Annotated in this window: 426 protein-coding genes, 1 tRNA gene, 3 pseudogenes and 1 riboswitch (2 of these 431 running past the window's edge); of the genes and pseudogenes, 341 read left to right on the forward strand and 89 right to left on the reverse strand. The window is 51.6% G+C overall.

Annotated features, from left to right (window positions below):
- The 9 genes from EH198_RS00595 to EH198_RS00635 form a co-directional block, all read left to right on the forward strand.
- Window positions 1-342 carry the final stretch of a biotin--[acetyl-CoA-carboxylase] ligase gene (locus EH198_RS00595; RefSeq protein WP_124693621.1) on the forward strand. 456 nt of this gene lie to the left of the window's left edge, so 342 of the gene's 798 nt are visible here — the last part of the coding sequence; its start codon lies beyond the left edge, outside the window; its stop codon occupies window positions 340-342.
- Window positions 343-631: 289 nt separating this feature from the next.
- The gene (gene panB, locus EH198_RS00600; protein WP_124693622.1) at window positions 632-1,501 is read left to right on the forward strand and encodes a 3-methyl-2-oxobutanoate hydroxymethyltransferase; all 870 of its coding nucleotides are present in this window, start codon (window positions 632-634) and stop codon (window positions 1,499-1,501) included.
- A complete protein-coding gene (gene panC / locus EH198_RS00605) occupies window positions 1,501-2,391 on the forward strand; it encodes a pantoate--beta-alanine ligase (protein WP_124693623.1) in 891 nt (296 codons plus the stop codon). Before panB ends, panC begins: the two co-directional genes overlap by 1 nt.
- The gene (panD, locus tag EH198_RS00610; protein ID WP_124693624.1) at window positions 2,384-2,767 is read left to right on the forward strand and encodes an aspartate 1-decarboxylase; all 384 of its coding nucleotides are present in this window, start codon (window positions 2,384-2,386) and stop codon (window positions 2,765-2,767) included. Before panC ends, panD begins: the two co-directional genes overlap by 8 nt.
- Before the next feature lie 118 nt (window positions 2,768-2,885).
- The gene (locus tag EH198_RS00615; RefSeq protein WP_124693625.1) at window positions 2,886-3,527 is read left to right on the forward strand and encodes a tetratricopeptide repeat protein; all 642 of its coding nucleotides are present in this window, start codon (window positions 2,886-2,888) and stop codon (window positions 3,525-3,527) included.
- 114 nt (window positions 3,528-3,641) lie between these two features.
- Window positions 3,642-6,500, forward strand: a complete 2,859-nt coding sequence (gene dinG, locus EH198_RS00620) for an ATP-dependent DNA helicase DinG (protein ID WP_124693626.1) — start codon at window positions 3,642-3,644, stop codon at window positions 6,498-6,500.
- 454 nt (window positions 6,501-6,954) lie between these two features.
- On the forward strand, window positions 6,955-7,605 hold the full coding sequence (locus tag EH198_RS00625; RefSeq protein WP_124693627.1) for a redox-sensing transcriptional repressor Rex: 651 nt from the start codon (window positions 6,955-6,957) through the stop codon (window positions 7,603-7,605).
- Entirely contained in the window at window positions 7,592-8,893 is a 1,302-nt protein-coding gene (locus tag EH198_RS00630; RefSeq protein ID WP_124693628.1) for an amidohydrolase, read from the forward strand. Before EH198_RS00625 ends, EH198_RS00630 begins: the two co-directional genes overlap by 14 nt.
- A 44-nt stretch (window positions 8,894-8,937) precedes the next feature.
- Window positions 8,938-9,456: a cell wall elongation regulator TseB-like domain-containing protein gene (locus EH198_RS00635; protein WP_124693629.1), complete on the forward strand. Its 519-nt coding sequence runs from the start codon at window positions 8,938-8,940 to the stop codon at window positions 9,454-9,456.
- A gap of 62 nt (window positions 9,457-9,518) precedes the next feature.
- On the opposite strand, the gene EH198_RS00640 is transcribed toward EH198_RS00635, so the two are convergent.
- Window positions 9,519-10,298 carry an alpha/beta fold hydrolase gene (locus tag EH198_RS00640; protein WP_221621466.1) on the reverse strand — a complete coding sequence of 260 codons (780 nt, stop codon included), beginning with the start codon at window positions 10,296-10,298 and terminating at the stop codon, window positions 9,519-9,521.
- Between the two features lie 243 nt (window positions 10,299-10,541).
- Between EH198_RS00640 and EH198_RS00645 the strand changes: the two genes are divergently transcribed.
- The 6 genes from EH198_RS00645 to EH198_RS00670 all read left to right on the forward strand — a co-directional run bounded on the left by EH198_RS00645 (window position 10,542) and on the right by EH198_RS00670 (window position 17,038).
- Entirely contained in the window at window positions 10,542-11,075 is a 534-nt protein-coding gene (locus EH198_RS00645; protein ID WP_124693630.1) for a hypothetical protein, read from the forward strand.
- Window positions 11,068-12,570 carry an AAA family ATPase gene (locus EH198_RS00650; protein WP_124693631.1) on the forward strand — a complete coding sequence of 501 codons (1,503 nt, stop codon included), beginning with the start codon at window positions 11,068-11,070 and terminating at the stop codon, window positions 12,568-12,570. The genes EH198_RS00645 and EH198_RS00650 overlap by 8 nt, the downstream gene beginning before the upstream one ends.
- A 135-nt stretch (window positions 12,571-12,705) precedes the next feature.
- The gene (locus EH198_RS00655; protein ID WP_124693632.1) at window positions 12,706-13,578 is read left to right on the forward strand and encodes a 3-hydroxyacyl-CoA dehydrogenase family protein; all 873 of its coding nucleotides are present in this window, start codon (window positions 12,706-12,708) and stop codon (window positions 13,576-13,578) included.
- On the forward strand, window positions 13,575-14,780 hold the full coding sequence (locus EH198_RS00660) for an acetate/propionate family kinase (RefSeq protein WP_124693633.1): 1,206 nt from the start codon (window positions 13,575-13,577) through the stop codon (window positions 14,778-14,780). The genes EH198_RS00655 and EH198_RS00660 overlap by 4 nt, the downstream gene beginning before the upstream one ends.
- A gap of 206 nt (window positions 14,781-14,986) precedes the next feature.
- Complete coding sequence (asnS, locus tag EH198_RS00665; RefSeq protein ID WP_124693634.1) at window positions 14,987-16,282, forward strand: asparagine--tRNA ligase; 1,296 nt, start codon at window positions 14,987-14,989, stop codon at window positions 16,280-16,282.
- 18 nt (window positions 16,283-16,300) lie between these two features.
- Window positions 16,301-17,038 (forward strand): DnaD domain protein, encoded by a 738-nt coding sequence (locus EH198_RS00670; RefSeq protein ID WP_124693635.1) that lies wholly within the window; start codon window positions 16,301-16,303, stop codon window positions 17,036-17,038.
- Window positions 17,039-17,200: 162 nt separating this feature from the next.
- Here the strand turns inward: EH198_RS00670 and proC are convergent, their stop codons facing one another.
- From proC to proB, 3 genes are read right to left on the reverse strand one after another with little or no spacing between them, the layout of a single operon-like run.
- Window positions 17,201-18,088: a pyrroline-5-carboxylate reductase gene (proC, locus tag EH198_RS00675; protein WP_124693636.1), complete on the reverse strand. Its 888-nt coding sequence runs from the start codon at window positions 18,086-18,088 to the stop codon at window positions 17,201-17,203.
- Window positions 18,089-18,118: 30 nt separating this feature from the next.
- The gene (locus EH198_RS00680; RefSeq protein ID WP_124693637.1) at window positions 18,119-19,366 is read right to left on the reverse strand and encodes a glutamate-5-semialdehyde dehydrogenase; all 1,248 of its coding nucleotides are present in this window, start codon (window positions 19,364-19,366) and stop codon (window positions 18,119-18,121) included.
- Window positions 19,367-19,404: 38 nt separating this feature from the next.
- A complete protein-coding gene (proB, locus tag EH198_RS00685) occupies window positions 19,405-20,511 on the reverse strand; it encodes a glutamate 5-kinase (RefSeq protein ID WP_124693638.1) in 1,107 nt (368 codons plus the stop codon).
- A 423-nt stretch (window positions 20,512-20,934) separates the two neighbouring features.
- On the opposite strand from proB, the gene EH198_RS00690 reads away from it, so the two are divergent.
- The gene (locus EH198_RS00690; protein ID WP_124693639.1) at window positions 20,935-21,132 is read left to right on the forward strand and encodes a hypothetical protein; all 198 of its coding nucleotides are present in this window, start codon (window positions 20,935-20,937) and stop codon (window positions 21,130-21,132) included.
- Between the two features lie 101 nt (window positions 21,133-21,233).
- Here EH198_RS00690 and EH198_RS00695 read toward each other — a convergent pair whose 3' ends face one another.
- Window positions 21,234-22,145, reverse strand: a complete 912-nt coding sequence (locus tag EH198_RS00695; RefSeq protein WP_124693640.1) for a LysR family transcriptional regulator — start codon at window positions 22,143-22,145, stop codon at window positions 21,234-21,236.
- A gap of 249 nt (window positions 22,146-22,394) precedes the next feature.
- On the opposite strand from EH198_RS00695, the gene EH198_RS00700 reads away from it, so the two are divergent.
- The 26 genes from EH198_RS00700 (at window position 22,395) to EH198_RS00825 (ending at window position 55,730) form a co-directional block, all read left to right on the forward strand.
- Window positions 22,395-23,060 (forward strand): hypothetical protein, encoded by a 666-nt coding sequence (locus tag EH198_RS00700; RefSeq protein WP_124693641.1) that lies wholly within the window; start codon window positions 22,395-22,397, stop codon window positions 23,058-23,060.
- Entirely contained in the window at window positions 23,053-23,580 is a 528-nt protein-coding gene (locus EH198_RS00705; protein WP_124693642.1) for an accessory gene regulator ArgB-like protein, read from the forward strand. Before EH198_RS00700 ends, EH198_RS00705 begins: the two co-directional genes overlap by 8 nt.
- Before the next feature lies 1 nt (window position 23,581).
- Window positions 23,582-23,725, forward strand: coding sequence for a cyclic lactone autoinducer peptide (locus EH198_RS00710; RefSeq protein ID WP_124693643.1), 144 nt, complete (start codon window positions 23,582-23,584; stop codon window positions 23,723-23,725).
- Between the two features lie 15 nt (window positions 23,726-23,740).
- On the forward strand, window positions 23,741-24,127 hold the full coding sequence (locus tag EH198_RS00715; RefSeq protein WP_185702696.1) for a LytTR family transcriptional regulator DNA-binding domain-containing protein: 387 nt from the start codon (window positions 23,741-23,743) through the stop codon (window positions 24,125-24,127).
- A gap of 246 nt (window positions 24,128-24,373) precedes the next feature.
- The gene (leuC, locus tag EH198_RS00720) at window positions 24,374-25,798 is read left to right on the forward strand and encodes a 3-isopropylmalate dehydratase large subunit (RefSeq protein WP_124693645.1); all 1,425 of its coding nucleotides are present in this window, start codon (window positions 24,374-24,376) and stop codon (window positions 25,796-25,798) included.
- 31 nt (window positions 25,799-25,829) lie between these two features.
- Entirely contained in the window at window positions 25,830-26,432 is a 603-nt protein-coding gene (leuD, locus tag EH198_RS00725; RefSeq protein ID WP_124693646.1) for a 3-isopropylmalate dehydratase small subunit, read from the forward strand.
- A gap of 312 nt (window positions 26,433-26,744) precedes the next feature.
- The gene (locus tag EH198_RS00730; protein WP_124693647.1) at window positions 26,745-28,301 is read left to right on the forward strand and encodes an N-acetylmuramoyl-L-alanine amidase; all 1,557 of its coding nucleotides are present in this window, start codon (window positions 26,745-26,747) and stop codon (window positions 28,299-28,301) included.
- Window positions 28,302-28,463: 162 nt separating this feature from the next.
- Window positions 28,464-29,942 (forward strand): N-acetylmuramoyl-L-alanine amidase family protein, encoded by a 1,479-nt coding sequence (locus EH198_RS00735; protein WP_124693648.1) that lies wholly within the window; start codon window positions 28,464-28,466, stop codon window positions 29,940-29,942.
- 138 nt (window positions 29,943-30,080) lie between these two features.
- A complete protein-coding gene (locus tag EH198_RS00740; RefSeq protein ID WP_342772014.1) occupies window positions 30,081-30,743 on the forward strand; it encodes a GerMN domain-containing protein in 663 nt (220 codons plus the stop codon).
- Between the two features lie 86 nt (window positions 30,744-30,829).
- Entirely contained in the window at window positions 30,830-33,583 is a 2,754-nt protein-coding gene (locus tag EH198_RS00745) for an S-layer homology domain-containing protein (protein WP_124693649.1), read from the forward strand.
- 201 nt (window positions 33,584-33,784) lie between these two features.
- Window positions 33,785-34,450 (forward strand): endonuclease III, encoded by a 666-nt coding sequence (nth, locus tag EH198_RS00750; protein ID WP_124693650.1) that lies wholly within the window; start codon window positions 33,785-33,787, stop codon window positions 34,448-34,450.
- A 47-nt stretch (window positions 34,451-34,497) separates the two neighbouring features.
- A complete protein-coding gene (locus EH198_RS00755; RefSeq protein WP_025335516.1) occupies window positions 34,498-34,764 on the forward strand; it encodes a hypothetical protein in 267 nt (88 codons plus the stop codon).
- Between the two features lie 261 nt (window positions 34,765-35,025).
- Window positions 35,026-38,697, forward strand: coding sequence for a dynamin family protein (locus EH198_RS00760; protein ID WP_124693651.1), 3,672 nt, complete (start codon window positions 35,026-35,028; stop codon window positions 38,695-38,697).
- A gap of 148 nt (window positions 38,698-38,845) precedes the next feature.
- Window positions 38,846-40,042, forward strand: a complete 1,197-nt coding sequence (gene purT / locus EH198_RS00765) for a formate-dependent phosphoribosylglycinamide formyltransferase (protein ID WP_124693652.1) — start codon at window positions 38,846-38,848, stop codon at window positions 40,040-40,042.
- Window positions 40,032-40,493, forward strand: coding sequence for a GNAT family N-acetyltransferase (locus EH198_RS00770; protein ID WP_124693653.1), 462 nt, complete (start codon window positions 40,032-40,034; stop codon window positions 40,491-40,493). Before purT ends, EH198_RS00770 begins: the two co-directional genes overlap by 11 nt.
- 281 nt (window positions 40,494-40,774) lie before the next feature.
- Window positions 40,775-42,418, forward strand: coding sequence for a response regulator transcription factor (locus EH198_RS00775; protein ID WP_124693654.1), 1,644 nt, complete (start codon window positions 40,775-40,777; stop codon window positions 42,416-42,418).
- Between the two features lie 3 nt (window positions 42,419-42,421).
- Entirely contained in the window at window positions 42,422-44,248 is a 1,827-nt protein-coding gene (locus tag EH198_RS00780; RefSeq protein WP_124693655.1) for a sensor histidine kinase, read from the forward strand.
- Complete coding sequence (locus tag EH198_RS00785; RefSeq protein WP_124693656.1) at window positions 44,245-45,267, forward strand: substrate-binding domain-containing protein; 1,023 nt, start codon at window positions 44,245-44,247, stop codon at window positions 45,265-45,267. The genes EH198_RS00780 and EH198_RS00785 overlap by 4 nt, the downstream gene beginning before the upstream one ends.
- Before the next feature lie 230 nt (window positions 45,268-45,497).
- Window positions 45,498-46,838: a nitrogenase cofactor biosynthesis protein NifB gene (gene nifB, locus EH198_RS00790; RefSeq protein WP_124693657.1), complete on the forward strand. Its 1,341-nt coding sequence runs from the start codon at window positions 45,498-45,500 to the stop codon at window positions 46,836-46,838.
- Between the two features lie 91 nt (window positions 46,839-46,929).
- Window positions 46,930-48,036 carry an iron-containing alcohol dehydrogenase family protein gene (locus EH198_RS00795; RefSeq protein WP_124693658.1) on the forward strand — a complete coding sequence of 369 codons (1,107 nt, stop codon included), beginning with the start codon at window positions 46,930-46,932 and terminating at the stop codon, window positions 48,034-48,036.
- A gap of 204 nt (window positions 48,037-48,240) precedes the next feature.
- Window positions 48,241-48,615: a NifB/NifX family molybdenum-iron cluster-binding protein gene (locus EH198_RS00800; RefSeq protein WP_124693659.1), complete on the forward strand. Its 375-nt coding sequence runs from the start codon at window positions 48,241-48,243 to the stop codon at window positions 48,613-48,615.
- A gap of 312 nt (window positions 48,616-48,927) precedes the next feature.
- Entirely contained in the window at window positions 48,928-50,004 is a 1,077-nt protein-coding gene (locus EH198_RS00805) for a galactose ABC transporter substrate-binding protein (RefSeq protein WP_124693660.1), read from the forward strand.
- 137 nt (window positions 50,005-50,141) lie between these two features.
- Entirely contained in the window at window positions 50,142-51,653 is a 1,512-nt protein-coding gene (locus EH198_RS00810; protein WP_124693661.1) for a sugar ABC transporter ATP-binding protein, read from the forward strand.
- A 31-nt stretch (window positions 51,654-51,684) separates the two neighbouring features.
- On the forward strand, window positions 51,685-52,692 hold the full coding sequence (gene mglC, locus EH198_RS00815; protein ID WP_124693662.1) for a galactose/methyl galactoside ABC transporter permease MglC: 1,008 nt from the start codon (window positions 51,685-51,687) through the stop codon (window positions 52,690-52,692).
- A gap of 165 nt (window positions 52,693-52,857) precedes the next feature.
- Complete coding sequence (locus EH198_RS00820; RefSeq protein WP_124693663.1) at window positions 52,858-54,810, forward strand: WG repeat-containing protein; 1,953 nt, start codon at window positions 52,858-52,860, stop codon at window positions 54,808-54,810.
- A gap of 203 nt (window positions 54,811-55,013) precedes the next feature.
- On the forward strand, window positions 55,014-55,730 hold the full coding sequence (locus EH198_RS00825) for a CAP domain-containing protein (RefSeq protein WP_185702697.1): 717 nt from the start codon (window positions 55,014-55,016) through the stop codon (window positions 55,728-55,730).
- Window positions 55,731-55,780: 50 nt separating this feature from the next.
- Here EH198_RS00825 and EH198_RS00830 read toward each other — a convergent pair whose 3' ends face one another.
- From EH198_RS00830 to EH198_RS00845, 4 genes are read right to left on the reverse strand one after another with little or no spacing between them, the layout of a single operon-like run.
- Complete coding sequence (locus EH198_RS00830; RefSeq protein ID WP_124693664.1) at window positions 55,781-55,963, reverse strand: hypothetical protein; 183 nt, start codon at window positions 55,961-55,963, stop codon at window positions 55,781-55,783.
- Window positions 55,960-57,195, reverse strand: a complete 1,236-nt coding sequence (locus tag EH198_RS00835; RefSeq protein ID WP_185702698.1) for a Ger(x)C family spore germination protein — start codon at window positions 57,193-57,195, stop codon at window positions 55,960-55,962. The genes EH198_RS00830 and EH198_RS00835 overlap by 4 nt, the downstream gene beginning before the upstream one ends.
- Window positions 57,196-57,215: 20 nt before the next feature.
- Window positions 57,216-58,715, reverse strand: a complete 1,500-nt coding sequence (locus EH198_RS00840; RefSeq protein ID WP_124693666.1) for a spore germination protein — start codon at window positions 58,713-58,715, stop codon at window positions 57,216-57,218.
- 31 nt (window positions 58,716-58,746) lie between these two features.
- Window positions 58,747-58,959: a hypothetical protein gene (locus tag EH198_RS00845; RefSeq protein ID WP_124693667.1), complete on the reverse strand. Its 213-nt coding sequence runs from the start codon at window positions 58,957-58,959 to the stop codon at window positions 58,747-58,749.
- Between the two features lie 140 nt (window positions 58,960-59,099).
- Between EH198_RS00845 and EH198_RS00850 the strand changes: the two genes are divergently transcribed.
- From EH198_RS00850 to EH198_RS00880, 7 genes are all read left to right on the forward strand, one after another.
- Window positions 59,100-60,281: a GerAB/ArcD/ProY family transporter gene (locus EH198_RS00850; protein WP_124693668.1), complete on the forward strand. Its 1,182-nt coding sequence runs from the start codon at window positions 59,100-59,102 to the stop codon at window positions 60,279-60,281.
- A 157-nt stretch (window positions 60,282-60,438) separates the two neighbouring features.
- On the forward strand, window positions 60,439-61,329 hold the full coding sequence (locus EH198_RS00855; protein ID WP_246014053.1) for a GDSL-type esterase/lipase family protein: 891 nt from the start codon (window positions 60,439-60,441) through the stop codon (window positions 61,327-61,329).
- A gap of 18 nt (window positions 61,330-61,347) precedes the next feature.
- Complete coding sequence (locus tag EH198_RS00860; RefSeq protein ID WP_124693670.1) at window positions 61,348-62,331, forward strand: ABC transporter ATP-binding protein; 984 nt, start codon at window positions 61,348-61,350, stop codon at window positions 62,329-62,331.
- Window positions 62,324-63,313 (forward strand): ABC transporter permease, encoded by a 990-nt coding sequence (locus EH198_RS00865; RefSeq protein ID WP_124693671.1) that lies wholly within the window; start codon window positions 62,324-62,326, stop codon window positions 63,311-63,313. The genes EH198_RS00860 and EH198_RS00865 overlap by 8 nt, the downstream gene beginning before the upstream one ends.
- Before the next feature lie 65 nt (window positions 63,314-63,378).
- Complete coding sequence (parE, locus tag EH198_RS00870; RefSeq protein WP_124693672.1) at window positions 63,379-65,361, forward strand: DNA topoisomerase IV subunit B; 1,983 nt, start codon at window positions 63,379-63,381, stop codon at window positions 65,359-65,361.
- A gap of 262 nt (window positions 65,362-65,623) precedes the next feature.
- Window positions 65,624-68,065: a DNA gyrase subunit A gene (gene gyrA, locus EH198_RS00875; RefSeq protein WP_124693673.1), complete on the forward strand. Its 2,442-nt coding sequence runs from the start codon at window positions 65,624-65,626 to the stop codon at window positions 68,063-68,065.
- A 361-nt stretch (window positions 68,066-68,426) separates the two neighbouring features.
- Entirely contained in the window at window positions 68,427-68,867 is a 441-nt protein-coding gene (locus EH198_RS00880; protein WP_124693674.1) for a MarR family winged helix-turn-helix transcriptional regulator, read from the forward strand.
- A gap of 175 nt (window positions 68,868-69,042) precedes the next feature.
- Here the strand turns inward: EH198_RS00880 and EH198_RS00885 are convergent, their stop codons facing one another.
- The 3 genes from EH198_RS00885 to EH198_RS00895 all read right to left on the reverse strand — a co-directional run bounded on the left by EH198_RS00885 (window position 69,043) and on the right by EH198_RS00895 (window position 71,336).
- On the reverse strand, window positions 69,043-69,786 hold the full coding sequence (locus EH198_RS00885; RefSeq protein ID WP_124693675.1) for an RluA family pseudouridine synthase: 744 nt from the start codon (window positions 69,784-69,786) through the stop codon (window positions 69,043-69,045).
- A 6-nt stretch (window positions 69,787-69,792) separates the two neighbouring features.
- On the reverse strand, window positions 69,793-70,656 hold the full coding sequence (locus EH198_RS00890; RefSeq protein ID WP_124693676.1) for a class I SAM-dependent methyltransferase: 864 nt from the start codon (window positions 70,654-70,656) through the stop codon (window positions 69,793-69,795).
- 125 nt (window positions 70,657-70,781) lie between these two features.
- Window positions 70,782-71,336: a GNAT family N-acetyltransferase gene (locus tag EH198_RS00895; RefSeq protein WP_124693677.1), complete on the reverse strand. Its 555-nt coding sequence runs from the start codon at window positions 71,334-71,336 to the stop codon at window positions 70,782-70,784.
- A gap of 267 nt (window positions 71,337-71,603) precedes the next feature.
- Here EH198_RS00895 and EH198_RS00900 point away from each other — a divergent pair, with 267 nt between their 5' ends.
- Complete coding sequence (locus EH198_RS00900) at window positions 71,604-71,747, forward strand: NADPH-dependent FMN reductase family protein (RefSeq protein ID WP_185702699.1); 144 nt, start codon at window positions 71,604-71,606, stop codon at window positions 71,745-71,747.
- Between the two features lie 2 nt (window positions 71,748-71,749).
- The gene (locus tag EH198_RS00905; RefSeq protein ID WP_124693678.1) at window positions 71,750-72,511 is read left to right on the forward strand and encodes a hypothetical protein; all 762 of its coding nucleotides are present in this window, start codon (window positions 71,750-71,752) and stop codon (window positions 72,509-72,511) included.
- A gap of 136 nt (window positions 72,512-72,647) precedes the next feature.
- Here EH198_RS00905 and EH198_RS00910 read toward each other — a convergent pair whose 3' ends face one another.
- Together EH198_RS00910 and EH198_RS00915 are read right to left on the reverse strand one after the other, a co-directional pair.
- Window positions 72,648-73,505 carry a GNAT family N-acetyltransferase gene (locus tag EH198_RS00910; protein ID WP_185702700.1) on the reverse strand — a complete coding sequence of 286 codons (858 nt, stop codon included), beginning with the start codon at window positions 73,503-73,505 and terminating at the stop codon, window positions 72,648-72,650.
- 71 nt (window positions 73,506-73,576) lie between these two features.
- A complete protein-coding gene (locus EH198_RS00915) occupies window positions 73,577-73,870 on the reverse strand; it encodes a GNAT family N-acetyltransferase (protein ID WP_124693680.1) in 294 nt (97 codons plus the stop codon).
- A 256-nt stretch (window positions 73,871-74,126) separates the two neighbouring features.
- On the opposite strand from EH198_RS00915, the gene EH198_RS00920 reads away from it, so the two are divergent.
- Window positions 74,127-74,744, forward strand: coding sequence for a 50S ribosomal protein L25 (locus EH198_RS00920; protein ID WP_124693681.1), 618 nt, complete (start codon window positions 74,127-74,129; stop codon window positions 74,742-74,744).
- Between the two features lie 105 nt (window positions 74,745-74,849).
- On the opposite strand, the gene EH198_RS00925 is transcribed toward EH198_RS00920, so the two are convergent.
- Window positions 74,850-75,611, reverse strand: a complete 762-nt coding sequence (locus EH198_RS00925; protein WP_124693682.1) for a DeoR/GlpR family DNA-binding transcription regulator — start codon at window positions 75,609-75,611, stop codon at window positions 74,850-74,852.
- A gap of 198 nt (window positions 75,612-75,809) precedes the next feature.
- Here EH198_RS00925 and EH198_RS00930 point away from each other — a divergent pair, with 198 nt between their 5' ends.
- The 4 genes from EH198_RS00930 to EH198_RS00945 all read left to right on the forward strand — a co-directional run bounded on the left by EH198_RS00930 (window position 75,810) and on the right by EH198_RS00945 (window position 79,409).
- Window positions 75,810-76,442 (forward strand): YhbD family protein, encoded by a 633-nt coding sequence (locus tag EH198_RS00930; RefSeq protein WP_124693683.1) that lies wholly within the window; start codon window positions 75,810-75,812, stop codon window positions 76,440-76,442.
- A complete protein-coding gene (locus tag EH198_RS00935; protein ID WP_124693684.1) occupies window positions 76,443-77,144 on the forward strand; it encodes a hypothetical protein in 702 nt (233 codons plus the stop codon).
- Entirely contained in the window at window positions 77,137-77,808 is a 672-nt protein-coding gene (locus tag EH198_RS00940; RefSeq protein ID WP_124693685.1) for a hypothetical protein, read from the forward strand. Before EH198_RS00935 ends, EH198_RS00940 begins: the two co-directional genes overlap by 8 nt.
- 62 nt (window positions 77,809-77,870) lie before the next feature.
- On the forward strand, window positions 77,871-79,409 hold the full coding sequence (locus EH198_RS00945) for an MDR family MFS transporter (protein WP_124693686.1): 1,539 nt from the start codon (window positions 77,871-77,873) through the stop codon (window positions 79,407-79,409).
- 11 nt (window positions 79,410-79,420) lie between these two features.
- On the opposite strand, the gene EH198_RS00950 is transcribed toward EH198_RS00945, so the two are convergent.
- The 7 genes from EH198_RS00950 to EH198_RS00980 form a co-directional block, all read right to left on the reverse strand.
- Window positions 79,421-79,894 (reverse strand): YbaK/EbsC family protein, encoded by a 474-nt coding sequence (locus EH198_RS00950; RefSeq protein WP_124693687.1) that lies wholly within the window; start codon window positions 79,892-79,894, stop codon window positions 79,421-79,423.
- Between the two features lie 224 nt (window positions 79,895-80,118).
- Entirely contained in the window at window positions 80,119-80,895 is a 777-nt protein-coding gene (locus EH198_RS00955) for an ABC transporter permease (RefSeq protein ID WP_124693688.1), read from the reverse strand.
- A gap of 40 nt (window positions 80,896-80,935) precedes the next feature.
- On the reverse strand, window positions 80,936-81,727 hold the full coding sequence (locus EH198_RS00960; protein WP_124693689.1) for an ABC transporter permease: 792 nt from the start codon (window positions 81,725-81,727) through the stop codon (window positions 80,936-80,938).
- Between the two features lie 16 nt (window positions 81,728-81,743).
- A complete protein-coding gene (gene nifH / locus EH198_RS00965) occupies window positions 81,744-82,616 on the reverse strand; it encodes a nitrogenase iron protein (protein WP_124693690.1) in 873 nt (290 codons plus the stop codon).
- A gap of 73 nt (window positions 82,617-82,689) precedes the next feature.
- Entirely contained in the window at window positions 82,690-83,778 is a 1,089-nt protein-coding gene (locus EH198_RS00970; RefSeq protein ID WP_124693691.1) for an ABC transporter substrate-binding protein, read from the reverse strand.
- 284 nt (window positions 83,779-84,062) lie between these two features.
- Window positions 84,063-84,821 carry an ABC transporter permease gene (locus tag EH198_RS00975; protein ID WP_124693692.1) on the reverse strand — a complete coding sequence of 253 codons (759 nt, stop codon included), beginning with the start codon at window positions 84,819-84,821 and terminating at the stop codon, window positions 84,063-84,065.
- A 39-nt stretch (window positions 84,822-84,860) separates the two neighbouring features.
- The gene (locus EH198_RS00980; protein WP_124693693.1) at window positions 84,861-85,940 is read right to left on the reverse strand and encodes an ABC transporter permease; all 1,080 of its coding nucleotides are present in this window, start codon (window positions 85,938-85,940) and stop codon (window positions 84,861-84,863) included.
- A gap of 543 nt (window positions 85,941-86,483) precedes the next feature.
- Between EH198_RS00980 and nifB (EH198_RS00985) the strand changes: the two genes are divergently transcribed.
- Window positions 86,484-87,839, forward strand: coding sequence for a nitrogenase cofactor biosynthesis protein NifB (nifB, locus tag EH198_RS00985; RefSeq protein WP_246014054.1), 1,356 nt, complete (start codon window positions 86,484-86,486; stop codon window positions 87,837-87,839).
- A 298-nt stretch (window positions 87,840-88,137) separates the two neighbouring features.
- Here the strand turns inward: nifB (EH198_RS00985) and EH198_RS24950 are convergent.
- Window positions 88,138-88,268 (reverse strand): annotated as a pseudogene (locus EH198_RS24950) (YbaK/EbsC family protein); the annotation flags it as partial.
- Window positions 88,269-88,349: 81 nt separating this feature from the next.
- Window positions 88,350-88,784: a MarR family winged helix-turn-helix transcriptional regulator gene (locus EH198_RS00995; RefSeq protein WP_124693694.1), complete on the reverse strand. Its 435-nt coding sequence runs from the start codon at window positions 88,782-88,784 to the stop codon at window positions 88,350-88,352.
- A 205-nt stretch (window positions 88,785-88,989) separates the two neighbouring features.
- On the opposite strand from EH198_RS00995, the gene EH198_RS01000 reads away from it, so the two are divergent.
- Window positions 88,990-90,477 (forward strand): MFS transporter, encoded by a 1,488-nt coding sequence (locus tag EH198_RS01000; RefSeq protein ID WP_124693695.1) that lies wholly within the window; start codon window positions 88,990-88,992, stop codon window positions 90,475-90,477.
- 234 nt (window positions 90,478-90,711) lie between these two features.
- On the opposite strand, the gene EH198_RS01005 is transcribed toward EH198_RS01000, so the two are convergent.
- Complete coding sequence (locus EH198_RS01005) at window positions 90,712-92,070, reverse strand: PFL family protein (RefSeq protein ID WP_124693696.1); 1,359 nt, start codon at window positions 92,068-92,070, stop codon at window positions 90,712-90,714.
- A gap of 58 nt (window positions 92,071-92,128) precedes the next feature.
- A complete protein-coding gene (locus EH198_RS01010) occupies window positions 92,129-92,398 on the reverse strand; it encodes an ACT domain-containing protein (RefSeq protein WP_124693697.1) in 270 nt (89 codons plus the stop codon).
- 279 nt (window positions 92,399-92,677) lie between these two features.
- Here EH198_RS01010 and EH198_RS01015 point away from each other — a divergent pair, with 279 nt between their 5' ends.
- Window positions 92,678-93,004, forward strand: a complete 327-nt coding sequence (locus tag EH198_RS01015; RefSeq protein ID WP_124693698.1) for a YnfA family protein — start codon at window positions 92,678-92,680, stop codon at window positions 93,002-93,004.
- On the opposite strand, the gene EH198_RS01020 is transcribed toward EH198_RS01015, so the two are convergent.
- Both EH198_RS01020 and EH198_RS01025 read right to left on the reverse strand, forming a co-directional pair.
- Window positions 92,979-93,611 carry a LysE family translocator gene (locus tag EH198_RS01020; RefSeq protein WP_124693699.1) on the reverse strand — a complete coding sequence of 211 codons (633 nt, stop codon included), beginning with the start codon at window positions 93,609-93,611 and terminating at the stop codon, window positions 92,979-92,981. The two genes, EH198_RS01015 and EH198_RS01020, sit on opposite strands and share 26 nt — an antisense overlap.
- A 13-nt stretch (window positions 93,612-93,624) precedes the next feature.
- Window positions 93,625-94,065: an Lrp/AsnC family transcriptional regulator gene (locus tag EH198_RS01025; protein ID WP_124693700.1), complete on the reverse strand. Its 441-nt coding sequence runs from the start codon at window positions 94,063-94,065 to the stop codon at window positions 93,625-93,627.
- 387 nt (window positions 94,066-94,452) lie between these two features.
- Between EH198_RS01025 and EH198_RS01030 the strand changes: the two genes are divergently transcribed.
- From EH198_RS01030 to EH198_RS01075, 10 genes are all read left to right on the forward strand, one after another.
- On the forward strand, window positions 94,453-95,574 hold the full coding sequence (locus EH198_RS01030) for a small-conductance mechanosensitive channel (protein WP_246014055.1): 1,122 nt from the start codon (window positions 94,453-94,455) through the stop codon (window positions 95,572-95,574).
- A 14-nt stretch (window positions 95,575-95,588) separates the two neighbouring features.
- The gene (locus EH198_RS01035; RefSeq protein ID WP_124693702.1) at window positions 95,589-101,006 is read left to right on the forward strand and encodes a diguanylate cyclase; all 5,418 of its coding nucleotides are present in this window, start codon (window positions 95,589-95,591) and stop codon (window positions 101,004-101,006) included.
- Window positions 101,007-101,172: 166 nt separating this feature from the next.
- Window positions 101,173-101,796, forward strand: coding sequence for a TetR/AcrR family transcriptional regulator (locus tag EH198_RS01040; protein ID WP_124693703.1), 624 nt, complete (start codon window positions 101,173-101,175; stop codon window positions 101,794-101,796).
- A 32-nt stretch (window positions 101,797-101,828) separates the two neighbouring features.
- Window positions 101,829-103,325 carry a DHA2 family efflux MFS transporter permease subunit gene (locus EH198_RS01045; protein WP_124693704.1) on the forward strand — a complete coding sequence of 499 codons (1,497 nt, stop codon included), beginning with the start codon at window positions 101,829-101,831 and terminating at the stop codon, window positions 103,323-103,325.
- Between the two features lie 186 nt (window positions 103,326-103,511).
- On the forward strand, window positions 103,512-104,984 hold the full coding sequence (locus tag EH198_RS01050; protein WP_124693705.1) for an amino acid permease: 1,473 nt from the start codon (window positions 103,512-103,514) through the stop codon (window positions 104,982-104,984).
- A 206-nt stretch (window positions 104,985-105,190) separates the two neighbouring features.
- Window positions 105,191-105,832, forward strand: a complete 642-nt coding sequence (locus EH198_RS01055; protein WP_124693706.1) for a hypothetical protein — start codon at window positions 105,191-105,193, stop codon at window positions 105,830-105,832.
- 94 nt (window positions 105,833-105,926) lie between these two features.
- A complete protein-coding gene (locus EH198_RS01060; protein WP_342772015.1) occupies window positions 105,927-106,889 on the forward strand; it encodes a sugar-binding transcriptional regulator in 963 nt (320 codons plus the stop codon).
- 11 nt (window positions 106,890-106,900) lie between these two features.
- Complete coding sequence (gene rpiA / locus EH198_RS01065; RefSeq protein WP_124693708.1) at window positions 106,901-107,584, forward strand: ribose 5-phosphate isomerase A; 684 nt, start codon at window positions 106,901-106,903, stop codon at window positions 107,582-107,584.
- Window positions 107,585-107,861: 277 nt separating this feature from the next.
- Entirely contained in the window at window positions 107,862-109,292 is a 1,431-nt protein-coding gene (locus EH198_RS01070) for a PTS fructose transporter subunit IIC (protein ID WP_124693709.1), read from the forward strand.
- Entirely contained in the window at window positions 109,289-110,257 is a 969-nt protein-coding gene (locus tag EH198_RS01075) for a Gfo/Idh/MocA family protein (protein WP_124693710.1), read from the forward strand. Before EH198_RS01070 ends, EH198_RS01075 begins: the two co-directional genes overlap by 4 nt.
- An 82-nt stretch (window positions 110,258-110,339) precedes the next feature.
- Here the strand turns inward: EH198_RS01075 and EH198_RS01080 are convergent, their stop codons facing one another.
- Window positions 110,340-110,561 (reverse strand): cysteine-rich CWC family protein, encoded by a 222-nt coding sequence (locus EH198_RS01080; protein WP_124693711.1) that lies wholly within the window; start codon window positions 110,559-110,561, stop codon window positions 110,340-110,342.
- Window positions 110,562-110,695: 134 nt separating this feature from the next.
- Here EH198_RS01080 and EH198_RS01085 point away from each other — a divergent pair, with 134 nt between their 5' ends.
- The 3 genes from EH198_RS01085 to EH198_RS01095 all read left to right on the forward strand — a co-directional run bounded on the left by EH198_RS01085 (window position 110,696) and on the right by EH198_RS01095 (window position 114,539).
- The gene (locus tag EH198_RS01085) at window positions 110,696-111,784 is read left to right on the forward strand and encodes a GIY-YIG nuclease family protein (protein WP_185702701.1); all 1,089 of its coding nucleotides are present in this window, start codon (window positions 110,696-110,698) and stop codon (window positions 111,782-111,784) included.
- Between the two features lie 364 nt (window positions 111,785-112,148).
- Window positions 112,149-113,651: a PTS transporter subunit EIIC gene (locus EH198_RS01090; RefSeq protein ID WP_124693713.1), complete on the forward strand. Its 1,503-nt coding sequence runs from the start codon at window positions 112,149-112,151 to the stop codon at window positions 113,649-113,651.
- A gap of 39 nt (window positions 113,652-113,690) precedes the next feature.
- On the forward strand, window positions 113,691-114,539 hold the full coding sequence (locus tag EH198_RS01095) for a PRD domain-containing protein (RefSeq protein ID WP_124693714.1): 849 nt from the start codon (window positions 113,691-113,693) through the stop codon (window positions 114,537-114,539).
- Between the two features lie 534 nt (window positions 114,540-115,073).
- Here the strand turns inward: EH198_RS01095 and EH198_RS01100 are convergent.
- Genes EH198_RS01100 through EH198_RS24435 form a run of 3 tightly spaced genes read right to left on the reverse strand, consistent with a single transcriptional unit; the run spans window position 115,074 to window position 116,156 of the window.
- Complete coding sequence (locus EH198_RS01100) at window positions 115,074-115,412, reverse strand: hypothetical protein (RefSeq protein ID WP_124693715.1); 339 nt, start codon at window positions 115,410-115,412, stop codon at window positions 115,074-115,076.
- A 22-nt stretch (window positions 115,413-115,434) separates the two neighbouring features.
- The gene (locus tag EH198_RS01105; RefSeq protein WP_124693716.1) at window positions 115,435-115,929 is read right to left on the reverse strand and encodes a hypothetical protein; all 495 of its coding nucleotides are present in this window, start codon (window positions 115,927-115,929) and stop codon (window positions 115,435-115,437) included.
- A gap of 59 nt (window positions 115,930-115,988) precedes the next feature.
- Complete coding sequence (locus tag EH198_RS24435) at window positions 115,989-116,156, reverse strand: hypothetical protein (protein WP_185702702.1); 168 nt, start codon at window positions 116,154-116,156, stop codon at window positions 115,989-115,991.
- 658 nt (window positions 116,157-116,814) lie between these two features.
- Here EH198_RS24435 and EH198_RS01110 point away from each other — a divergent pair.
- The 3 genes from EH198_RS01110 to EH198_RS01120 all read left to right on the forward strand — a co-directional run bounded on the left by EH198_RS01110 (window position 116,815) and on the right by EH198_RS01120 (window position 121,854).
- Window positions 116,815-118,281 carry a glycoside hydrolase family 68 protein gene (locus EH198_RS01110; protein ID WP_124693717.1) on the forward strand — a complete coding sequence of 489 codons (1,467 nt, stop codon included), beginning with the start codon at window positions 116,815-116,817 and terminating at the stop codon, window positions 118,279-118,281.
- A 445-nt stretch (window positions 118,282-118,726) separates the two neighbouring features.
- Complete coding sequence (locus tag EH198_RS01115; protein ID WP_124693718.1) at window positions 118,727-120,184, forward strand: glycoside hydrolase family 68 protein; 1,458 nt, start codon at window positions 118,727-118,729, stop codon at window positions 120,182-120,184.
- 155 nt (window positions 120,185-120,339) lie between these two features.
- Window positions 120,340-121,854 carry a glycoside hydrolase family 32 protein gene (locus EH198_RS01120; RefSeq protein WP_379310249.1) on the forward strand — a complete coding sequence of 505 codons (1,515 nt, stop codon included), beginning with the start codon at window positions 120,340-120,342 and terminating at the stop codon, window positions 121,852-121,854.
- Between the two features lie 71 nt (window positions 121,855-121,925).
- Here EH198_RS01120 and EH198_RS24440 read toward each other — a convergent pair whose 3' ends face one another.
- Window positions 121,926-122,099 carry a hypothetical protein gene (locus EH198_RS24440; protein ID WP_185702703.1) on the reverse strand — a complete coding sequence of 58 codons (174 nt, stop codon included), beginning with the start codon at window positions 122,097-122,099 and terminating at the stop codon, window positions 121,926-121,928.
- Between the two features lie 415 nt (window positions 122,100-122,514).
- Between EH198_RS24440 and EH198_RS01125 the strand changes: the two genes are divergently transcribed.
- From EH198_RS01125 to EH198_RS01145, 5 genes are all read left to right on the forward strand, one after another.
- Entirely contained in the window at window positions 122,515-124,023 is a 1,509-nt protein-coding gene (locus tag EH198_RS01125; RefSeq protein ID WP_124693720.1) for a nitrogenase component 1, read from the forward strand.
- Window positions 123,992-125,320 (forward strand): nitrogenase component 1, encoded by a 1,329-nt coding sequence (locus tag EH198_RS01130; RefSeq protein ID WP_221621468.1) that lies wholly within the window; start codon window positions 123,992-123,994, stop codon window positions 125,318-125,320. The genes EH198_RS01125 and EH198_RS01130 overlap by 32 nt, the downstream gene beginning before the upstream one ends.
- Window positions 125,321-125,444: 124 nt before the next feature.
- Window positions 125,445-126,089, forward strand: a complete 645-nt coding sequence (locus EH198_RS01135; RefSeq protein WP_124693721.1) for a flavodoxin family protein — start codon at window positions 125,445-125,447, stop codon at window positions 126,087-126,089.
- 81 nt (window positions 126,090-126,170) lie between these two features.
- A complete protein-coding gene (locus tag EH198_RS01140; RefSeq protein WP_124693722.1) occupies window positions 126,171-126,656 on the forward strand; it encodes a DUF1572 family protein in 486 nt (161 codons plus the stop codon).
- Between the two features lie 294 nt (window positions 126,657-126,950).
- Window positions 126,951-127,223 (forward strand): hypothetical protein, encoded by a 273-nt coding sequence (locus tag EH198_RS01145; RefSeq protein ID WP_124693723.1) that lies wholly within the window; start codon window positions 126,951-126,953, stop codon window positions 127,221-127,223.
- A gap of 83 nt (window positions 127,224-127,306) precedes the next feature.
- Here the strand turns inward: EH198_RS01145 and EH198_RS01150 are convergent, their stop codons facing one another.
- The 4 genes from EH198_RS01150 to EH198_RS01165 form a co-directional block, all read right to left on the reverse strand.
- Window positions 127,307-128,233: a DMT family transporter gene (locus tag EH198_RS01150; protein ID WP_124693724.1), complete on the reverse strand. Its 927-nt coding sequence runs from the start codon at window positions 128,231-128,233 to the stop codon at window positions 127,307-127,309.
- The gene (locus EH198_RS01155; RefSeq protein WP_124693725.1) at window positions 128,230-129,081 is read right to left on the reverse strand and encodes an AraC family ligand binding domain-containing protein; all 852 of its coding nucleotides are present in this window, start codon (window positions 129,079-129,081) and stop codon (window positions 128,230-128,232) included. Before EH198_RS01155 ends, EH198_RS01150 begins: the two co-directional genes overlap by 4 nt.
- Before the next feature lie 101 nt (window positions 129,082-129,182).
- Entirely contained in the window at window positions 129,183-129,779 is a 597-nt protein-coding gene (locus EH198_RS01160) for a TetR/AcrR family transcriptional regulator (RefSeq protein WP_124693726.1), read from the reverse strand.
- A gap of 123 nt (window positions 129,780-129,902) precedes the next feature.
- Window positions 129,903-131,078: a YhgE/Pip domain-containing protein gene (locus EH198_RS01165; RefSeq protein ID WP_124693727.1), complete on the reverse strand. Its 1,176-nt coding sequence runs from the start codon at window positions 131,076-131,078 to the stop codon at window positions 129,903-129,905.
- 228 nt (window positions 131,079-131,306) lie between these two features.
- Here EH198_RS01165 and EH198_RS01170 point away from each other — a divergent pair, with 228 nt between their 5' ends.
- The 3 genes from EH198_RS01170 to EH198_RS01180 all read left to right on the forward strand — a co-directional run bounded on the left by EH198_RS01170 (window position 131,307) and on the right by EH198_RS01180 (window position 133,616).
- Window positions 131,307-131,993: an HAD family hydrolase gene (locus EH198_RS01170; RefSeq protein WP_185702704.1), complete on the forward strand. Its 687-nt coding sequence runs from the start codon at window positions 131,307-131,309 to the stop codon at window positions 131,991-131,993.
- Between the two features lie 154 nt (window positions 131,994-132,147).
- Window positions 132,148-132,588 (forward strand): MarR family winged helix-turn-helix transcriptional regulator, encoded by a 441-nt coding sequence (locus tag EH198_RS01175; protein ID WP_124693729.1) that lies wholly within the window; start codon window positions 132,148-132,150, stop codon window positions 132,586-132,588.
- A gap of 146 nt (window positions 132,589-132,734) precedes the next feature.
- Entirely contained in the window at window positions 132,735-133,616 is an 882-nt protein-coding gene (locus tag EH198_RS01180) for a (Fe-S)-binding protein (RefSeq protein ID WP_246014057.1), read from the forward strand.
- 289 nt (window positions 133,617-133,905) lie between these two features.
- On the opposite strand, the gene EH198_RS24445 is transcribed toward EH198_RS01180, so the two are convergent.
- Genes EH198_RS24445 through EH198_RS01200 form a run of 3 tightly spaced genes read right to left on the reverse strand, consistent with a single transcriptional unit; the run spans window position 133,906 to window position 135,453 of the window.
- Window positions 133,906-134,433, reverse strand: a complete 528-nt coding sequence (locus EH198_RS24445) for a GNAT family N-acetyltransferase (protein ID WP_124693730.1) — start codon at window positions 134,431-134,433, stop codon at window positions 133,906-133,908.
- 27 nt (window positions 134,434-134,460) lie between these two features.
- Entirely contained in the window at window positions 134,461-135,024 is a 564-nt protein-coding gene (locus EH198_RS01195) for an NADPH-dependent FMN reductase (protein ID WP_124693731.1), read from the reverse strand.
- 36 nt (window positions 135,025-135,060) lie between these two features.
- Window positions 135,061-135,453, reverse strand: a complete 393-nt coding sequence (locus EH198_RS01200; protein ID WP_124693732.1) for a winged helix-turn-helix transcriptional regulator — start codon at window positions 135,451-135,453, stop codon at window positions 135,061-135,063.
- A 115-nt stretch (window positions 135,454-135,568) separates the two neighbouring features.
- Here EH198_RS01200 and EH198_RS01205 point away from each other — a divergent pair, with 115 nt between their 5' ends.
- From EH198_RS01205 to EH198_RS01215, 3 genes are all read left to right on the forward strand, one after another.
- A complete protein-coding gene (locus EH198_RS01205) occupies window positions 135,569-136,582 on the forward strand; it encodes a zinc-dependent alcohol dehydrogenase family protein (RefSeq protein ID WP_124693733.1) in 1,014 nt (337 codons plus the stop codon).
- A 354-nt stretch (window positions 136,583-136,936) separates the two neighbouring features.
- Window positions 136,937-137,842, forward strand: a complete 906-nt coding sequence (locus tag EH198_RS01210) for a nucleoside hydrolase (RefSeq protein WP_124693734.1) — start codon at window positions 136,937-136,939, stop codon at window positions 137,840-137,842.
- A 116-nt stretch (window positions 137,843-137,958) separates the two neighbouring features.
- Entirely contained in the window at window positions 137,959-138,534 is a 576-nt protein-coding gene (locus tag EH198_RS01215) for a polymer-forming cytoskeletal protein (RefSeq protein WP_124693735.1), read from the forward strand.
- A 101-nt stretch (window positions 138,535-138,635) separates the two neighbouring features.
- Here EH198_RS01215 and EH198_RS01220 read toward each other — a convergent pair whose 3' ends face one another.
- Window positions 138,636-139,283, reverse strand: coding sequence for an HD domain-containing protein (locus EH198_RS01220; RefSeq protein WP_124693736.1), 648 nt, complete (start codon window positions 139,281-139,283; stop codon window positions 138,636-138,638).
- A gap of 220 nt (window positions 139,284-139,503) precedes the next feature.
- Here EH198_RS01220 and EH198_RS01225 point away from each other — a divergent pair, with 220 nt between their 5' ends.
- Both EH198_RS01225 and EH198_RS01230 read left to right on the forward strand, forming a co-directional pair.
- On the forward strand, window positions 139,504-140,541 hold the full coding sequence (locus EH198_RS01225; protein ID WP_124693737.1) for an ATP-binding cassette domain-containing protein: 1,038 nt from the start codon (window positions 139,504-139,506) through the stop codon (window positions 140,539-140,541).
- Window positions 140,525-141,337, forward strand: coding sequence for an ABC transporter permease (locus EH198_RS01230; RefSeq protein WP_124693738.1), 813 nt, complete (start codon window positions 140,525-140,527; stop codon window positions 141,335-141,337). The genes EH198_RS01225 and EH198_RS01230 overlap by 17 nt, the downstream gene beginning before the upstream one ends.
- 34 nt (window positions 141,338-141,371) lie before the next feature.
- Here the strand turns inward: EH198_RS01230 and EH198_RS01235 are convergent, their stop codons facing one another.
- Window positions 141,372-142,040 (reverse strand): lipase family protein, encoded by a 669-nt coding sequence (locus EH198_RS01235; RefSeq protein ID WP_342772016.1) that lies wholly within the window; start codon window positions 142,038-142,040, stop codon window positions 141,372-141,374.
- Between the two features lie 456 nt (window positions 142,041-142,496).
- The gene (locus EH198_RS01240; protein WP_036597073.1) at window positions 142,497-143,369 is read right to left on the reverse strand and encodes an AraC family transcriptional regulator; all 873 of its coding nucleotides are present in this window, start codon (window positions 143,367-143,369) and stop codon (window positions 142,497-142,499) included.
- A 189-nt stretch (window positions 143,370-143,558) separates the two neighbouring features.
- Here EH198_RS01240 and EH198_RS01245 point away from each other — a divergent pair, with 189 nt between their 5' ends.
- The 6 genes from EH198_RS01245 (at window position 143,559) to EH198_RS01270 (ending at window position 151,870) form a co-directional block, all read left to right on the forward strand.
- Complete coding sequence (locus EH198_RS01245) at window positions 143,559-144,422, forward strand: carbohydrate ABC transporter permease (protein ID WP_124694490.1); 864 nt, start codon at window positions 143,559-143,561, stop codon at window positions 144,420-144,422.
- Window positions 144,419-145,246 carry a carbohydrate ABC transporter permease gene (locus EH198_RS01250; protein ID WP_036597075.1) on the forward strand — a complete coding sequence of 276 codons (828 nt, stop codon included), beginning with the start codon at window positions 144,419-144,421 and terminating at the stop codon, window positions 145,244-145,246. The genes EH198_RS01245 and EH198_RS01250 overlap by 4 nt, the downstream gene beginning before the upstream one ends.
- Before the next feature lie 27 nt (window positions 145,247-145,273).
- On the forward strand, window positions 145,274-146,566 hold the full coding sequence (locus EH198_RS01255; RefSeq protein ID WP_124693739.1) for an ABC transporter substrate-binding protein: 1,293 nt from the start codon (window positions 145,274-145,276) through the stop codon (window positions 146,564-146,566).
- A 153-nt stretch (window positions 146,567-146,719) separates the two neighbouring features.
- Window positions 146,720-148,924 carry a glycoside hydrolase family 3 C-terminal domain-containing protein gene (locus tag EH198_RS01260; RefSeq protein WP_246014058.1) on the forward strand — a complete coding sequence of 735 codons (2,205 nt, stop codon included), beginning with the start codon at window positions 146,720-146,722 and terminating at the stop codon, window positions 148,922-148,924.
- Window positions 148,925-149,271: 347 nt separating this feature from the next.
- On the forward strand, window positions 149,272-151,380 hold the full coding sequence (locus EH198_RS01265) for a thioredoxin domain-containing protein (protein WP_124693741.1): 2,109 nt from the start codon (window positions 149,272-149,274) through the stop codon (window positions 151,378-151,380).
- Window positions 151,381-151,546: 166 nt separating this feature from the next.
- Window positions 151,547-151,870 carry a hypothetical protein gene (locus EH198_RS01270; RefSeq protein ID WP_148091477.1) on the forward strand — a complete coding sequence of 108 codons (324 nt, stop codon included), beginning with the start codon at window positions 151,547-151,549 and terminating at the stop codon, window positions 151,868-151,870.
- Between the two features lie 162 nt (window positions 151,871-152,032).
- Here EH198_RS01270 and EH198_RS01275 read toward each other — a convergent pair whose 3' ends face one another.
- Together EH198_RS01275 and EH198_RS01280 are read right to left on the reverse strand one after the other, a co-directional pair.
- Window positions 152,033-152,320 (reverse strand): YxcD family protein, encoded by a 288-nt coding sequence (locus EH198_RS01275; protein ID WP_124693743.1) that lies wholly within the window; start codon window positions 152,318-152,320, stop codon window positions 152,033-152,035.
- The gene (locus tag EH198_RS01280; protein ID WP_124693744.1) at window positions 152,320-152,754 is read right to left on the reverse strand and encodes a hypothetical protein; all 435 of its coding nucleotides are present in this window, start codon (window positions 152,752-152,754) and stop codon (window positions 152,320-152,322) included. Before EH198_RS01280 ends, EH198_RS01275 begins: the two co-directional genes overlap by 1 nt.
- A 361-nt stretch (window positions 152,755-153,115) precedes the next feature.
- Here EH198_RS01280 and EH198_RS01285 point away from each other — a divergent pair, with 361 nt between their 5' ends.
- Window positions 153,116-153,736 (forward strand): NUDIX hydrolase, encoded by a 621-nt coding sequence (locus tag EH198_RS01285; protein WP_124693745.1) that lies wholly within the window; start codon window positions 153,116-153,118, stop codon window positions 153,734-153,736.
- Between the two features lie 59 nt (window positions 153,737-153,795).
- Here EH198_RS01285 and EH198_RS01290 read toward each other — a convergent pair whose 3' ends face one another.
- Window positions 153,796-154,362, reverse strand: coding sequence for a beta-class carbonic anhydrase (locus tag EH198_RS01290; RefSeq protein WP_124693746.1), 567 nt, complete (start codon window positions 154,360-154,362; stop codon window positions 153,796-153,798).
- Window positions 154,363-154,385: 23 nt separating this feature from the next.
- On the reverse strand, window positions 154,386-154,760 hold the full coding sequence (locus EH198_RS01295) for an iron-sulfur cluster biosynthesis family protein (RefSeq protein ID WP_124693747.1): 375 nt from the start codon (window positions 154,758-154,760) through the stop codon (window positions 154,386-154,388).
- Window positions 154,761-154,908: 148 nt separating this feature from the next.
- Between EH198_RS01295 and EH198_RS01300 the strand changes: the two genes are divergently transcribed.
- The 11 genes from EH198_RS01300 (at window position 154,909) to EH198_RS01350 (ending at window position 164,655) form a co-directional block, all read left to right on the forward strand.
- The gene (locus EH198_RS01300) at window positions 154,909-156,435 is read left to right on the forward strand and encodes a carboxypeptidase M32 (RefSeq protein ID WP_124693748.1); all 1,527 of its coding nucleotides are present in this window, start codon (window positions 154,909-154,911) and stop codon (window positions 156,433-156,435) included.
- 75 nt (window positions 156,436-156,510) lie between these two features.
- On the forward strand, window positions 156,511-157,158 hold the full coding sequence (trhA, locus tag EH198_RS01305) for a PAQR family membrane homeostasis protein TrhA (protein WP_124693749.1): 648 nt from the start codon (window positions 156,511-156,513) through the stop codon (window positions 157,156-157,158).
- A gap of 147 nt (window positions 157,159-157,305) precedes the next feature.
- The gene (locus EH198_RS01310; protein WP_124693750.1) at window positions 157,306-157,662 is read left to right on the forward strand and encodes a putative DNA-binding protein; all 357 of its coding nucleotides are present in this window, start codon (window positions 157,306-157,308) and stop codon (window positions 157,660-157,662) included.
- 21 nt (window positions 157,663-157,683) lie between these two features.
- Window positions 157,684-159,078, forward strand: coding sequence for a signal recognition particle protein (gene ffh / locus EH198_RS01315; RefSeq protein ID WP_124693751.1), 1,395 nt, complete (start codon window positions 157,684-157,686; stop codon window positions 159,076-159,078).
- A 406-nt stretch (window positions 159,079-159,484) separates the two neighbouring features.
- Window positions 159,485-159,757 (forward strand): 30S ribosomal protein S16, encoded by a 273-nt coding sequence (gene rpsP, locus EH198_RS01320; protein ID WP_038696793.1) that lies wholly within the window; start codon window positions 159,485-159,487, stop codon window positions 159,755-159,757.
- Window positions 159,758-159,779: 22 nt separating this feature from the next.
- Window positions 159,780-160,010: a KH domain-containing protein gene (locus tag EH198_RS01325; protein ID WP_025335405.1), complete on the forward strand. Its 231-nt coding sequence runs from the start codon at window positions 159,780-159,782 to the stop codon at window positions 160,008-160,010.
- Between the two features lie 182 nt (window positions 160,011-160,192).
- Complete coding sequence (rimM, locus tag EH198_RS01330; protein WP_124693752.1) at window positions 160,193-160,720, forward strand: ribosome maturation factor RimM; 528 nt, start codon at window positions 160,193-160,195, stop codon at window positions 160,718-160,720.
- Window positions 160,720-161,610, forward strand: a complete 891-nt coding sequence (gene trmD, locus EH198_RS01335) for a tRNA (guanosine(37)-N1)-methyltransferase TrmD (protein WP_124694491.1) — start codon at window positions 160,720-160,722, stop codon at window positions 161,608-161,610. Before rimM ends, trmD begins: the two co-directional genes overlap by 1 nt.
- Window positions 161,611-162,360: 750 nt before the next feature.
- A complete protein-coding gene (locus EH198_RS01340; protein WP_124693753.1) occupies window positions 162,361-163,362 on the forward strand; it encodes an acyltransferase family protein in 1,002 nt (333 codons plus the stop codon).
- A 167-nt stretch (window positions 163,363-163,529) separates the two neighbouring features.
- Window positions 163,530-163,603 (forward strand) — tRNA-Pro (locus EH198_RS01345).
- A gap of 425 nt (window positions 163,604-164,028) precedes the next feature.
- A complete protein-coding gene (locus EH198_RS01350) occupies window positions 164,029-164,655 on the forward strand; it encodes a spore coat protein (RefSeq protein ID WP_124693754.1) in 627 nt (208 codons plus the stop codon).
- 238 nt (window positions 164,656-164,893) lie between these two features.
- On the opposite strand, the gene EH198_RS01355 is transcribed toward EH198_RS01350, so the two are convergent.
- A complete protein-coding gene (locus EH198_RS01355; protein ID WP_124693755.1) occupies window positions 164,894-165,826 on the reverse strand; it encodes a hypothetical protein in 933 nt (310 codons plus the stop codon).
- 337 nt (window positions 165,827-166,163) lie between these two features.
- Here EH198_RS01355 and EH198_RS24320 point away from each other — a divergent pair, with 337 nt between their 5' ends.
- The 10 genes from EH198_RS24320 to EH198_RS01400 all read left to right on the forward strand — a co-directional run bounded on the left by EH198_RS24320 (window position 166,164) and on the right by EH198_RS01400 (window position 174,113).
- Window positions 166,164-166,385: a hypothetical protein gene (locus tag EH198_RS24320; protein WP_148091478.1), complete on the forward strand. Its 222-nt coding sequence runs from the start codon at window positions 166,164-166,166 to the stop codon at window positions 166,383-166,385.
- Window positions 166,386-166,530: 145 nt separating this feature from the next.
- Entirely contained in the window at window positions 166,531-166,875 is a 345-nt protein-coding gene (rplS, locus tag EH198_RS01360; protein WP_124693756.1) for a 50S ribosomal protein L19, read from the forward strand.
- Window positions 166,876-167,101: 226 nt separating this feature from the next.
- Window positions 167,102-167,722 carry a signal peptidase I gene (gene lepB / locus EH198_RS01365; RefSeq protein WP_124693757.1) on the forward strand — a complete coding sequence of 207 codons (621 nt, stop codon included), beginning with the start codon at window positions 167,102-167,104 and terminating at the stop codon, window positions 167,720-167,722.
- Between the two features lie 30 nt (window positions 167,723-167,752).
- Window positions 167,753-168,616 (forward strand): ribosome biogenesis GTPase YlqF, encoded by an 864-nt coding sequence (ylqF, locus tag EH198_RS01370; RefSeq protein ID WP_124693758.1) that lies wholly within the window; start codon window positions 167,753-167,755, stop codon window positions 168,614-168,616.
- 306 nt (window positions 168,617-168,922) lie between these two features.
- On the forward strand, window positions 168,923-169,546 hold the full coding sequence (locus EH198_RS01375) for a ribonuclease HII (protein WP_124693759.1): 624 nt from the start codon (window positions 168,923-168,925) through the stop codon (window positions 169,544-169,546).
- Between the two features lie 177 nt (window positions 169,547-169,723).
- A complete protein-coding gene (locus EH198_RS01380; RefSeq protein WP_124693760.1) occupies window positions 169,724-172,066 on the forward strand; it encodes a hypothetical protein in 2,343 nt (780 codons plus the stop codon).
- Window positions 172,067-172,095: 29 nt separating this feature from the next.
- Window positions 172,096-172,365 (forward strand): EscU/YscU/HrcU family type III secretion system export apparatus switch protein, encoded by a 270-nt coding sequence (locus EH198_RS01385; protein WP_246014060.1) that lies wholly within the window; start codon window positions 172,096-172,098, stop codon window positions 172,363-172,365.
- Entirely contained in the window at window positions 172,362-172,787 is a 426-nt protein-coding gene (locus EH198_RS01390) for a YraN family protein (protein WP_124693762.1), read from the forward strand. Before EH198_RS01385 ends, EH198_RS01390 begins: the two co-directional genes overlap by 4 nt.
- Before the next feature lie 185 nt (window positions 172,788-172,972).
- Window positions 172,973-173,377, forward strand: coding sequence for a hypothetical protein (locus tag EH198_RS01395; protein ID WP_246014061.1), 405 nt, complete (start codon window positions 172,973-172,975; stop codon window positions 173,375-173,377).
- A 190-nt stretch (window positions 173,378-173,567) separates the two neighbouring features.
- Window positions 173,568-174,113 carry a metallophosphoesterase gene (locus EH198_RS01400; protein WP_124693763.1) on the forward strand — a complete coding sequence of 182 codons (546 nt, stop codon included), beginning with the start codon at window positions 173,568-173,570 and terminating at the stop codon, window positions 174,111-174,113.
- Between the two features lie 680 nt (window positions 174,114-174,793).
- Here the strand turns inward: EH198_RS01400 and EH198_RS01405 are convergent.
- Window positions 174,794-176,527, reverse strand: a complete 1,734-nt coding sequence (locus tag EH198_RS01405; RefSeq protein ID WP_124693764.1) for a YifB family Mg chelatase-like AAA ATPase — start codon at window positions 176,525-176,527, stop codon at window positions 174,794-174,796.
- A 123-nt stretch (window positions 176,528-176,650) separates the two neighbouring features.
- On the reverse strand, window positions 176,651-177,106 hold the full coding sequence (locus tag EH198_RS01410; RefSeq protein ID WP_124693765.1) for an organic hydroperoxide resistance protein: 456 nt from the start codon (window positions 177,104-177,106) through the stop codon (window positions 176,651-176,653).
- 146 nt (window positions 177,107-177,252) lie between these two features.
- Here EH198_RS01410 and EH198_RS01415 point away from each other — a divergent pair, with 146 nt between their 5' ends.
- From EH198_RS01415 to EH198_RS01920, 103 genes are all read left to right on the forward strand, one after another.
- Window positions 177,253-177,714: a MarR family winged helix-turn-helix transcriptional regulator gene (locus tag EH198_RS01415; RefSeq protein WP_124693766.1), complete on the forward strand. Its 462-nt coding sequence runs from the start codon at window positions 177,253-177,255 to the stop codon at window positions 177,712-177,714.
- A gap of 251 nt (window positions 177,715-177,965) precedes the next feature.
- Entirely contained in the window at window positions 177,966-179,126 is a 1,161-nt protein-coding gene (sucC, locus tag EH198_RS01420) for an ADP-forming succinate--CoA ligase subunit beta (protein WP_124693767.1), read from the forward strand.
- A gap of 57 nt (window positions 179,127-179,183) precedes the next feature.
- Window positions 179,184-180,113, forward strand: coding sequence for a succinate--CoA ligase subunit alpha (gene sucD / locus EH198_RS01425; RefSeq protein WP_124693768.1), 930 nt, complete (start codon window positions 179,184-179,186; stop codon window positions 180,111-180,113).
- Between the two features lie 265 nt (window positions 180,114-180,378).
- Entirely contained in the window at window positions 180,379-181,497 is a 1,119-nt protein-coding gene (gene dprA / locus EH198_RS01430) for a DNA-processing protein DprA (protein ID WP_124693769.1), read from the forward strand.
- Between the two features lie 95 nt (window positions 181,498-181,592).
- On the forward strand, window positions 181,593-183,692 hold the full coding sequence (topA, locus tag EH198_RS01435; protein WP_124693770.1) for a type I DNA topoisomerase: 2,100 nt from the start codon (window positions 181,593-181,595) through the stop codon (window positions 183,690-183,692).
- Window positions 183,693-183,799: 107 nt separating this feature from the next.
- A complete protein-coding gene (gene trmFO, locus EH198_RS01440; RefSeq protein ID WP_246014062.1) occupies window positions 183,800-185,170 on the forward strand; it encodes an FADH(2)-oxidizing methylenetetrahydrofolate--tRNA-(uracil(54)-C(5))-methyltransferase TrmFO in 1,371 nt (456 codons plus the stop codon).
- 45 nt (window positions 185,171-185,215) lie between these two features.
- Window positions 185,216-185,764 (forward strand): ATP-dependent protease subunit HslV, encoded by a 549-nt coding sequence (hslV, locus tag EH198_RS01445; protein WP_124693772.1) that lies wholly within the window; start codon window positions 185,216-185,218, stop codon window positions 185,762-185,764.
- Between the two features lie 28 nt (window positions 185,765-185,792).
- Window positions 185,793-187,196, forward strand: coding sequence for an ATP-dependent protease ATPase subunit HslU (gene hslU / locus EH198_RS01450; RefSeq protein ID WP_124693773.1), 1,404 nt, complete (start codon window positions 185,793-185,795; stop codon window positions 187,194-187,196).
- Between the two features lie 380 nt (window positions 187,197-187,576).
- Window positions 187,577-187,984 (forward strand): flagellar basal body rod protein FlgB, encoded by a 408-nt coding sequence (gene flgB, locus EH198_RS01455; RefSeq protein WP_124693774.1) that lies wholly within the window; start codon window positions 187,577-187,579, stop codon window positions 187,982-187,984.
- Between the two features lie 6 nt (window positions 187,985-187,990).
- Window positions 187,991-188,437, forward strand: coding sequence for a flagellar basal body rod protein FlgC (flgC, locus tag EH198_RS01460; protein WP_124693775.1), 447 nt, complete (start codon window positions 187,991-187,993; stop codon window positions 188,435-188,437).
- 69 nt (window positions 188,438-188,506) lie between these two features.
- Window positions 188,507-188,818, forward strand: coding sequence for a flagellar hook-basal body complex protein FliE (gene fliE / locus EH198_RS01465; protein ID WP_379309926.1), 312 nt, complete (start codon window positions 188,507-188,509; stop codon window positions 188,816-188,818).
- 33 nt (window positions 188,819-188,851) lie between these two features.
- A complete protein-coding gene (fliF, locus tag EH198_RS01470; RefSeq protein ID WP_124693776.1) occupies window positions 188,852-190,438 on the forward strand; it encodes a flagellar basal-body MS-ring/collar protein FliF in 1,587 nt (528 codons plus the stop codon).
- Between the two features lie 4 nt (window positions 190,439-190,442).
- Complete coding sequence (gene fliG / locus EH198_RS01475; protein ID WP_124693777.1) at window positions 190,443-191,459, forward strand: flagellar motor switch protein FliG; 1,017 nt, start codon at window positions 190,443-190,445, stop codon at window positions 191,457-191,459.
- Window positions 191,452-192,300, forward strand: coding sequence for a FliH/SctL family protein (locus tag EH198_RS01480; protein ID WP_124693778.1), 849 nt, complete (start codon window positions 191,452-191,454; stop codon window positions 192,298-192,300). The genes fliG and EH198_RS01480 overlap by 8 nt, the downstream gene beginning before the upstream one ends.
- Window positions 192,281-193,606, forward strand: a complete 1,326-nt coding sequence (gene fliI / locus EH198_RS01485) for a flagellar protein export ATPase FliI (protein WP_124693779.1) — start codon at window positions 192,281-192,283, stop codon at window positions 193,604-193,606. Before EH198_RS01480 ends, fliI begins: the two co-directional genes overlap by 20 nt.
- A 9-nt stretch (window positions 193,607-193,615) precedes the next feature.
- Window positions 193,616-194,059 carry a flagellar export protein FliJ gene (gene fliJ / locus EH198_RS01490; protein WP_124693780.1) on the forward strand — a complete coding sequence of 148 codons (444 nt, stop codon included), beginning with the start codon at window positions 193,616-193,618 and terminating at the stop codon, window positions 194,057-194,059.
- Window positions 194,060-194,079: 20 nt separating this feature from the next.
- Window positions 194,080-195,012 (forward strand): MotE family protein, encoded by a 933-nt coding sequence (locus EH198_RS01495; RefSeq protein WP_124693781.1) that lies wholly within the window; start codon window positions 194,080-194,082, stop codon window positions 195,010-195,012.
- Window positions 195,013-195,043: 31 nt separating this feature from the next.
- Entirely contained in the window at window positions 195,044-196,516 is a 1,473-nt protein-coding gene (locus EH198_RS01500) for a flagellar hook-length control protein FliK (RefSeq protein WP_124693782.1), read from the forward strand.
- Between the two features lie 27 nt (window positions 196,517-196,543).
- Window positions 196,544-197,026 (forward strand): flagellar hook assembly protein FlgD, encoded by a 483-nt coding sequence (flgD, locus tag EH198_RS01505; RefSeq protein ID WP_124693783.1) that lies wholly within the window; start codon window positions 196,544-196,546, stop codon window positions 197,024-197,026.
- Window positions 197,023-197,412 carry a TIGR02530 family flagellar biosynthesis protein gene (locus EH198_RS01510; RefSeq protein WP_124693784.1) on the forward strand — a complete coding sequence of 130 codons (390 nt, stop codon included), beginning with the start codon at window positions 197,023-197,025 and terminating at the stop codon, window positions 197,410-197,412. The genes flgD and EH198_RS01510 overlap by 4 nt, the downstream gene beginning before the upstream one ends.
- A gap of 115 nt (window positions 197,413-197,527) precedes the next feature.
- Window positions 197,528-198,346 (forward strand): flagellar basal body rod protein FlgG, encoded by an 819-nt coding sequence (gene flgG / locus EH198_RS01515; RefSeq protein WP_124693785.1) that lies wholly within the window; start codon window positions 197,528-197,530, stop codon window positions 198,344-198,346.
- 246 nt (window positions 198,347-198,592) lie between these two features.
- A complete protein-coding gene (locus EH198_RS01520) occupies window positions 198,593-198,817 on the forward strand; it encodes a flagellar FlbD family protein (RefSeq protein ID WP_025335365.1) in 225 nt (74 codons plus the stop codon).
- On the forward strand, window positions 198,814-199,284 hold the full coding sequence (locus tag EH198_RS01525; RefSeq protein WP_124693786.1) for a flagellar basal body-associated FliL family protein: 471 nt from the start codon (window positions 198,814-198,816) through the stop codon (window positions 199,282-199,284). Before EH198_RS01520 ends, EH198_RS01525 begins: the two co-directional genes overlap by 4 nt.
- A 38-nt stretch (window positions 199,285-199,322) precedes the next feature.
- Window positions 199,323-200,321 (forward strand): flagellar motor switch protein FliM, encoded by a 999-nt coding sequence (gene fliM, locus EH198_RS01530; RefSeq protein ID WP_124693787.1) that lies wholly within the window; start codon window positions 199,323-199,325, stop codon window positions 200,319-200,321.
- Window positions 200,311-201,645, forward strand: coding sequence for a flagellar motor switch phosphatase FliY (gene fliY, locus EH198_RS01535; RefSeq protein ID WP_124693788.1), 1,335 nt, complete (start codon window positions 200,311-200,313; stop codon window positions 201,643-201,645). The genes fliM and fliY overlap by 11 nt, the downstream gene beginning before the upstream one ends.
- A 28-nt stretch (window positions 201,646-201,673) precedes the next feature.
- Window positions 201,674-202,039: a response regulator gene (locus EH198_RS01540; RefSeq protein ID WP_019910416.1), complete on the forward strand. Its 366-nt coding sequence runs from the start codon at window positions 201,674-201,676 to the stop codon at window positions 202,037-202,039.
- 9 nt (window positions 202,040-202,048) lie between these two features.
- The gene (locus EH198_RS01545; RefSeq protein WP_124693789.1) at window positions 202,049-202,555 is read left to right on the forward strand and encodes a flagellar biosynthetic protein FliO; all 507 of its coding nucleotides are present in this window, start codon (window positions 202,049-202,051) and stop codon (window positions 202,553-202,555) included.
- A complete protein-coding gene (fliP, locus tag EH198_RS01550; protein ID WP_124693790.1) occupies window positions 202,552-203,316 on the forward strand; it encodes a flagellar type III secretion system pore protein FliP in 765 nt (254 codons plus the stop codon). Before EH198_RS01545 ends, fliP begins: the two co-directional genes overlap by 4 nt.
- Window positions 203,317-203,338: 22 nt before the next feature.
- A complete protein-coding gene (fliQ, locus tag EH198_RS01555; protein ID WP_124693791.1) occupies window positions 203,339-203,608 on the forward strand; it encodes a flagellar biosynthesis protein FliQ in 270 nt (89 codons plus the stop codon).
- 5 nt (window positions 203,609-203,613) lie between these two features.
- Window positions 203,614-204,402, forward strand: a complete 789-nt coding sequence (gene fliR, locus EH198_RS01560) for a flagellar biosynthetic protein FliR (RefSeq protein ID WP_124693792.1) — start codon at window positions 203,614-203,616, stop codon at window positions 204,400-204,402.
- 22 nt (window positions 204,403-204,424) lie between these two features.
- On the forward strand, window positions 204,425-205,513 hold the full coding sequence (flhB, locus tag EH198_RS01565) for a flagellar biosynthesis protein FlhB (RefSeq protein ID WP_124693793.1): 1,089 nt from the start codon (window positions 204,425-204,427) through the stop codon (window positions 205,511-205,513).
- Between the two features lie 18 nt (window positions 205,514-205,531).
- Window positions 205,532-207,565: a flagellar biosynthesis protein FlhA gene (gene flhA / locus EH198_RS01570; RefSeq protein WP_124693794.1), complete on the forward strand. Its 2,034-nt coding sequence runs from the start codon at window positions 205,532-205,534 to the stop codon at window positions 207,563-207,565.
- On the forward strand, window positions 207,562-208,929 hold the full coding sequence (gene flhF, locus EH198_RS01575; RefSeq protein WP_124693795.1) for a flagellar biosynthesis GTPase FlhF: 1,368 nt from the start codon (window positions 207,562-207,564) through the stop codon (window positions 208,927-208,929). Before flhA ends, flhF begins: the two co-directional genes overlap by 4 nt.
- The gene (locus EH198_RS01580; protein WP_124693796.1) at window positions 208,926-209,807 is read left to right on the forward strand and encodes a MinD/ParA family protein; all 882 of its coding nucleotides are present in this window, start codon (window positions 208,926-208,928) and stop codon (window positions 209,805-209,807) included. Before flhF ends, EH198_RS01580 begins: the two co-directional genes overlap by 4 nt.
- Before the next feature lie 38 nt (window positions 209,808-209,845).
- Entirely contained in the window at window positions 209,846-211,249 is a 1,404-nt protein-coding gene (locus EH198_RS01585) for a protein-glutamate methylesterase/protein-glutamine glutaminase (protein WP_124693797.1), read from the forward strand.
- A 33-nt stretch (window positions 211,250-211,282) separates the two neighbouring features.
- On the forward strand, window positions 211,283-213,349 hold the full coding sequence (locus EH198_RS01590) for a chemotaxis protein CheA (protein ID WP_124693798.1): 2,067 nt from the start codon (window positions 211,283-211,285) through the stop codon (window positions 213,347-213,349).
- Between the two features lie 27 nt (window positions 213,350-213,376).
- A complete protein-coding gene (locus EH198_RS01595) occupies window positions 213,377-213,838 on the forward strand; it encodes a chemotaxis protein CheW (protein WP_124693799.1) in 462 nt (153 codons plus the stop codon).
- A gap of 37 nt (window positions 213,839-213,875) precedes the next feature.
- Window positions 213,876-214,469, forward strand: coding sequence for a chemotaxis protein CheC (locus tag EH198_RS01600; RefSeq protein ID WP_379310252.1), 594 nt, complete (start codon window positions 213,876-213,878; stop codon window positions 214,467-214,469).
- Window positions 214,462-214,959 carry a chemotaxis protein CheD gene (locus EH198_RS01605; protein ID WP_124694494.1) on the forward strand — a complete coding sequence of 166 codons (498 nt, stop codon included), beginning with the start codon at window positions 214,462-214,464 and terminating at the stop codon, window positions 214,957-214,959. Before EH198_RS01600 ends, EH198_RS01605 begins: the two co-directional genes overlap by 8 nt.
- Window position 214,960: 1 nt before the next feature.
- Window positions 214,961-215,377, forward strand: coding sequence for a hypothetical protein (locus EH198_RS01610; RefSeq protein ID WP_124693801.1), 417 nt, complete (start codon window positions 214,961-214,963; stop codon window positions 215,375-215,377).
- An 85-nt stretch (window positions 215,378-215,462) separates the two neighbouring features.
- Window positions 215,463-216,251 carry a FliA/WhiG family RNA polymerase sigma factor gene (locus EH198_RS01615; protein ID WP_124693802.1) on the forward strand — a complete coding sequence of 263 codons (789 nt, stop codon included), beginning with the start codon at window positions 215,463-215,465 and terminating at the stop codon, window positions 216,249-216,251.
- Between the two features lie 27 nt (window positions 216,252-216,278).
- Window positions 216,279-217,685 carry a flagellar assembly protein A gene (locus EH198_RS01620; RefSeq protein WP_124693803.1) on the forward strand — a complete coding sequence of 469 codons (1,407 nt, stop codon included), beginning with the start codon at window positions 216,279-216,281 and terminating at the stop codon, window positions 217,683-217,685.
- Between the two features lie 55 nt (window positions 217,686-217,740).
- Entirely contained in the window at window positions 217,741-218,046 is a 306-nt protein-coding gene (locus EH198_RS01625; RefSeq protein WP_124693804.1) for a hypothetical protein, read from the forward strand.
- Window positions 218,047-218,076: 30 nt separating this feature from the next.
- Entirely contained in the window at window positions 218,077-218,649 is a 573-nt protein-coding gene (locus EH198_RS01630; protein ID WP_124693805.1) for a hypothetical protein, read from the forward strand.
- Window positions 218,646-219,281, forward strand: a complete 636-nt coding sequence (locus EH198_RS01635) for an MltG/YceG/YrrL family protein (protein WP_124693806.1) — start codon at window positions 218,646-218,648, stop codon at window positions 219,279-219,281. The genes EH198_RS01630 and EH198_RS01635 overlap by 4 nt, the downstream gene beginning before the upstream one ends.
- Before the next feature lie 260 nt (window positions 219,282-219,541).
- Window positions 219,542-220,243, forward strand: coding sequence for a 30S ribosomal protein S2 (gene rpsB, locus EH198_RS01640; protein ID WP_124693807.1), 702 nt, complete (start codon window positions 219,542-219,544; stop codon window positions 220,241-220,243).
- 209 nt (window positions 220,244-220,452) lie between these two features.
- Entirely contained in the window at window positions 220,453-221,103 is a 651-nt protein-coding gene (gene tsf / locus EH198_RS01645; RefSeq protein ID WP_124693808.1) for a translation elongation factor Ts, read from the forward strand.
- A gap of 235 nt (window positions 221,104-221,338) precedes the next feature.
- Window positions 221,339-222,067, forward strand: a complete 729-nt coding sequence (gene pyrH, locus EH198_RS01650; protein WP_124693809.1) for a UMP kinase — start codon at window positions 221,339-221,341, stop codon at window positions 222,065-222,067.
- On the forward strand, window positions 222,067-222,621 hold the full coding sequence (frr, locus tag EH198_RS01655) for a ribosome recycling factor (protein ID WP_124693810.1): 555 nt from the start codon (window positions 222,067-222,069) through the stop codon (window positions 222,619-222,621). Before pyrH ends, frr begins: the two co-directional genes overlap by 1 nt.
- Window positions 222,622-222,699: 78 nt before the next feature.
- Window positions 222,700-223,467 carry an undecaprenyl pyrophosphate synthase gene (locus EH198_RS01660; RefSeq protein WP_124693811.1) on the forward strand — a complete coding sequence of 256 codons (768 nt, stop codon included), beginning with the start codon at window positions 222,700-222,702 and terminating at the stop codon, window positions 223,465-223,467.
- A gap of 20 nt (window positions 223,468-223,487) precedes the next feature.
- On the forward strand, window positions 223,488-224,291 hold the full coding sequence (locus tag EH198_RS01665; RefSeq protein ID WP_124693812.1) for a phosphatidate cytidylyltransferase: 804 nt from the start codon (window positions 223,488-223,490) through the stop codon (window positions 224,289-224,291).
- Between the two features lie 22 nt (window positions 224,292-224,313).
- Complete coding sequence (locus EH198_RS01670; protein WP_124693813.1) at window positions 224,314-225,453, forward strand: 1-deoxy-D-xylulose-5-phosphate reductoisomerase; 1,140 nt, start codon at window positions 224,314-224,316, stop codon at window positions 225,451-225,453.
- A 139-nt stretch (window positions 225,454-225,592) separates the two neighbouring features.
- A complete protein-coding gene (rseP, locus tag EH198_RS01675) occupies window positions 225,593-226,867 on the forward strand; it encodes an RIP metalloprotease RseP (protein ID WP_124693814.1) in 1,275 nt (424 codons plus the stop codon).
- A gap of 66 nt (window positions 226,868-226,933) precedes the next feature.
- Complete coding sequence (gene proS / locus EH198_RS01680; RefSeq protein ID WP_124693815.1) at window positions 226,934-228,382, forward strand: proline--tRNA ligase; 1,449 nt, start codon at window positions 226,934-226,936, stop codon at window positions 228,380-228,382.
- 285 nt (window positions 228,383-228,667) lie between these two features.
- Complete coding sequence (locus EH198_RS01685; RefSeq protein WP_124693816.1) at window positions 228,668-232,993, forward strand: PolC-type DNA polymerase III; 4,326 nt, start codon at window positions 228,668-228,670, stop codon at window positions 232,991-232,993.
- Window positions 232,994-233,046: 53 nt separating this feature from the next.
- Window positions 233,047-234,873 (forward strand): histidine kinase, encoded by a 1,827-nt coding sequence (locus EH198_RS01690; RefSeq protein WP_124693817.1) that lies wholly within the window; start codon window positions 233,047-233,049, stop codon window positions 234,871-234,873.
- Window positions 234,874-235,041: 168 nt separating this feature from the next.
- Complete coding sequence (locus tag EH198_RS01695) at window positions 235,042-236,334, forward strand: ABC transporter substrate-binding protein (protein WP_124693818.1); 1,293 nt, start codon at window positions 235,042-235,044, stop codon at window positions 236,332-236,334.
- Window positions 236,335-236,434: 100 nt separating this feature from the next.
- Window positions 236,435-237,340 carry a carbohydrate ABC transporter permease gene (locus tag EH198_RS01700; protein ID WP_246014063.1) on the forward strand — a complete coding sequence of 302 codons (906 nt, stop codon included), beginning with the start codon at window positions 236,435-236,437 and terminating at the stop codon, window positions 237,338-237,340.
- A gap of 18 nt (window positions 237,341-237,358) precedes the next feature.
- Entirely contained in the window at window positions 237,359-238,189 is an 831-nt protein-coding gene (locus EH198_RS01705) for a carbohydrate ABC transporter permease (protein WP_124693820.1), read from the forward strand.
- A 42-nt stretch (window positions 238,190-238,231) separates the two neighbouring features.
- Window positions 238,232-238,639, forward strand: a complete 408-nt coding sequence (locus EH198_RS01710) for a response regulator (RefSeq protein ID WP_124693821.1) — start codon at window positions 238,232-238,234, stop codon at window positions 238,637-238,639.
- Between the two features lie 18 nt (window positions 238,640-238,657).
- Entirely contained in the window at window positions 238,658-239,854 is a 1,197-nt protein-coding gene (locus tag EH198_RS01715; RefSeq protein WP_124693822.1) for a helix-turn-helix transcriptional regulator, read from the forward strand.
- 161 nt (window positions 239,855-240,015) lie between these two features.
- Entirely contained in the window at window positions 240,016-240,477 is a 462-nt protein-coding gene (gene rimP, locus EH198_RS01720) for a ribosome maturation factor RimP (protein WP_124693823.1), read from the forward strand.
- Between the two features lie 27 nt (window positions 240,478-240,504).
- On the forward strand, window positions 240,505-241,602 hold the full coding sequence (nusA, locus tag EH198_RS01725) for a transcription termination factor NusA (RefSeq protein ID WP_124693824.1): 1,098 nt from the start codon (window positions 240,505-240,507) through the stop codon (window positions 241,600-241,602).
- A gap of 23 nt (window positions 241,603-241,625) precedes the next feature.
- A complete protein-coding gene (rnpM, locus tag EH198_RS01730; RefSeq protein WP_124693825.1) occupies window positions 241,626-241,934 on the forward strand; it encodes an RNase P modulator RnpM in 309 nt (102 codons plus the stop codon).
- Complete coding sequence (locus EH198_RS01735) at window positions 241,927-242,250, forward strand: YlxQ family RNA-binding protein (RefSeq protein ID WP_124693826.1); 324 nt, start codon at window positions 241,927-241,929, stop codon at window positions 242,248-242,250. Before rnpM ends, EH198_RS01735 begins: the two co-directional genes overlap by 8 nt.
- Complete coding sequence (infB, locus tag EH198_RS01740) at window positions 242,243-244,837, forward strand: translation initiation factor IF-2 (RefSeq protein ID WP_185702707.1); 2,595 nt, start codon at window positions 242,243-242,245, stop codon at window positions 244,835-244,837. The genes EH198_RS01735 and infB overlap by 8 nt, the downstream gene beginning before the upstream one ends.
- 19 nt (window positions 244,838-244,856) lie before the next feature.
- A complete protein-coding gene (gene rbfA / locus EH198_RS01745) occupies window positions 244,857-245,216 on the forward strand; it encodes a 30S ribosome-binding factor RbfA (protein WP_124693828.1) in 360 nt (119 codons plus the stop codon).
- A gap of 16 nt (window positions 245,217-245,232) precedes the next feature.
- Window positions 245,233-246,210 (forward strand): DHH family phosphoesterase, encoded by a 978-nt coding sequence (locus tag EH198_RS01750; protein WP_124693829.1) that lies wholly within the window; start codon window positions 245,233-245,235, stop codon window positions 246,208-246,210.
- Window positions 246,207-247,121, forward strand: coding sequence for a tRNA pseudouridine(55) synthase TruB (gene truB, locus EH198_RS01755; RefSeq protein WP_124693830.1), 915 nt, complete (start codon window positions 246,207-246,209; stop codon window positions 247,119-247,121). The genes EH198_RS01750 and truB overlap by 4 nt, the downstream gene beginning before the upstream one ends.
- 124 nt (window positions 247,122-247,245) lie before the next feature.
- Complete coding sequence (locus EH198_RS01760) at window positions 247,246-248,190, forward strand: bifunctional riboflavin kinase/FAD synthetase (RefSeq protein ID WP_124693831.1); 945 nt, start codon at window positions 247,246-247,248, stop codon at window positions 248,188-248,190.
- Window positions 248,191-248,391: 201 nt separating this feature from the next.
- The gene (gene rpsO / locus EH198_RS01765) at window positions 248,392-248,661 is read left to right on the forward strand and encodes a 30S ribosomal protein S15 (protein ID WP_025690244.1); all 270 of its coding nucleotides are present in this window, start codon (window positions 248,392-248,394) and stop codon (window positions 248,659-248,661) included.
- Between the two features lie 383 nt (window positions 248,662-249,044).
- Window positions 249,045-251,141, forward strand: coding sequence for a polyribonucleotide nucleotidyltransferase (pnp, locus tag EH198_RS01770; RefSeq protein ID WP_124693832.1), 2,097 nt, complete (start codon window positions 249,045-249,047; stop codon window positions 251,139-251,141).
- Between the two features lie 320 nt (window positions 251,142-251,461).
- Window positions 251,462-252,445 carry a polysaccharide deacetylase family protein gene (locus tag EH198_RS01775; RefSeq protein WP_124693833.1) on the forward strand — a complete coding sequence of 328 codons (984 nt, stop codon included), beginning with the start codon at window positions 251,462-251,464 and terminating at the stop codon, window positions 252,443-252,445.
- A gap of 82 nt (window positions 252,446-252,527) precedes the next feature.
- Window positions 252,528-253,811, forward strand: coding sequence for a M16 family metallopeptidase (locus tag EH198_RS01780; protein ID WP_124693834.1), 1,284 nt, complete (start codon window positions 252,528-252,530; stop codon window positions 253,809-253,811).
- Entirely contained in the window at window positions 253,771-254,217 is a 447-nt protein-coding gene (dut, locus tag EH198_RS01785) for a dUTP diphosphatase (protein WP_185702708.1), read from the forward strand. Before EH198_RS01780 ends, dut begins: the two co-directional genes overlap by 41 nt.
- A 148-nt stretch (window positions 254,218-254,365) precedes the next feature.
- On the forward strand, window positions 254,366-255,265 hold the full coding sequence (gene dpsA / locus EH198_RS01790) for a dipicolinate synthase subunit DpsA (RefSeq protein WP_124693836.1): 900 nt from the start codon (window positions 254,366-254,368) through the stop codon (window positions 255,263-255,265).
- The gene (locus EH198_RS01795) at window positions 255,262-255,858 is read left to right on the forward strand and encodes a dipicolinate synthase subunit B (RefSeq protein ID WP_124693837.1); all 597 of its coding nucleotides are present in this window, start codon (window positions 255,262-255,264) and stop codon (window positions 255,856-255,858) included. Before dpsA ends, EH198_RS01795 begins: the two co-directional genes overlap by 4 nt.
- Window positions 255,859-256,058: 200 nt before the next feature.
- Entirely contained in the window at window positions 256,059-257,279 is a 1,221-nt protein-coding gene (gene dapG / locus EH198_RS01800; RefSeq protein WP_124693838.1) for an aspartate kinase, read from the forward strand.
- Between the two features lie 15 nt (window positions 257,280-257,294).
- Window positions 257,295-258,170 carry a 4-hydroxy-tetrahydrodipicolinate synthase gene (gene dapA, locus EH198_RS01805; protein ID WP_124693839.1) on the forward strand — a complete coding sequence of 292 codons (876 nt, stop codon included), beginning with the start codon at window positions 257,295-257,297 and terminating at the stop codon, window positions 258,168-258,170.
- 523 nt (window positions 258,171-258,693) lie between these two features.
- Entirely contained in the window at window positions 258,694-260,373 is a 1,680-nt protein-coding gene (locus tag EH198_RS01810) for a ribonuclease J (protein WP_124693840.1), read from the forward strand.
- A 221-nt stretch (window positions 260,374-260,594) separates the two neighbouring features.
- Entirely contained in the window at window positions 260,595-261,368 is a 774-nt protein-coding gene (locus tag EH198_RS01815; protein ID WP_124693841.1) for a ClpP family protease, read from the forward strand.
- A complete protein-coding gene (locus EH198_RS01820; RefSeq protein ID WP_124693842.1) occupies window positions 261,365-261,589 on the forward strand; it encodes a YlzJ-like family protein in 225 nt (74 codons plus the stop codon). Before EH198_RS01815 ends, EH198_RS01820 begins: the two co-directional genes overlap by 4 nt.
- A 95-nt stretch (window positions 261,590-261,684) precedes the next feature.
- The gene (locus EH198_RS01825; RefSeq protein WP_124693843.1) at window positions 261,685-264,327 is read left to right on the forward strand and encodes an FtsK/SpoIIIE family DNA translocase; all 2,643 of its coding nucleotides are present in this window, start codon (window positions 261,685-261,687) and stop codon (window positions 264,325-264,327) included.
- Window positions 264,328-264,499: 172 nt separating this feature from the next.
- Window positions 264,500-265,342: a spore cortex-lytic enzyme gene (sleB, locus tag EH198_RS01830; protein WP_124693844.1), complete on the forward strand. Its 843-nt coding sequence runs from the start codon at window positions 264,500-264,502 to the stop codon at window positions 265,340-265,342.
- 171 nt (window positions 265,343-265,513) lie between these two features.
- Window positions 265,514-266,797 (forward strand): EF-P 5-aminopentanol modification-associated protein YfmF, encoded by a 1,284-nt coding sequence (gene yfmF, locus EH198_RS01835; protein ID WP_124693845.1) that lies wholly within the window; start codon window positions 265,514-265,516, stop codon window positions 266,795-266,797.
- Window positions 266,797-268,077 (forward strand): EF-P 5-aminopentanol modification-associated protein YfmH, encoded by a 1,281-nt coding sequence (gene yfmH, locus EH198_RS01840; protein ID WP_124693846.1) that lies wholly within the window; start codon window positions 266,797-266,799, stop codon window positions 268,075-268,077. The genes yfmF and yfmH overlap by 1 nt, the downstream gene beginning before the upstream one ends.
- Window positions 268,078-268,085: 8 nt before the next feature.
- The gene (gene ymfI, locus EH198_RS01845) at window positions 268,086-268,844 is read left to right on the forward strand and encodes an elongation factor P 5-aminopentanone reductase (protein WP_379310254.1); all 759 of its coding nucleotides are present in this window, start codon (window positions 268,086-268,088) and stop codon (window positions 268,842-268,844) included.
- 90 nt (window positions 268,845-268,934) lie between these two features.
- The gene (locus tag EH198_RS01850; RefSeq protein ID WP_025335302.1) at window positions 268,935-269,198 is read left to right on the forward strand and encodes a DUF3243 domain-containing protein; all 264 of its coding nucleotides are present in this window, start codon (window positions 268,935-268,937) and stop codon (window positions 269,196-269,198) included.
- A gap of 182 nt (window positions 269,199-269,380) precedes the next feature.
- Entirely contained in the window at window positions 269,381-270,148 is a 768-nt protein-coding gene (locus EH198_RS01855; protein WP_124693848.1) for a DUF3388 domain-containing protein, read from the forward strand.
- Between the two features lie 25 nt (window positions 270,149-270,173).
- Window positions 270,174-271,175, forward strand: coding sequence for a RodZ domain-containing protein (locus EH198_RS01860; protein WP_124693849.1), 1,002 nt, complete (start codon window positions 270,174-270,176; stop codon window positions 271,173-271,175).
- 85 nt (window positions 271,176-271,260) lie between these two features.
- Entirely contained in the window at window positions 271,261-271,422 is a 162-nt protein-coding gene (locus tag EH198_RS24455) for a hypothetical protein (protein WP_179035996.1), read from the forward strand.
- Between the two features lie 154 nt (window positions 271,423-271,576).
- On the forward strand, window positions 271,577-272,068 hold the full coding sequence (locus EH198_RS01865; protein ID WP_124693850.1) for a YajQ family cyclic di-GMP-binding protein: 492 nt from the start codon (window positions 271,577-271,579) through the stop codon (window positions 272,066-272,068).
- A 131-nt stretch (window positions 272,069-272,199) separates the two neighbouring features.
- Window positions 272,200-273,528 carry a 30S ribosomal protein S12 methylthiotransferase RimO gene (rimO, locus tag EH198_RS01870; protein WP_124693851.1) on the forward strand — a complete coding sequence of 443 codons (1,329 nt, stop codon included), beginning with the start codon at window positions 272,200-272,202 and terminating at the stop codon, window positions 273,526-273,528.
- Window positions 273,525-274,112, forward strand: a complete 588-nt coding sequence (gene pgsA / locus EH198_RS01875; protein WP_124693852.1) for a CDP-diacylglycerol--glycerol-3-phosphate 3-phosphatidyltransferase — start codon at window positions 273,525-273,527, stop codon at window positions 274,110-274,112. The genes rimO and pgsA overlap by 4 nt, the downstream gene beginning before the upstream one ends.
- A gap of 130 nt (window positions 274,113-274,242) precedes the next feature.
- Window positions 274,243-275,529 carry a competence/damage-inducible protein A gene (locus EH198_RS01880; protein ID WP_124693853.1) on the forward strand — a complete coding sequence of 429 codons (1,287 nt, stop codon included), beginning with the start codon at window positions 274,243-274,245 and terminating at the stop codon, window positions 275,527-275,529.
- 335 nt (window positions 275,530-275,864) lie between these two features.
- Window positions 275,865-276,926 (forward strand): recombinase RecA, encoded by a 1,062-nt coding sequence (gene recA, locus EH198_RS01885; protein ID WP_124693854.1) that lies wholly within the window; start codon window positions 275,865-275,867, stop codon window positions 276,924-276,926.
- A gap of 130 nt (window positions 276,927-277,056) precedes the next feature.
- Window positions 277,057-277,791, forward strand: a complete 735-nt coding sequence (locus tag EH198_RS01890; RefSeq protein ID WP_124693855.1) for a regulatory protein RecX — start codon at window positions 277,057-277,059, stop codon at window positions 277,789-277,791.
- 311 nt (window positions 277,792-278,102) lie between these two features.
- Window positions 278,103-279,644, forward strand: a complete 1,542-nt coding sequence (gene rny / locus EH198_RS01895; RefSeq protein WP_124693856.1) for a ribonuclease Y — start codon at window positions 278,103-278,105, stop codon at window positions 279,642-279,644.
- A 164-nt stretch (window positions 279,645-279,808) separates the two neighbouring features.
- Entirely contained in the window at window positions 279,809-280,603 is a 795-nt protein-coding gene (locus EH198_RS01900) for a TIGR00282 family metallophosphoesterase (RefSeq protein ID WP_124693857.1), read from the forward strand.
- Window positions 280,604-280,805: 202 nt separating this feature from the next.
- Entirely contained in the window at window positions 280,806-281,066 is a 261-nt protein-coding gene (locus EH198_RS01905) for a stage V sporulation protein S (protein ID WP_025335291.1), read from the forward strand.
- An 80-nt stretch (window positions 281,067-281,146) separates the two neighbouring features.
- Window positions 281,147-282,145 carry a dipeptidase gene (locus tag EH198_RS01910; RefSeq protein ID WP_185702710.1) on the forward strand — a complete coding sequence of 333 codons (999 nt, stop codon included), beginning with the start codon at window positions 281,147-281,149 and terminating at the stop codon, window positions 282,143-282,145.
- A 158-nt stretch (window positions 282,146-282,303) separates the two neighbouring features.
- Window positions 282,304-282,876, forward strand: a complete 573-nt coding sequence (gene pduL / locus EH198_RS01915) for a phosphate propanoyltransferase (protein WP_124693858.1) — start codon at window positions 282,304-282,306, stop codon at window positions 282,874-282,876.
- A gap of 367 nt (window positions 282,877-283,243) precedes the next feature.
- Window positions 283,244-284,563 carry an MFS transporter gene (locus EH198_RS01920; RefSeq protein WP_124693859.1) on the forward strand — a complete coding sequence of 440 codons (1,320 nt, stop codon included), beginning with the start codon at window positions 283,244-283,246 and terminating at the stop codon, window positions 284,561-284,563.
- Between the two features lie 149 nt (window positions 284,564-284,712).
- Here the strand turns inward: EH198_RS01920 and EH198_RS01925 are convergent, their stop codons facing one another.
- Complete coding sequence (locus tag EH198_RS01925) at window positions 284,713-285,696, reverse strand: zinc dependent phospholipase C family protein (protein WP_124693860.1); 984 nt, start codon at window positions 285,694-285,696, stop codon at window positions 284,713-284,715.
- 202 nt (window positions 285,697-285,898) lie between these two features.
- On the opposite strand from EH198_RS01925, the gene ybaK reads away from it, so the two are divergent.
- On the forward strand, window positions 285,899-286,372 hold the full coding sequence (ybaK, locus tag EH198_RS01930) for a Cys-tRNA(Pro) deacylase (protein WP_124693861.1): 474 nt from the start codon (window positions 285,899-285,901) through the stop codon (window positions 286,370-286,372).
- A 13-nt stretch (window positions 286,373-286,385) separates the two neighbouring features.
- Here the strand turns inward: ybaK and EH198_RS01935 are convergent, their stop codons facing one another.
- Entirely contained in the window at window positions 286,386-288,302 is a 1,917-nt protein-coding gene (locus EH198_RS01935) for an oxidoreductase (protein WP_124693862.1), read from the reverse strand.
- Window positions 288,303-288,604: 302 nt separating this feature from the next.
- On the opposite strand from EH198_RS01935, the gene miaB reads away from it, so the two are divergent.
- From miaB to EH198_RS01990, 11 genes are all read left to right on the forward strand, one after another.
- The gene (gene miaB, locus EH198_RS01940; RefSeq protein ID WP_124693863.1) at window positions 288,605-290,188 is read left to right on the forward strand and encodes a tRNA (N6-isopentenyl adenosine(37)-C2)-methylthiotransferase MiaB; all 1,584 of its coding nucleotides are present in this window, start codon (window positions 288,605-288,607) and stop codon (window positions 290,186-290,188) included.
- Window positions 290,189-290,216: 28 nt separating this feature from the next.
- The gene (locus EH198_RS01945) at window positions 290,217-290,669 is read left to right on the forward strand and encodes a YlbF/YmcA family competence regulator (protein WP_124693864.1); all 453 of its coding nucleotides are present in this window, start codon (window positions 290,217-290,219) and stop codon (window positions 290,667-290,669) included.
- Window positions 290,670-290,911: 242 nt separating this feature from the next.
- Window positions 290,912-291,685 (forward strand): NUDIX domain-containing protein, encoded by a 774-nt coding sequence (locus tag EH198_RS01950; protein ID WP_124693865.1) that lies wholly within the window; start codon window positions 290,912-290,914, stop codon window positions 291,683-291,685.
- Window positions 291,686-291,746: 61 nt separating this feature from the next.
- On the forward strand, window positions 291,747-292,298 hold the full coding sequence (locus tag EH198_RS01955; protein WP_124693866.1) for a cysteine hydrolase family protein: 552 nt from the start codon (window positions 291,747-291,749) through the stop codon (window positions 292,296-292,298).
- A gap of 75 nt (window positions 292,299-292,373) precedes the next feature.
- Window positions 292,374-293,843, forward strand: coding sequence for a nicotinate phosphoribosyltransferase (locus EH198_RS01960; RefSeq protein WP_124693867.1), 1,470 nt, complete (start codon window positions 292,374-292,376; stop codon window positions 293,841-293,843).
- A gap of 510 nt (window positions 293,844-294,353) precedes the next feature.
- The gene (locus tag EH198_RS01965; RefSeq protein ID WP_124693868.1) at window positions 294,354-295,364 is read left to right on the forward strand and encodes a 2-oxoacid:acceptor oxidoreductase family protein; all 1,011 of its coding nucleotides are present in this window, start codon (window positions 294,354-294,356) and stop codon (window positions 295,362-295,364) included.
- Between the two features lie 25 nt (window positions 295,365-295,389).
- On the forward strand, window positions 295,390-297,693 hold the full coding sequence (locus EH198_RS01970) for a thiamine pyrophosphate-dependent enzyme (protein WP_124693869.1): 2,304 nt from the start codon (window positions 295,390-295,392) through the stop codon (window positions 297,691-297,693).
- Window positions 297,694-298,154: 461 nt separating this feature from the next.
- The gene (locus EH198_RS01975; RefSeq protein WP_124693870.1) at window positions 298,155-298,505 is read left to right on the forward strand and encodes a NifB/NifX family molybdenum-iron cluster-binding protein; all 351 of its coding nucleotides are present in this window, start codon (window positions 298,155-298,157) and stop codon (window positions 298,503-298,505) included.
- A gap of 39 nt (window positions 298,506-298,544) precedes the next feature.
- Window positions 298,545-299,864, forward strand: a complete 1,320-nt coding sequence (locus EH198_RS01980; protein WP_124693871.1) for an O-acetylhomoserine aminocarboxypropyltransferase/cysteine synthase family protein — start codon at window positions 298,545-298,547, stop codon at window positions 299,862-299,864.
- A gap of 52 nt (window positions 299,865-299,916) precedes the next feature.
- Window positions 299,917-301,398, forward strand: a complete 1,482-nt coding sequence (locus tag EH198_RS01985; protein WP_124693872.1) for a nitrogenase component 1 — start codon at window positions 299,917-299,919, stop codon at window positions 301,396-301,398.
- On the forward strand, window positions 301,382-302,707 hold the full coding sequence (locus tag EH198_RS01990; protein WP_124693873.1) for a nitrogenase component 1: 1,326 nt from the start codon (window positions 301,382-301,384) through the stop codon (window positions 302,705-302,707). The genes EH198_RS01985 and EH198_RS01990 overlap by 17 nt, the downstream gene beginning before the upstream one ends.
- 83 nt (window positions 302,708-302,790) lie before the next feature.
- On the opposite strand, the gene EH198_RS01995 is transcribed toward EH198_RS01990, so the two are convergent.
- From EH198_RS01995 to EH198_RS02015, 5 genes are all read right to left on the reverse strand, one after another.
- Window positions 302,791-303,609 carry an ABC transporter permease gene (locus tag EH198_RS01995; RefSeq protein ID WP_124693874.1) on the reverse strand — a complete coding sequence of 273 codons (819 nt, stop codon included), beginning with the start codon at window positions 303,607-303,609 and terminating at the stop codon, window positions 302,791-302,793.
- A complete protein-coding gene (locus tag EH198_RS02000; protein WP_124694496.1) occupies window positions 303,606-304,634 on the reverse strand; it encodes an ABC transporter ATP-binding protein in 1,029 nt (342 codons plus the stop codon). The genes EH198_RS01995 and EH198_RS02000 overlap by 4 nt, the downstream gene beginning before the upstream one ends.
- A gap of 39 nt (window positions 304,635-304,673) precedes the next feature.
- Window positions 304,674-305,471, reverse strand: coding sequence for an ABC transporter permease (locus tag EH198_RS02005; protein ID WP_124693875.1), 798 nt, complete (start codon window positions 305,469-305,471; stop codon window positions 304,674-304,676).
- A 35-nt stretch (window positions 305,472-305,506) separates the two neighbouring features.
- Window positions 305,507-306,541: an ArsR/SmtB family transcription factor gene (locus EH198_RS02010; protein ID WP_124693876.1), complete on the reverse strand. Its 1,035-nt coding sequence runs from the start codon at window positions 306,539-306,541 to the stop codon at window positions 305,507-305,509.
- Window positions 306,542-306,716: 175 nt separating this feature from the next.
- A complete protein-coding gene (locus EH198_RS02015) occupies window positions 306,717-307,232 on the reverse strand; it encodes a MogA/MoaB family molybdenum cofactor biosynthesis protein (RefSeq protein WP_124693877.1) in 516 nt (171 codons plus the stop codon).
- Window positions 307,233-307,453: 221 nt separating this feature from the next.
- On the opposite strand from EH198_RS02015, the gene EH198_RS02020 reads away from it, so the two are divergent.
- The 3 genes from EH198_RS02020 (at window position 307,454) to EH198_RS02030 (ending at window position 309,702) form a co-directional block, all read left to right on the forward strand.
- Complete coding sequence (locus tag EH198_RS02020) at window positions 307,454-308,503, forward strand: CobW family GTP-binding protein (protein ID WP_124693878.1); 1,050 nt, start codon at window positions 307,454-307,456, stop codon at window positions 308,501-308,503.
- A 134-nt stretch (window positions 308,504-308,637) separates the two neighbouring features.
- On the forward strand, window positions 308,638-308,985 hold the full coding sequence (locus EH198_RS02025) for a four-helix bundle copper-binding protein (protein ID WP_124693879.1): 348 nt from the start codon (window positions 308,638-308,640) through the stop codon (window positions 308,983-308,985).
- Window positions 308,986-309,183: 198 nt separating this feature from the next.
- Entirely contained in the window at window positions 309,184-309,702 is a 519-nt protein-coding gene (locus tag EH198_RS02030) for a hypothetical protein (protein WP_124693880.1), read from the forward strand.
- Between the two features lie 76 nt (window positions 309,703-309,778).
- On the opposite strand, the gene EH198_RS02035 is transcribed toward EH198_RS02030, so the two are convergent.
- The 3 genes from EH198_RS02035 to EH198_RS02045 all read right to left on the reverse strand — a co-directional run bounded on the left by EH198_RS02035 (window position 309,779) and on the right by EH198_RS02045 (window position 315,087).
- On the reverse strand, window positions 309,779-311,023 hold the full coding sequence (locus EH198_RS02035) for a DNA glycosylase AlkZ-like family protein (protein ID WP_124693881.1): 1,245 nt from the start codon (window positions 311,021-311,023) through the stop codon (window positions 309,779-309,781).
- Window positions 311,024-311,186: 163 nt separating this feature from the next.
- Window positions 311,187-313,283 (reverse strand): ABC transporter ATP-binding protein, encoded by a 2,097-nt coding sequence (locus EH198_RS02040; protein WP_124693882.1) that lies wholly within the window; start codon window positions 313,281-313,283, stop codon window positions 311,187-311,189.
- Between the two features lie 61 nt (window positions 313,284-313,344).
- Window positions 313,345-315,087 (reverse strand): ABC transporter ATP-binding protein, encoded by a 1,743-nt coding sequence (locus EH198_RS02045; RefSeq protein ID WP_124693883.1) that lies wholly within the window; start codon window positions 315,085-315,087, stop codon window positions 313,345-313,347.
- Window positions 315,088-315,587: 500 nt separating this feature from the next.
- Here EH198_RS02045 and EH198_RS02050 point away from each other — a divergent pair, with 500 nt between their 5' ends.
- Window positions 315,588-315,926 carry a HesB/YadR/YfhF family protein gene (locus tag EH198_RS02050; RefSeq protein ID WP_124693884.1) on the forward strand — a complete coding sequence of 113 codons (339 nt, stop codon included), beginning with the start codon at window positions 315,588-315,590 and terminating at the stop codon, window positions 315,924-315,926.
- A gap of 142 nt (window positions 315,927-316,068) precedes the next feature.
- On the opposite strand, the gene EH198_RS02055 is transcribed toward EH198_RS02050, so the two are convergent.
- From EH198_RS02055 to EH198_RS02065, 3 genes are all read right to left on the reverse strand, one after another.
- Window positions 316,069-316,584: an ADP-heptose synthase gene (locus EH198_RS02055; protein WP_124693885.1), complete on the reverse strand. Its 516-nt coding sequence runs from the start codon at window positions 316,582-316,584 to the stop codon at window positions 316,069-316,071.
- A 99-nt stretch (window positions 316,585-316,683) separates the two neighbouring features.
- Window positions 316,684-317,127 carry a DUF441 domain-containing protein gene (locus EH198_RS02060; RefSeq protein WP_124693886.1) on the reverse strand — a complete coding sequence of 148 codons (444 nt, stop codon included), beginning with the start codon at window positions 317,125-317,127 and terminating at the stop codon, window positions 316,684-316,686.
- Between the two features lie 2 nt (window positions 317,128-317,129).
- Window positions 317,130-318,134 (reverse strand): YpdA family putative bacillithiol disulfide reductase, encoded by a 1,005-nt coding sequence (locus EH198_RS02065; RefSeq protein WP_124693887.1) that lies wholly within the window; start codon window positions 318,132-318,134, stop codon window positions 317,130-317,132.
- Between the two features lie 192 nt (window positions 318,135-318,326).
- Here EH198_RS02065 and EH198_RS02070 point away from each other — a divergent pair, with 192 nt between their 5' ends.
- Entirely contained in the window at window positions 318,327-318,923 is a 597-nt protein-coding gene (locus EH198_RS02070; RefSeq protein ID WP_124693888.1) for a DUF2087 domain-containing protein, read from the forward strand.
- A gap of 119 nt (window positions 318,924-319,042) precedes the next feature.
- A complete protein-coding gene (locus EH198_RS02075; protein ID WP_124693889.1) occupies window positions 319,043-319,498 on the forward strand; it encodes a DUF3939 domain-containing protein in 456 nt (151 codons plus the stop codon).
- A 104-nt stretch (window positions 319,499-319,602) separates the two neighbouring features.
- On the opposite strand, the gene EH198_RS02080 is transcribed toward EH198_RS02075, so the two are convergent.
- Entirely contained in the window at window positions 319,603-320,433 is an 831-nt protein-coding gene (locus EH198_RS02080) for a helix-turn-helix transcriptional regulator (protein WP_124693890.1), read from the reverse strand.
- Window positions 320,434-320,550: 117 nt separating this feature from the next.
- On the opposite strand from EH198_RS02080, the gene EH198_RS02085 reads away from it, so the two are divergent.
- The 4 genes from EH198_RS02085 to EH198_RS25270 all read left to right on the forward strand — a co-directional run bounded on the left by EH198_RS02085 (window position 320,551) and on the right by EH198_RS25270 (window position 324,663).
- A complete protein-coding gene (locus EH198_RS02085; RefSeq protein ID WP_124693891.1) occupies window positions 320,551-321,771 on the forward strand; it encodes an MFS transporter in 1,221 nt (406 codons plus the stop codon).
- 126 nt (window positions 321,772-321,897) lie between these two features.
- A complete protein-coding gene (locus EH198_RS02090) occupies window positions 321,898-322,569 on the forward strand; it encodes an HAD family hydrolase (RefSeq protein ID WP_124693892.1) in 672 nt (223 codons plus the stop codon).
- Between the two features lie 513 nt (window positions 322,570-323,082).
- Window positions 323,083-324,174 carry a ribosome small subunit-dependent GTPase A gene (rsgA, locus tag EH198_RS02095; RefSeq protein WP_124693893.1) on the forward strand — a complete coding sequence of 364 codons (1,092 nt, stop codon included), beginning with the start codon at window positions 323,083-323,085 and terminating at the stop codon, window positions 324,172-324,174.
- A gap of 357 nt (window positions 324,175-324,531) precedes the next feature.
- Window positions 324,532-324,663 (forward strand): hypothetical protein, encoded by a 132-nt coding sequence (locus EH198_RS25270; RefSeq protein WP_281277982.1) that lies wholly within the window; start codon window positions 324,532-324,534, stop codon window positions 324,661-324,663.
- Window positions 324,664-324,789: 126 nt separating this feature from the next.
- On the opposite strand, the gene EH198_RS02100 is transcribed toward EH198_RS25270, so the two are convergent.
- Window positions 324,790-325,029, reverse strand: a complete 240-nt coding sequence (locus tag EH198_RS02100) for a hypothetical protein (RefSeq protein WP_124693894.1) — start codon at window positions 325,027-325,029, stop codon at window positions 324,790-324,792.
- 161 nt (window positions 325,030-325,190) lie between these two features.
- Between EH198_RS02100 and EH198_RS02105 the strand changes: the two genes are divergently transcribed.
- The 24 genes from EH198_RS02105 to EH198_RS02220 all read left to right on the forward strand — a co-directional run bounded on the left by EH198_RS02105 (window position 325,191) and on the right by EH198_RS02220 (window position 352,997).
- Window positions 325,191-325,859 (forward strand): hypothetical protein, encoded by a 669-nt coding sequence (locus EH198_RS02105; protein ID WP_124693895.1) that lies wholly within the window; start codon window positions 325,191-325,193, stop codon window positions 325,857-325,859.
- A gap of 172 nt (window positions 325,860-326,031) precedes the next feature.
- Window positions 326,032-327,036: an ABC transporter substrate-binding protein gene (locus tag EH198_RS02110; protein ID WP_124693896.1), complete on the forward strand. Its 1,005-nt coding sequence runs from the start codon at window positions 326,032-326,034 to the stop codon at window positions 327,034-327,036.
- 45 nt (window positions 327,037-327,081) lie between these two features.
- Window positions 327,082-327,882, forward strand: a complete 801-nt coding sequence (locus tag EH198_RS02115; RefSeq protein ID WP_124693897.1) for an ABC transporter ATP-binding protein — start codon at window positions 327,082-327,084, stop codon at window positions 327,880-327,882.
- 15 nt (window positions 327,883-327,897) lie between these two features.
- Window positions 327,898-328,746 carry an ABC transporter permease gene (locus tag EH198_RS02120; RefSeq protein ID WP_124693898.1) on the forward strand — a complete coding sequence of 283 codons (849 nt, stop codon included), beginning with the start codon at window positions 327,898-327,900 and terminating at the stop codon, window positions 328,744-328,746.
- A 167-nt stretch (window positions 328,747-328,913) separates the two neighbouring features.
- Window positions 328,914-329,906 (forward strand): aromatic acid exporter family protein, encoded by a 993-nt coding sequence (locus EH198_RS02125; protein ID WP_124693899.1) that lies wholly within the window; start codon window positions 328,914-328,916, stop codon window positions 329,904-329,906.
- Between the two features lie 230 nt (window positions 329,907-330,136).
- Window positions 330,137-330,694: an outer spore coat protein CotE gene (locus tag EH198_RS02130; protein WP_124693900.1), complete on the forward strand. Its 558-nt coding sequence runs from the start codon at window positions 330,137-330,139 to the stop codon at window positions 330,692-330,694.
- Window positions 330,695-330,923: 229 nt separating this feature from the next.
- Window positions 330,924-332,300 (forward strand): putative amidoligase domain-containing protein, encoded by a 1,377-nt coding sequence (locus EH198_RS02135; RefSeq protein ID WP_124693901.1) that lies wholly within the window; start codon window positions 330,924-330,926, stop codon window positions 332,298-332,300.
- A 450-nt stretch (window positions 332,301-332,750) separates the two neighbouring features.
- Window positions 332,751-333,866 carry an IS200/IS605 family element RNA-guided endonuclease TnpB gene (gene tnpB / locus EH198_RS02140; RefSeq protein WP_124693902.1) on the forward strand — a complete coding sequence of 372 codons (1,116 nt, stop codon included), beginning with the start codon at window positions 332,751-332,753 and terminating at the stop codon, window positions 333,864-333,866.
- A gap of 258 nt (window positions 333,867-334,124) precedes the next feature.
- Window positions 334,125-336,968: a DNA mismatch repair protein MutS gene (mutS, locus tag EH198_RS02145; RefSeq protein ID WP_124693903.1), complete on the forward strand. Its 2,844-nt coding sequence runs from the start codon at window positions 334,125-334,127 to the stop codon at window positions 336,966-336,968.
- A 29-nt stretch (window positions 336,969-336,997) separates the two neighbouring features.
- Entirely contained in the window at window positions 336,998-339,088 is a 2,091-nt protein-coding gene (gene mutL, locus EH198_RS02150) for a DNA mismatch repair endonuclease MutL (protein WP_124693904.1), read from the forward strand.
- Window positions 339,089-339,154: 66 nt separating this feature from the next.
- Window positions 339,155-339,940, forward strand: coding sequence for a class I SAM-dependent methyltransferase (locus tag EH198_RS02155; protein WP_124693905.1), 786 nt, complete (start codon window positions 339,155-339,157; stop codon window positions 339,938-339,940).
- Entirely contained in the window at window positions 339,924-340,904 is a 981-nt protein-coding gene (gene miaA, locus EH198_RS02160; protein ID WP_124693906.1) for a tRNA (adenosine(37)-N6)-dimethylallyltransferase MiaA, read from the forward strand. The genes EH198_RS02155 and miaA overlap by 17 nt, the downstream gene beginning before the upstream one ends.
- A 19-nt stretch (window positions 340,905-340,923) precedes the next feature.
- Window positions 340,924-341,163: an RNA chaperone Hfq gene (gene hfq / locus EH198_RS02165; protein ID WP_025335243.1), complete on the forward strand. Its 240-nt coding sequence runs from the start codon at window positions 340,924-340,926 to the stop codon at window positions 341,161-341,163.
- Window positions 341,164-341,372: 209 nt separating this feature from the next.
- Window positions 341,373-343,994 carry a transglycosylase domain-containing protein gene (locus EH198_RS02170; RefSeq protein ID WP_124693907.1) on the forward strand — a complete coding sequence of 874 codons (2,622 nt, stop codon included), beginning with the start codon at window positions 341,373-341,375 and terminating at the stop codon, window positions 343,992-343,994.
- Window positions 343,995-344,137: 143 nt separating this feature from the next.
- Window positions 344,138-344,695: a ribonuclease FAU-1 family protein gene (locus EH198_RS02175; protein ID WP_124693908.1), complete on the forward strand. Its 558-nt coding sequence runs from the start codon at window positions 344,138-344,140 to the stop codon at window positions 344,693-344,695.
- On the forward strand, window positions 344,696-345,343 hold the full coding sequence (locus tag EH198_RS02180) for a YdcF family protein (protein ID WP_124693909.1): 648 nt from the start codon (window positions 344,696-344,698) through the stop codon (window positions 345,341-345,343).
- A 95-nt stretch (window positions 345,344-345,438) separates the two neighbouring features.
- Window positions 345,439-346,404, forward strand: coding sequence for an AAA family ATPase (locus tag EH198_RS02185; protein ID WP_124693910.1), 966 nt, complete (start codon window positions 345,439-345,441; stop codon window positions 346,402-346,404).
- Between the two features lie 43 nt (window positions 346,405-346,447).
- A complete protein-coding gene (hflX, locus tag EH198_RS02190; RefSeq protein WP_124693911.1) occupies window positions 346,448-347,746 on the forward strand; it encodes a GTPase HflX in 1,299 nt (432 codons plus the stop codon).
- Between the two features lie 152 nt (window positions 347,747-347,898).
- Window positions 347,899-349,152, forward strand: coding sequence for a methionine gamma-lyase family protein (locus tag EH198_RS02195; RefSeq protein WP_124693912.1), 1,254 nt, complete (start codon window positions 347,899-347,901; stop codon window positions 349,150-349,152).
- A 104-nt stretch (window positions 349,153-349,256) separates the two neighbouring features.
- Entirely contained in the window at window positions 349,257-349,667 is a 411-nt protein-coding gene (locus tag EH198_RS02200; RefSeq protein ID WP_019910684.1) for a MerR family transcriptional regulator, read from the forward strand.
- 32 nt (window positions 349,668-349,699) lie between these two features.
- Window positions 349,700-351,028 carry a type I glutamate--ammonia ligase gene (gene glnA / locus EH198_RS02205; protein ID WP_124693913.1) on the forward strand — a complete coding sequence of 443 codons (1,329 nt, stop codon included), beginning with the start codon at window positions 349,700-349,702 and terminating at the stop codon, window positions 351,026-351,028.
- 290 nt (window positions 351,029-351,318) lie between these two features.
- A complete protein-coding gene (locus tag EH198_RS02210) occupies window positions 351,319-352,239 on the forward strand; it encodes a glycoside hydrolase family 25 protein (RefSeq protein WP_124693914.1) in 921 nt (306 codons plus the stop codon).
- Window positions 352,239-352,517, forward strand: coding sequence for a holin (locus EH198_RS02215; RefSeq protein ID WP_124693915.1), 279 nt, complete (start codon window positions 352,239-352,241; stop codon window positions 352,515-352,517). Before EH198_RS02210 ends, EH198_RS02215 begins: the two co-directional genes overlap by 1 nt.
- Before the next feature lie 189 nt (window positions 352,518-352,706).
- Window positions 352,707-352,997 (forward strand): YolD-like family protein, encoded by a 291-nt coding sequence (locus tag EH198_RS02220; RefSeq protein WP_124693916.1) that lies wholly within the window; start codon window positions 352,707-352,709, stop codon window positions 352,995-352,997.
- A gap of 96 nt (window positions 352,998-353,093) precedes the next feature.
- On the opposite strand, the gene EH198_RS02225 is transcribed toward EH198_RS02220, so the two are convergent.
- Both EH198_RS02225 and lexA read right to left on the reverse strand, forming a co-directional pair.
- On the reverse strand, window positions 353,094-353,432 hold the full coding sequence (locus tag EH198_RS02225; protein ID WP_124693917.1) for a L,D-transpeptidase: 339 nt from the start codon (window positions 353,430-353,432) through the stop codon (window positions 353,094-353,096).
- 160 nt (window positions 353,433-353,592) lie between these two features.
- On the reverse strand, window positions 353,593-354,219 hold the full coding sequence (lexA, locus tag EH198_RS02230; RefSeq protein ID WP_124693918.1) for a transcriptional repressor LexA: 627 nt from the start codon (window positions 354,217-354,219) through the stop codon (window positions 353,593-353,595).
- 324 nt (window positions 354,220-354,543) lie between these two features.
- Here lexA and EH198_RS02235 point away from each other — a divergent pair, with 324 nt between their 5' ends.
- The 18 genes from EH198_RS02235 to EH198_RS02320 all read left to right on the forward strand — a co-directional run bounded on the left by EH198_RS02235 (window position 354,544) and on the right by EH198_RS02320 (window position 372,617).
- A complete protein-coding gene (locus EH198_RS02235) occupies window positions 354,544-354,816 on the forward strand; it encodes a LysM peptidoglycan-binding domain-containing protein (RefSeq protein ID WP_185702711.1) in 273 nt (90 codons plus the stop codon).
- Window positions 354,817-354,990: 174 nt separating this feature from the next.
- Window positions 354,991-355,200 carry a DUF896 domain-containing protein gene (locus tag EH198_RS02240; protein ID WP_124693920.1) on the forward strand — a complete coding sequence of 70 codons (210 nt, stop codon included), beginning with the start codon at window positions 354,991-354,993 and terminating at the stop codon, window positions 355,198-355,200.
- A gap of 47 nt (window positions 355,201-355,247) precedes the next feature.
- Complete coding sequence (locus EH198_RS02245) at window positions 355,248-355,772, forward strand: hypothetical protein (RefSeq protein ID WP_124693921.1); 525 nt, start codon at window positions 355,248-355,250, stop codon at window positions 355,770-355,772.
- A gap of 41 nt (window positions 355,773-355,813) precedes the next feature.
- Window positions 355,814-356,599 (forward strand): HAD family hydrolase, encoded by a 786-nt coding sequence (locus tag EH198_RS02250; protein WP_124693922.1) that lies wholly within the window; start codon window positions 355,814-355,816, stop codon window positions 356,597-356,599.
- A gap of 261 nt (window positions 356,600-356,860) precedes the next feature.
- The gene (locus EH198_RS02255) at window positions 356,861-357,280 is read left to right on the forward strand and encodes a FixH family protein (protein ID WP_124693923.1); all 420 of its coding nucleotides are present in this window, start codon (window positions 356,861-356,863) and stop codon (window positions 357,278-357,280) included.
- Window positions 357,281-357,396: 116 nt separating this feature from the next.
- Entirely contained in the window at window positions 357,397-360,834 is a 3,438-nt protein-coding gene (metH, locus tag EH198_RS02260; RefSeq protein WP_124693924.1) for a methionine synthase, read from the forward strand.
- Window positions 360,835-360,963: 129 nt separating this feature from the next.
- On the forward strand, window positions 360,964-361,899 hold the full coding sequence (rnz, locus tag EH198_RS02265) for a ribonuclease Z (protein ID WP_124693925.1): 936 nt from the start codon (window positions 360,964-360,966) through the stop codon (window positions 361,897-361,899).
- Window positions 361,900-362,164: 265 nt separating this feature from the next.
- Complete coding sequence (locus EH198_RS02270) at window positions 362,165-362,971, forward strand: HAD-IIA family hydrolase (RefSeq protein WP_124693926.1); 807 nt, start codon at window positions 362,165-362,167, stop codon at window positions 362,969-362,971.
- A 55-nt stretch (window positions 362,972-363,026) separates the two neighbouring features.
- Window positions 363,027-363,842: an Fpg/Nei family DNA glycosylase gene (locus EH198_RS02275; protein ID WP_124693927.1), complete on the forward strand. Its 816-nt coding sequence runs from the start codon at window positions 363,027-363,029 to the stop codon at window positions 363,840-363,842.
- Window positions 363,832-364,683 (forward strand): deoxyribonuclease IV, encoded by an 852-nt coding sequence (locus EH198_RS02280; RefSeq protein WP_124693928.1) that lies wholly within the window; start codon window positions 363,832-363,834, stop codon window positions 364,681-364,683. Before EH198_RS02275 ends, EH198_RS02280 begins: the two co-directional genes overlap by 11 nt.
- 13 nt (window positions 364,684-364,696) lie before the next feature.
- Window positions 364,697-365,041, forward strand: coding sequence for a cyclic-phosphate processing receiver domain-containing protein (locus EH198_RS02285; protein WP_124693929.1), 345 nt, complete (start codon window positions 364,697-364,699; stop codon window positions 365,039-365,041).
- Window positions 365,038-365,361, forward strand: a complete 324-nt coding sequence (locus EH198_RS02290) for a thioredoxin family protein (protein ID WP_124693930.1) — start codon at window positions 365,038-365,040, stop codon at window positions 365,359-365,361. Before EH198_RS02285 ends, EH198_RS02290 begins: the two co-directional genes overlap by 4 nt.
- Window positions 365,361-366,143 carry an ABC transporter ATP-binding protein gene (locus tag EH198_RS02295; RefSeq protein WP_124693931.1) on the forward strand — a complete coding sequence of 261 codons (783 nt, stop codon included), beginning with the start codon at window positions 365,361-365,363 and terminating at the stop codon, window positions 366,141-366,143. Before EH198_RS02290 ends, EH198_RS02295 begins: the two co-directional genes overlap by 1 nt.
- The gene (locus EH198_RS02300) at window positions 366,140-367,207 is read left to right on the forward strand and encodes an SAM-dependent methyltransferase (protein WP_124693932.1); all 1,068 of its coding nucleotides are present in this window, start codon (window positions 366,140-366,142) and stop codon (window positions 367,205-367,207) included. The genes EH198_RS02295 and EH198_RS02300 overlap by 4 nt, the downstream gene beginning before the upstream one ends.
- A 129-nt stretch (window positions 367,208-367,336) precedes the next feature.
- The gene (locus EH198_RS02305; RefSeq protein WP_185702712.1) at window positions 367,337-368,836 is read left to right on the forward strand and encodes a serine/threonine-protein kinase; all 1,500 of its coding nucleotides are present in this window, start codon (window positions 367,337-367,339) and stop codon (window positions 368,834-368,836) included.
- 111 nt (window positions 368,837-368,947) lie between these two features.
- On the forward strand, window positions 368,948-370,501 hold the full coding sequence (locus tag EH198_RS02310) for an ABC-F family ATP-binding cassette domain-containing protein (RefSeq protein ID WP_124693934.1): 1,554 nt from the start codon (window positions 368,948-368,950) through the stop codon (window positions 370,499-370,501).
- Between the two features lie 164 nt (window positions 370,502-370,665).
- Complete coding sequence (locus EH198_RS02315; RefSeq protein WP_124693935.1) at window positions 370,666-371,736, forward strand: ThiF family adenylyltransferase; 1,071 nt, start codon at window positions 370,666-370,668, stop codon at window positions 371,734-371,736.
- A 137-nt stretch (window positions 371,737-371,873) separates the two neighbouring features.
- Window positions 371,874-372,617: a winged helix-turn-helix domain-containing protein gene (locus EH198_RS02320; RefSeq protein ID WP_185702713.1), complete on the forward strand. Its 744-nt coding sequence runs from the start codon at window positions 371,874-371,876 to the stop codon at window positions 372,615-372,617.
- Between the two features lie 33 nt (window positions 372,618-372,650).
- On the opposite strand, the gene EH198_RS02325 is transcribed toward EH198_RS02320, so the two are convergent.
- The gene (locus EH198_RS02325) at window positions 372,651-373,154 is read right to left on the reverse strand and encodes a C40 family peptidase (protein WP_124693937.1); all 504 of its coding nucleotides are present in this window, start codon (window positions 373,152-373,154) and stop codon (window positions 372,651-372,653) included.
- A gap of 293 nt (window positions 373,155-373,447) precedes the next feature.
- Entirely contained in the window at window positions 373,448-374,089 is a 642-nt protein-coding gene (locus tag EH198_RS02330; protein WP_124693938.1) for a thiamine diphosphokinase, read from the reverse strand.
- 174 nt (window positions 374,090-374,263) lie between these two features.
- Here EH198_RS02330 and EH198_RS02335 point away from each other — a divergent pair, with 174 nt between their 5' ends.
- Window positions 374,264-374,734 (forward strand): low molecular weight protein-tyrosine-phosphatase, encoded by a 471-nt coding sequence (locus EH198_RS02335; protein ID WP_124693939.1) that lies wholly within the window; start codon window positions 374,264-374,266, stop codon window positions 374,732-374,734.
- A gap of 109 nt (window positions 374,735-374,843) precedes the next feature.
- Here the strand turns inward: EH198_RS02335 and EH198_RS02340 are convergent, their stop codons facing one another.
- Window positions 374,844-375,575 carry an alpha/beta hydrolase gene (locus EH198_RS02340; protein ID WP_124693940.1) on the reverse strand — a complete coding sequence of 244 codons (732 nt, stop codon included), beginning with the start codon at window positions 375,573-375,575 and terminating at the stop codon, window positions 374,844-374,846.
- Window positions 375,576-375,842: 267 nt separating this feature from the next.
- Here EH198_RS02340 and pdhA point away from each other — a divergent pair, with 267 nt between their 5' ends.
- The 9 genes and pseudogenes from pdhA (at window position 375,843) to EH198_RS02385 (ending at window position 388,741) form a co-directional block, all read left to right on the forward strand.
- A complete protein-coding gene (gene pdhA, locus EH198_RS02345; protein ID WP_124693941.1) occupies window positions 375,843-376,910 on the forward strand; it encodes a pyruvate dehydrogenase (acetyl-transferring) E1 component subunit alpha in 1,068 nt (355 codons plus the stop codon).
- Window positions 376,911-376,925: 15 nt separating this feature from the next.
- Window positions 376,926-377,903, forward strand: coding sequence for an alpha-ketoacid dehydrogenase subunit beta (locus EH198_RS02350; RefSeq protein WP_124693942.1), 978 nt, complete (start codon window positions 376,926-376,928; stop codon window positions 377,901-377,903).
- Between the two features lie 66 nt (window positions 377,904-377,969).
- Window positions 377,970-379,304: a dihydrolipoamide acetyltransferase family protein gene (locus tag EH198_RS02355; RefSeq protein ID WP_124693943.1), complete on the forward strand. Its 1,335-nt coding sequence runs from the start codon at window positions 377,970-377,972 to the stop codon at window positions 379,302-379,304.
- A gap of 3 nt (window positions 379,305-379,307) precedes the next feature.
- Entirely contained in the window at window positions 379,308-380,723 is a 1,416-nt protein-coding gene (gene lpdA / locus EH198_RS02360; protein ID WP_124693944.1) for a dihydrolipoyl dehydrogenase, read from the forward strand.
- A gap of 237 nt (window positions 380,724-380,960) precedes the next feature.
- Entirely contained in the window at window positions 380,961-381,755 is a 795-nt protein-coding gene (gene thyA, locus EH198_RS02365) for a thymidylate synthase (RefSeq protein WP_124693945.1), read from the forward strand.
- Window positions 381,756-381,807: 52 nt separating this feature from the next.
- Window positions 381,808-382,305 (forward strand): dihydrofolate reductase, encoded by a 498-nt coding sequence (locus EH198_RS02370; RefSeq protein ID WP_124693946.1) that lies wholly within the window; start codon window positions 381,808-381,810, stop codon window positions 382,303-382,305.
- A gap of 253 nt (window positions 382,306-382,558) precedes the next feature.
- Window positions 382,559-384,046 carry a glutamate synthase subunit beta gene (locus EH198_RS02375; protein ID WP_124693947.1) on the forward strand — a complete coding sequence of 496 codons (1,488 nt, stop codon included), beginning with the start codon at window positions 382,559-382,561 and terminating at the stop codon, window positions 384,044-384,046.
- Window positions 384,047-384,515: 469 nt separating this feature from the next.
- A pseudogene (locus EH198_RS02380) lies at window positions 384,516-386,289 on the forward strand (proline--tRNA ligase).
- A 61-nt stretch (window positions 386,290-386,350) separates the two neighbouring features.
- Entirely contained in the window at window positions 386,351-388,741 is a 2,391-nt protein-coding gene (locus tag EH198_RS02385; protein WP_124693948.1) for a type IA DNA topoisomerase, read from the forward strand.
- A 433-nt stretch (window positions 388,742-389,174) separates the two neighbouring features.
- Here the strand turns inward: EH198_RS02385 and EH198_RS02390 are convergent, their stop codons facing one another.
- The 3 genes from EH198_RS02390 to EH198_RS02400 all read right to left on the reverse strand — a co-directional run bounded on the left by EH198_RS02390 (window position 389,175) and on the right by EH198_RS02400 (window position 391,774).
- Window positions 389,175-389,909 (reverse strand): DsbA family protein, encoded by a 735-nt coding sequence (locus EH198_RS02390; protein WP_124693949.1) that lies wholly within the window; start codon window positions 389,907-389,909, stop codon window positions 389,175-389,177.
- Window positions 389,910-390,008: 99 nt separating this feature from the next.
- A complete protein-coding gene (locus tag EH198_RS02395; protein WP_124693950.1) occupies window positions 390,009-390,767 on the reverse strand; it encodes an HAD family hydrolase in 759 nt (252 codons plus the stop codon).
- An 89-nt stretch (window positions 390,768-390,856) separates the two neighbouring features.
- A complete protein-coding gene (locus tag EH198_RS02400) occupies window positions 390,857-391,774 on the reverse strand; it encodes an ArsR/SmtB family transcription factor (RefSeq protein ID WP_124693951.1) in 918 nt (305 codons plus the stop codon).
- 361 nt (window positions 391,775-392,135) lie between these two features.
- Between EH198_RS02400 and EH198_RS02405 the strand changes: the two genes are divergently transcribed.
- From EH198_RS02405 to EH198_RS02425, 5 genes are read left to right on the forward strand one after another with little or no spacing between them, the layout of a single operon-like run.
- The gene (locus EH198_RS02405; RefSeq protein ID WP_124693952.1) at window positions 392,136-392,864 is read left to right on the forward strand and encodes a phosphonate ABC transporter ATP-binding protein; all 729 of its coding nucleotides are present in this window, start codon (window positions 392,136-392,138) and stop codon (window positions 392,862-392,864) included.
- 38 nt (window positions 392,865-392,902) lie between these two features.
- Window positions 392,903-394,228 (forward strand): hypothetical protein, encoded by a 1,326-nt coding sequence (locus EH198_RS02410; protein WP_185702715.1) that lies wholly within the window; start codon window positions 392,903-392,905, stop codon window positions 394,226-394,228.
- Window positions 394,221-394,919 (forward strand): response regulator transcription factor, encoded by a 699-nt coding sequence (locus EH198_RS02415; protein WP_124693953.1) that lies wholly within the window; start codon window positions 394,221-394,223, stop codon window positions 394,917-394,919. Before EH198_RS02410 ends, EH198_RS02415 begins: the two co-directional genes overlap by 8 nt.
- Window positions 394,916-396,379 (forward strand): sensor histidine kinase, encoded by a 1,464-nt coding sequence (locus EH198_RS02420; RefSeq protein ID WP_124693954.1) that lies wholly within the window; start codon window positions 394,916-394,918, stop codon window positions 396,377-396,379. The genes EH198_RS02415 and EH198_RS02420 overlap by 4 nt, the downstream gene beginning before the upstream one ends.
- A complete protein-coding gene (locus tag EH198_RS02425) occupies window positions 396,376-397,458 on the forward strand; it encodes a GNAT family N-acetyltransferase (RefSeq protein ID WP_124693955.1) in 1,083 nt (360 codons plus the stop codon). The genes EH198_RS02420 and EH198_RS02425 overlap by 4 nt, the downstream gene beginning before the upstream one ends.
- Before the next feature lie 58 nt (window positions 397,459-397,516).
- Here the strand turns inward: EH198_RS02425 and EH198_RS02430 are convergent, their stop codons facing one another.
- Complete coding sequence (locus tag EH198_RS02430; RefSeq protein WP_124693956.1) at window positions 397,517-398,746, reverse strand: glucose-1-phosphate adenylyltransferase; 1,230 nt, start codon at window positions 398,744-398,746, stop codon at window positions 397,517-397,519.
- Window positions 398,747-399,071: 325 nt separating this feature from the next.
- On the opposite strand from EH198_RS02430, the gene glgB reads away from it, so the two are divergent.
- A complete protein-coding gene (gene glgB / locus EH198_RS02435; protein ID WP_124694497.1) occupies window positions 399,072-401,159 on the forward strand; it encodes a 1,4-alpha-glucan branching protein GlgB in 2,088 nt (695 codons plus the stop codon).
- 43 nt (window positions 401,160-401,202) lie between these two features.
- Window positions 401,203-402,633, forward strand: a complete 1,431-nt coding sequence (gene glgA, locus EH198_RS02440) for a glycogen synthase GlgA (RefSeq protein WP_124693957.1) — start codon at window positions 401,203-401,205, stop codon at window positions 402,631-402,633.
- 106 nt (window positions 402,634-402,739) lie between these two features.
- On the opposite strand, the gene EH198_RS02445 is transcribed toward glgA, so the two are convergent.
- Complete coding sequence (locus EH198_RS02445; RefSeq protein ID WP_124693958.1) at window positions 402,740-404,554, reverse strand: alpha-glycosidase; 1,815 nt, start codon at window positions 404,552-404,554, stop codon at window positions 402,740-402,742.
- Between the two features lie 323 nt (window positions 404,555-404,877).
- Here EH198_RS02445 and EH198_RS02450 point away from each other — a divergent pair, with 323 nt between their 5' ends.
- The 4 genes from EH198_RS02450 (at window position 404,878) to EH198_RS02465 (ending at window position 408,884) form a co-directional block, all read left to right on the forward strand.
- The gene (locus tag EH198_RS02450) at window positions 404,878-405,693 is read left to right on the forward strand and encodes a transporter substrate-binding domain-containing protein (RefSeq protein ID WP_124693959.1); all 816 of its coding nucleotides are present in this window, start codon (window positions 404,878-404,880) and stop codon (window positions 405,691-405,693) included.
- Window positions 405,694-405,794: 101 nt separating this feature from the next.
- Entirely contained in the window at window positions 405,795-406,454 is a 660-nt protein-coding gene (locus EH198_RS02455) for an amino acid ABC transporter permease (protein ID WP_124693960.1), read from the forward strand.
- Window positions 406,441-407,163: an amino acid ABC transporter ATP-binding protein gene (locus tag EH198_RS02460; protein WP_124693961.1), complete on the forward strand. Its 723-nt coding sequence runs from the start codon at window positions 406,441-406,443 to the stop codon at window positions 407,161-407,163. The genes EH198_RS02455 and EH198_RS02460 overlap by 14 nt, the downstream gene beginning before the upstream one ends.
- Before the next feature lie 182 nt (window positions 407,164-407,345).
- Window positions 407,346-408,884 carry a Ppx/GppA phosphatase family protein gene (locus tag EH198_RS02465; RefSeq protein WP_124693962.1) on the forward strand — a complete coding sequence of 513 codons (1,539 nt, stop codon included), beginning with the start codon at window positions 407,346-407,348 and terminating at the stop codon, window positions 408,882-408,884.
- Here EH198_RS02465 and ppk1 read toward each other — a convergent pair.
- On the reverse strand, window positions 408,823-410,934 hold the full coding sequence (ppk1, locus tag EH198_RS02470; RefSeq protein ID WP_124693963.1) for a polyphosphate kinase 1: 2,112 nt from the start codon (window positions 410,932-410,934) through the stop codon (window positions 408,823-408,825). The genes EH198_RS02465 and ppk1 overlap by 62 nt on opposite strands.
- A gap of 424 nt (window positions 410,935-411,358) precedes the next feature.
- Between ppk1 and EH198_RS02475 the strand changes: the two genes are divergently transcribed.
- Window positions 411,359-412,021 carry a 3D domain-containing protein gene (locus EH198_RS02475; RefSeq protein WP_124693964.1) on the forward strand — a complete coding sequence of 221 codons (663 nt, stop codon included), beginning with the start codon at window positions 411,359-411,361 and terminating at the stop codon, window positions 412,019-412,021.
- Window positions 412,022-412,102: 81 nt separating this feature from the next.
- Here the strand turns inward: EH198_RS02475 and EH198_RS02480 are convergent, their stop codons facing one another.
- Entirely contained in the window at window positions 412,103-413,035 is a 933-nt protein-coding gene (locus tag EH198_RS02480) for a polysaccharide deacetylase family protein (RefSeq protein WP_246014064.1), read from the reverse strand.
- Window positions 413,036-413,272: 237 nt separating this feature from the next.
- Between EH198_RS02480 and EH198_RS02485 the strand changes: the two genes are divergently transcribed.
- The 7 genes from EH198_RS02485 to mobB all read left to right on the forward strand — a co-directional run bounded on the left by EH198_RS02485 (window position 413,273) and on the right by mobB (window position 418,960).
- Entirely contained in the window at window positions 413,273-413,977 is a 705-nt protein-coding gene (locus EH198_RS02485; protein ID WP_124693965.1) for a dihydroorotate dehydrogenase electron transfer subunit, read from the forward strand.
- Window positions 413,970-414,938, forward strand: coding sequence for a dihydroorotate dehydrogenase (locus tag EH198_RS02490; protein ID WP_124693966.1), 969 nt, complete (start codon window positions 413,970-413,972; stop codon window positions 414,936-414,938). The genes EH198_RS02485 and EH198_RS02490 overlap by 8 nt, the downstream gene beginning before the upstream one ends.
- A gap of 33 nt (window positions 414,939-414,971) precedes the next feature.
- A complete protein-coding gene (lpdD, locus tag EH198_RS02495) occupies window positions 414,972-415,310 on the forward strand; it encodes a prenylated flavin chaperone LpdD (RefSeq protein WP_124693967.1) in 339 nt (112 codons plus the stop codon).
- 69 nt (window positions 415,311-415,379) lie between these two features.
- Window positions 415,380-416,048 carry a PspA/IM30 family protein gene (locus EH198_RS02500; protein WP_124693968.1) on the forward strand — a complete coding sequence of 223 codons (669 nt, stop codon included), beginning with the start codon at window positions 415,380-415,382 and terminating at the stop codon, window positions 416,046-416,048.
- Between the two features lie 111 nt (window positions 416,049-416,159).
- On the forward strand, window positions 416,160-416,666 hold the full coding sequence (locus EH198_RS02505; RefSeq protein WP_124693969.1) for a DUF4178 domain-containing protein: 507 nt from the start codon (window positions 416,160-416,162) through the stop codon (window positions 416,664-416,666).
- A 354-nt stretch (window positions 416,667-417,020) separates the two neighbouring features.
- Entirely contained in the window at window positions 417,021-418,283 is a 1,263-nt protein-coding gene (locus tag EH198_RS02510) for a molybdopterin molybdotransferase MoeA (RefSeq protein ID WP_124693970.1), read from the forward strand.
- 68 nt (window positions 418,284-418,351) lie between these two features.
- Window positions 418,352-418,960, forward strand: coding sequence for a molybdopterin-guanine dinucleotide biosynthesis protein B (mobB, locus tag EH198_RS02515; RefSeq protein WP_124693971.1), 609 nt, complete (start codon window positions 418,352-418,354; stop codon window positions 418,958-418,960).
- A gap of 216 nt (window positions 418,961-419,176) precedes the next feature.
- Here mobB and xerS read toward each other — a convergent pair whose 3' ends face one another.
- Window positions 419,177-420,259, reverse strand: a complete 1,083-nt coding sequence (xerS, locus tag EH198_RS02520) for a tyrosine recombinase XerS (RefSeq protein ID WP_124693972.1) — start codon at window positions 420,257-420,259, stop codon at window positions 419,177-419,179.
- A gap of 151 nt (window positions 420,260-420,410) precedes the next feature.
- On the opposite strand from xerS, the gene EH198_RS02525 reads away from it, so the two are divergent.
- The 7 genes from EH198_RS02525 (at window position 420,411) to EH198_RS02555 (ending at window position 425,526) form a co-directional block, all read left to right on the forward strand.
- Window positions 420,411-420,920 (forward strand): GNAT family N-acetyltransferase, encoded by a 510-nt coding sequence (locus tag EH198_RS02525; RefSeq protein ID WP_124693973.1) that lies wholly within the window; start codon window positions 420,411-420,413, stop codon window positions 420,918-420,920.
- A 21-nt stretch (window positions 420,921-420,941) separates the two neighbouring features.
- Window positions 420,942-421,715, forward strand: coding sequence for an SDR family NAD(P)-dependent oxidoreductase (locus tag EH198_RS02530; RefSeq protein WP_124693974.1), 774 nt, complete (start codon window positions 420,942-420,944; stop codon window positions 421,713-421,715).
- Between the two features lie 173 nt (window positions 421,716-421,888).
- Window positions 421,889-422,515 (forward strand): TetR/AcrR family transcriptional regulator, encoded by a 627-nt coding sequence (locus EH198_RS02535; RefSeq protein ID WP_124693975.1) that lies wholly within the window; start codon window positions 421,889-421,891, stop codon window positions 422,513-422,515.
- 26 nt (window positions 422,516-422,541) lie between these two features.
- The gene (locus EH198_RS02540) at window positions 422,542-423,405 is read left to right on the forward strand and encodes a hypothetical protein (protein ID WP_124693976.1); all 864 of its coding nucleotides are present in this window, start codon (window positions 422,542-422,544) and stop codon (window positions 423,403-423,405) included.
- Between the two features lie 34 nt (window positions 423,406-423,439).
- Complete coding sequence (locus EH198_RS02545) at window positions 423,440-423,916, forward strand: flavodoxin domain-containing protein (RefSeq protein WP_185702716.1); 477 nt, start codon at window positions 423,440-423,442, stop codon at window positions 423,914-423,916.
- A 76-nt stretch (window positions 423,917-423,992) separates the two neighbouring features.
- On the forward strand, window positions 423,993-424,394 hold the full coding sequence (locus EH198_RS02550; protein ID WP_124693978.1) for an Rrf2 family transcriptional regulator: 402 nt from the start codon (window positions 423,993-423,995) through the stop codon (window positions 424,392-424,394).
- A gap of 7 nt (window positions 424,395-424,401) precedes the next feature.
- The gene (locus EH198_RS02555) at window positions 424,402-425,526 is read left to right on the forward strand and encodes an AbrB family transcriptional regulator (protein WP_124693979.1); all 1,125 of its coding nucleotides are present in this window, start codon (window positions 424,402-424,404) and stop codon (window positions 425,524-425,526) included.
- 220 nt (window positions 425,527-425,746) lie between these two features.
- On the opposite strand, the gene EH198_RS02560 is transcribed toward EH198_RS02555, so the two are convergent.
- Window positions 425,747-426,958, reverse strand: coding sequence for an MFS transporter (locus EH198_RS02560; RefSeq protein ID WP_124693980.1), 1,212 nt, complete (start codon window positions 426,956-426,958; stop codon window positions 425,747-425,749).
- Window positions 426,959-427,104: 146 nt separating this feature from the next.
- On the opposite strand from EH198_RS02560, the gene EH198_RS02565 reads away from it, so the two are divergent.
- Window positions 427,105-427,500 carry a winged helix-turn-helix transcriptional regulator gene (locus EH198_RS02565; protein ID WP_124693981.1) on the forward strand — a complete coding sequence of 132 codons (396 nt, stop codon included), beginning with the start codon at window positions 427,105-427,107 and terminating at the stop codon, window positions 427,498-427,500.
- 469 nt (window positions 427,501-427,969) lie between these two features.
- Here EH198_RS02565 and EH198_RS02570 read toward each other — a convergent pair whose 3' ends face one another.
- Window positions 427,970-429,463, reverse strand: a complete 1,494-nt coding sequence (locus EH198_RS02570) for an MDR family MFS transporter (RefSeq protein WP_465264421.1) — start codon at window positions 429,461-429,463, stop codon at window positions 427,970-427,972.
- Between EH198_RS02570 and EH198_RS02575 the strand changes: the two genes are divergently transcribed.
- The 4 genes from EH198_RS02575 to EH198_RS25445 all read left to right on the forward strand — a co-directional run bounded on the left by EH198_RS02575 (window position 429,348) and on the right by EH198_RS25445 (window position 434,656).
- The gene (locus EH198_RS02575; protein WP_124693983.1) at window positions 429,348-431,141 is read left to right on the forward strand and encodes an ABC transporter substrate-binding protein; all 1,794 of its coding nucleotides are present in this window, start codon (window positions 429,348-429,350) and stop codon (window positions 431,139-431,141) included. The two genes, EH198_RS02570 and EH198_RS02575, sit on opposite strands and share 116 nt — an antisense overlap.
- A 254-nt stretch (window positions 431,142-431,395) precedes the next feature.
- Window positions 431,396-432,940 (forward strand): P-loop ATPase, Sll1717 family, encoded by a 1,545-nt coding sequence (locus EH198_RS02580; protein ID WP_124693984.1) that lies wholly within the window; start codon window positions 431,396-431,398, stop codon window positions 432,938-432,940.
- A 270-nt stretch (window positions 432,941-433,210) separates the two neighbouring features.
- The gene (locus EH198_RS02585; RefSeq protein ID WP_124693985.1) at window positions 433,211-434,179 is read left to right on the forward strand and encodes a hypothetical protein; all 969 of its coding nucleotides are present in this window, start codon (window positions 433,211-433,213) and stop codon (window positions 434,177-434,179) included.
- 210 nt (window positions 434,180-434,389) lie between these two features.
- On the forward strand, window positions 434,390-434,656 hold the full coding sequence (locus tag EH198_RS25445) for an HAD-IA family hydrolase (protein WP_379310019.1): 267 nt from the start codon (window positions 434,390-434,392) through the stop codon (window positions 434,654-434,656).
- 124 nt (window positions 434,657-434,780) lie between these two features.
- Here the strand turns inward: EH198_RS25445 and EH198_RS02595 are convergent, their stop codons facing one another.
- Window positions 434,781-435,338, reverse strand: coding sequence for a cysteine hydrolase family protein (locus EH198_RS02595; protein ID WP_124693987.1), 558 nt, complete (start codon window positions 435,336-435,338; stop codon window positions 434,781-434,783).
- A 361-nt stretch (window positions 435,339-435,699) separates the two neighbouring features.
- On the opposite strand from EH198_RS02595, the gene EH198_RS02600 reads away from it, so the two are divergent.
- The 11 genes from EH198_RS02600 to EH198_RS02650 all read left to right on the forward strand — a co-directional run bounded on the left by EH198_RS02600 (window position 435,700) and on the right by EH198_RS02650 (window position 450,118).
- Window positions 435,700-437,157 carry a S8 family serine peptidase gene (locus tag EH198_RS02600; protein WP_124693988.1) on the forward strand — a complete coding sequence of 486 codons (1,458 nt, stop codon included), beginning with the start codon at window positions 435,700-435,702 and terminating at the stop codon, window positions 437,155-437,157.
- A gap of 442 nt (window positions 437,158-437,599) precedes the next feature.
- Window positions 437,600-438,049: a MarR family winged helix-turn-helix transcriptional regulator gene (locus EH198_RS02605; protein ID WP_025335151.1), complete on the forward strand. Its 450-nt coding sequence runs from the start codon at window positions 437,600-437,602 to the stop codon at window positions 438,047-438,049.
- A gap of 332 nt (window positions 438,050-438,381) precedes the next feature.
- A complete protein-coding gene (locus tag EH198_RS02610; RefSeq protein ID WP_025335150.1) occupies window positions 438,382-439,641 on the forward strand; it encodes an alpha/beta hydrolase in 1,260 nt (419 codons plus the stop codon).
- A 212-nt stretch (window positions 439,642-439,853) separates the two neighbouring features.
- Window positions 439,854-441,200: an MFS transporter gene (locus tag EH198_RS02615; RefSeq protein WP_124693989.1), complete on the forward strand. Its 1,347-nt coding sequence runs from the start codon at window positions 439,854-439,856 to the stop codon at window positions 441,198-441,200.
- A gap of 38 nt (window positions 441,201-441,238) precedes the next feature.
- On the forward strand, window positions 441,239-443,023 hold the full coding sequence (locus tag EH198_RS02620; RefSeq protein ID WP_124693990.1) for a hydantoinase B/oxoprolinase family protein: 1,785 nt from the start codon (window positions 441,239-441,241) through the stop codon (window positions 443,021-443,023).
- 15 nt (window positions 443,024-443,038) lie between these two features.
- On the forward strand, window positions 443,039-445,159 hold the full coding sequence (locus EH198_RS02625) for a hydantoinase/oxoprolinase family protein (protein WP_124693991.1): 2,121 nt from the start codon (window positions 443,039-443,041) through the stop codon (window positions 445,157-445,159).
- Between the two features lie 223 nt (window positions 445,160-445,382).
- Window positions 445,383-446,801 (forward strand): MFS transporter, encoded by a 1,419-nt coding sequence (locus tag EH198_RS02630; RefSeq protein ID WP_124693992.1) that lies wholly within the window; start codon window positions 445,383-445,385, stop codon window positions 446,799-446,801.
- On the forward strand, window positions 446,798-447,904 hold the full coding sequence (locus EH198_RS02635) for a Glu/Leu/Phe/Val family dehydrogenase (protein ID WP_025335145.1): 1,107 nt from the start codon (window positions 446,798-446,800) through the stop codon (window positions 447,902-447,904). Before EH198_RS02630 ends, EH198_RS02635 begins: the two co-directional genes overlap by 4 nt.
- Window positions 447,905-447,965: 61 nt before the next feature.
- Complete coding sequence (locus EH198_RS02640; protein ID WP_124693993.1) at window positions 447,966-448,913, forward strand: beta-keto acid cleavage family enzyme; 948 nt, start codon at window positions 447,966-447,968, stop codon at window positions 448,911-448,913.
- Between the two features lie 51 nt (window positions 448,914-448,964).
- Complete coding sequence (locus EH198_RS02645; RefSeq protein ID WP_025335143.1) at window positions 448,965-449,495, forward strand: gamma carbonic anhydrase family protein; 531 nt, start codon at window positions 448,965-448,967, stop codon at window positions 449,493-449,495.
- 224 nt (window positions 449,496-449,719) lie between these two features.
- Window positions 449,720-450,118, forward strand: a complete 399-nt coding sequence (locus EH198_RS02650; protein ID WP_124694499.1) for a nuclear transport factor 2 family protein — start codon at window positions 449,720-449,722, stop codon at window positions 450,116-450,118.
- A 177-nt stretch (window positions 450,119-450,295) separates the two neighbouring features.
- Here the strand turns inward: EH198_RS02650 and EH198_RS02655 are convergent.
- The 3 genes and pseudogenes from EH198_RS02655 to EH198_RS02665 all read right to left on the reverse strand — a co-directional run.
- Window positions 450,296-450,982 (reverse strand): annotated as a pseudogene (locus EH198_RS02655) (phosphomethylpyrimidine synthase ThiC); the annotation flags it as partial.
- Window positions 450,983-451,098: 116 nt separating this feature from the next.
- Window positions 451,099-451,626, reverse strand: coding sequence for an IS630 family transposase (locus EH198_RS02660; protein ID WP_124693994.1), 528 nt, complete (start codon window positions 451,624-451,626; stop codon window positions 451,099-451,101).
- Window positions 451,553-451,903, reverse strand: coding sequence for a helix-turn-helix domain-containing protein (locus EH198_RS02665; RefSeq protein ID WP_342772017.1), 351 nt, complete (start codon window positions 451,901-451,903; stop codon window positions 451,553-451,555). Before EH198_RS02665 ends, EH198_RS02660 begins: the two co-directional genes overlap by 74 nt.
- Before the next feature lie 20 nt (window positions 451,904-451,923).
- Here EH198_RS02665 and EH198_RS25405 point away from each other — a divergent pair, with 20 nt between their 5' ends.
- The 3 genes from EH198_RS25405 to paiA all read left to right on the forward strand — a co-directional run bounded on the left by EH198_RS25405 (window position 451,924) and on the right by paiA (window position 453,736).
- Window positions 451,924-452,337, forward strand: a complete 414-nt coding sequence (locus EH198_RS25405; RefSeq protein ID WP_342772018.1) for a cation diffusion facilitator family transporter — start codon at window positions 451,924-451,926, stop codon at window positions 452,335-452,337.
- 401 nt (window positions 452,338-452,738) lie between these two features.
- Complete coding sequence (locus tag EH198_RS02675) at window positions 452,739-453,191, forward strand: MarR family winged helix-turn-helix transcriptional regulator (protein WP_124693995.1); 453 nt, start codon at window positions 452,739-452,741, stop codon at window positions 453,189-453,191.
- 26 nt (window positions 453,192-453,217) lie between these two features.
- Complete coding sequence (gene paiA, locus EH198_RS02680; protein WP_124693996.1) at window positions 453,218-453,736, forward strand: spermidine/spermine N(1)-acetyltransferase; 519 nt, start codon at window positions 453,218-453,220, stop codon at window positions 453,734-453,736.
- A gap of 394 nt (window positions 453,737-454,130) precedes the next feature.
- On the opposite strand, the gene thiC is transcribed toward paiA, so the two are convergent.
- Together thiC and EH198_RS02690 are read right to left on the reverse strand one after the other, a co-directional pair.
- Entirely contained in the window at window positions 454,131-455,873 is a 1,743-nt protein-coding gene (gene thiC, locus EH198_RS02685) for a phosphomethylpyrimidine synthase ThiC (RefSeq protein ID WP_124693997.1), read from the reverse strand.
- Between the two features lie 85 nt (window positions 455,874-455,958).
- Window positions 455,959-456,072: riboswitch (TPP riboswitch) on the reverse strand.
- Window positions 456,073-456,113: 41 nt separating this feature from the next.
- Window positions 456,114-457,052, reverse strand: a complete 939-nt coding sequence (locus tag EH198_RS02690) for a Gfo/Idh/MocA family protein (protein WP_124693998.1) — start codon at window positions 457,050-457,052, stop codon at window positions 456,114-456,116.
- Window positions 457,053-457,168: 116 nt separating this feature from the next.
- Here EH198_RS02690 and EH198_RS02695 point away from each other — a divergent pair, with 116 nt between their 5' ends.
- Window positions 457,169-458,128: a helix-turn-helix transcriptional regulator gene (locus tag EH198_RS02695; RefSeq protein ID WP_124693999.1), complete on the forward strand. Its 960-nt coding sequence runs from the start codon at window positions 457,169-457,171 to the stop codon at window positions 458,126-458,128.
- A 63-nt stretch (window positions 458,129-458,191) separates the two neighbouring features.
- Here the strand turns inward: EH198_RS02695 and EH198_RS02700 are convergent, their stop codons facing one another.
- Window positions 458,192-458,905 carry an SDR family oxidoreductase gene (locus EH198_RS02700; protein WP_124694000.1) on the reverse strand — a complete coding sequence of 238 codons (714 nt, stop codon included), beginning with the start codon at window positions 458,903-458,905 and terminating at the stop codon, window positions 458,192-458,194.
- Between the two features lie 11 nt (window positions 458,906-458,916).
- A complete protein-coding gene (locus EH198_RS02705) occupies window positions 458,917-459,486 on the reverse strand; it encodes an NAD(P)H-dependent oxidoreductase (RefSeq protein ID WP_124694001.1) in 570 nt (189 codons plus the stop codon).
- 158 nt (window positions 459,487-459,644) lie between these two features.
- Between EH198_RS02705 and EH198_RS02710 the strand changes: the two genes are divergently transcribed.
- Window positions 459,645-459,983, forward strand: a complete 339-nt coding sequence (locus EH198_RS02710; RefSeq protein ID WP_124694002.1) for a winged helix-turn-helix transcriptional regulator — start codon at window positions 459,645-459,647, stop codon at window positions 459,981-459,983.
- A gap of 126 nt (window positions 459,984-460,109) precedes the next feature.
- Here the strand turns inward: EH198_RS02710 and EH198_RS24460 are convergent, their stop codons facing one another.
- Complete coding sequence (locus EH198_RS24460; protein WP_185702718.1) at window positions 460,110-460,277, reverse strand: hypothetical protein; 168 nt, start codon at window positions 460,275-460,277, stop codon at window positions 460,110-460,112.
- Window positions 460,278-460,511: 234 nt separating this feature from the next.
- Here EH198_RS24460 and EH198_RS02715 point away from each other — a divergent pair, with 234 nt between their 5' ends.
- Window positions 460,512-461,373: the 5' portion of a ketoacyl-ACP synthase III gene (locus EH198_RS02715; protein ID WP_124694003.1), read on the forward strand. The gene runs 146 nt beyond the window's last position; 862 of the gene's 1,008 nt are visible here — the first part of the coding sequence; the start codon lies at window positions 460,512-460,514; its stop codon lies beyond the right edge, outside the window.

Consider the following 461,373-nt stretch of genomic DNA (forward strand, 5'->3'; position numbering starts at 1 on the left):
AGCGCCAATCTGTCGGAAGAAGACTATCCGATTGAGCTCAGGGAAATTGCAACATCGCTGCTGATCGAAGGCGGAATGCCGGTCGATCGCGGGGAGCTGGCCAAAGAAGTACTCCGGGAGCTGAAATACCATTACGGGCTGTATATGGATCAAGGGTTGGAGCCCATCGCCCACTTATGGGAGGAACAGTCGGTTACTCTGGGCAGAAGGATCGGTTTGAAGACGCCGCAGGGCTGGCTTGAAGGGACTGCTATTGGTCTTGGCGAAGACGGCGGACTGCTGCTTCGGGAGGAGAACGGAACGGTTACGAGCGTGTGCACCGGCGAAATCGTTCTGATTTAGACAAAGAATTCCATTCGTTGTCATATTTTTATCGTGTAATTGTACGATGAATTTGTTATACTGTTCGCAAGAGGCGGTATCGGTTATACGAACTGCACTCTGGGTATGGCACTTCTTGTAACTGTAATGAACGGTTACGTTGGATTCTGCTCTGAGCCGCAAGGACCGAGACAGAAGGGACGATCGCGAGTGACTCTTTTTTGCCCTTCGGACCTTTTTAGCAGACACGCTAAAAGGTTTTTTTGTTTGCGCTAAAACGGCGCGGTGACTCGCAAAAGGGGAAAAGGGAATGGCTGAAAAACAACCACTGAATATTGTAAAAATGAAAAAAATGAAGGCGGAAGGCGTGCCGCTGAGCATGCTGACCGCGTATGACTATCCTTCGGCCCGCTTGGCTGAAGAGGCCGGCGTCGATATGATTCTTGTAGGCGACTCGCTTGGCAACGTTGTTCTCGGATATGATTCGACGCTGCCTGTAACAATCGACGATATGGTATATCATACACGGGCCGCTGCCAGGGGTGCTGAGCATACCTTCATTGTGGCGGATATGCCTTTTATGACGTATCACGGCGGTATTGACGAAAGCCTGCGGAATGTGCGCCGTCTGATGCAGGAAGGACATGCCCATGCGGTAAAAATGGAAGGCGGGCTCGAAATTTGCGGAACCGTGTCCTCTATCGTCTCCGCGGGCGTGCCGGTGCTGGGCCACATCGGGCTTACGCCGCAATCGGTAAATACGATCGGCGGATACCGGGTGCAGGGCAAGGACGCCAGAGATGCGCAGCGTCTGATGGACGAGGCGAAGGCGCTGGAGAAGGCGGGCGCGTTCGGCGTCGTACTGGAGCTGGTGACCGAGGAAGTGGCTGAAGCCATCACGAAGGAGCTCTCGATACCGACCATCGGGATCGGAGCGGGACGCTATTGCGACGGGCAGGTGCTCGTGTTCCATGATGTGCTGAGATATGCTTCGCCTTACAGGGAGAAGCGGTTTGTGAAGACGTATGCTGACGTGGGCGGTATTATCCGCGACGCGCTAGGCCAGTATGTAAATGAAGTAAAACAGCGTGCCTTTCCGGAAGAACGCCATGTGTTCGGTGCGGATGAGGGTGTTCTGGAATCATTGTACGGCGCAGCCGGAAAAGGAGCGAGATCATAATGAGAGTCGTTAGAACGATAGAGCAGCTTCGGGAGGCCGTCGGATTCATGCGCGATGCGGGACTAGGGCCCGTTGGCCTGGTGCCTACGATGGGCTATCTGCATGATGGTCACGCAAGTCTGCTGCGCCGTGCGGGCGAAATGTGCGGTACGGTAGTCATGAGCATATTCGTCAATCCGATTCAATTCGGACCGAATGAGGATTATGAAGCCTATCCGCGCGACGAACGGCGGGACCTGGAGCTTGCGGAGCGCGAGGGCGTCGATATCGTGTTTATTCCTGCGGTAGAGGTGATGTATCCCCGGGAAATCCGCAGCAAAATCGTGGTCTCTTCTCTTACGACGAGACTGTGCGGAGCTTCTCGTCCGGGTCATTTCGACGGTGTAACAACGGTTGTAGCCAAGCTGTTCAACCTGGTTCAGCCGGATTATGCCTTTTTCGGTCTCAAAGACGCCCAGCAGGTGGCGGTGCTTCGGCAGATGGTCGACGACTTGAACATGAATGTGAAGATCGTTCCCTGTCCTATCGTACGCGAAGGAGACGGGCTCGCGCTCAGCTCCCGCAACGTCTATTTATCGGCCGAAGAACGCCGTCAAGCGCTGGTGCTGTCCCGTTCGCTTCGGGAGGCCCGCACGGCGGTAGAGGAAGGACGCGCCGCTACGACCGGTGAAGTCCGGGAACTGCTGACAGGCGTTATTTCCGGCTCACCGCTTGCCGATATTGATTATGCGGAAATCTTGACATTTCCGGAGCTCGAACCGCTTGAGGGGAATTTCCCGCTCATTGAAGCCGAAGGAGAAATTATCATGGCGCTGGCCGTCCGGTTCGGCCGTACCCGTCTGATCGACAATATCATCTTTACGCCGAAGGAGGTCGCAGCTCTTGTTTAGACATATGATGAAATCGAAAATTCACCGGGCGACGGTAACCGAAGCCAATTTAAACTATGTAGGCAGCATTACGATTGATGAGGCTCTGATGGAAGCCGCCGACCTGCTTGAGAATGAAAAGGTGCAGATTGTGGACAACAACAACGGTTCGCGTCTGGAAACATATGTCATACCAGGTCCGCGCGGCAGCGGCGTCATTTGTCTGAACGGCGCGGCGGCAAGACTCGTGCAGCCCGGCGATACGGTAATTATTATTTCCTATGCGATTCTTTCCCAGGAAGAGCTTGAACGGCACAAGCCTACGGTCGTGTTTGTCGATGGGAACAACCGTCCGGTTAAGCTTGACAACAAAGAGCTTCACGCGACGATTGCCTGATTCGGACATCACGGGCCAACCATGCAATCACTGCCACGCATGAAAGAGCGTCCTCAGGCGAACAATGAAGTCAGGCAAGCTGCACTGATCTCATTTTCCTCAAGGAGGGATGGCTCCCGTGTTTCAACAGATGTTTGCCGAAATGAACGTTATGCTTTCCGATATCGCCAGACAATTGCCAGAAGCCCAGGGAATACGACGTCGTGAGCTGTTAAGCAAATACCGCATGCTCCGCAAGCTCAGCGATGAAGCGCTGGACGAGTGGTTGGTTTTTGCGGAGGCGCTCAGTCTGTTCCGCCAGAATGCGGAGCTTGCCGAAGAGCCGGAACCGGAGCCGCTTGGCGGTGAAGCCTCCGGGGTTGAGATGGAGAATTTTGCGCGCGGTCAGGGGTATTACAAGCTGCTGATGTATCCGAAATGCATCGAACAGTTCGACATCGTCATCTCTCTTTATCCCGACAACCTGCCCGCCCGGCTGTACCTTGCAATGTCCCATCTCCATTTGGGCAAAGCCGATGCGGCATGGGAACATTTGGAGCACATGCTGCCCCTTGTTCAGAGCCGGAAGCTTAAGGCGCATCTATACAACGCCATGGGCTGTATTGCGGGGTCGGGCCGCCGGTTTGAGGAAGCAAAGGAGCTGTTCGGTCTGGCGCTGAAATATGATCCCGCGTTTCCCGAGCCAGACGCCAATCTGGAGGTTTGCCGGCGCGGAAGAGGCGAGCTTAAAATCGGAAGCCAACTGGTCTCACTGCTGTAATTCAGGTGGTAATTTTGGAGCGATGCAACTGCTGCTAACGGCGGTGTGCATCGCCTTTTTTCGCAACATCTGTTATGCTGATAGGGAGTCTCAAATGAAAGGGTTTAAAACATCATGAAATTTGCCGTGCTTGATTTTGAAACAACGGGAACCCAGTCCGTAGGTGAAATTATTCAGGTCGGACTTGCCATTATAGAAGAAGACCGGACCATTTCGCGTGTATACGGTTCCTACGTCAAGCCCGGAGGACCGATACCCCCTTTTATTACCGGTTTAACCGGCATTACCGACAGCGATGTGCAGGACGCGCCTGAACTTGAAGAGATGATGATGGAACTGGTGCCCCTGCTGAATGATGTCGTGCTTGTCGGGCATAATGTCTCTTTCGATTTTCATTTTCTGCAGAACGCCTTGGACCGGTGCGGGTATTTGCCGTTTCAGGGCCGTATTCTCGATACGATCGATTTTCTGAAAATCTGTTTTCCGTCGCTCACCTCTTACCAGCTTGGAGGCGTCAGCTCCCATTTCGGAATTATCCATGAGCGTCCGCATCAGGCGGACAGCGATGCGCTAGCGACAGCGCACGTGCTGCTGAAATGTCTGGACGAGCTGTACAGCCAGCCACTGCTTACGGTGCAGCGTCTGACCGAGTTGTTTGCAGGCGAAGACAGCGATTTAAGCTGGTTCTTTGAGAGCCTGCTCGGCGAACGCGAAATGGAATCGTTTCAGCCTGAAGGCGAGCTTCATTTCTACCGTCAGCTTGCGCTGGCCGTCGATGATTGGACGGATCTGCCTCCTCCCCGGGGGGAGGGCGATAATCCAGCGGAGCAGCTGTCTTTTGAAGACTACATGGAAGAGGTCGTCAGGCGGCTGCGAAGCATCCTGCCCCAATACGAAAGCCGGCAGGCTCAGGAGATCATGTTCGGCGAAGTGATCCAAGCGCTGGAAGAAGAGAAGCATTTACTGATCGAGGCGGGCACGGGAACCGGCAAATCGCTCGGTTATTTGCTGCCTGCCATTTACCAGAGCGTCCGTAGCGGTCAAAAAGTGATGGTCAGCACTCATACGATTAATCTTCAGGACCAGCTTCGCGAACGAGATATTCCTTTATTGACCGAGACCGTGCCCTTTCCGTTCAAAGCGGCGGTGTTTAAAGGAAGAGGACACTATTTGTGTCTGCGTAAATTTGAACATAAAATAAATAAAAGAGATTTCGTCTCCCCGAGAGAGGACACGCTGACTGCCGCGCAAATGATCGTGTGGCTCACTCAGACTGAATCGGGCGACGACGAAGAGCTGAATATGAGCAGCCGGGGCGGCGACTTTTGGGAAACGGTGGCGAGCGATACCGACTCCTGCCTGGGGCGGGCTTGTCCGTGGTTCCGTAAATGCTACTATCATCGCGCCAAGCATGAGGCAGGGAACGCCGACGTGGTAATTACCAACCATTCCAAATTGTTTGCCGATGTAAAAGCGGGCCATCAGCTCCTTCCTTCCTATGACTACCTTGTGATTGACGAGGCGCATCAGTTGGAGGAAGTGGCAGGAAAGCATCTGGGCATGCATATGAAGCATTTTACCGTTTCCCATACGCTGAATCGTCTGTACAAAGACAGCCGGAATGGTCAGCTCCCGGCGCTGCGTCAGATTCTTCAAAGCTCGGGCAGCGAGCAGGCTTCCGAGTGGAGCGGCGTTATCGACAGGCTGTACCCCGATCTACTTACCGTAAAAGAGTCGTGGGATCTGCTGAGCGAGAAGCTGTTCGCCCTGATGCCGGAACGCGCCGACTCGTCGGCGGGAGAAGCGGGGCAGCTTGTGCACCGCCTTCTTCCCACCAAGAAGCCAAAAGGTTGGGAAGAGCTTGCTTCGCTTGAGAATACACTGAATCTGTCGTTAAGCGATATTATCCGCAAGGGCGACAAAATGCTGTCCGAGATGCGTGATCAGGAAGGCCAATCTTCGGCTGACAGCCTTGTAACCGATGTCGGCGGACTATTCAAAGATTTGGCCGATATCCGCGAGCAGGTGCGTTTTTTTATGGGCATGAACGATGAAAATGTTGTATATTGGCTGGAGGCAAATGGAAATTACCGCAGCAAGTCGCTGCAGCTCTATGCCGTGCCCGTCGATGTCAGCGCCCAGTTGAAGGAACTCTTTTTCGATAAGAAAAAAAGCATCGTTCTGACGTCTGCAACCTTGTCCGTCGATAAATCGTTCCAGTTTATGATCGACAATCTGGGTCTGAATGAGGCTCATGAGGAAGGGCGGCTGTCTACTGTACAGCTTCCTTCTCCGTTCCGATACCGGGATCAGGCGCTTCTGGTCATTCCGCGGGATTTCCCCAGCGTGAAGGGCACGGTGGGCGACGCCCGGTTCGTCGATATGCTGGTTCATTCCCTGGCCGAGGCTGCGGTAACGACGAGGGGACGCATGCTGGTGCTGTTCACATCGTACAAGATGCTGCGCCAGGTCTACGACCCGCTCAAGGAGGCGCTGGCCTCCGAGGAGATCGCCGTGCTGGGCCAGGGCGTCGAAGGAGGCAGCCGGAGCAAGCTGCTCCGCCGCTTCCAGGAAAATTCCGCTTCCGTTCTGCTGGGAACGAGCAGCTTCTGGGAAGGGGTGGATATTCCCGGCGACGCGCTAACTTGCCTGGCAATCGTCAGATTGCCTTTTCAACCGCCGAACCACCCGCTTGCTGAAGCCAAAGCCGAGCTGCTGCAGGCGCAGAAAAAGAATCCGTTCATGAAGCTGTCCGTGCCTCAGGCCGTCATCCGTTTCAAACAGGGATTCGGCCGCCTTGTGCGGACCGCGCAGGATCGCGGAATTGTTATCGTATATGATACCAGAGTAATCGAATCTTATTACGGAAAATACTTCCTGTACTCCTTGCCGGGACCCAAAATGGAGCATATGACAACAGAGCAGATGGTTCCGCGAATCGCCGAGTGGCTGCAGCATGACGGCGCATCTTAGATTCGTATCGGCCATTGTACACATAGGCCGATCACCAGTTTTAGCAGGTTGTTTTTTAAACGGATTGGCCATTGTACAACATAGGCCGATCACCGGTTTTAGCCTTACCGCTTTTAGAAACAGATCGGCCATTGTACAACATAGGCCGATCGCCCGGTTTTAGCCTTACCGCTTTTAGAAACAGATCGGCCATTGTACAACATAGGCCGATCTGCCGGGTTTTAGCCTTGCCGGTTTTAAATCTTTTGGCGGGTTCTGTAAGTAAATCCCGCCATTCGTAAAGCGTGTCCCGAACGGGACGATAAGCGATCCTTCACCCGTCTGATCAAGGTTCCGCCCAACTTCCGCCAACGCCAATTGCCATTAGCGGGTGTCCAGAGGGCGGCAGCCCTTGGGGCCCTCCCTTGGAAGGGAGGGTTTGGGAGGGATCGATAATCTTTTAGGAGGAGAACACATGAAATCGGACAAAATATCGGAGGCCGTTGTCCGCAGATTGCCTGTGTATCTGCGGTTTTTGAACGATCTGAACAGACGCGAAATCGCTACTGTTTCTTCTCAAGAGCTTGGACAGCGACTCGATTTAAATCCTGCGCAAATACGAAAGGATTTAGCCTATTTCGGAGACTTCGGCAGAAAAGGAATCGGCTATGACGTTCCGTACCTGATCGAGAAAATCCGCCATATCCTAAAGCTGGATCAGCCGATCAACGTTGCTTTGGTCGGAGCCGGTAACCTGGGCCATGCGCTATCCAATTACAATGCATATTTGAAAGATACGATGAAAATAACGGCCGTCTTCGATTCATATCAGCCGAAGGTCGGAACCAAAATCAATACACTGACCGTCCAGCCCATGGACGAGCTTGCAAATACCGTCCGTGAGCAGGGCATCCGCATCGGCATCATTACCGTGCCTGATCAGGAAGCACAAAATGTCGCGGATATTCTCATTGAATCCGGCATTGAAGCGATTCTGAACTTTGCGCCGGTAATCCTGAAGACGCCATCCGAGGTTCGCGTGCATGCTGCCGATTTTACGACCGACCTGCAAAGCTTGGCGTATTATCTCCACGAAGGAAAGGAAGAGGAAGTTGATGGGCAATAAATGGATGATCCGCGGCGGCAAGTTCGCCGTGCCCGGCGCTGATAAGCCTGTTATCGACGGGTATATGGTTATCGATAACGATCTGATCACATACATAGGGGAAGAACCGCCTGCGCTCGAAGAAGACGTTCCTTCCTTTGACGGAAGCCGTCTTCTGTTCTTGCCCGGACTGGTCAATACGCATGGGCACGCGGCGATGTCTCTGCTGCGCGGCTACGGAGACGATCTTGCTCTTCAGGTATGGCTCCAGGAGAAAATGTGGCCGATGGAGGGGAAATTCACTGGCGACGACGTTTACTGGGGAACCGCCCTGTCGGTACTGGAAATGCTTAAGGGAGGAACAACGACGTTTCTCGATATGTACGATCACATGGGCCGGGTCGCGGAAGTGGCGGAAGCTTCCGGAATACGCTCCGTCCTGATGCGGGGCGTAATCGGACTGTGTCCGCCGGAAGTGCAGGACCAGAAGCTTGCTGAAGCGATTGCTTTTGCACAAGAATGGCACGGTAAAGCGAACGGCAGAATCACGGCCATGATATCGCCGCATTCTCCTTATACCTGCCCTCCGGATTATTTCGAGAAATTCGTTCAGGCCGCCCATGACCTGGACTTGCCTATTCATACGCATATGTCCGAAACGCGGCGGGAAGTGGAGCAGAACGAAGCGGATTACGGACTGCGGCCCGTAGCCCATCTCGAGAAGCTTGGCATGTTCACCCGCCCGTCGCTTGTGGCGCACGGCGTCCATCTGAATGACGAGGAAATTGAAATTCTTGCCCGTAAGTCTGTCGGTGTTTCCCATAATCCGGGCAGCAACCTGAAGCTGGCCAGCGGGGTGGCTCGCGTACCCGAGCTGCTGAAGGCGGGCGTTACGGTATCGCTCGGAACGGACGGTCCGGCTAGCAATAACAACCTGGACATGTTTGAAGAAATGCGACTGGCCGCGCTGATCCATAAAGGAGTGTCCGGCGATCCGACGGCGGTTCCGGCCGGCGAAGCGCTGCGTATGGGAACGGAGTATGGCGCGAAGTCTGTGTTCCTTAATCAAGTGGGACGGCTCGCGCCGGGTATGAAGGCCGATTTTATCGCCATCGACATTGACCAGCCGCATCTGCTGCCGCATACGGATCTTATATCACATGCCGTATACTCGGCCAGCGCCAAGGACGTCGAGCATGTATGGGTGGACGGCAAGCAAGTTGTCAAAAACGGGAAGTCCCTGACCCTTGACGAAGAGGAGATCCGCCGAAAAGCCCAGGAAGCTTTCGAGGGCCTGCTGAAGCGGTAAGAAGATTGGAGCCAAAGGTTTCTTTTTAGAAGGAGAGCTGCACGTTGAGAAAAAGGAGAAAATGGATTTTTTACGGGGCGTTCCTGGCCCTGCTCCTTCTGTTCGGTTTATATCAATTTTTTGCCTACGTGCTGAAGGATCAATGGAGCGAGCGCAGCGCAGCCGAAGCCACGGCAATAAGCAGGGCGGGGCTTACGGAAATCAACCAAGCTCAGAAATCGGTCTGGGACGAAAACGCCATTTACTGGGTCCTTACCGGCAAAAACAAGACCGGAACTGAAATGATGGTGTGGGTGCGCTTTACTACTGAAGGAAAGCCGGTAGAGGGTGAGAATGCTGTGCATGCCGAAGAGCTGTCTCAAGGCATATCAGAGGAAAAAATGCGGCAGATTATCGCCTCCTCGCTTCCCGGCATCAAGATTGAGCGATTGCTTCCAGGCGCATACAACGGCGAGTACGCCTGGCAGCTTTTTTATAAAGACGGAGACCGATATTATTATCGGTTCTACCGCTTCTCGGACGGTGAGCAGATCGGCGACGGCTATAGCCTGCCCAACCGTTAACGAGGCGTAAACGAAGAACCACCAAACCCTTTAGGGATGGCTGGTTCTTTTTTTCTGTAGATTTATTTTTCAGACAGCTCGGCAAAAAGTAAACGATAAAAATGATCTTTGGCCATTCGTTCTTTCCAAGGCGTATGTCCGCAATGCTCCAGCAAGTGATAACGGAAGTCTTGAAGAACTGCAGAAAGAGGCTGTATCACGCCGGAGTAGGGATGAGGATCATGTAACCCGTGAATCGCGATTACAGGACAGACGATTTTAGAACCCAGCTTCAATAGTTCGCCGGACAACCTAAGTTCACTGGCCTCTTTCCATATGTACTGAAAAATATTCAAATCAACTTTTACCTCGTTATCATCACAAGGTAAGGGATTGAAGACATCCGATTTTACCAAAATATTTCCATATTGGCGAAGGATTTCATTCATATCGGGTCCCGATTTTTCCAGATCGGCCTCAAGTTCGCGAACTCTTTGTCTATCCTGCTCGTTTAACCTGGCTAACCGGATGGCCCACAGATCTTTGGCGTATTCCTGCTCGAACGGGCCGCTGCCAACAAGAATTAATTTCCTGACGAGATCCGGGTAGGAGGCCGTAAAAATATAGCTCAACCAAGCTCCCCAGGAGTAACCGACCAAACAGACGGGTCCGCTGCCGCAGTCCTCAATATCCCTCTTGAGCTCCAAGATTAATTCGTTTATGGTCAGCCGGGTCTGAAAGGACTCGACAACTCCGATTCTCTGCGATAAATAATCCGCAACTCCAGCCATTTCTCCGGCAGCGCCAGGCCCGCCATGAATTAAAAAGGTTTGATAGGGAGGCTTGCCGTACGTTTTTGCCACTTCAGTAAATCTCCTTTCATACGGTTCTTCGGGAAATGATACTTTTACAAATAAAACCGAAGGGAAAAAATAGAAGGTAAAATTTTAAACATTATTCACAATTAATTCGTTCTAGTATATACACCTATGATATACTACTAGATGTATCAAGGCATGGCAAAAAGCATGCCAGACTCGGAATGGCGCTGGGCACGCTGCTTGGAAAGTTATAAAGTTTGTCATCATTTGAGAGGAGGACGTTGCTTGAAACTTCGTCTAATGCCTGTATTGTTGACCGCGCTGCTGTCGGCCGCGCTGCTGTTCGGCGGTTGGTTTCTGTATCGTCAATTTGTAGTTCAGGAGCCGCTAGAAAAGATTATAAGCAGCTATAAGGGAGTCAACACTTCCCATATTTCTATTAACCGCAATGCAGTCACTCTGAAACTTGATTTGCAGCCAGGCACGAAATTACGTGAACTGGTTCAATATATAAATACCGAAGGCAAGTCCGCGATTGGCGGACGGACCGTGAATTTGGATGTGGAACAGCACTCTAACCAAAACCTTGACGAATATTGGGAAAAAGCGATGTTTTCCGTAGCGGAGGCGATGGAAAGCCGTAAATATACGCTTATTCCGGAGACGCTGAAAGAGCTGTCCACCCAGTACACGAACGTTACCGCCACGACGGAAATCGACGACAAAAATGTATATGTAAGTCTGACGGACGGCAAAGAGAGCAAATTTATCATTTTACCGCGCGAGCCGGAAACGATGGGGGTATGGAACAATGCCTAAATGGAGTAAAGAAGTATTGATCGGATTTGTCCCTGTGCTGCTGATTTTTTTAGCTTTTCTCGGTGTTAATGTCGTTCCGATTATCGTTGCGGTTGCCATGGTCGGCGCTCTGCTGGCTATTACCCATTTGCGCGGCGGCATCGCTGTTAATGCGGGCGCGGAGAAGAAGCGTAAGAAGAACGGTCCGGCAAAGCTGACGTTTGAAGAAATCGGTGGACAGGACAGTGCGAAGCAGGAGCTGCGCGAGGCGCTCGATTTTCTGATCCGGCATGAAGAAATCAGCAAGTTCGGCATCCGTCCGCTTAAGGGGATTCTCCTTACAGGACCTCCCGGAACGGGCAAGACGCTGATGGCGAAGGCTGCGGCCCACTACACGAACTCGGTATTCGTTGCGGCTTCCGGCAGTGAATTCGTGGAAATGTATGTCGGTGTTGGCGCCGGACGCATCCGCGATCTGTTCAAGGATGCCCGGGGCCGCGCCGCTAAGGAGAACAAGGAGAGCGCGATTATTTTCATCGACGAAATCGATGTAATCGGAGGCAAACGCGAAGGAGGGCAGCAGCGGGAGTACGACCAGACGCTGAACCAGCTACTGACCGAAATGGACGGCATCTATAACTCGGATACACCGCGCATACTGCTGATCGCAGCCACCAACCGGAAGGAAATGCTGGACCCCGCACTGCTGCGGCCGGGACGTTTCGACCGTCACATTCAGGTGGACATGCCCGATAAAAAGGGCCGCAAGTCGATACTCGAACTGCATGCGAAGAACAAGCCGCTTCATTCCGAAGTCGATTTGGACAAAATCGCGGAGGAAGCTTACGGCTTCTCTGGAGCCCAACTCGAAAGCGTCATGAACGAAGCAGCCATCTATATGATGCGCGATAATCTGATCCAAGTGGAGCATCGTCATTTGGCGATGGCAATCGACAAGGTGATGATGGGCGAGAAGACGGACCGCGAGACGAATCAGGAAGAGAAGAAGCGGGTGGCGATCCACGAGCTGGGACATGCCATTACGGCTGAGCTTCTGCGACCCGGCAGCGTCAGTCAGGTAACGCTCACTCCGCGCGGACAAGCGCTCGGCTATGTTAGACATAACCCGCAGCAGGAGCAGTACTTATACACGAAGGATTACCTGGAAGAGCAGATCATGATCGCTCTGGGCGGAGCGGCTGCCGAGGAAATGTATTACGGCGGACGCAGCACCGGCTCCCGCGGCGATTTCGATCAGGCGCTGGGCATCGTGGAAATGATGATGAAATCGGGCCTGACCTCGCTTGGCATCGCCAAGCTGGAGATGGTGACGACGGAAGAACTGATGAAAGAAAATAGTAAAATATTGGATGAGTTGATGGAGCGTACCCGCTCACTTTTGGAAAATAAACGCAATGTTTTCGATTATTCCTTGGATATCCTAATGAAGGAAGAAGTGCTTTCCGGGGAACAATTTCGTTGTCAATTTCGTGACAGTGTCCTTTTACCGGCATAATTCTTGATGCCGGTTATTTTTTTTTACTTTTCAGACATGCTAAGATATTATTATATGTCGGAGTATGCTGTTTTTTTCGACAGATAAAAAGGTGCTACAAAAATGTAGAGATACCTGAGAGGATGGAGGCTTTTTATGAATTTTAAGAAAATCGGTGTCATCGGCGGAGGCACGATGGGACAAGGGATTGCCGAGATGTTGGCAGCCAAGGGTCTGGACGTGCTGCTGGTGGAGAAGACGCCGGAGAAATTGGACTACTCCTACAGCATGATTGAGACAAGCCTTGATAAGCAACTGGAGAAATGGGCAATTACCCAAGCTGAGAAGAAGCTTATCCTTGGCCGCATCCAAAAAGTGACGCATTTCGCGGAACTTAGCGCCTGCGACATGGTAATCGAAACGATCATTGAGGATCTGGAAGAGAAAAAGAAAGTATTCAATCAGCTGGACCAAGTGTGTCCGAACAATATCATTCTTGCCAGCAACACTTCCACACTCAGCTTGACCGAACTTGCAAGCTCTACAATGTATCCTGAACGCGTGATCGGCATGCACTTTATTTATCCCGTCGCCAAGGTTGACGTCGTGGAAATCGTCCGCGGCCTCAAGACATCCGACACGACTTTTGAACATACGAAAGCTTTTGTTGACGATGTTGTCGAGAAGAAAGGCGTAATGATTTACGAATCCCCGGGATTTGTAACTTCACGCCTCATTTGCCTGTTCATTAATGAAGCTATGCATGTTCTTCAAGAAGGCGTAGCATCTCCTGAAGACATCGACGATGCAATGCGTATCGGCTACCAATTCCAATACGGACCGCTTGAAATGGCTGACCGTTTCGGCCTGGATTCGGTGCTTGCCGCTCTGGAGCGCATGTTCCGCGAGTACGGCGAACTGAAATACCGTCCGTCGACCATTCTCAAAAAGATGGTGCGTGCGGGACAACTGGGCATGAAATCGGGCGAAGGCTTCTTCAAGTATGACAAGGATGGTGACCGTGTATGAAAGTTCTAGTAATTAATGCAGGCTCTTCTTCGCTGAAATATCAGCTCTATGACATGACTGATGAATCCGTGTTGGCCAAAGGTTTGGTCGAGCGCATAGGTATGGATTCCTCGATCCTGACCCACAAGCCGACAGGCAAACAGGAAGTTACCGAAGTAAGCGAAATTCTGGAACATACAACGGCCATTCGTAAAGTGCTGGCCAATCTGACCGACAAGGAGCATGGCGTGATCGATTCTATCAAAGAGATCAATGCTGTCGGTCACCGCGTCGTTCACGGCGGCGAGACATTTAAGGCATCGGCACTGGTAGACGGAGCGGCCAAATCGGAAATCCGCCGGTTGTTCGACCTTGCACCGCTACATAACCCGGCGGCTGTTATGGGTATTACCGCTTCGGAAGTCAATATGCCGGGTATTCCCCAGGTTGTCGTATTCGATACCGCGTTCCATCAAACGATGCCTGAGAAAGCTTATATGTACGCCATTCCGAGAGTGCTGTACAACAAGTACAAAGTTCGCCGCTACGGCGCGCACGGCACATCCCATGATTTTGTAAGCAAGGCTGCGGCCGAGTACCTCGGACGTCCTCTGGAAGACCTCAAAATCATCACCTGCCATATCGGCAACGGCGCCAGCGTTACCGCCGTTCAAGGCGGAGTTTCGATGGACACCTCGATGGGCATGACTCCCCTGGAAGGCCTGATGATGGGTACGCGCAGCGGCGACATCGACCCGGCGATCGTTCCTTATGTCATGAACAAGGAAGAGCTTACTTCCGGCGAAGCCAGCTCCATGCTCAACAAGCACAGCGGATTGCTAGCCATTTCCGGAACAAGCAGCGACATGCGCGACATCATTGACGGCTATGAGAAGGGCGAGCCGAATTCCACATTGGCTTTTGAAATGTACGAATATCGTTTGCGCAAATATATCGGTTCCTATGTGGCAGCGATGGACGGCGTTGACGTCATCGTCTTCACGGCCGGCGTAGGCGAGAATGCGTCATTGCTTCGCGAGAAGGTTCTGAGCAACCTGACCTTCCTTGGAATCGAACTTGACAAAGAAGCGAACAAGGTCCGCTCCGGCGATCCTCGTCGCATTTCTGCCAGCGGCTCCAAGGTGGAAGTGCTTGTCGTTCCGACCAACGAAGAACTCGTGATTGCCCGCGATACACTTCGCATCGTGCAAGAACAAGCGTAAAGAGATACAATAAGATCATAAGAGATGGTTGGAACGTCCTTTCGAGGACGTTCCCCGTTTCTCGTAGAAATATAAGATAAGGATAAGCGCGATGCTTATTCTTTCTTATATTTTTAAAGAAAAAGGAATCCACAGCCAAAGGCCCGGGTAGCGGCCTTTGGCTGTCGGACCTTTAACCGCACTTCTAAAGAGGAGAGATTGAGGGCATGGCTAACAAAACTGTTATCCTGGGCGTGAAAGATCATGTCGGAGAAAGCGTCGTCATTGGCTGCTGGGTAAACAACAAACGCTCCAGCGGTAAGATTCAGTTCCTGCAGCTGCGGGACGGAACCGGTTATATTCAGGGAGTCGTCGTAAAATCGGAAGTGCCGGAGGACGTCTGGAACGACGCCAAAAGTCTGACTCAGGAAAGCTCCCTGTACGTCACGGGAATCATCCGCGAAGAACCCCGCAGCCAATCGGGATTTGAAATGACAGTGACCGGAATTGAAATTCTGCACCTGACCGAGAATTATCCGATTACGCCGAAGGAGCACGGGGTCGACTTCTTAATGGATCACCGTCATCTGTGGCTCCGCTCCTCGAAGCAGCGGGCGATTCTTGTGATCCGGGCGGAAATAATCCGGGCCGTTCAGGAGTATTTCGATATCAACGGCTTTACGCTCGTTGACCCTCCCATTCTGACCCCGACTTCAGCGGAAGGTACGACTAATTTGTTCCACACCAAGTACTTTGAAGAGGACGCCTATTTGACCCAGAGCGGACAGCTCTACATGGAAGCCGCAGCGATGGCGCTGGGGCGTGTATACTCGTTCGGACCGACTTTCCGGGCGGAGAAATCCAAAACCCGCCGGCATTTGATCGAGTTCTGGATGATCGAGCCGGAGATGGCTTTCACAGAGCATGAAGAAAGTCTGCGTGTGCAGGAGGAGTTCATCAGCCATGTCGTGCAATCCGTTCTGAAGAACTGCAAGGCAGAGCTGGAGGCGGTCGGCCGCGATATTTCCAAGCTGGAAAATATCAAGGCGCCTTTCCCGCGCATTACTTACGACGATGCGATCACATTCCTGAACGGCAAAGGCTTCGACATCCCTTGGGGCGAGGACTTCGGCGCGCCGCATGAAACGGCGATTGCCGAAGAATACGACAAGCCGGTGTTCATTACCCATTATCCGGCCGGAATCAAGGCTTTCTATATGAAGCCCGATCCAAATCGTCCGGATGTCGTGCTGTGCGCGGATATGATTGCTCCGGAAGGCTACGGGGAAATTATCGGCGGATCGCAGCGGATCGATGATCCTGTGCTCCTTGAAGAGCGCTTCAAAGAGCATGAGCTTTCGCTTGATACGTACAAATGGTATATGGATCTTCGTACGTACGGCTCTGTTCCGCATTCCGGTTTCGGTCTTGGTCTGGAACGGACTGTAGCCTGGATTTGCGGTCTGGATCATGTTCGCGAGACGATTCCGTTTCCACGCATGTTGTACCGTCTCTACCCTTAAGAATGAGAGGAGGCGCTTATGGACGGCAAAGAAAGAACCAGCTGGAGCGAAGGCGTAACCTTCGGGCTGCAGAGCGGGATGGCCGTTATTCCTTATGCGCTTCTCACCGCTTACCGCAAGCTTAATTTAACCGGCAGCGAGACACTGCTGCTTATTCATCTGCTCTCTTTTCGCCAGATTGAAGGAAAGGACTTTCCTTCGCTGGAGGAGCTTCAGGCTGTAACCGGCCGCAGCGCGTCTGTCATTGCAGGTGAACTGCAGAAGCTGATTAAAGAAGGGTTCTTGAAAATTGAAGCGGGCAGCGACGAGCGTCAGGGGCTCCATTACGAGCGCTATGACTTTTCCGGGCTGTATGATAAACTAGGACGCTATCTTTCGTCGCAGCGAAATTCAACGGCATTAGGGGCGGACAGCAATTCGTTCCAGCGAGGTGCCCGGTCATCGTCATCGGAGAAGGGCGAATGGATTCAATCCGGAGTTGTTTCCGGTGAAGCGGAAAGCCCCAGCCTCTTCGTCGTATTCGAGAAGGAATTCGGCCGCCCGCTTTCTCCGATGGAATGCGAGACAATCTCCGGCTGGCTGGACCAGGACCGCTACCCCGAGGAGCTCATTCTGCTCGCTCTGAAGGAGTCGGTGTTCGCCGGCAAAGTATATTTTCGTTATATCGACCGGATTCTGCTGGAGTGGAGCCGCAACCGTGTGAAGAACGCTCAGGACGTTAAGGCGTATTCCCAGCGGTTCCGCGGGGGAAGTTAGAAGGCGTAAGGATATCATTGGCGTTCCAGTTAAAAATGAAAATTATTAATGAAAAACCGCAGTTCCAAGATTCGGTCTTGGAACTGCGGTTTTGTGGTTAGAATGGCTAATTTATCTTTAAGGAGTGTATACTATAATTCCTTATGGATTCTCATTTTGAGTTTACCGTTCTTTTTCAGTCTCTGCGGATAATTCCGCTTCCAGCGCTGCTCCCATCTCACGCGAACGCTCCGCGCAGCGGCTGACCGCCGCAATGACCGTTTCGAAGAAATCGCCCTTGTCGAGCACTTCCAGCGCAGCTTGGGTGGAGCCGCCCGGAGAGGTGACCTTTTTGCGAAGGGCGGCCGGTTCTTCCCCGGTTTGCTGGACCATGCGGGCCGCACCGAGCACTGTCTGGACAGTCAATTCGGCGCTCTGTTCCTTGGACAGTCCGCCACGGATGCCGCTGGCTATCATCGCTTCCATCATGTAATAGATATAGGCGGGTCCGCTGCCGGATATGCCGGTCAGTATCTCCATACGCTCTTCCTCAATAATGGAAGTAAGGCCAACGGCTTCGAAGATATTGAGCGATAGCCGCCGCTGCTCATCGGATACCTCTTTAGAGAAGGAGATGCCCGTAGCGCCGAGGCCGATCGAGCTTGAGGTGTTCGGCATGGTGCGGACAACAGGCTGTTTTTTGCCGAGAAGACCCTGAATCGTTCTGATGGAGAGGCCGGCGACGACGGAAATAATCAGCTGTCCGTCCTGTAGGAGCGGTCCGAGAATGCGCAGAGCTGCTGCCGCGTCCTTGGGCTTCATTGCCAGGACGATGACCGGGGATGTGCGCAAATATTCTTCTTTTTGCTCCGGGTCGTTGCTTCCGGCAACGCCGTACCGTGAACGCAATTCAGCCAGCCGTTCACTGCTGCTGCGGTTAAGCATAATGATGTTGTCGGCGTAGATAACGGAGCGGGCGATCAGACCACGCACGATTGCTTCCGCCATGGAGCCGGCGCCGTGAAAGACGACATTATGGTTAATCAAAGGCTTAGCTGTTTGTTGACACATTGTCTAGCATCCTCCTTGCCGGATAAGGGCCTAGCTCCGGATTTGTCCGTTGCCGTAAATTTTATATTTGGTTGAAGTCAGCGCCGGAAGACCCATTGGTCCGCGTGCATGCAGCTTTTGGGTGCTGATGCCGATCTCCGCGCCGAATCCGAATTCGAATCCGTCGGTAAAGCGGGTGGACGCGTTATGGTAAACCGCCGCGGCGTCGACTTCATCTTGGAACCGCTCGGCGTTCTCTTCATCCTCCGTTATAATGCACTCGGAATGCTTCGTTCCATACCGGGCGATATGCTCCAGCGCTTCGTCGATTCCGTCAACCACTTTAATGTTGAGAATATAATCGTTATACTCTGTCGCATAATTTTCATCGGTGGCCGTGAGCGCCCACGGAATGAGCGTCCGCGTCCGCGCGCATCCGCGAAGCTCCACGTTGGCGCTGCAGAAAGCATCTCCGAGCTTGGTCAAGTGCTCGGCCGCGAAGCTGCGGTGAACGAGCAGTGTCTCCATCGAGTTGCAGACGGAAGGCCGCTGTGCTTTGGCGTTCAGGCTGATCGATTCAGCCATTGCCGGAACCGCGCTGGCATCCAGATAAGTATGGCAGATGCCTGCGCCCGTCTCAATGACGGGAACGGTGGCATTCTTTACAACATTCTGAATGAGCGAGCTTCCGCCGCGCGGTATAATCACATCAAGCAGACCGTTCAGCTTTAGCATTTCATCAACAGACGAGCGGTCCGGGTCTTCGATAAGCTGAAGCGCCTCAGGCGGGAGGCTCGTCTCGGCCAAAGCGGTGTGCAGCACCTCGACGATTTTACGGTTGGAGGAGAGAGCGGCCGATCCGCCGCGAAGCACGACAGCGTTGCCTGTCTTCAGGCACAAGCCGGCGGCGTCGACAGTAACATTGGGGCGCGCTTCGAAAATAATTCCGATGACGCCGAGCGGCACGCGGATTTTCTCAATAATGAGCCCGTTCGGACGCTCCATTGTTTCAAGAATGTCTCCGACAGGGTCGGGCAGGGCGGCGATTTGCCGGAGCCCCTCGGCGATAGCGTCGATCCGTACGGTTTCCAGCGCCAGCCGGTCGAGCATTGATTCCGGCGTGCCGCCTTGTCTGCCCCGCTCAAGATCCTCGGCGTTGGCCGTGATAATCGCGTTGGCTTCCCGCTGCAGCGCATCCGCCATCACCAGCAGCGCTTCGTTCTTTTGCCCTGTAGTCAGCCTGCCGAGCGCACCTGCCGCGCTTTTGGCCAAAGCCGCTTTGCTTGCAACTTCACTCATCATCGTTCCTCCTTATCAAGTTCCATTGTAGCTTTCGTTTATTTCAGCGTAATCCATTCATCCCTGTGAATGACTTCAAGCCGGTGTACTTCTTCTCCAAGTCGGCGCATGACTTCTCCGCTGGGCAGTCCGCGAATGCTGCGAAGCTGGGCATCGTCGTAATTTACAATGCCCCTCCCGAGCAGATTGGCGTCGGGACCCAACACTTCGACGACATCTCCCGCATGGAAGCTGCCCTGCACATCTCTGACGCCGACGGGAAGCAGACTGTGGCCGCCGTGTACCAGCGCCTCTTCGGCTCCGGCATCGACAATAAGCGAGCCGAGAGGGGTGGACATGAAGCCAAGCCACTGCTTCTTGACGGGCAGGGAAGACAATGTTGTGGCAAAGTATGTGCCCTTGCCTTCTCCCTGCATCGCCAATCGCAAATCGCCGGACTCGGTGACTCGTCCCACAAAGACGGGCACGCCTCCGCGTGTGGCGATCTTGGCGGCATCGATCTTGGATCGCATGCCGCCGGTGCCGACGGCCGATCCGGCTCCTCCGGCAATCGCATAGATTTCCGGCGTAATGTCCTCAACCAGCCGGTAGCGGACGGCATCCGGATTGGACCGCGGATTGCTGCTGTACAGGCCGTCGATATCGGTTAGCACAAGCAGCCGCGATGCCTTGAGCAGATTGGCAACCAGCGCAGACAGCATATCGTTGTCGCCGAATTTCAGTTCGTCGACGGACACGGTGTCATTTTCGTTGAATACCGGAACGACGCCCTGCCTCAGCAGCTCTTCCACGGTCATTACGGCGTTGTTCATTGCGTGGCGGCTGCGGAAATCCGTGCGGGTCAGCAGAATCTGGGCAGCGGTCAGACCGTGCGCGGAGAACGCTTCCTGGTAGGCCTGCATCAAGAGCGCCTGGCCCACGGCTGCTGCGGCCTGCTTCTCATGCAGCAGCTTGGGCCGCGCTTCATATCCGATGCTGCGGAAGCCCGCGGCAACCGCCCCGGAGGTTACCAGCAGCACTTCACTGCCGCTCCGCCTCAAATCCGCGATTTCAGAGGCGAAAAAAGCGACCGCTTCGCGGTTCAGGCCGCCCTCGGCCGCGGTTAGCGAGCTGCTGCCGATTTTGACGACTAATCGAGTAGACATTGCCTTTCACTTCCTATTTATCCATATTGAACAACAAAAAAAGCCCCATCCTTAGACTGAGCAAAGGACGAAAGCTTGGGTTCACTTCCGCGGTACCACCTTCATTGATGAGGGATCATCCGACTTAAGCCTCGTAACGAGAGGAGATCGTCCTGCGGGGCAGGCCGTTCGGGGGTAGGATTCGGAACGTTATCCGCGGTAAATTCTTTCAGCCTGTCGGAATTTACTCTCTGGCGCGGTAGACTTGTTCGTACTGGTCCCGTCTGCACGTTTATCTATTTGACATTTAGAATACCATGTAGAACCAAGTTTGCCAAGAGAGTTCCACCCATTGCCTTTTGAAAACACCGGGTTAAGAGAAAATGTTTATCATTCGGGCAATCGGGCAAAATAACTCTAATCCGTGACCAGGAGGTGGATCCATTGAATAAAGATAATCTCCAGAAGCTTGAAGAAAGAAAACATGAAATGGAGGAGCAGCGGCAGGCTATGCGCGATTTTATTGAGGAAGAGACCGGCAGTCCCCACTCAAGAGGACCGGTTGACGAAGATACCTCGCATGTGCCTGATACTCAGAACCATTTCATTTCTGAGCGTAATTTCCGGAAATATCAGAACTAAAGTCAACCGTTCAAAGCCGCTCATCGCTTCCGCAGTGATGGACGGCTTTTTTTCGCAGATTTGCCCGGCTTGTTTGAAAGCTTAGGGGTGCTTTTCCTGCACTATTCCTGCGCGAGTTCGGCTACCGTCGTTTGGAATGTGTCGATAAAAGCTTCGGCTGCCTTGGACAAATAGCGTCCCTTACGGTAAGCTACCACCAATGTTCGGCTGGGCACCGGCTCGGCCAAAGGCAAATAGACGGGCACGAACTCGCTGCGGGGAGCCCGGGAAATAAAACGGGGAACCAAGGTAACGCCCATGCCTGCGGCAACGAGCGACTGCACGGTCTCCATGTTATTGCTCTCGAAGACGACGGACGGTTCGAATCCGGCCTGCCGGCACAGGTCCACTGTCATTTTTCGAAAGCCCTGGCCTTCTTTAAGGACAATGAACGATTCCTGTTTCAGTTCCTCAAGTGAAGTTCTCACCCCGGTGGACATGCGCACTGCCAAAGGATGCTCCGGCGGAACCGCGAGATCGATACGCTCCTCTCCGAGAATTTCGTAGGCCAGAGCAGGAATTTCCAGAGGCAGCGACAGGAGGCTGAGATCCGTCTGGCCGCTTGCGGTCAGTTTTTCCAGATTCATGGATGAATCTTCCAGCAGGGTAATATCGATTTCCGGGTATTTCCGCTTGAATACCGGCAGTACGTGGGGCAGCAGGTGGGCTCCCGTAATCGGCATGCTGCCGACAACGACACGGCCCGTGCGAAGCTCCGAAATATCGGTCATTTCCTGGCGCAGCAGTTCCACGGCATCGATAATAATTTGCGCCTGTTCCACAAATTTCGTTCCCGCATGGGTAAGCTCAACTGCGCTTGTGTTCCGCTGGAACAGCATAACCCCGAGCTCCCTCTCCAGCTTGGACAGCTGCTGGCTTAGCGATGGCTGGGCGATGTGCAGCTTTTCGGCGGCCCGGGAAAAATTCCGTTCATTTGCGATTTGCAGTACGTAAAGCAGTTGTCTGAGTTCCATTCTTGCGGTCTCCTTCTACATTCATCGTCTTATAAGAATAACCTATAGAAGAAGCTTAAGCTATATCATTAATTAGTAGTTCGTAGATTTGATTGAAAACGAACATTTGTTCGTGTATGATAGAATCATAGTTTGAGGAAATTTTTCCTTGCCCAAACATAAAAACCGGTGCAGTCTAAAATTGTCTGATATAGTAAAATAGCAGTATACGTCAATATGCAAGGAGATATATAATTAGGATAGTCCAGAGTGAAAAAATGTCAGGCGGTGTTGGTATTGTCTTGGTCACTTGAGCCTTTAGCTTTCGTGTTTTTTTCAACTTTAGAATTTGTGGCAATTTATTTTATAATGATGTATTTATTTAGGTTGCATCCGTCGGAGTTCTTTTTTCAGGCCCTTTTTTTGATCCTTTTGATGGATTTACAAAGCTTCTATTTAAGAGAGGATTTGCAAACTCCCGCATTTGTGCCGCTGATCAATATATTGCTGTTTACTTTGCTGCTGGCGACAGTCATGAAGATCCCGCTGGTGTGGTCGGGGATTATCTCGGTAACAGGATACTTTTTGTATGTACTGCTGCAGGTTCTGATTGTCCAGTTATCTTTTGGAGTTCTGGCAGTCTCCGAGCTGCAGCTTCATCCGGAAAAAGGCTACTTTCTGCAGACGTTAAGCAGTTTCCTGGGAATTGCCGGCTCTAGGGTTTTCTACATATTCGGGGGCGGCTTTACATTTGAATTTGAAAAGCTGCGTCTGAAGCGTGAAACTCTCGCTTTATATCTAGTTATCGGTTGCGCCTTAGCGCTTACTATTTTTTTACTGGAAAGAAGAAACAATGTCTTTGATGCTTTATTCGTTTCAGTCGCCGTTATATTCTTTTTATATTACGCGGTAAGAAAGGAAAAAAAGCGTGATTGAGTTTATTTCTCTAAAACTCGCCCAAGGGATTAAACGGTCAATTCCTGAACATCCGATCTCTGTTAATGTGATGAGATTTTCACTTAGCATCATTATTAATGCCTTTATGATCATTTTATTAACTTTAGCTGTTTCGTTGTTTACTGGTAATACGAGAGGGGCCGTTATCGCTTTAATTGCCTTTCCGTTATTAAGACAGGTTTCAGGCGGTTTTCATCTGAAGACGGGTATGATGTGTGTGCTGGTCTCAAGCGCGATGCTAACAGCCATATCCTTTTTCAATGTAGAACGAAGTTATGTATTGTTTCTGAATATGGCGAGTTTATTGCTTGTCGCTATCTTTGCTCCCTCCAGAATTGAAAAGCAGTCCCGCATCCCCAAGTCCTTTTATCCACAGTTAAAGATCATTTCGTGTTTGATTGTACTCGTCAATTTTATTGTAGCCTCCCCCGTGATCGCGGCAACCTTTTTTATTCAAGGAATTTCGCTTGTAAGCAGCTTGAAAGGAGGTGAACAATAGGATGAGAAAAATAGTCAAAGGAATGAAGCATAGAGCTATGCTGCAAGTGGCTGCCCTTTTGAGCTTTGTTGCTGTTACCACTGTCGATACTGCAAGTGCCTGGTATGTTTATTCTGGAGATGTTCCGGAAGAGCTTCTTAAATAAATGGAGATGAGGACTATGACGTTATTATCGGTAACAAAAGATGTTGGCGGGAAGAGCGGAATAACCAATATTGAAATCGATAGCATCTTAATGCTCAGTTATTCCAAGAGTATCGATAGAGTGTTGGTGCATACCGCGGACACCATATTTTATACGATCGGCACGCTAACATTCTGGAACGAAGTACTGAATAATAGCGGGCATAATTTTTCCTTGGTTGACCGAAGCAACTCTTTGAATTTGGACAAGGTGGTCGTACTGGATCAAACATTCAAAGTCGCGTATTTTGAAAGCAATATTACGTCAAAATCCAAAAGATGCATTATCGCCGGATACCGGTTCAATGAGGTCAAGAAATCGCTCAATTTAATAAATCCTGGAATCAGCATTCAGGAGAGTTAAAAAGGAGCCGGGGAGGCTCCTTTTTTGCTGCTGTTCTATATCTAAAACAATCACAAAACCATTTTCTGACCGAGACATTATTCACTCTACAAAATAGCAGAGCTATCCCGACTTATAAGCAGGGCCTATAGGCACTATAGATATTATATCTTGGCGTAATAAACAGTCTCATGTTATATTTATATCATTCCAAGGGAGAATCGCTTTTCCCTTACTTAATGAACGAATCTATGACGAGGTGAAATCATGGGCAAGAAGACAATGTTCGAGAAAATCTGGGACAATCACGTTATCCATCAAGAAGAAGGCAAACCTAGCATTCTATATATCGATTTGCATCTGGTGCACGAGGTAACTTCGCCGCAAGCTTTTGAAGGACTTCGATTGAGTGGACGCAAGGTTCGCCGCCCGGAGCTGACTTTTGCAACGATGGACCACAACGTTCCTACCAAGGACCGCTACAATATTACGGACCCGATCTCCAAACAGCAGATCGACACGCTCTCGAAGAACTGCTCCGATTTCGGAGTCAAACTGTTCGGTCTTGACGATCTCGACAATGGGGTCGTACACGTTATGGGGCCGGAACTGGGACTGACGCATCCCGGCAAAACGATTGTTTGCGGTGACAGTCACACTTCTACTCACGGCGCTTTCGGAGCCCTTGCTTTCGGTATCGGCACAAGCGAAGTAGAGCATGTTATGGCGACTCAATGTTTGCAGCAGGCCAAAGCGAAGACGATGGAAGTCCGCTTTATCGGCAAACGCAATCCCGGCGTAACGGCAAAAGACATGATCCTCGGACTGATTGCCAAATACGGCACGGATTTCGCCACAGGCTATGTTATTGAATACACGGGTGAATCCATTAGCGAGCTGTCGATGGAAGAGCGGATGACCGTCTGCAATATGTCCATCGAGGGCGGAGCCAGAGCGGGGATGATCGCTCCCGACGAGAAGACATTCGAATATCTGCGCGGCCGTCAATACGTTCCGCAAGGCGCAGCATTTGACGCGGCCGTTGCGGCTTGGAAGCAGCTTCTGACCGACGAAGGCGCTGAATTCGACACCGTTGTCGAGTTTGATGTGGACTCGCTCATCCCGCAGGTAACCTGGGGCACAAGCCCGAGCATGGGTACCGACATTACGTCTACGGTTCCGAATCCGGCTGACTTTGCTACCGAGAACGAACGTAAAGCGGCTGAAAAGGCGCTGGAATACATGGATCTGCAGCCTGGAACCCCGATTTCCGAAATCGCCATCGACTATGTCTTCATCGGCTCCTGCACCAACGGCCGGATCGAAGATTTGCGCGCGGCAGCCGAGGTTGCCAAGGGCCATAAGGTGTCTGAGAATGTGACGGCGATTGTCGTGCCGGGTTCGGGAAGAGTGAAGGTTTTGGCCGAGAAAGAAGGTCTGGACAAGATTTTCAAGGAAGCCGGTTTTGAGTGGCGTGAAGCAGGATGCAGCATGTGTCTGGCGATGAACCCCGACATTTTGCAGCCGGGAGAGCGCTGCGCATCTACTTCCAACCGGAACTTCGAAGGCCGCCAAGGCCGCGGAGGACGTACACATCTCGTATCGCCGGAAATGGCAGCTGCTGCTGCGATCAAAGGTCGGTTCACGGATGTACGTGATTGGAACTTCAAGACGGAAGCCGTCAGCTCTTAAGAATTCGAGAACAATCGGGAGGGTAACATAGATGGAAGCTTTTAAGAAATTAACCGGAATTGTCGGACCCGTGGACCGGGTCAATGTGGATACGGACGCCATTATTCCGAAGCAGTTCCTCAAACGGATCGAACGGACGGGATTTGGACAGTTTCTGTTCTTTGAATGGCGTTTCGACGAAGCGGGCAAGGATAATCCCGCATTTGCGCTGAATCAGGACCGCTATAAGGGTGCGTCCATCCTGATCTCGAGAGCCAACTTTGGCTGCGGTTCCTCCAGAGAACATGCTCCATGGGCGATCCTGGACTACGGCTTTAAGGTGATTTTGGCACCGTCGTTTGCCGATATTTTTTATAACAACTGCTTCAAGAACAGCATTCTGCCGATCAAGCTTTCGGAAGAGCAGATAGAAGATCTGTTCCAGCGTACGGCTGCCCATGACGGCTATGAACTGACCGTCGATCTTGAGAACAAAACGATCAATGACGCCTACGGATTGAACATCGCTTTTGATCTTGACGAGCATCGCCGTCAATTCCTTCTGCAAGGTCTGGACGACATCGGCCTGACGCTTCAGCACGAGGACGAAATTGCAGCTTATGAGCAGAAGAATGCTGCCAAGCTTTTTGCCTAAGAAGGGCTTGAGCATTAATCAGGTACAAATCTCATAAAGTTTTACACAAAACTTCCATTTCCGACACCGGGAATGGAAGTTTTTTTGCTATAATAACAGAATGAATAAACAACAGGACTAAACTTCCGGATACTTCAAGAGGAGCACCGCAAAAAGAAGGACGCGGCGGCATCTACGAGATACTTCAATAGAAGTTTTACATAGATTTCGAAAAATCGGTATAATTGCTGCTTTGCGTGTAACTTTTGGCTAATGCCTGCGTCAGGAGATTATCGCAGTTGTTCTACAATTAGGGAGTAAGGGGAGAAGAGAATGAGGAAGGCTTGTCTGAAAATGTTCGCGCTGCTGCTGCCCCTGTTGTTATTTGCCGCTTGGTCGGGACAGGAAGCGGCCGCGGCGGGCAGCGGGAAAATTGTACTGGACAACCGGGAGCTGGCGCTCCCCAAAGGCATTGTGCTGGAAAATGTCAACGGAAGCGTGATGATCCCGATTCGCGTAGTCACGGAAAATCTGGGATACGAAGTGCTTTGGGAGCAAAAGACGCGCAAAGTGACCATTCGTCAGGATTTTAAGGAGATTGAGCTGTTTGTCGGGAACAAACAGGCCGATGCGGACGGCGTTGCGCTCAGCCTGAATGCTGCACCGAAACAAAGCGGCGGGACGGTGCTGGTTCCAATCCGTTTTGTCGGAGAACAGTTCGGGCTTGGAGTCGGCTGGGACAATGAAGATAAAATTGTTTACTTGTCGGGAAATTCGTCAAGTCCTACCCCGGTTCCTTCGGCGCCGTCTCCAACGCCGTCTCCGTCGGTAAGCCCGGCTGTAGTCAGTTCGCCGTCTCCTACACCTGCACCGACTCCGACCACTGGCATAGTGACGGGTACTGCCTCTTCGGCACCCCAATCTTCCACGGTTCCGGCCGGGACTGGAACGGCTGCAACCGTACAAGTAAAAGGGGCGGCATTCAGCGCGAATCAGCTAATCATTGCCGTCAACGGCAGTGTGAAGCCGAATATTACGGCCATGGATAACCCGACCGGAATTGTAGTCGAGCTGCCGGGCGCTGCGCTGGCGGCTGATTTTGCCGTAGGGGGAGGAGCGGCATCCGGTGCGCCGGCTTCCCAAGGTACGCTTGATGTTACGGGATATCCGCTGGTGGCCGGCATCGGATATTCGTTGTCCGGCAGCAATCCGTCCACCGTCCGGTTTGAAATTCAAACGACGGAAACTTTACCGTACCGGATGATCGTTGATGACAGCGCCGGACTTATCACCGTGGATTTGAACGCGAGTAATGCTGGAGGTATCGCCAGCGGCGAAGGTAAACCAGTTGTTGTGCTGGACGCCGGACACGGCGGTACACAACCCGGGGCGATCAGCTCAGCGGGACGAGTAGAGAAAGATTTCAATTTGGCGGTGATTTTGAAAGCCGGGGCTCTGCTGCAAAGCGATGGACGAGTGACTGTCGTCTTTACAAGGACGGACGATGTGACGCTGGGACTGCAGGATCGCGTAAATGTAGCGGAAGCGGCGGGAGCGAACCTGTTCGTATCGCTGCATGCGAATGCGATGCCGACGACCGCGTCCAACTGGAACAAGGTTAACGGCAGCGAAACTTACTATTCCCGCAGTGAAAGTCTGCCGCTGGCCCGAGTCATGCACAAGCATCTGGTAGAGGGAACAGGCTTCAAGGATAACGGAGTCAGAACCAAGAGTCTGCATGTGACAAGGGAAACCTCAATGCCCGCGGTGCTGCTGGAGGCCGGTTATTTGACCAATCCGGCAGAAGAAGCGGCGCTGTATACGGAGGATCTTCAGAATTCGCTTGCCAGGGAAATTGCGGCGGGCATCGTTGAATATTTGGGTCTATAGGCCGTTCGCCGGCGGGGGGATGGTCGTCTGAAGTGCCGAAGGGAATGGAAAACTTTCGCAACTTTTTAAGTCGACCGGCGTCTAATAAATGTCAAAGGTCGTCGAAGGACACCACCAAGAACGCCGTTCCGGGGCGGAATACTAGATTCTTAGAGGTGAAGGATGAAGAAGTTAAGTTTTATGCTGCTGGTGCTATTATTCGTATTCATTATGCCGGAAAATGGACATGCCGCTTCTGGAAACAACAAGATTTTCCTCGACGGCAAGGAACTGACCGCAGGACAAAGCGTCCCGGTCGAGAACGTGAACGGAACCATCATGGTGCCTCTTCGGATGATTGTCGAAAACTTGGGCTACAAAGTGGAATGGAACCAGAGCGCCAAGACGGTCACAATTAAGCAGGAAGGAAAGGTAATAAAGCTGTCGGTAGGCCAAAAAACAGCGTCGGTTGACGGCAATACCGTCATTCTTACCGAGGCGCCCGTTCTGAAGACAGACACATCGCTGGTGCCGATCCGCTTTATTTCGGAGCAATTCGGCTTGCTTGTGGAATGGGATAACAAGGAGAAGACAGTAACGATTACATCTCCGGCGGCTTCCTCCGATAGCGGCTCATCCACAGGAAGCAATTCATCCGGAGAAGGGACAAGCACAGTGACGTCTCCACCGGATTCCGCCGATAATCTAACGATGGTTAATGGCGTAAGTTTCAGTGGGAATCAGCTAATTATTGCGATGGACGGCTCCTCTGAACCGAAGATTTCCGTACTGAACAATCCGGACCGGATTGTGGTCGATATTCCGAATGCCACCTTCTCCGACGCCTTCGGCTCGGGTCAGAGCCTGGACCCCAACCTCCAGGGAAAGCTTGATGCAACGGAATACCCTGATGTTAAGGAAATCCGCTATTCGCTGTTTAGCAGCAATCCGTATACGGTACGGTTTGTCATTCAGCTTAATTATTCCAAAGATTTCGGTTACAGCACATCGGTGGATTCTACGTCAAAGCTGGCCATTGTGGATTTGAACGCCATTGGTGGGCTGGCAGCAGCCGGCAGCACCGGCACCACGAACGACACCACGGTTCCTCCAGGCAGCAACGGCAAAAAATTGATCGTGCTGGACGCCGGACACGGCGCCAAGGATTCGGGCGCGATCGGAGTAACCGGAAAGTATGAGAAGAACTTTAATCTGGCGGTAGTCCTGAAAGCACAGGCATTGCTGAAAAAAGAGGCCAACATCGACGTTGTGCTGACCCGCAGCGACGATACCTTTCTCGAACTTAAGGACCGGGTGGCCATTGCCAATAACCTGAACGCTGATTTGTTCGTGTCGGTTCATGCCAACAGCAGCTCCACTTCGGTTGCCAGCGGCACGGAAACGTACTTTAAGCGGGATGAGAGCAAAGCGTTCGCCAAAGTCATGCACAAATATTTGGTACAGGCGACAGGTCTGAGCGACCGGGGCGTGCAGTACGGCAATTTTCATGTGATCCGTGAAACGAAAATGCCGGCGGTTCTGCTTGAGGTCGGCTATCTCAGCAACAAGAAAGACGAAGCTCTCCTGTTTACGAACGATTTGCAAGACAGGGTGGCCGCTTCGATCGTGAGCGGAATCAAAGAGTATCTGGGAATCAGTTAACAAACCTGCGGCAGACTGGCGCCGCAAAGACAGGCTTCTGCCCGTAAGGGATAGAGAATGCTTTGCGAGAAGGTCTGCTCTTCTTATATATTTACCCACGATATGCAAAAGTGAAGAATTTTTCAGGGAGGCGTTGAAATGTTGAATAAAAAAATGGGGCTTATCGGCATCGCGTCGGCCCTTCTGATTATGCTGGCAGGATGCGGCGGCAAGCCGTCTGCAGCGCCGGCTAATGAGGGAGGCATCTCTTCTCCGGCAGTAGTGAGCGGAGCGGAGGAGGACACTGAGGGTTCAGCGCAGCCGGCGGCCAGCGCTGCTCCTGATCCTACGGCTCAGCCGACAGCAGGAACTGCGGATTCTACAGCCGAGCCGTCACCGGGCGATGCGACGTCAGAGGAGAAACAGAGCAAGAGCATCGATGTCTATTACACAGATCCTCAAATGATGGATTTGAAGCCGGCAAAGGCCACCATAGCTTACAAGAATGATACCGAAAAATATACCGAAGCCTTCAAAGCGCTGCAAAACAGCGATAACGCGGATCTGATTTCCTTATGGGGGAAAATGGAGCTGAAGTCCCTGAAGTTCGAGAACGGACAAATCGTGATGGACATTCATAAACCGGCGGAAGCCCAGCTTGGGGCCGGCGGCGAATCATTTGCGCTCAGCGCGCTGACCAAGACGCTGTTCCAGTTCCCTGAGGTTCAGAGCATTGAACTGCTGGTGGATGGAGAGCAGGTCGAAAGCCTGATGGGGCACGCGGATCTGCTGCATCCAATGACCAGAGACAACAGCCAGTAAACTGGCGCAGGAATAGTACGGCGTTATGTCGAATTTTGCTAATGAAAGCGACCTTTATCTAGACGCAGAGAGGGGAACATTCCAAATTGTCGGGAAATAATAAACGCAATAATAACAGCAGGGAATACACGAAGAAGACGATATCCGTCTTGCTCGCCGGGGCAATGGTTTTCGGCGGGGCTGGAGCGGTATTCGCAGACGGCGCTTCAGCCGCGGGCGCTTCGGCGACCGCGTCAATGACGGTTTCCAAGACGGGGGCTTTCTCCGATGTAAGCAGCGGCTTTTGGGCCGAGAAGCATATCTACAAACTGGCCGCTCAGGGACTCATAGTGGGCAACAACGGAAAGTTCCGTCCGGGCGACCCCGTTACCCAGCAGGAAGCTGTGCTGATGGCTTTGCGTTTTATGAAGCTCGAAAACAAGGCGGCGGCCAACAGTGTGGCCACGGCGCTGCCGACCGGCTTTGATGTGTCCAATTATTACAAACCCTATGTCGTGCTGGCCTTCCAGCAGAATGTCCTGGACAAGGCGACGGAAATGTCGGCGGACAATCTGAAGTCGTCCTGGGGGACACGCAAGGCTACGCGCGAGTGGATTGCCGAATTGTTAATTCGCGCTCTCGGCAAGACGTCAGATGCGCTGTCAGTGACAAATGAACCCTCAGGTTTCGCGGATGACGCCAAAATTTCCTCGGACAAACGCGGATATATCAACGCGGCTATTGATCTCGGATTGACGAACGGACTGAAAGGGAATATTTTCAATCCGCAAGGAGAGGTTACGCGGGCGCAGCTCGCCACCTTTTTCAGCCGGGCGGAAGCCCAATCGGCGGCCGTGTACGACAACACGGCAAGCGGCATCGTGACCGAATTGAAGGATGGTAAAATGACGGTATACAGCGGTGCGGCTTCCGCAGTATATTCATTGAGCTCCGGCACAGCATATTTCACCAGCGCCGCCGATACGGCGATCTCGCTGAACGATATCCAGCCTTATACCAAGGTGACGGTCATCGGAAAGAACGGAGCGGCTTCCTATGTAGAGCTGTCCGATGCGAAACCACAGGTGGAGACGACTCAAGGCACGTTCGCGAGACTGTCTCCGAGCGCCAATAAGTTTTGGCTGAAAAGCGCTGAAGGTTATCCGGAATATGCTTTCGACAACGCTACTTCCTTTGTCGATGCGGGAGGCAGCGCCATTGCGGCTTCCTCGATTTCGGAGGACAGCATCGTGGCGATCACACGCGAGACATTTACCGGACAGAACAAAGTTCTTAAAGTTCAGGTCACCTCCGGAATCGTCAATAAAACGTCATCCGGAACGCTCAAAAGCATCGACCTTACCGCCAAGACGATAACCTTCACGAACGCTTCCGGAACGGAGGATACGTTCAAATGGTCAGACAGCGCCCTGTTCAGCTACCAGAAGGCCATTCTGCAGCCCTCTGAACTGAAAGGGGGCACCGCGGTGAATTACACGATCAAGAACAGTTTAATCGCTTCCGTCGAGGTAACGCAGTCGGTTGAACGGACGGTGCAGGGAATGCTGACCGAGCTGACCGACTCCTCCGTCGTTTATAAGAAAGCGGACGGCACACGCGGCGTCCAACTGCTGGCGGCGAGCACTGCCGTTGTCATTCAGGGCTATGCCAAACCGGCCGCGGCGGACCTCATTGCCGATGCCACTTACGGCGACACTGTGGAACTGACGTTAAACGGCAGCGATCAGGTTACCAAGATCACCGTTGTTAACCGCCGGCTGGAGCAACTGTTTGGAACGACGGTCGTCAGCTATAACTTCAAGACGAATCTGCTGACGGTCACGGACAGCGGCAATCAAGCGCACGTCTATCAGCTTGACGCGAATACGAAGTTTATTAACGCGAACGGCAATTTGCCGACGCTGAGCAGCATCGCTTCTATGCTGACAGAGAACCGGAAGGTCAATGTCAGCGCCCTCGGACAGCGTATGCTCTCTCTGGAAATTGTAAGCAAATACGAAGGTACGCTGACCTCGGTCAACACCGCGACCAAAATGTTTGTGCTGAAAACGGCAGACGGCCGCTCCTTGAGTCTGCCTTATCCGCCGATGGTCGAGATGTTCGGACGGACCGGTCTTTCCATTACCGACGTATCCGTTGGCACTGTCGTGACTGCCTTCCTGCCGACAAGCCAGGATGTTCTGACTTCGCTCAAGGTGAAGACATCCCAGCAGCTTCAACTGGCGTATGTCGACGCGGCGAACAACAAATTGGGCGTCAAGACATCCGGAGGGAATATTGATATTTATACGCTAGCGCTTCCGCTGACCGACGAGGCGGGGCAGACGATCAAGCTTAGCGATCTTAAAGCCGGAGATTATGTGAATGTCTCCGCGCTTGGAAACTCTCCTCTGTCGATTCAGTCCGTCAAGCTGACGACAGGCCAGGTTACGGCGATAGATGCCGCAGCCGGATCGCTGAGCGTCAAAGATTATTCGGGCGCTGTCCAAACGTTCGGAGCTGGAGGCAGCGTCAAAATTGTCCGTGACAGCGCGGCTTCAGGCGCGCTCGGTTCTCTCTCGTTATCCGAAAGAGCGGAGGTTCGGAAGGATGCGGACGGAACGACAATCGTGCGCGTTCTGCCCGTACAAAGCCGCAGCTTTTCGAGCTACGATGCCGCAGCAGGCCGTATTGTCGTTAAGCGGGATACGGTAGATGACGAAAATTACCGGTTTACCATATCGCCAAACGTATACATTCACCAAGGCGACACGACTTTGTCCGTGCAATCTATCAAAGAAAATGATAAAATTACACTATATTTCAATAACAATATCGTAGTTGAAATTGTGAAGCAGTAAGGAATGGCGGCTTTCTGCAAGAGATACCGTCTTGACGCATGGCTTCCTGCGTCAGGGCGTTTTTTTTGAGAATGAGGCGATACGATCTTGTAATGTATGTGACCACCCTGCTATAATACTTACTTTATTGGACTTTCCTTGGATAGCCGGTGCAGCCATTTTTAGCTTGCTGACCGATATACCGACATGTGAGGTAGAAACATGAAGATTTCTGACGTCCGTCACATTTTGGATACGATTGGCGAAATGTTTCCGGATGCAGACTGCGAGCTGAATCACAGTAATGCATTCGAACTGACGATCGCGGTGCTGCTGTCAGCCCAATGCACGGATGCAACGGTGAACAAGGTCACTGCGGACTTATTTCAGAAGTATAGAACTCCGCTGGATTACGTATCCGTTCCGCTGGAAGAGCTGGAGCAGGACATACGCCGAATCGGGTTGTACCGCAATAAGGCGAAGCATATTCAGAATTTGTGCGCTATCCTGATCGAACAGTACGGAGGAGAGGTGCCGGAGGCTCACGATCAGCTGGTGACGCTCCCGGGAGTCGGCCGCAAGACGGCCAATGTGGTCGTTTCCAACGCCTTCGGCGTACCGGCGATTGCCGTGGACACGCATGTGGAGCGGGTATCCAAGCGTTTGGGGCTCGCGGGCTGGAAGGATTCCGTGCTTGAGGTCGAGAAAAAGCTGATGAAGGCAGTCCCGAAGGATGAATGGACGCTGACCCATCACCGGCTGATTTTTTTCGGAAGATATCACTGCAAAGCGCAGAATCCGAAATGTCAGGTTTGCCCTCTTCTGGATGTGTGCCGGGAAGGCAAGAAACGTATGAAAACGTCGCGAGTCAGGCAAGATAATAAATAGCGAAGCGTGGCGGCTAAAGTCAGAGAGAAGAAGAGGATGGGATAGGAATGAAATGCATTTCCGTATACACTGACAATTTTGAGCTGTTCTCGGATATTTTCGACCGTGTAGTAGACAGTTCGATGGAAGAGAACGAAGAACAGGAAGTGGAGGGCATTACGATCAGCCATTCCGGCGACGTACCCGAGCATTACCTGGAGCGCATGGCGCAAAAGCCTGAGGTTGTGGTTATGAAAGACAAATCCCGCGGGCTGACGATCCTTCAGCATGGCAAAGTATTTGAAATTCTGCTGCCGGTGCTCGAAAGCGCCTAAGCTAAGAAGAGACGGAGTCCCATTATTGGGGGCTCCGTTTTTTATGTCCGCATATCTCCGCACATCTGCTCCTAACAGTTCCTCAATTGTTGTAAAACAGAACCGCATTCGGATAAAAGACATCGCCTTTTAGCTCGCCCTCCTTCTTGACGCCGGAAGTGTTCTCTATCCAAGTTCAAAATATTTGATTTGTGCCAATCCGGTGATAAAATGGAATTATTCTAGTTTTGGACTATATCATGGCTGCAGAGGTGGAAATACGTGAGTGCAGAGCGGGAGAGCGTACAAAGCTATGGAAATACAGATGCAGCCGGATATCTGCAAAAGCTCTCCGAATGGACGGAGCGGCACGGAGACATAGAGAGCGCGCATATATTCGCGGATTTGCTGGAAAAAGAGCAGAAGAGGGAATTGACTATCGCCTTCTGCGGTCATTTTTCGGCAGGAAAATCAAGTATGATCAACGCTTTATGCGGTAGAGATATCCTTCCTTCGGGACCGGTTCCGACAAGTGCCAATATTGTCTCCATCCGTTGCGGTCGTCCGCGGGCGCTGATCTATCGGGAGACGTCACGCAGCCGTATAAGTGAACCTAAGGAAGTTTCGTCGGAGCAGCTTCGGGATTACTGCCGTCTTGGCGGTGAATACACCGCAATCGAAGTCTGGGACAAGGTGCCGGTTCTTGAACCGCATGGCGTGCTGATGGATACGCCGGGAGTGGACTCCACGGACGAGGGGCATCAGAGCGCGACCCGGTCGGCGCTGCATTTGGCGGACATCGTATTCTATATCATGGATTACAATCATGTGCAGTCCGAGGATAACCTAACTTTCGCCAAAAATTTGAGCGATTGGGGCAAGCCGCTGTACCTGGTTATTAATCAGATCGACAAGCACCGGGAATCGGAATTATCCATTGAGGGCTACCGGAAGCAGGCAGAAAATGCTTTTCGGAATTGGGGCGTGAAATTTGCCGGTCTGTTGTTTACTTCGCTGAAGGAAAAAGAACACCCGTTAAGCAATTGGGAAAGCCTCCCCCGCCTGATTACCGAACTGTTGGAACGGCGGGAAACGCTTCTGGAATACAGTCTGTCCTGCTCGATTGAGCATACGGCCGAGGCTTACCTATCCTCGTTCCGTGAAGGTCAGCGGGAGGAAAGGGAAGCGCTGCTGGAAGAACTTGGCGGCGAAGATCCCGTCAGACTGGAACATGAGCTGGCTGTTATGGAAGCAGAAGAGAAGGAGTTGGAAACGCTGCCTGAACGGGCGCGACATCAGCTTCGCGGCAGCCTGGACGCTCTTCTCGGCAACGCCAACCTGATGCCCGCCGATATCAGGGATGCGGTAAGCCGCTACGCTGACAGCCTGAGGCCCGGCTTCCGGACGGGGCTGCTGACGACGGCGGCCAAGCGGGATAGAGAGCGGGCGAGCCGGCTCATGCTGCTCGGCGATGCTCTGGAGCTTCAGGTATCGGCGCAGCTTGAAGGCCATGTGCTGTCGCTTGTGCGCACATGGGGCGAAGAGCTGGAGCTGTGGACCGAGGCGGATGAGCTGGCGCTGAAAAGCGGCTTTCCGCAGACGGGAGCGCAGTGGCTGGCGGAAGCGGTGAAGCCGGGAGCGCCCGCCACGGGCGAGGCGCTGCTCCAGCTCTGCCGCGGCCTGGCGGCGGACATCCGGAGCGGCTACCGCCGCGCCGCCCTCGGCGCGGCCGACGGCCTGCTGGCGAAGCTGCCGCCGCTCCTTGAAGCGCGCCGCGCGGAGCTTGCGCGCCGCAGGGACGCCCGCGCCCGGCAGGCGCGTGCCGCCGCCGCGCTGGCGGCGCTCTCCCGCGCGTACGAAGCCCGCGCGGCCGAACTCGCGGCGCTGCTGCCGCCGCGCCGTACGCTCACCCCCGGCCTGCTGCCGGAGGTGAGCGCTCTCCCGCGGGCGGCCCGTGCCGGGGCCGCCCCGCAGGAGCTTCCGCCGCGCCGCGCGGCGGAAGGCAGAGCGGCCGCGCAGGGCGCCGCGGCCGGACCCGCGCCGGCGGAGGGACGCCGCCGGCTGGGCGAAGCCGCACAGCTGCTGGGCAGCGCGGCTTCGCTGCTGCGGGGCGAGCCGGCGATGCGCCTCGCGTCGCGCAGCCTGGCGGCGCGGGCGGCGGACCTCGCCGGCGGCCGGTTCACGCTGGCGCTGCTGGGAGCATTCAGCGCCGGCAAATCCTCCTTCGCCAATGCTTTGCTCGGCGAAGAGGTGCTGCCCGTGTCTCCCCATCCCGCCACGGCCGCGGTGAACCGGATCTTGGCGCCGGAGGGACCGTACCGGCATGGAACGGCGGCGGTGACCATGAAGAACCGGGAGGAAATATGGGACGATATCCGCCATTCCTTTGGAGTGCTTCAGCTGGAAGAGCCGGAACCCGGAGCATGGACCGATGCGGTTACTGAGCTGCCGGCACAAGGCCTGCATCCTTCGGCTCTGCCGCACGCCGGATTCTTGATGGCGGCCGAAAGGGGCTGGAAGGAGGCGGAGCCGCTCCTGGGAACGACGCGGACGGTAGGACTTGACGAATACCGCAGTCTGGTCGCCGAAGAAAGCCGGGCCTGCTTCGTGCGGGGCATCGACCTTTACTATGCCTGCCCGCTGACGGCAAGCGGCATCGTGCTGGTCGATACGCCGGGGGCGGATTCGCTGCACGCCCGGCATACCGGCGTCACCTTCGGCTATATGAAGGAAGCCGACGCGATATGTTTTGTCACTTATTACAATCATGCTTTCTCCAAGGCCGACCGCCAGCTGCTCTCGCAGCTTGGCCGGATCAGGGAGAGCTTCCCGCTGGACAAAATGTTTTTTATCGTCAACGCGTCCGATCTTGCGGCGGATGAGGAGGAACTGGCGGAAGTCAAGGAGCATGTCGCCTTGAACCTCCGGTCTGCGGGGTTGGGCAACCCGCGCATTTATGCGCTCTCCAGCATGCAAGCGCTGGAAGGTAAGGAGGGCGGCTCGTCGTATGAAGCGTCGCGGTTCGGCGCCTTTGAGACCGCCCTTTGGCGGTTCGCCGGTGAAGAGCTGCCTGCGCTTTCGCTAAATGCGGCCTTGGACAGTCTGTCATCGGTCTGCAGCCGCGCGGAGGAATGGCGGGACATAGCGCTAAAAGCGGAGACGGAACGGGAGGACGAGAGCCGCCGTATGGAAGAGCGCCGCCGCAGGGCGGACGAACGGCTTATGCGGCTGACAGCCGAGGAGCGTCCCCTGCGTGACCTGCGCCGCGAAGGCGGGGAGCTGCTGTTCCATGTACGGCAGCGGATCGGATTCGCGTTTGGCCGGATGTTTCAGGAATCTTTCCACCCGTCGCTGCTGCGGGAAGGCGCCGGTGGGCTGAAGGAGATTTTCGCCGCCTGCGGCCGGGAGCTGTGGCGGACCGCGGGCCGGGAACTGGAGGCGGAGCTGTGGGCGACGACTCTCCGCCTTACGGCAGCCGGCCGCAGGCTGGTCCGTGAGGCTTCGGCAGCCGCCGCCTTGGAGCTCGGTCTGCCGGCGGACTCTCCGTTCTCCGCATCGGAAGAGGAAGAGGCCTGGCCGGCTCCGAAAGGTCTGGAAGGCGATCTGCCTCCGGCCGACTGGGGAAAACTGTGGGGATTGTTCAAATCACCGAAGCATTTCTTTGAAGGCGGCGGCCGGGACGCTTTAAGGAACGCGGCGGAGGCGCTGCTGAAGGAAGCCATCGCCGAGGGCGCAGCCAAGCGGGAGACGCTGCTGCTCGATCACTACGAATCGCTTGCGGTGCAGGCGCTGGCAAGGGCGGCCGTGGCGCTGAGGGAAACGCTGGAAGAGCAGGATCTGGCCATGTCCGCGATGCTGAAAGGAGGTGATTCGGCGGAACGCTGGACCCTTCTCGTTCACGGGCTGCGGGAGCTGGAAACCGCTTTTGGCGACAGGATGAATATGGAAGTGTGAAGTTTGAAGGAAATTGTCGAAGAACACTTGCAATCTGCCGCGTCTTGGAAGAAAATAAAGAAGCCTGAAAATTTGCAGAGAAACTGCTGCTTTTTGCATGGGAATTGCAGGAAGGAGCGGATTTTGCCGAAAGAGGTTGAATACCGACATGTGGGGATCTCCCTATTCTGCTTACAGCCGCAAGCTGCTGCTGCTGGGCAGCGGAGAATTGGGCAAGGAAGTGATCATTGAAGCCCAGCGATTGGGCGTGGAGACGGTAGCCGTAGACCGTTACGACGGCGCTCCCGCGATGGGGGTTGCCCACCGTTCCTTTGTGCTTGATATGCTGGATGGAGAGGCGCTTAAGGAGCTTATCCGTTCCGAGAAGCCCGATGTTATCGTGCCGGAGATTGAAGCCATTGCCACGGACGCTCTTTTGGAGTTGGAAGAAGAAGGATTTTGCGTTGTTCCGACCGCGCGTGCGACCAGGCTGACCATGGACCGGGAGGGCATCCGCCGTCTCGCTGCGGAGAAGCTCGGGTTTCCTACGGCGGAGTACCGGTTCGCAGACAGTCTTGAAGAGCTGCGGCAGGCGGTGGGGGAACTGGGAACGCCGTGCGTGATCAAGCCGATTATGAGCTCTTCCGGGAAAGGACAGAGTGTCTGCCGGAAACCCGAGGATGCCGAGAACTGCTGGAACACGGCCCTTGAGGGAGCCAGAGCGAAAGGAACGCGGGTCATTGTGGAGTCTTTCGTCGTCTTCGAGAGCGAGATTACGCTGCTGACCGTCCGCTCCTCCTCCGGTACGGTGTTCTGCCCGCCGATTGGACATATCCAGAAGGATGGGGACTATGTGGAGTCGTGGCAGCCGCATGAAATGACGGAAGAACAGCTGGCCCAGGCGCAGGAAATTGCGCGTAACGTGACGGACGAGCTGGGCGGCTACGGCATCTTTGGCGTTGAGCTGTTCCTGACGCGTGAGGGCGTTCTTTTCAGTGAAGTAAGCCCGAGACCGCATGACACCGGAATGGTGACGATGGTTACTCAGGATTTGTCGGAGTTTGCTCTGCATGTCAGAGCGATTCTCGGTTTCCCGCTTGGACCGGTGGAATTGTTGTCACCGGGAGCGTCGGCGACGCTCAAAGCTGGGAAAGATGCTGCCGGACAGGCTTATGCCATTACCGGACTGAATGAAGCGCTGCGGCTTCCCCGTACGCAGGTCCGTGTATTCGGCAAACCGGAAGTCCGCCCGGGACGGCGGATGGCGGTCGCGCTGAGTGCGGCCGATAATGTGGAAAAAGCGCGGGCGACTGCCAATGAAGCGGCGTCCCTGCTAAAAGTGGAGGTATACGAAGATGAACAGTAGTACTCAGGCACCGGTACTGCAGATTCGCAACATCGGTATGAACGATCTGGAGACAATTACGGCACTGCTGAGAGGATTCGGCTATCCGACAACCCTTAACGTAATGAAAGAGAGACTGGAAGCTGTGCAGAACGATCCGGCTTGCTGCACGCTTGTCGCAGAAGTGGACGGCCGGACCGTCGGAATGATTGAACTCCGGCAGGTTCTCTCTTACTGCAAGAACCAGGACTCCGTCGCCGAGATTACCGCAGTTATCGTAGAGGACCAACTCAGAGGAAGCGGTTTGGGAAGACGGCTGATGGCAGCTGGGGAAGAATGGGCGCGCAGCCTGAACTGCAAGCAAATTTACCTGTGCAGCGGAAACCGGGTCGAACGCGCTCCGGCGCACGCTTTCTACCGCCATCTCGGATTCGACCAGAACGGTTATCGCTTTAGCAAATCGCTGTTATAAATCATTTTGTAATAACGTATACGTTACTTGGCATCCATCCCCATCCCGCCTTTACGCAGGGGTGGTTTTTTTTTTGAGAGAGACCGTAAGAGCTAAAAGTAAGAAATAGGGAACGCCGGACAAGATACAATATTTTTATTTAAACACCCGGCGGAAGATTGAAACACGGCTGTGCGGATTTAGTGCAATTCCTCGTTTCTTCTTGTTTGAATTGTGAACCCGTCAGCCTTACAATAATAATGAAAGCGCATACTGTGAGGGTAACGAGGAGGATCAGGGTTTTGTACAAATTGATTTTGGCTGAAGATGAAGAGGATGTCAGAGAGGGGATCATCGGACAGATCGACTGGGAACGCTACGGCTTTGAAGTAGTCGACCACGCGGAGAACGGCAAAGAAGCGGCGGAACTGATCGACCGGCTGCTGCCCGACGTCGTCGTCACGGATATTCAAATGCCGTTTATGAACGGACTGCAGCTGGCGGAATATATCCGCAGCCGTCACCCGGGCACGAAAATAATTATTTTGACGGGCTACGATGAATTCGAGTATGCGCAGCGCGCCATCAAGCTGCAAATTGACGAATATATTTTGAAACCGTTCTCTTCCCAGGAGTTGATCGATGTGCTGCTGAAGGTCAAGGGAGCGATTGAAGCGGAAATCGCCGAAAAGGAGAACATTCATGTGCTCAGCGAGCATTACCGCAAAAGCCTGCCCGTACTGCGGGAGCAGTTTCTTTCCTCGCTCGTGTCCCGCAGACTCCGGCCGGATGAGATTGCGGCGAAGAGCAGGGAGTACGGCATCTCTCTCTCCGGAGACTGGTTTCAGCCATCCGTGATCAGCTTGGACTATATTCGCGGACCGGCAGCGGCGGGAACGGAGCATCCAGTCTCCCTGCGCGATACCGGTGACCGCAATCTGCAGCTGTTCGCCGTACTCAACATTGCCGAAGAAATCTGCATGAAGCACGGCTTCGGCAGAGTGTTCATCCACCGCGACGATCTTGTCATGCTGTCATCCCTCGCGGGAAAGGATGAAAGCGAGATGACCGGCAGAACCCTTGAGGTGCTGGAGGAAATCCGCCAGAACGTGCAGCGCTTTTTGAAGCTGACCGTCACCATCGGCGCGGGAACGGTATGCCGGACGCCGGCGATGCTGTTCCACTCGTTCGCGGATGCGCTTCAGGCGCTGGATTATCGGCTCATTCTCGGCAACAACCGGGTGATCTGGATTGAAGACGTCGAGTCGCGTACAAGCCGCCTGCCGGTCTATGACGAATTGAACGAGCAGTCGCTTATCCGCACCGTAAAGCTGGGGACCGTACAGGAGCTGACGGACATCATCAATGAATTGTTCGGAACGCTTGACGGAAGTCAGGTGACCGCGAACGAATACCGCATTTTTCTGCTGGAGATCATCACCTCCATTTTGCGGATGGCCAAAGAGTCCGGAAGCGAGACGAACGAGCTGTTCGGCTCGGGCATTACCTCCCTTACGGATATGAACAAATTCAATAACATGGAGGATGCGAAGCAGTGGATTATCGGTGTCTGCACCCGGCTGATGAACCATATCGCCCTGGAGCGGCAGTCCAGCTACAAGCAATTGGTCGAGCAGGCGAAAGATTTTATCAAGAGCCATTATCACGAATCCGATATTTCGATCGGCAAGGTGTGCGAGCATTTGCATATCAGCACCGGGTATTTCAGCAGTATTTTCAAAAAAGAAACCAAAATGACGTTCGTGAGCTATCTGCTACAAATCCGGCTGGAGGCGGCCAAGGAGCTGCTGCGTACGACGGAGCTTAAGGCTTTTGAAATCGCGGACAAAATCGGCTTTGCCGATCCGAACTATTTCAGCTTCTGCTTCCGGAAGAAATACGGCCAATCGCCCAAAGAGTACAAGAATGGCGCCAGAGGAGGGTAATCCATGCTCAAAGAGCGGGCCAATTTCTTTCCGCTTCGTCCGCAGCGGCGCGGCACACGCAGGGGCAAATTCACCTCCCGGCTGCTCAGCATTCAAGTGATTCTGACAGTAACCCTGACTTCGATCGCCGTTCTGGTGACGGTTATCGTCAGCTTTGCGCTGTACAACAGGTTCGCGAAGACGGCGGAGGAGAATGCGAGCCTGAATATGCAGCAGATTATCGAGCAGGTCAATTACAATCTCGGGCTGTATGTGAACGGCATGCGCAATATATACAAGAAAGCGGAGCAGCAGATCGGGCAGAATGCGGCCATCGATTCCCCGATGCTACAAGAGAGCCTGTCCACACTGCTCGAATCTCGGGAGGATCTGGTGTCCTTCGCCGTGTTCACGCCTGAAGGCCGCCTGGTGCTGGACGTTCCGTCCGCGCCGATGAGGCGCAACACCCGGATGGGGGAACAAAGCTGGTTTATTGCCCCCAAGAAGGCGGGAGACATTTCTTTTTCCCAGCCGCATGTCCAAAATTTATTCAAGAAGCGTTACACCTGGGTCGTGTCCATGAGCAAAATGATTGCTTACACGGACCATGGGACAAGAAAGAAAGGAATTTTGCTGATCGACTTCAATTTTCGCACCATCGACGAGCTGAGCAAGCAGGTCAAGCTGGGAAAAAGAGGCTACGCCTATATTTTGGATTCGCTTGGCAATATCGTGTATCATCCGCAGCAGCAGCTTATTTACGCCGGGCTAAAATATGAAAATGTGGAGCCTGTGCTGGAGTACGCCTACCGCAGCTATCTTGATGAATCCACGGGAGAGAAGCGGTTCATCACCGTGCGCACGTTGAATCAGACCGGCTGGAAAATCGTCGGCGTCGCCTATTACGACGAGATTGTGACGACCAAACGGGATCTCAATCAATTTATGATGCTGTTCCTTCCCCTGTCCATCCTGTGCGTCATTGTTGTATCCGTGCTGCTGTCCGCCAGAATTGCCCGCCCGATCTCCAAGCTGGAGCGTACCGTTCAGCAGGTCGTGGAGGGGGATTTGAATACCTCGATTAATGTTCGCGGGGCCTATGAGGTGGAACAGCTGTCCAAACGGTTCAATCTGATGCTCCAGCGCATCCGCAAATTGATGGACCAGATTATTTACGAGCAGGAAACGAAGCGCAAGGGCGAGCTGGAAGTTCTGCAATCCCAGATCAATCCGCATTTTTTGTACAATACGCTTAATTCCGTCATCCGGCTGGCCGAGCGCGGCAAGAATGAGGAGGTTGTGACGATGATCCAGTCGCTCTCCAAGTTTTTTCGCATCAGTCTCAGCAAGGGCAAGAATATTATTACACTCCGGGAGGAGCTCGATCATATCCGCCATTATCTTGTTATCCAAAGCTTCCGGTTCAAAAATAAATTCCGCTACGAGATCAAGGCACAGCCGGAAGTGCTGAACTGTCTCACGGTCAAGCTGATTCTCCAGCCGATTGTCGAGAATGCGCTGTATCACGGCATCGAAATGATGCCCGACGAAGGATTGATCGAAATCGCGGCGGAGCTGCGGAACGGTCTGGTTGTGATTACAGTCAGGGACAATGGCCTTGGAATGTCCGGGGAAACATTGAAAGGCATTTTAAAGGGCGGGGTAAAAAGCGGGAGCGGGTCCGGCGTCGGCGTGCGCAATGTGCATGAGCGAATTCGCTTGTACTATGGGCGGGAGTACGGCTTATCCTTCGAGAGCGAGCTTGAAGAGGGTACCACGGTTACGGTTGCTTTTCCGGCTCAATATGGAGACGACGGCGAAACGGCGACGGAGGGAGCGAAATCTCTATGAAAAGGATACGGGTATGGCTGACTCTGTTACTCTGGATACTTATGGCGGCATTGCTGTCCTCCTGCCTGGAATCGTCCTCGCCGCATATCGCCATCGACAAGACCCGCAACATTCACATGATCGTGAAAATGAACAGGGGCGATTACTGGAATACGGTAAAAATGGGTGCGGAGGCCGCCGCCAAGGAATTCAACGTGAAGCTGACCTTCAAGGCTCCAGGTACGGAGAGCGATGTGAAGGAGCAGATCGCCATGGTCGAAGATTCCATCAAGGGGCAGGCGGACGTTATTATCCTCGCGGCAAGCAGTTATATGGGCCTGGCCCAGGTTGTTGACAAGGCGGCCTACTACCGGATTCCGGTCATTTCGGTCGACGCCGAGGTCGGCTCGGCCAGAGTGACGACCTACATCGGCTCGAGCGGCTATGAAGCGGGGCAGAAATCCGCCAAACGGCTCGTTCAATTGCTGAACGGCTCCGGTGAAATCGGTGTTTTGAATTTTACGAACACTCCGGATAAGCAAGAGAGCGGATCGGAGAGCGATATCGATTACGGCGCGCGGGACGCGGACGAGCGTGAGAAGGGATTTCTGAATTACGTCGCCCGTTATCCGTCCGTGCATGTGGTGGATATTTCCTATACGCCCTCCGTTACTTCGGAAGCCGAGGAGCTTACACGGCTGATGCTGATCAAGCATCCGAATCTGCGCGGCATCGCGGCATTGAACGAGACGGCGTCGCAGGGAGCAGCGGCCGTGCTTCGGGAGCGCGGTCTCCGCAGTATCAAGATGGTCGCTTTCGACAGCTCCCCTACCATGATGGAGCAGATCCAGGAAGGTATTGTGCAGGCGACCGTTATCCAGAACCCGTTCAGCAACGGTTATTTAGCGGTCAAGAATGCCGTTGAAATCCTCCAGGGCATCAAAGTGCCGGAGCGGGTCGATACAGGGACGAAGCTGATTGATCTCGATAATATGCTGTGGCCGGAAAATCAGAAGCTGCTGTTTCCGTTCGTGCGGTAATCTTTTCCCGAAACATATTTGGAAAATTTTGTTGACAAACAGGAATAACAAGTATTATCATCAATATATAAATAATTCCGATAAATTTACTTGTAATTACGGTTGAGCTCACTGGTAAACTGGAGGCTAAGCCCTGTCACATCGTTGACGGAGCTTGGCCTTTTTCAGTTGCCATAGGAAAAAGTGCACGCTTTTTTCACGGACTGACGACTACTAAGAGATGAAAGGCGGTGAGTTTTTTGCAGCAAAGCACCAGGCACCCTTGTTACGATGAATTGGCGCATGAATATTTTGCCAGAATGCATGTCGCCGTTGCTCCCAAATGCAATATCAGCTGCAAATACTGCAATATTAAGTACGACTGTGTCAGCGAGAGCAGACCCGGCGTCGTCAGCCGCGTGCTTACACCGGAGGAGGCTTACCGTAAGGTTCAGCGGACTGTCGCGGTTCTTCCCAGATTGACGGTAGTGGGCATCGCCGGACCGGGCGATCCGCTGGCCAATCCGCAGGAGACGTTTGATACATTCGCCTTGCTGGCGGAAGGATTGCCCGATCTGCAGCTGTGCCTAAGCACCAATGGACTGATGCTGGCGGATTACGCGGACGAGATCGAGCGTTACCGGATCAACCATGTTACGGTTACGATGAACACAATCGATCCCGCGATCGGAAGCCAGGTTTATCAGGCCATCTTTTACAAAGGGAAAGCTTACCGGGAGCAGGAAGCCGCCGCCATCCTGATTGAAAGACAGCTTGCCGGAATCCGCGAGATTGCCGCCAGAGGCATTCGGGTCAAGGTGAATTCCGTGTTAATTCCAGGGGTGAACGACGGCCATCTTGCCGAAGTGTCGCGCGCGGTCCAGGATTTGGGGGCATTCTCGCATAACATTATGCCGCTTATCATTTCTCCGGGGAGCCGCTATGAGCGGGAAGGCAGACAGGCGCCCGATCCGGAGTTAACCGTCAAGGTGCAGGAGGAATCGGCTGCGATTATACCGGTTATGAGGCATTGCCGGCAGTGCCGGGCCGACGCGGTCGGATTGCTGGGTGAGGACAGGGGACAGGACCTGTATGATACCGGAAATAGCGAGACTCTGCCGGTCTACTCTTTGGGTGAGAGGGAGCAGCTGCTCAAGGAGCTGGATGACGAATTGGAAAGCAGGCACCGGAGACGCTTTGCAAATAACGGAGATGCGGAGACGGGCATACGAATCGCTGTGGCCACTCGCGGAGGCGGTAAGGTAAACATGCATTTCGGCCATGCCAAAGAATTTCTGATCTATGAAGTTCATGGCCGGGAGAGCAAGCTGCTGGGCATCCGCAAAATCCAGGCGTACTGTAACGGCACGGTCGACTGCGGCGAAGGGGCGGACAAAGGCGCTATTCTTGAAGACACTATACATCTTCTTCGCGATTGCCGCATTCTGCTGTGCTCGGGAATCGGCGAGTATCCGCAGGAGAAACTCCGGCAGGCCGATATTATGGCGATCACGCGCAAAGGCGAAATCCAGGAGCTGCTGGCCGAATGCGGTCGTTATTACCGTTATTTCAGAGACAGCCAAATTAGTTGACGGATCAACAGGAAGCCAAGCCGATATTCATCCAAGGGAAAACCCGGACGGCTGGCTTTTTTGTTGGCAAAATCAGAGGAGGAGCGGTTTTATGATAACGTTGAAAGCCCCGAAGACCTATATTCGCGAGAAGAACATTCTCGATTCGGCAGGTCCGCTGATCGCCGAAATTGGCCAAAACGCTCTCATTATCGGCGGAAATACGGCGCTTGCGCTGACAGGCAAGCACTTGCTCCCAAGCCTTGACGACGCGGGCGTACATTATCACGTGCATACGTTTGAGGGTGAATGTACCGCCGCAGCAATCGCCCGCTACGCCCGTCTCGTACGTGAGACCGGTGTCGATTGCGTTATTGGCATCGGCGGCGGACGGGTGCTGGATTTGGCGAAGGCGGCCGCGGAGGACGGCGGGGTTCCGGTCATCAGCGTTCCGACGATAGCCGCTACCTGCGCAGCCTGGTCCGCACTGACGATTATTTACGATGAAGAAGGAAGATATGTGGCTCCACGTCCGCTTAAAGCGTCCCCGCTGCTTGTTCTAGCGGATACGGTTGTTCTAGCTTCCGCCCCCGCCCGTTATCTGAAGGCAGGCATCGCCGATACGATCGTCAAATGGCATGAAGCGGCGCCTAATGCCGCCGGCCGGCCCGATCTGTCGCTGAGCATAGGCTTAAGCGTATCGTGGCTAGCGCTCGATCTCCTTCATGAGCAGGCGGTGGAGGCCTCTCGGGAGGCGGGCAGCGGCGCCATTACGCAAGCGTTCACCGAAACAGTGGATGCCGTCATCGCGCTCGCCGGTCTTGCGGGCAGCGTTACGCAAGGAAAGGCCCGGGCGGCGTTGGCCCATTCGATTCATAACAGCCTGACATTTCTGCCCGCTGCCCACGGCAGCCTTCATGGAGAAAAGGTCATCTTCGGCTTAATCGTCCAGTTTGTACTGGCGGGCAAGTCTTTGCCGGAAATTAAAGAGCTGATTTCTTTTTTGTGCGAGCTTTCGCTTCCTGTCACTCTGGAGCAACTGGGCATTAGGGGCGACATTTCCGTCCTGGCGGCAAAGGTGGCCGAGGGTGTGGTCATTGAACCCGACGCTCAGAAGCAGTTGGCGTTTGAAGTGAGCGTCCCGCTTCTGAAGGAAGCGATTCTCACAGCAGACCGCTACGGTCGCGAGAGCTTGGCCGCCAATGCGCTGGTAAGCTAACAATCATCCGTTAATTCCGTTATATTGCTGCATTTTTTCTTACTATCTCTTCCGACTATCCTCCCGGTGCATCTATTTTCATTGATAGATTTGCAGCTTTCATGCTAGAATTTCGCTACGCAGTGCCGCGTCAAGGCGGCTGTATGCCGTGCGGAGTTTCAGGTGGAAAGCTTTCAAGCGGCGATTTAGGAGGGAGAATACAGAATGTCTTACAAACTGGCGGTAGGAAGCAGCGACGGGGAAGTTGTCGATCAGCATTTTGGAAGAAGCGAGCGGTTTTATATCTATGAAGTCGACGATGAAGGGAAATGGACGCTGCTGGAAGTCCGCGACAACGTAACCACACGCGCGGAGGGAGAGCATCACACGGATGAACTCAGCCGGACGGTCGATATGCTGAAGGACTGCAGCAAGGTGCTTGTGCTTCAGATCGGACCTGGAGCGCAGCAGAGGCTGAAACAGATCGGAATCACGGTGTATTCCAGCAGGGGGACGGTCGAGGACGCGATGGGCAAGCTGATTGCGTTCGAGAACAAACGGAAGAACCGGGCGTTTCTGGACCGCGAGCAGGCAGAATAACTTGGCAGGAGGCCTCAGCCGGGCACGACAGGGCAGCGGGCATTGGGGAGAGAAAGGTTTGGGCTGACGCAAAAGTCTGCCCAAACCTTTTTTTTTGCGTAAAAGTCCCCTCCACCCGTACAACATCTGCTGAAATAGCTGTTTTTTGTCTGCGTGAGGAGGACATGCATAGAAATTCGGATATGAGAATTTTGCTAAAACTGAGGAGGATTTTATATTCGCAACCGCTTACATTTACTGCATAATAAGAAATGTGCCCGGGAGCGACGGGACAAAGAGCAAAAAGACAATAAACCAGGAGGTCAAATTTCTATGAAAAAAATTACTTCCGTGTTACTCGCAAGCGCATTACTCGGTGCTGCTCTGGCTGGCTGCGGCGGCAATAACAATTCGGGAAACTCCGGCAGCGCGGCGGCAACGAATTCCGGCTCTTCGGCAAACAGCGGCGGCTCAGGCAAAACGCCTAAAGTCGGCGTAGCGATTTATAAATTCGACGATACCTTCATGACGGGCGTCCGCAACGCGATCCAGGATTCGGCCAAAGGCATCGCCGAGGTCGACATCGTGGACAGCCAGAACTCTCAGCCAACACAGAACGATAAGGTGGATTTGTTCATTACGAAGAAATACAACGGCATGCTGATCAACCCGGTCGACCGGACGGCGGCGGGCGTCATTATCGATAAAGCGAAAGCGGCCAATACTCCGGTCGTGTTCCTGAACCGCGAGCCGCTTCCGGAAGATATGAAGAAGTGGGATAAGGTCTACTATGTTGGCGCCAAAGCCGAGGAATCCGGCACGCTGGAAGGCCAGCTTGTCGTCGACTACTGGAAGGCTCACCCTGAAGCCGACAAGAACAAAGACGGCGTACTGCAGTATGTGATGCTCAAAGGCGAACCGGGACATCAGGACGCCGAACTGCGCACGAAGTATTCGATTCAAGCGATTGAAGACGCCGGCATCAAGGTTGAGAAGTTGGCGGAAGATACCGCAATGTGGGACCGTGTAAAAGGCCAGGAGAAAATGGCCGCATTCCTCGGCTCGCATAGCGACAAGATTGAAGCCGTACTGGCCAACAACGACGACATGGCGCTCGGCGCAATCGAAGCTCTGAAAGCCGCCGGCTACTTCTCGGGCGATAAATTCATGCCGGTCGTAGGCGTTGACGCTACCGCTCCTGCCGTGCAGGCGCTCGAAGAAGGAACGATGCTCGGAACCGTGCTTAACGATGCGAAGAGCCAAGGCAAGGCCGCGATCACCTTGGCCGCTCTGCTGGCTGGCGGCGAAACTCCGACCAAGGACAATGTAGGCTTCGACATTTCCGACAACCAGTATGTATGGATCTCTTACAAAAAGATTACGAAAGACAACGCATCCGAAGTTAAATAAGGCTTTTGCTGATCGGGCATCAATGATTACATTTCGGGGAGCGGGCCTCCGCTCTCCGGTATTCCTTTCGGGTAGGAAACAGGATGGAACCACTGTGCCTCTCATGGAAAAGAAAAAAACGTAGGGGGCGTAAGACCATGGCTCAAAGCGAATTTTTGCTGGAGATGAACAATATCACCAAGGAATTTCCGGGCGTCAAGGCTCTGGACGGGGTTACCTTGAAGGTCAGACCAGGCAGCGTTCATGCCTTGATGGGCGAGAACGGGGCCGGTAAATCCACACTTATGAAATGCCTGTTCGGCATTTACTCGCCGGATGGCGGCGAGATTTATCTGAACGGCGAGAAAACGGTCATCCAGAATTCGAACGATGCGCTGAACAACGGTATTTCGATGATTCACCAGGAGCTTCACCCGGTGCCGCACCGCAGCGTTATGGAAAATATTTGGCTGGGGCGTTTCCCGACCAAGGGGATCGGGCCGCTCCAATTCATTGACCACAAAAAAATGTATGCGGATACAGAGAAGCTGTTCAAGGATCTGGACATCGATCTGCACCCGGAAACCTTGGTAGGCAAGCTGTCCGTATCGAAAATCCAATCCATCGAAATCGCGAAAGCCGTCTCTTTTAACTCCCGCGTTATTGTCATGGACGAACCGACGTCTTCCCTGACGAGCGTGGAAGTGCAGCATTTGTTCCGGATTATCCGGGACCTTAGACAAAGAGGCGTTGCCATTATCTATATATCCCATAAAATGGAAGAGATTCTGGAAATCTCCGACGACGTTACGATCATGCGCGACGGCAAAAAAATCGGCACCTGGCCGGCGGCGGAAATGACCACCGATCTGATTATATCCCGAATGGTCGGGCGCGATCTGACCAACCGTTTTCCCGAACGCTTCAATGTGCCGGGCGAGATATTTTTGAAGGCAGAAGGACTTACTTCCACTGACCCGAGATCATTCAAGGATGTCTCCTTCGAATTGAGACGCGGGGAAATCCTTGGCGTCGGCGGTCTGGTGGGAGCGCAGCGGACCGAGGTAATCGAAGCGCTGTTCGGCCTGCGGGCGCTGAAGTCTGGAACCATCTCCATCGGAGGCAGGCCGGTCAAGATCCAATCTCCGCAGGATGCGAAAAAATACGGTCTCGCCCTGCTGACGGAGGAACGGCGCGTTACCGGCATTTTTCCGGTGCTGTCCGTGCATGAGAACGGCGCCATCGCCAATTTGGACCGCTATCAGAAGCCGTACCTGCTCCTTGACGGAAAGAAGAAAAAAGCGGAAGTGGACAAGATGATCGAAAAGCTCCGCACGAAGACGCCGACCACTAGAACGCAGATAATGAATCTCTCGGGGGGCAATCAGCAAAAAGTGCTGCTGGCCAGATGGCTGCTCACCGAGCCGGAAATTCTTCTGCTGGACGAACCGACACGCGGGATCGACGTCGGGGCCAAATTCGAAATTTATACCATCATCGCCGATTTGGCGAAGCAGGGAAAGAGCATCATTATGATTTCCTCCGAAATGCCCGAGCTGCTTGGAATGTCGGACCGCGTCATGGTGATGTCGGAGGGCAGGCTGACCGGCATACTTGACGGCGCCGCCGCAACGGAAACCGAAGTGATGCGCCTGGCCGCCCAGCATTGATTCAGGACCATCTTTAGAGGAGGAAAATCTAATGAACGCCAAAAAAGCACAAAGCTTTATTACCCAAAATGCCATTTATCTCGTACTCGTTGTCCTGATTCTTGGTATCGCCATTTACGAGCCGAGCTTCATGTCGGTCAATACGCTCCGCGACATTCTGATTCAATCGTCCACACGGGTTATTATCGCCCTGGGCGTTGCCTTTATTCTGATCACGGCCGGCACGGACTTGTCCGCGGGCCGGGTCGTGGGCCTGACGGCGGTTATCTCCGCCTCGATGCTGCAAATCCCGGATTATTCGCGCCGTTTCTTCCCGGATTTGCCGCAAATGTGGCTGATCATTCCGATTGTCATCGCCATTCTGGCCGGTCTGTTGTGCGGTCTGATCAACGGCTTGATCGTTTCCAAGCTCAATGTTCCGCCATTTATCGCGACGCTAGGCACGATGGTTATGGTATACGGCATCAACTCGTTGTACTTTGATATGAAACCGAACCAATCCCAGCCGATCGGCGGCTTGCGCCCCGACTTCACCAATATCGGATCCGGCTTCATCGGCAAGGGGCAGTATTCCATCCCGTATATAGTCATTATCGCCATTGTCGTAGCGCTCATTGTCTGGGTCGTCTTCAACAAGACGAAGCTCGGCAAAAACATGTACGCCATCGGCGGCAATATGCAGGCAGCCAAAGTGTCCGGCATCAACGTTTCCAAGAACCTGATTTATCTCTACGCCATCGCCGGCGCCCTGTACGGTCTTGCTGGTGTGCTGGAAGCTGCCAGAACGGGCGGCGCGACGAACAACTACGGCAACATGTACGAACTTGACGCCATCGCGGCTTGCGTCGTCGGCGGCGTATCCACCACAGGGGGCATCGGCACGGTGCCGGGCGTACTGGTCGGCGTCGTCATTTTCACCCTGATCAACTATGGCCTTACTTTTATCGGCGTCAGCCCTTACTGGCAGCTCATTATCAAGGGCCTCATCATTGTGGCCGCGGTTGCCTTCGACATGCGGAAATACTCCGCGAAGAAATAAGCGGGCGGTTCATAAAAATAGCACAATCTCATGAAGCCAAGCCGCTTCCGGGACCGACGGAATTTATTTCGCCGCCCGGGGGCGGCTTTTCGGTATGAACCCTCACAAAATGGGCGGTTATCCCATATTCTATGGGCAAACGCCTTATGACAGGGGGAACGGTGCATGTTGAAAATTGATTTGAGCGGCACGTTAACGGCCGGGAAGAATGCAGGGATAACGGCGGAAGTCCGGAAATGGGACGGCGAAGGGTGGAACGGCCGCATTCCTCAACCGGAGGCGCGGTTTGCGGAGAACGCATATGCGGTTATTCCGTCTGAACCCGGCTGGTACCGGATCGATGTCCGGGCTGAAGAAACGGAGATGACCGGCGGCATCGATTATGAAGACGAAGCGGGCCTGCGCGCCGCCTCGCTCCATCCGGCGCCTTTCAGTTTAAAGGAAGGAATGCTGTGGGGATATATCGGCGACAATGGCCGGACGGTGATTGAGCCCCGCTACGACTACGCCGAGGAATTTCAGGACAACGGTCTTGCGGTCATCCAGAGAAAGGATCTAAGCGGCTTAATCAACTCAGCGGGCAAAGAAGTGGTAAAGCCCGTTTACACGTTTATCGGCTCATTTGAAGAAGGACGCGCCGTCGCGAGCGACAGCAGGGGTTATTTTCTGATTGACGAGAAGGGCAAGCCGGTAACGGGACGCAGATACGACTATCTGAACTCCCTGCATGAAGGACGCGCGCTGTTCACGAAGCAGATAGAAGGCCAAGGTCTCAAATACGGGTATTTGGACCGTAACGGAAGGGAAGCGATTCCCGCCAAATACGAGGACGCGAATGACTTCAAGGGAGGCAAAGCGCTGGTCAAGCTCCATGCGGGCGAGTTTGCGCTCATCGGAAAGAATGGGGAGGTTCTGCATACGTACTCCTATCCTTTTGTCGGCAACCCCGGGGACGGCTTGTTGGCTTACCAGACGGAGGAGAACGGCCGTTACGGGTATATCGATGAGGAAGGAAATACGGTGATCAGTCCCCAGTTTACTTCGGCGCTGCCTTTTTCCGAGGGAAGGGCGGTCGTTAATATGGCGGAGAACTACGAGAACGCCTACGGCTTGATTGACAAGAGCGGGAAGTTCGTCATCCAGCCTCACTACGAATATATTCAGCAGCTCGGGGAGAACCGGGTCGCGCTTGGCACTCCCATTAACCCGGCGGAGACGTACAAGGGCATTGTGTACACTATCGCAGACGGTATAACCGGCCAGGTACTGAACACTCATCCGCTGCGCGGAGTGAATAACTACAGCGAGGGACTCGCTTCCGTCTACGACGAGAGCGAGACGTATTTTATCGACCGAAGCGGCGGCCGGGCCGCGCAGCCGCCGGTTGTCCCGGGAGCGGGTACCCTTTCCTTCAGCGGAAGACTGATCCGGGCGGATGTGGATCAGCGTACCGCGTATTATGACCGTAAAGGCAGACAGGTGTGGAGACAAAATACACTCATTCCCCTTCGCCCTCCCTACGCCGTGGAGGAACGCAAGTTCAAGCCGGATTTCAATTATCTGGTCTATTACCCGTACGTCATGGGGATTTCCGATTCGCGCGTATCCGCCCAGGTCAATGACAGACTGAAAAAGCTTTCGCTTGCCGATGCCGCCAGTGCCGGGGGCAGTGACAGAGACTACAGTTATACGGGCGATTTTTCCGTGTCCTTCTTCCGGAAGAATCTGCTGCAGCTTGAGCTTAGCGGCTACCGCTACCCGTTCGGGGCAGCGCACGGAATGCCGACCCGTATTTTTACGCCCATCGATCTTCGGACCGGAACGTTCTACGAATTAAAGGATTTGTTCAAACCATCGATTCCGTACACGGATAAGCTGAGCGAAATTGTCGCCCGGCAAATCAAGAATGACCCTCAATATTCCTATGTGTTCCCCGGCGAGTATAAAGGCATAGCTCCCGACCAGCCGTTCTATGTCGACGGAGAAGCGCTCTACCTGTACTTCGCTCCTTATGAGATCGCCCCATATGCGGCAGGTTTCCCGACCTTCCGGATTCCCTATGCGGAAATCATGGGCCTTATCAACACCGAGGGCGCATTTTGGCGGTCGTACCACTAAGCTCTGCCGCTCCAGCCGACTAATTAAACCGCTCTTCACTCCAATAAAAGTATACAAAGGAACTCCCGGATGGCAGAAATTAACGCCCCATTTGGGAATGTAGTATGTTACAATGACCAAGGAACATATTACAACTTTGTAATATTTGCCGCTGTTTTCTTACATGGCGGACAACTATACAACTAGAATAAGGAGATGGCGGAATGAAGAGCAGAACGATAAAAGCATTATTAAGCGGAAGCGTAGCGGCAGTGTTGGCGCTTGGCATATCCTTGCCCTCTCAGGCTGAAGCTGCCTCCGAGCAGGTGACGGTCAAGAACGGAATGAGCTATGAGCAGCTGATACAATATTTGCAGCAATATTATGGTGAATCGATCACCGTTGATGTGACTGGCGATCATATTTCCAAACCGGCTGAATCCAAGCCGGAAGCAGTGCCGGCGGCTGAGCCGACCCCGACGAAACCGGCCCCAACGAAACCGGCTGAATCGCCGGCGGCCAAACCCGCAGCTCCGGTGGCAAAAGCTCCTGAGGCTGCCCAATCTGACAGTTCCTCCTATATCAAAGAGGTAATCGCTCTGGTGAATCAGGAACGCAGTAAAGCGGGACTCGCGCCGGTGGCTGCGCTTGACAGCCTGAACAAGGTTGCAGCGGCCAAAGCAACGGACATGCGGAGCAATAATTACTTCTCGCATACGTCCCCTACGTACGGTTCTCCGTTTGATATGATGTCCTCATTCGGCGTAACTTACAGCTATGCCGGCGAGAATATTGCGATGGGACAGCGTACACCGGAAGAGGTAATGACTGCCTGGATGAACAGCCCGGGGCACAAAGCCAACATTTTGAGCAAAAATTTCAATTATATCGGCGTGGGCTTTGACAATAACTATTGGACACAGGAATTTATCGGAAAATAATTGTTTTGTATTTTATCGCCCTCCTGCTTGGCTGCAGGAAGGGCGTTTTTTTAGCTTCCCGTCCAAGTCGGAAGATGAAAGTTGTAAGCTGCCATTATGCTGAAAAAGAGTCCGACCAGCATGAACACGCAGTAAACCTTCAGCGCTTTGCGGCTTTTTTGATTCTTGAACAGGCTCAGCAAATCTATGAAAGACAAGACTGCATAAACGGCCAGCAACATCAGCAGCTTCATTTATTTTCTTCCTCCTTCTGTTTTAAGGAACTGCCGGTCAGCCCTGTATTTCTCACCGTCATCTTTGAGTGAATGGTGACCGGTATTTCCGTAAATAACTGATCCCAACGTTCGTTCAGCCCATTTTGCCATTGCCTCGGATATTTTCGGTGGACGGCCGCTCCAAAGCCGATGATGTCCGAGCGATAATCCTTCTGAACCTTTTTTAGTGTTAGGCGCAGCCTGTTCTCGACATCCTCCGCCAGTAAGTTTTCAATAAGACGAATGGATTCGGGATTTGTTAAATCCAAACTCGAGCTGCTCTCATAGAGATCTCCTTTCAGATATGCCTTAACCTCCATTCCTACTTCTCCTTCCTTGAGAAAAGGCGTAAGTTCGGTTTTGCTCGAAATCATTTCCAAGCTGACTTTTCCACCGCCTTTTTCTTTGGGGATCTCCAGAGTATAGGCCGACCCTTTTTTGGTTTTGTTATGAAACCATAGAACTCCTCTGGCCTCTTTTCGGTCTATCCAGCCTACCAGTTTGTCGTCCTTGAATACGGCCAGACCTTTAAGCGCAATGCTGCCCTCGATGTCGGAAGGAGGTACCCGTTTTGCGGTTTCCTCGCTGCCCTGAACATTTGATGCTACGACATCCATTTCGTCCGCAACCGGCTGAGAATCGTCCGCCAGGAGCATTTCGGCAAAATCTCTCATCTTGGCTCCGATGCCTGTGCCTGTTTTCTCCGATTCCCGCATGACCTCGGCAGGTATTTTTTCGAACTTCGGTAAATAATACAGCAGATCCAGTGCCTCGCCCCTGGTAAATATCAAATAACTTTGCATTCGGGATTCCTGGTATCGCACAAAAAAATCAAGCACAGGCGAAAGGCCTTGGCGTGCCATGCTCTCTCCGATGCAGATGATTCGGTTGTGGGCGAAGAAGATTTCCCTTTGCAGCTTCTCCTGAAGTTTGCGATAGGCATCCATAATGCTTTCCCCCGATTCGGACACTATCCAGACCGCCTTGGCGGCGATGTCTTTCTCACCGCTCGAACTGGTCCCTCCTTGCCCTGAAGATCCCAGCATCCTGGGAATGGCGAGTTGAAGGGCCAGACGGATTCTGCCGTCTTCCATCTGATCGATTCCGATGCCTGATACAAACGCGACGTCATTCACTTCTCTTCGGCTCCAACAGCCTGACAGAAGGGGAAGCGCCAGCAGGATAATGAGAAATAGAATTCGTTTCGTCACGGCGATTCGCACCTTTCCTCTTAAGGTTTCGATGGATTTCCCTTCGTCTGATTGCCCAGCCGTCTCTGATTACCCGGAGTGCTTCCCTCTGGCCGGTAGCTCATCCGCCACCAGGGCGCCCGAATCAGCACATCCTTTAAATCGCCGAAACGTAAAGGGGCTATGGGGGATAAGTAAGGCGTACCGAAAGACCGCAGCCTGCACATATGGCTGAGCAGAAATAATACCCCTATTAATACTCCGTAAAATCCAAGAGTGCCTGCCAGAATCATTATTGGAAAACGGAGCAGCCGGATGGTGATCGCATGGCTGTAATTCGGAATAATAAAGGAAGCAATACCGGTTAAGGAGACGACGATAACGAGCGGAGCCGATACGAGTCCGGCTTGAACGGCGGCCTGCCCGATCACCAGACCTCCAACAATGCTGACCGACTGCCCGATCGGTCTCGGCAGCCTGACCCCCGCTTCCCGCAAAGCCTCGAAGGATACTTCCATAAGGAACGCTTCGACAAGAGCGGGGAAAGGAACCGTCTCCCGTCCCGCGGCTATACTGTACACCAGGTTGGTCGGGATCATTTCAAGCTCGAAGGTCAGCAGGGCAATATAGACAGACGGCAGCAGCAGAGCAATAATCATACTGAGAAATCGAAGCCAGCGGACGGCGGTCATGAATAAAAATTTCTCGTAATAATCCTCGCTCGCCTGCAGCATCCCGTAAAAGGTCATGGGAACGATAAGGACAAAAGGAGTATTATCGGTAATAATCGCTACTTTTCCTTCCAATAAACACCCGGCAACCTTATCCGGACGTTCCGTAGTCATTAAGAGAGGAAACATGGAGTAAGGGCTGTCTCCGATTAACTCCTCGATATATCCGCTCTCCAAAATCGCATCGATATCCACTTTACGGATTCGGTCTCGAACTTCGGCTACTATGGAGGAATCCGCCAAGTTATCGAGGTATGAAATCACGATATCCGTTTTGGACAGCCGGCCGACCTTCATGGATTCCATTTTTAAATGGGGAGTTTTCAGACGTCTGCGAATAAGGCTCGTATTGGTCCGCAAATTTTCCGTAAACCCTTCCCTCGGACCGCGGATTACCGCTTCGGTGGCGGGTTCGCTCACAGCCCTTGAATCCCATTCTCTGGCCCCGATGAACAAAGCCTCAGCCAGGCCGTCAAGCAGCAGAGCCGTATCCCCTGACAGCACATGATCGATCAACCCGGCAATCTCGGTACCGGTGCTAATCTGGGCGGCGGTGATCACCCGTTCGCTTACCAGCGATTCAAGCTGCTTAAGGCTCTGCGGGGATTGGGAGGCGAACGCGATCAGCGGCTGCAGGACGTCCTCATCGATCAATTTCATGTTGATCAGCCCATCCACAAAGATAAGCAGCCCCTTTTGACCGTTTCCGACTTTGAATTCCCTAAAGATGATATCGGAAGAATGGGCAAAGGCCGCTTTCAGTTTCTCTAAATTGCCGCTAAGCTCTGTGCCGATCAGTTGGTTATCCATGTAAGTTTCTCCCGTTGTGGAATGATCCGGTTTATTCCGGCCCAATGAGTAAGACAAGCGCCCGAATGATCAATACGATAACCAGAAGCGCACTGTATAAGGCTCCCATAAACGCCAGCAGCAACTCTGCGGGAGTAAAGGGCTCGCTCATAGCGTGAGGCAGCGCGAACAAATAGATAAATAAGCACCAGACAATAAACAAGGGAAATATACCGGCAAAAAAAAGCCGCCGCAGCCATATCATCGTTCCACCTCCATATGAACATCGATCTACCGGAGTATTATTGGTGAAGAACAGCAATTTCATTCCAATCCGGGTTTAAGAATGAAAACGGAGGATTATAATGTAACCATTCTACTTTTTGGAAGAACGGGGATTGACAGATGAAGCGGGAGCAAATCGGAACAAGCCAGCTGTTTATTCTTATGGTCGCCTTTCAAATCGGGAGCAGTCTTATTTTTCCACTGGGCTTGAAAAGCGGGCAAAACGCTTGGCTGGCCGCATTGCTCGGCATGTTCTTCGGAATTCTTGTTGTGTTTGTATTTTTGCGGCTGTTTTCCCATTTTCAAAGGGATTCGCTGATTCAAATCATTCTGGGGCTTTTGGGTAGAGGGTTGGGCGTTCCGCTATGCCTTACCTATATTGTTTACTTTACCTACGAGGCTTCAAGAGTGGTCCGGGATTTTAGCGAGCTGCTTGCGGCCACGATTTTGGTTGATACGCCGCAATCTGTAATCATCGTCTGTTTTATCGCGGTCATTATTTACACGCTCCGCGGAGGGATCGAAGTGTTCGGGCGAATGGCGGAAATGGTGTTTCCCTTCGTCATGATTGTCATGGGCATCACCTGGTTCACGGTATACGCTTCCGGGGCGTTTAAGATCAGGCATTTGACGCCGATTATGTTTTCGGGTTCTGCAAACATATGGCGGGAGGCCTTCCCCGACCTTACAGTGCTCCCATATGGGGAGCTTATCGTATTTATCATGTTATGGCCGTTCTTGGGCGGCAAAGGAAAGTTGAGCAAGATCAGCCTTGCGGCCGTATTGACGGGGGGACTGCTGCTGACCATCAATATCCTGGCCATGTTGGCCGTATTAGGCCCGGAATTATACGGAATACTGAAGTATCCTCTATTGGCTTCCGTCCGAATGGTTTCGATTGGGGATTTTCTTGAGCGGATTGATGCAGTTGTTATTTTGCTGATGGTAGCAGGCGGATTTTTCAAAATCGGGGTTTATGTTTACGGCGCTGCTCTTGGAACAGCCCATTTATTCAAACTAAAAAGTCCCTGTGATGTGATGGTGCCCCTTGGCGCAATCATTGCGCCGTTCAGTCTGGTCATGGCTGAAAACAGCGGAATCCACAGTAAAATCGGACTGGGATTCGATGTGAAGTACGTGCATTTGACTCTTCAAATTATCATTCCGTCTTTACTGCTGCTGCTGTCGTTTTTGAAGCTGAAGAAAGATGGAAAAGAGCAAACCGGCCAAGAGGGGCCTCTTCGTGACAACAACGGGAACATGGAAAACGGCGATAAAGGGCAGGCCGAGGGGGAACCTTGAATTCTTTCCGCTTCTATATTCATAAAGAGGATCTTCCAGGCAGGAAACTCTGCTGACGGAAGATCCTTTTTCATTTTATTTAGAACATTTGCAAATTGCCGATAGAAGAATTATGTTTAAATACAATACACATTGTCGATCGGACGGAGGTATCGATTTGAACGATTTCAAATGGACTTGGCGGGGCGCAAGCCTTCTATCCATTACAGCTACCCTTTTGCTGCTCATCGGATTTGTCTATGCCGCTAAAGATATTATATATCCGCGGGGCGCGGCTCATTTCACGGAGACTCCGCAGAGCACGGCGGCTCCCGCTGCCGGAACTGACGTCCTGAAGGTTGCGGCAGTCGGCGACTCGCTGGCCAAGGGTACGGGGGACAATACGGGCGAAGGCTTTGTCCGCCGGACCGTAGCGGGCTTGTCCACGGACGGAATGAAAGCCGAACTGATCGGGAACCTCGGCATTAACGGACTGACGACTACCGGACTGGAGGACAAGCTGAAAGAGGAGGGCGTACAGTACGTCCTGCGCCAGGCGAACATCATTCTGGTTTCGATCGGCGGCAACGATCTGTTTGATGGGGCGCAGTCCATGCTGAATGAAGCGTCGGAAGGAACGGTTCCAGAGGGCGGAGCGTCAGATTCGGCGGGTACTCCCGGCATGAGCACGCGAGCCGCCGGGGGGAGAGATGAATTAAAGAATTTGGACCCTAAACGGCTCATCGCCGATCTTCCCTCCGTTTCAAACCGGCTGGAATCTATTCTAGGCTCCATTTCGAGGATCAATCCTTCGGCGAAGATCTACTATATCGGCCTTTACAATCCTTTTGGGGATCTGCGGGAAATGCTCATCCCGGGCAATCAGGCCGTTACAGCCTGGAACGATGCGGCAATGGATATCATCAACCGCAATATGGACATGACGCTTGTTCCGACGCTCGATTTGTTCAACGGTCATCTTGACAAATACTTATCCAGCGACCATTTTCATCCGAACGGCGACGGCTACCAGCGGATGGCGGACCGGGTTGTTCAAGCGGTACGGTAGAGGAAAGGAGCGGGGAACTTGCAATCGAACGAAAATGAAGACGGCCTTGGAACCGTCGTGTTATCCGTTAACGGAGTCCGTAAAAAAATAGGCCGCAAATGGATTATCGACAACGTAACCTTTGATGTCAGAAAAGGCGAAATTTTCGGCTTCCTCGGGCCGAACGGGGCGGGGAAGACGACCACTATCCGCATGCTCGTAGATTTAATACGTCCGAGCGAAGGCTCCATCACCGTATGCGGCTATAATGTCAACAAAGCGCCTGAAAAAGCGCTGCAATATGTCGGTTCCATCGTTGAAAATCCCGAGGTCTATACGTATTTGACCGGCTGGGAGAATCTGCAGCATTTCGCCAGGATGCAGCCTGGAGTGGACGAAGCGCGGATCGCCGAGGTTGTCGAAACGGTCCGGCTTGACCAGCGCATCCACGACAAGGTGAGAACCTACTCGCTCGGAATGCGCCAGCGCCTCGGCATTGCCCAGGCGCTGCTCGGACGTCCGCGACTGCTTATTCTCGACGAGCCGACGAACGGTCTCGATCCCAAGGGAATCAAGGAATTGCGTGAATTCATCCGCAGGCTGGCGGATGAGGGAATGGCGGTGTTCGTCTCCAGCCACCTGCTGAGCGAGATTCAACTGCTATGCGACCGGGTCGCCATCATCAGCAGGGGACGCGTGCTGGCAGTGGGCGGCGTGAGCGAGCTTGTCGCCCGAAATTCGCCTTATGTGCTGTGGGAGCTGGAGCCGTATGAACGCGGCGCCGCCCTGCTTGAATCGAGAGCGGGAATCCGGCTTGCCGATCCCGCCGAGCTTGCGCTGGACGACACGGTGATTGCGAATATGCGAAGCGGCTCCGCCTTGACGATTATGGATGACGATGCCGTTCCCGAAACCGTCGCCGCTCTGGTATCCGCCGGTGTAGAGGTCAGGGCCGTGCATAAAATCAATCCGACACTGGAACAGCTATTCTTGAAACTGACGGAGGGTGAGACCATTGATTAGCCTGCTGCCGCTCATCCGCAATGAGTGTATGAAGATCATCAAAAAGAAGCGCTTTTATGTCATCCTCCTCATTCTGCTTGTGCTCGTTCCGATGTTCACCTATGCCCAGATGCGCTCTGCCGAACGGAACAGGGAGAAGTTCAGCTCCGACTGGCGTCTGGAATTGCAGCAGCAGATTACCGATAATGAAAATTCGCTCAGCAGCAGCCGCATCCCGGAGGAATGGAAGACGTACCGCCGAATTTTTGTACAGCAGATGCAGTATTATCTCGACCATGACGTGAATCCGAATGAGCCCAGCGGGGTAACGTTTACCCGCGAATTCCTGGACAATTCGATCTCCCTGTTCATCCCGCTGCTGATTATGGCGGTGGCTTCGGATATCGTATCCGGAGAACGCACGACGGGAACCATTAAAATGCTGCTGACCCGGCCCGTTAGGCGCTGGAAGGTGCTGTTGAGCAAATTGATCGCGCTGCTCATGTTCGTATCGCTGATTATTTTGTCGGCCTTTCTGGTAAGCTACTTAATTTCCGGACTGGCCTTTGGCTACAGCGGCTTCAACGTACCGGTATTTACCGGCTTTCAGCTCAGCGGAGACACGGTCGATATGTCCGCGGTCCACTCGGTGCCGCAGTGGGAATATCTGTTGATGCAGTGCGGATTGATCTGGTTCGTCAGCGTCGTCGTCGCTCTGCTGGCCTTTATGGTTTCGGTGTTGTTCCGGAGCACGGCAGCCAGTATCGTTGTGATGATGGCGGCGCTGATTGCCGGCACGATCCTGACCAATATGGCTTCGGCTTGGACTTCGGCCAAGTACCTGTTCATGGTCAATTTGGGCCTGACGAATTACCTTGCGGGAACTCCGGCGCCGATCGCGGGGATGACCTTGCCTTTTTCCTTGGCGGTTTTAGGCGTTTGGGCGGCCGTTTCCGTGATCATTTCATTCGCCGTCTTTACGAAAAGGGATATTTTGAATTAGAATGTACAAAGTAACCAAAACGTTTGTTTGCATTTTGGGATTAGAGAAGAGAAGGGGGAACATGAATGTTCGAACAGGTCGATATGTTCGCTGAAGTCACAAAAAACGGCGCAGCAGACCGGACTGGATACGATGCTGACGACATTCAGGTGCTTGAAGGTCTGGTTGCGGTTCGCAAACGGCCCGGCATGTATATCGGCAGTACGAGTTCCTCGGGACTGCACCATCTTGTATGGGAGATCGTAGACAACGCCGTAGACGAGCATTTGGCGAAATTTTGCTCGAAAATTGACATTACGCTGCGCAAGGACGGTTCGGTTACCGTAACCGATAACGGACGCGGCATTCCGACCGGAATGCACAAGACGGGAGTGCCGACGCCGCAGGTGGTATTCACCATGCTGCATGCCGGCGGCAAGTTCGGAGGCTCGGGGTACAAGAAATCCGGCGGCCTCCACGGCGTCGGCGCTTCGGTTACGAACGCCTTGTCCGAATGGCTTGAGGTGGAGATATACCGGGAAGGCAAGATCCATCGCCAGCGTTTTGAATACTGGGTAGACAAGAACGGGAAAGAGCATGTCGGAGAACCGGTTACGGGGCTTGAGGTATTGGGCAATACGAACAAAACCGGCTCGAAGATCATGTTCAAGCCGGATATTCGCGTGTTCCAGGGAGGCATCTCGCTGAACTACGACACGCTTTCCGAACGGCTTCAGGAGATCGCTTTTCTTAACTCGGGACTGCGCATCACGCTGACGGATGAGCGAAACGGCCGCCAGGACGAGTACTACTACGAGGGCGGAGCGAGCGAATTCGTGCGCTATCTGAATGAAGGCAAAGACGTGCTCCACGACGTCATCCATTTCAGCGCCGAGAAGGACGAAATCGAGGTCGAGGTGGCAATCCAATACAACGGCGGCTACACCGAGACGATTGCCTCATTCGTCAACTCGATCCCGACCCGCAGCGGCGGGACGCATGAGACCGGGTTCAAGACGGCGTACACACGCGTCATGAATGACTATGCCCGGCGCACAGGGCTGCTGAAAGAGAAAGATAAGAATCTGGATGGCGGCGACCTGCGCGAGGGCATGATGACCGTCATCAGCATCAAGATGTCCGAGGTTGAATTCGTCGGCCAGACGAAGGACCAGCTCGGCAGCGCCTCGGCGCGCGGCGTGGTCGACTTTATCGTCTCCGAGAATATGCAGCGCTTTCTCGAAGAGAACCCGCAGGTGGCGCAGAGCCTGCTGAAGAAATCCATTCAAGCGGCCAAAGCGCGGGAAGCGGCGCGTAAAGCCCGCGACGAGATCCGTAGCGGCAAGAAGCGCAGCGAGGGCTCGAACCTGGGCGGCAAGCTAACGCCCGCGCAGTCCAAGGATTTCTCCCGCACGGAGCTGTTCATCGTCGAAGGCGATTCCGCCGGCGGCTCGGCCAAGCAGGGGCGCGACTCGAAGATCCAGGCGATACTGCCGCTTAAGGGCAAGCCGATGAATCCCGAGAAAGCGAAGCTGGCGGAAATACTGAAGAATGACGAGTACCGGGCGATCATTTCCGCGATCGGCGCGGGGATCGGACCGGATTTCGCAGTAGAGGACAGCAATTATTCCAAAATAATCATTATGACCGATGCGGATACCGACGGCGCTCATATTCAGGTGCTGCTGCTGACGTTCTTCTACCGGTACATGAAGCCGCTGATCGACGCGGGAAAAGTATATATCGCCCAGCCGCCGCTGTATAAGCTGACCCGCAAATCGGGCAAGCTGGAGACGGTCAGATACGCTTGGACCGACGAGCAGCTTCAGAATTATTTGAAAGAGTTCGGCAAAAACTTCGAGCTTCAGCGTTATAAAGGTCTCGGCGAGATGAACCCCGATCAGCTGTGGGAAACGACAATGAATCCGGAGTCGCGAACCATGCTTCAGGTGCAGATCGAGGATGCCGCCAAGGCAGAGCGCCGCGTATCCACGCTGATGGGCGATAAGGTCGACCCGCGCAAGCGCTGGATCGTGGAGAATGTTGATTTTACCGAGATCGTGGAGTAATGACGTGACATAATCTAAGTGTTCTCGTCGCAAGGTGACGAGAATTTCGATGTTTAAATGTTTTGGCGATTTGCGAAGCAGGGCGAGAGGTTTGGAACTGGAGGAGCGATAGCGTCCGCCTTTGTCTACGGATTCCCCCCTTTAGGGTTAATTGAAGGGAATCCGGAGACAACAGCGGCCGGAAGTCCAAACCGTCGCACAGCAACGTGCAGATCACCAATCTTTTATAAAGGCGACAGTTTGAGGAACAGAAGGTGAATGCATGAGCAGTTTATCCGAACAATTTTTGCCGGCATTTCTGGAAGAGGTCGTCGGTGACCGCTTCGGCCGGTATTCCAAATATATCATTCAGGACCGGGCCATCCCCGACGTCCGCGACGGACTGAAACCCGTTCAACGCCGGATTCTGTATGCCATGTACGATTCGGGCAATACACCGGACAAGCCTTACCGCAAGTCGGCCAAAACCGTCGGTGACGTCATGGGCAACTATCATCCTCATGGCGACTCTTCCATCTATGAAGGCATGGTAAGAATGGCGCAGCCTTGGAAAATGGGACATGTGCTCGTCGACGGACACGGCAACTGGGGCTCGATGGACGACGACCCGGCGGCAGCCATGCGCTATACGGAGGCCCGCCTATCGCCGATCGCCATGGAAATGATGCGCGATATCGAGAAGCGAACCGTGCTGTTCAAGGACAACTTCGACAATACGGCCAAGGAGCCGGTCGTCGTCCCTTCACGTTATCCGAATTTGCTCGTAAACGGTACAAGCGGCATTTCGGCCGGCTTTGCCACTGAAATTCCGCCGCATAATTTGCGCGAGACGATTGACGCCTGCATTGCGGTTATGCAGAAGCCGGAGATCGAGCTCGAAGAAATCATGACCTTTATGAAAGGCCCGGATTTCCCGACTGGCGGGCTCATTATGGGTGGCGACGGAATTATGGACGCTTACCGCACAGGCAAAGGACGCATTTATCTGCGTTCCAAGACAGAGATTGAGAATTTGCGCGGTGGCAAGCAGCAGATCGTCATCACCGAGATTCCATTTCAGGTGGTTAAATCGCGTCTCGTTACCGCCATGGAGAATATCCGTCTTGAGAAAAAAGTCGAGGGCATCGCGGAAGTGCGCGACGAAAGCGGACGTGAAGGTCTGCGGATCGTCGTCGAACTGAAGAAGGAGGCCGACGCGCAGGGGATTTTGGCATACCTGCTCAAGAAGACCGACCTGCAGGTCACTTACAATTTCAATATGGTAGCCATCGTCAACAAAGCTCCGCAGCAGCTTGGCCTCAAGTCTATTCTGGAAGCTTATATCGCCCATCAGCGTGAAGTCGTCACGCATCGTACCCAGTTCGATCTGGAGCGGGCGGAGGACCGGGCGCATGTCCTGGAAGGTTTGGTCAAGGCGCTCAATATTCTGGATGAAGTGATCGCCGCGATCAAAGCGTCGAAGAACCGCCAGGATGCCCAGAACAATCTCGTTTGGATGTTCGGCTTCAGCGAAAGACAGGCGGATTCCATCCTGACTCTCCAGCTGTACCGCCTGACGAATCTGGAGATCAAGACGCTGGAGAAGGAACTGGAGGAGACGCAGCGCAAGATCGCTGCCCTGCGTGCAATTCTGGAGAGCGACAAGAAGCTGGTCAGCGTCATCCGCAAGGAGCTGCTGGAAATCCGCGACAAATACGGCATCGACCGCCGCTCCGCCATTCAGGGCGAGGTGGAAGAGCTCAAGGTCAGCCTTGAGGCGCTGGTCAACGCGGAGGATGTGCTGGTCACGTTGTCGGCGGATGGCTATATCAAGCGGACAAGCATGCTTTCCTTCACCCGCTCCGGCGGCGAACGGAATGCGTCCGGAGTTAAGGAAGGCGACTATATCACCAAACTTCTCGACGTTAATACGCGGGACAGTCTGCTGGTATTCACAGGAAAAGGACAGTATTTCCTGCTTCCGGTGCATCAGATTCCGGAGTTTAAGTGGAAGGACCCCGGCACCGCGATTGTAAATGTAATCAGTCTTTCCAAGGGAGATGGCATTTCCGGAATAATACCTATAAGTAATTTCGAAGATCCTGCCCGCAGTCTGATTTTTGTAACGCGCAAGGGACAGGTGAAACGCACCGAACTGAAGGAGTATTTCACGAGCCGCAGCGGCGCCGTCGCTGCATGCAAGGTGGGAGCGGAGGATGAGGTGCTTTCGGTCATGCTTAGCGAAGGGGAACAGGATATTGTGCTTGTCACCCGGGAAGGCATGAGCATCCGTTTCCGCGAAAGCGAAGTGAACCCGATGGGCCGCGTGGCAGCCGGCGTCAAAGGCATTCAGCTTAAGGAAAGCGATGAGGTGGTGTCCTGCTTCCGGGTTTCGGACGATGAGGGAGAGATTCTCACTCTGACGGATATCGGTTACGGCAAGCGCAGTCTGCTGCTGGATTATGTGCCGCAGAGCCGGGGCGGCAAGGGAGTGCCGACCTTTGAATTCAAGGAAGGCAAACGCGTCCGTCCTAACGGAAGCCGGATTGCTGGCGCATTTTACTGCAAGGAGACGTTCGAACTGACCGCCATCACGCGCGAGGGAGCGGTGCATAGCTTCTCTTCGGAAGCTGCGCCGATCGCCGAACGCCGTTCCATCGGCAAGCTTCTTGTTCCGGTGGAGAAGAAAGACGAGATCGTCAGCGTGCAGATTAGCGTGAAGTAGAGCGGATTTTATCGAATACAGGCTGTACCCCTAAAGACATCTGCGCCCCTTTTTCGACAGGGTGCGGATGTCTTTTTATACATGGCGTGCCGTGTCGAAAAATAATAGCAATAAAATAAGCCGCCTCCGGAATGCGTAGTATCTTACAGGAGCAAGATTTGGACCGATTGACAATTTGGTTCATTCTGGTATTTAATATATTTTAAAATTTGCTTCACACGTAATCTAAGATTTTAAATACTTCTTTACAGCCGTTAAAAGTTTATGGGGTTATTTATTTTTTTCCTTTTGCAGGAAAAAGAAACTCTTCCGCGAACATGTTTTAATGACGGATCATTCGCCAAGAAAGGAAGGAACAACTGTGAACTCCTTTGAATTCAGTAAAATCTGGCATAAAATTCTCAAAGACTACAAGGTTCATATGGATACAAAGCTGGCCCCCACGCTTACCGACGCCCAACTAACCGTGCTTGAGCTTGTTCAGGAACGGGGAGCCGCCAAGCCTTCCGACCTCGCTCCGCATCTGGCTACCAGTCCTGCCGCGGTTACGATGCTGCTCGACCGGATGGAGCGGGGCGGGCTGATTATCAGGGACAGGGATGCCGCCGACCGGAGGATCGTCTGGGTCAGCATAACCGATCTCGGAAGAATGGAAACGGCGCGAGGCCTTAAGGTCCGCAGCGACTTTTTTGCGGAAGTCCTGGACCATATCTCGGCCCACAACCAGCAGCTTCTGCTGTATTTGATGGGTAAACTCGTGACCCCGGGGAACGAAGCCGTTCCTCTGGAGTTGAGCAGATAACCGGCCAATGCCTCATGAATACCGCTTTTGCAGCGGAGGCATTATGGCACCGTTATGAATGAGTCCAGCCAACGCTCAGGCAGCCAAGCGAAATCAAAGAGATTTATTAAAAAAAGCAGCGAGCCTCATCTCAAGATCGGCTCGCTGCTTTGTGTCATATTATCCGATTATCGTTCTAACGGAGCGCCCGTTCTTGAAGCTCCGCGGCCCACAGGTCCCAAGGATACTGCCGCGGGGGCATGGAGATCAGCTCTACATCCTGTTTGGTAATGGGATGCGGAAAGCCCACAAGCGAGGACCACAACGCGATTTGCTGGCCGGGCTTGTTGACGGCGGCTCCATACTTCTGGTCACCGTACAGCGGGCAGCCGGCATGGGCTAGCTGTACGCGGATCTGATGCGACCGTCCGGTGAGCAGGTCAATCTTCACAAGGCTGAGGCCTTCGGCAAATCCCAGCACCGAATAGTCCAGCACGGCTTCCTTGCCGCCCGGCGTGCCTTCCCGGACAACGGTGACCGTGTTCGTCTTGGCGTTTTTGAGCAGGATATTTCTCAGCCGTCCGCTTGATGCGGGAAGCCGTCCGTGCACGACGGTCAAATACCCTTTGCGGAAGCTCCGGCTGCGGACGCTCTCCGACAACCGCGAAGCGGCCTTGGAGGTCTTGGCAAAGATCATGGCCCCGCCGACAGGCCGGTCCAGCCGGTGCACCAGCCCCATAAAGACGTTGCCGGGCTTGTCATAGCGCCGCTTGACGTCCTCTTTTAGAAGGGTCAGCAGGTCGGCGTCTCCGGTTGCATCCTCTTGTACGGGAATATTAAAGGGCTTTACGATCCCAAGAAGATGATTGTCCTCATACAAAATGTCATAAGAAGACGGGGGCAGTCCGTCCTCCCGGCCTCCGTTCAAGTTTTGCGCCATCGCTCTTTAGGACTCCCAGCGGCCGAGAATGCCGCAAGGCAGATTCAAGCCGGAGGAAGTAATCGGCAGGCCGATTTCCCCAGCGCTGAGCTTGCCCCCGAAACGGGACTTCATTGTCATGGCCAGCATATTCTCCAGAACGGTCGGGGAAATGCCGGTCGTATAGGAATTGATGAGCAGGAATAGCGGGTTGTCGCTCAGAATGTCCATACAGCTTTCGAGGAAAGGGTACAAGCTCTGCTCAAGCTTCCACATTTCGCCGCCGGGTCCTCTTCCGTAGGAGGGAGGGTCCATAATGATCGCATCGTATTTGTTGCCCCGGCGCTGCTCGCGCTGCACGAATTTGAAGACGTCGTCGGTGATGAAACGGACCGGACGTTCTCCAAGGCCGGACAGCTGCAGGTTTTCTTTTGCCCACTGGACCATGCCCTTGGCCGCATCGACATGTACGACGGAAGCGCCCGCACTGGCTGCCGCAACGGTTGCTCCGCCGGTGTAAGCGAACAGGTTGAGCACCTGTATTTTGCGTCCCGCGCCCGCAATCTTGTCCATCATCCAGCTCCAGTTGGCCGCCTGCTCCGGGAATAGCCCCGTGTGCTTGAAGTTCGTTGGACGAAGATGGAATCTAAGCTTCCCGTAGCGGATGCTCCAGCTATCCGGTATGCTCTTCTTCATTTCCCACTGGCCTCCGCCCGATGAGCTGCGATGGTAATGTCCGTGAACATCCCGCCATTGCGCGGTTTCGTTTACAAGCGGCCATATAATCTGCGGATCCGGACGCCGAAGAATAATGTCTCCCCAGCGTTCCAGCTTTTCTCCGCCTCCTGTATCGATAATCTCATAATCTTTCCAGTCCCGAGCCATGTACATGCTAATCCATCCTTCAAAAATTCATTTAGCCTATATTGTACATCATTTTGCCGGTTCTTAACAAACGGTTAGTCCGTTTGAGTCAGGCCGCAGGCAGGTCGCTTTTTTTCATATGAGCCAGGGTATTATTTCAAAGCTTTGTACATGAGAATTAAATCGACATAACTTCCGGGGCCAAGTTTGATTTGTTTAAGCCGTCTCCCTTCCTCCTGAAATCCGAGACTGCGGTACAGCTGAATGGCATTTTCGTTGGAAGAAAATACTTCAAGGCAAACTTTTTCGATAAGAGGACGGGAGGCGGTCCAATTCAGCATCGTGGCAATCAGTTTTTTTCCGATCCCGAGTCCTCTCCAGTCCGGAGACAGCATGATGCCGAACTCGCGAACGTGAGAACGTTTCTCCAGCGAAGGGGTGTACAGGATCAGCCAACCGGCTAAGGTATCGTTTGCCGCGGCAACCAATAAAAGCTCGCCCGGATGACCGGCAGCCGCATCGATTAATTCTTTATAGTCTTCATTCGTTTTATGAAACTCGTGGGGCGCGGTCATAACATATCTATTCTCTTCCACAACTTTACGCTGGACGGAAAGGATACCGGCCGCGTCAGCGGGGACCGCTGATCTGATAATTACGGGTATTCCCGATTTAGATAGGTACTCTTGTTTGTGCAAAATGGCCATTTCGATCTCCTCCCGTCGATAAAATTATTATATTGCAGGCCGCTCAGCCCGGCTGTGAAAAACGCTGACAAGCTGATTAGATATGAAAAAATAATATTGACAATGATAATCATTATCAATAAAATAGGTGATATCGCAGCCGTCTTACGAAGATAGGATGCATTCATTTATGGCTTTCTGTGACTTAGGGGAGGATGCGGAGCATGGCAAAAATATTGGTGGTATATGCCAGCCTGACCGGCAATAATTTACTGCGGCGCGGTTGATGTGCTAGAAGAAAAACTGAAGGAAAGAGGGGCTGCCATCGTGCAAACAAGCCTGAAGATCGAGTATGGGCCGACTGCAGCGGAGAAAGAGGAATGCCGCAAATTCGGACAGCGTTTTGCCGAGCTCTGCGTGGCGGTGCCTTAAATATGAATACAACGCATTGTACGGCAGTTAATCCGGCGCCCCCTCTTCCAAAGCTATACGACTACATTGTGGAGCGTGCGCTGCTGGATATGGCGGAGATCTGCGGTGACGGCGGAAAAGGCCTGCCTCTGTGGCGTCAGCAGGTACAGTATGCGGTCGGCCATACACTCAATGATTATTACAGCTTGGCACCCGAGGTGCGCAGGCAGACGCCTATTCAGTTTATCCTGGAGCGAAGATGGCCGCCTCAGTCCCGGTGCTTTCTTTCCCTGATGCATTATTTGAAAGTTAAAAACACGATATGCGATGAGCTGATCCGGCTTGTCGGCGGCAACCCTGAGGAAGACATTCCGTTCATGCTGTATGAGCAGTGGCATGTTCCCGTGCCCGAACTGCAAATGGAGCTCTCTATGATCTTTCAATTGGTCTGGCACTCCCGCAGAAACGGAAGCGGTCTGAAGGTGCAGAAATTTATGGTTTGCGGAAATGAGGAAGTTGTCCTCGGATTTTTACATATGGCCAACGTATTCTGCCGCAAGGCTTACGGCATGCCCCCCGTGAGCGTGGAGATCCATTTTCTCATGGAAGGGGAGAAGCGCAGTTGCGAAGGAGATTTCTTTACGCTGGAAGCTTCTCTTGATTACTTGAGGCTTCTGTCACACTTAAACGGGGAATCAAACAATGGAAGCGCAGGCTGTGGGGCGGAAGGGGCCAGCCGGAGCCGGAGCGGCGAAGATGTGCTACCCCGACATCTTCTGATGTGACCCGCCGGCAGCGGCAACCCAGCCTCGCGCCTGCCTTCGGCTTAGAAAAGGCCCTATGTACCGTCATCGGTCCGTAGGGCCTTGAATTGTGTTAATGCTAAGCCGGCATATCGGGTTCAATGAGGTTCGGGCCAATCTAGCCGATATAGCGGAAGTAGTCCTGCTTGTTCGTGATTACAAATCCGCAGCTCTCATAAAGCTTCAGCGCATTCGGATTATCCAGCGAGACTTCAAGATTGACTCCGTTACCGCTGCGCTTTTCCCGCTGAATGGTCTGGAGGAGGGCGCTCCGTCCGATGCCTCTGCCCCTCAGTTTCTCGTCAACGGTAAAAGCGTAAATCCACGTCTCATGACGCTCTGTCCAGAGGCGCAGCTTTCCCGCCGGCTGTCCGTCCAGTTCGACGATAATATGCTCGGTGTTGCCTTCCATCGCCAGCTCGTCGTACATGTCCGCCGCCTCTTCCGGCGTCATATCGAATCCTCTGCTGTCCAGAGCGACCAGCAGCGCCATTTCATCTGCGCGGGCGGGCCGGAGGATGACATGGTCATCCGGCAGTATCTTGTTCTCAAAGGCTGAACGCTCTGCCGCTTGCTTTTCATCCCATTTCATCTGGTATTCGGCATGATCGAAGTCGAGCGGCAGGGTCTTCAGAAACCCCGCGGCGGACTTGGAGGCCGCCGGTGCGTTCAGCAGCACAGTCTGCGCCCCTCCGCGGGCGATGTAGCTCTGCGCCCGCTTCCAGAGCGAGGTGAAGATGCCGCGCCGGCGGTAGCCCGGACGCACCATGCCGCATACTTCGATTTCGCTTCCGAAGCTGTACAGCCCGATAAATCCCGCCAGCAGCTCATCCTCGTAGGTTACGAGCCATTCGGCGGCGCCGCCCCCGGGTTCCCTGCGGAGGGAATCCCAATTGAGCTTCATTGAGATGCCTTCAAATTCCTCGCAGCGGCGCTGTAATTCCTCTATTTCGCGTAAAGTTTCATGTGTTGTCAAACCCGTCATCCTCCTAAAATTGGAATCGCAGCCCGGGTGGACATTTCCGCTGCGAACAACGGGCAGGTTGCTTAAGACTGACCTTTCCCGTTCTCTTTCAGCACGTCCCCGTATTCGGGATGCTTCTTGAATTGATGGGCGGCGTAGGAGCACTGGGGAATGATGGTCAATCCCTCATCTCGCGCTTTGTCCACGACCGCCTTGACCAGCTGTTCGCCGGCTCCCTGACCTCGCAATTGTTCCGATACGTACGTATGATCGACGATCATCGTGTTGGAAGGGTCCAACTGGTATGTAATTTCAGCGAGGTCTTCTCCGTCACCGCTAACATAAAACCGTCCTTCATCCGATGAAATCTGCAGCATATTCATCACTCCCGTTTTATTATTACCGTTATTTTACTCTCTCTCAGGGGAAAAAGCGAATTCGCTCATAACCTGTCGAGCGGGAATGGAAAACGCGAAATTTGGAGGATTGTGGGTAAGGAGACAATTTTGACTCTCATTTTCGGGAGTGCTATACTGATTCCACAGCACAGCAATATGGTTAATAAGAGACTGGTTAGAATACATATCTAATCGGTCTTATGTTTTTTCAATCCATCCTTAGGAGGAATTGGCAATGAGTGAAACAGTACGTTTGATGGAAAGAGCCGGGAAGCCTGCCGCGCAGCGGAGACAGGGCCTGGTGCCTGTTGTCATCTACGGTGCGGGTTCTGAATCCCTTTCCTTTAGCGCGGATGCAAAAACGATCGACACTATTCTGGGCAAAAATCCGCGGGCGGTTTTAAAAGCGGAACTGCCGGCTTCCGGCACCAAAGATGTGATTATCAATGAAGTGCAGCGCCAGCCTTTGACCAAAAAGCTGCTGCACATCGACTTCCATGTGATCGATATGAAAGCCGAGCTGGATACCAAGGTAGCTTTGCATTTTACCGGCACACCGGCGGGTGTGAAGGGTGGCGGAGTACAGACGGTCGAGCTGCATGAGCTTGATATCCGTACACTGCCCGATAAATTGGAGTCCGTATTAGAAGTTGACGTCAGCGCTCTTGAGATCGGGGATCATCTGCTGGTTTCCGACCTTCCGAAGCATGAGGGCTGGGAAGTATTGACGGACCCTGAGACGCTGGTTGTCAAGATCGCACCTCCTGCCGTGGTAGACGAGCCTGCGGCCGAGGAAGAAGGAGCCGCAGAACCGGCGGCTGCGGAAGAAGCTGCCGAAGGAACGGAAGCCTGATTGCCGGCTGAACATTGAATATAGACAAGCAGAGCGCGTTCTCTTCGGATCGGAGGGAGCGCGCTCTTGCTTTGCCCGACTTGAAATGATGCCATCAGGTGTCCGTTATTCGTCGGCGACAACAAGCTTGATTTCGTTCTGCTTGGCGTACTCAAGATAATCGCCGCCCGGCATGCTATCGGTGACCAAATAATCGATTTCGTCCAGATTACAGTAGGTCATCAGCGCGTGCTTGCCGAATTTGCAGCGGTCTACGAGCAAAAAAACTTCCCGTGATCGTTCAACCACAATTTGCTTGATTTCGCTTTCGAGCGGAGAAGAGTTGGTTACGCCGCTCGAGATCGAAATGCCAGTGGAAGCCATAAAGGCTTTATTGATATTATACGCTTTCAACAGATCCGTGTTTTTGATGCTGGCAAACGATTTCGTCTTGCGTTCCAGAACGCCGCCGGTCGAAATAACGTTCAAATTGCTGTAGGGAAGGGCGCCAAGGATGAAATCGAGATTGCTCGTTATGAGAGTCAAGTTGATATGTTTGATATATTCAATCATTTCAAGGGTTGTCGTTCCGGAATCGATGTATATAATATCCCCGTCATTCACATACCGGGCCGCGGCTTTGGCAATTCTCTGTTTTTCGCTGCGGTTGCGCGTCTTTCTGTCGTTGAAAGAGAGGAGAGTCGTAATATTCACTGCGGTTACACCGCCATAGACCTTCTTGATTTCTCCTCCCTCGACCAGTTCCTGGATATCCCGTCTAATCGTATTTTTAGAAACATTAAATACATTGACAAGTTCATCGAGCGACACGGTGTTGTGTTCCATTATGTAATCTTGGATCTGTTTGATCCGTTTGGGCTTCAGCATGTAAATCCATCCTTAATATACCGATTGGGGTCATGCGCAGTGCAGATTTAAGTATATTATACCAACAAAACACCAAAACTTAGCCATTTATGTCGAAGAAACCTTTATGAATAAATTGACCATAGACCAGCTATCTATTTGCGTTTTGGTTTACAACGTAACAGTGTTATGTTACAATGCGTTTGTGAGGTGAAAAATATGGAAGACGAGTTGATATCCAAAAAGGAGCTGCTGGACCTAACCGGAATTTCTTACGGCCAGCTGTACCGCTGGAAACGGAAGCAGCTTATCCCGGAAGAATGGTTTATCCGCAAATCTACATTTACCGGGCAGGAAACCTTTTTTCCGAAGATGCTGGTTCTCGCCCGCGTTCATAACATTTTAAACATGAAAGATGATCTTTCTCTGGATGAACTGGCTAGCCGGTTGTCCGATACAGGAGGATTCAGCGATATCCGCTTGACGGAAAAAGCAATTGCAGAACGAAACATTGTTACGGATCTAACCTTGTCTTCGTACGGCCTTGATGTTCAGGGGGATGATGGCATGTACTCCTTTGACACCCTGCTTCATCTGTATGTTGCGGATAATTTGCTTGCCAACGGGGATATGAATCTGGAGGAAGGCAGACTGCTGCTGCGTACTCTGGATAGTCATACGGAGGAACTGAAAGGCAGGCCGTGCGAGCTGTATTTTGTCCGAAAAATGGGCGTTGCCCTGTTTATGCTCGCGCCGTCCCCTGCGGAACTATATTTCGATGAAGGTGTAAGGCTAATTGCGAAAGTGGCGCTTGGAGATTTAATCGAGCAATTGAAAGGGAGGTTGTCATAAATGGCGGAAAAATCCAAGGATGAAGGCCAACTCCCGGATCTTATCCTGAACGGCGTCGGGAGTGCCGCGGGAGGAAGCTATGACCGAGTCCTGATCGACGGAGTGGGAAAGGTGGGAGATTCGCTCACTGCGAGGTTATTCAAAGCGAACGGCCAGATACGGGTGAAAGGGGGGCTTGAAACCGGGGAGATGGAAGTCAACGGAATCATGAACCTAGAAGGTTCCTTGAAGACAGGCCGAATGAAATTGGACGGCATGCTCCATATCGAAGGCAGCCTCAAGGGCGAGAGCTGTGCGCTTAACGGACTGGTGACCGTGAAGGGAGACTGCGAGCTGGAGGAGCTGAAAGGTGAGGGAGGCTTTACAGTTGAAGGTCTGCTGAGCGCCGGGCATGCTGACATACGCTTGAACGGAGCGGGGCAAGTCCGTGAAATCGGAGTGGAGACCTTGAAGGTTCGACAAGGAAACAAAAGCATGTGGAACCGGCTAATCGGCGGAATCATCCCGAAGCTCAAATCGGAGCTTACCGCGAAGACCATCGAGGGTGACCACCTGGATCTGGAATATACAACTGCGGATATTGTCAGAGGAAATGTCATAGTTATCGGGGAAGGCTGCAGTATCGGACGTGTGGAATACGGTTCCGAATTGTCGGTCCATCCCGGCGCGCGTGTCGGAAAGGAAGTGAAGACCGGTGACTGATCCCGTCAAGGGCAATCTTAAAATACTGGGTAACTCTTCATCAGCGGGCGGCTCGTTTCAAAATGTAGGGATAACGGGCGAATGCCGGTTTACCGGGGATGTGGACTGTGTAAAATTCGGGCTGACCGGGAATACGGATATTGAAGGCAGCCTTCATGCGCAGGAAATCAAGCTGACCGGAGAATGTGGAGTCCGGGGCGGGATCGATGCCTTGTCGGTGCGGGGCCGGGGAGAGCTGAAGATTGATTCCCGGATGAAGGCGGAACGTTTGGCGTTTGAGGGACATCTCGAAGTGAAGGAAGATTGCGAGGCTGGAGAGTTCAGGCTTAGCGGTGTGGTGGAGATCGGCGGACTGCTGAGCGGAGATCAGCTGGACATCGGCCTGTTCGGATACAGCCGGGCGGGAGATGTCGGAGGGGGCACGATCCGGATCAAACCGAGCAAGGGATACAAGTTGATGAAAATGGTCCATCCGAACCGGAACGTCCGCTTCGAAAGCAGAGCGATTGAAGGGGATATCGTGGAACTTGAGCATGTATCGGCAGAGACCGTAAGGGGTGGACGCGTCATTATCGGACCCAACTGCATAATTGAAACGGTTGAATACAGGGAGTCGCTGGAGATTCACAAGAGCGCAAAGGTGCGGAGCCAGGTTAAATTGTAAACCGTAAATTATAAACCGTAAATTGTAAACCGTAACTAATAAAGAGATATGGAGTGGAGAGTATGAGCGATAGCAAAAATAACCGTCTGGGTCTGGTCATCGCCGGACTTCTGCTGGGGATTCTGATGGCATCCATGGACAGTACAATTGTGGCGACAGCCATGGGGAATATCGTCGGGGAATTGGGCGGAATGGATAAATTCGTCTGGGTCACATCGGCCTATCTCGTCGCTGAGATGGCGGGCATGCCGATCTTTGGCAAACTGTCGGATATGTACGGCCGTAAGAAATTTTTCGTCTTCGGTCTGCTGGTGTTTATGGGAGGGTCCGCGCTGTGCGGAACGGCGGACAGCATTACTGAGCTGGCCATTTACCGGGCGGTGCAAGGGGTGGGCGGCGGAGCGCTGGTGCCGATCGCCTTCACGATTATGTTCGATGCGGTGCCGCTTGAGACGCGCGGGAAGCTGGGCGGCGCTTTTGGCGCGGTATTCGGGATGTCCAGCATCTTCGGTCCGCTGCTCGGCGCCTACATTACGGACCATATTGCCTGGCAGTGGATATTTTACATCAACTTGCCACTCGGAATCCTTGCTTTTGTGCTGGTAGCGTTCTTCTATAAGGAATCGCATGAGCATTCCAAGCAGCCGATTGACTGGCTTGGCGCGGGTACCCTGCTCGGCGCGGTGGTCTGCCTGATGTTTGCACTGGAACTGGGCGGCAAAGAATACGCATGGAACTCCCCGATTATTCTCGGCCTGTTCGGCGCGGCGGTGGTGCTCGCAGCGGTGTTTCTGTACGCGGAGACGAAGGCGGAGGAACCGATTATCTCCTATGAGTTGTTCCGCAAGCAGCTGTATGCCTTTAGCATCCTGATTGCCTTGTTCAGCGGAGCGGCGTTTATTGTGGCCTCGGTCTACATCCCGATCTTTATTCAAGGTGTGCTCGGAGGCTCGGCTACCAATTCCGGTCTCGTGCTTCTGCCGATGATGGTAGGTTCCGTCATCACGGCAACCGCCGGAGGTTTCCTGATGACTAAATTCAGTTACCGCAGCCTGATGATTCCAACCCTTGCGCTGCTGGCACTCGGAACCTGGCTTGCTTCCACGCTTTCGCCGGACGCGACGCGGCTGATCGTCACTCTGTATATGATCCTTATCGGCCTTGGCGTCGGCGCGTCTTTCTCGGTACTGAGCAACGCCGCCATAGACGGTTTGCCCGCCCGGCAGCGCGGATCGGCAAGCGCAACGCTCAATTTCCTGCGGTCTTTGGGTATGACGGTGGGCATCACCACCTTCGGCATCATCCAGAGCCATTATTTGGCGAATCGGCTGGGTAATCTGTCTGCTGCTTCGGGAGCCGCCCAGGGCGGGGCGGGGGCGTTCGATCTGTCGGACCCCCATACTCTGTTGTCCCCGGATACGCGGGCGCTGATTCCACCGGAGATTTTGAGCAAAATCTCGGAGGGACTATCTGGCTCCATCACACAAACCTTCGCCTGGGCAATCATTCCGGCGGTGCTGGCTCTGCTCTCCTCGCTGTTCATGGGAAGTAGCCGGTTGGCCGGTGCCGGAGAAGAAGAAAAAGTGATCTCCGGCCATTAATGGCCGGGTTACTATTCCCAGTCCTTGCAGACGTTGACCCATGCCTTGCCGCCCGAGTATTGCTCCAGTTCGGCGCAGGTCAATTCAATGGCGGAATTCGAGCTGCCGCAGGCCGGGAATAGCGTATCAAAGCGCTTCATGGAGACATCGAGATAGACAACCAGCTCATTGGTCAGTCCGAACGGGCAAACGCCGCCTACGGCATGTCCGGTTTGCTCCAGTACTTCCTCCGGGCTTAGCATTTTCGGCTTGAATCCGAACTCATTCCGGAATTTTTTGTTGTCGACCTTGGTGTCGCCGGCGGAGACGACCAGAATGGCGGCATCTCCTTCGCCGCGAAAAGACAGCGTCTTGGCAATACGGGCGGGGATTACCCCGATGGTCTCCGCGGCTTTCTCCACGGTGGCGCTGGAAGAGTCGAATTCCATCACAAGATGCTCTCTGTTAAAGGCGCGGAAGTGTGCTTTTACATTTTCGATAGACATGGCAACGGGTTCCTTTCCTCATAAAAATAAAGATTTTGCGATATTTAATCATTTTAACGGTTTATTTGATTGGTGACAAAAGATTCTGTTCCAACATACCGACAAAACGGCGCTCCTCATGCGAAGAGCGCCGTTTTCGTATTTATTCTTCCAGAATGAGCTTTTGCAGCAGACCGTTCCCTTGCTGCAAGGAGCTGTCTGCTCCTTTTGTGTTCATTTAAAGTTTAGTGAAGCTGTGACGCTTCTTTCCATACCAGAAAGCGCTTTTTCAGTCTGGCGAACAACAGGTTGATGATAATGCCCAGCACGGTGATGAACAGGACGATGCCGTACATGAGCGGCAGATCATAGCGGGCGGTAGAGTTGATGTAATACCATCCGAGTCCCGTGCTGGCACCGATTACTTCAGATGCGATAATCATGAAGAACGATAGCTGGGCGGCAAATTCAATACCGATAAAAATATTGGGTGCGGTGTACGGCAGGACGACCTTGGTAAACAGCTCTCTGCGAGTAGCTCCCATGGACCGTGCCGCCCGCAGCAGATTGTAATCGATATCTTTGGCTCCGGCCATCGTATTAAACAGTACGGGCCAGAGCGCAGACCAGAAGATGACGACCACCTTTTCCGAAGTTCCGATTCCGAAGAAGATCATGAAAATCGGAATGATCGCGAAAGGGTTCAGCTTCTCGCAGGTGCGCAAGAAAGGTAACAATGCTTTTTCCGCCGAACTAAAAAAGGTGCCGAGCAAAAATCCGAGCGGAATACCGATAATCAGCGAGAGCAAGAACCCGAGCAGCACTCGGTACAGGCTGATTAGCGTCTGCTCCAGCAGCACGTCGGAGAATGCCGAGCGGAAGATGGCGACAATCGCGTCGCTGGGAGGCGAGATGACGCCCTCCGGAATGATTCGGGCGCCGCCCTCCCAGAAGATGAAGAACAACAGGATCGGGATGCTGCCGATGCCGATTTTTTTAAGCTTGCCTGCGGTGGAATTCATGGAACCCGTCTCGTCCTCCTTTGCTTAAGATAAGATCCGGCTAGGCCGCGGCTTTATTGCTTGAATCGGGAGCCTGCCGCCACTGCAGCACTGCACTCTCCAGGTATTCAAGCACATAATTGAGCGCCAGACCGACGCCTGCAACCATAATGGCCCCAAGGTAAATGCGCTCGACAAACCCCATGCTTTGGGCATTGTGGATCATCCAACCCATACCGGAATCGGCGCCCATGCTCTCCGAACCGATCAACATGAAGAAGCTCATGGTCAGTCCGGTACGGAGTCCGGTGATCAATGTCGGCGAGGCGCCGGGAAGGATCACCTTTGTGAAGATCACCAGCTTGCCCGCATTCATGGATTTGGCCGACCGGATCAGCAGCGGATCGACACTCTGAATACCGGCTATGGTCGTGAACAATATCGGCCAGAACGACGACCAGAAGATAACCGTATAGATGCCTCCCTCGCCGATTCCGATAATGATAACGAAGACCGGAAATAGAATAAACGGCGGGATGCTGGAGAGAAATTTGGTCAGAGGGTGGAGAAAGGCGGCCAGCTTCGGCATGGCACCGGCCAGAATAAAGCCAAGCGGCAGGGCCAAAACGGTAGCCAGGACAAAGCCGACAAACACTCTTTTCAGGCTGATGGAAATGTAGAGAAAAATGTTCGTCAATCCCAGTTCGACTCCGGTCTCCACGATCCGCGAGAAGGGCGGGACAAATACGTTGCTAACGAATCCCAGCCTCGGCGCAAGTTCCCAAACGATCAGCACCAGGAAAAAAAGATAAAAGCTTAACAATTTCCGATGAACCGAAATGATCCATTTCATTGCGTTTCCATCCTCCTTACTTGAGGGCTTGCGTCTGCAGAGCCGTCTCCTCATCCTCCACCACACCGAAATCAATCAGCAGCCGTTCCAGTTCGTCCATATCGATCGGAGTGGGAACGGTCAGCTTCTCGTTGTGCAAAATTTTCTCGGCTAGCTGCTTGTATTCTTCGGCCTGCGAATGGTTCGGATTGTACTGGGTAACAGTCATTTTTCTCAGCTCGGCATGCTGTACCACGTTGTTGCGCGGCACAAAGTGGATCATCTGGGTATTCAGGCGACGGGCCAGCTCGCTGATCAGCTCTTGCTCGCGGTCCGTATTGCGGCTGTTGCAAATCAGTCCGCCCAGCCGAACGCTGCCGCTTTGTGCATATTTCAGAATGCCGCGGGCGATATTGTTGGCTGCGTACATGGCCATCATCTCTCCGGAGCAGACGATATAGATTTCCTGCGCTTTGTTCTCGCGGATCGGCATGGCGAACCCGCCGCAGACAACGTCGCCCAGCACGTCGTAGGAGACGATATCCACATCATCATAGGCGCCCTGCTCCTCCAGAAAATTGATCGACGTAATGATTCCCCGGCCTGCGCAGCCCACCCCCGGCTCCGGACCGCCGGATTCCACGCAGAGGATGCCTCCGAAGCCGGAGGACACCACGTCCTCCAGCTCCAGGTCTTCTACGCTTCCGAGTTTGGCGGCGAGATCAAGCACGGTCTGCTGCGCTTTGGTGTTCAGAATCAGGCGCGTGGAGTCGGCTTTCGGATCGCAGCCCACGATCATAATTCTTTGGCCGAAATTGACGGCCAACTGAGCCAGGGTGTTTTGCGAAGTGGTGGATTTGCCGATTCCTCCTTTGCCGTAAAATGCGATTTGTCTCAGTTTTTTAGTCATAATCGGGCTCTCCTAACTTTTGTTGTAATTTTGCTGTTGAAAAAACGCGGATTTCCCTTTGTTTGATGGCATTTCAGTTAGGGTCAAACTGGGTGGTGATCAGGTCGTTGACGTGAAGCTGATCCTTCTTCAAGGCTCCTGATACGACGAGGTCATCAATCCAAGGCTGGATCAGCTTGTCCTGGAATCCTTTGCCGGTGTAATAGTAGTGCACGGCATTTACCGGTTGGCCGATATAGTCGCCGGTCAGCTTGATCGCTTCTTCCTCATGCGCCGGGTTGACGATCCAGTCCTGCGCTTTCTTGATCGCCTTGACAAAGCCCTGGACTGCTTCGGGATTATCCTTGATAAATTGATCCGTGAAGTAGTAGAAGGTTGTGCCTGCCGCTTCGCCGAGTCCGGTATCCGCCGTGTCGAAAATTTCGATCAGACCGGAGTCCTTTGCCAGCTTGTAAAAGGGTGGATGGACGCCGACGATGTCAATATTGCCCTGCTGGTTGGCCTGCAAGGCCGCCGTATCGCTTTCGAAAGCGACAAACTTGATTTGATCACGATCGAAGCCCAGATGGTCGAATGCGTTGGTGGCGATAAAGGTTGTGCAGCTCGGTACGGTGCCGTTGATCGTAATTTTCTCCCCGTTTTTCTTCTTCTTGATCAGCTCTTCCAGGGAAGAAACGCCCTGCTTGGGGCTGACATAGAATTTCATGTGATGATATTTTTCATCCACGTCCGGTGTCGGTTCGACCCCGCCGATTGTAACGCCCTTGATTTTGGCGCCGCCGGCGATATAGGTGGCGATATTGTTAACATGGGTGCTGGAGACATTGTTCGTTCCGTTCAAGATGGAGGGAAGCACTTGTGCGGTAGTCAGCTCGCCGGTATATTCCACATTGATTCCTTCCTCGGCGAAAAAGCCTTTTTTCTCGGCAATCACCCATGGTGTGGAGGAGCAATTGACCTTGGTGTCGGTTTTGATGGTGTACACTTTTTTGCCGGATTTGGCCGGGTCAAACCCTGCGCTCTTTAAGTTCGATAACCCTGCGGCGCCTTGGATGCCGATTCCTTTCTTCGTCTGCCCCAAGTAGCTGCCCACGCCGATTCCTCCTACCACCAAAGCGGCGATTACGGAAATAATAATCCATTTCTTTTTACCATCTGCCATTTTTCTCACACTCCTAAAAATTTTAATATAAGTAAAATTTTAACATGTAAAGATGCAACTATTCAGCCCTACATCACCTGCCTCGGTATAGTATAAAAAAAGAGACTAAGCGAACTTCCCGAGGGGAAGAACGTTAGTCTCCAGCTAACTGGTCAACTTTCTTTAATCCGATAAATCATATGAGATTTATGGATTAAAGCTTATTCTAATACTTTCATGATTGTCAACGCATGAACTTACATAATACGTCCAGTTCGGAAATTTGTAACATTTTATATGATTTGTTATTTTATAGCGGGATGACCTAGCCATTTGCCTGCCGCTGACATGATTCCGTCCAGCACGATGGCCAGGACCGCAATAATCAAAACTCCGGAGAACATCTCCACAATCTGATAATTGGCTTGCGCCGTATAAATCATGAAGCCCAGGCCGGAGGTGGATCCCATCATTTCAGCCGCGATCAGAAACAGCAGCGCATAGCCCGCAGCCAGACGCGTTCCGGTCAAGATGGAGGGGAAGGCTAAGGGAAGCAGGACTTTCGTCGTCAGCCGAAGTCGGCGCAGCCCAAAAGAACGCGCCGTTTTGACAATGTCTGCGTCGGCATGGATCATCCCGGACAATGTGCTGAACATAATCGGCCAAATGCAGGCCCAGGCGATAATCGAAACTTTCGTGGGCTCGCCGGCCCCCATGAATACGATGATGATGTGAAACACAACAAACGGATTGATGTGAGAGAGCCACTCCAGCACCGGCCCGACGGCTATACGGATCTTGTAGGACCAGCCGGCCAGGGCTATTCCGAGCGGCACACCTGCAATCAGGGCGATGGCCAGTCCTCCGGCAGCGCGCCCCAGGCTAATCAGCAGATGGTGCTCCAGCGCTCCTGTTGCCCCCTGTTCGCCGATGAACTGAAGCACCCGCGTGAGAGGAGGAATGAATTGGGGGTCTACCCATTCGAACCTTACACTGGCTTCCCACAGGACGAGGAAGGCGATTACGGCAGTATAACGCTTGCTAAGCTTGGTTAACACATTCACTTACGTTCCTCCCGACACAATTTATTGTCGCCAGGTCTGTCACGGATGTCCGGACTGTACCGGTGAAGCGGATGGCGCAGTATGGCCTGAATGACCGGATTGCCCGGCGGCAGGCAACGAACGCTCATGAGACATGTGGCCGCTGTGCCCGCTGGCGGAGGGCGGAGGCACATCACCCTCTCCCGAGAAGCTGCCGTTAGTTTTGCTAAGCCGGCTTGTTGACGCGCCACCAGCCACGAGAAGTAGAAACATAGCGGACAATACAGTAACCGCAAAAATACGGTTTGGCCTGCTTCGCAGCGTCCGGGGGGCGGGCGCTGCACTCCATGCGGATTCAAGAGGCTTCCAGAAAAACAGATCGCGTTCCAGCTTGCGCAATATGGCGCTCAGAGCGACGCCAATCAGGGAAATACATAGCCCAACGGCAAAGATTGGCGTCGTGGCATACGGGGACGAGTAATAATTGCTGGACCAATGAAGCAGCCAGCCGAGACCGGCCAAGCCTCCCAGCATTTCTCCGGCCACAAGAATAGCCAACAGCAATATAATCGACGTACGGACTCCCAGCAAAATAGAGGGAGCCGCCCCCGGCAATATGATCCGCAGGAATAGCCGCGAGGGAGAGGTTCCCATACTGCGCGCCGCTTTCAGCAAGTCCGCATCTACATTCTGCACACCGCCAATGACATGGTGAAGCAGAGGCCAGAACGCCACCCAGGCGACGATGATCAGCTTCGCCTTTTCCCCGATCCCGAAGAACAGCAGAAATACCGTCATGAGCGAAAAGGGATTGACCTGGGCCAGAATGCGGAACAGCGGGTTCAGTCCTGCAGCCAGACCGGGCAGCCAGTACCCGAGAATCGCACCTGCCGGCACGGCTAACAGTGCTGCCAGCACAATACCTGCAACCACCCGCCACAGTGTCGCTATCGTATGGCCAAGGAGATGCTGGTCCCGCAGAAGAGCCGCAACCTCCTGCAGCACCGCGGACAACGGCGGGAAGAAAGTCGGATTCACCAGCCCGCTTCTCGGCAAAATCTCCCACAGAATACAGAGCAGGGCGATGCCGGATAAACGCAAGCAGACAAGCAGCAAAACCGGGATATTCCTGGTTGCCATGAAAGTATAAACCCCCTGTTCGTTTAATAAATCCTATTTTTCTCATAAGTTTTATACAGTTTAGATTTGTCATCGATTTTTTGTCAATAGATTTACTGGCTGGATAAGAATCCGAATTTAACGTAATCAAGAACACTCATCAGTCGCTGATCGCCGCTCACCACTGCTTTTCCATGGAGTTGTTACTTTCTCCGTTGACAGAAACTGGGGCTCGTTCTATAATACTCTAAACAAATGGGAATTATAGGATACCGAACACGGCCGACCGAATGTCAGGAAGCCGGATGACTGCAGCGGCAGTTGTCCGGCTTTTGTCGCTTTAGCGGGTTATCGGATTCCAGATGATGTTGCTCTATCGAGAAATGCTTCGGGGACTTTGCATGGAAACAGCGTGCCGATCCGGAACTGAATGTGAAATGATTCACGATTTTCTTCTCTGGCTGCGGCGGACAATCGCCGCCAAGCTCTAACGTACCGGATCGGGGTATCGTCTTCGCGGTGAAGGGAGACGCTGGACAAATTGACGGAAAGGTGGTGTTCGCGTTGGCGAACGAACCACGCCATCCTTGTTACGACGAGATGGCGCATCATTATTTTGCCCGCATGCATGTGGCGGTAGCGCCGAAATGCAATATCAACTGCAATTATTGCAATATCAAATATGACTGCGTCAGCGAGAGTCGCCCCGGCGTCGTCAGTAAGGTGCTTACGCCGCAGGAGGCTTACGCCAAGGTGCGCAGTACGCTGGCTTCGCTGCCGCAGCTGACCGTGGTCGGCATCGCGGGACCCGGCGATCCGCTGGCCAATCCGCAGGAGACGTTCGAAACCTTCGGCCTGCTGTCCGAAGGCCTGCCCGAGCTGCAGCTGTGCCTCAGTACCAACGGGCTGCAGCTGCCCGATTATTCGGAGGCTATCGTCAGGCATCGCATCGCCCATGTGACTGTCACGGTCAATGCCGTCGATCCGCAGATCGGGGCGGAGATATACCGCGCCGTGTTCTTCCGAGGCAAGGCCTACAGGGGCAGGGACGCTGCAGAACTGTTACTGCACAACCAGCTGGAGGGCATCCGGCAGATCGCAGAGCGCGGCGTAAAGGTCAAAGTCAATTCCGTGCTGATTCCCGGCGTTAATGACAGCCATCTGATCAAAGTGACCGAGGCGGTCAAGGCGGCAGGCGCTTTCTCCCATAATATTATGCCGCTGATTCTCTCGCCGGGCAGCGTATATGAGAAGGAAGGACGCAAGGAGCCCGCTCCTTCGCTGACGCTTCAGGTGCAGGCGCGCAGCGAGGCGGTTATACCGGTCATGCGGCATTGCCGCCAATGTCGCTCCGACGCGGTCGGGCTGATTGGCGATGATCTCGGCGTCAAGACCGAAAACGCGCCTGCCCGGGAATACGATCCGGCAGCACGCGAGGAGCTGCTTATCCGGCTGGACCGGACGGCCGTGGAGCGCAAGCGGCGCGAAGCCAATGCGGGAGAGCAAGGAGAGCGCGGCAGTATGCGCATCGCCGTGGCGACGCGCGGCGGGGGCCAAGTGAATGTGCACTTCGGCCATGCACGCGAGTTTCTTGTCTACGAGGTGTCCGGGCAAGAGCAGAAGCTGCTGGGCGTTCGGCGAATTCAGGCTTACTGCAACGGCAAGGCCGAATGCGGGGAAGCGGACAAGGAGGCGATTCTGGATGAGACGGTGGCGCTGCTGCAGGATTGCTCCATCGTTCTCTGCGCCGCGATCGGTCCCGGACCGGCCGAGCGGCTGGCCCGCGCCGGTCTGACAGCGCTGGCGCGAAAGGGAGAGATCGGCAAGCTGCTAGAGCAGTGCGCCAAATATCACCGCTTCTTCACCTCCATCTCCTGCTCCCCGTCGGAAGTTTGCCCGTCCGCTGTGCAGCAGCGGTGACGGTGCAGGAATATAAAGCGGGCTTCGTGGCTTAACCGGCCGCGGGGCTCTCTTCGTATATGAGGTCAACCCCTTTTCTGAACTGGATGAAGGACGTCAACACCGGAAAGGCGGTATACGGCTTCATTAATTCGGATACATTACGCCCGAGACGAAAGCTGCGGCGCATAAATACGGACAAAGGACGGAATCCTAAGGATTCCGTCCTTTGTCTTAATGCTTGCGAAATGTCGGTTCCCTGCCGGCCTTTCCCAGTCAGAAGGCTTGTCCGCTGTGGATTCCGATAAGGTGCCCCGTCTTTGCATACATCCACCCAAGCGAGGCCGCCGGAGTATTCCTCCAGCTCCCCGAGTGTCAGTTCGATGGCGGAATTCGTGCTTCCGCAGGCGGAAAAACGGTCTCAAATCGCTTCATCGACACGTTGAGGTACTATCGTATCGTCCGAAGGAACGAAAGTGGGCTTTTACCTGTTCGATGGACATGGCTTCATACTTCTTCCAGGATATAGGCTCAAAAATCGAGCCTTATTTTCTGAAGCAGCAGGATGAGCTGCCGCTCCTCTTCATCGGTCAAGTCCCGCGTCATCTTGGCGTTCGAGTCATCCAGGAAGCGCTGAAGCACCGGCTGGAATTCCAGCGCCTTGGGCGTAGGATACAGCAGATAGCTGCGTCTGTCGTCCGGATCGGTGCGGCGTTCAATATACCCGGCTTCCTCAAGCTGCTTCACCGAGCGGGCCGTGGTGGCTTTATCGAATTTGAGATTGCAGGTCAGCTGCTCCTGAGTCGTCCCCGGCGATTGGAGAATAGCTTTGAGAAAGCTGTACTGTCCGCCTCCGCCGATGCCGTATTCCCCTAGCGAGCGGGACAGGTACTTTTGCTGGGAGCGGTGAATATAGGAGATCAGCCTTCCAAGCGGTTCTTTTCTGAAGGTGTCGTTCGGATTCATGGAGGGCTCCTTTGTTCTGAGGGCGAAAGTGCGCCCGGGTAGGCGCGATGTTTACCGGCCTCAGCCAGTGGTAATGGTATAGATGCGTTATCAAAAATTCTACCGCAAATAAGTTGCGTACGCAACAAAATTGGAGTACACTGTGGAGGTGGAATAGTTGCGCGTGCAACTAAATATCGCGAGTGCGGGTTAACGGGGTGGTAGAATGAGCTCGGTACATCAGGCGACCTATCAGGAAGATGCAAGCGTGCAGAAGCGGCGCTGGCTGATTCTGATCGTCCTCAATTTGTTTACATTCATGTCAACGTTGGACGGAAGCATTGTAAACATCGCTCTTCCGGTGCTGTCCGTAAAATTAGGACTGCCGATGGCCCAGGTGGCATGGGTCACGACCGGCTATTTAATGGCGATCTGTTCGTTCATTCTATTCTTCGGTAGATTGGGCGATATCGCGGGAAAGATCCGGATTTTCAAGATCGGAACGGTGGTCTTCATTGTTGGTTCGCTGCTCTGCGGCATCAGCGGCACACTGCCGTTGCTGATTGTCTCACGGGTTATTCAAGCCCTAGGCGCGTCGATGACCATGGCGAACAGCCAGGGGATTGTGACGGATTTGTTCCCGGCGGACGAGAGAGGGAAGGCGCTCGGTCTGATCGGCACCTTCGTCTCGCTCGGCAGCATAGCCGGTCCCAGTCTCGGAGGCATTATTGTCGCGAATCTTGGCTGGGAATATATATTCTGGGTTAACGTGCCTATCGGCTTGATTGCCATCGGCCTCGGCTGGAAGGTGCTCCCGAAAGATCTGATCCGGGTCAAAGCCAAAGTCGACATTACGGGCAGTCTGCTATTCGCTTGCTTCATTGTCGCTTTGTTTGCCGGGCTTCTGCTCGGACAGCAGCACGGCTACGGCAGCACCGGAATCCTGCTCACGCTGTGCGCCGCCGTTCTCGCCCTGATCGCTTTTCTCTGGGTGGAGCTGCGCAAGCCTGAGCCGCTGCTGCAGCTTAATCTGTTTAAGAATCCGCTGTTCTCGCTCAGCATTCTCTGCGGCTTTCTCGTATTTGCCGCAAACTTCTGCTTTAACATCATTTCGCCGTTCTATACGCAGAACATGCTTGGCTTGTCTCCCTCGTCGGCGGGATTCCTGCTCATGCTGTTCCCGATCTCCATGGTCGTGATCGCACCGCTCAGCGGCGCTTTGTCAGACAAGATCGGATCGGAGCTGCTGACCTTTGCCGGACTGGTCGTTATGGTGATCGCCCAATTCGGACTGGCCCAGCTTCATGCTGGAAGCACGGTTGAGCTCGTCGGAGTATGGATCGCGATGCTCGGAGTCGGCAGCGGGCTGTTCCAGTCTCCGAATAATTCACTGGTCATGTCGACGGTTCCGCGCACCCAGCTTGGCTCGGCAGGCAGCGTGAATTCGCTGGTGCGCAATATCGGCATGGTCGTCGGCATTACGATAGCCACTACCACACTGTTTGGTGTGATGAGCGGTATGGCGGGCTACCGTGTTACGGGCCTGATTAAGGGGCGTCCCGATATTTTTCTGGCGGGCATGCATGTCGTCTTCACCACTTCGGCGTCGATCTGTCTGGCGGCGGCTGTGCTGACAGGCTGGCGGTTTGTTCGCACGAAACAACGGGTCCGCGTAGAAGTAAGACAACAAAGACCGGGAGAGGGCAGAGGGTAGACGGGAATTCGCGAGCCGCACGGACAAGGACATACCGGGAAATACTAGTGCGGGTGGATTCCACTCCATCCCGGAGTCTTTTTCTAAAGAAAGTCGGAGCACGTTCTACTTGTCCTAAAATCAAAAAGCGCCTCCGTTCCATCGCTGAATGCGATAGAATGGAGGCGTTTGGTCTTTCTCCGCGGCGATTTAGCAGCCGCCGCGCTTAGCCGGACCGGGAGCCTGCGGCCGGCTTTAGTTCTTGAAACTGTGAATCGGGGCGGGAATCCGGCCGCCCCGGTCGATAAAGCCGGCGCAGTTAAAGGAGTTGACTGGCATGACCGGAGCATAGCCGAGCAGTCCGCCGAACTCGACCATCTCGCCGACTCCCTTGCCGATCACGGGAATGAGGCGTACGGCTGTCGTCTTGTTATTGACCATGCCGATAGCGGCTTCGTCGGCGATAATGCCGGAGATCGTCTCCTTGGACGTGTCGCCCGGAATAGCGATCATATCGAGTCCGACCGAACAGACGCAGGTCATCGCTTCGAGCTTCTCCAGCGTCAGCGCGCCGCGCTGCACGGCCTGGATCATGCCGTGGTCTTCGCTGACGGGAATAAATGCGCCGCTCAGTCCGCCCACATAGGAGGAGGCCATGACGCCGCCTTTCTTGACGTTGTCGTTAAGGATGGCGAGCGCCGCCGTCGTTCCGGGCGCTCCGGCTTCTTCAAGGCCCATCACCTGGAAGATTTCCGCGATCGAATCCCCGATCAACGGTGTCGGCGCGAGGGAGAGGTCGATAATGCCGAACGGCACGCCGAGACGCTGCGATGCTTCCTGAGCTACGAGCTGACCGACACGGGTTACCTTAAAGGCGGTCCGCTTGATTGTCTCGCACAGCGTTTCGAAGTCCCGGCCCTTTACTTCTTCCAGGGCCCGTTTGACGACGCCGGGACCGCTGACGCCCACGTTGATCACGCATTCCCGTTCACCTACGCCGTGGAAGGCGCCGGCCATGAACGGGTTGTCTTCAACGGCGTTGCAGAAGATGACGAGCTTCGCGCATCCGATGGAATCGCGATCCGCCGTACGCTCCGCGGTCTGGCGGATAATATCGCCCATCAGCTTGACGGCGTCCATGTTGATACCGCTGCGGGACGATCCGACGTTGACGGAGGAGCATACTCTTTCCGTTACGGCAAGCGCCTCGGGAATGCTCTCAATCAGCTTGCGGTCACCCGTGGTGCAGCCCTTCTGCACAAGCGCGGAGAATCCGCCGATGAAGTTGACCCCGACCTCCTTGGCCGCCTTGTCCAAAATTTCCGCAACCGGCACATAGCTGTCCGTGTTCAGGGAACCCGCCGCAATGGAAATGGGAGTAACCGAAATCCGTTTGTTGACAATCGGCACGCCGAACTGTTTCTCCAGATCTTCACCGGTCTTAACCAGCTTCTCCGCGGATTTGGTAATCTTGTCATAGACCTTTTGGTTAAACACGCGAAGATCCGTATGTGCGCAGTCCATCAGGCTGATGCCCATGGTAATGGTCCGCACATCCAGATTCATCTCGTGGATCATTTTATTCGTTTCTTGTACTTCCATCCGTGAAATCATGGTAACCCTCCTGCTTGCATTTATCTTTGATAAGTAAGAATGTATCGGCTAAAGCTTCCTAAATCCGGTGCATGATACTGAAAATATCCTCATGCTGCAGCTTGATTTCCACGCCGATTTCCTCACCGATATGCTGAAGTTCCTCTACCAGAATTTCAATGGATTTTGCCGCATTGGAAATATCGACAATCATCATCATATTGAAGTAATCCTGGACGATCGTTTGCGAAATATCCAGAATGTTCACATTGCGGTCCGCCAGATACGTACACACCTTGGCGATAATGCCGACCTTGTCTTTACCGAGTACAGTAATAATTCCTTTCAATGATGCTTCCCCCTTGTCTTCATGTCTTGCCGCCCTTGCCGGACGTATAAATTGTCTATTTCACTCATTATGTCAAAAGGCGGTGCAAGCTTCAACCAAATGTTTTATGTCCGATGACAAGATCTGCGGTGGATTAACGCTAAAAATCGCTGAAATGTGACATTATAAAGGATTTTCTGAAAAAAGCGCGAAATAAGCAAACAAAATCGATGAATACTAGTATCGGGTGGGAAATGATTATTGCTTCATCCGTTATATCCGGTAGCAGGAGGGAATCAAATGGCAATATCCATACTGCTGTTTATTTTGGCAGGACTGGCGGAAATCGGCGGCGGTTACCTGGTGTGGCTGTGGCTGCGGGAATCGAAGCCGCTCTGGTTCGGGATAGCGGGAGCGCTCATCCTTATCGTGTACGGAATCATACCGACTTTTCAGCGTTTCCCCGGATTTGGACGCGTGTATGCAGCTTATGGCGGCGTCTTCATTGTACTGGCTGTGCTTTGGGGATGGCTTGTCGACAAAAAAACGCCGGACCTGTACGATTGGATCGGCGCCGCAGTCTGCCTGGTCGGAGTTTGCATTATGCTGTGGGCTCCGCGGGCCTGAAGATCCATTTAACGACCAGCCGAAAGGCAAAGTAAAGAAACAGGATGCCGGTCAAAAAGTTCAGCCATTTCGCGGTCATGGGCGTGACGAGAGGGTGGGCCAAATGCCCCAGCAGCGAAACCCCTGTCAGAAACAGGACGGTCGCCAGCAGGCAGCCGATCCCGAATTGAAGAAGCTCGCCGCTGCGCAGCTTGAGCTCTATCATTTTGGCCGAAAAGATTCCGGTCCAAAAGAGCAGCGTCAGCGGATTGGATGCGGTCAGCAGAAAGGCGCGGATGAACATGCCGCCGCTGCCGGAGCCTTCTGCAATCGGGATGGCGGGAAGCAGGCTGAATTCGAACATTCCGGCGATCATATTCAAGCCGAATAGGATGAGAGTGCCCGCGCCTACAAGATACAAAGCGCTGCCGGGCTTCCGGCCGGCGCTTAACATGCCGACTCCCCGCAGCGCGGCGAGAATAAAGAGACCATCGGCCAGCGATACGCCGGCGACTCCCGCTTCGGCTGCGCCGAAGCCCTGCAGCGAAGCGGCGCGAAAAATAAACAGACAGACCGGACCCACGGCAAGCTGAAGCAGAAGTCCCCATTTTAATCCCCGTAATATCATGTGTTCCTCCCGTTCACCTGTTCCACTTCTCTTTAAGAGAAGACAGGGAAATCATGGTATTGCTTCTGATTACTCCCGGCACGCTCTTTAGCGTGTGGGACAAAAATATCTCAAGCTCTCCGGTGTCTTCCACGAGAACCTTAAGCAAATAATCGTATTCGCCGGCAAGATGGTGGCACTCCAGCACCTCGGCGCAGTCTGATACGAATGCGCGAAAGGCCGGAATCTGCTCCGTCCGGTCGATGACGACCAATACGAACGCGAGCAGCTTGTAGCCTGCCTTGGCCCGGTTGATCTTGACGGTATATCCCTCGATCGTTCCGGATTCGTCCATTTTACGGATTCTCTCCGTCACGGCGGGGATGGAAAGCTTCACTTTTTTGCTGATGTCGGAGACGGTCATCCGGCTGTTCTCATTCAGCGCTTCCAAAATACTGCGGTCGATTTCGTCCATGGCTATCCTCTTCTCATCCTGATTTCGGCATTTTGCACAATGCTCTAATAAGGGGATTGTAGATTATACATTAAATATCGTAAATGTTTTTATAAAAAACCATAAAATATAAAGATATATCCTTGATTTATCTAAAAATATGAAGTCGACTTTCCAAATGCACATACTAGGGAAGAAACAGCTCTGAGGCAGGGATTGATCGGAGAAATATCGAATATCTCTACAAGCTTTGCATATTCTACAAAATTCGAGCAGTAACTATTCACAGCATTCCCGGTTATACCGTTATAGAGAATGAAAGCACTTATGTATCGGGCGCGATAGGAAAGGTTGAGATGAATGATGAAAAATTGGCAAAAAAAGTTTATACTAATTGTTACTTTCAGCTTGATTTTTATTTTGCCGTACATAGGAAGTGTGGTGAGGTGGAAGGGCCTTCCGCCTGGATACGGTGATTTCCCCGCGAAGCTTGCAGAGGCGGACCCGGGGTTCAACGCGCTGTATTTTGCCCTGGCTTCATTGGTAGCGTTGTTCATAGCCTTGTTTTTGATCTTTCCGGGACTTTTCGGCTTTAAGAAAAATACCGACGCTCAAGCGGAACCGGATAAGAAGACGCCGTTCCCCGTGTGGTTCTGGTGGAGCCTGCCGGTGCTGGGACTCAGCTGGTTTTTCATGTGGGCGCGCGTTCATTTTTTCATCTCTTTCGAATACTATACGTTCGTCCCGCTATGGTGGGCTTTTATTTTGATTCTGGACGGTATCGTATATAAGCGGAATCACGGGAACTCCATCGTCTCCAAAAAACCGAAAGTCATGCAGCTTCTTGCCGTCGTTTCCTGCTTCAGCTGGTTTGCCTTCGAGTTCTTGAATTTCTTTGTCATCGAGAACTGGTATTATCCGAACAATGAAGTCTTTACGAATTTCGGGAATGTATTTTGGTTCTCCTTGTCTTATACCACCGTTCTGCCCGCCATTTTTGAATGGTATCTGCTGCTGAAGACGTTCAAGGGGTTCAGAAACCGATACCGGAACGGCCCCAAATTTTCCGTGAGTACTAAATTTCTTCTAATATATTATGTCCTGGGGCTGGGACTCGCTTTCGGGATGGGATACTATCCTTACGCGCTGTTCTGGGTACTCTGGGTCGCTCTTGTTCCTCTCCTGTCCGCTACCATGGCCTTAACGGGGTACTGGACTCCTTTTACTCCGATCAAAAATGGCGATTGGTCTTCCATCATTCTGATTGCATTAGCTACCTTGTTTAACGGATTCTTCTGGGAGTTCTGGAATTTCGGAAGCGAATGGTTCCATGATTCCTTGCCTACCAATCCGAATTATTGGAAGTATTCCGTTCCTTATCTCGACAAAATACATATTTTTTCGGAAATGCCCATTTTGGGGTATTTCGGATATTTGTTCTTTGGAGTAAACTGCTGGATAATATGGCTGATTGCTGCTTATATTTTCAATTTTGACGCCGATTTCGAAGTTGCGGGAGATAACGCTTAAAAGGTGGACTGGGTATGACTGCGATTGAGAATTATCTAATACTGGAAACGATCTCCGACAATGACAGAAAATCAGTGTACAGATGCAGAGACGTCGTCTCCCGGGATACGGTTATTTTGAAGGTCCTGAAATCGGAATTTACCGGACCTGAAGAGGTTATGCGGTTCAAGCAGGAATACAAGATGCTCAGGGAATTAAGCGGAAGCGTTGAAGGGGTGATAAAGCCCCTTAAACTGCAAGAGCAGAACGGTTTCTTCATCATGGTACTGGAAGATATACAGGGAAAGTCCCTGAAGCGGATCATGGCCGAGGACAAGCCGGACCAGGACACTCTTTTGCGGCTTGTGATCAAGATCGTCGATATTATTGGAGCCATCCATGATCACATGGTCATACACAAAGACATTAAACCTTCCAACTTGATATGGGACGAGGAAAAAGACGTTGTACAAGTGATCGATTTCGATCTGGCGGTAAAGCTGACGAAAGAAAAGCGGGAATTCCAAAACAGCGGCATTCTGGAAGGAAGCCTGCTGTATATTTCTCCGGAACAAACCGGCCGGATGAACCGGAACGTCGATTACCGAACGGATTTTTACTCGCTGGGCGTCGTCTTGTACGAGATGGTTACCGGCGTTAAGCCCTTTGAATCCGCCGATATGCTGGAGCAGATTTATTCAATTATCGCAAAGGAAGCCATCTCTCCCTATCAGCTGACCGGGGGCAGGGTGTCCCAGTCCTTATCCGCCGTCATTATGAAGCTCATTGAAAAGTCGCCGGAAGACAGATACAGAAGCACCTACGGCATCAAAGCGGATTTGAAGAAATGCCTGGCCGGAGTCCCTGATTTTGAAATAGCCAAAGAGGATAAGCTGAACATCTTCCGGATTTCGCAAAAAATCTACGGGCGGGAAGAGGAACTGGACAGCCTGGTTAATGCGTTTCGAACAACCGTGAGAGGCAACCCGCAGCTCATGTTGATATCCGGGGACGCAGGCGCAGGCAAGACCGCGCTGGTCAATGAGCTTCACCCTTATATCAGCCAGGATAAAGGGCTGTTCGTGGAAGGGAAGTTCGATCAGTACAACAAGAATAACCCCTACAGCGCGATCGTTCAGGCTTTCAAAAAGTTGATCACTCAGCTGCTTGACAGCCCGGAAGAAGAATATAAAAAGAAAGTGGCGAAATCCTTAAGCATCGCTCTGGGCGGCAACGGGAAGCTGATTACAAATCTGATCCCGGAACTGGAGAAGCTGATCGGCGTTCAACCGGAAATGGAGCACTTGAATCCCGTTGAGGATACGAACCGGTTCTTTATGACTTTCGTCAACTTTGTCGCGGGCATTACCAACTATGAAAGACCCTTGGTCTTGTTTTTGGATGACGTTCAGTGGGCCGATTTGTCAAACTTGCAGCTCATGGAGAAGCTGGCGCTCAGCAATCATTTGTCCAAATTATTCATCATATGCTCGTGCAGGCAGCACGAGATGCCTCAAGGCCATCCCCTGTTTGTTTCCATCGGCGAAATTGAAAAAAGCAGGACGGTGGGGAAAATCGTTCTGGGTTCCCTATCCTCCCGGGATGTGCAGCATCTAATTGCCGATACGCTTTATACCGGCGTGGACAGAGTTCAGGAGCTTTCGGACATCCTCTATGCGCGAACGAAAGGCAACTCTTTTTTTATAAACGAAATCTTGAAGGAATTATATAAGAACGGCTTCATTTATTTCGATGACCTGGAAGGCGTATGGCAGTGGGAGTCTGCACGCATTGCGGATTTGCATATTAACGACAACGTCGTCGAGTTCCTGATGACAAAGCTGCAGACTATGCCTGAAGAAGATCGAAAAGTTCTGAGACTGTGCGCTTCCATCGGGAACCTGTTCGATTTTAACATGCTGTCCTTAATCGGTGAAATGGAGCAGCCGGTTATTGCCAAATCGCTCATTAACGCTGTGGGTGAAGACCTTATCCTTCCGGCCGATACGAATTATGCCATTTTGTCGAACATCCTTGAAGAGAAGGAGGAAGCTGTTCCCCAGATCAACATTCGTTTCAGATTTCAGCACGACCGGATTCAGCAGGCTTTTTATCAGATGATCGATGCCGAAACGAGCAAGAAGCTGCATTTGAAGATAGGCAGACTGCTGCTCGTGCATCTGGCCCCTGCAGAAATTGAAGACAAAATCGTTGATATTGCAACGCATATTAATAAGGGAATTGATTTTGTCATCGAAAAGGATGAAATCAATCAGGTTATCCGGCTCAATCTGAAAGCTGCGAAAAAAGCGAAGGCAACTTTTGGCTATGATGCAGCGTTTGCTTTTCTGCATGCGGCCGTTAACCTTTTGACGAAAAATTCCTGGGAGAACGAAGAGCGGCAAACCGCCGAAATTTACAAATTGTATGCCGAATGCGGATATTTGACCCATCATGTCGAGGCGGCGGACCAGGCTTGCAAGACGCTTCTGGAATATACCAACGACAACGTTGCCGCAGCCCAAGTCTATGAGATGCAGGCCAACCATTATACCTATTTGGGCATGATGAAGGAATCGATAAAGTCCGGGAAGCAGGGGCTTAAAGAGTTGGGAATCCAAATACCGGATAAACCAGGTTTAGCATCTGTGTTAAAGGAATTTATGAAGGTTAAAGCCGGCCTGAGAGGGCTGACGATCGAAGAGATTTTCGAAAAGCCCGAAATGAAAGACAAACAAATCAAGCTTATTATGCGGCTGCTGATCAATATCTTCCCTCCGGCGTTTATCTCGGGAGAGACGAATCTCTTTGCCCTGATCGTGCTGAAAAAAGCCGAGTTGACCCTGAAATATGGAAATTGTCCGGAATCGGCCATCGCTTTTATCGGTTATTCCATTTTGCTGTCCGGCTTCGGCGATATTAAAGGGGCTTTTGATTTCGGGAGACTCGGGATCAGAATCAACGATAAATTCAACGATATGCAGTGGAGAGGGGCGGCGCATGTATTATATACCCTGTTCTGCCATGCATGGAATGAACCCTGGGACACCCTGCATGACTGGTTCGGCAAATCAATTGACTCCAGCCTGAGAACGGGAGATCTGCTGTATCTCGCCCATGCCTGCTTCTATATCAATCTCTGGAATCCGACGATGGACATTGCGACCAATCTTCATGACAGCGAAAGATATATTGCGATGATCGAAAATACGAAATACAAGGAAGCGCTGGCGACGGCTAAACTCTCCAGGCAGCAATATCTTAATCTTGCAGGAGAACTGAAGGATCCTCTGACGTTCAACAGCGAGACATTCAGTGAAGAAGCCTATTTGCGGCAGCTTGAAGAGGCCAAGTATTATTCGGGAATCGCCATCTACTACATCTACAAGATGAAGCTGCTGTTTACCTATGAACGCTACGGCGATTCTTTGGCCTATATGGACAAGGCGTACAAAATCATCGGCACCCTGGCAGGCTCTGCTTTTATGGAAGAGTTCTCCTTGTATACATTCTTGAACTTGGCCTATTGCTATAAAGACTTGAACGCTTATGAAAAAGCGAAGGCAAAGGGAAGAATGCGCAAGGAATACGGCAGAGTCAAAAAATGGGCCATTCATTGTCCGGAAAATTTCCAGCAGCATGAATGGCTGATGAAAGCCGAATGGGCAAGAATCTCGGGAAAGGCCGAATTGGCCGGCAAATACTACGATCTCGCCATAGAAGCAAGTGAAAAGAGCAATTTCGTCCGTTATAAAGCGCTGACCTATGAACTGGCCGCCAAGTTTTATAACAATAGAAATTTCAAAGAGTTTGCCTCGTATCTGTTCAGACAGTCCTTATATTACTATTCCGTGTGGGGAGCCAAAGGGAAAATCAAGCATATTAATGAGCAGTACACGGATATCGTGAAGCACAAAAAGGAATTCTCGCTCGGAAGATCGGTAACGGACACCACAGAGAGCATTGATTTGAATTCGATTCTCTTGGCTTCCCAGGCCATTTCAAAGGAGATCGATTTGAACAATCTGCTGGAAGCGATGATGGAAATCGTCATTAAAAATGCTGGAGCCCAACGAGGCTGCATTCTTATGAGATCGGGTGAGGAGCTTCTTGTAGAGGGAGAGTATAAGCCGGAAGAGGATAAAATTTCGGTTGTGCTGCATAAAGTTTCAAATGAGCTCAATCTCCCGGATTCAATTCTCAATTATGTGGAGGAAAGCAAGGAGACTCTGATTTATAACGACGCTTTTTCCGAAACCCGGTTTGTCAATGATGCTTATATTTTACGGCATAGACCCAAATCTCTCGTATGCACGCCGCTGATCAACCATAACAAAACGGTTGCGATTATCTATCTGGAGAACAACCTCATTACGGGCGTCTTTACGAAAGAGAGAATGAAGATTATCAATCTGCTATCAAGAGAAATGGTATTCTCGCTTGAGAATGCAAGCCTGTATTCGGATCTGGAGCGTTCGGAGGAGAAGTACCGCGAGCTGGTCAACAACATGCTGGATGGTATATTCATTGTTCAGGACAAGAGATGCAAATATGTCAACGAGGCGCTGGCACAAATGATCGGCTATGAAATCAATGAGATGATCGATCAGCCTTTTCAGAAATTTATCGTTCCCGCAGACAGGGAAAAGGTATTCAGCTACTACACTAGAAGATTGGAAGGAAAGACCGCTCCCGGCGAGTACGAAACGAGATTGCTGCACAAGGACGGCAAAAAAGAGATCTATGTCATTCATAAAGTCAGTCTGATCAATTATATGAACAAGCCTGCGGTTCAGGGGACGGTCAAGGATATTACCGAAAGAACGAAAGCGGAGGAAGAAGTCAGGCGGCATAAGGAGCATCTGGAAGAGCTCGTCATTGAACGGACCCGGGAGCTGGAACTCAACAATGATGAACTGAACAAAAATATCCGGTTGATCGAAAAGCTGTCCATTACCGATGAATTGACGGGTCTTTACAACAGGCGGTATTTCAATACGATCTTTAACAGAGAAGTGAGCCGGGCCGAGAGGGATAAAGGGTATCTGACTTATATCATGCTTGATATTGACTTCTACAAAAAGTATAACGATACGTACGGGCATTATGAGGGCGACAACGTATTGCGCCAGCTGGGGGCTACGATCAAGGAGCATGCCAATCGGGCGAGCGACTTCGTATTCCGGCTCGGAGGAGAGGAATTCGGCATTATCGTCTCCGGTCTGACGCCGGGGCAGTCTTTTGAATATGCCGAATCGATCAGAAGAAGCATAGAAGAATTAAGGATACGCCATGAAATGAGTCCGGTCTTCGGCTGCTTGACGGTTTCTGTGGGCGTTGCAGCAGTCAAGGTGGATGCTCTGAGGGAAAAGGATATATACAAGCTGGCAGATGACGCTCTGTACCATTCGAAAGCAAACGGCAAAAACCGGGTAACACTGTTAGAGCAATAAGCCGCCGGGGATACTATAAGTGAAGAAGACGAGCGACCGGATTAAAAGGTCGCTCGTCTTCTTCAAAGTTGACAATCAGCTTCATACACAGTATATTAAACAACGTATTAAACATTGTTTAAATCATGGTTTAATAAGTGCGACAGGAAGGAGAGCATACCACAATATGGAACAAGAGCCTGAGGCTTCTTCAGATAAAGATTCGAAGCAGCAAATTCTTGACGCCACTGTCGACTTGATTCGCGAGGAGGGAGTTGAGGGTGTGACCTTGAGGCGGATTTCCGCAAAGGCCAAGGTCAACTTGGCACTAGTCAATTATTACTACCGGTCTAAAGACAATCTGCTCGGCGAGGCGATTCGTACGCTGATTTCCAAATTTGATGCCGCGTTTCAAGCGCTCGAGGATGACAGCCTGCCGCCCAAAGAACGGCTGAAAATGTTCCTCAAGCAGTATATCGGCCATCTTCTGCAGTATCCGGGGCTGGCGAGGCACATGATTGATCAAAGCCCGGTCATTATGGGTTCTCTCCATAAGTACTCCCAATACAGCAAAACGATGAAGAGACAAAAAACGTTGAACGCGCTGCGGGAGATGACCGGCGAGCAGAATGAAGAGCGCCTCAACATAATGATGGTTCAACTTTACGGTGCTGTATTAATGCCGGTTATCATGTACTCGTGCGGACAACCGGATGACGAAGGAGAAAGAGGGGCTTTTGGGCATCTGCCTCCGTTTGACGATCAGGTCGATCATTTATTCGACCATTATTTTCACAAATATGAGAATTAACCGGCAAACCTATATAGAAAGAGTGGAGATTTATGGAACATACTAGACAGACGAATTCTGCTGCCGAAAAGGAGGCTTTTTCGCTTAAAGCGATTATTCCGCCTCTGCTGGCGATTATCGTCGGGATGATTATGGTTATTCTGGACAGTACGGTGGTTAATGTGGCCGTTCCTGCTCTTGTAGATTATTTTGGTGCAAGTCTCAAAACCGTACAGTGGGCGATTACGGGCTATACGCTTGCGTTGTCCGCCGTTATTCCGCTGGCCGGCTGGATGACCGACCGATTCGGAGCCAAACGAATATTTATAGGGACGGTCATCATGTTCGTCATTGGATCGGTGCTATGCTCCATATCCCAGACGTCGACTCAGCTTATTCTCTTCCGCGTCATTCAGGGATTGGGCGGCGGGATGGTCGCTCCGATCGGGATGGCGATGGTATTCCGGCTCGCTCCGCCGGAGCGGAGAGGCTCCATCATGGGTATGCTGGGAATTCCAATGCTGCTTGCACCGGCGCTGGGCCCCGTTCTATCCGGCTGGCTGATTGAATATGTGAGCTGGCACTGGATTTTCCTGATCAACCTGCCGGTCGGCATTCTCGCCGTCGTGCTGGGCATCAAATATTTGCCGAAGACAGAGCGGAATGAAACGCCGCCGCATCTCGATATTCTCGGCATCATTCTCGCGCCAATTGCATTCTCAATGCTCGCGTACGGTGTCAATGAAGGCGGAAGCACCGGTTGGTCTACAACCCCGGCGATAACCGGCCTGGCCGTTGGCGGCACAGCGCTGCTCTTGTTCATTATTGTGGAGCTGCGGCAAAAGAATCCGCTGCTTGAACTGCGCGTCTTCGGATCTTCCGATTTTTCCCGGGGCATCTTCCTGGCTTGGGTAACCCAGGCCGCCTTGTTCGGTTCGATGCTGTTCGTGCCGCTGTATTTGCAGAACATTCGCCATTACACTTCGCTGGAGACCGGACTGATTCTTCTGCCGCAGGCTCTGGCTTCAGGAATCGGCATGCCGCTTGGCGGACGGCTGTTCGACAAGATCGGCGCGCGGCCGCTGGCCTTTGTCGGGCTGTCCATCATCTCAACCGGATTGTTCATTTTGTCGGGCATTACCGTCGATACAAGTCTGCCGCACATTATGCTCTGCCTCGGACTTATGGGCCTGGGCATGGGCCTCACGATGATGCCGGTGAATACGCATGTGCTTAACGCCGCGCCGCGCCATCTGGTCGGACGCGTTACACCGCTGACAACCGCGGCGCAGCAGGTCATCGTTTCTTTTGCCGTTGCCGGTATGACCGGATATCTGACCACACAGATTACCAATCATATGGCGGAAGCGGGTAAGGGCGGCAATCCGCTGGTCGCCGCGGTCATGGGGTATAATGATGTCTTCTTCTTTACGGCTTGCATTGCCGCTGCCGGGGTCGTTATCAGTCTGATCCTGCGCAAGCCCAAGACGGCATCTTCCGGGGAGGACGATGTCCGGCAGAAAGATCCCGCGCTGATGGCCGGTCATTGATTAACATCACCAGCCGGAATAGCAGAAATATCCCGAAAGCCATGCGCGGCTTTCGGGATATTTTTGTATGGTCGGATTGACAATTATTCCAACACGAATTTCATTGAGCAGCTTTACAGGGGAAAATGGGTAATTCCCGCGATATCGGCAGATACTGTTGTAAAACAGATCGTTGGAGGCGGCTTTATGGAGCGTGAAAGGAAAGGGTTATCGGTGTGGCAGCTCGCCATGCTTGCGCTTGGAACTGTAGTCGGAGGCTCGTTCTTCCTCGGCTCCTCGGTCGCTATTCGCGCGGCGGGACCGTCCGTGCTGCTTGCTTATGTCATTGGCGGCATCCTGGTTTATTTTATTCTAACCGCCTTGTCTGAAATGACGGTGGCGAATCCGGCGTCGGGATCGTTCCGCACTTACACCGAACAGGCTTTCGGCAGGGGAGCCGGCTTTACGGTAGGATGGGTCTATTGGACCGGGCTTGTGCTGGCCATGTCGAGCGAAGCGACGGCTGCTTCCATCCTGCTTCGGGGATGGTTTCCCCGGCTGTCGCTGCCGCTTCTCGGCGCGGTCATTATCGCCCTGGTGACGCTGCTGAACTTGCTGGGGGCAGAGCGGCTTGGCAAGCTGGAGAGCGGGCTTGCAGCGATTAAGCTGTTTGCCATTGCCGCTTTTGTAGTGCTGGCCATATGCCTGATCACCGGAATCGGGGCGGGCTCGTTCCCGGCGGCGGGCGGACAGGGCGGCGGAACTGCGGCGGGATACAGCGTCCTGCGCGGAGAGCCGTGGTTGCCGGGAGGGATCGGCGGAATCGCAGGGAGCATGCTGATGGTGATGTTTACCTACGCGGGATTCGAAGTGCTCGGACTTGCCGCTTCGGAAACGCGTGATCCGGCAGCGACAATACCGAAGGCTATCCGGCTCACGATCGTTCTGCTTATCGGCCTGTATTTAGCAGCTATAACCGCTTTATTCCTCCTGATCCCCAGCTCTCTTGTGTCTGAAGAGATCAGTCCGTTCGTGTCGGCGCTCACTCTGCACGGTTTGGGGTGGACAGGCACAGTTATGAACATGGTGCTGGTAACGGCGATTTTGTCCACGATGCTGGCATCCGTGTTCGGACTGGGGCGGATGCTCCGCTCCTTGGCCGATGAAGGGCATACCCCGGCGTGGATGCGGGATCGCACGGATATTCCTTACCGCGGCATTCTTGTATCGGGAGGGGCCATGCTGGCCGCTCTCGGTCTCGGACTGCTGCTGCCGCAAGGCGTCTATTTGTTTCTGGTCAGCTCGGGAGGTTTCTCACTGCTGTTCGTATATGTCGTCATTATGGCCAGCCATTATCGGCTCCGCAAGCGGCATGGCGGTCCTTTTACGCGGCAGCACGGAATGAGAGGATTCCCCTACACATCCTGGCTCTCCATCGGCGGCCTGATCGCGATCATCGCAAGCATGCCGTTAATCCCCGGCCAGGGGGGAGGCCTTGCCGCTGGAATGATGTTTGTTCTGTTATTTGCGGGCCTGTACGTTGTGGGACGCCGGCAGCGGAAACCATCAAAGATTTTACCTAAAGCCCTAAGGCCGCTTCCGGCCGTCAGACCTGCGGCTCCCGGGTACGCCCAGGCTGAGATGTCGGAAGAACTGACTGAGGATAAGAAGAGGGAATGATTGGGTGAGGGAAATGACGGTTCAGCCGAGAAGAGGAACAACAAATGCACATTAATCGGATTAAAGGTAAAATAGAAGCTTCTGCGGCGGAATGCTGCGGGAGCTTCTGTTTTTTCCTCCATCGTATCTGGCAAATCGTATTTCCGGCTGCATTTGTGTAAACTGACTATAAAGGGCCATCTATTATATAGGAAAGAGGAACGAACATGAAGCTTTATCGGATGTCTTCGCGGCCGCACGGAACTGACCGGCTGGCGAGCTTTCTGGAAGATTGTTTCGTCAGTATCGGCTGGCCGGGAATCGGTAATTTGGAGCATACGGACAGGGAGGAACTGCGGGAGAGGCTCGCCGCCGTTTATGGCAGCAAGCTATTGGATCCGGAAGAAGCGGCTGCCGGGATTGAACTCTTTGTGCATGCCATGCGGGACGGAGATTATGTGCTGCTTACGTCCCCCGGCGATGAGTATGTGTATTTAGGAGATTTGGGCGACTATTTCTATGACGAACAATTTGATGACGAGATTGAAGGGTTGTGTCACCGTAGGGGTGTCACCTGGCTGAGCCGCATTCCCCAGGCCGACCTGGATATCCCTTTAAAGAGCTGGCTGGGTGGGGGCGCAGGCGTCTCCGTTTATCATCTGCCGGCTGAACAAGCCGGACTGGACCGCTGGTTGAATCCACAACCTGAACCGCAAATATCCCGGGCAGAACGGGTTAGGGTTGACACCAAGACGATTGAAGAGGCGTTGGAAATTCTGAAATCGGCGCTGCGCAGCGAAGATCCGGAACGGCGGGAAAGAGCTGCGGCGGCGATTCTAGGTTATGCCGGGGGACAACCGTTATCCTAGATTATTCATTGACTCCCCCTTCAAAAAAGAATATACTCGAATTGCACATCAGCACATTTTATATAATTCTGCACAAATGTGTAATTGGTAAGAGGTGTTGGAATTGGACAATAATGAAGAGCTTCGATTAATGTTGAAAGTCGCCCAAATGTACTATGACAACGACATGACGCAAAGCGAAATTTCAAAGGAGCTAGGAATCTACCGCACGACCATCAGCCGCATGTTGAAGAAGATCCGCGAGAAAGGCATCGTGAAGATCACGATTAATTATAATCTCAGCGAAACCTTCAGCATCGAACAGCAGCTAATGGAGCGCTTTGCTTTGAAGGAAGCGATTATAGTGCCGGTAACGAGCGATGAGAAGAAAGCCAAGCTGAAGGTCATGGGCCGGGCTTGCGCGCAATTGGTGGGCCGGATCGTTCAGGATGAAGATGTGGTCGGGTTTTCCTGGGGCAGTTCGCTCGCCGAGGTCATTAATGAATTGGAAGAGCCCAGCGAGAGCAACGCCGTGTTCGTGCCCATGGTCGGCGGACCGTCCGGCAAGCTAGAGAGCCAGTTCCATGTGAACACCCTGGTGTACGCAGCCGCGCAAAAGTTTAAAGGAACATCCGTCCTGATTGATGTACCCGCCATATTGGAGCGCAAGGAAACACGGGATCAGATCGTGGAGTCGCAATATTTTCAGAACATTTCGGATCTTTGGGACAAGATTACGATCGCGATCTTTGGCATCGGTTCCATTGGGATGAAGGGCACGGCGACATGGAATTCCTTTTACGGCAACGAACTTTTTGACGAACTGGAAAGAGGCGGGATTGTCGGGGATATCTGCTCGCAATTTTTCGATATCGGGGGTAACCTTGTGGAGACAAGCATCTCGGACCGAACGATTGCGGTTAATCTCGAACGCCTGAAGCACACGAAATACGCCATTGGAGTCGCGGAGTCGCCGGAAAAAGCAGACGCCATTATCGGTGCTTTACGGGGACGTTATTTGAACGTTCTGGTGACGACCGAGGAGACGGCCAGGGCTATTCTGGAACGGACCGAATAAGGAGGAGACAAATGTCTGACGATGTTAAAAAAGTATGTGCGCGGGAAGCCCTCAAATGGATAAAGAGCGGCACGGTTATCGGACTCGGCGGCGGAAGCACGATTTCCTACTTGATTCAATACATCAAAGAGGATGCAGATCTCCGCGTCAAGGTGGTCACGCCATCGGTCAAGACGAGGCTGCTCTGCATCGAACAAGGGCTGGAGGTGCTGTATACTTCCGCGGTGGACCAAATATCGGTGGCCTTTGACGGCTGCGACGAGGTCGATGAGAGTCTGAATGCGCTGAAAAGCGGCGGCGGCATCCATACGAAGGAGAAATTGATCGCCTCCATGGCGGAGGATTATATCCTGCTTGTGGATGAGACGAAGGTGGTGGATCGTCTGACGTTCAAGCACCCCGTCGTTCTCGAAATTCTCGAGGATTCGCTGGCCTATGTGCAGAAAAAAGTCGCCGCGCTTGGAGGCAAGCCTGTCATTCGCACAAGCGGCGCCAAAGACGGGTTCACCTTGACCGAAAACGGGAACCTGCTGCTCGACGTCTATTTTGAACAGGTGGAGGATATCACCGGCCTTGAAAGCGAGCTGCAGCAGATTCGCGGGGTGGTAGATACGTCCTTATTTGTCCATGTGGCGACAAAAGCGCTGATTGCCGGTGAAGACGGCATACGTTTAGTTTCCAGCAAGCAAGATTAGACGGTTGTATTGATCGAAGAAACGGCTTCGCCTTCCTTAAGAGGATCGCGGAGCCGTTTCTTTTTGTGAAATGAGGGAGAAAAAAATATTGATTTGCTTGTTGACAATCCAAAAGCCGGTGTTATACTGAAGTTGTTAATTATTGCACATAATATTATACAATGCACATATGTGCATAGCGATTGGGCGGTGGTATCACAGCAAGGAATGAGTAAACGGGGGTTCAATTCATTGCAATGTTGTAAGCGCTTAAAACAAAGCGAAGGGGACGATTAGTATGAAGCTTGTAGCCATTACTTCATGTCCGACCGGTATAGCTCACACCTATATGGCGGCGGAAGCGCTTCAAGTGGCGGCCAAAGCAATGGGTCATGAGATCAAGGTGGAGACTCAAGGCTCCGTCGGCGCCGAGAATGTAATTACGGAGCAGGATCTGCGCGAAGCGGACGGAATCATTATTGCGGCGGATACCAAGGTGGATAAGACCCGTTTTACCGGAAGGACAATCATTGAAGTCCCGGTCAAAGAAGCCATCAGGGACCCTAAAGAACTGATTAACCGGGCGTTAAGCGCCCAGCCGTCGGCTGCCGCCACAGTGGACCTGACCGAGCAGGTGAACCAAATCAAGGCGGAAGAAAAAGAATCGAGAAGAGGGATTTACAAGCATCTGATGACCGGCGTTTCCTTCATGATTCCCTTTGTCGTGGCGGGCGGCCTGCTGATTGCCCTGGGCTTCGCCATCGGTGGTATTTACGTCTTCGACCACCCGGGTTCGATTGGCGAAACGCTGTTCACAACCGGCAAATCGGCATTTGCCTTGATGATTCCCATCCTGGGCGCATACATCGCTTACTCCATTGCCGACAGGCCCGCTCTCGTTCCGGGGATGATCGGCGGCTATTTTGCCAGCACGAACGGATCGGGCTTCCTGGGCGCTCTGCTCGCCGGCTTTGCCGCGGGTTATCTGGTACTCGCGATCAAGAAATACCTGAAGCTGCCCAAAACGATGCAGGGTCTCATGCCGATTCTTATCATTCCTTTGTTATCCGCCGCGGTTATGGGGCTGCTTATGGTCTACGTCGTCGGCGAGCCGGTAGCCTTTGTCAATAAGGCGCTGGCCGACTGGCTTAATTCGCTTAACGGCACAAATGCGGCAATCCTGGGCATTATTTTGGGGCTGATGCAGGCGTTCGACATGGGAGGTCCGGTGAACAAAGCAGCTTACGCGTTCGCCACTTCCACGCTCGTCCCGGGTCATGCTTCACCGATTATGGCCGCAGTTATGGCAGCAGGAATGGTTCCGCCGCTCGGAATCGCGCTTTCCACTGTGCTTGCCAAGAGAAAGTACACTGCAGCGGAAAAAGAAGCCGGAAAAGCCTGCTGGGCGCTCGGCGCATCCTTTATTACCGAAGGCGCCATCCCGTTCGCGGCGACCGATCCGCTCCGGGTAATCCCGTCCATTATGGCCGGTTCCGCAGTGGCCGGCGGTCTGTCGATGGCGTTCGGAGCCGGACTCGCCGTTCCGCACGGCGGCGTATGGGTGCTGCTAATTCCGAATGTCGTTACCCAACTGGTTCCGTATATCATTGCCATTTTGGCAGGAACGGCGGTTACGGCGGGCATCCTTTCTTTTGTCAAGAAACCCGTAAGTGAATACAGCGGTACAAAAGTCCAATACGAGAACGTTCAGGGGGAATTGAAACTATGAGCAAGTTGAATTGGGCCATCATTGGCCCGGGCTGGGCAGCATCGGATTTTGTCAAAGCAATCAAAGAAGTAAATGGAAGCGTCTACGCCGTAGCAGGAATATCACAGGAAGAGGCGCAGGCCTTTGCCGATAAGAATCAAGTCGAAAATGCCTTCGGCGATTATACAGAGATGTTAAAGGACGAAGCGATCGACGTTGTCTACATCTCCACCCCTCATAATCTGCACCATAAGTTTATTATAGAGAGCCTGAAGCATGGCAAGCATGTGATCAGCGAAAAGGCAATTACGGTGAACAGCGAGCAATTAACCGAAATTATCGCATTGGCCGAAGAGAAGAACCTAGTCGTTGCCGAAGCAATGACGCTGTATTATATGCCTTTATACAAAAAACTCAAGGAGATTCTGGATTCGGGACAGCTCGGCAAGCTGAAAATGATTCAGGTATCGTTCGGAAGCTGCAAAGAGTACGATGTGAAGAACCGCTTTTTCAGCAAAGATCTGGCCGGGGGCGCGCTCCTCGATATCGGAACCTATGCGTTGTCCTTCACCCGATTCTTCCTGTCCCAGCAGCCGAATGAAGTTCTGACGACAGTGAAAACATTTGAAACCGGTGTGGACGAGCAATCCGGAATCGTTCTGAAGAACGAGGCGGACGAGATGGCGGTCATCTCGCTGACGATGCGGGCCAAAATGCCGAAGTGCGGTATAGTCGCGGGAGAGCTCGGATTCATCACCGTGGACAACTTCCCAAGAGCGGATAAAGCCACCATTACCTATACCGACGGCAGAGTAGAACAAATTGAGGCCGGAGAGACGGCCAAAGCATTGGAATACGAAGTGGAAGATATGCAGAACTTCATTCTAAATAAGAAGAATACGGCTACGCTGCATCTGTCCAATGATGTTATGGCTCTTATGACCAATGTCCGCAATCAATGGGGCATAAAATATCCATTCGAATAACCGTACACAGAAGACCGAGTCCCGGCATACCGCTGGGGTTCGGTTTTTTTGATAAAATAAGAGTTTATAAGCTGAGTGCGCTTTATTCCCCGTTTCGCTTAAACGCCTCCAGGCACTCCTTGCAAATACAGGCTTTGCCGATAAACTCCTTCGGTACCCGCTTAAATAACTCCTGAGGAAAAACCTCGTGGGCGCACCAGCAGCCTGCATGGGAGCGGCCTGCCGCCCCCATGCAGCCATTGGCCTGGCCGCAAAGAGGGCAGGTTCCCGCGGACTCCGGTGCATGATTGGTTTGATCCGGCATTCAGAAACTCCCCCCTAGCAAAAAAAAGTTGCCAAAAAAAGATGTCCGTCCCCGGCAATTTCGGCTACAGTAGAAATAGTAACATTCAAACCCAGAGTGTGGAAGACAATGGGCTGTAAGGAGTGCTTTTTTATATGAAAGAGAAGATTCAGAGCCTACCCTCATCGCCGGGAGTTTATTTAATGAAAGATTCCTTGGGCGGCATCATCTATGTCGGTAAATCCAAAAATCTGAAGAAACGTGTGCAGTCTTATTTCTATCATTCCAATTCCCATCCGAAAAAGATAAAAATGCTCGTAAGCCACATCAAGGATCTGGAGTATAGAGTCACGGATACCGAGTTTGAAGCTTTTATGCTGGAATGCAGGTTAATTCAGGAATTAAAGCCCATGTATAATAAAAAAATGAAAAATCCGCTTGCCTACACCTATATTGCTATAAAGATGAGGGACGGGCTGCGCCGCATAGAAATTGCTAGCGAACCCGCCGCAAATGATGGCTTCGTTTATTTTGGACCTTATACCGCGAGCAGGCATTCGGTGGAACGGGCGATACAAGGCGTTCAGGAATGCTGCAAAATCGCCTGCAATTATTCCAGCTTTAACGGCTCCGCCTGCTTGAACCATTCACTTGGATTATGCCGGGGGATGTGTCTGGGAGGGGAGGCCGTGAAGGAATACAATGAGATCATAGACCGCTTTATCGCTATGCTGGACGGAAGCGACCGGAGTCTTTACGAAGAGATGCGGCAAAGCATGCAGCTGGCGGCCGAGCAATACGATTTTGAAACAGCGGCCAAATACAGGGATTGCATTGATGCGGTAGACTACTTATTAATGAAGGAAAAAATCATCGGATTCGCCGGAGAGAACCGGAACATCCTTATCATTGAAGATTTGAATGAAGATCGGATCAAGCTCTTTCTCATCAAGCGGAATCATATTGTATACAGCGAAAAGATCACTGTGCGGGGTTCCGGGATGGAATCGTTGCAAGCTAAAATAAAGAACGTCATTTTCAGCCATTTCGGAGCCGGTTCCCATCCGTCCTCCGGTGGAGTCAGTCGTGAAGAAGTGGATGAAGCCCAGATTATATACAGTTATCTTCAGCGGAGCGCCGGCCGCTATCTGCTTATTCCGGAGGAATGGCTCGAATCGGAAGACCATAGAGGTATCGATGACGCGCTTAATGCTCTTCTGGGCGAAATTTTATCTCTCATTTGACGCGTACCTTTCTAAGGCAGGTTGAATGCAGCACGTCAATCGTTTCGATTCAATCCAAACTGCCGCGGGCAGCCCGCTGCCGTCTGGTAGCCCGGTCAGGGTAAGAACGATAAGCCGCTTGAGATGCTTTCGTTCGTTTATCCAAATTAGGTCGATAGTTCTAAACTTTCAATCCGGCAAAAATGACTCTACTAAGGCATAGTGCCTGTTTTAACACTGACTAAAGGTGGTAAGTATTAACCATTGCTTTTGTATTGGATCATTGTCACAATAAGATTACTACTACATATTACGAAATTGTTACTTATACTTATTTCAAAAAATACTACAGCTGCTGCGCAATAGAAACGGGGAGGGGCGGAAAATGCCGCATGGGAATACCCGACAGACTCTGGAGGGGAGAAATGTTGGGGATAGCCGTGGCTCAGCGAAGAAACTGGCCATGAGCTTGATCGAGCTTTCTGGCGGGCCTGACAATGTGTCGGAAGTCACTCATTGCACGACCCGGATTCGCATGAGGTTACGAAACAGCGCCAGCGTGGATGAAACCGGTCTTGCCCACTTGGAAGAGGTACAGAACGTGTTCGTTCAGGCTGGACAGCTGCAAATCATAGTGGGCCCGGCCATTGTCTTTAAGGTGCACCGTCAAATTGCCCGCATTCTTCAGGATTACGAACCAGATCGGCAGCCCGAAGCGGAGCGCCTATTCACCGCAACAGATTCATCTCCGGAGCTGCAAGGCTCCGCAACAAAGGGGCGAATCGGCCGGTTTCTGGCTGCGGCAGCCTTTTTTTCCGATATCGTTGTGCCGATTATCCCGCTCTTTATCGCGGTCGGCATGCTGCTCGGCTTGATCAGTTTAATTGAAGCCTTCGACTGGGCGCCCTTGGACAGCGTATGGTTCCAGACGTTGCTCTTTCTGACCGGCTCCGCCTTTCAAATCATAGCCGTGATGTTTGGCTATCAATCGGCCAAGCGGTTTGGCGGAACCCCTGCGCTCGGCGCCGCAGTTGGGATTGTCATGACCCGGCCTGATCTTGTGCAGCTTGCCGGACAAGGCGGAACAGTCTTAAGCCACGCAGCCTTGTCGAATGCGCCGCAGTTTGTCTATCAAGGCACCGTGATTCCGATTATTCTTGCGGTACTGCTGATGACGTTAATCGAGAAGGGACTTCGACGGATTATTCCGGGAACGGCTGCCGTGATACTCGTCCCTTTTCTCACCTTCGTTATCGGCGGCGGCATCGCCGTTGCCGTCATTGGACCGATTGCCACCGAATTGGGCGGCTTTCTAAGCGGCCTGCTCGAACAGGCGTTCCAGTTCGGAAGCACGGTGTTCGGGCTGCTCCTCGGCGGGGTCTACGGCCTCCTCGTGTTGAGCGGCCTCCATCACGGCATTCAGGCGATTGAAATCGGGCTTATTTCCAATCCGGACATCGGGGTCAATTTTCTGCTTCCCATCTGGTCGATGGCGAATATCGCTCAGGGCGGGGCCGGACTGGCAGTGTATGCCAGAACCCAGGATGACGCATTGAAAAAGATCGCTCTGCCCGCTTCGATAACCGCCTTTCTCGGCATCTCCGAACCGATCGCCTTCGGCGTCAACCTCAAGCTTGGCCGTCCCTTCCTGGGCGCGGCGGCGGGAGGTGCGGCAGGCGGTGCTTATGTAGCCTTTCACGGGGTGGTGGCCGATTCATTCGGTTTGACCGGGATTCCGATGATCGCCTTTATTGTCCCGCCCGGACATATTAACCTCATCCATTATATTATTGGTTTCCTGCTTGCCACGGGAACGGCTTTTGCGGTCACTTGGTTTCTTGGAGTCGACAAACCGAATAAACCGGATAAATTGGATTCTCAGGAATAACATCGCCAAATTCTAATCGTAAAAGCACAGGAGAATAACATGAAAATCAAAAAAGTTCTTAACAATAACGCGGTTGTGGTACACGACCTTGGAGAAGAAAAGATTGTCATGGGTTCCGGTATTGCTTTTCAAAAAGGAAAAAATGATATTGTCGATCCGACCCGAATCGAGAAAGTGTTCATAATGGACGATTTGGATCAATACGGCCATCTGCAGGAAATGCTGCGGACACTGCCCGAAGAGGAGATTGCGGTTTCCGAGAACATCATTTCCTTTGCGGAACGGGAATTGGAAGTAACCTTTAACAAACATATTCATATCGCGCTGACGGATCACCTCTCTTTTGCCTTGGAAAGGCTAAGCAAAGGAATGGTAATTCAGAACACGCTCCTGGAGGAAATCCGCATTTTATATCCGAGAGAGTTCCAAATCGGGCTGCATGCGAAAAGGCTTATCCAGGAGAAATTGCAGATCGAAATTCCGGAGGACGAGGTAGGTTATATCGCAATGCATATCCATACCGCCTGGGTGAACGCCGGGGCTTGCGAATCGGACGCGCAGATGGCTGCCGTTATCCGGGATATTGCCGAAGGGGTGGAAAATGCCGCCGGTGTATTATTGAACCGGAGCTCTGCCAACTACGAGCGTCTGGTGAACCAGCTTGAGAATATTCTCCAGACCGATGAGACGGGCAAGCTCCGCAACGAATTGGACCCTGAAATCGTGCGGATCGCCAAGGAACGCTATGCTATGGCCTACGAACAAGCCGGTTGGGTCGCCAGTCAGGTGGAAGATGACTACGGTTATACGTTCACCGACAGCCAGCTGGTGTTAATCGCCATGGAGATCAACCGGGTGGATACCCGGTTGAAGGATATGGTGAATTGAGTTTCTTTATTATTATTTTTCTCAACGCAGCGCTTTGTTAACCGGCCCTGCGTTGGGTCCGCTTGATTGTTCTTCTTCAGCACACCCCAGATTATTGTTTACCGCTTCATTGCTGTTAGCTTTATAAAGCTGACGCACCCCGCTATTCGTTACTCATACGCCTTAACACTCCTTCAGTCGCAGCCTCAGATCAATCAAGTCAACCAGACGAGGGTTCTTCTATATTGGATCAACCGATATACCATGATATTGAACGCAATCTCGACACGTTGCTCGATGAGTTTGGTCACAGTCCAGATGTAATTATTCGTAGTCTGGACTTTTGTCAGGCGGTATGCATGCGGATCGCCGTTATTTATTTGGAACATATACAACATTAATGCGGTGTCGTCTGAAATTAAATGTACATAAAGAAGGCTGTCGAGACTTACTCGACAGCCTGACAGCCCTGAAAGGGCTGTGCACCTCATCAGGGCTGTATACTAGGTTTTATAGAAAAAACAAATTAAAAGAAGTTTAGGGAGTAGATTCTTCTTATTGAACAATACGCCAAGAGTATAACCCTTGCTTAACAAGATAAACATAACCCTCCCATTGGGCAAATTCATTACCTTGCATATCACGAACTTTTTTCCGATCCTTCACAATCCAACGATCAGTCGGCTGAAAACCATTCTTCGCCTCGTATTGAATGTGGACAACAGTATATCCGGATAGATGCTCAATATTAGATACTTTCACATTTCCCCAATCACTGCTATTTTGCCAAAGATGCGAAACAAAATCACCTGGATTTTCCCTGGGGATCAAAAACAAAATAATTATGAATATACAAATAATTGATGCGATTAAAATACTTGCCTTTTTCTTCATATTAGACTCCAAATAAAAGAATTTATTGTCGATTTACTTGATGATTGACAGTTGCAAGCGTAGTCCAACCGTAATTGTCGTAATAGTAACCCGAATCGTATACACTTGCTTCATACGCGACTCGACCAACAATGGTAACAGGATAGTTAGTTCTTGGTCCACCCGCCATTGAGTACTTCCACCGTGGACTAGCACCCATATATTTTTGATCCGATGCGTAATCTGCTTGGGAGTAGGTATAAGAGTTTGGAAGAGCCATATTTGCTAAACCGTTAGAATCATAGTACTCAACATAATGTTTTTGTCGGTCATTATCTGGGAAAGAAAGTTTAATCCCCGAAGATGTAAAACCATCGATCAAACTTACCGCAGCATTGACAGGAGCGCCAAATGCAGAAAGTCCTACTAAATTATAAATATATCCTGGTATCGTAATTTTGTTATCAGATGATTGTGCAGGATCCGAACCATCAATCCATAGCACGCCATCTTTGTAAGTACTAGAGAATTGCATCACAGCTCGTGTTGTTCTTACTTGGTTAACTACGGTGAACTCACTATCCTCAAACCAAGATTTTACATTATCTGGTCGAGACCATATCCGGCCTCTTTCATACCCTTCATTATAACTTGCATTGTAAAATTCACATCTTTATATAAGTCTTCTGCATACATATTGGTACCAGCAAAGATTAAACCAAACACTGCAAGCAAAAAGAAAAGTGAAAACCATTTTTTCTTCATGATAATACCTACCTTAATATAGTATTTTGCAATCTCCCGGGTGAATTGCTAACATTAGTCATTATACCTATTTTTGTTAATATAACAATATTATTTTAAAAAGCTATATATGGTATATTTTGCATTAGAATAAAGCAAAAAAAATTAATAAACCCGATGTATATCTCCCTCAAGAATTGTAATACCACATTGTATTAGGCGGTCATACCCTTTACGTGGCGCCTTCAGATGATGAAATAGGAGTTATTTCAGGATAGAATAACGTATAACAAGCTGCCGTGTCTATTGGCCTTTGTATGGCATTCCGTTGTTGCTGCTCATTATCTTGAAAATCAGATTTAGGCATCGTTCATGATGGCGCACGATACTTCAAACTATTCAGGAATAATTAGGAATTTGTGAGGATAGACTGGGAGAATTCTCCTGATTTTCACCTTGCCCAAAAAGAGGAAATTTGGTCTATAGTTATTGTGAGCTATTAAATATAGTATTAGTCCAGACAACAAAATATTGTCAGGGTTGTTACTGTTAAGCAGGCAAGACCTAAAAATCCGATTGGGGACCATGCGGCAAATCGCCGGAGAGTCTTCATTAGGAATTTTTAGGTCTTTTTCTGTTTGATTGGAACAAAAAATTGAAGCGGAAAAGGAGAGGAATTATGAATATCAAAAAGATTGTGAAGCAAGCGGCAGCAGTAACTTTTACAACGGCTTTACTGGCAGGTGGCGGAACTTCGGCTTTTGCAAAAGAAAAAGACAGTCAGGATTACAAAGAAACGTATGATTTTTCCCACATCACACGTTTTGACATGCTGAAAATACCTGAGCAGCAACAAAGTGAACAGTTTAAAGTGCCGCAGTTCGACGCATCGACCATCAAAAACATCGCTTCGGCGAAAGGTTTTGATAAAAACGGCAACTTGATCGACCTGGATGTGTGGGACAGCTGGCCGCTGCAAAATGCCGACGGCACCGTGGCGAATTATCATGGCTACCAGATCGTGTTTGCTTTAGCAGGGAGCCCGAAGAACGGTAATGACACCTCGATTTACATATTCTATAAAAAAGCCGGCGAGACTTCGATCGACAGCTGGAAAAATGCCGGCCGGGTATTTAAAGACAGCGATAAATTTGCTGCGAATGATCCGATCCTCAAATATCAGACACAAGAGTGGTCCGGTTCCGCGACATTAACCGAAGACGGTAAAGTGCGGTTGTTCTATACGGATTTCTCGGGCGCGCCGGAAGACGGCGGAACAGGTTATAGCAAACAAACGATAACAACGGCTCAAGTCAATTTTTCAGAGGAGGATGCCAGTACGCTGAAAGTTGACGGCGTAGAGGATCATAAATCCATCTTTGACGGAGACGGAACAACGTATCAAAATGTTCAGCAGTTTATCGAAGAAGGAGCCTATGCTTCAGGGGATAACCATACATTAAGAGATCCTCACTACGTTGAAGACAACGGTCATAAGTACCTTGTATTTGAGGCCAATACAGGCACAGAAATGGGCTACCAGGGTGAAGAAGCCTTCAATAACCTGGCTTTCTATGGCGGAAATAAAAAGTTCTTCGAAGCCGAGAAAGATAAACTGCTGCAAAGTCCTAAAAAGCATGATGCTTCTCTGGCGAACGGCGCACTCGGTATGATTGAATTAAATAACGATTACACGTTGAAAAAAGTCATGAAGCCGCTGATCGCATCCAATACCGTAACGGATGAAATTGAACGGGCCAACGTATTCAAACTGAATGGCAAATGGTATTTGTTCACGGATTCCAGAGGCGCGAAAATGACCATTGATGGAATCGGCGCTGAAGATATTTATATGCTTGGCTTCGTATCCGATTCGATTACCGGACCATACAAGCCATTGAACGACAGTGGACTAGTCCTGCAAATGGATCTTGATCCCGCTGATCTTACCTTTACTTACTCTCACTTTGCCGTACCGCAGGCAGATGGGAATAATGTGGTTATTACAAGCTACATGACCAATAGAGGCTTCTATCCTGACCATCGCGCTACTTTCGCGCCAAGCTTCCTGGTGAACATTAAAGGAGCCAAAACCTCGGTTGTCAAAGACAGTATCCTTGAACAAGGGCAATTGACGATCAACTGAGGACACGCATCAAACGAGTGCAAACTCTTTGCTTTTAAAGCGATATGGGTCAATAGACCTATATCGCTCAGGCATTGAAAATTCAATATTTTAATGTGATATAGTTGAATAAAAGGGATTTGATGTAATTTTCCACTAACCCATCTTTATCCCTTTGAAACTGTGAAATAGTAACAATAATTATAGGAATATATGTGGTAGACCGAGAAGAAACCCCTACTTTTGACCCTGATTAAAACGGGAGTTTTGGTCTATAGTCATCAATTGATGAAAAATTATAGAATAACCGTGACAACAAAATATTACGGGATTGTTACTGTTTAAGCAGGCAAGACCTAAAAACTCCGATTGGGGATAGCAATGCTATCATTGATATCTCCATAGGAATTTTTAGGTCTTTTTCTGTTTGAGAGTAACAAAATACAAGGGAAAAAGGAGAGAAAGTATGAACATCAAAAAGATTGTGAAGCAAGCGACAGCAGTAACTTTTACAACAGCTTTACTGGTAGGCGGGGGTACTTCAGCTTTTGCAAAAGGAAATGACAGTCAGAGTTACAATGAAGACTATGGTTTTTCCCACATCACACGCTCTGACATGTTGAAAATTCCTGCACAACAGAACAGTGAGCAGTTTAAGGTGCCGCAATTTGATGCATCAACTATTAAAAACCTCTCTTCTGCAAAAGGCTATGATCAATACGGAAACCTGATCGATTTGGATGTGTGGGATAGCTGGCCGCTGCAAAATGCCGATGGAACTGTGGCAAATTATAAGGGCTACGAAGTTGTTTTTGCCTTAGCGGGAGATCCTGCTAGAGGTTGGGACACATTCATCCACTTGTTCTATAAAAAAATCGGTGACAACTCCATTGACGCTTGGAAGAGTGCCGGCAGAGTATTCAAGGACAGCGATAAATATGTTCCAAACGATCCTATTCTGAACAATCAAGCCGAAGAGTGGTCTGGTTCTGCAACGCTGACTTCCGACGGCGATGTTCGCTTGTTCTATACCAACCGTCAGGGCTGGGATCCGGCTCACGGCTTCTTCGGTAAACAGACCCTGACAACGGCTCAAGTCAATCTGTCCGAGCCCGATGCCACTACGCTGAAGGTGGATGGCGTAGAAGATTTCAAATCGATTTTTGATGGGGACGGTAAAATTTATCAAAATGTTGACCAATCTTTCGGTGGCGGAGACTATTCCGACAATCATACCTTGAGAGACCCTCACTATGTTGAAGAAAACGGCCATAAATACCTTGTGTTTGAATCCAATACAGGTACTGAAACAGGTTATCAAGGTGAAGATGCCTTCAATAACCAAGCTTTCTATGGCGGAAATAAGAAATTCTTCGAAGCCGAGAAAGAAAAGCTGCTGGCTGGTCCTAAGAAATCACTCGCTACTTTAGCGAACGGTTCACTGGGTATCATTGAATTGAATGATGATTATACGCTGAAAACAGTTATGAAGCCGCTGATCGCATCCAATCTTGTTACGGATGAAATTGAACGGGCGAACGTATTTGAACTGAATGGCAAATGGTATTTGTTCACGGATTCCCGCGGAGCTAAAATGACCATTGACGGAATCGGCGCTGAAGATGTTTACATGCTGGGTTACGTATCGGATTCTTTGACCGGACCTTACAAACCGTTGAACGACAGCGGGCTTGTCCTGCAAATGGATCTTGATCCTAAAGATGTTACCTGGACTTACTCCCATTTTGCTGTACCGCAAGCTGACGGAAAGAATGTGGTCATCACAAGTTACATGACCAACAGAGGTCTTTTTGCAGATCACAAGTCCACCTTTGCGCCAAGCTTCCTGGTAAACATTAAAGGTTCCAAAACTTCGGTTGTCAAAGACAGCATCCTTGAACAAGGACAATTGACGATCAAATAACAACAGGTTTGATGTATTATTAATTAAAGAAAAGAAAATGTCGATGTTACATTGGCATTTTCTTTTTTTTCATAGAGTGAGGTGTTCAATTGAACAACAACAAGAATGCATTTATACGACGATTCGTTATATGGGTGATTTGTTTAACCGGTCTGATCACGGCAGGGTTAGCGGTTCATTATTCAACAAATGACAGAAAAGAGGAAACCATCATTAATGAAGAACCTCCACTGTCTAAAGAAAAGCCTTCCTATCGGGCCAGCTATCATTTCACGACTCCCGACAAATGGATGAACGACCCGCAGCGGCCGATTTATCTGGATGGCAAGTATCATTACTATTATCTCTACAATCGTGACTATCCTAAAGGAAATGGTACAGAGTGGCGGCATGCAACATCGACGGATTTGGTGCACTGGAAAGATGAAGGGGTGGCCATTCCGAAATATACGAACCGAAATGGCGATCCGTGGACGGGATCGGTCGTTGAGGACAAGGATAATACGGCAGGCTTTGGCAAAGGGGCGCTTGTGGCGTTAGTGACACAACCCTCTGCGGATGGCGGGAAGCAGGAACAATATTTATGGTACAGCACGGACAGAGGAAAAAAGTTCATCTCTTATAGCAATAAGCCTGTTCTGGCCAATCCGGGCACACATGATTTCCGCGATCCTAAGATCATCTGGGATGACAAGTCCCGGAAATGGATCATGACCATGGCGGAAGGAACGAAAGTAGGTTTTTACGAATCCTCCAATTTAAAAGATTGGCTTTATATCAGCGGTTTTGTTACCGAAAATATCGGGCTTGTGGAATGCCCTGATCTATATATGATGCGGGCGGATGACGGGACCTATAAATGGATTCTCGGCGTCAGCGCAAACGGGAAACCGGCAGGTAAACCTAACACCTACGCCTACTGGACCGGAGACTTTAACGGCAAGGAATTTATCCCGGATAGCAAAGAGCCGCAGTGGCTGGATTACGGCTTTGATTGGTATGCCGCGGTAACGTTTGAAGAGGGGGCGGGCAGCGATAAATACAGCCATCGTTATGCTTTGGCCTGGATGAATAACTGGGATTACCCCCATACTACGCCGACGCTGCGGGAAGGCTATAACGGAATAAATTCGATCGTCCGTCAAATCAAGCTTAAGTCTGCGGGCGGAACGTACCAATTGATTTCACAGCCCACTCAGGCGTTAAATCAATTGACCCAATCAACGGAATCCTTTCAACGAATCGAGGTTAATGGCACTAGAACGCTTAATACAACCGGAGATGCTTACCAGCTTGACGCGGACATATCGTGGTCTGATCTCAAGAATGCGGGACTCAGACTTCGGGAATCTGCAGACAAGAAGCGGCATGTCGATGTCGGGGTTTTTGTGGAAGGCAGTTACAGCTATGTCAATAGAAGAAATACATGGCAGCCCGACAAGGGCGGAACCTATGTGGAAAGCAGGGCACCGTTCGATGCCGGCAAGAAAAAGGTGCATTTAAAAATCCTCGTCGATAAGACAAGCATCGAAGTTTTTGTTGATGATGGCTCTGTCGTTTTTTCCAATGTCATTTTCCCCGGATGGAACGATAAAGGAATCACGCTTTTTTCAGAAGGCGGCAAGGCGGTCTTTGAAAATGTCGTGATCAATCACTTGGGCAAAAAATAATCATTTTGCCAAACGCCGGCTATCCCATCTCTTTCTCAGCTGCGATAGCCGGCGCTTTGGTGCCTTCTTTTTTAATATTCGAAGCTATCCGGCTGATCCATGGACTCGACCAGTTTTCTCTCTTGCTCCAACTCGCTGTCGGATTTTATTTCCACTCCTCTGTCACCAGCATCCTGTTCTTCCCTATTTAGTGAAGTCCGGTTAAATTCCCTTTGCTCATGGAGTTCCTGTTCTTCCTCGCTCACGTTATACCCTCCTTCTGAAGCTGTCTGAAGTGGCAGGCCTTAGCGAATGTATCCTTGTCCGGCCCCTTTTACATTGTTAACCAATAAGAACTCCCTTAAGCTTAAAATCTGATATTTATTCTTGACGAAAACCCAAATAATGCTATACTAGTAAAAACATTAATAAGATGAGATTACTCGGAATAAAACACAGTGCCTTTTTATAGCTAGAATCCCCCATATCACCACGATTTCCAGGGATGATGCCGCGGGTAAGACTAACCGCTCCCATGATCCTGGCGACTCCCAATTATTTTCGTCAAACCGATTCCTTGTCCGACTTTGCTTTTCACAATACCTGGCAACAGCCAAAAAATAATGGTGTGCGCCTTAGGAGTGAGTCAAACCCAATTTAAGTTAGAAGGAGGCTTTTATATTGTCAATTAATTTAAATCTCTCACAGGTAACCATCAGGGAAAAAAGACTGAAATCCATCGTAGGATACCAAGGAACGATCAAGGATTTGGCGGAACAATCACAATCCGGATGTCTGAAAAATGCATCCAGAGGATTCAGCCAGGCTACAAATTGCAACTCGGGCTGTGCACAAGGGTATTTATCTTCGATTACGGATGCGGCTATCGTCAATCATGGGCCGATCGGCTGTGCGGGTGACGTCGCGGGCGCAAACGCGGGGTTTCAATGGGGACAGAGAATCAGAGACTGGAACCAGAGAAACGTTAGAATCATCAATACCAATATGTCGGAAAAGGCTGTCGTATTTGGCGGAGACCAGATTCTGAAAGAAGGCATCCTGAAAGCCTATGAAAGATTTAATCCCAAAGCGATCTTTGTGACCACATCCTGCGCTTCCGGCATTATCGGAGACGATATCGAAAGCACGATCAGAAATGTGGAAGCGGAGATTGGCATCCCCGTTGTTCCCGTTTTTTGCGAAGGATTCCGGTCACAGATCTGGGCTTCCGGGTTTGATGCGGCATTCCATGCCATATTGTCGCGAATTGTTAAGCCTGCCGAGAAGAAGCGTCCCGAATTGGTTAATGTCATCAATTTTGCGGGCAGTGGACGGGCTGTCATTACCGAGATTTTCGGGCGTTTGGGGCTGGTGCCTCAGTTCGGAATACCCTACAGCAACATAGAGGAAATCTCCAGATGGTCGGAAGCCGCGGCTACAATCAGTATTTGCGGCACGCTCGGCAGTTATATGGGGAATGGCCTGGAGCAGAATTTTGGCGTCCCTTATGTAACGGCGCTGCAGCCGCACGGGATTTCCGGATTTGATGACTGGCTTACAAAGCTTGGAGAGACAGTGGGCAAGGAGAAAGAAGTTGAAGAGTATCTTACGGAACAAAAGGTGATTGCTGCGCCTGATTTGGAAGAGATCAAGTTTAAGCTGAAAGGCAAAAAAGTGGTCGTCGGCATGGGGCCGAGCTTCGCGCATAACTATATTCGGTTTCTCGAGGATCTCGGCATGGAAGTAGTATGGGGATTCTCCTGGCATTACGATGCCAAGCATGATCATGGCGGATGCCCTTCCTGCACAGTGGAACTGACCAAGACAGACAAAGATATCCCGGTCAGCGTAAGCGATCAGCAGAATCACGAGGTCATTAATTTGTTGTCAAAGGTCAAGCCGGATATTTTTATCGGAAGACATCCCGGAATGTCCGTCTGGGCTACAAAAATGGGTATTCCCGCCATCATGGTCAGCGATGAATACAGCGCCTTCGGTTATCAGGGAACGATCGAGTTCGGACATCGCATTATTGATGCGCTGACCAACAATAGTCTTGCCTTGAATCTGTCCAAACGAATTCAGCTGCCCTATACCGAATGGTGGCTGGAGCAGGACCCCTTCGAATTCCTTAAACAAAAAAATAAGAGAAAAGAAAGTGAGAACAAGAAAAATGTCGCAGTGCGTTGAGCAAATCAGACATGTGTGCACACTCGGTGCGTTTGAATCGGTACTGGCCATCAAAAGAGCGGTGCCCATCGTCCATGCCGGTCCGGGCTGCGTAGCCAAGCTGTGGACGACACTCGGAAGTCAAAACGGCCATCAAGGTTCAGGATATGTCGGGGGACATGCGATTCCCTGCACCAATGCCTCAGAAAAAGAAGTGGTGTTTGGCGGTACGGACCAGCTGCGTAAAGTCATCACCAATACCTTTGATGTCATCGATGGTGATCTTTTCGTCGTACTCACGGGCTGCACATCGGATATTATAGGGGATGATGTGGGGGAGGTTACAAGAAAATTCCAGGATCAAGGCAAACCGATTGTATATGTTGAAACCGGCGGGTTCAAGGGAAGCAATCTGGTCGGTCATGAACTGGTTCTGGATGCCATTATCGACCAGTATTTGCAGCCGCAGCAGGTAGAACCGGGACTGGTCAATATCTGGTCGTCAGTACCTTATCAGAATACCTTCTGGTCGGGTGACATCGAGCAACTGAACATTCTCATTTCTTCGCTCGGGCTGAAACCGAATGTGATCTTCGGACCGGATAGCAGCGTTGAAGCTCTCAATAACATACCCAAGGCGCAGTTTAATCTGGTGATCTCTCCATGGGTGGGACTCCGGAACGCCGAGCATTTGGAAGACAAATTCGGCACGCCGTTTCTGCATTATCCGGCGCTTCCGGTCGGTCCGACTGAAACCTCCAATTTCCTGAGAGCGGTAGGTGAATTCGCCGGAATTGATCCTTCAGTAGTTGAAAATGTCATCCGTAAGCAAGAGGAACGATATTTCTACTATTTGGAAAGAGCAGCCGATACGTTGCTGGAAACAAGACTGCTGCCAAGACGGTTCATTACGGTGGCGGACAGCCTGTATGCGCTGGGAATCGCCAGATTTTTGACCAATGACATGGGATTAATCCCGGAGAAGCAGTTCATCACCGATGATACGCCGATAAAATATCAGGACAGTGTATCCGCGGAATTCAAGAAATTCACAAGTGATATCGTTGCCGAAACGGTATTTTCTAATGATGGAGGTTATGTTGAAGAAGAAATCAGAAAATTAAAAATCAGAAGCCGTCCGATTATTCTGGGCAGTTCCTGGGAACGGGTGGTTGCAAGAGACTTGAACGCCTATCAGCTGTCGGTTTCCGCACCCATCGGCAATGAGATGGTACTAAGCAAATCCTACGTTGGATATAATGGAGCATTACAATTGGTTGAAGATATCTATTCCGTAGTATTGAATGATTTCATGTGAAAATAAGCTCAAGGGTTCGTATAATTGTTCTTGGGAGCGATTTGCGAACCTTTTTTTTGTGCTCAGGAATGACAGGCGCGGGATGGCTCAAAATTCCACATGGATAATGAAGGAGTGAGGAAAGATGAAAGTCATTGCAATCAACGGCAGTCCGCGAAAAAACCGCAATACCGCGACGCTGCTTCAGGAAGCTCTTCTCGGGGCGCAGGCCCAGGGAGCGGAGACGAAGCTGGTGCATTTGTACGATCTGAATTTTAAGGGATGCGCGAGCTGTTTATCCTGCAAAAGAAAAGGCAGCCGGCTGGGCGGATTATGTGCCATGAAAGACGATTTAAAGGAGGTGCTGAGGGAAATCCTGGCATGCGACGCTCTCCTGCTGGGTTCCCCCATCTATTTCGGCAATGTTACCGGAGAAATTCGAAGCTTCCTGGAGCGGCTGCTGTTCCCCAATCTATCCTACAACGAAGGAGAGAGATCCACTTTTGAGGGCAGGATCAACTCGGGCTTTATCTATACCATGAATGTCACAGAAGAGCGAATGCAAGAGATGAATTACGAGCCGGTATTCCAGAGCAATCGGAATCTGCTGCAGATACTGGGCGGGGATTCGGAGATTCTGCTCTCTTGTGATACGTATCAATTTGCCGATTATTCCAAGTATGAAGCTTCCAAATTCGACGCTGCGCAAAAGGCCAGAGTAAGAGAGGAACAGTTCCCCGTCGACCGCAGAAAGGCGTTTGAGCTCGGAGCCCGTTTGGCTGCCGTATGACGCGAGCTGCGAGACTGATTTTAACAATTATGTTATCGGAAATTCTTGCAATGCCTAAAAACCTATAAAGTGGGTGACTACATGGAAGTGGTAAAAAAACTATTATCAAATAAATTTGAAGAGATTCAAAGAAGAATAATACTAGTTTTAGACCAGTTAAGCGATGAACAGGTCAATTGGCGTCCTAATGAATCGAGTAACAGTGTAACGAACTTAATTGTCCATATTCGTGGGAATATTGATGAAAGAATTACTAAAGGAATTCATAATAAGGAAATCTCCAGAAATAGAGATGAAGAATTTGAAAAACGATATAGAACGAAACAAGATTTGATTAATTTAACCAAAGGATCGTTTGATGAAATTATAGAAACGATAAAAATTATGACGGAAGAAACGCTTATGAAGACACAACTGGTAAGGAACAAGGAAAGAACAAATTTAGATATGATAATACAGTGTGCAACACATTTTTCTGAGCATATGGGGCAGATACTTTATATAGGAAAGATGATTAAAGACAGAGAATATGTAACAACATCAATACCTAAGAAGGGCAATAAATAAAGAGTTATTGTAGTAATTCCGGGAAGGCAAGAACATCCGATAACACGGTATTCACGCTGCGGGCCTTACGGCCTTGGTCGCCCAGAAGCTAGAGCAGGGAAGCGGATTCAGGCGAAACACCTGCAAGGCTAAGTGGCTTCGCCACCCGGTTCTATTTTATCGCTTCGTTCCGATTAATTTGGGAACCTTAAGCCTTTCGGCGTCGGGAACACAAGAACGTTATTAAATGTTTGGGTTCGAGTAGCTCATAGTATTGCTCAAAACGGCAGAGTTACAATACTGTGCGGAACCATTATGCCGTGGGACATGAAAAAGACTTTTGATTTTAATTCATTTAAACACGTATATTACTTGAATTTGCACTGTGATGACGAAACTAGGGAAGCGCGGTTACTTGCAAGAAATTGGCCACAGCAAATGATTGATGACTATAAGAACTTCGCAAAACGATTATTGGAAATTGCAGATGAAGAATATGACCCACCAATGCCAACGATCGATACAACGTCAACTCCTGTAACGGAAGTAGCTTATGGAATCAGAGATTGGGTTCTGCGGTATATTTGAAAATACCCGCCATAGCGCACCGGATCTGGCGATCCATAACATGTCATTCAGTTAGCACCTCTTTAATGCGATCCCATTGATCGTCACGTATTACGTATCGTCTTCCGCAGCTCTCTTTTTCCAATCGTACTATGCTTCCGCTCTGAAATATACGAACCGGTTAGAGTCAGGAAGGTTCCCGCCAGGGTTGCCCAGGTGATCTGTTCATGCAGAATGAGGGCGGAGGCCGCTACTGAAATCACAGGCACCATATAAATGTAGACGCTTGTTTTGATCGCTCCCAGGATGCCTACCGCCAAGTTCCAGGTTACAAAACAAATTGCGGAGGCTCCAAAGGCCAAGTATAAAAGGTTCGTGACATTCGAAATGTCATGGAATCGATCCAAGTCAAAATTGAATTTATGAAAAAATAAAACAGGCAGCATAAATAGCAAACCATAAAAAAACACTGTACGGGTGGAGCCAATGGTGTGATGGTTCAGCCCGCTTATTTTTCTCATCAACACGGAATACACTGCCCAAACGGCAGGGGCCAAGAATGCCAATAGATCCCCGACAGGGTTCAGCTGGAGAAGGCTTCCGTTGAACCCGATTAATACGATTCCGGTCAGCGCAAGCGCAAATCCTATCATAAATTGAACATTTAATTTCTCGCCCTCCAAAAAGAAGTGAGCCAGAACCGCCGTGAAAAAGGGAGCGATCGACACAATCACGCCTACGTGGGAAGCAAGCGTATATGTAAGGGCTATATTTTCAATCAAAAAGTATAAAGTGACGCCGCAAAGTCCAGCCGAGATAAACAGCAATTCTTCCTTAAAAGTCTTCGTACGGATAGGACGGGGATAGAGCAGAAACAAGACGGCATACCCGATAAGGAATCGGAAAAACAGAATTTCGACGGGAGTAAAATCGGTTAGCAATATTTTTGTGGAGATAAAGGTAGTTCCCCAGATCAAAATCGTGAATAACGAGAGCAGATGTCCGGCCGTGCTCTTATGTTGATCCGTCATACCGTGACATCCTCCGATCGTTTCGATCCCTTTTCATGACTGAAGATACGCATATACTGCTTAGGGGTTAAGCCGATCAATTTTTTAAAGAAATTTGAGAAGTGGCTCTGATCGCTAAAACCGGTCTGAAAGGCCACATCGATAGGAGGCGTTCCCTGTTCCAAAAGCCTTTTCGCATGGTTGATCCGCACGGTTCCCAGATAGCTGTACGGCGAGATTCCTTTTGACCGTGTGAATGAACGCAGCAAATGATATTTGCTCAGTCCTGTCAACTTACTTAAATGATCCAGAGTAATGCTTTGGGTATAGTGTGACTCTATGTATTCGCATATGATATTGATTTCAGAGGTGAATTCCTGAGAGGGATAAGGCGTACCTACGTCTGAATACTCTCTCATCAGCTGCTCCAGGAGTAGCAGAAACGCTTCTTCCTTCTGGAACCCGGGCTGCTCCTCTAAAACCAGCAGGTGCAGCTCACGCAGGGATGCGGCCAGGTCACTACGATAAAGAACGGTTGGCGCGAAGCTGGGCAAATAATCTGTTCCCGTTACTTCCAGCGCATATTGGCGCATGACCTCTGGTTGAATGTTGATGCAGCGATAGTCGAGCGTCCTTCCGTCTACCTGTTCACAGGCGTGGGGATCCTGAGGGTTGAAGATGACTAAGTCTCCGCTGTTAATGATATACTCCTCATTCTTGCAGATCAGACGCCGCTTGCCTTGTTCAATAAAACCAATGACATAATAGTCATGAAAATGGTTGGGAAACTTCTGCATGATCCCTTCAAACCGATACGCTTCCAGCTTTAAATCCGCATCGAAACAGACCGTTCGAACCTCGCGAGTCATCGCCTGCACCTTCTTTTCAAGTTCAATGTGCTGTCATTATAATATGAAAAGAAAGAAAATTCTTGAATAATGTTGCTCGGTGAACCGGCTGGCCGCAATGCTTATCCTTGTTCCTCGTAACCGATCGCCTGGAAAATAAACCGGGTCAAATCCTCCAGAAACCAATTCGGATCTTCTTCATTATTGTCGAGAAGCTGCTTGAAATAAAACGTTTTGTTGTGAAACAGAATGCTGCCAAGCACGCTGATGAAAGTATGGTCAAGCGACCGGAAATGAAACACGCCCTGCTCCCGGCCCAGCTTCAGCCAATCCCGGAGCAGTGCCCATATCGGCAGTGTCAATTCTTGAATTTTGTCCATCCGGGGGGACTGCATGATGATTTCCTGCTGCAGTATACTGACGATTTCCGGCTCGCGCTGCCGGTAAGCGGTGATTTCCCGTATCAGTAGTTTGAGACCCGAGACCGCATCCATCCGGGACAGTTCATCTCCATTTAATATATCGTGCGAAAAATATTCCTTGAACAAAGCTTCAAACACTTTATCTTTACCGCCAAAATAATACGAGACGAGCGATACGTTGGCGCCCGCCTCTTCGCATATTTGCCGTACGGTCGTAGCGTTGAAGCCCTGCTGCGCGAACAGCTTCTTCGCAGCCTGCAAAATGCGCAGCTTAACGTCATTTTCTTCTGAGCCCATGCTTTTCCATTTCCCCTTTGCGGAACGAAACTATCCCTTATATATGCTCTTATTATAAGCGGGACAAACGGAGGTTTTCCAGTGAGGTCCGTGGCAGGTGTCCGATTCGGTAATCCGAACCGTTTATGATTCGGGGACCGTACCAGAGCGGGGCTGAGCTGCCGCCGAAGTGGTTCCGTCAGCCGCAGGTTCCCTGCGCAGGGCCGTCGCTCCGGTCATCACGAGCGCCATCACCGCCGCAGTAACGAGCAGCGCCGCAGCAATGCTGCCGTTCCCGGGGCCCCCGAACAGCAGGTTCATTAGTCCTTCTACCGCGTAAGTAGCCGGGAGTACACTTCCGAGATTGACGTAAAAGCCGGACAGCAGCTCGCGCGGTATCATCGCGCCGGATGACACGAGCTGCATAGACAGCAGCACGATGTTCAGCAGCATTCCGGCGGTGCCGAGCAGCGCAAGTAGTGCCTGCGCAACGAGCATGAACGTGAATACGAACAATGTCTGGAAGCTCCACAACGCCCAAAATCCCCGTTCGACCTGTCCGCCGAGCAGCATGACTAGCGAAGTTCCGACGAGCGAAACGACGATGGCCGCCGGAATCGTAATAGCGAAGCGGGCGCCGAGCCGCTGCCAGCGTCCTGTGCGGGCGGAAATCGCCATCGCCGATATTTCAAAGTTCTGGGCCATGATCATCGCGCCGACGAGCGAGGCGAACACCATCATCATCGGCACCATCTGGTTGTTCGTCCCGTCAACAATGTTCACCGACTGGATATCCGACACTACCCGCTCAGACAGCAGACCTGACATGGCCGCAGCTTTCTCAGCCGGCATTCCCTGCGACAGCGCGGCCTGGGTACCCGCCGCAATGGCCTGCTTATTCGCTGCTGCCGTCACCTGGGAGGCGATGGAGGTCATCATACTTTTGATCATTGAAGGATTGGATTCGTTCACAACATACTGAATGGCTGCCTTGCCGTCCCGGCTCGCCGCAAGCGACGTAAAGTTCGCGGGAATGTGCACGATCATTTGAATATGGCGGTCATCCAGCCGCTCTCGGGCGGATTCCATATCCGCTGCCGTCTCCACTTTGACGGGCAGCGACTCCGACAACTGCTTCGCAATAACGGCCCCGCTTTTCATATCCTCGTTCACGACCGCGATACTAAGCTTGTCGATCCGTTCCGACACGTCTTCATAACCTGTCATCCAGATGATGGAAAAGATCAACTGAAAGAGCAGCGCAGTAGCAATGCCGATTATCGTCGTCTTCATTTTCAAAAATTCCTTGATTGTAGTCATTAAGCATCTCACTCCCCAAAATTCATAATGGTATGATTTCTCCATCAATTAAAACAAATGATTTAAATGGTTGTTTTAATTGTTTGTTTGAATTATAAAGGGTGAAATCCTTGGTGTCAATTCGTAATGTATGAGCGAAGGCCCTCCCGAGAATGTTCATATTCCGGGTTTTCCAATTATGTTAGGATAAAGGCCGAAACCAATTCGCTTATCGGAGTTGATTATTCGTTGAACAATTTTGAAGTTATTAGCCTGGACATGTTTCAAACCTTAGTAAATGTGGACAGTAGGATCGAACAAATCTGGAGACCCATTTTACAAAATAATTTCACCGCACAATTCGCTGAAGAGTATGCAAAATCTTTGCTTAAAGTTTTTTTTACTCACTGGATTGAACTGAGAAAGACAGGGCAATTTCAACTGATGAATGAAATCTATGAGAGAAGTTTTATAGAACTGTTTAAAAAGAAGGCGATTCAATTTGATGCGGGCGAAGCGGTTAAAATTCTATTTCGAGAGCATACATTATCGCAATTTTATGATGAAACCATCGACTTTCTTGACAGTATTTTAAAGAGACATAAAGTTTGTATCGTAAGCGATGCGGATGATGCAATGATTCCGAATTTTTACGAGAGATATGGAGTGCATCTGTTTACATCCGAGCAGCATCAATCTTATAAAAACGACGACAGAAATACGATGTTTAAGGAATTACTCAAATTCTATCGCATTGCTCCTAAACAAGTGCTTCACGTTGGAGATTCGGCTTCTGACATACTCGGGGCCAGTAGAGAAGGCATCGTAACTTGCTGGATCAATAGAAACAATAGAGCTTGGGAGTATGGAGTTAAACCGGATTACATCATAGAATCGTTAAATGAAATGGAAGACATTTTGTTCGTTCAAAAATAGTGTGCGTGGCCAGCAACAAAATTCCAATCCCGCTTTATTAATGAAGGCGGACAATTATACCTCTGTGGTGTGTGAGAAAGCGCATGGAAAAGTATCATGAAGTTTGGAATAGTGTAAATACACGGTAAGGCAAAAGGAGAGTTATCCGACCATCATGAACAAAACGTCATCTAAAAACAATGCATCGTCAGTCTGCAACTGCATCAATTTGCGCCGGGCTTCGCTTGTTATCACGGATCTGTATGATCGTTATCTTGAACCCAGTGGGCTGAATAATAGCCAATTTTCACTTCTACGGCACATTGACCGGCTGGGACCGGCAAGTGTAAGCGATGTGGCATTGGTGATGCGACTCGACCGGACAACACTTGTGCGCAATCTCAAAGCCATGGAGCAACAAGGTTATGTTCAGGATACGGCAGCCAAGGGAAGCCGGAGCCGCCAATTGACTTTGACAGAAAGTGGGGAAGCGGTACATGCGGCTGCGGGACGGCTGTGGGATGATGCGCAAAACTTTGTGGAGCAATCGCTGGGTAAAGAGGATTTGGCTGCACTAAATTTTCTGTTATCCAAAGTGGAGACTCTTGTTCCGTGAAGGCTCTGGCTATCTGTAAGGCCGTACCCGATTCAAGGTGATTTGTACTTTCTTACAGATTGTTATACGTTCTACTCGTGTATATACACGAAAAGAGGCAGGGCTTTTGCTGTAACTGTACACGATGGAAGGGAGAGAATATGGAAATGGAAAAGGACATGAAAGAGGCAGGGGGGCGCATCAAGCTGTGGATCGTAGAGGAGTTAAAGTCTTATGTGCGGGAAAGCAAAGGGAACTTTTCGGAAGAACTTCAGGCACCTTACTACGAGGAGCCGATTGTGCAATTCGCAGCAGCGGATGATCCCTTGTTTGAGGAATATAAGACGCTTATCGGTCCTGACCATGCTACGCCCCGGGAAGTCTTTGAGCGGTCATTTGGCCCCGGCAGCTATGGGGGAGGCTCGGTGATCAGCGTGGTGCTGCCCATCAGCGAAGTCATCCGCCGGGCCAACCGGGCGCAAAAGGACGGGCCTTCGCGGGAGTGGGCGCTGCTCCGCACATTTGGGGATGAGTATTTTTTGAATGAGATTCGCGGACATTTACCGGCTTATTTGAGCAGCCTCGGCTACCGGGCGGTCGCCCCACTGGATACCGACTGGTATAGTATTCAGGGTTCGGCCTCGGGCCCGGTGTCCAATTGGTCGGAACGCCATGTCGCTTATGCTGCGGGCCTAGGCAGCTTCAGTATCAACGACGGCTTCATCACGGAGAAGGGGATCGCGATCCGGTTGTTCTCCGTTGTGACCGACCTGCAGGTGACGCCGGATGCCAGAACGGCAGCAAGCCATGCGGGGAATTGCCTGCTCCACAGCAAAGGGATTTGCGGCGCATGCATCACCCGCTGCCCGGTGCAGGCCATCAGCAAAGAGGGGCATGACAAAATCGCCTGCATGAAATTTGTGTATGGGCAAGCCTCCCGGGACTGGGCAGTGGCAAACGGCGGAGATGCCAAATGGGGAGCCGGCTGCGGTCTGTGCCAAACCAAGGTGCCTTGCGAGAGTAGAAATCCAATGCGGACTGCACGGTGAGAATAGTATAATACTAGAGAGAGGAAGGGAAAACAGAAAGGAATGGAAAACGTATGAACACGAGCCATTCATCGAGAACGCTTGGCCATTTCATCAAATCCCGCAGAGAACGCCTTCAACCCACGGATGCGGGAATTACGCATAGCTCCGGGCGAAGAAGAACGCCGGGTCTCCACAGGGAAGAAGTAGCTTCCTGGCGGCGTTAAAGCGGCAATATAACGGACAAAAAAAGCTCCTGCAGCTTTATGCCGGGAGCTTTTGTAATTGCCTTTAATAATTACTTTAGTGATTATTTGTTGAGAACATCGGCGTATTCCGGGTAACGCTCGAATCTTCCCTTAGCAAAGGGACATAAAGGTATAATCTTAATACCATTTTCCCGCGCATATTCCACCATTGCGTTGACAAGCTTGTCCCCAAGCCCCTGTCCCCGGTAAGCATTGTCGACCAAAGTATGATCAATAATGTAAAGCTCCGGACTTGAGGTTACATACGTCATTACTGCGGCAATCGCACCTTTATCTCGAATAAGGAATCTTTTGTGGGCTGTATCATGTTCAACAATATGCATGTTCCATTCCTCTTTCTTTATTGGATTCTCGCTGTCCAGACGTGTATACGTCAGCGCTCCGCTTGGACATTTGTCAATATGCCGGGCAATTTCGTCCGCAGTGGCGGCATCGGGATCAACCCAAGGGCGCTTGCTTAAATTAAAAACGGCAGGAAACCCCTTAACGCAAATACCGGAATGAGTACAAACTTCCGAATTAAACATCACCTCGATATCTTTCCCGTAGTACACTTTTTGTTCGCTCATCATAACTTCACGCCTTTCATTTTGGAGTTACTTGAAAAAATAGATCCATTGTTCAAAAGCTGTCAGAAATTTTTCGATATGGCGAAGAGTGGATTCGTCGTCCAGTTCTCCGGTCGTTTCATTCAGTTTTTCGTGAATCCCGCCGATGAGAATTTTCGGCCCCGGCATTGTATAGGCATTCATGGCAAGCAGTGTCTGTCTCACCTGGGCTTGTGACTGTGCTGTCCCGCCGCTGCCCGGAGTAGCTCCCGCAATCGCAAAAGGCTTTTGAATCAGCACGGAGCTTTTAACCGGACGCGAAACCCAGTCTAAAGCGTTTTTTAATACGCCCGGAATTCCCGAATTATATTCTGGGGTGACAATCAGCACGCCGTCCGCTTGCCGGATGCTTTCTTTGAATAGGGCCACAGACTGAGGATCGCCTTGACTCTCAATGTCCGCATTGTAAAGCGGAATATTCGATAAGTCAGCACGATGAATCTCCCAATGCTTTGGCGCAAGCTCTTCCATAGCCTTTAACACTTTTCTATTAAAAGAACCTTCTCGAAGACTTCCACAAATGGCAGTGATGGTGAGTTTATTTTCGCTCATCCTTGCGCTCCTCTGCTTGGTTTAGTTTAAGTGGCTCTATTCCTCATTATTAACTCGATCATAGCTCTCTCTGGCCTGTTCAACCTGCGAGTAGTTTTCATTCGTCCACTGTTTCAGAGCTCTCATGGGCTCAAGCAAAGATTCTCCCAATTGGGTTAGTGAGTACTCGACGATTGGCGGAACGGCCGGAGTGATGTCACGCTTCACTAAACCGTCCCGTTCCAGTTGGCGCAGGGTTTGGGTCAGCATTTTTTTGGAGATGCCTTCGATTCGTCTTCTTATATCTCCGTAACGAATAATCCCATCTTCCATCGCATAGATGACCAAAGCTGTCCATTTATTTGAAATGATTTCGAGAACTTTGGTGTACCCGCAAATAGATAACGATATATCCGGCTGTACGGTTTTAGTCGAAAATGGAGAATTCATCTGACGTCCCCCTGTGCACCTTTAGGTTCCCTGGACACTATATAGTGCCTTCTTACTTAAGTGTAGTATATGTATTAATGTATGTCTATACCATTCTAAAAAGGAGAGATTTCTCATGAAAGTATACGAAATTCAAGGTGAATTTGGACTCGATCAATTGAAGGAAGCCCAACGCCCGATACCGGTTCCGGGTCCTGGCGAAGTTCGTATCAAAATGCGGGCGGTTTCCCTTAACTCCAGAGATTTGGGTGTTATTAACGGGTTTTATAATCCCGATTTGAATGCGCCCTTAATTCCGGTATCTGACGGTGTGGGCGAAGTTGTCGCTTTAGGCGAGCATACGACGAGGTTCAAGATAGGTGACCGGGTGAGCGGCATTTTTACTCAGAGTTGGATTTCCGGAGAGGCTACACAAGACAATTGGGTGAGTACGCTGGGAAGTCCGCTAAATGGGCTGCTTGCGGAATATGCTGTGCTTCCCGAGAAAGGATTGGTTCGTGTGCCCGATCACTTGACGGATGAAGAGGCGGCAGCCCTTCCTTGCGCAGGGGTGACGGCATGGCATGCTGTCATTGAAGAAGGTCGGGTGAAAGCCGGTGATACCGTTGTCGTGCAAGGAACAGGCGGAGTTTCTCTGTTTGCGCTTCAATTCGCCAAGCTTCACGGAGCAACTGTGATCGTAACGTCCAGCAGTGATGAGAAGCTAATGCGAGCGAAGGGACTGGGTGCAGATTTCGGAATCAATTACATCCAAACGCCCGAATGGGATAAAGTCGTTCTTGAACTGACGGGCGGACGCGGAGCAGACCATATCGTCGATCTTGGAGGATCGGCTACATTGAACAAGTCCATTACAGCGCTGCGAGTAGGCGGACAGATTAGCATAGTAGGGGGTCTATCGGGCTATCAAGTGGAAGGATTCGAGATTATTCCCGCTATTTTAAGAAAAGCGCGCCTTCAAGCAATCAACGTCGGAAGCCGCGACATGTTTGAATCGATGAACCGTGCAATACAGCAAAACGGGCTTCGTCCGGTCGTTGACCGAGTGTTTCCATTCGAACGCGCTGTCGAAGCGCTGCATTACTTGGCGGAGGGTTCGTATTTTGGGAAGATTTGCATTGCATTTTAACTTAACATTCGGGAACTTCAAGAGACCACGGATCGCCGCTGCCCGCTGTTTAATACAATAAAGGCGGCGGATGTTGAAATCACCACGACCTGGATTAAAGCCGCATAACCGTATGAACGAAATAGCATGGAACAAGTAAGAATGCGCTGCTGATCATGTGAAGTGCACCCTTAGGAAGCACATTAGAAAATCCCTCGGGTTAAACTAATGAACATTCCGTCGGGTGCATTTTTGATTCGGAATTTTATAACAATTTTAATTAAAATCTGATAGAATCATAAGATGACTTCCGCCATCGCAAAATGGCCGCAGGTATATGATACATAAATCGAGGCTGTAAAGAGAGGAATGGATATGAACCGTTTAATTATCGACACGGATATTGGCAGCGATATTGATGACGCCATGGCGCTTGCGCTGGCGATGAAATCCCCGGAGCTGATGCTCGAAGGTGTCACGACGGTTTACGGAGATGCCGATTTACGTGCCCGGATGGTCGTCAAAATGCTCAAACACGGCGGCAGAGAAGACGTACGCGTATACGCCGGTCTGGATCGGCCGCTGCTCGGCAACCGTGAAATATGGATGGCCGGCCACGAAGGGAGAGGGCTTATTGAGGAAGGAGAATCGCTTCCTTACGAAGAGCGTCACGCTATCGATTTCATCATCGATACAATTATGGCAAATCCGGGCGAAATTACGCTCGTGCCGATCGGACCGCTCACGAATATCGCCGCATGTCTGATCCGCGAGCCGAGGATTGCCCATAACGTAAAAGAAATTATATTGATGGGCGGTGTTACCAGACTTGGCCGCAACGCTGCCGAACTGCCTGTTGTTGAGCATAATATTGTCAGCGATCCGGAAGCAGCGTCCGTTGTGTTTGGCAGCGGTGCGCCAATTGTAATGGTCGGACTGGACGTCACGCTGCAAGTCATTATTACCGATGAACACTGCAAACGGCTGCAAGCGACGAACGATCCGCTGAATGCCGCGTTGGCCCGCCAGATGGAGTACTGGTTCGATTTTATCAAGTCCGATAAAACATTTATGCATGACCCGCTCACTGTCTCGCTTCTCATCGACCGGTCGCTTGTTAAAACGCAAAAAATAAAAGTGACCGTCGAATATGATCACCGTGCGAAGACAGGACAAACCGTCGCTGTTCGCGCCGAGGACGGAAATGTGGAGGTTTGCCTTGAAGTGGATAGCGAACGGTTTCTGGCCATCCTGATGAACCGTTTGACTGGACAAGGCTGATTCTATTAATATAAAAAACGAAGCAGAAAAAAATGGCTAATTGTAACTTACATCACTTGTTATTCTCATAGTTTAATATATAATTTTTTTATAAACACAATTAGGGGGAAATGGTTATGAAACTAGTTAAAAGTTTGTTGGTTGTAGGAGTCGCGGCTGCGGTATTGTCCGGTTGCGGCGGTAATAATGATCAAGCGGCTAATTCCGCAGCTAGCCCGGCAGCAAGTGCAGCGGCAAGTCCTGCAGCGAGTGCGCCGGCAGCGGATGCTACAACTACAGCGTCTATCGTTAATCAAGCAGACGCTTTTAAAACGGCAGTAAGCGAAAATGGTAACTGGATTATTGCTATTCTTAATGATTTGACTGTCGATGGAGAGGTTGTAGTAGCCGGTGAATTCCATGATAAAGGCGACGCGGCTAAAGACATTTACCGCAAAATCGCCCTTTATGCTCAAGATGCTGATCACAACATCACTGCGACTTACACCCTTACGGTTCCTAAATTCACGGTAAAAAGTGAAAACCTGAAAGTTCAAGGCGGAACGATCAAAGGCGACGTTTATGTGCAAGCCAACGGATTTACCCTTGACAAAACCGCAACGGTAGACGGCAACATTTTCTATGCAAGCGCGGATTTCCAAGCCTCCGCCAAAGTAGACGGTAAAGTAACCGGAGAAGCCAAAGTCCAATAATTGCAACAGCAGAACCGTTAACAGAACTTAAAAGTTAAAGTCTAATGTTTAGCCTGCAAACAAAGCTCCCTATGGAGTCTTCGGTTGCAGGCTTTTCGTTATCATATTTCTCCATTCCATTCCGCATAGAAATGATTTAAAAACTCTAACATAATGTCGTGCCTTCTCTGGGCCTTTTGTGCTCCAATTTCCGTATTCATTAAATCTTTTAATAATAGCAGTTTTTCATAAAAATGGCTGATTGTATCGTTTCCGGTGTAACCATCTATATCTTTAGCAGTTTCTTTGTTTAATGCCGGATTATACATAGGTCTGTTGATATGTCCTCCATAAGCAAATGCTCTGCCAAGACCTATTGCGCCAATGGCGTCGAGTCTATCGGCATCTTGAACAATTTTGGCTTCTATAGTAGACAATTTATGCTTATTGGTTCCTCCCTTAAAAGAAATATGATTCGCTATGTATATTACCTCTTCAATGATTTCATAAGAAACTTCCAATTCAATCAATAAATCCGAAATCATTCTTCTTCGATCTTCGTCAGTATGTCCGAACTTATGGTCGGCTATATCATGAAGCAGAGCTCCTAATTCAACAATAAAACAATCGGTTCCTTCGGTCTGATTGGCAATGTTCAGAGCATTATTACTGACTCTGACAATATGCCACCAATCATGTCCGGACCCTTCACCCTCAAGTTTTCCTTTTACGAATTGTCTTGTTTTTTCGAGAACCCATTCTTTGTTCATCTTCTTATCTCCCTTATACCTGTTAGCGTTCATTTCGAAAATTTCTTTCTCTGTTTTATAATATTTTCCGAATTTCTACAAGTTTCCTGATATATGCGGTGTCTATGTAATGTTAAGTATTACAGTTTTTGATCAGTCCTTGAGGACCTTTTTGTTTATATCCGGTTTATATAAGTCAGTTACCATACTAATATATTCAGTCGTATAGGAGGATAAGCAAATGAATCAAAATTCGATCACTGGGCCGCACAATGAAAGTTGGGCAATCGAAGCGCACGGCCTCGTCAAGACATTTGGTGAGAACCGTGCGGTGGATGGTGTTAATCTGAAAGTGGGGACCGGTACGATCTACGGCGTGCTTGGTCCGAATGGAGCTGGGAAGACAACAACCATTCGAATGCTGGCAACCTTATTGCGGCCTGATGCAGGTTCGGCGAGCATCTTTGGGCATGATGTGGTGAAGGAACCGCAGATCGTGCGTCAATTGATTGGGGTCACCGGCCAGTATGCGTCAGTCGATGAATCGCTGAGTGCGACCGAGAATCTGGTTATTTTCTCCCGGTTACTCGGGCTGGGGCGTGCTGAAGCCCGTCATAAGGCAGCGGAGCTATTGGAGGAATTTGGGCTTACCGAAGCGGCCAAGCGTCCGCTCAAACATTTCTCCGGCGGCATGAGGCGGAGGCTGGATTTGGCTGCAAGTCTTATTGCACAGCCGCCGCTTATTTTTTTGGATGAGCCTACTACAGGTTTGGACCCGCGCACGCGCAACCAAATGTGGGATACGATCCGGCGGCTGGTCAAATCGGGTTCGACGGTATTGTTAACCACGCAGTATCTGGAAGAGGCAGATCAACTGGCTGACCGGATAGCGGTGATCGATCATGGTCGGGTTGTAGCCGAGGGAACCGTTGATGAACTGAAAGCATCTGTTGGCAATTCGTCGCTGCAATTAAGGGTACAAAACCCGCAGGACGTTGAGATGGCCCGTCGGATGGTTGAACAAGTGCTCAAGGTGCAGTCCAATATATTGGCGGAAGCCGAAAAAATTACTGCGCCCATGGGGAACGTCCATCAGGTCACCGACCTTCTAATCGCTCTTCGCGAGGCCGGCATCCCTTTAGCTGAAATGAGTGTGCAGAAGCCTACCCTCGATGAAGTATTTTTGACCATTACGGGCCATGGGGTACAAGAGGACGCTGCACTGACGCCTAACGAATCGAATAAAGTGGAGGGGCAAAAGCATGAATACTTTAATTAAACCAGGGGCCGAGCGCCGTCTGAAAAACCATACCAGCTTCGGCCAGTCGGTACGGAATTCGTTGACGATGGCTTATCGAGGTCTGCTAAAAATCAAACGGACACCCGAGCAGCTGTTTGACGTTACACTTCAGCCCATCATTTTCACGTTGATGTTTACTTATATTTTTGGCGGGGCCATTTCTGGAAATGTGCAGAATTATTTGCCGGTCATTATCCCCGGTATTCTCGTGCAGACCGTCATCACGACTTCAATCGTTACAGGAGTCCAACTGCGTGAGGATATGGAAAAAGGCGTGTTTGACCGGTTCAAATCACTGCCGATCTCGAGAATTGCTCCGCTTGCGGGAGCTCTCCTTGCAGACACGGTCCGATACACGATTGCAACGGTGCTAACCTTCGTTATGGGATATATCATGGGCTATCGGCCCGAGGGCGGGATTGGGTATGTCGCCATCGCAGCGGTTCTCGTGATCGCATGCTCCTGGGCGATTAGCTGGATCTTCGCTTTCTTCGGCGTAATTGCCCGCACGGCTTCCAGCGTGCAAGGGATATCAATGATTGCGCTGTTCCCGCTCACTTTTCTCTCTAACGCATTCGTGCCGGTCAATACCATGCCGGACTGGCTCCAGTGGTTCGTAAACATGAACCCGATTTCGCACCTGGTCACAGCCGTCCGGAACCTTGTCAACGCGGGAACGATGGGCGGTGATCTTGTCTTCTCCCTCATCGGCGCCGCTGTCATTGTGGCGATCTTCGCGCCAATCACGGTACGCGCTTATATGCGTCGCACATAAGTATTAAACTGATTTAGGTATGTTTAGGTGACCTTTACGATAGAGGGTTGCCTTTTTTTATCCCTTGCGAATTTGGGGGTCCATTTGGGGAAACTTCAGTAGCTGGACAGAAGCCAGGATTCGTCACACATAACGATTGGGTGAAAGCCGGGTGGTGCCGGGAGAGCTCTGCGAAATAGCTTCCAATGATGTGATTGGCGCCAATGCCTCCATTCTGGAAAGAAAGCGATGAGAGAGTCTGGACATGACCGTAATAGTACTTTTTTTCCCGCTTGGGCAGCTTGTAAATGGATGGTGGAGCAAGAGTTACCACGTCAAAAAGATTCGCAATGCGGTAGCTGTTCCCGACATACTTTGCAAAAGCTTTCGCAAAAGCCGGATCGCCTACACGGGGAGAGCCGAATGTAAACAGGTAGGGGGAGCTGTAGCCAGTGTTGGCTGCAATATCAATCGTACATAATGTCGCGAGAGCCGCACCGAGACTGTGACCTGTAATGTATAGCGTCTTGCCCTGTGACAACCGGGTAAGCGCGGAGATAATACCACTACGGGCTGAAGAATAGATGTCTGTGAAGCCGCGATGGGTAAGACAGTCTTCTTTAATATATTTGAACCTCTTTTGCGAGGCGATGATATCAGAGATCCAATTGGTCACCCCGCTGGTTCCCCGAAGAGCAATAATAATCTCTTGCGGAGATTCCATAATAAACCCGAAGCGTTCCCATGCATTGCTAATGGATTTCGCTTGATCGTATGACTGACTGAATAATTCAAAGGAACGACGAACGAACCGTCCGTATTTGTAAATTGGGCATAGGTCTGTCTGCAGATGGCAGCCAGAAAGATAGCTCGCTCTTCAAAATCATTATTGTTACCCACCTGCATCCCGCCCTTCTTTTCTTCCTTGTTTATGATCAGGACAGAAGATGGGTGTATGAAAAATGGAGGAAATTATTACTGCAACGGCAGGAAACTGAAGGAACCCGGAGAGTATCTTCATCTTTCCCCGGATTGGACGAATTCGGACAAGTGAAGAGGTGATCCTGGCATTGAGATAAAAAATTGTCATGTAATTCAATAACTTGAAGCTCCTGCTTGTGGCGGGGGCTTCTATTTGTTTTTCAGAACGTGAGAGAACGGATTTGCAGTCACGGATAACTTAAGTCAAATCGTATTTTTTATGCCGGATGATGTGATGATTTGCCAGTGTTTTTCTGTATTTTTGCGGCGTGATCCCATATATTTCTTTGAAACTATTGATAAAGGAGCGGCTGTCGGTAAAACCTTCTTTCATGGCGATTTCCAGGAGGGAGTAATCGGTATAGATAAGTAACTGATAAGCGTAAAACAGACGGATACGGGTGAGATGTTTTTTAAAAGTTGTTCCCATATATTCTTTAAATGTCCTTGCCAGATGCTCTTTGGATATCCCAAAATCTCTGGACAATGAGGTTAAGGTAAGCTGCTCTTTATAATGTTCGTCTATATGTTCGATAATCATTTGGCATCTATTCCAGTACTTTTGGGATTTTACAGACAAGGACAGTTTTTTTTCAGTAATGAAGCTGGTCATGAGAAGATACAAAATATCATAAAACACACTGTTTAATTTTAGTTGGTAATGCGGATTGGAGGCTCGTTTTTTGAAAAGGTGGTAGGTTTCTCTAAACATAGAGACCAATTGTGTATAGCTGGGCGAATCATTGTCCAAGGTGAAGAAAAATTTTTCAACGCTTGGATTGGATTGTTTCAGCAGATCAAAAGGAAAAATAATCGTCAAAGCCTCATAGGGTTTGGACCAATCAATTTGACAACTGTGAATTTCTCCGCTGTTAATCAAAACCAATTCATTCTCGCGAACAAGGATTTCATTTCCGTTTATGTTATATAAGCTCTCACCTTCAAGCATCAAAGTTAACTCTAGGCTGCGATGCCAATGATCTTCCACCAAGGTGACTTGGTTTTCCGAATGCAAGTATATCCATGCCAAAAATCCTTCGGGAACCATAATACTTTCGTGGCTATAATTCATAAATTGATCATCCCCTTGATACAAATATCAACTTTTCGCTATAAATCAGTCAAAAAAAGCGAAGAAATTTATTTTTAATTTTATATAATTTAAAGTAACAAGTAAAGAGCATGTTATAAATGCCGACATTACAAATAAGGAATTCGAAAATTGGGGGACAAGAATTTGAAGAGAAAAAAGAAATATAACATGTTATGGGGTAATCTTCTGTTTCTGGGACCTTCCACGTTAGTTTTTCTTGCCGTCGTTGTTATTCCATTTGCTATAAGTATTATTTACTCGTTCTCCAATTGGAATGGAATTTCCAATGAAATTAAGTTTGTGGGACTCAACAATTTCAACAATATATTCTCGGGGAAAGCGAAGTTTTTGGATGCTTTCTGGTTCACTCTCCGTATTACTGCGGTCAGTGTACTGCTCATAAATCTGCTCGGCATACTTTTGGCTGTAGCATTGACAGCCAGGCTGCCTTTTCGGAACCCATTCCGGGCCGCCTTTTATTTGCCGCAAACGATGGGAGGATTAATTCTTGGTTTTATTTGGCAGTTTATTTTTATTGCCGGTTTTCCGGCGATCGGTGACAAGCTGAATTTGGGCTTCTTTACCCAGCAATGGCTCGGAACAGAGAAGACGGCATTCGCCGCGTTAGTCATCGTCAATGTTTGGCAAAATGCGGGTTATGTGATGGTCATCATGATCGCCGCTTTGAGCGGAATTTCTTCGGAGCTGATTGAATCCGCGAAGGTTGACGGTTCCAGACCCCTAAATACGTTTCTCCGGATCAAACTGCCCTTGTGTGTTCCGTACATTACAGTCTCCCTGTTCTGGACGATTTCAAGCGCGCTCAAGATGTTTGAGACTAATGTTTCTCTGACAAAAGGAGGGCCCTACGGCTCAACTACATCTATGGCCTTAAATATCTATAACGATGCCTTTGCCAACAATAAGTACGGATTAGCCACTGCGGAGGCGCTTGTGTTCTTTGTCATTATTTTAGCGATCACCTCGGTTCAATTGTACATGAGCAAAAGGAAGGAGAGTCAAATCTTATGAAAAAGAATCCCGTTTCCATGTTGATCACGTTTATGGTTGTGCTCGCGGGGGTGCTAATCTTTGTGGCCCCTTTATGGATCATGGTCATGAACTCCTTTAAACCGCTTAACGAAATTATAGCCTTTCCGCTCCGGTTTCCAGACGAGTGGAGCTTCGATAATTATGTAAAGGCTTGGGAAGAAGTGAATATCCCTAACATTATGAAGAACACAGCCATAGTGTCCTTTTCCGCTGTATGTGGTGTCATTATTCTGGCAACGATGACGGCTTACTGGGCGGAGCGGCATCCGACGGTCTATTCCCGAATCTTTAGCAGTGCCATCCTGCTATCCATGTTGATTCCCTTCGCGACAATTATGATTCCTCTTGTCCAGGTCATGAAGTTCTTGCATTTAAACAATACAATTCCGGGAGCAGTGCTGGCCTATTGGGGGATTGGACTCGCTTTCGCTTTTTTTATGATCCGCAGTGGAGTCAAGACTCTTCCTTATGAATTGGAGGAGGCCGCCCGGATTGATGGTTGCGGTGTGATTCAGGTATTTGTAAGAATTGTGTTTCCTCTACTTTCACCGGTCGTATTCAGTGTATTTGTGATGGATATGTTCTGGGTTTGGAATGATTTTATGATTCCACTGGTTCTGCTGAACAATCAGAAACTCAGTACCGTTCAACTGGCGATTAACCGCTTGTTCGGCATGTATAACAGCCGTTGGGACATAGCTTTGCCTGCTCTAACCATGAGCATGCTTCCTATAATTGTTATCTTTATCCTTCTGCAAAAGAAAATTGTCGGAGGCGTAATGGCGGGCGCTGTAAAAGGTTGAGCTAATTAAATTTTAGGAGGAAAAAGAATGAAGAGAACAAAAGGGAGAGTTACTATGCTGTGCGTGTCGTTGGCAGGGGTGCTGGCATTGACGGCATGCGGTGGGCAAGCGAACGAAGGACAAAATTCGCAAACGGGTTCTTCGGAAAGCGCTAAAACCAAGACAATATATATTTATCAGAACAAAATTGAGATTGACAAGGCATTGAAAAAGACAGCAGAAGCGTACACTGCCCTTCACCCGGACATTCAATTTTCGATTGAGTCTGTCAGCGACAATTTCAGCACGGGTCTCAAGACCAAGTTGGCTTCCGGAGAACTGCCCGATGTCTTTACAGTACTTGGGAATCAGGATTTGAAACTCTGGCAGTCTCAACTGGAGGACTTGACGGATCAGCCCTGGACTAAAGATATGATTCCCCTGGCGAAGGAAGGCATTACCGGAGATGATGGAAAAGTATACGGACTGCCGGTATCTGTGGAAGGATATGGATATGTCTATAACAAAAAGCTCTTTCAGCAAGCGGGGATTTCCAAGGTTCCCGTAACATTAACCGAATTGAAACAGGATGTCGAATCGCTGAAATCAGCCGGAATACAACCCTTAGTAGGGGCATATATGGATTGGTATCAAGCTGGTAATTTCCTGGTTAATATGGGGATTGCCCGTCAGAAGGATCCGCTGGCTTTTATTAAAGGGTTATATGACGGAACCGCTACATTTGTTGGAAATGAAATCTTTAAGGAAGTGGCGGATTTTATTCAATATGATTTTGCCAACGGAAAGAATGGGCTGAGCACCAACTTTAATAATCAGACTACCCAATTGGTGAATGGCGAGATAGCTATGACGCTCGGAGGAAACTGGCTCCAGCCGACTATTGATAATGGAAATGCGAGCCTCGAAACAGGATTAATGCCTCTCCCGGTAAACGACAATCCGAAAGAGAATGACAAACTGTATGCGGGCGTTAGTGGTTATTGGGCCATCAATAAGAATTCTGATGTAAAAAAAGAAGTAAAGGACTTCTTCAACTGGCTTGTCACTACGCCGGAAGGACAAACCCATATGACCAAGGACATGCAGATTATACCGGGATTCTCTTCCTTTTCGGCAGATAATGAAACGATTGGTGATTTGGGAGCAGACCTTTCCCGCTACTTAAAGGAAGGAAAGGTATATGGATCGTACAATTCCTACTACCCGGATGGTGTTGCGCAGGCTTTTGGGGAAGCTGTACAGAGATTTGTAGCCGGTCAAGTGGATAAGGACGGTTTCCTGCAAGAATTACAAAACGAATGGGATCGGCTGGCTGAATAAAGACCGAAAATACTGGAAATGGGGTTAACTATGCATAAAGATTTGGACAGGCTTATAAGTGATATGACCTTACATGAAAAAGTGGCGTTATGTACCGGTGAAAATTCATGGAAAACCAAAGCCTTTAAACACCTGGGCATTCCTTCCATTCTTATGAGTGACGGTTCAAGCGGCGTCCGATTTCAGAAGGATTCCGAAATCACCCGATCGCAATCCTTTTATGAGTCCATTAGCAGCCGATTTGACAGTGAAGAGGCGATCAGTAATACCCATAAGGCTACCTGCTTTCCCTCGGCATCAACGGTTGCCTGCTCATGGAATAAAGAGCTGATCTATGAGATCGGCCAAGCGATTGCCAAGGAGTGCCGTCGCCTGGGAATCCATCTACTGTTGGGCCCCGGAATGAACATTCGCCGGCATCCTTTAACGGCACGCAACTTTGAATACTATTCGGAAGACCCCTATTTAACAGGGGACATGGCCGCAGCCATGGTTATGGGTGTGCAGAGTCAAGGGGTCGGCACTTCTCTCAAGCATTTTGCCTGCCATAATTCGGATACCAAACGAACACTGGTGGATGCCATTGTGGAGGAAAGAGCTCTGCGGGAGATCTATTTAGCAGCCTTTGAACGGGTCGTTAATCAGGCCAAGCCCACTACCGTCATGAGTGCGTACAACAAAATTAACGGGGTTCAAGCCAGCGAAGATCCCTTGCTGCTCAATCAGATTTTGCGTGAGGAATGGGGATTCGCCGGAGCGGTGATCAGTGACTGGGGGGCGGTCAAAAATGTGGTGGAAGCCACCTTGGCGGGGCTTGATTTGCAAATGCCGCTTTCTTTAAGCTCGTCAAGATTTTTGGAAGAGGCCGTTCAAAAAGGCGACATCGCCGAAGAGTGGCTTAACCGCCGGGTGAAGCATATTCTAAAGCTTGTATTCAGTCTGACGGAAAAAGCGGAACCAAAGGCCGAGTTCGATTTTGTTCAGCATCACCGGATCGCACAGCGGGCCGCAGAGGAATCCATTGTTTTATTGAAAAACGGGCGGAAATTACTGCCACTATCCTCTGAGAAAATCAAGAAAATTGCGGTTGTCGGCAAATTGGCGGTTGAACCGTTATATCAAGGAACAGGTTGCGCCGTCGTGAATGCGCAGCTGGTAGATATACCGCTGGATAGCATACGCAGCCTGTGCCAAGGTACTATCGAGGTTGCTTATGCTCCCGGATATAACAGCGACGGCTCTACAAATCAGGCTTTGTTGCAGGAGGCCGGGCTTCTGGCCCGCGATGCGGATGTTGTTTTGATTTTCGCCGGAGCCTTTATGCCCGAAGAAAGTGATGATTACAACCGGAAGGATATGAATATCGAATCGGGTCATGAACAACTGATTGAAACGGTCTGTGCCGTAAATCGAAACTCGATTCTGATTCTGGCTAACGGAGAGTCGGTTTCGATGCCCTGGACCGATATGGCTAGCGTTGTGCTGGAGACCTGGTTTGGCGGGGAAGGCATGGGAGCGGCTCTTGCCAATATCCTCTTCGGCTTGGTGAATCCTTCCGGCAAACTGTCTGCCACCATTCCGGAGAAATTAAACAATACCCCTGCGTATCTTAGCTTCCCCGGCAATGAAAAGGATCTGTACTACAGTGAAGGAATCTATGTAGGTTACCGCTATTACGACAAAAAAGAAATCGCTCCGCGGTTTCCGTTTGGGCACGGCCTTTCATATACGCAATTCACGTATAGCAATCTTACCGTATCGTCATCAACGGTTAAGCTGCCCGAAACTTTAAAAGTAACTGTAGATATTACAAATACTGGTGATGTCTACGGGAAAGAAATTATACAATTGTATCTTTCGCAGCCGAAATCAAAGCTCCCTCGTCCGGTTCAAGAGTTAAAGGGCTTCGCGAAAGTGGCGCTCCATTCCGGAGAAACGAAAACAGTTGAATTTGTGTTAGAAGAACGTGACTTCTCTTACTATAACCCGGAGTTCGGCAAATGGGTTGCAGACACTGCGGAATTCATCGTCCGGATCGGCGCCTCAAGCCGAGACATCCGCCTTACGAAGGCGGTTCAGGTGGAAAATTCCCGGAAATATGTCTCAAAGATCAGGACGGACAGCGGATTTGCAGAACTGCTAGAGAATGCGACGGCCAAACAAATCTTTTATCAGTTTTTGATAGAAAACGGCTTGATTAATCAAGAGCAGGCAAATGAAAATCTGGATGAATTGCTAAAATGGTCGTTCTGGGGCATTCAGAGTTTTTTGGATATGAATTCGGGGGGAACGATTACTTATGAGAAAATGGAGGAAGTAGTTACCAGAATAAATGATGCTTTAGAGAAGGCACAGTAGAAATCCTAATTCGCTTGATGCATACCAGACAGCAGGGCTCTTTCGTGAGTCCTGTTATTCGCGTTGTCCGCAGCAGCGGAGAATCACAGTGAAATCTCTATTGCTCATGTGGTAGACCAAGGCAGCTTGCTTTCAAAACCTCTCAAAAAGATAGTTTCCTGGAAAACGAACGGCGCCCCGGCGTCGAAAGTTCACTGCTGTACAAAAAAAAGCGCTGCTGAATGAGCTTCGTCAATCCACGGCTATCTTTAAGGATCCATATTGAGCGGAAATCTCCACATTTCCTTCGGCGGTACGTTCGGCGGGTATATTATAATGATTACAAAAAACCAAAGGGGGCTGTTCCCATGAACGAAGAAACCGCATCGCCAAAATACACCAATCGGCTCATCAATGAGAAGAGTCCTTATCTGCTTCAGCACGCGCACAATCCGGTGGATTGGATGCCTTGGGGTGAGGAAGCTTTCGAGAAGGCCAAAGCGGAGAACAAGCCCGTGTTCGTATCCATCGGATATTCTACATGTCATTGGTGCCATGTGATGGAAGAGGAATCTTTTCAGGATGAAGAAGTTGCAGAGCTGCTGAACGGTCACTTCGTGGCGATCAAGGTCGACCGCGAGGAACGTCCGGATATCGACTCCCTGTATATGTCGGTCTGTCAGGCGATGACGGGAGGGGGCGGTTGGCCTTTGAATGTGGTACTGACGCCGGAGAAGAAACCGTTCTATGCCGGAACGTACTTTCCGAAGCGGCGGATGATGGGGCAGCTCGGACTGATGGAGGTCATGGATCAGATCCGGATGAAATGGGAGACGGACAGCATCAAGCTTACCCAACTGGGCGATGATCTGTTAACCGAAATTAAGGCTACGGCGTTAAAAAATCGTGGCGGTGAAGAGTCCGGCTTGTCGGATGAACTGCTGCATCATGCTTTTCGGTTGTACAGCACAATATTTGATGAGACTTATGGCGGTTTCGGGCAGGCTCCGAAGTTTCCGACACCGCATAATCTGTCTTTTCTGCTCGCTTACAGTCAGGCGTACGACAAGCCGGAGGCGCTGCGCATGGTCGAGAAGACGCTTGAGTCCATGTACAAGGGCGGTATTTACGACCATATCGGGTTCGGCTTTGCCCGTTACTCCACCGACGATCAATGGCTGGTGCCTCATTTTGAAAAAATGCTCTTCGACAACGCGCTGTTGGCCTCTTCTTATGTGGAAGCTTATCAGATCACCGGGAAGCCGCTGTATTCAGAGGTAGCGGAGAGCCTCTTCACTTATGTTTTGCGCGGGATGACTTCACCCGAAGGGGCGTTCTATTCGGCGGAGGATGCCGATTCGGACGGCGAGGAAGGCGCATTTTATATTTTTAGCAGGGAAGAAATCGAGGAAGCGCTAGGCGTCCAGGATATGCATTCGTACTGCCATGTGTACGGGATAACGGAAGAGGGCATTTCGCGGGGATACAGCATCCCGAATCTGCTTGCAGGCCTTCCGGAAGAGCTTGCGGATAAGCTGGACATGAATCCTTTGGCCTTGCGCACCCGGATCGAGGAGTGGCGGGAGAAGCTGTTCGCTTACAGGGAGCAGCGTGTGCATCCGTCCAAGGATGACAAGGTGCTGACCTCGTGGAACGGCCTGATGATCGCGGCGCTGGCGAAGGGAGCCAAAGCGCTCCAAAAGCCGGAATACGCCAAGGCCGCCGGAGCGGCTGCGGATTTCATCTGGAGCCGGCTGCGCCGTGAGGATGGCCGGCTGCTGGCAAGATACCGTGACGGCGAGGCCGCTTATCCTGGATATGTGGACGATTATGCTTTTCTGATTTGGGGACTGACCGAGCTGTATGAAGCCACCGGAACGGCGGTTTATCTGGAGCGCGCGCTTGTGCTTACAGACGGGCTGCTCGAACTGTTCACGGACGAAGAAGAGGGCGGATTTTTCTTTACGGGCAAGGATGCGGAACAGCTTCCAATCCGCTCGAAGGAGCTGTATGACGGAGCCATGCCGTCCGGCAACTCCGTAGCGGTGAAGACGCTGTGGAAGCTGGCGGCGATTACCCAGGACGTCAAACTGAAAGGCGTAGCCGAGCGGACGGCGGCGGTGCTGGGCAAGGCCGCGACGAAATATCCCGCAAGCTACGGGATGTTCCTGCAAGCTCTGCTTGTCATCACGAGCGGCGGCAAGGAATGGGTGCTGTCAGGTAAAAAAGATGACCCCACGCTGCACAGCATGATCTCGCTTGTACAGCAGGCTTATATGCCTGACGCTTCACTGCTCATTCACTGGGAAGATCCGGCCGATAAGCTCTCGGCTCTGCTGCCGCATCTGAAGGACAAACCGGCAATCGGCGGTGACGCCACCGCTTATGTCTGCCAAGATTTTGCCTGCCAAGAGCCGATCACAAGCCTTGAGGCAGTGCGGGAGCTTTTGGCGAAGAAAGAGCAGGAGACGAAATAACGGGAGTGATCGGCAAGTAAGGACATGACCGGAATCCCGGCGGGAAGCGGTTTGCGGGCTGCGAGAACGGGACAGATGCACCAGCGTATGGGCGAACGCATACCTTATTGTAAAATCCATCGACGAAAGGTATGAGCTTATGTCCACATACTCCGGCCCCCAAACCATGATTTATCAAGCAGACCCCACTTCGCTCCATCATGTAAAAAAAGTGCGCGAATCGATGCACGGCGCGCTGAAGCCCTACATGAATCAGAAAGTCAAGGTAACGACCATCGACGGTGTATCCCACGAGGGCTGCATCTCGGGTTTCGATGAAGGGCATCTTTATTTGACGGTTACAACAACGTCTACTGATTACATGCGCAGCTACTATCAACCGTACTACCCGCCGTATCAACCGTACTACCCGCCTTATTATCCGGTCTATCCGGGCAATGTGATTTTGCCGCTGGTGCTGTACAATTTGCTGGCACTTTCGCTGATTTAAGAGCGAGAGACGGTCTTCGCCTCGCAGCAAGGCTACCGTTCTAATGCGTCAATTAGAGGTTGAATACTTAAAAAAGAGCGTTCATTAGCCATTTTGGCAGATGAACGCTCTTTGTATTAAGCTTATTCTATTTGCTCATGTTGAACAACACTCCATCAAATGTCATCCATTGACGACCGCCGTAATTTCTTCGTCCAGCTCCAGTCTTACATCCTCGCGGTAGGCGCGGATTTGGTACTCGGATTGAAGATAGCGCAGAATCGCCTCGATCATATTGCTCTCGACCAGATACTGGCTGCGGCCCTGTGTCCACACCTCGGCGGTAAAGCCGGTTTCTTCCTCCCAACTGAGCTCCACCTGGACATCGGTTACTTTGATTCCCTTTCGCTCAGCCATGTGAAGACAGATGGCATTGATAATCTCATCCATGCTGAGAACGGTAACGGACATTAATACCGGCCATCCCGTTCATTAAAATTGCGGCGCCGTCTACGGCGGAAGAGGGACAGGACGAGCATGACAACGAGATAGATTGCCAGCATATTAACCGCGAAGCCGAGCAAATTGCCGATGAAGCCCATGTTACCGAACAGACCGCCGAACATAAGACCAGCCAGACCGCCGAGCATCATGCCTTTCATAAAGCTGCCTCCGCTGAAAAATCCGCGGTTCGTCGTGGGCGCCGTGGTGCCGGCTGTCGTTCCTTTGGTGCCGTCGCTTTTATTTACATTGCTCTGCGATTTATTCGGCGTCGTTGTGTAGCCCCGCTGGCCCGATTTGAAGCCGCCCCCGCCGCGCCGCGCATCCGCATAATCCGGAGCCGCCACCGCGAAGAAGAGAGTAAAGGCCATAACGATCATCATTGCGTTCTTTAGAAATTTCATTGAGTAAACTTGACCTCCTAAAAGTTTTGATAGCATAAGCTCCCAGTCTAACTTCGCAAAACTCGCTTCGGAAGCATTTGCTTAGTTTTGATAGCATAAGCTTCCCAGTCCAACTTCGCAAAACTCGCTTCGGAAGCATTTGCTTAGTTTTGATAGCATAAGCTCGGAAGCCCGCCGCTTTTGTTCTGGGTTTACCCGGTAATACGCGGACCTGCCAGGATGGTTTCATTTTTAAATGTTTTATTTTTAAGCTAGGCGGAGTGCCTGCGGTAAAAGAGTGGACAACGGTTAGCCTGTACTGCCATACTTAAAAATATTCAAATAAAGGAAGATCGATCATTCTGCTTGGGAGGGGAATGAAATGCCGCTGCCGGAAATGTTTGATATTTTTAATGAAAAAATGATTCGGATCGGGACCGACAGCCGGAAAAATGCGCACGCCAAAGGCCTGTGGCATCAAACGTTTCACTGCTGGGTCGTTAATCCTTCGGAGGGCGAAGGCGGAAGCCTGCTTTTTCAGCTGCGCCACAAGAACAAGGACACCTTTCCGGGACTGCTGGATACTTCCTGCGCGGGGCATCTTCAGGCCGGGGAATCGGTGGAGGACGGGGTTCGGGAACTTCAGGAGGAGCTCGGGCTTGCTGTCCCGTTTGAAGAACTGGTTTACTGCGGGATGGCCGCTGAAGAAAGCAACCCTTCGCCCGGGTTAATCGACAGGGAGTTCAGCCATGTTTTTCTGTATACCAGTGATCAAGAATTGGAGCAATACCGCTTTCAGCGGGAGGAGATCTCCGGCTTGTTTTTCGTGGAAATTCCAAAGTTCCGGCAGCTTGTTGGCGGGGAGACGGACGCTCTGCGGATTGAGGGGATCGTCGCGGATGAAGAAACGCAGCGTGTGAGCCGGGAGCAAAGGCTGGTGCGGCTGGAGGATTTCACGCCCAACTCCGAGGAATATTACCGGCTGCTGTTCAAGCGTTTATAGAAGTTGGCAAAAAAAGGGCGCGGGTACAGTACCCGCGCAAACAGCAGTTCAGAGAGATGTCAATTGCTGGTGTACCCATCCGAGACAAGCTCCAGTGCACCGGTAGCTGGATCCATAATCATGCCATGAACGGGGACACCCGTGGGAAGTAATGGATGGCGCTTAATTAGCTCCACAGTTTGAATTACCCCTTCTTGAATGCTGTCAAACCCGCGCAGCCATTTGGTCAGCTTGATTCCCGAATTTTCCAAAGTGGACAGCACTTCTTCCGAAATGCCGCGCTCTTTAATCGAATTGATCATACGGTCAGCGTTCAGCGACGCCATGCCGCAGCCGTGATGACCGACGACGATAACCTCATCCGCGTTCAACTCGTACAGGGCAACCATCACGCTGCGCATGACGCTTCCGAAGGGCTGGGAAATGACGGCTCCGGCATTTTTAATAACCTTGACGTCACCGTTTTTGAAATTCATCGCCTTCGGCAGAAGCTCCACTAGACGGGTGTCCATGCAGGTGATAATAATCATTCTTTTATCCGGAAAACGGCTGGTCAGATAAGCTTCGTACTCTTTGTTTTCCACAAATTTTTCGTTAAACTCCAGGATATCGGAAATATGGCTCATGACGGCAGAACCTCCTCTGTAATTTAGGAACGGGTCCGAACTTCGCAAGCCGAAGCCTGTACCGGCTCGACTCCTTCTAACCCCCGCATATCGCGTACCAGAATATTTTGACCATACAGCTGTGAATCACTGCTCAATTTAAAGGAAGAAGTGTTCTCATCGGCGTCCAGCTTTAATTGTTCTTCATAAAAAATCTCATGCTGGTTTCCGACAACTACAGGCAGATCCCCGGCTTCGACATGCAGGTCCCCGGTATCCGGCTTGTCCAGAATCAGCAGCACATTAATGCCGTCGCATCCGCAGTCAACCGTATCGTAAAAGAGCTTGAATGTTCCCGGCTGGCTGCCCAGCCGTTTCTTCAGTCTTTTTTCCGCAAGCGGCGTCAGATGAATTTTCATTGCAATTCACGCTCCTTTTTCCTGTGTCAGAACGTAAGCGGAGACAAGATCTTCAAATCTCAGACATTCCGCTCCGAAGTTGATTATACGCACTTAAAAAAGTATCATCAAGAGTAGCTTGCAATTTCCAGAAAGCGGGTGTGTATGATTGGAACAACAAATACAGGATCAATGGAACGCCTTCAGTGTCCTGCTGGCAAAAATCAGCGGATATCACGAGGCGATCGGCCTGCTGCATTGGGATCTGCGGACAGGCGCGCCGCGCAAGGGAACGGAAATCCGCTCGAAGACGATCGGCATGCTCAGCGGTGAGCTGTTCAAGCTGGAAACGTCGCCGGAAATGGGGCGGTTCACGGAGCTTTTCAGCCGACCGGAGATTGATAGCCAGTTAACGGATGTGCAGCGCAAAATCGTCAAGGACTGCCGGAAAGAGTATGAGCGCAGCAAGAGCATTCCGCCCGAGAAATACGAGGAATATGCCGTGCTGGCCGCCCAATCGGAGACAATGTGGGAGACCGCGAAGGAGAACAACGATTTTGCTACTTTTGAGCCATTGCTCAGCCGGATCGTTGCTTTTAAACAGGAATTCATCGACTACTGGGGCGTGAAAGAAACGCGCTACGATACGCTGCTGGACATGTACGAGCCTGACCTGACCGCCCAAAAGCTCGATGGGATCTTTGACCGTCTGCGCAGCCGTCTAGTGCCGCTGGCCGAGCTAATCGCGGCTTCGCCGAACAAGCCGGACGGGGACATTTTGAACGGTACATTTAATAAAGAGTCGCAGGAGAAGTTCGGACTCTTTATTTTGAAGCAGATGGGTTATGATTTTGAAGCCGGCCGGCTGGACGAGAGCGTGCATCCTTTTGCCACGGGGCTGAATCCGGGAGATGTCCGCATTACGACGAATTACCTGCCGGATAACGTGACCAGCTCCATTTTCAGTTCTCTTCATGAAGGCGGCCACGCACTGTATGAACAGAACATCGATAAGAACCTTGTCGGTACGCCGCTTGCGCAGGGCGCTTCGATGGGCATTCACGAATCCCAATCCAGACTATGGGAAAATATGATCGGCCGCAGCCGCGCGTTCTGGAACCGGTATTACGGAGATTTGCAGCAGCATTTTCCGGAGACGTTCACAGGTGTGGAACCGGAGGATTTCTACCGGGCGATCAACCGGGTGGAGAATTCCCTGATTCGCATTGAAGCCGACGAGCTGACCTATAACCTGCATATTATTATACGCTATGAGATCGAGAAGCTTATTTTTAATGAAGGTCTTACCGTTCAGGAGCTGCCGGAGGTGTGGAACTCGAAGTACCAGGAATACCTTGGCATTACGCCGCCGAGCGACAGTCTGGGTGTACTGCAGGACGTGCACTGGTCGGGCGGGGATTTCGGCTATTTCGCCTCTTATTCGCTGGGCAACATGTATGCGGCGCAAATTCTGCATACGCTGCGCAAAGAGCTGCCGGAACTCGACTCTTTGGTGTCTTCGGGAAATCTGCTGCCGATTAAGGAATGGCTTAAGGATAAAATCTACCGTTACGGCATGAGCCAGACTCCGTCGCAAATTATCGAACGGGTAACCGGCGAACCGCTGAATCCTGATTATCTGGCAGATTATCTGGAAGCGAAATACCGGGAAATCTATCGTTTGGAGCAGGCATAAATCGATTCGCACGATGGATTGCCGTCAGCGCAAGGGTTATAATAGAAGAAAACCACTAACGGAAGGAGACGTGATATGGCGAATACTCATACTTACAGCCGGAAGGAAGAAGTCGCTAACGCGATAACTCACGGTATTGGGGCCTTACTCAGCGTGGCCGCGCTTGTCCTGCTCATTGTTTTTGCCAGCATGAGAGGAACGGCCTGGCATGTTGTCAGTTTCTCCATATACGGAACCACCATGCTATTGCTCTATCTGAATTCGACGATGGTGCACAGTCTTAAGGAAGGTAAAATGAAGGATCTGTTCGAGTTCTTCGACCACTCTTCCATTTACTTGTTCATCGCCGGCACGTATACGCCGTTTCTGATGATCGCCGTCCGGGGAACGATGGGCTGGACGCTGTTTGGGATAATCTGGGGCATCGCATTTTTCGGCGTTTTGTTCAAAGCTTTCTTTACGAAAAAGTTTTTGTTCATGTCGACGATCTTTTATCTCGCCATGGGCTGGCTGATCGTTATCGTCTGGGCTCCGATGACCGCTGTCGTGGCGGAAGGCGGAATGTCTCTGCTGATGGCGGGAGGCATTATGTACTCACTGGGAACCATTTTCTATGTCTGGCGGGGCTTTCCTTACCACCATGCCGTCTGGCATGTGTTCGTGCTGCTGGGCAGTGTGACGCACTTCTTTGCGGTGCTGCTGTACCTGCTGCCGATTCGTTGACGCCAAGCGTTCCAGTGTATATTTTTCGGATAAATACAGAGAAAAAGATGACAAGCAAAAATGCTTGACATCTTTCTTTGTTTTAGGTATTATAAGGAGCGTTGTAATGGTGTAAAGTGTTTTTCCTTGACGAAGGGAGTGCCCTTGATGAGTCAGGGTAATCGGCTAGAGAAAACCAACCGAATTAATTTATTGTTCGCATTCTATGAACCTCTGCTTACCGAAAAGCAGCAGACGTTTCTGAAATATTATTTCCACGACGATTTCTCGCTGGGAGAAATCGCCGCCGAATTCGATATCAGCCGCCAGGCCGTGTATGAGCATATCAAGCGCGCCGAGCAGGTGCTGGAGAACTATGAGAACAAGCTGGGGTTATTGGCGAAGCATGAAAGCCGCACCCGGTATTTGGAAGAACTGCGCAGCCTGCCGAAGGACGTAGTGCTGCCTGAGCCGTACAAACGGCGTTTTGAGGATATTGTGGATTCTTTGGAGAAGCTGGAGTAGCTTGAAGGGAGAAGGCAGCCTATGGCATTTGAAGGATTAACCGGAAGACTGCAGAGTGTGTTCAGCAAGCTGCGCGGCAAAGGCAAAGTATCCGAAGAAGACGTAAACGAGGCAATGCGCGAGGTGCGACTTGCGCTGCTCGAAGCGGACGTTAACTTCAAGGTTGTCAAAGACTTTGTTGCCAAGGTGAAGGAGAAATCGATCGGCAAGGACGTGATGGACAGCTTCACGCCGGGCATGGTCATCATCGACATCGTGAACAAGGAATTGACGGAGCTGATGGGCGGAAGCCAGGCCAAGCTGGCCAAGGCGAACAAGCCGCCGACCGTCATTATGATGGCGGGCCTTCAGGGCGCCGGTAAGACAACCACTTCCGGCAAGCTGGCCAAGCTGCTGCAAAAGGGAAACCACCGACCGCTGCTCGTGGCAGGTGACATCTACCGCCCCGCGGCAATCAAGCAGCTTGAGGTGCTCGGAGAGCAGATCAAAGTGCCGGTGTTCTCGCTGGGCGACAAGATAAGCCCGGTAGAAATCGCCAAACAAGGTCTGCAGCACGCCAAGGACAACAATCTCGATTATGTCATTATCGATACCGCCGGCCGTCTGCATGTCGATGAAGACCTCATGGAAGAGCTGAAGCAGATTCACTCGGCTGTGAATCCGGACGAAGTACTGCTTGTGGTCGACGCCATGACCGGCCAGGACGCCGTGAACGTGGCCGACAGCTTCAACAAGCAGCTTGAGCTATCCGGCGTCGTGTTGACGAAGCTTGACGGCGATACGCGCGGCGGTGCCGCCCTGTCCGTCAAGGCCGTAACCGGCTGCCCGATCAAGTTCGCAGCTCTTGGCGAGAAGATCGACGCGCTGGAGCCGTTCCATCCGGAGCGGATGGCGTCCCGTATTCTCGGCATGGGTGACATGCTGTCGCTGATCGAGAAGGCACAGGCTAACATCGACGCCGACAAGGCGAAGGAAATGGAACGTAAGATGCGCAATGCGGAGTTTACGTTCGACGATTTCCTGGAACAAATGGATCAGGTCAAGAAGCTCGGCCCGATCGATCAGATCCTCGATATGCTCCCGGGCATGAACAAAGCCAAGGGCATGAAGGATTTGAAGGTCGACGACAAGCAGATGGGCCGCGTCGAAGCCATCGTGCATTCGATGACGAAGCAGGAGAAGAGCCAACCCGAGATCATCAACCATAACCGCCGCAAGCGGATCGCCGCCGGCAGCGGCACCTCGCTCGCCGAAGTGAACCGGCTCATCAAGCAGTTCGATGAGATGCGCCGGATGATGAAGCAGTTCTCTGGTATGATGGGCGGCATGGGCGGAGGAGGCAAAGCCTCCAAGAAGAACGCCATGAAGCAGCTTAAGGCGCTCGGCGGCAAAGGCATGAAGTTCCCTTTCCGTTAATGTTAAAGGTTTTATCCTTTGCCGAGATTAACCATTGTACAACATAGGTTAATCAAGCCTTTAATGTTTAATCTTTTATCGAGATTAACCATTGTATAACATAGGTTGATCAGGCCTTAAATGTTTAGTCTTTTACCGCGATTAACCATTGTACAACATAGGTTAATCAGTTCTGTTAAGTCTTTTGCAGTTAGTTTTCAGGGTTCAACCCGTGACTAGTTACATTGACAGTTAAGCGTGTCCCGTCAGGGACGGAAAGCGATCATTACCCCAATCATCCAAGGTCCCGCCAGTCCATCCGCCAACGCCAATTGCCATTAGCGGGTGTCCAGAGGGCGGCAGCCCTTGGGGCCCTCCCCATCGGGGAGGGTTTGGGAGGGGATATTCTTATAAGGAGGTGAATTTCGTGGCAGTACGTATTCGTCTGAAACGTATGGGTGCTCATAAAGCGCCTTTCTATCGTGTAGTGGTTTCCGATTCCCGGTCCCCTCGTGACGGTCGTTTTATCGAGGAAATCGGTTACTATAACCCGGTTGCACAACCGGCAGTAGTGAACATCGATGAGGAAAAAGCGCTCAAGTGGCTTCAAACCGGTGCGCAAGCATCCGACACGGTTCGCAACTTGCTGAGCAAAGCAGGTGTGATGAAGAAGTTCCATGAGTCTAAGCTACAGAAATAATGACTGATTGCGAGGGTCCTCTATGGAAGAATTAGTTGCAGTTATTGCTAAGGCTTTAGTGGATCATCCGGAAGATGTAACGGTGCGGACCGTGGAGAAGGATCATCTGATTGTCTATGAATTGTCCGTTCATCCCAATGATGTGGGCAAGGTCATCGGCAAGCAGGGACGGATCGCCAAAGCGCTCCGGACAGTCGTTACATCGGCAGCAGTCAAGAGCGATAAGCGCGTCACCGTGGATATTTTGTCCTGATCGGTGATCATTTAAGAGGGGCTGGGGATCACTAGATTCCGGCTCCTTTTGTCTAAAAATATAAGAATGGAGCAGTCGTTTTTTCTTGCTGAGAATATAAGAGACGTCCCTGCCAAGCATAGGCTTGTTACACCGGGGAACGTTATGAATATAAATGATGAAGCGTTAAGGGAGTGGATGGCATGACGGATTCGTTGTTGACGGTAGGCAAGCTGGTCAATACCCACGGCATTCGCGGAGAAATCAAAATATTGTCCCGAACCGATTTTCCCGAGGTGAGATTTGCGCCGGGCAGCAAGCTGCTCGTTATTCCGGAAGACGGTAAAGGGATGATCGAGGTCACCGTGGAGGCGGCTCGCGAGCATAAGGGAATGTATATCGTAAAGCTTAAGGGTTATAACGACATCAACCAGGTCGAAAAATACAAAGGCAGCCTGATCAAGGTCACTGCGGACAACCGGGTAGAACTGCCGGAAAACGAATTTTATTTTGATGATATCATCGGCTGCGAGGTCTTTACGGAAGAAGCAGAGGACGCGCCGCTCGGAGTCATTTCCGAGATTTTGACGCCTGGAGCCAATGATGTCTGGGTGGTCAGACGGCCTAAAGGCCAAGATATTCTGATTCCCGTGATTGACGATGTGGTGCTTGATGTCGATGTGCCGAACAAACGGGTCAAGGTTCAATTGATGGAAGGACTGTTGTCATGATCCGAATTGATGTGCTGACGCTTTTTCCGGAAATGTGTGAAGGCGTGTTCGGTACTAGTATTCTGGGCAAGGCGCGGGAAAAAGGTATCGCCAGGCTGAATGCGGTTAATTTCCGCGATTTTGCGAACAACAAGCACAATAGCGTTGACGACACTCCTTATGGCGGAGGAGGCGGCATGGTGCTCAAGCCTGAGCCGATTTTTGGCGCGGTAGAGCATCTTCTGGACAGCCTGAAGGTCCCGTCAGGGACTGAGGGTGAATCGGAAAGCGCAGCAACAGCAGGCTTTGTCCCAACCGGTGAAGAGTCAGAAGAAGGAATGTCGGGCTTGACTCAAGGGGAGAATGCCAAACCGCGGATCATTCTCATGTGCCCGCAAGGCCGGACATTCGATCAACGGACCGCCGAGCATCTGGCCAAGGAGAAGCATCTTATTTTTATTTGCGGCCATTACGAGGGTTATGACGAGCGCATCCGGGAGCATCTGGTTACGGATGAACTGTCGATCGGAGACTATGTGCTGACCGGCGGGGAACTGCCCGCTCTCACGGTCATTGATGCGGTCGTCCGCCTGCAGCCGGGGGCGCTTGGAAATGAATCCTCCGCGGTGACCGATTCGTTCAGCACGGGGCTGCTGGAATATCCGCATTATACGCGCCCTGCCGAGTTCCGGGGCTGGAAGGTACCGGATATGCTGCTTAGCGGCCACCATGCCAATATCGAAGCGTGGCGGAAGGAGCAATCACTGAAGCGGACGCTGGAGCGCAGACCCGACCTGCTGGAACAGGTGGAACTTACACCCAAAGACCTTAAGCTGCTGGAGCGGTTAAAGGCGGAAAGAATGGAAGCTTGCGGCGGCAGCCGAAGCAAAGAAGAGAAGGCGTCTTTTTAACGGACAAGTTAAAAAGGCGTTTTTTCGTTGTTATAAAGTAAAAAAGGGAAGAATAGCCGTCATAAAAAGTTCAACAAAGCCATATATTGTATAGGTGTCATTACCTGCTGTTTTTGGGTAATAACATAAGGCGCCGTAAATAATAGAGAAGGCTTAACCAGCGAAAGGATGAACTTTGAAATGACAACAAAGACTCATGACGAATTCAAGCCGGATACGAACCCGATCCGCAAGGAAGCGGAGCCGCTCCGCACGGTCAGCGATATTATCGACTTCTATAAGAACCGGAAATCTTAAAGTTCTTGTCCAATGCCGGACGGGAGCGAAACCCATTCATTTATTCTGCTAAGGCCTATCGCCTTCCATGCAGAGAAATAATTTTCGTGAAGACCACTTATCCGTGAACCCCGGTTCGACGCTTAGGTGGTTTTTTATGGACAATAAATGAAAAAAGACCGTCCGAAGACGGTCTCTCTACCCGAGGCGCTTAACTTTCATGATCCGTATCCCGCGCCACCAAAAGCCGATTCATTAGCCAATGGTCCGGGTAAGGGATACGCTCAACATGTCATTATTAATGTGAACGCACCTCCTTTCCTTGTAGGGAAAGTATAGCACAACGACTAATAAATATCTATAAAATTCTAAATATTTTTTAGCTATGTTTTTAATTGAATTGCTTTTGTGAAATTTATTTATTTTTAAGGGAGATATTATATTATTAGTGTATCAATTCATTGGGGGTATTTCATGAATAATTATAGTTATAAGTTGATTAGCAAATATCGAACTCAACTGATGGGGATAGCGATATTATGGATTGTATTTTATCACTCTACTATTAACACATCGTCAGTTCCAATCATTAATACAATTAAAGAAATCGGATATGGAGGAGTAGATATTTTTTTAATGTTATCCGGTTTGGGATTGTACTTTGCATGTCAGAAAGACGATAACGTTATAACATTTTATAAGCGAAGACTGCTACGAATTATTCCAACTTATATTACAGTTGTGTTTATTGTTTGTTTATTTTATTGGTATGTTGGTGAAATGTCGCTTATAGATGCAGTTTTGAATTTAACCACACTAAGTTTTTGGTTAGACTCTAAAAATAGATTTGATTGGTATGTTCCTGCAATTTTGGTTTTATATTTGCTTACACCCGTTTTTATGTACTTTTTCAAGTCGAAAAATAAGTATATTTCACTTACAGCGGTCATTCTTATTGGATTACTAATAACTATATCTATTACTTCAACATCTTTTTCATATTTACTTGTTTTTACTACAAGAATACCAATATTTTTTATTGGGTTTCTTGTAGGTTTTTGGATCGAGACACACAAGAAAGCTGCCATGTTACATTTAATAATTAATATAGCTGCGGCAATTTTTGGTTTGACCTTATTAGTGATAAGTTTGAAATATTTATCTTATGAATACTTATGGAATTATGGCATCTTTTGGTATCCTTTTATTTTAATTACATTACCTTTGTGCATGTTTGCAGCAACTTTTTTACAAACAGTTTCAGAGCGCGGTATTAAAAAATTTATCTTCTTAACTTTCTGCGGTACACACAGTCTTGAAATCTATTTGATTCATGAAAGGATTTTAAATATCACGACTAAAATAAGCAAAAGTATCGACAATGTTACATATAATCTAATCTGCATTTTAATCACTCTACTATTTGCATTTTTACTGAAAAAGTTAATAGCTGGTTTCACCTCAAGATTCACTTGAATTCAAAATAGGTCTGTCGTAAATCTTGTACAAGTGTTTAAGCTGAAATTTAGTGTGTGTTAAACCTTAGTTTTTGCTTGCAAGAGTGGATTATTAAGTCGTATAATAATATTCGTCGCTGACGTTTCATGTATACTGTGAAAGCGGAATAGCGGCATACATATCATCGGGGTATAGCGCAGCCTGGTAGCGCGCACCCTTGGGGTGGGTGAGGCCGTGGGTTCGAATCCCGCTACTCCGATTTATCGCAACAAACCGCGTAACGTCAACGTTTTAAGTGCGTTCGACGATACGGTGGACATCCGGTAGACGCACCCGTGTTAGCGCGGGTGTGGCGCCGGACCCATTCGCAGTTGTTCACTCGCGAGCGCTCCTTAGCGTAGTCATTTTCTACGCAGAGGAGGGCTTTTTGTTTTGGATAAACGTAACGCTAAACACTATAAATTTGAGCGCGAGGAAAAAGGCGGTAATCAGTCGCTCGACCAACTATTCGATATTCTATACTCGAAGGATGCGGAGGGGAAATTGGGTCGGACGTTTAAATGTACCGGAAGAGCTACTCGACATTCTGCAATTATATCTAATGTGAAAAAGTTCTTTCGTTCTGAATAAAAAAAACACTTATGTCCATCATAAAAAGGGATAACAAAAATAGGAGGTTAAATAGTGAGATTAGCAGCCCACGAACTTCATGATTTACAGGAATTAACGATGAGTTGTGTTAACTCTATTACAAACATGGGATATATGGTACAACATGTACAGGATCAAGAATTTAAAAGCATTTTGGAAAGGCATTTCCCCTTTCATGTTCGTGACTATAACATGAAGGTGGAATTTCTCAACCAAATGGATGGGGCAAAAAAAGAGTTATCGCTTTTAAAGGAAGATGGAAAACTTAGCGATTTTACAAAGTCTCCCGTTAATCAATATCCACCTGTCCAACCTCGAACCATGGTTGATAATATGAATGATCGAGAAATGGCTACTGCTTATTTACTTACATTAAAACGTTCTGGCCGGGAATATGCTTATTCAGCCATGGAAGCAGCGAACCCTGAAATACGCTCCTTTCTGCAAACCTGTTTTATGATGAGTTGTTCACATGCCTATGATATGTGGCAATATATGGTTAAAAAAGGGTTTTATCCACTAGAACCAGCAGATCAAAGCATGACGGCTAAAATTGGAGCTGTTTATCAGGTAGTTCCTGAAGATCAAGAGCAAATTCAACAATACGCAAACCAGTATCAAAATCCAACAAATGGTTCAAGTGATCAACTGTATCAGTAAAAAATAAAGAAATACCAGATTAATAAAAGAGTAAACGCTCAAAGAGGGTGTCTCAAAAAGTAGAAACTTTTGGGCACCCATTTCTGAATTTAAAAATGATCAAAATCAAAATAAAAGAATACTCGGGGTGAGTGAGGCCGTGGGTTCGAATCCCGCTACTCCAATTAAGTTAAACGGGCCAATCCGGATTATATTCTGGATTGGCCCGTTTGCATTTTCTTATGAATCGGCTCTGCGTTTATTTGGTCACATTGATCGATCCGACGGAGGTGGATAGCGACAGGAGCGGTCCGCCGCCGTTAACGTCGCTTTTGCCGGAAGGCGCACCAGAAACGCGGCCCAATTCGCTGTTCGCTTCAAGGGTGCATTGCACCAATTGCCCAAGCGCCGCGCTTATGCTGCCAACATCGGTGTCCGCGGTGAGGCCGGCGTCCATGGCGTTAATATCCAGCGAGATGCTGCCGGTATCTGTACTCACTGTGGATTTCCCCGCAATATGCACATCCTCGATGTCGACACCCCCAACATCGCTGGACACATGGAAAGTGCCTGTTAAACCGCGCAGTTTGATTTTTCCCACATCGCCTGTAATCTCATACTGGCTCAAGCTATCGGGTACTTCAATGGCGTAGGAGATGCTGAAGTCGGCGAAGCCGTATCTTTTCTCGGCCCAGGTCCATAGGTCGATGTCCGGATCATTTTTGGGATGAGTGGACAGCTGCAGTTCGCCGCCGCTTTCCTGAAGGGAGACTTCAGCGTTATCCAGAATTTGCTGCCGGTCCGCCTTGCGGAACAGTTTGCCGTAGGAGCGTATAGTTGCAGTTACCTTAACATTGGACCCTGTTCCTGCTTTCACCTCGATTTCGCCAACTGAATTATCAAGACGAAGCGTATCGGCGCTTCCGGCAGATTGGGTGATCGATAATTCCTTGACAATGCTTCCGGATTTTATCCGATCCGCCACATCGCTTGCGGTGTTTTCAACCGCTTGCTGGGCGGAATCTGCCGCCTTGCCCGCTTCCTGCTGCACGGTTTCGCCGATAGCCTCTATGGAATTGTCCAAATCGCTGTCCGCGCCGCTTGCCGTTTTGCCGGGCAGCTCAGTACATCCCGCCAGCAGTAAGGCCGCAAGGGCAGCCGCTGCCGTCATTTTTCCAAATTTCCTTATCATGCTAAAAATCCCCCCTTTAAAATTAACCCCTTCTCTTTTGATGCAGAGCGACGTATGTATGTACTTCCAGTATTATATCTCATGGAAATTTATTGAAACAGGGGCTGGAGGCTGGCGCTTAACTAGACCAAAGTTGGGGATTTCAGGAAAAGCGATGGCTGCTCAAACTGGACGAGATACAACAATTCGGCGCCATGCTTAAAAACTTGTTTCATAAAAATAACTTCCAGTATAATAATAACTAAAGCCCCCAAAAGAAAGGATACTTGCGATGCGATATGTTGTATTCCTAGTGATTTTGTTGGCGGTAGGTGTCATATATGCTGTAACCCGGCTTATGAGCACAAGAAAACTGAACAATGGAAATTCCTTAAAGAACAATGTAATCCCGCTGGACGCGCACCGCAGAGCCCGGAAAAATACGAATGAACAGCCCTGTTCCAGCTGCAAGAAGAAAAACGGCAAGCTGATGTTTTATGCGCAGGATGACGGCTCGGTGGTCGGGTTATGCAGGGATTGTCAAGCAAAGGCAAAAAAGCGGGATATGCTCCCTTTGTAATCTAATAAATAGTTGTATTCATTGGCCTGATATGATATCATTATTCCTGTTGTGTGGAATACGGTGGTCCGCTGCGGATGATGATGGGGAACAGAGACTTCTCCTGAAGAGGCATGAACACCTGTACGGAAGGAGGAAGTCCTTAATGAATATTTTACAAGAAATTACGAAAGAACAGCTCCGCAAAGATATCCCGAGTTTTCGCCCTGGCGACACTTTGAAAGTGCACGTTAAGGTTATCGAGGGAACCCGCGAACGTATCCAGCTGTTTGAAGGCGTTGTAATCAAACGCCGCGGCGGCGGAATCAGCGAGACTTTTACGGTTCGTAAAATTTCTTACGGCGTTGGCGTGGAAAGAACATTCCCGATCAACTCGCCTAAGATTGACAAAATCGAAGTAACTCGCTATGGTAAAGTTCGTCGCGCCAAGCTGTACTACTTGCGTGAACTGCGTGGTAAAGCTGCAAGAATTAAAGAGATTCGTCGCTAAACCAAGCGGCAAAGGAAGGGGGCTTGATTTCAAGCCCCTTTCGTTTTATCAAGATTTGCATATAAAACTTGCCTATAGATAGAGCTGGGGACGGGCTTCTTTCGAAAAAGCCTTCTGATGGAATTTTTTGCAGAGGTTTTTTGGGTTGAAGTTTTTTTGGCTTGTTAGGAGAGAGTGTTCATAAAAGATCCTTGTTCAGTCAAGGTTAAGGAGAGGACGGTGAACTATGCAGCAGGATTTGCATCAGGGGCAAGACGAAGGTGACGATCAGGCCCGGCAGTCTCCGCCCAAGCAGAAGAATGAAGTATTGGAATGGGTAAAAGCGATTGCGATCGCTTTGATACTCGTTATTCTGATTCGTTGGCTGTTGTTCAAGCCGTTTATTGTGGACGGACCATCCATGCAGCCGAACTTCCATACCGGCGAGCGGGTCATCGTTAATGAAATTTTGTATGATATCCGGTCTCCGCAGCGCGGCGAGGTAATCGTCTTTCATGTGCCTTCCGAAGGCAGGGATTTTATCAAACGGGTCATCGGCGTAGCCGGGGATACCGTGAAGGTTGAAGGCGACGTAGTGACTGTAAACGGCAAAAAGGTTGATGAAACCTACATTCAAAAAGCCATTGACCAGGCGCATGCCAACAATCAGTTATACAACGACAAGAACTTTCCCAACGAGGACTTTAAGGAAGGCACCGTTCCAAAGGGACACGTGTTCGTAATGGGAGATAACCGTTCGGACAGCACGGACAGCCGGATGATCGGCTATGTGCCGCTGGGCGATATCGTGGGACGGGCCGATGTGATTTTCTGGCCGGTGTCAGATATGGAATGGATCAAGCATTAGCATAAATTTACTCAAAGGAGGCGATGGGCAGTGACCATACAATGGTTTCCGGGTCATATGACGAAGGCCAGACGGCAAATCGAGGATAAGCTGAAGCTGATTGACGTTGCCATAGAACTGCTCGATGCCCGTCTTCCGCTGTCCAGCCGCAATCCGATGATTGACGATATTTTGAAGGACAAGCCGCGGCTTATTATTTTGAACAAAAGCGATCTGGCTGATCCCGATACGACCCGGCAGTGGTTGGCTTACTTCAAGCAGGAAGGCCATGTCGCGCATCCCGTGGATGCTTCCACCGGCAACGGGGTCAAGGAAATTCCGGATCAGGTCAAGCTTCTGCTGAAGGAAAAAATCGATAAGCAGATCGCTAAAGGGATGAATCCCCGCGCGATGCGGGCGCTGATCGTCGGCATTCCCAATGTGGGCAAATCGACGTTGATCAACCGGATGGCCGGCCGCAACATCGCGTTAACGGGCGACCGTCCGGGCGTTACGAAAGGCCAGCAGTGGATCAAGACCGGGGGCGGACTTGAATTGCTCGATACCCCGGGGATTTTGTGGCCGAAGTTCGAGGATCAGCAGGTCGGTTACCGGCTGGCGATTACTGGAGCAATCCGCGAAGAGATTCTCAATGTGGAGGACATCGCGTTCTATGCGATTAAGTATTTGCTGCGCGATTACGGTGACAGATTCCGGGAGAGGTACGGGATTGACAAGTTTCCGGAAGATTTGGAGAACCCGGACGAAATCGTGGCTGTCATGGAAGCTGTAGGGCGAAAGCGCGGCTGTCTGGTCAGCGGCGGAAGGGTGGATCTTGAGAAAGCCTCCCGAACCCTGCTGCATGAGCTGCGCGCCGGCAAGCTTGGCCGGTTCACGCTGGAGGCTCCAAAGTAAAGGGAAAATGCTCCCTGGAAGCAGTGAGTTAACGCCTTCTGGAACAGGATTCCTGTCCGTTTGAAAGTGATGTGAACAGCGTCAAGTTAGGCGCTCACGGGTAATAATACGGGTTAGGAAGAGTCGGCCGAATTCTCGGCGGCTCTTTTTTTTGTTGAGAATTCATGGACTTTATATGGATCTCATACGCCGGATATTGGATATCAAAACAGGACATTTTGTGGATGACCTTGCCGGTGCTGCTGTGGTAAGCTAAATTTAAAGGCGGGCGGAATCGGAAATTACAGTTTGGCGGGTGGGTAAGAAATGGATATTGATATGCTGTTCTATGAAAAAGAGGTCTGGGAGCAATCTTACTTCCGTATTGCCGGAGTGGACGAGGTGGGCAGAGGTTGCTTGTTCGGCGACGTGGTGGCGGCAGCGGTCATTTTGCCGGAGGGTCTGATTATCGAGGGTGTGGATGACTCCAAGAAGCTGACGGCTAAGAAACGGGAAACCCTGTTCGAGCTGATTATGGAGCAGGCGCTGGCTGTCGGGGTAGGGCATGTGGACTCTTCCCGGATCGATGAAATTAACATTAAGCAAGCCTCAAGGCTGGCCATGAAAAAAGCGGTTGAAGGGCTGGGCATCCTACCCGATTATATGCTGATTGATGCTGAAAAGATCGATCTCCCTCTGCCGCAGCAGGCGATCATTAAAGGGGATGCCAACAGTCAGTCGATTGCGGCGGCGTCCATTGTAGCCAAAGTAACGCGCGACAGGCTGTGCGAAGGGTTATGGGAGGACTTGTATCCAGATTACGGAATTGCCATACATAAGGGCTATGCAACGAAGCTTCACCGCGAGCGAATTGTAACACTAGGGCCGACGCCGATGCATCGGCGCAGCTTCCTGGGGAGGATCCTGGCGGAGCAGACCACTTTATTTTAGAGCATTCATGAATATGAAAAATTATAGACTTGGAGCAGTCCGGCGATCGTTGTTGAGCCGGGCTGTTTTTATAACCGGACGTTATCGTAAAAGTAGTCGACTAAACCTCTTGGGTTGCAAAAATGGCAGCAGATGCCGATATAAAAACAAGAAGATGAGCAGAGAGGAGCAAGCGGCGTGAACATCGGATCTTTGATTCGCGGCCTGCTGGGAGACAGCAAGCCCGGAGAAGCGAAAACGTTGGAACTCAAAGAAGGGCAGGTCGTCCGCGGCGTCGTCCTCAGCGTATCGGAATCTGGAAAAGAAGCGGTAGTGCAAATCCAGGGTACCTCTGTTCGCGCAGAGCTGGAGACGCCGCTGCAGCAGGGACAAACGCTGAATCTGCAGGTGGGGCCTCCTGGCGATCAGGGTCTCCCGGTGCTGAAACCGGCCCCGGCCGGAATCGCCACTTCACCGCAGACGATGGGAGAGGCGCTTGATGCGCTCGGTCTGAGCGATTCCAAAGCGGGGCGTGAGATCATACAGGCCATGCAGTCGGGAGGGCTTCCGCTAACCAAGGAAACCGCCGCCAAGCTGAATGCGGTAATGGAGGCCAAGCCGGCGAACGTGCCTGTCAAGGAGTGGCTTGAAGCAGCCGTTATTTCGGAAAAAAGGGGCCTGCCCATTACACCCCAGAGTATCAGAGGCCTTCAGCAGGCGATATTCGGTCCGCAGCTTCACCAGCTGCTATCCGCTCTGGAAGAGCAGTTGACGCTGTGGATCGGGCAGCAGGAAACTGGCGGCGGGGGACCCGCTCAACTGCTTGGTTCCAATATCGGCGCTTTGCCTGCCGATAATGTGAATTCTGGCGGGAACACTGTAAACCAGGCGGGGACAGGCGAGGGTAGGGGCGAAAGAACCGCGGCAGTTTCCGGCCCATTCTCCCTGAAGCTGGGTAAAGAAGGCGCAAACGGAATTCCAGGTCGACAGGGCGACGGCGGAACCACTTCAATTGGACCGGAAGGCGACGAGGCCGCGGCCGGACGCGGAACGGCGAATCCGGATGCCGGAGCGGGAAGCAGAAGCAGTGTACTTCCGTCAGGTAATGAGGCCGTTGCGGCTAAAGGAATGACCGCTGTGATGGCGGGTGGTCAAGGCCCGATGACGGCCGGCGGTGCTGGAGTGTCGATTGACAGTGAGCAGACGGCAGCTGTCGGTGGACAGGCTGCGGCTGGAATAGGATCAGCCGCAGATGCTGAGGGAGCGCAGGCAGGCGGACTGGCAGGAGGCGAGACTATGGCTGGAGGAGCGCAAGCGGCAGGACTAGCGGCGGGCGAGACGAAGGCTGGAGGAGCGCAAGCGGCAGGACTGGCGGCAGGCGAGACGCGGGCTGGGGGAACGCAAGCGGCAGGATTGGCGGCGGGCGAGACGCGGGCTGGGGGAACGCAAGCGGCAGGACTGGCGGCGGGCGAGACGCGGGCCGGAGGAACGCAAGCGGCAGGATTGGCGGCGGGCGAGACGAAGGCTGGAGGAGGGCAAGCGGCAGGACTGGCGGCAGGCGAGACGCGGGCTGGGGGAACGCAAGCGGCAGGATTGGCGGCGGGCGAGACGAAGGCTGGAGGAGGGCAAGCGGCAGGACTAGCGGCAGGCGAGACGCGGGCTGGGGGAACGCAAGCGGCAGGACTGGCGGCTGCAGACTCGCAGCCGCAGGCTGGAGCCCTGCTCGCGAAGCTGCAGGGCGTGCTTGGCGAGCTGCGGGACGCGCTGCCGCAGCTCGCCGCTCTCCCGCCGGCGGACGCGGCGGGAGACCCTGCCCGCGCGGATGCCGCGCGCGGGAACCCCTCGGCTGCGGCTGGGCCGCAGCCGGACGCCACCCCGGGCGGAGCCTGGGTGGCCCGGGTCCTTAAGCTGCTCGGTGCGGAGCACGAGCAGCTGGCGCTCCGCGGCGGCGCGGCGCAAGCCGGCGCGGAGCCGGGAGCAGTCGCCGGTGAGCAAGCCGGCGACACGGTCAAGGGCGTGCTGCTGCAGGCGATGGCCAGCAGCGACGTTCCCGCGGCGGTAAAAGAAGCCGCGGGGCAGCTGGTGCAGCATTTGACCGGCCAGCAGCTGCTGCTGAACACGGACCGCACGGCCCCGTTCGCGCAGGTAACTCTGTTTCTGCCGCTCAAGGGTCCGGATGGAACGGAGACGGCTTCCGTCCATATTCAGTCGAGACGGGGACATAAGGGCGAACTCGACGCTTCAAACTGCCGGCTGTGGTTCGATCTGGATATGAAGGCCTTGGGCCAGACTCTTGTCGATGTGCAGGTGGTGGACCGGATTGTCAGCTTGAAGCTGCACAATAATGAACCGTGGGCTCAAGAACTGCTTGAATCGTCGAAAGACGATATTAAGTCCGCGATGGAAACAATCGGTTACCAGCTTTCTTCGTTTAAAGCGGAGTCTTTTCCCGCCCAAAGTCCGGAGAAGACGGGGAAAGGGCCGGGGAGTCCGGCCGATTACGTTCCCGATTCTTACAGAGGGGTGGATTACCGCATATGAATGATTCCTCCGGGGAATTTCTAAATAACATGAAAAAAGCCGTTGCGCTAAAATACGTGCCGGGGAAGACCGAAGCGCCGGTTGTTGTCGCGAAGGGAAAGGGCAACATTGCCGAAGCTATTTTGCAAAAAGCTAAAGAAAACGGGATCGCCATCCAGGAGGATGCCGCTCTGGTCGAGGTTCTCTCCAAGCTGGATCTCGACCAGCAAATTCCGCCGGAGCTGTATCAACTGGTAGCCGAAATTTTGAGCTATGTATATCGCAGCGACGCTTCCGCGGGCGCCAGGAGACAGGAATGAACGGTCCGTTCAATAAGGGCAAGAATCCAGTGCGCTCCTCCAATTTCAGCGAAGAGGTCCGATATAACCGCAAGCAAAAGGGCAAAGCGGCTGAAGATGCGGCCGTTCTTTACCTCAGCGCCAAAGGCTATACCATTGTGGATCGCAATTGGAGCTGCCGGGCGGGGGAGATCGACATTATCGCTGAGCAAGGCGCCCGCCTCGTCTTCGTCGAGGTGCGGAGCCGCAGCGGCAGTCTGATGCAAGGAACGCCGGAAGAATCGGTGGATGCCCGCAAAATTGACCGTGTTCGGCGAACGGCACGGGTTTATCTGCACAATAGCAGGCAAAACGAGCGCCCCGTATCTTTTGACGTGATTACTGTGCTGATGAGCCGGAATTTAAGCATCGTTTCGCTCAACCACATCCGTGAGGCCTTTTAAACAGAACTGAGATTTATACGGAAAAGTACAAATTCCTGCCAATGGCCGATCTTTGATTTTTGGACAATCCGGGCACGATGCCAATGGGATTTGAGTCTCAATAGTGAACGGCTTTGGGTCAGTTCTGAGCGGAATTGGGTATACATTAGTGTAACCGTTTAATATTCCAAGAGGAGGCTGTCCGAGTGAAACAACAACCATTTGATATACATGTGAAATTTGCTTGCCAACATTGCGGACTGGAAATTGGCGTGGTATTCACTACGGAACCGGTAACGTCAGTCAGTTGCAGCTCATGCCATCAGACTTTCACCGTCATGAGGCCGGCCATCGCCGAAGAAATATTAATCGATTGGGAAAACGAGGCGCTGTTCCAAAAAATACGCGCAGATAAGTCGCAGAGCAGCAATGCGAGTTTGATGACGCTGATTATTAATGTGATTGAATTGCTGACCTGGCGGGATAAAGGTGACGGACAGGTTGAAGCGATTAAGGCGATGCGCCAATGGCTGATTGAAAATGAGGGGCCGCCAACGCTTGCGGAGCTGATCCAGGCTTGCGATAACCGTCGAATGCATAAACGCAATTGACGAACAGGTGTTAAAGGGAAAGTATGGAGTTCGCAATTCATACTTCCTTAAAAGAGAACGCGGCAACTGGGCTTCTTACAGAATCGGCAAAAACCGGCTGTGGAGCCTTTTTGCCTTATTTGCGGAATCGGCAGGTTTGTGTCTTTATTTTTCATACATAATGAATTTTCAGCAGATGGGGAGAGAGAAGATGACAAAAGTATTCTTTACGTCAGATCATCATTTTGGCCACAGAGCGATTATTGATTATGAATCCCGGCCGTTTGCCGATACAGAGCAGATGAACGAGTCGATGATCGCAGGCTGGAATGAAGCGGTTGGACAAGAAGACCGGGTATTCCATCTGGGTGATTTTTCCTTCCTGGACAAGGAGGAGACAAGCCGTATATTGAGCAGGCTGAACGGCTACAAAACGCTGATATTGGGCAATCATGACCGCGGCCGTTCCCGCAGTTGGTGGCTGGATGCCGGATTTCAGGAAGTGAGCGAGAACGGCATTATTTATAAGGAATTTTTTCTGATTACTCACGAGCCCCTGTATATGAATCGGCATATGCCTTACGTCAATGTGCATGGTCATATCCACGGCCAAAAATACGCAGGGAACAATCATTTTAATGTTTGTGTGGAGCACTGGAACTATAAGCCGGTGTCGTTTGAAGCCCTTATGGATATCTTGGCCTCTTCTCAAGAGACGGACAAGAACGACCATAATCCGCTGTCCTCGGAAAGTTGATTTGCTCTAGCAGGCTTCCAGGCATGCTGCCGGGATGTCTTCTATGTACCTAAGCTTCTTAACCGCGCTAATACACCATGATTCTCCTGCCAGAGCCCAAGCGGAAGGCGTTTCTCTCAAACATACGCTTTCGGGGTTGTTCGCGTATTTTCGACATTTTTTTCTTCTATATATAAGGGTTAAAAAAGAAAGTCATGCCAATGAGAATTTACGTTATAAGCGTTGAAGGGGAAGAAGTATACCGGATCGGCCGGCGCGGGACTTAGACCCTGTAAGCAGGTACATTAGAGAAAATCACCGCCGTGATTCTGAGATTGGTAACCGAAGACCCGTTGGTGGCGGTGGCACAAGAGATTAACACTTAGAAGCCCAGTTTTTTCGATGATTCAGAACGACAATGTTAAAATTTGACTATTTTAATGAATCCTCAAAAAAGAACCCAAAACGGGTTCTTTTGTTGATTCAGCAGTGTCACAAACTAACGTACAGCTTCCTATTATCGATCCCTTATTGTTAACATTACATCCCCGTGCTTGATCCATGCTCTGTCGCTCCTATTACTCCACCTTGAACCGTCGTACCAGTTGATTGATATGAGTCAAGATGCGGAAAATGCCCAGCCCACCTTTATCTGCCGGTTCTGTTCCTTTCCAGTCGATCAGTGAAACCGATCAAATCTCTTATTCCTCTTCCATAGGCGCTTTGTCCAGATTCCGGTACTGCAGCGCCTCCGCGATATGTGCGGATGATATCCGGTCCGCTCCGTCCAGGTCGGCGATGGTGCGGGACAGTTTCAGAATGCGGTCGTAGGACCGCATGCTAAGTCCAAGGTTCTCCAGCAGTGAGTGCAGCATCCGGGCGCCTTCGGGACCGGGATTCGCATAACGGCGGAGAGATGTGCCGTAAAGCTCGCTGTTCCAGGAGATCGGCAGCCGCTTATAGCGTTCGGACTGAATAGCTTGAGCCTCTGCTACCCGAGAGCGCATTTCCGCCGTCGACAGGCCGGCGCTGCCGCCGTTTTTATCCCATTCTCTTGGCCGTGGAACATCAACTTGAAGATCGATCCGGTCAAGCAGGGGCCCCGATATCCGTCCGCGGTACTGGGCGATGCGTGCAGGGCTGCATGTGCAGCGCTGCTGGGGGTGACTGCTTCCGAGAAAGCCGCAGTGGCACGGATTCATAGAAGCAGCGAGCATTACCCTGGCTGGAAACGTAAAAGCGGCCCTTGCCCGGCTGATCGTAACGACATGATCTTCCATTGGCTGGCGGAGCACTTCCAGCACGCTGCGCGAGAATTCGGGCATCTCGTCGAGGAACAAAATGCCTCGGTGAGCGAGACTGACCTCCCCTGGCTTTGGAACGCCGCCCCCGCCGATCAATCCCGCTCCGGAAATGGTATGGTGCGGCGAACGGAAGGGCCTTTCCCGAATGAGTCCCCGGTGAGCATCTTTCAGCTTGCCTGCGGCACTGAATATTTGCGTGACCTCCAGCGCTTCACTGTCGGTTAAGGCCGGCAGTATACCGGGCAGGCGTTTGATCATCATCGTCTTGCCCGTGCCTGGCGGACCGATAAGAAGAATGTTATGCATGCCCGCGGCGGCGATGGTCAGCGCCCGTTTGACATGGTGCTGGCCCAGTACGTCGCTGTAATCCTCCCTCATTGTTTCTATGGCTTCTGAAGAAGCGGGGAAGCTGACAGGGGCGGTATAACGGAGATGCTCCAGCGACAGTGCCATGATCGGCTGCACAATGTCGGCTCTGCTGTCCGTTGTAACCGGAAACGGCAGACTGTCGATTCCGCCGCCCAAATCTTCTGCCGTATGATGTTCACCTGCATCTGCCGCTTCGGCAATTTCACCGGGGGTTCCCGGTTCTCCTAACGATTCAACATCGGCGGGGGATGAGGTCGGCTGCTCTGGCCCACGCAGCTCATGCAAATGATCAACTGCGTAGACACGCATGCCGCCGATCAGCGCCGCTTCCGCAGCGTTGCCGCGCGGCAGCAGAACGGCTCCAAAGCCTGCCTTTCGGGCGGCTTCGACCATGGGCAGCACTCCGGTCACAGGCCGGAGGCTGCCGTCAAGCGCGAGCTCGCCGATCATCAGTGTCTTTCCGGCGGATGGCATAACAAGCTGGTCGCTTGTCGTCAGAATGCCGACGGCGATCGCGAGATCGAAGGCGGAGCCTTCCTTGCGCAGATCGGCCGGCGCCAGATTGATGGTAACCCGCTGCTGGGGGTAGCGGTAGCCGCAATTTCTTACGGCGGAGCGCACCCGCAGGGCCGCTTCGCGGATGGCGGAGTCGGGCAGCCCGATAATGTTTGTCTGCGGTAAACCGTTCGCGAGGTCCACTTCCACACCGATCATGACGCCCTCAATGCCGTAAAGGCAGGCGCTGTGCATTTTTCCATACATAACAAAACACCCCTTCTTCTAAAGTCGGCGCATCTCATGCGCTTGGCTTCAGTAAAGAGGTGCTTCCTCATTTTCCGAAAAATATAGCTTCCCGTTTATTATATAAATCTGACGGGGTGTAAATCAATACCCTCCGCCAAACGAATGTTCTTTAATAACGTTAATGTCTACGGCGATATTGCCGCGTGTAGCGCGGGAATAAGGACATACCGCATGGGCGCCTTCTGCGAGAGAGACCGCCGTTTCATAATCGACGCCTTTTACAAGGATATTCAGGACGACCGCAATGCCGAAACCGCCGTCTTCGGTTTTGCCGAAGGATACGGTAGCGGTAACTTCACTGCCTTCGATCTTGATTCGCTTCTGCCGGGCCACCAAGTTCAGCGCGCTGTCAAAACAGGCGGAATAACCGGCCGCGAACAACTGCTCCGGGTTGGTGCCTTCTCCTCCGGGGCCGCCCATCTCACGGGGAGTGGAGATCTTTTGATGGAACTCGGGAGAGGAAGATTCGACGAATCCGTCTCTGCCTCCTACAGCTTTTACCGTTGTTTCATACCATTTTTGCTGGATTGTCATCATTATGCATATCTCCTATCTCGAATATATATTTTACACAATTTAATTTAACACAAATATAAAAATTGTCAAAATGTTTTTTGCGATTAACATGAATTGATTAATAAATTATGATAAAATCGAGGGAAGAAAGCAGGTGAACATAAGCTATGACACAAAAGCCAACCCCTATCCCCGAACTGCTGCTGGAAAATCAGCTTTGTTTCACGATATATGCCTGTTCGCGCGAAATTACGAAACTGTATCAGCCTTTTCTTGACGAGCTGGGCGTTACATATTCCCAATACCTAGTTATGCTCGTTCTTTGGGAAAAAGGGCAGTGTACAGTCAAAGAGCTTGGCACCGATTTGTATCTCGATTCGGGCACGCTGACTCCGCTGCTGAAGCGTCTGCAGGCGGCCGGTCTGATTATTCGCGAGCGTTCGCAAGAGGATGAGCGCAAGGTGCTGATCTCTCCAACGGATGAAGGCTGGGCGCTTCAGGATAAAGCCAAGACGATACCCGGCGTGATGATAAAGGGAATGACGATGCCGGAAGAGGAATTTGGATATCTTCTGCAGCAGTTCCGCAGTCTGTTAAACAGGGTGCATCAAGCAAATATCAGCAGTTAATAGTTTAGGGACGTAAAGCTTGTCAATGCAATCGTTCGCATTCCGGCATGGAATCATGCGAAAATGTATGTATAAATCATGAAAGATTTTTGAGGAAAGCGCTACAAAAACATGGTACAATATTCTGGGTTTCCTCATTCGGGAATACAGAATTCGATACCGATCCGATCCCGGGCCCAGCTTCAATCAAAACGGAAGCGGAAATTCTGCAGGCTGCCTGCAGCTTCCGCTCACTTTAGGAGGCTTCCGGAATGAATATCCACGAGTATCAGGGAAAAGAAGTGCTCAAAAGTTACGGCGTCGCCGTACCGAACGGAAAAGTGGCTTTTACAGTGGATGAAGCGGTAGCCGCGGCCGAGGAGCTGAAAGGTTCCGTTGCCGTTGTTAAAGCCCAGATTCATGCAGGCGGCAGAGGAAAAGCCGGAGGCGTCAAGGTTGCGAAGGATTTGGACGAAGTCCGCGCATTTGCCGGAGAGATTCTTGGCAAGACACTGGTGACGCACCAGACGGGTCCGGAAGGTAAGCTGGTGAAACGGCTGCTTATTGAAGAAGGCTGCCAGATCGTCAAGGAGTATTATATCGGGCTTGTTGTCGACCGCGGGTCGGGACGTGTCGTGCTGATGGGCTCCGAAGAGGGCGGAACCGAAATCGAAGAGGTGGCCGCTCGGCATCCCGAGAAGATTTTTAAGGAGATTATTGATCCTGCGGTGGGACTTCAGGTCTTTCAGGCGCGCAGGCTGGCTTACCATATTTCCATACCTAATGAGCTGATCGGTAAATCGGTCAAGTTTATGCAAGCGCTATATTCGGCTTTTATGGATAAAGATTGCTCGATTGCCGAAATCAATCCGCTGGTTGTTACGGCGGACGGTAACGTGCTGGCGCTGGACGCCAAGCTGAATTTCGACTCCAATGCGCTGTTTCGGCACAAGGATATTCAGGCATTGCGCGATCTGGACGAGGAGGACGAGAAGGAAATCGAAGCCTCCAAATACGATCTTAGCTACATTGCGCTTGATGGTAATATCGGGTGTATGGTTAACGGCGCAGGGCTGGCGATGGCTACGATGGATATTATCAAATATTACGGAGGCGAGCCGGCGAACTTTCTTGATGTCGGGGGCGGCGCAACAGCGGAGAAAGTGACGGAAGCTTTTAAAATCATTTTGTCCGACGCGAAGGTAAAGGGGATTCTCATTAATATCTTCGGCGGTATCATGCGCTGCGATGTGATTGCCAGCGGAGTTGTGGAAGCGGCGAGTCAGCTCGGTTTGACCAAACCGCTCGTTGTCCGTCTTGAAGGCACCAACGTGGAGCTTGGCAAAAAGATTTTGTCCGGGTCCGGTTTGAACATCGTTTCGGCGGATTCGATGGCAGACGGAGCCCGTAAAATTGTTTCTCTTGTGCAGTAACGGCGGATCGGCCGCGGGTATCCGTATTTTACAATTAGGAATAGGATGTGAACGCGCATGAGCATTCTTGTCGATAAAAATACGAAGGTCATCACACAGGGAATCACGGGCTCGACGGGCTTGTTCCACACCAAAGGTGCGCTGGAATACGGCACGCAAATGGTTGGCGGCGTTACGCCGGGCAAGGGAGGCACGTCGATTGACATAACCCTGGAAGACGGCAAAACCGTAAGTCTGCCCATCTTTAATACAGTAGCAGACGCCAAAAAGGCGACAGGCGCGACCGCCAGCGTTATTTATGTGCCGCCCGCTTTTGCCGCCGATTCGATTATGGAGGCGGTGGAAGCCGAGCTGGAGCTCGTCATCTGTATTACGGAAGGCATTCCTGTCCTCGACATGGTCAAGGTGAAGCGTTACATGGAAGGCCGCTCCACCGTGCTGATTGGTCCGAACTGTCCGGGTGTTATCACGCCGGGAGAGTGCAAAATCGGCATAATGCCGGGCTATATTCATATGCCGGGGTATGTCGGGGTCGTTTCACGCAGCGGAACGCTTACGTATGAAGCGGTTCATCAGCTAACAACCCGCGGCATAGGGCAGTCAACGGCGGTCGGAATCGGAGGTGATCCGGTCAAGGGTTCGGAATTTATCGATATCCTGAAACGGTTCAATGAAGATCCACGTACGAAGGCGGTCATCATGATCGGTGAAATCGGCGGGACCGCCGAAGAGGAAGCCGCAAGATGGATTCGCGATCATATGACCAAGCCGGTCGTGGGATTTATCGGCGGAACGACCGCTCCTCCGGGCAAGCGCATGGGCCATGCCGGCGCGATCATTTCGGGCGGAAAAGGAACGGCAGGCGAGAAGATCGCCGTACTGGAAGCTTGCGGCATCAAAGTTGCTCCGACGCCTGCCGAGATGGGTTCTACGCTGGTGAGCGTGCTGGAAGAACAGGGCATCCTCCACGCTTGCACGACGCATTAGTAATTTCAAGGTGTACACAGTCATTTGATTTCAGGGCAAAGCAGGACTTCCGGCAGCCGCCCGATTGTGTATAATAATAACAAAGGTAAGCAACCTTTTATTCTCTCGCGGGGATAAAGGGTTGCTTTTTTGCGTTTGCGCACTCTGCTGCCGCATGTTCCAGGAGATACTCTTTTGGGCTTCGCCCGGAACAGCTTGCAATTGTCCTGCGCATGACACAAAATAGGAAGGCGTGTGCCTTCTATATAAAAGGGAGAGCCTATTTATGAATAATCGGGATGTATTATTCGGTTTGCATGAAGTGGAAGGCATCGGCTGGAAAAGTATCGACAAAATATGCAAGGCGGGATTTTTGTCGGAAAAGGCGTTTGATTGTAAGCCGGAGGATTGGGAAAGGATCGGTCTGACACCGGGAATGTCGACTAAGCTGGCGGATGTTTTGACTCGGGATTGGGTAAAGCTTCGGCGATCCGTAATGGAAACAGCCCGCGTATCGATGATTACCGTGTTCGACGACCGGTATCCCGAACTGCTAAGAGAAACTTCCCAGCCTCCATGGGTCTTGTACTACCGGGGGCGGGTTGATCTGCTGCAAGCACCTGGTATCGCGATGGTTGGGACGCGCGTTCCAACGGCGTACGGCCGCAAGGTCGGAGCCGTTCTCGCCGAAGAGTTGGCCGCAAGCGGCCTAACCGTTATCAGCGGATTGGCCCGGGGGATCGACAGTATCTGTCATGAAGCCGCGGTGGGTCAATCGGGCGGAACCGTAGCCGTCATGGCTACCGGCATGGACAAAATATATCCTCCGGAAAATCGCGAACTGCTCGAGCGGATTTCACGCGAAGGTTTGGTGGTCACCGAATATCCGATCGGCACCAAAAGCCATCCCGGCCTGTTTCCCCAGCGCAACCGGATTATCGCCGGACTTACCCTCGGCACGGTCGTCGTTGAAGCCGACAGCAGGAGCGGTTCCCTGATTACGGCGGATGCCGCCCTTGAAGCGGGCAGAGATGTTTTTGCCGTTCCCGGACCGATTACTTCCCCCAAAAGCAGAGGAGCGCTGGAACTGATTAAACAGGGAGCGGCTCTTGTAACGAGCGCAGCCGATATTAAATCGGAATATGCCTCTTTTCTTCCTCAAAGTGGGGATTCCTCGTCAAATCTAGAGGTTAACAACGACGGTGACGGCGGCCTATGCGTCGAAAAGAATTTGACAAGTGACGAGTCCCGCCTATACCATATACTCCATCAGGGCCCATGTTCCCTGGATGAGCTGCTGGAGAAAAGCGGTTTGGATTTTGGACATTTGCATTCCGTTCTGTTATCTTTAATCATAAAAAAAGCGGTAACATCCTTACCGGGAGCAGTATATAAGGTTATATAATAATAGAAGTTTAAGGTTTTAGCGTATTCTTCCGAGCGAGTTTTGTTAAGAAATTCATGAAGAGTATGCTACAAAACTTTTAGGAGGACGATTCTGTGGCTGATTCTTTGGTCATTGTCGAGTCGCCTGCAAAGGCGAAGACCATCGGCAAATATTTGGGCAGCAAATATATCGTAAAGGCATCTATGGGACATATTCGCGACCTGCCCAAAAGCCAGATTGGTGTGGAGGTCGAGAATGACTTTAATCCCAAATATATTACCATCCGCGGCAAAGGCTCGGTGCTCAAAGAGCTGAAAGACGCGAGCAAAAAAGTAAAAAAAGTTTATCTGGCGGCTGACCCGGATCGCGAAGGAGAGGCAATCGCCTGGCATTTGGCGCATGCGCTGGATCTGGACAATACGCAGGACTGCCGCGTTGTGTTCAACGAGATTACGAAGCAGGCCGTGAAGGATGCTTTCAAATCCCCGCGTAAAATTAATATGGATCTGGTCAACGCCCAGCAGGCGCGGCGAATACTAGACAGGCTCGTCGGTTATAAAATCAGCCCTTTATTATGGAAGAAAGTCAAAAAGGGGTTGTCGGCCGGACGCGTTCAGTCAGTTGCGGTTAAAATCATTATGGACCGGGAGAATGAAATCTCAGCGTTCGTGCCTGAGGAATACTGGACCATTACGGCTAAATTCGGTATCCGGGATTCCATATTCGACGCCAAGTTTCACAGATTAAATGGTGAGAAGAAGGAACTTGGACGCGAAAGCGACGTACAAGAAGTATTAAAGGCGATTGAAGGCGCAGATTTTATTGTGAACGAAGTGAAGGAAAAAGAAAGACAGCGCCATCCGTCGGCGCCATTCACAACGAGCTCCCTTCAGCAGGAGGCGGCGCGCAAGCTCGGATTCCGGGCAGCCAAGACCATGTCTGTCGCCCAGCAGCTGTATGAGGGTGTGGAGCTTGGAAAAGAAGGCACTGTCGGTCTGATTACGTATATGCGTACCGACTCCACCCGGATTTCCGCGACGGCACAGGAAGAAGCGAAGGAACTGATATCCGGAAAGTACGGGGAGAACTTTTTGCCGGAAACACCGCGTCAATACTCCAAGAAGGCCGCCGGAGCCCAGGATGCGCATGAAGCGATCCGGCCAACCTCGGCACTGCGCGAGCCTGACGCCGTCAAGGAATTTACAAGCCGCGACCAGTTCCGGCTGTATAAGCTGATCTGGGAACGCTTCGTGTCGAGCCAAATGGCTTCGGCTCTGCTGGATACGCTGTCCGTTGACATTGCGGTTGGCAAGGCCATGTTCCGCGCCGTCGGTTCAAAGGTGTCTTTCCCCGGCTTTATGAAGGTCTATGTGGAAGGCAACGATGACGGTACGACGGAGGAAGAGAAATATTTGCCGCAGCTTCAGGCGGGCGATAAGCTGGTCAAGCAGGAAATCGATCCGAAGCAGCATTTTACTCAGCCCCCGCCGCGTTATACGGAGGCGCGTCTTGTCAAGACGCTTGAGGAGCTGGGGATCGGGCGTCCAAGCACTTATGCTCCGACGCTGGAAACGATCCAGAAGCGCGGCTATGTAGCCATTGAAGAGAAAAAATTCATGCCCACTGAGCTTGGAGAACTGGTTATCGAACAAATGGAGCAGTTCTTCCCGGAAATTCTGGATGTGGAATTTACGGCGCATATGGAAGGCGACCTTGACCATGTGGAAGAAGGCGCGGAAGATTGGGTAAAAGTTCTTGCCGAATTTTACAATTCCTTCGAGAAGCGTCTTGAAGTGGCCGAAGAGGAAATGAAAGAGATCGAGATCGTGGATGAGGTTTCCGATGAAATTTGCGAGAAATGCGGCAAGCCGCTCGTTTACAAGCTGGGGCGTTTCGGCAAATTCCTGGCCTGTTCCGGATTCCCCGACTGCCGCAATACGAAGCCGATTATCAAAGATATCGGTGTTGGCTGCCCGAAATGCCACGAAGGAAAAGTCGTTGAACGGCGCAGTAAGAAGGGACGCGTCTTTTACGGCTGCGACCGTTATCCCGAGTGCGATTTTGTCTCTTGGGATAAACCGTCTGCCAAACCGTGTCCGGAGTGCGGCACTTGGATGATCGAGAAACGGAATAAGCAAGGCGTTCGGCTGCAGTGTACGTCATGCGATCATACCGAGAATCTGGAAGACAATGAAGAAGAAGCGGCGGAATAATACGGCCCAGTAAATTAAGGCTTGTCTTCGAAGCCTGTTAAGGTTCCATCATGTGAACCGAATAATGTATGAATTCAGCAAGAAAGACTTATGGAGGTTGTATGAAGTTGACGGATACAGCAAAACAGACAGTGGGCAGCCCCCAGCCGGTAACGGTAATTGGAGCGGGGCTTGCGGGGAGCGAGGCGGCCTGGCAGATTGCATCGCGGGGAGTGCCGGTAAAATTATATGAAATGCGTCCGGTCGTTAAGACGCCGGCCCATCATACGGATAAGTTCGCCGAACTCGTATGCAGCAACTCGCTGCGGGCCAACGGACTTGGCAATGCGGTCGGCGTCCTGAAAGAGGAGATGCGGCGGCTCGGCTCACTGGTCCTCGGCTCGGCCGATAAGCATGCCGTACCGGCTGGAGGCGCGCTTGCCGTAGACCGCGACGGATTCTCCGGCGAAATTACGGCGGCGCTGCACGGACATCCGCTTGTTGAGGTTATAAATGAAGAATTGGCGCATATACCGGAGGAAGGGATTGTCGTGATCGCGAGCGGACCGCTAACGTCTCCGGCGCTCTCTTCCGAGATCAAAGCGCTGCTGGGTGAAGAGTATTTTTACTTCTACGATGCGGCGGCTCCGATTGTCGAGAAGGATTCGATCGATATGAGCAAGGTATACCTGGCTTCCAGGTATGATAAAGGCGAAGCGGCCTATCTCAACTGCCCGATGACGGAAGAGGAATTCGACGTCTTCTACGATGCGCTTATTTCTGCGGAAACGGCGGCGCTCAAAGATTTTGAGAAGGAGATTTACTTTGAAGGCTGCATGCCGATCGAAATTATGATGAAACGCGGCAAGCAGACAGCCCTGTTCGGCCCGATGAAGCCGGTCGGCCTTGTCAATCCCCATACGGGCAAGCTGCCTTTTGCCGTCGTTCAGCTTCGTCAGGACAATGCAGCCGGAACGCTATATAATCTGGTAGGGTTTCAAACCCATTTGAAGTGGGGGGAGCAAAAGCGGGTCTTTTCACTGATTCCGGGTCTTGAGAATGCGGAGTACGTCCGTTACGGCGTTATGCATCGCAATACGTTTATCAATTCGCCGAAGATGCTGCATCCGACCTATCAGATGAAAGGGCGCGAGCGACTGCTTTTCGCGGGCCAGATGACGGGTGTGGAAGGCTATGTCGAATCTGCGGCCTCGGGAATGATAGCCGGCATGAATGCCGCCAGAATCGCTCTGGGTGAAGAACCTCTTGTTTTTCCGGAGGATACCGTTCTGGGAAGTATGCCTGCGTACATTACATCTGCCGATCCCAAGCATTTTCAGCCGATGAACGCAAATTTCGGTCTGTTGCCGAAGCCTGAACACAGAATCCGCAACAAAAAGGAAAAAAATGAGCTCCTCGCCCATCGTGCATTGGACAGTCTGGCCGGATTCGCGGAACGCATGGATCTGACCCACAACATCGGTTCCGGGTCTCTGTAAAGAACCTAAGCGATTTTGAGAGCATTGTAAAAAGGAGGCAAGAGCATGATTCCGAGCTTTCACGCAACGACCATCTGCGCCGTGCGGCATAATGGCGAAGCGGCCATCGCAGGCGACGGACAGGTTACCTTTGGAGAAAATGTCATCATGAAGACAACCGCCAAAAAAGTGCGGAGATTATACAGAGGACAGGTCATCGCCGGATTCGCCGGATCGGTTGCTGACGCGATTACCCTGTTTGAGAAGTTTGAAGGCAAGCTGGAAGAACATCACGGCAATTTGCAGCGCGCGGCGGTAGAGCTGGCCAAGGATTGGCGCCAGGACCGCGTCCTGCGCAAGCTGGAGGCGCTGATGATCGTCATGGATAAGAACGGCATGCTGCTCATATCCGGCGGCGGTGAGATTATCGAACCGGACGACGATGTGCTTGCGATCGGTTCCGGAGGGAATTTTGCCCTGGCTTCCGCCCGGGCACTGAAACGTCATGCCAAAGATCTCGGTGCGGCGGATATCGCAAAGGAAGCGCTTACTATCGCTTCAGAGATTTGTGTCTATACCAATTCCAATATTATCGTTGAACAATTGCAGGCTTAATGCCCGCCAGAGAAGTGGAGGAATGGAGATGGCGAATCAATCGCTTACGCCCCGGCAAATCGTAGCCGAACTGGATAAGTATATCGTCGGACAGAAGCAGGCCAAGAAATCAATGGCGGTCGCACTGCGGAACCGTTACCGGCGCGGCAAGCTGTCCGAAGAACTGCGCGACGAAATCGTGCCGAAGAATATCTTGATGATCGGGCCTACCGGTGTGGGCAAGACCGAAATTGCCAGACGCCTTGCGAAGCTGGTGAATGCTCCGTTCGTAAAAGTGGAAGCGACTAAATTTACCGAAGTCGGATATGTGGGACGCGATGTGGAATCCATGGTGCGCGATCTCGTAGAAACCGCGATCCGGATGGTTAAGCTTGAGCGCACAGAGAAGGTGAAGGACCGGGCGGAAGAGCTGGCAAATGAGCGGATCGTGCGCATCCTCGCTCCTTCCGGCTCCAAGAATAAAGCCCAGCGCAATCCGTTCGAGATGCTGTTTGGCGGAAATGGCGGACAGGAGGAAGTGAAATCCGAAGATACGGACGAAGACGCCTCTTTAAGTGAACGCCGCCGGGGAATCCGGTTCAAGCTGCTGGCAGGACAGCTGGAAGATGATATTATTGAAGTCGATGTCGAAGATACCACGCCGACCATGCTGGATATGTTCGCAGGCCAGGGCAACGACCAGATGGGTATGAATATGCAGGAGATGTTCGGAAGCCTTCTGCCGAAGCGGACCAAGAAACGCAAGCTTCCAATCCGGGAGGCCCGCAAAGTGCTGATTCAGGATGAGGCGAACAAGCTGATTGATATGGACGACGTTATCCAGGAATCCGTCGCGCGCGCGGAACAATCCGGCATTATTTTTATCGATGAGATCGACAAGGTGGCAAGCCAAGGTAAAGGGGCTGGTCCGGATGTATCCCGGGAGGGTGTGCAAAGGGATATTTTGCCGATCGTCGAAGGATCTACCGTAATGACGAAATACGGCCCCGTGAAGACCGATTATGTATTGTTCGTGGCCGCAGGCGCATTTCACGTCGCCAAACCGTCCGATCTGATCCCTGAACTTCAGGGGCGCTTCCCCATTCGGGTTGAATTAAGCAGCCTGTCCCTCGAAGATTTCGTATCGATATTGAAGGAACCGAAAAATGCGCTGACCAAACAATATATCCATCTGCTCGCAACCGAAGATATTGAGGTGGAGTTTACAAACGACGCCATTTACGAAATTGCGAAGATTGCAGCGACAGTCAACCAAAATATGGAGAATATTGGGGCGAGACGCCTGCACACTATTTTGGAGAAGCTGCTGGAAGATTTATCGTTTGAAGCCCCCGAGCTTACACTGGATAAAATGGTCATCACGCCCGAGTACGTCCGTGAGAAGCTGGCTAGCATTGCCCAGGATCGCGATTTAAGCCAATATATCTTGTAACTTCCTGTGAATAGAAGGTTTCTAGGTAAGAAGTAACGGGTACCTTCTCGAAATGACCTAAATTAAGGGAAATTACGGAACAATCTGATGACAAAAGAAAATAATGGATAGTAAAATGTAAAAATATGCATGAAAAACACGAAAAGTCCTCTCTTTTTAAAAAAGATAGGGCTTTTTTCTTATTGTAATATTATACAAATTCTAAGAGAATCAATATATGTAATAATTACCTCTATTATGTCTCAATCTGTCGATCATAAAATCCCGGTCATTTTTACGGGAAAGATCGCTTTTTTTATCAAAATTTGTCGACTGGAGAAGGATTTCAGAAAGAGTTGTGGAATTCTTTTCATTATGATAGCTTTGGAAGGGGGATTATCATGGGATTGCTTAACAGTATCAGTTTCCAAAGATTGCAAAAGGGCATTGATGCCGCCACAATGCGACAAAACGCACTGGCCAATAACGTGGCTAATGTGGATACGCCGGGATTCAAGCGCTCCGATGTCTCTTTCGAGAGCTTTCTGCGCGAAAAGGAGAACGGACTCCAACCTTCGCTCGGCGCCAAAGTGACGAACCTCCGTCATATTCAGTTTGGATCGGCAGGATCTATTCCCGCCCCGGTCATTCAGACCGACGAGAACACTTCTATGAACAACAGCAGAAACAATGTCGATATTGACCGCGAGATGGCGCTCAGCGCCGAGAACCAGCTTCGTTACAGTTCTTATGTTCAACTGCTGAGCAGCCAGATTTCGATGATGCGGACGGCGACCGAAGGGAGATAATGAGGTATGAATTTTGGCAGCAGTTTTGGAATCAGCGCTTCGGCACTGACCGCACAGCGGCTTAGAATGGACGTGATTTCATCCAATATAGCCAATGCGGAAACGACAAGAGCGTCGGTTGTTGACGGCAAAGCGGTGCCGTACCGGCGCAAGCTTGTGATGCTCGAATCTGCGCGGAATGACAGTTTTTCTAATATTCTGAATTCCAAAATGAACGGAGGATCGGAAGGTGTTCGCGTTCAAGCGATCGTAGATGATTCCTCGCCGCTCAAGCCAGTTTATAATCCAACCCACCCCGATGCGGACGCGAACGGATATGTGTATATGCCCAACGTGGATATTACGAAGGAAATGGTAGATATGCTTTCTGCTTCCCGTTCATATGAAGCTAATGTAACTATGCTTAACGCAAGCAAATCGATGGTATCCAAGGCGCTTGAGATCGGTAAATAATCTATAAACATACTTCAAGTGCTCGATCAATCCGGCTTACTCTAGGGTTATTTTCAAGGAGGAGAAACGTTGATACAAAATTTCACAATTGGCGCGCAAAGTATTCAGCCGCTTGCAATGAAGACTACGGAGGCCCAATCTTCCGCAGGTCTCTCGGATAGCGTAAAAGGCTTTGGCTCGTATCTTGAGGATGCGCTGAATCAAGTGGCTGCTCAGGAACAAAATGCGAAAGATATGAATAATAAGTTTGTCCTGGGAGAAGTGAATGTGGATGAAGCGATGATCTCTTCACAGCAGGCTTTGCTGAGCTTACAGCTGACCACCCAAGTCCGGAACAAAGTGATTGAAGCCTATCAGGAAATTATGAGAACTCAAATCTAAACAATCTAGCTTAGTTTCGGATGGGGTGACACCGTGAATGAAAGATTCGTCCAGTACAGGGACAGGCTTGTCCAGTATTGGAACAGATTCAGCGTCCGACAGAAGATATTATTCTTTTCGACGCTGTTTATCATTATAATTATTATTGTTGCTGTGACGATGCAGCTTACCAAGACCCAATATGAGGTTGCATTTCAAGATTTAGACAGTACGGATGCCGCCGGAGTCATAAACTATTTGGAGACATCTGGAATCAGCTATCGGTTAAGTCCCGACGGTCACAGTATTTCCGTACCTAGCACCGATGCGGCCCGTGTTAAGGTGGATATTGGTTCGCAGGGGATTGTTCAGGATGGCTCGATCGGCTTTAAAGTATTTGATCAGAGTTCGTCCATGATCGGTACGACGGAGAACGAATTTAACGTTAAGTACAATAACGCTCTGAACGGCGAAGTAGAACAGCTTTTGCGCAGAATGCAGGGTGTCAAGGACGCTAAAGTTCTCGTCAATTTGCCAAAGGAGACCGTGTTCGCCACCCAGGATGATCAGGAGAAGGCCTCGGCATCCGTGGTGCTGAGCTTCAAGCCGGGCTTCAGACCGAGTCAGGATAATATTGACGGCTATTTCAATCTGGTGAAGACGGCTGTTCCGAATTTGCCTGTTGACAATATTACGATCACGAATAACGAGACCGAGCTATACCCTACAGCAAAAGGTGGACAAGGCGGAGTATCCAGCCAAATTGAAGAAAACTTCGCCCTTCAAAAGAAATTTGAAGATGAAGTGAAAAAGAACGTCAAAGCGTTTCTTAGTACTCTTACAGGACCCGATAAAGTCGATGTGCTCGTCTTTTCCAAGCTGAATTTTGATAAAGAGAACCGGAAAGAAGACATTGTCACACCTGTTGATACCGAAAATATGAAAGGGATCGAAATCAGTTCCCAAATAATAAGCAATACGTACTCGGGACAAGGCAGTACGAACGGTGGGGTTGCGGGAACCGGAGAGGGTGACGTGCAGGGGTATCCAAGCAGTACGAACTCCGGAAACACTTCATCCGAGGAGTCTTCAGAGACAAGGAATTATGAAGTGAACAGAATCACCAAAGATATCATTGCAAGCCCATATACTGTTAAAGACTTAACCATTAATGTAGCGGTTGAACCACCCAACGGACAAAATTCTTTGGATCAACCCACTTCGGACGCCATTCGCAACATTTTGGTTAATATTGTCAGAGCTTCCCTTGCCGATTCGGGGATTAGTTATACTGACGCTGATTTAAGTAAAAAAGTTTCGGTCTACTCGCAGCCTTTCGGCACACAAACACCTGCCTCGGCTTCGGCAGGACTGGCATCATGGATGATATGGGCTATCGCAGCAGGGGCGGCACTCGTTGGCGGCGGAGTTGGATATCTTATCTATCGGCGCCGCCGCAATAATGCGGAGGAAGAAGATGAAGAGGTGCCGCTTCAGGCCCCTACCGAGTATCCGTCCATTAACCTGGACAGCGTAACGAACGAGAGTCAAGTGCGCAAGCAGCTGGAAAGCCTGGCCAAGAAAAAGCCGGACGAGTTCGTAAATCTGCTGCGCACCTGGCTTGCAGACGAACAGAGGTGAACGCATGGCAAAGGCTGCACAGCAGGGGCTTAGCGGCAGGCAGAAAGCCGCTATCCTGCTCATTACACTTGGACCGGAAGTTTCGGCGCAGATTTTCAAGCATTTAAGAGACGAGGAGATTGAACAGCTTACGCTGGAGATCGCCAACGTTCGCAAGATTGACAACAATGAAAAAGATATGATTATGTCTGAGTTTCATCAAATCTGTCTCGCTCAGGAATATATTTCGCAAGGCGGTATCAACTACGCCAAGGAAATTCTCGAGAAGGCGCTTGGATCACAGAAGGCGCTGGAAGTGATCAACCGCTTGACGGCAACGCTGCAGGTCAGACCGTTCGACTTTGCGCGGAAGGCTGATCCCAATCAGATTTTGAACTTTATTCAGAATGAAAATGTGCAGACCATCGCTCTTGTTCTTTCTTATTTAAAGTTCGAACAGGCAGCCGCGATTCTATCTTCACTGCCGCAGGAGAAACAGGCGGAGGTGGCAAGAAGAATCGCCGTTATGGACAGCACCTCTCCGGAGGTCATTTCCCAGATCGAACGGGTATTGGAGCAAAAGCTTTCCGCAACTGTTACCCAGGATTACACGAACGCCGGCGGCATCGAGTCGATTGTACAAATTCTGAACGGCGTAGACCGGGGGACGGAACGCACCATTCTGGATTCGCTCGAAATTCAAGATCCCGAGCTGGCGGAAGAGATCAAGAAGCGGATGTTCGTATTCGAAGATATTGTCAACGTGGACAACCGTTCCATCCAGCGCATTATCCGTGACATCGAGAATGCGGATTTGCAGCTTGCGCTTAAAGTCGCCAGCGAAGAGGTCCGCGACGTCATTTTCCGAAATATGTCCAAACGTATGGCGGAGACCTTCCGGGAAGAAATGGAGTACATGGGTCCGGTTCGGCTGCGTGATGTGGAAGAAGCCCAGACCCGAATTGTAGGGACTATTCGCAGACTGGAAGAATCGGGTGAGATTATTATAGCCCGCGGCGGAGGAGATGACATCATTGTCTAGGTTGATCAAACACTCCCAATATGTTCCCGTTGATGTGCTCAAAAGATTGGAGCTGGCCCGGCAGCACGCCGGTCTTGCCGAAGAGGAAACCCAGTCGGAGGAAAGCGGCGAGCAGCATTATGAAGATCCCGCGCGTGAAGCGGCCGAGCAGGCGCGCAAAGAGATGCTGCGTGATGCGAAGGAATTCGCCGAAGGGCAGGTCCGTAACGCTTCACTTGAGGCGGAGCGCATAATCGAGACGGCACGAAGCGAAGCCGAGGATTGGTGGCGGAGCCGGAGGGAGCAGGATGAACACCTGACAGAAGCGGTTAAAGTCGAAGCTTACAGGCAGGGCTACGATGAGGGTCTGCTGCAGGCCGAAAAAGAAATGAAGGCCAAGCTGGCGGAGATTATGGAAGAGGCCCAAGCCGTATTGACCGAAGCTTATAAAGCGCGCGATGTTATTATTCAGGAAGCTGAGCCTTTTCTCGTGGAGCTGAGCTGTGATATCGCCGAGAAAATCGTGGAGAAACAGCTGACAGTCGAGCCTGCGTTTACAATCGACCTGATCAAGAGAAACCTGGCACGCAAACGGGAGCAGGGAATCATCTCCCTGTGTGTAGCTCCTAGCCAGTTCACCTTTGTAAATGCGGCTCGCGAGGAGCTTGCTCTGGCGATCGATTCGCAGGCGGAACTTCAGATTTTGCCGGACTCAACGGTAAAGGACCACGGCTGCGTGATCCGCTCTTCATTTGGAAGCGTAGATGCCAGAATTGACACCCAGCTTCAGGAAATCAAGAAGGAACTGATCAGGGTGGCATTGGACAACGAGGAACATAGAAATGGGGAACAAGATGCTTGACACCCGGAGATATAAAGAGCAGCTTCGCGGTATCGATCCCATCAGAATTAATGGCAAGGTCACCCAGGTTATTGGGTTAATGGTTGAATCGGAAGGACCGGACGCCAGTATAGGCGACGTATGCTATATCTATCCAGCCAAAGGCAACAAGCCGCTCAAGGCTGAGGTCGTTGGTTTCCGCGACAACAAAGTGCTGTTGATGCCGCTGGGAGAATTGCAGGCGATCGGTCCGGGCTGCGATGTGGTTGGCACAGGCAAGCCGCTTAACGTGCAGGTTGGTTCGGAACTGCTAGGCAAGGTGCTCGACGGCCTTGGGCAGCCGCTGGACGGTTCGCTTATTCCGGCGCGAATGCCGTATAGTTCAACCTTCAATATTCCATCCAATCCACTGAATAGACCCAGGGTTCAGGAGCCCATCAGCATCGGAGTGCGGGCGATAGACGGCCTTCTGACGATCGGCAAGGGACAGCGGGTCGGCATTTTTGCCGGATCGGGCGTAGGGAAAAGCACGCTGATGGGTATGATTGCCCGAAATACATCAGCCGATGTCAACGTGATCGCACTTATTGGCGAGCGGGGAAGGGAAGTGCTTGATTTTATTGAGCGCGACCTCGGCCCGGAAGGATTGCAGCGTTCGGTTGTGATCGTGGCGACTTCGGACCAGCCGGCGCTGATCCGAATTAAAGGGGCGCTGATTGCGACGACCATCGCCGAATATTTCCGTGATCGCGGACTCAACGTCATGCTGATGATGGACTCCGTTACACGGTATGCAATGGCGCAGCGCGAAGTAGGCCTTGCCGTCGGAGAGCCTCCGGCGATGAGGGGATATACGCCTTCCGTGTTCGCCAGTCTGCCGAAGCTGCTGGAACGTGCGGGTACGGGGCCAACCGGCTCGATCACGGCTTTTTATACCGTACTGGTCGATGGAGACGATATGAACGAGCCGATTGCCGATGCTGTCCGCGGGATTTTGGATGGACATATTGTGCTAAACCGGAGCATTGCGAACAAGGGACATTTTCCGGCAATCGACGTGCTGGCGAGCATCAGCAGGGTGATGAAGGATATCGCGCCGAGGGATCAGATCGAGGCGGCCGAGAATGTGAAACGCCTGATGGCGGTATATAAGGAATCCGAAGATTTAATCAATATCGGGGCTTATCAAAGAGGGTCAAATGCCCAGATTGACGAGTCGATGCACTACATCGACAACATCTGGAATTTTACGAAGCAGAAGGTAGACGAGAAGACAACGCTGGCCGAAGTTCAACAGACCTTAATTTCCCAGTTCTCGAGGAGTTGATTTTAATTAATGAAGTTTCAATATAATTTTCAAAAAGTCGTCGACTTGAAGGGCAATGAAAAAACGCAGGCGGAATGGATGCTCTCAAGTGCGCTTGGAGAACTGCAAACACAGGAGAAAGATCTGGTTGAACTTATCGAACTGCGAAATGAGACTTTGCTCGCGCTTCAGGCTGCGGCAGAACGGAGAACGCCAATGGCGGCGATCCGGGAGATGCAGGATTACGTGGACTATTTAGATAACTGCATTACGCGTAAGCAAGGCGAAATCAGCCAGGCGCATCAGGAAGTTTCTAGGAAGCAGGAAAATTTGAATTCAAAGGCGTTGGATGAAAAGGTCTGGCTGAAAGCAAGAGACAAGGCGCTGGGTATTTTCCAGCAAAATTTGAATTTGCGGGAGCAAAACGAATTGGATGAGATGGCTACCGTCCGCTTCGCGATGAAGTCCCTCTGACGTTTGGAGGTTATTCGGCAGTGGCACAGAACAATATTGAACTTGAAAACGAAGGGTCGGCAGGCAAGTTTGAGCGGTTTCTTTTTCTGATGATACCGATTATTTTTACCCTTGTCCTGATTGGGGTTCTGTTGACGCTTTTTAATATGGATTACCGAAACGACATGCTGCAGATCGCGAACAAAATCCCGATTGTGAATAAATGGATACCCGACCCGAAAGGTGAGACCTCCGGGAACAGTCAGCAAGCGGAGGAGCAGGCGGCAAGCTCGGAGTCGACCATTAAGGAGCTTAAGGCTCAGCTCTCCCAGCAGGAGGAAACGGTTAAGAAGCTGAATGAGCAAAAAACCGAGCAGGATAAGCAGGTTCAGGCTTTAAAGTCGCAGATTGACGAGATGCAGCAGGTCGCAAGCACCCAGCAACCGGTTGAAACAGAGGATGACCACCAAAAGGAAATAGCGGCAATGACCAAGCTTTATGCGGGGATGCAGGCATCCAAAGCTGCCGCGATCATGCAAAATATGACGACCGATGAGGTCGTTCAACTACTTAGCGAGATGAACAACGACAGCAAGACGGGGATATTGGAAAAAATGGACCCGAAAGTAGCTGCGGATGTATCCGTTAAGCTAAAAGAATCGGCCAATTCTTCCGATATGGCTATTGCAGCCCTTCAATCCAGACTGAAACAAGACTCGGCGGGTACGACAGCCTCAACTGGCAGCGGCGCAAATCTAGACAAGCAAAAGCTAAGCCAGACGTTCACCTCCATGCCTGCGGCAGAGGCGGCAAAGCTGCTTAGTGAAATGTACGCCATCAGTCCGGATAAGGTGATTACAATTTTAAGCACAGTTGATGACAACGTACGGTCTTCCATTTTATCGGAAATGACCAAGAGCGATACGAACGGCGTCACCGCCAAAATTGTGAACCGTCTGATGGGCGGCAAGTGACCATTGCACTTTGAAAGGAGGTGAAAAAAAGATGAGTCTCGTATTTCAAATGATCTCTTCAGGCAAAGGTCTGAATGCTAAAACGACGGCTTCTCCGGGGACTGCTGGTGCTGCCGGAGCGGGGAACGGAATGTTCTCCAGTACGTTGATACAGTCGATGGCAGGCTCAACTTCGGAACTGGCAGTGGCGTCTCAAAGTGATGCAGCGGCTGCTACATTGCAGAATCTTCTAATAACGGCGTTATCCAATCACACCGGCGAAGATGGAGAAACGGCGGATCTTTCCGGCAAGAAACTCTTGGATGAGCTGCTTCCCGAACTGTCCAAACTGGACGAGCAGATTGAAAGTGATCCTGCGCTGCTGGCGGCGCTTCAAGGCTGGCTGGTTCAGGTCTCGGCGCTATTGTCTGGCAATGAAATGAAGGAGTCTCCGGATCAGACGGCGCTGACGCCGCTTGCGCAGAATCCAGCAACTGCAAGGTTTGCCGTTCAGGATGAACTCAACAACCTCGCAGCATTGATTCAGCAGGCTTCCGGAAGCGGCGATGAAGCCTCAGCAGGCAAAGCACTGGCACTGTTGAACAGCTTTGCTTCTATGATTGAGCCATACACTGGAACTGTTGACTCGTCCGTTTCGGGGACTGCTGCAGCGGCAATGCCATCCGGGATTAAAGGCGTCGATAAGCTTCAAGGACCCAGGACTTCGAAAACCGGCGATGTTAACGTGGGAGTAGGGCTTTCTAAGGCTGCCGACGCGGTTTCGAACAAACCGGACTCCTCGGGACAGATAGACACAGCCTCTCTCGATACCCAAGCGGCTTCCGGAAATCCGCTGTCACTCAAATTGCCTTTAGCATCTGCAGAAATCAATAAAGAGCATTCCACAGCAAACGAAGGCACAGTGACTGATAAGGCTGCTGAGCAGGATTCTTCCCAAGGAGACAGCAATGTCATTACCGCAGGCCAGCTCTCGCTGAGGGACGGAATTACGGCTACTCCAAAGGCGGAGATTTCGCAGGTGCCGGTTCATAAGTTCGCTGAGGAGATGACCGGATTTATTACCGGTAAACTGGAAATAGTCAAGAAGGGCGGAGTCGCCGAAGCGACCCTATCATTGTTCCCGGAAAATCTGGGGCAGGTGGATGTCAAGATTACAATGCATAACGGACATGTTGTCGCTCAGTTCTTAGCCGAGCATTCCGGAGCCAGAGATTTGCTGGAGAATCAAATGTCTCAACTGCGTGCAGCGCTTCAATCGCAAGGTCTGCAGGTAGAGAAGCTCGAAGTTTCGCAAAACAACACTCCGCTTCAGTCCCAACTCTTTCAGGAGGGGCGCCATTCGGGAGCGGGTAGTCAAGGGTCGGACAGACGCTCCAAGGAGCGCAAGGATTCTTCGGACGATGCCGTCCTGGCAGCCGAACTGGATGGAGAATGGAAAGATTGGCTGGCTAACGAACGACAGAATACCCGAAATCCGGCAAGCCAATTCTCTGCCGAAGCTTAATGGGTATGGAAAGGGAGGTGAAAGGTAATGGCAACCTCAGACAGCATTATATCCACGGGCAGTGTATGGCCGAATTATTCGGCAGCCAACAGTACAAGCAGCAGTACTGGCAGCACATCGCTCGGTAAAGATCAATTCCTGAAAATTTTAATTACGCAGCTTCAAAATCAGGACCCGATGCAGCCTATGGAAGACAAGGAATTTATCGCCCAAATGGCTCAATTCTCATCTGTCGAACAGCTTATGAACATTTCCAATCAGCTTACGGCGCTTAATCAATCGCTCGGTTCGGTTTCTGGTCTAATTGGAAAAAATGTCAGCTGGCTCGACAGCTCCACTTCACAGGAGAAATCGGGAGCGGTGGACTCTATTGTGGTGAGCGGAGGCGTTCAATACGCGCTCGTCGGCAAGGAGAAAATCGCGCTTACGGACATTACTAGAATTCAGAACGGCAGCAGCGACTCTGGTGCGGAAACAGTAGGCGGCGGAGGAAGCGGGGCGGAGTCATGAACGATAAAATGACCGTAGGCCAGATGTATACAGGAGTTCATCATCCCGGCTTGCTGCAGCGCCCAAACGCAGGAAAGAACACCGTACTTCCATCATCGGAAGGGACCTTCGAGAGCGTACTGCAGCGGAAACTGCTGAAATTCAGCAATCATGCGGCAAAACGTTTGGAGCAGCGCGGCATTCAGCTCGGAAATAAGCAGCTTGATCAGATTTCTTCAGCCGTAGATAAAGCGGCGGCCAAAGGAAGCAAGGAATCGCTGATTTTGATGAAAGATGTGGCGCTGATTGTAAGTGTGGCGAACCGAACCGTAGTGACGGCAATGGACGGCGATTCTATGAAAGACAACGTGTTCACCCAAATCGATAGTGCAGTTATCATTTCTTAACCCGGCCGGTCCTAACGGAGAGCCGGAGCGACCGCCGACCGACTGACGCGGTCCAACTCAACGAATTCAATCAAATTTAAAGAGCTTCTAAGCTCCATTTCTGGGAGGTAATATCATGTTAAGATCCATGTACTCCGGTGTTTCCGGCATGCGCGGCTTTCAAACCAAATTGGATGTTATCGGCAACAATATCGCGAATGTTAATACAATCGGCTTTAAGTCTGGACGCGTTATGTTCAAAGATATTATGAGCCAGACGATTTCCGGCGTTTCTGCTCCGAGCGATGACGCGCAGGGCGGCGTTAACGCCAAACAGATCGGATTGGGTGTGAGCATCGGTTCCGTTGATACGCTGCATCTGGCCGGAAGCGCCCAAACGACCAATAATCCGACCGATCTGCGGATCGACGGAGACGGCTTTTTTATGGTGAATCTGTCCGGAGATCAAGAGACTCCCTTTCTGACGCGCGCCGGGGATTTCCACGTAGACGCTAGCCGCAATCTGGTTACCTCCGACGGTCTTCATGTGCTGGACTCGGGCGGCGAGCCGATAGTGATTGGAGAGGACGTTACCTCCTTCTCCATTTCCAACGACGGGACGATCATCCAAACGATGGCTGACGGAACGACCGAACCGGGAGTCCAGATCGGCGTCGCCAAAGTAAGCAACCCGCAGGGCCTGGAGAAAATCGGAGGCAATCTGTATCGCATGACCTTGAATGCCAACGCGGGAGGCGCTTTGGAGCCCACAACCGCCAACAATACGGCAGCTGGAACCGGAGCGATTGTTGCGGGTCAGCTGGAAATGTCCAATGTCGATCTGACGGGCGAATTTACGGAAATGATCGTCGCTCAACGCGGTTTCCAAGCGAACTCCCGGATTATTACGACATCGGATGAAGTGCTTCAGGAAGTCGTTAATCTGAAACGCTAATTTTAGAATATGCCGGCAGTCGCATTTTCAATATACTCGGCTGCCGGTCTTGCAGTATAATAGATTCGTTTCGCTTTTTCCATCAAGGAAACGGACTTCAAACCGGGAGAGGCTTGTCTCGCCCAGCTTTTTGAAATATAAGATTTTAAGTTTTGCTCTTATCATCCACTTTATATTTTTACGAGAAACGAGTGTCCGCCTAGTAAAAGGATGGCGCAGCCGTTTCTCCTTATTAGGAGGCCTCGCATGATCTCGGTAACACGATTAAACGGATCGCCAATGTGGCTGAATGCCCTGCTGGTGGAAATGGTGGAAGAAAGCCCGGATACCTACATCACGCTTGTAACGGGCAAAAGGCTGATCGTTCTTGAAAAAGCCGATGAAGTTATTGCGAAAATAAGGGACTACAATAAGGAAATCGGTGCCCATTCAGCCACCATTAAAGTCCATACACAGGAGGAGCCTTCATGAAAAAGATGCTGCCTTGGCTCATCACGATTTTGCTTGCGATTACTTTGATCGTGGTTGCCGCCTTTTTGCTGATGAATAAATGGTTTTCCGACGACACCGGAAACGCGGTTAACGATACGGCGCAGCAGGTGGAAACCAAAAAGCTGACCGCTGATGAAATTGTAGCCATGACTTCGGAAATTACCGAAATTAAAACCAATCTCGCCGATCCCGATTATATCGTTTCTATAAATTTCGCCTTCCAATTGGATACCGAAACGGCTAAGGAAGAGTTCGAGAAAATCAAGGAAATCAAGATCAAACCGCTCATTATCAAAGCACTGGCTGATGTCAAGCCGCAGGAACTGAACGGAGCGGCTGGGAAGGACCGGTTGTGCAGCAAGCTTGTCAACTTGATCAACAACACGTTAACAGAAGGAAAGCTGACTCAGGTCGAGATTACCAATTATATTTTGGCTACGATATAAACTGCCGGATTCCAAGTTTACTTATGGGGGGTGATTGAATGGTTGATGTACTGTCGCAAAACGAGATTGATGCCCTGCTTGCCGCTCTCTCATCCGGCGAGATGGACGCCGACGAACTAAAAAAAGAAGAAACCCAGCGCAAAATACGTTCGTATGACTTCAAACGGGCCGTACGATTCTCGAAGGATCATATCCGAAGCCTGACCCGGATTCATGAAAACTTTGCGCGTTACCTTACAACGTACTTTTCGGCGCAATTGCGAACATTTGTCCAGATCAGTGTCGTTCAGGTGGAGCAGCTGCCGTATGATGAATTCATCCGTTCCATCCCCAAGATGACCATTTTGAATATTTTTGAAGCCGAACCCTTGGAAGGCAGAATGGTAATGGAGGTGCATCCGAATATCGCCTTTGCCATGCTTGACAGGCTGCTGGGAGGAATCGGAACGGCGCCTTCCAAAATTACAACCCTGACCGAGATCGAGACAACCATTATGGAGCGCATATTCAGCAGATGCTTCGAAAGCCTGCAGGAGGCCTGGAAGACGGTGCTGGACATTGAACCCCGAATGGAAGCGCTGGAGACAAATCCGCAGTTTATGCAGATTGTATCCCCCAACGAGACGATTGCGCTTATCTCGCTAAGCACCAAGATCGGCGATACAACGGGAATGATCAATCTTTGCATTCCGCATGTCGTCCTTGAACCGATTATGTCCAGGCTGTCCGTTCATCAATGGTTTGTCTCGGAGAAAAAGATGCGGGACGAACAGGAAGTGGAGACGATCAAAGCCAGCGTGAACCGGGCTCAGCTTCCAATCGTTGCTGAACTCGGGCAATCCATGATTTCCATATCCGAATTCCTCGGCCTGAACGTAGGAGACGTCATCTCGCTGAACAGGACCGTTGATACCGGACTGTCAATCAGGGTGGGAGACAAGCTGAAGTTCATCGGTAGTCCGGGTATGGTCAAGGACCGGGTAGCCGTGCAAATTGACGAGATTGTCAGCGAAGGAGTTGAAGAACGTGACGAGTAAAGATTATTTATCCCAGGAAGAAATCGACGCTCTTTTAAGACAATCGGCGGAAAGCGAAGCAAGCGCATCTTCCGAGAAGACGGTGGATGATTTTCTGACTCCGTTTGAGCAGGATGCATTGGGTGAAATTGGGAACATAACTTTTGGCAGCGCCGCAACGGCGCTTTCGACTCTGCTGGGCAAAAAAGTGGACATTACGACTCCGCAAGTTTCCATTATTAAGCGCAGCGAATTTGAAGAGGCCTTTCCAAAGCCTCATGTTGCCGTTCATGTGCAATATGTGGACGGGTTTCAGGGCATTAACTCGCTCGTGATCAAGATTCGGGACGCACAGGTTATTGCCGATCTGATGCTTGGCGGAAACGGAGAGCCAAAAGACGAAGAGCTGAATGAGATTCATGTCAGTGCCGTACAGGAGGCCATGAATCAAATGATGGGCTCATCCGCCACGTCGATGTCGACTATCTTTAACCGGTTTGTCAACATATCGCCGCCTGATATCGATATTCTCAATATGTCGAGCGGCGAGGGGGTAGGAAGCCTGCCGGAAGACGAGACGCTGATTCGAATATCATTCCGCCTCATAATCGGCGATTTGATCGATTCGACCATCATGCAGCTGCTGCCTGTACAGTTTGCAAAGGATATGGTAACAATGCTGCTGGGCGACGTTGCTGCTCCAAGCGAAGAGCCGGCTGCAGCTGTAGAAGCTCCGGCGAAGCCGGAAGCGGCCCAGTCCGTGCCTGCTGCGCAGCAGGCCGCTCCAGCGGCTCAGCAGCCGCCGCAGTCGTCGCCAGAACAGCAGGCGCCGCAGCAGCAGATTCCTCCAGTGCAGCAGCCGTATCCGGGAATGCCCGAAGGAGGATATTATTATCCGCCGTACGGTATGCCGCCTTATGGAATGCCAGGTATGCCTCCATACGGCATGCCGCCCCAGGGAATGCCGCAGCAGGGAACGCCTTATTCACAGACCCCGCCGCCGTCTTCCCCTCCGAATCGAAATGTCAATGTCCAGCCGGTACAGTTCGCCAATCTTAGCGGCAACGCTTTTGGAAATATTGACGAAAATAATTTGAACTTACTGATGGACATACCCCTGAAAGTAACCGTAGAATTAGGAAGGACCCAGAAGCAGATCAAAGATATTCTTGAAATGTCGCAGGGATCGATTATTGAACTGGACAAGCTTGCCGGCGAGCCCGTCGATATTCTGGTGAACAATAAGCTGATTGCCAAGGGGGAAGTTGTGGTAATCGACGAAAACTTCGGCGTTCGCGTAACGGATATTGTAAGCCAATGGGACCGAATTCAAAAATTACAATAAAGCATAATTTAGGGAGGATTTTGTAAAAATGGCTAACCGAATTCTGATCGTGGACGATGCTGCATTTATGAGAATGATGATTCGCGATATTTTATCGAAAAATGGTTTTGAAGTGGTAGGAGAAGCCCAGGACGGTTCCCAGGCGATTGAAAAATTCAAGGAACTGCGTCCCGACCTGATCACCATGGACATTACCATGCCGGAAATGGACGGAATCGCGGCCCTGAAAGAAATCAAAAAAGTGGATGCCAACGCCAAGGTTATTATGTGCTCCGCTATGGGTCAGCAGGCTATGGTTATTGACGCAATCCAAGCGGGAGCGAAGGACTTTATTGTTAAGCCATTCCAAGCCGACCGCGTTATTGAAGCCATCAACAAGACGCTCGGCGTGTAGGAATAGCCCATGTCCGGCACAGGCAACTACTTGCTGAATTTGCTCAATGTTATTTTTGTGCTGGCGGTCATTATCGTTATCATAATACTGTTGATCCGGTTTCTGGGACGGCGCAATCAGACTTGGATGAGCGGCCGTTCCATGCGCACCCTGGGTGCGGTAGGGCTAGGTCCGGGCAAGTCGATGCAGGTCATCGAAGTCGGGGGCAGCCTCTATTTGATCGGAGTTGGCGATAATGTATCGATTCTGGATAAGATCACCGATCCCGATGAAGTGGCGATTATCGTATCGGCCTTTGAGGAGCAGTCCGCCTCAGGCAGCAATTTCCTCATTCCGCTGATTTCCAAGGTAAGGGGAAGGCTGCGCGGGGAAGTTCAGTCTCAGGAAATGGATCTGAACGAAACTTCTTCTTTCTATGAGATGCTGCAGTCCAAGCTTCGTTCTCCGGACCGGAACAAGAAGATAGAGGAGCTGCTTGGCGGCGAAGACCAAAAGGACAGGCAGGGGGAATCATGAAAAAAAAGTTTTTGTTTGCCTTCCTGCTGATAGGCGTTGTAAGTTTCCTGGCTCTCCGACCGATCTATGCCGCCGAGCCGATTCCGAATATCGACATTCAGGTTGGAGGTAGCGGTGGTCAGAGCGGCACCAGTTCCATTTCCATTTTGTTGCTGGTTACGGTTCTGAGCGTGGCTCCGGCGTTTTTGGTTTTGATGACCAGCTTTACCCGGATTGTCATTGTGCTGGGCTTCATCCGCACTTCACTCGGAACGCAGCAGATGCCGCCTAACCAGGTGCTTGTGGGGCTCGCTCTTTTTCTGACGCTGTTCGTAATGACGCCAACCTTGTCGACAGTGAACCAGACGGCGCTTCAGCCTTATATCAAAGGCCAGATTACTCAGACGGAAGCTTTGAACAAAGCCGCCGATCCGATGAAAAAGTTTATGTTCAAATATACGCATGAGAAGGATTTGCTGCTGTTCATGAAATACAACGGCTATACGGGCAACAACAAACCAGCCACGTACACCGATATTCCGCTGACGGTGCTCGTGCCTTCTTTTGCAATGAGTGAAATGAAAACGGCTTTTCAAATGGGCTTTATGATTTTCATCCCTTTTTTAATAATCGACATTGTGGTTGCCAGCACGCTTATGGCAATGGGCATGATGATGCTGCCGCCGGTTATGATCTCGCTGCCTTTTAAAATCATGCTGTTCGTGCTGGTGGACGGTTGGTATCTGGTAGTCAAATCGCTGCTGCTCAGCTACGGCACCTGACGGAGAATAGGAGGCGAAGGATATCAATACGGAATTTATTATCGGTCTTGCGGGTCAGGCGGTATATTTGATGCTTGAGGTCAGCGCGCCTATGCTGATTTTCGGTTTGGTTGTCGGACTGATTATCAGTATTTTTCAGGCAACGACCCAGATTCAAGAACAGACGCTAGCCTTTGTCCCCAAAATCGTCGCCGTGCTGCTGGCCCTGCTATTGTTCGGTCCCTGGATTGTGACCAAGCTTGTCGACTTCACATCCCAAATACTGGGTAATCTTTATCTGTATATCGGATGAATACCATGATCGATACCATCTTGAAAGGTTTTCCTGTCTTTTTGCTTATTTTTTGTCGAATTACAGCTTTTTTTGTTGTCGTTCCTGTCTTTTCTTCTCGAAGCTTACCTACGACATTCAAAATCGGGATTTCTTTTTTCGTTTCCCTAATTGTATTCAGCGCGAGAGGGACAGGCGTCACGGCTCCGGAAGATCTCGGCATTATTCTGCTGATCATCAGGGAATCCCTGATCGGACTGCTGCTAGGCTATATGGGCTATCTGATGTTCATGGCGATCCAAACGGCCGGTTCGTTCATCGACATTCAGATCGGCTTCGGGATTGCGAATGTCATCGATCCGATGACGGGGGCTTCGTCGCCCTTGCTCGGCAACTTTAAGTATATGATCGCGTTGCTGATGTTCCTTGGGATGAACGGCCATCATTATTTGCTCGACGCCATTATCAACAGTTACAACTGGGTGCCTTTGGACAATCAGCTTCTGGTGAAAATGATGGACGGAAGTCTGTCGGATTTCTTGGTCCGATCATTCGCGCAGTCGTTTGTGCTTGCTTTTCAAATGTCCGCTCCATTGGTGACCGCGCTGTTTCTGACGGATATCGGACTTGCTTATTTGGCCAGAACCGCGCCGCAGTATAATGTGTTCGTCATCGGCGTTCCGCTAAAAATTATTGTCGGCCTGGTGCTGCTGCTTGTGTTAATGCCTACCTTGGCCGCGCTTTTTCAGAGCCTGTTCAACATTATGTTCGAATCCATGCGCAATTTGCTTACCATGATGGGGAACAGTCCGTAAATGAAGGTAAGGAGGGCCGGATTTGGCCTATCGATATAAACTCGACCTCCAGCTTTTTGGTGGAGAGAAGACGGAAAAGGCGACACCGAAGAAGCGGCAGGATGCCCGCAGAAAAGGCCAAATTGCCAAAAGCGCCGAGCTTTCGGGCGCGATCGTCCTGCTGTCCGGGGTGCTGAGTCTGACGATGTTCGGGGGATTTTTGAAGGAACGGGTTATGACGCTGTTTACTGACGTCTTTATCAACCGGCTCACGATGGAGGTCACCTCGTCCAATGTGCAGCAGATGATGAACGAATACGGAATGCAGATTCTGATTATGCTTGGACCGCTAATGGGGATTACTTTCATCCTTGCATTGGTTTCCAGCGTAGCACAGGTTGGTTTTATGGTAACCGGAGAGGGCGTTACCCCAAAGTTCAGCAAGATTAATCCGCTTAAAGGCCTCAGGAATATTTTTTCCATGCGGTCGTTTGTCGAAATGTTGAAATCAATCTTTAAGCTGCTGATCATCGCTTATCTGGTATACAGCACATTATGGGGGCAGAAAAAAGATTTTGCGTCTCTTGCCCTTGTTGGCACGGAAAGCATTTTTCACTTTACAGCCAAGTTGACCATAGTTCTCGGCATCAAAATCGGTGCGGCCCTGCTGATTATGGCTGTGCTCGATTATATGTACCAGCGTTACGAACATGAGAAGAGTCTTAGAATGTCCAAACAGGAGATCAAGGACGAGTACAAAAAAATGGAAGGCGATCCGCTGATTAAAGGAAAAATCAGGGAGCGCCAACGCCGGATGGCGATGCAGCGGATGATGCAGGAAGTTCCCAAAGCCGATGTAATCATTACGAACCCGACTCATTTCGCGGTCGCTCTGAAATATGACGGTTCCAAAATGGAGGCGCCGCAGATTGTGGCCAAAGGCCAGGATTACGTCGCACTCCGCATCCGTGAGCTTGCCAAGGAACACGGCGTGATGACGATGGAAAACAAGCCGCTTGCACGGGCGCTGTTTCAAAGGGCGGAGATTGGGGATTCTGTTCCCGCGGATCTGTTCCAGGCGGTTGCCGAAGTGCTGGCCTATGTATATAAGCTAAAAGGCAGAAAGAGATAGCAGGGGAGGTAGAATGCATTGAAAGCTAAGGATTTAACTGTATTGATCGGCATTATCGGCATTGTGCTGATGATGATTCTTCCTATTCCCAAGGAGCTTCTCGACTTTCTGCTGGTCGTTAATATTTCGATTGCGCTTACGATTATTCTGGTGGCGATGAATACGAAGGAGCCCCTTCAGTTCTCCATCTTTCCGTCGCTGCTGCTCATTACGACCCTGTTTCGCTTGGCGCTGAACATCTCTACAACAAAGCTGATATTGTCTGATGGCGAGGCCGGTTCGGTTGTAGCGACGTTCGGCAGCTGGATTGCGCGGGGACAAATCGCCATCGGGTTCATCGTATTTCTGATTCTCGTCGTTGTGCAGTTTATCGTTATTACGAAGGGTTCGGAGCGCGTCGCCGAGGTGGGCGCGAGATTTACGCTGGACGCGATGCCCGGCAAGCAGATGAGCATCGACGCCGATTTGAACGCGGGCATGATCAACGAGCAGCAAGCCCGTGAGCGCCGGCAAAATGTTGAGCGTGAAGCGGATTTCTACGGAGCGATGGACGGGGCGAGCAAATTCGTCAAGGGAGATGCCATCGCCAGCATTATCATTCTGCTGATCAATTTGATCGGCGGCTTCATTATCGGGATTGCCATACATGGCATGCCCTTCCAAGATGCGCTGTCAACTTACTCCGTGCTGACGATCGGGGACGGTCTGGTCAGCCAAATACCTGCTCTGCTCATTTCGACCGCAGCCGGCCTCATCGTTACCCGGGCTTCTTCGGATGGCAATCTGGCGGAAGATCTGACAGGGCAATTGCTGTCTTATCCGAAACTTTTGTACATCGTTGCTATTACGGTCGCCTTTTTGGGTCTTTTTACACCGATTCATGCCATAACCACACTGCCGCTTGCAGGACTTTTGGCCTTTGCCGCCTATCGGATGACGCAGAACCTGAGCCGCAAGGCGATCGCCGAAGAGCAGCTTGTCGAAGAAAAGCAGATTGAGGAGGTGCGCAGTCCGGAGAGCGTGATCAGCTTGCTGAGCGTCGACCCGATTGAATTCGAGTTCGGCTACGGATTGATTCCGCTGGCGGATACTCAGCAAGGAGGCGATTTGCTCGACCGGATCATTATGATTCGACGGCAGTGCGCGCTTGAAATGGGACTTGTCGTTCCCGTTATTCGTATTCGCGACAATATTCAACTAAAACCGAATGAATATGTCATAAAAATTAAAGGAAATCAGGTCGGCGGTGGTGAATTACTACTTAATCACTATTTGGCAATGAGTCCCGGGTATGATGATGAGTCGATTACCGGCATTGAAACGGTTGAACCGTCGTTCGGATTGCCCGCTTTGTGGATCGATGAATCGGTAAAGGAACGGGCTGAGCTGGCAGGCTATACAGTGGTCGATCCACCGTCCGTTGTTGCTACTCACTTGACCGAGCTGATCAAGCGTCATGGCTATGAACTGCTCGGGCGGCAGGAAACGAAAATGCTGGTCGACAATATTCGCGAAAATTATCCTGTGCTGGCGGATGAATTGATTCCGTCCGTCCTCTCCATCGGGGATTTGCAGAAAGTGCTGGCAAAGCTGCTGCGCGAAAAGATCTCGATCCGGGACTTAGTTACTATTTTTGAAACGCTTGCCGATTACGGCACTTATACGAAAGATCCCGACGTCCTCACAGAGTATGTAAGGCAGGCTCTGTCGCGGCAAATAACCCAGCAGTTCTCACAATCGGGAGAAACGCTTAAGGTGATTACGGTGGGACCATCGCTCGAGAAAAAAATCGCCGAAAGCGTCCAGCAATCGGAGCACGGCAGTTACTTGGCGCTTGATCCCGTGTCAACCCAGACAGTGTATCAGCGTCTCATGGAGCAAATCAACCGCCTTTTGCAATCGGGGCAGCAGCCAATTGTGCTGACTTCGCCTACCATCCGCATGTATTTGCGACAGGTCATAGAGCGGACGATGCAGGATATTCCGGTGCTGTCTTACAGCGAGCTGGAGCCCAATATTGAAATTCAAAGCGTTGGAGTGGTGAATTTATGAGAGTGAAGCGTTACGTTGTCGATACGATGCCGGACGCCATGCATTCCATTCGCAGCGAGCTTGGAAGCGACGCCGTTATCCTGAGCACGAAGGAGATCAGGACCGGCGGATTCATGGGAATGTTCAGAAAAAAGAAGATTGAAGTAGTTGCCGCGGTCGAAAAAGAACAGAAAAAGACGGCTGGCGGCAGCCGGGATACCTCGTCTTCTGTTCCAAGGGCAGGTGTTCCAAACGCATACCGGCAGGCGTACGCCTCGTCTTCGGTCAATGCCGCCCCAGGCGGTACGGAGCCACCCCGAAGCTTTGCCGAGATTGCGGCCGCGTTGCAAGGAGCAGCCGAGAAACAAGGCGCGGTAGCCGTGTTGACGGAGAAGACGGTCCAGGAAACGAAGCTTGAAGCACCGGTTCATGTCCCACAAGAAGAAGCCGATTCCGACCAGCCTGCGGCGGCTCCGTCCATGGCTTCCGTTAGTCCAGAACGTCCTACTGACGACGGCATTCTTAATGAAATTAAAGAAATGAAGCAGTGGATCGAACGGATTGCCCGCCAGTCCGCCGAATCAAGAGAACTGCCGGATCGGCTGAATCAGTTGCGGGAGCGGCTGATCGAACAGGAAACGGACAGTGCGCTTGTGGAGGAATGGATCGGCGATGTGCTGGATGCCTGGAATAATGCCGGAAGGCAGTGGCCGCAGGAGAAGTTTGATGAGGCTATCAAAGAACAGGTGGTCAATTTCCTGTCTACCAGAATTGGAGGCGGGGTCGCCCCTGATACAAAGCTCCTGTACGTCGCCGGTCCGACCGGAGTAGGTAAGACGACCACCTTGGCCAAGCTTGCAGCCGACCAGCTATTCCGGCATGGCCGAAAGGTTGGAATGATTACTTCCGATACGTACCGCATCTCGGCGGTGGAGCAGCTTCGCACATATGCATCCATATTGAATGTGCCTCTTGAAGTCATTCAGTCGCCGGGTGATTTGCAGCGGGCATTGTCCCGGCTGGAGGGCTGCGATCTTGTGTTGATGGACACTGCGGGAAGAAACTTCCGCAACGAGCTGCTCGTTGCCGAATTGCAGAGTCTGCTGGCGCCGACATTGAAGAGTGAGACGTATCTGGTCCTCAGTCTGACCTCGAAGAGCAGGGATATGAAGCTTATTACTGAGCATTTCAGCAAATACCGGCTGGATAAGATCATCGTCACCAAGCTGGACGAAACGGGAAGCTTTGGGCCCATGTTCAATTTGCTGAACGATTACCCGCTTTCGCTTTCTTATATGACCAACGGCCAGAACGTTCCTGACGATTTGCTTGTGCCGTCTGAAGAGCTGCTGTGTGATTTACTGTTAGGAACGGGTGAGCAATGATGGACCAAGCGCAATCGTTAAGACAGCTTGTCGCCGGACAGAACCGAATGCTTGACGAAGGTGGAGAACATTCGGCGCGAATTATCACCGTTTGCAGCGGAAAGGGCGGAGTAGGCAAGTCGAATTTCACTCTCAACTTCGCGCTCGCACTCAAGAGTCTAGGGAAAAAAGTGCTTCTGTTCGACGCCGACATCGGTATGGCGAATCTGGATGTACTGATGGGCGTTACCCCGACGTACAATCTTTATCATTTGTTGGGCAGAGAAGCCGGTATCGAGCAGATTATTCAAATCGGCCCTAACCGTCTCCCTTTTATTGCCGGAGGTTCCGGAATGGAAGAGCTGTTCTCGCTGTCGGAAAGCGATCTGAATTACTTCACTTCCCAGATTGCCGCAATTGCCGATGATATGGACTATATTCTCTTCGATACCGGTGCCGGTCTGTCCAAGGAAACGATGAAATTCATCGCTTCCGCCGACGATTGCCTTGTTGTCACCACGCCCGAGCCGACAGCTATCACCGATGCCTACGCATTGATGAAAGTGGTGCACAAGAGCCATCCGCATGTCGCATTCAAACTGATTGTCAATCAAGCTTTTGACTTCAGGGAAGCAAATGCGACAAGCGACAAAATCCGGATGGCCGCCCAGCGTTTCCTGCAGTTGGATATCCCGTTCCTGGGATATATCACCAGCGACACCCATGTGGTTCAAGCCGTAAAGCGCCAGGTCCCTTTCTCGATGGCTTACCCGAACAGCGCCGCTGCGAAGGATGTACATAGACTGACGCTGCAATATTTGACATCCGACCGGCCTCCTGCCATGGCGGGACCTCAAGGAATAAAGGGCTTTATCAGTAAGTGGCTTCGCCGAAAATAAGAAATGTTCTGAATTCGAGGGACAAAGGTGGAAATGACATGAAGCCATATCAAGTTTTGGTTGTGGATGATTCGGCATTTATGCGCAAAATCATTTCCGATTTAATTGAAAAGGATGCAGAGTTCCAAGTAACGGCAACGGCGGTAAACGGCCGGGAAGCGGTTGACAAGGTAAAGGAGCTGCAGCCTGATCTTGTCACCATGGACGTGGAGATGCCGGAAATGAACGGCTTGGAGGCGTTGAAAAGAATAATGCTTGACCATCCTCTTCCCGTCATTATGCTATCCGGCATTAATGAAGAAGGGATGAAAGAGACGATATTGGCATTGGAAGGCGGAGCTTTTGACTTTATCCGCAAACCTTCGATTTCCAGCGCCCATGATATCAACAGCGTCGGGGAATCGTTAAGGGAGCAAATGAAGGAAGCCATGCTGGAACGCGAACGCCGGGAGGCCCGGTCCGCTTCCGCGCTTTTGGCCGCCGAAGCCCCTTCCGTGCCGCCGAAGCCCGAGTCTGTTCCTTCTCAGTCTCCTACCAAGCCGGCGGACAAGCCCGCCGGAGGCTTTGAGGGAACAACGAACCGATTGCTTCACCGGGAGACGAGAATCTCCCAAGCTCCGGTCACGTCGGATACCGCAAAACCGGTTGATATCAAGAGCTTGAATAAGCCTGCTCGGCAGGGAGACCGATTCAAGGTCATTCCGCCGGAGGCGAATCGGGCCGACGGACCTTTCAAGGCATCCTCGGAGCCAAAGGCGGAAACCCGAGCACCTGATGCTTCCAGACCTAAGACGGCAGCCGCCGCCGGAGGGGTCCCGGGCACTCCTTCAGTAACCGGCAGAGAACGAAAATCGGGCGTGAAAGGTCTGGATAAGCTTGTGGCCGTCGGATGTTCAACGGGCGGCCCCCGTGCGCTGAAGGCTTTTTTGGAGAAGATTCCAGCCGATTTTCCCGCTCCGATCGTTATTGTTCAGCATATGCCCCCCAATTTCACCAAATCGCTTGCCCAGAGGTTGAATACATTCAGCCCGCTGGATGTCATGGAGGCAGAGCAAGGAATGATTCTGAGGAAGGGAGCGGCATATATCGCGCCGGGAGGCTATCACATGAAGGTTACGGAGACTGCAAGCGGTCAGTTTGCCATCAGCTTGACGAAGGAGGAAGCCCGGAACGGACATCGGCCATCGGTGGATACGCTGTTCGAATCCCTGCTGCCGCTCGATTCTCTGGAGCGGCATGCGGTTATCATGACCGGGATGGGAAGCGATGGCGCCAAGATGATGAAGTCATTATACGACGCCGGCATCAGGTCGACTTTTGCCGAGAGCGAGGAAACTTGCGTCGTTTACGGAATGCCGCGTTCTGCGGTTGAACTGCAGTGCGTCAGTTATATTTTACCGTTGCAAGACATTGCTCCAAGGCTGGTTCAGGTCGTTAAATAACGAAAAGCGAACGTGAAGGGTAGGTGTCTAGGCATGGACATGAATCAGTATTTATCCATGTTTATTGATGAGTCGAACGATCATCTGCAGTCTTTGAACGAAAATATGATGGGGCTGGAGGCAAGTCCGGACGATCTTAGCATCGTACAGGTGATCTTCCGCTCCGCGCATACTTTAAAAGGCATGGCGGCGACAATGGGCTTTGAAGATCTGGCTTCTTTGACGCACCAAATGGAGAACGTGCTTGATCTGGTGCGTAACGGTAAGCTGGTTATGCAGGAATTTATTTTTGATACTCTGTTCAAGAGCCTTGACGCGCTTGAAGCCATGGTTCAGGACATTACCGCCGGTGGCGAAGGCAAGGCGGACGTTACTTCCATCGTAGCCTCCCTTCAGGCTATCGTTCGCGGCGAAGTGCCTTCCGCAGAAGGAGACACGCCCTCAGCAGCCGCTCCAATAGAAGCGGAAACGCCCGCACTGCTCGATCAATTCCAATTTTCGGTTCTTGAACAATCGATCCAGGAAGGGAACCAGGTGCTGTTCATTGAAGTTTCGCTCCGCAAGGATTGTCAACTCCGCGCGGTCAGAGCTTATATGGTCTTTGAACTGCTGGAGCGCTACGGCGAAGTCGTGAAAACCTTCCCGCCGGTTCAGGATATCGAGCAGGAAAAATTCGATTACAGCTTTTCGCTTTACTACATAACCCAGAAGACGGCCGAAGAAATGCAGGCTCTGATTATGGGTGTCTCCGAGATCGACAAAGTAACGTCGCTTGCGCTTGATGTGGAGTCGCTGAGTCAGCTTGGACAGGCGGCGGTCGCCGCCACGGCTGAGGCTCCGGCCTCCGAGCCGAAGCGGCAGGATATTCCGCCTCCGGCTCCCCAAGCGACGCCGGCAACCGCCCCGAAGGAAGAAGCCAAGAAAGCTCCCGCCAAAAGCGGCAACGCTCCTTCGCGCACAATACGCGTTGACATCGATCGTTTGGATGTGCTGATGAACTTGCTCAGTGAGCTCTTGATTGACCGTGTGAGGCTGGAGCAGCTCGCTTCGGATATCCAGAGCACCGAGTTGACAGAGACGGTCGAGCATATGAGCCGCGTCAGCGGGGACCTGCAGGACATCGTCATGAAGCTGCGCATGGTGCCGGTAGATACGGTGTTCAACCGGTTCCCGCGCATGATTCGCGATTTGGCCAAGTCACTCGACAAAAAGGTAGATCTTATTATTACAGGCGCCGAAACAGAGCTCGACCGGACTGTCGTCGATGAAATCGGCGATCCGCTCGTCCATCTGCTTCGCAATGCGTTGGACCATGGGGTCGAATCGGTATCCGACCGGATCGCCGCGGGCAAATCGGAGACAGGCACCATCCATTTGCGGGCATTCCACAGCGGCAATCATGTCTTCATTGAAATTCAGGACGACGGCGCCGGCATTTCCCGCGAGAAAGTGCTGAAATCGGCGATAAAGAAAGGAATCGTTACCGCGGAGCAAGCGGCAGCGATGACAGACAATGAAGCCCATCAACTGCTGTTCGCGGCGGGTTTCAGCACGGCTGAGGTCATTTCCGATATTTCTGGTAGGGGAGTCGGACTCGATGTCGTCAAAGCCAAGATCTCATCGCTCGGGGGCAATGTCACCATTTATTCCACTCCCGGAAAAGGAACGAATTTCTCGGTACAGCTTCCGCTCACCCTGTCCATTATCGCTGCTATGCTGATCCGGCTTGGCTCGGAGAAGTACGCGATTCCGCTTTCTTCCATAGTGGAGACCGGAATTGTGAGTCGTTCGCAGATCCGCAGTGTTCACGGCTCTAAGATGGTGGAATTCCGGGGCTCCCATATTCCGGTCGTATCCCTAGGGGCCATCTTCGATGTGGCGGATTACGACGAGAGCGAAGAAGAGGAGACGGAGATCGTTGTTATCCGCAAGGGAGACAAGCTCGCTGCTCTCACAGTGCAGGATTTTATCGGCCAGAACGAGATTGTCATCAAAAATTTGGGCAAATACTTGCCGGAAATCCAGGGAATTTCGGGTGGCACAATCCTTGGCGACGGACAAGTGGCGTTAATTATTGATCCCAACGCATTTATCAAATAAGAGAAACCATACAGGGAGGTTTAATCCATGGCGGAAGATATTAAAGTAATTGTCTTTAAATTGGGTACCGAAGAATACGGCATCGAAGTGGATAAAGTCCAAACGATCGAACGTCTGATGCCCATTACGCGGGTCCCGAAGACGTACGCTTTTATCAAGGGCGTTATCAATCTGCGCGGCGTCGTTATTCCGGTGATCGATCTTCGCGGAAGATTCGGTCTGGAAGAAGCGGAGCATACCGATCAGACCCGCGTCATTATCGTTGTCGTTAATGAGATGGAGGTTGGCTTTATCGTGGATTCGGCCAACGATGTTATTGACTTGAACAGAGAGTCCATCGATACTCCTCCCGAAGTTGTAGGGGGTATTAAAGCCAAGTATCTTGACGGGGTGGCCAAAATCGGAGAGGACCGTCTGCTGATCATGCTTAATTTGTCAGAGGTTCTCAACAAGAATGAAATTGTGCAGCTGGAAAGCTTAGAGGGCTAACACCGTGGAACTGTTTAAGCATCAAAAAGATTTCAAAATGGATGTGCTCAAGGAAGTCGGAAACATCGGAGCCGGGAACGCTGCCACCGCGTTATCTCAGCTGCTGAACAAACCGATTGATATGGCCGTTCCTAAAGTCCAATTGCTCGGATTTGAGGAGATCGCGGAAAAAGTGGGCGGTGCCGAAGAGCTTGTCTACGCGGTGTTTCTGCGTGTTGAAGGCGAGGCGCCCGGGAATCTTTTTTTCATCCTGACACCGGATGCGGCCCGCAGCTTGCTGAGCCGCGTAGCAGGCATCTCCGCAGTTTCGGTTGAAGAGCTCAGTGAGATGGAATTGTCCGCACTTAACGAGATCGGCAATATTTTGGCGGGTTCTTATCTCTCGTCTCTGGCTGATTTCACCTCATTATCTATGTACCCGACGGTTCCGGCTTTAGCGATGGATATGGCAGGAGCGATTTTGAGTTATGGCCTGCTTCAGTTCGGACAGATGGGAGATGACGCATTGTTGATCGATACGACTTTCCTGGAAGGAAAGGATGAGATCGAAGGCCAGTTCTTTCTGATTCCCGATCCGGAATCTTTCCCTAAGATTTTCAAATCCCTGGGAGTGCCGTTTGAAGATGATTGAGGAGCAGAGCTTAATAAAAGTAGGAATGGCCGATCTCAATGTAGGCAGTCAGAACAATGTGATCCGTACGACGGGCCTCGGTTCATGCGTTGGCCTTACGATGTACGATCCCGGCAAAAAGCTCGGGGGAATGGCTCACGTAATGCTGCCGACATCGGAAATCGCCCGCGAGGGGAAGCTCAACATTGCCAAATTCGCGGATACCGCAATTCCCGAGCTTCTATCCCGTCTGCTGAAGCTCGGAGCCACACGTAGCCGGATTATCGCAAAAATGGCAGGCGGCTCCCAGATGTTTGCTTTTGCCGGCGGAAACGACACGATGAGAATCGGCCCGCGGAATGTGGAATCCTGTAAGCTGGCTTTAGACAAATTGAGCATTCCGCTGGTGGCTGAAGATACGGGCGGCAGTTACGGCCGCACGATCGAGATCGCATGCAGCACCGGACTGCTGAACATCCGCAGTGTGCAAAAAGGCGTCAAGGAATTATAATATGATCGGAACCATTTTGATAAACTTTATTTGCGGTCTGGTCGGCTTTGTCTTTACCTTTTTGTTTTCAATGCGGAACAATCTGCCGCTTACCAGCCTTTTCCGCGGATTGACCGGATTTATTCTCTGGTTTGTGCTTGCTTTTGCCCTGAGATGGGTATTGGGTCTTATTGTTAAACAAACCGCAAATCCCGACAAGCCGTCCGACGCTTCGGATGATAATAAGGAGACGTTGGGCGCCAGGCTGGATATTTCGACTCCGGACGAGGATGAGGAATTGAAGGATTTGCTCAAACCAAAGGCCGGACAAGGGAATCAAGGAAATGAAGAATTTAAACCTCTTCAGCCTCCCCAATTGGTCTCGATGAAAGATCCTGAAGAATTGGCCAAGGCCGTTCGTCACCTAAAAAAAGAATAAGCGAGTGAAGTGGGAAATGATCTGTGGAATTCGATGAACCCGGCCCGTATACTCGCCGATTACACTTTGGGAGGGGTGAAAGCCGTTGAACGAGCATAAAGCTTCTCATTTGGATCATGAGGGCCTCTGGGAACAGTGGAAAGAACAGGGAGACCCGGAAGCCAAAAAAAAGCTGATCGAGAAATATCTGCCCATAGTGGATTATGTCTCCGGCCGTTTGGCCGTAGGTCTGCCCAAAAATGTCTCGAAGGAAGATTTGGCGAGCAATGGGGTTATGGGACTAATCGATGCGGTTGAGAAGTTTGACTATAAACGGGGATTGCAATTTCAAACTTACGCCTCCTGGCGAGTCCGTGGCGCAATTCTTGATTCTCTCCGCCAAGGCGACTGGGTGCCCCGCTCGGTCCGTGAAAAGGCGAAGAAAATTGAGGATGCCTACCAGCAATTGGAACAAAAGTACTTAAGATCCGTCAGCGACGAAGAAATGAGCAGCTATTTAAATATAACCGAGCGGGAGTTCCAAGGCATGCTGCAGGATGTGGCAGTAATGACGTTGTGTTCATTAGAGGATCCGATTCGGGAAGAGGATTCAGAGACTCGGATGTCCGTACTGGTTGACGACAAAGCCAAGAACCCGGACCGTAAAGTGAATGAGTTCTATCTGCGTGAAACGCTTATCAAGGGCATCGAGAAACTAACAGTGAAAGAACGGACCGTCGTGTCCCTTTTATATTATGAAGATTTATCTTTGAGTGAAATTGCAGAGGTTATGTCGCTGTCCCCTTCCCGTATATCACAGCTCCATTCCAAGGCGATACTGAGACTGCGGGGGACGCTTGAGAAGAATCGGGATCTTCTGATGCAAAATGATTAGCCGGAAATGGCGGCAAGGAGGGATACGATGGTCGTCCATTTTGCACTGAGCGATTACTTGAGTATCAGCTTTTCGGAGAGTAAGGAAGTCGCTTACCTTGAGTTCTTTAAGCGGGATGAAGGATTTGCATGTACGGTCGATGAGTTGGGCGCTTTTTTACAAAAAAATAATGTACGCTACGGCGTACAGTGGGATGTCGTTACCCGTTTCGCAAGCAACCCGGAGGAGTACCGTTCCGGTAAAGTTGCAATCGCCTTGGGGAAAGCTCCTGTCCACGGTATAGACGGGCGTGTGGAGCTAAGTGTTGCGATGGATGACGATGACCACCGTCCCTTGGAAAAAGACGACGGCAAGGTCGATTACAAGGAACTGGTCCGGTTGAGCAATGTCCGCAAGGGTGAATTGATCGCGACGTTGATTCCTCCCGAGGGGGGACAGCTGGGCATGGCCGTCACAGGCGATCCAATCCCCTGCAAGATGGGAAAAACCGCCCGCTTTAAAGTCGGTAAGAACGTCTTGTTAGATAAAGAGCAAACCTCAATGTATGCCGCGATCGACGGCTTGGTGTCCTTGACGGACAAAGGAAAAATCAATGTCTTTCCGGTATATGAAGTGAATGGCGACGTCGATTACAACACCGGTAATATTGATTTTGTCGGCACCGTTGTTATCCGCGGGAATGTGCTCACCGGATTTTCGGTGAAATCCGCAGGAGATATCCGGGTGGTCGGCGGTGTGGAAGGCGCGGAACTGTTCGCTGGAGGTTCCATTGAAATTACCGGCGGCATTATTGGCTACAACAAAGGGCTTGTCAGCGCCGGAGCCAATGTGAAGGTGTCCTTTATTCAGGACGGAAACGTAACGGCAGCCGAGGATGTCATTGTCTCGCAAAGTATTATGCATTCCAATGTTCGCGCCGGTAGGAACGTGCTCTGCAACGGTACCAAGGGTTTAATCGTTGGCGGAACGGTGCAGGCCGGAGAGAAGGTAGTGGCCCGCACGATCGGGAATACAATGTCGACGGCGACGGCAATCGAGGTTGGGGTACTGCCCGAATTAAGAAACGAACTTAATGAGCTTAGGCAGCAGCTCCGCCATTTTATGGAAACCGGTGATAAAACGACGAAGGCGCTCCATTTGCTGGATCAGCTCGCGATTAGCGGCACCCTGTCTCCGGACAAGGTAGCCCTGCGAATCAAGCTCAATGCCACGAAGCAATCCCAGCAAAGGGAAGAAGCCCACATCAAAGAACGGATTCTTGAAATTGAAAAAATGCTGGAGGATACAGACAGGGCCAAGGTCACGGTTGTCAAGACCATTTACGGCGGTTCCAAAATTGTAATCGGCAGATATACCAAATTCGTCAAGGATACGGCGGAGCGGATTACTTACTACTATTCCGAAGGCGAGATATCCATAATGCCCAACGTCTGAACCGGTGGAATAGCGTTCGCCGCCGGACAAAATCGCCTAGAAGAAGGGGATTGCCGTGAGCCTGAAGCCAGTGGAACTGCAAATAGCCTTGCCCCGTACAACAGAAGCAGGCAAGCTGCAGCAAGAACTTCAGCACCGGTCCGCACTGAATCAGCAACTGTTGGCCGGGGAGAATATCAAAGATTCGCGTGAGCAGACCCAGCGCAGTGCGGAGATCGACGAGTCGTCAAAGTCCGCTGTAAGGGAGGATGGCCGCCGAGGAGGCTCTTCCAGCAATGGCCATTCACAGGAACAAAAGAAAAGCAAAGAACACAATGCGGAGCACCCGTATAAGGGACGCCGTTTTGATGTTACGCTTTAAGACACTTATGAAATAAAGGAGACCGGACACGTGCAACCATGGGCGTATATTGTACTGCTTGGCGGATTTGCTCTGGCCTATGCGCTGCTTCTGCCGGCACGCGTCCGCGGCAAGGACAGCCCCGGAGACAAGCAGAGCCTGAAAGAGATGGAAGCGGCACTTGAACTGTATATGTCGGATGTCGAACGCGAGAACCGAGAGATGCTGGAGCTGCTCGGTACGATCAAGACCCAGTCTCAGAGCAATCAGGCCGTTATTCAGGAGCAACTTGGCGAATTGAAGGGACAGCTTGACGCGCTTCAGCATAGAACATCGCAGCTTGAGACCCGTGTTGCCGCAAATGAGAGCGGGCTTCTTCAGATGGCTATTTCCGCCGGCACAGCAGAAAGCGCGAAGCGGGGAGAGGACTCCGAAGAAGGGATTGACAAGCCTGAGGCTGAGATCAAGGCCAAGCCGGTCAGTACGATCAAGCTTCGCTATCCGCAGCTGTTCGAACTGGACAGCCAAGGGAAATCCATTGACATTATAGCCAAGAAAACCGGAATGCAGCGGGGAGAAATTCAACTGATTCTGCAGCTCGCCAAACAGGAGGAATCGGTGTGATCAAGAATCGTTCCTTTATGATCGGACTCGGATGCGGGCTTGCGGGCGGCGCGCTTCTTCTCCAGCTTATGATTTCGGCCGGGATGGCTACTCCTACGAAGCCGCAGATAATCAGGGAAGCCTCAAAGCTGAAACTGAAGGTAAGCGGGGCGGAGGACAAGCTGCTGACAGCCGAGGAGTGGCAGAAGCTGGTACAGGAAAATCCCACCTCACAGGAACAAAATGCAGCGGGTGCAGCCAATGGCGACGCTGCTGCTTCGGGGTCTCCTGCGGCAAATAAGCAGCCTGCATCGCCGCCGGACAAGGCGGTATCCCCTGAAGCACCATCATCGCCCTCCGGGCCGTCTTCGGCGGAGGTCCAGGAGCCGTCTGCCACGGCCGTTCCGCCGACTGCACCCGCCGCCGATTCACCGGCAAACTCCGGTATTGTCGTGCGCATTCCGAGCGGGGTCACGCTTACCGAAGTCGCGGATTTATTGGCCGAAGCCGGCGTAATCCAGGATAAGGACCTTTTTTTGATTGAAGGCACCGGCCGCAAAGTACAGACCCGGATTCAATACGGTCTTTACCGCTTCACAGCAGGGCAAAGCAACAAATCGATCATCGACGAACTGATTACGGTAGAAGAATGACCGCCGTTTGCGGTCTTTTTGGAAAGATGCAGCCACCTTCTTTAACCCCGATTTCAGCTGCGCCGGGATAATCGCGTTTTATGACAAAAATCGTGCGTCAGACGTTGCATCCCATGTAGTCTTATGATATATTAATTGACGGTGTTAAAACACACGTTGGTTGATTACAGCAAGCGGTGCTTTCTTCTGAAGAAAGTCTTGCTGCAAGATGATTCCGGCGGAGGGACACACAATAAACCAAATCTAGGAGGTGTGTGAAGATGGCAGTAATCTCCATGAAGCAGCTTCTCGAAGCTGGGGTACACTTCGGTCACCAGACTCGTCGTTGGAACCCGAAAATGGATCGTTATATCTTCACTGAAAGAAACGGAATCTACATTATTGACCTGCAAAAGACAGTCAAGAAAGTAGAAGAAGCTTACAACTTTGTAAAAAGCGTAGCAGGTGACAATGGTACGATCCTGTTCGTTGGTACAAAAAAACAAGCTCAAGACTCTGTAAAAGAAGAAGCCGAACGTTCGGGCATGTACTACATCAACCAACGTTGGCTCGGCGGCACGCTGACGAACTTCCAAACGATCCAAAAGCGTATCGACCGTCTCAAAAAACTGGAAGCTTGGGAAGAGGACGGAACGTTCTCCGTTCTGCCTAAGAAAGAAGTTATCCTTCTCCGCAAAGAGAAAGATCGTCTTGAAAAATTCCTGGGCGGCATCAAGAACATGAAAGGTCTGCCAAGCGCGCTGTTCATCATCGATCCTCGTAAAGAGCGCATCGCTGTTGCCGAAGCACGCAAATTGGGCATTCCGATTGTCGCTATCGTTGACACGAACTGCGATCCGGACGAAATCGACTACGTTATTCCGGGCAATGACGACGCTATTCGCGCCGTTAAGCTGCTGACCGGTAAAATGGCCGACGCCGTTGTTGAAGCTCATCAAGGCGAAGATACAACGTCTGCTTAAGTCTTTCCGATTGCATATCGAATATGAAATTAAATGAAAAGGGTGGTTGGCAGGTGGATAACCTCTCACTACCCTTTTTTTACCAAAAGAAAAGAGTGTAAGTTTCCGGGGTCCCCGCAAAGAACCTGACTATTATTCCAAAGCCATGGCTGCTCTTTGTGGGGATTTTAAATTAGTGGGTTATTTAATTTATTTGGAGGGATTAAACAATGGCAGTAGACGCAAAATCCGTAAAAGAGCTTCGTGAAAGAACCGGCGCCGGCATGCTGGATTGCAAAAAAGCGCTGGAAGAAGCAAACGGCGACCTGAACAAAGCAGTAGAAATTCTCCGCGAAAAAGGCCTTTCCGCGGCAGCCAACAAAGCTGGACGCGCAGCGACCGAGGGCGTTGTTGAATCTTACATTCATGCCGGCGGCCGCATCGGCGTTCTGGTAGAAATTAACTGCGAAACCGACTTTGTCGGTAAAACCGACCAATTCAAGGAGTTCGCGCGTGATATCGCTATGCAAATTGCCGCTGCCGCTCCGCGTTTCGTTCGCCGCGAAGAAGTTCCTGCGGATGAAATCGAGAAGGAAAAGGAAATTCTGAAAGCACAGGCGCTGAACGAAGGCAAGCCTGAGAAAATCGTTGATAAAATGGTTGAAGGACGCATCAACAAGTTCTATGAAGAGCATGTACTGCTTGAGCAATCCTTCATCAAAGACCCCGACAAGACGATCTCCAATATGCTCAACGAAAAAATCAGCACCATTGGCGAGAACATCTCCATCCGCCGCTTTGTCCGTTACGAACTGGGCGAAGGACTTGAGAAGAAAGTCGACAACTTCGTAGAAGAAGTAATGGCGCAAGTGAAGCAATAATCAGTGTTCGCGGCCGAGGGCCAAGAACCCAATATAAGTCTGGGATTTCAAGAGCGGAACACGTTACATGGTGTTCCGTCTTTTGCAAGCGGAAGAAGCCGGATGTGATTCTTTTGGGGAAGCGGGTTCGGCATCAGACCGTTTGACCACCGATTCATCCTCGCCGTGCATCGGCAGGAAAGCACGATTAACCTGGGGCCCGTTAAGGCACCATTGCAAAGTGAGGGAATTCAATTTGGAACAGCCGGTATTTAAAAGGGTAGTCTTGAAAGTCAGCGGCGAATCGCTGGCGGGACAAAACGGTTACGGCATCGATGCGGATACGATTAGCTCTATTGCCGAGCAGGTTAAGGAAGTAGTCGAGCTTGGCGTCCAAGTCGCCATCGTATGCGGCGGAGGCAACATCTGGCGCGGCATCGCGGGCAGCGCAAGCGGCATCGACCGGGCGACTGCGGATTATATGGGCATGCTGGCTACGGTCATGAACTCGCTGGCTTTGCAGGACTCTCTGGAACAGAGCGGCGTGCCGACTCGGGTTCAGACTTCGATCTCGATGCAGCAGATTGCAGAGCCTTACATCCGCCGCCGGGCCATCCGCCATCTGGAAAAGGGGCGCGTCGTTATCTTCGCGGCAGGCACGGGTAACCCGTTCTTTTCCACGGACACAACTGCGGCGCTGCGTGCGGCTGAAATCGAAGCGGAAGTCATTCTGATGGCGAAGAACAAAGTCGATGGCGTCTATTCCGCCGATCCGTTTAAAGACAGCACCGCCGAGAAGTATGAGCAACTCACTTACCTGGATGTGCTGAACAAGAACCTCGGCGTTATGGATTCCACTGCCTCCTCTCTCTGCATGGATAACAATATACCGCTTATTGTGTTTGCCATTACGGAACAGGGCAACATTAAACGCGTCGTTCTGGGCGAGCGTATCGGAACGATTGTTAAAGGGAGTGTAGAATAATGCCGCAATCGGTTAAAAAGAATGCCGAAGAGCGCATGGAGAAAGCGATTTTGTCGCTCAAACGCGATTTGTCGACGCTTCGCGCGGGCCGCGCGACGCCTTCACTGCTAGACCGTATCCAAGTTGAATATTACGGAGCGCCGACTCCGGTCAACCAACTTGCCAACATCAACACCCCGGATTCGCGTACACTGCTTATCCAGCCGTGGGATAAATCCTCGCTCGCCGATATCGAACGGGCGATTATGAAATCCGATCTCGGACTTACGCCGGCCAACGACGGCAGCACGATTCGCCTCTCGATTCCTGCGCTTACGGAAGAACGCCGCGGCGAGCTCGTGAAGCTGACGAAAAAGTTTGGTGAAGAAGCCAAGGTGGCGATCCGCAACATCCGCCGCGACGCAAACGACGAGATTAAGAAGCTGGAGAAAAACGGCATTTCGGAAGACGAATCCCGCGGACATCAAGAGAACATCCAGAAGTCCACGGATAAGTTTGTAGCCGAAGTCGACAAAGTGCTTTTGGCCAAAGAAAAAGAGATCATGGAAGTATAAAGATAGCGCAGAGATTAAGGCCCCTCCTCATACGGTGGGGTTTGTCTCTTTCTCGCAGGAAACATGGAGGAATCGTTAATGATCAAACGGGTTCAATCTTGGCTGGGCCGGGAAGAGCGGCAGCAGCCGGTCGATATTTCACCGGACAATATTCCCCGGCATGTGGCTATCATTATGGACGGCAACGGACGCTGGGCCAAACGGCTCGGATTACCACGCGTTGTGGGTCATCAGAATGGCATGAAGGCGGTTAAACGGGCTGCGATTGCCGCCGACGAGCTGGGGATTGAATACTTGACGATGTACGCCTTCTCGACGGAAAACTGGACACGACCCAAAGAGGAAGTCGACTTTCTGATGCGTTTGCCGCAAGAATTTTTGGCCATCGAGTTGGACGAACTGATTGAGAAGAATGTCCGTGTGCGAGTTATGGGAGACAGCGAGGCATTGCCTTCGCATACCCGCAGAGCGATGGAAGAAGCGGTACTTCGCACGAAGCATAATACCGGACTTATTTTGAATTTCGCTCTGAATTACGGAGGACGCAAGGAAATTGAGGACTGCATGCGCAGTTTGGGAAAAGATATCGCAGAGGGACGCTTGTCACCGGAACAAATTACAGCTGAGATGATCGACAGCCGGCTGCTCTCCGGAGGCCTTCCCGACCCGGATCTGCTCATCCGGACGAGCGGAGAAATGCGTCTCAGCAACTTTATGCTCTGGCAACTGGCCTACAGCGAATTTTGGTTTACCGATATTTACTGGCCGGATTTCGGCAAGGAGCATCTGCTTCAGGCCGTGGCCGAGTACCAGCGGCGCACCCGCCGTTATGGCGGGCTTAAGTAGCCGATAGGAGTTGAGAACGCTTGAAGCAGCGACTGATAACCGGAGTGGCAGCCGGAGCTTTGTTTTTAGGTTTGTGCCTGCTTGGCGGCTGGTGGTTTCACCTTCTGTTAACCATTATGGCTTTGATCGGCTTCTATGAATTCGCCAAAATGATCGGCTGTTCACCTGCGGGCGGCAGTGCGATTGCAGGTTATGCAGCAGTGCTTTGCTTTATGATGCCCTGGGATTTGCTGGGTGCTTCCGCGCCTTTGTCCTGGCAGCAAGGGGTATGGCTTTTGATGCTGCTATTCCTTTTCATTACAGTCTTTACAAAGAATAAATTGGATATTCGCATAACCGCGCTGCTGTTCATCGGCGCTTTATACATAGGAACCGGATTTTCCTATATGGCGGTTTCCCGCTTCGCGCCGGATGGCCATGGGCTGTTCTGGACCTTCTTGCTCCTTTGCTGCATTTGGGGCAGCGATGCCGGAGCTTACTTTGTCGGCAGAGCGTGGGGGAAGGCAAAGCTCTGGCCGGCAATCAGCCCCAATAAGACGGTTGAAGGCGCAGTGGGCGGTGTGATCATCGCAATGGCAATTGCTATTGTGTTTGCTTTAATTTCCCCTGACTTGCTGACTTTCGGGCGGGCGATGATTATCGGTCTCGCCACCGCCGTTGTCGGGCAGCTTGGGGACCTTGTCCAATCGGCTTATAAAAGGACATACGGCATCAAGGATTCGGGATCGCTGCTGCCCGGTCACGGAGGCATTCTAGACCGATGCGACAGCTGGATTATCGTGTTCCCGTTCGTACATATATTGATGCTGATTCCCTATCACTAACTTGAAGGAAGGTATGTGTCGCTTGAAAAAGATCAGCATTCTCGGCTCCACCGGTTCAATCGGGACGCAAACGCTAGACGTTGCGGCCATGCATCCGGACAGCTTTGAAATTGACGGTCTCGCTGCGGGCAGCAACACGGCGCTTCTGCTGGAGCAGGTCCGCCGCTTCAGGCCGCGGCGGGTATCGGTCGCCAGCAAGGAGCTTGCCGACGACATCCGGCCGCAGCTTCCCGCCGGGGTTGAGCTGTTCAGCGGGGATGAGGGACTTGTACAGATAGCGGCTGGCGGAGACGCCGATTATGTAGTGACTGCAGTTATGGGCAGCGTCGGTCTGCGCTCAACGCTTGCCGCCATCGAGGCGGGCAGGGACATCGGACTGGCCAACAAGGAAACCCTTGTGACGGCAGGACATCTTGTCACAGAGCTGGCCCGTTGCAAAGGGGTCAATTTGCTGCCAATCGACAGTGAGCATTCGGCGATCTTTCAATGCCTGAATGGAGAGAGAGCTCAGGATATCGCTTCAATTACGTTAACCGCTTCGGGTGGCTCCTTTCGGGATTTGACAAGGGAGCAGCTTCGAAACGTAACGGTCGAAGACGCGCTTCGCCATCCCAATTGGGCGATGGGCGCGAAGATTACAATCGACTCTGCCACGATGGTCAATAAAGGGTTGGAAGTTATCGAGGCCCATTGGCTGTTCGGTCTGCCTTACGAACAAATAGGCGTAGTGCTTCACCCGGAGAGCATTATTCACTCTTTTGTAGAGTTTCGCGACAGCAGCATCATCGCCCAGCTCGGCAATCCCGATATGCGTGTACCGATTCAATATGCGTTAACCTATCCTCAGCGGTGGCATTCGCCGGCGCAGCGGTTGTCGCTTGCGCAGGCAGGACAGCTGACATTCCGCGAAATGGATTTTGCGCGCTATCCTGCGTTAAGACTTGCCATTGAATGCGGCAAGATCGGCGGGACGGCGACAACTGCCTTCAATGCAGCGAACGAAGTCGCTGTCGCCCGCTTTTTGCGGCGTGATATCCCTTTTGTGCGGATTGAAGAGATATTGGAGGAAGTTCTCGAACGTCATACGGCCGAGAGCCATCCGAGCCTGGAGCAGATAGAGGATTGCGACCGTGCGGCACGCACACTGGCGCATAGCCTGTAAGATGCTTAAAATCAAAGGCAAGAGCCGCCAATAACCGGAAAAATTGGTTTGAAGGGCTGATTCTCTTGTGCCGGATCGGAGAATAATGATAAATTAAGAGGACATACTTCGGTCTTACACCTAAAGGGGGCTGCCAAACTTGGAAATGGTTCAAGTCGTTTTTTTGACGGTGCTCATGTTCTTCGTACTGGTTACGGTACATGAATGGGGACATTATTATTTTGCCAAACGCGCCGGGATTCTTGTAAGAGAATTTGCTATCGGTTTCGGTCCGAAACTGTTTTCCTATAAACGCAATGAAACCCAGTTTACGCTCCGCTTGCTTCCGTTCGGAGGATACGCGCGGATGGCCGGAGAAGATCCCGAAGTAATCGAAATTGCAGCCGGGCAGACCATAGCGGTGCGGCTAGGCAGCGGCAATGTCGTGAAGAACATTTATCTCGACCAGTTGGATACTCGCAGAAACGTCATCCGCGGCGAGGCGCAGCATGCGGACCTTGAGAACGATCTTCAAATTAAGCTGGATGTGGATAGGGAAGTTACGACCTATTCCGTACATCCTCAGGCCATGATAGTCAAGGGCAGCCAGCAAATTCAGATCGCTCCCAAAAATCGGCAGTTCGGCAGCAAAACCGTCGGACAGCGTGCGCTTGCTATTGTGGCAGGACCCGTAATGAACTTTCTCCTGGCCTTCATCCTGTTCGGTGTATTCATTCAGATGGCCGGCGTTGCGGTAGAGAACCCGTCCTATGTGCTGATCGGCGAGGTCTCTGAGGGCATGCCTGCGGAAGCTGCGGGACTTCAGAAAGGCGATATCGTCTATTCGATTAATGGCGAGAACATAGGGGCGGATTATAAGAAGATGATCAGCTTGACTTCCGCATCCGAAGGAAAAGCAATGGAATGGACTATTAAACGCGACGATCAGCTGATCAATGTAACGATGACGCCTCGCGGCATGGAAGGGCAGGAGGGCGGCAAAGTTGGGATTACACCGGAGCTTCCGACCCGTCATGCAACAATAGGCGAAACACTCAGCCTTTCGGGCAAAATGATGGTCACCACGACAGAACAGATTTTCATAGGCTTCAAACAGATTATTAACCAGTTTAATATGGACGATCTCAGCGGGCCCGTCGGCACCTTCAAGCTGACCGGCCAAATTGCCCAGCAGGGTATCGTGTACTTGACCCACTGGACGGCCATACTCAGCCTGTATCTCGGCATCTTCAATTTGCTCCCGATACCGGCGCTTGACGGAAGCCGGCTCGTGTTCCTTGGCGTGGAGGCGCTGCGCGGCAAACCGGTTGATCCCAACCGGGAAGGCATGGTTCATTTCGTCGGCTTCGCGATGCTGTTTCTGCTGATGATCGCCGTTACCTATAACGATATTTTGCGCCTGATTAGCGGTTAATTTTGTTTAGGCCCTATGCGGCAATCCACTGCCGCCCGGGCCCATTTACGGGAGGAACACCATTATATGTCAAAAGATAAGCAGTTTGTTACGGAAATAACGCCGCAGGGCGAAGATTTCTCGCGTTGGTATATCGATGTCATCAAGAAAGCCGACCTGATGGATTACTCCCCGGTGCGCGGCTGCATCGTGTTCAAGCCGGACGGCTTCGAAATTTGGGAGCACATCCAGGAAGAGATGAACCGCCGATTCAAGGAAACGGGGCACCGCAACGCCTATTTCCCGTTGTTTATCCCGGAAAGCTTTTTTCAAAAGGAAAAAGAGCATGTCGAGGGCTTCAATCCGGAGCTGCCGTGGGTAACGGAAGCTGGCGGCGATAAGCTGGAAGAGCGGCTGGCTATCCGGCCGACCTCCGAAACGATGATTGGACATATGTATTCCAAGTGGATTCAGTCTTACCGTGACCTGCCGGTTCTCATTAATCAGTGGGCGAACGTCGTCCGTTGGGAAAAGCGGACGCTGCCCTTCATCCGCACAAGCGAGTTTTTGTGGCAGGAAGGTCATACGGCGCATGAGAACGAGGCTGAAGCGCGTGAAGAGACGATGCAGATGCTCGAAATCTACCGCGATTTTGTAGAAGGCTATTTGGCGATTCCGGTCATTACCGGACAGAAGACGCCTTCCGAGCGCTTTGCCGGAGCGGTGGACACGTACTCGATCGAGGCGATGATGAAGGATGGACGCGCTGTTCAGGCGGGAACCTCCCATTACCTCGGCACCAAATTTGCTGTGGCATTCGAGATTCAGTACCTCAGCCGCGATAACAATCTGGAATATGTGCATACGACTTCGTGGGGGACTAGCACTCGTATGATCGGCTCGATGATTATGGTGCATGGTGACGACCGGGGTCTCGCCCTGCCGCCTAAAGTGGCGCCGACGCAAGTGATCATGATTCCAATCGGTCCTCCGAAGACGCGGGAAGCGGTCATTGCCCGGACGGACGAGCTGTTCAAGGAACTGAAATCTGCAGGCATCCGCGTGCGCGTTGACGACCGTTCCGATGTGACGCCCGGCTGGAAATTCAATGAATATGAAATGCGCGGTGTGCCGGTCAGACTGGAGCTTGGGCCTCGTGACATGGAGAACGGCGTCTGCGTGCTCGTCTCCCGGATCAGCGGCGAGAAGAAAATCGTTCAGCAGGACCGGTTAGTGGAAGAAGTGGAGACCATGCTGCAGCAGGTTCATAACGAAATGTTCGAACGTGCCCTCAAATTCCGTGAGGAACATTTCTATTCCGTCGAGACGCTGGATGAAATGAAAGCGGCAATGGAAGAGAAACGCGGCTTTGCGCTGGCCGGCTGGTGCGGCGACGATGCGTGCGAAGCACAAGTAAAGGAAGAGACGGGAGCAACGAGCCGAAACATTCCTTTTGAACCGGGCGAAACGAAGAAGACATGTATCTGCTGCGGCAAACCGGCACAGCATACGGTCGTGTTCGCCAAAGCGTACTAAGGTTGTACAGCATTTTCATAAGCATTGGATAAAAGGAATGTAAGCTTCTGGCGATCAGGAGACGGCGGGCGGAAAGCCCGGGCGCTTTACGAACATATTGGCAGGGTTTAGCCTCACGCTATTTCTTGCCTGTATGCCTACGAGAGACGGGGAACCGTCTTTAGAGGACGGCCCCGCCGTTTCTTCTCACCGGAAGCTTGTTTATTTGGAAGATTCATAGCGATAGAATGACAACAATGACAGCAAAGACCTCGCTTTATCGGGGAATGTAAAGGTGGGGGAAGCATGGCTATTAGCGAGGAGAGAAGAAAACGGTTCGAGCTGCTGATGAAGCAGGGAGAGATTCCGCCTGCTTTGATTGATCCCTATTTTTTGGACGGCTATATCGACCGGGTGGAGATCAGCCGCGGCAACCGCGACTGGCGGATTGTCGTTGCGAAGCAGAGCCTGGTTCCGGCACAGGCCTATCGGACTTTTTGTCTGAGAATGCGGGAGCGGCTTCAGCATATCGCTAAGGTCAGCTTTTTGTTTCTTTATGAGGAACCGGTCAGCCGAAGCGATATTTTTCATGAATATTGGGGGCTGTTCCTGGAGTGGGTTCACCGGGAGATTCCTTCCGTTAACGGTTGGCTGACGCGTTCGGAGCAGACGCTTCAGGGCGATACGCTGATGCTGAATATGAGCGATCAAATGTCACTGGATCTGGCCCGAAAAAAAAGCATCGATGGGGCGATCATCCGGTTTTACGATACGTATTTCGGTCTTTCCCTGCGCGTAAAAGTGCAGATTGCGGAGAAAGAAAACAAGGTCGAGGCTTTCGAGGAATTCCAGCAGAAGCTCCAGCAGGAGCAGCGGGAAATTATCGAGCAGATGATGACGGCTATAGAGTCCGAGGTTTCCTCCGAGGACAGCGGCGGGGAGGAAACCGTTCCTCTTCAAGTCGGATATGATATCAAGGATCAACCCGTGCCGATTGTGGAGATCCAGGATGAAGAGAAAAGAATAGCGATCCAAGGGACGATTTTTGGACTTGACCGCAAGGAGCTGCGCAACGGAAGCACGCTGTTCACGTTCAGTTTGACCGACTTTACCGATTCGCTGCAAATGAAGATGTTTGCCAAAACGAAAGACGATCTGAAAGTAATGAGCCAGCTGGCGAACGGCAAATGGGTAAAAGCGCGCGGACGTGTAGAATACGACCGTTTCATGCAGACCCCGGAACTGGTGATGATTCCATCGGACCTGTCCGAGGTGTCGGCTCCGCCGGCCCGCAAGGACAATGCGCCGCAGAAGCGGGTAGAGTTTCATCTTCACAGCACCATGAGTACGATGGACGCGGTAACGCCGATCGGAGATTATGTCAAGACCGCAGCCAAGTGGGGACATCCGGCGATTGCCGTCACCGACCACGGCGGAGTGCAGTGCTATCCCGATGCGGCCAAGGCGGCGAAGAAGAACGGCATCAAAATGCTGTACGGCGTTGAAGCGAATGTGGTTAACGATGCGGTTAATGTAGTGGAGAATCCTCAGCCGCTGGAGCTTAGAACTGCAACTTATGTCGTTTTTGATATCGAGACCACCGGCCTCTCTATTACGCGCAACAATATCACCGAGCTTGCCGCCGTCAAGATGCAGGGCGGTCAGGAAATCGACAGATACACTACTTTTGTCAACCCGCATGAAAAAATCCCTTACCATATTCAGCAGCTGACCAATATTACTGACGATATGGTAAAGGATGCCCCCGATCTTGAGCCTGTGCTGCATGAATTTGTTGCTTTTATCGGGGACAGTGTTCTCGTTGCGCATAACGCCCGGTTCGATATGGGGTTTATCCAGGCATCGCTGGCCAAGTTTGGGCTGCCGCTTCTGCCTAATCCTTCGCTTGATACGTTGGAGTTGGCGCGGCTGTTGTATCCGAATATGAAAAATCACCGGCTTAATACGCTGGCTGACAAATATAAAGTTTTGCTGGAAAGCCATCACCGGGCGGTTGACGATACGGTGGCGCTGGGTGGAGTCCTGAACGGACTTTTGGCCGATGCCGAGAAGCTGAAAGGGCTGACGATGCTGGACCGTCTGAATGACGAGGTCGGCAAGGATCTGTCCAACACGCGTCCGTTTCACTGCTGTATTTACGCCCTGAATATGACCGGAAAGAAGAACCTGTACAAGCTTGTATCCTTATCTCACACCGATTATTTCAAGCGGGTGCCCTGCATTCCAAAGTCCAAGCTGGAGACCATGCGGGACGGATTGCTGGTTATTTCCGGCTGTGAGCGGGGAGAGTTCTTCGAAGCCGTATTGAACAAAACGGCCGAGGAAGCGATGGAGGTCGCCCAGTTCTACGACGTGCTGGAAATCCAGCCGCTGACCATGTACATGCATCTTGTGGACAAAGGCTTCGTGGCAAGCCCTGATGAGCTGCGCGACGTCGTCCGCCGGATCTGCGAGATCGGGGAGAAACTCAGTAAGCCGGTAATCGCGACTGGTAACGTGCATTATCTGGAGCCCCGTTACAAGCTGTTTCGCGATATTACGATCCACGGCATTACGGGATTTAGTCCGCTGAAGGATCAGCGCAAGCCGGACGCCCACTTCAGGACAACGGAAGAAATGCTGCAGGAATTTGATTTTCTGGGCGAGGATAAAGCGATGGAGGTCGTTGTCACCAATACGGTGGAGCTGGCCGAGCGCTTTGAGCCGTTCGAGCTGTTCCCCGACAAGCTGTTCACGCCGATCATCGACGGAGCGGACGAGGAGATTCGTGAAACCTGCTACCGGACGGCAAGATCCATTTATGGAGAGGATTTGCCCGAAGTGGTTGTTGCCCGCCTTGAAAAAGAACTGGAGCCGATCATCAAGTACGGCTTCTCCGCCAACTACCTGATTTCAGAGCGGCTGGTTAAAAAATCGAACCAGGACGGGTACCTCGTCGGCTCCCGTGGTTCGGTCGGCTCCTCTGTGGTGGCGACGTTCCTCGGCATATCCGAGGTTAACCCGCTTCCAGCGCATTACATTTGTCTTAACCCGGAATGCCGGCACAGCGAATGGTTCCTCGACGGCAGCGTACCGAGCGGATTCGACCTTCCGGACAAGGCATGCCCAGACTGCGGAGAGAAGCTGAAAGGCGAAGGCCAGGACATTCCGTTCGAGACGTTTCTCGGCTTCAAGGGCGACAAGGTGCCCGATATCGACCTTAACTTTTCCGGGGAATATCAGCCGCATGCGCATAATTATACGAAGGTGCTGTTCGGTGAAAAAAGCGTCTTCCGGGCGGGCACCATCGGTACCGTCGCAGAGAAGACGGCCTTCGGCTTCGCTAAGAAGTACGAGGAAGATCAGCAGAAGCGCTGGCGCGGCGCCGAGCTAGGCCGTCTGGCGGCCGGCTGTACCGGCGTCAAGCGGAACACAGGGCAGCATCCCGGCGGCATAGTCGTCGTACCGGATTACATTGAGGTTGAAGACATAACGCCGGTTCAATATCCGGCCGATGATGTGAATTCCGAATGGAAGACGACGCATTTTGACTATCACGCCTTTGACGCCAACCTTCTCAAGCTCGATATTCTGGGTCATGACGATCCGACCATGATGCGGATGCTGCAGGATCTGACCGGCGTCGATCCGACGAGTATTCCGATGAACGATCCAAAGGTGATGAGCATGTTCAACTCCACCGAATCCCTCGGTGTGACGCCGGAGAAAATCCGAACGCCTGTCGCCACCTATGGGGTCCCGGAAATGGGGACGAAATTCGTTCGTCAAATGCTTATCGAATCAAAGCCGTCAAGCTTTGCCGACCTGCTGCAGATTTCCGGACTATCCCACGGAACGGGCGTATGGCTCGGCAACGCCCAGGATCTCATCAAGAACAATACCTGCAATATCAAGACGGTTATCGGCTGCCGCGACGATATTATGCTGTATCTGATCTACAAAGCGGGCATGGACGCCGGACTGGCCTTTAAGATCACCGAAAGCGTGCGGAAAGGCAAAGGTCTGAGTCCGGAGTGGATTGAGGAAATGAAGAAATGCAAGGTGCCTGCTTGGTACATTGATTCCTGCCTCAAAATCCAGTACATGTTCCCGAAGGCGCACGCCGCGGCTTATGTTATCTCCGCCGTGCGCACCGCGTACTTCAAACTGTATTATCCGATACACTATTATGCGACGTATTTCTCGGTCCGCGCGGAGGATTTCGACATCGAGCTGTGCTGCCAGGGGTACGACGCCATTCTCCGGCAGATTGTTGAGATTGAGGCGAAAGGCTTCCAGGCACTGCCGAAGGAAAAGGCGATGCTGCCGATCCTCGAAATGGCGCTCGAAATGACGGCCAGGGGCTTCACTTTCAAGAGCATTGATCTGTATCGCTCCGACGCCACCAAGTTTACCGTCGACGGAGACAGCCTTATTCCTCCTTTCTCCGCAATGGCTGGCATTGGCGAGAACGCTGCGAAGAATATCGCGGCGGCCAAAGACGCCGGAGAGTTTCTGTCCATCGAGGATTTTCAGCAGAAATCCAAGGCCAGCAAAACAATCGTAGAGCTGCTTACCGGGCTCGGCTGCTTCCGGGGACTGCCGGAGAGCAATCAGTTATCCTTGTTCTGAGGTCTTGAGACCTCTGTTATCAGCAAGCTACATCGATTTCGGAGGTCGGTCTAGTGCGGAGAGTTAAAGCATTTCTCTTTCATATGAGCCTACGGACAAGGCTGACGCTCTCCTTTATAGCCATGACTTTTTTGTCTTTGACGGTCATGGCAGTGGGGTATACGGTAAAAAGCTCCGATGTGATTCTAAAGAATGCCAGTGAAACTTCGCTGGGACTTGTGCGGATGGGTAATCAATCGTTGGACAGCAGTCTGGCCAGGGTGGAGCAAAGTGCCATTAATATGCATCTGGACCAGGATCTGTTCAACTTTTTCAATACGGAAAATTTGCGCTCCAGAGATTTCACTATTGACTCGGACCGTAAAATTACGCGGATTTTGCAAAAATACTTTCCAACCACGGAGGATATGTTTTCAGTCAACCTGGTAACCAGGAATTACACTTTTGGAGAAACACCGTCCTTTTGGATTCCAAAGAAGGATTACTCCCACTCCAAAATTTATAAGATCGGAACCGAATCGCGCAGCAGCATAACCTGGATTCCCACATATAATCTACTGGAGCAATTTTACTCCACTGCTCCTTCGGAGAAAGACCAATACGTCTTTACGGGAACGCGGCTGATGAATTTTGCGATTGTTCGGAACAACATCCTGATTCAAATGAAGAAGAGTATTGAGCGGCCGATTTTGGTCGTGAATTTTCAGGAATTCATGTTTCAGCATGCTCTTGAAGAAAGCTTGAACGTGGAAGGCTCTTATTACCATATGTTCACCCGGGATGGGGCTGTTTTATCCAGCTCGGAGCTGGCCGGCGATCCGGCCGAAGTCAGCCGGGAATGGATTGCGAGCGCCATAAGCAAGCAGAGCGGCACGCAGTACATTACGCTCGGCGGGCAGAAACTGGTCGTCTGCTTCGATACGATGAAGACGACAGGCTGGCTGTCGGCGGTTTTTATTCCGTATAAAAATTTGAAACGAACACTTCCCGACATGTTCGTGTACACCCTGTACTCTTTGCTGATCATCACCCTCATATCGGTGGCGGTCGCCGCGCTGCTGTCCGGCCGGATCACCATGCCGCTCATTAAGCTGCTGCGCGGCATCAACCGGAGCGGTGACGGACACTTCAATACGTGGATTGAGTCCGGGGGCACGAAGGAAATTAACATTATCATTCACAAGTTCAACCAGATGAATGAAAGCATCTATACGCTGATAGAAGAAAATTACAAATCAAAGATGAAAGAACTGGAGGCGGAGCTAAAGGCGCTTAATTTCCAGTTCAATCCGCACTTTTTATACAATACACTGAATATCATCAATTATTTGGCCATTGAGAACAAACAGTCCCTGATCAGCAAAATGCTTGTTGAGCTGTCGGAAATGCTGGAATATACGGCCCAAAGCCCGGGGAAGGTTATTTTCTCCGAGGATCTGAACTATTTGAAAAATTACGTGTTTATTATGAGCCGTCGTTTTGAAGACAAATTCACGGTGACTTATGAGATTGAACCGGAACTGGAAGGCCACTCAGTACCCAAGTTTTTATTACAACCGTTTATTGAGAACGCCCTGGTTCATGCTCTTGAAGAGAAGGAGTATGGCGGGCTTATTCATGTGACAGGACAAATCGACAAGAACGGCAGAATATTCACCGTTACCGACAACGGAAAAGGGATGTCTCCCGAGACGATAGCCCGTGTGCTGGAGATTCATGAGGATACGGGCTCCGCTGCGGTTTCTATCGGGATTCAGAATGTCAACCAACGGATCAAGCTGCTGTATGGCCCGGACTATGGCGTGGACATCCGCTCGCAACTGAATGAGGGGACGACAGTAATTTTACGGCTCCCCCTGGATTTGGCAGAGTCCGGCTGAAGGCACACCAAGTAGTGCCATCAGCCGGATTTTTGTTTGTTTTCATAAAAACAATATTGCTTTCAGTAGAAAAGTCCACCATTCCCCATTTTTTAGAGTAGGAGAAGAACTCATTTCCTTTTATGATGAAAGCGTAATCAATAACTTCATTAGATAGGACGGTGTCACATGAAAAAGGGGATTCTACTATCATTGCTTGCCGTATCGTTGCTCGCGGGATGCTCCGGCGGCGAGACAAAAAACTCCGGTTCAACCAGCGGCAGTGCTGAAGGTTCGACCATCGAACTCACCTTCTGGCGTCCGCAGGCCAGTGAGGTCGAGGACAATGTGTATGTTAAGCGGATTGAAGAATTCAATCAGGCGAATCAAGGGAAGATCCATGTCAAGATGGAGGTAATTACCCGCGGCAATTCTTTTGCCTATGAAGACAAAATCAATGCCGCCGTCGCTTCCCACACCCTTCCGGATGTGCTTGCAATGGACGGACCCAACATTGCCAACTATGCGGCCTCGGAGATTATTATCCCGCTGGACGAGTATTTCTCCAAGGAAGACCTGGACGATTTCGTCCCCTCTATCCTTCAGCAAGGCTCCTATCAAGGCAAATTTTTTGCGCCGGGCTTGAACGAGTCCTCCGTCGTGCTTTTTTATAACAAAAAAATTATGGCAGAACACGGAATAACACCTCCGGACAAAATTGAAAATGCCTGGACCTGGGACGAATGGTACGACGTGATGAAGAAGACGTCCAAGGACGGCGTGTTCGGTACGAACATGATCAACGACAAAGGGGAGTGGATGACCTACGCTTTCGAGCAGCTATGGATTTCCGGCGGCACTGATATTGTCAATAAGGAAGGGACAACCGCTGAAGGGTTCGTCAACAGCCAAAAAGGCGTAGAGGCGGCCGCGTTCCTGCAAAAGCTGGCGAATGAAAAGCTGTTCAATATCGATCCGAAGCCGACGGAATTCGAGGAAGGTAAAGCAGCCACCAAACTAGGAGGTCCCTGGAATATTCCGGGTTTCAAAAATTATCCGGACCTGGAGTGGGGCATTACTTATTTCCCCAAAAAGCCGGGCGGCATTCAAACCGCGCCTTCGGGCAGCTGGGCGGTGGGGGTATCGGGAGACACCAAGCATCCGAAGGAAGCGGCGGAGGTCATTAAATGGATTACGAACAAAGACAGCTCGACCCAACTGGCCCAGGCCATAAGCATGCCGGCTAGCCGCAAATCGGCGTTTGAGAGCCTGACGGAATACAATGAGCTTCCGCTTCGCATTATCAAGGAGCAGGTTACGGGCGTGTCGCATGCCAGACCGGTTACTCCGGCGTATCCGGTGCTGACGCAGAAATTTGCTGAGGCCTTGACGGATATTATGGTCGGTGCGGATGTGAAAAAATCCTTGGACAATGTAGCGTCCACATTTGATGATGAGTACAAGCGCAATTTTGCCGAATAAGTGGCAGTGAACACCTCCCGCGGCAAAGGCGTTGCGCAGCGCCTTTGCCGCAAGCCTATTATCAGCTGCGCGAAAGGAAGAATGGATGATGCAAACGGTAATGAATGCGCAGAAACGCGAGCATATATCGTCTTTTAGACGGCAGAAAAGACGAGAAATCCTGGTTGGCTATTCGTTTGTCACACCGGCGGTCCTCCTGCTGATCTTTTTTCTGGTTCTGCCTTTTCTTCTAGCTGTAGCCTTCGGCTTCACGAAATTCAATCTGCTGCGTCCGGATAAAATTCAATTTACCGGTTTTGAGAATTACAAGCTTCTTTTTACCGATGGTCTGTTCTATAAATCGCTCTGGAACACTTTGTATTTCACAGTTATTGTAGTGCCTGTTCAATCGGGTGTCGCTTTAATGCTGGCCTTGCTAGTTAACAACCGGCTCAAGATGCGGAACGTGTTCCGGATCGCCTACTTCAGCCCGGTCGTCACCTCCATGACTGTTATCGCGATTCTTTGGATTTCGCTCTACAATCCGAATGAGGGGCTAATCAACTCAGCGCTTCATTTCTTCGGCATTCCGAATCAGCCCTTTCTCCGCAGCCCTGGTCAGGCGATGAACTCGATAATCTTCATGTCGGTATGGCAGGCCGCCGGCTACCAAATGATGATTTTTCTCGCAGGCCTTCAGGGAATCTCCAAGGATTTATACGAGGCCTCCTCCATTGACGGAGCGAACAAGCTTCAGCAGCTCCGCTACATTACGATACCGAGCCTTTATAATGTAACGGTCTTTGTTTTGACGATTACGACGATTCAGGCCGTTAAGCTGTTTGTTCAGCCTTACATCATGACGAACGGCGGTCCGGAGAACTCGACCCGAACGCTGGCTCTGCTGATTTACCAGCAAGGCTTTCAGTTCAGAAATGCGGGATACGCTTCCGCAATTTCCGTCATTTTCTTCCTGATTGTCGTGCTTATCTCATTCTCGATGAAAAAATTTCTCAGAGATAAATAACGGAGGGGAGGTCAGGACATGAGAGATACCCGGACAAAGCTGCTGCTGTACATTTTTAACATTATAATGTCGCTGTTGTTCATTATCCCGCTGTTATGGATGGTCGTCTCCTCATTAAAGCCGGAGAACCAAATCTTTACCGATCTCAGCTCGCTGAAATCACTATTGCCTCTGAATCCTACCTTGGACAATTATAGAGCGGCGTTTGAACGGATTCCGATGATGAAGTATCTGTTCAACAGTATCTTTTATGTATCTGTCATTTGCATCAGCGGACTTGGGGTGAATTCAATCTGCGGTTACGCGCTGGCCAAGCTTCGCTTCAGAGGCAATGAATTCATTCTTACTTGCATTATCGCCCTGATGATCGTTCCGTTTGAAAGCATTTTGATGCCGCTGTACCTTGTGGTTAATTCTTTGCACTGGGTCAATACCTGGTTTGCCTTAATCGTTCCGTTTATTGCCAACTGTTTTAGCATTTTTATGTTCCGCCAGTTTTTTATGGACATTCCCAATGAAATATTGGAGTCCGCCTCCATCGACGGAGCGGGTCCGCTGAAGACCTTCGCCTCTATCGTGGTTCCGCTCTCGGGACCTGTATTTGCAACCGTGTTCATCCTTGATTACATCAGTCACTGGGGAGATTTTATGTGGCCGATCCTGGTGACGACCGGAGAATCGCTGCGTAATATTCAGCTTGGGATTCAGACTTTCTTCACGCTGCCCCCTATCTATTACGGGCAAATTATGGCTACGCTGACCTTCACGACCGTTCCGATTATTGTGCTGTTCCTGCTGCTGCAGAAATATTATGTACAGGGTATCACCAGTGCCGGAATCAAAGGTTGACCGGTGTCCATACTAAATACCATACAGTAGGTGAGCGCCTCCATGAACAGAATTATGGTTGTCGATGATGAAGCGATCCAGCGAAGAGTGCTTGCCAAGATGATTCGGCAATTTCTGCCTGAATGCGAGGTTGTCGAGGCTGGAAACGGCAAAACCGCGCTGGATATTGCCCGAACGGCTTCCTTTGATGTCGTTATTACGGATATTAAAATGCCGATTATGGATGGTTTCGATTTTATTGAGCAAATGAACAAGCTTTCAGCGGCAACTAAAATTATCTTCTTAAGCAGCTACCGTTACTTTGAATATGCCCAGCGGGCCATTCGGTTAGGCGCTTTTGACTATGTGCTGAAGCCGGTGAAGGAAGAAAGTATCGGCGTTCTGCTTGACAAGGTTCGGGACAGTATTGAGAAAGAACATCGGATTTCACTGGAAGCGGAGCTTGAATGAGAACAGTTCCGAATCAGCATGAATGCATATTACGGACATTTGCTGGGAGAATGGGTACGGAATGGCGTCACCGTTGAAAAATACCGGAAGCTTCAACGTCAGTATTCATTGGAGCCTTGGGGGGCGGTCATCGTCACGCGCATCGAAGACAGCGCCGCCGCCGGCGACCTGTATCCGAACGGCCTGGAGGATATCCGGGGAGCAATGCCCGGCATGCTGGCGGAGTTGCTGCGATCTCCGGATCGGGTCGTTTCCTTTTTTCCTTCAAAGCATGAACTAACCATGATCTCGGTCATTACAGAGAAACAATCTGACGGAGTTATAACATCATCCGTGCTGGGTGCTCTGGAAGAATACGGCCGCCGGCTGTCCGCCATGTATCAGTTATCGTTTGCAGTGGGCGTGGGCAATGTGCGAACCAATCTTTTTCGTGAAGCCGCGGATTCCTATACAGAAGCGTTGGAAGCCGCCGATTTCCGCTTCTTTCTGGGTGATGACCGGGTCGTCGTGTATGCAGCGATTTCCGGCCGGATTGTCCCCCAGCATTACAACTTCCAGAAAGATGAGGAATTGTTCAGAGAATACATCAGAACGGATAAAGCCGATTTATTGCTAAAACATATGGATGATCTTTTCAGCCGGTTCCTCGAGAACGGACTGCCTTGCCGGGAGCAATGGATTAAATCCTTGATTCAGCTAGTGTTTCATATCGCTCCGGCAGTTCAGGGATTTCTCGGCGAAGAGGCGTACCACCGCGTCTTGCAAACTGCCGAGGGAAGTCTCATGGCCTGTGTCAGTTTTAAAGACTGCCGGGTGCAATTTTTGGGAATACTGAGAGAGTTCATGGCCATTGTGCAAAACAGCCGGGGTAACAAGCACGCCGAGGTGACTGAAAGATGCTTGGGTTATATCGAAACGCACTTCAGCGAGGATATCTCTCTGGAGCATGCAGCCAACCTGCTATTTTTCAGTCCTAATTACTTGAGCATCATTTTCAAAAGCCGTCTTGGCGTTTCCTTTACGAAATATCTGTCGGATTTCCGGCTGGAGAAGGCGGTTCAACTGCTGAAAGCCGGTGACATGAAGGTATATGAGATTGCCGGCAAGGTTGGATATAGGGACGAGAAATATTTTTATCGGGTATTTAAAGCAAAATACGGTTGTACACCTGATGAATATCGTAAAAGAAACGCTTCTCCATTGCCTCCGTCCTGAATGGGTTAATGGCAGTCAAGGGCCGACACTTGTCAGTACTCCCATGCTATGGTATAATTTTTTTGGAAATAATGAGATAAGTCCGTTGTGTAAAGAGTGGGGAAACCCACTCTTTATCTTTGGTATATAGCAAAAGACAAGTTCGTGGAGGTTAGTTTTATTTGAGCACACCCAAAATTAAAGGTATGGTGGAAGAGATGCTGAAACCCTACCTTGACAACAATGGATTCGAACTGGTGGACGTGGAATACGTGAAGGAAGGCTCCAATTACTTTTTGCGAGTATTCGTGGATAAGGAAGGCGGAATCGACATCGATGATTGCGGAAGCGTCAGCGAGTTCTTAAGCGCCAAGCTGGACGAGAACGATCCTATTACCGGCGCTTATTTTTTGGAGGTATCTTCTCCGGGTGCGGAACGGCCGCTTAAAAAAGCAGAAGAAGTGGCCAAAGCGGTCGGCAAGGACGTGTTCGTCACGACTTACGAGCCGATCGACGGACTCAAGGAATTCGAAGGCCGGCTGCTCTCGTTCGAGGACGGGGAAATGCTCATCTCCGTGGGCAAAAAACAGCATGTCGTTCCATATGCCAAAGTCGCAAGCGCGAGATTGGCCATTATTTTTTAAGGTTTTGAAAGGGGGACCGGATTTTTCATGAGTATGGATTTTATTGAAGCTATGAATGAACTGGAGAGAGAGAAAGGCATCAGCAAGGATGTGCTGTTTGAAGCCATTGAGGCTGCGCTGATCTCCAGCTATAAACGTAATTTCAACGCGGCGCAGAATGTTCGGGTGGATATGAACCGCAACACGGGAGTTATCAAAGTGTTTGCCCGCAAGCTGATCGTGGAAGAGGTGCTCGACTCGCGTACTGAGATTTCACTGCCTGCAGCGCGCGAGATCAACCCGCATTTTCAACTGGAGGATGTGGCCGAGCTTGAAGTTACGCCGAGAGACTTCGGACGCATCGCTGCCCAGACAGCCAAGCAGGTCGTCACCCAGCGCATCCGCGAAGCCGAGCGGGGACTGATTTACAACGCTTTTATCGACAAGGAAGAAGATATCGTTACCGGAATCGTGCAGCGGCAGGACCTTCGCAACGTTTACATCGATCTGGGAAAAATAGAAGCGGTGCTTCCGCTGAACGAGCTGATGCCGGGCGAAAAGTTCAAGCACGGTGAGCGTATCAAAGCCTATATTACCAAGGTGGAGAATACGACCAAGGGGCCTCAAATTTTGCTTTCCCGCAGTCATCCGGGGCTTTTGAAACGGCTGTTCGAGCTTGAGGTGCCGGAAATCTTCGACGGCGTCGTTGAGATCCGCTCCGTAGCCCGGGAAGCGGGGTTCCGTTCCAAAATTGCGGTGTACTCGCGTAATCCGGAAGTCGATCCCGTCGGCTCCTGCGTAGGCCCGAGAGGGATGCGCGTGCAGACGATCGTCACCGAGCTGCGCGGCGAGAAAATTGACATCGTGCGTTTTTCCGAATCGGTGGAAGAATATGTAGCCAATGCGCTCAGTCCTTCCAAAGTGCTTGAAGTTCAAGTGTTCGAAGCGGAAAAAATGGCGCGCGTCATCGTTCCCGACTATCAGCTGTCGCTGGCCATCGGCATCAAAGGGCAGAACGCCCGTTTGGCCGCGAAGCTGACCGGATGGAAAATCGATATCAAGAGCGAAAGCCAGGCGGAGCAGGAATTCGGCAGACCTAGAACGTCCAGCGACGAAATGCATCAGGATTCCGTCTCCATAGATTAATAACGAGGGGCGGGTGGCTAACAATGAAACAGAAAAAAGTGCCGCTGCGCAAATGCGTCGCCAGTCAGGAAATGATGCCCAAGAAGGAACTTATCCGCATTGTAAGGACGCCCGGAGGCGAGGTCTTGATCGATCTTACCGGGAAGAAGTCGGGACGCGGAGCGTATATTTGCGGCAAGCTGGAATGCTTCAAGCTGGCTCAGAAGACCAAGGCCCTGGACCGGGCACTGAAGGTTCCGGTGAGTCAGGAAATATACGAGCAGCTCGCCAGGGATTTCGTATCCGTGGAAGAGCAGTTCCTTGCGGCAAAGGAAGCTTCGGACGATGAGTAAGGCTCTCTCAAATCTTGGGCTGGCCATGCGTGCGGGGAAAGTGGTTACCGGCGAAGAGTCTGTGCTGAAAGCGGTCCGTTCAGCAGAGGCGAAGCTGGTTCTCTTGGCGGGAGACGCTTCAGACAATACGCAGAAGAAATTCCGCGACAAATGCGGAAGTTACAATATTCCGCTGGTGGTCGAATTCAGCCGTGACAGCCTGGGCGCTTCTATCGGTAAGGATGGACGCGTCGTGCTGGCCGTTACGGACAAAGGATTCGCAGAAATGATCTCCAAGCAACTGGGGGATAATGTCGGAGGTGGTATTATTGACTAAACAAGACAGCAAAGATAAACTGCGGGTTTACGAATACGCCAAATCGCTTAACATGAGCAGCAAAGAGATTATCACGATTTTGAAACGCCTGAACGTTCCGGTGAATAATCATATGAGCGTTATGGAAAATGACTCCGTATCGAAGGTGGAACAGTTCTTTAAGGATATTAAGTCAAATGCCGCGGCCAAACGGGAAAATGAAGGCGCAAACCGCCCTGCCCAGACAGCTACGGCAACGATAGAAGCGCACAGCGCAAATAAAAATCAAACGGAAAAGCAGGTAGGTATGAACAAACCAAATAATAACTCATCGACAATGTCGTCAAGACCCCAAAGCGGGCAGGATTCCCGCAGAAATCAGACCGGCTCCGGGCAGCAGCGCCCGCAGGGTCAAGGTGGAGCGCCGCGTCCAGGTGGACGTCCGCAAGGTCAGGGAGGAGCATCTCAATCCCGTCCGCAAGGTCAAGGCGGAGCGCCACAATCCCGTCCGCAAGGTCAGGGCGGAGCGCCACAATCCCGTCCGCAAGGTCAAGGCGGAGCTCCCCGTCAGGGCGAAGCTCGCCCGCAGGGCCAAGGCGGCCAGCGGCCAGGCGGATTCGGCAGCGGCGGGAATCGTCCGCAAGGCCAGGGCGGAGCGCCACAATCCCGTCCGCAAGGTCAAGGCGGAGATTCCTCCCGCGGCGGAGACCGGAACTCCAAGAATCGTCAGGGCGGCAACCAGAGACGGTTCGAGGATGGCAAAGGCGGCAATTTCCGGAACAACGGACGCGGCGGCAAGAACCAACGCGGAGGCAGAAACCAGCAGCCGGTTGAGCGCCGCGAGAAAATCGACAACACGCCGAAGAAAATTATTGTCCGCGGCAACATGACCGTCGGAGAAACAGCAAAGCTGCTTCACAAGGACGCTTCAGAAGTAATCAAGAAGCTGATTCTGATGGGCGTTATGGCTACGATCAACCAGGAACTGGATATCGAGACCATTCAACTGCTAGCCGGTGAATTCGGCGTTGAAGTCGAAGTGAAGATACCGGTCGAGGAAGACCGCTTTGAAACCGTCGAAGAGAACGATGCTCCCGAAGATCTGCAGGCACGTCCTCCGGTCGTTACCATTATGGGTCACGTCGACCACGGTAAGACAACGCTGCTTGACGCCATTCGTTCCACGAACGTAACCGGCGGCGAAGCAGGCGGCATTACGCAGCATATTGGCGCTTACCAGGTCGAAATCAACCATAAGAAAATTACGTTCCTCGATACTCCGGGTCACGAAGCGTTTACGGCGATGCGTGCCCGCGGAGCGCAGGTTACCGATATTACGATTATCGTCGTAGCGGCCGACGACGGCGTCATGCCGCAGACGGTTGAGGCCATCAACCATGCCAAGGCTGCGGGTCTGCCGATCATCGTCGCTGTTAACAAGATCGACAAGCCGGGCGCGGACCCGGACAGAGTGAAGCAAGAACTGACCAATTATGAGCTCGTCCCTGAAGAGTGGGGCGGCGATACCATTTTCGTTAATGTTTCTGCCAAGCAGCGCATCGGTCTTGAGGATCTGCTTGAAATGATCCTGCTCGTCGCGGAAGTGAACGAGTACAAGGCGAACTCTGATAAACGGGCACGCGGTACCGTGATTGAAGCCGAGCTGGACAAGAGCCGCGGTCCGGTAGCCCGCATTCTCGTTCAGAACGGAACGTTGAAGGTGGGAGACGCCTTTGTTGTGGGCAACTGCTTCGGACGCGTACGGGTCATGGTGAGCGACAAGGGCCGCCGTCTGAAGGAAGCCGGTCCTTCCACGCCGATCGAGATTACCGGTCTGACGGAAGTTCCGCAGGCGGGCGATCCGTTTATGGTATTCGAAGACGAGCGGAAAGCGCGTCACATCGCCGACAGACGGGCGATTACCCAGCGCCAATCGGAGCTGAACACGAATAGCCGAGTAACGCTGGACGATCTGTTCAAGCACATCAAAGAAGGCGAGATCAAAGACCTCAACGTCATTATCAAGGCTGACGTTCAAGGCTCGGTCGAGGCTCTTAAAGGGTCCCTGGCCAAGATCGAAGTGGAAGGCGTGCGCGTTAAGATTATCCACAGCGGAGCAGGCGCGATTACGGAATCCGATATTACGCTTGCAGCTGCTTCCAATGCGATTGTCATCGGCTTTAACGTTCGCCCGGATGCCCAGACGAAGGCTGCCGCCGAGCAGGAGAAGGTCGATGTGCGTCTGCACAACATCATTTACAACGTGATCGAGGAAATCGAACAGGCAATGAAGGGAATGCTGGACCCGGTATTCAAGGAGAACGTTATCGGCCATGCCGAGGTGCGCAGTGTGTTCAAAATCAGTAAAGTGGGTGCAGTTGCCGGCTGTATGGTTACCGACGGCAAAATCGCCCGCAATGCGGAGACCCGCCTGATCCGCGGCGGCATCGTCGTGTTCGAAGGCAAGATCGACTCCCTGAAACGCTTTAAGGACGATGCCAAGGAAGTAGCGCAGGGTTATGAGTGCGGTATTACTTTGGAACGCTACAATGATCTCCAGGAAGGCGACATCATCGAAGCGTTTATCATGGAAACCGTAGAGCGCTAACCTAAAGAGGTGAATAAACATGTCTAAAATTAGAGCCGGACGCGTAGGAGAACAGATCAAGAAGGAACTCAGCCGTCTGATTCAAGCCGAGCTTAAAGATCCCCGGGTCGGGTTCGTTACGGTTACCGGCGTAGATATTACCAATGACCTTTCCCAAGCGAAGGTATACCTTAGCATTTTCGGAGACGATGAGCAGAAGAACGCATCGCTTAAGGCGATTGAGAAAGCGAACGGCTTTCTGCGTTCGGAGCTTGGCAAGGCAATCCGCCTTCGGCATACGCCGGAACTGATCTTCAAGTTCGACGAATCCGTCGCCTACGGCAGCCGGATCGAGAAGCTGCTTGGCGAAATCGGCAAGCAGGACGAGAGCCAGGAATAACCAAAGGAGACGGCGAATGCAGAGCTATGAACAAAGTCTTCGGCAGATACATCAGTTTCTGCTGGACCACGACGATTATCTTGTAGTGTCGCATATTCAGCCGGACGGAGATGCAGTCAGCTCTACCCTAGCGGTGGGCTGGCTTCTCTCATGTCTGGGCAAGAAATACACTATGCTTAACGAAGGGCCGATCCCGACCCGGATGAAATACTTGTGGAGGGCAGAGCAAATTGCCGATATGTCGGTAAATCCTCCGGAACGCATGTTCAGCAATGTCATTTGCGTCGACTGCGCCGATTTTCAGCGTGTCGGCCAGACACAGCGCTATTTTGAACCGGATGCTTCGATCGTGAACATCGATCATCATCCGACCAATAACGGCTACGGCACGGTTCAACTCATTAAGCCGGACGCTGCGGCTACGGCCGAGATTTTATTTGATCTGCTGAAAGAATTCAACATCACATGGGATGCCGATATTGCGACAGCCATTTACACCGGCCTTTTAACCGATACGGGCGGTTTCCGCTATTCCAATACTTCTCCCAAAGTAATGGAAGCTTCTTCTGAACTGCTCTCGTTTGGAGTAAATGGACCGGAACTTGCGGAAACGCTGCTGGAGGAAATGACTCTCCCTCAGGTGAAAGTTCTTACCAAAGCGCTGAACACACTGCAACTATCCCCTAAGGGGGACATTGCTTGGGTATATGTTACGCCTCAGGACATGATTGACTGCGGCGCGGCCAACGAGGATTTGGAGGGGATCGTCAATTATCCCCGCAATATCCAGGGTGTTGAGGTCGGTATGCTGTTCAAGGTCATTCACGACCAGGCGGTTAAGGTCAGCTTCCGTTCCGCCGGCAGAGTAGATGTAGCCGCTCTGGCTCAAGTTTTTGGCGGCGGGGGGCATACCCGAGCAGCCGGAGCCAAGTTGGATGTTCCCCTGGAACAAGCGATTTCGCTTGTGCTTAAGGAGGTCAACCGGCTGTTATGAGTGAGCTTGAAGGCGTTCTGGCTGTGTACAAGCCGGCCGGCTTTACCTCGCATGACGTCGTAGCCAAGACGCGGCGCATGCTCGGGATGAAAAGAATCGGGCATGCCGGCACGCTGGACCCCCAGGTTATCGGTGTTCTGCCGCTTTGCCTCGGACGGGCCACGCGCATCGTGGAGTATATTCAAGAGCTTCCCAAAGAATATATCGCCACACTTCGGCTAGGCATGTCCAGCGATACGGAAGACCTGACCGGCACTGTGACGGAGACGGCGGAAGAAGTTAGGGTAACCGAAGAAGAGGTAAGACGGACGCTGGATTCGTTCCGGGGGATCATTTCTCAGACGCCTCCCATGTATTCCGCGGTTAAGGTGGGCGGCAAGCGTCTCTACGAGTTGGCCCGTGAGGGCAAAACGGTGGAGCGCAAAAGCCGGGAGGTTGAGATTTACGAGATTGAGATGTCGGATATGGTCTGGAGCGGCAGATTTCCGGATATTACTTTCCGCGTCCTATGCTCCAAAGGCACCTATATCCGTACGCTTTGCGTCGACATCGGACATGCGCTCGGGCTGCCCGGGGTAATGGTCAAGCTGGAACGCACGATGTCGGCGGGGATTCGGGCGGACCGCTGTCTGTCGCTAGAAGAAATCGGCGAGCGTATGGCGAACGGGACTCTTCAGGAATATCTTATTCCGGCCGATGAGGCCATCAGCCATCTTCCTGCCCATAAGGTGGCGGACGAGAAGAAGGCAGCCGCCCTTCAGGGACAGCGGTTGTCAGCACGGTTTGTAACGCCTGAAGTCCAAGAAATGGGTCCCTTTCGGCTCTATGACCAGCATGGAGGTTTTCTCGGAATTTACGAACCCGAGGATACCGGTTCAATCGCTCCCGTGAAAGTATTTGCCCAAATGTGATTAAATTATAAGAGTTTAAGCTTAGTGATTATCTTTTGTCTTATTTTTCGAGAAACGAACGCCGCCATTAAAGGACGGCGCCGCCGTTTCTTCTTAACTAAGTGAAGTGCAGGTGAGAAACAGCGTGAGAACCGTAACGTTAACCTATCCGATGCCGCCGGAGGCAGCAGCCGAGTGGGCGCAGCCCCAGATTGCCGCCTTGGGTCAATTCGACGGCCTGCACCGAGGGCATGTCAGCGTCATTTCCTCCGCCGTGGCTCTGGCCCGCAAAGAAGGCGTACCGGCAGCGGTCATAACTTTCTATCCTCACCCAAAAGATGTTATGGGAAAAGGGGATTACGAAGGATATTTGACTCCCCCCCGCGACAAGCGGGAACTGCTTGCCGAGATGGGCGTCGATATTTTGTTCGTCATCGAATTCAATGAGGAACTCTCCCGGGTGAGCCCGCGGGACTTTGTGCTCGGCATGCTTCTGCCCCTGAAGATTACTGCGGCCGTTGTCGGATTCGACTTCCGCTTCGGCTACATGGGCGAAGGAGACGCCGATATGCTGCGCTTGCTTGGCAACGGAGCCATGAGAGTGGAGACCGTTCCGCCGTTCTTGCTCAATGGCGTGAAGGTGAGCAGCTCCGGTATTCGAAAAGGCCTGCAGAATGGGGAAATAGAGCTGGTCAACTTTTGGTTCGGCCGGCGCTACCATCTGCGGGGAACGGTGGCTCACGGTGAGAAGCGCGGACGCACCATCGGGTTTCCAACCGCGAATCTGGAGCTTGAGGACCGGTATGTCATACCTTCCAGAGGCGTGTATGCCGTTCGTGCTTTCCATAATGGAAAGGCGATGCCCGGAGTCATGAATGTGGGTGTGAAACCGACCTTTCACGAAGGAGTTACCACGCCAACGTTTGAGGTTCATCTGTTGGATTTTTCCGGAGATTTGTACGGCCAAGAAATGATGGTAGAACTGGTTTCTTTTATCCGGCCGGAGCACAGGTTCGATTCGGTGGAGTCCTTGATCGCGCAAATCCGCGAGGATGCGAAGACAGCCGGGAAGATTTTGCAAGAATATTAATCTTTGTTTTTCTGCATTTGGCATTTATAGATCTTACCTGTTGCATTGCCGGATCTTTCCGGCGACGTTTACTTTTGTTTTATATAGTGCTATACTGATTAACGTTGCTGGATTGTCAGCATCCATAACCTTGGCTTGGTCATTCGAGTGTCACCGACGGTGACGAGGCCACTGGCGATTATAATGAAGGAGGTGAACAGGATGGCATTGACTCAAGAACGCAAGCATCAACTGATCGACGAGCACAAAACTCATGAATCCGATACCGGATCTCCAGAGGTGCAAATTGCTATCCTCACGGAGAATATCGTTAATCTGACCGACCATTTGCGTACGCACAAGAAGGATCATCATTCCCGCCGCGGATTGCTGAAGATGGTAGGTCAACGCCGTAAGCTGCTCGCGTATTTGAAGAACAAAGACGTGCAGCGTTACAGTGCTTTGATCGAGAAACTGGGATTGCGTCGTTAATAATCCATAAGTTTACCCTGAAAGCAGCCTGGTTGTATACCGTATGTGCTTCCAAGAAGCGTCAACGGGACAACTGGGTTGCTTTTTGAAAATTGGGGAAAAATTTAGCAGTGTTCGAACACTAAGAACGTTAATAAACGGCTCTTTTCCCTTATGCGAAAGGTCATGCGGACCTTGATTAACATTAAATTGAAGATTTTGAGGTCCCCGCAAAGTACCTGAGTTATGATTCAAAACCCAGGGCTTCACTTTGTGGGGTTATCTTGTATTGCATAGAGAACGTGCGTATAGCCCCATCATAGGGATACGCCGTTTTATTTTGAGCAGATCAAATGAACCTGCTGCAGGTCAAGCGGGTCTGCTCCCATCCAAGGAGGGACTTTATGGAAAAACATGTAGAAATGCAGCTTGGGGGCAGAACCCTGGTGCTGGAAACGGGACGGCTTGCCAAGCAGGCGAACGCCGCCGTTATGGTCCGTTACGGCGATACGTCGGTACTCTGTACGGTAACGGCTTCAAGCGAGCCGAAGGATTTGGACTTTTTTCCGCTTACCGTGAACTATGAAGAACGCTTGTATGCAGTCGGTAAAATTCCGGGCGGATTTATCAAACGCGAAGGCAGACCGAGTGAAAAAGCGATTTTGTCCAGCCGTCTGACAGACCGTCCGATTCGCCCGCTGTTCCCCGAAGGCTTCCGCAACGACGTGCAGGTGCTGAACCTGGTAATGAGCGTCGATCAGGACTGCTCTCCTGAAATCGCGGCTATGATTGGAACGTCCGCTGCGCTCAGTATTTCCGATGTGCCGTTTAGCGGTCCAATCGGCGGTGTAGTGGTTGGCCGGATCAACGGTCAGTTTATCGTCAACCCGACGATCGCGCAGCAGGCAGAGAGCGAAATCTTTCTGGTCGTATCCGGAACGAAAGACGCCATCATGATGGTGGAAGCGGAAGCTAATGAAGTGCCGGAAGAAATCATGCTGGAAGCGATCATGTTCGGGCATGAAGAGATCCGCGGCATTGTAGCGAAGATTGAAGAGCTGGTGCAGATTGCCGGCAAGGAAAAAATGACCGTGAAGCTGCACGCCGTCAACGCCGAAGTGAATGCCGAGGTCCGTGCTTATGCTCAGGAGCGGCTGGTAGAGGCGGTTAAGATTGCCGAGAAGCATGCCCGTCAGGATGCAATCGACGCAGTCAACAACGAGACGGTAGAATATTTCACGGAGAAATATATCGAAACGCCTGAGCTGATTGGCGATGTGAAGGAAGTGCTGCACGATATCGTCAAGGAAGAAGTCAGACGTCTGATTACCCATGACAAGGTTCGTCCGGACGGCCGGAAGCTGAACGAGATCCGCCCGATTGATTGCGATACGTCGCTGCTGCCGCGTACCCACGGTTCGGGATTGTTCACCCGCGGCCAGACGCAGGCCCTCAGCGTATGTACGCTCGGCGCGCTTGGCGATGTGCAGATTCTTGACGGCATCGATTTGACCGAAACGAAACGGTTCATGCATCACTATAACTTCCCGCCGTTCAGCGTAGGGGAAGCCCGTCCGCTGAGAGCGCCTGGACGCCGCGAAATCGGTCACGGAGCGCTGGGTGAACGCGCCTTGTCCAAAGTTATTCCAAGCGAGACCGAATTCCCGTACACGATTCGCCTCGTATCCGAGGTGCTGGAATCGAACGGATCGACTTCCCAGGCGAGCATTTGCGCTAGTACCCTGGCGATGATGGATGCGGGCGTTCCGATTAAAGCCCCGGTTGCCGGCGTGGCGATGGGTCTGATCAAAGACGGTGAGCATGTATCCATCCTGACCGATATTCAAGGCATGGAAGACCATCTCGGTGACATGGACTTCAAAGTGGCAGGTACGGCGGAAGGCGTAACCGCGATTCAAATGGACATCAAGATCGATGGCATCGACCGCCAAATTCTGCAGGAAGCGCTTGAGCAGGCCAAAGAAGGCCGGATGTTTATTTTGAGCAAAATGATGGAGGCCATTTCCAAACCGAGAGAGAGCCTTTCTCAATATGCGCCCAAAATTATCATCATTCAGATCAATCCGGACAAAATCCGCGACGTTATCGGCGCAGGCGGCAAAATCATCAACAAAATCATCGAAGAGACCGGCGTGAAGATCGACATCGAGCAGGACGGCCGCGTATTCATCGCTTCTTCGGATGAGGAGATGATTAAAAAGGCGCGTTCCATTATCGAAGGCATCGTACGTGAGGTCGAAGTCGGCGAAATTTATGTCGGCACCGTTAAGCGAATCGAGAAATTCGGAGCTTTTGTGGAAATTTTACCAGGCAAAGACGGTTTGGTGCATATTTCGCAGCTGTCAACCGATCGTGTAGGCAAAGTGGAAGACGTAGTTGCAATCGGCGATACCATCACCGTAAAAGTTACCGAAATCGACCAGCAGGGCCGCGTGAATCTGTCGCGCAAGGCCGTATTGACCGCGGAAGCCAAGGCGTAAGGCCTAGGATCTTGACTGGAATCGACGCTCATTTGTTACATTAAATTTGAAAAGAGGCAGAAGCTTAAATTCTGGCTCTTTTTTTGAGCTGTAACTCCACTTTTGTGGAGTTATTTTGCTTAAAGCAGCTTTCCTTCTCATCAGACAGCTCCTCAGCGCGGCGGATATCCGTTCCTGGCAGCTCAAAGGCATAATAAGGCGTCTTGTCTCATAGGCTGGGACAAAAGGGCTGAAAGTGTCTGCCGGGGCCTCTGCAGAGGCCGGCGGTTTCGCTAAAGCGCAAGGCCGCATGACGGCTAAGCGCGTGGGAGGAAGTCGTGATGAGACTGGAAAAAGCGGCGGTCGTGCTGGCCTGCATGGCTGTAGTGATCGGAATCGGCAGCAGCGCCGGGCCGGTAAAAAACATGCTGGAGCAGCTTCATACCTCCGACGGACTGGCCGTTCTGAAGCCGTTCGGAGATACGGAGAACGAACTGCGCAGTGTCATTGAATCCAAAGCCGCGCAGATCAGCGGCCCGCCGGTGAACGCAAGAGTGGATCGAGTATGGAAAGCTATTCCCGGCTATAACGGATTGGAGATCGACGTGGAATCGACCTATAAGCGGGCTCTGCTGCTTCCTGCGGGCAGTGCGATTAAATATATTTACAGACAGACCGCGCCTGCCGTCTCGCTGGACGATCTCGGGGCACAGCCGATTTACCGGGGAAATCCCGCCAAGCCGATGGTCTCGCTGATGATCAACGTCGCATGGGGGAACGAGTACATAGTGCCGATGCTGAACATTTTGGATGAGGAGCATGTGAAGGCGACGTTTTTTCTGGACGGCAGCTGGCTGAGCAAGAACAACGTTCTCGCCAGGGAGATTCAGAAGCGCGGGCACGAAATCGAGAACCATGCTTATTCGCATCCGAACATGAGTACGCTCAGCAGGGTGCGCGCTGTTATGGAGATCGACAAAACGAAGAAGCTTCTGAAATCAAGCCTTGGAGTCGATAACCGCTGGTTTGCGCCGCCTTCGGGAGATTTTGACCAGGAGACCGTGGAGATTGCCCGCGAATTGGGGCTGAAGACGGTGCTGTGGACGGTTGATACGGTTGACTGGCGCCATCCTTCTCCGGAATCGGTCGTTGCCAAAATTACCGCGAAGGCGGAGCCGGGCACACTTGTGCTCATGCATCCCACCTCTTCGTCATCCAAGGCGCTGCGCGGAATGATCCGCGGCATCAAGGCCAAGGGACTGGTGCTCGGAACAGTCAGCCAGACGCTGTCGCCGGAACGTGTGCTGCCTAGCGATGTTGAGTGAAGCTCCCGTTTCTGTTAGGATATAAGGCGCCCAGGTAAATAGAAAAGGCAAACGAAAGGCTAGGGGCAGGAGGACTTTTTACGTGGAAAAAATGGTATTATCAAACGGGTTGCGGGTAGTCATGGAGAAAATCCCGACAGGCCGGTCCGTTTCCTTCGGAATCTGGGTAAAGACGGGTTCAAGGAACGAAACGCAGGAGAACAACGGGATTTCCCATTTTATCGAACATATGCTGTTCAAGGGTACCGACCGGTTCGACGCAAAGGCCATCGCGGAGCGGTTCGACTCCATCGGCGGGAATGTCAATGCGTTCACATCGAAAGAATACACCTGTTATTACGCTAAAGTGCTGGATGAGCATCTGCCGATCGCCGTCGATGTGCTGGCCGACATGTTCTTCCGTTCGAAGATGGATGCGGAGGAATTGGCAAAAGAAAAGAACGTTATTCTTGAGGAAATCTCCATGTACGAAGATACACCGGACGATCTTGTGCATGATCTGATGTCGATGGCCGCCTACGGCAGTCATCCGCTAGCCTACTCCATTCTTGGACTCAAGGAACGGCTGGAAGCCATGACCCCGGATGATCTAAGGGCCTATATGAAGAAACAATATACGATCGAGAATACGGTGATCAGCCTTGCCGGCAATTTCGACGACAGCGTGGGCGATCTGCTGGAGCAGTATTTCGGATCGTTTGCCGAACATGGCGACGCTGGTCCGCTGGACCCGCCCGATTTCCATGGGGATTTATTGTTCCGGCGCAAAAAAACGGAGCAGAACCACATTTGCCTGTCTCTGCCCGGCTGTGCGAATGACGATCCGCTGCAATATGCGATGGTGCTGATCAATAACGCCGTCGGCGGCGGCATGAGCTCACGGTTGTTCCAGGAAATCCGTGAAAAACGCGGACTGGCCTACTCCGTATATTCCTATCACAGCTCGCAGGCGGACAGCGGCTTGTTTACCGTTTATGCCGGAACTGCTCCCAAGCAGACAAAGGACGTAATGGAACTGACCAAAGAAATGCTGTATGAGCTTGCCGTCAAGGGAATGGACGAAGACGAGATCCACAAGGGTAAGGAACAGCTCAAAGGCAGTCTGATCCTTAGCCTGGAAAGCACAAGCAGCCGGATGAACCGGCTTGGAAAGAACGAATTAATGCTTGGCCGGCATATCACGCTGGACGAAATGATTGCCAAGATTCAGAAAGTCACGATGGATGATGTTAATAAGGTTCTTGATCGGATGTTCGCCGAGCCGCTTGCGGCGGCGATGGTCGGATCTTCCGATAAAGCTATAGCCAATGTTAGGAGAGATGATCTTGTCTTACTACGTACAAATTCTCAAGCTTCCGGGCAATGAGAATGTAAATCTTCCCCGCAAAATGTCGGAACAGGCCTCGGGCTATGATCTGTTCGCCGCTGTCAGCGGCGATTTGACGCTTGAGCCCGGGGCGAGGGCGCTTGTTCCCACGGGAATCGCGCTCGCCATGCCGGACGGGCTGGAGGCACAGATTCGTCCGCGCAGCGGACTGGCGCTGAAGCACGGCATCACCTGCCTGAACACGCCGGGCACAATCGACGCCGATTACCGTGGGGAGATCAAGGTGCTTCTCATCAATCTGGGCCAGGAGCCCTTCGTCATCGCCCGAAATGAGCGGATTGCCCAAATGGTCTTCCAGGCCGTACCGTCCGTAACGATGGTGGAAGTGGAAGAACTGACAGACACCGAGCGGGGAGCGGGAGGCTTCGGCCATACCGGCAAATAGATACATAATCTATTTATAGTTATAGAGCTTGCGGGAACGGCCGTTTATACGGCCGGCGCAGGCTCTTTTTTTGCTTTCACCCATCCGCGTCTGCCCGCATAGGATGCTCTATAGTCGACAGTGTAATGTTGAAAGGAGCGTCATCCCTATGCTGACTGGCGTCAGGATCGTGTTCCTGGGCGGGGACGCAAGACAAATTGAAGTGATTCGAAAATGTGTGGAAATGGATGCGACGGTGAGTGCTGCCGGCTTTGATAAATGGGATTCCCCCTGCGAAGGGGTCAGTCTGGGGGGGATGTCCGCCGAGCTTCTGGACGGTGCGGACGTTCTGGTGCTGCCGACCGTCGGCTGCGACGACGAAGGCCATATCAGCGCGAAGTATACGGAGGAGCCACTGCAGCTTCTTACGGAGCATATCGAAGCGCTGCCCTCGCACTGCACCGTTTATACGGGCATGGCCAAGGAATATTTGAAGAGGCTGTGCGCGCAGCGCGGACTTGAGCTTGTGGAGCTGCTGGACCGCGATGACGTCGCCATTTACAACTCGATTCCTACGGCCGAAGGCGCGCTCGTTATGGCCATCCAGAATACCGATTTTACCATTCACGGCTCCAAAGCGATGGTGCTTGGCATGGGCAGAACCGGATTTACGATGGCCAAGAGCCTTCAAGGTCTTGGAGCGAATGTTACGATGGGCGTCCGGAAGCAGGATCATTACGCCCGGGCGGAGGTTATGGGCTGGAGTCCGTTTATGACGGATCAGCTGCTGGAGCATGTCAAGGACGTCGATTATATTTTCAATACAATACCGAGCCTGATCCTGACCGCCAAGGTGATCTCGCAAATGCCCCGGCATACCTGTATTGTCGATTTGGCGTCTGCACCCGGCGGAGTGGACTTCCGTTATGCGGAAAAACGGGGCATCAAAGCGATGCTGGCGCCTGGGCTTCCGGGAATCGTCGCTCCCAAAAGCGCGGGAATGATTATGGCGGGCGCGCTGCTGCAGTCGATTTCGGAACGGATTTTGGTGAAGGGGGATAAACAATGAACTGGCAAGGAATAACGGTAGGCTATGCAATCACCGGTTCCCACTGCACCTTTGCGGAGGTGATGCCCCAGATCAAGCGTTTTGTCGAAGGGGGGGCAAACGTGGTGCCCATCGTATCCGCGACGGTGCTTGGAACGGACACCCGGTTCGGCACATCGGAAAATTGGCTAAAACAGTTGAAAGATATAACGGGTAATGATATCATTTCTACAATTGTTGAAGCGGAACCGCTGGGTCCATCGAAGCTGCTGGATGTGCTGACCATAGCACCCTGCACAGGCAATACCACCAGCAAGTTGGCCAACGCCATGACGGACGGACCGGTTCTGATGGCGGCCAAATCTCAAATGCGCAACGGCCGGCCGCTCGTTCTGGCCATATCGACCAATGACGGGCTCGGCTTGAACGCGGCGAATATTGCGAAGCTCCTGGTAACCAAAAATATTTATTTTGTTCCCTTCGGACAGGATAATCCCGTACAGAAGCCGAATTCATTGGTAGCCCGTATGGAACTCATACCCGAGGCCTGCTATGCGGCGCTTCACGGCTCCCAGCTGCAGCCGATGATTATCGAACGGTTTCATTCAGCATAAGCTGTTGACGCATCAGATGACGACAACTTGTTGATACGTAAGCAGCTTCGGAACATAAATAGGCTAAACCGCTGCCGTCCTCCGCATGAGGGCGGTACAATCGTGTTTATTCCCTAAATTTTTGAACGAAGTTCCGGCAGCGCCCGGGATTCTTCTTGAGGAATAGTGCAGCCTGGCGTTAACTAATGGAGGAATTAGGAATGGGCATTTTGGTACAAAAATTCGGCGGGACCTCGCTTTCCACCCCGCAGGCCAGGGAACATGTAATCCGACATGTCAAACGGGAGCTTGAACACGGATACAGCCTGGTCATCGTAGTCTCGGCCATGGGCCGCAAGGGGGAACCCTACGCGACGGATACTCTGCTGGACTGGGTCTCCCAGAACGGCGACGCTCTTCAAGGACGCGAAAAGGATTTACTGCTGTGCTGCGGTGAAATTATATCGGCTACCACCCTGTGCAGCCTGCTGGAAGGAGAAGGCATTCCTTCGACAGTCCTTACAGGGGCACAGGCGGGGTTCCTGACGGATAGCAGCTATGGCAACGCACGAATCCTGGATGTCCGTCCGGAACGGATTCTGCGTGAGCTGCGCGCGCTGAAGGTAGTCATCGTAACCGGATTTCAGGGTCAGACGGAAGATGGGGACTTCACCACGCTGGGGCGGGGAGGGAGCGACACGTCGGCAACGGCGCTCGGAGCGGCGCTTCGGGCGGATATGGTCGACATCTATACGGATGTCAACGGCATTCTGACCGCCGATCCCCGCATCGTCGAGGATGCGAAGCCGCTGACTTATGTCAGCTATACCGAAATTTGCAACATGGCTTATCAGGGAGCCAAGGTTATACATCCCCGTGCTGTGGAAATCGCCATGCAGGCGCAGATTCCGGTCCGCGTCCGCTCTACTTTTTCGGAGAATGAAGGCACGCTCGTTACGCATCCGGAAGGCTTTCAGGATGTCCAGGCGGGAATTGTCGACCGATTCGTTACCGGCATCGCCTATGTCAGCAATATCACACAAATTTCCGTGGACTGCCCGGACGGCAACGGAACCGGCGTACAGCTGCAAATATTCAAGAGTATGGCAGATGCGGGCATCAGTGTAGACTTTATTAATGTTACGCCGACCAGCGCCGTCTATACTGTTTTTGACAATCATTCGGAAAAAGCAATCGCGGCGCTTCAAGAAATCGGACTTCGTCCAAAGAGCCTTTCCGGCTGCGTTAAGGTATCCGTAATCGGTGGCGGTATCAATGGCGTTCCGGGGATCATGGCCCGCATCGTGGAGGCGCTCAGCGTTCATAACATTCAAATCCTGCAATCCGCTGACTCCAACACAACGATCTGGGTACTGGTTAAGAAGGAAGATATGGTGCAATCGCTTCGCGCGCTGCATTCCAAGTTTGAATTACACCGTTAACAGGAGGAATTATAGGTGGATTTCGGAAGACTAATAACAGCCATGGTAACTCCTTATGACAAGGAGGGGGAGATCGACTGGGAAGCCGCATCGCGCCTGGTCGACTACCTGATTGAAGAGCAGAAGTCGGAGGGGCTCGTCGTCTGCGGAACAACGGGAGAGTCGCCTACACTGAGCGATGAAGAGAAGCTGCAAATGTTTTCCTTTGTTCTTGAAAAAGCCGCCGGACGCTGCAAGGTCATTGCAGGAACAGGCTCCTATAACACTAAGCACTCGATTGAACTGACACAAAAAGCAGAGAAAATTGGTGTCGACGGCGCGCTTTTGGTCGTCCCTTATTATAACAAGCCAAACCAGGAGGGACTTTACCTCCATTTCTCGGCGATCGCGGCCGAGACCAAGCTGCCGCTCATTTTATACAACGTTCCGAGCCGAACCGGAATTAGTATGAGCGCGAATACAACGATCAGGCTGGCGGAAATTCCGAATATCGTTGCTACGAAGGAATGCGCGTCTCTTGATCAGGTCGCCTTAATCGCGGCAGGCTGTCCGGATGATTTCCATGTCTACTCCGGAGACGATGCTTCGGCTCTGCCGGCTTTGGCTGTTGGAGGGCACGGGATTATAAGCGTGGCAAGCCATCTCGAGGGCACAAGAATGACGGATATGATCTCCGCTTATCTCTCGGGTAATGTACAGCTCGCCGGTCAGTATCACCGGGAACTGCTCCCGATTTTTAAGGGATTGTTTGAATGTCCGCAGCCGCTCCCGAATCCGTCCGCCGTCAAATACGCGCTGGAGCTCCGGGGAATCAATGTGGGTTCCGTCAGACTTCCTTTGACCCCGCCGAATGAGGCGGAAGCGGAATTTATCAGAAAGTTGGTACTATAGAAATTGGAGTATTCTGTTAGGCTATAAAGAACCGGTTCTCGTGATGAGTGCCGGTTTTTTTGTATTGTTTTTTAGCCGGCCTGAAATAATGCCCCGGTTTTGCGGAAAGAATACGGTTATCTAAACCCGCGACTTGTCTTTTGACAAAAATATCATGTATAATGTTGTTAAGTGACTGGGTGCGGTTAAAATTGAATATGCGGCAATTTCTTCCGTCATGGTTGGCACTAAAGATCTGTCTGAAGCCATAGGGTTATTTTTCCAGATCTGGATGTGTTTTATCAATAAAGGCGCTACGCGCGAGGGGCGCGTCTGAATGTTTGACGGCATTGTTTCGCTTACAGGAATGTGCTACCCGCGGGCGGGAAGCTCTCATTAGGGTTATTTTCTGCGCCTTTACGCCCATTGTCTTCTTAGCGGGGGGATTTTCTGCTTTTTGAATATGTTCAGTGCCGCTAAAGAATTGAAGTTCTTGATTTAAATAACATATGACGTCCAACATTAATAGGAGGGTTAGATTCATTTGTCCAAAAAAAACAACAACGATAAACTGATGATTTTCGCATTGGGCGGAGTCGGGGAAATCGGGAAGAACATGTACGTGGTACAATACGGCAGCGACATTGTGGTCGTGGACTCGGGACTGAAGTTCCCTGAAGAGGATATGCTCGGTATTGATATCGTTATTCCTGATATTTCCTATTTGACGGAGAATCGCGACAAGGTAAGAGGCATTGTGCTGACGCACGGCCACGAGGACCATATCGGTGGATTGCCGTATGTCCTCAAGCATTTGAACGTTCCGGTGTACGGAACGAAGCTGACGCTCGGTCTGGTGGAGAACAAGCTGAAAGAAGCGAACCTGCTCGGCGAAACAAAGCGCATTCTGATCAACGAGGATTCGGAGATCAAGCTGGGCAGCTCGCTGGTCGTTACTTTCTTCAGAACCAACCACAGCATTCCCGACTCTGTCGGCGTATGCATCGAGACCCCGGAAGGAAACGTGGTTCATACGGGCGACTTCAAGTTTGACCATACCCCAGTCAATGGTCAATTCGCGAATCTGCACCGGATGGCCGAAATCGGACAACGGGGCGTTCTCGCGCTCTTGTCCGACAGCACCAACGCCGAGAAACCGGGCTTTACTCCATCGGAGAAAAATGTCGGGATTGTACTTGAAGATATTTTCCGCAAAGCCGAACAGCGCGTGGTGGTAGCGACATTTGCATCCAACGTGCACCGTATTCAGCAAGTCGTCAACGCCGCTGAGCAGACGGGACGCAAAATCACCGTAATCGGCCGCAGCATGGTTAACGTCGTTTCCATCGCTTCCGAGCTCGGTTATCTGAATCTGCCCGACGGCATGCTGATTGAGCCGGAAGAAATGAACCGGATGGCGGCCAACCGGGTCGTCGTTCTCTGCACGGGCAGCCAAGGCGAACCGATGTCGGCGTTAACACGCATGGCGCGTTCGAGTCACCGCAAAGTGGACATTCTGCCTGGCGACACCGTTATCATCGCGGCAACGCCGGTACCCGGAAATGAGAAGTACATCGGCCGTACGATTGACGAACTGTTCCGTCTTGGAGCGGACGTCATTTACAGCGGTTCGAATTCCGGCGTGCACGTATCGGGACACGGCAGCCAGGAAGAGCTCAAGCTGATGCTCAACCTGATGAAGCCGAAATTCTTCATCCCGATTCACGGCGAGTACCGCATGCAGCGCAGACACGCTCTGCTGGCTCAATCAGTTGGCGTCGACCCGGACAACATCTTCATCACCGAGCTTGGCGAAGTGGTTGAGATTCAAGGCGGTTCGGCCCGCAAAGCCGGAAAGGTCACTTCCGGCAACGTGCTGATCGACGGCCTTGGCGTCGGCGATGTAGGCAATATCGTTCTTCGCGACCGCAAGCTGCTGTCGCAGGACGGCATTCTCGTTGTTGTCGTTACGCTGAGCAAGCAGAACGGCGCCATCGTCTCGGGACCAGACATTATTTCGCGCGGCTTCGTGTATGTCCGTGAATCGGAAGGTCTGCTTGACGAAGCCAACCGGATTGTTTCAAGCACGCTGCAGCGTCTGATGAGCGAGAAGGTCAACGAATGGGCATCGCTCAAGACTAGCGTCAAGGATGCGCTCGGACGCTTCCTGTATGAGCAAACCCGCCGCAGACCGATGATCCTGCCGATCATCATGGAAGTGTAATTAATTGTAAATTGGAAGTTGAACTCCATAAAGCCTCTCTCTTGCCGGAAATATTGGACGGTTTCCGGCGGAGAGGGGTTTTTTCGCATTTTTCGGACTTGCTTCATACTTTCATGGGCGTCTGCATAATGCCCGGGTGCGTTTAGTCATACTAACCGGGTGATTTATTACCATACGCTTGCTGCAGAGCTGGAGCGCAGGCGGAAAAGGGAGCGCTGAGCATGGAGAGCAATAAACCTAACGAGACATCAAACTATAACGAAGAGCAGGATCCTGCGGGAGAGGAGCCGGGCGGACAGGAGAATCGGCAAGCCGCCGCCGCGATCGGCATGGTGAAAGAATTCGGACAAACGGCCGCTCCGGCTGTCGAACCGGAGATTTATTGCATAACGATTATTGGTCAGATCGAAGGGCATATCGTCATGCCACCGCATAACAAAACAACCAAATATGAACACATTATCCCCCAGTTGGTCGCGGCTGAGCAGAGCAAGGCGGTCAAGGGTGTGCTTATTATTTTGAATACCGTGGGCGGAGATGTGGAAGCCGGGCTTGCCATTGCCGAAATGATCGCTTCGCTGTCCAAGCCGACGGTTACGGTGGTCGTGGGGGGAGGCCACAGCATCGGTGTGCCCATAGCTGTATCCTCCAGCTATTCGATCATAGCGGAAAGCGCCACGATGACGATTCATCCCATCCGTATGAATGGCCTTGTCATCGGTGTTCCGCAGACTTTTGAGTATATGGAGAAAATGCAGGAGCGGGTTGTCCGGTTCGTCACGTCCCATTCCCGTATCTCCGTGGATTGCTTCAAGGATCTGATGTTTAAGACGGGAGAACTCAACAGGGACATCGGCACGGCGGTCGGTGGCAGCGATGCCGTCAAATTCGGCCTCATGGACGAAGTGGGCGGAATCGGCACCGCAATGGCCAAATTGAATGAGCTGATTTCGCTAAGAGGCGTTCCTGCCGATACGGGAGGATTGACCCAATGATCCTATATTCCGTTATTTCCGCTGATCAGGTATGGGAGGGAGCGATACAGGCGCCGCCTTCATACGTTGAAGTCACTGTACAGGGCATTCTCATGCAGGTTGAGCCGCTAGACGAAGGCAGGGCAAGAATCGTAAGGCTGCTGAACTGCCCGCTGCGTCGTTATCTGGAACCCGGTCTTGCGCCGGGTCAAATCATTTCATTTTCGCCAGGGGCTGGCTGATAACCGTTCGCAGTAAGATCCGCATTTTCCGACAAAAGAGAACATAGGTACGCCACGCCATTATATGGTATAATACTGTTTCGGGGGTGACTGGCGTGGCAAAACGGAAAAAACGGAAAAAAAAGAAGGCGCTGCTGGGCAGCGTTTTAAAATATGAAATCTACGGTATTCTGCTGATTACCTTCTCGGTTATTGCATTATCCGGCGAGGCGGCTGTAGGACGCTCATTATCGAGCTTGGCCGGTTACTTGCTTGGCCGGTTCTATTTCGTTTTGCCGCTTGCCGGCATCTATTACGGATTAATGGTGATGATTTACCGGAAATGGCCTTCAAACTGGAACAGCCGGCACAGCGGAATTCTGCTGCTGGTGCTGTCGATGTGTCTGATGAGCAGCATTTCTGCCATGGAGCAGAAGCTTGGACCGCTGTCCATGCTTCATCCCGGCAATGTGCTGTCGCAGACCGGGAAGGATCTGGCCGGTGCTTTGTCTCCCGCCGTGAACGGCAGCAGCGTGTACATGCTGGGCAAAGATATCAGCGGCGGCTATGTCGGCGGGCTGGAATTCGCGGTTTTGCTGTGGCTGTTCGGAACGCTTGGCGCCAAGCTTCTTATGATCGTCATGCTTTCCATCAGTTTTATGCTGGTGACGAATCTTTCCTATATCGAGCTGTTTGGCCTGCTTAAAATCCGGGCGGTCAAGCTTGCGGAAGGCATCCGTCTCCGGGTTGCGAGCCGCCCGCAGGCGGTGCCGGTAACGGGCCGTAACGGAGACAGGACAACGGCGGGTTCGCGTTCTTCCCGAGAGGATGATGAGGAGGAGGATGAGGAAGAAACATCTCTCCCCAATCGAAAAGCGCCTCAGTTCTTCGAAAAGCTCATGCAGCGCAAACCCCCGCGTTCCCGATCTGAGGCTTCTCCGTTGCCTGATGACGAACACGGGGGGGAAGCGGAACGGGAGAATGTTCCGATCATTTCAGGCGTTTCTTCCCGTTCGGATTGGTCCGATTCGGACGAAGACAACGATTATGAATTCGAAAGTCAAGATCTGGAGCCTGTGACTCCTATCATACGCGATTTCTTTCAGCATATTCGTTCGGAAGGCTTAAGCGACGAGGACCGGGAGGACTGGAGCGGCTTCTCTCCGGCTGCGCGGAACAGTATTAAGCCGGACGACAGCTCCGGTTTCGAGGAACAGACGGAAGGTGCCGTCCAGGATGAGAACGGCGGCACCACGCCGGCAGCCGCCAGCGGTCTGGAGGAGACGGGCGAAGAGCTTCCCGCGGCTGTGGCTCCCAAGCCTGTCCCGCCGCCGAAGCCGTACAAGCTTCCGCCTTTCCGGCTGCTGACGAAGCCGAGCAACGGGGGCAAGGCCGGCGACCAGAACGATTATATGCAGACCGCACGCAAGCTGGAGGCGACGCTGGAAAGCTTCGGCGTCCGGGCGAAGGTGTTGGAGGTTGTCCGGGGTCCGGCGGTTACCCGGTACGAGATTCAGCCCGATATCGGCGTGAAGGTCAGCCGGATCGTCAATTTGACCGACGATATTGCTTTGGCGCTTGCCGCCAAGGATATCCGGATGGAAGCGCCGATCCCCGGCAAATCGGCCATCGGCATAGAAGTACCGAATCCGGAAGTATCGCTGGTTACCATGAGAGAAGTCATGGAGACTCAAATCTTCCAGGAAGCCGAGGCCAAGCTGACCATAGCTTTTGGCAGGGATATTTCCGGACAGACCATTATCGGCAACCTTGCCAAGATGCCCCATTTGCTCGTCGCCGGAGCAACCGGGTCTGGCAAATCGGTCTGTATCAACGGCATTATTACAAGCATTCTGTACAAGGCCAAACCGGACGAAGTCAAATTTTTAATGGTCGACCCTAAGATGGTTGAGCTCAATGTGTACAATGGCATTCCCCATTTAATGGCTCCAGTCGTTACCGACCCGAAACGCGCCAGCCTGGCGCTCAAGAAAATCGTGGTCGAAATGGAGAAAAGATACGAGCTGTTCTCAAAATCCGGGACCCGGAATGTGGAAGGCTATAATCTGCTTATGAAGGATAACCCGGCGGCTGTCCTGCCGTATATCGTCGTTATTGTGGACGAGCTTGCCGACCTGATGATGGTCGCCGCAGGCGATGTGGAGGACGCCATTTGCCGTCTGGCCCAGATGGCGCGGGCGGCCGGTATCCATTTGATCATCGCTACCCAGCGTCCTTCGGTGGACGTCATCACCGGCGTGATCAAGGCGAACATTCCTTCACGGATCGCCTTTGGCGTCTCGTCGCAGGTTGATTCGCGGACCATCCTGGATATGGCGGGAGCGGAGAAGCTGCTGGGCCGCGGCGATATGCTGTTTATGCCGATGGGCTCTTCCAAGCCGATTCGGGTTCAAGGGGCTTTCATGAGCGATGCCGAGGTGGAAGCGATCGTCCACTACGTCAGCAGCCAAGGTGAGGCGGAGTATGACGAGTCCATCGTTCCGGAAGTGGATGAGGCGGCGGGGGAAACCGAAGAACCGCAGGACGAGCTGTACGAGCAGGCGGTGCAGATCGTGCTAGAGGCCAAGCAGGCATCGGTATCGCTGCTCCAGCGCCGGATGCGGGTAGGCTATACCCGGGCCGCGAGGCTGATCGATTCGATGGAGGCCAGAGGCGTCATCGGACCGTACGAGGGCAGCAAGCCGCGCGAGGTGCTGATTTCGCTGGAACAGTATCAGCAGAGCCGTATCAGCTCATAATTTTAAGAAATAGCGTTCTTTTTCTTTGGAAAAGGAGCGCTTTTTTATTTGAGTTTTTGCTTTTTATCAACCTTTCTTTTCGTTCCTGAGGTGCATAGGATTCCCTCGCGGTCGTCATAATAACGTTAGCCATCCATGCAGAACTTACAAGAGAAAGGTAGAGCGAAGCCAAATGAAGAATCAGAAGCTATGGATCATTGCCGTACTATCCCTTACGCTTGCGTCAGTCCCGCTGATCGAACATTTCTCCGGAGAGAAATCATCGGGAAAAACGCCGCAGACCTCCGCTGCAAGTTCTTATAGCGCCGAGGAAAATGATGAGGCGCTGCCCGCTTTCGGCACCACGCCCATTAAATACGGCGCTTCAGGGCCGGATGTTTACGAATTGCAAGGGCGATTAAAGCACCTGGGCTACTTTTCGGGTAAAATAGACAGTCAGTTCGGCGGCAAAACCTTGAACTCGGTCAAATGGTTTCAGTGGAAGTTTGGAATGAAGGCTGACGGCGTCGTTGGGGCCAAAACAAAGCTGAAGTTGTACAACGCAACCAAGAACTGGCGTCCGACGGAACCTTCTGCTGGAGCAAAAACCGCTAAAAATACGAACAAAACCAACAAAGCTGCTAGCAAGGCGGAGCTGACGTCTGGAAACACGATGGGCTTGTCGGAGAACGATTTGAAGATCATGGCAAATGCCGTTTTCGGGGAATCGCGGGGCGAACCATTTGAAGGGCAGGTCGCTGTTGCCGCGGTCATTCTGAACCGGACAAAATCCCCAAGCTTTCCAAATACGCCTTCGGGCGTAATCTTCCAGCCCGGAGCCTTTACAGCCGTCGCTGACGGGCAGATTTATCTGGAGCCCAATGTGCAGGCACGCAAAGCGGTTCAGCAGGCACTGAACGGCTGGGATCCAACGGGAGGCTGTCTGTATTACTTCAATCCGAAAACTGCAACCTCGAAATGGATCTGGACACGTCAGCAGGTGAAGACCATCGGTGAGCATATATTTTGTATGTAAAATATGAACCGCACTGTCCGCCATTGAACGTATTCTTTGGCGGCAGTTCCATGGAAGCAATCGGAAGACTTGTCTTCCGGTTGCTTCCTTAGTTTGGAATGGTTTAGAATGAATATTACTTCATAAACATGGTAAATGAGCTTCTATTCAAGCTGTAAAGGAGTTTTGGACTTGACAAATCACGTGTTCCAGCATGGCAACGTAGGAGGCATCCGAATTCATGTGCTGCCGACAAAGACGTTCAAGACTTATGCGATTTCGCTGTATGCCGGCGTTCCTCTCGCCGAAGAAACCGTCACCCCTACCGCGCTGATTCCTTTCGTGCTTCGTCGGGGCACGGCTTCCTATCCGGAAACAACCCAGTTCCGCGAACGGCTGGAAGAGCTGTATGGAGCCGGTTTTGGATTCGACGTTTATAAGCGCGGAGATTACCAAATCATCCAGTTCCGCATGGACACAATCAATGACTCGTTCGTTCAGAGCAAGGAAAGCCTGCTTGGCGAGTCCTTCGCTTTTCTGGGCGAGGTGCTGACCCGTCCCGTGCTTGAAGGCGACAGCTTCCGGACATCTTATGTAAGTACGGAGCGAGAGACCGTACGCAAGAAGCTGGAGGCCATTGTCAACGACAAAATTCGTTACGCGGCAGAACGCTGTATCGAGGAAATGTGCCGCGAAGAGCCTTATCGGCTGCATCCGCTCGGACAGAGGGGGGATTTGGATGCCATTACTCCTGATTCGCTGCATCAATCCTATCTTTCTTGGCTGGATGGAGCGATTCTCGATTTGTATGTCGTCGGCGACACTAGCCCCGAGGAAGTTCAAAAGCTAGTCGAGCGGCATTTCGGCCTCGGCAACCGGTCGGCTTCCCCCTATCAATCGCAATTTTCCCCCAAGACCGTTATGGACGTTCGAACGGTGGAAGAGCGGATGGAAGTCGGCCAAGGCAAGCTGAACATGGGCCTGCGCACATCCATTACCTATAAGGACGACGCTTACGCGCACGCTCTGATGTATAACGGCATTTTGGGCGGCTATCCGCACTCGAAGCTGTTTGTGAACGTCCGGGAGAAGGAGAGTCTTGCTTATTACGCTTCTTCCCGCTATGACGGACATAAGGGAATCGCTACGATTCAATCGGGGATTGAAATTCAAAACTACAATAAAGCCGTGGACATTATCCGCAAGCAGCTGGATGAAATGAAAAACGGAAACATCAGCGATCTGGAGCTGAGTCAGACCAAGGCGATGATCCGCAATCTGCTTTCGGAAATCCAAGATTCCGCCTTTGAGATGATTGCATTCGACTTTAACCGGGTACTGTCCGGCAAAGACCGTTCCACGGAAGAACTGATGAGCCAGGTGGAAGCTTCCGGCGCGGAAGATGTGAAGCGGGCCGCCGATACCGTAGCGCTGGATACGATTTATTTCCTGACAGGGCAGAAGGAGGAAAGCTAATGGAACAAATCCATTATGACAGGCTTCAGGAAACGCTGTACCACGAAGTTTTGGATAACGGGCTCAAGGTTTATGTATTGCCGAAGCCGGGGTTCAAAAAGACTTACGCCACTTTTGCGACCAAATACGGTTCGGTGGACAATCACTTCCGGGTAGCCGGAGGAGAGGAAACGTCGGTCCCGGACGGTATCGCCCATTTTTTGGAGCATAAAATGTTCGAGGAGCCGGAAGGCGACATCTTTGCCACTTTTGCGTCGAATGGAGCATCGGCCAACGCCTTCACAAGCTTCGAGCAGACGGTTTATTTGTTCTCCGCCACAGAAAAAATCGAAACGAATATCGAAACGTTAATCGATTTCGTCCAGCGTCCCTATTTTACGGATCAGAATGTGGAAAAGGAAAAAGGAATCATCGGACAGGAAATCAACATGTACGCGGACAATCCGGACTGGCGTGTCTACTTCGGTTTGATCGAAGCGATGTATCAGAAGAATCCGGTGCGGATTGATATCGCCGGCACGGTGGAATCCATCTCGACAATTTCCAAAGAAACGCTTTATACGTGCTATAACGCTTTTTATCACCCGAGCAATATGCTGCTCTTTATTGTCGGCGGCGTTGACCCGGAATCCGTCTTTGAGCTGGTTCGCAGCAATCAGGCACGGAAATCATATGAACGGCAGGGTGAGATTGAACGGATTTTTGAACAAGAACCGGAACAAGTAGGTGTGAAGCGTCTAGAGAATAAGCTTGCCGTGTCCATGCCCAAATGCCTCTTCGGCTTTAAGGAAAAAGAGATCGGACTGTCCGGCAAGGCAGCCGTGCGCCGCGATTTGACGACCAAGCTGATGCTCGACCTGCTGCTCGGCAGCAGCACGGCCCTGTACCAGAAGCTGTACGATGAAGGGCTGATTTCCGACAGCTTCGGGCATGAGTTTAACAGCTCGCCGCAGTATGCCTTCTCCGCGATCGGCGGCGATACGAAGGACCCTGAACTGCTGCTGAAACGGATCAGGGAGGAGATTGATCCCCTTCTGGAGTCAGGTTTCGCGGAACGCGATTTCATCCGGGCCCGCAACAAAAAAATCGGAGGTTATTTGCGTATGCTGAATTCTCCGGAAAGCATTGCCCATGAATTTACGCGTTATCAATTCCGAGGCGGCGACCTGTTCGACGTTCTTCCGGAATACGAGTCCATTTCACTGGAAGAAGTGAATCAGCGGCTGCGCGAGCATATCGACTGGAGTCAATTGGCCGTGTCTGTCGTGGTGAATCCATAGTGCCAATATTGGGAGAGAGCGGCAAGCCTCTCGGAGAAACGACGGTGCTTGTTACCGGGGGAAGCGGCGGAATCGGCGGCGCCATAGCGGAGCGCTTTGCCTCCGCCCGGATGAAGGTTGTCATTCACTATATGAATTCACACGAGGCGGCCAATGAGGTGGCTCGGCGCTGTATGAACGCCGGTTCCCAGGTGATGACTGTGGCCGCCGATTTGAGAGACCGCAGCCAGCTGCAGCGCATGGCCGAACGTCTGGAGGCCAGCGGCATGCAGCCGGACATTCTGGTGAACAATGCCGGCAAATCGCATTACGGCATGCTTGCCGATCTTACCGAAGAAGATTGGGACGACGTGATGAACATCAATCTGAAAGGGACCTTTCTGTGCAGCCAGATTTTTATGCCCTATATGGTTTCTCAGCGCTATGGCCGGATCATCAACGTGTCTTCGGTGTGGGGAATCTCCGGCGCATCCTGCGAGGTCGCCTATTCCGCGAGCAAGGGCGGAGTCAACGCTTTTACCAAGGCGCTGGCCAAAGAATTGGCTCCTTCGGGCGTTACAGTGAACGCTGTGGCTCCGGGAGCGGTTAGAACCGCGATGCTGGATAACTTGGCAGAGGACGAGATTCGCATGCTGGAGGAAGAAATTCCCGCGGGCAGATTGGCTGCGCCGGAAGAAATTGCCTCGCTCGTATATTTCTTGGCGCTGCCGGAGTCCGGTTATATAAATGGACAAATTATTAGTCCGAATGGCGGCTGGATTACCTGAAAGTAGAAATATTATCCGGAATAACGGATTTTCTTCGAGGACATATTAGTACTGTTGCTTTTAAATCTTAAACATGAAGGAGGATTTAAGATGTCAACAGAGTCAACAGTGATTAAAAACTATGATACCTGGAAGAAATTTCTGGGCGAACGGGTCATTCAGGCCGAAAAAGTCGGCATGAGCGAAGATACTATCGCCAAGCTGGCTTTTGAGATCGGGGAATTCCTCGATAAAAAGGTCGATCCGCAAAACGCCTCGAACCGGGCGATCAAAGAGCTGTGGGATGTGGGCGACGAAAGTCAGCGCCATACCATCGCTTCCCTTATGGTCAAGCTGGCGAAGCAAAACGCATAGCCCAGCGGAACAAGCTCCCCTCGCGGGAGCTTTTCTGCAATTGTCCGGCCTTTCGTCTTGCCTTTCAATTTCATTTTATATATCATTAACATGACCCGTGAACCTGAAAGATTGTCGTATCTTGGTGTTTTTTGACGAATCAAGGCTCGGGAAAAGGGAATTTACATTACGAGGTGTAGAAGTTGGAATACAAACAGTGGTATATGGAATACAAGATACATAAGAATAGACCCGGATTGCTCGGCGATATCGCCTCGATGCTCGGTATGCTGGAGGTCAACATACTGACCATCAACGGGGTAGAGGACAAAACGCGCGGCATGCTGCTTGAAACGAATGATGATGAGAAAATCCGGCTGATGGGCGAGATGCTCAAAAAGGTTGAAAATATAACGGTGACCGCGCTGCGTTCACCGCGTCTTGTTGACAAGCTGGCTGTACGCCACGGAAGGTATATTGACCGGGATTCGGATGACCGCAAAACCTTTCGCTTTACGCGGGATGAGCTTGGCCTTCTGGTCGATTTTCTGGGAGAGCTCTTTAAGCGGGAAGGCAATCAGGTAATCGGTCTTCGCGGAATGCCGCGCGTCGGCAAGACGGAATCGATTATCGCGGGAAGCGTATGTGCGATGAAGCGTTGGACCTTCGTCTCCTCTACAATGCTTCGGCAGACCGTTCGCAGCCAGCTCGCCGAGGATGAAATGAATCCGAATAACGTTTTTATTATCGACGGCATTGTCAGCACGATCCGGTCCAATGAGAAGCATTACAATCTTCTCAAAGACATCATGAGTATGCCGAGTACAAAGGTTATCGAGCACCCGGATATTTTTGTCCGCGAGTCGGAGTACACGTATGACGATTTCGATATTCTAATCGAGCTGCGCAATACGCCGAACGAAGAGATTCTTTACGATACATTTACGAACAGCTACAGCGACGATTTGTAAATAGAGAGAATAAGGAGGTTATGGCATGTCGGAACTAGGCCGGCAGTTGAAAGAGGCTCGTCTGCAGAAGGGAATGAGTCTGGATGATGTGCAGGAAGTAACGAAGATCCGCAAAAAATATTTGGAAGCCATCGAGGCGGGGGACTATAAGGTGCTTCCCGGCAGTTTTTATGTCCGCGCTTTTATCAAGACTTATGCGGAAGCGGTTGGTGTTAATCCCGATGAACTCATTCAGGAGCCCGGAAGCGTTCCTGTGTCCAAAGAAGAGCCATCCACCATGGAGTCGGTGCTTCAGAAGCGCAGCCGCAGACCCGAGACCGAACGGAATGCCAAATGGCTGCCGACACTTTTAATGTGGATTTTTCCGGTACTGATTATTGCGGTTATTTACATGTATGCTTCAAACTGGGGGAAATCGGATAACCAGCAGACCGACGCTAATCCGATTACCGACAGCACTCAAGCTCCCGCAGCCACACAGTCGGCAGGACCGGCTTCCGCGGTTGGGGGCGGCGCGACCCCGGCCCCTTCAACGGGTGCCGATGTCGGGGCAGGCACGGAAGCCAGCGCTTCTCCATCCCCTTCACCGTCTGCGTCTCCATCCCCGTCTCCTTCGGTATCCCCGGAAGGCGGAACGGTCGTTCAGGACCGGAAGTCGGGCAAGACAACCGTCTTTAAGGTGAGCGGCGCAAACCCGCAGGTGGTCATTACGGCGACAGGCGTAAGCTGGCTGGAGGTCTATAAAGGCAAAAATTCCAAAGGTGAGAAGCTTTCTTATGGAAATACAGCCTCCGGAAATACAATGACCTTTACGCTGGACAGTGAAGGCATCTATATTAAGTCGGGCAACTCCCCTGCTACACAGATTACTGTGAATGGGCAGGCTGTAACGGACGGAAAGTCTACGTCACGTATTTTGCTGGAGCTCGACGATGGCTCGGGATCTCCGGCCGAAGGCGAAACGGCGGCCGGCACCACCGACGGACAAACGGCTGACAGTGGTGAAACAACCGTCACAGGCGAATAAGAATCCAATATTCGTATATACCTCGCTTTTTTGGAGAATCTAAAAAGGCTTAACAGTTCATCCATCAAAGCGAGGTGTGCAATCGATGACGGTCAGCTGGATCGTAACCGGCTTGGGCATTATTGTTAGCCTGCTTGGTTACTACTTAATGCCGAACGCCTGGGGCTATGGTATCCTGGGCTTTGGTCTGGCGCATATCGTACTGGGGATTTTGGACATGTTCCGCAGTCCTTCCCGAAGCAGATAACGGGCGCTCAGAAGCGCCTCCCGCAAGAGGGGAATTCCCTTCGAGGGGGGCGTGTTTTTTTGCGTTCGAGGGCCCAAGGCAATCGGCAGTTAGACTTGTCCTCTTCTTTTTCATATAATTGTAGCTGAATAACGCTTATAAAGGACGTGGAACCATGGCTTCGGAAAGTTCATTTGATATTGTGTCCAAAATGGACGTACAGGAATTAACCAATGCAATTCACCAGACTGAGAAAGAGATTCAGAACCGATTCGATTTCAAAGGAAGCAAGAGCAGTCTTAAGCTGGAAAAGGACGCTTTGATCATCGTATCCGATGACGAGTACAAGCTAAACGCGGTTATCGATATTTTACAGTCCAAGATGGTCAAAAGAGGAATTTCGCTGAAGAACCTCGATTTCGGCAAGATCGAGCCAGCCTCCCTCGGGACGGTCCGTCAACGGCTCGGCCTTAAGCAGGGAATCGACCAGGACAACGCCAAGAAGATCAATGTGCTGATTCGTGACTCCAAGCTGAAGGTCAAGAGCCAGATCCAGGGCGACCAGATTCGCGTCACGGGCAAGAGCAGGGACGATCTGCAGCAGATTATCCAGCTTCTCAACAAAGCGGATTTGCCGCTGGACCTGCAGTACACGAACTTGAAATGACATTTTATACCCCGCAGCGGTCCGTTAAACGCAGCCCTGCGGGGTGCTTTCTGTTTTTGACAGCTGAATTATGGCTATATTATACTTGTTGAGAAAATGTGGATACGTGCTTGATTATTGGGGGATGACCGATGACAGAAAAAATTAACATCGTTACGCTCGGCTGTGAGAAAAATCTGGTCGATTCGGAGATTATGTCCGGCCTTGTTCATGAACGGGGATATACGCTTGTGGACGATAAGGAAGAAGCAACCGTTATTATTGTAAATACTTGCGGATTTATCGATGAAGCCAAGGAGCAGTCCGTGAATACGATTCTTGAGCTTGCGGAGTTAAAGGAGACCGGCAGCCTGAAAGCATTGATTGTATCGGGTTGTTTGACTCAACGCTACAAAGCGGAATTAATGGAAGAGATGCCGGAAATCGACGGTATTGTCGGTACGGGGGATTTTCATAATATCGTTCAGATTGTCGATGAAGCCGTGAGGGGGAGCAGGCCGGTGTGGGTTGGAAATCCGGTCTTTAATTATGAGGAGGCGCTGCCCCGCAAGGTATCCACGCCCCGCTACACGACCTATGTCAAGATCGCCGAAGGCTGTGACAATAATTGTACTTTCTGCAGCATTCCGATTATGCGCGGAACGTTCCGCAGCCGTTCGATGGAATCGATCGTGGCCGAAGTCAAAACGCTGGCGGCGCAGGGGGTAAAAGAAATCAGCCTGATTGCTCAGGATTCCACCAATTATGGAACCGATCTATATGATGGATTCAAGCTGCCCGAGCTGCTGAACCGGGTGAGCGAAGTGGAAGGGATCGAATGGGTCAGATTGCATTATGCATACCCCGGTTTTTTTACAGACGAACTGATCCGGACCATGGCGGACAATCCAAAAATTTGCAAGTATGTGGACATGCCTCTGCAGCATAGCGAAGACGGCATTCTCAAACGCATGCGCAGACCGGGACGGCAGCAGGACATCCGCAGTCTGGTGAAACGTATCCGTGAAATGATTCCCGGCGTATCGCTGCGCACCTCGATAATTGTCGGCTTTCCAGGGGAGACCGAGGAGGATTTTCAGCGGCTCTGCGATTTTGTGAGTGAAATCGGCTTCGACCGGCTGGGGGTATTTACCTATTCCAACGAAGAAGGAACGCCGGCTTCGCGCCTGCCTGACCAGGTGCCGGATGAGGTCAAGGAATGGCGAGCCAACACGCTGATGGAGCTTCAGCGCCAGCTTACCCGCGACAGGGGCAGCCGGTATGTCGGTCAAGTCCTGGATGTGCTGGTGGAGCGGTACGACGGCCGCAGCGACGTATACATCGGCCGTTCGCAGTATGACGCTCCTGAAATCGACGGCGAAGTGTTCGTGAGAGGCAAAGATGTTTGCATCGGGGAAATCACGAAGGTCCGGATCACCCACGCTTTTGAATACGATTTGTCAGGGGAGGAACTTCAGTGAATTTGCCCAACCGCATTACGATAGCCCGAATATGCCTAATCCCGATTATGATGCTGTTTCTGCTTGTCAATTTCAGATTTTACCCGGAGCCGTTGCATTGGGGCTCTTTCCAGCTTTCAGTTAATCATCTTATAGCGGCCATCATTTTTCTCCTGGCGGCAAGCACGGACGGGATCGACGGCTACATTGCACGCAAATATAATATGGTGACCAACCTCGGCAAGCTTCTTGATCCTCTGGCGGACAAGCTGCTTATATCGGCTGTTCTGATCTCATTGGTAGAGTTAGGGAGATGCGATTCTTTGATCGCCGTGATCATTATCAGCCGGGAATTTGCGGTGACCGGCCTTCGCCAGGTAGCGCTGCTGGATGGCAAGGTCGTGGCCGCCAGCAAATGGGGGAAGATCAAAACGGTAGTGCAGATCGTAGCGATTTCCCTGCTGCTGCTCAACAATTTTCCGTTCCAGTTCGTCGGCATCCCTTTTGACGATATAGCCATTTGGGCGGCCGCTCTGATTACCATTTACTCGGGAATCGATTATTTCGTGAAGAATAAGGAATTGCTGCAGGCCCATAACGCATAAGAAATCTAACCGAACCTCAACATCCAATACGTCTTTACGTCAACTTCAGCGGGGCAGTAGGAACTCTTAACCTATTGCCCTGTTTCTGTCTGAAGCCGTCAGGCGCATATATCAGGAGGCGAAACCAATAATGAAAGCAGAGATCATTGCAGTCGGCACCGAGCTGCTGCTCGGGCAAATCGTGAACAGCAACGCCCAGTTTTTGTCCATAGAACTTGCCGCTCTAGGTATCGACGTATATTTTCAGACGGTGGTAGGCGATAACAGCATCCGGCTGCAGGAGGCTATAGAAATCGCAAAGGGACGCGCCGATCTTATCCTGTTCACAGGAGGCATCGGACCGACGGAGGATGACTTGACGAAGGACGCTCTGGCGGTTTCGTTGGGCAGAGGACTGCATATCGACCGGATGGCGATGGATCATGTGGACCAGTTCTTCAGCGACCGGGGCGTCCAAATGACCGAGAACAACCGCAAGCAGGCGCTTGTGATCGACGATTCGACACCGCTTCCGAATGAGACGGGACTGGCTGTAGGTCTCGCAATCAGTCATGAGGGCAATTATTATATCGTTCTGCCCGGACCTCCCAGAGAAATGAAACCGATGTTCACGGAGAAAGCCAAGCCTTGGCTGCAGCAGCATGCGTTGACGGATGAGATGCCCCTTTATTCCAAAATGCTTAAATTTGCCGGCATCGGGGAATCCCTGCTTGAAGACAAGTTGATCGATCTTATCCACGGACAAAACGATCCGACTATCGCTCCTTATGCCAAAGAAGGAGAGGTAACGGTGCGCATTTCCACAAAAGCGCCATCCTACAGCGAAGCGATGGAGAAGCTGGATGCGCTGGAGGAGCAAATCCGAAACATTCTTCCCAACCATTTGTATGCCAATATCGATGTTCCGCTGGAAAAGGTAATCGTGGACTGGATGGCGGATGCGGGAATCACCGTGAGCTGTGCCGAGAGCTGTACCGGAGGACTTCTAATGGAGACCATCACAAGCATCCCCGGCAGCGCTTCAACGTTTATGGGAGGCATTGTATGCTACTCCAATGAGATGAAGCACAAGCTGCTGAATGTTCCCAAGGAGTATCTGGAAGGAGCCGACGCCCCTGGAGCAGTCAGCCGCGAGGTGGCCGAAGTTCTGGCCGAGCAGGTCAGGCTGACCGCCGACACGGACTATGGGCTGTCGATTACCGGCGTGGCGGGCCCGGGTTACTCGGAGCGCAAACCAGTGGGTCTGGTCTATATCGGGCTCGCGGAGAGAAATGGAAAGACGGAAGTGTTTGAACTGAAGCTGAAAGGCAACCGTGAGAATATCCGTATTCGTTCCGTTAAAGCGATCCTGTATCAGCTGTGGCGCAGACTGGTGGAGCGAAATGTCGATACGCCGCCTGAAGGCTCGGGCTTGTAAGATGGGCTTTATTTCTATATAATGATGGCATACGGAAGAACCGTGGCATTGAATTCTCTTTGCCGCGGTTTTTTGTTTTTTTGTAGAGGGTAAGTGCTTTATGCAGGCGATTTGTGCACGGCATTGACTCTGTAAAGGGGGATTACAATAAAAGGGAATGGCGGTTTGAAGGTCGAAAAAAACGAATGTATGTTCGAAAAAATGCTTGGCAAACGCTCCAAAACAAGGTACAATATAAATATAAGAACAGCTGCTGCTCTTCTTGCAGGTCCAGATGAAAGCTCATTCAGTTATATTTTCTTGATATTATAAACCGTGAAAAGGATGTGATCTGATTGTCAGATCGTCGTGCGGCGCTTGAAATGGCGCTCCGTCAAATAGAAAAACAATTCGGTAAAGGCTCCATCATGAAGCTGGGCGAATCCACCCATATGCAGGTTGAGGTCGTACCCAGCGGATCGTTGGCTTTAGATATTGCTTTGGGAATCGGCGGACTTCCTAAAGGCCGCATTATAGAAGTTTACGGACCGGAATCTTCCGGTAAGACAACGGTCGCCCTGCATGCGATTGCGGAAGTTCAGAAGGCGGGCGGACAAGCAGCTTTTATTGACGCAGAGCATGCGCTCGATCCAAGCTATGCAAGCAAGCTGGGCGTTAACATTGACGAACTGCTGCTGTCCCAGCCGGATACCGGCGAACAGGCTCTGGAGATTGCGGAAGCGCTTGTTCGCAGCGGCGCGGTGGACATTATTGTAGTGGACTCGGTTGCAGCATTGGTTCCTAAAGCTGAAATCGAAGGCGAGATGGGCGACTCCCATGTGGGTCTGCAGGCGCGGCTGATGTCCCAGGCTCTGCGCAAGCTGTCCGGCTCCATTAACAAATCCAAGACGATTGCCATTTTCATCAACCAGCTTCGCGAGAAAATCGGCGTCATGTTTGGTAATCCGGAGACGACTCCCGGCGGCCGCGCATTGAAATTCTACTCTACGGTTCGCCTTGATGTGCGGCGTGTAGAGAGCATTAAGATGGGCAATGATATGGTGGGTAACCGCACACGGATCAAAGTTGTGAAGAACAAGGTAGCGCCACCGTTTAAACAAGCGGACATCGATATTATGTACGGCGAGGGTATTTCCAGAGAAGGCAGCCTTGTTGATATCGGTACGGAAATGGATATCGTCAACAAGAGCGGCGCATGGTACTCCTACGAAGGTGAGCGGCTGGGTCAAGGCCGCGAGAATGCGAAGCAGTTCCTGAAGGAGCATCCGGATGTGGCGCTTGTCATCGAGAACAAGATTCGTGAAGCGAGCAATCTCTCTACAATCGTCGCCGCTCCTTCCGAAGCGGAGATCGAGGCCGAGAAGCAGGAAGAACAGGCATTGCTCGAAGTCGAATAATCTCTTGAAAAGTAAGGCGCCCTCTATAACTATACAGGGCGTCTTTTATTATGAAAGAAAAGAAACAAGAATGACGCCGCCCTGCTGCGTCAAGCCGGGATATGCGAGAAGGATGGAGGAATGGACACTCATGACTATACAGCTTGATTCTGAAGCCGAGCAGCCGGAAGAAGGCGTGCTCTCGCAGTTTCCAGACAATGAAACGCTAACGATTACCAAGGTGGAACGTCAAAAAAAATCCGATCACCGCTATATCCTGCATTTTGGGGCATACAATTTGAGTGTCCATGAGGATATTATGATCAAATACCGGATGATTTCCGGAAATATCTTTACGAAGGAAGACCTTCAGGAGATTGTAGTAGCCGATGAACGGCAGCGGGCCTATGTCGAAGGACTGCGTTATTTGGAACGCAAGCCGCGGACGGGAATGGAGATGGTAAGACGTTTGCGGCAGAAGGAAATCGGAGAAGCTATAATTGCCGAAGTGCTGGAACGGCTGCGGCTCGAACGGCTGATTGACGATACCCAGTATGCGAAGCAGTGGGCGGAGCAGCGGGTGACCGGACACCGTAAGGGCAAGCTGTGGGTTCGCCACGAATTGCGCGGCAAAGGAGTGGACAAATCGGTCATTGCCGAGGCGCTGGACGGAATCAGCTTGGAGCAGGAGCGGCAGAGCGCGCTTGACCTCGGACGCAGGAAATGGAATGCGATCAAGGGAGAGACCTCCGATAAGAGAAGGAAGACAGGCGCTTTTCTGATGAGACGCGGTTTTTCGGGAGAAATTGTCCGAAGCGTTCTTAACTCGCTCCGGCAGGACGAGGATATGGGCGGAGCGGAGGACGATTTTTATGAGTTCGACTGACTCGCTTGACTTTGCTCCCAGGATTGACTCTCTTGACAATGTCTTTTTATAAATAATAAAATATAACATGAATCGGCATAAAATAAGAATCCTTTTTCCTTCCCAAAAAGGGCCTCTTTTTTTCTTAACGATTCGCGTATCAACTCATATGAAATGTAATCGCCGGATGCGGCGGGCAGTGTGCATGTGAAGCATGTGCAGTTCGGCAATCGGTGAATTTACCGGTTTTTTGTATGGTGAAGAACGGATAGTTTGACAACTGCACAATTCCCAAGGAATGCCTTGGAGGAACCAACGAGGAGGTGAAACAGATGGCTATCTGGATCTGGATCATTATCGTTCTCGTTGTAGCGACATTATTCTTTGGGTTCGGTTATTTTATTCGGAAATCCCTTGCAGAAGCTAAAATTTCCAGCGCGGAAGAGGCCGCTACCGTAATCGTGGAGAACGCGAAGAAGGAAGCGGAGGCGCTGAAGAAGGAAACGGTATTGGAAGCGAAGGATGAGGTCCACAGAATCCGTACCGAAGCTGAGAAAGAAACTCGTGAACGTCGGAATGAAATCCAACGTCAGGAACGACGGTTGCTGCAAAAGGAAGAATCGCTGGATAAAAAAATGGAATCGCTTGAACGAAAAGAAGAACAAGTGGCTAACAAAGAGAAACGAATTGATGAAACCCAGCAGCAAATTGATGTGATTTACAAGAATCAGGTTACCGAATTGGAGCGCATTTCCAATTTGAGTATGGAAGACGCAAGAAGCATTATTCTTTCCAATGTGGAACAGGAAGTTCGGCATGAAACGGCCCAAATGATCAAGGACATTGAGCAGCAGGCCAAGGAAGAAGCGGACAAGAAATCCCGCGAGATTATAACCCTTGCCATTCAGCGCTGTGCCGCCGATCATGTGGCGGAAACGACGGTATCTGTTGTTACACTTCCTAATGAGGAAATGAAAGGTCGGATTATCGGGCGCGAAGGCCGAAATATCCGTGCTCTGGAGACCCTTACCGGTATCGACCTTATTATTGACGACACGCCGGAAGCGGTTATTTTGTCGGGATTTGATCCAATTCGCCGGGAAGTGGCCCGTACCGCACTGGAGAAGCTGGTGGCGGACGGACGCATTCATCCGGCGCGAATCGAAGAAATGGTCGAGAAATCGCGTAAGGAAGTGGATGAACGGATTCGGGAATACGGCGAACAGGCCACCTTCGAGGTTGGCGTTCACGGCCTGCATCCGGATTTGATTAAGATTCTCGGTCGTCTGAAATTCCGCACAAGTTACGGTCAGAACGTATTGAAGCACTCCATGGAGGTTGCTTATCTGACCGGGTTAATGGCCGGTGAGCTTGGGGAAGACATCGTGTTAGCCAAACGCGCGGGACTGCTGCATGATATCGGCAAAGCGCTGGATCATGAAGTGGAAGGCTCTCACGTCGAGATTGGCGTAGAGCTTGCGAAGAAATATAAAGAGCATCCGGTTGTCATCAACAGCATCGCTTCCCATCACGGGGACGCCGAAGCGACCTCGGTTATCGCCATGCTGGTCGGTGCGGCTGACGCATTGTCGGCGGCAAGACCGGGAGCACGCCGGGAAACGCTGGAAACGTATATCAAGCGTCTGGAGAAGCTGGAGGAGATTTCCGAATCCTTCGAAGGCGTCGAGAAGTCGTATGCGATTCAAGCCGGCCGCGAGGTCCGCGTAATGGTGCAGCCTGACAAAATCGACGATGCCGAAGCTTTCCGTCTGGCGCGCGATATTACGAAGACGATTGAAAATGAACTGGACTACCCGGGGCATATCAAGGTCACCGTTATTCGCGAGACACGGGCGGTTGAGTACGCTAAATAGGCATAATCAGAAAAGTGGCGCCTTTGACGGTGCCACTTTTCTTTACTAATACGCCTGCAGTTCATAAGCCATGGCATAGACAGCGGCGTTTTTAATCGGCAATAGAGGAATGTTAACCGCGCTCGCTTATAGCGTTGAACGCGTACTGCTAGGAGGAGATTTATATTAAAGTTTTGTTTATCGGCGACATTGTAGGAAATACCGGCCGCAAAGCACTGCGGGAAACGCTGCCTTCCCTGAAGAGCAAGTACCAGCCGCATATCATCATCGTTAACGGAGAGAACGCCGCGGCAGGAAGAGGCATCACCTCTGCGATTGCGAATGAATTTTTCAACTGGGGTGTCCACGGCATCACGATGGGCAACCACACTTGGGATAACAAGAATATTTTCGAGTTTATCGATGACGAGCCGCGCATGGTGCGTCCTGCCAATTTCCCTCCGGGCACGCCGGGTCAAGGCTACACGGTTGTCAAAGGAAACGGCAAGCAGCTGGCAATCGTCAACTTGCAGGGGCGAACCTTTTTGCCGGCTATTGACTGTCCTTTCCGGATCGGCGAAGAGATTGTGGAAGAGCTGCGCAGACAGCATAAGTGCATTTTGGTTGATTTCCATGCGGAAGCCACTTCTGAGAAAATAGCGATGGGCTGGTTTATGGATGGACGTGCATCGATTGTCGTAGGCACGCATACCCATGTCCAGAGTAATGACGATACGATTTTGCCTGGCGGGACAGCTTATTTGACCGATGCGGGCATGGTTGGTTCAAGAGAAGGAATTTTGGGTATGGAAAAAGATGCGGTACTCTACAAGTTTACCACCCAGCTTCCGTCCCGTTTTGTGGTGGATGAGGGAAAATGGATGCTTCACGGATTATTTGCGGAGCTGGATGAGGATACGGGCAAGGCCAAACGTCTTGAAAAGATTAGGATGCGGGAAGACGAGTGGGTAATGGACTAGGTTAGAAGGGGTGGGGCATAGGCATTTCGGGATAAAAGCATCGATTGGAAATAAAGTGTGATCTTTTTTATATCATTAACTAGCATCTTTTGTACCAATTTCTGCATAGGGGTTCGCAAAAAGAAGGAATTTTTCTTTTGTACGCGAATAACATCAAAGTAGTGGAAGAACACCATTCTTTATCCCAGGGGAGGTACTTACTATGGATGTATTAAAAGTATCAGCTAAATCCAATCCGAATTCCGTTGCCGGCGCATTAGCGGGTGTTCTTCGCGAACGTGGGGCGGCCGAGCTTCAGGCCATTGGAGCAGGAGCTCTGAATCAAGCGATCAAAGCTGTAGCTATTGCCCGGGGATTTGTCGCTCCAAGCGGCGTCGACCTGATTTGTATCCCAGCCTTTACCGACATTGTCATTGATGGAGAAGATCGCACAGCCATTAAATTAATCGTTGAGCCCAGATAATAAATAGAAGTATACTGCCTGAGCCTGTTTACGCAAGTAGACGGGCTTTTTGCTTTGAGCGGAAAAGGAGGACAGGAACGATGAATCCAGGGAAGTTGCAGGAACAAGGGCAAATTCATTTCCCGGTAGTGGATTTTCATTGCGATGCGCTGAGCAAGATGGCGGAGGAACCTTCAATTCATTTTAAGGGCGATCATCGGCTGGATGTAACCGGAGAGAGACTGCTTGAGGGCGGAGTGGGGCTGCAGTGCTTTGCCATTTATTTATCGCAAAAATGGGGGAAGCCCCGATTTGAGCAGGTGCTCAGACAGATCGAAAAATTTCGCGGCGGCGTGGCGAACACAGGAGGTCTGCGGCCGCTGCGCTGGAGGGAAGAGGCAGCCGGATTGGCCGGCGTGCTGAATGACGGGCCCGGTTGGGGAATGTTGTCGCTTGAAGGAGCCGACGGGCTGGAGGGGAATCTTTTCTATGCGGAATTGATCTTTGAGCTCGGAGTGCGTTTTCTCGGGCTGACCTGGAATTATGCCAACTGGGCGGCAGACGGGGTGCTCGAGAAGCGAAACGGCGGATTTACGGAAAAAGGCCGTGAGCTTGTTGAATGGTGCAACGGCAGCGGTATGCTCCTGGATGTCTCCCATTTGTCGGAAGCCGGTTTTTGGGAACTGGCTGAATTGTCGAAGCGTCCGATTATCGCTTCCCATTCGAATGCTAGATCCATCTGCGCTCATCCGCGAAACTTGACTGACGATCAAATCAGAGCGGTAATCGGCATGGATGGACGCATGGGGCTTACCTTTGTCCCGTGGTTCGTGACCGATAGGAAAGAGGTTGTCCCGGAGGACTTGCTGAGGCATATCGAGCATGTATGTACGTTAGGGGGCGAGAAGCATTTAATGTTCGGCTCCGATTTTGACGGTATCGATTCCTGGATCAAGGGGCTGGAGCATCCTGGCCATTATCCGTCCTTCGCGGAGCTGCTGCTTCGTCATTATTCCGAGGAATCGGTAAAAGGATGGCTGCACGGGAATGCTGTCATTTATTTGGCAAGCAACCTGCCATCTGCGCCGAAGGTGGAATAAGATAGACCGTTTCTAGGACGGATGAATTGACGAAAATGCGAACTATTCCCAAAAAGGTGCCTGAAATGAGCAGGTTCCTTTTTATTTTTGGTTAAATCATTGTATAATGTTTCTTGGCTTGTACAGATTATAGAGAAAAACAAGGAGTGACTTGACGTATGAGTAAGACAGTACCCGTAGGTGTGTCGGCTAGACATATTCACCTTACGCAAGAACATGTGGAGGCGCTCTTCGGACCCGGCTACCAGCTGACCGAATTCAAACCGCTCTCCCAACCCGGACAATTCGCTGCAAATGAAACCGTTGCGGTAATCGGCAGCAAAGGCAAGTTCGACAAAGTTAGAATTTTGGGACCGGCGCGTCCAGCATCTCAGGTTGAAATTTCCCGCACGGACGCATTCGCAATCGGTGTTAAGGCGCCTGTTCGCGAATCCGGCAGCATTGAAGGAACACCCGGCCTTACGCTGAAAGGACCGGCAGGCGAAGTTGAACTGGAAAAGGGCGTAATTGTTGCGGCCCGTCATATTCATTTCCATACATCCGATGCTGAGAAATGGGGCATTGCAGACAAGCAGCTGTTGAAAGTGCGCCTCGGCGGCGATCGCGGTCTTGTTCTTGAGAACGTCATTGCCCGCGTATCCGACAATTTCGCGCTTGATATGCATATTGACACGGACGAAGCAAATGCTGCAGGAGCAAACAACGGGGATACGGCTGAAATCGTCGACTAATTCCGTCGTTGCCAGAACTGAACTTTATTTATATCTTGTTTAAGAAAGCGGGGGAGCGATCCTCCGCTTTTTTCATGCGCTTAAACTCTCTTCGTGCTCCTGACTGCTTAATCTGGTTGACCCGGTGGCGGTAAAATCTCCGAATCCCACAGCTATGGCAACGATCCGTTTCCGCCCCGCGGCTGACAGCAGCATATTTTGCGAAGGACTTTCCCGCACTTTCTATATTGGATATCTACCGAATTTTTATACTGAGTGAACACTTATTGAATATTCCTTTGCTGTATATTCGGTATAATAGATGCAAAGATGCCGGGCTCTCAGCCGCTTGACCGGGCAGCGGGCTTTGGAGAGGAAGGGTGAAAGTGTGAATAAATCTGCTGTTCGGGCCTGGATTATGTATGACTGGGCCAATTCCGCTTATGCGACGACGGTGTTGGCGGCTGTGCTTCCCGTATTTTACAGTTCGGTTGCGGGTGAAGGATTGGACAAGACAACAGCGGCATCCTACTTGGCTTATACTCATGCCGTCGGAATGGCTCTGGTTGCCTTGTTGTCGCCGCTGCTTGGCGCGATTTCGGATCTTTCGGGCCGGAAGACGACCTTTTTAACAGGCTTTGCGCTGATTGGTGTCGCATCCACAGCCTGCTTCGCTTTGGTTGAAAGAGGCGATTGGCTGACGGCTTCGGCTCTGCTTGTACTATCGACGCTCGGATTCGCAGGAAGCAACGCGTTCTACGACTCGATGCTGCCCGACCTAGTGCCTCCCGGACGAAGGGACGAAATCTCGGCTAAAGGCTACGCAGCCGGATATGTGGGCGGAGGGCTTCTGCTCGCGTTAAACCTCCTAATGATCCAGAAGCCTTCCCTGTTCGGCATGAGCGACGGACTGACGGGCACTCGCTGGTCTTTTGTTACAGTGGGAGTGTGGTGGCTGCTGTTCTCGCTGCCCATCATGCGCCGGGTGCCGAACTTGGAGCGCCAGACCGAAGGGCTAAGTGCGTCGGGGTATGTACGAGCCGGTATTAAGCGCATCGCGGGAGCTTACCGGGACATCCGGCGTTACCCCCAGCTGTTCAAGCTGATTGCAGCTTTCTGGTTTTACAACGACGGGATCAACACTATAATATTGATGGCGACCATTTATGGAACGACGCTCGGCATCGGCACGAGCGACCTCATACTGGCGCTGCTCATTACGCAGTTTGTAGGCTTCCCAAGCACACTTTTGCTCGGAAAAGCCGCGGTGAAATTCGGAGCGAAACGGACTCTGCTGGCCTCGCTGTTCATGTATGTGCTGATCGTAGCACTCGGTTACTTAATGACCCGCGCCTCGCATTTTTACGCGCTCGCAATCATGGTCGGGCTTGTTCAGGGAGGAAGCCAAGCCATCTCGCGTTCGATGCTGAGCGATTTGATGCCCAGGGGCCGTACGGGAGAACTGTTCGGCTTTGTCAACATTACAAGCAAATTTTCCTCAATCTTCGGGCCTTTCGCTTTCGGATTGATCGGCCAGCTTACCGGCAGTTCCCGGATGGGTATACTCTCGCTGCTGCTGTTCTTTGGTCTCGGCATCACGATTGCAGCGAAGGTAGATGTGGAGAAGGGAAAGAGCGATAGCAGACAACAGGGCGGACCGCCGGGTGGACAGCCGGCAGCCGGAGGAACGGAAGGCATCGTTTCTTAATGGGGTTGTCGATGATGCAGGCGAGCCTTCAAGCGCAACAAAAACCGCGAAGCCCGTCCTTAACGGAACGCTGCCTCGCGGTTTATTTATATCCTTCAGCTTTCTTTAACGTCATAAACGTAACTTACATAAGCGCATCGCCCTTCATTTTACCAGCTTCCTGAAGCCGTTCCCCAGATTGGCTCGGCATACTGATTGACCAGATTCGAACCGCACTCTTTGCCCGTATCGTAGGAGCGGTCGCCGAGCTTAACCCGGAACTGCTCACGCTTCACTTCAGCCTCAATGCGGGTCTCCGCTTGAATCCAGTCAGACAGCGCCTTCATCACCAACCGACCTTCTGTAAGCGCCTGTTCCCACAGCTGCGGCACACTCTCCGTTCTGACCTCCGAATAAAGCGCCGAATGTCTCCATGGGGTATTCCGTTCATTTAGATAATCCAGCTTTTCCTCGGCGGCAGAGAGTTTGCGGTAGAATAATCCGGCGTCTGGTCCGTGAACGATTTTTTTCTTCCAGCCGTGCGGGTCGAACAGCAATCTTTGCGCAAAAACCATATCACGGTAAGCTTCCTGCCAGCATGATCTTGGAAAGTCTGCCATCTCGGGATAAAAAGCACACGCGGTGGCATGCAGAATATCCACAACATCTGAGGGGAGAGACAGTCCGGCGTCAATCTCCATCCATCCGGGCATTTTCCATGTATTCCTGCCGTTCAGCCATTTGATAAACACCGTGTCAAGAGCGATCTCGAACCGTTGATGGTCCCTATGTTTGTAGCCGGATTTCCAATTGATATAAGGATGGAGATTTCGGTCCAGCAAATGATGAGTCATGAAGCCCGCAAAATAAGCTGCCGCCGGTATGCGTTCTTGCAGCGGAAGCAGAAGGACCCTGTCCCAGAATTCCATCAACACCCCGCCGCAGCTGCGGCTGTGCATGAAATCGCCAAGCCGGGACGCGCCGACATCTTTGCTCCAAGGAAGAAAGCCGTGATAGAACAGGGAATCCGGACCCTGACAGCCGAGCTGGTAGAGGAGAGTATAGTCGGATAAGCTGTCTCTAAAAGGTGGGTAAGATTTCAGATCATCCTTTAAGCGCCGTCCATATTCGATATGCATCCATAGATTAGGCATTGACTTCACTCCTTTCAAATGCCGGTCTGGTTACAGTATAAATCCGGAACGTTAGACGCGTGTTAACCGTTTCCTAAAAATCTGCTGCGATTGTCAATTTTACCGAAATTACCTGTCCGTTTCCCGGGTCTGGGAATTCTCAAAGCTAAAAAGTATAATGTAAAGTATGAGATTATGGCGAATGGAGGCTTTTGAATCAGCTATGCAGGTTAGTAAAACGAATGCGATGAGAATACTGGACGCCCAAAAAATATCCTATGAAGTCCTTGCCTATGACAACGAGGACGGTCAAATTCACGGAACGGCCGTTGCGGAGAAGGTCGGAAGACCGCCGGAGAGCGTGTTCAAGACACTGGTCTCGCACAGCGGCTCCAATCTGTATGTCTTTGTCATTCCGGTTGCGGAAGAGCTGGATTTAAAAAAAGCGGCCAAGGCCGCCGGTGAGAAGAAAATTGAAATGCTCCCCATGAAGGATCTGCAAAAATGGACCGGATACATCCGGGGCGGCTGTTCTCCGGTCGGTATGAAAAAACATTACCCAACTTTCATCGACCAAAGCGCTGAAACGCTGGGAAAAATGGCGGTAAGCGCCGGTAAAATAGGCATGCAGGTGGAACTCCCTCCCGGCAGGCTGGCCGAGGCGGTTTCTGCGACGTTTACGGAGTTGGTCAAATAATCAGGCGCTTCCGTTATATTGCCAAAGCGGTTTTGTAAGCAAGGTTTATGCCTTCCAAAGCTTTGCCGACAACAGCGGCGTCGCCAATTACTTTAATGCTGTACTTATCTTCAAGTTCCGAAGCTAATGCGTTATTGGACTTTGATCCTATGGCCAAAACGACCAAAGAAGCAGGCAGCGATTGTTGTCCTTTTTCCGTTTCAATGATTACATGAGTATCCGTTATTTCCAGAACCTTTGAATTTACATACGCGGTCACTTCATTACGCTTTAAGGATTCCATCAGGAACTGCTTGGATGCCGGCTCCATGTCTGCTGCAATTTCCGGACGCATCTCAACGATGGAGGTTTTCCGATTGTGAACCGCAATATGTTCTGCGGTTTCCGCTCCTACCAACCCGCCGCCAATGACAACCGCAGGATCGACCAGATCTACTTTTCCCAACAATACATCATTTGCAGTATATACATGAGCTTTGCCCGCGCCCGGTATTCCGGGAATGATTGGAGCGGCGCCCGAAGCGAGTATGATTTCATCCGGGTTCGCTTGTTCTACGAATTCTTTAGTTACCTCTGTATTTAACACGACTTTTACCCCTGACCGGTCAAGCTCGCCCTTTTGCCACACGGTAAATGTATTTAAGAGTTCTTTTCCGGGAGGGATTGCGGCAAGGAGCCACTGTCCGCCAAGCTTATCGCTCTTATCGTACAAAGTTACATCATGACCGCGTTTTGCGGCGATAATGGCTGCTTCCATCCCAACGGGACCGCCGCCGATTACCATGACTTTCTTGTTAACTTCAGCTTCCTTAAGCTCATACTCACCTTCTTTGCCCGTCAGCGGGTTGACCAAGCAGGAAACAGGGTTTTGCTGAGCGATTCTCCATTGACAGCCCTGTCTGCAGCCGATGCAGAAAATAATTTCATCCAGCCGTCCTTCCCTCACCTTGTTCGGGAATTGAGGATCTGCTGTAGAAGCCCGGCCCATTGCCACGAAGTCCGCCTTGCCTTCCTTTAGAATCGACTCCGCCACATGTGGATAAATGATTTTGTTTACGGCGAATACCGGTATGTTGACCACTTTTCTAATTTCTTTGGCATAGTCGGAGAATACGGCCGTTCTGATCGCTGTAGGCGCAGATACGATTGCTCCGCTCTTGTAAACCCCGGCAGAAGCATGAATTGCAGCCACGCCACTTTGCTCCAACACCTGACTGATCACTTTCGTATCTTCGATGGTCAGTCCGCCTTCCACCAGCTCATCAGCAGAAATCCGGTAAATAATCGGGAACTCATCGCCGACCAATTCTTTGGCTCTGGCTATGATTTCAAGCGGGAACCGCAGCCGGTTCATCAGGTTTCCGCCATAGGCGTCGGTTCTCTTGTTGGAGAAAGGGGAGACGAATTGATTGATTAAATATCCATGTGCTCCATGAAGCTCGATGGCATCATAGCCTGCTTCTTTACATCTTCTGATGGCCTGTGCGAATTTCTCCACCAATTCCTTCACTTCCTCAGTGGTCAATTCAACAGGAGTTTCAGACTGAGTCGGATCTTGAATGGCCGAAGGGGCTACCGGTCTCATCCCCATGATTTCACTGCTCGCTTCTCTGCCCGCATGATACACTTGCACCGCTATTTTAGCTCCTGCCTTATGCACCCGTTCAACCAGTTCTTTATGTTCTTCCATGAGTTCATCGGACCATAACCCGGCTATATTTTTAAATCCGGCGCCTCTGGGCTCTATTGCATTATCCTCGGCGATGATCAGGCCCCAGCCGCCTTTGGCTTTTTCCTCGTAGTATCTAATATACCGTTCAGTCAGTCTGCCGTCTTCCGCGGCATATTCGGACAGCATCGGGGGGACAATCAGCCGATTTTTAATTTCCAAATTGCCTATTTTTCCCGGTTCAAAAATCTTGGTAAACATAATAAATCCTCTCCTTATTCCTGTTTTAGATTGTGAAATTTTACACTTACATCCTTACACTTTCATTGAAATCCATTTGAAATCTCGAAGCACCACCGGCAAATTCATTGTATGTTCAAACGCACATTACGAATAGTACGTACTTTTTAGTACCTAAGGCACTTAAAACTCCCATACTGAAATTGCAGCATTCGAAAACACCTAAAATTTGAGTATATGGATATATCCCGCGGCACTATGTTATAATTTTTAATTGCAAGCGAACCCAAAAATCATCGTTTTCGAATAGAGGATGTGACAGCATGACCAAGGAGAGTAACTCACCGGACTTAAAATCCGGCAAGGGTGCCAAGGATTACTCCAAATACTTCGATTTTAGCGGAGCCAAGGTGATCAGCGAACAAGAGGGGAAGACCACCTACCGCATCAAGGGGCGAACCATTCAGGTAAACAGCCAGCCCGACTATAAGGAAGGCAAACGGCGCGGCAAGGAAGATATAGAGGTCCACTACGATTTTGCCATTCCCGAGGACATGAGAGTTTTCGGCGAAGGCAAGCTATACCACATCACGACTTACGGCTGTCTAATGAACGAGCATGATACCGAGACGATGAAGGGCATGCTGGAGCAGATGGGCTACCGGAGCACCGAGGACCGGAACGAGGCGGACATTATATTGCTCAATACTTGCGCCATCCGGGAGAACGCCGAAGACAAGGTATTCGGGGAACTCGGCCACCTCAAGCATCTGAAGACGGAGAAACCGGGCCTGCTGCTCGGCGTCAGCGGATGCATGTCCCAGGAAGAGGGAGTCGTAAGCCGGATCATGGCGAAGCACGGGTTTGTCGATATGATTTTCGGCACGCATAATATCCACCGTCTTCCGGCATTGATCAAGGAAGCGGTGTTCAGCAAAGAGCTGGTAGTGGAAGTCTGGTCCAAGGAAGGCGACATTATCGAGAACCTGCCGAAAAAAAGGGAGGGCATGCGCGCCTGGGTCAACATTATGTACGGCTGTGACAAGTTCTGCACGTACTGCATCGTGCCGTACACCCGGGGCAAGGAACGAAGCCGCCGTCCCGAGGATGTGATCGCGGAGCTTCGCGAGCTGGCCCGCCAGGGCTTCAAGGAAGTGACGCTGCTCGGGCAGAACGTGAACGCTTACGGCAAGGATTTTGCCGATATCGATTACACGTTTGGCGATTTGATGGACGATCTGCGGAAGATTGACATCCCGCGTATCCGGTTCATGACCTCCCACCCGCGCGATTTTGACGATAAGCTTGTGGAAGTGCTGGGCAAGGGCGGCAACCTGATGGAGAGCATCCATCTGCCCGTTCAATCCGGAAGCAACGCCATTCTCAAAAAAATGAGCCGCAAGTACAGCCGGGAGACCTTCCTGACACTCGTCGGCAAGCTGAAAGCATCGGTCAAGGACCTTGTGCTGACCACGGATATTATCGTCGGCTTCCCCGGCGAGACGGAGGAGCAGTTCGAGGAAACGATGTCGCTGGTGCGCGAAGTCGGTTTCGACATGGCCTACACGTTCATTTATTCTCCCCGTGAAGGAACCCCGGCGGCCGCTATGGAGGACAATGTGCCGGCAGAGGTCAAGAGCGACCGGCTGCGTCGGTTGAACGGGCTGATCAGCGAACAGAGCCGGATCGGCAACGAGCGGATGCTCGGGCAAACGGTGGAAGTGCTGGTCGAAGGCGAGAGCAAGAATAACGCCGCCGTGCTGTCCGGACGGACCCGAAGCAACAAGCTGGTTCATTTTGAAGGGCCGAAAGAGCTTGTAGGAAGCTTTGTGAACGTGCGCATCACCGATACGAAGACCTGGTATATCAAAGGCGTCTGCGTTACCGAAACCGCCGCCGTCCATTAACTCCAAATACGAAAGTGAGCGACCCGGTATGACAGAGGAAAAAGGCCGTATGAACAAATACGGGATGATGACCTATGATACCCGCGATCTGATTGTGCGTGACGACATCCTGGCAAAAGCAAAGGAACTCGCGTCGTTGATTTCGACCAGTGAGGAAGTCAGGCAATTTCAGCAGGCGGAGGAGAAAATCCGGAACCATGAACGCGTTCAGGAATTGATTTCCAGAATGAAGAAGAAGCAGAAGGAGATCGTCGCCTTCGAGAGCTTCGGGAATAACGATATGGTGGCCAAAATCGAGCTCGAGATCAACGAGCTTCAAGGCGAGATCGACGGCATTCCGCTTGTCACCGAATTTCAGCAGAGCCAAACCGACATCAATTACCTGCTGCAATTGGTCGTATCCGTCATCCGGGACACCGTCTCGGAGAAAATCAATGTCGAGGCCGGAACCGAAGCCCCGCCATCTAAATGCGGCGAATAGCATAACCGGCAAGCGCCCGGTCAGGGCGGCACTCCGGTAATTGAGAAATGACCCTGCGCTTACGATAAGCGGCAGGGTCATTATCGTACCGGTGTCCGAGTCAAACTGAAATTATCCGCTCCAAGCCTTTATGAAGAAAGGAATATGTAACTTTTCGTAACAAGGTTGTTGATTTTCGAAGTTTAGGTTTGGTACATTTAAGGATACAATAACGCAATTTAGCTGCGGCAAAGGATGGATCAATGGTGAGCGAGAACGGGGAACAACACTACAACGCCAAAAAATACCGCACTCCGGACGGCGTTCCGGCCGATATCGTCATGTTCACGTTGACCAAACGCGAACGGAAGACTGTTACGAAGACACTTCCGCTGCGTGAACTGAAGGTGATGCTGATTCGGCGGAAGAAATGGCCTTGTGAAGGAATGTGGGCTCTACCTGGGGGCTTCTGTCAGGAAAACGAATCGATATATGACGCGGCTACACGGGAATTAAAGGAAGAGACGGGAGTCGACGGCGGCCACCTGGAATACTTGGGGGTTTACAGCACGCCAGGGCGGGACCCGCGCGGTTGGATCATCAGCCACGCTTTTTTCGCGCTGGTGGAGGAATGGATGCTTGAGCAAAGACAGGCTTCCGACGATGCGGGGGAGGTCGGTCTGTTTACCCTTCAGGAGGCGCTGGAGGAGCTGGAGCTGGCCTTTGACCACCATAATATTATTACGGACGCTTACCTGCGGATTCAGCAGCAAATGCTGCAGACAACGATTGCGAAGCAGTTCCTGCCGCCTCATTTTACGCTGAGCGAGCTGTATCAGGTGATTCAGACGGTAGTTCCGGAATTCAAGGAACCGAACTTTATCCGCAAAATCACTTCCACACGCAGTCGCCAGGGCATTTTGCAGGAAGTGCGGGACCCGGACGGCAATCCGCTGAGCTCCAATCAATACTCGCAGCGTCCGGCTCAGCTGTACATGTTTACCGATCATCAGCCGCTCTTGTCCATTTATACCTGATTTACGGTTGAAGTTAGGAAGAAGGGGAGAAGCTGGGAGTATACGGGAGGAGGCCGCTTGGATGCGAGCGCTGATCGTAATCGATTACACGAAGGATTTTGTCGACGGCAGCCTGCCGGTGGGACAGCCGGGGATCGAGATTGAGGACCGGATCTGCCGGTTGACCGGGGATTTTGCGGAGAACGGCGACTATGTGGTCATGGCCGTCGATTTGCACGACAAGGATGATGCCTTTCATCCGGAGAGCAGGCTGTTTCCGCCGCATAACCTCCAGGGGAGCGAAGGGCGGGAGCTTTACGGAAGGCTGAAGGATGTGTATGAAGCCCGCCGGAATGACATCTATTGGATGGATAAGACCCGCTACAGCGCTTTTTGCGGAACGGATTTGGAACTGAAGCTGCGGGAACGCGGGATCACCGAGCTGCACCTGATCGGCGTTTGCACGGATATATGCGTCCTGCATACGGCCGTGGATGCTTACAATAAAGGCTTCTCCATCGTTGTGCATGAGGACGCCGTAGCCAGCTTTAATCCCGAAGGACATGCATGGGCGCTCGGGCATTTTGCCGGAAGCCTGGGCGCGAAGGTGGTCAAAGACGCGAATAAGGTTTAAAAAATATAGACGGTAAACGGATGGGAAGCGGCGGATAGCCGCTTTTTCTGCCTGAGAACGGATAAGTGGGCAGCAATGACAGGAGATGATGAGTTGAACAGAGAGCTTGCTCTGCATACGGATAAATACCAGATCAATATGATGTACGCCCATTGGGTGAACGGCACCCATAAGCGCCGCGCCGTGTTTGAGGCTTACTTCCGCAAGCTGCCCTTCGGCAACGGCTTTGCCGTATTTGCCGGCCTGGAACGGATAGTGGGTTATATCGGTTCTCTCCGGTTTACGGAGGAAGATATCCGCTACCTGTCGGAACAGGAAGAGAATTACGCGCCGGCTTTCCTGGAAGAGCTGCTGCAATTCCATTTTCAGGGCACGATTCATTCGATGAAAGAAGGCGCTCTAGTGTTTCCGGAAGAGCCGCTGGTCCGGGTGGAGGGCACGATTATGGAAGCCCAGCTGGTGGAGACGGCGATTCTTAATTTTATGAACTTCCAGACGCTGATCGCAACCAAGGCGTCGCGGATCAAGCAGGTGGCGGGGGACGATATTCTGCTTGAATTCGGCACCCGCAGAGCCCAGGAAGCCGATGCGGCCATTTGGGGGACCCGTGCGGCCTATATCGGCGGCTTCGACGCCACATCCAATATGCTGGCAGGCCGGATGTTCGGCATTCCCGCCAAGGGAACCCACGCCCATTCCTGGGTGCAGAGCTTCGGCAGCGAGCAGGAGGCGTTCGATACCTACGCGAAGGTGCTGCCGGACGGAGTCACGCTGCTTGTCGACACGTTTGATACACTGCGCAGCGGCGTGCCGCACGCGATTGCCACAGCGAAGAAGCTGGAAGCCGTGGGCAAGCGGATGAATGCGATCCGGCTGGACAGCGGCGACTTGGCGTATCTGTCCATTCAGGCGCGTAGGATGCTGGACGAAGCGGGGCTGGAGTATGTCAAAATCGTCGCCAGCAATGATTTGGATGAGAACACGATTTCGAACCTGAAGCAGCAGGGGGCGGCGATTGACACTTGGGGTGTCGGCACACAGCTGATTACCGCATCCGACCAGCCTGCGCTTGGGGGCGTGTACAAGCTGGTGGAGATTGAATCGAAGGACGGAGAGATGGTGCCTACCATCAAGATCTCCTCCAATCCGGAGAAGGTGTCCACACCCGGCAAAAAGGAGGTTTACCGCATTATCGGCACGAACGGAAAAGCGATGTCCGATTATATCAGCTTCCCGGATGAGGACCGTCCGCGAAACGGCCGTCCGCTTAAGCTATTTAACCCGCTGCATCCCTATTTGCAGAAGAACGTGGAACGCTATGAGGCGCTGGCGATGCTGGAACCTATCTTTGTGAACGGTTTTCAGGTATACAATCTTCCGGGACTTGAAGAGATTCGCCGCTATCATCGTGAGCAGATGGACCTGTTCTGGCCGGAATACCTGCGCAAGCTGAATCCGGAGGTATACCGGGTTAGCCTTAGCGAGACGGTCTGGAACCGGAAGCAGGAGCTGATCAAGGAGCATATGCTGGCAGACCGGGAATAGGAAGGGGAAATTAGCATTTTATTTTTGATTTTTTTGTGAAAATCATTTTGCATTACATTCATTTTTCTGAGACAACGGAAAAGCGGGAAAAAAGAGGCTTCCTTCGGCGCTGAAACGGCCCCGGGGGAAGTTTTTTTGCTGCAAAAATCAGCAGTAATGCGGTTCATCATTTTTTTCTTTCATATAAGGTGATTTTGATCAATATTAATGTGACAAATTTAACATCTTAATTTTTAATTTTTTTGTTAGATTAAAGGTAACAAATGTCACAGGCGAGCGAAAGACATATTTTGTACACATTCAATGATTTTCATGGGAGATTTCTTCCTCTCGCTGTTACGCCGCTCTGTCGCTTATAAGAGAATTATTGGCATTTTATAAATTATTATGATTCTCTTGAACTGCCGAATGCAAGATTTATCACTTCACTTGTTGTAGAATCAAGGTACAATTTTGAAAAAGTCATTCAGGATGTTATTCTAGCTGACACAGAAGAAAGGGGTTATGTCGGTGGTACAATTACCGAAAGTGAACGAACTCGGGTTTTTCGAGATCCGTCTCGAATCCATAGGAGGTCTCGGCGCGAATCTGGCCGGTAAAATGCTTGCTGAAGCTGGAGTAGTGGGCGCGAACATGAACGGCGTCAGCTTCTCGTCTTACGGTTCAGAGAAGAAAGGTTCGCCGGTTAAGGCGCACATCCGTTTCTGCGATTTGAATACGCCGATCCGCGATACCTCCCCGGTAGAACGGCCGCATGTCGTTGCCGTATTCCACGAAGCCTTGGGCAAGATTGTTAATGTAACAAGCGGTATTACCGCAGAGAGTACAGTGCTGGTCAACTCGGCGAAATCTCCCGAAGAACTGAAGGAACTGCTTGGTGTAACCGCGGGCACAATCGCCGTTGTCGATGCTACCATTATCGCACTGGAAGAGAAGAACCGCGTTAACATGGCGATGCTGGGTGGTCTGTTCCGCCTCTGCCCGTTCCTTGATCCCAATACAATGAAGAGCGTTATCGAGAAGTCGCTCGGCAAGAAATATCCTCAAGCGGTCCAATCGGCCATCACGACTTTCGACCGTGGCTATAATGAAGTGAAATTCCATACGTTTGAACTGCCGGAAGGCGAAAGCATGCCGGAGTTTGTACGTTCTGACACTTCACCGCTCGGATACGAAACCCAGCCGATTGGCGGCAACATCATCAATCCGGGAACAACCTTCCTGAAGGATCTCAGCATTTCCCGTTCCGGGCTAGTGCCGGTATATGACAATGAGTCCTGCATCAACTGCGCGGAGTGCGACACGGTTTGTCCGGATATGTGCTTCGTTTGGGAAGAGAAGATCAATAAAAAAGGCAAATCGATGATGTTCCTGAAAGGGATCGATTATCAATACTGTAAAGGCTGCCTCAAATGCGTGGAAGCCTGCCCGACCTCCGCACTCTCCCGTGCGCGTGAGAAGGAAGGCTTTGCGGAAGCCAATACGGTCCGTCATACTTTTGATCTTGTAAACCAGATCTAAATCCCGAGAGAAAGGTGGAACACTAATGGCTATCGATTACGAAAAGGAAGTCGGCTCCTCCAAGGTGGAGCAGAAGTTTTTATATGAATCCGGCAATGAAATGGCGGCTTACGCTGCACATCAAATCAACTATCATGTGATGGGCTATTTCCCGATCTCCCCGTCGACGGAGGTTGCGCAGTTCCTCGATTCCATGAAAGCCAGCGGACAGCATGACATCATGCTGGTGCCTTCCGACGGCGAACACAGCTCCGCGGGCATCTGCTATGGCGCGTCCACCGCGGGCGGCCGCGTATTTAACGCGACAAGCGCACAAGGCTACCTGTACATGCTGGAGCAGCTTCCGGTTCAATCCGGTACGCGGATGCCGATGGTCATGAACCTCATCTGCCGGTCCATTTCCGGACCGCTGAACATCCACGGCGATCACTCCGACCTGTATTTTGCACTGAACACCGGCTGGCCGATCCTGATGTGTCCGGATCCACAGTCCGTATATGATATGAACATCATGGCAATCAAACTTGCCGAGCATGCCAAGGTTCGCCTTCCTGTGCTTGTGGCCATGGACGGATATTTCACTTCTCACCAAAAACGCCGTGTCCAAGCTATTGCGAATCGTGAAGATGTTCAAAGCTTTATCGGACCTCAACCGACCGGTTATGACGATACCCTGGACCGCGAGAATCCGATTTCTGTCGGCCCTTACATGAATGAACCGGACTATATCAACAACAAATACCAACAATCCGTGGCGATGTACAATGCTGGGGAAGTATTTGAAGAAATCGCCAAAGAATATGGCGACCTGACAGGCCGCTATTACCCAATCCTGTCGCAGTATCGCATGGAGGATGCCGAGGTTGCGGTATTCCTGATGAACTCCGCTTCCGAGATCATCAAGGACGTTGTCGACCAACTGCGCGAGAAAGGCGTGAAAGCCGGCGCTATTTCGCCGAACATAATCCGTCCGTTCCCGCAGAAGCAAATCGCCGAAGCGCTGAAGAACGTCAAAGCCATTACCGTCGGCGACCGCGCGGATTCTTTCGGAGCGCATGGCGGCAACATGGTTAACGAAATCAAAGCGGCCCTGTTCACCTACGGCAACACCACAACGAAGGTCATCAGCCGGATTTACGGTGTCGGAGGCAAGGACTTCTTCGCCGAAGATGGCCACAGCCTGTTCGAACTGGCTATTGAAGCAGCGGAATCCGGTGAAGTAAAGGTTCCTTTTGACTACTACGGCCACAACCCGGGTGCTGCCGAAAGCGCGCCGAAGCGTGTGCTCAAACCGCTTAAATTCGAGTCTCTCAAGACTGGCTTGATTACTGTGGACAAGGATGAAGAGACAGGCAAACTCAAGGTTAAGATTCCGCCAATGCGCAGCTTGACCGTTAAACCGAAACGTTTGTCCCCAGGTCACGGCACTTGTCCGGGCTGCGGTATTTTCTCCGGTCTGGAACTGTTCTTCAAAGGCATTGAAGGAGATATTGTTGCTCTGTATCACACAGGCTGCGCCTATGTTACAACGACCGGATATCCTTACTCTTCCCATAAATCGACTTTCATTCACAACCTGTTCCAAAGCGGGGCCGCGACAATGTCCGGCGTGGTTGAAATGTTCTGGGAACGCAAACGCCGCGGCGAGCTTGACAGCCTTAATTTGAAAGACGACTTTACCTTTGTTATGGTTACCGGCGACGGCGGCATGGACATCGGTATGGGACCTGCAATCGGCGCCGCGCTTCGCGGACACAAAATGATCGTTTTGGAATATGACAACGAAGGTTATATGAATACTGGCGCACAGCAATCGTATTCGACACCGATCGGTCACCGCACGTCGACATCCAGTATCGGTAAGACGCAAAAAGGTAAAGTGACGCAGCATAAAGATACTCCGCAAATTATGGCTGCCACCAATATTCCTTATGTGTTCACGGGCAGCGAAGCTTTCCCGCAGGATTTGGTGAAGAAAGCCGCCAAAGCCCAATGGTACGCTCAGAACGAAGGGCTTGTATATGGCAAAATCTTGTCTGCTTGCCCGCTGAACTGGATGACCGAGGACAATGTTGGCACCAAGCTGGTATCCCTCGCAGTTGATTCCTGCTTCTTCCCGCTGTATGAAGTGGAACAAGGCGTTACCACGATTACGTACAATCCGGAAGAGAAAGAGAAGCGCGTCGACGTTACCGAATGGCTCAAAGGCATGGGTAAAACCAAGCATCTGCTCAAGGAAGAGAACGAAGCAGCCCTGAACAACTTCAAGGAAGAGGTTCAGCGCCGCTGGAGCCGTCTCAAAGCGAAGCATGAGCATCCGGAACTGTAAGAACCATCATACCGCTTAATCGGAAGCAGCAAGTCTCGTTATGAGGCTTGCTGTTTTTCATTTATTTTCTGCAAAAGATCACATTTAATTCACGATTAAGGGATTGAATTATGCGGTATTAATCGTTATATTAAAACTAAGTAAATCAATAGGTTTTTAAGTTTTTAGCCGAGCGGTTAACCGCAGGTCGGATGCTTCCTGACAGACAGGATAGCTCCGGCCTTTTTTAAATATAAGGATTTTTAAGTTTCACGCTTATAAATGGCCTTATATTTCTGCGAGAAACGGATGCTCCTCTACGGAGGACGGCTAAGCCGTTTCTTCTTGATATTTTGGCTATTATTGTGAAATCTGTCACACGCCGACCATAACCATTGGAGGCTCGCTTTGTTTACAGCGGGCCTCTTTGATTTTTTGAGGAGGGGAATGTACGAAATGATTTCAAAGGAGACGGGATACAAATGAAAGTGGCAGTAGGCAGTTCAGACGGTTATGCTGTAGACCGGCACTTTGGCCAGTGCGACCGATTTATTATCTATGAAGTCGATGAAGAAGGTTTGTATGTACAGAGCGAAAACCGGGAAATTGGCAATCCTGCCAGTAGAGACGGGCATGAGCAAATCCGGCTGGAGGCTGTAGCCGAATCTCTCGCGGACTGTTCGTATGTCCTTGTCAGCCGGGTCGGTCCAGGGGCTGCGGCGGTGCTTCACAATTTGGGAATAACGGCTCTTGCCGTTGAGGCTCCCATTGAAAAGGCATTGGACAGACTGCTGGCCTTTCTTCATTCGGGCCGAGGAGCTATTTTACAATAAGGCTTGTTCCAAATACATTAATCGAAAAGAGGGATCTGTATGAGCGAGAAACAATTGGGCTTTGACACACTGAAGGTAAGAGCGGGCTACCAATCCAGCGATCATAATTATGCGGTTGCCGTACCGATTTATCAGACGGCTTCATACGATTTGGGTAGCGTGGAACGGGCCGAGAAATTGTTCGGTCTTGAGGAAGCGGGCTTCCTGTACACACGGATCGGAAATCCGACCGTAGATGTGCTGGAGCAGCGGTTGACCGCTCTGGATAAAGGAACCGGCGCTGTCGCCGTCGCGTCGGGAATGGCCGCGATTGCTTATACTCTGCTGAACCTGGCAGAGGGGGGCGGGAGAATCTTAACAACGCCTCAGTTGTACGGAGGAACCTTTGACGCTATCAAGCGTCTGTTCCCTAAATTCGGCGTCCAAGTCGATTTTGTGGAGAACTCGGATGATCCGGACTCCTTCCGCCAAGCCATCGGACCGGATACCAAAGCGGTGCTGATTGAGAGCATCAGCAACCCGAATGCGACGATCCTGGACGTTGAAGCCATCGCCAAGGTTGCGCATGACAACGGGATTCCGCTGGTTATTGACAATACGTTTGGCACTCCGTATTTGTTCGACTCTTTTGCTCATGGAGCGGACATTATCATTTACTCGGCGACCAAAGCGATCGGAGGCCATGGAACGACACTCGGCGGGGTCATCGTGGAGAACGGCCAATTTAACTGGGACAACGGAAAATTCCCGCATTTTCAAGAGCCGCAGTTCTTGCTGAGAGACCAGAATACAGGGCGTGAACGCAGCATTCTTGAAGTGTTCCCGGCTGCCCCGTTTACGACAAGAATACGGCTCAGTTATCTGGCTTATTTTGGAGCTTCGCTTAGCCCGTTCGATGCTTTCCTGCTGATTCAAGGCATTGTTACACTGTCGGAACGAATTGACAAGCAGGTGTCGAACGCGCTGAAAATTGTACAGTATCTCCAAGGCAACGATAAAGTAAGCTGGGTTAACCATCCCGCCGCCGAAGGCAATCCGTACAAAACACTGGCCGACAAGTATTTCCCGAAAGGCGCCGGTTCGATCTTCTCCTTTGGCTTCACAGGAAACGATGAGCAGCTCAAGATCTTCCTCAATTCGGTGGAACTGTTCAGTTATCATGCCAATGTGGGCGATGCCCGGTCGCTGATTATCAATTCGCCGAAGACGACGCATGGCGAGCTGAACGCGGAAGAACAGATTTTAGCCGGGATCAAGCCGGAAACGGTCCGCCTTTCCATTGGTTTGGAGAATGCCGACGATTTAATCGCCGATTTGGAGCAGGCGTTCGAGAAAGCTTTTGTGGAGACGCTGGTGTAGCGTTTAAGACTAACCGAAACATAAAGTTTTATAACGCAAAGGAGGAGAGGACATGCCGAAAGTGAACTTGAATTTAACCGAGGTTCCGGTCCGCGAGAAGCGTCTGGGTTCGATAACGGGCTTTGCCGGCACTGCGGGAGAACTGGTCGACTGCTCCAGCAGCGGCTGTCTCAAGGACGGCACCCGTTCTTTCAGCCAATGCATGGGCTGCAGCTCGGGGAACGCATTTTGCCAATTATCCATGATTCGGGATGCGGCGATGGTTAACCATGCGCCCGTCGGCTGCGCCGGGGATTTCTTCGGCTATAATTTTGTTTACCGGGTTGGACAAATGGAGCGTGATCTTCCGCCGGCCATTGGCAGATATTTTAATACAAATATCGAGGAAATGGATACGGTCTTCGGTGCCCTATCCAAGCTGGAGAAGACGATACGCCTCGCGTATGACAGGGTAAAGCCGAATGCGATTTTCGTCACTACGTCCTGCGCCTCGGGGATCATTGGAGAAGATGTGGAAAGTGTCACAGACCGGATGACGAAAGAGCTTGGCATACCGGTTGTCAACTGTGTATGCGAGGGCTTCAGATCCAAAATCTGGACCTCCGGCTTTGACGCCGCCTACCACTCTATCGTGCGCAAGATTGTAAAGCCTCCGCAGAAGCGGACGAATAAAGTGAATATCATCAATTTCTGGGGCAGTGATGTATTCTCGAAGCTGTTGAACCGCTTGGGCTACGAAGCGAACTACGTCGTTCCCTTCTCCACAGTAAGCCAGCTGGAAACCATTTCCGAGGCTGCGGCAACGATTCAGATTTGTCCGACGCTTGGTACCTATATGGGAGCCGCGCTGGAGCAAGTATACGGAGTACCGGAAATCAAGGCTCCAATGGCTTACGGTTTGGCGGGAACGGATGCCTGGATGCGCGAGCTGGGACGCGTTCTGGACCGCGAAGACGAGATTGAGGAAATTATACTTGAGGAGCGAGCCGCTGTACTACCGAAGCTGGAAGAGTACCGAGCTAAGCTTACAGGCACAACCTGCTATTTAACTGCGGGCTCAGCCCATGGCCATGCTCTGATCGCCTTGCTTCGTGAACTCGGGATCGATGTGCAGGGCGCAGCTATTTTCCATCATGATCCGATTTATGACAATGAGAGCAGCGCGGCGGATATGCTGGATCACACGGTCAAGACATACGGGGATATAAAAGGATACAACGTCTGCAATAAGCAAGCTTACGAGCTGGTCAATATTCTGAACCGCGTCCGCCCGGACCTGATGATCGCCCGTCACGGGGGAATGACGCTTTGGGGTGCCAAGCTCGGCATTCCTACGCTGCTGATCGGGGATGAACATTTCAGCTGGGGTTACCAGGGGTTGCTTAATTATGCGGAACGCATTTTAGAGACGCTCGACAACCGGGAGTTTGTGACCAACCTGGCGAAACACAGTTCCATGCCTTACACCAAATGGTGGCTGGAGCAAGATCCATACACTTTTTTGGGAGGCAGTACTCATGTCAAAGCTTATTGAACAGCCGAGGTATTCCTGCGCGCTGGGCGTTCAGCAGACGGTCATCGCAATCCAGCGGGCCGTGCCCATCGTTCATGCCGGACCCGGCTGCAGCACCAAAATCCACAGCCTGCTCGGGCAAGGGGAAGGCTATGCGGGAGGCAGTACGATCCCCTGCACCAATGCTAGCGAATCTGAGGTGGTATTTGGCGGCGAGAAGAAACTGAAGGGTGTCATTGACGGAGCGTTCAAGGTCATTGACGCCGACCTGTTCGTCGTGCTCACCGGCTGCACCTCCGATATTGTCGGAGATGATGTCGGCCAGGTAACCCGTGAATTTCAGAATCTCGGCAAACCAATTGTGTTCGCGGAGACCGGCGGCTTCAAGAGCAATAATTATGTCAGCCATGACCTTATCATCAAGGCGATTATTGAGCAGTACGTCGACCGGTATGCACCTGCCAAAGATCAAGTCATACCGGGACTTGTCAATGTATTTGCCTCCATTCCGTACCAGGACCCTTATTGGATCGGTAACTTGCAGGAGATCAAACGGCTGCTGACAGGTATAGGCCTCACACCGAATATCCTTTTCGGTCCCGAATCGGGCGGCGTATCCGAATGGCTGACCGTTCCTCAGGCCGAATTTAATATTGTCGTGTCCGCATGGCCGGGACTGAAAAGCGCCAAGCTGCTCAAGCGGAAATACGGAACGCCGTTTTATCATTTTCCCTATTTGCCGGTTGGAGGGTTGGAGACTGGCCGTTTCCTGCGGGAGGTTGCAGCATTCGGCGACAGCGTGGACCGTGAAAAGGCTGAGAAATTCATCGCGGACGAAGAGCGTAAATTCTATACGCATATCGAACGTACGGCCGATTTCATGCTGGAGTTCCGTTACGGAATTCCGCGTGTATTTTACACGATACTCGACGCTACTTACGCCGTAGGCTTTTCCAAATATTTATTGAATGAGCTGGGTATTCTGCCGGCGGATGTTCAATACATTGTAGACGATACTCCAGAACAGTACCGCGAAGGAATCCGTGAACAGTTCCGCCGTATCTCCGACAGAAGGTCGGCAAAGGTGGAGTTCTCGGTGGATGGCGGGGAAATCCAGGAGAATATCAGGAAGAGCAGTCCGAAGCAGCGTGCGCTGATTCTCGGAAGCGGCTGGGAACGTGATCTGGCTGTCGATATCGGGGCCGATCTGCTTCCAGTCAGCGTGCCGATTACTTACCGGCTGGTATTAAACTGCGGCTATGCAGGGTATAACGGCGGATTGCGGCTAATCGAGGACATTTATGACCGTGTGCTGGGCACGTATCGTTAAACGATTGAACACAAAAGAAGGGGCTTTCCCGATACCGTAGAAGATGACGAACGGTTGGGAGCCCCTTTTTTCCACGCATTAATTCAGAACAAACTCCAGTTCCCCTTGAGTCTTGCATGCCTCTCAGCCCTTGCCAATAGGTATCCAGTCAGCCATACTAGCGCGGCATCGGCAGCAATCAGCACGACAAGCGACCACATCCATTGTCCGCCGGTACTCCCATACAGCGCCCCGCGAACGAGGATCAGGCTGTAGGTAACCGGAAAGAGCAGAGAAAGTCCTTTTGCCCACACCGGAAAGACGGAAGGAGGGATTCGCACACCCCCGAACAGCTCCATCGGAGCCTGAAAGACGTAATATAGCAGGCCGGAGTCCCGAGAGAACAGGGAGACGGCGCTGAGCATCGCTCCCCAGATGACCGCAGAGCATACGATAAGCGCCAGCACCGGCAGCAGAACGGCCCATTTCACCTGTCCGGGATTGGTGACAAACCAAAAGGTCAGGAAGGAGAACGCCGCGAACATCCAAATTCCGTTGAACAGGGAATATAGGGAGCGGCCGAATAAAAAGGCCATTTTGGATGATGACGTCAAAAAAATGATTTCCAATGTGCTCTGCTTGCGCTCCTGCTCGAACAGCCAAGCTGAATGGACGGTGGTCCAGAACAGCTGAAACACCAGATAGCCGCTTAGCAGGAACAGCGGAATTCCGCCTGGGGGGATTACCCTGGACAATGCAGAGCCTTCACCGGTCCGATAGGGCTGCATCGCGTAATAGGAGGTTAGAAAAGCAAAGGCAGGCCAGAGCAGCATCGAGAAAAATACGGCTTTTCCCCGTGTCCGGCTTCTGTGCTGTTTCAGAATTTCCGCCCGGAGCGAGATCATATAGCGGCGCAGCTTCATGACACTTTTCCTTCCGACAACAGAATGATGGCATCCTCAAGATTGGGCTTTTCGGCGGAAAAGGAAACGACCTTTAGTCCATTTTCGGCTGTCCAGGGCAAAAGCTTGGTGATAAGCTTGTCGGCCGAGCGGCTTTTTAAGGTCAATCGGACGGGTTCCCCGAGGGAAGTGCCGGAATCGGCAGAAGGTGTATGAAGCTCAGTCCATTCCTTTCGGTTTAATCCGATTTCGGTTTGCAGGTACTCCAACAGCAGAGGATTCAGCTCATCCCTCCAGCCCATTAATTCAAAATGAGCCGTCTGCATGCCCGCCACTCTTGCCACAATGCGGTCCGGAGTGTCGCACATCAGCAGCTCCCCGCGGTTCAGCACATATACGGTGTCGCATAGCTCCTCCACTTCCTGCAAGTAGTGGCTGGTCAGCAGAATGCCTTTCCCCCGTTCTTTTGCAAGACTGCGGACCATCCCGCGCAGCTGTCTTGCTATTGGCGCGTCCAGTCCGAGCGTCGGCTCATCCAGAAACAGATATTTCGGGTCATTGATGAGTCCTCTTGCGATTTGCAGCCGCTGCTTCATGCCTTTGGAATACTGCTCCACCGGACGGTCGGCCGCATCGGAAAGACCTACCTCATTCAGCAGCCGGTCGCTTTCCAGCCGAAGACGGCCAGAGTCCAGACCGTACAAAGACCCGAAATAGTGGAGGTTTTCCCTGCCCGTAAGCCGCCAATACAGCATCCGTTCGCCGCCGGCGATCATATTCACTTTTTGCTGAATAGCGGTGCGGTTGCGGTTCATCTCCAAACCGTCCACCTCAATGCTGCCTTCCGTCGGATCAAGTAGGGTGGACAGCATGCGGATGGTCGTCGTTTTGCCGGCTCCGTTAAGTCCCAGCAGGCCGGTTATTTGTCCAGGTTCAAGGGTAAGCGACAATGATTTCACCGCCTCGGTCTTTACCCGTTCCGAACGGAACCAGGCAAGCCTGTTCTTGGTTTGGTATATTTTGGTAACCTCGTTCATGGATATCATTCTGTTCACAACCTTTCTTCTTAGCGGGCATTTTTCTTCTCAATACCGCTCGAACATTCTCCGCTCGATCCTTGTGCCGCTCCACAGAGCAAGCGCGATATAGACGGCGCACAGCAGCAGGACGGGGACAATATCGCCAAACCGGATAACCCCGCCTGTCATCAGACTTCCGCGCAGCAGCCCCAGTGCATCGGTTAAAGGAAACACTTCCCCTGCGATCCGCAGAGCTTCGGGAAGGTACTCCCGGGGGAACTGAAACCCGCATAGCAGTGCGGTGAACGCGAACAGCGTATTTTGCACAAAAAAAGTATCCCGTGAATACAGCATCACGCAGCCCAGCAGAAGTCCCATCGTAAAGCAGGACAACAAATAGGCGAAGATGCCGATCAGCACCGAAAAAGCATCGAAATGAGGCAGCCTCAAACCTGCCGCAATTCCGAAAATCAGCACGACGGCAAGCTCGAACAGACTGCGGAACAGCTGCTGAACGGCAGTGCCCGCAAAATACCCGAAACGGCTGGAGGGGGAGAGCAGCAGCGCTTCCAGTGTCCCTTCCCGCCACTCTGTAATCAGCGCTCTCGAAACATTCATCATCATGCTGACCGAAAAAAGATTCAGCGCCCCGCCGATAATGACATACGTCAAATAATCGGAGGTGCCCGTGTAGGCGGCAAACTGGGATTGAATATCGCCTTTAATTAAATAAACATAGGAAAAATAAGAGACGAGAACGAGATACGTTCCATCAATAATATGGCCGAATGTAAACGTCCAGGGATAAGCTCTGAGATTGGACCTTTGGTTCCTGACCAATGTCGCGACGGCGGTGTGCCACATTTTCAAGCGCTCCTTTTTACGGCTTTTGCTTTAGGTTACTGCTCCAGAAACTGCCTTTGCAGCACAATCGTCATTTCAAATTCCTCTTTGTCGACGGAGTAAAATTGGTAGCTTCCCCGGCGTTTGGCCCTGATCAGACCGGCTTCGGACAGAAGCTTCAGATGCTTGGAAACGGCCGCTTCGGAAATGCCGAGAACGGGAGCAAGCTGCTTTGTGCAGTGCGGTCCTTTCCACAGCAGCTTCACGATCTTGAGCCGTGTTTCGTCGCCAAGCGCCTTGAAACGCAGAAGCAGATCGGCCGGCGGAGAATCGTTGTACGGCAGCTCCGGAATGTCGACGGCAAGCGGCAGATAGAGATCTTTTCCGCACCAGCCGACTAAGAGATGAGGGAACATGAAGGTGCTGGGAAACACATAAATATGCTCCAGGCTGTCATAGGCAAAATGGTACGTTTTCGCTTTTTGGGCGGTAATTGCCCCTTTCTCCGCAAAAAGCCGCGGATGCAGGGAAGCGACGGCTTTTTCAGCGGACTTTTCGGCCTCCTGCTGAAAGGCGGCGGCGGCCGTCTGCAGCCAGGGTTCAACAACCTGCCATTCCCGGCGGAAAAAGGATTCCTCGTAACGTGTTAACGTGTCTGCGAGCAGCTTGCGGAATTCCGTAAGCGACCCGAGCAGGGATAGCCCGGCCTCCTCCAATTCCTCCGCTTCCAGTCCTCTTGTGCCATTCATCCATTGTATGACGCTGCCGATCGGCACTTCATTGTTCAAAGCTAGATGGATCAGCTCCGCATCCGGAAGGCTGTTCAGCGCATCTATGCCTTTACGGCAGGTCATAGGCTGTCCCGAATGGTCTGCCAGATCCATTAATGCGGTCCAGCAGTCGGTTAATCCGCCAATTTGGCGGATACCATCCTGAAGATGCGGCGGCATTTCTTTCATCAGCTCCTGTGACCACTGAAGCCTCCTTGGATGATGCTCGGGCTGGAACAGCACGTGCAGGCTGCAGAGCATTTCATGGAAGGGACTGACAACGGTTTTGATTTTATGATGCAAGGATGGTAATGAGCTCATATTGTTCCTTTCCGATTAACCGAATGGTTAATCAAAAACCACTTTCGCGAAAAGTGTTCAACATTTTATAGGATGGGTTCGGAAATGTCAATGCAAAAAACCGGACCCCATAATAGATCCGGCAAAGAGGGGTCCGGCAAGAACGGGGGCCGGTGATAGAAGGTGAAGCGGAGCTTCAGGAAGACTTATAAATCTCCCGCATCACATGCCGAAGCTCGGGAATGATCAGCCGGGTCATCGCCAGCCTGACCGCCCCTGTCGATCCGGGCATGGAGAACACGGCGGTGTTCCCGATCGTTCCGGCAACCGCCCGGCTTAAGATGGCCGCGGTTCCGATGTCTTCGGCATAGCTCAAGTATCGGAAAATCTCTCCAAATCCGGGCATCGTCTTGTCAAGCAGCGACTCAACGGCCTCATAGGTGGAATCGCGAGGAGCAATGCCGGTACCGCCCGTAAGGAGCACAGCTTCGATGCTGCTGTCCGCTGTGCAAATGTGAATCAGCTCGCGGATATCGTCATAGTCATCCTTCACAATGGTCCGACCGGCAACTTTATAGCCGGACTCTTCAAGCAAAGTCTCGATAAGCAGGCCGCTCTTATCCGTATCCATCACCCGGGTGTCCGAGACTGTAATTACATAACAATTGACCGAATCCGGCGCTTCCATCCGGTGCTGCTCGACTGAACTCATCGGTGATTATCACTCCTTGACGCTTTTTTCGTGGAAATTCGCTTGCCCCTATCATAGAGGAATGGAACACCGGCCGCAAGAAAACGAAGATGTGGGATGATAGCAATAAAATGTTAAACATTAACTAAAAACCGCTTACATTGTTATTTATGAGGTTGCTTCACTGCCAAGGAATGTAGTACACTCGCTTACAGAAGAGAACCCAAGGGGAGATCAAATTGATGGAAAATGCTGTTCCTGTATATATTTTGTCGGGATTTCTGGGCAGCGGAAAGACGACTCTGCTGTACCGGTTGCTGGAGTTTTGGAAGAACAAGGGCATGCGTCCGGCCGTTGTCATGAACGAACTCGGAGATGTTAACTTTGACGGCATGCTGGTCGACGAATCCGTGCCGATGGCTGAGCTTCTGTCGGGATGTATTTGCTGCTCGGCAAGCGTCGATCTCAGCATGGAGCTTACTACGCTTATGAAGAGAGAATCGCCCGATGTGATCGTGATCGAAGCTACGGGTGCGGCTAATCCTCTGGATATCATCGATAACGTTACCGAAACGTCGCTTTACACCAAAGTCGAGCTGAAGGGCTTGATTACCGTAGTCGATGCAGCCCATCTTCTTCAGCTGTACAGAGAGCAGAAGGGGGCCACTTACCGGCTGATGCAGGAGCAAATCCGCAGCGCTTCCGCGCTCATTCTGAACAAAACGGACCGCGTGTCTATGGAAGAGGCGGCGGAAGTGAGCGGGGTACTCCGAAAATGGAATGCTTATGCGGAGATTATTCCGACCGTGCGGTGCGAGGTAGACCTGGACAATCTGCTTGATTCCTCGGATAACGCATCGCTTGCGGGAACCTCGGACGTGGCGGTTGACGACAATTCTCCAGGCTCCAAAGCGGGCGGGGTAGGCTTCTCGGAGGAGGAAGAGATTGTCGCCGCAGATACGGGCCGTGCTGCTCATGACCATGTTATGGCGTACACGCATTTTTTCACGAATCCGATTAACAGCGTGGAATTCGAAACCTTTATCAAGGAATTACCGGCCGACGTATACCGAGCGAAGGGAGTGCTGACCTTTAATGATACTTCGGGTCGTTTCCTCTTTCAATACGCTTACCAAGAGTCGGATTTTATAAAAATCACCCCACAGGGAGATGTCCGAGACGTGGCGGTATTTATCGGAGAGCATTTTTCGTCAGGGGATCTGCGCAAGAAACTGCTGCATTTGGAAGGGCGATTGTTCGGACGTCCGGCGGCTGTAAAAAGAAGCTTGTAGCATTATTGCGTCAGGGATCGAACGGCTTTTAGAGAGGGATGGGCGGGGGAACGGAAGCGGCACCGCTGATTCGCCTATGCGGCCGGAGGTTAATACTAAGGCATACAACATCAGATTGCAGGAGGTTAAAGGCTATGACCCGAATTCAATACCAGGACTGCATTGACGCTTGTCTTAAATGTATGAACGCCTGTAACTCAAGCTATGTCTCAAGCCTGAAAGAATATGACCTTGCACTGCTGCGGGATTGCATCCGGATGGACCGGGAATGCGCTGATATTTGCGCTTATGCGATCCAGGCCATGACCCGCCAAAGTCCGTACGTTGCCGATATTTGCAGCCTATGCGCGGATATTTGCGAAGCCACTGCCAAGGAATGCGGTAGATATGAGCAAACGCACTGCCGGAATTGTATCGACGCTTGCCTGGACTGTGCGAAGGCCTGCCGCGAAATAAGCGAAGCCGTCGCTGTATTGATCTGAGTATAAAAACGACAACGAATCTTTTAAATAGCTAACGGGCCAGCTTCTGCGGAATGCTGGCCTTTGATTTTTTTAGAACGCTCATATTACAATAGGAAGAGGGAATCAAAGGGAGCTTGGCGAATTATTGTTCATACATAAGCAGAATTATGCAGAATTATTATCAAATCAATTACGAAACATGACAACGGAGGACAGATGAAGGAGGATACACAATTACCGGAGAGTGAACATTCCAAAGAACTGTTCGCCTATTTCGGACTGGCCGTGTATTACTGCCAGGCGTTGGAGCAGCAGCTCACCAATCTGCTACTGCTGACAAAGCTTTCCCAGGGCACCCTGCCTTCCGAGGCTGATTTGTCGGATTTATATCAACGTAAGCTTGGCAATTCACTCGGCCAGCTCATCAAGGAAATCCAACATCATTTTCCGTTCTCAGAGGAAGAGACGGCGCAGCTGCACCATGTTTGGAAGCAGAGAAATTATATCGTCCATGATTATTTCAAGGAACGCATCCAGGATACGTTTACTCCTTCCGGCAGAACCCGTATCATCAGGGAACTAAAGAGGTTCAAGAATAAAGCAGGCGCTCTGGAGCTGAAGCTGCAGGGATATTGTACGGAGCTGTACCATAAGCTGGGATTGGAAGGCAAGTTGGAAGAAGAAGATATGCTCGGAGGTTATCCTCCCGCCGATTTAAAACGGCGCAATCACTGAGTCTGAAATGTAACCGAATCAAAGCCTCTGTCCGGTGGGAACGCCGGCAGAGGCTTTGTTCTTGAGATAATGAAAGTTAAAGATCTCCATCCCATTCGCCGATGCCGCTCTGCGCGGCTACTGCCGGCGGCACCGTAATCCTTAGTGCGCCCAATGAACGGGCAAGCGTGGAGACTGCGGACTTCGCCGCCGCCATTAAGCCGGAAATATGCGGTCCCTCTCCGGCTTCCCACCACCAGTTGCGCAGAATCAGGTCACCGGTTGCTTTGTCCATAACAGGTTCGAATCTTGCGGCAAAGCGGTCTCCATACAGCAGCGGCAGTACGTAATATCCGTATTGGCGTTCTCCCGCAGGCTTATATACTTCCCAGCGGTACTGAAATCCGAACAGCTGGCGGATAAGCTCTCTGTCCCAGATCAGGTTATCGAGTGGAGCCAAAGCAGCGGCGTAATATCCGCTATCGAACGGACTCTCGCCGGTTTTGCACTTCAGAATCGTCTCCAGATCAGGGGCATCAGAAGTTCGAATAAAGAGCGGAGGCTTGATTCCTTCCACCCTCACTTCCCTGATGGAGTCCGCCAGCAGCAGCCGTTGGATCGCTCCGGCACGATCCGCGCTCTTAATATTACTTATGCCCAGCCAGCCGTCGCCGGCTCTGTTCCACAGCAGACCGATCGCGCCGATTCGCCGCAGTACGTACCATTCCTGATAGGACTCCTCAGACGGATTGGGTTCCGGTTCTGCAAGGAGTTCTTTCGGCAGAAGATTAGCCGCGAAATCATAATAGCGGCGGGTGTGAACCCGGTGATGGACGGACAGTTCGCCCCAAAAATACATGCTCTCCAGCGCGGCGCGGGACAGTCTAGCGGGAGCCCAGGCCCAGTCGACTTTGTCCTTCCAGCCCATATCAAGAGAGGAGAGCGGGCCGCGCTCCGCAATCTCAGCCCGAACGTTGTGGACCATCGCCATCACGGCTTCATTGGAACCGTAACGGGCGGCTGCGCTGTCTCGAAGTCTGCGGAAGTAAGGCCAATCTTCTGTGCAATAAATCGACATATTCTTGTCCCAGCCGTCGAGCAGCAGCCGGTCTTGATACAGCAGCTCTTGCGCCATTCCGGGTGTAAAGCCGGGGATTCGCGCTTGAAGCACAAGCTCATGGTTATGGCCGGCTATATTCAGCGGGTCGTATTGGATGCAGTTGACATGCCGGATATAGCGGTAAACGCTTTCTTTCCCGCTCGGCAGCCGATAAGGGCCGAGACGCTGATGCTTCAGAAGAAACTGCGCAGCCTGGCGTTTGGATACTTTGTAGCTTATCAAAAGCGTCTTCACTCCGTTCCGTTGGATGATTAACCCATTATAACGAACATGCGTTCCTTTCGCAATGAAAGTTCCTAAATGCAGAAGACCCCTGTCCGGTGGGACAGGGGTCGGCAGATATTAAGAGGAGACATCAAAAGTTTCATCGGCAAGGCGGAATGGTCTATCCTTGACGGCCCGCCGATTGCATACCGGCCGGAATATGGACAGCCGGGGCGGTCTCGGCAGTTTGAGCGGTATCCTCCTTCTGGACGGCAGAGCCGGTCTGAAGCTGATACATACGGTAGTAGCGGCCGCCAAGCGCCATCAGCTCATCGTGGCTGCCCCGTTCGACGATTTCCCCGCGGTGCAGAACGAGGATTTTGTCTGCGCTGCGGATCGTCGACAGCCGGTGGGCGATGATGAATGTCGTCCGCCCCTTCTTAAGGACTTCCAGCGCCTGCTGGATGAGGCTCTCCGTCTCGGTGTCGATATTGGATGTGGCCTCATCGAGAATCAGGATCGCAGGGTCGAAGGCGAGCGCGCGGGCGAATGAGATCAACTGGCGCTGCCCTGCGGACAGCGTGCTGCCTTTTTCCACGACCGGCTCGTCGAAGCCCTGCGGCAGATGGGCAAGCAGCCGGTCCGCGCCGACTTCTCTGAGCGCCCATTCCACTTTTTCCCTCGTTATACTCTCGTCTTCCAGGCTGACGTTCGAAGCGATAGTTCCGGTGAACAGAAAAGGGTCCTGAAGGACGATGCCCATATGCTTCCGCAGCCACTGTTTCGGAATGTCCGTCGTCTTTTGTCCGTCAATGGAGATCGAGCCGCGCTGCGGGTCGTAGAAACGGAACAGCAGATTGATGATCGAGCTTTTGCCGGAGCCCGTATGGCCCACCAGGGCGACGGTCTCGCCGGAGCGCGCCTCGAAGGAAATGTCGCGGAGGACAAAGTCTTTTTTGTAGGCAAAGGAGACATCCTTGAACACCACATTTCCTTTGTAACGGGGCATACCGCCATCGGTTACGCTCTCGCCGGGTTCGTCCATGAGCTTGAAGACGCGGCCGGCCGATACCATAGAGGTATCAAGATTCGCAAGCTGGTTGACCATGCCGATGATCGGCTGGAACATCCGTCCCAGCACGTCGACGAAGGCGTAGAGGACGCCCAGCGAAACGATCGTTCCTCCGCTCAGGCTGCCGAACCCGAAATACCAGAGTACGAGCGCGAAGGAAAGACTGCGGAGCGAACCGACCAGATTATGCGAGGTAAGCGAGTTGAGATTCAGCATTTTGTTCTGGTACTTCAAATAATCTTCGTTGAGCGTCTCGAATTCGTCCAGCCTCTGCTTCTGGCGGCGGAAGATGCGGATAATCGACATCCCCTGAATTGACTCGTTAATGATGGCGTTAATCTCACTGAGGCGGGAGCGGATGATCGTGTTATATTTGGTTGCGACCTTGCGGTACAAAATCACCCACACCACGATGACCGGGGCGATGAACAGACTGACCAGTCCGAGCCGGGCATCCAGCAGGAACAGGGCGGTATAGACGCCGATAATGTTGATAATTCCACTGGCGAAGTTGGACAATACGGCGATGAACAGTTCTTTGACCGCTTCCGTATCGTTGGTAACACGGGATACCACTTTGCCCGCAGGCAGATTATCGAAAAAATAGACCGGCAGCCGCTGAATATGTGCGTACACATCGGTACGCAGCCGGCGGACGACTTGGTTGGCGGATGATTGCAGCCAGTAGGTCTTGCCGAATTCGGCGAGGATCGAGATGACCAGGAACATTCCGTACAGTCCGACCAGCTTGGTAATGCCCGGGAGCTCCGGTTTGTAAAAAGCGAACAATTCATCCGTCGTAAGTTTAACGGCCGGATAGCTCAACTTGTTGCCGCCGCTGTCGATTGTGACTTGGCCTGCTTCAAAGCTGCGTTCCCCGTCTGCCGCTTCGACGGGCTGGCCGATGAAATAGAAGCTTCGTCCAACCTGGAGCAGGCGGACCTCGCCGCCCTTTTCCTCTCCCGGCTTGAACCTGTCTCCGCGCTTATAATAGGCGTTGTTGTACAGAGCGGCATCGTCTGGCGACGAGGTCTGGTAGTAAGGCTGTTCAATGGCAAGCATATGGTTGTCGATCATGCTTCTGGCTATAAAAGGGCCCGCCAGCTCCGCCGCGACTCCGATGGAGAGCAGGAGGAGCGCTGCGATGAAGGTTGTCTTCGCATGCAGCGCATATTGCAGCAGGCGTCTGCCCGTATTTTGTTTCAAGATGAATGGCACCTCCCTGGTAAATGGTGAACACTTGCTTATCACATTAAAATTGTTTTCTTTAGCCCAGATTATCCTCCACCTGCTGGCGTTCGTACTGCTCCCGGTACCAGCCGTTCAGCCCGAGCAGCTCCGTATGGGTTCCGCGTTCGATAATTCTCCCGTTGTCGAGCACGACGATTTGGTCGGCATGCTCGACGGCTGAGAGGCGGTGGGTGGAAATCAGAGTCGTCTTTCCGGCTCTCTGAGACCGGATGTTATCGACAATCCGCGCTTCGGTCCGGGCGTCCACCGCCGACAGCGCATCGTCGAGAACCAGGATTTCCGGCTCGGCGATAAAAGCGCGGGACAGCGATACCCGCTGCTTCTGGCCTCCGGAAAGAGAGACGCCCCGCTCTCCGACAAGCGTATCCAGGCCGCTCTCCAGCGTTTCCAAATCGCTGCGGAAGGCTGCGGTGGAAATCGCCTCCAGAATTTTGTCGTCGCTTGCGTTCACGAGTCCGAACTGGATATTTTCGCGCACGGTTTTGGAGAACAAAATTTGTTCCTGCGGCACATAGCCCATCCAGCCGTGAAGACGGTCAAGCGCTATGTTCTGAATTGGAACGCCTGAAATGAGAATGCTGCCGGTTCCGGTCGGGTATTCATGGAGCAGCTGTTTGAGCAGCGTCGATTTGCCGCTGCCGGTGCGGCCGACAACGCCCAGCGTCTCGCCTTTGGACAGCGACAGGCTGACGCCGGTCAGATTATCGATAGTGGACGATGGGTAGCGAAACGTCACATTATTGAATTCAATTAAGCCCGGATCGGATACGGCGACCGGATTAGCAACGTCCTGCACATCCGGCACGGCATTCAGCGTCTCATCGATCCGTTCGAGCGAAGCGCCGCCGCGCTGCATCACATTGATCAGCTCGCCGATGGCGAACATCGGCCATACGATCATGCCGAGGTACATATTGAACGATACGAGGTCGCCCAGCGTGATCTGATTGCGGAGAACGAGATAAATACCGTACGTCAAGCCGATAATGTAGCTCAGGCCCACGCAGAACCGGATCGTCGGTTCGAAAAAAGAGTCGACCCTGGCTACGGCCATATTTTTGCGGTAGACGTCATCCGTTATAGCCGCGAAGCGCTTCTCATCCAAGCGCTCCTGCACGTAAGCGCGAATGACCCGCACGCCGGATACGGATTCCAGCACCTGGTCGTTCATATCGCCGAAGGCGTCCTGCGCCAAGGTGTAACGGTCATGAATCGCTTTGCCGTATATGACCATGGCCACTGCGATCAGCGGCAGCGGCAGCACGGCGGCCAGTGTCAGCTTCCAGCTCACCAGAAAGCCCATGGCAAAGAGTACAACAGCGAAAAAAATGGTGGAGTCGACGAGCGTCAGCATGCCGAAGCCCACGGTGACGGATACCGCCCGAATGTCGTTGGTGGCCCGGGCCATCAGATCACCGGTGCGGTTTCGCTCGAAGAACGAGGGTGTCATCGTAAGCAGGTGGTTCATAAAGCGGGAACGCAGCAGGCGTTCGACCAGGTTCGATCCTCCAAACAGGTTCCGCATCCATATGTAGGTAATCCAGTAGATGATCAGAAGCAGAGCGATAATCATAGCGATATACTTGATCAGAGAACCTGCGGTAATGGAGCCGCGTACGATTTCGTCGATAGCGGAACCCAGGAGGCGCGGGGGCAGCAGTTCAATGATGCCCGCTATAATCAGCACGAACAGGCCGATCGTATAGCGCCTTTTCTCCCGGCGGAAGAACCAGCCGAGATCTTTTAACACGGAAAACATGTAAAATCCCTTCCTTTCGAGGGTGGAGTTGCGTCGGCAATAAGTTCAGGGTCAAGCCGGATCGATCAGCTTCGGTAGGCAGCAAAAAAGGCATACCATCCGTTAACGGACGATATGCCTGGTTCTCAAACGTATCATGCGCACGGTGCATAACAGCACCGGCGAGGAAAATGTTCGGCTTCCCGAAACAAAAGCGGCTAGAACGCGCGCTTCCGGGAAAGATTCACCTGCAGGGCTGCTTCGGTATTCGGTTGGATAAGGCTGCCGACAATAGTGTGATGGATATCCGTAAATTTAAACACCGAGATCACCCTTTCGTTAAGATTGGTAATAATTTGCAACGTTTCGCTAATTCAGAGTTTATCACCGGCTCTGCAAATTTGTCAAACATATTTTTGAACAAAAAAAGAATTTTAACGAATCGCTCTATTCCGCAAGCGATTGGAATAGAGCTTGGATTAAGGTATGATAAAAGTAATAGACAAAGGAGTTGAAGCTTTATGAGTGTTTCTGTCAGTCCTGAAGCCGCCTCCTGGTTCAAGCGGGAACTCGGTTTGACGGACGGTGCCAGCATCCGCCTGTTTCCCCGGTACAGCTCGGGCGGCGGACTGCATCCCGGATTCTCGCTGGGCATTGCCGTGGAGCCTCCGGGGCGTCCGGGGCTTGAAGCCGCCTGCGAAGGTGTCGTATTTTACATGGAGGAGCAGGACCTGTGGTATATGGATGGGTATAATCTGTCCATCGTCTATTCTACGGAAGAAGATGACATCGAGTACCGGTATGAGCCTGCGCCAGGCGGAGAAGAAGCGCCTACAGCAGCCGCAAGCGCAAATAAGTAAGAGGGGCTGTCCCTCTTAAGCGCCAAGGATGCCGGATGTCAGGGGAACACCAAACAACAAACAAACGGGACCGGGGCAAGGAGATTCTCTTGCCCGGTCCCGCTTTTCATTTCAGTGCCCGGCGGAAGAATGGAAAGCCCCGTCAGTGGGACCTTCTAAACGTTTCTTCTTCCATGGCAAATTCAAAGTCGTCGATATCGTATACTGTCACGGGAATGCCGCCGTCGATAATCCGGTGGATCATCTCGAACTGGTCGGTCAGGATCGGAATCTTTTCCCGCTGCGAAGACAGGAGTAGCTCGGTTTCAATCGGGTCGAACGTCTCGCCGTAGCTGGCATTGTCCACACTGTTGATAATCGTTATTTGCGACTGCTCTCCAAGCAGAATGGCCGGACTTTTGGCCCAGGGTACGTTCAGGCAGCGGCGGATTTTTTTCTGGTTGAGCGGTTCTTCGAAATAGGCGATCAGCTCGCCGATCTTGACTTTGACGTGCTGGTCGTCGTCGGGAATATTCATCAGCGGCTCGCCGCTCTCCCGGAGCTCGTACAGTTCCAGTATGGTTGTGTAAGGAACGATATATTCCACCGGCGTTTTCGGCACCAGCAGCTGGCCGTAAATAGCCATCATCACGGCTTCTGTTATAAATTGTCTAGACATCTTTATCCTCCTGAAGTTCGGGGTGCAGCAATAATCCTTAAATACGTTTTAAAAATATCAAAACACTGTACAGAACAAAAGTCAATAAGCGTGTACCCATTACATTCTCCCGATAATGAGCGACAGTATGCCCGCGGCGATAAGCGGACCGACCGGCACCCCTTTGAAGACGGCTACCCCGATGACGGTTCCGATCAGCAGACCTGCGACAATCGTCGGCTGGCTGCCGATCAGCGTCGTTCCCCGGCCTCCAAGATAGGCGACAAGGATGCCGACGCCGATAGCGGTCAGCGATTTCCAGTGCAGGAATGCCTGGCCTATAGTTTGCAGCGAAATCCGCCCGCTTGCCAGCGGCGCCATGACGCCGATCAGCAGGATGATGATACCGACGGTCAGTCCATATTTTTCGAGCCACGGAAAAGCCTGGTGAAGACCGAGCAGACGCACAAGCAGCAGAGCTACCATGGCGATGGTCACGGTCGAGTTGCTGCTGATGATGCCGAGGCCAGCCAGCCCCAGAAGAAGCAGGGAAGTATAATCCATTGTCAGTTCAGCTCCTTGTCTCTGGCCGACTGCTTCCCGGCAAGATGCCCGGCGATCAGCGCCCCGTGCCGGCGTCCCGTCTCAATGAAGATTTCATTGGCGTTGCGCCCGGAGGCGATCACGCCCGCCACGTATACGCCCGGAATGTTCGTCTCCATCGTCGCCGGATCGAACACGGGCTTATCCATATCGTCGTCCATAAAGACACCTATCGAGGACAGAAGCCTGCGGTCCGGCCTGAAGCCGGTCATCGCCAGAACAAAATCATTGTCCACTGTGCAGGTTTCTGGCCGGGAAACGGAGGATACCACTACCGTATCCTCCGTGATTTCGGTAACTCTGGAGGAAAGATGGAGCCGGATTTTTTCCTTCTGCACCATGCTTTCAAAGATCGGACGCACCCAAGGCTTGATATTGCCGGAGATGCTGTCCCCGCGGTAGATCATGTCGACTTCCGCTCCGACCCGCATCAGTTCCAGGGCCGCGTCGACCGCCGAATTGCTGCCTCCGATAATCGCGACTTTCATGCCGGTGTACGGATGCGCTTCTCCGAAATAATGAGTCACTTTGGGCAAATCCTCTCCGGGAATGCCGATCCAGTTCGGCTGGTCGAAGTAGCCGGTAGATATCACGACGGAGGCCGCCCGCCGGGTCTGGCGCTCGCCGCGCCGGTTCACCGTATGTACGCCGAATTTCCCGTCTTCGAGCCGCTCGATAGCGGTCGCTTCTTCATATGCGGCAATCTCCAGACCATGCTTCTCGGCGGCCTTGCGGTAGTAGACGAGCGCTTCATGGCGGAATGGCTTCTCATTCGGCGTCGTAAAGGGTACATCACCGATTTCCAGCAGCTCCGGGGTGCTGAAGAACTGCATATGAGTAGGGTACAGGTAGATGGAATGGACAATAAAGTTTTTCTCCACAATAATCGCGGAGAGGCCCTGCCGGCGGCATTCGATAGCGGCGGACAAGCCGCAGGGCCCGGCTCCGATAATTATCACATCATGCATAAAGCGGACAACCTCCCGTAGTTTCCTCGCATTTACTGTCTACGTCTGAAACGTGTAAACTAAATCCTACCTCAATTTGCGCCTTTTTTCCAGGGGAGACGGGCTAGCGCTTATTCATTTGCTTAAAGGTCGTTCATTGTATATAATTAGATATATATCTAATGAGTTTCGTCCAAGAGGAGAGTGTCCGCATTGCAGCTCGATAAAATCGTTGGTTATCATAAAGCCCTCGCCGATCCCACCCGTCTTCGCATGCTTCTGCTGCTGTCTAAGGGGGAAATGCACGGCCAGGCGCTGGCGGAGAAGCTGAATCTGTCGCAGCCTACGGTAACGCATCATGCGGCCAAACTGCGCTCGGCAGCGCTTATCAAGGAACGCCGCGACAAGAACACCGTGTACTTTAAGCTGAATACGGAGTTTATCCGGAATGGCGGGGAGGCGTCGCTGCGGTTTATTTTTGACAAGGGGGCAAGTGAGATGGAAGAGGAGAGCAAGGAACAGAATCTGAAGGAATCGGTGATCCGCAATTTCTTTGCCAAGGACGGACGTCTGCGGCAGATTCCGGCGCAATACAAGAAAAAACTGATCGCCCTCCAGCATATTGTCGAACAGTTGAAGCCGGGCGTGGTATATAGCGAGAAAGAAATCAACGCCTTCATCAAACAGTACCATGACGACTTTGCCACCATCCGCCGCGAGTTTATCATGCATCAGTTCATGTACAGGGAGAACGACAAGTATGAGCTCAATCCGCGTGAAATATGGACGCATTGGGAATCTGTCAAATAATCGTCTTATAAATCGTACGGTTCTGTGACAGTAAGAATTTGATTTGATTAAAATTAAGATTGTGGAATAAAATAGAATTGTAAGCGTTATCTATGGCAACTAGAAAGGAGTCTTTCGAAATGCTTTTTAAAAAGTTTAAGAAAGAACCCGTCCCAAGCCAGGTCACCGTAACGTTGCCGGATGTTAAACAGGCCGTTCGCCAATTCGAATTGGATATGCCCGCCAAAATCAACCGTACCGTCCTGATGAAGGACGACAAAAGCATCGATTTGTCCCGGCTGGCCCGTTATTTGGGCGGAAGATCCGAGCAAAAGTTCTATATGTCGAGGGAAACGTTTGAAATTTTTGAGGAAGGGGATAAGGACATTCCCTATTTTCTCGATATGGTTCAGTCGGCGGTCGATAACTATATCAGTGATACAGGCAAGCTTCCTCTGCGTGAAGAAGCAACGCTTCCCGAGGTTCACTATCACTTGCTGTCCAGTCAAAGATATTTGAAGGAAACGCCGCCATTTCCGCTGTATATCACGGAAGATGAATTGATGCTGACCCACCGCCGTGAGCATTTCAAGTGACACAAGCCGCCAGCGCTTGCAGCCGGGCCTGGACCGGTAACGCCGAACTGCACATTTAGTTGCAGGACGGCACCTGCAGAGCTTTGGCGGGCTTATTTTTTTCCTCATGAAATCTTGTTATCCAGCAGCCGCTCCAGCCTCTGTCTTGATTCCGTGTCGCTTGCCAGGTGGACGGTAATCGTCGCATTCGGCAGCTCTTCCGCTTGAAAGGAAAGATAGCTCAGGCGAATATCGCCGACGTCAGGATGATGGATCAGTTTCTTGCCTTCCGGCGTCCCCGCAATGGTTTGTTCATTCCACCAATTCTCAAATTTGCCGCTGTGCCGAAGGAGCTGATTAATCAATTCCGTCCGTTCCGGATTCTCCGGAAACTGGCTGTGGACCATTCTTAGCTGACTCACGCGCAGTTTGGCATGACCTTCCCAGTTGTCCAGCAGCTTTTCCATATATGGGTCCATGAACGAGCGCCAGATTGAATTGCGCTGCAGCCTGGTCATTGCCGAATAATCCCCGAATACCGACAGAGCGGCCTGATTCCAGGCAATAATATTCCACTCGTGGTCGGTGATATAAGCGGGATAAGGATTTTGCAAATCCAGAAACTGCTGCATTCCGGAACTGACTTTAAATGAGCCGGGTGTTTCGTCGGGCAGCCGCTGCGCCGCCAGAGTATACAAATATTCCCGTTCTTTTCGATTTAGCTGCAGAGCATCGCTTAAGGTCAGCAATACCTCGGCTGAAGGGCGGACAGGCCTGCCCTGCTCCAAACGAACATACCAATCTATGCTTAAACCGGCCAATTCCGCAACTTCCTCGCGGCGTAATCCCTCAACCCGCCGTTTGCTTCCCGTAGGTAAACCAACCTGCTCCGGTGTGAGCGAAGCGCGTTTTTTCTTTAAAAAAAGCCCCAATTCCTGATGCTTGTCTTGTGTCATGACAAAGCCGCCCCTTTCGCTTGCATAGGTCCGCCAATCCTAGGATCACGCGTATCTTCTTACCGTCCAGAGTTCATTATACACTGGGTCGTATACAAGTAGAGAGGATGATCTGCCATGGAATCTGGCGCAAAGCTTAAGCATTTCCCTGTAGCTCTGCAATGGCTGCTTACCTTTGTGTGCATGCTTGCCGTTGCCAATTTGTATTATGATCAGGTTTTGCTTTCGGATATCGCCAATAGTTTTAATGTTCATCCGAATCAATCAGGATTACTGTTCACGGTCATTCAAGTGGGCTACACGCTCGGTTTATTATTTATCGTTCCGCTTGGCGACCGCTTTGACAGACGAAAGCTGGTTCTTGCCAGCCTGCTGCTGTCGGCTTTTTGGCTGGTTGCAATGACGATTATGCCTTCGTTCAGGCTTCTGCTGATTGCCGGGTTTGGCCTGGGGTTCAGCACGGTTGCGGCGCAGCTCATTATTCCGTTCGTTTCTTCAAACATGGATTCGGCAAAAAAAGGAGCGGTAACGGGAAGGCTGCTAACCGGCGTCTTCCTCGGGGTGCTGGTAGGCCGTGTGGCCGGTGGATGGATCGGACAACTATATGACTGGCGGACCGTACACCTGATTGCAGGAGGCATTTTATTGCTGTTAGCCGGTTATCTGTTTATGAAGCTGCCGAAAGATTCGATCCGGAAGCAAAGTTCGTACATACAAATCATGCGGTCAATGGTTCCCCTGCTCAGGGAGGAGCCGGTATTGAGGGAAACGATTTTTTTCGGCGCGGCCGCCTTTGCCGCCTTCAATGTCTTCTGGGTCCCCCTTTCATTTATTCTGAACGGCGCGCCTTATCATTTCGGGAACGGGATCAACGGAACATTCGGCGTCATCGGAATCGCAGGCACCTTGGCAGCGGGTTTCGCAGGCCGGCTGTCGGACGGCAATCATGCTCGCGGGTGGAATGTGGCTGCGCTGCTGACGATGATATTCTCTTTTGTACTATTAGGCATGGGTTGGTATCATGTATCAGTGCTCATAGCCGTCACTTTTGTGCTTGATGTAGGCTCCCGAATGAACATGACTTTAAACCAAGGACGTTTAAGCCGCCTGAATCCGGCACATCACAGCCGTCTAAATTCACTCTATATGGTTGGATATTATCTTGGCGGTTCCTTCGGCTCATGGGTGGGGAGCGCCGCCTATCAATACGGGCATGTGAGCGGAATGATTGCCGCTGGATGCGTGCTTCTGAGCTTGCCGGTTGTTTATTTCCTTGTCAGTTTAAGGAATCATCGGCGCATCCCGTTAAATGCCAATGATTTTGTTCGGAAAGTATGAGAACGCTCCTGATTCACCCTTTTTGCGAAACGGTCTTCACTTAGAGTAAAGCGCCATAGTACAATGGTTCCTGAAAGCCCGCTTACGGGCGACTCTACGCATTAAGAAAAGCAAGGGGAATCAGGTATGGAAACCGTAAAAGCTTTGCTGTTTGATCTTGACAATACGCTTATGGACAGGGATAGCACCTTTCGAAGCTTCAGCACGCAGTTTGTCTCTCATTTTCTCGGCCATCTGGAGCCGGACCGGCAGCTGGAAATCGTGGAAGATATCATAGTCAGGGATGCCGACGGGTATCGGGACAAGGACGGATTTTTCCGGGAACTGAGCGAGGTTCTGCCTTGGCGGGAATCCGTTTCGCCTGCAGAGATCCGCGCATTTTACGACTTGAATTATTCAGGTCATGGCGCGCTGATGAAGCATGCGGTCGAATCGCTTGGGTTTCTGAGGGAGCGCGGCTATGAGCTTGGTCTGTTAACGAACGGAAAAAGCGACATCCAGCACGGGAAAATCGATTTTCTTGGATTGCGCAGCCATTTCAAATCGATCGTGATTTCCGGCGAAGCCGGAATCAGCAAGCCGGACCCCGCCATCTATCGCCTGGCGCTGGACAAGCTGGGTTACGGCCCGGAAGAGACCGTGTTCATCGGGGATCATCCCGTGAACGATATTTGGGGCGCGGGGCGCGCCGGAATGAAGGGAATCTGGCTCCGCCGCAACCATCCGTGGAACGACAAGCTGGATGTGAAGCCCTGGAAGACCATCGATGATCTCCACGAGCTGCGCAGTATTTTGTAAAATAGGCTGGCTCAGGGTTGACAGCGGGACTCTCTCCCGTTTATGATGACACCATAAATTACCGGAAGGAGAGGATGTATTATGACAGTTTATACGGCTTGGGTCTTGTCGGTTGTTACTGCTCAGGATACGTGTCTTCCGGGAACAGGCTGCGGGCGTAGGTAGACGCCGCAGCGTAAGCGCGCACTTTTTGTTGATTGTCAGCGCCGCCGGGGACCGTATCGGTTCCGGCGGCTTTTTTGCATATGCCGATTAGACTCGGAGAAGTCTGACCGCATATGCGCGTTCACAGCGATTAGGCGTCCATTGGACCCGCCGCTGTATACGCAAGGCGATAGGTCAAGATGTCTCTTGAGTAAAGGGACCCTGCCTCTCTCCGCCCGCCGGAACGATTTAAGTTCCGGCGGGCTTTTTGCGTTATACGCGGCTGTTATCCCAGCTAATATGCGCGGTTCCCGGTTCAGAAGAATGAAAGATTGTGCAAGAAGAATAATCAAACAATGGAGGTATCGCATGACGATACGGCAATACGGATGGAATGAATATTGGATCAATCAATGGAGCGGCATGACAATACACGAAACGGAAAGAGAAACTCTCATTCCCGGGCGGATTGTCGGAGATTTCGGGAGCAAATATCGGATACGGACGGATGACGGAGAGCAGTGGGGGGAACTTTCGGGCAGGCTCCGGCACACCCTGGAGACCTTCGGCGAATACCCTGCTGTCGGCGACTGGACCTCGGTCAAAAAGGCGGACGGCGGGCATCTTATCATTCAAGGCGTGCTGCCCCGCCGGAGCGTTATTTCCCGGAAGGCGGCAGGATCACAGCCGCGGGAACAGATCGTAGCCGCCAACATCGATACGCTGTTTCTGGTCAGCGCGCTGAATGATGACTACAATCTCCGGCGTATGGAGAGGTATCTCATTATGGCCTGGAACAGTGGGGCGTCGCCGGTTATCCTGCTCACCAAGGCGGATTTATGCCATGATCCGGAATCTAAAATCGCGGAGATGGAAATGACCGCTCCCGGTGTTCCGGTGCATGCGGTCAGCGCGCATTTAGGAAGCGGGCGCGAATCCTTGCTGCCCTATGTCGGGGAAGGCCAGACGGTCGCTCTAACCGGGTCTTCGGGCTGCGGCAAATCGACGCTCGTCAACTGGCTCTGCGGCGCCGATCTTCAGCTTACCCGGGAAGTAAGGGAGGATGACAGCAGAGGCCGCCATACAACGACGCGCCGCGAGCTGTTTCTTCTGCCGGACGGAGGCGTAATCGTCGACACCCCCGGCATGCGGGAGCTACAGCTGTGGGAGGACGACGGCGGGCTGGATCTCGCATTCGCCGATATCGGGCAGCTTTCAGAGCGCTGCCGGTATGCGGACTGCCGTCATGAACGCGAAGAGGGCTGTGCCGTTCTGGAGGCGGTCAGCAGCGGGGAGCTTGAGGAGAAACGGCTGCAGAGCTACCGAAAAACTCAGCGCGAGCTTCAGTATCAAACCGCCAAGGAGGCCAAATCCAAGCGGAAAAGCGGGGCCGGCTCCGTGCAAAAAACGGCTTCCTCGCGTTCCCGAAAATACGGTTGGCGGAGGGAAGCGGAGGATTGACCCAATAGAGTTTATCCAAGGGTCTATCCATTTTGGGACCGATCGGGGGGGCAGATGTTCGAGTGGGAGAAAAAGACAAAAAAAATTCAAATTTTTTTGCCGGCCTACATTCTGATTTCTTCCGTATCGGCCCCTCAACATATTTGAATGTGAGCGTTTTTTTGACATGGCTAGTGTCAATATATAGAAGACGGGCAAATGGAGCCGGCCAATTGACCTATATTATGGAGGCTGTATTCGCATACTGGGCGCCAAACGGCCCGTTTAAAATGCGATAGGGTGGGTAAATAGGGGATACAAGGCGGGCAGGGAATGTTCTCCTGCACTCCCTGCAGAACGATTAAAGGAGCGTTTGACATGTCCATTGACCGTTTTATTATTAAAAAATTGGACAACTGTCACGAGCAGACGAGAATCAATTTGGTTAAGCTGTTTCAGCTTCGGATTCAACGGGCGGAAAAGGCGGAGAACAACCATAAGACAGGATGATACGCCCGTGCTCGCGCAGAGACTTGAAGGGCCTAAATAAAAAGGGGGTGTCCCAAAAGCCATGAAATGGCTGCTTGGGACACCCCCTTTACTTGCTGCTGGAAAGAACATCCGGGCCAGCACCATTTAATAGAGGGAAAGTGCCAGGGAATCGTTTTCGCTATAACTGTGCAAAATGGCCTCGGAGCCTTTAATTTCGATACTGATCAAAGAATTCAAACATTTTTTGAGAGCATTTTTACCTTTGTTGATTTTGAGTTCAAGCGTGCTGGTCAACAGTCTGAGCACTTTTTGTGTCGGCTGCTTATTTTCCGTAGTAAAATATACGGGTACGAGCTTGTTCTGGAATGTAATCAGCATTTTCATTTGAAATCACCTCGTTACAGTTATTTCATGATATAGATATTACCCGTTATTTCTTAATTTTACCTTAAAATTAGCTTATGATAACATAAAGATTGCTATATTTTCGCCGGAATTGAAAGGTTTGGCGTCTCTATTTCAGATACCGGAAGGAACCGATCGCAGTGTACGAAGATGAGTCAAAGGAATTATCGCGGTTTTTGATGCCTGAAGGCGGGAAGGAGCCCCGGGAAAAAGAGCTGCTCCAACTGACGGAAGAAACGGAACGGATGTGCCGCCTGCATTACATCAGCGGTGGTACGGAGAACGATCTGTTTGTATATGTGAGCAAGGATAAAATAATCGTAGATTGCCATAAAACATCGGCCAGCTCCTCCTATGAGCTGAAGGAAGCCGATAATCTGGAAGGCGTTCGCACCCTTCTGCTGGACGGCATTTCCCTGCCGAAAACAAGCTGCGGGGACAGTCCAGCCCTTCTGATGTCCAGACATGAGTACCATGAAATCAGAAAGAAGGCGGCCTTCAGCTCCCTAAGCGAACTGAGCCGGCAAATGGAGGCGGCGACAGGCGACTCCGGGCTGTCCGCCCTGTTTGCCCAAAGCGTGAAAAGCCGGCATTTGACAGGAGAGCTGCGGATTTGCTCCAGAAGCTGCGGCGGCTGGTCTTTTCAGTATGCGTCATTCCTTGCAGACCTTTCATGCGGATGGCTGCTGCGCATGAGCTGCGGGAGTGAAGAGGATTGGATGTCGGCGGCGCCTGTTGGCAAGGAGCAGTTCAGCGCCGCTTTTCTCCGATGGTTACTGCATTTGAAACCGCTTGTAGCCGCAAAATGACCGGCGAAGCAAATTCGGCGTGACTAAAAATCGCTTCAGTATCTCCCCCTATATTAACCAAACCATAGGCACCCGCATATATTTAAATAATCCCACTATAAGCGGGGCTTTCGCTTCGAAGCGGTTTAGATCAAGAAGGGGTAACCCTTGGGAGAAAGGAGAAATTTGCAATATGGGTAGAACAACAAGATTAGCAGCGCTGCTGCTGGCGATCGGGCTTGCCGTCTCGCTGCTTGCCGGTTGCGGCAGTAAATCGGAAACGGTCAAGGTGAAGGTTGGCGAAGTCACGCGTTCCGTCTTTTATGCACCCGAATATGTGGCGCTGTCGCAGGGATTTTTCAAGGAGGAGGGGCTGGATGTCGAGCTTCAGACCATCCCCGGCGGAGACAAGACGATGACGGCGCTGCTCTCCGGGGCGATCGACGTTGCGCTGGTCGGCTCGGAAACGTCGATCTACGTGTATCAGCAGGGATCGGATGATCCGGTCATCAATTTCGCTCAGCTGACGCAAAGAGACGGCACGTTCCTGTTCGCCCGCGAGGACCATCCGAATTTCGACTGGAGCGAACTCAAAGGGTCGACATTCCTCGGCCAAAGAAAAGGCGGCATGCCGCAGATGGCCGGCGCGTTCACGCTTAAAAAGAAGGGGATTGACACGGCTGCCGACATTAAGCTGGTCCAGAATATCGATTTTGCGAATATCGCGAGCGCGTTTGCTTCGGGAACCGGGGACTACGTGCAGCTGTTCGAGCCGCAGGCGTCGATCTTTGAACGGGAAGGCCGGGGCAAGGTTGTCGCGTCATTCGGGGTAGAGAGCGGTTATTTGCCGTATACGGTATTTATGGCCAAGAGCAGCTTTATCGGGAAAAATGGCGACACGGTGCAAAAGTTCACCAATGCGCTGCAAAAAGCCCAGCTTTGGGTGAAAAAGCACAGTCCAGAGGAAATTGCCGGCGCGGTCGTGCCTTATTTCGAAAATACGGACCGCGACATCGTCGTCTCGGCGATTAAACGCTATAAGGAACAGGATACCTACGCACTGAATCCGGTCATCGACGACAAGGAATGGAATAATTTGCTTGATGTGATGGAAAACGCGGGAGAACTGAAAGAACGGGTTCCGGCGTCCAAGATTGTGAATAACACGTTTGCTGAGAAGGCGGGGAGCGGAGAATAATCGCTTTTTTGCACCCTGAACGCCATTCCTAAAGGAGGGTCTTGTATGCCGCCGGTTGTGGAATTAAAATCGGTCACGCACGCTTATCTGGGTGACAGGGAAGCTTCCCTTGCGGTGGAGGATCTGAATCTTGAGATTAGAGACGGCGAATTCGTCAGTCTGGTCGGACCGAGCGGCTGCGGCAAAACGACGCTGCTGTCGATTATCGCCGGGCTGCTCCCGCCCTCACGGGGCGAAGTGCATGTGAACGGCCGTCCCGTGAGCGGCCCCTCTCCGGAAGTCGGCTATATGCTTCAGCAGGATTATCTATTACCCTGGCGCAGCATACTGGGCAATGCGGCTTTGGGTCTCGAACTGACCGGCCGCCTGGACGAAGCGGGCCGGAAGAAGACGCTTGAGCTGCTCGCGGATATGGGGCTGAAAGGAACAGAGCATTATTACCCGGGCCAGCTCTCGGGCGGAATGCGCCAGCGGGTCGCGCTCGTGCGGACGCTGGCGACCGATCCGGGTCTGCTGCTGCTGGATGAGCCGTTCTCAGCGCTGGACTATCAAATCAAGCTCCAGCTGGAGGATCTGGTGGCGGAAACGCTGCGGAGGCGCGGAAAGACGGCTGTCCTCGTTACACATGATCTGTCGGAGGCGATCGCGGTCAGCACCCGTGTCATACTGCTGGAACGGAACCCGGGCCGAATCCGCCGGGTGTTCGAGATTCCGGATCGAATCGCGAATACCCCGCCTCTCTATGCACGCGATCAGCCCGGATTTGCGGAGCTGTTCCATGAGCTGTGGAAGGAGATGGAGCTTGCGGGCAAGATTGAGGGTACAGCCGGGAAGATCGAAGGCTAGAGCAAAGTGAGGGGAATGCTTGTGAATAAAGCGGGAGCGGAGAACACCGGAACTGCGGCTTCCCGTTCGGAATGGCTTAGCAGCCGTCATGAGGAATTCAAGCGGGCGAAACGGCTCCGGAAAAGAGCGGTTTTTGCCGTCCAGGGGAGTCTGCTTGTGCTGTTCTTCGCGGCATGGGAAACAGCCGCCAGACTGGGCTGGATCGATCGGCTGCTGTTCAGCTATCCGTCCAAAGTGTTTCGGCAGATCTATGTAAATATGGCCGACGGCAGTCTGTGGCATCATTTGGGGATTACGCTGGGAGAGACGGCGGCCGGCTTTGTGCTCGGCACGCTGCTTGGCACGCTGCTGGCGGTCGCAATTTGGTGGTCTCCCTTTTTGTCGGCGGTGCTTGATCCTTATATGGTTGTTTTTAACAGCATGCCGAAGGTGGCCCTCGGCCCGATCTTTATCGTCATGTTCGGAGCCGGGTTCACTTCTATAGTAGTCACGACGCTGTCGATAACGATTATTGTCACGACGCTGGTCGTTTACAACAGCTTTTGCGGGGTGGACCCCAATCTGGTCAAAGTGGTCAGATCGTTCGGCGCGAACCGGAGACAGGTATTTTTCAAGGTTATTCTGCCCTCTTCGTTCCCCGCCATCGTTTCCACGCTCAAGGTAAATGTCGGTATGTCGTGGGTGGGTGTTATTGTCGGCGAGTTTCTTGTCGCGAAGTCGGGGCTCGGGTATCTCATCATATACGGCTTTCAGGTGTTCAATTTCACGCTCGTGATGTCCAGCCTGATTATCATCGCTTTTGTCGCCACAGCTATGTATCAGCTGGTCGTATATATTGAGAAAGTGCTGTTGTCCCGGCGGTGAGACGCCCGGGAAGTATGTCATGGAAGTATTGTGTGTTTTCAGAAAATCAAGTACCATGAATTTTATCGGCAAACGTGAGCGTTCGGAGCGGGTGCTCTTAAACAACACTTGCGTAGAGGCTTCGAAGCAAGCTTTGCTTCGCAAAACTATTAAAGCGGGGTAATTTCATGGGATTTCGCGTCATCAAGACGGCGGCGGCGACGCTGCTGTCTGTTTTGCTGGCCGCCGCGGCGGGCATACCGAATGCGCAGAGCGCCGGGCTGCTGGCCATTCTGGGTGTTGAGGTTACCCGGAAAAGAAGCGTTAAGACGATCACGGCGCGCTTTTTCGCGTCGCTGGTCGGACTATTTTTTGGCTGCGGGCTGTTTTGGCTGCTCGGCTTCCATTACTGGGTACTCTGTCTCTTCGTTCTGTTCGGCTTCCCTCTGATCGTGCGCGCAGGCTTTAGGGAAGGGATCGTCACAAGCTCGGTTATCGTCTTTCGTGTGTTCGGACAAGCCGAGCTGAGCATTCATGTGCTGATCCAGCAGGTGGAGCTGCTTGCGATCGGGCTCGGGTCCGCGGGATTGGTCAACCTGATTTATATGCCGAAGACCGGTGAACTGATGTACGGGATTCGTAGAGAGGTGGACGGGCTCTTCTCCATTATTTTCAAGCAAATATCAAACACGCTGCATGATCCGCAGTACGTTTGGGACGGCAAAGAGCTGATCCAGGCGGGCAGCGCGGTTCAGCGCGGCCTGAATGCCGCGGCAAGGGAGATGGAGAACAGCGTCATTCATCCGGACGAGGCCTGGAACGTCTACTTTTACATGCGTAAGGAGCAGCTTGAATCCATTCAGAATATGATTCAGCTCCTCTCTCAGGTGTACCAGCATTTGCCCCATGGCGAAATGGTCGCCGAGCTGTTCGAGCAATTGAGCAACGATGTGTTGAATGAAGAATACACGGGAAGAACGGAGAAGCTGCTGAACACGCTGGAGCAGGAGTTCCAGGAAATGAATCTGCCGTCTTCGAGGGAAGAGTTCGAGGTTCGTTCGGCCATTCTCCAACTGTGCCGCGAGCTTGCACTTTATCTCAAAATCGCCAAACAGTATAAAGCGCCCATTGTCGCCCGGCGGCAGATGGCTTCGCGGTCATTCATGACCGGCAGACAATAGCGTCTGCTTCATCCTTTATTTTCTATTTTCCGAAAAATCGAAAGAGACGGCTGTGCTCCCATTACGGAAAACGGCCGTCTCTTTTTATGCGCTAAACGAGCGAAAAGCGCCGAATACAAGCGTTTTTGATCATTTTTCGAATTCGTTAACTTATCCAAAAATAGTTGTCACCCTGGGCCATCGCCCTGCATACACTTGATAGTGAATGATTGTATGGAGGAGGTTCAAAGATGTCATTAGGCCATAAACGCCAAACAAGGGAGATCATTACGAAAGCGATTTGCGGCAAAGGTCGTAAGTTCTCCACCGTAACCCATACCGTAACTCCGCCACATCATCCGACTAGTATTTTGGGGGCTTGGATTATCAACCACCAATACGAAGCGGTTGCCGCCGGAAACGGAATTGAGGTGATCGGTACTTACGATATCAACATCTGGTACTCGTATGACAAAAACAAGCAGACCGAGGTAGCGAAAGAAACGGTTTCCTATGTGGAGCCGATTGCACTCTCGTACCTCGACCCGAAACACCGGGCTTCCACCGTCGAGGTTTCTGCGGAGGCAACGCAGGAGCCGAACTGTGTGGAAGCTGGCGTGTCTCCGGGCGGAGGCAGCGTAACGATCCGGGTCGAACGCGAATTCGAGGCTGAGCTGGTGGCTGAAACCAAGGTTCGCGTATACGTCAGCGATGCGGAGAGCGATCCCGAAGACAAGGATTACGATTTTGAAGCCGAAGGCTTCGATTTCGAGGACCTGGACTCCGACGCGCTGGACGATGAGCTGTAAGGAAGATACGCCGCCGCCCGGTTTATGGGTGGCTGCCTGCACCGGACCCGCTGGCTTGGCGGATGTGCTGGAGCGGATATGTTCCATTATATGAATCGGGGGCAGCGGCGTAGAGGGCGGATGCCCTCCTTTTTTTGTTTTTTTTCGGGCGAAAGAGGCGCCAGCCGTCCGGGTGAGCGCCAAGAGGGGAATTCGGTTAACATAACTTTGCGCTTCGGGAGGACGGTATATGAACGAGGGAATTCAGGTTTATCATGCGTTGACGCCCGAAGACAGGGAACGGCGGCTTCGGCGCAGCGGAATCGAAGCATTCCTTGCCTCCGGAGGAGACGCCCGCATTGAGTCCGGCGCCCGTTCCGGGAAGCCGGGTAGCTTCAAAGAAAGCATAGCCGGGGCGAAGAACGCCGGAGTAGAGCATTATCGCCAGCGCTACCGGATCAAGGTTCACAATTTGGCTCCGCTGGAGATCACGCCTCTTGGAGCGGGACTCGGAATGAAGCCGGCGGCGCTGCTGCTCACTGCCCGTCCCCGCTCGCGATCCTCTTCGAACGGCGAGCGTTCGGGAGACCCGGCTGAAAACGCCGCCGTTCCTTTTCTCGCGCGGGGAAGCCTGCCGAAGCGGCTGGGCAGCCTGGCCGCCAAAGCGCTGTACTGCCTTGGCCTGGACAGCGGGGAAGTGCTGATTGCGGCCAGGGGAGAGCGGCGGTATGCGGTGGAGGAAATCAAGCCGCCGGAAGCCGGCTCCGGCGGCCGGATTCCCGAGCCCTACCGCTCGGCCGAAGCGGCGCTGCGCCGCGCTCTGGAGAGGGAGCGGCCCGGACGGCCGGACCTCGTCATGGGCATGGACCCGGAGTTCCTCCTGCTCCGGGCTTCCACCGGCCGCGTCGTGCCCGCGTCGCGGTACTTGCCCGCGGACGGCGTCGCCGGCTGCGACGCCGGACCACCGGGAACGCGCGGCGCGTTCCCGGTGGCGGAGCTGCGCCCCCGGCCGCGCGGGGAACCGCGCGCGCTGCTGGCGCAGCTGAGGTCCGCCGCGAGGCAGGCGGACCGGCTCATTGCCGACCGCTCGCTAAGCTGGCGGGCGGGAGGCATGCCGCTGAGGGGCTGGGCCCTCGGCGGGCACTTGCACTTCAGCGGCGTCACGCTGACGGCGCCGCTGCTGCGCGCGATGGACAGCTACCTCGCGCTGCCCATCGCGCTGCTGGAGGACGCCCGGGCCGGAGGCCGGCGTCCGCGCTACGGCGTGCTCGGCGATTTCCGGCTCCAGCCGCACGGCGGCTTCGAGTACCGGACCCTGCCGAGCTTCCTCGTGTCCCCGGTCGTCGCCCGGGGCGCGGTCACGCTGGCTCACCTGATTGTGAGCCGCTACGAAGATCTGCCGCTGCGCCCGCTCGACCGCGACGACCTGCACGCCGCGTATTACCGCGGCGACAAGCCGCCGCTGCGCGCCGCGTTCGAGCCGCTGAAGGCGCAGCTCCGGGGGCTGGCGGGCTACGCTGACGCAGCGGACGCCATTGAGCCGCTGCTGCGCCTCATCGAAGCGGGCCGAACCTGGGACGAAACCCGCGATGTCCGCGGGTTGTGGTGCGGAGAGCAAGCGCCATGAAACGGCGCTTGCTTCAACCCAGCGAACAGCTGAGAAGCCGGGTGAGCGGTATTTTATTGAAATTTTTTGGAAGATATGAATCTATTAGTTTCACGCTTAAAATAGCTTTATATTTCTACGAGAAATGATGCCTCCTCTACGGATGACGGTGAAGCCGTTTCTTCTTGCTCTAAGCGAACACTTTGGATTTATCAGAAATAGGAGAGAAGACCCCTACCTCTGCAGGCAGGGGATGAATCGACTTCGGACAAGGGAGGGTCTTAAGCCCTCTGAATTGTCCGATATCTTCAACTCCCCCTAAGCTCCAATTTGTGCCCCTCTTCGGTTGCTTTCGCGTTCCACGCTTTCCTTTGGTTTCCCTCACGCCTGGAAGTAACTTTTTTCCTGGAAACTCCTTGAACAAGAACTTGTGTTCGGTTAAACTTTGAGGTGAACGGAGGGGCCCAGTCTATGTTGATCAAAAAAGCCTACAAATTCCGCATCTATCCTACAATCGAACAAGCTACGCTCATTAACAAGACGATTGGATGCAGCCGTTTTGTATACAATCGTTTTCTGGCGAGGTGGAAAGATTCGTTCCACAAGACAGGCAAAGGCTTAACCTACAGCGCATGTTCCGCTGAATTAACCTGCCTTAAACTAGAATTGCCGTGGCTGGGAGAAGTAGACAGCACCTCCTTGCAGTCGGCGCTTAAACAACTTGCAGACGCGTATAAACGATATTTTGAAAAGCAGAACGACGCTCCCTGTTTTAAAAGCAAGAAGAACCCGGTCCAATCCTACACTTCACAAATCCAAAAGAAAAACCAGTCTCCCGGAGTAAGTATTGTAGACGGCCGCATCAAGCTTCCAAAACTGGGATGGGTAAAATTTGCCAAAAGCCGGGAAGTGATCGGGCGCATCCTCCATGCCACCATTCGGCGTAATCCCTCAGGAAAATACTTTGTCTCCGTGCTTGCGGAAACGGAAGTGCAGGCGCTTCCCCAAACCCATTCCGAGGTTGGCATTGATATGGGACTTAAAGATTTTGCGGTCCTGTCGAGTGGTGAAGTATTCGGCAATCCCAAATTTTTTCGCACCTTGGAGAATAAATTGGCCAAAGCCCAACGCAAGCTGTCACGCCGGATGAGAGGCGGCTCGAACTGGAACAAACAGCGGATCAAAGTAGCTCAGATACATGAAGACATCAGCAATGCAAGGAAAGATTACCTGGATAAAGTCTCCACGCACATCGTCAATAACCACGACAGGATTGCGATTGAAGACTTGCCAGTCCGCAATATGCTTACAAATCGAAAGCTGTCCAAGGCGATTAGTGAAGCCTCCTGGTCCCTGTTTCGCCAGATGCTGGAATATAAATGTGCATGGTACGGGAGGGTATTGGTCGCAGTAAGCCGTACCTTTGCATCCTCCCAATTATGTTCTTGCTGCGGCTACCGGAACCAAGAGGTTAAGAATCTAAACGTTCGCAAATGGACATGTCCGTCGTGTGGAACCGGCCATGACCGGGACTTGAATGCAAGTCTAAATATTCTGGCCGAAGGCCAAAGACTCCTTGAGATGTAGCTCTTACAAGAACTGACGGAACGGCAGGGTTAGCTTGGTAAACTTCTCTTCGGTAGAAGGGACTACCCAAGAATCTCCTTCTCTAAGCCTCAGCGTAGGGAGGGGAGTGTTCAAGATAAGATACTTTGCACGCATCAAACAGGGGATCTCCGGCTGCGGCCGGAACCTCGCCGTTTCGTGACCATCTTTCGGCTTAAGCTTGCCGGGACGGTTTCTGTTATAATAGAGGATAAGCATGATAAGGCCTGGAGGTTTACGATGGCAAATTATACACCGATGATTGAGCAATATTTGAAAGTGAAGGAAGGGGCGAAGGATGCCTTCCTTTTTTTCCGGCTGGGCGATTTTTACGAAATGTTTTTTGACGACGCCCTGCTGGCTTCCAAGGAACTGGAAATTACGCTGACCGGCCGGGAGGGTGGAGGCGATGAGCGCATTCCGATGTGCGGGGTCCCTTACCATTCCGCCGAGGGCTACATACAGCGACTTATTGAAAAAGGCTACAAAGTCGCGATCTGCGAACAGCTTGACGACCCGGCGACAACCAAGGGCATGGTGCGGCGGGATATCGTCCGCGTCGTGACGCCCGGAACGGTGATGGAAGGCAAGACGCTGACCGACAAGAGCAACAATTATCTGGTCTGTGTCACCGAACTAAAAGGGATGACGGCACTTGCAGCCTGTGATCTGTCGACCGGTGAGCTGTATGTGACTTCTTCGCCTTCGGGCGGGGATACGCTGCGCGGCGAAATCGGCCTGTACGAGCCGGCTGAGATCATCGGGGACGGCTCGCTGCTGGAGATCGTCCGGACCGAGACGCTGCCGGGAGCGAAGCCCGTCGTCTATACTCCATGGGAGAAGAAGGATGAAGCCGGTGCGCGGCGCCAATTCGGCGAAACGGCCTGGGCGCGGCTGGAAAGCGAGCGGGCCCAGTGCCTCGCGCTGCTGATCTCGTACCTTGGCGAAACACAGCGCCGGTCGCTCGGACAGCTCAGTCAAATCTCCCCGTATGAGCCGGGGAATTATATGATTCTGGACCCTTTCACCCGGCGGAATCTGGAGTTGACCGAGACGGTTCGGGAACGTTCCAAGAAGGGCTCGCTGCTCTGGCTGCTCGACCGTACGGAGACATCGATGGGGGCCCGGCTCCTCCGGCGGCGCATAGACAAGCCGCTTCTGCAGCGCGCCAAGGTCGAGCAGCGGCTTGAGGCCGTCGACTATTTGTACAACCAGTTCATTGTGCGCGAAGATTTGCGGCTGGCTCTGAAAGAGATCTATGATCTGGAGCGGCTTACCGGACGGGTGGCATACGGGAGCGCGAACGGCCGCGATCTGAATGCCCTGAAGCTGTCGCTGGCGCAGATCCCGGCGCTTAAGGAGCTGTGCCAGGCTTCCGGTTCGTCCACCCTGCGGGAAATCGGCGAAACGCTAGACGAATGCGCCGACCTCCGCGGGGACATCGAAGCGGCGATTGTCGACGATCCTCCGGTATCCGTGCGCGACGGCGGATTGATCCGGCCCGGCTGCCACGCCCGGCTGGACGAGCTTCGGGAAGCGAGCAGCAGCGGCAAACGCTGGATTGCGGAGCTTGAGGCGAAGGAGCGCCTGGCTACCGGAATCAAATCGTTGAAGATCGGATACAACAAGGTGTTTGGCTATTACATCGAGATTACCCGTTCCAATCTGGCGTCCCTGCCGGAAGGAAGGTATGAACGCAAGCAGACGCTTACCAACGCGGAGCGCTTCGTGACTCCCGAATTGAAGGAGAAGGAAGCCCTGATTCTGGAAGCACAGGACAAAATGACCGATCTCGAATACAGCCTGTTCTGCGAGCTGCGCGACCGGTTAAGCTCTCAGATTCCGAGACTTCAGAGTCTGGCGGAAAAAGTGGCCGAAATCGACGTATACCAAAGCCTCGCTGCGGTCAGCGCGGAGCAGCGTTTTGTAAAACCGACGCTTTCCGAGGGCTATGACCTGAAGATCGAAGGCGGGCGACATCCCGTTGTCGAGGCGGTGCTGAAGGACGCTTCCTTTATCGCCAACGGCAGCAGTCTTGTTCAGGATGACGGAAGGATTTTGCTGATAACCGGACCGAATATGGCGGGAAAAAGCACCTATATGCGTCAGGTAGCCCTGATTTGCATTATGGCGCAGGTGGGATGCTTCGTTCCAGCCGACAAGGCGGAAATCCCGGTCATCGACCGGATTTTCACCCGGATCGGAGCGGCTGACGATCTGATCGGCGGCCAAAGCACCTTTATGGTCGAAATGGCCGACATTCAACTCATGACCGAAAAAGCGACGCCGCGCAGCCTGATCATCATTGATGAACTGGGCCGGGGAACCTCGACCGGCGAGGGCATGGCGATTGCCCAGGCAGTCATCGAATACGTGCACCATCACATTGGCTGCAAGGCGCTTGTTTCTACGCATTTTCATGAGCTGGCCCATCTGGAAGACACTCTGAACGGCCTGCGCAATTATTCTATGGCAGTGCAGGAGAGCGGAGACAAGGTCAATTTCCTCCGTAAGCTGATCCCCGGCGCGGCGGACAGCAGCTACGGGATTTACTGCGCGCGTCTTGCTGGGCTGCCCGGCAGTATTATTGATCGAGCCTACGGCCTGCTTCAGCATATCGAGCATTCAGCTGCAGCCCATGAAACGGCAGAACCGGTATCCACTGCTAAAGAGCACGGCGGACCGGCGGCAGGGGGGCCGAAAGCGGAAGGCGTCAGAGAAGTCACCGCTGCGTCCGGGGATGATTTGGGAGCGTTCTTCGAGCCGAGTTCCCGCTTCGTTGCCGGTTCCGCCTCGGATGCCCCATCCCATCAAGAAGGGATCTTAGGTGCTTCCGAGCTTGCTCGCCGGGAGACGGCCGTGCATTTGGCCGAACGTCTGGAAGAAGGCGGCGAAGTGGTGCAGCTCTCCATCTTCGGCGACGAGGAGCCGCGGCGCGGACGCAAATCGGCTGCGGGCCAGCGCGAACATTCGGTGGCGGACGATATTATGGCCGCAGTCGGCGAAGCGGATTTGATGAATATGACGCCGCTGCAGGCGATGCAATTATTGAATGACTTGAAGATGAAGATCAAATTGAAATAGAGCTATTACGGAATCGGAGGTGAATGGAAATGGCCAAAATCCATGTGCTGGACGAGCATATTGCCAACCAGATTGCCGCCGGGGAAGTGGTGGAAAGACCGGCTTCGGTGGTGAAAGAGCTTGTGGAGAACGCCATCGACGCGGGCAGCACCCGGATCGAAGTGGCTGTAGAGGAAGGGGGGCTGCAGAGCATCCGGGTTAAAGATAACGGTTCGGGCATCGAACCCGAGGATTGCGAGACCGCCTTCTACCGCCATGCCACGAGCAAAATTGATAACGGCCGCGACTTGTTTCAAATCACAAGCCTCGGCTTCCGGGGCGAGGCGCTGCCCAGTATCGCCGCCGTAGCCAAAGTGTCCCTGATGACGGCAAGCTCGGACGACGGCCGGGGACGGCTGCTTGAGATTGAAGGCGGCAAATTGACGGCGAATGAGGATACCGCCCACGGCAGGGGAACCGAGATGACCGTCAGGGAATTGTTCTACAATACGCCAGCCAGACTGAAATACATGAAGAGCATCCAGACGGAGCTCGGCCATATCTCCGACGCTATGTACCGGATGGCGCTGGCCTATCCCGGGATTTCCTTTACGCTGCATCATAATGGCAACCAGCTGCTGCATACGCTTGGCAACGGTGATCTGCTCCAGGTTATTGCGGCCGTTTACGGCACATCCGCCGCCAAAGCGATGCTGCCGGTGCAGGCGGAAGATCCCGATTACCGGATTTCAGGCTATGTCAGCCGTCCGGAATGGACGCGGTCCAACCGGAACGCGATTACAACGATCGTCGGCGGCCGGTATATCCGCAGCAACGGACTGAACGCGGCCATCATGCGCGCATACCATACGCTGCTTCCGATCAACCGCTATCCGCTGCTGGTCCTGAAGCTGGACATGCACCCTTCGCTTGTGGACGTCAATGTGCATCCCGCCAAGCTGGAGGTCCGGTTCAGCAAGGAACCCGAGTTGTATCAGCTAGTGGAGCAGGAAATTCGCAAAACTCTGCTCGGCGAAAATTTGATCCCCCGGCCCGGCAGGGAGACGATCGGCCCGAAAGGCAGCACCTCTTTCATTCAGGAGCAATTTGCCTTCCCGAAGGCTTCTCCGAATTTTCCGGGTTCGGAAGATGGAGTGAAGGAGAACGCAACCGGCCTTCCCGGTTCTTCCGCCCCAAGAGCGGGTGAGGACGAATTTGCAGCGAAGGCGGAAGGACGAACGGCACCGGAGGATAGTGGGGGACAAGCTGGAACCTACGGTGACAGGGAGTCGGCTTCGGGAATCGCGACCGGCGCGGCCGAAGCAGCCGCCTCAAGAGCATATTCGCCCTCCTCTCCTTATGATGATAGGTCCCCCGGCAAGACGCGCGGGGGAGAGCGGAGCGCATCTTATACGGGGTCATCCCTGCCGCAGCTGCGCGACGGCGCGGCATACGGGGGATACCGACCCGATGCCAGAACGGCCGCCCGCCAGGGGCAGTCTCTCCCTGGAACCGAAGAACTGTGGGCTCCGGCCGGAAGCGAGGCGGCAGGTCTGCCGCCGTTCCCCGAGTTGAACTATATCGGCCAGCACCACGGCACTTACATCATTGCCCAGAACGATGAAGGGCTGTACTTGATCGATCAGCATGCGGCGCATGAACGCATCAATTACGAGTATTACTATGAAAAGTTCGGCCGCCCGGCCGAAGCCTCACAAGAGCTGCTGCTGCCGATTACGCTGGAATTTACCCCTTCGGAAAGCCGGCTGCTCGGCGAGCGTCTGCAGTGGTTCGAGCAGGCCGGCGTCTATTTGGAGCATTTCGGCGGCCAGACGTTTCTGGTCCGTTCACTTCCTTACTGGTTCCCGAAAGGTGAGGAGAAGGAAATCGTTGAGGATATGGCGGAATGGGTGCTTGGCGAGAGGAATATCGACCTTGCCAAATTGCGCGAGAAATCGTCAATTCTATGCTCCTGCAAAGCATCGATCAAGGCGAATCAGAAGCTGACGGAGCAGGAAGTCGGGAGCCTGCTGTCCAGGCTTTCGGCCTGCCGCCAGCCTTATACCTGTCCGCACGGACGACCGATTGTCATCTCCTTCTCGGCCTATGATTTGGAGAAGCTGTTCAAGCGGGTCATGTGATAAACAATAAATGCCATTAATTAAATATACAGATTTAAGTATCCTGGTAGAATATACGGAGGCAGCATGATTATAACTACGGGCGATCGCCCGCTAACCGAGGTTGCCGCTCGTGCGGAACGTCTGGCGGAGCGTTTAGGCGTTCCCTACGCGCCGCGCGGCAATCAATCTATGTCCAAGCTTCTCTCGCGCTATGGTGACGAAGAGGCGCTCGTTGTGCTGCTTCAAGGCGTGCGATTGCTGAGGCCGGACCGGCCTCAGCTTCAGTTTCATCCCAGCATGGGATTTGTCCGCGCGAAGCGGGTATTAAAGGGTGAAAGCGACCCCATGCTGGAGGCTGCCGGAATGGTTCCCGGCGACAGTGTGCTCGACTGCACAGCGGGGCTTGGTGCCGATGCGCTGCTGTTTGCCGTCCACGGGGGAGAGCGGTCCAGTGTTACCGCACTGGAGAGTTCCCTGCCGCTGTATGCCCTGCTGACGGAAGGAATGGCCCACTACGCTTCAGGACTCGTGGAAGTAGATGCCGCGCTGCGCCGGATAAATGTCGTCCACAGCAATCACCTGGACTACCTGCGGAGCCTTCCGGACAATAGCGTGGATATCGTCTATTTCGATCCGATGTTCCGTGAGCCTCTGGAGGATTCGGCGGGCATATCTCCGCTCCGCGCCTACGCCAACAGCGACTCGCTGTCGGCGGAGAGCGTGTCGGAAGCAGTTCGGGCGGCGCGTAAAGCAGTGGTGCTGAAAGAGAAAAGAGGCAGCGGCGAGTTCGGCCGGCTCGGGTTCGCGGAGCTGCTTCGCCCGGGGACCAAAACATCGTACGGGGTGATCACAATTGACCAAAGAAGCTAAACCGAAGGTGCTGGTGCTGCTTGGTCCGACAGCGGTCGGCAAGACGCGTTTAAGCCTTTCGATAGCCGACGCATACCATGCGGAGATTATATCCGGCGATTCGATGCAGGTATACCGTGGTATGGATATCGGAACAGCCAAAATCAAGCCGTCCGAGATGGAGGGCATCCCCCATCATCTGATCGATATCCTCGATCCTGCGGAGCCTTACTCGGCAGCCGAATTTCAGACTGAAGGCCGCAGACTGATCGGCGAGATTTCCGCCAGAGGGAAGCTGCCGTTCATTGTGGGAGGGACGGGCTTGTATATCGAGTCACTCTGCTACGGCTTCCGGTTCTCCGAGGCTGTTGCCGACGAGGCGTTCCGTGCGGAGATGGACAAGTTTGCGGAGGAACACGGCGCGCTGGCGTTGCACGCGAGACTTGCCGAAGTTGACCCTGCCAGCGCCGCACGGCTGCATCCGAACGACCGGCGGAGGATTATCCGGGCTTTGGAGATTTACCGGCAGACGGATACGCCGCTTTCCGAGTCTCCGGCAGCGCAAAAACCGGAGTCACCCTACGACCTCTGCCTCATCGGTTTGACAATGGACAGGCAAATACTATATAACCGTATTGAAGAGCGAATCGACGAAATGCTGGCGGAAGGGCTGGTCGAAGAGGTGAAGAGGCTGATGGAACGCGGCTGCGGCCGGAACCTCGTTTCCATGCAGGGGCTCGGATACAAGGAGATCGCCGCCTATCTCGAGGGAGAAATGACGCTGGAAGAATCGGTGACGCTTCTTAAGCGCGATACGCGGCGTTTTGCCAAAAGACAGCTGTCGTGGTTTCGCCACATGAAGGATATTCAGTGGATTGATGTCGGCGACGGCGGAAACTTTTCCGGGAATTTTGAGAAATTACGTGATATAATAGCAGGAAAGTTTCTTTCAGGTCTTGAATATACTTCTGAACAATCTAATTGAACCATTGGGGGTACGGCATATGAACAAGTCCATTAACATCCAAGATACGTTCTTGAACCAACTTCGCAAAGAAAATATCCCTGCTACAGTATATTTGACCAACGGCTTTCAAATCCGGGGAATTATTAAAGCGTTTGATAACTTTACGATCGTGATCGACAGCGACGGACGCCAGCAAATGGTGTACAAGCATGCGATTTCAACGTTTACGCCGCAGCGCAGCGTATCCCTGATGCAGGACAACGCTTCCGAAGAATAATTCCGCCAATACGCCAGAATGTGTTCGAAGCGAAACTTTTTTGCTTATGATTCGTTTGAATAGAAGGGTGAGAGAGCAACCTGAATAAGGTTGTTTTTTCATTGAGATTACAAAATATATAATATGGGGTCCCCGCAAAGTGTTTATAATACGCTTTGGAGGCAAGGCTCCGCTTAATGGGGCAGCCATCAGGGGGGTCAGGAGGCAACATGTCGAATGACGAAATACTACGGTCGAACCGCCATAGAAAAGGGGGAGGCGGCAGCCAACCGCCCAAGCCGAAGAAGAAGAAAAGGCTGACCCGCAAACGCGTGTTGTGGACGCTCTTTTTTACAACGGCTTTGGCTATCTTTTGCGCGCTGGGCGGTTATCTGTTTATCACCATCAATGGAGAGAAGCTGCTTAATGAGAACGAGGGCAAGCTGACGGTCAACGAAACGACCAAGATTTACGACCGCAACGCGAACCAGATCGGGGAACTGGCTTTGGAAAAAAGCGAACCGGTCGAGAGCGAACAGATTCCCAAGATCATCAAGGACGCTTTTGTAGCGACTGAGGACAAACGATTTTACGAGCATAAAGGAGTCGATCTTTGGTCGATCGGGCGGGCGGCCGTCAAAGACGTCGTCGCCCGCAGTATGGTCGAAGGCGGCAGCACGATCACGCAGCAGCTGGCCAAGAACATCTTTTTGACCCGGGATAAAACATTCTTCCGTAAAGCGACGGAGATGTCCATCGCCATGGCCCTGGAGCGTCAGTATACGAAGGATGAGATCATCACGCTGTATCTCAACCGGATCAACTTCGGGGGTACAGTCTACGGCATCAAGGCCGCGTCCGAGCACTATTTCGGTGTCAGCGACCTGAGCAAGCTGAAGCTGTGGCAGATTGCAACGCTGGCGGCGATGCCCAAGGGTCCTTCCCGTTACAACCCACTCCGCAATCCTGAACTTTCCAAGGAACGCAGAGCGGTTGTCCTTCAGCTGATGAATGATCAGGGGTATATTACGCAGGAGGAAATGAGCGAGGCCAAGGATATCAACTACAACTACAAGCCGCCGGCAAGCAAGCAGAGATATCAGGCTTTTATCGATTACGCCATCGACGAAGCCGAAGACAAATTCGGACTTACCGAAGACGATCTCAACATAGGCGGTTACAAAATTTACACGACCATGGACAAGGACGCGCAGACGGTGGTCGAGAGCGCTTTTGCCGATAGCGACAATTTCGAAAAAAGCGTCGACGACGAGCCGGTGCAGGGTTCGATGGTCATCATGAACCAGGAGAACGGCAGCATTATCGCTCTTATGGGTGGACGTAATTACGAGAAAAAAGGCTACAGCCGTATTACCGGCAGCCGGCGTTCGCCGGGATCGTCGATCAAGCCGATCGTATCGTACGCCCCGGCGCTTGAATCGGGCCAATTCACGATTCACTCGCAGATCAGCAACGAAAAGCAGTGCTTTGGCGATTACTGTCCGACTAATCTGCACGGGTATTCGTCAACCATCAGCATGACCGAAGCCCTGACGAAATCGGAAAATATTCCGGCCGTGTGGCTCCTTGACCAGATCGGTGTACGCACAGGCTTCAATTTTGCCAAAAAAATGGGCATCGGCCTCCAGGATGATGACAAAAACCTGTCGCTCGCCCTTGGCGGCATGTCCAAAGGCACCAATACTCTGGAGATGGCCCAGGCCTATACCGCGTTCGCCAACGGTGGTGAATTACGGCAGGCTTATGCGATCAAGTCCATTACGGACAGCACGGGCGAAACGGTTTATAAGGCGGACACGAACCCCGAACGCGTCATGAAGGAGAGCACCGCTTATCAATTGACCGAGATGATGCAGGAGGTCGTGCAGAGCGGTACAGGCAGAAAAGCGAGAATCGACCGTCCTGTCGCGGGTAAAACCGGTACGTCCCAAAGCGGCTACAAAGGCGTAGACTCCAACCGCGACGTCTGGTTCGTCGGCTACACGCCGGAGCTTACGGCAGCGGTCTGGATGGGATACGACAATCCCGACCGGAAGCATCTGCTGAAGAACAGCAGTCCGCTGGCCGCCACGTTTTGGGGTAAGGTCATGGAGGAAGTCGTGAAGAATTATCCGGAGAAATCGTTCCCGAAACCGGATAATATTGATCTTCCGGAGCCTTCCAAGGAGCCGGATCAGATTCAGTCTGTCAGCGGTCTGACCGCCCAGTACGATTCCTCGACCGGAACCGTCAACCTTGCTTGGTCGCCTGTTGAGACTGAGGGAGCGGAATACCGGGTGTACCGCAAAGAGACCTCGGAAGGAGACTTCACTCAGCTGATCAGTACGCTGACGCCAGGCGCAGCTGACCTTAGCGCGATGGCAGGCCTGACCTATGAGTACTACGTGAAGGCATACTATCCGAATCAGGGAGTGGAAAGCGATCCTTCCAACACGGTATCGGTGCTCATCGAGGGTGCCGAGCCGTCGATCGAACCGACGCCATCGGTTGAGCCCGGTCTTCCTACGGATTCGCCCGGCGAGGGCGGGAACGGAAACGGAGATAACGGCGCAGGAGGCGAACCGGGCTCGGGTAACGGGAATGGGAACGGAAACGGAAACGGGAACGGGAACGGGAACGGAGGCGGCGGTAACCCGGGAGGTCCGGAGAATCCGCCATCTCCATCGCCTACTCCGGCGCAGCAGGACTCCACGCCGCCTTCGTCTCCTTTACCAGCCGTAAGTCCCGCCGGTGCTGAGGTTCCTGACAATGGAACCGATCCGGCGTCTGCTCCCGATGTCGGTTCGGTTAAGAAGGAGAAGAGTCACGGCAAGTCGGCGAATGCTTTTTAGAAACACCGCTCCGGTGAGCCGGACCTTCCGTTGCCTACGGAAGATCCGGCTCACCGGAGTTTTTCTTTTTTACAGACATGAGATTTTGAGTGCGCCTCCTAAATGTGGTAAGCTGAAGACACCATAATGGAGAGGGTTATTATATGAAACGTAAATTCGGAGACCGGGCCAACTGGCGCCGGATTACGCGCCGCCAATTTGCCTGCCGCTATGTGGAAAGCCGGGAATTCAGCGGATACATCACCCTTTACACGATTTACGGATTGAAGGAGCCGCTGTGGAAGAGCTATGGCCGGCATACATACCGCATTGCGGACAAGGGATATTCGTGGCTGCAGTATTTTCCCAAAGACAGTCATTATATTGTTACGGCGATGTTTGACGAACGGCAAAATATTATCCAGTGGTACATCGATACCTGCAAGGTTCAGGGTGTTACCGATCAAGGGGTTCCCTGGTTCGATGATCTGTATCTGGATGTGGTGGTTCTCTGGAACGGCGAAGTGTTTCTTCTGGATGAAGATGAGCTGGAGGAAGCGCTCGAACGGGGTGATATTTCGGATAGCGATTACAATTTGGCCTGGAGTACCGCCAGAAATATTATGCGCGGGATTGACGCCCATGCCTTTCCTTATTTCACCCTTTCCCTGAAGCATCGCGCTGAATTGTTTCACCATGGAGAATTCAGGAGGAAATCGTAAATGGAAAGGTTTGTAGGAGGCTCGTCGCCGATACGGGCGGTAACAGGCCGCCGGAAATGGCGGTTCAGACGGATTTTGCTCCTTACGCTTGTCGCACTGCTGGCAGCTGGACTGATCTGGAGCGCTTATGTGCTGACCCTAATCAATAGAGCCGAAACGACTTCTCCGATAAATAAGGCGGATGCAGGCATTATTCTCGGCATGGCGATGTGGGGCGACGAGCCAAGTCCCGGGCTGAAGGAACGGCTTGACTACGGGATGAAGCTGTATAAACAGGGTGTATTTTCCCATTTTATCGTTACCGGCGGCCTTGATAAACCGGGATATTCGTATACGGAAGGCCAGGGAATGCGCAACTATCTGATTGCCGGAGGAGTTCCGGACGGCGCGATTGCCGTAGAGAACAAAGCGACATCCACCTACGAAAATTTGCTGTACAGCCGGGAAATCATGCGCCAAAAGGGCTGGTCCACTGCGGTGGTAATCACCCATACGTTTCATGGGCGCAGGGCGCTGGAAATTGCCACCGAGCTTGGATATGCTAATCCCGAATTGGGACTGACCGATTCACAGACGATGTCGATGGCCAAGTATAAAACGAGGGAAATATTGGCCTACACAAAATGGAAGCTTCAGCAGGCATTCTGAGTCTGTAATGGGAAAATGGCGAATCTGCTAATAACGCCCGGAACATGGGAATAGACTTGAGTAGAACACTCAGCCTTAAGTAACGAGGTGAACCCATGAACATACGCAGCGCAGCTTCAAGCGGGCGGGACGAAAGCAGACCATCGCGGCAAATCAATATCGTACTTCGCAATCACGATACCCCGGCGGTAAGCGGAACATCGGCAATCAGCGAGTCGTCGGCTCCCAAGAATAGCGCCCAGATCGGCCTTTTCCAGGAGATCGGCAGCGAATTGGACGCGCTGGTAGGTCTGGACAATATTAAAGAGCTTGTATTCGAGATATACGCCCTGCTGCAGGTTGCCCAAATGCGCAGTGAAGCGGGTCTGGTAAGCGGCGGCCAGGCGTATCACATGGTGTTTAAAGGAAATCCGGGTACCGGCAAGACGACGGTTGCGCGGATCGTAGCCAAACTGTTTCAGCGTATGGGCGTGCTGACCAAAGGACATCTTATCGAGGTGGAGCGGGCCGATCTTGTGGGTGAATATATCGGACATACTGCACAAAAGACCCGGGATCTCGTCAAAAAGGCGCTGGGCGGCATCCTGTTCATTGATGAAGCGTACAGCCTAGCCAGGGGCGGCGATAAAGACTTCGGCAAAGAAGCGATTGATACGCTGGTCAAAGCGATGGAAGACCACCGCAGCCAGTTCGTGCTGATCTTGGCCGGATATTCCAGCGAGATCGATTATTTTCTCATGAGCAATCCGGGTCTGCCATCCCGCTTTCCGATCCAGGTCGAGTTTCCCGACTACTCCATCGACCAGCTTGTGCAGATTGCCGAGCTGATGGCGAAGGAACGGGACTACATTTTGATGCCGCAGGCGATACTCAAATTAAAGCAGCATGTGATGCTGGAGAAAGATGAAAGCCCGCATGCCTTCAGCAATGCGCGATATGTGCGCAACGCGATCGAGAAAGCGATCCGCAGCCAGGCGGTAAGGCTGCTTAATCAGTACGAGCATAACAGTCCCGGCAAGCAGGAGCTTATGACACTGCGGACCGAGGATTTTAAACTGTAAGGCGGACTTCTGTGAACAGATCAACCGCAAGAGGAGAATGAACATGACGACTACGACGCATGATACAAATTTGGAAATACAGGACCGGGCCATATTGGTCAGTCTTGTAACAGATCAAGTGAAACGTACGGGAATCGATCCCGAATATTCGCTTCAAGAACTGGTACAATTGGCGGAGACTGCCGGCGTTGAAGTGCTGGAAGTGCTGCGCCAGAACAAAGAAACCCCCGATTCAAAATGGTTCATCGGCAAGGGGAAGGTTGAAGAACTGCGGATGGCCGCTGATGGACTTGGCGCCAATACGGCGATCTTCGATCAGGAGCTGTCGGGCGCCCAGGTGCGAAATCTGGAGGAGGCACTTGACCTGAAGATCATCGACCGTACCCAGCTTATTCTTGATATCTTTGCCGGCCGGGCCAAGACCCGCGAGGGCATTATCCAGGTTGAGCTGGCCCAGCTGTCTTACCTGCTGCCGCGCCTGTCGGGACATGGCAAGAATCTGTCCCGGTTGGGCGGCGGCATTGGCACAAGAGGCCCCGGGGAGAGCAAGCTGGAGACGGACCGCCGGCATATCCGGGACCGGATCGGCGAACTGAAGCGCCAACTGGACGAGGTGGTGAAGACACGGAGTCTGCACCGCGAGCGGCGGCGCAAGAGCGGGGTGGTGCAGGTGGCTCTAGTCGGCTACACGAATGCAGGCAAATCCACACTGCTCAAGCAGCTGACCGATGCCGATGTGTATATCGAGAATCAGCTGTTCGCTACGCTTGACCCGACATCGCGATTGCTAGAGCTGCCTGGCGGCAAGAGCGTCGTGCTTACTGATACGGTCGGCTTCATTCAGAATCTTCCGCATGATCTGGTTGCTTCGTTCCGTGCGACGCTGGAGGAGGTCAATGAGGCGAATCTGGTGCTTCATGTGGTCGATGCTTCTTCCCCAATGCGGGAAGAGCAAATGGAAGTGGTGCAGACCATTCTGGAGGATCTCGGCGCAGCCGGGAAGCCGCAGGTCGTCCTGTTTAACAAGAGTGATCTTTGCCGACCGGAGCAGCTGGAAATGCTGCCTGGAGGGCCGGGCTATTTAAAGGTCAGCGCTTTTAACGCGGAGGATCTGGCCCGAATTGCCGATACGATTCAAAACGAGCTGTCCGGGGACACGCTGAGCTTCCGGATTCCTTCCAGCCGGGGGGATTTGACTTCCCTGCTGTATAGAGTCGGAGATGTGCTGGATCAGTCCTTTGAAGAGAACGACACTTTATACAGCGTGCGAGTGAACAAAGACGATTACGAAAAATGGGGCTACATGCTGACCGACTTTGTGAATCAAACAGACCAGGACTAGAGACTGAATAGCGGTTTTTAAATTGCGCGAATTACCAGGTGTAGTATTACTTATTTACCAATAGCATCCTATTATATGATTTGGGAAGTGACAGCTATATGTCGCTTCCTGTTATGATTATGGGAAGTGAATGTAAGGAGAGACAGGCGGAAATGTCATTGTTTGCAGAAGATATTTTACAGGCGGCGGAAGCGGCCGAAGCGGAAATTCAGGAGGCGGTCAGAATTCTTGACCGGATTGTGGATTTCAACCAATGGAAAGTAATTGAGGCGTTCCAGCGCCATCAAGTCAGCGATTTTCACTTTGCAGGCTCTACTGGATACGCATACAACGATAGAGGGCGGGAGGTGCTGGACCTAGTCTATGCCGATGTGTTCGGTGCGGAAGCCGCGCTGGTGCGGCCTCATTTCGCTTCGGGAACGCATACGATTTCGACCGCGCTGTTCGGTGTGCTGCGACCTGGTGACGAACTTCTGTACATTACCGGGCGGCCTTACGATACTTTGCACAAGGTGATTGGCAAGCTTGGGGACGGTACGGGTTCCCTCGCGGATTTCGGCATAACCTACCGGGAAGCGGCGCTGACCGAAGAGGGGGAAATCGATTGGGCGGAGGTTGCGCAGAAGCTTACCCCAAGAACAAAGGTAATTGGCATCCAGCGGTCGCGCGGCTACGACTGGCGTTCGTCCTTTACGGTTAGGCAAATCGGAGAAATGACGGCCAAAATCAAGGAGATGGCCCCGGACGCTGTCGTCTTCGTCGATAACTGCTACGGCGAATTCACGGAGAAGCTGGAGCCGACCCAGGCCGGCGTGGATCTCATGGCGGGCTCCCTGATTAAAAATCCGGGCGGCGGCATTGCCGAGACCGGCGGATATATTTGCGGCAGGAGAGACCTGGTCGAACTGGCGGCCTTCCGGCTTACTGCGCCGGGAATCGGCGGCGAAGTCGGGGCAATGCTGGGGACGACCCGGGGGCTTTACCAGGGCCTCTTTATGGCGCCGCATACGGTCGGACAGGCTCTTAAAGGCAGCATCTTTGCGGCAGCGGTCTTTGAACGCTGCGGGTTCACCACCAAGCCTGCTTGGCGTGAGCCGCGGACCGATCTTATCCAGGCAATCGCTTTTGACGGACCTGAGCATTTGATCGCTTTCGTCCAGGGAATCCAGCGGGCCGCGGCTGTGGACAGCCATGCCGTCCCCGAACCGTGGTATATGCCGGGCTATGAGCATCCGGTTATTATGGCGGCGGGAACCTTCATTCAGGGCGGCAGCCTGGAATTGTCCGCGGACGCCCCGATTCGTGCGCCTTACATCGGATACATGCAGGGAGGATTGACCTACTCGCATGTAAAGTACGGTGTGCTGATGGCCCTGCAGAGCATGCGCGATCGCGAATTACTGTAAATAGATCATAATAAGTTGTGAGTATATCTTACATACCATTGACACGTCATAGCCGGAAATGTACAATGAGATGAGAAAAAGATCATTGGAAGGTTGGATGAGTCATGGGTGATGAAATCCGCAGAAATATGGCGTTATTTCCAATTGGAATTGTAATGAAACTTACCGATTTGTCCGCGCGGCAAATCCGTTATTATGAGCAGCATAGTCTGATTGTTCCGGCGCGCACCTCGGGCAACCAGCGATTATTCTCTTTTAACGATGTGGAGCGATTGCTCGAAATCAAGGCATTGATTGAAAAAGGAGTCAATATTGCCGGCATCAAACAGGTGATGAACCCGGTATCCAAGGAATCCGAAGAAGCAACCGTCATTACCCCCGACACGGAAGTCCGGCGGCGCGAGCTGTCCGATTCCCAGCTCCACAGGCTGCTTAAGCAGGAGTTGGTTTCCGGTAAAAGACCGGGGCAAGTATCTCTCATTCAAGGGGAGTTATCCCGGTTTTTCAATAAATAACATACACAGAAGCGCGAAAGGGAGAGGGTATAGTGAGCTTTTCTAAAGAAGATATTTTGCGCATTGCCAAGGAAGAGAACGTCCGGTTCATTCGTCTCCAGTTTACCGACCTGCTCGGTACGATCAAGAACGTGGAAATTCCCGTCAGCCAACTGGAGAAGGCGCTGGAGAACAAAATGATGTTCGACGGCTCTTCCATCGAAGGCTATGTTCGCATCGAAGAATCCGATATGTATTTATATCCCGACCTCGACACTTGGGTGATCTTTCCCTGGGTGACGGAAGACCGCGTAGCCCGTCTTATTTGTGATGTCTACATGCCGGACGGAACTCCGTTTGCCGGTGATCCCCGCGGCATTTTGAAGCGTTGTCTTAAAGAAGCGAATGAAATGGGCTTTACGGCCATGAACGTTGGACCTGAACCTGAATTTTTCCTGTTCCAGACCGACGAGAAGGGCAATCCGACGATGGAACTGAACGATCAAGGGGGCTATTTCGATCTGGCTCCAATGGATCTCGGTGAGAACTGCCGCCGCGAAATCGTTCTGACCCTGGAGGAAATGGGCTTTGAGATCGAAGCTTCCCACCATGAGGTTGCTTCCGGGCAACATGAAATCGACTTTAAATATGCAGACGCGATCAAAGCCGCCGACCAGATTCAGACTTTCAAGCTGGTTGTGAAGACGGTAGCCCGCCAGCATGGACTGCATGCCACGTTTATGCCGAAGCCGCTGTTTGGAATGAACGGCTCGGGAATGCACTGCCATCAGTCCCTGTTTAAAGGCAGTGAGAACACCTTCTACGAAGAAAGCGATGAGCTTGGCCTCAGCGATACCGCGCGCAACTACATGGCGGGTCTGCTGAAGCATGCGCGTGCTTTTGCCGCAATCACGAATCCTACGGTGAATTCCTATAAGCGTCTTGTGCCCGGATATGAAGCGCCTTGCTATGTCGCCTGGTCGGCCAGCAACCGCAGCCCGATGATCCGCATACCGGCTTCCAGAGGACTGAGCACACGCGTTGAAGTCCGGAATCCGGACCCGGCAGCCAATCCGTATCTGGCGCTGGCGGTAATGCTGAAAGCCGGTCTCGACGGCATCAAGCGTCAGCTTGATCTTCCGGCTCCGATCGACCGGAATATTTACATCATGTCCGAAGAAGAACGGATCGAGGAAGGCATTCCGAGCCTGCCAGCCGACCTCAAGGAAGCTCTGAACGAGCTGATCCGCAACCCCGTTATTACCGACGCTCTTGGCGACCATGCCCTTGCCCATTTCTACGAGCTGAAGGAAATCGAATGGGATATCTACCGGACGCAGGTGCATGACTGGGAGAGAAACCAATACATCACGTTGTACTAAGACACGATTCCCTTGGCGCTGTAAGCGCCGGGGGTTTTTTTCTATTGGGGAAAAATGTTTTTTCTTTTCTTGAGGGACATAGTGAACACGCCGAATGCAGGCGTGTTTTTATTTTGCCCATGGATACTTGGGGACTATCTTTCTGGGAATTACATCAATGAGCAGGCTGATTGCGACGATTGCTTTCTTTTAGAAGAACACGGTCAACTCTTGCGTTATGTTTTAGGGCGGCATAGAAGTCCAAGCATTACGCCGGTGAACGGAATTTAATAGATAGAGGATGTGAATTTATGAAAGCGCGTAACAGCAAAAACGCCCAAGGGATCGATATTTCACATCACAACGGGAACGTCAATTGGGCCAAAGTCAAAGCGGACGGCATCTCCTTCGCCTTTCTTAAGGCAAGTGAGGGCCAGACTTATAAGGACGACACTTTTGCCGATCATGTCATAAATGCAAGGGAAGCCGGCATATTGGTAGGGGCTTATCACTTTGTCAGAGCGGTAAGTGAAGATGAGGCCAAGGCGGAAGCAGCGAACTTTAACGATGCAATTCAGGCGGCCGGTGGTATCGACGGATTGGATCTGCCACCTGTAATGGATTATGAAAATAACCCCAGCCGCTTAAGCAAAGAACGGATCAGCGCCGTCGCCGCGGCATTTCTGTCGGAGATTGAGCGTTTAACCGGTGTGCGCCCGATCGTTTATACAGGCAATTTCTTTGCGGCGAACTTTGGAGCTCCGATTGGTAAATATCCGCTCTGGATTGCCCGGTACAGTACAGTGGCGCCGTCCAACACCACGGCTTGGTCCCGTTGGGATTTCTGGCAGTACAGCGACGGGCAGAGCGGCGGTCTGCGATCCAACGGCGGCCGTAGGGTAGACGGTGTCAGCGGCTTTCCGGACCTTAATGAGTATGACGGCACGCTTGAGGAGATGAAAAAGAGATTCACCCAAACGAAGGAGACTGTGGATAAAATGGCAGAACGGGATATAGACAAAGTAAGCGCTTGGGCTGAGGAGGCATGGGCCGAGGCAACGGCGAACGGCTATTTTGACGGCACACGTCCTGGCGCGCCCATCACGCGGGAGGAGACGGCGGCAGTCATTAATAGGATACGGACCAATTTCCTCCGATTGATCGCCGGCAATGTGGCCGATATTAAAGCGCTTGAGCGGCGGCTGTCCGAGATTGAGAAGGAGGACAAGTAATGGCTAATCAAAACTTAACGGACGTTCTGGCCTTTGCATCGGTCTTGTCCGTATTTGTGATGACCGCCGTGCAGTTTGTCAAGACGACGATCAACTTACCTAAAAAAGCCATTCCGCTAATCGGCGTCGGGATTGGCCTGCTCATCGGATGGGCGGCGTTTCCGTTTACGGATCTAGATTTGGCGCTGCGGCTGTGGTCCGGTGCGCTTGCGGGCCTGTCGGCTACAGGATTGTTCGAGTTGGTGTTTAATAATCGATCCGGTAATACGAAGGAATAAGGAAGCGGCTCCCGTTCGGTTGTAACCGGTGGGAGCTTTCTATGTATTTATAGAAATATAAATCCTCTGTCGCGGAAGAGTCTTTTTTTATTGAATAAAGAACATTTGTTCGCATATAATAAATCCATGGAGGCGATTTAATATGGGACAAATTAGATCGAAGGCAGCGGCCTATGGGAGAGAAGCTTTATGATGCAGCCCGAACATACACGGAGGGTCATCAATAATAACCATGATGAGCTGCGCAAGGAGAGGCCGGTCTTGGACCCCAAGGAATGGGAATTCATTGATCAGGCACTGTATTACTCAATGGAGGAACACTCGCCAGTCACACTTACACTGTTCGACCCATTTACCGATCGGGTGGCTAAAGGAATCGTTATTCAAGTGGACCGGCTGATGAAGCGTATCAAGCTGCGCTGGAGCGAAGAAGATTGGGATTGGGTGGACATGTCGGAGATCATTGCGGCTGCTACATAAACAATAATCCTGTAATAATTGCTTCGCAGCTCTTCGAGCGTATTCCTGACCCGCTTCAAGTCAAGCCGCCCGAAACGTTAAAAAACGCATACCCGGCTACTGCCGTATCGTGACCCTCGTATGCAGCGGAACAATCCGGGACAATGCGAGAACGTCGGCATTGTACATCCGGATGCAGCCATGCGAGACCAAATGGCCGATGGAACCGGGATCATTGGTTCCGTGAATGCCATAATGGGGCTTGGAAAGACCCATCCAGAACGCGCCAAACGGTCCGCCCGGATTAGCCTGTTTGTTAACAATAGTATATTCGCCGACGGGTGACTGGGTAAGCATCTTACCGATTCCTACGGGGAATCCCCTCACGACCTTATTGTTATCCAACAAATACAGCTTGCGATCCGACAAATCGACAATGATCCGGTAATTGGGCATATCGCAGCACTCCTTTACGGAATAAAGTATGCGGGGAGTACATACGCCGTGCTTTTGAATTTCCGTAAAACTCCGTGCTGCTCCGGACAGTTGATGTGTAGAAAAACATAAAAAAAGCGGCTCCGTTTACCGAAAGTCCGCCTTTTTACTCGTGATATTATTAATGAATGTCTCTAAATAATCCGATTACTTTCCCCAAAATACTCACCCGGTTTAGCCGAAGCGGCTCGTAGGACGGATTCTCGGGCTGGAGCCGAATATGGTCGCGCTCCTTATAGAAAGTCTTGACGGTAGCCTCATCGTCTTCGGTCATAGCGACGACGATATCACCATTGTCGGCAGTCTGCTGCTGACGGACGATAACGTAATCGCCGTTCATGATACCGGCTTCAATCATGCTGTCGCCCATGACGGAAAGCATAAAGACCTTGTTATCTCCGACATAATGGGTGGGAAGAGGAAAATAATCCTCGATATTCTCCGTGGCGGTAATTGGCACACCCGCAGTTACCTTTCCCACTACCGGCACTCGTGCAATCGTCTGAACGAATTGATGAACATTATCGGAATCTTCCTGACCCAGCAGCTCAATAGCGCGCGGTTTCGTGGGATCGCGGCGGATAAGCCCTTTCTTTTCCAGCCGATCGAGATGTCCGTGTACGGTGGAGCTGGAAGCCAGGCCGACGGCTTCGCCAATTTCCCGGACGGAGGGTGGATACCCCTTGCTGCGGACTTCGTTACGTATAAATTCCAGGATCGCCAGCTGGCGACTCGAAATTTTTGACATTGGAATACACCCCATCTATCTAGTAATGTTTGGGAGAATTATAACACAGAACCTCCGTTCGCACAAACGTAAGTTCTAAGATATAAGCGAACAATTGTTCGAAAAACCTCTTGATCGAAACACATGTTCGTGCTATATTATTTTTGCAAGCAAGAACAAGTGTTTGGAGGTCGATGATTTATGTTAAAATACAGTACATACCGCAGCATTTATAATGAAACTCCTGAACCCGCGGCGGCGGGACGAGGTGCTGTTTCTGACCATAGGAATCCATCTGAAAAATTCTCCAAAGCGGCCGGTACGAGAATCCATCCCTTTTCATCAATGCAAAATCTGTTCAAAATTGTTATTGTCCTTCTTCTGATTATTTCCGGATTTACCGTCGTGGGTCAGGTCTTTGCCAGTTCGGTATCTTCACCGCAGCAGGAGAAACGGGTCGTTGTGGAGCCCGGTGATACATTGTGGAGCATTGCGGTCAAGAATAAACCTTCCGATATGAGAACCGTCGTATATATTGAAGCGATTAAACGGTATAACGATCTGAATGGGGCGAATATTGAGGCCGGAGTGGTATTATCGGTTCCCGTTTACAAATAACTGAACAGAAGAATCATTGTCCTATTAACTTACAAGAGAGCTTTCAGGGGAGTCGCCTTGACAAGCTCTTTTTCTCATGGCAAAGTTAGAATGAATTTAGAGCTTGTAGTACCGGTCAAGGGTTTCTGGGACCTGCCGGAAAGAAGAGCAAACATCATTAGGAGGGATCATATTTTGAATATAGATGAACTGGTTAACCGAATTAATGAACTGGCGCGCAAACATAAGAACGAAGGACTTAATGAAGAAGAACTGGCAGAACGCGCGAAGCTCCGGGAAATATACCTCGGCAATGTCCGCCGCAATTTCCGGGCTCAACTGGATTCGATTGAAATTGTGGACAACGATGGAAATGATCAAGGCGGCAAAAGACCCTTGCACTAATCAGCCGTCTATTCATAGATATTTCAGGAAGACTAGGGGGAAATGAAATGGCCCGTTCTTGGGAAAGAATGGTTCAACGCAACTCGCAGCAGGTCAACAAGAAAAGAAAAAAGGAAGGTAAAGATTCGATCTATAGGTCAAGCCAGGCAGGCCAAACCGACGTGTATAGAGGACGGAATATCGTATTTCCCGTTCTTCTTGCGGGACTTGGGGCTTTGTATTGGATGATCGGCCAGTTCGATACCTCTTCCGGCAGCCAAAACAGCCTGGTGATGAATTGGGTTGGCGTTGTGCTCTATTTTGCGCTGGCGGCAATGATGTTCTTCCGTCGCCCTTATTTGAAAGTGGAGCGGGCGCGGGTATCCACCTTTAAGTTTAACCGCCAAAAGTTTCTGGACGCGGCAGACATCGAGAAGATTATCATCTCGCGGAAATCCGTCAGCATTAAGCCCAAAGCCAAACGGGGCCATTGGATATTCTCCCGGTTGATCAACCGTTACGATACGGTGGCCATGGGAGAGCGGATGGATCAGTTTGCCAAGTTAAACAAAATTCCGTTGGAAAACGAATAAACCAGCAATTTTAAAGTTTAATATAGAGAGGGAGTAATGGAATGCCGATTGCCGCCGTACTGTTCGATTTGGATGATACCCTTTTGTGGGATGAGCGAAGCATTGAGGAAGCCTTTGAATACGCTTGTAAAGCGGCGGGCGAAGCCGTGGACCCCAAGGAACTTGAAGCCGCGGTCAGACGCGAAGCGAGAAGTCTCTATGAGTCTTACGAGACTTTTCCTTTTACACAGATGATCGGAATTAACCCGTTTGAAGCGCTGTGGGCGAATTTTACGGCCGGAGAACAGGAACAGTTCCGGAAGCTGGAACAGCTGGCCCCAATTTACCGCAAGGAGTCCTGGCGCCGCGGACTTGCGGCTGTGGGCATAGACGATGAGAGCCTGGCTGAGACGCTGGCTGCGCGTTTTGCTGCGGAACGGCGGGGCCGTCCTTATATGTATGAAGAGACGCTGGAAATCCTGACTGCGCTGCGCGGGCGCGTAAAGCTGCTGCTGCTGACCAACGGCTGTCCGGCCCTGCAGCAGGAGAAGCTGGATGGCGTACCTGAGCTGATTCCTTTTTTTGATCACATCGTCATATCAGGGACCTTTGGAAAAGGCAAGCCGGACGCGTCGATTTTCGAGCATGCGCTTAAGCGGCTGGAAATTGCTCCGGAGCAGGGCATCATGGTCGGCGACAAGCTCACTACAGACATCCGCGGCGGTTTGGCGGCCGGTCTTACAACGGTATGGATCAACCGTACCGGCAAACCATCCGACCCGGAAATTATCCCTCATTATGAAATCAAACATTTGTCGGAACTGCTTCCGCTGGTTGAAACTCTCTAACGCTAACATTGATTTACTTCTTTTGGACCGGTATTCCTGTAATAAGGGATATCGGTTTTTATTTGAGAATTTTGCAGAATGCCGATATGAATGGTTAAACAGGTTGTGTGATAAATATCTCTTTTTTTATAGTTAAGGTGGCGTTTGATATCCCCGAAAGACGTTAATCCATGTATAATAGGATAGGTACACTTAACGCGGTATTAACGCAAGATGTAATCAAGCATCCATACCACACTTAGTCCACCTGGGGGGCTGCGTATGTCGAGATTAATCCTGAAGAAGATTGTGTATTCCATGGTTATTGCCGCAACGCTTACAGGCTGCTCTTCCGTAGGGAACAAACACACTGCCATGGATATGTCCGAGATGTCAATGGAACCGATCAAGGTTGAGCTTACGTGGAGTCCAGCCGAGGCGGCAGTCCATCAGGAGATAACCTTTGAAGCCAGAATAACCCAGGGCGGCGATGTGGTGTACGATGCCAATGAAGTATTATTTGAAGTCGTAAATACCGCCGATCCGTCAAAAAAGCTTGAGCTCACGGGACAGCCGGACGGAGAGGGGAAATATACGGCAGTGGGGGCACTGGAGGAAGCGGGAACGTATAGTGTGACCTCGCATGCAACCGCGCGGACGCAGCACTCCATGCCGACAAAACCGTTGACCGTTAAGCCATAATAAATGCCGGGAGACCGGCTGGAAATAAGACAGACTTGCAGAGTGGGCCGGGATACTTTCCGAATTCCCTTTATTCTGCTAAACTTACTCTAATGTTTTACTGGGGGGATTGGAAGTTGGCTAAACCTACACTTGCAGAAGCGCTGGAGCAGCGCATACTGATTCTAGACGGTGCAATGGGCACCATGATTCAGCAGGTTCCTTTGACCGGGGAAGATTTTGGCGGAGACGAGCTGGATGGCTGCAACGAAATGCTTGTGCTGACCAGACCCGAAGTCATTCGGGATATTCATGAAGCCTACCTGGAAGCCGGCGCCGATCTGATCGAGACGAATACGTTCGGGGCAACCTCGGTTGTGCTTGCGGAATACGATATTCCTCAAAAAGCGCGCGAAATCAATCTTGTCGCCGCTGCAATCGCCCGGGAAGCTGTCAATAAATATGATACTCCGGATCGTCCGCGCTACGTTGTGGGCGCAATGGGCCCGACAACCAAAACGCTGTCGGTTACCGGAGGCGTGACATTCAGCGAGCTGACGGAAAGCTACGAAGAGCAGGCTATCGCTCTGATCGAAGGCGGCGTAGACGCCCTGATGCTCGAAACTTCTCAAGATACCTTGAATGTAAAAGCGGGCAGCATCGGCATTCGCAATGCATTTGAGAAGACAGGCATCACCTTGCCGGTTATGATTTCCGGGACGATCGAGCCGATGGGCACGACACTGGCCGGCCAGAACATCGAAGCCTTTTATATCTCGTTGGAGCATTTGAAGCCGATCTCCATCGGCCTTAACTGCGCGACCGGTCCGGAATTCATGAGGGACCATATCCGTTCGTTGTCCGCTATGGCCAAGGCGGCGGTCAGCTGCTATCCGAACGCGGGTCTGCCCGACGAGAACGGGAACTACCACGAGTCGCCGGATTCGCTGGCGCGCAAGGTCGCGGCGTTCGCTGAGAAGGGCTGGCTTAACATCGCCGGCGGCTGCTGCGGCACTACACCGGAGCATATCCGAGCGATGGCAGACACCCTGTCGGAATATCCTCCGCGCCCCTTGAGTGGAAGCCATCCGCCGGCATTGTCCGGAATCGAGCCGGTATACATCGAGCAGGATAACCGGCCTTATATGGTCGGCGAGCGGACCAACGTGCTTGGCTCCCGCAAATTCAAACGGCTCATCGTTGAAGGCAAATATGAAGAGGCTTCGGAAATCGCGCGCGCTCAGGTGAAGAGCGGGGCTCAGGTTGTGGATGTGTGCGTACAGGACCCCGACCGTGATGAAACGGAAGATATGGAGCAATTCCTGGAACTGGTCGTGAAAAAGGTCAAGGTTCCGCTTATGATCGATACGACCGATCCGAAGGTTATTGATCTTGCTCTGCAGTACTGCCAGGGCAAAGCGATCATTAACTCCATTAATCTTGAAGATGGTGAAGAAAAATTTGAGCACGTCACGCCGCTCATTCACAAGTACGGCGCGGCGGTGGTTGTCGGGACTATCGACGAAAGCGGCCAGGCCATCAAGGCGGAAGACAAGCTCGCGGTGGCCAGACGCTCCTATGATCTCCTCGTAGGCAAGTACGGCTTGTCGCCCGAAGATTTAATCTTCGACACACTAGTGTTCCCTGTCGGCACTGGGGATGAACAGTATATCGGCTCGGCGAAGGAAACGATCGACGGTATCCGTCTGATCAAGGAAGCACTGCCGGGTGTCCATACCGTGCTGGGAATCAGCAACGTATCGTTCGGACTGCCGGAGGCGGGCCGGGAAGTGCTGAATTCCGTGTTCCTCTACGAGTGCACCAAGGCGGGACTGGATTACGCGATCGTCAATACGGAGAAGGTGGAGCGTTATGCCTCGATTCCGGAGGAAGAGCGCCGCTTGGCTGAAGAGCTGATTTATAATACAAACGACGAGACGCTTGCCGTCTTTGTCGCCGCCTTCCGTGGCAAGAAAGTCGAGAAGAAGGAGAAAATCTCCAACCTGACTCTCGAAGAGCGTCTGGCTTCCTATGTGGTGGAGGGCAGCAAAGAAGGGCTGATCCCTGATCTCGACGAGGCGCTGAAGAAATACGGCGCGCTGGAAATTATCAACGGACCGCTCATGAGCGGAATGTCCGAGGTCGGGCGGCTGTTCAACAACAACGAGCTCATTGTCGCGGAGGTGCTGCAAAGCGCTGAAGTGATGAAAGCGTCGGTAGCCCATCTTGAACAGTTCATGGAGAAGAACGAGAGCTCGGTCAAGGGTAAGATTCTGCTTGCCACCGTTAAGGGAGATGTGCATGATATCGGTAAAAATCTCGTCGAGATCATCCTCTCGAACAATGGTTATCAAATCGTCAATTTGGGTATAAAAGTACCACCGGAGACGATCATCGAAGCATATCGACGGGAAAAAGCCGATGCCATCGGTTTGTCCGGCCTGCTCGTGAAGTCGGCGCAGCAGATGGTACTGACGGCGCAGGATTTGCGCACGGCGGGAATAGATGTGCCGATTATGGTCGGTGGGGCGGCTCTGACCCGCAAGTTCACCAAGACACGTATCCGTCCGGAATACGACGGACTTGTGCTGTACGCCAAGGACGCCATGGACGGGCTTGATCTTGCCAATAAGCTGATGAACCCGCTGGAACGGGCCAAGATGGCCGAGGAGATGCGGGAGGAGAACGAGGCCGCTGCGGCTGCTCCGCAGAAGCAGGAGCTTCCCCAGCTCACAAGAGCAGTGCGCTCGAATATATCTCAGGATGCGCCGGTCTATATTCCGCCGGACCTGGAGCGGCATGTGCTCCGCAATTATCCGCTTGGCCATGTAATCCCTTATGTGAACATGCAAATGCTGCTCGGTCATCATTTGGGGCTAAGAGGCTCGGTCGAGGCCCAGCTGGCCGCAGGCGAATCCCGCGCGGTCGAATTGAAAGAGACAGTGGACGAGCTGCTGCTTGAGGCGACGGTAAACGGAACGATCAGCCCGCATGCGATGTACCGGTTCTTCCCGGCTCAGTCCAGGGGCAACGATATTCTGATCTATGATCCGGAGGATACGGGAAAGGTTCTGCATACCTTTACTTTCCCAAGGCAGCAGGTTGAGCCGTATCTCTGCCTGGCCGACTTCCTGAAGCCTGTGGACAGCGGCGTTATGGATTATGTCGGTTTCCTCGTGGTGACAGCGGGACACGGAGTACGCGAACTGTCCGAGGAACTGAAGAATAAGGGCGACTACCTGCGTTCCCATGCACTGCAAGCCCTGGCTCTTGAAGTCGCTGAAGGATTGGCCGAACGCGTCCATCATATGATGCGGGACACCTGGGGCTTCCCCGACTCGGCTGATATGACGATGAAACAAAGACACGGCGCCCGTTATCAAGGCATCCGCGTATCCTTCGGTTATCCGGCTTGCCCGGACCTGGAGGAACAAGGGCCGCTGTTCAAGCTGATGTCACCCGAGGATATCGGAGTCCACTTAACGGACGGTTTTATGATGGAACCTGAGGCGTCCGTGTCTGCTATGGTTTTCGCCCATCCTGAAGCGCAGTATTTCAATGTGGAGAAAGCCTAAGCTTTTGGACAGAATAGTCTTAAGGGAACTTCCCGTTGTACCAGCCTCCCGGTTACGGGAGGCTTTTTGCTGGAAGATCGGGAGGATTTACGGGATGAATAAGATCACAGGGAGGAGAGGAGGACAGATATGGAGATATATTTTTTGGGCACCAATGCGGGTGTTCCCACTTTGCAGCGAAATGTAAGCTCGGTCGCCCTGCGGCTGCTCGAAGAGCGCCGAAGCCTATGGATGTTCGACTGCGGAGAAGGAACACAGCATCAGGTCCTCCGTTCGCCGCTGCGGCTTGGCAGGCTGGAAAAGCTGTTCATTACCCATCTTCACGGCGACCATCTCTTCGGACTTCCCGGGCTGCTGAGCAGCAGGGGATATCAGGGAGGCACCGCGCCTATGACTGTATACGGTCCGCCCGGACTCAAGGCGTTTCTGGATATTTCGCTGTCTGTCAGCCAGTCCAGGGTTCCTTACAAGCTCGAAGTGATCGAGCATAACGGCGGGCTTATTTTTGAAGATGAAAGTTTTAAAGTGGAATCGGCTCTTTTGGAGCACCGGATAGACAGCTACGGCTACCGTGTCACGGAAAAGGACCGGCCTGGCAGCCTCAATACCGAGCGGCTTAAAGCTTACGGCCTGAAACCCGGCCCTTTGTACGGCGTGCTGAAGAGCGGCCGGAATGTGACCACGGACGAAGGAATAACGATTGCCGCCGCCGATGTGCTCAGCGAACCGAAACGCGGCCGGATCATCACCGTTCTGGGAGATACCAGACCTTGCGGGAATTCCATTCCGCTTGCAAGGGAAGCCGATCTGCTGGTCCATGAGGCGACCTTTAGCCATGAACTGGCCAAGATGGCTCGGGATTACCATCACAGCACGACCGTTCAGGCAGCGGAAATCGCCAAGGAAGCACACGCCCGTCAGCTCATTCTTACGCATTTCAGTTCAAGATACGGCTCTCTGGACGAGCTTATTCCGCTGCTTGAAGAGGCGCGATCCATATTCCCCAACACGCTGCTCGCCGAGGAATTTCGGCTGTATCCGGTGGAACGAAAGACGGGAAATTGAAGGGGAAATTAAATTATTTTCCGGGAAAGCGCAGGAAGCGACAGACGCCCGTCAAAAATTGCTTTCGCAGCCGCCGGTTCGATGCCGTTCGACTTTTAGAGGGCTTCTTTCACCAAAAGCATGGAGAAAAATGTCTTAAATTTTAGAAGAAATTTCGTTTTTTGAGAATTAAATCGGCGATCACGGGAAATAGATTTCGAACCTAAAATTTATCCCGTTATTCATTTATGCCATTAATTATAAGATGGGGAGGAAATGGGAGAAAATGACCGATAACATACTGACCGGTAACATAAAAGGGCTGCTCTTGGACTTGGATGGTACGCTGTATCACGGCGGCATCATGATCCCCGGAGCGGATGAGCTTATTGCGGGACTTAGAGCAAAAGGTATTCCGTTTCTGTTTGTGACGAACAACTCGTCGCGTACGCCGGAAAGCGTTGCCGGGCATTTGCGAGCAATGGGGATTAAAGCGCAGGCGCAGGAAGTTTGCACCTCTTCACTTGCGGCGGCAAGATATATCGCCGGGGAATCGCCCGGGGCGTCCGTGGCGATACTGGGGGAAGAAGGGCTGCACCGGGCGTGCGAGGAAGCGGGCCTGAACATCGTTTCCGATTCGCCGCAGTACGTCGTCCAAGGTATTGACCGTTCTTTTACATATGATACGCTGACCAGGGCGGCGCGCTGGATCGCCGGGGGCGCGACCTTTGTGCTGACCAATCCGGATTTGATGCTGCCCTCCGATGACGGCATGCTGCCGGGAGCGGGCACACTGGGAGCGGCAATTGAAGCAGCCAGCGGCATGACGCCGGTGATTATCGGCAAGCCGCACCGCCATTTGATGAACTATGCAACGTCGCTGCTTGGCATCGACCCCAAAGAGGCCGTCGTTGTTGGCGACAATATGAGGACGGATATCGCCGCGGGAGCTAATGCGGGCTGCCGTACGGTACTGCTGCTGACGGGAGTAACAACGGAGGACAATCTGGAGCGGCATAAGGAGCTGACAGGGATTTCCCCGGATTATATTTGCCGTAATTTGGCTGATTTACGCGTGCTGCTTGGTGTATAATGGCAGAGCTGCATTTTCATTATTAGGAGAGTACAGTTGGAGAGGACGATGAACGATGCCGGAATTTCCGGAAATGGAAAACTACCGAAGGCTGCTTTCGAAGCACATAGTTAATTTACCGATCACCGGGGTGACGGTTAACAGGGACAAATCAATAAATGTGGAGCAGGATATATTCATAAAAAGTCTAATCGGCGCTCGTGTTGTTTTTGTGGAACGCAGAGGGAAGCATTTGGTGTTCCATCTGCATGACGGCCGCAGGCTGTTGCTTCATCTGATGCTTGGCGGACTGCTGTTCTTCGGGACTGAGGAAGAGCGTCCGGACCGCAGCACGCAGGTTGAGCTTGCCTTCGGCGACCGGATTTTGTATTTTATGGGTCTGCGCCTCGGCTACCTGCATCTGTTATCCGTTAAGGAGACGCAGGCGGCCCTCGCCAAGCTGGGTCCCGAGCTGCTGGACAAGCGCATGAATGATAAACACTTTGCCGAACTGCTGAAAGGTAGACGGGGAGCGCTTAAAAGCCTGCTGGTTAACCAGCAGGTCTTCGCCGGAATCGGCAACTGCTATGCCGACGAAATCGCGTACGAAGCGGCTCTGCTGCCATCGGCACCCGTGCAGGGATTGACGCCGGAGTCGATAGCCCGATTGTACAGCGCGGTACGCAAAGTGCTGAGCGAGGCGGCGGACATCGGCGGCTACATGGAGCTGCCGTTCATGGCGGGGGACACGGTTACGGGGAGCTACAATGACAGATGCAAGGTTTATGACCGCGGTGGGGAAACCTGCGAACGCTGCGGAGGAACGATTGTGAAAGCGGAGCTGTCCGGGCGCAAGGTGTTCTACTGTCCAGAATGCCAGCATGATCACTGAGCCGTGTATCGGAGCGCATGTCAGCATCCGCGGCGGTTACACGCAGGCGGCCAGAGCGGCGCGGGAAAGTGGCGCGGGCTGTTTTCAATATTTTCCGAAAAATCCGCGCAGTCTCCAGCTTAAGACACTTAATGCGAAGGATGCGGGAGAGTGCGCGTCTTTTTGCCGGGAAAAAGGACTGTTGTCCATCGCCCATACGCCCTATCCCACGAATCTCGCCGCCGGAGACGGGGATGTTCCAAGCAGGGAAATGATGGTTCAGTCGCTGCTTAACGACCTGGAGATCGCCGAAGCCTGCGGGTCGCTGGGAATCGTGGTACATTTCGGGCATTTTCACAAGCTGCAGCCGTTACAAGGCTATCAAAATATTATACAATGTATAAATGAAACGCTTCAGTCCTGGAATGGAACGGCCAAGCTGCTGATTGAGAATCAGGCGGGCAATGGCGGCTTCGAGGGAACGACCCTGGAGGAATTGGTCAAAATCCGTGAACTAAGCCGTTACCCGGAACAAATCGGATTCTGCTTCGATACCTGCCATGCTTTTGCCGCGGGAATATGGAATCCGGAGCGCAGCGAAGAGCTGCTGGAGTCGGGGGATAAGCTGGGATATTGGCCGCATTTGGCAGCCGTTCATCTCAACGATTCACGGTATCCGTTTTCCTCCAAGCGGGACAGGCACGCCCAGGTCGGGACAGGTCATATCGGCGCCATGAGCCTGAAAGAGCTGCTGACATCGGAGCCGTTACTTGGCAAACCTGCCGTTCTGGAGACGGAGAAGGGTTCTGACGGCACGCATAAAAATGAAATAGCGGCGGTGCGGTCATGGTTTGAAGCGTAAGGGGGCCTTGCGGATGATTCATGTGTATATGGACGATTACAGGCGTGCTCCCGAAGGATTTACGCTTGCCCGTACGACGGAGGAGTGTCTGCTGCTGCTTCGCGAGTGCGAGGTCGGTGTGCTTTCCCTCGACTATGACATGGGGCTGGAAGATGAAACCGGAGGATTCGTCGCCAAAAGCATCGTGCTTGAAGCGCTGTTCCCCCGGGAAATTTATCTGCATACCTCAAGCGCGTCCGGCAGAAAAGAAATGTTTGAGCTTCTGTACCCCGCGAGGCCGGAAGCAACAACGGTCCATACCGGGCCGGTGCCGCCGGAGAAGCTGCGGGAAATCGTTTCGGGAGCCTCCGATCTATGAATGAAATGAATGAAATCGAACTGCTTGAAGCTATAGACCGGAGCGGAGCTCCGCTTGCCGTCTTCCTGGAGACGCCGCTGTGCGGCACATGCAAAGCGGCCCGCCGGATGCTGGATGTTGCCGGACATCTGCTCCCGTTGGAGACCAAGCTCATATCCGGCAATATTAATCTTCTTCCAAACATTGTCAGTCAGTACCGTATTTCCAGCGTTCCGGCACTGCTTGTTTTTGACGCAGACCGCAATCGGCCGCCGCACATTCATTATGCTTTTTATTCGGTGGAGCGTGTGCTGGAATACATAAGGAGTGTGAATTTATAATGATTTCTTTACAGCATCTTACCCTGCGCAGAGAGCAGAATCTTATATTGGATGATGTTTCGCTTAATATCAATGCAGGCGAGAATTGGGTAATCCTCGGACGCAACGGTTCGGGCAAAACGACGCTGCTGGAGATGATGACCGGCTATATGTTCCCAAGCAGCGGTACGGTCAAGGTGCTCGGGCACACCTACGGTCAAGTCGACTTGCGCGAAGTGCGCAAGGAGATCGGTTACATCGGACCGTCGCTTATGGAGAAACTGACCCTGCGCGACCCTGTCTGGGAGGTTGTGGCTACGGGGGCGTACGCCTACCTGCGCTTTTATCAGCAGATTCCCGGGGAAATCAAGGCCAAGGCGATCGGTCTGCTGGAGGACATGAATTTGGGACGGCTGGCGGATCATCCGTTCGGCACACTCTCCCAGGGGGAACGCAAAAAGGCGATGCTGGCGCGCTGCCTGATGGCGGACCCGAAGCTTCTCATTATGGACGAGCCATGCGCGGGTCTGGATCTCTACGAGCGGGAAAAAATGCTGGCTGAGGTGGACAAGCTTAACCGGCGGGAGGTAACTGTCGTGTATGTCACCCATCATGTCGAGGAGATTGTGCCGCTGTTTACCCATGTGGCGCTGATCCGCGAAGGCAGGCTGGCCGGGGCGGGTCCGAAGAAAGAGGTGCTGACCCGCGAGATGATGCTGGCCGCCTATGAGCTTCCAGTCGAGATCGAATGGGAGGAAGAGCGCCCCTGGATAAAAATTAAACGTGGAGGAATATCCATTTGAACGAGCTTAACTCACACATTGAACAAAATCCGTCCCCGGAAGGGAACGAGACAGTTTCCCGTTATATTTGCACCGCCAATCACGGCTTTGCCCCGTACGCCCAGGAGGAACTCCGGCGCCAGTTCGGCTCGGTCAAAAGTTCCTTGCTGCTGCCCGGCGAGATATTTCTGGCTACTCTTCAGGCAGAGCCGGAGGAAGTAACGCGGCGGCTGGCGGAGAACCCGCCGATTTTTCTGCGCCATATTCAGCCGGTTCAGCTGCAGGATGAAGGCGGAGAGGAAGCGCTGGAGCGGCTGGCGGTATATTTGGGCCGCAGAAGCGAGCTCCAAGGGGAGAGAATCGCCATACAGGTGCGCAAGACCGATGATTCGTTCTGGCGCGAAAGTCCGGGCGAGCTGCGTGAATGGCTGCAGGCCAAGCTTGAAGGCGTCGCCGCCGAATTTACCGTACAGAACCCTGCATGGATCGTCTCGGTGTATGCGGCCGCAAACGCACTGTACGCCGGCGTTTCCCGGCCCGAGGACAATTTGTCCGACTGGAACGGCGGAGCGATCCGTTTCCGGCGCGAGGACGGCCAAATTTCGCGGGCGAAATTCAAGCTCATGGAAGCGGAGAAGGAATTCGGCGTTTCGTTCGGCAGCTTCCGCCGCGCTCTCGACATCGGGGCGGCGCCCGGAGGCTGGACGTCTTTCCTGCTGGAACGGGGCCTCGCTGTGACGGCGGTTGATCCGGCGCGCATGCATGAATCGCTGAAGGATCATCCCGCCCTAAAAGTGCTGCGCAAAAATGCCGGAGAAGTCAAATTCAAAGAGAATGAATTTGATTTGCTCGTCTGCGACATGAGCTGGAGCCCCAAGCTGATGGCCAAGCTCGTGACGGGACTGCTGTACAGCCTGGCGCCCGGAGGAACCGCCGTCGTCACGGTAAAGCTGCTCTACAAAAAGCCGCTTGCGCTGATCAAGGAGATTATGGCCATGTTCGAAGGCGAGCGGATGCAGATCCAGCGGGCGAAGCAGCTGTTCCATAACCGGGACGAGATAACACTTTATATGATTAAATATTAAAGAGATTAATGAATACAAAGGCATACTAGCTCCGGGAAAGCATCCCGCTAAAGGCGAACCGCAATCGATGCGGCTTCCTGCAGCGGGATGCTTTTTTTCATGGGGAAATTGACGCAGGAGGGGAAGGGAATGCGGTATAAATCAAAGCTAATACGGGGTCAAATCCTGGGCGGCAGGTACTTGGTATCCGGCATCATCGGTTCGGGGGGAAGCAGCCATGTGCATCTGGCTGAGGATTTGCGACTGGCCGGCAAGCGCTGGGCCATTAAAGAATGCGTGGCAGAGGATCTTTACGGGAATGTGCAGGCAGAGGCGGAGCTGCTGATCGCCTTGGATCACCAGCGCCTTCCGAGGGTTGCCGATTTCTTTCCGCCGGATGAAGACGGCTATTCCTATCTTGTGATGGACTATATCGAAGGGTTGACGCTGGACCGCTATATGGATTCTGTGGGCGGCAAGATTCAAGGAGACACTTTGCTTCTGTTCGCGAGGCAGCTGCTGGAAGTGCTTCAGTATCTTCATGAGCACCGCCCGCCTATCGTCTACCGTGATCTGAAACCCATGAATATTATGCTGACTCCTGAGAATGGACTCATGCTGATCGATTTCGGGATTGCCCGCAGGCACAGGGATGGCGCGGGCGAAGATACGGTCAAGCTGGGAACGGTCGGTTTCGCCGCCCCGGAGCAGTACGGAAGCGGCCAGAGCGATCACAGGTCCGATCTGTACGGTTTGGGAGCCCTGCTGCTGTACTTGGCTACGGGCGGGAAGTCCAGCGGATGGTCCGCCGGGATGGAGCGCAGGCTTGATGGCCGTGTTCCGGAGCCGCTGATTCCCGTGCTTCGGCGGCTGCTCCGGCCCAGGCCCGAGGACCGTTACGGGAGCGCCGGTGAAGTGCTTTGGATACTGGAAGGGATGAAGGCTGTCCGCTCAACCGGGACACGGAAGAAAGAGCCGGCGGCGGAAATCCTTCCTCCGTCAGGCAAGGTAAGCATCGTGACAATGATGGGCACGGCATCCGGCATCGGCACCACGCATGCGTCGCTGGCTGCTGCAAGTTTGCTGGGCCGCTATGGCAAGGCGGCCTGGGTCGATTATGCGCCGGAATCGCCTGTCTACGGGAGAATCAGCGCTTTGGCTGAAGCTGCCGGGAGGCGGACTCCATCCGAGGGGACGGGTGGTCCCATTGAGATTAACGGCGTTCATTGCTGGAAGCGCCCCGAGGGCGGCGGATTGGAGGAACTGGCAGGCAAATACCGCTACGTTGTCCTCGATATGGGCATTGGAGCGTATGAGGGGGCTTCCGCGGAATTTGCCCGCGGCGACATTCCCCTGCTGTTGGCATCGGGGGCCGATTGGCGTATGGAGGAGACGCTAATGTGGCTGCGCCGCAGCGGGTGGCGGCAGGACGGCGGCTGGAAGATTGTCCTGCCGCTGGCTGGACGCCAAGCCGCCGAACTGCTGAAAGGGACGCTGGGCAGCCGGGAAGTGTACACACTTCCCTATCAGCCGGAGCCTTTCGCAGCCGGAGGAAGCCTGGAATCGGCGCTGCGGGATTTGTTCGCCGAAATACTGAAAAAGGATAGCTGGCGAACAAAGGGAAGCTTTTTACAGCGGAAAAAAAGATGAAATGTAAACTTTTTTATTTCAGAAAGCGGGTTTTTTATGCTAAAATTAGTCGTTGTATAACCTGCGGAATATCCATGATTTTAAATATAGATAGGAGCTTGCGGATAATTTATGAGTTTACTTACTGTAGAAGACGTTTCCCACAATTTTGGGGACCGTCAGCTGTTCAAGAATGTATCGTTCCGGCTGCTTGCCGGAGAGCATGTCGGGCTTGTAGGAGCGAACGGGGTCGGCAAGTCGACCTTGATGAATATTTTGACGGGAAAGCTGCTGAAGGACAGCGGCAAAGTGGAGTGGACTCCGAGGGTCCGCTATGGTTACCTGGACCAGCACACGGTGCTCACGCCGGGCAAGACGGTGCGCGATGTGCTGAAGGACGCTTTTTTGCCGCTGCTTGAGCTGGAACAGGAAATGATGGGCATCACCGAGAAAATGGCCGACGCCTCACCGGAAGAGCTCGAGCTTCTGCTTGAGCAGATGGGCGAAATCCAGGAGCAGCTTGATCTCGGCGACTTCTACTTGATTGACGTCAAGGTGGAGGAGATGGGCAACGGGCTCGGACTGTCCGCAATCGGACTGGACCGGGATGTGGCCGCCCTGAGCGGCGGACAACGTACGAAAGTTCTGCTGGCCAAGCTGCTGCTGGAGAAACCGAACGTACTGCTGCTCGATGAGCCGACCAACTATCTCGATGTGGAGCACATCGATTGGCTGACCAATTATTTGAAGCAGTACCCGTATGCATTCATGCTGATTTCCCATGATACGGAGTTTATGAACAAGGTCGTGGATGTCGTCTACCATTTGGAATTTGCGAAGCTGACGCGTTATACGGCCAATTACGAGAAGTTCCTGGACATGGCTTACATCAATAAGACACAGCACATCGAAGCGTATGAGAAGCAGCAGGAATTTATTAAAAAGCAGGAAGATTTCATCCAGCGCAACAAAGCCCGTTACTCGACTTCGGGACGGGCGAAGAGCCGCGAGAAGCAGCTTGATCGCTTGGAACGGATCGACCGGCCGGAAGAAGCCGCCAAGCCGACTTTCCAGTTCAAAGAGAGCCGGGCGAGCGGCAAGACGGTGTTCGAGGGCATCGACTTCGAAATCGGCTACGACCGTCCGCTGCTCCCCAAGCTGAACATGACGATCGAGCGGGGCGAGAAGATCGCCATTGTCGGCTGCAACGGAGTCGGCAAATCGACGCTGCTGAAGACGATTCTGGGCGCCATTCCGCCGCTCAGCGGAAAGACTTACCTGGGCGACTTCCTGTCCCCCGCTTACTTTCAGCAGGAGGTCAAAGCCGGCAACCTCACACCGATCGACGATGTCTGGAATGAGTTCTCCAGCCTGAATCAGCATGAAGTCCGGGCGCATTTGGCGCGCTGCGGCCTGAAGAACGAGCATATAACCCGTCCGCTGAACATGCTGAGCGGGGGGGAGCAGGCGAAAGTGCGGCTGTGCAAGCTGTTGATGCGCGAGAGCAACTGGATCTTGTTCGACGAACCGACGAACCATCTGGACGTCGTGGCCAAGGAAGAGTTGAAGCGGGCCCTCAAAGAGTTCAAGGGCACCGTTCTGCTCGTATCCCATGAACCCGATTTTTATGAAGATTGGGTGACCAAAACTTGGGATGTCGAGCAGTGGTCCACACAATCCGTATAGCGCGAACCGGAGCTTGCCGTTTATAATGGCTTATAAGCGCAAGCAGCGCCTCCGGTCACCCGGGGGCGCACATCGTGCAGGTCCAGCAATATAAAGATAAGTCCGGGAGACGGCGGTTAAGGCGCCGTATTCCCGGACTTTTGAATATGGAGGGGGATTTCGGCATGGAGAGAGATCAGGAGATAGAGAAGACGACTAACGCAGCCGCCGGAAGAAACGGACGATATTCGCGTCAGGTGCGGTTTGGGCCGTTCGGCGAAGAGGGCCAGCGCCGGCTTGGACAATCGAGCGTGCTTGTCGTAGGAGCGGGAGCTTTGGGTACCGGCATCGCCGAGACGCTGGTCCGCTGCGGTGTTGGACGAGTCGTCATTGCCGACCGTGACTATGTGGAATGGAGCAATCTGCAGCGCCAGCAGCTTTATACGGAGGAGGACGCCGAGCGCCGCATACCGAAAGCAGCTGCTGCAAAAGCGAGGCTGGAGGCAATCAATTCCGAAGTCACGGTTGAAAGCCACATCATGGACGTTCGCGCAGAAGAACTGGAGGCGCTGGTACCGGGCATCGACCTCATCATGGATGGGACGGATAACTTCGATACCCGGCTGATCCTTAACGATATCGCCCAGAAGCACGGTATTCCGTGGATATACGGTGCCTGCGTGGCAAGCTACGGGGTTACCTATACGTTTATTCCGGGCGAAACACCTTGTCTTAACTGTCTGCTTGGCACCGTTCCTCTGGGCGGCGACACCTGCGACACGGCGGGCATCCTGCCGCAAGCTGTACAGATGGTGACTTCGAACGCTACGGCTGAGGCGCTCAAGCTGCTTGGCGGGAAGAAGGAACAGCTTCGCCGGAAGCTGATGACGTTTGACATCTGGCGCAACGAGTACCAGGAAATCGGCGTAAGCGCCGCCCGCAAGGAGCACTGCCCTTCATGCGGCAAAGATCCGGTGTATCCGTATCTGACTGCGGCGAACACGGAGCGCAGCGATGTGCTATGCGGGCGGAACACTGTGCAGATCCGTCCGGCGGTTCGCAGCTCGCTGTCGCTTCTGGACACCGCGAGCAGGCTGTCGAGACTCGGACTCGGCAAGGTTGAGAGCAATCCGTACCTCGTCTCCTTCAACGACGGAGATTACCGGGTCGTCGTGTTCGCGGACGGCCGGGCTCTCGTACATGGAACGAACGATATTTCGGCGGCGAGGAGCGTCTATCACCGCTATTTTGGATAAGAGCGCAGTTTATACTTTCTGATATTTAAAACAAAGCGGCCATCCCTTATGGAATGGCCGCTTTGTTTTGGGGAACTCTAAACCATATACAGCGCCGGTACCACTGCTTGCGCAGACGGCGGATATGGGGGATTTCCGTGGATGAGATTATAATTTGGTTCTTCCCTGAAGGGAAGGAGGGCCGGCTTCTACATGACGGTCTTGAAGAGCCGGGGAAAGGGTGGGACGCAACCGGCCGCATACTCCGGGAGACCGGTCTGACGGTTGTGGAAAGCATGGATATAAAGAGCCTGCGGAACGGCCTGTCGCAGCACGACACCGCTATGCTCGTAGCGGAGATTCCAGACGGCGAACCTTGGGAAGGTTGGGAGGCGGTGGCGGAAGCCCGGGAGAACGGCAAAAGCTTCCCGGTTCTGGCCATTTCCGCCGTACAGGGCGGAGATGCGGCAGAATCCGCATTCAAGGCGGGAGCCAACGATTATATGGCTCATCCGCTTCACGTCGGCGAGCTGAAATGCAGAATCGAGAATCTGCTGACGCTGACGCACCGTCGACACGCCGGAGGCACGCTGAAGATCGACGGCCTTGTTCTGGAGCCGTCCCAAAGGCGGGCAGTCCGCGATGGCCGGGATCTGAAACTTACACCCAAAGAATTCGCGCTGCTGTATTATTTGTCCGCGAACCGCAGCGAGATATGTTCACGCGATGACATTTTGCGTCATGTATGGGGATACCATTTTCAGGCCGGCACCAATGTGGTGGATGTGTACATCCGCCATCTGAGATTAAAGGTGGACAAAGGCTACCGTCAGAAGCTGATTCACACGGTGCGCGGCGCGGGTTATGTAGTCAAGGCGCCAGAAATGGCGCCATATGCATAAGCTCGGAATGAAAATAACCGATACCTAGAAAAATTACAGAACGCGGCGTGCTTTCAGATACGTTCTTTTCCAGTTGCCCGAGTTCAGGTTGGAAATTGTAACACCCGGAGAGCCGTACGTATGCAGGATTTTTCCGCCTCCGGCATAAACCGCCACATGGGTTACGTTTCGGCCGTTGGCGCGGGCGCCGCTGGAGAAGAATACGAGATCGCCCACACGCAGGTTGGCTTTAGATACCGCTCTGCCCACTTTGGATTGCGCAACCGAAGTGCGTGGCAGATTTACGCCGTATTTTTTGAAAATATATTTGGTAAAGGAAGAACAGTCGAAGTTGCGAGTTGTCGATGTGGAAGCGCCGAAATGATAAGGTCTTCCCAAAAAATGTTTGCCCAAGCTTACAATTTTCGAGCCCGTTGTCGATACCGAGGCCGCTTGTGCGGTCGGTGTCGCTTCGCCGCTTGCCATGAATCCGCCAAAACCGATGGCTGTACATACTCCTACAACCAGTGCTTTATGAATGAAAGTGGTTTTTCTCATGTTGTAGAACCTCCAAAGATGTAAGATATTTGTCCAGTTGTTGTCCTGGCATGATCGTAGTATAACAGGTCTGAAACACCCTAAAATTTGGCGGGGGAGGCCCAAACTGTTGGCGGACAAGGAGTGTATGCGTTTTATTAAAAGTACATTAAAAGTTACAATAAATTAATCTTTATAGATCCCCCGGCACGAAAAAAGACGGAAAAACCCTTATAGATAAAGGGTAATCCGCCTTTTTAAGATTTAAACTAAAGTTACAAAGATGTCTTTAATTTAATGTAATTAGCCCCAGTTCAATCCTTACTCTGAATAATCAGGAGAAGTCCGCTCTGGATCGTTACGGTTCCTGTCGGCGAGGTCAGCCGGTTGCTGATCCCCAGAGATTGTCCCAGCTTAAGCGTAGCTTCGGTTAATGGATACTGGAATCCCTGCAGCGTAATCCCTGTGACTTCCGGAGTAACGGGCACCAGAGATACATAGGTATAGCCGCGCTCCTGAACGAGAGCTTGGGAGCCGGTAATCGTAATATAATTGTTGAGATCCATCACCGAGCAGCGGATCTGCCGCTGAAGCGCCCGGGCCATCATCTGGATGCCGGCGAGAGTATGATCGATACGGGTACCGGTAACGCCAAAGAGTAATATATCTTCCGGTTGAGTTTCTATAGCCAAATCCAGAGCAAGCTCGCTGTCGGTCAAATCCTTGTCGACGGGGTCGCAGGCAATCACCTTCGGGCATTGTTCTTCTATTAATTTGAACTCTTCCGGAGTGATGGAGTCAAAATCGCCGACTGCAATATCGGGAATAATGCCATGGCTAATGAGAAACAGCGCTCCGCGATCGGCGCCGATAATATAATCTTCTTTATCCAGTTCCCTCAAGTACAACTCGGATAGCTCTCCGCCGGCAAAAATAACGCATCTGCGTGCTGGCATCGTGGGTCCTCCTTCCGCTTTGGTGCAGCAATTGTAATCCTGAACTAGTATAAAGCACATTGAAATGTTGTACAATTATCATTGTCCGGGCTAAAATGGGTAGGTGCCTTCGAAGCAGTCGGGACAAGGATTTGAGGCGCCGGGAAATGTCGATTTAACCAAGGGGGAAAAGTTGTGCTGCATGTTCTGTTTGTCTGTCTGGGGAATATTTGCCGTTCTCCAATGGCGGAAGCCGTACTTAGGGACAAGATCGCTAAGGAAGGCCTTGGGCAAGATATATCTGTGGATTCCGCCGGTACCGGGGACTGGCATATCGGGAAACCGCCGCACGAGGGAACAAGACGTATGCTGGACCAGTACGGAATCAGTTATAAAGGGATGGCTGCGCGGAGAGTGAGCGGCGAAGACTTTGGCAAATTCGATTACATCATCTGCATGGACAACTCTAACGGAGTCAATGTGCGCAAACTGCCCGGGGGCGAGGATGCGAAGCTTATGTACTTTATGGATTTGCTGCCGGACGATGAGCATAAGGAAGTGCCGGACCCTTATTTTACAGGCAATTTTGAGGAAGTCTATGATCTGGTCGATGCGGGCTGCGGGGTTCTGCTGGACAAGCTGAAACAAGACCTGGCGTCAAAATAGAAAAGAGGGCTGAGGTTCTCTTTCTTTCGCCCCCTTTTGAAAGCGCAATCATAGGCCGTGAGTCTCATTTGTAAGAGATTGTTCACCATTTTGGGCGTTCAAGCCCGTTTCAGGCGTTTAAGAAATAGAGGAGCGATTCGGGAAGTTCCTTTTGCCAAAAGCCCCATATATGGCGTCCTTCTTTTTCCCGGTAATCCACTTTGGCGCCGCGCTCTTCAAGCAGCTTCTTGGCATCCCGGTTTAATTGAACGAAGTCGTAAATACCCGTGTCGGTCTGGTAATCCCTTTCCTGCATCCCAACGACCATGTTGATCTCCAGCCGGGAAAGATCGGTCTCATCCTCAATCCATTCCAGAGTAAGGGGGTAGAACGCGCCGGAAAGACTGAGCACTCGGGTGAACAGATCGGGGTAACGGAGGGCAAGATGCAGCGAAACGCTTCCCCCAAGCGAATCTCCGGCAACGATCCGTTCGGAGGGTGTGCGGCGAATCGGATAATTTTCCTCAATATAGGGGATAATTTCTTCGGCAAAGCATGTCAGGTACTGATCGAACCGGGTGCCAAAAGGCGCATATTCCTGGGTTCGGACGGCAACGTTCACTTCTACCCCCACAATAATGAACGGCTCGGCGCCTTCTTCGAGAATCAGCCTGCCCGCTGTGGTCGCGATACGCCCGAAGTTGAAGAACTCCTCACCGTCCTGGCAATAGACCACAGGATAGCTGAGAAGCTCGTTATAACCCGGAGGAAGGTAAACGCGCAGCTTGCGGTCCTCCCCAAGACTCTCGCTCCACAGGTTATGTTTTACAATTGTACGTTTCAGAAAAACAGAATCATTCATGGCTGTCGGCCGCCTTTCTTGTCGGATTTTGCAATGCTTCCGGCAATGAGTTAAAATGGATTTTGTGGCAAAAATCATTTACATTTTGAAAAACGCCAAATCTGTTATATGAAAAAAATTAAACTGTTATACATACAAAGTTTACGCTGCTATAAATTAAATGCGTATATCTTTGACGAAATTGACGAAACAGGTGTATAATAATTCTATAACAGTGGCAGCCAATATTCAAATTGTTATTCAAATTTTTTTACTGAGGTGAAGATAATGAGTAAAGTTCCTTATGAGGTTTATACAGAGGACGTGGAGGCTCTTACAGTTCTTTCTCCGGCTGGAGAAGTGATCAACAAGGATAAAATGCCTGCGCTTACTGATGATCAATTAAAAGAAATTGCTTACCGCATGATTTTCACCCGTACATGGGATGACCGTGCGGTTAACCTTGGCCGCCAAGGCCGTCTTGGATTCTATGCACCGACTTCCGGACAGGAAGCGACAATGGTCGGCAGCGAATTCGCGCTTGAGAAGGAAGACTTCGTGTGCCCGGGCTACCGCGACATTCCGCAGCTGGTTTGGCACGGCCTGCCTCTTCACCAGGCGTTTCTGTATTCCCGCGGCCACCAGCACGGCGGTGAAATCCCCGAGGATGTAAGCGTGCTGCCTCCGCAAATCATTATCGGCGCCCAAATTCTGCATGCCGTCGGCATCGCGATGGGCTTTAAATTGAAGAATCAGAAGAATGTCGCCATTACCTACACCGGTGACGGAGGTTCCTCCGAAGGCGATTTCTATGAAGGTCTTAACTTTGCGGGCCGTTTCAAGCTGCCGGTTATTTTCTTTGTGCAAAATAACGGCTACGCCATCACGACACCGTTCGCGAAGCAAACTGCGGCCAAATCGATCGCGCATAAAGCCGTTTCAGCCGGCATTACCGGCGTGAAAGTCGACGGAATGGATATTTTTGCGGTCATTCAAGCGGTTAAGGAAGCCGCTGAGCGCGCCCGTAACGGAGAGGGACCTACCTTGATCGAAGCCGTTACGTACCGTTTCCGTCCGCATTCCCTGTCCGATGACGCCAGCAAATACCGCACGAAAGAGGAAGAGGGTCAATGGAATGAGAAAGACCCGATCGCCCGCGTGGTCAAGTATTTGGAGTCGAAAGGCCTGTGGAGCGATGAAGACACGCAGCGCGTGAAGGATGAGGCGAAAGCGAAAGTGAACGAAGAAATCAAGATTGCGGAAAAAACCGAAAAAATGACGATCTCCGGCCTGATCGACAGCATGTTCGAAACGACGCCGAAGGATCTTGAAGCGCAAAAAGCGGATTTTGAATAAGGAGGAGTTCTGGCTATGGCACAAATGAATATGAAAGAAGCGATTCGCGACGCGATGCGCGTCGAATTAAAACGCGATCCGGGCGTCCTGATCTTTGGCGAAGACGTCGGCCATGTCGGCGGCGTGTTCCGGGCGACGGAGGGACTTCAGAAGGAATTCGGGGAAGATCGCGTATTTGATACACCGCTGGCGGAATCCGCTATCGGCGGTCTTGCCGTGGGCCTTGGCGTTCAAGGTTTCCGGCCGATTGCCGAGATCCAGTTCGTCGGCTTTATCTTTGAAGCCCTGGACCAAATGGTTATTCAGGCAGCCCGTCTGCGCTACCGCACCGGCGGCAAATATACGTCTCCTGTCGTGTTCCGCACGCCGTTTGGCGGCGGCGTCAAAGCGGCCGAGCTGCATACCGACTCCCTGGAAGGACTTATCGCCCAAAGCCCCGGCATCAAGGTCGTCATTCCATCCAATCCATATGATGCGAAAGGCCTTTTGATTGCGGCTATCCGCGACAATGATCCGGTATTTTTCATGGAGCACCTGAACTTGTACCATGCGTTCCGGGCGGAAGTGCCGGAAGAGGATTACACAGTTGAAATCGGCAAAGCCAACGTCGTCCGTGAAGGTTCCGATGTAACGATCATCGCTTACGGCCTGATGGTACATACCGCCACCAAGGCGGCCGACGAGCTTGAAAAGAGCGGCATCAAGGCCGAGATTATCGACCTGCGCACGGTCAGCCCGATTGACATCGACACGATTGTGGAATCCGTGAAGAAAACGAACCGCGCCATTGTGGTGCAGGAAGCCCAAAAGAGCGCAGGCGTTGCCGCCGAAGTCATTGCGCAAATCAACGAAAAGGCCATTCTTCATCTCGAAGCTCCCGTTCTGCGGATTGCAGGGCCGGACACGGTATACCCGTTTGCCCAAATCGAAGATACCTGGCTGCCGAATCCCGCCCGCATCATTGCCGGCGTGAAGAAAGTTATGGAATTTTAATTTACCTACACAAGACACGAGCGTTTTGTAAAAATCCAGACACTTTAAACGAGGAGGTTTTCGATCGTGGCAAAATTTAATTACCCGTTCCCCGAACTGGGCGAAGGCCTGCACGAAGGCGAAATCATAAAGATGCATATTAAGGCCGGGGATAAAGTAACAGATGAAGACATCATTATGGAAGTACAGAACGACAAGGCTGTCGTTGAGGTTCCTTGTCCCGTTAACGGAACCGTTCTGGAAGTGCTTGCCAAGGACGGCGACGTATTCCGCGTAGGCCAAACCGTGGCGGTAATCGACGCGGAAGGAGATATTCCCGAGCAGGAAGGCGGCCACGCCGAAGAGCAGGGAGCGCAGGAAGCCGATTCGGCAAAAGGCAGCGCGGACACGGCTTCGTCTCCGGCGGCAGCCAGTCCTGCGGACGCCAAAGCCGGCGAAGCAGGCGGCGCGGAAGCCGTTCCGGCACCGGACCGCGACGTTCTGGCTACGCCTAGCGTACGCAAATTCGCCCGCGACAACAGCGTGGATATTTCCAAGGTGAACGGCAGCGGCAAAAACGGCAAAATCACCCGTGAAGACGTGGAAGCCTTCCTGAACGGCGGGCAGGCAGCGGCTCCGGCAGCGGCAGCGGCTTCCGAAGCGGCGCCGGCTGAAAAATCGGCTGCTCCGGCAGCAGCGGCGGCTCCAGGCAACGTGAGCCTCGAAGAAGAGCGCGTACCGTTCAAGGGCATCCGCAAAGCGATTGCAAATGCGATGGTCAAATCGGCTTATACCGCTCCGCACGTGACGATTATGGACGAAGTGGATGTAACCGAGCTGGTCGCTTTCCGTACGCGCATGAAGCCTGTCGCCGAGAAGAAGGGCGTGAAGGTAACCTACCTTCCGTTCATCGTCAAAGCGCTTGTGGCGGCTTCCCGTCAGTTCCCGGCTCTCAATGCCACCATTGACGAAGAAGCGAATGAAATTGTGTACAAGAAATACTACAACATCGGTATCGCTACCGATACGGACAACGGCCTGATCGTTCCGGTAATCAAGGATGCGGACCGCAAGAGCATCTGGATGATCGCATCGGCGATCAGCGATCTGGCAGCCCGCGGACGCGAAGGCAAGCTGAGCCCGAATGAAATGAAGGGCAGTACGATTTCGATTTCGAACATCGGTTCCGCCGGCGGCATGTTCTTTACTCCGATCATTAACTATCCTGAAGTGGCTATTCTCGGAACAGGCCGCATCAGCGAGAAGCCGGTCGTGAAAAACGGTGAGGTTGTGGCAGCACCGGTAATGGCCCTGTCCCTCAGCTTCGACCATCGTCTGATTGACGGCGCAACCGCGCAGAACTTTATGAACTACATTAAATCGCTGCTCGCCAATCCCGAGCTGCTGGTTATGGAGGTGTAACATATGGTAGTGGGAGACGCTTCACTCGATATTGATACATTGGTAATTGGTGCAGGTCCCGGCGGATATGTTGCGGCTATCCGGGCCGCCCAGCTCGGACAAAAGGTACTCATCGTAGACAAATCCGAAGTCGGCGGCGTATGTCTGAACCGCGGCTGTATCCCTTCCAAAGCGCTGATCTCGGCGGCTCACCAGTATGAGTCCGCCAAGCACGGCGAAGCGTTTGGCGTCACCGCCGAGAACGTGAAGGTGGATTTCAGCAAGACGCAGGAATTCAAGACCAGCGTGGTCAAAAAGCTGACCGGCGGCGTTGCCGGTCTGCTCAAAGGCAACAAGGTTGAGATATTCAACGGTGAATGCATGTTCATCAGCACAACGGAAGCGCGCGTATTCAACGATCACGAATCGCCGCGCTACCGCTTCAAGAACTGCATCATCGCGACGGGCTCCCGCCCGATCGAGCTTAAGCCTTTCCCGTTCGGCGGACGCATTCTGTCCTCCACCGAGGCGCTTGAGCTGCCGGAAATTCCGAAGAGCCTGATCGTTATCGGCGGCGGCTATATCGGAGCGGAGCTCGGCCAAATGTATTCCAAATTCGGCACCAAAGTAACGATTATCGAAGGCATGGACACCGTGCTGCCGGGCTTTGACAAAGACATGACGCGTCTGGTGGCGAAGAACATGGCTAAGACCGGCATCGATATCGTAACGAACGCCAAAGCGGAAAGCGCAGCGCAGACCGATAAAGACGTAACCGTGAAATATTCCGTTGGCGGCGAGTCCAAGGAAGTAACGGCGGAATATCTGCTCGTGACGGTAGGACGCCGCCCGAACACGGATGGCGAGCTGGGACTCGACCTGATCGGCATCGAGCTGGATGAGCGCGGACTGATCAAGGTTGACCATCAAGGGCGCACCAACGTTCCGAATATCTTCGCCATCGGCGACGTGGTTCCCGGCCTTGCGCTGGCCCACAAAGCTTCCTATGAAGGCAAAATTGCCGCTGAAGCGATTGCGGGACATAAATCTGTCGTCGACTACAAAGTCATTCCGGCTGTCGTATTTACCGATCCGGAATGCTCCAGCGTCGGTCTGACGGAGAAAGAAGCGAAGGACAAAGGCTACAAAGTCAAATCCGGCAAATTCCCGTTTGCAGGCAACGGGCGCGCTCTGTCCCTGAACAATGCGGACGGCTTCATCAAGATTGTCGCGAATGAAGAGAACAATCTCGTGCTGGGCGCGCAAATCGTCGGCATCGAAGCCTCCAACCTGATCGCCGAGCTGGGTCTCGCGATCGAAATGGGCGCTACGCTTGAAGATATCGCTCTAACCATTCACGGCCATCCGACACTCGGCGAAGTGGTTATGGAAGCGGCCGAACTGGTTGAAGGACATCCGATTCACGTGCTGTCCCGCTAATCATACGAACAAGAAGCCTGCCGTGGCAGGCTGACAGAATAGGGCGAAGACGCATTGGCGTTTTCGCCCTTTTTTCAAAACATTTTCAAAACATTTTCAAAACATAACAAAGTATAAGCTCCGCGCTTATCCTTGGCCTTATATTAAACATATCCTTTTCTATAGTTTGGCATGTTACATAGCGACGTTAGTCATGGTAAACTTAGAAGAGAATATAAGTGGAGGAGCGTTGAAAGCTTGCAAAAATATTTAGATCTTCTGCAAGATGTATTGGATCATGGAACCCGCAAGAGCGACCGTACGGGAACGGGGACAATATCCGTATTCGGCCGCCAGCTGCGTTTTGATCTGTCGGAAGGATTCCCGCTGATGACGACCAAGCGGATTCATCTGAAATCGGTGGTACACGAGCTGCTCTGGTTTCTGAAAGGTGAGACGAACATCGCTTATCTGAAAGAAAACGGAGTCACAATATGGGACGAATGGGCGGACGAGAACGGCGAATTGGGACCGGTATACGGTTCGCAGTGGCGAGCGTGGGAAAGCGCGGACGGACGCCATATCGATCAGATCTCGAATGTCATCGAGTCGATCAAGAAGAACCCGGACTCCCGCAGACATATCGTAAGCGCCTGGAATGTGGGCGAGATCGATCAAATGAAGCTGCCCCCTTGCCATTTCGTCTTTCAGTTCTATGTAGCGGACGGCAAGCTGTCCTGCATGCTGACGATGCGGTCAGTGGATACATTTCTGGGGCTGCCGTTCAATATTGCAAGCTACGCCCTGCTGACGCATATGGTTGCTCAGCAGACGGGGCTTGCGCCGGGAGATTTTATTTGGTCCGGCGGGGATGTGCATATTTATACAAATCATCTGGAGCAGGTTGCGACGCAGCTTTCCAGGGAGCCCTACGAGCTTCCAAAGCTTGTCATCCGCCGAAAACCGGACAGTATATTCGACTACACTTACGAGGATTTTGAGTTTGAAGGTTACCGCTATCATCCGGGAATCAAAGCGCCTGTCGCCGTGTAGGAGACATCCCGCGATAGGGGTTATCAATGCCGGAAGGAGGAAAGACATAGCGATGAGTATAAGCTTAATTTGGGCTATGGGCGCAAAGGGAGTCATCGGCAAGGACGGCGGCATGCCCTGGCGGCTGCCCCGGGATTTCGCATTCTTCAAGTCGCAGACGATGGGCAAGACGATGCTGATGGGGCGCAAAACCTGGGATTCCTTGGGAGGCAGGGCGCTTCCCGGAAGAAAGAGCGTGATCCTGACCCGGGACGAAAGCGTCGCTCCCGAAGGAGCGGAAACCGTCCACAGTCTGGAGGAGGCGCTTGAGCTTGGCCGAGGCCAGGACGAGCTGATGGTGATCGGCGGAGCGGAAGTCTACCGGATGACGCTTCCCTATGCGGACAAGCTGATCGTTACCCGAATCGATGAGTCCTTTGACGGCGATACATTTTTTCCTGAAACGGACTGGAGCAAGTGGGAAGAGGTTTCAAGCACGCAGGGAATCCGCGATGAGAAGAATCCGTATGATTACCGGTTTGTCGTATACGAACGTACGGATAAAGTGTAATCCCTAAACTCTTCGACCGGAAGCCTGTCGTCCCAACTATCTGACATAACATGTGAAAAAAGTACAAACAATCAGCAAATTAGTCCATTAACGTGCAAAAGTTAGGAATGCTAATATAATAAAAATTAGATACGTTAGGGCGACACATCATGTACAAGAGCCTCACTGCGCAGTTTGCGCTCTTTTGAACTGCAGCACCAGGTTCCAATGTACTGAAATCAACATGAAGAGAACGGATGGGGGATACGAAGATATGTCTACACCTACTGGATTTATGGAATATAAAAGACAACTCCCGGGGGACCGCGATCCGCAGCAGCGGGTGAAGGACTGGGAGGAGTTCCACGAGCATCTGTCCGAAGACGAGCTGAAGACTCAGGGGGCACGTTGTATGGACTGCGGAACGCCTTACTGCCATACCGGAATCGATATGGCCGGCGGCACTTCGGGCTGCCCGGTGCACAACCTCATTCCCGAGTGGAACAACCTTGTATACCGCGGACTGTGGAGGGAGGCGCTGGAGCGTCTGCACAAGACCAACAACTTCCCGGAGTTTACCGGCAGCATCTGTCCGGCTCCCTGCGAGGGTTCGTGTACGGTCGGTCTGATCGGACAACCGGTAACGATCAAGACGATCGAGCTGGCCATTATCGACAAAGGCTTCGAAGAGGGCTGGGTCGTTCCGGAGCCTCCGGAGAAACGCACGGGCAAAAAAGTCGCGGTTGTCGGCTCAGGACCTGCCGGACTCGCGGCGGCGGCGCAGCTTAACAAAGCGGGCCATACGGTTACCGTTTATGAGCGCAGCGACCGGGTCGGCGGACTGCTGACCTACGGCATTCCGACGATGAAGCTCGACAAGCGCGTCGTGCAGCGCCGGGTTGACCTGCTGGCGGCGGAAGGCGTGAACTTTGTCGTAAGCACGGAGATTGGCAAGGATATCCCGGCGCAGCAGCTGGTTGACGAATACGATGCCGTCGTTCTGTGCGGCGGTGCGACCAAAGCTCGCAAGTTCACCGCGGAAGGCAGTGATCTGAACGGCGTAATGTACGCTATGGATTATTTGAACGGCACGATCAAGAGCTACCTGGCTTCGGGTCTTGAAGACGGAAATTTCGTATCTGCCGAAGGCAAGGACGTAATCGTGCTTGGCGGCGGCGATACCGGCTCCGACTGCGTAGCTACGGCGCTGCGTCATGGCTGCAATAGCATTACCCAGTTCGGTACGCATGAGCAGGCGCCGCTGGAGCGCGATCCGATCGCGAATCCTTGGCCGCAGTTCCCGAATGTATACACGCTGGACTACGCCCAGCAGGAAGCGAAGGCCGTATTCGGCAGCGACCCGCGCGAGTTCTCCATCATGACGACGAAATTCGTCGGCGACGAGAACGGAAACCTCAAGGAGCTGCATACGGTCAACATTCGCCGGATGGTAGATGAGACAGGCCGTAAAATTTACCAGCCGATTCCCGGCACCGAAGCGGTCTATCCGGCGCAGCTTGCGCTGATCGCCATTGGTTTCGACGGACCGGAGCAGGATCTGGTTCAGGAATTGAAGCTGGAGACCGACCGCCGCACGAACGTGAAGGCGCGGTACGGTAAGTTTAATACCAATGTTGAAAAAGTATTCGCCGCCGGTGACATGCGCCGCGGACAAAGCTTGGTCGTATGGGCGATCAACGAAGGACGCGCGGCCGCCCGCGAGGTGGATAAATATTTGATGGGTTCGACGGTTCTGCCTTAAGTTACGTAAGCAGGCGGAGACGCTGAAGCCGGTATATCCGAATTCCTCCCTCTTGACGAAACCGCCAAATTTATGTAAATTAATTGAAATTGTTCTGATATAACAACAGCATTGACCGAGGAAAGCAGAGCGTACACGCGTTGGAACAGAAAGATAATCCACCGGCTGAGAGATTCTCCGAGACGCCAGCCTGCCCCCCGCCTTGGTAGCTGCAGCGAAGAAGCGCTTAGCCATATGGCTCCGTGTCCACAGGGTATGCGGCCATTGGCTGAAGAGTCCTCTGACGGATAAGCGGTAGTGCAGCCGCATCCTGATCGAGCGCTCCGGGCGTGAAACGCTGCCGGTTAACGGCCGTTATCCGTTTTAAGGACTGTTCTGTCTCTGAAGACAGAGAGTTGAATTAGGGTGGTATCACGACACATTCGTCCCTGACGAATGTGTCTTTTATTTTTGTTAAGGGGGAATCGGGATGCGACAAAGTAAGTTATTGCTGAACACTTTACGGGAGCGGCCTTCGGAGGCGGATACGGAAGGTCACGGACTGCTGCTTCGCGGCGGTTACATCCGGCAGCTTGCCGCCGGAATCTACAGCTATCTGCCTCTGGGCCGCCGCGTTCTGCGCAACATCGAGGAGATCGTCCGGGAAGAGATGGAACGAGCCGGCGTTCAGGAAGTGATGATGCCCTCGCTGCAGCCGGCGGAGCTGTGGATGGAGTCGGGACGCTACGGAACGTATGGCAACAATTTGATGTCGTTAAACGACCGGCACGGCAGAGAATTTATACTGGGCCCAACCCACGAAGAGGCCGTCACTTCGCTGATGAAGAACGAAGTGAATTCCTACCGGAAGCTGCCTGTGAAGGTCTTTCAGATCGGAACCAAATTCCGTGACGAGAAGAGGCCGCGCTTCGGGCTCCTCAGGGGGCGGGAATTCATTATGAAAGACGCCTATTCCTTCGATCTGTCCGAGGAGGGGCTGGATCAGTCTTACCGGACCATGTTCGAAGCGTATAACCGAATCTTTGCCCGCTGCGGGCTTCGCTTCAAAGCCGTGGAGGCGGACGCGGGAACAATCGGCGGACAAGGCGGCAATCATGAGTTTATTGCGCTGTCCGCAATCGGCGAGGATACGGTCGCCCTCTGCGGACATTGCGGCTACTCGGCGAATCTGGAGCAGGCCGAGACGGCTGCCGGCAGCCGGGAGGATATTGGCGCAGAGATTGCGGAGGTCGGCTTGGAAACGCCGCCGGAGGATCGAGACCGGCCTACCGCCACGGAGACGCCACTGCTCGAAAAATTCCATACACCGGGCACAGGCACCATCGACCAGCTTATATCGGCGTACAGTCTAAAGCCGGAGCAAATCATCAAGACGCTGATTTACAGTGCGGGCGGAAAGCGTCGCGGTGCTTGTACGGGGAGATCATGAGGTCAATGAACTGAAGGTGGGCAAATATTTAGGAACTCCGGACATTGCGCTTGCGGATGGCGGCACGGTGGAGACGGCGTCGGGAGTTATCAGCGGTTACGTCGGGCCGGTTGGACTCAAAATTCCGCTGCTTGTCGATTACGCCGTCGCGGCCATGACGGACGGCATTGCAGGCGCCGGAGAACGGGACTTTCATTTCCGGGGCGTCCGGCCCGGACGCGATTTTCCGCTTACCCGTGTCGGTGATTTTCGCGCTGCCGCCGAGGGAGATCGCTGTCCGCGCTGCCGCGAAGGACGCCTGACGCTGCACCGGGGAATCGAAATCGGTCATGTATTCAAGCTTGGTACCCGGTACAGCAGCAAGCTCTCGGCAACCTATCTGGATTCTACCGGTAATGAACGGGAGATGATTATGGGCTGCTACGGCATCGGTGTTTCCCGGCTGCTGGCGGCGGTTGCCGAACAGAATGCCGGAGAAGGGGGAATTACCTGGCCCGAAGAACTGGCGCCTTTTGAGGTCCAACTGATTGCCGTCTCCATGAAGGACGAAGCACAAGCCGCGCTGGCGGAGAAGCTGTACGGCAAGCTGAAAGATTCCGGTCTTGAGGTGCTGCTCGATGACAGGGAGGAGCGTCCCGGGGTTAAATTTAAAGACTCCGGCCTGATCGGGGCGCCGCAGGTCGTTGTGATTGGCAGAGAAGCGGCGCTTGAGAGAGTGGAATACGAGGACCGGGTCAGCGGTGTTAAAGAGATGCTCGGGCTGGAGGAGACCTTCCGGCGCATTAAGGAGCATGTTAAAAACAATCGGATCTGATGTATAATAGACTACTGGACCTTTTTAACTACCGAGATTGATAGACAGGGAGCGATTGTTTTTGAAGACACTGATCATTGCGGAAAAACCGGATATGGGACGGAATATCGCCGCCGCAATTGAGCCGAAAGCCAAAAATCACCGTTCCTACCTCGAAGGGGAGCAGTATATTATTACATGGGCCATCGGGCATCTGATCGGATTGGCAGAGCCCGAGGCTTACGATCCGAAATATAAGAAATGGAATATTGGCGACCTGCCGATCATCCCCGAGCAATTCAAGCTCGTTCCGAACCGGAAGACCGTCGATCAGTTGAAAGTGATCGGAGAGCTCGCGAAGCGAAGCAATCTTCTGATCAATTCCTGCGACGCCGGGCGGGAGGGACAGCATATTTTTTCGCTGATCCAGCGGCATTTAAGGCTGAAGCAGCCGGTGAAGCGGCTGTGGATATCCGATCTTACGCCCGAGACGATCCGCAAAGGCTTTCGGGAGCTGAAGGAAGGCTCGGAATACGACAATCTGACGAAAGCGGCCAAAGCCCGCAGCGAAGCCGACTGGCTGATCGGGATGAATGGTTCGCGCGCCTTCACCACGAGACATAATGTACTTTTGTCGGTTGGCCGGGTGCAGACGCCTGTTCTTGCCCTGATTTATGAGCGGCAGAAGATGATTGAGGCTTTTTCCTCGCTGAAATTTTTTCAGCTGGAGGGTCACTTTACGCAGGGAGATATATCTTATAAGGGCTTGTGGCAGGGCGACCGCCTGACAGAGAGGGATAAAGCGGATGCGCTGGCCGCCAAGGTCAAAGGCAAACCGGGACGAATAGCCTCATACGAAGTTAAGGAAACGAAAGAATATCCGTACAGGCTGTACGATCTGACCCTGTTGCAGCGTGAAGCGAACGGCAAATTCGGTTTTTCGGCCAAAAAGACGCTTGACCTTGCCCAAGCGCTGTACGAGAAGCATAAGGTGATTTCGTACCCGCGAACAAATTCCAACTATGTGACCGAGCAGAATATTCCGGAGATGCACAAGACGCTGTCCTCCCTTACGGGAACGGCCTACGATGACTGGGTGAAAGGCGCCAACCGAAATCTGGTTCACAAAGGTAACAAGTTTGTCTGCAACCCGGCGAAGGTTGAAGATCACCATGCCATCCTGCCGACAGGACGCAAAGCGGCGGGACTCGGTCCCGACGAGCAGAAGCTGTACGATCTCATTGTCCGCCGGTTCCTGTCGCAGTTCTATCCTGCGGCCGAATACAAGATGCATGCCGTCATTACCGAAGTAGAGGAAGAAAAGTTCAAGACAACGGTCAAAGAGCTGCTGAGTCTCGGCTGGAAGGTCATTTACAGTGATCAGAAGAAGGATAAGCCGAGGGGCGGCAGGGCCAAGGGCAAGGAAGATGAAGAGGAAGAAGAGACCGAGGTCAGCGAGCCATTCTCCATTGTTTCCGGCGAAGGCGTGCATTGCGGCGACGCCGTAGTGAAAGAGAAGGAGACTCAGCCGCCGAAGGCTTTTACGGAAGGAACCCTGTTGAAGGCCATGGAAAGCGCAGGCAAGCAGATCGAGGACGAGGAGCTGCGGGACGCGATGAAGGATTCGGGTCTGGGAACTCCGGCGACCAGAGCGGCAACGATCGAACGGCTGAAAAAGGTCGGCTACATCGAGATGCAGGGTAAGAAGATTCTGATTACGCAAAAGGGACGGACCGCAATCGAGCTGATCCGGGGAGCCGGCGTCGAGCTGCTGACTTCTCCGGAAATGACGGGCCAGTGGGAGCGCCGCCTGACTGAAATCTCGCGGGGAGTGGCGTCCGACCTGCAATTTATGGAGAATGTCAAGAAATTCGCGGCGATGATCGTCGATAAGGTGCGCGCGCAGTCCCGAGCCGACAAAATGTCCTTTGAAAGCTCCGAACCGGCTTCCGGCACGAGAGGGAAAGGAAGGGGGGGCTCTCGGCGCACAAGCGGCGGGAAGGACGGTTCTTCCGACGGCAAGGGCCGGAGCGGCGTTTCCGGAATGGATGGCAGCGGAGTGTCCGGCCGAGTTGACAAGGGCGCGTCCGCAGGCGGGAACGCAGCAGCGGCGGCCGAACCGGGCGGCGCCGCTGCTCCAGGGCAGCGTAGCGTGAAGTCCGGCGGCGATGCCCCGGCAGCTGCCGCTTCCCGGCCTGCCGCGCCCAAGTTCATCGGGGCGTGTCCGCGGCCCGGCTGCGGCGGCCAAATCTTTATGGGCCGCAAGGGGTACGGATGCTCCCATTACAAGGAGGGCTGCGGATTCGTGATCTGGAAGGAGAGCTATGGCAGACAGCTTACCGACACCCAGATCAGGGCGCTTATCGAAAAAGGGCGCACGGCCAAGCTGAAGCTGGTGCTGCCGGACGGTTCGGCCGCGGAAGGCAAGCTGACTCTCAGAAGCCCGGAAACGGGCGAATTGGCGGTGGAGTAGGCGGACAAAGCGATTCCCGCGAAAGCTGTTCAAAGCAATCAGGATAAGGGATACCGGATTTACCTTACCACTTTTAAAAGGCGCTTTATACTCTATTGGATCTATAACAGTGGCATATCTGAACGGGAAAAAGTCCCTTTTATTTTCAAAAAAGGGCGGTTACCCATCCCTAAACGGGAAAAGCTCCGGCTTATTGGCCACGTTTACTTATTATTTCGCAAAAACGCTTGATTAAGCAGGAGGATTTCCCTCCCGGGCTTGGCTTGAAGCCATCATTGCCTAAATAAGCGGGAGAAATTCCCTTTCAGCCATGCTGTAATGCTCAGGGTATTGTCTATAATGCAATCCGCTGAAAAACGCCAAACAAAAACCAGCCAGTCTCCGGGTAACGGAGACTGGCTGATTTAATGAGATAGCCGCTTATGGGCCGCGGTCAGTTGCCGCCCGCCAGCTGTTTGTCGATGGCGGCCGTTAAAGTGTCGTACGAGGAGCCTTTCAGCAGTACGCCGTTCACCATGAACTGGGGCGTGCCGTTAACGCCGTAGGAGCCGGCGGTTTTGAAATCCTCTTTTACATCCAGCATATAGGTCTGGTTCTTGAGATCTTGCTCAAACTGATCGTAATCGATGCCGTCGATGTTGTCTTTGACGAACTTCAGGATGAACTTCTCGGTTGCCCAAATCTTGCTCTCGTCCCCCTGATTGTCGTACAGCTTCGTTGCATATTCCCAGAACTTCTCATTGCTCTGATGATAGATTGCTTCGCCCGCGCTGGCGGCCAGGTAGGAGTCCCGGTCGATAAAGGCAAAATTCATGAAATAGTATTCAACCTTGCCGGTATCCACATAATTTCTGATAAACCGCTGCATGTTGGTTTGTGTCCATTTTTTGCAGGCGGGACATTTAAAATCGGCGAATTCCATGACCTTGATCTTGGCATCCGGACTCCCGAGTCGGGGCTGCTTCCCGTAATTGAGACCGTCAACCACGATTTTCCCTTTTACCTCGGTATAGTTGGGCAGATTGTTCAGCTCTGCTTCTTGTCCGCTTTCTCCCCTGGTCAAAGTGTATCCGAGCGCGACCGCAAGGATAACGACCAATCCGGCCAGCACCATAGGCAGCGCGTAATGGTTTCTTGGGCGTCTCTTCTTGTCTTGGCTGTTCTTCATACCTATCCCCCTGCCGAAATCTCAAATACACTAAAACAGTATAATCGTCTCGGTGGCGGATTTTATATGCTATTTGTAACAGCCTGTCCGGGTCCGTGCTCATCCGTGGCTTTTGCTCTGCCGCAGAGCGTTTCCGCGGATCACCGGAACCACTTCATGAATCGAAGAAATCGTAATCACCGACTGATGCATCTCGCGCTGAAGTTCGACCATATTGTACACCCATTCGTTCTGCTGTTTCAGATAGATGCTTTTGACGCCGGCGGTAACCGCCGGAATCACATCGGTGCGGAGAGAATTGCCGATCATCCAGGTGTGCTTGCGGTCAAACGAACGGCCGCTCAAAATTTTTTCCAGCGCTTCAACATTTTTGTGCCGGCGGATATAGATACGATCGCCAAAGTACATATCCAGCTTCATTTGTTCGATTTTGCGGCGCTGTATCGAATGGTCTCCCCCCGTATACAGATACAGCTCATGACCGTCCTGCTTCAGGTTATCCAGCGTCTCGACCATGCCCGGATAGGCTTCGATCTCCTGATCGTATACGCTGAGCCCGAGTTTCATCAGCTGCCCTTCCTGAAATGGATCGGCCGGTCTGTTATACTTTGCGCAAAAATAACGGTAGGTGGCGATCAGCGACTTCGGAAAGTTATCGCTCGCGAGTCCGCTCGTGCTGACCGTCTCGACATCGATCTCCACCTGTTTGCGGCGGAGCTCCTCCATTGTAGGCCCTTCTTCACTAAACCAGTCGCTCATCATCTCGAAATACTGCCCCAGAATGAGGTCAAAATATTTATTGCAGTGGACCAAAGTATCATCCAGGTCGAATATCACTTGTTGTGTCCAATATTTCATGTCGCTCACTCCTTTGTTCGGCTTGAAAAGGGTATCCGGGCCTTAAGGTAGACGCCCTTCAAGCCATCCTCTGTTTAATTGTAAAAGTATTATAAACGAATATACGATTCAAGGAACATCTGAAGTTCAGACGCCCCGTCCGGACGGATGCTGAAACGCTCGTTATCCGCATCCCGCAAGTGAATGCGCAGCAGCCCGGCCACCCGCAGCATCATCAGATGATGCATCAGAATATCGCCCGACTGGCCCAGATCGGACTGCATTTCCCAGAGCGACTTCGGCTCGTCGGCGACATAGCGCAGCAGACGAAGGCGCACCGGATCGGACAGCGCTTTGGTCATGCGGAGCAGCAGGGTAGGCGGCTCATCTTCATTTTCCACCGGGACGTCAACGGGGTATTGCACAAGCATCAGTTTTTTGTAAAAGCAGTACGTATTAATCGGCCTGTGATGTACCGTCGGCAGGAGGACAATCGTTTCCAGCTCGGGGATGTCCTCGACCACAACTCCGCCTGAAGCGTACTCAATCAGCGCCCCGGGGTCCATTTTGCTTTGCAGGAGCTTTTTCTCGGAGGCGTCTTCAATGAGAAGAGGCAGCATTTTGGGCTCGACATGGCGGAAATACTGCTCATGCCAGAGTCGCAGCAGCGGTCCATAGCCGTTCTTGATCCGCCGGCACTCCTCCAGCGTGAAATCGGGAAGATAGGGAGCCGCCAGCTCGAACCATTCCTCCACGGTCGCGGATTCCATATCTTCCAGGAACAGCTGCACTTTGGCGGCGGGGCCGTGGGTATATGCCCAGGCGTATAAGATATCGTAATCTTCGAAAGGCCATTCTGCAGCTTGCAAAAGAGCCGCCTTCTTTTGAGGCGGGATTCGCCCGTCGATGTCTCGCACCCAGTCGGGTCCGATATCCAGATTGGAAATCCACTTTCGCGTTACATATAGCATGAAACTGTCAAGCAGTTCATATACGGGCGACACGTCTATTTTCAGTTCATAATCCATGAAACATGCAGTCCTCCCAAAAATCACTGACTTCTAATTATTATCCCTTGTTTGGATTAGGGTTGTCCACTATAATGTTGAATGTTTGACGTCCGCCGGCAAGTCAGGCCGTTTTTTCTTGATTATACAGGAAAATTTGGGAGGATATCATCTTTGGGCTCAGCCAGGGCTGCTGCTTACTGCCGGCGTCTTCGGATTGTTAGGATTTCTCTATATCCTGTTCTCTTTTGCGGGTTTATTATTCTCGCCAAAATGCGTAAGTTGAGTTAAGATAGGGGAACGGGTGATCGCATGGTATTTGTTCTTGCTTTCCAATACACTATATATATGAAATAGATATGGGAACAGGAGAGACTGATTCATGATTATCGTGGAGCATTTGGCCAAGCGCATCGGACCGGAACAGACCCCGGTGCTGCGAGACGTTGGCTTTCGGATGGAGTCCGGAGAACTGATCGGACTGCTCGGCGCGAGCGGCAGCGGCAAGACGACGCTGCTGCGCTGTTTGGCGCTGCGCGAGAAATGGGACAAAGGGAACTTCCGGGTGGATGGGACCGACATATTGAAGGGCGGTTTCGGCAGCAGAACGAAAATCCGCCGCGAATGGGCGTTCCTGGAGCAGAACGAGGAACTGAACCGGAACCGGACCGCTTTAAAGAACGTGCTGATTGGTCAGGCTGCCCAGACTCCTCTGTGGCGGAGACTGACGGGAATGGTCCGCTCCGACGATTATATGGGAGCCATGGATGAACTGGAAAGGCTTGGCCTGCTGGACAAGGCGAAGATGAACCTTGGCCAGCTCAGCGGCGGGGAACGCCAGCGGATAGCCATTGCCCGGGCGCTCGTTCATGGCGCCAAGGTCATTCTTGCCGACGAGCCGGTGACGGGGCTTGACCCGAAGTCGGCGCAGGGCGTTATGGAGTCGCTACGGGAACTGTGCAAGGAGACCGGACTTACGGTGATAGCCGTTGTCCCGCTTGAGCTTGCGGAACGCTACGCTTCCCGTCTATGGGTGCTTGATAACGGAATGATCAAGCATGACGTTACCGGGCGCAGGCTTACCTCTCAGGAGCGGGCCGGATTGTTATAACTCCGGATTATCATCTTAGAAGAATGAAATGAGTGATCATGTTGATTATACAAAGTCTGCGGCGCATTGGTTTGCGGCGTTACGCCGCCAATGTACCTGCTTTATGGCGCCTCGGCGCCGGTATATTGGCCCTTTCGCTGTTGTCCGGCTGCACCTTTATCAGCGACCCCGTATCCCGGATGAAGTCGCCGCGGCTTTCAGAGGATAAGGCGACGCTGATGACCGCCATCAACTCGCTGAAGCTGATTCGTCCAATCAACGACGACGACAGCTCCATCCGCACGGAAGACCTGAGCGGAGACGGAATTCCGGAGACGCTAGTCTTTTATGAAACGCCCGGAGAAGCGGTGGTGATACACGGTCTGATTCTGGAGAAGCAGGGTGATTCCTGGATTAAGAAGCTGACCTTCGACGGCGCGGGAACCGTGCTGGAATCGGTGGAGATCAGGGACGTTACGGGAGACGGCAAACCGGAGATTATCGCCGGTTATTCCCGGGGGGACGAAGGGCTGCAGAAAGGCCTGGTCGTATACAGTTATTCGGGAACTTCGCTTGAAGAGAAGCTGACGCTGTCCTATACGAAATATATGATCGACGATTTAAACGGCGACGGCATTGATGACATTACGGTCGTCTCGCTCAAGCGGAATGAGTCCTCCACACTGACGACTTATCAGTATAACGGAGGTTTCAAAGAGCTTGACCGGCTGGAAAATCTCGATCCTTACATTAACAATTATTACAACATTGTTGTGGGCAAAGTGGCCAAAGGCAAAGAAGGCATCGTTCTGGATGCCGCCGTCAATTCGCATTCTGCTTACAGCTATATGATCGTTATGGAAAATAACCGTTTCCGAGTGGTCCTGTCCGGTGACGACAGAACGTTCAAAGACAGCCGGATTTCGAGCGGAGATATCGACGGGGACGGCATTATCGAAATCGGCTTGATGGAAAGACCGTCGGGCTGGGAGAACTTCGAGGCCGACTCGGTTCCCTGGTTCTATTCCTATTATAAATGGGACGGCAAGGAAGGGCTGGTCTTCGCATTTCAGCAGTACCGTGATCCGTCAGACCGGTTCACCTTGAACTTTCCGCCGTCATGGCACGGGAATGTTACGGTAGACACGAAATCCGTGCAGAACCAATATCTCAAGTTTGTTTTGTCAGGTACCGGCGAAACCGTTGCTGAGATCTCTTTTTTCTCGTCTGAAGAATGGGATCGGGTGAAGGACGAGGGCTGGGAGCTTTGGGGCCGGGATGCCGACAAGATCATCGGATATCGGGGCAAGCTTGAGCAGAACGCAGACGGAATCAAAAAAGGGACGAATACGGCTCCCGCAGAAAGGAAGGGAATCAATGAGTAAAGTTCTGATACTGGAGGATGAAGAGTCCATCCGCAGTTTTATTGTAATCAATTTGAAGCGAAACGGGTTTGAAGTGCTGGAAGCGGCTGACGGCAACGAGGCCCTTAGCAAGCTGACTTCGGTGCCCGATATCGATATCGCGCTGCTTGATGTGATGGTGCCGGGAATTGACGGCTTTGAGGTGTGCAGACGGATCCGCGAGACGAATGAACGGATCGGGATCATTTTTCTGACGGCCAAGGTTCAGGAGCAGGATAAAGTATACGCATTGTCCGTTGGCGCGGACGATCACGTCAGCAAGCCTTTTAGTCCGACGGAGCTGATTGCCCGCATCCAGTCGCTTCTCCGGAGAGTGAATGTCCACCGGGAGCAATCGGCCAAGGTATCGTTTCATTCCGGGCCGTTCACGCTGGATCTCATTTCCAAGCAATTCAAGCGCGGTGGAGAGCCCGTTGAGCTGACGCCGACCGAATTTTCACTGGTTCAGTATTTCCTGGAAAAAGAAAACACTCCGCTGAGCCGGGACCTGCTCCTCGATCACGTATGGGGCAAGGAGTATATGGGCGATCCGAAGATCGTCGACGTAAACATCCGGCGGCTGCGGCAAAAAATCGAAAACAATCCGTCAGAGCCCGAGTATCTGCAAACGGTATGGGGACACGGCTATAAGTGGAAAGGGCAGGGACAATGATAAAAAAGGGGATGCGCAGACAGATTGTTTTACACTACATTCTTGTAGTCTTTTTGGCGCTTCTCCTCGTGGAAGTCATTTTTCTGCTGGTGATCCGGACCTATTATTACGACAGCATTTATACCCGAATTACGACGCAAATCAGCCAGGCGGAATATTTCTATCGCCTCTCGAGCAAAGATTCTCCGTTTGCTCTCCAGGAGCTGCTGCGCAGCTTTGATCTCAACAACACGGAACTGCAGGTGCTGACGCTGGACGGCGACATGATCACAAGCTCGACGGGCTTTCAGCCCGACCGGACGATTACGACAAGCGATGTACCCGAAGCGGTCGGCGGCGGAATCGGTCGATGGGTCGGCAGGCAGACGGGGACCAACGAAAGCGTGATGGCTGTCTCCAAAGTGCTGCAAATCCCCGGACATGACTCCTACGTGTTGCGATATGTGACTTCCGTGGAGAGAGTGAACAGCGATTTGTTCAACGTCACTTTGCTGTCGGCGGGCATCGTCGTAGCCGTGCTTGCGGTCGTCACCGCGTTCAGCTTCGGGCTGGCCAACTCGATTGTCAAGCCGCTCAACAATATCACAGCCGTGTCCGCCCAATTGGCCAAGGGGAAATTCAACATCCGCATCAAAGGCGATTACCGCTACGAGATCGGCGAGCTTGCCTCCACACTGAATTATATGGCTCAGGAGATCGTGCGGAGCAATCAGATCAAGGATGATTTCATATCCTCAATTTCGCATGAGCTCAGAACGCCTCTAACAAGCATCAAAGGGTGGAGCGAAACGTTGATTTCCGGCGGCTACGACCCGGAGGAAACGAAGCTTGGCATGAGCATTATTTCCAAGGAGAGCGACAGGCTGATTGGACTGGTTGAGGAAATCCTCGACTTCTCCAAGCTGCAGCAGAATGAAATGAAGCTTTCTATCGGTACAGTGGGCGTACAGGAGCTGCTCAAGGAAATTATTCTGAATCTGTGGGCCAAAGCCGAGAAGCGGAGTATCCGGCTCGAGCTGGAAGCGGAAGACGGCATTTATGTCCGAGGGGATGCCAACAGATTGAAGCAGGTGTTCCTGAATTTGACCGATAATGCGGTGAAGTTCTCGCATGAAGGCTCAAGCGTCCTGCTGTCCGCACGCCGGGTTAACGAAGAAGAGGCCGAGATTGTAGTCCAGGACTCCGGGATCGGCATCAGCCAGGAGCACTTGAACCGGGTAAAGGACCGTTTCTTTCAGGTGGATTCCCTGAACGGAGGCACCGGTCTTGGTCTTGCCATTTCGCAGCAGCTGGTTGAGCTTCACGGGGGAACCATGGAAATGGACAGTGAGCTCGGCAAGGGGACACGGGTAACGGTGCATCTGCAGCTGACGGAGCCGCTTCCGGCAGTGGAAGCGCCAGATCGGGTGAGTCTGCCGGAACCGGCTGATCATCATGAACGGAAGGAGGGCCAGCAGTGAATTTACCAATTACGAGGGAGATCGATACACCATTGGGCAGCCTGACTGTCGATCGAGCCGACTCCAGCATGGCCGGAGAGGTTCTGAGGCTGCTGCGCGAAGCGGCGCAGTGGATGAGGGATAACGGCCTTACCCAGTGGAGGCCGGAGCAGTTCAAGGAAGAGGATATCCTCACTTACTTCTCGGAACGCGAGGTTTATGTGGCCATGAAAGGCAGCGAAGCCGCCGGCATGTTCACGCTGCAGTTCAGCGATCCCCAATACTGGGGACCGCGAAACGACGAAGGGTTCGCTTATCTGCACAGGTTGGCGGTAGGACTGCCCTTTCGCGGTGCAGGGCTCGGCGGCAAGCTGATGGAGTTCGCCGCCGAGACAGCGAAAATGTCCGGCAGAAGGCTGCGCCTCGATACCATCGAGCACAATGTGAAGCTGAACCGTTATTACCAAACCCAGGGGTTCCGGTATATGGGCACCAATGATGTGGGCGGTGGGCGGCTTGTCAATCTGTACGAGAAAATGGAGAATACGGGCGACAATGATGCGGTCCGTTTGCAGTATTTTGACGAATCGGATTTCGATTGTCTGAGACGCTGGAGCGTCTCGCCGGAGTTTCTCAAGCAGTGGGCGGGGCCATCACTTCACTTTCCGGTGCAGGATGAGGAACTGACGAAATACATCGCCGGGAGTAATCGTCCCGCCGAATCTGAGCTGTTGGCTTACAGCGCCGTGCATGTGGCGACGGGCGCCGTTATCGGACATATCAGCCTGGCAGGCATTGACCGGGATAACGGTTCCGCCCGGATAGGCCGGGTCGTACTGGACCCGGAATATCGGGGAAAAGGTTTATCCCGCCGGATGATGGGCGAAGCCATGCGCATCGGCTTTGAAGGTCTGGAGCTGCACCGGCTGGCGCTCGGAGTATTTGATTTTAATACATCCGCTATTCGGGCCTATGAAGCCCTCGGATTCCGCAGGGAGGGTGAGCAGCTCGAAGCGGCCCGGTTCGGAGAACGGTATGTGAATCTGATCGATATGGCCATGCTGGACAGAGAGTGGCATGAAAGGAAATCGCAATTATAATTAAAAAGGGTTGTTCCGCAGGCCGATGCCTGTGGAACAACCCTTTTGACTTTGTTTATTAAGACAGGAGACCTCCGGCCCGCAGTCGGCCGGTTCCGGTCTTCTCGTATACTTCTTGAAGCAAACGGGAAGGCTGGGTACGAATCATCGGTTTGGACGCAACAATTTCATTCGGTCCGACAACGGCGATCATGTCGGTGCTGCCTTTTACAAAGGCCCCATCCTTGATTTGCGCCTCTTCGCCGATAATGGCGTTTTCGATGACCACATTTTTGCCGATTCGAGCGCCGGGCATGATCACACTATTCTTGATGAGCGTGGTTCTGCCGATATCGACGTTGCCGAATACGACCGAACGCTGAATCGTGCCTTCAACGGAGGCAAGTTCGCTGATCAAGCAGTCTGCGGCTGCGGCTTGGGCCTTACCCCGGACAGACAAAGGCTTAGTTACCAGAGATCTGCTGTACATCGGCCAGGCGGCATTGTTGAATTTCCAGCCGTTGTCATTTTGAAGCAAATCCATATGGGCTTCCCAGAGGCTTTCCACTGTGCCGACATCACGCCAGTAGCCCTTGAAGCGGTAGGCGAAGAGCGTGTCATCGTTCTGAAGCATGGCAGGAATGACATCTTTGCCGAAGTCATGGCTGGAAGCTTCGTTCGCCGCGTCTCTAAGCAGGTGAGCCTTGAGGTAATCCCAGCGGAACATATAAATACCCATCGAAGCCAGATTGCTTTGCGGGTTTTTTGGCTTTTCGACAAAATCCGTGATTTTTAGATCATTGTCAACATTCATAACGCCGAAACGGCTTGCTTCTTCCCATGGGACTTCCATGACGGAGATCGTCGCCTCCGCGTTTGCGTCCTGATGGTACTCCAGCATTTGGCGGTAATCCATATGGTAAATATGGTCCCCGGACAAAATGAGGACATGTTCAGGATTGAGGTCGTCGATGTATGATATATTTTTATAAATAGCGTCTGCAGTGCCGGTGTAGCTGTCTCTTCCTTCGCTGCCGGATGGCAGGAGCGTGATTCCTTTCTTTTCTTCCGTATGGAGACCCCAAGGCTCTCCCGTTCCGATGTGGTTATGCAGGGAGTCTGCTTCGTACTGAGTCAGTACGCCAACGGAATCAATACCAGAGTTGACACAGTTACTGAGGGGGAAGTCAATAATTCTGTAATGTCCACCGAAAGGGACGGCCGGTTTGGCCATACTTGATGTAAGAGGAGCAAGTCTGCGCCCTTCCCCGCCTGCTAATAGCATGGCGATGCAATCTTTTTTACTCATTTGATTACCCCTCCAAATAATTATTGTCACTGCTTGTTAAATAACCTCACCGACGACGTTTGAAACGAAAAAATCAACCATGAGTGAAATATATTACAATCTTTATAGGAAAATTACACAAAAATGGCGCAACCTCTTCACGGATATTTTTTCTTTGTTTGTATCAATCATTTTCAAACGGATAAAATTGGGGTAATGTATTAGGTGCATCCTGTATAATAAATATTTCCACAAGTGCAGCATTGCTTAGGACCCGAAACCATGAATCTTCTCTAATTTTAAAAAAGGTGGTAATCATTTGGCTGAGCAACCAACAGCAGTAAACATGCCGTCACCGGAGGATATTTATTTGTTTCATGAAGGTACCCATTACCGCAGCTACCGCATGCTCGGAGCGCATACCGCCGTGGAAGAAGGAGTGCCCGGTGTACGGTTTACCGTGTGGGCTCCCCAAGCAAGATATGTAGGATTAGCCTGCGATCGGAACGGCTGGGACGGAAGCCGTGAGGAAGACTCGTTATATAAGATACCCGATTCAGGGTTTTGGACTCGTTTTTTCCCCGATATTTCCTCGGGAACATTTTACAAATATAGAATCGCCGGACCGGACGGTTCAAGCTTTTTAAAAGCGGACCCTTACGGTTTTCTGGCCGAAGTTCGCCCGGCTACCGCATCGGTCGTGACCGAGCTTGACGGTTACCGCTGGGGCGACGCGGCTTGGCGGCGCAAAAATAAAGCTCCCTACAACAAGCCGCTGAATATTTATGAAATGCATCTTGGCACATGGCGGCAGAAGGAGAATATTCACAATAAGGAAGGCGGCGAACTGTACAGCTACACGGAGGTCGCCGACCTGCTGATCCCTTATTTGGAGGAAATGGGCTATACCCATGTGGAGTTCATGCCGCTGGCGGAGCATCCATACGACCTTTCATGGGGTTACCAAGGGACAGGATATTACGCTGCAACGAGCCGGTTCGGTGAGCCCCAAGGGCTGATGTATCTCATTGACCGTCTGCATCAGGCGAACATCGGCGTCATTTTGGACTGGGTACCGGCCCATTTTGCCAAGGATGATCCCGGGTTGCGAATGTTCGATGGTACGCCCTGCTTCGAATACGGCGATCCGTTGCTCGCGGAAAAACCGGGCTGGGGAACGCTGTCCTTCGATTTCAGCAAGCCCGAGGTCATTTCGTTCCTCATTTCCAACGCTCTCTTCTGGTACGAGGTGTACCATATTGACGGAATGCGTGTGGATGCGGTTACCAGCATGCTGCGGCTCGATTTCGAGAAGCAGGAGCATCAGTATCGGCACAATGTGAACGGCGGGCTGGAGAACCTTGAGGCTATCGCCTTTTTGCAGAAGCTGAACACAGTCGTTTTTCAATATTACCCGTATGCCATGATGATGGCGGAGGAATCCAGCGCCTGGCCGGGTGTGACCGCTCCCGTTCATGAAGGAGGCCTCGGCTTCAATTACAAATGGAACATGGGCTGGATGAACGATACACTTGCCTACATAGAGAAGGATTTCGGCGCCCGTCCCTATCATCACAACTTGCTTACATTTCCCATTGCGTACGCTTACTCGGAAAATTATACGCTTCCTCTATCGCATGACGAGGTCGTGCACGGCAAGAGATCGCTGCTGAACAAGATGCCCGGTTCATATGAGCAGAAATTTGCGGGTCTTCGGCTGCTGCTGGGCTACCAGATGACAAGCCCCGGCAAGAAGCTGCTGTTCATGGGCGGGGAATTCGGCCAATTTATTGAATGGAAGGACCAGGAACAACTGGACTGGCTGCTGCTTGATTATGAGAGCCACCGGAAAATGCTCGCCTATACCGCCGCACTGAACAAGTTCTATCTGGCGGAAAAAGCGCTATGGGAGCTTGACCACACCTTTGAAGGCTATCAGTGGATCAGCGCGGACGACAATGAACAAAGCGTGATTTCTTACATCCGCAAAGGGAAAAAAGCGGGGGACCTGTTAATTATTGTGATCAACTTTCAGCCAGTTGAACGGCATGCTTACCGAATCGGCGTTCCGAAAGCGGGCACTTATGAAGAAGCATTCAACTCGGAAAGACCGGAATTTGGCGGCTCCGGCGCCCAAACCGGTTCGCTGAAGACGCAAAAACGCGAAATGCACGGCCAGCTGAACAGCCTGGAGCTGACCCTCGCTCCGCTCAGCATGGTGGTTTTGAAAAAGAGTGGACGGAAGGGAAAGGGGGATGAGCCCGAACTTTTAACCGAGGAACCCGTAACGAAAGCGCCGAAAGGCAAAGCAAAGACGACGCGCGCCAAGGCAAAAAAGGCCGACAAACCGGCGGACAAGCCCGCTAATGACGAAGCCCCGGCCAAAGCCGCTCCGCGCAAACGCAAAACCAAAACCGAAGAGCTCCCGCAATAGACGACCATTTTATCTAACAGTTCACACAAGAGGAGGAATTGGTATGAAAGTGATGTTTGCCGCTGCGGAAGGTCACCCGTTCATCAAGATGGGAGGCCTTGCGGACGTCATCGGCGCGCTGCCGAAGGCGCTCAGAGAAGCCGGGGTCGATGTAAGGGTCATCCTGCCCAAATACCGGGGGATTTCCGAGAAATACCGCTCCAAGATGGAGCCCGTTAAGGTGATCGAGGTTCCTGTAGGCTGGCGGAATCAATATTGCGGAATCGAGCTGTTGAATTATGACGGCGTACCTGTCTATTTTATCGACAACGAATATTATTTCGGCCGCGACGGTATTTATGGATATTTGGATGACGCGGAACGGTTCTCTTTTTTCAACAGAGCCGTTCTGGAGGCGCTGCCGGCAATCGATTTCCAGCCGGATGTGCTGCACTGCCATGATTGGCATGCCGCAGTCATTCCCATGCTGCTCGAAGGGCATTATCGAAGCAACCCGTTTTACAGCGACATCCGTACCGTATTCACCATACATAATCTGCTGTACCAGGGCGTGTTTCCGTATGATGTGCTCGGCGATTTGCTCGGCCTGGACGGCAGCTTTTTCCTTGGGGTGGAATATTACGGCAACGTTAACTTCATGAAAGGCGGCATAGCATTCAGCGACTATGTGACGACAGTCAGTCCAACCTACTCGGAAGAGATTCGGACACCTCACTTTGGGTATGGTTTGGACGGCCTGCTTAACGCCCGCGCCGATCATTTGAGCGGAATTATCAACGGCATTGACACCAAGATTTACAATCCGGCGTCGGACCCGAAAATTTATACGAAATACCGCAACAATCTTCTCAAAAAGACGGAGAACAAAATCGGCCTTCAGAAGGAATTGGGTCTCCCTGTAGCGCCGCATATTCCGCTTGTAGCCATGGTCACCCGTCTGGTCGATTCGAAAGGACTCGATCTGGTGACCCGGGTTCTGGACGAAATTTTGTATTACGACAACATCCAGTTCGTCGTGCTGGGAACGGGCGACGAGGTATATGAGCGCTGGTTCCGCGAAGCTGCTTGGCGCTATCCGACCAAGCTGTCTTCGCAGATCAAGTTCAGCGACGAACTCTCCCGCAAAATTTACGCCGCAAGCGATTTGTTCCTGATGCCGTCAAAGTTCGAACCGTGCGGGATCAGCCAACTGCTGGCCTTGCGGTACGGCAGCATCCCCGTTGTCAGGGAAACGGGCGGTCTGAACGATACCGTACAATCTTATGATGAAGAGACCGGAGAAGGGAACGGCTTTACCTTCACGAATTATAACGCCCATGATATGATGAACACGCTTCGCCGCGGGGTCTCTTTTTACAGCAAGCCGGAGCATTGGAAACGCGTCACCCGAAACGCTTTTATGGGGGATTACAGCTGGGAAATATCGGCTCAGCAGTATATTGATATTTACAATAAAATTGCGGAGCCTGAATAGTACCTATCCGATCGGTACGTTTTGGAACAAAAAAAGGCAGCTTTCTCAAAGGGCGTGTATAACGCCGAGAAAGCTGCCTTTTTTATTTTTGTCCTCCACCGGATCATTACTGATGCACGGCAGAATGCTCTTTCATTGCTTCTCCGGAATCTTTATTGGAAGAAGCAGGAATATCTTGATTCAGGCGGCGGGACAATATCCGGAATCCATACGGTTCGAGGGAAATATGCATCGTTCCGTTATCGGGCTTCACCGCGTCGCCGGAGAACGCGTCTTTCCAATCTTCCGTTTCCATCGGATGGCTTAAGCTGCGGGGTTCGGGCGAGTTGTTCATCCAGATTGTAAAATGGGATTCCGTATCCATCCGCTCATAAATGATGCAGGGATCGTCCTTGCAGGCGGCGAGAATTCGGTATTGGCCTCCGCGCAGGGCATGGTTCTCCTTGCGCAGCGAAATCATCAATTTGTAGAAATCGCGAAGTTCGAGGTCCTGTTTCGCGGGGTCCCATTCCATACATTTACGGCAGTCAGGGTCGCCTTCTCCGGTAAGTCCAATTTCATCACCGTAGAATATGCATGGCGTACCCATGAAAGTGAATAAAAAGGCGACGGCAAGCTTTAATTTCCGCTTGTCTTCTCCCATACGGTTAAGCAGGCGGGGCGTATCATGGCTGCACAGAAGGTTGAAGATGACTTCATTGGTCTGCTGGGGGTAGCGCATGAGCAGGGCGCCGACTTTATTGCTGAAGGTATAACTGTCCATTTCGCCATTAAAGAATTCCAGAACGGTTCCGGAGAACGGATAGTTCATGACGGAATCGAACTGGTCTCCAAGCAGCCAGGCCAGAGAGTCGCTCCATACCTCGCCCACAATATAAGCTTCCGGGTTCGCTCTTTTAACAACAATGCGGAAATCATGCCAGAAATGGTGATCGATCTCGTCCGCCACGTCCAGCCGCCAGCCGTCCAGCTTGATTTCTTTAATCCAGTATTCAGCCACATCCAGCAGATAGGATTTGACCTCAGGATTGGCAGTGTTGAATTTGGGCATATCCCCAAAAAAGCCGAATGTATCGTAGCTCGGTATGCCGTCCACAATTTGGGCCGGATAAGAATTAATATGGAACCAATCGGCATATTTGGATTTTTCTCCGTTTTTCAGGACATCCTGAAATGGAGGGAATTCTTTGCTGCAGTGGTTAAATACCGCATCCAACATTACGCGAATGCCTTTCTCATGGCAGAGATCGACCAAAGCCTTCAGCTTCTCGTTGTCCCCGAAATGGGAATCGACTTTTTTGTAATCAATAATGTCGTATTTATGGTTAGACGGCGATACGAACAGCGGAGTGAAATAGATGGCATTGACGCCAAGATCGACCAGGTAGTCGAGATGATCCATTACGCCCTGAATATCGCCTCCGAAGAAGTTGTCTCTCTTGGGTACTCCTCCCCACGGTTCTGTTGTTTCCGGGTTGAGAGAGGGGTCTCCATTGGCGAAGCGTTCCGGCATAATCTGATAAAAGACCGCTTCTTTGGCCCAGTCTGGAACCTTGAACAGATCAATCTCATGAATATACTGGAATTCGAAATTGTTGCCCGGCGGCTGCGGCATTTCAAACATCGTGCCTTTTTCCGACATATAAACCGTTTCACCGTCTGATTCGATCCGAAAGAGATAGGATAACCGTTTGAACTTCGGCCGCGCGCAGACTTCCCAATAATCGAAACTGTCGTCTGAAGCCGCTTTTTTCATTTGGATTTCCTCAAAAGTTCTGTCCCAGGCGTATTTGTCGCCGGTCATGACATAGACCGTTTCCGCATCATCCCGTTTTGTCCGCAATCGCAGATGCACGGTTTCCTTATCATAGGCATATGCCCATTTATCGCGCGGAACATGATACAAAGCTTCCAGCAGCATACTCGCCCTCCTAATCATTGATCGGGTTCCGATAAGGTTCGGATTCGGTGCACTTAGGTTAATACCCTTAAATATGATGCATTGAACCAATCGTTTTCTTAATCTTTCAGAAAATAAAACCCGTTTTCACAGCCGGCTCACCTTGGATATGGGCTTCAGACGCCGTTCTGTTATTTTGCCAATTTGTCAACAAAAAAATCTTTGCATATTCATACGAGTTGAATTATAATAAATCGGTCCGGGACAAGACACAACTGACACATAACTAACACACTAGAGATGGGCTGAATTGCCCGACGAGAGAACAGGGGAGATTTGCAATCATGAACAAATGGATCAAAATGTCTATGGGGATGCTGCTCGCGGCAAGCCTTCTTTCCGGCTGCGGCCAGGATAAGGCCAATAATGGCACTGACGCTAACGGAGGCAACACAGGCACAGCGGCGAAGAAAACGTTGACGCTTGGAACAAGCGCGGACTTTCCGCCGTACGAATTTCACAAAGTGATCGACGGCAAGGATACAATCGTCGGTTTCGACATCGACATTGCCAAAGACATCGCTTCCGATATGGGCGCCGAGCTGGTTATCAAGGATCTGCCGTTTGATTCGCTTCTCAACGAGCTGTCCAGCGGAAGAGTGGATATGGTTATTTCGGGTCTAAGTCCGACTCCGGAAAGAGCGAAGGCGGTCGATCTGTCCGACATTTATTATAAAGCCGAGCAGGCCGTTGTGGTCCGCGAAGCCGACAAGGATAAATTCAATACGATGGATACCTTGAAAGGCGCGAAGATCGGTATACAGACCGGTTCCATTCAAGAAGACATCGCCAAAGGAATCGAGGGCGCGAAACTGACGTCGCTTGCCAAAATTTCCGATATCGTGCTCCAGCTTCAGTCCAACCGTGTTGACGCCTCCATTATGGAAGGGCCGGTAGCCAAGTCCTTCGTCAAGAACGTGAAGGGGCTGGCCATTACCGATGCGAAGCCGGAAGTGGAAGATGACGGTTACGTCATCGGGGTCAAGAAGGGCAACTCGGAACTGCTGACACAGATCAACAAGACTCTGGGCGATCTTAACTCCGCCGGAAAGATCGAAGAGTATGTGACCAAGGCGACCGAATTGGCCGAGAGCAAGTAAACTTAAAGATACACTGGAAAGTTGCTTTTCCCTAAAATTAAGAAAATGGCGGTGATCCGCCGTTTTCTATTTTTTTGTTGATAAGGAGGTTTGCGAGTAGGATGGATCTGCTAAATATGGCGTATGAATACCGCAGCTTTTTTCTGACCGGACTGCAATACACGCTTCTTCTCGCGGTAATCGGAGTGATCTGCGGCTTCGTGCTAGGGATCGTCGTTGCCCTGCTTCGGATGTCGAGCTTCAGAGTGCTTCGCTGGATCGCTGCGGCCTGGGTGGAATTTCTGCGCGGAACGCCGATGCTTGTTCAATTGTTTATTATTCACTACGGTCTTCCTACAATCGGCCTTGAGTTTACCGCGATACAATCGGGGGCGATTACCCTTACAATTAACAGCTCAGCCTATCTTGCCGAAATATTCCGGGCGGGTATTCAGGGCGTGGATCGCGGACAGACGGAAGCTTCGCGTTCACTGGGGATGACGCAGGCGATGACCATGCGCTACATTGTGTTTCCTCAGGCGTTGAAGAGCGTCCTCCCGGCCATCGGCAACGAGTTCATCACTATTATCAAAGAGTCTTCTATTGTCGGCATGATCGGGGCGATGGATCTGCTGTTCCAGGCCAGAACAATTACCACGATTACCTATGACGGGCTGACTCCGCTGCTGGTTATCGCTCTGATGTATTTTATTATGACATTTACATTATCCAAGGTGCTTGGCAGACTGGAAAGGAGATGGAGCGCCAGTGATCACCGTTAAGAACTTGCAAAAGGCATTTGGAAAGCTGGAAATACTGAAAGGGATCGATCTTACGATAGAAAAAGGTGAAGTCGTCGTTGTGATCGGTCCGAGCGGCTCGGGAAAAAGCACCTTTTTGCGCTGCTTGAATCTGCTGGAGCAGCCGACGGGCGGAGAAATCGCTTTTGAAGGTCAATCCATTACGGATCGGAAGCATGATATCAATGTAACGCGCGAAAAAATGGGCATGGTCTTCCAGCAGTTCAACCTGTTCCCTCATAAGACCGTGCTGCAAAACATTACGCTCGCTCCGGTCAAGGTCAAGAAGCATTCTCAGGCGGAAGCGGCGAAAATAGCCATCGACCTGCTGCGCACCGTCGGACTCGAAGATAAAAAGGATGCCTATCCGTCGCAGCTCTCAGGCGGGCAGAAGCAGCGGATCGCGATTGCCCGAGCGCTTGCGATGCAGCCGCATGTTATGCTGTTCGACGAGCCGACTTCGGCGCTGGACCCCGAGATGGTCGGCGAGGTGCTTGAGGTGATGAAGAAGCTGGCCGAGCAGGGCATGACTATGGTCATCGTCACCCATGAAATGGGCTTTGCCCGCGAGGTGGGGGACCGGATTCTGTTCATGGACGGCGGAGTTATTGTAGAGCAGGGAACGCCGGCGGAAGTGTTCGGCAGCCCTAAGCATGTCAGAACCCGAGATTTTCTGAGCAAGGTTTTGTAACATTCGATAATATGAGCGGCCTGGAAGCGAGAAGCGCATCCGGGCCGCTTTTTTCACCCTCGGATCTCGGGATGCAATCGTTTTCTTCGGCACGTTTAGAAAACCGCCCAACGTTTAAAATGTAAATATGCTGCCTAACCATGTATAATTATGCTCAGTAATAGTATAAAGGGGAACAAACGATGAACAACGACCTCAACCGAATAGGCATTATCGATATCGGTTCCAACTCCATCAGACTCGTTATCTACGAAACGACCCCTGAAGGAGGGTACCGGATTATCAAGGAATGCAAGTACTCCGCCCGTCTAAGCGAAAAAATCACCAAAGAAAACAGACTGGAGCGGGAAGCGCTTGAAACTATCGTTCCGGTGCTTCTTCAATTCAAAAAAGTATGTCAAGTATTCGGCGCGGCCAGGATTCGCACAGGCGCTACAGCCGCGATCCGCAATGCGTCCAACTCCGAAGAGATCGCCGCATTTCTCTCCGAAGCGGTTTCGCTGCCGATCGAAATCATCAGCGGGCAGCAGGAAGCCTATTTCGGCTTTCTCGGCGTGATCAACGCCTTCGATGTGAATGACGGATTTGTTATCGATATCGGGGGCGGCAGTACGGAGATTACCCTTTTTCAGAATCGGCGCTACCGGCACAGCATTTCCTTTCCGTTTGGAGCAGTCAATACGAATGTGGCGTTCGGCCAGGGCGGCAATTGGAACGGGGAGCAGGTGCACAGGCTCGAAGCTTTTGTGCGCGGGCGTCTAGAGGAATGCGAATGGCTCCGGGCCGGTTCAGGGCTGCCTTTATTCGGTCTCGGGGGGACGCTGCGGACGCTTGGCAAAATAGACCAGAAGCGCAGGAATTACTCCCTTCCCAATTCGCACGGCTACACGCTGTCCACCGAAACGATTAAAAGATTCATGGAGACGATGCCGGCGATGCCGTATGACAAGCGTAAAAATCTGGAGGGATTGTCGAAAAACCGGGCGGACATCATTGTAACGGGTCTGATTATTTTCCATACCGTGTATCAATACATCGGAGCCGGGCGGGCGCTCATAAGCGGAGAGGGGCTTCGTGAAGGGATGCTGCATGATCTGCTGGAGCCGGAGCATCCGGTCCGGGCCAGCGCACTGGAGTACAGTCTCGTAACGTTGCAGCGATTGAACAAGGAAGCATCAGCCGATTTTTTAACTGACGTCCACAAAAATGCGCAAAGCTTATATTCAACACTCAAGGGCGAAAGTGATGAGAAGGAACAGGAAATGTTGATCTATGTATCGGTCATGCTTTACCGCCTGGGCGCCAATATCAATTATTACCAGTCCAAGCGGCACACCCGCTATTGGCTGATGAACTCACCGATTCGCGGACTTACCCACCGCCAGCTCGTCCTGTGCTCTATGATCGCCTCGTACAGCACAAAAAGCCGGAAGCAGAAGCTGTCCACGGAGCATAAGGACATTCTTCTGTCTTCCGACGAAGAGCGGATTCACAAGCTCGGTTCGCTTGTCCAATTGAGTGCGGCGCTGGACAGCGGCGAGACCGGAATGGAACAGGAAATTAAACCCCGTCTTAAAGGGGCAAGCCTTGATATCGAACTTCTTGTCTGTCAGCGGCCCCTGCTGAAACTGGAGGAAATCGACAATGCCCTGAAGGCGTTTAAGAATGCATGGGGTCTGAAGGTAAAGCTTGAGTATACTTCCAATTGTCAACATCCATAGCGGCAAACTGGCTCCGGAAAGGAGCCTTTTCGTCGTTCGGCCGCTCATAATTGCCGCTCGGCAGGAGGAAGCTCGATTTCAGATTGTCCTTCAGCGACATCTCCAATATTTGGACCACCTGCTCACGGGCCGTTTTATCCCTGACCGGACACATTAATTCGACCCGGCGGGTCAGATTGCGGGTCATCCAGTCCGCGCTTGACAAATAGACCTCGGGATCACCGCCATTTTCGAAATAGTAAATCCGGGAATGCTCCAGAAAGCGGTCGACGATGCTGCGGACCGTGATCCGTTCGCTCAGGCCCGGCACTCCGGGGCGAAGGCAGCAGACTCCTCGGACAATCAGATCGATCGAAACGCCGGATTGATCCGCTTCGTACAAATCATCGATGACCTGCTGGTTGGACAGGGAATTCATCTTGGCGACAATACGCGCAGGGCGGCCGGCAGCGGCGTGTTCGCTCTCCCGACTGATCAGTTTTTTCAGCGAATGGCTCATGCTTCCAGGAGCGACTACGAAGGAGTTCCATTCGTGATTGGAGGAGTACCCCGTGATCTGATTGAACAGCTCGGAGGCGTCCAGCCCCGCGTCGTCCTGTGCGGTGAACAGACTGATATCGGTATACATTTTGGCAGTGTTCTCGTTATAATTGCCCGTCCCGATATGTACATAACGGCGCAATTCGTTGCCCTCCTGGCGGACAATCAGCAGAATCTTGGCATGTGTTTTGAGTCCGACCAGGCCATACACCACATGACAGCCCGCTTGCTCCAGCTTCCGGGCCCACGCAATATTGCGTTCTTCGTCGAACCTCGCTTTCAGCTCCACCACGACAGTCACCTGTTTGCCCGATTCGGCCGCGAAGGCGAGCGCGTTAATAAGCGGCGAATTGCCGCTGACTCTGTACAGGGTCATCTTAATCGCCATTACCTGATCATCCTCGGACGCCTGGGTAATGAAGTCGATGATGGATTCGTACGATTCATAGGGGTGATAAACGAGAACGTCGCGTTCTCGAAGGACCTCGAAGAAATCCTCTGTTTCATCGAATTCTGCCGGATAGACCGGATCGATCGGCGGATAATTCAAGTAGCCGTGTCCCCTAAGACCTCCGGCAAATTGACGCAGAAATCCCAGATCAAGCGGTCCGTCGATTTCATACACAAAATGCTCAATATCAAATTCGGCCTGAAGTTGTTCCATAGCATACGGATGAATGCCTTTTTGGACTTCCAGCCTTGCAGGTACTCCCCGGCGGCGTTTTCGCAGCTCTTTCTCAATCTCTTCGAGCAGATCCTCGGCGCCTTCTTCGTCAAGGGACAAGTCGGAGTTTCGCGTAAGGCGGAACTCATTGACGGCAACCGGATGGTAGCCGCTGAACAGCGTCCCGATATGGGCCCGAATGACATCTTCAATATAGACGAACTGCCGCCGCTTGCTGTTGGCACGGTGCGGAAGAGGGATGCAGCGCGGCAGATTGGACGGGATTTGCAGAATGGCAAAAAAGAACTGGTCCTCATCTTTATGTTTTTTCTTCAGTACGACGGCAAGATAGATAAACAAGCTGTGAACAAGCGGGAACGGCCGGCTCTGATCCACCGCCATCGGCGTCAGAATGGGAAAAATAATATCCCGGTAATATTGCTCGACCGCGGCTTCCTGGGCATGGGTCAAGTCTTCATAATCGACGAGGACAATGCCTTCTTTGTTAAGGCTCCGGGAAATGTCCCGAAAGGTCCGGTATTGATCGGCGACAATTTTTCCGACGCGCTTGTAAAGACGTTTATGAAGGCCGGATGGAGTATAGCCGGTAAAATCTTTTTTCGTATATCCCGCACGAATCTGATCTTGAATGCCTGCAACCCGCACACTGATGAATTCATCCAGGTTGCTTGAGACGATGCCAAGAAATTTGGCGCGTTCCATAAGGGGATTGTTTGGGTCCTGGGCCTCCTGCAAGACTCGGCGGTTGAACTCGATCCAGCTGAGATCCCGGTTCAGATAGGCGGATGGGCTGCTGTAGTTGTTTTTCTTATCCTCTTCGTTCATGACTCCTCCAAATTTATAACCAATGGCCGATTCTAACGGTTCTTTCTATTATTCTATCATAATGTGAAGACAATGTTATATTCTTGTCCGCGAACGGTTTATGAACCGTTTCTCTTTAATATTACCTTTTTCGACAGCGACAATTGTTAACGCAGTGTAAAATTTTCCTCTTCAGTTGTCGAAGTACAACAAGTATGTCATCAGTTCATAAGTTAACATAATAAATAATATGTAACCCTGAACTCAATTTCTCACTTTATCGTTCTCTGAATTATTTCAAAATGGTAACAATTACAAATGCAATGGTTACAAAATTGTGATATATTCAAAACTGTCGGGAAGCAATCTAAGGGAATATTTTACATGCTTCGCGATTTGAAAATACATAAGCCGAGAATCGTGCAGTAGTCAGAAGGAGGCAGTTATGAAATTCAGAGTGTCATCGGTTAAATTCGCCGCCGTCATTGTGGGCCTCGGAGCCCTGCTGATGGCTGGGCCTGCGCATGCCGATAAAATTCACATCGCCGGAGAAAAAACAACGTTCTACACGGTAGCCAAGAAATATGGTGTGGGCGTCAGCGCATTAATGAAAGCAAATCCTGAAGTAAATCCGCTTAATCTGTTTCCCGGCCTGAGACTGGTCGTTCCCGTTTCGGATACGCCGTCCGCTCCCGCGAAAATGCAAGTCTTGAGTAAAGATCAGGCAGCATCGCTGACAGAGGAGCAGGATTTGAAGACCGTGGAGGCCTGGGGGAAACTATTCAGTTATGAGAAATCATTGCAGGTGAAAGCAACGGCCTACTCTTCTGCCGCGAGCGAGAACGGAAAATGGGGGGCTGTCGACTATTTCGGCAATCCGCTGAAGCTGGGTACAATCGCCGTCGATCCGGATGTCATTCCGCTTGGAACGAAGGTCCTTGTAACGGGATATTCCCATCCGGGACTTCCCAAACAGGCTTTTGTGGCAACCGCCTCCGATAAAGGAAGCGCTATTCAGGGTAATCGTATCGATATTTTTATTCCCGGAAGCCAGAACTTCGTATCCGAATTCGGTTTCCAGTATGTGCAGCTGTACATAATTAAATAGTTAATCATCCAAATAAGAAACGAAGTCAGGCCGGAGGTCTGTTTCGTTTCTTTTTTTGCTGAAAAGAACGGTTATGGCCCTCTATTTCTTCTCCGGCACCTTGAGCATCTCCGGAACGGTCACAAAAGTGTATCCTTTTCGGCGAAGCGCCTCAATGATTTCGGGCAGCGCCTCGATGGAGCCTTTCAGATTGCTCCCTACACCGCCGCCGCCGTGCTGAAGAATGATTGAGCCTCTTCCGGCATGAGCCAAAACATTGCGCTTCACCTTTTCCTTGGGCAGTCCTTTCCAATCCAGAGAGTCAACGCTCCAATTCACCAGCTTATAGCCGTGTGATTCCGACCACTTCAGCTGCTGTTCGTTTATTTCGCCGTAGGGGGGACGAATCAGCCTCGGTTTGAATCTCGCAATTTTGTTAATTATATTTTCTGTTCGTATGATTTGGGACCGGAACTGCCTGACGCTCAGTTTGCTGAATTGGGGATGGTTATATGAATGGTTGCCAATGCTATGGCCTTCTCTCACTATGCGTTTAACTAGATAGGGATGCTTGGCTGCACGGTTTCCTACAATGAAAAAGGTGGCTTTCACCCGGTATTTCCTTAGCACATCCAAGATTTGCGAGGTGAATCTGGGGTCAGGGACGTCGTCAAACGTGAGCGCAATCTTTTTGATTCTAGGTCCGTTCGTCTTGATGACATCCGGGTATTTGCGAATCAGCTGGCCAAGGGACAACGGTGAGGCGGCCGCGGGTTTACTGGCGGGGTCATTGTCTCCATTGAGTGCGTGCCTTGCCGGAGTCTTTTTATCCTTTACAGCTGTGCACGAAAGGGGTTCGCCTGCCGTCATTGCAGCTCGGCAATCCGTATGGCTCTTTACGGTTTGATTCTCTGGAACCGCCGCAGCCGTTTCGGTCCGAATCGTACCGGGAACGGCTGAACAGCCTAATACACAGCTGATGAGCATACAAATGAGGCCCAAACTGATCCTTTTGGCAAAGCGGACATGAAACATTTTTTTACGCTCCCTTCATATAAAGACGTCATTACGTTGTTATTCCTCAATCGTCCGGAAAACATGCGAAGACTGTTATTCATCCCGATATTTCGAGCGGCTTCCAATACGTGTATACTGTTAGTACGGAAGATTGAAATTTGAATAATGAAACATGCATAGTGTGAAGAATATCACAGATTTTAAGTTTCTTCTCAGGCATGTTTAATAAGATAAAATTTGAAGGAGCTTGATAACGTGGGGACGGTTATTAGTAATGAGCGGCTGGCGGACAATGTCTACCATCTCCGGGTGGGCGGAGAATACGGCGGGGAGATGGGACAATTCTACATGCTGCGGGCGTGGGGAGCCTATCCGGTCCTGTCCAGACCGCTGAGCATACATCAGGTTAGCGACGAAGGCATCGATTTTTTGTATCACGTTGTGGGAGAGGGAACTGAACTGTTCTCGCAGCTGACTCCAGGAAATTCCATTAATCTGGAAGGCCCTTTCGGCAGCGGCTTTCCCGCCGTCACCGGACGTGTGGCGCTGGTCGGAGGAGGCATCGGCATCGCGCCGCTGCTGTACTGCGCGCGCGAGCTTCCGGGCTCCGACGTGTACCTCGGCTTTAGCCGCGAGCCTTACCGGACGGAGGAGTTCCGTTCCCACGCCGCAAGACTTACGGTTGATGTCGGCGGCCTCGTTTTGGACAATGTCGATTTTGCGGAATATGATCATGTGTTCGTTTGCGGACCGCATCCGATGCTTAAAGCGGCTCAGCTTAAAGGCATCGCCGCGGTTACCGCGGGAAGTACGGTGAATGTATATCTCTCGCTGGAGAACCGCATGGCCTGCGGAATCGGGGCCTGCCTCGTGTGCAGCGTATCCTGCAAAGACGGACAGCGGAAAGCCTGCGCGGACGGCCCGGTATTTTTGGCGGAGGAGGTAGTGTTCCATGATTAGAAACGAAGATTCATCATCCTTGAACACGCAGCTCGATTTGAGGGCCAATATTGCCGGCGTCGCGTTCAAGAATCCGATCGTTATGGCTTCCGGCACCTTCGGGTTTGGTAAGGAATATGCAAAATATTATGATATAAACGAACTCGGGGGCATTTCCGGCAAAGGGCTGACGCTTCAGCCCAAAGCGGGTAATCAGGGGACGCGCGTCTATGAGACGGCATCGGGCATGTTGAACAGCGTTGGACTGGAGAATCCGGGGATTCCCTCGTTCTTGGAGAAAGAATGCGCATACTGGGAGACGCTTGACACGGCACGGATCGTGAATCTTGGGGGGAACACGTTCGAGGATTACGTCACCGGAGCGGAATTGATCCAGCAGGATGCCGACCGGCGGAGCGATAGCGGCCGCAAAGCTGTCGACATGATTGAACTGAACATTTCCTGCCCGAATGTAAAAGAAGGCGGGATCGCCTTCGGCATCAGAACATGCGACGCGCGCGAGCTGGTGCGGGCCGTCCGGCGGGCAACGAGCTTGCCACTGTCGGTCAAGCTGTCCCCGAACGCGGAGGATGTCGCTGATATGGCGCTGATGTGCCAGGAAGAAGGAGCGGACGCCGTATCCCTCATCAATACAATCTCCGGCATGAAGATCGACGTGCGCCGCCGGCGCAGCGTGTTCAACAATCTGTATGCGGGTCTGTCCGGACCGGCTATTAAGCCGATTGCGCTGAGAATGGTGCACCAGGTCGCCAAGCGGGTGGAAATCCCGATTATCGGCATGGGCGGCATCTCTTCCGCGACGGATATTATCGAATTCATCATGGCGGGAGCGACAGTGGTTCAGGTCGGCACCTACAATTTTATGAATTTACGGGCGGGCGAGGACTTGCTTAGAGACCTGCGGCAGTTTATGATCGAAGAAAATATCTATTCTCTGGATGAAATCCGGGGCATTCTATAAAAAACGGTTAAATATATTGGGGAGGGAATCTGTGTGCCTTCGGAAGCCTTTGATCCGGGCGATATCACGTTGTCCGAAACGGCGGTGGGCCAAGACATTCTGCTGCTGATTACAGGCGGAGTGCGGCATATCGGCGCCGCCAGCACCGCCTACATCGGAGAGAATGGCGCTGAGGTGACGACTTCGGCCGTTCCCGGGCATAAAGAGCACACGATCAGCGAATCGGTTGCCGTCAAAGTTGCCGAAGCGCTGCGGAGAACGGTAACGGTTGTCATGGGTATTCATTACGACGATCTGTCCAAGGAGCAAATCGCACGGGTGGTAGAGATTGTAGAGCGCAGGGTGGAGCTATATTTGGCCGGCAAAAAATGAAACGCGCCTGAATTCCCTGCGTACAACATATCATCAAGCATTTAAAACCATCTTTTGGAGGAATGAACCATGTCGATTTTTAAAAGATTGCGTGATTTAACGATGTCCAATATCAATGCAATCATTGATAAAGCCGAGGACCCGATCAAGATGACCGACCAATATATCCGCGACATGACGGAGGATCTGGAGGATGCGGAAAAAGCGGTAGCCGCCCAGATCGCCATTGAGAAGAAATTCAAGCAGCTGTATGAGGAACAGGAAGCGCTGGTGACCAAACGCAACCAGCAGGCTCACGCCGCTGCGCAGGCCGGCAACGCCGACCTTGCCCGCCGCGCTCTGGAAGAGAAGAAGAACGCCGAAGGCAAGCTGACGGAATACAAGACTAGCTACGATCAGAACAAGGCTTCCGCGGACAATCTCCGCGCCAAGCTGGATGAAATGCGCAAGCAGCTGAATCAAATGAAGAGCAAGCGCGAGACGCTGGTCGCCCGCTACAATGCGGCGAAGGCGCAGACCGAAATCAACAAAGCGATGAGCGGCTTCAGCTCCGATTCCGCCACGGCAGGACTGAAACGGATGGAAGAGAAGATGCTCCAGGCCGAAGCGCAGGCGGAAGCGAGCAACGAGATGAGCGCAGGCAACAAATCGCTGGACGACGAGTTCGAGAAGCTGAACAAAGATCAAGGAGTCGAGGACGAACTAGCCGCCTTGATGAAGCAGTACGAGAAGCAATAACGGATACTCCCGCAAAGGTTAGCGGCCCGGGATATGCTTGCGAAAGGAGAGACGGCGCCGCCGTTTCTCCTTCGTTTTGCACTGGCGAGTTTATGACAGGGAGGACAACGGATGAGCATTTGGAAGCGTATCGGCAATTTATTTGCCAAGGACGAACCGCCCCGGAAGGAAAAAAGCATGCTGCAGCTTGCGCCCGGCGACATCTGTGAGGTATCGCTTGTCACCTATGAGGTGACGGGACGCGTAAGCAACTTTGGACGGAATGCGGCGCTGCTGACTCTCCGTGACGGCACGGCACTCGCCTATTTGCATATAGAGCAGAGGGAAGAGCTGAGATATGTGCTGTACAAGGCGATCGACGGCCGGCTGGACAGCTTGGCGGAGATTCCTGCCACGATGGAACTGGACGACAATGTGTACTATCTGGAAGAAGAATATGAAGGCCATGTATCCGTTGCCGGACAGACGCCATTTATGAACGCGGGCGACCAGCATGTCTGGCAGTATCAGTCGGATGACGGCCGTCTGCTGCGGATCGAATGGCAGAACGGACGTTTTATGCTGTATGAGGGCGAAAAAATCATTCCCGGCGATGTGAGAGTAATACGGGCCTCATAACGCGTACGGATGAATTCAATAGGTTAGGCTAAGCAGGGGTGCGCACAGTGGCACGCCTGCTTTTTTAAAATATAAGAATTTATAAGCCGGGCACTTATCATTTTGACTTATATTTCTACGAGAAACGATACCGTCCTTAAAAGGACGGCGAAGCCGTTTCTTCTTGGGTAAAATCAATTTTTCGCGGGCGGCTAAGGTTGGGTACACATTTTCCGGTATGCTACAATAGATTGAGCCAGACTTTGGAAAAGTCTATGCCTCCGTAATTCGGCTGCCGGAAGGCTCGTGTTAGCTGGAATACAGGGAGGGAGAACGATTACATACGGAAACAATCATGAGAAGGAGGAACAATCTATGACAAACCGCGAACAATCGGATAACAAATTTGGGCGAAAGGCGATCCAGGTCGAGGAAGCACAGGCGAGACTCATGAATTACGCTGGGGCGATGGAAGCCGAGACCGTACCGCTTGAGCAGTCGCTGGGGCGTTATCTGGCGGAATCGATCGCGGCGCCCCATCCGTTTCCCGCGTTCAACCGCTCGGGAATGGACGGGTATGCCGTGGTCGCCTCGGATACGGAGAACAGCCGGGATGGAGGGATGGTGTGGCTGAAAGTCGTCGACAATATTCCCTGCGGTGCGGTGCCAGCAGGGGCGATCATACCCGGGACGGCGGCGCGGATTATGACCGGCGCGCAGGTGCCCGAAGGAGCAGACGCCGTCGTGATGCTGGAGGTGACGGAAACCCGGGATCTTGACGGCATTCCCCATGTCGGTGTCCGCAAGCCGATTCCAAGCGGACGCAATATTACACCGCTGGGCTATGAGCTTAAACAGGGTGAGCAGGTGCTTGCGGCCGGCCATAAGATCGCGGCTGGGGATATCGCTGTGCTGGCTGCGTTCGGCGTGCACGACGTGCCGGTTATCCGCAGGCCCAGGGTCGGCGTCTTTGCCACGGGGAGCGAGCTGCTGGACGTGAAAGAGCCGCTTCAACCCGGCAAGATTCGCAACAGCAATTCTCCAATGCTTGAAGCGCTTGTCAGGGAGGCGGGCGGCGAGCCGGTGATGCTGGGCGCCATCGCTGACGAGCTTGAGCTCGCCCGGAGCAAGGTGCATTCGGCTCTGGAAACTTTAGACCTTGTCATCACGACAGGCGGAGTCTCGGTCGGTGATTATGATATAATGGGCGACTTGGTGCGTGAAGAAGCGGGCGATATGCTGTTCAACAAGATCGCCATGCGCCCCGGCAGCGTCACTACGGCCGCGGTGCGCGGTGGCAAGCTGCTGCTTGCGCTCTCCGGCAATCCCGGCGCCTGCTTTGTCGGCTTCCAGCTGTTCGCCCGTCCGGTCATCGCTTCCATGCAAGGGGCTTCCGAGTCTTTCCTTCCGGAATGGACCGTTGTGCTGGGGAAGGACTATCCCAAGGTGAACAATTATTTCCGCTTTGTGCGGGGCCGTCTGGAGGTGCGGGGGGGTAGCATCTATGCCTATCCTGCCGCAATAGACGAATCGTCCGTAATGGTCACCATTAAGGACAGCGATTGTCTGATCATCGTGCCGCCCGAAGAACGCGGATTGTCCGCCGGAGCGAAGGTCCGCGCGATCATACTGCCATGAGGCGGCCTTTCGGGCGCAGGAGAACGGAACCGGACCGGGCATCACGACAGCATGGGCAGGTCAGGAGGATGCCTGCATCCGCGGCTTTGGCGGGTTTCGGTGCTGACGCGGACTCCCGCAGCGGCCGGAACGGCAGGAGGGGGACAACCTCCTCCCGGCCCGCGGTCTGCCAGTTCGTCGGCTACAAGAACAGCGGCAAAACGACGCTGATCTGCGGATTGATTCCGCTTCTTCGGGCCAAAGGATGCAGCGTTGCCGTCATTAAACACGATGCCCATGAATTTGAGGCCGACCGTCCGGAAACCGACACGTGGCGGCACCGGGAGGCGGGTGCCGGGGCAGTCGCCATTACCGGGGCAGAGCAGTCTTTTATATTGGAATCCCGAAGCAGAGAGCTGGCGGATTTGATAAAGGGCTTTATCCGTTACGATTATGTCCTTGTGGAAGGCTTCAAGGAAGAGAAGTATCCCAAGATCGTACTGATACGGGATGAGGGGGATTTGGAGCTGACCGAACGGCTGGAGGAAGTGGCGGCGGTCGCGGCTTGGGGAAATGTTCCCGAAGCCATGCTGGAACGCCTGCCAGCGAGGCAGCGGCGCTTTGGAATTAACGATACGGACGAAATCGCCGACTATTTATGGCGGGAACGATATTTTTTCCAACATTTCAATATATGAAAAATTCACAATAACAATAAATGCGTCATCCGTCATTTCTCCAAGCCTGACTCTGTTCAGTCAATGCTAACCTGCCGCGTTCAATCAAGCGGAAAAAGGGTGCCCAAGGCAAAAAGAAACGGCCCTGCCTTCCCTATAGGGGGTGCCGAACCGCTTCTTTCTGATATAGGGCCGTTTTGCGCCTTTTGACGGATACCGGCAAGGCCGCCGTTCTGCTCAAGATTCAAGCCGCCGCTCAATGGCATCGGACATCGTCTTGTCGGTTAAATGCGCGTATACCTCGGTCGTCTCGGTGGAGGCGTGGCCGAGCTGCTCTTTCGTCTTGTAAATATCGTTCTGCAAATAGTAATCGGTAGCGAATGAGTGCCGCAGCTTATGGACGGTTAAATAAGGCTTGCCGAACCGTTTGGCGTACTTGATGATCATCTCTTGAATGGCGCGTTTCGTCATCCGCTTGCCTTCCGGGCTGCCGTTGGGCTTGGCCACGAATAGCGCCTTTTCCTTCTTGGGCGTCTTGTACCGGAGCTGACGGAGGCTCAAATATAGCTGCAAATCATCCTTGGCCTGTTCCCGGAAATAAACCGGGGTCTTGAACGTTTCGTCGTTATGGCCTTTGCGGTAAACATACAATAGCTTGTTGTTCAAATCCAGGTCATCGACGTTCAGATTGACGATTTCCGAGACGCGCAGTCCCGAGTTGAGAATGAGGCTGGCAATGCAGGCATCCCGCTCCCGGTTCAGCATAAATGCGTAATGGGCCTGCTTATTTCCTTCCACGTCGCGCCCGTAGCCCTCAAGAATATAGCCGACGAAATCGAGCAGCTCATCCTCTTCCAGGATTTTGCCTTTCAGCTTGGCGGCGGTATCCTTCGGCTTGTGGATTCTTTTGATTTCGACCTTGGCCATAATGTTGCGCTTCAGCAAAGGATAGAAATTGTCGTCCTCGGCGATTTGGCTGAGGTAATGGAATAAGGAGCGGAGGGCGGACAGCTTGCGGGAGACGGTGATTTTTGAATTCGTATCCTCCGTCCGCGTAGTCAAGAACAGCCGGTAGCCAACAATGCTGTCCATATGCAGCGTCTCCAAATCCAGCAGAGTGACCCCGGCGTTGGCATCGGCCTGCGACAATCCTTCCGCACGCAGCCAGCCGAAAAAGGATTCATAATCCCGCACGTACTCCAGCAGGGTGGAAGGTGAGAGGTCCGGAAGCTTGTAATCAATGAACTGCTGAACGAACCAGGGCATCAGCGGCAGCTTCAGCTCCAGCTTTTTTCGGTCGCTAATTTTTTGTATGCTCATGAGGTCACCTTTTTTCCCAGATTGTTCTTCCTGTCACCTATTTTAGCATGTTCGGGCCGGATTTACTTTTCCCGGCTCCGCCTTGCTCCGGGAGGTTCAAAGTTATATCATGTGAAGGAATAGAAAAAAGCGACATGCAGAGGTGAACCCTTTGGAACTTGGACTTGAGCTGGTTCCCGCCGAGCGGAAGCAGATTATAAGCAGACTCATGCAGTTCTATCTGTACGACTTCACCCGTTACCTGGATCTCGACGTGGATCGTGACGGCGCGTATCCCGCTTATCCCGGCCTGGAAGCCTACTGGAACAGCGGCCATAATAAATATGCTTACCTCATTACATGCGACAGCCGTCCCGCCGGATTTGCGCTTGTTGACCGTCTGCTGCGGAGCAGCGAAGGACAGTTTTACATGACGGAGTTTTTTGTGATGCAAAAATACCGCCGCACCGGCGTCGGAAAATGGGCGGCGCACCGGCTGTTCGACATGTTCCCCGGCGACTGGAAGGTTTCACAGATCCGGGCCAACGAGCCTGCCCGCAGCTTCTGGCACAGGGTGATCGGCGAATATACGAAGGGTGAGTTCCGGGAAAAGTTCAATTCCCAGCAGGGGAATCCAAGCCAGTATTTCAGTACGCTGAACGCCGGCAAGGTCAATAAATGATACAGACAGGAGCGGATATTCATGTATTTACCTTCTTTCAGGTTAGATGGCAAAAAAGCGCTCGTTACCGGAGCAGGAAAGGGCATCGGCCGCGCGCTGGCCATCGGGCTGGCTGAAGCCGGCTGCGATGTGGGTCTCCTCTCCCGGACGATCACCGATTTGGAGGAAACATCGGCCCTGATCTCGGAGCATACTTCCGCCAAGAGCTACTGCTATCCGGCAGACGTCACGCAGCGCGAACAGATGGAAGAAGTCTTCGGGCGGGCCGCGGCCGATCTGGGCGGGCTGGATCTGCTCGTTAACAATGCGGGCATGAACATCCGTACACCCGCGCTTGAAGTGACCGATGTGGAATGGGAGGCCATTATGGCCACCAATCTGAAATCGGCGCTTGTTGGCTCGCAGTTGGCGGCGCGCTTGATGAAAGAGCAGGGCGGAGGAAGCATTATCAACATTTCATCCGTGGGCGGCCATACGGCGCTGCGGACCGGCGTAGTCTATGGCGCTACCAAAGCGGCAATGATCCAGATGACCAAAAATCTGGCGCTGGAATGGGCCCAGTACGGCATTCGCGTCAACGCGGTAGGACCCTGGTATTTCCGTACTCCGCTTACCGAAAAGCTGCTGGCGGACGAGCAGTATTTGAAGCGGATTCTGGACCGTACGCCACTCGGCCGCATCGGCAGCTTGGAGGAACTGGTCGGGCCGGTTGTTTTTCTGGCATCCGACGCGGCTCATTACATGACGGGCCAAACGCTGATCGTGGATGGCGGCATGAGCATTTTCGGATTTTAAATTTAGCATCGGCAATCCGGTATAACCGGGTTGCTTTTTTTTTGGCCTTTCGATGAGATTCACCAGAAACGACGGGCGAAAGCTCATTGACAATAGATGGAGCGGACTTTATAATAAACAGTGTTTAATTGATTAAACGGTGTTCAAAGTTGGAGGGAGGGACCTCGGCCATAATGAAACGGCATGAGCGGCAGGAACGGGAGCGGGATGAAAGACGGCAGGCCATTTTGGATGCGGCAAGCCATATTGCGGCAGAAGAAGGATTGGAGCGTCTATCCATCCGGAAGATTGCGGAGAGGATCGAATACTCACCGGGCATTATTTATCACTATTTTTCGGGGAAAGAAGCCATTGTCGAGCAGCTCCTTCAGCAACATTATCAGCAGTTCGTCTCGGAACTGAGTGCTGCGAGCGCGAAAGAGACACCCCCGGAGCTGGTATTCTCGCAGACGATGCGGCGTTTCATTGAGACAACGCTTGCAGACGGTTCCAGTTACCGGAACATTATGCTGAATGAATCTCCTTCCGTGCTTTCGCATACTGCCGTGCTGTTTCGCGGTGCTTCAGAGCAGCGGGCCGCCATCGGCATGCTGTGCGGGATTTTGCGGAATTTTGAAAGCATGCGCGCTAAAAAAGACAGCGATATCGAATTGACCGCTCAGATTGTCTGGAGCGCCGCCTTTGGCCTGATTCTCCGTCTGACCGTTGAGAAGGAGATACCTGCTGAACAAAGAGAGAAGCTGATCGACGGGTATATTGAACTGATGCTGGCTGCCGTTGCGGATCCGAATAGAGGATGAACGAAATGACGGAAGGAAGAAGTGATATGAAGAACATGAGGCTGGTCACTCTGTTATCGGTCTTGATTATTGCGTTCGCAGCGATTGCTGCGGGAGCCGGGCTGCTGCTTCCGGGAGGCCCGGGTGAACATTCTGTTATGTCGGTCCGCGGCGAGTCCATAACCCTTTACGGCAAAGGATTATACAAGAACGAATCGGTTTCGATGGCCGCACAGGCGAAAGGCCAGGATATGGTTACCTTGGCGCTTGGAATTCCGCTGCTGTGCATTTCGCTCATTATGACCGGAAAAAGAAAAAGGAACGGACATTTGCTTCTTGCCGGAACGCTCGGCTATTTTCTGTATACCTACGCTTCTTACGCTTTTTTATCCATGTACAATCCGATGTTCCTCATCTATACGGTTTTATTCTCAGTCAGTCTGTTTGCCTTTATCTTCACCCTGAATTCCCTGCAAAAGGACCGGGACCGCTTATTTAAAGACACTCTTCCCGTCAAAAGAATCGGCATTTTTCTACTGTTCATCGGCTGTTCCATCGGCTTGCTGTGGCTTGGCAAAATCCTGCGTCCTGATCCCGTCAGTGGCGTGCCGCTTGGTCTGGAGCATTACAGCACTTTGGTTATTCAGGCGATGGACCTCGGTGTCGTTGTTCCGCTGAGTATTGCGGCAGGCGTTCTGGTGCTTCAAAGGAAGACTATCGGATTTTTGCTGGCGTCCGTGATGATTGTGAAAGGCATATCGCTCTTAACGGCGATCACCGCCATGCTTGGCGCGATGCTGTATGCGGGCGTGAACGTTTCTCTTGCGGAGCTAATTCTGTTTCCAGGCTTTACAATATGGGCGTTATATAATTTTGTGCTGCTGTTGAAGCATACACGGAAACTGGCATAAGAATCTTTTAATGATGCGGAAGCGAGGAATTGGAATGAAAACGTTAATTTTGTTCACGACCAGACACGGATGCACGGCAAAGGCTGCGGGTATGCTGCAATCACGGATGGGGCAGGGGGCGGACGCGGTTAATCTGATGACGGATAGCGTTCCCGCTCTTTCGGAGTATGAGACGGTCATTCTGGGCGGATCGATTTATTATGGCGGGATTCAGAAGCAAATGTCCGAATTTATCAATAAAGAGCAGTCGCAGCTCGCCTCCAAACGGATCGGTTTGTTCATATGCGCAGCCGAATCGGAAGAGAAAGCGCGGCAGGAACTGGAGGGAGCGTTCCCGGACTTCTTAAGGGCCCGGGCGGCTGCGGCGGACGTATTCGGAAATGAACTGGATTATAATAAGCTGACGATGCCGGAGAAGCTGGTCTTACGGGTAGTAAAAGGCAAACGTAAGAAGGGAGACGGCTTGTCCTCCGAAAAGATCAACAAGTTTGCAGCAAAAATGCTTGGATAATGAGGATTTGCCATGCGGGATTTAATGTGCTATTATTTGCACATTAAATCCACTGCAGGGGAGCATACATTTCCGAATGGCCCAAGTCAAAAGATTCGGGTACGGCCTTCAGGCCTTGATCATTCTTGCTTCGCAGGAAGAGCAGTATTCCAGCGCCGAAATGGCTGGGCAAATCCGCTGCGAGCCGACGGCGCTGCGCAAGATTCTGGCCCGTATGACCGAAGCGGGAATCATCGAAGTGAAGCTGGGAAGAGGCGGAGGTTACCGGCTAGCTAAGCGGCCGGAGACAATCACGCTGTCTGAGGTGTACCGCTCCGTTCATGAGGATGAGCCGCTTTGGGATGGAATGCTGGAGACAGCCGAGAACAATTTGTTCGGAAATAAAATTCGCGGTTCCTTCGCTAAAATTATGACTGACATTGAGATTCAGGTATCCAGGGTGCTGGAATCCTATACGGTGGCGGATATGATGGAGTGAAAGTGATATGGAAAAATCCAATGGCCTCAAATCGCATCTTAAATTTACGGTTACCCTGTTGACGGGAATTCTCGGAGGTGTCTTGTTCACGCTGCTTCGTCTGCCCATTCCCTGGCTGCTCGGACCGATGCTCGCGGTACTCATCGGTTCCAACACGGTAAAGGGCTATTATGGCTGGCCGGCTGCGGTACGAAATACCGGGATGATTATCGTCGGCTATACGATCGGCCTCGCGCTGACGGTCTCCGCTATAAGGGAAATGTCCCGCGAGCTGCCGAGCATGCTGCTTATGACAGCCGCGTTGATTTTACTTTGCGGGGGAATTGCCGCCGCCGTATCCAGACTGTCCGGTTGCGACTTCAGAACGGTACTGATCGGCAGCATACCGGGTGGACTTACTCAAATGCTTATTTTGGCCGAAGAGACCGAAGGAATCAACATGACCGTAGTTACTGTAACTCAGGTTATCCGTTTGATGATGATCATCATCACGGTGCCGCTGCTGGTGTTCGGACCTTTAAATGGCGTAAGCGGCGGGACCGCTGCTCAAATCCCGGCTTTGTCTGCCGTCGATGCCACATGGACCGGATTGTTTCCGAACATATTTATCTTTGCGGTTGTGAGCGTCGTGTGCGCGGTAGCCGGGAATAAAGTCAAATTTCCGACTCCGTACTTGCTTGGACCGGCCATCGGGACAGCTGTAATCCAGCTAAGCGGATTGTCCGGCCCCGCGCTTCCCGTCCCCGTTCTGGATGCCGCGCAGCTCATGATCGGCGTATATGTGGGGCTGCTGCTGAAGCCGGCGGGTCTGGAGCATAAAGTGCGGACTCTTGTTCTGGCGCTGGGAAGCAGCGTGTTATTGATTGCGGGGGCCTTCGGCTTGAGCGAAATTCTAAGAATTTATTCTTCCGCTTCGTCTGCGACGGCACTGCTGAGTCTGGCGCCCGGCGGCATGGATCAAATGAGCCTGATTGCACATGAAGTCAACGCGAATCTGCCGATGGTGGCGGGATACCAGCTGTTTCGGACCTTTTTTATCTTTTTCGCCGTTCCGCCGATGCTGAAACTGTTCTTCCGGGTGTGGGACCGGACAAAAACCGGCGGGCGGCAACCTGAGCGGCAGGCAGAGTAATTCGATTGAATTGACGTAATGCATATTATGTTAACTTATAGACGGCTTGGCAAGATTTCAAATCAACATGCAGCGCCCCTAAACTTCAGGGCCGAATCATTATGTTAAACATTCAATATATGAAAAATTCACAATAAAACAGGCCCCAACCTATCAAACACCCCGCCTTTACGAAGCGTAAGGGCGGAGATGCGTAGGAAACCTCATGTAATACAATGGCTTATTGAAGAACGCTCCCCGTTTCAGAAGCCGAGTTCTTATTTTTTTCCAATGCGAGACTCCAGGCAGTGAGCACGACTGCGGCGGTGACCATCAGCGCGCCGATCCATGCCGTATGAATCAGTCCGAGCGTATCCGCGATAATCCCGCCTAAATAGGCCCCTAGAGCAATGCCCGCATTAAATGCGGCAATATTGACGGCGGAAGCCACATCGACGGCTTTTGGCGCATAGCGTTCAGCCAGTGTAACGACATAGATCTGAAGACCGGGCACATTCATGAATGCCAGCAGTCCCATGCCGAATATCGTTATTAGCCCCAAAACTTTCACTGGAGCAGTAAAAGTAAGAATGAGAAGTACAAGAGCCTGCACTATGAACATACGGAGCAGGGCCGAGAGCGGATAGCGGTTGGCCGCTTTTCCTCCGATAACGTTGCCGATAGCGATCGCAATTCCGTAGAGCAGAAGAATCAAGGCCACAGTCGATTGTTGAAAGCCCATGATGTCATGCAGCAGCGGCGAAAGATAGGTGAAGACGACAAAGGTGCCGCCATAACCGAGCGCGGTGATCAGAAACGCCAGCAGCAGCCGTCCATTTGTTACAAGCTTAACCTGTTCGCGCAGCGGAGTTTTGCTGCCTTTCCGCAGGTGGGAAGGAACAAGGAACATATTGGCGATAAACGCAATAACCCCGATGATAACGATTGTGATAAAAGCTGCCCGCCACCCGAGCTGCTGACCGATAAAGGTGCCAATAGGCACGCCGGTGACCGTCGCTACGGTCAGTCCCGAGAACATAATGGCAATTGCGCTTGCCCGCCGGTCTTCAGGCACGAGGTCCGCCGCGATTGTCGAACCGATCGACATAAAGACGCCGTGTGAGAGAGAAGAGATGATGCGGGCAATGAGCAGCAGTGTAATTCCGCCCGAAAATGCGGCCAGTGTATTGCCGGCGAGAAAAACGAGCATAATTCCTGCCAGTAAGGTCTTTCTGGGTACCCCGGAGGTCAGCGAAGTTAGTACGGGAGCTCCGAAAGTGACTCCAAGTGCATACAAAGTAACGGTTAAGCCAGTTAAGGTCACCGAAATATGAAAATCTTCAGCAATTAAGGGCAGAAGCCCCACACTGATAAATTCGGTTGTGCCAATGGCAAAAGCGCTAATGGCCAAGGCTAGCAGCGCCAGCTTGCTTCGATTCGATTCCTGTGACATGTTCATCACTCCTATATGGTAATTACCAGCCGGTATATGTTATTATGTAGGCAACTATCTTTATTGAATAGCACGTACTTTAAAGTACCATAGGCACTAAAAAGTGCCTATTAAATAACCGAACCTAACCTGGAGGCGGATAAATTATGACTCAAAAGAAATACAATATTCCGGTGGAAGCGACCCTTGAAATCATTGGAGGCAAGTGGAAATGTGTCATTCTGTGCCATCTTACGCACGGTAAGAGACGGACGAGTGACCTAAAGCGCCTAATGCCCGCAATCACGCAAAAAATGCTGACCCAGCAGCTCAGAGAACTGGAAGAACACGGTATCGTGAACCGGATCTGCTACAATCAAATTCCTCCCAAAGTGGAATATGAGCTGAGCGAGTACGGCTGGAGCCTGAAGTCGATCCTGGATTCCCTGTGCGCATGGGGGGAAACACATATTATTAAAGAGTACGGCGACAAATTCGCTGTGCTGGAAGATAATATTTTGAACAAGAACAGTATGGTTAAGGACAACCAGCCTGTTGGCTGATCCGAGTCAGCAGGGGAGTGTTATGCCGCGTTTTTAGATCGTGAAGCTTGAAATCGCCAATCTGGCCGTCCATGGGGACGGCTTTTTCTTATTCACCGCAACGGGTTCAAATCGGTTCCAGCAGTACAATTTACAACATTCAACAATGTGAAAAATTCAGAATAGAATAGCAGCGTCATTAGTTCCGAATGTCATAAGTTACATAACAAATATTATGTTAACTAATGAAAGTTTGCATGCCAATCCTTTTTAAAGCGGCTTCACGTTATGATCAACTTTCTAATTATTATATTTCATCATATGAAAAATTCATAATAGAAAACAACAAATCAATCCTCTTCCTTGTCACATTACACTAATCCAACCATTCAACTCTCCAACAAAACTCTCAAAACAGAAAAAGGGCGCCGGCAGGCACCCTTCATAACCGATTATTTTGCAAAATGCAGAAATACTTTTCTGTCTACTGTCAGACCACTTTTTCATTTCTTTCCATATGGCGGATGTCAAAAGATCGTTCACGTGCAGACAGACGGCGGTGAGCGGTCAGCAAAAAAGGCAGACCGAGCGCGGTCGACAGCGCAAGTGGGATGAACAGGGGAAGTCCGTGTTCCGCACCCAATTGGTCAAGCAGCAGGCCTCCGAAAATCGGCGCAATGACGCTGCCTATACCGTTAAAGCCGATCGTGCCGAAGTAAGTTCCTTTCCATTCCGGTTTGGCGACCCGGTCGATCAGCATGTCCATCATCGTGAACAGCATCACTTCGCCAATCGTGAACAGCACGACGCCGAACATCAGCAGCGGCAGACCGCTGGCCAATCCGAACAGAACCAAGGATACTGAGACGCACACATTGCCGAGGATCAGAGGAATGACCGGCGGAAAGTTTCGGAATGTCCGAACAACGGGATACTGGACGACGAGCACGGTGATTGCATTTAGCGACAGCATGTAGGAGAAGGCCTCACCGCCGTTCGCAAAATGCGTGTTAAGCGCCAAATACTGCGCCAGTGTCGAGCTGAAATGGCCGTAACCCAGCACGCAAAAGATGGTGCCGAGCAGGATCGGCAGAAACACACGGTCCCGTCCCGTTACGGCGAGCGCTTCGCGCAGCCGTGGCGCCTGAGACGTGGAAGGCGCTGGCAGATTCTTGCCATGAACGGCGAATTGCAGGACGAGCACGAACCCGTAGGCGATATAAACGATGGCGGCGATCAGGAACGGAAAGGTCGACTGTGCCGAACCAAGCTGCAGGCCAATGATCGGACCGAAGACGACTCCGAGATTGACAGCGGCGTAACGCAGATTGAAGACAAGCAGCTTATGTTCTCCGGGCGTAATATCGGACAGCAGAGCCCGCGAGGTCGGTTCGAAGACGGCGCGGCATAATCCATTCAGCGTATTGACAATCAGGAACACCCACAGATGGCCAGCCAAGGCAAAGCCCACGAACACCGCGGCCCAGCTGAAAATGGACACGAGCATTACTTTTTTGCGCCCGATAATATCCGAAATGTAGCCGCCATAGAATGATACCGAGACTCCGGCAAGCGAACTAACCGCAATCGTAAGGCCGGTCTGCGTTGGCGTTGCGCCCAGTACTTTTGTCAGATAGATGGACAGAAAGGGAATGCTCATAGAGGTTACCAGCCTGCCGAACATGGTGCCGACGATGATGGTCCATGCCAGAGGATGAATATGGTGTAACGTTTGTTTCATGGGTTTCTCCTTCAAGGCTTTAGTATTGTCATCCAATAGAGGATATAGATATAATTGTAATATTAAAAAGGGGAAGGAAAAGTGAAATCTTACATGAGATGATTTCACCTTTAAAGGAGTGAGGTAGGTGGAACTAAGCGACACCCATTTTATTCGGTTGGCAGCTGCTTTGCAATCTTCCGGAAGACCGGAGGAGCCGGTTCGCGTGACGATTGAGCAATTGTCCGGTTTGCTCTGCTGCACACCCCGCAACGTAAAGTTCATTCTGCGGCGGTTGGAGGAGAAAGCGCTGATATCGTGGAAGCCGGGCAGGGGAAGAGGACATGCCTCGTCGCTGGCTTTTTTGCGGAGTACGGAAGACATACTGGAAGAGACCTTTCAGGAGCTGCTTGCCCAAGGGAAAATAAAAGAAGCGATCGAGCTGATCAGCGCACCCGAGGTAAGCAATCTCCTAAGAGAAAGGCTGTGGACCGAACTTAACCGGCAGATGGGCTTTCACAGCGAGCCGGAGACGCCGTCGGGGCAGGACGTACTGCGTATGATGCGGAACCGCAATTTGGAGAGACTGGACCCGGCATTTGTATTTACGGCATTTGAAGCGTACATAATTGGACAAGTCTGCGATACGCTGGTGAGCTACGATGCCGCTAGCGGGAAATTCCTTCCGGGGCTTGCCCATACATGGGAGCACAGCCGAGACTACACCCGTTGGACCTTTTACTTGCGGAAAGGAGTCCGTTTTCATCATGGGAAGATGATGGCGGCGGATGATGTCAAATATACGTTTGAAAGGCTGTTTCAGGTGGAAAGTCATTCCCTGTGGCAATACCGGGATATTACGGAAGTGAAGACAGAGGGAGAATATGCGATTTCTTTTTGTCTTAGCCGTCCAAACTTGTTCTTTTTGCATCTGATCGGAAGCCTGTACATGTCCGTTCTGCCCAGCGACATTGTTTTTTCAGGAATTCCGGTCGGTACCGGTCCTTTTCGTGTCGCCAACCTTAACGAAGATGTACTGACGCTTACCGCATTCGACAGCTATTACGGCATTCGGCCGCTGTTGGACAAAGTGGAGATCTGGTTCCTTCCGGACAAAACGGGCAGCGACCGCCATTACGAGCTTACCGGCGGGGATACCGATGAGATTATGCCTTGGAACCAATATAACAGCAGCATCGACTACCCGGCGCTCGGCTGCCGGTATATCGTGTTCAATTTGCGGAGGGAAGGGGTCCAACACCGAAAAGAGATCCGCGAAGCTCTGCGCATTGCATATGACCGGGTTGCCTTGATTCGTGAACTGGGGGGAAGCCGCTATACGCCAGCGGACAGCTTATTGCCCTGGATCAGCAAAGAGCGGCTGGTAAAGGAAGGACAGCTAGAGGAAGCAGAGGAACTTCTGCGCAAAGCGGGATATGCCGGAGAGCCGATTCAGCTGGCTTATCCGCCCAAGAAGGAGGAAAGCGAGGAAGCCGAATGGCTGCAGAAGCGGTGCCGCGCGGTCGGCCTCAATCTCGTGTTGCATCCGCTGCAACCCGGCAGGTACGCGGAGGAATTTTTGCAGAATGCCGATCTGCTCATCGGGGAGGAGGTGCTGGAAGATGACTGGGAATGGGGGATGATGAACTTTTATAAAAACCGGCGGAATTATCTCCACTTTCTGTTTAATCCTCCAGAGAACGAGCTTCTGGACCGGGAAACGGATAACATTTTTCAACTTTCCAAACCGGAACGGGTCTCCTGCCTGCTTCAAGCGGAACAGCTTGCCCGGGACAACTTCTGGATTCTCCACGGCTGCCATCTGAATAAGAGAGCGAAGCTCAGCCAGAGTCTGCTCGGTCTGCATACCGGCTCGTTCGGGTTTTTGGATATTTCCAAGCTGTGGGTGAAGAGCGGGGAGGAGAAAGATTTGCAGGCTTAAAATGGTAGACAGTGGGCGGCTTTAAGCTGAAGGGCAGATAGTTTCAGGACTTCGCGAATACTTCATGTAACGGCTTAATTGCGAATTTCGTAGATAAGACGTTAGGCGTAATTCTCGAAAGTGGGAAAAAATTATAATTATAAAAAAATTTAAATACACAAAAATTAACTTATATTACAAAGTATTTTATTTAATTCCATCGGATTAAATTATATGTTATATTTTGTTTGAAATAATAAAAGGGTGGGGATTTTTTGCCAATTTTGGATTGGATAGATATAGGGAAAGTTGCAGCAGAGAGGGATGAAGAATTGCAGAATTATTTCTATGATGCTGGAATATCCAAACAGATCGTAGATAATCCCAACATTTTCTTAATGTTAGGTCGTAAGGGGGCAGGTAAAACAGCCGTTTTTCTGCATCTTTCAAGAAAACCTGATATTTTTAATGAAAACGATATAGTACTTTCTTTATCACTTACAAATTATAGTTGGAATGCTCATGGGTTACTTAAACGGGATGAAAAGGCAGATTCTTTAAGTTATAGAGATTCGTGGAGATTTGTTATATTGGTTGAATCTTTAAATGGCTTATCCAATTACTTTGAAGAGAAAGGGGAAAGGCCACCAACGGAGATACGGGACGCGATGAAATTATTAGAAAAACTCTTTGCGAAACCAGTTCCCACATGGACAGATATATTGGGTGAGAAATTGTATAAATTATCAACTCTTAGATTACCCTCAGGGGGCTTATCTCCCGAAGCAGAACTTTCGCTTGATGGTGGGGAAATTACATTTGAAGATGTAAGGGGAAATGCATCACTTAGAAACTCGCTTTCGCACAATATGGATAGTCTAACTAATTATCTAGAAACAAAGCTATATGCTGGAATACAGAATAAACGTATTTTTATATTATTTGATCGTCTCGATGAAGCTTGGGATTCAACATCCCTTGATGTTTGTAAGCACATAAACATTGGTTTAATTCAAGCATCGGATTATATTTCACAAAAATTTGAAGGGAAATTGCGACCAGTTGCATTTCTTCGCGAAGATATATTTGAGACTCTCTCAATTAATGATAAAAACAAGCTAAAGGAAGATTGTGGATCGTTATTGAAGTGGGATAGAGAATCACTTCAAAAAATGCTATTATATCGATTAAACTATTTCGCAAGGAGGTATGGAATAGAGGAAATTACCGATTTGAATGATCTTTTTGATAGGAAGGAAATTCGTAATAGAGCCACTCCAGTTTCATATATTAATCGATGTACATTTATGAGACCACGCGATGTTATTTGTTTCTATAAGAAAATTATTGATAATATGAAGGATGAAAAATTAGCACTTGAGGCTGAATTGCCGGACTCCGAAGACTATAAAAAAATATGTTTAACAGAGGTTCTATATTCTGATGTAATCTATTCTGCGGAAGCATCTTTTAGTGACTGGTTAAAGGATGAATTGAAAGATGAATGGGAGACACAGAAACCTGAGATAAATATTTACCTTAACACAATAACTAACATGGGTAAAACATTAATAACAAAAGAAGAGTTGAAAACAAATCTTGAACAAACTATGGGTCAGATAGACCCTGCAACAATACGAGAAATAATGTCATTTTTATTTGAAGTATCAGTTATTGGCTTTAAAGTCGGAGGTTCCAATATTTGGAGATTTAAATCAACAATGCCTTCCCAAGGATTTAATGAAGCAGATATCTATAGAGTTAACTTTGGATTAACTAAATCCCTTGGACTAACAGAAACATATCAGGCAGAACAATAAAAATACTAAAAAAGCAGACATGTATTGTCTGTTTTTTTAGTAAAACTTTTAGCATATCCAAGGAAGTCGAGAAGTACGCCTAACATTGCATTCAACGCAGCGGGCCGGCAAGCCGAACCTTGGTCCGAAAGAGGAATTTCGAGGAAGTGGCTTCTCCGGACACATTCAATTGGCTAAGTGGCGGAGCCACCCGATACTTACGTACATTAAGCCGCTTGAACGTCGTGAATGCGGAAAACGTTATCGGAAATTAGGGAAGGAGAAAGGGTAATGGATCCAATTACAGATGGGAATATTATCTTTCAAAATATACTTAAAGAGTTATCAAATAAAAAGGTCACAAGGTCTATAGAGGACCTAGAAATATTGTTAAATGGTCTCAAGGTTGATGCAAAAGGAAAGATAATTTTAGATTTTATGGATAGTGGAAATTGGGATATGATTGCCGGCTTTAACATAGACAAGAAGTCCAATACTGTCCAAATTCATTGGCATGACTTTAGGGGTAAAAACAATGAAGACGATATGGTAAGGTTGGTATTTCCGGCGGAATTATACTCATTATTTTTCCATTTTCAGTCAATAAAAATAATAGAGTCTTCGTCATTTCCTGCTTTTCTTATCCAAGGATATGCGTTAAGTGATAAAGAAGTTAGAAAATATTTATCAACTGATGCTGAAGAATTTGAACTTGAAGATAAGAATAACTTTTCAAAAAATGCCTATCGCAAAATAAATGGTAGATGGCAAGCGATAAAAGTGCTTAACACCCCAATACATTCAATGCTAATACTCCCAAAGAATAGCGGTCTTGACGTAAGTCATTCTAAAGAAATTCTATTTGCGTTTAATTTGGACGAATGCCTGAAAAGATTGGAAGCAATTAAAGAAGAAGTAGAAAATATTGATGATTCAGATGTAGACCAAATATGTGAGAAGGCTAATACTTTAAGGCGAATATTTGAAAACAGTCTTAAGATAGAACTGTGTTACCGGAATATTACTATGAATAAAGGATACTCTCAGTTATTACTTGGAGATTTAATTGCAAAGGTAAAGAGTTTTTATGATGATAAATTCCAGGTCATATTTAGTAAGATGGTGTCCCTTTCGAATGAGTTGTCACATGATAGCGGTAAACCAATAAACCGAGCAAAAGTATATTTGCTATATGCTATGGTACTTCTTTATATCGAATTTCTGAAGTCGACTATAAAATTATATCCTCATGGCCATTAATAGCGAGTTTTTCAAAGGAACCCTAACTTCTGATAACATCGTATTCACGCTGCGAAGCCTTACGGCTACGTGGTCCGCCTGAGGCAATTCGGGGCGGAGAACCCTGCGAACCTAACCGCATGCGGCTGCCCCCTTGAGCTTAAGGTTTCGCGTTTGTGAATGCGAAAACGTTATAAGAAATCGGTGAAAAAAAATTATTGGAAAAAATGTATGTATGTTAAATTTAGATGGTGTGTAACGGAAGTAACCAAACCACATGAGTTAATGTACAGGACAGCTCTTGAAGAACTGAATTTGTCCCCAAGTGAAGTCTTGTTCATTGATGATAGCATTAAGAATTGTGATGGAGCCGAGAAACTTGGAATTCGATCTTTCGTATTATGCAGAGACTGGAAGCCATACTTCTATAATAAAATAACATGCAAAAAACATCCTGTTGTGAGAAACTTATACGATGTCATCAAGAGTTTATACTAAAGAATTGCCATGTTACGTTAACGGGCAATTTCGTTGAATTAAGCCTAATAAAAAAGACCAGGAAAAATCCATCATCTCCCGGTCTTTTTCTTAATCAATCTTGTCTATGAATGGCCACCTTATTTTATCTATATGTGTCGTGGGGCGGCTGGAATAAATCCTCTTCGGTCTTTCTCACGACTGAAAAATGGTCCACATTATAGTGTCCATGCAGGATTTTGTTATGATGTTTAATAATTTGTTCAGCCGATAATATGGTGGTATCGGTTGTTGAATGTCCATCTTCCACTAGGGTAACATCAAATCCCCTAACGGTAGCGGCCCTTACAGCTGTATCAATGCAGTGCTCTGTTTTACATCCCATTATGATTAGATGTTCGACTTGGTTATCTTTAAGTACCTCTAATAGTGGTGTTGCATAGAATGAATTCGTTGCTTTTTTATCAAATATTTTGGAATCGGCCGGTACTTTGATTTCTTGATGAATTTCAAAGCCGTCTCCTTCACCCTCTGCAACATCTAAATCTCGCATGAATACTACTAATTGACCCATCTCCGATGCTTTTTCTATAACTGAATTAATATTGTTGAGAAGACCATCTTTATTAAATACACATTGTTCACCATCTTTACCTTCAATCAGCTCTTGTTGTGCATCAATAACCAATAATGCTTGGTTCAATAACAAAACTCCTTTACTTTAAAATAAAAAACCGTACAACCCACTGACTATTTTTATATGCATAAAAACCGCCCCCTTTAAATGTTCTAATTAGAAATATTCGAATTTGAATTATAAACTCCTGCTTGCATTATATTTTTGTTACCATTTTTTAAATTATCTTAGTGTTTAATATTTATCACCTCTTTCGTCGGGCCTAAGCGGGCCCCTGTTTTAAGTCCTACACCAACTATTGGAAAAATGCGACAAAAGGCCGCCTTACCATCGACAAATTCGGACAAGCTAATTCCCCCCATGCTGATATACTACTGTGAAAGCCGCATACATGCGGTTTATACACCATCACAGGGAGGAAAAGAATTTGAGAACAAAGGTCGCTGCTGTCTTAGGTTCGCTGCTAATCACCACAAGCCTGTTTGCCGGAACAGGGTATTCCAAGCCTGCCAACCAGGCGGCTCAGAAACAAAAGTACCTGATCGCGTTTCAATCTTCACTTCCGGCAGATTATGAAACGATAGTCACAAAAGCAGGCGGCAGAGTGCTGCGGGCCATTCCGGAATTGGGCGGCCTTGAGGCGGAATCCGACCGGCAGGACTTTCTTTCGAATCTTAGCGGTAATTCTGGGATACGGGCTGCCAACCGGGAATTAGTGTACAAGCTCGATGAAGACATCGCGGCCGCTGACGGTCAGCCGGTGACCGATATTCCGCAGGACGCCGAAACATACTGGCCCTATCAGTGGGACATCCAGCGGATTACGAACAATGGGGCCTCCTACAAGCTGGAAACGGGCGGCACGACGAACGCCGACGGAACAGTAACGCATAAAGCAGTTGTGGGCGTGATCGATACGGGAATCGACGCGGGACACCCTGACCTGAAGGCGAATTTCCTCGGGGGCATGAACTTTGTTCCGGCAGGCGTCGACGCCAGCGAGACAGGCGATCCGTACGACCTCAAGGACCGCGAGGGTCACGGCACCCATGTGGCAGGCTCTATAGCTGCAAATGGCAAGGTCAAGGGAGTAGGTCCCGGCCTCGGCATCCGGTCATACCGCGTATTTGCTGCCGAAGGCGGAGCGCCGACCTCATGGATCGCGGCAGCAATTGTCCAGGCGGCTAAGGACAAGGTCGACGTCATCAATATGTCGATCGGGGGCTATGACGGTATTTCTAAGTATACCTATGAAGGTCTCAAGTACAGCGATGTGGCGGATATGATCCTCTGGAAGCGAGCGCTGCAGTATGCCGTGAACAGCAATGTTACGGTAGTCGCAGCGGCCGGCAACGAGGAACTGAACCTGAACGACGCGGGCGCCGTGGTCGACTATATGAACCAAACCTACGGCTACCTGGGTCTTAACTTTAAAAGCGCTGTGAAAGAAGTGCCAGGGACGCTGCCAGGCGTTATCAACGTTTCTTCATCAAATAAATGGTCCACAGAGAAAATCGCTTTTTATTCCAACTACGGCAGCACGATCGACGTGGCTGCTCCCGGCGGTGACAACGGACCGGTCTACGATGCAAGCCGCAATCTTGACGAGAGGGATTTCCACTACCGTACGCTGAGCACATGGCCGACTTACCTGGAGCCTTACTTCACTTCGAACCTTACGAGCTATGCGCTGCTCCACGGAACATCGATGGCAGCACCAAAGGTGGCGGGCATTGCGGGCGTCATCAAAGCAGCGCATCCGGAGTATACGCCGGCCCAGGTGCAATCGCTCATCAAGCAAACGGCTAACGATCTCGGGAAGTCAGGTCAGGATCCCCTGTTCGGCTCGGGCGAAGCAAGCATCTACAATGCATTGAGCCGATAAACACGGAATCGAGCAGGGGACCGATAATTAATAAAATATAGTCCTTCTTAATGTATTGACGTATGTTCTTGTCGCAAGTATTTGACATGAACATACGTCAATAATTGTTTAGCGGCATGAATGCGCTTGTAAAAAGAGCAAAAGGGGATTGAGGTTCATCGCGACGATAATGAGCTCTAACTGTATTAGAAATAAATAATAATCTGACTTTAAAGTCACTCTTAGGAGTGGCTTTTGAAGTTCTTTATAAGCAGTTTGTGCAGCAAGTAGTAGAAGAATAGGGTTTCAAAGGTGCTTGATTTCCCTTCGGATTGGCGTCATTTTTTTAATTTATTACGTTTGATAATGTCAAAATGACGTCATGAAGGGTTGATTGATTTTATGAAATTTATATGTATCATATTTATTTAGGAATAAAAATTGTAAGTTGAGGAGAAATAAAATGAATGATTCATCAGAACGTCTGGAGGCCATTAACCAATTGAACAGAGCTATATACACTTTATTAACTGTGGACGGTAGACTACGGGGGCGGGCAACTCAAATTCCCGGAGCTTTATCTACGCCTCATGCGAGAGCGTTGAAGTCATTGACGGACAACGGAAATTTATCCATTAAAGAATTATCCCTGCATACGGAGAACAGATCTTCTGCCGTTACTCAGTTGGTAGATGGCTTGGAGAAAAATGGTTACGTTGAACGCATACGTTCAACCGCTGATCGCCGAACCGTAACGGTTAGTATAACGCCTAAAGGACTGGAGGTTTTCCAGGAAAGAGATGCAAAGATTAAAAAAATGCAAGAAGAGGAATTAACCGTGTTTACTCCTGAGGAAATTAATACGGCGTCTGAAATTATTAGAAGAATGAGCAAAATTATCGATCAGCTTTAAAACACTCAACCTGATTCCATGGGAGATATAAGGATTCAGGTTTTTTCATTTTCCCCGCAGTAACTCAATAACTTCTCCAAAGTGTTCAAAAAAACGAACCCCCAATCCCGTTAGCAGGCTTAATTTCAGCTGCTTTTTGTCGATCGTTTCTTTACATCACATAATCCTCATTTAAAATTATTCCATGTTACATTTAATCACATTGATCATCCGAACTATAGGTTTTCTGTATGTTTTCATAACCGTTATTGACAGCATATCTTACGTGTGCTAATTTATAGATAAGTACTTACTTAATAAGTACTTATATAAAAACAATACGGAGGTTGAACATGACGCAACGAGCACAATCACAAAGTTGGATTTTGGACATCGCGCTCTCTCTCGGTGGCTTTGATGCCCTTCATCCGGAAGGAAAAGCAACCCTTGAAGAGTTAGGTCACAATCACAGGGATTTTGATAAGGTGTTTGAATTAGTAAAGAGCGGTGTCATGCTCCCAAAAGCATGGTCGACTATAGCGTCGCAAGCCGAAGAACGCGCGGAACATTATGAAAATGAAGGGTTCCCGGCAACCGCTAAAGATTTGTATCAACGGGCTGCAGTGATGTGGGGAAGAGCGCAATATTCTTTTTTCAACGATGATCCAAGAAAAACATTATTTCGCCAACGGTGTAACGATTGCGTCGCCACGATTTCAAGATTGAGCAATCAAACCATCCAACGGGTGGAGCTTGATTTTGAAGGTGAAAAAATCTTTGGCATTTTGTATCTGCCCGAAGGGAATGTTTCGAACGCTCCCGCGGTCATTCTTGGTCCCGGTATGGATATGATCAAAGAGGATTATATCCAGATCGCCCAACGCTATTATACGTCGCGCGGTATGGTTGCCTTGTCCATCGAGGGGCCTGGCCAAGGCGAAACGGTTTCAAACGGACTTAAGGTTACACTAACCAACTATCAGCGTGCTATCAGCCGATATATCGACTTTCTTGAGGAGCTTCCGCAGGTCGACAAAAATCGAATCGGTTTGTTCGGAGTCAGTATGGGAGCTTACTGGGGATTGCGGGGAGCTGCACACGATAAACGCCTGCAAGCACTGGCAACTTTCATGACCGGCCCCGGCGATTTGGAGAAGTCTTTCAGCAAAGCTCAACCCAGTTTCAAGACTAATTTCATGTATATGACTGGCTACACGGATGAAGAGAAATTTGATAAAGAAATTGCGGCTCAATACAGCATTTGGGATCTCATTTCGAAGGTCACTTGCCCGGTTTTGATCGGGAACGGCGAATTTGACGAGCTTATCCCTGTTGAAGATGTGCTTGCTCTTTATGAACTGATCGAGGCTCCCAAGGAAATTCGCATCTACGAGAACGAGTTCCATCCGCTTGGCGGCGTTGCAGCGGAAATTTTCCGTTATGGCGCGGAATGGACCGAGCGGGCATTGAACGGCGGATTTGCAGCAAATACCGATAATCGTTATTACGTGCATACCGATGGAGGAGTGACCGAAGGATCGGCACTACCTGCTTGGTGGCGCGGAGCCGAACCACCCGAAATTTCATCACGGAAACAGTCGGTCGGAGTGTAGGTTGAATTCAAAATGAAAAGCAGCAGAATATGACAATATGGTTTTTCGATAAAGTTCAATCTCTTGGAAAATCGATCGTCACGCTCATCTTCTGGAGCGGTTATGATTTTGCAAGAGTTCAAATAGAGAAGATGTTAGAAAAAACTTTTTGCGTTGAGGGGAGATCTCTATGGTTAGAATTTTATCGGAAATCGATATGAGGAGGCTGGAGAATGGATAATAATACGGGAACGGTTCATGAGAGCCAAACGAGTTATCAATCCTCTGTAACCGTGAAGACTTCTGCTGTTAAACGTACGAAATCAATCACGGGTCTGGTCATTGGACTTTGCTGGTTCTGCATTTTTTTTGAAGGTTACGATCTCGGAATCTATGGACCCGTACTTCCAATATTAATGAAGAAATGGTCTTTAACCGCGATAGAGGCCGGTGCGATCGCAAGTTATTCTCTGTTTGGATTACTGGCAGGTTCAATTGTCGTAGGCGCAATCACAGATATCATTGGACGAAAAAAAACGTTAATTTTTTCGCTTGCGCTTTTTTCCATTGCGATGGGTATCTCCGCTTCTGCAACTACCCCCGAAATGTTCGCATTTTCCCGCGTCATTGTCGGCCTCGGAATCGGAGGCATCATTCCAAGCGTAGCGACGCTTTCAATCGAATACTCGCCAGTACATCGGCGTTCATTCAATTTTGTCGTTACAAATACCGGGATTACCTTCGGAGTCATTGCTGCTGTATTAACCGCCTTGTTTTTTCTGGATAATTTGGGATGGCGCATTTTGTTCTGGATCGGCATCGCTCCCGTGCTGGTTATTCCTTTCATTATTAAGTTTCTACCAGAGTCGATTAGCTTTCTGTTAGCGAAGGATAGAAGAGAAGAGGCAGCAGCGATCGCTAATCGGTTTAACCTTTCTCTGGATACTTTTGAAGAAAGCAAAAGAAAGAATACCTCTCAAGAGGCGGAGAAATTACAAGCTTTTAAATCTTTGCTATCCAAGAAATATATAGGCATCATCATCATTGCTTCCATGATTTACTTCCTTACTTTTGTAATGGCATACGGTTTAAATACATGGCTGCCTAAATTAATGCAGCAAGCCGGATACCCGCTTACATCTAGTCTTGTATTCATGTTGGTTTTTAACTTAACCGGGGTTGCAGGTTCTCTGATTGGAGGGAAAATTGCCGATCGTATTGGTTCAAAATGGGTCCTTGGCGTCGCCTATTCGCTAACTGCTATAAGCATTTTCTTGCTGAGCTTTAAAATAGAAAGCATGTTTATACTTTATAGTTTAATCGGAATTGCAGGGATTGGGGTGGTTGCAACGACAGGAATTACCATTGGGCTCGTCAGCTCGTATTTTTCTTCCGAAAATCGGGCGACCGCAACCGGATTTACGATTGGTATTGGGAGAATCGGAGCAGCAACGGGTCCGGTGCTAGGAGGGCTGCTCTTAACCCGAAATGTTCCATTGGCATGGAGCTTCTATACCTTTGCCATCGTTGCGGTCTTGGCCGTACTAGCCGTCGTCTTGATTCCAAAGAAGTCGGAATAGTCAACATATTATAAAATTTTAATAAGCAGGTGAGTAATGTGGACAATCAAGTTACGATCGCTCCGGATTTATTGGCGATACTCTCAAGTAAAGTCAACAGCATTTCCAAACAAATGTCGTATACGCTTCAAAGAAGCGCACGTTCAAGCGTCATGAGCAGCGCGAGGGACTTTTCTACCGCAATCTGTGATGGCATCGGCGACGTTATAGCGCTGCCAAACGGGTTTCCGGTCCACGTTGCCAATATGAGCTTGACGGCCAAATCGATTTTTGAGTTTCACAGTCCGGAATCTCTTGCTCCGGGGGACGCCCTTCTTAATAACTCACCTTATCACGGGAATACGCATATGGGCGATTATACGATTATCGTTCCCGTATTCCATGAAGGCGAACTCATGTTTCTTTGTACGGTGAGGGGACATCAGGCCGACATTGGAAACAGCGTGCCCACTACGTATCACGCGATGGCAAAAGATATTTATGAAGAAGGAGCGCTCTGCTTTCCGTGTGTCAAAATCCAGAAAAACTATGAAGATGTGGACGATATCATCCGGATGGCCAAAATGAGAATCCGCGTTTCGGATGTCTGGTACGGAGACTACCTGGCGATGATTGGCGCTGCAAGAATTGGCGAGCGGGAATTATCGAAACTGATCGCTAAATACGGAAAAGAAACGATCAAGGCTTTTTTTCAAGAATGGAAAGAGTATGGAAGCCGCAGAATGATCGAGGAAATTAAAAAGCTTCCGGCAGGAACGTGGATTAACGAATCGAAACACGATCCAATCCCGGGATTACTGCCCGATGGCGTAAATGTAAAAGTAAAATTGACGATCGATCCGGAAGAAGGCTATGTCGAGGTCGACTTTAGGGATAACGCAGACCCGGTAGCGGCAGGATTGAATCTGTGCGAAGCGACAGTGCTGTCGGCGGGACGGACCGGGGTTCTCAATTACATGCCTTCCGATCTTCCGCTATGTGAAGGAACATTCAGTCGTATCATCGTGAAAATGCGCGAAAACAGTGTCGTAGGGAAGGCCAAACTGCCGTATTCCTCTTCGCTGGCCACGACCAATATTCATGATAGAGCGGTGCTAGCGGTGCAATGCGCGTTCAATGAGGTGAGCGAATCGCTTGGCATGGCCGAAGGCGCGTTTGCCCAGCCACCGTCGCTTTCCGTTATTTCCGGCTTTGACTCCCGTTATGGAAGACCTTATGTAACCCAGCTAATTTCAGGTCATACGGGCGGCATGGGGGTGCACGGTCATGACGGATATATCGCCTACTGTATTTGTAATGGCGGCATGATGGAATGGAATTCGCTCGAGGTTATTGAACAGAAATATCCGATCCAGTACGTGATGCAAGAGTTGATCAAGGACTCAGGCGGGGCTGGGAAGTGGGACGGTGCACCTGCAACGAAGGTAGTTATGGTACCGCGTACCGACAAGGTGACGTTTATGTATGTTTGCGACGGCAAATACAATCCTCCACGCGGAGCGCAAGGCGGACATAACGGGTCAGCAGCCAATGCGGCCATGTACCGGCTCGAGGAAGACAAAACTTCGCAGGAAGATCTGCCGATGTTTCATGGAATCGAACTGGCGCCGGGCGAAGCATTGGTTTCGGAGATAAGCTCTGGCGGCGGCTTCGGCAATCCGTTAGAGCGCGACCCGGAGCGGGTACGCCATCGCGTAAGAGAAGGATGGGTCTCCGTTCAAAAAGCGAGAGAAGCCTATGGCGTTGTCATTGATACGACAACGGAGCTGTATGCAGTCGATTGGAAGGCGACAGAGAAATTAAGACAAAAGGCAGAACAATAAGGGAGGTAGCATCTAATGGGTATCCGAATTTGTACCGATATCGGTGGTACGTTTACAGATCTAGTCGTCGTGGACGAAAGCGGAAGTGTCAACATCTTTAAAGCTTTAACTACTCCGGAAAATCGGGTGGATGGGATCATTAACGGACTTACTATAGCGGCAGATTTTTATGGTAAATCGCTCAAACAATTGATGGAATCGTGCGAGTATTTCGGGCATGGTACCACTACAAGCACCAATGCGCTTATCGAACGCAAGGTAGCCAAGGTGGGTCTCATCTGTACGACAGGATTCCGGGACGTGCTGTTATTCCGTGAAGCCGGCAAAGAAAACCCCTTCGATTGGTATTTGGATTATCCGGAACCGTATATTCCACGCTATTTGACGCTCCCGGTGACGGAACGAATCAATGCGGAAGGGGGAATCGACATTCCTCTCAATGAAGATGAAGTGAGAGAGGCGATAAGGAAATTCAAACAATATGACGTCGAAGTGGTCGCGGTTTCCTTAATGTGGTCGTTCGTCAATCCGGCTCATGAGCTGCGAATCGGTGAAATCATTGAAGAAGAGTGGCCGGGTAAAACGTATGCGTTAAGCCATGTCGTCAATCCCCGCATACGGGAATATCGCAGAACAGTCAGCACGGTTATCGATGCTTCGCTTAAGCCGCTGATAACGCACTATGTCAGTACATTTGAAGACCGTCTGCGGGAAATTGGCTATCGAAACGAATTGTCGCTGCTGACTTGCTCCGGCGGTGTAACCTCTCCGCAAGAAATGATTGCCAGCCCTATCTACAGCTTAGACTCCGGTCCGGCGCTCGCTCCGGTATCGGGAAGATTTTACGCCAAGAAAGAACTGAGTAAAGATCATGTCATTACGTGCGATATGGGCGGCACCAGCTTTGACGTCAGCCGGGTTACCGACGGCATCATTACGATATCCAATGACAACGTCATTCAGAACGAGCGGTTAAGCATTCCGAAGGTCGATGTGAAAACGATCGGCGCAGGAGGAGGCAGTATCGCTTGGGTTGATGATGGCGGATTAATCCGCGTCGGTCCTGAAGGCGCCGGCTCCGTTCCAGGTCCTGCCTGCTATATGCGGGGCGGGGAAAGAGCGACGGTAACGGATGCGAATCTTGTCCTCGGCTATTTGGACGAGAACTATTTCCTGGGCGGAAATATGAAAGTGAGCAAAGAGCTGGCCGAAAAAGCGATTATGAAATCGGTCGCTGAACCGCTAAATCTAAGCCTCATGGATGCGGCTTACACCATCTATAATACCGCCAATCATTTGATGACGGAGGCGGTTCGGGATATGACCGTGTTTGAAGGGATCGACCCGAAAGAGTATGCGGTTGTCGCAGGCGGCGGCGCAGTCGGTATGCATATTATTCCCATCGTATCCCAGCTTGGATGCCAAGAGGTCATTGTGCCGAAAACCGCGTCCACGTTGAGCGCATTCGGCGGAGTAGTGGCCGATGTCGTGCGCGAATTTAACCGCAGCCATTTGACCGCCTCCACTGGATTTGATTATGAAAAAGTAAAGTCCGTCTTAAACAAGCTGGCCGCAGACGCTAGGGCATTCCTGGATACCGTCGGTGTATCCAAAGAAAATCAGGTATTTGAATTTGCGGTAGAAGCCCGATACTTATTCCAGGAACGCGAGCTGACGGTTCCGCTCCGGAGCAATGCAATTCAGAACGTTCAGGATTTGGAGGCATTGATTGACGACTTCCACTCGAAGCATGAATTTACGCTTGGTTCCATGGAAAAGGGGCAAGCGGTTGAATTTGTCGTTTGGAAGGTTATCGCGAGAGGAATCACGCCGGAGATCAACCTTCAAGTACAGTCTCTTTCCTCAGAAACACCGAATCGCTCATCTCTGAAAGCTACGCGGAAAGCGTATTTTAGAGAAATGGGTGGGCAGGTCGATGTCCAGGTCTATGACGGGACGCTGCTGCAAGCCGGCAATAAAATTGTAGGCCCGGCAATTATTGAAGAGCCGACAACCAATATTGTTGTCACGCCGGGCAGCACGGTAACGTTATCGAAATATGAAAACTATGTTATTGACATGAAAGAATACTTCGCTCCTGCCAATCAAACCGCATCGGTTCCGGTTACCCAATAATCAAGTACTGAAAGCTGAAGGACGATCAAACATGCGGGTACGAATCCGTACCCGTACCGTTCTCGAAATTGCTGCATCCTTTTCAAGCAATATTTGAGATAAAAATGAGATGAGGAGTTACCGCCATATATCAAGGGCATGCTGGCTATCTTGGTAGGGAAATTCTGTTAAGTCTGTATGTCGGGTTATTAAGCTATATTAGGTCAACGATGGGTGGGAGAGTGTGGTAGTACGGAACATTTCGGTTTTGGTATATAACCGTCCAGGCGTATTGGCGTGTGTTTCGCAGTTGTTTACCCTCTTTGAAACCAATATCGACAAAATAACGATCGGTCATGGAGGTAGTCCCGGAATTTCCCGCATTCAAATTGAAGTCTCCATTGAAGATGATAAGTTAGAAATGGTGATCAGCCAAATGGCGAAGTTGAGCGATGTTCTTCAAGTGGGTATGGCAAAGACAGGAGCGCAAACGAGGTCGTTTTGGATCGTCGCCTACAGCTTGTTTATTACCATTTTTGGTATTAATGTCGCTTCCCCGTTATATTCCATTTATCGAACAGAGTGGCAATTGACTTCGGGGATGATCACGCTTTTATTTGCCGCCTATGTGTTCTCTGTCATTCCCGGGCTCTTTATCTTCTTACAATTGGCTGAACGGTTCGGCAAACGAAAAATATTGGTATTTGGTTTGATGGCTGCATTATCCGGAGCGGTATGTTCAACTCTGGCAAACGACATATCCATTCTAATTATGGCAAGAATTTTACAGGGACTGGCGGTCGGAACATTTATCTGCGTTTCCTCATCCACCCTGAATGAACTGGAACGGAATCGCAATTGGCAAACATCGTCTCTTGTCACTGCTTTTGCGGTAACGGCAGGAAGCTCATTAGGACCATTTATGGCTGGTATATTGGCACAATTTGCGCCAATGCCGACAAAGCTGCCCTATATCGTTTATGGCGGCCTGGTCATTCTCGGCATGATCGGAATGTCGACAGTTCAGGTGAGCTACCGGAAAGCGCATCGCGTTCGGTTTCATGGGCTGAACATTCCGAAAACGATCCGGCTGCACGCTTATACGGCTGCAGCGACCTCGTTTATAGCCTGGGGAGTCGTCAGCTTGTTTCTTTCCGTCATTCCTTCCTATTTGAATGAATGGGCCGGCAAATTCAATTTTATTCTTTCCGGCGGGATGATTGCATCGATCTTTGCTCTATCAACGTTCAGTCAGTTTTTGTTTAAGAGATTGTCCGTTATGAAGATGATGGCGGTTGGGATTTTACTGTTGTCACTGGGACTTATGGGAGTTGCGGCGACTCTTCAACATATGTCGATCGTTTTGCTGATTACTTCAGCCATTTGTGTGGGATTGGGGCACGGTCCTTTATATGCGGGAAGTCTTGTGTCAATTAGCACAGAGGTAGCGGACGATATACGGGGCGACATTATTTCTTTATTTTATCTATTTAGTTATACAGGGATTGCATTTCCCGTCATATTGCTGGGATATTCCGCTGAGCAGATAGGTATTGAAACATCCGTATTTTTATTTGCGCTTGTTATTGAAGCGGGAGCTCTCCTAAGCCTCCTGTTGTGGCACAAGACGAAGACAGAGAAAGATGGAGGAAGAATGAGATGAAATTATTTCAAGCCATGGAACGAGACGATTATGAGGAGCTGTTGTTCTGCCAGGATAAGCAATCGGGGCTGAAAGCAATTATTGCCATTCACGATACATCGCTTGGACCTGCTCTCGGCGGCACTCGCATGTGGAATTATGGTTCTGAAGAAGCGGCCATTGAAGACGTCCTGCGCCTCGCCAAAGGCATGACGTATAAGAATGCCGTATCGGGTCTTAATCTTGGAGGAGGGAAAACGGTTATCATCGGTGATCCGAAAAAAGATAAAAATGAGGAAATGTTTCGCGCTTTCGGACGTTTTATCCAGGGGTTAAACGGACGGTATATCACGGCTGAAGATGTCGGGACAACGGTTCAGGATATGGACATCGTTTACCAAGAAACCGACTTTGTAGCGGGGATCTCCCCCACATACGGCTCATCAGGCAATCCTTCCCCGGCAACGGCTTACGGGGTTTATCAAGGGATGAAAGCGGCGGCAAAAGAAGCCTTTGGCAGCGATTCGCTGGAAGGGAAAGTGGTCGCCGTCCAGGGGGCAGGAAACGTGGCTACCCATTTATATTCACATCTCCATACGGAAGGAGCAAAATTGATTGTCACCGATATTCAACAAGAGGCTGTTCGGCGGGCAATAGAACAATTCGATGCCATTGCCGTAGACCCGGACGATATTTATGATGTCAACTGCGATATTTACGCGCCTTGCGCGCTCGGTGCGACGATCAATGACGAGACGATCCCGCGCTTAAAAGCAAAAGTCATCGCCGGTTCTGCAAACAATCAATTAAAGGAAGCAAGGCACGGCGATCTGATTCATGAACTCGGACTTGTTTATGCGCCTGATTATGTCATCAACGCCGGGGGAGTTATTAATATAGCGGACGAGTTATACGGCTATAACCGGGAACGCGCGTATAACAAAATTGCAGAGATTCATCTTACGATCGAACGCATTTTTGAAATCTCGAAGCGTGACGGCATACCTACCTATGCGGCTGCAGACAGGCTCGCTGAAGAACGGATAATGAAATTGAAGCAATCACGGAGCGCATTTCTGCAAAACAGTCATCATACCTTGAGCAGAAGGCCGGTACGAGTCTAGTTCGTTGCAAGAAGATAAGCGTTGAAAATGTGTAGAGGTAAACAAACAGGGAGGTTTATAGATGAGTTGGAATTATACCGATTCTTATGAGTGGATGGAACGGGTCACATCGATGGAGCCTTTGATTATTACCTGCTGCTGCAACGGAGGCGTTCAAGGAAAAGAGTCTCATCGGGAAATTCCGGAAACACCGGAAGAGATTGCCGATTCGGTTTATGAGGCCTACAATGAAGGGGCGTCCGTTGTCCATGTTCACGGGAGGGATCCAAACAATCTCGGAGACACCACAATGGACCCCGAAGTTATGTATCGGATCAATGCGCTAATTCGGGAACGATGTCCGGATATCATAATCAACAATACAACTGGAGGCGGACCGACATCGACCATGGAGGACAGGCTTCGCAGTCTGGATGCGCTGCCGGAGATGGCATCACTAAACATGGGACCGGATATGTCGCGTTTTGTGATCAAGGCCAGAGAAGAAGCTCTGGACTATCCCCGTCCCTCCCAGGAATACGACATCTGCATCCCTTTTACGTACGGCTTCATTGAACAGCTGGCAGCGGGCATGCTCGAGAAAGGCATCATACCCGAGATGGAGATGTATCATTCCGGTCAATATTGGGTGGCTCAAAAACTGATATCCGAAGGATTAATCAAGACGCCATACTTGTTTCAATTTGTGATGGGTTATCAGACCGCTACTTACCCTACGCCTGAAAACCTGATTCATATGGCCCGCGAGCTACCGGCCGGAGCGCATTTTACCGTCGCCGGCATCGGAAAATACCAATGGGCGATGACGACGCAAAGCATTCTGCTCGGAGGACATGTGCGCGTAGGTTTGGAAGACAATATTTATCTAAAGCGCGGTCAGAAGCTGAAGAACAATGCTGAGGCCGTCGCCAAAATTGCCCTCATCTCAAGAGAGCTTAACCGTGAAATCGCAACACCGGAGCAAGCAAGGAGCATGTTGGGGGTTTCGTCCATACCTAGCCGATATTGAGTAAGAGCGTCTTGCCGTTTCCGAATATTTACGATAGGAGAATCGAAACGAATGAATATTTATGAGTTTAATGGAATATATCCGAAGATTGCCGACGGAGTCTTTATTGCGCCCACGGCAACCATTATCGGCGACGTCGTCATAGAGGAGGGCAGCAGCATTTGGTTCGGAGCGGTTCTCCGGGGGGACGCAGGGTCGATCCGGATCGGGAAAAATAACAGCATACAGGACAACTGTGTCGTCCATATGACGGACTCAGGAACGTTTATCGGGGACAACAATACGATCGGACATGGCTCTATCCTGCATAACTGTACAATCGGTAACAACAACGTCATCGGCATGAATGCGGTTGTTCTCGACGGGGCCGTCATTCAAAACGAAAATGTCATCGCAGCGGGCAGCGTAATTACGGGAAATACAAGAATCGAGGACCGTCAGCTCTTTACGGGTTCCCCGGGACAATTCAAGAAAGAATTGTCCGGTAGCTCCTTGTGGTGGGTACAGGAAAGTTCGAACGTATATTTGAAGCTGGTTGAACAATACGACAGCAGGTATAAATATCATAGCAGTTTAAAATGAAGCCTGTGTATATCATCCAGGTAATAGGAATTAACAAAGGATTTTTGTCATGAAGCATCTTGACTGTTCAGTCTGGAAAATATATTCTTTATTTAAAGCCTAAATCTGTGAGCTCTCTGTTACTAAAATTCTAATAAGAGGTGGTAAAGGTGGCGAATCAGGCTGTTAATTACGAAGCGAGACTCCGGGAAGCACAGGAAATTTTCGAGAAATTTAAAAACTCTATGATAGAAAAGGATATGGATAAATTTATCGAATTGTTTGATGAGAATGTCATCTTCGAATTTCCATTCGCGCCCAAAGGATATACCCTGAAATTAGAAGGGAAATCCGCCCTTTATAAATATGTAAAGGAAATTCCCAACAAGATTGAGCTCTCCAAATTTAAAGAACCGACTTTCCATCTGACTCTGAACCCCAATGTGATAATTATTGAATTTGGAATCGAAGAAGGGCAGGCCATAATAACCGGTAAGCCTTATCTGCAAAGTTATATTTCCGTGATCGAAACGAAGGAAAACAAGATCGTTCACTACAAGGATTATTGGAATCCGGTTGTCGCGCTTGCAGCTCTTGGGGATGAGTCCTCGTTCCTGGAAGTTTACAAAGCGCAGCAGCAATAATATCCAATTACTATGGTCAAACGTTAGAGGAAGTAACAGGAATGACTTTTTACGAGTGGTCAGAGGATTGGAAAAAGAAATACGGAAATTGAACAAAGACTAAGCAAACGGAGAAGGATACTCAATAAACAGCGGCAGTCTAATAATTTTTAGACTGCCGCTTCATAACCTTAAATATTAAAGATACAAACCGTGCTCCGCCTCTGCAAACTGCTGCGATTTCTCCTTCATTCCCCGCTCAATCGCTTCCCTGTCCTCCAGATTATGCTGCTTGGCATACTCCCGGATGTCCTGTGTGATTCTCATGCTGCAGAATTTCGGGCCGCACATGGAGCAGAAATGCGCCGTCTTCGCACCTTCCGCGGGCAAGGTCTCGTCATGGCATTCCGTTGCCCGTTCCGGGTCAAGCGACAGCTGGAACTGGTCCTTCCAGCGGAATTCGAACCGCGCTTTGGACAGCGCGTTGTCCCGCTCCTGCGCTCCGGGATGCCCTTTGGCCAGATCGGCCGCATGCGCCGCGATCTTGTATGCGATGACGCCTTCGCGGACATCGTCCTTGTTCGGGAGGCCCAAATGCTCTTTGGGCGTTACGTAGCAGAGCATGGCAGTGCCGAACCAGCCGATCATCGCCGCGCCGATGGCGGAAGTAATATGGTCGTAGCCCGGTGCGATATCCGTCGTCAGCGGACCCAGCGTGTAAAAAGGAGCCTCCTTGCACACTTCCATTTGACGGTCGACATTTTCTTTAATCTTGTGCATCGGGACATGCCCCGGTCCTTCAATCATGACCTGCACATCATGCTTCCAGGCAATCTCGGTCAGCTCGCCCAGAGTGTCCAGCTCGGCAAACTTCGCTTCGTCATTTTTAAAGTGAGGGACAACAGCTTGCCGTATTTACCCTTCAGGCAGGACTCAAGCAGATAGGCATAGGCCGGGTCAAAATGGATAAACCGGTTAACTATATAGACTTAATTAAAGATTTACACTCTCAAACATAGCCGATCGATGACTTCCATTGGATTCTGGTTAATTCGCTTCTTGAACCGGCTGACGGTGGTTCGAACCTTATAAGTTTTGTCATAAAACACATTGTGAATGACATCGCTTTTGAGCCATTTCCAAAGCCCCTCAATGGGATTGAGTTCTGGGGAGTACTTTGGCAGGAAAACAAACTCCAAACGCGGTTGTTCTTCGACAAATCGTTCGATGGAAGCCGCCTTGTGAATGCGTCCGTTGTCCAGCACCATCGCGATTTTTCCAGTAGGATACGCCTGTAGAACCGAGGTCAGGAATCGCTCAAAAGCCGAAGCATCGTACGCTTCATCTTCCTGGTAAAACACCTTGCCGGTTTCATAATCCAGTGCACCAAAGAGTTTCGCCCCTTCATGCTTGCCATACGTTTTAACCTTGCGCTGGTGTCCTTGAGGAAACCAGTTATATTGCAGGGATTGGTACGCACGAATCATGGACTCGTCTTCGAAGAGTAAGTGAGCGATTTCTCCGTCCATGAGCTTTTTTTAAAGCGGGTAGTGTCTTTTCGCGAAAGGCCTTTTGCTCCTGTTGGTCCGCACGAGCCAAGGTATACGTCGCTTTGGTGTAGCTAAATCCAAGTCGATGCAGGAGCAAGGACAGGCCGCGTTCGCTAAAGGTATGGGCAAATTCACGCTCAATATAGCGAATCGCAAGTTTCAGGGTCCAGGTATACTTCGCTTCAAATCCAACGTCCACAGGGCGCTTATGGGTAAGAAGCTCCGTGAGCGGCTGCGTAAGCAAGTTATATTGCACTAATTGCCGCTGCAGTTTCTTTGATTTGCAAGCAATGGCTGTATCTTTACTGCATGCATCTTGGGAAAAAAGTAAATAGCAAAAGTTTAATTGCTACTGCTTATGATCATTTAGCTGATGTGTATGCATCGATTGCGGCAGTTGTTGGAATCGGAGCCGCGCTGATCGGTCATAAATTTAACATCGAAATATTAAGTTATGGCGACGTGGCGGCAGGGATTTTAGTTGCATACTTTGTGATCAAGCTCGCGTACCACATGGGCAAGGAAGCTGTGGATATCTTAATGGACAAAACGGTAGCACCTGAAAAGCTTCAGCAATACGAAAAACTTGTTTTTTCGGTGCCGGAAGTTAGGCGTATTGATCGTATCCGGGCAAGGGAGCATGGTCATTATGTAATCGTCGATATACGGGTTGGGATCCCCGCGCATTAAGTGTGCAAGAGGGGCATGATGTATCACGCAAAATAAAAAAACAATTATGGAGCAACATGACAGTGTGGAAGAAGTATTAATCCATTTAAATCCGTGGTATGAGGAAGAAAACGCCATTTACAGGTTGAAAAGCTGTAAGTATTTCGTAAAGAAGCTGTTATTGCAGAAGGAACAGCAAAAACCATCCAATTGTGGATGGCTCCTGCTTGAAGAAAAGTTGGCTATTTGAATCACCAGTTGTTAGTAAGGGAGCTAATACCAATTGGTCCATTGAATATTATCGCCATTATCAAGAAACTCTCTATCATTATTTTTTTATTGCAAATGCAACAAAGTTAGATTAAATTAAATTTATACCGTTTTTGTTGTATTTGCAACAATAATATGTTAAGGAGTTAACTATGAAGGAAATTCTTCGTGAAATTGGAATGATAGCAAGGGCATTAGATTCAATAAGTAATATAGAATTTAAAGAATATGACCTTACAAAAGGGCAGTATTTGTACCTTGTGCGAATATGTGAAAACCCAGGAATCATACAAGAAAAGTTAGCTGAGATGATAAAAGTAGATAGAACAACAGCAGCTCGTGCTATAAAAAAACTTGAAATTAATGGCTTTATTGAAAAGAAAGAAGATAAACATAACAAAAAAATTAAAAAACTCTTTCCAACAGAGAACGGGAAAAATGTTTATCCTTTTATAAAAAGAGAAAATGATTATTCCAATATCGTTGCATTAGAGGGGTTTTCTGAAAGAGAAGTAGAAACCATTTTCAATCTTCTTCAAAGAATAAGAAAAAATATAGAAAAAGACTGGGAATTTGTAAAAAAGGGAAACGAGAGAAATTATTGATTCTATAAAAGGAGCGACATATTTTAATGACTATAAATATAAAAAAGTGTACCCTTGAAGATTCACGCAAACTTCAAGAAATTAGTTATGAAACATTTAATGAGACATTTAAGCATCAGAATCCACCCGAAAATATGAATGCCTATTTGGAAAGGGCATTTAACTTAAAACAATTAGAAAAAGAATTATCCAATATTTTTTCGCAATTCTTTTTTGTTTATTTTAATAATGAAGTCGCTGGATATTTAAAGGTCAATTCCAATGATGCTCAGTCTGAAGAAATAGGTGATGAATCACTTGAAATCGAGAGGATTTATATAAAAAACAAATTTCAAAAACAGGGGCTTGGCAAATATCTGCTAAATAAAGCTGTGGAAATTGCGCTGGAACGTAATAAAAATAAAATCTGGCTAGGCGTATGGGAAAAAAACGAAAATGCTATTGCTTTTTATAAAAAAATGGAGTTCGTTCAAACAGGAGCCCACTCTTTCTATATGGGTGATGAAGAACAAATAGATTTTATAATGACCAAAACACTCATATAACATTTCTCTATAATGATATTCAGCTACCGGGAACGATAGCTGAATACAGACACGATGTCAGCCGTTCAGAAAGATCGGCTGCATTTGCTCACCTAACGGGGTTACGGATAACCCACTTGACTTTAGACAAAAAGCAAACTTTACGAAAGTACAGAATCAATACCATACCAGCAGAGTTGGGGGTACAACACGTAGAGCCCGATAAGATTTTGATAAAGAAGTAACAGTGTATGGATTTACCGTATCAAGTTATCCTTTGGAACATAGAAAAAACTAACAGGACACAATATCTCAATAAAACAGCGGCAGTCTATTTGCTTTAGACTGCCGCTTCATGCATTACAACTTATGTTCAGGAGTTAACGCTTTTCTAGCTGGAAAGTTCGCTTAAATATTAAAGATACAAACCGTGCTCCGCCTCTGCAAACTGCTGCGATTTCTCCTTCATTCCCCGCTCAATCGCTTCCCTGTCCTCCAGATTATGCTGCTTGGCATACTCCCGGATGTCCTGTGTGATTCTCATGCTGCAGAATTTCGGGCCGCACATGGAGCAGAAATGCGCCGTCTTTGCGCCTTCCGCGGGCAAGGTCTCGTCATGGTATTCCGTTGCCCGTTCGGGATCGAGCGACAACTGGAACTGGTCCTTCCAGCGGAATTCGAACCGCGCTTTGGACAGCGCGTTGTCCCGCTCCTGCGCTCCAGGATGCCCTTTGGCCAGATCGGCCGCATGCGCCGCGATCTTGTAGGCGATGACGCCTTCGCGGACATCGTCCTTGTTCGGGAGGCCCAAATGCTCTTTGGGCGTTACGTAGCAGAGCATGGCGGTGCCGAACCAGCCGATCATCGCCGCGCCGATGGCGGAAGTAATGTGGTCGTAGCCCGGCGCGATGTCCGTCGTAAGCGGTCCAAGCGTGTAAAAGGGCGCTTCCTTGCACACTTCCATTTGGCGGTCGACATTTTCCTTAATCTTGTGCATCGGGACATGCCCCGGGCCTTCAATCATAACCTGCACATCATGTCTCCAGGCAATCTCGGTCAGCTCGCCCAGGGTATCCAGCTCGGCGAACTGTGCCTCATCGTTGGCATCGGCGATGGAACCCGGCCGCAGGCCGTCTCCAAGCGAGAACGCGATGTCGTAAGCCTTCATGATTTCGCAGATTTCCTCAAAATGAGTATAGAGGAAGTTCTCCTGATGATGGGCGAGGCACCAGGCCGCCATGATTGAACCGCCGCGGGAAACGATGCCCGTAACCCTTTTGGCGGTCAAAGGGACATAGCGTAGCAGCACGCCCGCATGGATCGTGAAATAGTCGACACCCTGCTCCGCCTGTTCAATCAGCGTATCGCGGAAAATTTCCCAGCTTAGCTCATGCGCCTGGCCGCCGACCTTTTCCAGCGCCTGATAGAGCGGCACCGTGCCGACAGGTACGGGGGAGTTGCGGATGATCCATTCCCGGGTCGTATGAATATGGCGGCCTGTCGAAAGGTCCATAATGGTATCCGAGCCCCAGCGGGTAGCCCAGTGCATCTTCTCCACTTCTTCGTCGATAGAGGAGGAGACCGCGGAGTTCCCTATATTGGCATTAATTTTTACAAGAAAGTTCCGCCCGATAATCATTGGCTCGCTTTCCGGATGATTGATGTTGCAGGGAATAATCGCCCGTCCGGAAGCTACTTCATCCCGGACAAACGCCGGATCGACATTCTCGCGGATCGCAATGAATTCCATTTCCGGCGTGATCACACCTTTGCGGGCATAGTGCATCTGTGTAATATTGGCTCCGTTTTTTGCGCGCAATGGCAGCCGTTTTAATCCCGGAAAAATCTCTGTGGAAAGATCCTGTTCCTTGTGCCGCAATCCGTTATCCTCCGGTTTAATAACCCGGCCCTCGTATTCTTCGACATCGCCGCGTTCCAATAACCAGTTCCGGCGGAGCGGGGGCAGTCCTTCCCGAATGTCCGTACACATGTGTGCATCGGTATAAGGTCCGCTTGCGTCATATACCCTTACTGGGGGATTTTCTGTTTCCAATTCGCCGTTAACTCCGGCGCTGCCGCTCAGAGTAATTTCGCGCATAGGCACCCGAATATCCTCCCGCGAGCCTTCCACATACACTTTCTGACTTTGACTTGTCATTTCATTTCCTCCTCTAATTCATTATGAAGCGCCAGAGGAGGCCAGGTACGCAAAAAAGACCGCATCGAAAGAAGCGGTCTTTGAACATACAAAGCCTGTGACGATTCCTCCGCTGGCATTACCCAGATCAGGTATTACGGTCGATGGCATAAGGCCATCCTCTCAGCCCGGCTATTTCCGAGCTCCCGTGTCTATGATGTTGTCTTTAACAGAATATACTAATCGCTGGGAAAGTACAAGCTACTTTTGCTTTATTTTCCGCCGGATTTCAATCGCGGCTTCCAGTGATTTGACGGCCCGGTCCAAAGAAAGAAATGAATCCGTTCCCTGCCGGAAGCATTGCAGCGCGTGTTCCAGGCTGGCGGCATAAGGATTGGCTTCCTCCAGAACAAGGCGCCGCTCACCGGAGGCGGTGATTTCCATCAATACCGGATCGGAACGGTCTCCGCAGTCGCTTTCATGAAAGACCAGCTTTCCCGACTCGAAATAAGCCTCATAACCGACGGTAAAGGGGTACCCGTCAGGCATTCCGGAAGAAGAGACGATCTCCGCAAAAGTGCTTTCCCGCCGGAAGGCCGCCCGAACCAACGACTGCCGCGCATCCTTATATTCCGTTCCCCAGGCGTATATCAGCTCCGGTGAATCCATAATCCCGTTAATAAAATCCAACTCATGAATCATGAGATTCACGGGGTTGGTGTTCAAACCGAGATCGCCCCAAAGCGGGGGCGTCTCCCTTTTTAAAGTGAGGGACAACAGCTTGCCGTATGTACCCTTCAGGCAAGACTCAAGTAGATAGGCATAGGCCGGGTCAAAATGGATAAAACGGTTAACTAGCACTCTTTTACCGTATCGCCTTTCTGCATCCAGCATCGCCGCAGCCTCTTCCATGGAGCAGCATACGGGCGTTTCGCAGAACACATGCTTTCCATACTGAAGCGCTTTGACAGCAATCTCGCAGTGAAGAGAGGAAGGCAGGCACAGATCAATGACATCAATGTCCGGATCGCGAAATATCTCCTCCATATCCCGGGTAATCTCTACTTTTAACTCTTGTTCCAATTGAGCCAGCTTGGTAAGGTTCCTGCCGAACACGACCACCCTTGAGGACAGATCCATGTTCTTCAGCAGACTGGCATGATACGCTCCGAATCCCGTGCCGAGTACGCCAATATTCATAAATTCCAACTCCTTCAACCGTTCTCGCTCTATGATATACTTGAATTGTTGACAGCAGAGTGGCAATGATTTGAGTGTCTGAAAAATATTCTGTCCACAGCAAAAGGAGGCGCGCTATGAGGCTGCATCGGTTGGTTGCGATTTTGCTGCTTCTGGAATCCAGAGGAAAATTAAAAGCGAAGGATCTGGCGGAAGCGCTGGAAACCTCCGTCCGTTCGATTTATCGCGATGTGGATACACTGGCCGAAGCCGGTATTCCAATTGTCAGCGCTTCGGGACCTTCGGGCGGACTTTCGCTGATGGAAGGCTATACGGTCAATTTGAAAAGTCTGCATAATGACGATGTCGTTCACCTGTATCTGACGGGGCTCGGCATATACTCCGGCGCGGGAACCGAGTCCGGACACAAGCTCCAGAACGCGCTGCTGAAGCTGGAAAAAACGCTCCCGGACGCCTACAAGCCGGATCTGAATAAGGCGAAATCCCGGTTTTATTTTGACGATACGCCCTGGTGGCGCGAACGCCCGAAGGTTCCCTGTCTGGAAAAGATCAGATCCGCACTTTGGAAATCGCACAAGCTGACGATTCACTACCGCAAGCCGGGAGGTGAGATGTCCGTCAGGAATGTGCGGCCCTATGGGCTGGTGGTGAAGCAGGGGGAATGGTACCACGCTGCTTACTGTGAGGAGGCGGAGGAGGTCCGTATCTTCAAATGCGAGCGGATTGCGGAAGCCCGGAAGGCAGAGGGAGCGTACGAGATTCCCGCCGATTTCTCGCTGGAGGCGTATTGGAAAGAGCGGAACGAGTCCTTTAAGCTTTCGAGACAAGAGAGGGAGCAATATCCGGTCGTTCTCAGAGTGAAAGAGCCAAGCGTTAATTTGCAGGACAAGCTGGATATTCTGCACGAAGCCTTGGATAAGGATACGGTTCTGCTGACAGTGAATATGTACGGGTATGAGGCGGCCTGCCGGGATGTGCTGGAGATTATCGGTTTTGCCGAGGTGATTGCCCCGGAAGAGCTTCGGGCTTTTGTACGAAGAAAACTTTCGGAGCTGCAAAATTGGTATGCGAATTAAAAAAAAGGCCGTTCTCTCTCCCGAAAGAGGAAGAACGGCTTTCTTGGTCTTTTGCCGATTGCCTTAAATGATATGGTGTCCGCCGTCGACGTGAAGGACGCTTCCGGTCACAAAACCATTTTGGATGAGGTAAAGTACGCTTTGCGCGACATCTTCCGCTTTGCCCACCCGTTTTACCGGGAGTTTGTCTGCCACCGATGCATAGTAATCATTTCGCGCGCCCTCCGGCATCTTACTTCTTGAAGGCGTATCAATGATACCCGGCGAGACGATATTCACCCGGATGGGAGCGAGCTCCAAAGCCAGGGTCTGGCCCAGATTGGAAACCGCTGCGTTGACTGCGCCCAGTACAGACGATCCGATCATCGCCTTGTAGGCGACTACGCCGGAGAATAGGGTAATGGAGCCGTTCGGTGACAATTTTGGCGCTCCGTATTTAGCGGCATAGTATTGACCCCAAAATTTGTTCTCGAACAACTGACGGGCTTGAGCTGTTTCCGTGTGGAGGAAGGACCCGCCGGAAGTTTCCGCGGCGCTGACCACCAGATGATCGAACGTGCCGGTTTTTTCGAAAAAGGATTGCACCTGCTGCTCATCCGTCGTATCCAGCGTATAAGCCGCTGTTTTGGCTCCCAGTTGTTCTTTCGCCTTTTGCAGTTTATCTTCCGAGCGGCTGGCAATGATCACTTCTGCACCAAGCGCAATGGCCTGCTTAGCTGTTTCCAAACCGATGCCTGAGCTTCCGCCGATAATTACAACTTTTTGATTCTGCAACATAAATTTTCCTCCTAATTATTGATCGGTTGATTAACACTCAATACTTCTTGCAGATGGGCTTCCAATCCGGACAGATAGTGATCCAGTCTCGGATTTTTGATAACATCGTAGCAAGCGAAGCTCTTTAAAGGCTCCATGCCGAGAAATTTCTGCACACGATGCAGATGAGCGAGAGCATCGTCGAGCTTTTCCCCTTTAAAAAACTGCGATGGATCGCCAAATGCGTATTCCGGAGCGTTCCAGGTCGTCGATAACATATATTTTTTGCCGGTTAATAAACCGCCTTCTCCATACTGGTCTCCCCCCTTGAAAAATACACCGTACTCATAGACTTCATCCATATAGGTTTTGAGCAGCCCGGGAACACTGAACCAGTAGATGGGCGTTTGGTAAATGACAACATCGGCCCAAATAAACTTCTGATGCTCCTCTTCATTGTTGTATCCGTTTTGAATAATGGTTGTTCGCACGTTGTTCTTTTCACTTAAAATACTTACCATCCGATCCACCAGGGTCTGGTTCAATTTCCCCTCCGAGGCCCCGTATTTTTCATGGCCATTGATGATCAGAATATTTTTCATTCTTCTCCGTCTCCTTTATTTGTTTAATCACAATGTTATTATATATGTAGTTAATTCATTGTGGGAAGTAGTGATATTTAATTCATATAGTTTCCCGAAATATACTTTTGTGATATGATTGGCTATACTAAGTAAAATTTTTTATGGAGGATGTTTCGATGAGCGAGAGTGAACCGATTGTTCTAACCAAAGGAACGCCGGGCGAATCATGCCCCATTGCCAAAACACTGGACGTGATCGGGACGAAATGGACCTTTTTAATTATCCGGGACCTGCTGATTGAAGGGACGATGCGTTTCAGCGATCTGCTGAAATCCATGGACGGAATTAGTCCGAAGACACTGTCGCTCCGTCTTAAAGAGCTGGAAGAGCACGGGGTCTTGGAACGCAAGGTATTTCCTGAAGTTCCTCCGCGCGTAGAATATACGATTACGGAGAAAGGGAAACGGCTGGAAGGGATTTTTATTGAGTTAAAAAGATTTGGGCTGAATTTGTAATCCAATACGGCAGTTGATGGTCCTCATTATCGCTGCACAAAAAAGACCGTTTCGTATGAAACGGTCTTTACAGGTTCATAGAGGCAAAGATTGGGGAAGGGAGGGGATAGCGGAATAGTCGCACGCTTACCCAGCCTGTTTGCCCTGGCACTTCTTGCATACCGTCAGCTTTTCGCCTTGAAGTCCTTTAGCGATGTACAACAATTTGATCCGTGTGCTGCCGCACAGAGGACAAGTGCCTCTAGCCCGGGAAGGCATCCGCCAGAGCGCTTTGCCGCGCTTGTTTTTAGCCATATTCGATTCCACCTCTGCCCATAACTTGATCTCGCTGTTATTCTATGCGGGCAGGAGGCAAGCGGTTCGGCGTGGCGGTTTTTAGTATGTTATTTAATGGCTTTCGATATGGTGGCCAAGTCTGGTCATGGAGCATATTTCTTTTCAGGTTTACGATTGTGGTTTCCAACATCTTACACTATAATTAGTACCAGGTACTAATAGTGGGTTATAATTCTATATGAGGTGATCCGGATGGCAGGAGCAAGAATAACCGCAATAGGAAGTTACGTGCCCGACAAAAGATTAACCAATTCTGGTCTGGAGCGGATGGTAGACACGAATAATGAATGGATTATTCAAAGAACCGGAATACAAGAACGCAGAATTAGCCGTCCGGATGAATTCACCAGCGATTTATGCGTCGCTGCCGTAAGGAATTTAATTGAGAGATTCAATAAAACGGTAGAAGACGTAGATATGGTTATCGTGGCAACCAGTACCCCGGATTTTACGTTCCCCTCGGTTGCCAGCCTTGTGCAGGACCGATTGCAGATCGCCCGGACGGGAGCGATGGATCTAAGCGCGGCATGCTCGGGATTTGTCTATGCACTGCATGTTGCGCACAGTTTGATTTCATCCGGACTTCACAAGAAAATACTCGTCATCGGCGCGGACACAATGTCCAAAATCACGGATTACACCGATCGGACCACCTGTGTGCTATTTGGTGACGGTGCCGGCGCCGTGCTGGTCGAACAGGATGACCATTTTCAAAGCTTCATGGGGTATCACCTCGAAAGTGACGGGAGCGGGGCGCATCATGTGTACCGCGCTAATTTAGCGAATAAAGTCAAGGAAATTGAATTAGTCGATACAAGAAGCCTTGTGCAAAATGGCCGTGAAGTATACCGATGGGCGGTCCGGAATATTCCGGGCGGGATCAAAGAACTTTTAAAGAAAACGGACATGACCATCGACGAAGTGGACTGGTTCATCCCACATAGCGCCAACCTGCGAATCATCGAGCCGATCTGTGAAAAAATAGGCCACCCGTTGGACAAGACACTGTACAGCTTAGTCCATTTCGGGAATACTTCGGCTGCGACCATTCCAT

This window comes from Paenibacillus rhizophilus, assembly GCF_003854965.1.
In the GTDB taxonomy this organism is placed as follows: Bacteria; Bacillota; Bacilli; order Paenibacillales; family Paenibacillaceae; genus Paenibacillus_AQ; species Paenibacillus_AQ rhizophilus.

Excerpts from the sequence above, each read along its gene's own strand:
- EH198_RS01385 (WP_246014060.1), top strand. The coding sequence starts at position 172,096 with ATGAAAAAAGCCGTTGCGCTAAAATACGTGCCGGGGAAGACCGAAGCG.
- dapG (WP_124693838.1), top strand. The coding sequence starts at position 256,059 with ATGGGCATTTTGGTACAAAAATTCGGCGGGACCTCGCTTTCCACCCCG.
- EH198_RS01545 (WP_124693789.1), top strand. The coding sequence starts at position 202,049 with ATGTCCGGCACAGGCAACTACTTGCTGAATTTGCTCAATGTTATTTTT.
- hfq (WP_025335243.1), top strand. The coding sequence starts at position 340,924 with ATGAACAAGTCCATTAACATCCAAGATACGTTCTTGAACCAACTTCGC.
- EH198_RS02430 (WP_124693956.1), bottom strand. The coding sequence starts at position 398,746 with ATGAGTAAAAAAGATTGCATCGCCATGCTATTAGCAGGCGGGGAAGGG.
- parE (WP_124693672.1), top strand. The coding sequence starts at position 63,379 with ATGTTCGAACAGGTCGATATGTTCGCTGAAGTCACAAAAAACGGCGCA.
- EH198_RS01230 (WP_124693738.1), top strand. The coding sequence starts at position 140,525 with ATGAATACTTTAATTAAACCAGGGGCCGAGCGCCGTCTGAAAAACCAT.
- pdhA (WP_124693941.1), top strand. The coding sequence starts at position 375,843 with ATGAGTAAAGTTCCTTATGAGGTTTATACAGAGGACGTGGAGGCTCTT.
- EH198_RS02025 (WP_124693879.1), top strand. The coding sequence starts at position 308,638 with ATGACCCGAATTCAATACCAGGACTGCATTGACGCTTGTCTTAAATGT.
- nth (WP_124693650.1), top strand. The coding sequence starts at position 33,785 with ATGAAGATTTCTGACGTCCGTCACATTTTGGATACGATTGGCGAAATG.
- EH198_RS01880 (WP_124693853.1), top strand. The coding sequence starts at position 274,243 with ATGAAAGCAGAGATCATTGCAGTCGGCACCGAGCTGCTGCTCGGGCAA.
- EH198_RS00890 (WP_124693676.1), bottom strand. The coding sequence starts at position 70,656 with ATGTACATGGCTCGGGACTGGAAAGATTATGAGATTATCGATACAGGA.
- EH198_RS01180 (WP_246014057.1), top strand. The coding sequence starts at position 132,735 with ATGGAAAAGGACATGAAAGAGGCAGGGGGGCGCATCAAGCTGTGGATC.
- EH198_RS01390 (WP_124693762.1), top strand. The coding sequence starts at position 172,362 with ATGAACGGTCCGTTCAATAAGGGCAAGAATCCAGTGCGCTCCTCCAAT.
- rbfA (WP_124693828.1), top strand. The coding sequence starts at position 244,857 with ATGTCTAAAATTAGAGCCGGACGCGTAGGAGAACAGATCAAGAAGGAA.
- EH198_RS02255 (WP_124693923.1), top strand. The coding sequence starts at position 356,861 with ATGTCGAGATTAATCCTGAAGAAGATTGTGTATTCCATGGTTATTGCC.
- leuD (WP_124693646.1), top strand. The coding sequence starts at position 25,830 with ATGGAAGCTTTTAAGAAATTAACCGGAATTGTCGGACCCGTGGACCGG.
- EH198_RS00670 (WP_124693635.1), top strand. The coding sequence starts at position 16,301 with ATGGACGGCAAAGAAAGAACCAGCTGGAGCGAAGGCGTAACCTTCGGG.
- EH198_RS01750 (WP_124693829.1), top strand. The coding sequence starts at position 245,233 with ATGCAGAGCTATGAACAAAGTCTTCGGCAGATACATCAGTTTCTGCTG.
- lpdA (WP_124693944.1), top strand. The coding sequence starts at position 379,308 with ATGGTAGTGGGAGACGCTTCACTCGATATTGATACATTGGTAATTGGT.
- EH198_RS00730 (WP_124693647.1), top strand. The coding sequence starts at position 26,745 with ATGAGGAAGGCTTGTCTGAAAATGTTCGCGCTGCTGCTGCCCCTGTTG.
- EH198_RS01040 (WP_124693703.1), top strand. The coding sequence starts at position 101,173 with ATGGAACAAGAGCCTGAGGCTTCTTCAGATAAAGATTCGAAGCAGCAA.
- EH198_RS01250 (WP_036597075.1), top strand. The coding sequence starts at position 144,419 with ATGAAAAAGAATCCCGTTTCCATGTTGATCACGTTTATGGTTGTGCTC.
- glgA (WP_124693957.1), top strand. The coding sequence starts at position 401,203 with ATGAAAGTGATGTTTGCCGCTGCGGAAGGTCACCCGTTCATCAAGATG.
- EH198_RS02275 (WP_124693927.1), top strand. The coding sequence starts at position 363,027 with ATGCCGGAATTTCCGGAAATGGAAAACTACCGAAGGCTGCTTTCGAAG.
- EH198_RS02050 (WP_124693884.1), top strand. The coding sequence starts at position 315,588 with ATGAGTGTTTCTGTCAGTCCTGAAGCCGCCTCCTGGTTCAAGCGGGAA.
- EH198_RS01220 (WP_124693736.1), bottom strand. The coding sequence starts at position 139,283 with ATGAACAAAGAATGGGTTCTCGAAAAAACAAGACAATTCGTAAAAGGA.
- rnz (WP_124693925.1), top strand. The coding sequence starts at position 360,964 with ATGGAGATATATTTTTTGGGCACCAATGCGGGTGTTCCCACTTTGCAG.
- EH198_RS02055 (WP_124693885.1), bottom strand. The coding sequence starts at position 316,584 with ATGTCTAGACAATTTATAACAGAAGCCGTGATGATGGCTATTTACGGC.
- rplS (WP_124693756.1), top strand. The coding sequence starts at position 166,531 with ATGAATATTTTACAAGAAATTACGAAAGAACAGCTCCGCAAAGATATC.
- EH198_RS00735 (WP_124693648.1), top strand. The coding sequence starts at position 28,464 with ATGAAGAAGTTAAGTTTTATGCTGCTGGTGCTATTATTCGTATTCATT.
- paiA (WP_124693996.1), top strand. The coding sequence starts at position 453,218 with ATGACTATAAATATAAAAAAGTGTACCCTTGAAGATTCACGCAAACTT.
- pduL (WP_124693858.1), top strand. The coding sequence starts at position 282,304 with ATGAGTAAGACAGTACCCGTAGGTGTGTCGGCTAGACATATTCACCTT.
- EH198_RS02120 (WP_124693898.1), top strand. The coding sequence starts at position 327,898 with ATGCTTGTGAATAAAGCGGGAGCGGAGAACACCGGAACTGCGGCTTCC.
- EH198_RS02340 (WP_124693940.1), bottom strand. The coding sequence starts at position 375,575 with ATGAATGATTCTGTTTTTCTGAAACGTACAATTGTAAAACATAACCTG.
- EH198_RS00945 (WP_124693686.1), top strand. The coding sequence starts at position 77,871 with ATGAGCGATAGCAAAAATAACCGTCTGGGTCTGGTCATCGCCGGACTT.
- EH198_RS00850 (WP_124693668.1), top strand. The coding sequence starts at position 59,100 with ATGAAGCGGGAGCAAATCGGAACAAGCCAGCTGTTTATTCTTATGGTC.
- EH198_RS02210 (WP_124693914.1), top strand. The coding sequence starts at position 351,319 with ATGAAAGCGCGTAACAGCAAAAACGCCCAAGGGATCGATATTTCACAT.
- EH198_RS01175 (WP_124693729.1), top strand. The coding sequence starts at position 132,148 with ATGAACAAAACGTCATCTAAAAACAATGCATCGTCAGTCTGCAACTGC.
- dinG (WP_124693626.1), top strand. The coding sequence starts at position 3,642 with ATGAAATTTGCCGTGCTTGATTTTGAAACAACGGGAACCCAGTCCGTA.
- EH198_RS02555 (WP_124693979.1), top strand. The coding sequence starts at position 424,402 with ATGGAAAAATCCAATGGCCTCAAATCGCATCTTAAATTTACGGTTACC.
- EH198_RS00935 (WP_124693684.1), top strand. The coding sequence starts at position 76,443 with ATGGCGGAAAAATCCAAGGATGAAGGCCAACTCCCGGATCTTATCCTG.
- EH198_RS01255 (WP_124693739.1), top strand. The coding sequence starts at position 145,274 with ATGAAGAGAACAAAAGGGAGAGTTACTATGCTGTGCGTGTCGTTGGCA.
- hflX (WP_124693911.1), top strand. The coding sequence starts at position 346,448 with ATGACGACTACGACGCATGATACAAATTTGGAAATACAGGACCGGGCC.
- EH198_RS01585 (WP_124693797.1), top strand. The coding sequence starts at position 209,846 with ATGAAGCCATATCAAGTTTTGGTTGTGGATGATTCGGCATTTATGCGC.
- panC (WP_124693623.1), top strand. The coding sequence starts at position 1,501 with ATGAGAGTCGTTAGAACGATAGAGCAGCTTCGGGAGGCCGTCGGATTC.
- EH198_RS02660 (WP_124693994.1), bottom strand. The coding sequence starts at position 451,626 with ATGGACGGAGAAATCGCTCACTTACTCTTCGAAGACGAGTCCATGATT.
- EH198_RS02560 (WP_124693980.1), bottom strand. The coding sequence starts at position 426,958 with ATGTCACAGGAATCGAATCGAAGCAAGCTGGCGCTGCTAGCCTTGGCC.
- flhF (WP_124693795.1), top strand. The coding sequence starts at position 207,562 with ATGAGAGTGAAGCGTTACGTTGTCGATACGATGCCGGACGCCATGCAT.
- EH198_RS01095 (WP_124693714.1), top strand. The coding sequence starts at position 113,691 with ATGAAAATCAAAAAAGTTCTTAACAATAACGCGGTTGTGGTACACGAC.
- EH198_RS02585 (WP_124693985.1), top strand. The coding sequence starts at position 433,211 with ATGGATCCAATTACAGATGGGAATATTATCTTTCAAAATATACTTAAA.
- tsf (WP_124693808.1), top strand. The coding sequence starts at position 220,453 with ATGGCAGTAGACGCAAAATCCGTAAAAGAGCTTCGTGAAAGAACCGGC.
- EH198_RS00905 (WP_124693678.1), top strand. The coding sequence starts at position 71,750 with ATGAATACAACGCATTGTACGGCAGTTAATCCGGCGCCCCCTCTTCCA.
- miaB (WP_124693863.1), top strand. The coding sequence starts at position 288,605 with ATGACCAAGGAGAGTAACTCACCGGACTTAAAATCCGGCAAGGGTGCC.
- EH198_RS01945 (WP_124693864.1), top strand. The coding sequence starts at position 290,217 with ATGACAGAGGAAAAAGGCCGTATGAACAAATACGGGATGATGACCTAT.
- EH198_RS02605 (WP_025335151.1), top strand. The coding sequence starts at position 437,600 with ATGAATGATTCATCAGAACGTCTGGAGGCCATTAACCAATTGAACAGA.
- EH198_RS01890 (WP_124693855.1), top strand. The coding sequence starts at position 277,057 with ATGACTATACAGCTTGATTCTGAAGCCGAGCAGCCGGAAGAAGGCGTG.
- EH198_RS00930 (WP_124693683.1), top strand. The coding sequence starts at position 75,810 with ATGGAAGACGAGTTGATATCCAAAAAGGAGCTGCTGGACCTAACCGGA.
- EH198_RS02690 (WP_124693998.1), bottom strand. The coding sequence starts at position 457,052 with ATGAATATTGGCGTACTCGGCACGGGATTCGGAGCGTATCATGCCAGT.
- EH198_RS01210 (WP_124693734.1), top strand. The coding sequence starts at position 136,937 with ATGAACCGTTTAATTATCGACACGGATATTGGCAGCGATATTGATGAC.
- EH198_RS00780 (WP_124693655.1), top strand. The coding sequence starts at position 42,422 with ATGCTCAAAGAGCGGGCCAATTTCTTTCCGCTTCGTCCGCAGCGGCGC.
- proC (WP_124693636.1), bottom strand. The coding sequence starts at position 18,088 with ATGTGTCAACAAACAGCTAAGCCTTTGATTAACCATAATGTCGTCTTT.
- EH198_RS02075 (WP_124693889.1), top strand. The coding sequence starts at position 319,043 with ATGCTTTTTAAAAAGTTTAAGAAAGAACCCGTCCCAAGCCAGGTCACC.
- EH198_RS01235 (WP_342772016.1), bottom strand. The coding sequence starts at position 142,040 with ATGGAATCTCCGCAAGAGATTATTATTGCTCTTCGGGGAACCAGCGGG.
- trhA (WP_124693749.1), top strand. The coding sequence starts at position 156,511 with ATGGCGAATACTCATACTTACAGCCGGAAGGAAGAAGTCGCTAACGCG.
- rny (WP_124693856.1), top strand. The coding sequence starts at position 278,103 with ATGGCTATCTGGATCTGGATCATTATCGTTCTCGTTGTAGCGACATTA.
- EH198_RS01415 (WP_124693766.1), top strand. The coding sequence starts at position 177,253 with ATGACACAAAAGCCAACCCCTATCCCCGAACTGCTGCTGGAAAATCAG.
- EH198_RS01260 (WP_246014058.1), top strand. The coding sequence starts at position 146,720 with ATGAGTGACGGTTCAAGCGGCGTCCGATTTCAGAAGGATTCCGAAATC.
- EH198_RS01375 (WP_124693759.1), top strand. The coding sequence starts at position 168,923 with ATGGATATTGATATGCTGTTCTATGAAAAAGAGGTCTGGGAGCAATCT.
- EH198_RS00805 (WP_124693660.1), top strand. The coding sequence starts at position 48,928 with ATGAAAAAAATTACTTCCGTGTTACTCGCAAGCGCATTACTCGGTGCT.
- tnpB (WP_124693902.1), top strand. The coding sequence starts at position 332,751 with ATGTTGATCAAAAAAGCCTACAAATTCCGCATCTATCCTACAATCGAA.
- EH198_RS02330 (WP_124693938.1), bottom strand. The coding sequence starts at position 374,089 with ATGCCAGCACGCAGATGCGTTATTTTTGCCGGCGGAGAGCTATCCGAG.
- EH198_RS01115 (WP_124693718.1), top strand. The coding sequence starts at position 118,727 with ATGAACATCAAAAAGATTGTGAAGCAAGCGACAGCAGTAACTTTTACA.
- EH198_RS02030 (WP_124693880.1), top strand. The coding sequence starts at position 309,184 with ATGAAGGAGGATACACAATTACCGGAGAGTGAACATTCCAAAGAACTG.
- fliI (WP_124693779.1), top strand. The coding sequence starts at position 192,281 with ATGGGGAACAAGATGCTTGACACCCGGAGATATAAAGAGCAGCTTCGC.
- asnS (WP_124693634.1), top strand. The coding sequence starts at position 14,987 with ATGGCTAACAAAACTGTTATCCTGGGCGTGAAAGATCATGTCGGAGAA.
- EH198_RS01205 (WP_124693733.1), top strand. The coding sequence starts at position 135,569 with ATGAAAGTATACGAAATTCAAGGTGAATTTGGACTCGATCAATTGAAG.
- hslU (WP_124693773.1), top strand. The coding sequence starts at position 185,793 with ATGGCGAATCAATCGCTTACGCCCCGGCAAATCGTAGCCGAACTGGAT.
- EH198_RS02060 (WP_124693886.1), bottom strand. The coding sequence starts at position 317,127 with ATGGATTATACTTCCCTGCTTCTTCTGGGGCTGGCTGGCCTCGGCATC.
- EH198_RS00980 (WP_124693693.1), bottom strand. The coding sequence starts at position 85,940 with ATGGCAACCAGGAATATCCCGGTTTTGCTGCTTGTCTGCTTGCGTTTA.
- EH198_RS00695 (WP_124693640.1), bottom strand. The coding sequence starts at position 22,145 with ATGGAACTCAGACAACTGCTTTACGTACTGCAAATCGCAAATGAACGG.
- xerS (WP_124693972.1), bottom strand. The coding sequence starts at position 420,259 with ATGAGCATACAAAAAATTAGCGACCGAAAAAAGCTGGAGCTGAAGCTG.
- EH198_RS01820 (WP_124693842.1), top strand. The coding sequence starts at position 261,365 with ATGATCCTATATTCCGTTATTTCCGCTGATCAGGTATGGGAGGGAGCG.
- EH198_RS01310 (WP_124693750.1), top strand. The coding sequence starts at position 157,306 with ATGAGTCAGGGTAATCGGCTAGAGAAAACCAACCGAATTAATTTATTG.
- EH198_RS01325 (WP_025335405.1), top strand. The coding sequence starts at position 159,780 with ATGGAAGAATTAGTTGCAGTTATTGCTAAGGCTTTAGTGGATCATCCG.
- EH198_RS02640 (WP_124693993.1), top strand. The coding sequence starts at position 447,966 with ATGAGTTGGAATTATACCGATTCTTATGAGTGGATGGAACGGGTCACA.
- EH198_RS01405 (WP_124693764.1), bottom strand. The coding sequence starts at position 176,527 with ATGTATGGAAAAATGCACAGCGCCTGCCTTTACGGCATTGAGGGCGTC.
- EH198_RS02610 (WP_025335150.1), top strand. The coding sequence starts at position 438,382 with ATGACGCAACGAGCACAATCACAAAGTTGGATTTTGGACATCGCGCTC.
- EH198_RS01925 (WP_124693860.1), bottom strand. The coding sequence starts at position 285,696 with ATGCCTAATCTATGGATGCATATCGAATATGGACGGCGCTTAAAGGAT.
- EH198_RS01280 (WP_124693744.1), bottom strand. The coding sequence starts at position 152,754 with ATGAAATTTCTAAAGAACGCAATGATGATCGTTATGGCCTTTACTCTC.
- EH198_RS02405 (WP_124693952.1), top strand. The coding sequence starts at position 392,136 with ATGATTATCGTGGAGCATTTGGCCAAGCGCATCGGACCGGAACAGACC.
- EH198_RS24320 (WP_148091478.1), top strand. The coding sequence starts at position 166,164 with ATGAGCACAAGAAAACTGAACAATGGAAATTCCTTAAAGAACAATGTA.
- EH198_RS02635 (WP_025335145.1), top strand. The coding sequence starts at position 446,798 with ATGAAATTATTTCAAGCCATGGAACGAGACGATTATGAGGAGCTGTTG.
- EH198_RS02415 (WP_124693953.1), top strand. The coding sequence starts at position 394,221 with ATGAGTAAAGTTCTGATACTGGAGGATGAAGAGTCCATCCGCAGTTTT.
- EH198_RS01985 (WP_124693872.1), top strand. The coding sequence starts at position 299,917 with ATGCCGAAAGTGAACTTGAATTTAACCGAGGTTCCGGTCCGCGAGAAG.
- proB (WP_124693638.1), bottom strand. The coding sequence starts at position 20,511 with ATGTCTACTCGATTAGTCGTCAAAATCGGCAGCAGCTCGCTAACCGCG.
- EH198_RS02270 (WP_124693926.1), top strand. The coding sequence starts at position 362,165 with ATGACCGATAACATACTGACCGGTAACATAAAAGGGCTGCTCTTGGAC.
- EH198_RS02645 (WP_025335143.1), top strand. The coding sequence starts at position 448,965 with ATGAATATTTATGAGTTTAATGGAATATATCCGAAGATTGCCGACGGA.
- EH198_RS01015 (WP_124693698.1), top strand. The coding sequence starts at position 92,678 with ATGGCAATATCCATACTGCTGTTTATTTTGGCAGGACTGGCGGAAATC.
- EH198_RS01510 (WP_124693784.1), top strand. The coding sequence starts at position 197,023 with ATGAACGATAAAATGACCGTAGGCCAGATGTATACAGGAGTTCATCAT.
- hslV (WP_124693772.1), top strand. The coding sequence starts at position 185,216 with ATGATTCCGAGCTTTCACGCAACGACCATCTGCGCCGTGCGGCATAAT.
- EH198_RS00710 (WP_124693643.1), top strand. The coding sequence starts at position 23,582 with ATGAGAAAAATAGTCAAAGGAATGAAGCATAGAGCTATGCTGCAAGTG.
- EH198_RS02695 (WP_124693999.1), top strand. The coding sequence starts at position 457,169 with ATGAGGCTGCATCGGTTGGTTGCGATTTTGCTGCTTCTGGAATCCAGA.
- EH198_RS25270 (WP_281277982.1), top strand. The coding sequence starts at position 324,532 with ATGTCCATTGACCGTTTTATTATTAAAAAATTGGACAACTGTCACGAG.
- EH198_RS01100 (WP_124693715.1), bottom strand. The coding sequence starts at position 115,412 with ATGAAGAAAAAGGCAAGTATTTTAATCGCATCAATTATTTGTATATTC.
- EH198_RS01540 (WP_019910416.1), top strand. The coding sequence starts at position 201,674 with ATGGCTAACCGAATTCTGATCGTGGACGATGCTGCATTTATGAGAATG.
- EH198_RS01140 (WP_124693722.1), top strand. The coding sequence starts at position 126,171 with ATGGAAGTGGTAAAAAAACTATTATCAAATAAATTTGAAGAGATTCAA.
- EH198_RS02705 (WP_124694001.1), bottom strand. The coding sequence starts at position 459,486 with ATGAAAAATATTCTGATCATCAATGGCCATGAAAAATACGGGGCCTCG.
- EH198_RS00625 (WP_124693627.1), top strand. The coding sequence starts at position 6,955 with ATGAAATCGGACAAAATATCGGAGGCCGTTGTCCGCAGATTGCCTGTG.
- EH198_RS02410 (WP_185702715.1), top strand. The coding sequence starts at position 392,903 with ATGTTGATTATACAAAGTCTGCGGCGCATTGGTTTGCGGCGTTACGCC.
- EH198_RS01275 (WP_124693743.1), bottom strand. The coding sequence starts at position 152,320 with ATGTCCGTTACCGTTCTCAGCATGGATGAGATTATCAATGCCATCTGT.
- EH198_RS02245 (WP_124693921.1), top strand. The coding sequence starts at position 355,248 with ATGGCCCGTTCTTGGGAAAGAATGGTTCAACGCAACTCGCAGCAGGTC.
- EH198_RS01700 (WP_246014063.1), top strand. The coding sequence starts at position 236,435 with ATGAATGCGCAGAAACGCGAGCATATATCGTCTTTTAGACGGCAGAAA.
- EH198_RS02285 (WP_124693929.1), top strand. The coding sequence starts at position 364,697 with ATGATTCATGTGTATATGGACGATTACAGGCGTGCTCCCGAAGGATTT.
- flgG (WP_124693785.1), top strand. The coding sequence starts at position 197,528 with ATGTTAAGATCCATGTACTCCGGTGTTTCCGGCATGCGCGGCTTTCAA.
- rimM (WP_124693752.1), top strand. The coding sequence starts at position 160,193 with ATGACGGATTCGTTGTTGACGGTAGGCAAGCTGGTCAATACCCACGGC.
- EH198_RS00895 (WP_124693677.1), bottom strand. The coding sequence starts at position 71,336 with ATGGCCATTTTGCACAAACAAGAGTACCTATCTAAATCGGGAATACCC.
- ppk1 (WP_124693963.1), bottom strand. The coding sequence starts at position 410,934 with ATGAACGAAGAGGATAAGAAAAACAACTACAGCAGCCCATCCGCCTAT.
- EH198_RS02015 (WP_124693877.1), bottom strand. The coding sequence starts at position 307,232 with ATGAGTTCAGTCGAGCAGCACCGGATGGAAGCGCCGGATTCGGTCAAT.
- EH198_RS02465 (WP_124693962.1), top strand. The coding sequence starts at position 407,346 with ATGAACAACGACCTCAACCGAATAGGCATTATCGATATCGGTTCCAAC.
- fliM (WP_124693787.1), top strand. The coding sequence starts at position 199,323 with ATGGTTGATGTACTGTCGCAAAACGAGATTGATGCCCTGCTTGCCGCT.
- EH198_RS00915 (WP_124693680.1), bottom strand. The coding sequence starts at position 73,870 with ATGCTGCAGATTTCATCGGATGAAGGACGGTTTTATGTTAGCGGTGAC.
- rpsB (WP_124693807.1), top strand. The coding sequence starts at position 219,542 with ATGGCAGTAATCTCCATGAAGCAGCTTCTCGAAGCTGGGGTACACTTC.
- ybaK (WP_124693861.1), top strand. The coding sequence starts at position 285,899 with ATGCAGGTTAGTAAAACGAATGCGATGAGAATACTGGACGCCCAAAAA.
- EH198_RS02535 (WP_124693975.1), top strand. The coding sequence starts at position 421,889 with ATGAAACGGCATGAGCGGCAGGAACGGGAGCGGGATGAAAGACGGCAG.
- EH198_RS01950 (WP_124693865.1), top strand. The coding sequence starts at position 290,912 with ATGGTGAGCGAGAACGGGGAACAACACTACAACGCCAAAAAATACCGC.
- fliP (WP_124693790.1), top strand. The coding sequence starts at position 202,552 with ATGAAAAAAAAGTTTTTGTTTGCCTTCCTGCTGATAGGCGTTGTAAGT.
- EH198_RS01990 (WP_124693873.1), top strand. The coding sequence starts at position 301,382 with ATGTCAAAGCTTATTGAACAGCCGAGGTATTCCTGCGCGCTGGGCGTT.
- glgB (WP_124694497.1), top strand. The coding sequence starts at position 399,072 with ATGCCGTCACCGGAGGATATTTATTTGTTTCATGAAGGTACCCATTAC.
- EH198_RS00795 (WP_124693658.1), top strand. The coding sequence starts at position 46,930 with ATGATAACGTTGAAAGCCCCGAAGACCTATATTCGCGAGAAGAACATT.
- EH198_RS00920 (WP_124693681.1), top strand. The coding sequence starts at position 74,127 with ATGAGTGAAACAGTACGTTTGATGGAAAGAGCCGGGAAGCCTGCCGCG.
- EH198_RS02135 (WP_124693901.1), top strand. The coding sequence starts at position 330,924 with ATGAACGAGGGAATTCAGGTTTATCATGCGTTGACGCCCGAAGACAGG.
- EH198_RS02675 (WP_124693995.1), top strand. The coding sequence starts at position 452,739 with ATGAAGGAAATTCTTCGTGAAATTGGAATGATAGCAAGGGCATTAGAT.
- rnpM (WP_124693825.1), top strand. The coding sequence starts at position 241,626 with ATGAAACAGAAAAAAGTGCCGCTGCGCAAATGCGTCGCCAGTCAGGAA.
- frr (WP_124693810.1), top strand. The coding sequence starts at position 222,067 with ATGCCGCAATCGGTTAAAAAGAATGCCGAAGAGCGCATGGAGAAAGCG.
- flgD (WP_124693783.1), top strand. The coding sequence starts at position 196,544 with ATGGCAACCTCAGACAGCATTATATCCACGGGCAGTGTATGGCCGAAT.
- EH198_RS01705 (WP_124693820.1), top strand. The coding sequence starts at position 237,359 with ATGAGAGATACCCGGACAAAGCTGCTGCTGTACATTTTTAACATTATA.
- EH198_RS01155 (WP_124693725.1), bottom strand. The coding sequence starts at position 129,081 with ATGACTCGCGAGGTTCGAACGGTCTGTTTCGATGCGGATTTAAAGCTG.
- EH198_RS01165 (WP_124693727.1), bottom strand. The coding sequence starts at position 131,078 with ATGACTACAATCAAGGAATTTTTGAAAATGAAGACGACGATAATCGGC.
- EH198_RS01075 (WP_124693710.1), top strand. The coding sequence starts at position 109,289 with ATGAGCAAGTTGAATTGGGCCATCATTGGCCCGGGCTGGGCAGCATCG.
- EH198_RS02445 (WP_124693958.1), bottom strand. The coding sequence starts at position 404,554 with ATGCTGCTGGAAGCTTTGTATCATGTTCCGCGCGATAAATGGGCATAT.
- EH198_RS24445 (WP_124693730.1), bottom strand. The coding sequence starts at position 134,433 with ATGAGCGAACAAAAAGTGTACTACGGGAAAGATATCGAGGTGATGTTT.
- nifH (WP_124693690.1), bottom strand. The coding sequence starts at position 82,616 with ATGACTAAAAAACTGAGACAAATCGCATTTTACGGCAAAGGAGGAATC.
- EH198_RS02045 (WP_124693883.1), bottom strand. The coding sequence starts at position 315,087 with ATGTTTTCCGTGTTAAAAGATCTCGGCTGGTTCTTCCGCCGGGAGAAA.
- EH198_RS02115 (WP_124693897.1), top strand. The coding sequence starts at position 327,082 with ATGCCGCCGGTTGTGGAATTAAAATCGGTCACGCACGCTTATCTGGGT.
- EH198_RS02280 (WP_124693928.1), top strand. The coding sequence starts at position 363,832 with ATGATCACTGAGCCGTGTATCGGAGCGCATGTCAGCATCCGCGGCGGT.
- EH198_RS01355 (WP_124693755.1), bottom strand. The coding sequence starts at position 165,826 with ATGATAAGGAAATTTGGAAAAATGACGGCAGCGGCTGCCCTTGCGGCC.
- EH198_RS01910 (WP_185702710.1), top strand. The coding sequence starts at position 281,147 with ATGAATCCAGGGAAGTTGCAGGAACAAGGGCAAATTCATTTCCCGGTA.
- EH198_RS00715 (WP_185702696.1), top strand. The coding sequence starts at position 23,741 with ATGACGTTATTATCGGTAACAAAAGATGTTGGCGGGAAGAGCGGAATA.
- EH198_RS00885 (WP_124693675.1), bottom strand. The coding sequence starts at position 69,786 with ATGGCGCAAAACTTGAACGGAGGCCGGGAGGACGGACTGCCCCCGTCT.
- purT (WP_124693652.1), top strand. The coding sequence starts at position 38,846 with ATGTGGGGATCTCCCTATTCTGCTTACAGCCGCAAGCTGCTGCTGCTG.
- sucD (WP_124693768.1), top strand. The coding sequence starts at position 179,184 with ATGAGCATTCTTGTCGATAAAAATACGAAGGTCATCACACAGGGAATC.
- EH198_RS00950 (WP_124693687.1), bottom strand. The coding sequence starts at position 79,894 with ATGTCTATCGAAAATGTAAAAGCACACTTCCGCGCCTTTAACAGAGAG.
- EH198_RS01815 (WP_124693841.1), top strand. The coding sequence starts at position 260,595 with ATGGAGAGCAATAAACCTAACGAGACATCAAACTATAACGAAGAGCAG.
- EH198_RS02395 (WP_124693950.1), bottom strand. The coding sequence starts at position 390,767 with ATGAAATATTGGACACAACAAGTGATATTCGACCTGGATGATACTTTG.
- EH198_RS01135 (WP_124693721.1), top strand. The coding sequence starts at position 125,445 with ATGAAAGTCATTGCAATCAACGGCAGTCCGCGAAAAAACCGCAATACC.
- dprA (WP_124693769.1), top strand. The coding sequence starts at position 180,379 with ATGAATAATCGGGATGTATTATTCGGTTTGCATGAAGTGGAAGGCATC.
- EH198_RS02710 (WP_124694002.1), top strand. The coding sequence starts at position 459,645 with ATGAGCGAGAGTGAACCGATTGTTCTAACCAAAGGAACGCCGGGCGAA.
- EH198_RS01000 (WP_124693695.1), top strand. The coding sequence starts at position 88,990 with ATGAGCTCGGTACATCAGGCGACCTATCAGGAAGATGCAAGCGTGCAG.
- EH198_RS02615 (WP_124693989.1), top strand. The coding sequence starts at position 439,854 with ATGGATAATAATACGGGAACGGTTCATGAGAGCCAAACGAGTTATCAA.
- EH198_RS00650 (WP_124693631.1), top strand. The coding sequence starts at position 11,068 with ATGCCTAAATGGAGTAAAGAAGTATTGATCGGATTTGTCCCTGTGCTG.
- EH198_RS01980 (WP_124693871.1), top strand. The coding sequence starts at position 298,545 with ATGAGCGAGAAACAATTGGGCTTTGACACACTGAAGGTAAGAGCGGGC.
- EH198_RS01960 (WP_124693867.1), top strand. The coding sequence starts at position 292,374 with ATGACAGGAGATGATGAGTTGAACAGAGAGCTTGCTCTGCATACGGAT.
- EH198_RS01400 (WP_124693763.1), top strand. The coding sequence starts at position 173,568 with ATGACAAAAGTATTCTTTACGTCAGATCATCATTTTGGCCACAGAGCG.
- EH198_RS02155 (WP_124693905.1), top strand. The coding sequence starts at position 339,155 with ATGATTATAACTACGGGCGATCGCCCGCTAACCGAGGTTGCCGCTCGT.
- EH198_RS02455 (WP_124693960.1), top strand. The coding sequence starts at position 405,795 with ATGGATCTGCTAAATATGGCGTATGAATACCGCAGCTTTTTTCTGACC.
- EH198_RS00785 (WP_124693656.1), top strand. The coding sequence starts at position 44,245 with ATGAAAAGGATACGGGTATGGCTGACTCTGTTACTCTGGATACTTATG.
- EH198_RS01520 (WP_025335365.1), top strand. The coding sequence starts at position 198,593 with ATGATCTCGGTAACACGATTAAACGGATCGCCAATGTGGCTGAATGCC.
- EH198_RS01580 (WP_124693796.1), top strand. The coding sequence starts at position 208,926 with ATGATGGACCAAGCGCAATCGTTAAGACAGCTTGTCGCCGGACAGAAC.
- panB (WP_124693622.1), top strand. The coding sequence starts at position 632 with ATGGCTGAAAAACAACCACTGAATATTGTAAAAATGAAAAAAATGAAG.
- EH198_RS02110 (WP_124693896.1), top strand. The coding sequence starts at position 326,032 with ATGGGTAGAACAACAAGATTAGCAGCGCTGCTGCTGGCGATCGGGCTT.
- lepB (WP_124693757.1), top strand. The coding sequence starts at position 167,102 with ATGCAGCAGGATTTGCATCAGGGGCAAGACGAAGGTGACGATCAGGCC.
- EH198_RS00740 (WP_342772014.1), top strand. The coding sequence starts at position 30,081 with ATGTTGAATAAAAAAATGGGGCTTATCGGCATCGCGTCGGCCCTTCTG.
- mutL (WP_124693904.1), top strand. The coding sequence starts at position 336,998 with ATGGCCAAAATCCATGTGCTGGACGAGCATATTGCCAACCAGATTGCC.
- EH198_RS01605 (WP_124694494.1), top strand. The coding sequence starts at position 214,462 with ATGATTGAGGAGCAGAGCTTAATAAAAGTAGGAATGGCCGATCTCAAT.
- EH198_RS01080 (WP_124693711.1), bottom strand. The coding sequence starts at position 110,561 with ATGCCGGATCAAACCAATCATGCACCGGAGTCCGCGGGAACCTGCCCT.
- EH198_RS01660 (WP_124693811.1), top strand. The coding sequence starts at position 222,700 with ATGATCAAACGGGTTCAATCTTGGCTGGGCCGGGAAGAGCGGCAGCAG.
- EH198_RS02010 (WP_124693876.1), bottom strand. The coding sequence starts at position 306,541 with ATGAGCTCATTACCATCCTTGCATCATAAAATCAAAACCGTTGTCAGT.
- mutS (WP_124693903.1), top strand. The coding sequence starts at position 334,125 with ATGGCAAATTATACACCGATGATTGAGCAATATTTGAAAGTGAAGGAA.
- EH198_RS02625 (WP_124693991.1), top strand. The coding sequence starts at position 443,039 with ATGGGTATCCGAATTTGTACCGATATCGGTGGTACGTTTACAGATCTA.
- EH198_RS02250 (WP_124693922.1), top strand. The coding sequence starts at position 355,814 with ATGCCGATTGCCGCCGTACTGTTCGATTTGGATGATACCCTTTTGTGG.
- pnp (WP_124693832.1), top strand. The coding sequence starts at position 249,045 with ATGGAAAAACATGTAGAAATGCAGCTTGGGGGCAGAACCCTGGTGCTG.
- EH198_RS02100 (WP_124693894.1), bottom strand. The coding sequence starts at position 325,029 with ATGAAAATGCTGATTACATTCCAGAACAAGCTCGTACCCGTATATTTT.
- EH198_RS00845 (WP_124693667.1), bottom strand. The coding sequence starts at position 58,959 with ATGATATGGCTGCGGCGGCTTTTTTTTGCCGGTATATTTCCCTTGTTT.
- EH198_RS01240 (WP_036597073.1), bottom strand. The coding sequence starts at position 143,369 with ATGAATTATAGCCACGAAAGTATTATGGTTCCCGAAGGATTTTTGGCA.
- nusA (WP_124693824.1), top strand. The coding sequence starts at position 240,505 with ATGAGTATGGATTTTATTGAAGCTATGAATGAACTGGAGAGAGAGAAA.
- EH198_RS01905 (WP_025335291.1), top strand. The coding sequence starts at position 280,806 with ATGGATGTATTAAAAGTATCAGCTAAATCCAATCCGAATTCCGTTGCC.
- EH198_RS00955 (WP_124693688.1), bottom strand. The coding sequence starts at position 80,895 with ATGAATTCCACCGCAGGCAAGCTTAAAAAAATCGGCATCGGCAGCATC.
- ffh (WP_124693751.1), top strand. The coding sequence starts at position 157,684 with ATGGCATTTGAAGGATTAACCGGAAGACTGCAGAGTGTGTTCAGCAAG.
- EH198_RS02375 (WP_124693947.1), top strand. The coding sequence starts at position 382,559 with ATGTCTACACCTACTGGATTTATGGAATATAAAAGACAACTCCCGGGG.
- proS (WP_124693815.1), top strand. The coding sequence starts at position 226,934 with ATGTCAAAAGATAAGCAGTTTGTTACGGAAATAACGCCGCAGGGCGAA.
- EH198_RS02235 (WP_185702711.1), top strand. The coding sequence starts at position 354,544 with ATGCAAAATCTGTTCAAAATTGTTATTGTCCTTCTTCTGATTATTTCC.
- gyrA (WP_124693673.1), top strand. The coding sequence starts at position 65,624 with ATGAGCAGTTTATCCGAACAATTTTTGCCGGCATTTCTGGAAGAGGTC.
- EH198_RS02305 (WP_185702712.1), top strand. The coding sequence starts at position 367,337 with ATGCGGTATAAATCAAAGCTAATACGGGGTCAAATCCTGGGCGGCAGG.
- EH198_RS00820 (WP_124693663.1), top strand. The coding sequence starts at position 52,858 with ATGTTGAAAATTGATTTGAGCGGCACGTTAACGGCCGGGAAGAATGCA.
- EH198_RS01055 (WP_124693706.1), top strand. The coding sequence starts at position 105,191 with ATGAAGCTTTATCGGATGTCTTCGCGGCCGCACGGAACTGACCGGCTG.
- sleB (WP_124693844.1), top strand. The coding sequence starts at position 264,500 with ATGAAGAATCAGAAGCTATGGATCATTGCCGTACTATCCCTTACGCTT.
- EH198_RS02475 (WP_124693964.1), top strand. The coding sequence starts at position 411,359 with ATGAAATTCAGAGTGTCATCGGTTAAATTCGCCGCCGTCATTGTGGGC.
- EH198_RS01410 (WP_124693765.1), bottom strand. The coding sequence starts at position 177,106 with ATGATGACAATCCAGCAAAAATGGTATGAAACAACGGTAAAAGCTGTA.
- mobB (WP_124693971.1), top strand. The coding sequence starts at position 418,352 with ATGCCTGCATCCGCGGCTTTGGCGGGTTTCGGTGCTGACGCGGACTCC.
- EH198_RS02065 (WP_124693887.1), bottom strand. The coding sequence starts at position 318,134 with ATGCATGATGTGATAATTATCGGAGCCGGGCCCTGCGGCTTGTCCGCC.
- EH198_RS02480 (WP_246014064.1), bottom strand. The coding sequence starts at position 413,035 with ATGTTTCATGTCCGCTTTGCCAAAAGGATCAGTTTGGGCCTCATTTGT.
- EH198_RS01005 (WP_124693696.1), bottom strand. The coding sequence starts at position 92,070 with ATGATTTCACGGATGGAAGTACAAGAAACGAATAAAATGATCCACGAG.
- EH198_RS01215 (WP_124693735.1), top strand. The coding sequence starts at position 137,959 with ATGAAACTAGTTAAAAGTTTGTTGGTTGTAGGAGTCGCGGCTGCGGTA.
- EH198_RS01245 (WP_124694490.1), top strand. The coding sequence starts at position 143,559 with ATGTTATGGGGTAATCTTCTGTTTCTGGGACCTTCCACGTTAGTTTTT.
- EH198_RS02450 (WP_124693959.1), top strand. The coding sequence starts at position 404,878 with ATGAACAAATGGATCAAAATGTCTATGGGGATGCTGCTCGCGGCAAGC.
- EH198_RS01265 (WP_124693741.1), top strand. The coding sequence starts at position 149,272 with ATGAACGAAGAAACCGCATCGCCAAAATACACCAATCGGCTCATCAAT.
- thiC (WP_124693997.1), bottom strand. The coding sequence starts at position 455,873 with ATGACAAGTCAAAGTCAGAAAGTGTATGTGGAAGGCTCGCGGGAGGAT.
- EH198_RS01995 (WP_124693874.1), bottom strand. The coding sequence starts at position 303,609 with ATGAAGCTGCGCCGCTATATGATCTCGCTCCGGGCGGAAATTCTGAAA.
- flgB (WP_124693774.1), top strand. The coding sequence starts at position 187,577 with ATGGGATTGCTTAACAGTATCAGTTTCCAAAGATTGCAAAAGGGCATT.
- EH198_RS02170 (WP_124693907.1), top strand. The coding sequence starts at position 341,373 with ATGTCGAATGACGAAATACTACGGTCGAACCGCCATAGAAAAGGGGGA.
- sucC (WP_124693767.1), top strand. The coding sequence starts at position 177,966 with ATGAATATCCACGAGTATCAGGGAAAAGAAGTGCTCAAAAGTTACGGC.
- EH198_RS01970 (WP_124693869.1), top strand. The coding sequence starts at position 295,390 with ATGGCTATCGATTACGAAAAGGAAGTCGGCTCCTCCAAGGTGGAGCAG.
- EH198_RS02020 (WP_124693878.1), top strand. The coding sequence starts at position 307,454 with ATGGAAAATGCTGTTCCTGTATATATTTTGTCGGGATTTCTGGGCAGC.
- EH198_RS01710 (WP_124693821.1), top strand. The coding sequence starts at position 238,232 with ATGAACAGAATTATGGTTGTCGATGATGAAGCGATCCAGCGAAGAGTG.
- EH198_RS02130 (WP_124693900.1), top strand. The coding sequence starts at position 330,137 with ATGTCATTAGGCCATAAACGCCAAACAAGGGAGATCATTACGAAAGCG.
- EH198_RS01290 (WP_124693746.1), bottom strand. The coding sequence starts at position 154,362 with ATGAGCCATATTTCCGATATCCTGGAGTTTAACGAAAAATTTGTGGAA.
- rpiA (WP_124693708.1), top strand. The coding sequence starts at position 106,901 with ATGTCTGACGATGTTAAAAAAGTATGTGCGCGGGAAGCCCTCAAATGG.
- EH198_RS01620 (WP_124693803.1), top strand. The coding sequence starts at position 216,279 with ATGGTCGTCCATTTTGCACTGAGCGATTACTTGAGTATCAGCTTTTCG.
- leuC (WP_124693645.1), top strand. The coding sequence starts at position 24,374 with ATGGGCAAGAAGACAATGTTCGAGAAAATCTGGGACAATCACGTTATC.
- EH198_RS02545 (WP_185702716.1), top strand. The coding sequence starts at position 423,440 with ATGAAAACGTTAATTTTGTTCACGACCAGACACGGATGCACGGCAAAG.
- EH198_RS01050 (WP_124693705.1), top strand. The coding sequence starts at position 103,512 with ATGGAGCGTGAAAGGAAAGGGTTATCGGTGTGGCAGCTCGCCATGCTT.
- EH198_RS00770 (WP_124693653.1), top strand. The coding sequence starts at position 40,032 with ATGAACAGTAGTACTCAGGCACCGGTACTGCAGATTCGCAACATCGGT.
- EH198_RS01020 (WP_124693699.1), bottom strand. The coding sequence starts at position 93,611 with ATGATATTACGGGGATTAAAATGGGGACTTCTGCTTCAGCTTGCCGTG.
- EH198_RS02290 (WP_124693930.1), top strand. The coding sequence starts at position 365,038 with ATGAATGAAATGAATGAAATCGAACTGCTTGAAGCTATAGACCGGAGC.
- EH198_RS02500 (WP_124693968.1), top strand. The coding sequence starts at position 415,380 with ATGTCGATTTTTAAAAGATTGCGTGATTTAACGATGTCCAATATCAAT.
- EH198_RS02325 (WP_124693937.1), bottom strand. The coding sequence starts at position 373,154 with ATGAGAAAAACCACTTTCATTCATAAAGCACTGGTTGTAGGAGTATGT.
- lexA (WP_124693918.1), bottom strand. The coding sequence starts at position 354,219 with ATGTCAAAAATTTCGAGTCGCCAGCTGGCGATCCTGGAATTTATACGT.
- EH198_RS00800 (WP_124693659.1), top strand. The coding sequence starts at position 48,241 with ATGTCTTACAAACTGGCGGTAGGAAGCAGCGACGGGGAAGTTGTCGAT.
- EH198_RS02225 (WP_124693917.1), bottom strand. The coding sequence starts at position 353,432 with ATGCCCAATTACCGGATCATTGTCGATTTGTCGGATCGCAAGCTGTAT.
- EH198_RS00655 (WP_124693632.1), top strand. The coding sequence starts at position 12,706 with ATGAATTTTAAGAAAATCGGTGTCATCGGCGGAGGCACGATGGGACAA.
- EH198_RS02565 (WP_124693981.1), top strand. The coding sequence starts at position 427,105 with ATGACTCAAAAGAAATACAATATTCCGGTGGAAGCGACCCTTGAAATC.
- EH198_RS02220 (WP_124693916.1), top strand. The coding sequence starts at position 352,707 with ATGATGCAGCCCGAACATACACGGAGGGTCATCAATAATAACCATGAT.
- EH198_RS02185 (WP_124693910.1), top strand. The coding sequence starts at position 345,439 with ATGAACATACGCAGCGCAGCTTCAAGCGGGCGGGACGAAAGCAGACCA.
- EH198_RS01035 (WP_124693702.1), top strand. The coding sequence starts at position 95,589 with ATGACTGCGATTGAGAATTATCTAATACTGGAAACGATCTCCGACAAT.
- EH198_RS02005 (WP_124693875.1), bottom strand. The coding sequence starts at position 305,471 with ATGTGGCACACCGCCGTCGCGACATTGGTCAGGAACCAAAGGTCCAAT.
- EH198_RS01685 (WP_124693816.1), top strand. The coding sequence starts at position 228,668 with ATGGCTATTAGCGAGGAGAGAAGAAAACGGTTCGAGCTGCTGATGAAG.
- EH198_RS02540 (WP_124693976.1), top strand. The coding sequence starts at position 422,542 with ATGAAGAACATGAGGCTGGTCACTCTGTTATCGGTCTTGATTATTGCG.
- EH198_RS02650 (WP_124694499.1), top strand. The coding sequence starts at position 449,720 with ATGATAGAAAAGGATATGGATAAATTTATCGAATTGTTTGATGAGAAT.
- EH198_RS01160 (WP_124693726.1), bottom strand. The coding sequence starts at position 129,779 with ATGGGCTCAGAAGAAAATGACGTTAAGCTGCGCATTTTGCAGGCTGCG.
- fliJ (WP_124693780.1), top strand. The coding sequence starts at position 193,616 with ATGAAGTTTCAATATAATTTTCAAAAAGTCGTCGACTTGAAGGGCAAT.
- EH198_RS00960 (WP_124693689.1), bottom strand. The coding sequence starts at position 81,727 with ATGAAATGGATCATTTCGGTTCATCGGAAATTGTTAAGCTTTTATCTT.
- rpsO (WP_025690244.1), top strand. The coding sequence starts at position 248,392 with ATGGCATTGACTCAAGAACGCAAGCATCAACTGATCGACGAGCACAAA.
- EH198_RS01610 (WP_124693801.1), top strand. The coding sequence starts at position 214,961 with ATGATCGGAACCATTTTGATAAACTTTATTTGCGGTCTGGTCGGCTTT.
- EH198_RS24460 (WP_185702718.1), bottom strand. The coding sequence starts at position 460,277 with ATGGCTAAAAACAAGCGCGGCAAAGCGCTCTGGCGGATGCCTTCCCGG.
- EH198_RS01955 (WP_124693866.1), top strand. The coding sequence starts at position 291,747 with ATGCGAGCGCTGATCGTAATCGATTACACGAAGGATTTTGTCGACGGC.
- EH198_RS00830 (WP_124693664.1), bottom strand. The coding sequence starts at position 55,963 with ATGAAGCTGCTGATGTTGCTGGCCGTTTATGCAGTCTTGTCTTTCATA.
- EH198_RS01295 (WP_124693747.1), bottom strand. The coding sequence starts at position 154,760 with ATGAAAATTCATCTGACGCCGCTTGCGGAAAAAAGACTGAAGAAACGG.
- EH198_RS01145 (WP_124693723.1), top strand. The coding sequence starts at position 126,951 with ATGCCGTGGGACATGAAAAAGACTTTTGATTTTAATTCATTTAAACAC.
- EH198_RS00925 (WP_124693682.1), bottom strand. The coding sequence starts at position 75,611 with ATGCTGAAGCCCAAACGGATCAAACAGATCCAAGATTACATAATGGAA.
- rsgA (WP_124693893.1), top strand. The coding sequence starts at position 323,083 with ATGACGATACGGCAATACGGATGGAATGAATATTGGATCAATCAATGG.
- EH198_RS02310 (WP_124693934.1), top strand. The coding sequence starts at position 368,948 with ATGAGTTTACTTACTGTAGAAGACGTTTCCCACAATTTTGGGGACCGT.
- EH198_RS01070 (WP_124693709.1), top strand. The coding sequence starts at position 107,862 with ATGAAGCTTGTAGCCATTACTTCATGTCCGACCGGTATAGCTCACACC.
- EH198_RS02215 (WP_124693915.1), top strand. The coding sequence starts at position 352,239 with ATGGCTAATCAAAACTTAACGGACGTTCTGGCCTTTGCATCGGTCTTG.
- EH198_RS01600 (WP_379310252.1), top strand. The coding sequence starts at position 213,876 with ATGGATGTGCTCAAGGAAGTCGGAAACATCGGAGCCGGGAACGCTGCC.
- EH198_RS01110 (WP_124693717.1), top strand. The coding sequence starts at position 116,815 with ATGAATATCAAAAAGATTGTGAAGCAAGCGGCAGCAGTAACTTTTACA.
- EH198_RS01590 (WP_124693798.1), top strand. The coding sequence starts at position 211,283 with ATGGACATGAATCAGTATTTATCCATGTTTATTGATGAGTCGAACGAT.
- EH198_RS02000 (WP_124694496.1), bottom strand. The coding sequence starts at position 304,634 with ATGATATCCATGAACGAGGTTACCAAAATATACCAAACCAAGAACAGG.
- EH198_RS01195 (WP_124693731.1), bottom strand. The coding sequence starts at position 135,024 with ATGAGCGAAAATAAACTCACCATCACTGCCATTTGTGGAAGTCTTCGA.
- EH198_RS02175 (WP_124693908.1), top strand. The coding sequence starts at position 344,138 with ATGAAACGTAAATTCGGAGACCGGGCCAACTGGCGCCGGATTACGCGC.
- EH198_RS01865 (WP_124693850.1), top strand. The coding sequence starts at position 271,577 with ATGGCTTCGGAAAGTTCATTTGATATTGTGTCCAAAATGGACGTACAG.
- EH198_RS00810 (WP_124693661.1), top strand. The coding sequence starts at position 50,142 with ATGGCTCAAAGCGAATTTTTGCTGGAGATGAACAATATCACCAAGGAA.
- EH198_RS01525 (WP_124693786.1), top strand. The coding sequence starts at position 198,814 with ATGAAAAAGATGCTGCCTTGGCTCATCACGATTTTGCTTGCGATTACT.
- EH198_RS00970 (WP_124693691.1), bottom strand. The coding sequence starts at position 83,778 with ATGGCAGATGGTAAAAAGAAATGGATTATTATTTCCGTAATCGCCGCT.
- EH198_RS02700 (WP_124694000.1), bottom strand. The coding sequence starts at position 458,905 with ATGTTGCAGAATCAAAAAGTTGTAATTATCGGCGGAAGCTCAGGCATC.
- EH198_RS01735 (WP_124693826.1), top strand. The coding sequence starts at position 241,927 with ATGAGTAAGGCTCTCTCAAATCTTGGGCTGGCCATGCGTGCGGGGAAA.
- EH198_RS01085 (WP_185702701.1), top strand. The coding sequence starts at position 110,696 with ATGAAAGAGAAGATTCAGAGCCTACCCTCATCGCCGGGAGTTTATTTA.
- truB (WP_124693830.1), top strand. The coding sequence starts at position 246,207 with ATGAGTGAGCTTGAAGGCGTTCTGGCTGTGTACAAGCCGGCCGGCTTT.
- EH198_RS02125 (WP_124693899.1), top strand. The coding sequence starts at position 328,914 with ATGGGATTTCGCGTCATCAAGACGGCGGCGGCGACGCTGCTGTCTGTT.
- EH198_RS00755 (WP_025335516.1), top strand. The coding sequence starts at position 34,498 with ATGAAATGCATTTCCGTATACACTGACAATTTTGAGCTGTTCTCGGAT.
- fliR (WP_124693792.1), top strand. The coding sequence starts at position 203,614 with ATGATCGATACCATCTTGAAAGGTTTTCCTGTCTTTTTGCTTATTTTT.
- EH198_RS01850 (WP_025335302.1), top strand. The coding sequence starts at position 268,935 with ATGTCAACAGAGTCAACAGTGATTAAAAACTATGATACCTGGAAGAAA.
- EH198_RS25445 (WP_379310019.1), top strand. The coding sequence starts at position 434,390 with ATGTATGTTAAATTTAGATGGTGTGTAACGGAAGTAACCAAACCACAT.
- EH198_RS00825 (WP_185702697.1), top strand. The coding sequence starts at position 55,014 with ATGAAGAGCAGAACGATAAAAGCATTATTAAGCGGAAGCGTAGCGGCA.
- EH198_RS01270 (WP_148091477.1), top strand. The coding sequence starts at position 151,547 with ATGATTTATCAAGCAGACCCCACTTCGCTCCATCATGTAAAAAAAGTG.
- mglC (WP_124693662.1), top strand. The coding sequence starts at position 51,685 with ATGAACGCCAAAAAAGCACAAAGCTTTATTACCCAAAATGCCATTTAT.
- EH198_RS02550 (WP_124693978.1), top strand. The coding sequence starts at position 423,993 with ATGGCCCAAGTCAAAAGATTCGGGTACGGCCTTCAGGCCTTGATCATT.
- EH198_RS00660 (WP_124693633.1), top strand. The coding sequence starts at position 13,575 with ATGAAAGTTCTAGTAATTAATGCAGGCTCTTCTTCGCTGAAATATCAG.
- EH198_RS01775 (WP_124693833.1), top strand. The coding sequence starts at position 251,462 with ATGAGACTGGAAAAAGCGGCGGTCGTGCTGGCCTGCATGGCTGTAGTG.
- EH198_RS01500 (WP_124693782.1), top strand. The coding sequence starts at position 195,044 with ATGAGTCTCGTATTTCAAATGATCTCTTCAGGCAAAGGTCTGAATGCT.
- EH198_RS24455 (WP_179035996.1), top strand. The coding sequence starts at position 271,261 with ATGACGGTCAGCTGGATCGTAACCGGCTTGGGCATTATTGTTAGCCTG.
- EH198_RS01150 (WP_124693724.1), bottom strand. The coding sequence starts at position 128,233 with ATGACGGATCAACATAAGAGCACGGCCGGACATCTGCTCTCGTTATTC.
- flgC (WP_124693775.1), top strand. The coding sequence starts at position 187,991 with ATGAATTTTGGCAGCAGTTTTGGAATCAGCGCTTCGGCACTGACCGCA.
- EH198_RS24435 (WP_185702702.1), bottom strand. The coding sequence starts at position 116,156 with ATGAAGAAAAAATGGTTTTCACTTTTCTTTTTGCTTGCAGTGTTTGGT.
- EH198_RS02180 (WP_124693909.1), top strand. The coding sequence starts at position 344,696 with ATGGAAAGGTTTGTAGGAGGCTCGTCGCCGATACGGGCGGTAACAGGC.
- rimO (WP_124693851.1), top strand. The coding sequence starts at position 272,200 with ATGACAGAAAAAATTAACATCGTTACGCTCGGCTGTGAGAAAAATCTG.
- EH198_RS01090 (WP_124693713.1), top strand. The coding sequence starts at position 112,149 with ATGCCGCATGGGAATACCCGACAGACTCTGGAGGGGAGAAATGTTGGG.
- EH198_RS02390 (WP_124693949.1), bottom strand. The coding sequence starts at position 389,909 with ATGAAGAACAGCCAAGACAAGAAGAGACGCCCAAGAAACCATTACGCG.
- EH198_RS01285 (WP_124693745.1), top strand. The coding sequence starts at position 153,116 with ATGCCGCTGCCGGAAATGTTTGATATTTTTAATGAAAAAATGATTCGG.
- fliG (WP_124693777.1), top strand. The coding sequence starts at position 190,443 with ATGGCAAAGGCTGCACAGCAGGGGCTTAGCGGCAGGCAGAAAGCCGCT.
- EH198_RS01340 (WP_124693753.1), top strand. The coding sequence starts at position 162,361 with ATGAATAATTATAGTTATAAGTTGATTAGCAAATATCGAACTCAACTG.
- EH198_RS01225 (WP_124693737.1), top strand. The coding sequence starts at position 139,504 with ATGAATCAAAATTCGATCACTGGGCCGCACAATGAAAGTTGGGCAATC.
- EH198_RS02295 (WP_124693931.1), top strand. The coding sequence starts at position 365,361 with ATGATTTCTTTACAGCATCTTACCCTGCGCAGAGAGCAGAATCTTATA.
- EH198_RS02080 (WP_124693890.1), bottom strand. The coding sequence starts at position 320,433 with ATGACACAAGACAAGCATCAGGAATTGGGGCTTTTTTTAAAGAAAAAA.
- EH198_RS02350 (WP_124693942.1), top strand. The coding sequence starts at position 376,926 with ATGGCACAAATGAATATGAAAGAAGCGATTCGCGACGCGATGCGCGTC.
- EH198_RS02370 (WP_124693946.1), top strand. The coding sequence starts at position 381,808 with ATGAGTATAAGCTTAATTTGGGCTATGGGCGCAAAGGGAGTCATCGGC.
- EH198_RS02530 (WP_124693974.1), top strand. The coding sequence starts at position 420,942 with ATGTATTTACCTTCTTTCAGGTTAGATGGCAAAAAAGCGCTCGTTACC.
- EH198_RS02315 (WP_124693935.1), top strand. The coding sequence starts at position 370,666 with ATGGAGAGAGATCAGGAGATAGAGAAGACGACTAACGCAGCCGCCGGA.
- EH198_RS01200 (WP_124693732.1), bottom strand. The coding sequence starts at position 135,453 with ATGAATTCTCCATTTTCGACTAAAACCGTACAGCCGGATATATCGTTA.
- EH198_RS02510 (WP_124693970.1), top strand. The coding sequence starts at position 417,021 with ATGACAAACCGCGAACAATCGGATAACAAATTTGGGCGAAAGGCGATC.
- EH198_RS00995 (WP_124693694.1), bottom strand. The coding sequence starts at position 88,784 with ATGAATCCGAACGACACCTTCAGAAAAGAACCGCTTGGAAGGCTGATC.
- dpsA (WP_124693836.1), top strand. The coding sequence starts at position 254,366 with ATGCTGACTGGCGTCAGGATCGTGTTCCTGGGCGGGGACGCAAGACAA.
- EH198_RS02090 (WP_124693892.1), top strand. The coding sequence starts at position 321,898 with ATGGAAACCGTAAAAGCTTTGCTGTTTGATCTTGACAATACGCTTATG.
- EH198_RS02200 (WP_019910684.1), top strand. The coding sequence starts at position 349,257 with ATGGGTGATGAAATCCGCAGAAATATGGCGTTATTTCCAATTGGAATT.
- EH198_RS01860 (WP_124693849.1), top strand. The coding sequence starts at position 270,174 with ATGTCGGAACTAGGCCGGCAGTTGAAAGAGGCTCGTCTGCAGAAGGGA.
- EH198_RS01935 (WP_124693862.1), bottom strand. The coding sequence starts at position 288,302 with ATGTTTACCAAGATTTTTGAACCGGGAAAAATAGGCAATTTGGAAATT.
- EH198_RS02400 (WP_124693951.1), bottom strand. The coding sequence starts at position 391,774 with ATGGATTATGAACTGAAAATAGACGTGTCGCCCGTATATGAACTGCTT.
- EH198_RS02195 (WP_124693912.1), top strand. The coding sequence starts at position 347,899 with ATGTCATTGTTTGCAGAAGATATTTTACAGGCGGCGGAAGCGGCCGAA.
- EH198_RS02420 (WP_124693954.1), top strand. The coding sequence starts at position 394,916 with ATGATAAAAAAGGGGATGCGCAGACAGATTGTTTTACACTACATTCTT.
- EH198_RS01975 (WP_124693870.1), top strand. The coding sequence starts at position 298,155 with ATGAAAGTGGCAGTAGGCAGTTCAGACGGTTATGCTGTAGACCGGCAC.
- EH198_RS01025 (WP_124693700.1), bottom strand. The coding sequence starts at position 94,065 with ATGGACGAAATCGACCGCAGTATTTTGGAAGCGCTGAATGAGAACAGC.
- EH198_RS02490 (WP_124693966.1), top strand. The coding sequence starts at position 413,970 with ATGATTAGAAACGAAGATTCATCATCCTTGAACACGCAGCTCGATTTG.
- EH198_RS01045 (WP_124693704.1), top strand. The coding sequence starts at position 101,829 with ATGGAACATACTAGACAGACGAATTCTGCTGCCGAAAAGGAGGCTTTT.
- EH198_RS00680 (WP_124693637.1), bottom strand. The coding sequence starts at position 19,366 with ATGAGTGAAGTTGCAAGCAAAGCGGCTTTGGCCAAAAGCGCGGCAGGT.
- EH198_RS00840 (WP_124693666.1), bottom strand. The coding sequence starts at position 58,715 with ATGGATAACCAACTGATCGGCACAGAGCTTAGCGGCAATTTAGAGAAA.
- EH198_RS01695 (WP_124693818.1), top strand. The coding sequence starts at position 235,042 with ATGAAAAAGGGGATTCTACTATCATTGCTTGCCGTATCGTTGCTCGCG.
- yfmH (WP_124693846.1), top strand. The coding sequence starts at position 266,797 with ATGGAACAAATCCATTATGACAGGCTTCAGGAAACGCTGTACCACGAA.
- EH198_RS01795 (WP_124693837.1), top strand. The coding sequence starts at position 255,262 with ATGAACTGGCAAGGAATAACGGTAGGCTATGCAATCACCGGTTCCCAC.
- EH198_RS01715 (WP_124693822.1), top strand. The coding sequence starts at position 238,658 with ATGAATGCATATTACGGACATTTGCTGGGAGAATGGGTACGGAATGGC.
- EH198_RS02505 (WP_124693969.1), top strand. The coding sequence starts at position 416,160 with ATGAGCATTTGGAAGCGTATCGGCAATTTATTTGCCAAGGACGAACCG.
- EH198_RS01595 (WP_124693799.1), top strand. The coding sequence starts at position 213,377 with ATGGCGGAAGATATTAAAGTAATTGTCTTTAAATTGGGTACCGAAGAA.
- EH198_RS02085 (WP_124693891.1), top strand. The coding sequence starts at position 320,551 with ATGGAATCTGGCGCAAAGCTTAAGCATTTCCCTGTAGCTCTGCAATGG.